At 63.7% G+C, this 461373-nt stretch carries 404 protein-coding genes and 17 tRNA genes (2 of these 421 only partly in view); 164 read left to right on the plus strand and 257 right to left on the minus strand.

Features of this window, described 5'->3' with window-relative positions:
• From OX462_RS17360 to fghA, 5 genes are all read left to right on the plus strand, one after another.
• On the plus strand, positions 1-87 hold the end of the coding sequence (locus OX462_RS17360) for a hypothetical protein (protein WP_070218223.1). Its footprint begins 165 nt before the window's first position; 87 of the gene's 252 nt are visible here — the last part of the coding sequence; the start codon falls outside the window, past its left edge; its stop codon occupies positions 85-87.
• Positions 84-329: a hypothetical protein gene (locus OX462_RS17365; RefSeq protein WP_070289693.1), complete on the plus strand. Its 246-nt coding sequence runs from the start codon at positions 84-86 to the stop codon at positions 327-329. Before OX462_RS17360 ends, OX462_RS17365 begins: the two co-directional genes overlap by 4 nt.
• A 163-nt stretch (positions 330-492) precedes the next feature.
• On the plus strand, positions 493-1164 hold the full coding sequence (gene lepB / locus OX462_RS17370) for a signal peptidase I (protein WP_070289694.1): 672 nt from the start codon (positions 493-495) through the stop codon (positions 1162-1164).
• 48 nt (positions 1165-1212) lie between these two features.
• A complete protein-coding gene (locus tag OX462_RS17375) occupies positions 1213-2076 on the plus strand; it encodes an NAD-dependent protein deacetylase (RefSeq protein ID WP_409026649.1) in 864 nt (287 codons plus the stop codon).
• A 56-nt stretch (positions 2077-2132) separates the two neighbouring features.
• On the plus strand, positions 2133-3002 hold the full coding sequence (gene fghA, locus OX462_RS17380) for an S-formylglutathione hydrolase (protein ID WP_409026650.1): 870 nt from the start codon (positions 2133-2135) through the stop codon (positions 3000-3002).
• 56 nt (positions 3003-3058) lie between these two features.
• Here fghA and OX462_RS17385 read toward each other — a convergent pair whose 3' ends face one another.
• The 4 genes from OX462_RS17385 to OX462_RS17400 form a co-directional block, all read right to left on the minus strand.
• Positions 3059-3724 (minus strand): dienelactone hydrolase family protein, encoded by a 666-nt coding sequence (locus OX462_RS17385; protein WP_070218228.1) that lies wholly within the window; start codon positions 3722-3724, stop codon positions 3059-3061.
• A 161-nt stretch (positions 3725-3885) separates the two neighbouring features.
• Positions 3886-6204 carry a xanthine dehydrogenase family protein molybdopterin-binding subunit gene (locus OX462_RS17390; RefSeq protein ID WP_409026651.1) on the minus strand — a complete coding sequence of 773 codons (2319 nt, stop codon included), beginning with the start codon at positions 6202-6204 and terminating at the stop codon, positions 3886-3888.
• Positions 6197-6664, minus strand: coding sequence for a (2Fe-2S)-binding protein (locus OX462_RS17395; RefSeq protein ID WP_070218230.1), 468 nt, complete (start codon positions 6662-6664; stop codon positions 6197-6199). Before OX462_RS17395 ends, OX462_RS17390 begins: the two co-directional genes overlap by 8 nt.
• Before the next feature lie 24 nt (positions 6665-6688).
• Entirely contained in the window at positions 6689-7987 is a 1299-nt protein-coding gene (locus tag OX462_RS17400; protein ID WP_409026652.1) for a c-type cytochrome, read from the minus strand.
• A gap of 194 nt (positions 7988-8181) precedes the next feature.
• On the opposite strand from OX462_RS17400, the gene OX462_RS17405 reads away from it, so the two are divergent.
• The 7 genes from OX462_RS17405 to OX462_RS17435 all read left to right on the plus strand — a co-directional run bounded on the left by OX462_RS17405 (position 8182) and on the right by OX462_RS17435 (position 14230).
• Positions 8182-9834, plus strand: a complete 1653-nt coding sequence (locus OX462_RS17405; protein ID WP_070218232.1) for a Na+/H+ antiporter — start codon at positions 8182-8184, stop codon at positions 9832-9834.
• Positions 9835-10027: 193 nt separating this feature from the next.
• Positions 10028-10609, plus strand: a complete 582-nt coding sequence (locus OX462_RS17410; RefSeq protein WP_409026653.1) for a regulatory sequestration protein YfiR — start codon at positions 10028-10030, stop codon at positions 10607-10609.
• 8 nt (positions 10610-10617) lie between these two features.
• On the plus strand, positions 10618-11877 hold the full coding sequence (locus OX462_RS17415) for a diguanylate cyclase DgcN/YfiN (protein ID WP_409026654.1): 1260 nt from the start codon (positions 10618-10620) through the stop codon (positions 11875-11877).
• Positions 11878-11893: 16 nt separating this feature from the next.
• Positions 11894-12397 carry an outer membrane lipoprotein YfiB gene (locus tag OX462_RS17420; RefSeq protein WP_409026655.1) on the plus strand — a complete coding sequence of 168 codons (504 nt, stop codon included), beginning with the start codon at positions 11894-11896 and terminating at the stop codon, positions 12395-12397.
• 2 nt (positions 12398-12399) lie between these two features.
• Complete coding sequence (locus tag OX462_RS17425) at positions 12400-12900, plus strand: gluconokinase (protein WP_409026656.1); 501 nt, start codon at positions 12400-12402, stop codon at positions 12898-12900.
• Between the two features lie 71 nt (positions 12901-12971).
• Positions 12972-13289 (plus strand): DUF3144 domain-containing protein, encoded by a 318-nt coding sequence (locus tag OX462_RS17430; RefSeq protein WP_034782889.1) that lies wholly within the window; start codon positions 12972-12974, stop codon positions 13287-13289.
• Complete coding sequence (locus OX462_RS17435) at positions 13289-14230, plus strand: acyl-CoA desaturase (RefSeq protein WP_409026657.1); 942 nt, start codon at positions 13289-13291, stop codon at positions 14228-14230. The genes OX462_RS17430 and OX462_RS17435 overlap by 1 nt, the downstream gene beginning before the upstream one ends.
• Here OX462_RS17435 and OX462_RS17440 read toward each other — a convergent pair.
• The 5 genes from OX462_RS17440 to OX462_RS17460 form a co-directional block, all read right to left on the minus strand.
• On the minus strand, positions 14203-14745 hold the full coding sequence (locus tag OX462_RS17440) for a gamma carbonic anhydrase family protein (RefSeq protein WP_409026658.1): 543 nt from the start codon (positions 14743-14745) through the stop codon (positions 14203-14205). The genes OX462_RS17435 and OX462_RS17440 overlap by 28 nt on opposite strands.
• 32 nt (positions 14746-14777) lie before the next feature.
• Complete coding sequence (locus OX462_RS17445; RefSeq protein WP_409026659.1) at positions 14778-15509, minus strand: CPBP family intramembrane glutamic endopeptidase; 732 nt, start codon at positions 15507-15509, stop codon at positions 14778-14780.
• 85 nt (positions 15510-15594) lie between these two features.
• Positions 15595-16773: a benzoate/H(+) symporter BenE family transporter gene (locus OX462_RS17450; RefSeq protein WP_409028756.1), complete on the minus strand. Its 1179-nt coding sequence runs from the start codon at positions 16771-16773 to the stop codon at positions 15595-15597.
• Between the two features lie 122 nt (positions 16774-16895).
• Positions 16896-18371: a MocR-like pyridoxine biosynthesis transcription factor PdxR gene (locus tag OX462_RS17455; protein ID WP_409026660.1), complete on the minus strand. Its 1476-nt coding sequence runs from the start codon at positions 18369-18371 to the stop codon at positions 16896-16898.
• Positions 18368-19303 (minus strand): hypothetical protein, encoded by a 936-nt coding sequence (locus OX462_RS17460; protein ID WP_409026661.1) that lies wholly within the window; start codon positions 19301-19303, stop codon positions 18368-18370. Before OX462_RS17460 ends, OX462_RS17455 begins: the two co-directional genes overlap by 4 nt.
• Before the next feature lie 150 nt (positions 19304-19453).
• Between OX462_RS17460 and OX462_RS17465 the strand changes: the two genes are divergently transcribed.
• Entirely contained in the window at positions 19454-19909 is a 456-nt protein-coding gene (locus OX462_RS17465; RefSeq protein ID WP_230505365.1) for an META domain-containing protein, read from the plus strand.
• A gap of 55 nt (positions 19910-19964) precedes the next feature.
• Positions 19965-20687 carry an HAD-IA family hydrolase gene (locus OX462_RS17470; protein ID WP_409026662.1) on the plus strand — a complete coding sequence of 241 codons (723 nt, stop codon included), beginning with the start codon at positions 19965-19967 and terminating at the stop codon, positions 20685-20687.
• On the opposite strand, the gene OX462_RS17475 is transcribed toward OX462_RS17470, so the two are convergent.
• The 5 genes from OX462_RS17475 to ssuE are packed head-to-tail and all read right to left on the minus strand — an operon-like array spanning position 20632 to position 25107.
• The gene (locus OX462_RS17475; RefSeq protein WP_409026663.1) at positions 20632-21474 is read right to left on the minus strand and encodes an ATP-binding cassette domain-containing protein; all 843 of its coding nucleotides are present in this window, start codon (positions 21472-21474) and stop codon (positions 20632-20634) included. The genes OX462_RS17470 and OX462_RS17475 overlap by 56 nt on opposite strands.
• Positions 21475-21491: 17 nt before the next feature.
• Positions 21492-22283: an aliphatic sulfonate ABC transporter permease SsuC gene (ssuC, locus tag OX462_RS17480; RefSeq protein ID WP_409026664.1), complete on the minus strand. Its 792-nt coding sequence runs from the start codon at positions 22281-22283 to the stop codon at positions 21492-21494.
• 1 nt (position 22284) lies between these two features.
• Positions 22285-23445, minus strand: a complete 1161-nt coding sequence (gene ssuD, locus OX462_RS17485; protein ID WP_070289709.1) for an FMNH2-dependent alkanesulfonate monooxygenase — start codon at positions 23443-23445, stop codon at positions 22285-22287.
• A 12-nt stretch (positions 23446-23457) separates the two neighbouring features.
• On the minus strand, positions 23458-24462 hold the full coding sequence (locus OX462_RS17490) for a sulfonate ABC transporter substrate-binding protein (RefSeq protein ID WP_409026665.1): 1005 nt from the start codon (positions 24460-24462) through the stop codon (positions 23458-23460).
• A gap of 24 nt (positions 24463-24486) precedes the next feature.
• On the minus strand, positions 24487-25107 hold the full coding sequence (ssuE, locus tag OX462_RS17495; protein ID WP_409026666.1) for an NADPH-dependent FMN reductase: 621 nt from the start codon (positions 25105-25107) through the stop codon (positions 24487-24489).
• A 255-nt stretch (positions 25108-25362) separates the two neighbouring features.
• On the opposite strand from ssuE, the gene OX462_RS17500 reads away from it, so the two are divergent.
• From OX462_RS17500 to OX462_RS17520, 5 genes are all read left to right on the plus strand, one after another.
• The gene (locus OX462_RS17500; protein WP_070289712.1) at positions 25363-26577 is read left to right on the plus strand and encodes an acyl-CoA dehydrogenase family protein; all 1215 of its coding nucleotides are present in this window, start codon (positions 25363-25365) and stop codon (positions 26575-26577) included.
• Between the two features lie 108 nt (positions 26578-26685).
• Positions 26686-27513: a MetQ/NlpA family ABC transporter substrate-binding protein gene (locus OX462_RS17505; RefSeq protein WP_070289713.1), complete on the plus strand. Its 828-nt coding sequence runs from the start codon at positions 26686-26688 to the stop codon at positions 27511-27513.
• Positions 27514-27516: 3 nt separating this feature from the next.
• The gene (locus tag OX462_RS17510; RefSeq protein ID WP_409026667.1) at positions 27517-28917 is read left to right on the plus strand and encodes an LLM class flavin-dependent oxidoreductase; all 1401 of its coding nucleotides are present in this window, start codon (positions 27517-27519) and stop codon (positions 28915-28917) included.
• 106 nt (positions 28918-29023) lie between these two features.
• Positions 29024-29920 (plus strand): subclass B3 metallo-beta-lactamase, encoded by an 897-nt coding sequence (gene bla / locus OX462_RS17515; RefSeq protein ID WP_409026668.1) that lies wholly within the window; start codon positions 29024-29026, stop codon positions 29918-29920.
• A gap of 73 nt (positions 29921-29993) precedes the next feature.
• Complete coding sequence (locus tag OX462_RS17520; RefSeq protein ID WP_409026669.1) at positions 29994-30473, plus strand: META domain-containing protein; 480 nt, start codon at positions 29994-29996, stop codon at positions 30471-30473.
• A 137-nt stretch (positions 30474-30610) separates the two neighbouring features.
• On the opposite strand, the gene epsC is transcribed toward OX462_RS17520, so the two are convergent.
• Positions 30611-31549: a serine O-acetyltransferase EpsC gene (epsC, locus tag OX462_RS17525; protein ID WP_409026670.1), complete on the minus strand. Its 939-nt coding sequence runs from the start codon at positions 31547-31549 to the stop codon at positions 30611-30613.
• A gap of 189 nt (positions 31550-31738) precedes the next feature.
• Between epsC and OX462_RS17530 the strand changes: the two genes are divergently transcribed.
• Together OX462_RS17530 and OX462_RS17535 are read left to right on the plus strand one after the other, a co-directional pair.
• Positions 31739-32914, plus strand: coding sequence for a multidrug effflux MFS transporter (locus OX462_RS17530; RefSeq protein WP_409026671.1), 1176 nt, complete (start codon positions 31739-31741; stop codon positions 32912-32914).
• Between the two features lie 353 nt (positions 32915-33267).
• Positions 33268-33390: a hypothetical protein gene (locus OX462_RS17535; RefSeq protein ID WP_275528013.1), complete on the plus strand. Its 123-nt coding sequence runs from the start codon at positions 33268-33270 to the stop codon at positions 33388-33390.
• 78 nt (positions 33391-33468) lie between these two features.
• Here OX462_RS17535 and OX462_RS17540 read toward each other — a convergent pair whose 3' ends face one another.
• Together OX462_RS17540 and OX462_RS17545 are read right to left on the minus strand one after the other, a co-directional pair.
• Positions 33469-33765, minus strand: a complete 297-nt coding sequence (locus OX462_RS17540; RefSeq protein ID WP_070218319.1) for a hypothetical protein — start codon at positions 33763-33765, stop codon at positions 33469-33471.
• Positions 33766-33845: 80 nt separating this feature from the next.
• Positions 33846-34286, minus strand: coding sequence for a carboxymuconolactone decarboxylase family protein (locus OX462_RS17545; RefSeq protein WP_409026672.1), 441 nt, complete (start codon positions 34284-34286; stop codon positions 33846-33848).
• Positions 34287-34389: 103 nt separating this feature from the next.
• Here OX462_RS17545 and OX462_RS17550 point away from each other — a divergent pair, with 103 nt between their 5' ends.
• Positions 34390-35862: a MocR-like pyridoxine biosynthesis transcription factor PdxR gene (locus OX462_RS17550; protein ID WP_409026673.1), complete on the plus strand. Its 1473-nt coding sequence runs from the start codon at positions 34390-34392 to the stop codon at positions 35860-35862.
• On the opposite strand, the gene OX462_RS17555 is transcribed toward OX462_RS17550, so the two are convergent.
• The 5 genes from OX462_RS17555 to trxC form a co-directional block, all read right to left on the minus strand.
• The gene (locus tag OX462_RS17555) at positions 35831-36421 is read right to left on the minus strand and encodes a DUF1287 domain-containing protein (protein WP_409026674.1); all 591 of its coding nucleotides are present in this window, start codon (positions 36419-36421) and stop codon (positions 35831-35833) included. The genes OX462_RS17550 and OX462_RS17555 overlap by 32 nt on opposite strands.
• Before the next feature lie 61 nt (positions 36422-36482).
• A complete protein-coding gene (locus OX462_RS17560) occupies positions 36483-36815 on the minus strand; it encodes a DUF6616 family protein (protein WP_409026675.1) in 333 nt (110 codons plus the stop codon).
• A 17-nt stretch (positions 36816-36832) separates the two neighbouring features.
• Positions 36833-37579 carry a HEAT repeat domain-containing protein gene (locus OX462_RS17565; protein WP_409026676.1) on the minus strand — a complete coding sequence of 249 codons (747 nt, stop codon included), beginning with the start codon at positions 37577-37579 and terminating at the stop codon, positions 36833-36835.
• On the minus strand, positions 37576-38097 hold the full coding sequence (locus OX462_RS17570) for a MarR family winged helix-turn-helix transcriptional regulator (RefSeq protein ID WP_409028757.1): 522 nt from the start codon (positions 38095-38097) through the stop codon (positions 37576-37578). The genes OX462_RS17565 and OX462_RS17570 overlap by 4 nt, the downstream gene beginning before the upstream one ends.
• 70 nt (positions 38098-38167) lie before the next feature.
• The gene (trxC, locus tag OX462_RS17575; protein ID WP_070218257.1) at positions 38168-38620 is read right to left on the minus strand and encodes a thioredoxin TrxC; all 453 of its coding nucleotides are present in this window, start codon (positions 38618-38620) and stop codon (positions 38168-38170) included.
• A 147-nt stretch (positions 38621-38767) separates the two neighbouring features.
• On the opposite strand from trxC, the gene OX462_RS17580 reads away from it, so the two are divergent.
• Positions 38768-40198, plus strand: coding sequence for a coniferyl aldehyde dehydrogenase (locus tag OX462_RS17580; RefSeq protein ID WP_409026677.1), 1431 nt, complete (start codon positions 38768-38770; stop codon positions 40196-40198).
• Here the strand turns inward: OX462_RS17580 and OX462_RS17585 are convergent, their stop codons facing one another.
• On the minus strand, positions 40199-40804 hold the full coding sequence (locus OX462_RS17585; protein WP_070218259.1) for a LysE/ArgO family amino acid transporter: 606 nt from the start codon (positions 40802-40804) through the stop codon (positions 40199-40201).
• A gap of 204 nt (positions 40805-41008) precedes the next feature.
• Here OX462_RS17585 and OX462_RS17590 point away from each other — a divergent pair, with 204 nt between their 5' ends.
• Positions 41009-41899, plus strand: a complete 891-nt coding sequence (locus tag OX462_RS17590) for a LysR family transcriptional regulator ArgP (protein ID WP_035817600.1) — start codon at positions 41009-41011, stop codon at positions 41897-41899.
• 105 nt (positions 41900-42004) lie between these two features.
• On the plus strand, positions 42005-43027 hold the full coding sequence (locus OX462_RS17595; RefSeq protein ID WP_083293616.1) for an alpha/beta hydrolase: 1023 nt from the start codon (positions 42005-42007) through the stop codon (positions 43025-43027).
• 106 nt (positions 43028-43133) lie between these two features.
• Here the strand turns inward: OX462_RS17595 and OX462_RS17600 are convergent, their stop codons facing one another.
• From OX462_RS17600 to OX462_RS17630, 7 genes are all read right to left on the minus strand, one after another.
• Positions 43134-43772, minus strand: a complete 639-nt coding sequence (locus OX462_RS17600; protein ID WP_070218260.1) for a phasin family protein — start codon at positions 43770-43772, stop codon at positions 43134-43136.
• A 279-nt stretch (positions 43773-44051) separates the two neighbouring features.
• Positions 44052-44387: a hypothetical protein gene (locus OX462_RS17605; RefSeq protein ID WP_070218261.1), complete on the minus strand. Its 336-nt coding sequence runs from the start codon at positions 44385-44387 to the stop codon at positions 44052-44054.
• Positions 44388-44414: 27 nt separating this feature from the next.
• Entirely contained in the window at positions 44415-44786 is a 372-nt protein-coding gene (locus OX462_RS17610; protein ID WP_205602343.1) for a VOC family protein, read from the minus strand.
• Between the two features lie 71 nt (positions 44787-44857).
• Positions 44858-45463 (minus strand): pyridoxamine 5'-phosphate oxidase family protein, encoded by a 606-nt coding sequence (locus OX462_RS17615; protein ID WP_409026678.1) that lies wholly within the window; start codon positions 45461-45463, stop codon positions 44858-44860.
• 11 nt (positions 45464-45474) lie between these two features.
• Entirely contained in the window at positions 45475-46752 is a 1278-nt protein-coding gene (locus OX462_RS17620) for a YncE family protein (protein WP_409026679.1), read from the minus strand.
• A gap of 57 nt (positions 46753-46809) precedes the next feature.
• Positions 46810-47703, minus strand: a complete 894-nt coding sequence (locus OX462_RS17625) for a creatininase family protein (protein WP_346428573.1) — start codon at positions 47701-47703, stop codon at positions 46810-46812.
• 562 nt (positions 47704-48265) lie between these two features.
• Positions 48266-48532, minus strand: coding sequence for a hypothetical protein (locus tag OX462_RS17630; protein WP_162995614.1), 267 nt, complete (start codon positions 48530-48532; stop codon positions 48266-48268).
• A 350-nt stretch (positions 48533-48882) separates the two neighbouring features.
• Between OX462_RS17630 and OX462_RS17635 the strand changes: the two genes are divergently transcribed.
• Positions 48883-49251: a hypothetical protein gene (locus OX462_RS17635; RefSeq protein WP_070289735.1), complete on the plus strand. Its 369-nt coding sequence runs from the start codon at positions 48883-48885 to the stop codon at positions 49249-49251.
• Positions 49252-49343: 92 nt separating this feature from the next.
• On the opposite strand, the gene OX462_RS17640 is transcribed toward OX462_RS17635, so the two are convergent.
• From OX462_RS17640 to OX462_RS17650, 3 genes are all read right to left on the minus strand, one after another.
• The gene (locus OX462_RS17640; RefSeq protein WP_121669086.1) at positions 49344-50984 is read right to left on the minus strand and encodes a methyl-accepting chemotaxis protein; all 1641 of its coding nucleotides are present in this window, start codon (positions 50982-50984) and stop codon (positions 49344-49346) included.
• A 92-nt stretch (positions 50985-51076) separates the two neighbouring features.
• The gene (locus tag OX462_RS17645) at positions 51077-52198 is read right to left on the minus strand and encodes a patatin-like phospholipase family protein (RefSeq protein WP_409026680.1); all 1122 of its coding nucleotides are present in this window, start codon (positions 52196-52198) and stop codon (positions 51077-51079) included.
• 312 nt (positions 52199-52510) lie between these two features.
• Positions 52511-53437, minus strand: a complete 927-nt coding sequence (locus OX462_RS17650) for a LysR family transcriptional regulator (RefSeq protein WP_409026681.1) — start codon at positions 53435-53437, stop codon at positions 52511-52513.
• Between the two features lie 107 nt (positions 53438-53544).
• Here OX462_RS17650 and OX462_RS17655 point away from each other — a divergent pair, with 107 nt between their 5' ends.
• From OX462_RS17655 to OX462_RS17710, 12 genes are all read left to right on the plus strand, one after another.
• Positions 53545-55104 (plus strand): MFS transporter, encoded by a 1560-nt coding sequence (locus tag OX462_RS17655; RefSeq protein ID WP_409026682.1) that lies wholly within the window; start codon positions 53545-53547, stop codon positions 55102-55104.
• 220 nt (positions 55105-55324) lie between these two features.
• The gene (locus tag OX462_RS17660) at positions 55325-56542 is read left to right on the plus strand and encodes a maltoporin (RefSeq protein WP_070218271.1); all 1218 of its coding nucleotides are present in this window, start codon (positions 55325-55327) and stop codon (positions 56540-56542) included.
• A gap of 296 nt (positions 56543-56838) precedes the next feature.
• Positions 56839-57852, plus strand: coding sequence for a substrate-binding domain-containing protein (locus OX462_RS17665; RefSeq protein ID WP_409026683.1), 1014 nt, complete (start codon positions 56839-56841; stop codon positions 57850-57852).
• Between the two features lie 318 nt (positions 57853-58170).
• Complete coding sequence (locus tag OX462_RS17670; protein WP_409026684.1) at positions 58171-59808, plus strand: alpha-amylase family glycosyl hydrolase; 1638 nt, start codon at positions 58171-58173, stop codon at positions 59806-59808.
• Between the two features lie 84 nt (positions 59809-59892).
• Positions 59893-60978 (plus strand): ABC transporter ATP-binding protein, encoded by a 1086-nt coding sequence (locus OX462_RS17675; RefSeq protein WP_070311949.1) that lies wholly within the window; start codon positions 59893-59895, stop codon positions 60976-60978.
• A 110-nt stretch (positions 60979-61088) separates the two neighbouring features.
• Complete coding sequence (malE, locus tag OX462_RS17680; RefSeq protein ID WP_180278956.1) at positions 61089-62309, plus strand: maltose/maltodextrin ABC transporter substrate-binding protein MalE; 1221 nt, start codon at positions 61089-61091, stop codon at positions 62307-62309.
• 147 nt (positions 62310-62456) lie between these two features.
• Positions 62457-63968 carry a maltose ABC transporter permease MalF gene (gene malF / locus OX462_RS17685; RefSeq protein ID WP_409026685.1) on the plus strand — a complete coding sequence of 504 codons (1512 nt, stop codon included), beginning with the start codon at positions 62457-62459 and terminating at the stop codon, positions 63966-63968.
• 9 nt (positions 63969-63977) lie between these two features.
• Entirely contained in the window at positions 63978-64868 is an 891-nt protein-coding gene (gene malG / locus OX462_RS17690) for a maltose ABC transporter permease MalG (RefSeq protein WP_070218276.1), read from the plus strand.
• A gap of 1 nt (position 64869) precedes the next feature.
• Entirely contained in the window at positions 64870-66498 is a 1629-nt protein-coding gene (locus tag OX462_RS17695) for an alpha-amylase family glycosyl hydrolase (RefSeq protein ID WP_409026686.1), read from the plus strand.
• The gene (locus tag OX462_RS17700; RefSeq protein ID WP_409026687.1) at positions 66495-67406 is read left to right on the plus strand and encodes a carbohydrate kinase family protein; all 912 of its coding nucleotides are present in this window, start codon (positions 66495-66497) and stop codon (positions 67404-67406) included. Before OX462_RS17695 ends, OX462_RS17700 begins: the two co-directional genes overlap by 4 nt.
• A gap of 103 nt (positions 67407-67509) precedes the next feature.
• Positions 67510-68796: an O-acetylhomoserine aminocarboxypropyltransferase/cysteine synthase family protein gene (locus tag OX462_RS17705; RefSeq protein WP_409026688.1), complete on the plus strand. Its 1287-nt coding sequence runs from the start codon at positions 67510-67512 to the stop codon at positions 68794-68796.
• A gap of 49 nt (positions 68797-68845) precedes the next feature.
• The gene (locus OX462_RS17710; protein WP_205602341.1) at positions 68846-69838 is read left to right on the plus strand and encodes an AraC family transcriptional regulator; all 993 of its coding nucleotides are present in this window, start codon (positions 68846-68848) and stop codon (positions 69836-69838) included.
• A gap of 118 nt (positions 69839-69956) precedes the next feature.
• Here the strand turns inward: OX462_RS17710 and OX462_RS17715 are convergent, their stop codons facing one another.
• From OX462_RS17715 to OX462_RS17785, 15 genes are all read right to left on the minus strand, one after another.
• A complete protein-coding gene (locus OX462_RS17715; RefSeq protein ID WP_409026689.1) occupies positions 69957-70991 on the minus strand; it encodes an AAA family ATPase in 1035 nt (344 codons plus the stop codon).
• Entirely contained in the window at positions 70988-72367 is a 1380-nt protein-coding gene (locus tag OX462_RS17720; RefSeq protein WP_409026690.1) for a phenylacetate--CoA ligase family protein, read from the minus strand. The genes OX462_RS17715 and OX462_RS17720 overlap by 4 nt, the downstream gene beginning before the upstream one ends.
• Entirely contained in the window at positions 72364-72957 is a 594-nt protein-coding gene (locus OX462_RS17725; protein WP_070218283.1) for a hypothetical protein, read from the minus strand. Before OX462_RS17725 ends, OX462_RS17720 begins: the two co-directional genes overlap by 4 nt.
• Before the next feature lie 82 nt (positions 72958-73039).
• The gene (locus tag OX462_RS17730) at positions 73040-74815 is read right to left on the minus strand and encodes a VWA domain-containing protein (RefSeq protein ID WP_409026691.1); all 1776 of its coding nucleotides are present in this window, start codon (positions 74813-74815) and stop codon (positions 73040-73042) included.
• Positions 74812-75783, minus strand: a complete 972-nt coding sequence (locus OX462_RS17735) for a hypothetical protein (RefSeq protein WP_070289765.1) — start codon at positions 75781-75783, stop codon at positions 74812-74814. The genes OX462_RS17730 and OX462_RS17735 overlap by 4 nt, the downstream gene beginning before the upstream one ends.
• A gap of 9 nt (positions 75784-75792) precedes the next feature.
• The gene (locus OX462_RS17740) at positions 75793-76260 is read right to left on the minus strand and encodes a hypothetical protein (RefSeq protein ID WP_139143028.1); all 468 of its coding nucleotides are present in this window, start codon (positions 76258-76260) and stop codon (positions 75793-75795) included.
• Between the two features lie 2 nt (positions 76261-76262).
• On the minus strand, positions 76263-77843 hold the full coding sequence (locus OX462_RS17745) for an AAA family ATPase (RefSeq protein ID WP_409026692.1): 1581 nt from the start codon (positions 77841-77843) through the stop codon (positions 76263-76265).
• Positions 77844-77955: 112 nt separating this feature from the next.
• Positions 77956-79116 (minus strand): ABC transporter permease, encoded by a 1161-nt coding sequence (locus OX462_RS17750; protein ID WP_409026693.1) that lies wholly within the window; start codon positions 79114-79116, stop codon positions 77956-77958.
• A complete protein-coding gene (locus tag OX462_RS17755) occupies positions 79113-80294 on the minus strand; it encodes an ABC transporter permease (protein ID WP_409026694.1) in 1182 nt (393 codons plus the stop codon). Before OX462_RS17755 ends, OX462_RS17750 begins: the two co-directional genes overlap by 4 nt.
• 6 nt (positions 80295-80300) lie before the next feature.
• A complete protein-coding gene (locus OX462_RS17760; protein ID WP_409026695.1) occupies positions 80301-81275 on the minus strand; it encodes an HlyD family secretion protein in 975 nt (324 codons plus the stop codon).
• Positions 81276-81277: 2 nt separating this feature from the next.
• Positions 81278-82687: a TolC family protein gene (locus OX462_RS17765; protein WP_409026696.1), complete on the minus strand. Its 1410-nt coding sequence runs from the start codon at positions 82685-82687 to the stop codon at positions 81278-81280.
• Between the two features lie 178 nt (positions 82688-82865).
• Complete coding sequence (locus tag OX462_RS17770; RefSeq protein ID WP_409026697.1) at positions 82866-84482, minus strand: bifunctional aspartate transaminase/aspartate 4-decarboxylase; 1617 nt, start codon at positions 84480-84482, stop codon at positions 82866-82868.
• A 69-nt stretch (positions 84483-84551) separates the two neighbouring features.
• Positions 84552-86240: an aspartate-alanine antiporter gene (aspT, locus tag OX462_RS17775; protein WP_070289786.1), complete on the minus strand. Its 1689-nt coding sequence runs from the start codon at positions 86238-86240 to the stop codon at positions 84552-84554.
• Between the two features lie 56 nt (positions 86241-86296).
• Complete coding sequence (aspT, locus tag OX462_RS17780) at positions 86297-87979, minus strand: aspartate-alanine antiporter (RefSeq protein ID WP_409026698.1); 1683 nt, start codon at positions 87977-87979, stop codon at positions 86297-86299.
• A 270-nt stretch (positions 87980-88249) separates the two neighbouring features.
• Positions 88250-89119, minus strand: coding sequence for a substrate-binding periplasmic protein (locus OX462_RS17785; protein WP_409026699.1), 870 nt, complete (start codon positions 89117-89119; stop codon positions 88250-88252).
• Positions 89120-89367: 248 nt separating this feature from the next.
• On the opposite strand from OX462_RS17785, the gene OX462_RS17790 reads away from it, so the two are divergent.
• Positions 89368-89631 (plus strand): heavy-metal-associated domain-containing protein, encoded by a 264-nt coding sequence (locus OX462_RS17790; RefSeq protein ID WP_070218296.1) that lies wholly within the window; start codon positions 89368-89370, stop codon positions 89629-89631.
• 22 nt (positions 89632-89653) lie between these two features.
• Here OX462_RS17790 and OX462_RS17795 read toward each other — a convergent pair whose 3' ends face one another.
• The 3 genes from OX462_RS17795 to OX462_RS17805 form a co-directional block, all read right to left on the minus strand.
• On the minus strand, positions 89654-90136 hold the full coding sequence (locus OX462_RS17795) for a ubiquinone anaerobic biosynthesis accessory factor UbiT (RefSeq protein WP_070218324.1): 483 nt from the start codon (positions 90134-90136) through the stop codon (positions 89654-89656).
• Positions 90137-90206: 70 nt separating this feature from the next.
• On the minus strand, positions 90207-91103 hold the full coding sequence (locus OX462_RS17800; RefSeq protein ID WP_070218297.1) for a ubiquinone anaerobic biosynthesis protein UbiV: 897 nt from the start codon (positions 91101-91103) through the stop codon (positions 90207-90209).
• A gap of 9 nt (positions 91104-91112) precedes the next feature.
• Positions 91113-92147, minus strand: coding sequence for a ubiquinone anaerobic biosynthesis protein UbiU (locus OX462_RS17805; RefSeq protein WP_409028758.1), 1035 nt, complete (start codon positions 92145-92147; stop codon positions 91113-91115).
• Between the two features lie 164 nt (positions 92148-92311).
• Between OX462_RS17805 and OX462_RS17810 the strand changes: the two genes are divergently transcribed.
• From OX462_RS17810 to OX462_RS17840, 7 genes are all read left to right on the plus strand, one after another.
• Entirely contained in the window at positions 92312-92728 is a 417-nt protein-coding gene (locus tag OX462_RS17810; RefSeq protein WP_070289792.1) for a hypothetical protein, read from the plus strand.
• A gap of 118 nt (positions 92729-92846) precedes the next feature.
• Positions 92847-94595 (plus strand): ribonucleoside triphosphate reductase, encoded by a 1749-nt coding sequence (locus OX462_RS17815; RefSeq protein WP_409026700.1) that lies wholly within the window; start codon positions 92847-92849, stop codon positions 94593-94595.
• Positions 94592-94789 (plus strand): anaerobic ribonucleoside-triphosphate reductase, encoded by a 198-nt coding sequence (gene nrdD / locus OX462_RS17820; protein WP_070218300.1) that lies wholly within the window; start codon positions 94592-94594, stop codon positions 94787-94789. The genes OX462_RS17815 and nrdD overlap by 4 nt, the downstream gene beginning before the upstream one ends.
• Positions 94782-95486, plus strand: coding sequence for an anaerobic ribonucleoside-triphosphate reductase activating protein (locus OX462_RS17825; RefSeq protein WP_409026701.1), 705 nt, complete (start codon positions 94782-94784; stop codon positions 95484-95486). The genes nrdD and OX462_RS17825 overlap by 8 nt, the downstream gene beginning before the upstream one ends.
• A gap of 148 nt (positions 95487-95634) precedes the next feature.
• Complete coding sequence (locus OX462_RS17830) at positions 95635-99690, plus strand: Pls/PosA family non-ribosomal peptide synthetase (protein ID WP_409026702.1); 4056 nt, start codon at positions 95635-95637, stop codon at positions 99688-99690.
• Between the two features lie 9 nt (positions 99691-99699).
• A complete protein-coding gene (locus OX462_RS17835) occupies positions 99700-100254 on the plus strand; it encodes a 4'-phosphopantetheinyl transferase family protein (RefSeq protein ID WP_409026703.1) in 555 nt (184 codons plus the stop codon).
• A 257-nt stretch (positions 100255-100511) separates the two neighbouring features.
• Positions 100512-101420 carry a LysR family transcriptional regulator gene (locus OX462_RS17840; protein WP_409026704.1) on the plus strand — a complete coding sequence of 303 codons (909 nt, stop codon included), beginning with the start codon at positions 100512-100514 and terminating at the stop codon, positions 101418-101420.
• On the opposite strand, the gene OX462_RS17845 is transcribed toward OX462_RS17840, so the two are convergent.
• A complete protein-coding gene (locus OX462_RS17845) occupies positions 101417-102094 on the minus strand; it encodes a phosphoribosylanthranilate isomerase (protein WP_070311927.1) in 678 nt (225 codons plus the stop codon). The two genes, OX462_RS17840 and OX462_RS17845, sit on opposite strands and share 4 nt — an antisense overlap.
• A gap of 126 nt (positions 102095-102220) precedes the next feature.
• On the opposite strand from OX462_RS17845, the gene OX462_RS17850 reads away from it, so the two are divergent.
• Together OX462_RS17850 and OX462_RS17855 are read left to right on the plus strand one after the other, a co-directional pair.
• A complete protein-coding gene (locus OX462_RS17850) occupies positions 102221-102448 on the plus strand; it encodes a hypothetical protein (RefSeq protein ID WP_077402374.1) in 228 nt (75 codons plus the stop codon).
• 73 nt (positions 102449-102521) lie between these two features.
• On the plus strand, positions 102522-102935 hold the full coding sequence (locus OX462_RS17855; protein WP_409028759.1) for a hypothetical protein: 414 nt from the start codon (positions 102522-102524) through the stop codon (positions 102933-102935).
• Positions 102936-103015: 80 nt separating this feature from the next.
• On the opposite strand, the gene OX462_RS17860 is transcribed toward OX462_RS17855, so the two are convergent.
• The 7 genes from OX462_RS17860 to OX462_RS17890 all read right to left on the minus strand — a co-directional run bounded on the left by OX462_RS17860 (position 103016) and on the right by OX462_RS17890 (position 108209).
• Positions 103016-104050 (minus strand): RNA methyltransferase, encoded by a 1035-nt coding sequence (locus tag OX462_RS17860; protein WP_409026705.1) that lies wholly within the window; start codon positions 104048-104050, stop codon positions 103016-103018.
• Between the two features lie 68 nt (positions 104051-104118).
• Positions 104119-104460 (minus strand): zinc ribbon domain-containing protein YjdM, encoded by a 342-nt coding sequence (locus tag OX462_RS17865; protein WP_409026706.1) that lies wholly within the window; start codon positions 104458-104460, stop codon positions 104119-104121.
• Positions 104461-104551: 91 nt separating this feature from the next.
• On the minus strand, positions 104552-105532 hold the full coding sequence (gene dmeF / locus OX462_RS17870; protein WP_409026707.1) for a CDF family Co(II)/Ni(II) efflux transporter DmeF: 981 nt from the start codon (positions 105530-105532) through the stop codon (positions 104552-104554).
• Between the two features lie 10 nt (positions 105533-105542).
• Positions 105543-105818, minus strand: coding sequence for a metal/formaldehyde-sensitive transcriptional repressor (locus OX462_RS17875; protein WP_086138316.1), 276 nt, complete (start codon positions 105816-105818; stop codon positions 105543-105545).
• A 76-nt stretch (positions 105819-105894) separates the two neighbouring features.
• On the minus strand, positions 105895-106719 hold the full coding sequence (locus OX462_RS17880; protein ID WP_409026708.1) for a redoxin family protein: 825 nt from the start codon (positions 106717-106719) through the stop codon (positions 105895-105897).
• A gap of 70 nt (positions 106720-106789) precedes the next feature.
• Entirely contained in the window at positions 106790-107470 is a 681-nt protein-coding gene (locus tag OX462_RS17885; protein ID WP_409028760.1) for a DUF2325 domain-containing protein, read from the minus strand.
• A 133-nt stretch (positions 107471-107603) separates the two neighbouring features.
• A complete protein-coding gene (locus OX462_RS17890) occupies positions 107604-108209 on the minus strand; it encodes a hypothetical protein (protein ID WP_409026709.1) in 606 nt (201 codons plus the stop codon).
• Positions 108210-108487: 278 nt separating this feature from the next.
• On the opposite strand from OX462_RS17890, the gene OX462_RS17895 reads away from it, so the two are divergent.
• The 3 genes from OX462_RS17895 to OX462_RS17905 are packed head-to-tail and all read left to right on the plus strand — an operon-like array spanning position 108488 to position 111349.
• A complete protein-coding gene (locus OX462_RS17895; protein ID WP_409026710.1) occupies positions 108488-109351 on the plus strand; it encodes a PoNe immunity protein domain-containing protein in 864 nt (287 codons plus the stop codon).
• On the plus strand, positions 109290-110243 hold the full coding sequence (locus OX462_RS17900) for a PoNe immunity protein domain-containing protein (protein ID WP_409026711.1): 954 nt from the start codon (positions 109290-109292) through the stop codon (positions 110241-110243). Before OX462_RS17895 ends, OX462_RS17900 begins: the two co-directional genes overlap by 62 nt.
• Positions 110240-111349, plus strand: coding sequence for a hypothetical protein (locus OX462_RS17905; RefSeq protein WP_409026712.1), 1110 nt, complete (start codon positions 110240-110242; stop codon positions 111347-111349). Before OX462_RS17900 ends, OX462_RS17905 begins: the two co-directional genes overlap by 4 nt.
• A 65-nt stretch (positions 111350-111414) precedes the next feature.
• Here OX462_RS17905 and OX462_RS17910 read toward each other — a convergent pair whose 3' ends face one another.
• The 7 genes from OX462_RS17910 to cysS (OX462_RS17940) form a co-directional block, all read right to left on the minus strand.
• Positions 111415-113019 carry a methyl-accepting chemotaxis protein gene (locus OX462_RS17910; protein WP_409026713.1) on the minus strand — a complete coding sequence of 535 codons (1605 nt, stop codon included), beginning with the start codon at positions 113017-113019 and terminating at the stop codon, positions 111415-111417.
• Between the two features lie 375 nt (positions 113020-113394).
• Positions 113395-113487: transfer RNA gene (locus OX462_RS17915), tRNA-Ser, on the minus strand.
• 110 nt (positions 113488-113597) lie between these two features.
• Positions 113598-114845, minus strand: a complete 1248-nt coding sequence (locus OX462_RS17920) for an aspartate kinase (protein WP_070221317.1) — start codon at positions 114843-114845, stop codon at positions 113598-113600.
• Positions 114846-115041: 196 nt separating this feature from the next.
• Complete coding sequence (tilS, locus tag OX462_RS17925) at positions 115042-116460, minus strand: tRNA lysidine(34) synthetase TilS (protein WP_070221316.1); 1419 nt, start codon at positions 116458-116460, stop codon at positions 115042-115044.
• 181 nt (positions 116461-116641) lie between these two features.
• Positions 116642-117616, minus strand: coding sequence for an acetyl-CoA carboxylase carboxyltransferase subunit alpha (locus OX462_RS17930; RefSeq protein WP_034784047.1), 975 nt, complete (start codon positions 117614-117616; stop codon positions 116642-116644).
• 54 nt (positions 117617-117670) lie between these two features.
• Positions 117671-118384 (minus strand): DNA-3-methyladenine glycosylase family protein, encoded by a 714-nt coding sequence (locus OX462_RS17935; protein WP_070221359.1) that lies wholly within the window; start codon positions 118382-118384, stop codon positions 117671-117673.
• Positions 118384-119781: a cysteine--tRNA ligase gene (cysS, locus tag OX462_RS17940; protein ID WP_409026714.1), complete on the minus strand. Its 1398-nt coding sequence runs from the start codon at positions 119779-119781 to the stop codon at positions 118384-118386. Before cysS (OX462_RS17940) ends, OX462_RS17935 begins: the two co-directional genes overlap by 1 nt.
• Before the next feature lie 278 nt (positions 119782-120059).
• Here cysS (OX462_RS17940) and OX462_RS17945 point away from each other — a divergent pair, with 278 nt between their 5' ends.
• The 4 genes from OX462_RS17945 to OX462_RS17960 all read left to right on the plus strand — a co-directional run bounded on the left by OX462_RS17945 (position 120060) and on the right by OX462_RS17960 (position 122903).
• Positions 120060-120689: a peptidylprolyl isomerase gene (locus OX462_RS17945; protein WP_409026715.1), complete on the plus strand. Its 630-nt coding sequence runs from the start codon at positions 120060-120062 to the stop codon at positions 120687-120689.
• 73 nt (positions 120690-120762) lie between these two features.
• Positions 120763-121254, plus strand: coding sequence for a peptidylprolyl isomerase (locus OX462_RS17950; protein ID WP_092610294.1), 492 nt, complete (start codon positions 120763-120765; stop codon positions 121252-121254).
• Between the two features lie 86 nt (positions 121255-121340).
• On the plus strand, positions 121341-122096 hold the full coding sequence (locus OX462_RS17955; protein ID WP_409026716.1) for a UDP-2,3-diacylglucosamine diphosphatase: 756 nt from the start codon (positions 121341-121343) through the stop codon (positions 122094-122096).
• A gap of 69 nt (positions 122097-122165) precedes the next feature.
• Positions 122166-122903, plus strand: coding sequence for a DUF72 domain-containing protein (locus OX462_RS17960; RefSeq protein ID WP_409026717.1), 738 nt, complete (start codon positions 122166-122168; stop codon positions 122901-122903).
• Between the two features lie 2 nt (positions 122904-122905).
• Here the strand turns inward: OX462_RS17960 and OX462_RS17965 are convergent, their stop codons facing one another.
• Positions 122906-125173: an NHL repeat-containing protein gene (locus OX462_RS17965; RefSeq protein ID WP_409026718.1), complete on the minus strand. Its 2268-nt coding sequence runs from the start codon at positions 125171-125173 to the stop codon at positions 122906-122908.
• A gap of 214 nt (positions 125174-125387) precedes the next feature.
• On the opposite strand from OX462_RS17965, the gene OX462_RS17970 reads away from it, so the two are divergent.
• From OX462_RS17970 to OX462_RS17980, 3 genes are read left to right on the plus strand one after another with little or no spacing between them, the layout of a single operon-like run.
• Positions 125388-125768, plus strand: coding sequence for a GntR family transcriptional regulator (locus OX462_RS17970; RefSeq protein ID WP_099408769.1), 381 nt, complete (start codon positions 125388-125390; stop codon positions 125766-125768).
• Entirely contained in the window at positions 125765-126637 is an 873-nt protein-coding gene (locus OX462_RS17975) for an ABC transporter ATP-binding protein (protein ID WP_099408770.1), read from the plus strand. The genes OX462_RS17970 and OX462_RS17975 overlap by 4 nt, the downstream gene beginning before the upstream one ends.
• Positions 126634-127635 carry a hypothetical protein gene (locus tag OX462_RS17980; protein WP_099408771.1) on the plus strand — a complete coding sequence of 334 codons (1002 nt, stop codon included), beginning with the start codon at positions 126634-126636 and terminating at the stop codon, positions 127633-127635. The genes OX462_RS17975 and OX462_RS17980 overlap by 4 nt, the downstream gene beginning before the upstream one ends.
• A gap of 91 nt (positions 127636-127726) precedes the next feature.
• Here OX462_RS17980 and udk read toward each other — a convergent pair whose 3' ends face one another.
• From udk to rnr, 6 genes are all read right to left on the minus strand, one after another.
• A complete protein-coding gene (gene udk / locus OX462_RS17985; RefSeq protein ID WP_070221308.1) occupies positions 127727-128368 on the minus strand; it encodes a uridine kinase in 642 nt (213 codons plus the stop codon).
• A gap of 48 nt (positions 128369-128416) precedes the next feature.
• Positions 128417-128920: a DUF2199 domain-containing protein gene (locus OX462_RS17990; protein WP_099408772.1), complete on the minus strand. Its 504-nt coding sequence runs from the start codon at positions 128918-128920 to the stop codon at positions 128417-128419.
• A gap of 13 nt (positions 128921-128933) precedes the next feature.
• A complete protein-coding gene (locus OX462_RS17995; RefSeq protein WP_070221306.1) occupies positions 128934-129632 on the minus strand; it encodes a YceH family protein in 699 nt (232 codons plus the stop codon).
• 10 nt (positions 129633-129642) lie between these two features.
• Entirely contained in the window at positions 129643-130392 is a 750-nt protein-coding gene (cysE, locus tag OX462_RS18000) for a serine O-acetyltransferase (protein WP_034784004.1), read from the minus strand.
• Between the two features lie 194 nt (positions 130393-130586).
• On the minus strand, positions 130587-131330 hold the full coding sequence (gene rlmB / locus OX462_RS18005) for a 23S rRNA (guanosine(2251)-2'-O)-methyltransferase RlmB (protein ID WP_058048541.1): 744 nt from the start codon (positions 131328-131330) through the stop codon (positions 130587-130589).
• 15 nt (positions 131331-131345) lie between these two features.
• On the minus strand, positions 131346-133895 hold the full coding sequence (gene rnr, locus OX462_RS18010) for a ribonuclease R (RefSeq protein WP_409026719.1): 2550 nt from the start codon (positions 133893-133895) through the stop codon (positions 131346-131348).
• Between the two features lie 408 nt (positions 133896-134303).
• Between rnr and OX462_RS18015 the strand changes: the two genes are divergently transcribed.
• The 7 genes from OX462_RS18015 to OX462_RS18045 all read left to right on the plus strand — a co-directional run bounded on the left by OX462_RS18015 (position 134304) and on the right by OX462_RS18045 (position 140078).
• Positions 134304-134388: transfer RNA gene (locus OX462_RS18015), tRNA-Leu, on the plus strand.
• A 112-nt stretch (positions 134389-134500) separates the two neighbouring features.
• Positions 134501-135732, plus strand: a protein-coding gene (locus OX462_RS18020; RefSeq protein ID WP_254670581.1) for an IS3 family transposase whose coding sequence is annotated in 2 segments (ribosomal slippage) — positions 134501-134866 and positions 134869-135732 — 1230 coding nt in all. Because the reading frame shifts where the segments join, the coding sequence is not laid out codon by codon here.
• A 157-nt stretch (positions 135733-135889) separates the two neighbouring features.
• Positions 135890-138121 (plus strand): heparinase II/III domain-containing protein, encoded by a 2232-nt coding sequence (locus OX462_RS18025; protein ID WP_409026720.1) that lies wholly within the window; start codon positions 135890-135892, stop codon positions 138119-138121.
• Between the two features lie 193 nt (positions 138122-138314).
• Positions 138315-138399, plus strand: a tRNA-Leu gene (locus tag OX462_RS18030).
• A 182-nt stretch (positions 138400-138581) separates the two neighbouring features.
• On the plus strand, positions 138582-139646 hold the full coding sequence (locus tag OX462_RS18035; protein ID WP_409026721.1) for an NF038122 family metalloprotease: 1065 nt from the start codon (positions 138582-138584) through the stop codon (positions 139644-139646).
• 187 nt (positions 139647-139833) lie between these two features.
• A tRNA-Leu gene (locus OX462_RS18040) sits at positions 139834-139918 on the plus strand.
• Positions 139919-139993: 75 nt separating this feature from the next.
• Positions 139994-140078, plus strand: a tRNA-Leu gene (locus OX462_RS18045).
• A 98-nt stretch (positions 140079-140176) separates the two neighbouring features.
• Here the strand turns inward: OX462_RS18045 and OX462_RS18050 are convergent.
• Positions 140177-141028, minus strand: coding sequence for an SDR family oxidoreductase (locus OX462_RS18050; RefSeq protein WP_409026722.1), 852 nt, complete (start codon positions 141026-141028; stop codon positions 140177-140179).
• Between the two features lie 114 nt (positions 141029-141142).
• Between OX462_RS18050 and OX462_RS18055 the strand changes: the two genes are divergently transcribed.
• The 4 genes from OX462_RS18055 to phaP all read left to right on the plus strand — a co-directional run bounded on the left by OX462_RS18055 (position 141143) and on the right by phaP (position 144852).
• Positions 141143-141571, plus strand: a complete 429-nt coding sequence (locus tag OX462_RS18055) for a winged helix-turn-helix transcriptional regulator (protein WP_409026723.1) — start codon at positions 141143-141145, stop codon at positions 141569-141571.
• A gap of 91 nt (positions 141572-141662) precedes the next feature.
• Positions 141663-143903 (plus strand): ATP-binding protein, encoded by a 2241-nt coding sequence (locus OX462_RS18060; protein WP_409026724.1) that lies wholly within the window; start codon positions 141663-141665, stop codon positions 143901-143903.
• A gap of 47 nt (positions 143904-143950) precedes the next feature.
• Complete coding sequence (locus OX462_RS18065) at positions 143951-144145, plus strand: hypothetical protein (protein WP_409026725.1); 195 nt, start codon at positions 143951-143953, stop codon at positions 144143-144145.
• A gap of 107 nt (positions 144146-144252) precedes the next feature.
• Positions 144253-144852, plus strand: a complete 600-nt coding sequence (gene phaP / locus OX462_RS18070; protein WP_070310500.1) for a TIGR01841 family phasin — start codon at positions 144253-144255, stop codon at positions 144850-144852.
• 173 nt (positions 144853-145025) lie between these two features.
• Here phaP and OX462_RS18075 read toward each other — a convergent pair whose 3' ends face one another.
• Together OX462_RS18075 and OX462_RS18080 are read right to left on the minus strand one after the other, a co-directional pair.
• Positions 145026-146255: an MFS transporter gene (locus OX462_RS18075; protein ID WP_070310499.1), complete on the minus strand. Its 1230-nt coding sequence runs from the start codon at positions 146253-146255 to the stop codon at positions 145026-145028.
• Complete coding sequence (locus OX462_RS18080; protein ID WP_409026726.1) at positions 146252-146413, minus strand: hypothetical protein; 162 nt, start codon at positions 146411-146413, stop codon at positions 146252-146254. Before OX462_RS18080 ends, OX462_RS18075 begins: the two co-directional genes overlap by 4 nt.
• On the opposite strand from OX462_RS18080, the gene OX462_RS18085 reads away from it, so the two are divergent.
• From OX462_RS18085 to OX462_RS18095, 3 genes are all read left to right on the plus strand, one after another.
• A complete protein-coding gene (locus tag OX462_RS18085) occupies positions 146412-147116 on the plus strand; it encodes an SMI1/KNR4 family protein (RefSeq protein WP_409026727.1) in 705 nt (234 codons plus the stop codon). The genes OX462_RS18080 and OX462_RS18085 overlap by 2 nt on opposite strands.
• 95 nt (positions 147117-147211) lie before the next feature.
• Complete coding sequence (locus OX462_RS18090; RefSeq protein WP_409026728.1) at positions 147212-148864, plus strand: VRR-NUC domain-containing protein; 1653 nt, start codon at positions 147212-147214, stop codon at positions 148862-148864.
• Positions 148861-151125 (plus strand): helicase C-terminal domain-containing protein, encoded by a 2265-nt coding sequence (locus tag OX462_RS18095; protein WP_409026729.1) that lies wholly within the window; start codon positions 148861-148863, stop codon positions 151123-151125. Before OX462_RS18090 ends, OX462_RS18095 begins: the two co-directional genes overlap by 4 nt.
• A 16-nt stretch (positions 151126-151141) precedes the next feature.
• Here OX462_RS18095 and OX462_RS18100 read toward each other — a convergent pair whose 3' ends face one another.
• From OX462_RS18100 to pstS, 16 genes are all read right to left on the minus strand, one after another.
• A complete protein-coding gene (locus tag OX462_RS18100) occupies positions 151142-151570 on the minus strand; it encodes a type II toxin-antitoxin system RelB family anti-toxin (protein WP_409026730.1) in 429 nt (142 codons plus the stop codon).
• A gap of 21 nt (positions 151571-151591) precedes the next feature.
• On the minus strand, positions 151592-151993 hold the full coding sequence (locus tag OX462_RS18105) for a type II toxin-antitoxin system RelE/ParE family toxin (RefSeq protein ID WP_409026731.1): 402 nt from the start codon (positions 151991-151993) through the stop codon (positions 151592-151594).
• A 58-nt stretch (positions 151994-152051) separates the two neighbouring features.
• Positions 152052-152780, minus strand: a complete 729-nt coding sequence (locus OX462_RS18110) for a LytR/AlgR family response regulator transcription factor (RefSeq protein ID WP_070290779.1) — start codon at positions 152778-152780, stop codon at positions 152052-152054.
• An 11-nt stretch (positions 152781-152791) separates the two neighbouring features.
• The gene (locus OX462_RS18115) at positions 152792-153868 is read right to left on the minus strand and encodes a sensor histidine kinase (RefSeq protein WP_070290778.1); all 1077 of its coding nucleotides are present in this window, start codon (positions 153866-153868) and stop codon (positions 152792-152794) included.
• 6 nt (positions 153869-153874) lie between these two features.
• Positions 153875-154696 carry a LiaI-LiaF-like domain-containing protein gene (locus OX462_RS18120; protein ID WP_121669035.1) on the minus strand — a complete coding sequence of 274 codons (822 nt, stop codon included), beginning with the start codon at positions 154694-154696 and terminating at the stop codon, positions 153875-153877.
• Positions 154686-155069, minus strand: coding sequence for a LiaF transmembrane domain-containing protein (locus OX462_RS18125; RefSeq protein WP_070290776.1), 384 nt, complete (start codon positions 155067-155069; stop codon positions 154686-154688). Before OX462_RS18125 ends, OX462_RS18120 begins: the two co-directional genes overlap by 11 nt.
• Positions 155070-155462: 393 nt before the next feature.
• The gene (locus OX462_RS18130; RefSeq protein WP_409028761.1) at positions 155463-156377 is read right to left on the minus strand and encodes an NAD-dependent epimerase/dehydratase family protein; all 915 of its coding nucleotides are present in this window, start codon (positions 156375-156377) and stop codon (positions 155463-155465) included.
• A gap of 94 nt (positions 156378-156471) precedes the next feature.
• Positions 156472-158418 (minus strand): UvrD-helicase domain-containing protein, encoded by a 1947-nt coding sequence (locus tag OX462_RS18135; RefSeq protein WP_121669033.1) that lies wholly within the window; start codon positions 158416-158418, stop codon positions 156472-156474.
• Positions 158419-158451: 33 nt separating this feature from the next.
• Positions 158452-159648 (minus strand): selenoneine synthase SenA, encoded by a 1197-nt coding sequence (gene senA, locus OX462_RS18140; RefSeq protein ID WP_409026732.1) that lies wholly within the window; start codon positions 159646-159648, stop codon positions 158452-158454.
• A 76-nt stretch (positions 159649-159724) separates the two neighbouring features.
• Entirely contained in the window at positions 159725-161041 is a 1317-nt protein-coding gene (gene phoR / locus OX462_RS18145; RefSeq protein ID WP_070218053.1) for a phosphate regulon sensor histidine kinase PhoR, read from the minus strand.
• Positions 161042-161052: 11 nt separating this feature from the next.
• The gene (locus OX462_RS18150) at positions 161053-161742 is read right to left on the minus strand and encodes a response regulator (protein ID WP_034755074.1); all 690 of its coding nucleotides are present in this window, start codon (positions 161740-161742) and stop codon (positions 161053-161055) included.
• 5 nt (positions 161743-161747) lie between these two features.
• A complete protein-coding gene (gene phoU, locus OX462_RS18155) occupies positions 161748-162458 on the minus strand; it encodes a phosphate signaling complex protein PhoU (RefSeq protein ID WP_070218051.1) in 711 nt (236 codons plus the stop codon).
• A gap of 48 nt (positions 162459-162506) precedes the next feature.
• Positions 162507-163289, minus strand: coding sequence for a phosphate ABC transporter ATP-binding protein PstB (gene pstB, locus OX462_RS18160; protein ID WP_373631409.1), 783 nt, complete (start codon positions 163287-163289; stop codon positions 162507-162509).
• A 38-nt stretch (positions 163290-163327) separates the two neighbouring features.
• A complete protein-coding gene (gene pstA / locus OX462_RS18165) occupies positions 163328-164224 on the minus strand; it encodes a phosphate ABC transporter permease PstA (RefSeq protein ID WP_070218049.1) in 897 nt (298 codons plus the stop codon).
• A complete protein-coding gene (gene pstC / locus OX462_RS18170; RefSeq protein ID WP_227742171.1) occupies positions 164221-165192 on the minus strand; it encodes a phosphate ABC transporter permease subunit PstC in 972 nt (323 codons plus the stop codon). The genes pstA and pstC overlap by 4 nt, the downstream gene beginning before the upstream one ends.
• A gap of 344 nt (positions 165193-165536) precedes the next feature.
• Positions 165537-166571, minus strand: coding sequence for a phosphate ABC transporter substrate-binding protein PstS (pstS, locus tag OX462_RS18175; protein ID WP_409026733.1), 1035 nt, complete (start codon positions 166569-166571; stop codon positions 165537-165539).
• Positions 166572-166868: 297 nt separating this feature from the next.
• Here pstS and ppk1 point away from each other — a divergent pair, with 297 nt between their 5' ends.
• From ppk1 to OX462_RS18190, 3 genes are all read left to right on the plus strand, one after another.
• Positions 166869-168962, plus strand: coding sequence for a polyphosphate kinase 1 (gene ppk1 / locus OX462_RS18180; RefSeq protein ID WP_070218042.1), 2094 nt, complete (start codon positions 166869-166871; stop codon positions 168960-168962).
• A 25-nt stretch (positions 168963-168987) separates the two neighbouring features.
• A complete protein-coding gene (sixA, locus tag OX462_RS18185) occupies positions 168988-169446 on the plus strand; it encodes a phosphohistidine phosphatase SixA (RefSeq protein ID WP_070290771.1) in 459 nt (152 codons plus the stop codon).
• Between the two features lie 325 nt (positions 169447-169771).
• Positions 169772-169900 carry a hypothetical protein gene (locus OX462_RS18190; RefSeq protein WP_256267160.1) on the plus strand — a complete coding sequence of 43 codons (129 nt, stop codon included), beginning with the start codon at positions 169772-169774 and terminating at the stop codon, positions 169898-169900.
• A gap of 96 nt (positions 169901-169996) precedes the next feature.
• Here the strand turns inward: OX462_RS18190 and OX462_RS18195 are convergent, their stop codons facing one another.
• From OX462_RS18195 to OX462_RS18235, 9 genes are all read right to left on the minus strand, one after another.
• Positions 169997-171118, minus strand: coding sequence for a polyamine ABC transporter substrate-binding protein (locus tag OX462_RS18195; RefSeq protein ID WP_070221392.1), 1122 nt, complete (start codon positions 171116-171118; stop codon positions 169997-169999).
• A 324-nt stretch (positions 171119-171442) separates the two neighbouring features.
• Positions 171443-174049 (minus strand): ATP-dependent chaperone ClpB, encoded by a 2607-nt coding sequence (clpB, locus tag OX462_RS18200; protein WP_070221393.1) that lies wholly within the window; start codon positions 174047-174049, stop codon positions 171443-171445.
• Between the two features lie 121 nt (positions 174050-174170).
• Positions 174171-174644 carry a molybdopterin synthase catalytic subunit MoaE gene (gene moaE, locus OX462_RS18205; RefSeq protein WP_409026734.1) on the minus strand — a complete coding sequence of 158 codons (474 nt, stop codon included), beginning with the start codon at positions 174642-174644 and terminating at the stop codon, positions 174171-174173.
• Entirely contained in the window at positions 174641-177220 is a 2580-nt protein-coding gene (locus tag OX462_RS18210; protein ID WP_409026735.1) for a DUF349 domain-containing protein, read from the minus strand. The genes moaE and OX462_RS18210 overlap by 4 nt, the downstream gene beginning before the upstream one ends.
• 180 nt (positions 177221-177400) lie before the next feature.
• Positions 177401-178066, minus strand: coding sequence for a hypothetical protein (locus tag OX462_RS18215; protein WP_409026736.1), 666 nt, complete (start codon positions 178064-178066; stop codon positions 177401-177403).
• A 116-nt stretch (positions 178067-178182) separates the two neighbouring features.
• Entirely contained in the window at positions 178183-180849 is a 2667-nt protein-coding gene (locus tag OX462_RS18220; protein WP_070221396.1) for a bifunctional acetate--CoA ligase family protein/GNAT family N-acetyltransferase, read from the minus strand.
• 113 nt (positions 180850-180962) lie between these two features.
• Complete coding sequence (locus tag OX462_RS18225) at positions 180963-181955, minus strand: DUF2804 domain-containing protein (RefSeq protein ID WP_409026737.1); 993 nt, start codon at positions 181953-181955, stop codon at positions 180963-180965.
• On the minus strand, positions 181952-183235 hold the full coding sequence (locus tag OX462_RS18230) for a winged helix-turn-helix domain-containing protein (RefSeq protein WP_409026738.1): 1284 nt from the start codon (positions 183233-183235) through the stop codon (positions 181952-181954). The genes OX462_RS18225 and OX462_RS18230 overlap by 4 nt, the downstream gene beginning before the upstream one ends.
• Positions 183236-183308: 73 nt before the next feature.
• Positions 183309-184673 carry a sensor histidine kinase gene (locus OX462_RS18235; RefSeq protein WP_409026739.1) on the minus strand — a complete coding sequence of 455 codons (1365 nt, stop codon included), beginning with the start codon at positions 184671-184673 and terminating at the stop codon, positions 183309-183311.
• Between the two features lie 166 nt (positions 184674-184839).
• Here OX462_RS18235 and OX462_RS18240 point away from each other — a divergent pair, with 166 nt between their 5' ends.
• Positions 184840-186984: a TonB-dependent receptor domain-containing protein gene (locus OX462_RS18240; RefSeq protein ID WP_409026740.1), complete on the plus strand. Its 2145-nt coding sequence runs from the start codon at positions 184840-184842 to the stop codon at positions 186982-186984.
• 36 nt (positions 186985-187020) lie between these two features.
• On the opposite strand, the gene OX462_RS18245 is transcribed toward OX462_RS18240, so the two are convergent.
• Positions 187021-187689: a response regulator gene (locus OX462_RS18245; RefSeq protein WP_099408800.1), complete on the minus strand. Its 669-nt coding sequence runs from the start codon at positions 187687-187689 to the stop codon at positions 187021-187023.
• Between the two features lie 18 nt (positions 187690-187707).
• On the minus strand, positions 187708-188079 hold the full coding sequence (locus OX462_RS18250) for a YajD family HNH nuclease (protein WP_034755042.1): 372 nt from the start codon (positions 188077-188079) through the stop codon (positions 187708-187710).
• Between the two features lie 273 nt (positions 188080-188352).
• Between OX462_RS18250 and OX462_RS18255 the strand changes: the two genes are divergently transcribed.
• The 3 genes from OX462_RS18255 (at position 188353) to OX462_RS18265 (ending at position 196582) form a co-directional block, all read left to right on the plus strand.
• Positions 188353-191373, plus strand: a complete 3021-nt coding sequence (locus OX462_RS18255) for a PAS domain-containing protein (RefSeq protein WP_409026741.1) — start codon at positions 188353-188355, stop codon at positions 191371-191373.
• A gap of 207 nt (positions 191374-191580) precedes the next feature.
• Positions 191581-192807, plus strand: a complete 1227-nt coding sequence (locus tag OX462_RS18260; RefSeq protein ID WP_409026742.1) for an exonuclease SbcCD subunit D C-terminal domain-containing protein — start codon at positions 191581-191583, stop codon at positions 192805-192807.
• Positions 192808-192823: 16 nt separating this feature from the next.
• Positions 192824-196582 (plus strand): AAA family ATPase, encoded by a 3759-nt coding sequence (locus OX462_RS18265; RefSeq protein ID WP_409026743.1) that lies wholly within the window; start codon positions 192824-192826, stop codon positions 196580-196582.
• Positions 196583-196586: 4 nt separating this feature from the next.
• On the opposite strand, the gene OX462_RS18270 is transcribed toward OX462_RS18265, so the two are convergent.
• Positions 196587-196754 (minus strand): hypothetical protein, encoded by a 168-nt coding sequence (locus OX462_RS18270; RefSeq protein WP_166449232.1) that lies wholly within the window; start codon positions 196752-196754, stop codon positions 196587-196589.
• Between the two features lie 178 nt (positions 196755-196932).
• Here OX462_RS18270 and OX462_RS18275 point away from each other — a divergent pair, with 178 nt between their 5' ends.
• From OX462_RS18275 to OX462_RS18295, 5 genes are all read left to right on the plus strand, one after another.
• On the plus strand, positions 196933-197142 hold the full coding sequence (locus OX462_RS18275; protein ID WP_034755039.1) for a hypothetical protein: 210 nt from the start codon (positions 196933-196935) through the stop codon (positions 197140-197142).
• 60 nt (positions 197143-197202) lie between these two features.
• Positions 197203-198048 carry a hypothetical protein gene (locus OX462_RS18280; RefSeq protein ID WP_409026744.1) on the plus strand — a complete coding sequence of 282 codons (846 nt, stop codon included), beginning with the start codon at positions 197203-197205 and terminating at the stop codon, positions 198046-198048.
• Positions 198049-198106: 58 nt separating this feature from the next.
• Positions 198107-199285 carry a methyltransferase gene (locus tag OX462_RS18285; protein ID WP_070310478.1) on the plus strand — a complete coding sequence of 393 codons (1179 nt, stop codon included), beginning with the start codon at positions 198107-198109 and terminating at the stop codon, positions 199283-199285.
• A gap of 56 nt (positions 199286-199341) precedes the next feature.
• A tRNA-Met gene (locus OX462_RS18290) sits at positions 199342-199418 on the plus strand.
• Positions 199419-199562: 144 nt separating this feature from the next.
• Positions 199563-199639 (plus strand) — tRNA-Met (locus OX462_RS18295).
• 70 nt (positions 199640-199709) lie between these two features.
• Here OX462_RS18295 and OX462_RS18300 read toward each other — a convergent pair.
• Entirely contained in the window at positions 199710-200324 is a 615-nt protein-coding gene (locus OX462_RS18300; protein WP_139143036.1) for a hypothetical protein, read from the minus strand.
• A gap of 282 nt (positions 200325-200606) precedes the next feature.
• On the opposite strand from OX462_RS18300, the gene OX462_RS18305 reads away from it, so the two are divergent.
• The 6 genes from OX462_RS18305 (at position 200607) to dbpA (ending at position 208492) form a co-directional block, all read left to right on the plus strand.
• The gene (locus tag OX462_RS18305; protein ID WP_409026745.1) at positions 200607-201125 is read left to right on the plus strand and encodes a sigma-70 family RNA polymerase sigma factor; all 519 of its coding nucleotides are present in this window, start codon (positions 200607-200609) and stop codon (positions 201123-201125) included.
• Position 201126: 1 nt separating this feature from the next.
• On the plus strand, positions 201127-202134 hold the full coding sequence (locus tag OX462_RS18310) for a FecR domain-containing protein (RefSeq protein ID WP_070310477.1): 1008 nt from the start codon (positions 201127-201129) through the stop codon (positions 202132-202134).
• A gap of 141 nt (positions 202135-202275) precedes the next feature.
• The gene (locus OX462_RS18315) at positions 202276-204732 is read left to right on the plus strand and encodes a TonB-dependent siderophore receptor (protein ID WP_409026746.1); all 2457 of its coding nucleotides are present in this window, start codon (positions 202276-202278) and stop codon (positions 204730-204732) included.
• A 116-nt stretch (positions 204733-204848) separates the two neighbouring features.
• A complete protein-coding gene (locus OX462_RS18320) occupies positions 204849-206513 on the plus strand; it encodes an acid phosphatase (protein WP_409026747.1) in 1665 nt (554 codons plus the stop codon).
• A 205-nt stretch (positions 206514-206718) separates the two neighbouring features.
• Positions 206719-206955 (plus strand): hypothetical protein, encoded by a 237-nt coding sequence (locus OX462_RS18325; protein WP_070223821.1) that lies wholly within the window; start codon positions 206719-206721, stop codon positions 206953-206955.
• Between the two features lie 112 nt (positions 206956-207067).
• Positions 207068-208492: an ATP-dependent RNA helicase DbpA gene (dbpA, locus tag OX462_RS18330; RefSeq protein WP_070223823.1), complete on the plus strand. Its 1425-nt coding sequence runs from the start codon at positions 207068-207070 to the stop codon at positions 208490-208492.
• Here dbpA and OX462_RS18335 read toward each other — a convergent pair.
• The 4 genes from OX462_RS18335 to OX462_RS18350 all read right to left on the minus strand — a co-directional run bounded on the left by OX462_RS18335 (position 208479) and on the right by OX462_RS18350 (position 212399).
• Complete coding sequence (locus OX462_RS18335; RefSeq protein ID WP_409026748.1) at positions 208479-209021, minus strand: hypothetical protein; 543 nt, start codon at positions 209019-209021, stop codon at positions 208479-208481. The two genes, dbpA and OX462_RS18335, sit on opposite strands and share 14 nt — an antisense overlap.
• Complete coding sequence (locus tag OX462_RS18340; protein WP_409026749.1) at positions 209014-209592, minus strand: hypothetical protein; 579 nt, start codon at positions 209590-209592, stop codon at positions 209014-209016. Before OX462_RS18340 ends, OX462_RS18335 begins: the two co-directional genes overlap by 8 nt.
• 42 nt (positions 209593-209634) lie before the next feature.
• A complete protein-coding gene (gene cysS / locus OX462_RS18345) occupies positions 209635-211011 on the minus strand; it encodes a cysteine--tRNA ligase (RefSeq protein WP_070223828.1) in 1377 nt (458 codons plus the stop codon).
• 236 nt (positions 211012-211247) lie between these two features.
• Entirely contained in the window at positions 211248-212399 is a 1152-nt protein-coding gene (locus OX462_RS18350) for an MFS transporter (protein ID WP_070223830.1), read from the minus strand.
• A gap of 228 nt (positions 212400-212627) precedes the next feature.
• On the opposite strand from OX462_RS18350, the gene OX462_RS18355 reads away from it, so the two are divergent.
• Positions 212628-213455 carry an AraC family transcriptional regulator gene (locus OX462_RS18355; RefSeq protein WP_193725212.1) on the plus strand — a complete coding sequence of 276 codons (828 nt, stop codon included), beginning with the start codon at positions 212628-212630 and terminating at the stop codon, positions 213453-213455.
• A 215-nt stretch (positions 213456-213670) separates the two neighbouring features.
• On the opposite strand, the gene aqpZ is transcribed toward OX462_RS18355, so the two are convergent.
• The 12 genes from aqpZ to lhgO all read right to left on the minus strand — a co-directional run bounded on the left by aqpZ (position 213671) and on the right by lhgO (position 222598).
• Positions 213671-214360: an aquaporin Z gene (gene aqpZ / locus OX462_RS18360; RefSeq protein ID WP_034758233.1), complete on the minus strand. Its 690-nt coding sequence runs from the start codon at positions 214358-214360 to the stop codon at positions 213671-213673.
• A 215-nt stretch (positions 214361-214575) separates the two neighbouring features.
• A complete protein-coding gene (locus tag OX462_RS18365; protein WP_070312216.1) occupies positions 214576-214986 on the minus strand; it encodes a GNAT family N-acetyltransferase in 411 nt (136 codons plus the stop codon).
• The gene (locus tag OX462_RS18370; RefSeq protein ID WP_409026750.1) at positions 214986-215444 is read right to left on the minus strand and encodes an Ivy family c-type lysozyme inhibitor; all 459 of its coding nucleotides are present in this window, start codon (positions 215442-215444) and stop codon (positions 214986-214988) included. Before OX462_RS18370 ends, OX462_RS18365 begins: the two co-directional genes overlap by 1 nt.
• 65 nt (positions 215445-215509) lie before the next feature.
• The gene (locus OX462_RS18375) at positions 215510-215920 is read right to left on the minus strand and encodes a hypothetical protein (RefSeq protein ID WP_070223698.1); all 411 of its coding nucleotides are present in this window, start codon (positions 215918-215920) and stop codon (positions 215510-215512) included.
• Positions 215921-215955: 35 nt separating this feature from the next.
• The gene (locus OX462_RS18380) at positions 215956-217095 is read right to left on the minus strand and encodes an amidase family protein (protein WP_409026751.1); all 1140 of its coding nucleotides are present in this window, start codon (positions 217093-217095) and stop codon (positions 215956-215958) included.
• A gap of 158 nt (positions 217096-217253) precedes the next feature.
• On the minus strand, positions 217254-217829 hold the full coding sequence (locus OX462_RS18385) for an elongation factor P (RefSeq protein WP_070223695.1): 576 nt from the start codon (positions 217827-217829) through the stop codon (positions 217254-217256).
• A gap of 135 nt (positions 217830-217964) precedes the next feature.
• The gene (earP, locus tag OX462_RS18390) at positions 217965-219134 is read right to left on the minus strand and encodes an elongation factor P maturation arginine rhamnosyltransferase EarP (protein WP_409026752.1); all 1170 of its coding nucleotides are present in this window, start codon (positions 219132-219134) and stop codon (positions 217965-217967) included.
• A 95-nt stretch (positions 219135-219229) separates the two neighbouring features.
• A tRNA-Glu gene (locus OX462_RS18395) sits at positions 219230-219305 on the minus strand.
• 70 nt (positions 219306-219375) lie between these two features.
• Positions 219376-219451: transfer RNA gene (locus OX462_RS18400), tRNA-Glu, on the minus strand.
• A 122-nt stretch (positions 219452-219573) separates the two neighbouring features.
• Positions 219574-219649 (minus strand) — tRNA-Glu (locus tag OX462_RS18405).
• A gap of 326 nt (positions 219650-219975) precedes the next feature.
• On the minus strand, positions 219976-221289 hold the full coding sequence (locus tag OX462_RS18410; protein WP_227742140.1) for an MFS transporter: 1314 nt from the start codon (positions 221287-221289) through the stop codon (positions 219976-219978).
• A 103-nt stretch (positions 221290-221392) separates the two neighbouring features.
• Entirely contained in the window at positions 221393-222598 is a 1206-nt protein-coding gene (gene lhgO, locus OX462_RS18415; protein ID WP_070290416.1) for an L-2-hydroxyglutarate dehydrogenase, read from the minus strand.
• 204 nt (positions 222599-222802) lie between these two features.
• Here lhgO and OX462_RS18420 point away from each other — a divergent pair, with 204 nt between their 5' ends.
• Positions 222803-223738 (plus strand): LysR family transcriptional regulator, encoded by a 936-nt coding sequence (locus OX462_RS18420; protein WP_409028762.1) that lies wholly within the window; start codon positions 222803-222805, stop codon positions 223736-223738.
• Between the two features lie 249 nt (positions 223739-223987).
• Here the strand turns inward: OX462_RS18420 and OX462_RS18425 are convergent.
• From OX462_RS18425 to OX462_RS18455, 7 genes are all read right to left on the minus strand, one after another.
• Positions 223988-224063 (minus strand) — tRNA-Ala (locus tag OX462_RS18425).
• 46 nt (positions 224064-224109) lie between these two features.
• A tRNA-Glu gene (locus OX462_RS18430) sits at positions 224110-224185 on the minus strand.
• Positions 224186-224222: 37 nt separating this feature from the next.
• Positions 224223-224298: transfer RNA gene (locus OX462_RS18435), tRNA-Ala, on the minus strand.
• Positions 224299-224432: 134 nt separating this feature from the next.
• A tRNA-Glu gene (locus tag OX462_RS18440) sits at positions 224433-224508 on the minus strand.
• A 54-nt stretch (positions 224509-224562) separates the two neighbouring features.
• A tRNA-Ala gene (locus OX462_RS18445) sits at positions 224563-224638 on the minus strand.
• 136 nt (positions 224639-224774) lie between these two features.
• Positions 224775-226181: a glutamate--tRNA ligase gene (gene gltX, locus OX462_RS18450; RefSeq protein WP_409026753.1), complete on the minus strand. Its 1407-nt coding sequence runs from the start codon at positions 226179-226181 to the stop codon at positions 224775-224777.
• Between the two features lie 70 nt (positions 226182-226251).
• Positions 226252-227163, minus strand: coding sequence for a LysR family transcriptional regulator (locus OX462_RS18455; RefSeq protein ID WP_070288873.1), 912 nt, complete (start codon positions 227161-227163; stop codon positions 226252-226254).
• Positions 227164-227322: 159 nt separating this feature from the next.
• Here OX462_RS18455 and lysA point away from each other — a divergent pair, with 159 nt between their 5' ends.
• Both lysA and OX462_RS18465 read left to right on the plus strand, forming a co-directional pair.
• On the plus strand, positions 227323-228561 hold the full coding sequence (gene lysA / locus OX462_RS18460) for a diaminopimelate decarboxylase (RefSeq protein WP_070288872.1): 1239 nt from the start codon (positions 227323-227325) through the stop codon (positions 228559-228561).
• 63 nt (positions 228562-228624) lie between these two features.
• The gene (locus tag OX462_RS18465; RefSeq protein ID WP_409026754.1) at positions 228625-230190 is read left to right on the plus strand and encodes a phospholipase D family protein; all 1566 of its coding nucleotides are present in this window, start codon (positions 228625-228627) and stop codon (positions 230188-230190) included.
• 122 nt (positions 230191-230312) lie between these two features.
• On the opposite strand, the gene OX462_RS18470 is transcribed toward OX462_RS18465, so the two are convergent.
• The 3 genes from OX462_RS18470 to apbC all read right to left on the minus strand — a co-directional run bounded on the left by OX462_RS18470 (position 230313) and on the right by apbC (position 233712).
• Positions 230313-231992, minus strand: coding sequence for an alkaline phosphatase family protein (locus OX462_RS18470; protein ID WP_409026755.1), 1680 nt, complete (start codon positions 231990-231992; stop codon positions 230313-230315).
• A 137-nt stretch (positions 231993-232129) separates the two neighbouring features.
• Positions 232130-232537: a DUF4399 domain-containing protein gene (locus OX462_RS18475; RefSeq protein ID WP_070312351.1), complete on the minus strand. Its 408-nt coding sequence runs from the start codon at positions 232535-232537 to the stop codon at positions 232130-232132.
• Positions 232538-232623: 86 nt separating this feature from the next.
• The gene (gene apbC / locus OX462_RS18480; protein WP_070219730.1) at positions 232624-233712 is read right to left on the minus strand and encodes an iron-sulfur cluster carrier protein ApbC; all 1089 of its coding nucleotides are present in this window, start codon (positions 233710-233712) and stop codon (positions 232624-232626) included.
• Between the two features lie 160 nt (positions 233713-233872).
• Between apbC and metG the strand changes: the two genes are divergently transcribed.
• From metG to panC, 5 genes are all read left to right on the plus strand, one after another.
• Positions 233873-236029, plus strand: coding sequence for a methionine--tRNA ligase (gene metG / locus OX462_RS18485; protein WP_409026756.1), 2157 nt, complete (start codon positions 233873-233875; stop codon positions 236027-236029).
• 19 nt (positions 236030-236048) lie between these two features.
• Positions 236049-236528, plus strand: coding sequence for a GNAT family N-acetyltransferase (locus tag OX462_RS18490; RefSeq protein ID WP_096238395.1), 480 nt, complete (start codon positions 236049-236051; stop codon positions 236526-236528).
• Positions 236529-236647: 119 nt separating this feature from the next.
• Positions 236648-236857, plus strand: a complete 210-nt coding sequence (locus OX462_RS18495) for a DUF3460 family protein (RefSeq protein ID WP_230542219.1) — start codon at positions 236648-236650, stop codon at positions 236855-236857.
• 17 nt (positions 236858-236874) lie between these two features.
• Complete coding sequence (locus OX462_RS18500) at positions 236875-237807, plus strand: segregation and condensation protein A (protein WP_409026757.1); 933 nt, start codon at positions 236875-236877, stop codon at positions 237805-237807.
• 54 nt (positions 237808-237861) lie between these two features.
• Complete coding sequence (gene panC, locus OX462_RS18505) at positions 237862-238701, plus strand: pantoate--beta-alanine ligase (protein ID WP_070219724.1); 840 nt, start codon at positions 237862-237864, stop codon at positions 238699-238701.
• A gap of 162 nt (positions 238702-238863) precedes the next feature.
• Here the strand turns inward: panC and OX462_RS18510 are convergent, their stop codons facing one another.
• The 15 genes from OX462_RS18510 to flhD form a co-directional block, all read right to left on the minus strand.
• Positions 238864-239316, minus strand: coding sequence for a hypothetical protein (locus OX462_RS18510; protein WP_409026758.1), 453 nt, complete (start codon positions 239314-239316; stop codon positions 238864-238866).
• Between the two features lie 236 nt (positions 239317-239552).
• A complete protein-coding gene (cheY, locus tag OX462_RS18515; RefSeq protein ID WP_026132837.1) occupies positions 239553-239951 on the minus strand; it encodes a chemotaxis response regulator CheY in 399 nt (132 codons plus the stop codon).
• A gap of 147 nt (positions 239952-240098) precedes the next feature.
• Positions 240099-241169 (minus strand): protein-glutamate methylesterase/protein-glutamine glutaminase, encoded by a 1071-nt coding sequence (locus tag OX462_RS18520; RefSeq protein ID WP_409026759.1) that lies wholly within the window; start codon positions 241167-241169, stop codon positions 240099-240101.
• 108 nt (positions 241170-241277) lie between these two features.
• Complete coding sequence (cheD, locus tag OX462_RS18525; RefSeq protein WP_034758343.1) at positions 241278-241886, minus strand: chemoreceptor glutamine deamidase CheD; 609 nt, start codon at positions 241884-241886, stop codon at positions 241278-241280.
• Between the two features lie 9 nt (positions 241887-241895).
• Positions 241896-242768 (minus strand): CheR family methyltransferase, encoded by an 873-nt coding sequence (locus OX462_RS18530; RefSeq protein ID WP_070219720.1) that lies wholly within the window; start codon positions 242766-242768, stop codon positions 241896-241898.
• Between the two features lie 71 nt (positions 242769-242839).
• Positions 242840-244561, minus strand: a complete 1722-nt coding sequence (locus OX462_RS18535) for a methyl-accepting chemotaxis protein (protein WP_409026760.1) — start codon at positions 244559-244561, stop codon at positions 242840-242842.
• Positions 244562-244904: 343 nt separating this feature from the next.
• On the minus strand, positions 244905-245411 hold the full coding sequence (locus tag OX462_RS18540) for a chemotaxis protein CheW (RefSeq protein WP_034758356.1): 507 nt from the start codon (positions 245409-245411) through the stop codon (positions 244905-244907).
• Positions 245412-245441: 30 nt separating this feature from the next.
• Positions 245442-247643 (minus strand): chemotaxis protein CheA, encoded by a 2202-nt coding sequence (gene cheA / locus OX462_RS18545; protein WP_070312346.1) that lies wholly within the window; start codon positions 247641-247643, stop codon positions 245442-245444.
• A 43-nt stretch (positions 247644-247686) separates the two neighbouring features.
• Entirely contained in the window at positions 247687-248052 is a 366-nt protein-coding gene (locus OX462_RS18550) for a response regulator (protein ID WP_034758362.1), read from the minus strand.
• An 83-nt stretch (positions 248053-248135) separates the two neighbouring features.
• On the minus strand, positions 248136-248684 hold the full coding sequence (locus OX462_RS18555; RefSeq protein ID WP_070219714.1) for a chemotaxis protein: 549 nt from the start codon (positions 248682-248684) through the stop codon (positions 248136-248138).
• 46 nt (positions 248685-248730) lie between these two features.
• Complete coding sequence (motB, locus tag OX462_RS18560; protein WP_046684787.1) at positions 248731-249708, minus strand: flagellar motor protein MotB; 978 nt, start codon at positions 249706-249708, stop codon at positions 248731-248733.
• Positions 249709-249766: 58 nt separating this feature from the next.
• Entirely contained in the window at positions 249767-250627 is an 861-nt protein-coding gene (motA, locus tag OX462_RS18565) for a flagellar motor stator protein MotA (protein ID WP_070219712.1), read from the minus strand.
• Positions 250628-250845: 218 nt separating this feature from the next.
• Positions 250846-251607 (minus strand): SAM-dependent methyltransferase, encoded by a 762-nt coding sequence (locus OX462_RS18570; protein WP_409026761.1) that lies wholly within the window; start codon positions 251605-251607, stop codon positions 250846-250848.
• A 105-nt stretch (positions 251608-251712) separates the two neighbouring features.
• The gene (gene flhC / locus OX462_RS18575; protein ID WP_070219809.1) at positions 251713-252273 is read right to left on the minus strand and encodes a flagellar transcriptional regulator FlhC; all 561 of its coding nucleotides are present in this window, start codon (positions 252271-252273) and stop codon (positions 251713-251715) included.
• 109 nt (positions 252274-252382) lie between these two features.
• Positions 252383-252700 (minus strand): flagellar transcriptional regulator FlhD, encoded by a 318-nt coding sequence (gene flhD / locus OX462_RS18580; RefSeq protein ID WP_010396649.1) that lies wholly within the window; start codon positions 252698-252700, stop codon positions 252383-252385.
• A 606-nt stretch (positions 252701-253306) separates the two neighbouring features.
• Here flhD and kynU point away from each other — a divergent pair.
• From kynU to OX462_RS18605, 5 genes are all read left to right on the plus strand, one after another.
• On the plus strand, positions 253307-254557 hold the full coding sequence (gene kynU, locus OX462_RS18585) for a kynureninase (protein ID WP_070288879.1): 1251 nt from the start codon (positions 253307-253309) through the stop codon (positions 254555-254557).
• Positions 254558-254565: 8 nt separating this feature from the next.
• A complete protein-coding gene (gene kynA / locus OX462_RS18590; protein ID WP_409026762.1) occupies positions 254566-255453 on the plus strand; it encodes a tryptophan 2,3-dioxygenase in 888 nt (295 codons plus the stop codon).
• Between the two features lie 14 nt (positions 255454-255467).
• A complete protein-coding gene (locus tag OX462_RS18595; protein ID WP_070219811.1) occupies positions 255468-256013 on the plus strand; it encodes an RBBP9/YdeN family alpha/beta hydrolase in 546 nt (181 codons plus the stop codon).
• A gap of 69 nt (positions 256014-256082) precedes the next feature.
• Positions 256083-258188: a hypothetical protein gene (locus OX462_RS18600; RefSeq protein WP_409026763.1), complete on the plus strand. Its 2106-nt coding sequence runs from the start codon at positions 256083-256085 to the stop codon at positions 258186-258188.
• Positions 258189-258190: 2 nt separating this feature from the next.
• On the plus strand, positions 258191-259216 hold the full coding sequence (locus OX462_RS18605) for a hypothetical protein (protein WP_409026764.1): 1026 nt from the start codon (positions 258191-258193) through the stop codon (positions 259214-259216).
• A gap of 14 nt (positions 259217-259230) precedes the next feature.
• Here OX462_RS18605 and OX462_RS18610 read toward each other — a convergent pair whose 3' ends face one another.
• Positions 259231-260268, minus strand: a complete 1038-nt coding sequence (locus tag OX462_RS18610) for a hypothetical protein (RefSeq protein WP_070288860.1) — start codon at positions 260266-260268, stop codon at positions 259231-259233.
• A gap of 143 nt (positions 260269-260411) precedes the next feature.
• On the opposite strand from OX462_RS18610, the gene OX462_RS18615 reads away from it, so the two are divergent.
• Positions 260412-261143, plus strand: a complete 732-nt coding sequence (locus tag OX462_RS18615; RefSeq protein WP_409026765.1) for an alpha/beta fold hydrolase — start codon at positions 260412-260414, stop codon at positions 261141-261143.
• Here the strand turns inward: OX462_RS18615 and OX462_RS18620 are convergent.
• The 4 genes from OX462_RS18620 to OX462_RS18635 all read right to left on the minus strand — a co-directional run bounded on the left by OX462_RS18620 (position 261120) and on the right by OX462_RS18635 (position 265507).
• The gene (locus tag OX462_RS18620) at positions 261120-261485 is read right to left on the minus strand and encodes a hypothetical protein (RefSeq protein WP_070312340.1); all 366 of its coding nucleotides are present in this window, start codon (positions 261483-261485) and stop codon (positions 261120-261122) included. The genes OX462_RS18615 and OX462_RS18620 overlap by 24 nt on opposite strands.
• Positions 261482-261919 (minus strand): hypothetical protein, encoded by a 438-nt coding sequence (locus OX462_RS18625; RefSeq protein WP_409026766.1) that lies wholly within the window; start codon positions 261917-261919, stop codon positions 261482-261484. Before OX462_RS18625 ends, OX462_RS18620 begins: the two co-directional genes overlap by 4 nt.
• A gap of 160 nt (positions 261920-262079) precedes the next feature.
• Positions 262080-263999 carry a molecular chaperone HtpG gene (htpG, locus tag OX462_RS18630; protein WP_070312339.1) on the minus strand — a complete coding sequence of 640 codons (1920 nt, stop codon included), beginning with the start codon at positions 263997-263999 and terminating at the stop codon, positions 262080-262082.
• Positions 264000-264088: 89 nt separating this feature from the next.
• A complete protein-coding gene (locus OX462_RS18635; protein ID WP_070312338.1) occupies positions 264089-265507 on the minus strand; it encodes an aminotransferase-like domain-containing protein in 1419 nt (472 codons plus the stop codon).
• Positions 265508-265649: 142 nt separating this feature from the next.
• Between OX462_RS18635 and OX462_RS18640 the strand changes: the two genes are divergently transcribed.
• The 3 genes from OX462_RS18640 to OX462_RS18650 all read left to right on the plus strand — a co-directional run bounded on the left by OX462_RS18640 (position 265650) and on the right by OX462_RS18650 (position 269583).
• A complete protein-coding gene (locus OX462_RS18640; RefSeq protein ID WP_070312337.1) occupies positions 265650-266564 on the plus strand; it encodes a DMT family transporter in 915 nt (304 codons plus the stop codon).
• A 176-nt stretch (positions 266565-266740) separates the two neighbouring features.
• The gene (locus OX462_RS18645) at positions 266741-267934 is read left to right on the plus strand and encodes an aminotransferase-like domain-containing protein (RefSeq protein ID WP_070288853.1); all 1194 of its coding nucleotides are present in this window, start codon (positions 266741-266743) and stop codon (positions 267932-267934) included.
• A 290-nt stretch (positions 267935-268224) separates the two neighbouring features.
• Complete coding sequence (locus OX462_RS18650; RefSeq protein ID WP_409026767.1) at positions 268225-269583, plus strand: diguanylate cyclase; 1359 nt, start codon at positions 268225-268227, stop codon at positions 269581-269583.
• Between the two features lie 216 nt (positions 269584-269799).
• On the opposite strand, the gene OX462_RS18655 is transcribed toward OX462_RS18650, so the two are convergent.
• From OX462_RS18655 to OX462_RS18675, 5 genes are all read right to left on the minus strand, one after another.
• The gene (locus OX462_RS18655; protein WP_409026768.1) at positions 269800-272061 is read right to left on the minus strand and encodes a TonB-dependent receptor, heme/hemoglobin family; all 2262 of its coding nucleotides are present in this window, start codon (positions 272059-272061) and stop codon (positions 269800-269802) included.
• A 241-nt stretch (positions 272062-272302) separates the two neighbouring features.
• Positions 272303-273880, minus strand: coding sequence for an FGGY-family carbohydrate kinase (locus tag OX462_RS18660; protein ID WP_409026769.1), 1578 nt, complete (start codon positions 273878-273880; stop codon positions 272303-272305).
• A 3-nt stretch (positions 273881-273883) separates the two neighbouring features.
• The gene (locus OX462_RS18665; protein WP_121668985.1) at positions 273884-274171 is read right to left on the minus strand and encodes a hypothetical protein; all 288 of its coding nucleotides are present in this window, start codon (positions 274169-274171) and stop codon (positions 273884-273886) included.
• Between the two features lie 63 nt (positions 274172-274234).
• The gene (locus tag OX462_RS18670) at positions 274235-275803 is read right to left on the minus strand and encodes a glycerol-3-phosphate dehydrogenase/oxidase (RefSeq protein ID WP_121668984.1); all 1569 of its coding nucleotides are present in this window, start codon (positions 275801-275803) and stop codon (positions 274235-274237) included.
• On the minus strand, positions 275800-277410 hold the full coding sequence (locus tag OX462_RS18675) for an FAD-binding oxidoreductase (RefSeq protein WP_409026770.1): 1611 nt from the start codon (positions 277408-277410) through the stop codon (positions 275800-275802). The genes OX462_RS18670 and OX462_RS18675 overlap by 4 nt, the downstream gene beginning before the upstream one ends.
• Positions 277411-277549: 139 nt before the next feature.
• Between OX462_RS18675 and OX462_RS18680 the strand changes: the two genes are divergently transcribed.
• From OX462_RS18680 to OX462_RS18690, 3 genes are all read left to right on the plus strand, one after another.
• The gene (locus tag OX462_RS18680) at positions 277550-278638 is read left to right on the plus strand and encodes an AraC family transcriptional regulator (protein WP_409026771.1); all 1089 of its coding nucleotides are present in this window, start codon (positions 277550-277552) and stop codon (positions 278636-278638) included.
• Positions 278639-278709: 71 nt separating this feature from the next.
• The gene (locus OX462_RS18685; RefSeq protein ID WP_409026772.1) at positions 278710-279492 is read left to right on the plus strand and encodes a 3-hydroxybutyrate dehydrogenase; all 783 of its coding nucleotides are present in this window, start codon (positions 278710-278712) and stop codon (positions 279490-279492) included.
• 169 nt (positions 279493-279661) lie between these two features.
• Positions 279662-280510 (plus strand): DUF2071 domain-containing protein, encoded by an 849-nt coding sequence (locus OX462_RS18690; protein ID WP_409026773.1) that lies wholly within the window; start codon positions 279662-279664, stop codon positions 280508-280510.
• Here the strand turns inward: OX462_RS18690 and OX462_RS18695 are convergent.
• The 4 genes from OX462_RS18695 to OX462_RS18710 form a co-directional block, all read right to left on the minus strand.
• Positions 280482-282083, minus strand: a complete 1602-nt coding sequence (locus OX462_RS18695) for a methyl-accepting chemotaxis protein (protein WP_409026774.1) — start codon at positions 282081-282083, stop codon at positions 280482-280484. The genes OX462_RS18690 and OX462_RS18695 overlap by 29 nt on opposite strands.
• 145 nt (positions 282084-282228) lie before the next feature.
• A complete protein-coding gene (locus OX462_RS18700; RefSeq protein ID WP_230506163.1) occupies positions 282229-283485 on the minus strand; it encodes an HD-GYP domain-containing protein in 1257 nt (418 codons plus the stop codon).
• Positions 283486-283862: 377 nt separating this feature from the next.
• The gene (locus OX462_RS18705) at positions 283863-284459 is read right to left on the minus strand and encodes a hypothetical protein (RefSeq protein ID WP_409026775.1); all 597 of its coding nucleotides are present in this window, start codon (positions 284457-284459) and stop codon (positions 283863-283865) included.
• 62 nt (positions 284460-284521) lie between these two features.
• Positions 284522-284887 (minus strand): winged helix-turn-helix transcriptional regulator, encoded by a 366-nt coding sequence (locus tag OX462_RS18710; RefSeq protein WP_121668977.1) that lies wholly within the window; start codon positions 284885-284887, stop codon positions 284522-284524.
• Positions 284888-284999: 112 nt separating this feature from the next.
• On the opposite strand from OX462_RS18710, the gene OX462_RS18715 reads away from it, so the two are divergent.
• Positions 285000-285707, plus strand: coding sequence for a glutathione S-transferase family protein (locus tag OX462_RS18715; protein ID WP_121668976.1), 708 nt, complete (start codon positions 285000-285002; stop codon positions 285705-285707).
• Between the two features lie 117 nt (positions 285708-285824).
• Positions 285825-287915 carry a S9 family peptidase gene (locus tag OX462_RS18720; RefSeq protein WP_409026776.1) on the plus strand — a complete coding sequence of 697 codons (2091 nt, stop codon included), beginning with the start codon at positions 285825-285827 and terminating at the stop codon, positions 287913-287915.
• 148 nt (positions 287916-288063) lie between these two features.
• Here OX462_RS18720 and OX462_RS18725 read toward each other — a convergent pair whose 3' ends face one another.
• From OX462_RS18725 to OX462_RS18765, 9 genes are all read right to left on the minus strand, one after another.
• Positions 288064-289023 (minus strand): IS110 family RNA-guided transposase, encoded by a 960-nt coding sequence (locus tag OX462_RS18725; RefSeq protein WP_121668350.1) that lies wholly within the window; start codon positions 289021-289023, stop codon positions 288064-288066.
• 290 nt (positions 289024-289313) lie between these two features.
• Complete coding sequence (locus OX462_RS18730; protein WP_409026777.1) at positions 289314-291368, minus strand: esterase-like activity of phytase family protein; 2055 nt, start codon at positions 291366-291368, stop codon at positions 289314-289316.
• A gap of 71 nt (positions 291369-291439) precedes the next feature.
• Positions 291440-292366: a helix-turn-helix domain-containing protein gene (locus OX462_RS18735; protein WP_409026778.1), complete on the minus strand. Its 927-nt coding sequence runs from the start codon at positions 292364-292366 to the stop codon at positions 291440-291442.
• 55 nt (positions 292367-292421) lie between these two features.
• Positions 292422-293327: a helix-turn-helix domain-containing protein gene (locus tag OX462_RS18740; protein ID WP_409026779.1), complete on the minus strand. Its 906-nt coding sequence runs from the start codon at positions 293325-293327 to the stop codon at positions 292422-292424.
• A gap of 15 nt (positions 293328-293342) precedes the next feature.
• On the minus strand, positions 293343-294818 hold the full coding sequence (locus OX462_RS18745; RefSeq protein WP_409026780.1) for a mannitol dehydrogenase family protein: 1476 nt from the start codon (positions 294816-294818) through the stop codon (positions 293343-293345).
• Complete coding sequence (locus OX462_RS18750) at positions 294818-295867, minus strand: ABC transporter ATP-binding protein (protein ID WP_409026781.1); 1050 nt, start codon at positions 295865-295867, stop codon at positions 294818-294820. The genes OX462_RS18745 and OX462_RS18750 overlap by 1 nt, the downstream gene beginning before the upstream one ends.
• Before the next feature lie 18 nt (positions 295868-295885).
• A complete protein-coding gene (locus OX462_RS18755) occupies positions 295886-296704 on the minus strand; it encodes a carbohydrate ABC transporter permease (protein ID WP_070219870.1) in 819 nt (272 codons plus the stop codon).
• Between the two features lie 10 nt (positions 296705-296714).
• Positions 296715-297575: a carbohydrate ABC transporter permease gene (locus OX462_RS18760; protein ID WP_070219872.1), complete on the minus strand. Its 861-nt coding sequence runs from the start codon at positions 297573-297575 to the stop codon at positions 296715-296717.
• A 126-nt stretch (positions 297576-297701) separates the two neighbouring features.
• On the minus strand, positions 297702-299012 hold the full coding sequence (locus tag OX462_RS18765) for an ABC transporter substrate-binding protein (RefSeq protein WP_070219874.1): 1311 nt from the start codon (positions 299010-299012) through the stop codon (positions 297702-297704).
• A gap of 311 nt (positions 299013-299323) precedes the next feature.
• Here OX462_RS18765 and OX462_RS18770 point away from each other — a divergent pair, with 311 nt between their 5' ends.
• Positions 299324-300592: a maltoporin gene (locus OX462_RS18770; RefSeq protein ID WP_070308472.1), complete on the plus strand. Its 1269-nt coding sequence runs from the start codon at positions 299324-299326 to the stop codon at positions 300590-300592.
• Positions 300593-300701: 109 nt separating this feature from the next.
• Here OX462_RS18770 and OX462_RS18775 read toward each other — a convergent pair whose 3' ends face one another.
• The 14 genes from OX462_RS18775 to xsc (OX462_RS18840) all read right to left on the minus strand — a co-directional run bounded on the left by OX462_RS18775 (position 300702) and on the right by xsc (OX462_RS18840) (position 326470).
• Entirely contained in the window at positions 300702-303044 is a 2343-nt protein-coding gene (locus tag OX462_RS18775) for a chitinase C-terminal domain-containing protein (RefSeq protein ID WP_409026782.1), read from the minus strand.
• 102 nt (positions 303045-303146) lie between these two features.
• Positions 303147-304592: a glycoside hydrolase family 19 protein gene (locus tag OX462_RS18780; protein ID WP_409026783.1), complete on the minus strand. Its 1446-nt coding sequence runs from the start codon at positions 304590-304592 to the stop codon at positions 303147-303149.
• A 290-nt stretch (positions 304593-304882) separates the two neighbouring features.
• Complete coding sequence (locus OX462_RS18785; protein WP_070219214.1) at positions 304883-305725, minus strand: sulfotransferase family protein; 843 nt, start codon at positions 305723-305725, stop codon at positions 304883-304885.
• 153 nt (positions 305726-305878) lie between these two features.
• Positions 305879-313645: a YDG domain-containing protein gene (locus tag OX462_RS18790; RefSeq protein ID WP_409026784.1), complete on the minus strand. Its 7767-nt coding sequence runs from the start codon at positions 313643-313645 to the stop codon at positions 305879-305881.
• A 32-nt stretch (positions 313646-313677) separates the two neighbouring features.
• Positions 313678-315342 carry a ShlB/FhaC/HecB family hemolysin secretion/activation protein gene (locus tag OX462_RS18795; RefSeq protein ID WP_409026785.1) on the minus strand — a complete coding sequence of 555 codons (1665 nt, stop codon included), beginning with the start codon at positions 315340-315342 and terminating at the stop codon, positions 313678-313680.
• 639 nt (positions 315343-315981) lie between these two features.
• Positions 315982-316599 carry a SorB family sulfite dehydrogenase c-type cytochrome subunit gene (locus OX462_RS18800; protein WP_409026786.1) on the minus strand — a complete coding sequence of 206 codons (618 nt, stop codon included), beginning with the start codon at positions 316597-316599 and terminating at the stop codon, positions 315982-315984.
• Positions 316600-316609: 10 nt separating this feature from the next.
• Positions 316610-317842, minus strand: a complete 1233-nt coding sequence (locus OX462_RS18805) for a SorA family sulfite dehydrogenase catalytic subunit (protein WP_409026787.1) — start codon at positions 317840-317842, stop codon at positions 316610-316612.
• Complete coding sequence (locus tag OX462_RS18810) at positions 317835-319268, minus strand: amino acid permease (RefSeq protein ID WP_409026788.1); 1434 nt, start codon at positions 319266-319268, stop codon at positions 317835-317837. The genes OX462_RS18805 and OX462_RS18810 overlap by 8 nt, the downstream gene beginning before the upstream one ends.
• Before the next feature lie 292 nt (positions 319269-319560).
• Entirely contained in the window at positions 319561-320355 is a 795-nt protein-coding gene (locus tag OX462_RS18815; protein WP_070219225.1) for an ABC transporter permease subunit, read from the minus strand.
• 79 nt (positions 320356-320434) lie between these two features.
• Positions 320435-321250 carry a taurine ABC transporter ATP-binding protein gene (locus OX462_RS18820; RefSeq protein ID WP_070219220.1) on the minus strand — a complete coding sequence of 272 codons (816 nt, stop codon included), beginning with the start codon at positions 321248-321250 and terminating at the stop codon, positions 320435-320437.
• 71 nt (positions 321251-321321) lie between these two features.
• On the minus strand, positions 321322-322383 hold the full coding sequence (gene tauA / locus OX462_RS18825) for a taurine ABC transporter substrate-binding protein (protein WP_409026789.1): 1062 nt from the start codon (positions 322381-322383) through the stop codon (positions 321322-321324).
• 114 nt (positions 322384-322497) lie between these two features.
• A complete protein-coding gene (locus OX462_RS18830) occupies positions 322498-323937 on the minus strand; it encodes an NAD(P)/FAD-dependent oxidoreductase (RefSeq protein ID WP_070313156.1) in 1440 nt (479 codons plus the stop codon).
• A 25-nt stretch (positions 323938-323962) separates the two neighbouring features.
• Positions 323963-324370, minus strand: a complete 408-nt coding sequence (locus OX462_RS18835) for a nuclear transport factor 2 family protein (RefSeq protein ID WP_070290384.1) — start codon at positions 324368-324370, stop codon at positions 323963-323965.
• A 291-nt stretch (positions 324371-324661) separates the two neighbouring features.
• Complete coding sequence (gene xsc / locus OX462_RS18840; protein WP_409028763.1) at positions 324662-326470, minus strand: sulfoacetaldehyde acetyltransferase; 1809 nt, start codon at positions 326468-326470, stop codon at positions 324662-324664.
• A gap of 223 nt (positions 326471-326693) precedes the next feature.
• Here xsc (OX462_RS18840) and OX462_RS18845 point away from each other — a divergent pair, with 223 nt between their 5' ends.
• The 3 genes from OX462_RS18845 to OX462_RS18855 are packed head-to-tail and all read left to right on the plus strand — an operon-like array spanning position 326694 to position 330276.
• Positions 326694-327530: an IclR family transcriptional regulator gene (locus OX462_RS18845; protein WP_373632440.1), complete on the plus strand. Its 837-nt coding sequence runs from the start codon at positions 326694-326696 to the stop codon at positions 327528-327530.
• A 41-nt stretch (positions 327531-327571) separates the two neighbouring features.
• Positions 327572-328546 carry an AAA family ATPase gene (locus OX462_RS18850; protein WP_409026790.1) on the plus strand — a complete coding sequence of 325 codons (975 nt, stop codon included), beginning with the start codon at positions 327572-327574 and terminating at the stop codon, positions 328544-328546.
• Entirely contained in the window at positions 328543-330276 is a 1734-nt protein-coding gene (locus tag OX462_RS18855; protein WP_409026791.1) for a cobaltochelatase CobT-related protein, read from the plus strand. Before OX462_RS18850 ends, OX462_RS18855 begins: the two co-directional genes overlap by 4 nt.
• On the opposite strand, the gene OX462_RS18860 is transcribed toward OX462_RS18855, so the two are convergent.
• From OX462_RS18860 to OX462_RS18870, 3 genes are all read right to left on the minus strand, one after another.
• A complete protein-coding gene (locus OX462_RS18860; protein ID WP_409026792.1) occupies positions 330277-330969 on the minus strand; it encodes a choice-of-anchor E domain-containing protein in 693 nt (230 codons plus the stop codon).
• Between the two features lie 242 nt (positions 330970-331211).
• On the minus strand, positions 331212-332354 hold the full coding sequence (locus OX462_RS18865) for an AAA family ATPase (protein ID WP_409026793.1): 1143 nt from the start codon (positions 332352-332354) through the stop codon (positions 331212-331214).
• Positions 332351-333238, minus strand: coding sequence for an RNA ligase family protein (locus tag OX462_RS18870; protein ID WP_409026794.1), 888 nt, complete (start codon positions 333236-333238; stop codon positions 332351-332353). The genes OX462_RS18865 and OX462_RS18870 overlap by 4 nt, the downstream gene beginning before the upstream one ends.
• Before the next feature lie 439 nt (positions 333239-333677).
• Here OX462_RS18870 and OX462_RS18875 point away from each other — a divergent pair, with 439 nt between their 5' ends.
• Positions 333678-335075, plus strand: coding sequence for an RtcB family protein (locus tag OX462_RS18875; protein WP_409026795.1), 1398 nt, complete (start codon positions 333678-333680; stop codon positions 335073-335075).
• Here the strand turns inward: OX462_RS18875 and OX462_RS18880 are convergent.
• The 8 genes from OX462_RS18880 to OX462_RS18915 all read right to left on the minus strand — a co-directional run bounded on the left by OX462_RS18880 (position 335072) and on the right by OX462_RS18915 (position 344556).
• Complete coding sequence (locus OX462_RS18880; protein WP_254679601.1) at positions 335072-335833, minus strand: sulfite exporter TauE/SafE family protein; 762 nt, start codon at positions 335831-335833, stop codon at positions 335072-335074. The two genes, OX462_RS18875 and OX462_RS18880, sit on opposite strands and share 4 nt — an antisense overlap.
• Before the next feature lies 1 nt (position 335834).
• Positions 335835-336836 (minus strand): phosphate acetyltransferase, encoded by a 1002-nt coding sequence (gene pta / locus OX462_RS18885; RefSeq protein WP_409026796.1) that lies wholly within the window; start codon positions 336834-336836, stop codon positions 335835-335837.
• A 259-nt stretch (positions 336837-337095) separates the two neighbouring features.
• Entirely contained in the window at positions 337096-338910 is a 1815-nt protein-coding gene (gene xsc, locus OX462_RS18890; protein ID WP_409026797.1) for a sulfoacetaldehyde acetyltransferase, read from the minus strand.
• Between the two features lie 225 nt (positions 338911-339135).
• On the minus strand, positions 339136-340146 hold the full coding sequence (locus tag OX462_RS18895; RefSeq protein WP_070291275.1) for a porin: 1011 nt from the start codon (positions 340144-340146) through the stop codon (positions 339136-339138).
• Positions 340147-340237: 91 nt separating this feature from the next.
• Positions 340238-341053 carry a thiazole synthase gene (locus tag OX462_RS18900; protein WP_409026798.1) on the minus strand — a complete coding sequence of 272 codons (816 nt, stop codon included), beginning with the start codon at positions 341051-341053 and terminating at the stop codon, positions 340238-340240.
• A 26-nt stretch (positions 341054-341079) separates the two neighbouring features.
• Positions 341080-342399: a D-amino acid dehydrogenase gene (locus OX462_RS18905; protein WP_409026799.1), complete on the minus strand. Its 1320-nt coding sequence runs from the start codon at positions 342397-342399 to the stop codon at positions 341080-341082.
• A gap of 16 nt (positions 342400-342415) precedes the next feature.
• Positions 342416-343480 carry a YeiH family protein gene (locus tag OX462_RS18910; protein WP_083293691.1) on the minus strand — a complete coding sequence of 355 codons (1065 nt, stop codon included), beginning with the start codon at positions 343478-343480 and terminating at the stop codon, positions 342416-342418.
• Positions 343481-343686: 206 nt separating this feature from the next.
• Positions 343687-344556 carry an NAD(P)-dependent oxidoreductase gene (locus OX462_RS18915; RefSeq protein ID WP_128139945.1) on the minus strand — a complete coding sequence of 290 codons (870 nt, stop codon included), beginning with the start codon at positions 344554-344556 and terminating at the stop codon, positions 343687-343689.
• A gap of 259 nt (positions 344557-344815) precedes the next feature.
• On the opposite strand from OX462_RS18915, the gene OX462_RS18920 reads away from it, so the two are divergent.
• A complete protein-coding gene (locus tag OX462_RS18920) occupies positions 344816-345469 on the plus strand; it encodes an FxDxF family PEP-CTERM protein (RefSeq protein WP_409026800.1) in 654 nt (217 codons plus the stop codon).
• Between the two features lie 48 nt (positions 345470-345517).
• On the opposite strand, the gene hisC is transcribed toward OX462_RS18920, so the two are convergent.
• Positions 345518-346576 carry a histidinol-phosphate transaminase gene (gene hisC / locus OX462_RS18925; RefSeq protein WP_409026801.1) on the minus strand — a complete coding sequence of 353 codons (1059 nt, stop codon included), beginning with the start codon at positions 346574-346576 and terminating at the stop codon, positions 345518-345520.
• A gap of 116 nt (positions 346577-346692) precedes the next feature.
• Between hisC and OX462_RS18930 the strand changes: the two genes are divergently transcribed.
• Entirely contained in the window at positions 346693-347064 is a 372-nt protein-coding gene (locus tag OX462_RS18930) for a hypothetical protein (RefSeq protein ID WP_409026802.1), read from the plus strand.
• A 163-nt stretch (positions 347065-347227) separates the two neighbouring features.
• Here the strand turns inward: OX462_RS18930 and OX462_RS18935 are convergent.
• From OX462_RS18935 to OX462_RS18955, 5 genes are all read right to left on the minus strand, one after another.
• A tRNA-Ser gene (locus OX462_RS18935) sits at positions 347228-347317 on the minus strand.
• A 345-nt stretch (positions 347318-347662) separates the two neighbouring features.
• Positions 347663-347752 (minus strand) — tRNA-Ser (locus OX462_RS18940).
• A gap of 113 nt (positions 347753-347865) precedes the next feature.
• The gene (gene serS / locus OX462_RS18945) at positions 347866-349155 is read right to left on the minus strand and encodes a serine--tRNA ligase (RefSeq protein WP_409026803.1); all 1290 of its coding nucleotides are present in this window, start codon (positions 349153-349155) and stop codon (positions 347866-347868) included.
• Between the two features lie 135 nt (positions 349156-349290).
• Entirely contained in the window at positions 349291-349494 is a 204-nt protein-coding gene (locus tag OX462_RS18950; protein WP_409026804.1) for a hypothetical protein, read from the minus strand.
• A gap of 149 nt (positions 349495-349643) precedes the next feature.
• Positions 349644-351065, minus strand: coding sequence for an aminotransferase-like domain-containing protein (locus tag OX462_RS18955; RefSeq protein WP_409026805.1), 1422 nt, complete (start codon positions 351063-351065; stop codon positions 349644-349646).
• A gap of 180 nt (positions 351066-351245) precedes the next feature.
• Between OX462_RS18955 and OX462_RS18960 the strand changes: the two genes are divergently transcribed.
• Together OX462_RS18960 and OX462_RS18965 are read left to right on the plus strand one after the other, a co-directional pair.
• The gene (locus OX462_RS18960; RefSeq protein ID WP_409026806.1) at positions 351246-351536 is read left to right on the plus strand and encodes a DUF2917 domain-containing protein; all 291 of its coding nucleotides are present in this window, start codon (positions 351246-351248) and stop codon (positions 351534-351536) included.
• Positions 351533-352270, plus strand: a complete 738-nt coding sequence (locus OX462_RS18965) for an NAD-dependent epimerase/dehydratase family protein (RefSeq protein WP_409026807.1) — start codon at positions 351533-351535, stop codon at positions 352268-352270. Before OX462_RS18960 ends, OX462_RS18965 begins: the two co-directional genes overlap by 4 nt.
• Position 352271: 1 nt before the next feature.
• Here the strand turns inward: OX462_RS18965 and OX462_RS18970 are convergent, their stop codons facing one another.
• The 3 genes from OX462_RS18970 to OX462_RS18980 form a co-directional block, all read right to left on the minus strand.
• Positions 352272-353591: a replication-associated recombination protein A gene (locus tag OX462_RS18970; protein ID WP_152253233.1), complete on the minus strand. Its 1320-nt coding sequence runs from the start codon at positions 353589-353591 to the stop codon at positions 352272-352274.
• Between the two features lie 72 nt (positions 353592-353663).
• Complete coding sequence (lolA, locus tag OX462_RS18975; RefSeq protein ID WP_099410692.1) at positions 353664-354293, minus strand: outer membrane lipoprotein chaperone LolA; 630 nt, start codon at positions 354291-354293, stop codon at positions 353664-353666.
• Between the two features lie 31 nt (positions 354294-354324).
• Positions 354325-356685, minus strand: coding sequence for a DNA translocase FtsK (locus OX462_RS18980; RefSeq protein ID WP_409026808.1), 2361 nt, complete (start codon positions 356683-356685; stop codon positions 354325-354327).
• Between the two features lie 215 nt (positions 356686-356900).
• On the opposite strand from OX462_RS18980, the gene trxB reads away from it, so the two are divergent.
• From trxB to OX462_RS18995, 3 genes are all read left to right on the plus strand, one after another.
• A complete protein-coding gene (gene trxB / locus OX462_RS18985; RefSeq protein ID WP_034786153.1) occupies positions 356901-357854 on the plus strand; it encodes a thioredoxin-disulfide reductase in 954 nt (317 codons plus the stop codon).
• Between the two features lie 7 nt (positions 357855-357861).
• Positions 357862-358536 carry a Smr/MutS family protein gene (locus OX462_RS18990; protein ID WP_409026809.1) on the plus strand — a complete coding sequence of 225 codons (675 nt, stop codon included), beginning with the start codon at positions 357862-357864 and terminating at the stop codon, positions 358534-358536.
• Between the two features lie 135 nt (positions 358537-358671).
• Complete coding sequence (locus tag OX462_RS18995; protein ID WP_034786156.1) at positions 358672-359301, plus strand: trimeric intracellular cation channel family protein; 630 nt, start codon at positions 358672-358674, stop codon at positions 359299-359301.
• A 144-nt stretch (positions 359302-359445) separates the two neighbouring features.
• Here the strand turns inward: OX462_RS18995 and OX462_RS19000 are convergent, their stop codons facing one another.
• Entirely contained in the window at positions 359446-359784 is a 339-nt protein-coding gene (locus OX462_RS19000) for a P-II family nitrogen regulator (protein ID WP_034758685.1), read from the minus strand.
• Between the two features lie 59 nt (positions 359785-359843).
• On the minus strand, positions 359844-361460 hold the full coding sequence (locus OX462_RS19005; protein ID WP_121668952.1) for an NAD+ synthase: 1617 nt from the start codon (positions 361458-361460) through the stop codon (positions 359844-359846).
• Positions 361461-361548: 88 nt separating this feature from the next.
• Here OX462_RS19005 and OX462_RS19010 point away from each other — a divergent pair, with 88 nt between their 5' ends.
• Entirely contained in the window at positions 361549-362682 is a 1134-nt protein-coding gene (locus OX462_RS19010; protein WP_121668951.1) for a GNAT family N-acetyltransferase, read from the plus strand.
• Positions 362683-362732: 50 nt separating this feature from the next.
• Here OX462_RS19010 and ppa read toward each other — a convergent pair whose 3' ends face one another.
• Positions 362733-363275, minus strand: a complete 543-nt coding sequence (gene ppa / locus OX462_RS19015; RefSeq protein WP_070225002.1) for an inorganic diphosphatase — start codon at positions 363273-363275, stop codon at positions 362733-362735.
• A 625-nt stretch (positions 363276-363900) separates the two neighbouring features.
• On the opposite strand from ppa, the gene OX462_RS19020 reads away from it, so the two are divergent.
• Complete coding sequence (locus tag OX462_RS19020; RefSeq protein WP_409026810.1) at positions 363901-366327, plus strand: membrane-bound PQQ-dependent dehydrogenase, glucose/quinate/shikimate family; 2427 nt, start codon at positions 363901-363903, stop codon at positions 366325-366327.
• 102 nt (positions 366328-366429) lie between these two features.
• On the opposite strand, the gene OX462_RS19025 is transcribed toward OX462_RS19020, so the two are convergent.
• The 4 genes from OX462_RS19025 to hemC are packed head-to-tail and all read right to left on the minus strand — an operon-like array spanning position 366430 to position 370546.
• Positions 366430-367626: a heme biosynthesis protein HemY gene (locus tag OX462_RS19025; protein ID WP_071650305.1), complete on the minus strand. Its 1197-nt coding sequence runs from the start codon at positions 367624-367626 to the stop codon at positions 366430-366432.
• Between the two features lie 4 nt (positions 367627-367630).
• On the minus strand, positions 367631-368779 hold the full coding sequence (locus OX462_RS19030; RefSeq protein ID WP_070291290.1) for a uroporphyrinogen-III C-methyltransferase: 1149 nt from the start codon (positions 368777-368779) through the stop codon (positions 367631-367633).
• The gene (locus tag OX462_RS19035) at positions 368776-369558 is read right to left on the minus strand and encodes a uroporphyrinogen-III synthase (RefSeq protein ID WP_409028764.1); all 783 of its coding nucleotides are present in this window, start codon (positions 369556-369558) and stop codon (positions 368776-368778) included. The genes OX462_RS19030 and OX462_RS19035 overlap by 4 nt, the downstream gene beginning before the upstream one ends.
• Positions 369551-370546 carry a hydroxymethylbilane synthase gene (gene hemC / locus OX462_RS19040; RefSeq protein ID WP_409026811.1) on the minus strand — a complete coding sequence of 332 codons (996 nt, stop codon included), beginning with the start codon at positions 370544-370546 and terminating at the stop codon, positions 369551-369553. Before hemC ends, OX462_RS19035 begins: the two co-directional genes overlap by 8 nt.
• Positions 370547-370783: 237 nt before the next feature.
• Here hemC and ppc point away from each other — a divergent pair, with 237 nt between their 5' ends.
• The 3 genes from ppc to OX462_RS19055 all read left to right on the plus strand — a co-directional run bounded on the left by ppc (position 370784) and on the right by OX462_RS19055 (position 376801).
• Positions 370784-373633, plus strand: coding sequence for a phosphoenolpyruvate carboxylase (ppc, locus tag OX462_RS19045; RefSeq protein ID WP_070224998.1), 2850 nt, complete (start codon positions 370784-370786; stop codon positions 373631-373633).
• Positions 373634-373810: 177 nt separating this feature from the next.
• The gene (locus OX462_RS19050) at positions 373811-375598 is read left to right on the plus strand and encodes a PAS domain-containing sensor histidine kinase (protein ID WP_162995605.1); all 1788 of its coding nucleotides are present in this window, start codon (positions 373811-373813) and stop codon (positions 375596-375598) included.
• 63 nt (positions 375599-375661) lie between these two features.
• Positions 375662-376801: an HAF repeat-containing protein gene (locus OX462_RS19055; RefSeq protein ID WP_121668947.1), complete on the plus strand. Its 1140-nt coding sequence runs from the start codon at positions 375662-375664 to the stop codon at positions 376799-376801.
• A gap of 64 nt (positions 376802-376865) precedes the next feature.
• Here the strand turns inward: OX462_RS19055 and rpoD are convergent, their stop codons facing one another.
• The gene (rpoD, locus tag OX462_RS19060) at positions 376866-379418 is read right to left on the minus strand and encodes an RNA polymerase sigma factor RpoD (protein WP_409026812.1); all 2553 of its coding nucleotides are present in this window, start codon (positions 379416-379418) and stop codon (positions 376866-376868) included.
• A gap of 569 nt (positions 379419-379987) precedes the next feature.
• Between rpoD and OX462_RS19065 the strand changes: the two genes are divergently transcribed.
• The 3 genes from OX462_RS19065 to OX462_RS19075 are packed head-to-tail and all read left to right on the plus strand — an operon-like array spanning position 379988 to position 381596.
• The gene (locus OX462_RS19065) at positions 379988-380497 is read left to right on the plus strand and encodes a ProQ/FINO family protein (protein WP_070224995.1); all 510 of its coding nucleotides are present in this window, start codon (positions 379988-379990) and stop codon (positions 380495-380497) included.
• 9 nt (positions 380498-380506) lie between these two features.
• Positions 380507-381154: a 3'-5' exonuclease gene (locus tag OX462_RS19070; RefSeq protein WP_070313170.1), complete on the plus strand. Its 648-nt coding sequence runs from the start codon at positions 380507-380509 to the stop codon at positions 381152-381154.
• A 19-nt stretch (positions 381155-381173) separates the two neighbouring features.
• Complete coding sequence (locus OX462_RS19075; RefSeq protein WP_070313169.1) at positions 381174-381596, plus strand: SMI1/KNR4 family protein; 423 nt, start codon at positions 381174-381176, stop codon at positions 381594-381596.
• Between the two features lie 21 nt (positions 381597-381617).
• Here OX462_RS19075 and OX462_RS19080 read toward each other — a convergent pair whose 3' ends face one another.
• Positions 381618-381965, minus strand: a complete 348-nt coding sequence (locus OX462_RS19080; RefSeq protein WP_070291296.1) for a DUF4870 domain-containing protein — start codon at positions 381963-381965, stop codon at positions 381618-381620.
• 89 nt (positions 381966-382054) lie between these two features.
• Positions 382055-383476: an aminotransferase-like domain-containing protein gene (locus tag OX462_RS19085; RefSeq protein ID WP_409026813.1), complete on the minus strand. Its 1422-nt coding sequence runs from the start codon at positions 383474-383476 to the stop codon at positions 382055-382057.
• 152 nt (positions 383477-383628) lie between these two features.
• Between OX462_RS19085 and OX462_RS19090 the strand changes: the two genes are divergently transcribed.
• From OX462_RS19090 to OX462_RS19105, 4 genes are all read left to right on the plus strand, one after another.
• A complete protein-coding gene (locus OX462_RS19090) occupies positions 383629-384357 on the plus strand; it encodes a c-type cytochrome (RefSeq protein ID WP_409026814.1) in 729 nt (242 codons plus the stop codon).
• Positions 384354-385628, plus strand: coding sequence for a c-type cytochrome (locus OX462_RS19095; protein WP_409026815.1), 1275 nt, complete (start codon positions 384354-384356; stop codon positions 385626-385628). The genes OX462_RS19090 and OX462_RS19095 overlap by 4 nt, the downstream gene beginning before the upstream one ends.
• A gap of 75 nt (positions 385629-385703) precedes the next feature.
• Positions 385704-385985 (plus strand): type II toxin-antitoxin system HigB family toxin, encoded by a 282-nt coding sequence (locus OX462_RS19100; RefSeq protein ID WP_409026816.1) that lies wholly within the window; start codon positions 385704-385706, stop codon positions 385983-385985.
• Positions 385973-386398 (plus strand): helix-turn-helix domain-containing protein, encoded by a 426-nt coding sequence (locus OX462_RS19105; RefSeq protein ID WP_083287837.1) that lies wholly within the window; start codon positions 385973-385975, stop codon positions 386396-386398. Before OX462_RS19100 ends, OX462_RS19105 begins: the two co-directional genes overlap by 13 nt.
• Positions 386399-386449: 51 nt before the next feature.
• On the opposite strand, the gene OX462_RS19110 is transcribed toward OX462_RS19105, so the two are convergent.
• Positions 386450-387085, minus strand: a complete 636-nt coding sequence (locus tag OX462_RS19110) for a class I SAM-dependent rRNA methyltransferase (RefSeq protein ID WP_070224987.1) — start codon at positions 387083-387085, stop codon at positions 386450-386452.
• Between the two features lie 188 nt (positions 387086-387273).
• On the opposite strand from OX462_RS19110, the gene OX462_RS19115 reads away from it, so the two are divergent.
• Positions 387274-388059 (plus strand): head GIN domain-containing protein, encoded by a 786-nt coding sequence (locus OX462_RS19115; protein WP_409026817.1) that lies wholly within the window; start codon positions 387274-387276, stop codon positions 388057-388059.
• Here OX462_RS19115 and OX462_RS19120 read toward each other — a convergent pair.
• Together OX462_RS19120 and OX462_RS19125 are read right to left on the minus strand one after the other, a co-directional pair.
• Positions 388056-388943: a dihydrodipicolinate synthase family protein gene (locus OX462_RS19120; RefSeq protein WP_409026818.1), complete on the minus strand. Its 888-nt coding sequence runs from the start codon at positions 388941-388943 to the stop codon at positions 388056-388058. The two genes, OX462_RS19115 and OX462_RS19120, sit on opposite strands and share 4 nt — an antisense overlap.
• Before the next feature lie 34 nt (positions 388944-388977).
• Positions 388978-389793 (minus strand): aldolase, encoded by an 816-nt coding sequence (locus tag OX462_RS19125; protein WP_070291302.1) that lies wholly within the window; start codon positions 389791-389793, stop codon positions 388978-388980.
• Between the two features lie 141 nt (positions 389794-389934).
• Between OX462_RS19125 and OX462_RS19130 the strand changes: the two genes are divergently transcribed.
• Positions 389935-390483 (plus strand): helix-turn-helix domain-containing protein, encoded by a 549-nt coding sequence (locus tag OX462_RS19130; RefSeq protein WP_409026819.1) that lies wholly within the window; start codon positions 389935-389937, stop codon positions 390481-390483.
• Between the two features lie 63 nt (positions 390484-390546).
• On the opposite strand, the gene OX462_RS19135 is transcribed toward OX462_RS19130, so the two are convergent.
• Complete coding sequence (locus OX462_RS19135; protein WP_070291303.1) at positions 390547-391089, minus strand: YaeQ family protein; 543 nt, start codon at positions 391087-391089, stop codon at positions 390547-390549.
• 39 nt (positions 391090-391128) lie between these two features.
• On the minus strand, positions 391129-392010 hold the full coding sequence (gene purU, locus OX462_RS19140; protein ID WP_070313162.1) for a formyltetrahydrofolate deformylase: 882 nt from the start codon (positions 392008-392010) through the stop codon (positions 391129-391131).
• A 345-nt stretch (positions 392011-392355) separates the two neighbouring features.
• Here purU and OX462_RS19145 point away from each other — a divergent pair, with 345 nt between their 5' ends.
• The 3 genes from OX462_RS19145 to OX462_RS19155 all read left to right on the plus strand — a co-directional run bounded on the left by OX462_RS19145 (position 392356) and on the right by OX462_RS19155 (position 393993).
• On the plus strand, positions 392356-392868 hold the full coding sequence (locus tag OX462_RS19145; protein ID WP_070224980.1) for a phasin family protein: 513 nt from the start codon (positions 392356-392358) through the stop codon (positions 392866-392868).
• 48 nt (positions 392869-392916) lie between these two features.
• On the plus strand, positions 392917-393300 hold the full coding sequence (locus OX462_RS19150; protein ID WP_070224979.1) for a KGG domain-containing protein: 384 nt from the start codon (positions 392917-392919) through the stop codon (positions 393298-393300).
• 180 nt (positions 393301-393480) lie between these two features.
• Positions 393481-393993: a YgjP-like metallopeptidase domain-containing protein gene (locus tag OX462_RS19155; protein ID WP_070224978.1), complete on the plus strand. Its 513-nt coding sequence runs from the start codon at positions 393481-393483 to the stop codon at positions 393991-393993.
• Positions 393994-394154: 161 nt separating this feature from the next.
• On the opposite strand, the gene OX462_RS19160 is transcribed toward OX462_RS19155, so the two are convergent.
• From OX462_RS19160 to OX462_RS19215, 12 genes are all read right to left on the minus strand, one after another.
• Complete coding sequence (locus tag OX462_RS19160; protein WP_070224977.1) at positions 394155-394748, minus strand: PEP-CTERM sorting domain-containing protein; 594 nt, start codon at positions 394746-394748, stop codon at positions 394155-394157.
• Between the two features lie 348 nt (positions 394749-395096).
• A complete protein-coding gene (locus OX462_RS19165; RefSeq protein ID WP_046682536.1) occupies positions 395097-395642 on the minus strand; it encodes an LOG family protein in 546 nt (181 codons plus the stop codon).
• Between the two features lie 11 nt (positions 395643-395653).
• Positions 395654-396427 carry a tetratricopeptide repeat protein gene (locus OX462_RS19170; protein WP_070224976.1) on the minus strand — a complete coding sequence of 258 codons (774 nt, stop codon included), beginning with the start codon at positions 396425-396427 and terminating at the stop codon, positions 395654-395656.
• Positions 396428-396468: 41 nt separating this feature from the next.
• On the minus strand, positions 396469-397140 hold the full coding sequence (locus OX462_RS19175; RefSeq protein WP_034758777.1) for a TetR/AcrR family transcriptional regulator: 672 nt from the start codon (positions 397138-397140) through the stop codon (positions 396469-396471).
• Positions 397141-397278: 138 nt separating this feature from the next.
• Positions 397279-397899, minus strand: a complete 621-nt coding sequence (locus OX462_RS19180; protein WP_409026820.1) for a phasin family protein — start codon at positions 397897-397899, stop codon at positions 397279-397281.
• A gap of 145 nt (positions 397900-398044) precedes the next feature.
• A complete protein-coding gene (locus tag OX462_RS19185) occupies positions 398045-401683 on the minus strand; it encodes an EAL domain-containing protein (RefSeq protein WP_070224974.1) in 3639 nt (1212 codons plus the stop codon).
• A gap of 302 nt (positions 401684-401985) precedes the next feature.
• Positions 401986-402942 (minus strand): esterase/lipase family protein, encoded by a 957-nt coding sequence (locus OX462_RS19190; protein WP_409026821.1) that lies wholly within the window; start codon positions 402940-402942, stop codon positions 401986-401988.
• The gene (locus OX462_RS19195) at positions 402939-404573 is read right to left on the minus strand and encodes a GMC family oxidoreductase (protein ID WP_409026822.1); all 1635 of its coding nucleotides are present in this window, start codon (positions 404571-404573) and stop codon (positions 402939-402941) included. The genes OX462_RS19190 and OX462_RS19195 overlap by 4 nt, the downstream gene beginning before the upstream one ends.
• A gap of 7 nt (positions 404574-404580) precedes the next feature.
• Positions 404581-405108 (minus strand): hypothetical protein, encoded by a 528-nt coding sequence (locus OX462_RS19200; protein WP_409026823.1) that lies wholly within the window; start codon positions 405106-405108, stop codon positions 404581-404583.
• A gap of 72 nt (positions 405109-405180) precedes the next feature.
• Complete coding sequence (locus tag OX462_RS19205) at positions 405181-406377, minus strand: MFS transporter (RefSeq protein WP_409026824.1); 1197 nt, start codon at positions 406375-406377, stop codon at positions 405181-405183.
• A gap of 100 nt (positions 406378-406477) precedes the next feature.
• Positions 406478-407380 carry a LysR substrate-binding domain-containing protein gene (locus tag OX462_RS19210; RefSeq protein WP_409026825.1) on the minus strand — a complete coding sequence of 301 codons (903 nt, stop codon included), beginning with the start codon at positions 407378-407380 and terminating at the stop codon, positions 406478-406480.
• Entirely contained in the window at positions 407377-408141 is a 765-nt protein-coding gene (locus OX462_RS19215) for an RNA methyltransferase (protein WP_070312936.1), read from the minus strand. The genes OX462_RS19210 and OX462_RS19215 overlap by 4 nt, the downstream gene beginning before the upstream one ends.
• 195 nt (positions 408142-408336) lie before the next feature.
• Between OX462_RS19215 and OX462_RS19220 the strand changes: the two genes are divergently transcribed.
• Positions 408337-409116: an inositol monophosphatase family protein gene (locus tag OX462_RS19220; protein ID WP_070224967.1), complete on the plus strand. Its 780-nt coding sequence runs from the start codon at positions 408337-408339 to the stop codon at positions 409114-409116.
• A gap of 73 nt (positions 409117-409189) precedes the next feature.
• On the opposite strand, the gene OX462_RS19225 is transcribed toward OX462_RS19220, so the two are convergent.
• The 10 genes from OX462_RS19225 to OX462_RS19270 all read right to left on the minus strand — a co-directional run bounded on the left by OX462_RS19225 (position 409190) and on the right by OX462_RS19270 (position 418176).
• Complete coding sequence (locus OX462_RS19225; protein WP_409026826.1) at positions 409190-410131, minus strand: type II secretion system F family protein; 942 nt, start codon at positions 410129-410131, stop codon at positions 409190-409192.
• Positions 410132-410149: 18 nt separating this feature from the next.
• Positions 410150-411118, minus strand: coding sequence for a type II secretion system F family protein (locus tag OX462_RS19230; RefSeq protein ID WP_070312938.1), 969 nt, complete (start codon positions 411116-411118; stop codon positions 410150-410152).
• Positions 411119-411124: 6 nt separating this feature from the next.
• On the minus strand, positions 411125-412471 hold the full coding sequence (locus OX462_RS19235) for a TadA family conjugal transfer-associated ATPase (RefSeq protein ID WP_070313014.1): 1347 nt from the start codon (positions 412469-412471) through the stop codon (positions 411125-411127).
• A 50-nt stretch (positions 412472-412521) separates the two neighbouring features.
• Entirely contained in the window at positions 412522-413682 is a 1161-nt protein-coding gene (locus OX462_RS19240) for an AAA family ATPase (protein ID WP_409026827.1), read from the minus strand.
• Between the two features lie 37 nt (positions 413683-413719).
• Positions 413720-413992, minus strand: a complete 273-nt coding sequence (locus OX462_RS19245; protein ID WP_230505924.1) for a hypothetical protein — start codon at positions 413990-413992, stop codon at positions 413720-413722.
• A gap of 9 nt (positions 413993-414001) precedes the next feature.
• Positions 414002-415510, minus strand: coding sequence for a type II and III secretion system protein family protein (locus OX462_RS19250; RefSeq protein ID WP_409026828.1), 1509 nt, complete (start codon positions 415508-415510; stop codon positions 414002-414004).
• 25 nt (positions 415511-415535) lie between these two features.
• Positions 415536-416369, minus strand: coding sequence for a Flp pilus assembly protein CpaB (gene cpaB / locus OX462_RS19255; protein WP_070312942.1), 834 nt, complete (start codon positions 416367-416369; stop codon positions 415536-415538).
• Positions 416370-416431: 62 nt separating this feature from the next.
• Positions 416432-416992: an A24 family peptidase gene (locus OX462_RS19260; RefSeq protein ID WP_121668931.1), complete on the minus strand. Its 561-nt coding sequence runs from the start codon at positions 416990-416992 to the stop codon at positions 416432-416434.
• Between the two features lie 116 nt (positions 416993-417108).
• Positions 417109-417282 (minus strand): Flp family type IVb pilin, encoded by a 174-nt coding sequence (locus tag OX462_RS19265; protein ID WP_071650303.1) that lies wholly within the window; start codon positions 417280-417282, stop codon positions 417109-417111.
• 201 nt (positions 417283-417483) lie between these two features.
• A complete protein-coding gene (locus tag OX462_RS19270; RefSeq protein WP_070312943.1) occupies positions 417484-418176 on the minus strand; it encodes a LuxR C-terminal-related transcriptional regulator in 693 nt (230 codons plus the stop codon).
• 558 nt (positions 418177-418734) lie between these two features.
• On the opposite strand from OX462_RS19270, the gene OX462_RS19275 reads away from it, so the two are divergent.
• Genes OX462_RS19275 through OX462_RS19285 form a run of 3 tightly spaced genes read left to right on the plus strand, consistent with a single transcriptional unit; the run spans position 418735 to position 421168 of the window.
• On the plus strand, positions 418735-419223 hold the full coding sequence (locus OX462_RS19275) for a TadE/TadG family type IV pilus assembly protein (RefSeq protein WP_409026829.1): 489 nt from the start codon (positions 418735-418737) through the stop codon (positions 419221-419223).
• Positions 419223-419828 carry a TadE/TadG family type IV pilus assembly protein gene (locus OX462_RS19280; RefSeq protein ID WP_070312945.1) on the plus strand — a complete coding sequence of 202 codons (606 nt, stop codon included), beginning with the start codon at positions 419223-419225 and terminating at the stop codon, positions 419826-419828. Before OX462_RS19275 ends, OX462_RS19280 begins: the two co-directional genes overlap by 1 nt.
• On the plus strand, positions 419828-421168 hold the full coding sequence (locus tag OX462_RS19285) for a VWA domain-containing protein (RefSeq protein WP_409026830.1): 1341 nt from the start codon (positions 419828-419830) through the stop codon (positions 421166-421168). Before OX462_RS19280 ends, OX462_RS19285 begins: the two co-directional genes overlap by 1 nt.
• A gap of 14 nt (positions 421169-421182) precedes the next feature.
• On the opposite strand, the gene OX462_RS19290 is transcribed toward OX462_RS19285, so the two are convergent.
• Positions 421183-423033, minus strand: a complete 1851-nt coding sequence (locus OX462_RS19290; RefSeq protein ID WP_409026831.1) for an amidohydrolase — start codon at positions 423031-423033, stop codon at positions 421183-421185.
• A 67-nt stretch (positions 423034-423100) separates the two neighbouring features.
• Positions 423101-423754, minus strand: a complete 654-nt coding sequence (locus OX462_RS19295; RefSeq protein WP_409026832.1) for a hydrolase — start codon at positions 423752-423754, stop codon at positions 423101-423103.
• Between the two features lie 219 nt (positions 423755-423973).
• On the opposite strand from OX462_RS19295, the gene OX462_RS19300 reads away from it, so the two are divergent.
• Entirely contained in the window at positions 423974-424228 is a 255-nt protein-coding gene (locus OX462_RS19300; protein ID WP_409026833.1) for a hypothetical protein, read from the plus strand.
• A 15-nt stretch (positions 424229-424243) separates the two neighbouring features.
• Here the strand turns inward: OX462_RS19300 and OX462_RS19305 are convergent, their stop codons facing one another.
• The 4 genes from OX462_RS19305 to OX462_RS19320 form a co-directional block, all read right to left on the minus strand.
• Complete coding sequence (locus tag OX462_RS19305; RefSeq protein WP_409026834.1) at positions 424244-426388, minus strand: TonB-dependent receptor plug domain-containing protein; 2145 nt, start codon at positions 426386-426388, stop codon at positions 424244-424246.
• Between the two features lie 113 nt (positions 426389-426501).
• Complete coding sequence (locus OX462_RS19310; protein ID WP_409026835.1) at positions 426502-428058, minus strand: M56 family metallopeptidase; 1557 nt, start codon at positions 428056-428058, stop codon at positions 426502-426504.
• Positions 428059-428061: 3 nt separating this feature from the next.
• Entirely contained in the window at positions 428062-428439 is a 378-nt protein-coding gene (locus OX462_RS19315) for a BlaI/MecI/CopY family transcriptional regulator (protein ID WP_070291322.1), read from the minus strand.
• 99 nt (positions 428440-428538) lie between these two features.
• Positions 428539-430260, minus strand: coding sequence for a methyl-accepting chemotaxis protein (locus tag OX462_RS19320; RefSeq protein WP_409026836.1), 1722 nt, complete (start codon positions 430258-430260; stop codon positions 428539-428541).
• A gap of 290 nt (positions 430261-430550) precedes the next feature.
• On the opposite strand from OX462_RS19320, the gene OX462_RS19325 reads away from it, so the two are divergent.
• The 6 genes from OX462_RS19325 (at position 430551) to OX462_RS19350 (ending at position 435311) form a co-directional block, all read left to right on the plus strand.
• The gene (locus tag OX462_RS19325) at positions 430551-431921 is read left to right on the plus strand and encodes a DEAD/DEAH box helicase (RefSeq protein WP_070291324.1); all 1371 of its coding nucleotides are present in this window, start codon (positions 430551-430553) and stop codon (positions 431919-431921) included.
• 244 nt (positions 431922-432165) lie between these two features.
• Entirely contained in the window at positions 432166-432957 is a 792-nt protein-coding gene (gene otnI, locus OX462_RS19330) for a 2-oxo-tetronate isomerase (RefSeq protein ID WP_409026837.1), read from the plus strand.
• Between the two features lie 88 nt (positions 432958-433045).
• Entirely contained in the window at positions 433046-433864 is an 819-nt protein-coding gene (locus OX462_RS19335; protein WP_409026838.1) for a hypothetical protein, read from the plus strand.
• Positions 433849-434322: a hypothetical protein gene (locus tag OX462_RS19340; protein WP_083287293.1), complete on the plus strand. Its 474-nt coding sequence runs from the start codon at positions 433849-433851 to the stop codon at positions 434320-434322. Before OX462_RS19335 ends, OX462_RS19340 begins: the two co-directional genes overlap by 16 nt.
• 83 nt (positions 434323-434405) lie before the next feature.
• Positions 434406-434822, plus strand: a complete 417-nt coding sequence (locus tag OX462_RS19345; RefSeq protein WP_070224947.1) for a VOC family protein — start codon at positions 434406-434408, stop codon at positions 434820-434822.
• A 108-nt stretch (positions 434823-434930) separates the two neighbouring features.
• On the plus strand, positions 434931-435311 hold the full coding sequence (locus OX462_RS19350) for a TraR/DksA family transcriptional regulator (RefSeq protein WP_070291327.1): 381 nt from the start codon (positions 434931-434933) through the stop codon (positions 435309-435311).
• Positions 435312-435480: 169 nt separating this feature from the next.
• Here OX462_RS19350 and phbB read toward each other — a convergent pair whose 3' ends face one another.
• Positions 435481-436227, minus strand: a complete 747-nt coding sequence (phbB, locus tag OX462_RS19355; protein ID WP_070224945.1) for an acetoacetyl-CoA reductase — start codon at positions 436225-436227, stop codon at positions 435481-435483.
• Positions 436228-436395: 168 nt separating this feature from the next.
• Between phbB and OX462_RS19360 the strand changes: the two genes are divergently transcribed.
• Positions 436396-437262 carry a universal stress protein gene (locus OX462_RS19360; protein WP_121668921.1) on the plus strand — a complete coding sequence of 289 codons (867 nt, stop codon included), beginning with the start codon at positions 436396-436398 and terminating at the stop codon, positions 437260-437262.
• Positions 437263-437283: 21 nt separating this feature from the next.
• Here the strand turns inward: OX462_RS19360 and OX462_RS19365 are convergent, their stop codons facing one another.
• The 8 genes from OX462_RS19365 to OX462_RS19400 all read right to left on the minus strand — a co-directional run bounded on the left by OX462_RS19365 (position 437284) and on the right by OX462_RS19400 (position 443326).
• Positions 437284-437643, minus strand: coding sequence for a hypothetical protein (locus OX462_RS19365; protein ID WP_070224943.1), 360 nt, complete (start codon positions 437641-437643; stop codon positions 437284-437286).
• A gap of 196 nt (positions 437644-437839) precedes the next feature.
• Complete coding sequence (locus tag OX462_RS19370) at positions 437840-438394, minus strand: glycine zipper domain-containing protein (RefSeq protein ID WP_409026839.1); 555 nt, start codon at positions 438392-438394, stop codon at positions 437840-437842.
• A gap of 105 nt (positions 438395-438499) precedes the next feature.
• On the minus strand, positions 438500-439243 hold the full coding sequence (locus OX462_RS19375; protein WP_409026840.1) for an amino acid ABC transporter ATP-binding protein: 744 nt from the start codon (positions 439241-439243) through the stop codon (positions 438500-438502).
• Entirely contained in the window at positions 439240-439932 is a 693-nt protein-coding gene (locus tag OX462_RS19380) for an amino acid ABC transporter permease (protein WP_409026841.1), read from the minus strand. Before OX462_RS19380 ends, OX462_RS19375 begins: the two co-directional genes overlap by 4 nt.
• Positions 439932-440615 carry an amino acid ABC transporter permease gene (locus OX462_RS19385; protein WP_409026842.1) on the minus strand — a complete coding sequence of 228 codons (684 nt, stop codon included), beginning with the start codon at positions 440613-440615 and terminating at the stop codon, positions 439932-439934. Before OX462_RS19385 ends, OX462_RS19380 begins: the two co-directional genes overlap by 1 nt.
• Before the next feature lie 128 nt (positions 440616-440743).
• Positions 440744-441574, minus strand: a complete 831-nt coding sequence (locus tag OX462_RS19390; RefSeq protein WP_409026843.1) for a transporter substrate-binding domain-containing protein — start codon at positions 441572-441574, stop codon at positions 440744-440746.
• A gap of 110 nt (positions 441575-441684) precedes the next feature.
• On the minus strand, positions 441685-442557 hold the full coding sequence (locus tag OX462_RS19395) for a M90 family metallopeptidase (protein ID WP_070224937.1): 873 nt from the start codon (positions 442555-442557) through the stop codon (positions 441685-441687).
• Positions 442558-442825: 268 nt separating this feature from the next.
• Complete coding sequence (locus OX462_RS19400) at positions 442826-443326, minus strand: winged helix-turn-helix domain-containing protein (protein WP_223278908.1); 501 nt, start codon at positions 443324-443326, stop codon at positions 442826-442828.
• A 466-nt stretch (positions 443327-443792) separates the two neighbouring features.
• Between OX462_RS19400 and OX462_RS19405 the strand changes: the two genes are divergently transcribed.
• From OX462_RS19405 to OX462_RS19450, 10 genes are all read left to right on the plus strand, one after another.
• Positions 443793-444029, plus strand: a complete 237-nt coding sequence (locus OX462_RS19405) for a hypothetical protein (protein ID WP_070224936.1) — start codon at positions 443793-443795, stop codon at positions 444027-444029.
• A gap of 397 nt (positions 444030-444426) precedes the next feature.
• Positions 444427-445428, plus strand: coding sequence for an ABC transporter substrate-binding protein (locus OX462_RS19410; protein WP_070224935.1), 1002 nt, complete (start codon positions 444427-444429; stop codon positions 445426-445428).
• A 30-nt stretch (positions 445429-445458) separates the two neighbouring features.
• Entirely contained in the window at positions 445459-446280 is an 822-nt protein-coding gene (locus OX462_RS19415; protein ID WP_070224934.1) for an ABC transporter permease, read from the plus strand.
• Between the two features lie 11 nt (positions 446281-446291).
• Positions 446292-447083 carry an ABC transporter ATP-binding protein gene (locus OX462_RS19420; protein WP_121668915.1) on the plus strand — a complete coding sequence of 264 codons (792 nt, stop codon included), beginning with the start codon at positions 446292-446294 and terminating at the stop codon, positions 447081-447083.
• 71 nt (positions 447084-447154) lie between these two features.
• Positions 447155-449035: a sensor histidine kinase gene (locus tag OX462_RS19425; RefSeq protein WP_409026844.1), complete on the plus strand. Its 1881-nt coding sequence runs from the start codon at positions 447155-447157 to the stop codon at positions 449033-449035.
• Positions 449036-449057: 22 nt separating this feature from the next.
• Complete coding sequence (locus OX462_RS19430; RefSeq protein ID WP_034758888.1) at positions 449058-450404, plus strand: sigma-54-dependent transcriptional regulator; 1347 nt, start codon at positions 449058-449060, stop codon at positions 450402-450404.
• Positions 450405-450509: 105 nt separating this feature from the next.
• Positions 450510-450809, plus strand: a complete 300-nt coding sequence (locus tag OX462_RS19435) for a hypothetical protein (protein WP_409026845.1) — start codon at positions 450510-450512, stop codon at positions 450807-450809.
• A 63-nt stretch (positions 450810-450872) separates the two neighbouring features.
• Positions 450873-451559, plus strand: a complete 687-nt coding sequence (locus OX462_RS19440) for a hypothetical protein (RefSeq protein ID WP_409026846.1) — start codon at positions 450873-450875, stop codon at positions 451557-451559.
• A 92-nt stretch (positions 451560-451651) separates the two neighbouring features.
• Complete coding sequence (locus OX462_RS19445; RefSeq protein ID WP_409026847.1) at positions 451652-453970, plus strand: T6SS effector phospholipase Tle3 domain-containing protein; 2319 nt, start codon at positions 451652-451654, stop codon at positions 453968-453970.
• 107 nt (positions 453971-454077) lie between these two features.
• Positions 454078-455700 (plus strand): type VI lipase adapter Tla3 domain-containing protein, encoded by a 1623-nt coding sequence (locus tag OX462_RS19450; RefSeq protein ID WP_409026848.1) that lies wholly within the window; start codon positions 454078-454080, stop codon positions 455698-455700.
• Here OX462_RS19450 and pbpC read toward each other — a convergent pair whose 3' ends face one another.
• Positions 455701-457797, minus strand: coding sequence for a penicillin-binding protein 1C (pbpC, locus tag OX462_RS19455; RefSeq protein WP_409028765.1), 2097 nt, complete (start codon positions 457795-457797; stop codon positions 455701-455703).
• 17 nt (positions 457798-457814) lie between these two features.
• A protein-coding gene (locus OX462_RS19460; protein WP_409026849.1) for an alpha-2-macroglobulin family protein crosses the window boundary here: on the minus strand, positions 457815-461373 show its 3' portion. The gene runs 2198 nt beyond the window's last position; the window shows 3559 of its 5757 coding nt (coding positions 2199-5757); the start codon falls outside the window, past its right edge — the gene reads right to left on this strand; its stop codon occupies positions 457815-457817.

Consider the following 461373-nt stretch of genomic DNA (forward strand, 5'->3'; position numbering starts at 1 on the left):
TTTTTCCTGGACGGTTGCATCGTCATCGCCGTCAGCAGCATCCTGGCCGCCCGGCTGTTCCGCATGCTCACCAAGGAGGATGTATGAAGCACCTTCATTACCTGTTCACGCTCCGGCATCCGCGCCGTTTCTGGTGCAGCGCCCTTGTCATCGCCGTGGCCTCGGCCATCGTGCTGGGTCCCTGGCTCGACAGCATTCCATGGCTGGTGGCGATCCCCCTCGTGGCCGGCGGCCTGCTGGTGGCGCTGGGCGAACTGTGGGATGAAATGCATGGCAAGCGCCTGCCGAACGGCAACGACGACACGCAAGCGCCGTGCCGCCATCCCTGATGGCTGACACGGTGATGCGTGCACGCAACAGCGGTCACGCCATCGGCCCCGCATGCGCTGGATTTAAGACTGGCTTCAGCCTCGCCGTGCATCGTGCATAGGACGCCAGCAGCAATGGCGCCTCCCTACACCATCACGGGCACAGCCCAGCGAAAGAGCCGACATGAGCACATGGATGCGCGCCAACAAAGGTTTTTTGATGTTTCTCCTGCTGTTCGGCGTGTTCCGCACGGCCGTGGCGGACTGGAATCCCATCCCGTCGGCGTCCATGCGCCCCAATCTGCTCGAGGGCGACGTGGTCTTCGTCAACCGCCTCGCCTTCAACCTGAAAGTGCCGCTCACCGACATCGTGCTGCAGCGCCTCGGTGAACCGCAGCGGGGCGACATCGTTACGTTTTCCTCGCCGAAAGACGGCACGCGATTGATCAAGCGCATCATCGCCCTGCCCGGCGACACGGTGGAAATGCGCAATGAGCAGCTGGTCATCAATGGCCAGCCGGCCCAGTACACGGCGCTCGACACGGCGCCCGAAACCATCGCCCACGTGGGCCAGCTGACGGCGCAGCGCATCAGCGAGCGCAACGCGACGGAGCAGCACCGCATCCAGGTCTTGCCGCAAATCGCAGGGGCGGCGCGCAGCTTTGCTCCCGTGACGGTGCCGCCCGACCATTTCCTCATGCTGGGCGATAACCGCGACAACAGCGCCGACTCGCGCTATTTCGGCTTCGTGCCCCGCGCATTGCTGATCGGCAAGGCCGAGCGCATCCTCGTCTCGGCCAATATCGAGGAGCATTGGCAGCCACGGCTGCAACGTTTCGGCATGAAACTGGAGTAAACCTCGCCCTCGCAACGGCGCCGCGCTTTTCGGTTAGCATGGCGCATCATGCACAACTTTCCTTCATCCAGCCAGCAGCCCGCCAGCGCGCACCACGCCCTCGAGCAGCTGGCGCAGTTCCTGCAGCGCCATCCCGACGTGCTGCTGCTGACGGGCGCCGGCATCAGCACGGCGTCCGGCATACCCGCTTACCGCGACACGGAAGGCGTGCGGCGCGGCAATGCCCCCGTACAAGGCCCCGATTTTCGCCGCCAGGAAGCCGTGCGCCGCCGCTACTGGGCGCGCAGCATGGTGGGCTGGCCGACCCTGGCGCGCGCCACGCCGAATCCCGGTCACCTGGCCATCGCGCAACTGGCGCAGCGCCAGTGCATCGGCGGCCTCGTCACGCAAAACGTGGATGGCCTGCATCAGCAGGCAGGCAGCGCCGCCGTCACGGAGTTGCACGGCAGCATACATGGCGTGATCTGCCTCGATTGCAGGACCCGCCATACGCGCCGCCTGATCCAGGATCAGCTCGAACGCGACAATCCCCGGATGCTGGGCGCCACGGCCACGCCGGCGCCCGACGGCGACGCCTTGCTGGAACCGTCCCAGCTGGCCACCTTCCACGTGCCGGTGTGCCCCCGCTGCGGCGGCACCCTGCAGCCCGACGTGGTATTTTTCGGCGATGGCGTACCCGCCGCCTGCGCGGCCGAAGCCGAAAGCAAGATGCACGCGGCCAGCGCCCTGCTGGTGGTGGGCTCGTCCGTCATGGTGTATTCGAGCTTTCGCCTGTGCCGCATGGCGGCCGAGACGGGCAAGCCCGTGGCCGCCATCAACATGGGCAAGACGCGCGCCGACCATTTGCTGGCATTCAAGACCGATGCCCCGGCACAAGACATCTTGCCTGCATTAGCGGCCATGCTGGGCTGATCCCGTGCCGGCCCCGCGCCGCTCTGGCTATACTGTGCAATTAACGAGGAGAATTCATGCTGGAACTGTTGAGTGAACACGCCTGTTTTGGCGGCGTACAACGCTTTTATCGCCACGACGCGCAAGCCATCGGCTTGCCCATGCGTTTCTCGGCCTTCATTCCCGACATGGCGCCGGGCAGCGCCGTCAGCACCAAACGCCCCGCCCTGTTTTACCTGGCGGGCCTGACCTGCACGGAAGAAACGTTCATGATCAAGGGCGGCGCGCAGCGCGTGGCGGCCGAGGAAGGCCTGATCCTGATCGCCCCCGACACCAGCCCCCGTGGCGCGAATATCGCGGGCGAGACGGATGCCTGGGATTTCGGCGCGGGCGCCGGCTTTTACGTGGACGCCACCGAGGCGCCCTGGAGCCGCCACTACCGCATGTACAGCTACATCCTGGAATTGCGCGCCTTGCTGGAACAGGAACTGGCGATCGATGCGCAACGCACGGGCATTTTCGGCCACTCGATGGGCGGCCACGGCGCGCTGGTGCTGGCCCTGCGCAAGCCGGACCTGTTCCGCTCCGTCTCCGCCTTCGCCCCCATCGCCGCGCCCAGCCAATGTCCGTGGGGCAAGAAAGCGTTTACGGGCTACCTGGGCGGCGACGCGGCCAGCTGGCAGCAGTACGACGCCAGCGCGCTGATGCGCGGCCTGCAGGGCCGGCCGACACTGTTCCCCGAAGGCATCTTGATCGACCAGGGCCTGGCCGACAAATTCCTGCCCGAGCAACTGTACCCCGAGGTGTTCGAAGCGGCGTGCCGCGACGCCGGCCAGCCCTTGCGGCTGCGCCGCCATGCCGGCTACGACCACGGCTATTACTTCATCGCCAGCTTCATGGAAGAGCACGTGCGCTTCCATGCGCGGAATCTGCGCGCCCTTGGCTGAAGCACTTGCCTGACGCCCTTGCCTGATGCACTTGCCTGACGCACTTGCCGATTGAATTACTGCGCCGTGCTGGTATGCCCGTTGAAATGGCGCGTGTACCAGTCCGTGGCCAGCAGGGCCGCCTGGTGGCGCGTGTCGGGGCCGCCAGGCGCGGCGATCTGTTCCAGCTGCTTGTCGCAGCGCAAGGTGGCAAACGCCATGCGGTTCAGGCCGGCCACGTCGGGGTCGCGCCCGCCCACGATCAGCAGCGATGGCACGCGCACGTTTTCCAGCGCCGCCTTGCCCGCCATTTCCACCTGGCCATCGCACACGGCCAGCGCGGCGATCTCCGCGCTGCGCCAGGCCGCCAGCTGCATCACGACGGCGGCGCTGGTGCCATAGCCATACAGGCCGCAGGGCAAGCGTCGGGTGGACGGGTCGATTTGCAGCCAGCTCAGGGCTTTTTCCAGCTGGCGCGCCAGCAGCACGATATCGCTGCGCACGAAGTAGGCGTGGCCATTGCTGCCGCCGCCAGGCTCGATACCGCCCTGATCGAAGCGCAAGGTGGCGATGCCCGCTCGCAAAAAATCCTGGGAAGTGGCGTGACTGGAGGCGCCCAGATAGTCGCTATCGGCGCCCGCGCCGTGGGCAAACAGGACGATGCCCACGGGCCGCTCGGGCATTTCAAGCACGCCGTCCATTTGAAGTTCATCGGCCGTGATGCTGACAAATTGTTCTTGCATGGCTGCCTCCGCTATCGAGCTGAAATCAAGCTGCTATTGCACAGATTTTGCGCTGATCTTGCCGGAACGGGCACCGCCTGCGCGCCCTGAGCGGCAAGCCTCAGTGTACCAGCCTGCGTCCGTTCGCGCGCGGCGCACGTCAAATTCGCCCTGCGCCCGCATCAGACGGCGCCGTACCGGTCCAGTCCCTTCAGCACGGCTTCCGGGCGGATCGGCAAATGCCGCACGCGCGAGGCTACGGCGGCGAAGATGGCGTTGCCGATCGCGGGCGCCACGGCCGTCGTGGGCGGCTCGCCCATGCCCGTTGACGTTGCCGTGCTGGCCACGAATTCGATGTCGAGCTCGGGCACGTCGGCCATGCGCAACGGCGTGTAAGTGTTCAGGTTGGTATCCTTCACTTCGCCATTGAGAAAAGCCGTGCCTTCATGCAAGGCCATGCTCACGCCCCACAAAGCGCCCCCTTCCGCCTGCGCCAGCGCGCCATCGGGATCGACGATGCTGCCCGCGTCGATCACCATGAACAGCTTTTCGACTTTCACCATGCAAGTGCTGCGGTCCACTTTCACCCGGGCAACGCAGGCCGTCCAGGTGGGCATGTCGCGTTCCTGGCCGAACGTGGCGGCGATGCCCAGGCCCGTGTCGGGCGGCATGGCCGTGCCCCAGCCCGCCTTGTCGGCCACCCGCCGCAGCACGTGGGCCAGGCGCGCGGCGCCGCCGACGGCATTCGGCGCGCTGCCCGCATTGCGCCCCGTCGCCTGCAGCAAGGACAAACGAAACGCCAGCGGGTCGACCTTGGCCGCCTGCGCCGCCTCGTCCATGAAACTTTCCACTGCCCAATTCGTCCAGCCCGGCCCCACGGAGCGCAGCCAGCCGGGGCGGAAACTGCTGTTGGCCAGGTCGTTCGACACGGCCCGCACGCGCTGCGCGCCCACCGCATACCAGTGGTCGGCGCCGGCGATGGCGAACGGGTCGTACGGATGGCCCTGCTTATCCTTGGCCAGCAAGGCGGGGATCAGCGCTTGCGTGGGCCAGCCCGCGCTGGCCTCATGCACCATCGCCGACACCTTGCCGGCCTCGTCGAACGCCATGCGCACATGCTGCACGGACGGCGAACGGGGCGAATCGAAACGGGCATCGTCGGACCGCGTGCAGATCATCTTGACGGGGCGCCCCACGGCTTGCGCCGCCAGCGCGGCCGGCACGCAATAATCGCCGTTCAGGCGCCGACCGAAGCCGCCGCCGAGCAAATAGGTATGCAGCATGACCTTGCTCTCCGGCACCTTCAACGCCTGCGCCAGCACGGGCAGGATCAACGATTGCCATTGATTGCCCGCATGGATATGCCAGACGCCGTCGACTTCCTGGGCCAGCGCATTCACGGGCTCCAGCTGGAAATGCAGCACGGTGCTGGTCGTGTAGTGGCGTTCCAGTTGCAGGCTGGCATCCTTGAACGCTTGCTCCACGCCATCATCGTCGACAACGCGCGCGCCCAGGCCCGCGTCGGCCAGCTGCTTGCCCGCATAGCTGACGATGTCCTGCTCCGACACGTGGGCGGCCGCGCCGGCCCGCCATTTCACCTGCACCAGGTCGGCCGCGCGCATGGCGGCCGCATATGTTTCGGCCACCACCATGACCCAGCCGGGCACCGTGCCGCTGGGGTCCTGCAGCGCCACGCTGCGCAGATAGCCGTTCACTTTCTTTGCCGCCGAGTCGTCGATGGAGACCACCCTGGCACCGTAGCGCGTGGGCGGGATCTTCGGACGCGCATACAGCATGCCCTCCACCTGCGCATCGATGCCGTACACGGCCGTGCCATTGATTTTCGCGGGGATATCGAGCGCCTGCACCTGCTGGCCGATCAGCCTGCGCTGCTGCGGCGTTTTCAGCACGATGGCTTTCAGTTGCTCGGGCGTGTACTGGCGCGCCAGCTTGCCACGGCGCACGATGTCGCCATAGCTGATCGAGCGTCCCCGGCCATGCACGACGCCCAGCCGGGCGTGGCAGGCGGACACGGGCACGCGCAGCAGGCGCGCGCCCTCCTCGACCAGCGCGAGGCGCCCGGCCGCGCCGGCTCGGCTGAGCGGATCGAAGTTCTGCCAGACAGACCAGCTGCCGCCCGTCACCATCAAGCCCCATTTCGGGTCCGTGTCCACGTAATGCAGGCGTACCTTGCTCCAGTCCGCTTCCAGTTCTTCGGCAACGATGCGCGCCAGGGCCGTGCCGATGTGCTGGCCCATTTCCGCCTTGGCGATATTGACGGTGACGATGCCGTCCCGGCCGATCTGGAACCAGATGCTGGGATCGAACTCGGGCGCGGTGGACTTTGTCGGCGGCGCGGGCGCCGCCTTGCCGGCGGCCGATGAGCTGTCCGCGCGCAGGAAGGCCAGGGTAAACCCCGTGCCGGCGGCGGCGATCAGGAAGCCGCGCCGGCCCGGCGAAGGAGCACGGGCCCCTGAATTTTCTTTCGGCAACTTAAACACCGGGCGCCTCCTGCATGCCGGCCGCCAGCTTGATCGCCTTGCGGATGCGCACATACGCCATGCAGCGGCACAGGTTGCCGCTCATGACGGCATCGATATTCGCATCGGTCGGCTGCGGATAGTCCTTCAACAAGGTAGCCGCCTGCATGATCTGGCCCGACTGGCAATAGCCGCACTGGGGCGCCTGCGTGGCAAGCCACGCCCGCTGCAGCGGATGCGTGCCGTCCGGCGAGAGGCCTTCGATGGTAGTGATGGCGCAACCGGCCACGGCGGCAATCGGCGTGATGCACGAGCGCATGGCGCGCCCATCGACGTGCACGGTGCAGGCGCCGCACATGCCGATGCCGCAGCCAAACTTGGTGCCTTTCAAATGGGCTTCGTCGCGCAGCACCCACAGCAGCGGTGTTTCGGCATCGGCCTCGGTGCCGAAGGGCTGGCCATTGACGGTAATGTTATACATAAATATTTAAGACACTTTCAAGTATCACTTGCCGGCGCGTGCGCGTGCCACGGCCGCTTCCAGGTTCGTCCAGGCCGGCTGGTGGCTGCGGCTGCGGCGCAGATAGGCGGCCAGGTTGGCCACGTCGTTGTCCGTCAGCGAGGCGGCAAAGCCCGGCATCAGCACGCCGGACATGGCCTCGTCCTTGCCGATGCCATGCAATATCACCTGGATCAGGTTGGCGGGATCGGGCGCGCTGACGGCGCTGTTCAGGCTCAGTTCCGGGCGCAAGGCCGCGGGTTTTCCATCGCTGTTCGAATGGCACGCGGCGCAGGCGGCCACGTACAGGCTGGCGCCACGGTCGTTGTCGACCAGGCTGACGCGCTGCGAGCGTTCGATGCCGGCTTTCACCACGGCATCCGCATCCACCTTGCGCTGCTCGGCCCCGGCCACGCCGGCAAAATACACGGACAAGGCACGGATATCGCTGTCGGGCGACGCGCCCATGCCTTCGTGCACGACGGCCGACATGGGACCTGCCGCCACGCCGTGCAAGGCCGTCGCCCCCGTGCGCAAAAAGGCGTACAGCTCGTCCTGCGTCCACGGCAAGGGCGCCGTGTTGGCGCTGGTCAAGGCCGGCGCATACCAGTGGTCGATGGCAGCGCCCAGATAGGCCGAACCGGCAAGCTCGGCACCCAGCGCATTGCGCGGCGTGTGACAGGCGGCGCAATGGGCCAGACCCTCGGCCAGATAGCGGCCCCTGTTCCAGTCCAGCCCTTGCGCGGGATCCAGTCGATAGCTGGCCGGCTTGAAAAACAGCAGCTTCCAGCCAGCCTGTAGCGGCCGCAAGTTCAGGGGGAACGGCACGCTGTTGGCGGGCGCGGCCGCATACACGGGCGGGCGCGTCATGAAATACGCGTACAGGGCCGTCAGGTCGGCGTCCGAGACCAGGTTGAAATGGGTGTACGGAAAGACGGGATACAAATGCGCGCCATCGCGGCCCACGCCTTCGCGCATGGCGCGCTGGAAGGCGGCCAGCGACCAGCGGCCGATCCCCGTCTGCCTGTCGGGCGTGATATTCGTCGCATAGATCGTGCCGAACGGCGTGGCCAGGCCGTGGCCGCCCGCGTACTCGGCGCCGCCCCTGGCCGTATGGCAGGCGGCGCAATTGCCCATGCCGGCCAGGATGCGGCCCCGCTCCACCACTTGCGGGGAAAAAGCCGTGGCGGCGGGCGGATCGATGGGCGCCAGCGCGGGGCGCCAGTAATACAGGTAGGCGGCCAGCGCCGCGACGATGAGCAATGCCAGCGACAGCAGCAGGCCGGTGAGGATTTTCTTGAGCAAAACAGGAACCAATGAAAAGTAAAGGCCAGGGTAAAAGCAAGGCGCACGGACCGCCAGCCAATGGCGGCCGCAACAAGGCCACGGTGACAATCTTACCGCGATTGTGACTTGTTGTATGTACGCAATGACACGGAGGTCGTGCCGCAGGCGGGCTGCGCCTTATAATCAGCGTTTCAGCACGCCGCCGCTTCTTCATGCATACCGTTACCATCATCCTCATCCTCGTGTTGACCGTCGTCCTGTGCGGCTTTCTCGCCCGCTCGCGCTGGGTCAAGCTGCCGCTGCCGCTGATCCAGATCGCCGGCGGTACGGGATTGGCCCTGTTTGGCGTGCAAGTGCCGCTCGATCCCGACATCTTCTTCCTGCTCTTCATTCCGCCGCTGCTGTTTCTCGATGGCTGGCGCATTCCCAAGGGCGCCTTCTTTTCCGACGCGCGCTCGATCCTGATGCTAGCCATCGGCCTGGTGCTGTTTACCGTGCTGGGCATGGGTTTCTTTATCGACTGGCTGATCCCCAGCGTGCCGCTGGCCGTCGCCTTCGCGTTGGGCGCCATCCTCTCGCCGACGGACCCCGTGGCCGTCTCGGCCATCGCGGCCGGCAATCCCATCCCGCCGCGCCTGATGCACATCCTCGAAGGCGAATCCTTGCTCAATGACGCTTCGGGCCTGGTCTGCTTCACGTTTGCCGTGGGCGCCATGATGACGGGCGGCTTTTCCATCGGCGCCGCCTCGCTGAGTTTCCTGCAGGAAGCGGGCGGCGGCATCGTCATCGGCCTGGGCATCTCCTGGGGCGTGGGCCTGGCGAATAAATGGCTGGTGAGCAAGGTTGGCGAAGAGCCTGGCCTGCAAATCCTGATCAGCATCCTGATCCCGTTCGCCGCCTACCTGGGCGCCGAGCAAATCCACGGCTCCGGCATCCTGGCCGCCGCCACGGCGGGCGTGTCCATGCATTATGCCGACCTGATCGGCCGTCCGCTGGCCGCCACGCGCACCCAGCGCAAGGCCGTCTGGGATACCGTGCAACTGGTCTTGAATGGCGTGATCTTCGTCATGCTGGGCGCGCAACTGCCCGCCACCGTGGCCGGCTTGCCGGCCGCATCGGCCGAAATCGGCGCCGGCAGCGCCTGGAAACTGCCGCTGTTCGTCATCGCCATCACGGTGGGGCTGACCTTCATGCGCTTCCTCTGGGTCTTCATCTCGATGAAACTGACCCTGTTCAAGCACCACAAGAAGGTGGCGGGCGAGCCGAAGGACGCGGCGCTGCTGGCGCGCCCCAGCCTGCGATTGCTGCTGGTGGCGTCGTTCGCGGGCGTGCGCGGCGCGCTGACCCTGGCCGGCATACTGACCCTGCCCTTGTTCCTGCCCGACGGCACGCGCTTTCCCGCGCGCGACCTCGTCATCTTCCTGGCTATGGGCGTGATTTTGCTGTCGCTGCTGCTGGCCAGCGTCACCCTGCCCCTGCTGACCAAGGGCCTCGTATTCGCGCCGCCCGCGCGCCGTTCGACGGAAGAGCGCAATGCCCGCGCCGCCGCCGCTGAAGCGGCCATCGCGCGGCTGGAAAAAGTGTGCGAAGGCATCGACAAGAATGACAAGCAGCAAGTCGTCACGGAGGCGGCCAACCGCCTGATCGAAGCCTACCGGCGCCGCCTCGCCTATGGCGAAAGCAGCAACGACGAGGCGATGCGCTTGCAGGAACTGGCCAAGGCCGAACGGGCGCTGCGCCTGGAAGCGCTCAATGCCGAGCGCGACGAGCTGTTCCGCCGCCGCATCTCGGGCGAACTGGACGACACCATCCATTTGCGCCTGCTGCGCGAAATCGACTTGCTGGAAGCGACACTGGAAGAATAGCAACACTTTAGCGCGCCACGGCAGTGTTGATAAGTAATTCTCATGGTAAAGAATGCAAGTTTTCACATTCGTGTTTATAATGCAAGGTTTATGGCGTCATGCCGTGATTTACTTTCAACACGGACTTCCGTACAGTCTGTGTTGCTGAGTAACTATTTGAATAGCCACCGACCTGCATAAAGACACCGACGCCGTGCCCTCCTCCCTCCGCCACCGGCAGCGCTCCGCGCCGTCCGTCCTGCCCGCTGTCGTGCTGCTGGCCGCGCTGCTCGCCTGCGCTGCGCTGGCGCCGTGCGCGGCGTGGGCGCAAGCGGGCGCGGCGGCCGACGCCAGGCGTCCGGCCGAAGTGGCCCAGGTCCTGTTTGGCATCATCAGCTATGTGCGCTGGCCCGTGGCGCGCCAGGAAGTGCGCGTGTGCATGCTCGGTACGCCCCACTACGGCGCGGCCATCGTCGACACGCCAGCCTCCAGCCTGGGCCAGCGCATCCGCGTGAAAATCCCCGCGCTGGCAAGCGCTGCCAGCGAATGCGACGTCGTCTACCTGGGCAGCCTGCCCGAGGGCGAACGCGAGCATCTGCTGACGCAGATCATCGGCAAGCCGATTTTATCGGTCGCCGAACCGGGCACGGCCTGCACCGTGGGCACCATGTTCTGCCTGCGTCTGGCCGAGGGGCAGATCGGCTTTGACGTAAACCTCGACGCCATCGCCCGCAGCGGCCTGCGCGTGCATCCGAACGCCTTGCAAATTGCACGTCGCAAGGGACCGCCGCCATGAGCGCCCGCATGAGCAACAAGCCTGCCCGCAAGCCCCGCCCCACGCTCGACAGCGTGCTGCGGCGCGCCCACCTGAGCGTGTCGCTGATCGCCGTGCTGGCGGCCGGCCTGACCCTGACGGCCGTGGCACTGCTGGCCCTGCGCGTGTATTCGGACCAGAACCTGCGCCTGGTGGCCCGTTCGATGAGCTACACGGTGGAAGGGGCCGTCGTCTTTGGCGACTCCCTGGCCGCCAGGGAAGCGCTGGCCCTGATCGGCGTCAATGAAGATATCGACCAGGCGCAGGTGAGCGACCAGGCCGGCAAGGTGCTGGCCCGCTGGGAACGGGGCGAGCACGGCACGCGCTACTACATCGAACGCGCGCTGACGGGCTGGATGCTGCCCGATTCGCTGACCTTCCCCATCACGCGCAACGAACAGGCGATCGGCAGCATCAGACTGGTACCGCACAGCCGCAGCCTGCTGCCCTTCCTGCTCAGCGGCCTGACCTGCCTGCTCGCTTGCCTGGTGCTGAGCCTGGTCGTCGCCGTGCGCCTGTCGCGCAGCATGGAAACGGAGATCACGTCGCCGCTGCGCCACCTGGCGGAAACGGCCCACCGCGTGCGGCGCGACCGCTCGTTCGAACTGCGCGTGCCGCCCGCCAATATTGCCGAGCTGAACCAGATCAATGACGACTTCAACGCCCTGCTCGACGAACTGGAAGCGTGGCAAAGCCACCTGCAGAAGGAACACGCTTCGCTGTCGCACCGCGCCAACCACGACAGCCTGACGGGCCTGTCGAACCGCGCCTTCATGGAAGCGGAACTGGAACGCGCCATCCTCGAAGCGCGGGTCGGCAATGGCAAGGTGGCCGTGCTGTTCCTCGACAGCGACCGGTTCAAGTACATCAACGACACCTTCGGCCATGCCTCGGGCGACCGCGTACTGGTGACGATCGCCGCCCGCATCAAGCAGCAATTGCGCGAGGGCGACCTGGTGGCGCGCCTGGGCGGCGACGAATTCGCCATCGTGCTCAAGCCGCTGCGCAACAGCAGCGACGCCATGCACATCGCCGACAACATCATCGCCGCCATGGCGCAAGCCATTGAACTGCCCACCGGCAACAGCATCGTCAGCTCGCTGACGATCGGCGTGGCCGTCTTCCCCGATCACGCCATCGACGCCATCTCGCTGGTCGGCGCGGCCGACGAAGCCATGTACCGCGCGAAGCAGGCGCAGCGCGGCACGCGCCAGGTGGCGCGCCTGCCGCAACCCCAAATTCACCCCTGAACCAAGGAGCAACACCATGCAATTCATCTACAAGCAATTACGCCGCGGCTTACTCGGCCTGTTCATGCTGGGCCTGCTGGCCGCCTGCCAAAGCACGCCCGAGAACAAGCCGCTGTTCAGCCCCGAGCAAGTCGCCACCCTGAAAGAGCAAGGCTTCAACCAGACCGACGAAGGCTGGGAACTGAGCTTTACCGACAAGCTGCTGTTCGAATTCGACGCCGCCAAGCTGACGCCGCCGAGCCGCATGGCCATCCAGAAAATCAGCGCCGCCCTGCTGAAAGTGGGCATCACACACATGCGCGTGGAAGGCCATACGGACAACGAAGGCACGGAAGCGTACAACAACAAGCTGTCGCTGGCGCGCGCCAACGTGGTGGCCGACGCCATGAGCGCATCGGGCATTCCACGCGATAACATCAGCGTCAAGGGCCTGGGCATGAGCAAACCCGTGGCCTCGAATGCCAGCAAGACGGGCAAGGCGGAAAACCGCCGCGTCACCGTCATCGTCTCGGCCCCTTGACCATGGGCGTGCCCGCCGTGCGCTGGGTCGTGATGGGTGTGTCCGGCTGCGGCAAGAGCGCCGTCGGCAGCCTGCTGGCCGAGGCCTTGCACGTGCCCTACGTGGAAGGCGACGACGTGCATTCTCCGGAAAACGTGGCCAAGATGGCCGCCGGCATCGCGCTCGACGATGCCGACCGGGCCGGCTGGCTGGCCGCCCTGCGCGACCGGATCGCCACGGCCCGCGCGCAAGGCAGCGGCCTCGTCGTCTCCTGCTCGGCCCTGAAGCGCGCCTACCGCGACGTGCTGCGCGAAGGCGACCCGGCCCTGCGCTTCGCCCACCTGGACGGCCCGCGCGCCGTGCTGGAAAACCGCTTGCAGCGCCCCGGCCATTTCATGCCGGCCAGCCTGCTCGACAGCCAGCTGGCCACCCTGCAGCCGCTGCTGCCGGACGAAGCCGGCATGGTGCTCGACATCCGCCAGCCGCTGGCCGTGCTGGTCGCACAGATCCTGCAAGCGCCCTGACAGGCAGCCGCGCGGCTGGACAGCCCGCGCCCCCCTGTGTAGACTGGCGCGCACTTTCATGAGGGATTTCTATGAGCACACCAACGACAAAACCAGCACCGGGCCCGGAATTCTGGGAACGCGCCGACCAGGTCATCGCCCTGGCCAATGAACAATGCATGCACAGCGGCGGCAATGAAGTGGCCACCTCGCTGCTGTACGCGGCCGCCCGCTTCAACGCCTTCCTCGTCGCCAGCAAGAGCAACGACGTGGCCAAGATGCAGGAAGAGAAGGAAGGCGCCGTGGCCTTCTTCACGGAACAGTACAAGCGCATGCTGACCGACAACTTCAACGACTACATCACCAACTTCGACAAGTACACGCAACCGTCGTCGGCCCCCAAGGGCTGATGTCCGCAGCCAGCCTGGACGGCCACCGCGCCCGCGCCACCCATGCCGGCAGCGTCCTCGACGGCACGGTGCGTTACGCGCCGCTGCAATCGCTGTGGCTGCTAGCCATGCTGGCCGGCGCCGTGACGGGCGCCCTGCTCTTCTTCAGCTGGATGGGCCTGCTGCTGTTTGCGGCCGGCACGGCCGTCGTCCTGCTGTTCGGCCACTCGCTGGGCAGCCACCGCAAGCTGATCCACGACAGCTTTGCATGCCCGCCATGGCTGGAATATGTACTCGTCTACCTGGGCGTGCTGGTGGGCCTCAGCGGCCCGCTGGGCCTGCTGCGCCAGCACGAGCTGCGCGACTATGCGCAGCGCCTGCCCGCTTGCCATCCCTATCTGCGCCACGGCGCCGGCTTCTGGCGCGATGCATGGTGGCAATTATTCTGCCGCCTCGATCTCGACCACCCGCCCCACATCGCCATCGAGCCGCGCATCGCGCTCGACCGCTTTTACCGTTTCCTGGAAAGAACCTGGATGCTGCAGCAATTGCCATGGGCCGTGCTGTTCTATGCCTGGGGCGGCTGGGGCTTCGTCTGCTGGGGCGTCTGCGCGCGGGTCAGCGCCGGCGTGCTCGGTCACTGGCTGATCGGCTACTTCGCCCACAACCATGGGCAGATGCACTTCGAGGTCCATGGCGCCGCCGTACAAGGCAGGAATATCCGCCTGACGTCGCTGCTGACCATGGGCGAATGCTGGCACAACAACCATCATGCGTATCCAGGCTCGGCCAGGCTGGGCCTGCTGCCGGGCGAATGGGACCCGGGCTGGTGGATGCTGCTGCTCTTGCGGCGCCTGGGCCTCGTGTCAGGCCTGCGCCTGCCGCACGACCTGGCGCCGCGGCCGGAACTGCGCCGCCTTGATGGCGCTGGCGGTCAGGCGTCGTCGCCGCCGGCCAGATAATTGTTCTTGACGCGCACATAATGCTCGGCCGAATAGCGCAGGTAGGCGATCTCCGCCTCGGTCAGTGCGCGCACCTTGGCGGCGGGCCGGCCCACGTACAGATGGCCGCTTTCCAGCACCTTGCCCGGCGATACCAGGCTGCCCGCGCCCAGCATCACGTGCTTTTCCACCACGACGTCATCCATGACGATGCTGCCCATGCCGATCAGGCATTCGTCGCCAATCGTGCAGCCGTGCAAGATCACGGAATGGCCGATGGTCACGTAGTTACCGATGGTCAAGGGCGAGCCATCGGGCTTGGCCGCATTCCTGTGCGACACATGGCCCATGGAAAAGTCCTGGATATTGCTGCCCTCGCCGATGACGATGCGGTTGACGTCGCCGCGCAGCACGCTGTTGCACCAGATGGAACAGTCGTCGCCGATCCGCACGTCGCCAATCACTTGCGCCGTGTCATGCAGGTAGACTCTTTCGCCCAGCACGGGACGGGTATTCAGGTAGGAACTGACAGGCATCGCTTTCTCGCTTTTCATTAATTAGTAGACATTCACACCCAGCCGGCCGCCAGCGCAAAAATCGCCAGGCCATGGGCCAGCGATGCGCCCAACAAGCCGGCACGGCAATATACCAGCCCCGCCACCACGCCTTCGATCACGGTGAACACGAGGATGGGCGCGCCCACCTGCGTGACGGTGGTGGCGAGAAAGGCGTGGCACAGGCCGAACAGCATGCCCGACACCAGCACCGCGCGCCAGGCGGGCAGCCAGGCGCGCAATTGCTGCTGCAGCAAGCCGCGGAACAGCAATTCCTCATAACAGTTGGCCGCCAGCGCAAAACCCAGCAGCAAGGGCAGCGTGGATGACGCGACGGGCGGCAAGGACGGCAAGCCGAACAGCGCTTTCAAGCCCGCCGCCAGCGCAACGATCACGCACGCGCCCGCCACGCCGAGCAGCACGGACAGGGCTGGCCGCATGCCCAGCCAGCGGATCTGGCCGCGCGCCTCGCTTTCCAGCCAACACGTGCTTGCCACCAGCCCCAGCGACATGGCGCCCAGCGCCAGCAAGACCGGCGGCGGCGCCGTGAAGCGCAAGCCGCCCGCCGCCACTTGCCAGTAGCCGTGCGCCGTCATCGCGTCGCGCGCCAGCACGAAAAACAGGATATGCACGAGCACGCGCAGCAGCGGTACCGTCCGGGGAATAGCCAGCAGCATGGCGGCGCAGACGAGGAAGGCAGGCGTGATCGCCAGCAGATACTGCGCCAGGGAAGTCAGGTCGTCCATCGCTCACATCGGAGAAAGTACGGTGCCAACGGGCACGGGCGCAGCAATTGTATGCGCCGCCTGGCAACATGGGCAACCTGTCTTGCTATGCCGCCTTGCGCCAGCCATGCATCAGCCCATGCGCAGCCAGCCCCGCCGCCAGTCCCCACAGGGCGCCGCCCACGCCCAGCAGGGTCACGTTCGCGGCCGTGGCCAGGAAAGTAATCAGGGCCGTTTCGCGCATGCGCGCGTCCGCCATCGCCTGCGCCAGGCTGTTGCCGATGGCGCCCAGCAGGGCCAGGCCCGCCAGCGCCGTGATGAAGGGGCGCGGCAAGACCATGAACAGGCTGGCCAGGGTCACGCCAAAGATGCCCACGAGGATGTACAGCACGCCGCACACCAGGCCCGCCACATAGCGCTTCGACGGGTCCGCATGGGCATCCTTGCCCGTGCAGATGGCGGCCGTGATGGCGGCCACATTGAAGGCGTGCGCGCCGAACGGCGCCATGAGCAGCGAACCGAGGCCCGTCACCGTCAAAATCGGATTGGCGCTGACGGCGTAGCCGTCATTGCGCAGCACCAGCATGCCGGGCATGTATTGCCCCGTCAGCGTAATCAGGAACAGGGGCAGCGCCACGCCCAGCAGCGACGCCACGGAAAAGCGCGGCATCTCGAACACGGGTGCGGCCAGGGCCAGTTCGATGCCTTGCGCATCGATGCGCCCCTGCGCCAGCAGCAGGGCCAGACCGATCAGCATGATGCCCACCACGGCAAAACGTGCCGTAAAACGACGCAGCACGGCGTACGACAGCAGCAATACGACGACCAGCACGGGATCGGCGCTGGCGCCGCCAAACGCGTTGACGCCAAACTGCAGCAGGATGCCGGCCAGCAAACCGGCGGCGATGCCGCCAGGAATCAGCCGCACCAGGCGCTCGAAGGCGCCGGACATGCCCAGCACAATGAAGGCGATGGCGGAAATGATATACGCGCCGATCACCTCGGCATACGGCGTATGCGGCATGACGGTGGCCAGGAAAGCCACGCCGGGCGTGGACCAGGCCGTGATGATGGGAGCGCGGTAGCGGTAGCTGAGCCAGATGCCCGTCACGCCCACGCCGATGCTCAGCGACCAGACCCAGGACGCCGTCTGCGCAGCGCTCAGCTGGGCCAGCTGGGCCGCCTGGAACACCAGCACGAAGGTGCCGCCATAGTTGACGAGGACGGAGATGAAGGCCGCCATGGCGGGGGACGCCAGGTCGCGCCAGCGCGCCCGGTCGGCCATCGCGGCGGTGGTGGTGGTTGCTGTCATGTGTATGCCCCTGCCATTGAAAGGGAGCATCTTAATGGTCGCATGGACTGCTCAGGCAGGCCAATTTCTTCACATACGGCAGACCACTTGCGCGCTCACCCCAGCGCGCGGGCCAGGCGGACGATGCCGCTGTCGATCTCGTGCGGCGTGAGCGCCGCAAAGCCCAGCAGCCAGCCACCGCGTTCCGGCGGCGTCGCGTACAAGCGGCTCAGGCCCGGCAGCACGATGCCCGCCTGCGCCGCCAGGCGCAGCGTGTCCAGCTCGTCCCTGCCCTCGTGCAGCAGACATGGCATCTGCAAGCCGCCCGGCGGCAGCTGCGCCGTGACGACGTGCGGCAAATGCCGCTGCACGGCCTGCGCCATCGCATCGCGGCGCACGGCGTAGACCTTGCGCATGGCGCGCACATGGGCCGCGAAATGGCCATCGGCGATGAAACGGGCCAGTGTCAGCTGGTCCAGCTGCGGCGTATGGCCATCGAGAATGCTGCGCGCATACGTCATCGGTTTCACCAGCGCGGGCGGCAGCACCATGTAGCCGATGCGCAGACCGGGATACAGCGACTTGGCGAAGGTGCCCAGGTAAATCGTGCGCTGCTGCGTATCGAGCCCCTGCACGCAGGCCGTCGGCAAGCCCGCGTAGTGAAACTGGCTGTCGTAATCGTCTTCGATGATCCAGCCCTGACGCTCGGCGGCCCAGGCGGTCAGGGCCAGGCGGCGCTCGAGCGCCAGGGTGGCGCCCGTCGGGTATTGATGCGACGGCGTGACGTAAATCGTGCTGGCTCCGCTGCGGTCCGCGCGCAGGTGGTCGATGGACAGGCCATGCGCATCGACGGGCACGGGCACGATCTGCAATTGCGCCATCTCGAAGGCCTTGCGCGCGCCGAAATAGCCGGGATCTTCCATCAGGATGGGACCATGCGCGTCGGCCAGCACCTGCGCGCACAGGTACAGGGCCTGGCGCGTGCTGCTCAGCACCAGCACCTGATCGGCCGTGGCCCGCGCGCCCCGCTCCAGGTTCACATAGTCGGCGATGGCCTGGCGCAGCGGCTCCGCGCCTTGCGGGTCGCCGTGCAGCAGCATGCCCGCATGGTGTTCGCCGGCCGCCTGGCGCCGCAAGCGCTCCCACACGTCGAGCGGAAAGGCCCGCGTTTCCGGCAAGCCCGTGGCAAACGCCTTCACGCTTTGCTGGTCGGCCACGCCGCCGCTGGCGAGTATCTGCGCGCCGCGCGCGCTGAGCGCCACCGGCTGCGCGGACAAGGACGGCAACGTCGTCGCAGGCTTGCCCAGCAAGCTCGCGCCTATCGTCGGCGAGACGAAACTGCCCGATCCCGCCTGGCGCCGCAGATAGCCATCGAGGCGCAGCTGCGCATACGCCATTTCCACCGTGTCGCGCGACACGCCCAGCGATTGCGCCAGCGTGCGCGTGGCCGGCAGGCGCACGCCGGGCGCCAGCACGCCGTCGAGTATCAGCTGGCGCAGCGCGCGCTGCACGCGCACGCGCAGGTCGAGCGCCGCCAGTCCGGGAGCGGCGATGCGGATTTTCAGGGTGTCGAGTTCGAACTGCGGCGTCATATGGCCTTGGCGCGCGCCGCATCCACGGCCGCCATGCTGCTGGCCAGCGAAAAGCCGTGCTGCTGCAGCACCGCCACCAGCTGTTCGCCGGCGCAGCCCAGGCGCAGGTTTTCCGCCACCCAGTCCTGCCATTCGCGGCTGATGTCCGGCATCGGTTCATCGTCCAAGGTGAGACCGAGTATGCAGCTTGCCAGCAAGCCGTTGATGCGCTTCGTGTCGATCAGGTGCTGCACCACCGCGTGGCCCGAGTGGGGAAACGGATGCAGGGTGCAGCGGCCAAACGCGGCCAGGCGCTGCGCATGCATGGCGTCGAGGTTGACCGATTCGCTGGCACTGCCTCCCGCGTTGGCCGCGTCAGGCCGCGTGCCGAACAGCAGGTGCATCCGCGTATATTCGGTGGCCCTGGCGCGGCACAGGGCCGCCAGGTCGTAATAGCCGGAGGCTGGCGGGTCTTGCGCCAGCGATTCCATCACGGGCAGCCAGCGCAGTTCGTGGTACAAACGCGCCTGCTGCACGTCGAGAAAAGACAGCGGCCCGAAGGCGACGATTTGCTGCGCCTCGAGCAGCAAGCCATACATGACGGCCGCGTAACCGCCCATGGACTGGCCGACGGTGGTGACGGTACTTGGCGCGATGCGGCGCACGAGATCGCGCAAGGCTTGCGCCGTTTCATCGACATGATTGCCCAGCCCCGCGATGCGGCGGTGGTACCAGGCGTTGCCCGAATCGCGCACGAGGATCTTGTTCAGATGCTGGCCGCTGGCCTGCTCGAGCTTTCTCAGGCGCCCGTAAAAATCGAAGGCGGGACGCGTGGTCCACGAGACGAAGCCGAAGGCGATGACCAGCGGCGCGCCGGGCACGATGCGGTCGACCAGCACGTCGTCGCCAGTGGTGGCGACCAGTCGGTTATCCAGCGCTTGCGCTTCCAGCATCGGCCCGGCTCCCCGATCAAGGTTAAAACAATGGAAAGCATGAGTTTAATGCCAGGACTGGCAAAATGGAAACAATTGCCGCTGCCGTGCGCTGAACGGCACGGAAAACCTGCTAGTCTGCGGGCATTCCCCCCCTCCCAGGAGCCTTCCATGCTGCATCACCTCAAATACCTTTCCCTCGCCGCCGCCATCGCCATGGCCGGCGGCTGCGCCGCCACCTCCGACAGCGCCAGGCCGGACACGGGCCTGGCGCCCACGTACAGCCTGACGAATACCTACTGGAAGCTGACGGAACTCGATGGCGCCCCCGTGACGATGGCGCCCGGGCAGGAGCGCGAAGTGCGCATCACGCTCACCGACGATGGCAAGGTCCATGGTTTTACGGGCTGCAACCAGGTCATGGGCGGCTACACGCTGGCCGGCACGGCCCTGCGCTTCACGCAGCTGGCGGGCACGCGCATGGCCTGCCCGCCGCCGCTGATGCAGCTGGAAAGCGCCGTGCTGGCCAATTTGAACAGCGTGACGGGCTACCGTTTCGATGGCGAGTACCTGATCCTGCTCAAGGATGGCGCGCCCGTGGCCCGCTTTGAATCGGTCTACCTGTGAAATAAAAACCGGCTGCCGTTACAATGGCTTCCAGCCCATCAATTGGAAGGAAGCCATGTCCGCACTGCCCTCGCCGTCGTCATCCCCAACACCATCGGCCGCCGGCCGCTACCGGGCTTTTCTTTTTGACATGGACGGCACAGTCATCAATTCCATCGCCGCCGCCGAACGCATCTGGGGCACCTGGGCGCAGCGCCAGGGCCTCGACGTGGCTGCCTTTCTGCCCACCATCCATGGCGCGCGCTCGGTCGACACCATCGCCAAGCTGCGCTTGCCCGGCGTCGATGCGCAGCGCGAATCGCAGGGCATCACGGATGCGGAAATCATCGATGTGGAAGGGATTATTGAAATCGCGGGCGCGCTGCGTTTTTTGACGTCGCTGCCGCCCGCGCAATGGGCCATCGTCACCTCGGCGCCGCGCGCGCTGGCCACGGCGCGCCTGAAGGCGGCCGGCATGCCGATACCCGCCATCATGGTGACGGCGGAAGACGTCAAGGCCGGTAAACCAAAACCCGATTGCTACCTGCTGGCGGCGGAAAAACTGGGCGTGGCGCCAGTGGATTGCCTGGTGTTCGAGGATGCCTCGGTCGGCATCGAGGCGGGAGAAGCGGCCGGCGCGAAAGTCATGGTGGTCACCGCCACGCATGCGCACCCGCTGGCCACGCGCCATCCGGCCATCGCCAGCTATGAAGGCATCGTGGCGACCGTCGATGGCGATGGCTTCATCGTGCTGGCGCAGTCATCTGACCCTGCGGCTGCAGCACCCGCGACAAGATAGCCTGCTCCAGCGCGGCGAAGGCCGCATGGCCGCGCTGACGGGGGCGCGGCAAGTCCACCCGCACATCCAGGGTGATCTGGCCATCCTCGATCAAGAGCACGCGGTCGGCCAGGGCCACCGCTTCGGCCACGTCGTGCGTCACCAGCACGGCCGTAAAGCCCCGCGCCAGCCACAGCGACTCGATCAGCTGCTGCATCTCGATGCGCGTCAGGGCGTCGAGCGCGCCCAGGGGCTCGTCGAGCAGCAGCAGTTGCGGCTCGTGCACGAGCGCGCGCGCCAGCGCCACGCGCTGCTTCTGCCCGCCCGACAGGGCCGACGGCCAGTCGTCCGCCCGCTCGGCCAGGCCCACGGTCCACAGCGAGGCGGCCGCCGCGCCGACGGAACGGGGCAAGCCCAGGGCCACGTTGTCGAGCACCGTCTTCCATGGCAGCAGGCGCGATTCCTGGAACATGATGCGGATGTCGGGCATCCCGACACCGCTGCCGATGGCGACGCTGCCTTCATCGATGCTTTCCAGTCCCGCGATCGAACGCAGCAAGGTGCTCTTGCCGCAGCCGCTGCGTCCCACGATGGCGACAAATTCGCCCGCCTCGAGCTGCAGGTCGACGTTTTTCAGCACGGGGCGGCTGGTGTAGGATTTGCTCAGGTTTGCCAGTTCCAGGGGGACGCCACGCCGTTGCAAAGGGGTGGGTGGCGCCGTCTTCGCCTGCGGCGGCGCGCTGGCCGGGTCGTATTGCACGAAGTGCGACAAAAAATCCGTTTCGATCTGGATGGGGGCAAGCAGCATGGTGTCCTCTTCAATCATTAGCGGTAAGCGGGATTCCAGCGCAGGCAGTGGCGCTCCAGCCGGCGCGAGAACATATCGGCCAGCTTGCCCAGCAAGGCGTATAGCAAAATCCCCACCAGCACCACGTCCGTTTGCAAGAATTCGCGCGCATTCATGGTCATGTAGCCGATGCCGGCCTGCGCCGAGATGGTTTCGGCGACGATCAGCAGCACCCACACGAGCCCCAGCGAAAAGCGCACGCCGACCAGGATGGAGGGCATGGCGGCCGGCAGGATGACGTCGCGGTACAAGGGCCAGCCGGACAAGCCATAGCTTTTCGCCATTTCGATCAAGCCTTGATCGGCCGAGCGGATGCCGTGGAAGGTATTCAGGTAGACGGGAAAAAACACGCCGACGGCCAGCAGAAAGAGTTTGGCCGTCTCGTCGATGCCGAACCACAGGATCACCAGCGGAATCAGGGCCAATGCCGGGATGTTGCGCACCATTTGCAATGTCGTGTCGAGCAGGGTTTCCGCGTGGCGGAAGCTGCCCGTCAATAGGCCCAGCAGCAAGCCCAGTCCCGCGCCGACGGCGAAACCGACCGTGGCGCGCCACAAGCTCGTCTTCAGGTGCAGCCACAATTCGCCCGACACGGCCAGATGCCAGAAGGCTTTCGCCACGGCCCACGGCTCGGGCAGGATGCGGCTCGACAGCCAGCCCCACTGCGCCGCCAGCTGCCAGGCCAGCAGCAGCGCCACGGGCAAGGCCCATGGCGCCAAGGCATTCCGCCATGGCGTGCCGGGCAACCTCTTGACGGCGGCCGTCGCCATCTCAGGCCGCCTTTTTCTGCGGCGCGGCCGGCACGATATTGCTGGCCATGACTTCGCCGAAGGGGCCGCTCAAGGACTGCTCGCCCACGGCCTTGCCCTTGCCCAGCAGCGGGAACACCAGTTCGGCGAAACGGTACGACTCTTCCAGGTGCGGGTAGCCCGAGAAAATGAAGGTGTCGATGCCCAGGTCCGCGTATTCCTGCATGCGCGCCACCACGGTCGGACCGTCGCCAACCAGGGCCGTGCCCGCGCCGCCACGCACCAGGCCCACGCCGGCCCACAGGTTGGGCGACACTTCGAGCTTGTCGCGCCGCCCGCCATGCAGGGCCGCCATCCGTTGCTGGCCCACGGAATCCATCTTGCCGAAGGCCGCCTGCGCCTTGGCGATGATGTCGTCGTCCAGGTGGCTGATCAGTTCATCGGCCGCGCGCCAGGCCGCCTCGTTCGTCTCGCGCACGATCACGTGCAATCGGATGCCGAAGCGCACCGTACGGCCTTTTTTTGCTGCGCGCGCGCGGATGTCGGCGATTTTCTCGGCAACGGCGGCGGGCGGCTCGCCCCACGTCAGGTACACGTCCATCTGCCCGGCCGCCAGTTCGTGCGCCGGTTCCGACGAGCCGCCGAAATACAGGGGCGGATACGGTTTCTGCACGGGCGGATACAGGGTTTTCGCGCCCTTCACCTGGATATGCTTGCCCTCGAAATCGTAGCCGGCCGCGCCGCCCTCGCCCGCCAGGGTGGCGCGCCAGACCTTGATGAATTCATCGGAAATTTCATAGCGCTTGGCGTGGTCGGCAAACAGGCCGTCCGCTTCCAGCTCGCCCTGGTCGCCGCCCGTGACGACGTTGATCAGCAGGCGCCCGTTCGACAGGCGGTCGAACGTGGACGCCATGCGCACGGCCAGGCCGGGCGTGGACAGGCCGGGGCGCACGGCCACGAGGAACTTGAGCTTTTGCGTCACGCTGATCAGCGACGACGCCACCACCCACGCGTCTTCGCAGGAGCGGCCCGTGGGCAGCAGCACGCCGTCGTAGCCCAGCGTGTCGGCGGCCACGGCCACCTGGCGCAAATAATCGGCATCGACGGGGCGCGCGCCCTGCGACGTGCCCAGGTAACGGCTGTCGCCGTGGGTCGGGATAAACCAGAAGACATTCAATGACATGATATTTGTTCCTTATTTTGCGCTGGTGGCCAGCTGACGCGCCGGCAGCAGCGCATCCTTGACAAGGATGGGTTTCGGGATCAGCTTCAGGCTGGAAAAGGCGTCGGCCACCCTTTGCTGCGAGGCGATGACGTCGGGCGACACGGGTTTGACGCCATACGCATAGCGCGAGGCGGCCAGCGCCACCACATCCTTGCCCAGCCCCGTCTGCGCCGACAGGATCGTCGCCACCTCGTCCGGATTGTTGCGGCCCCAGTCATCGACCTTGGCCACTTCATCGAGCACGATACGCAGGATCTCGGGATGCTTTTCCGCATACGTGCGCGACGCCAGGTAGAACTGGTAATTCGCCACCAGGCCCTTGCCATCGGCCAGCACGCGGGCGCCCAGCTGCTTTTCGGCGGCGGCCAGGAACGGGTCCCAGATGGCCCAGGCGTCCACGCTGCCCCGCTCGAAAGCGGCGCGCGCATCGGCCGGCGGCAGGAACACGGGCTGGATGTCGGCGTACGCGACGCCTGCCTTTTCCAATGCCTTCAACAGCAGGTAATGCACGTTCGAGCCCTTGTTCAGGGCGATTTTCTTGCCCTTCAAGTCGGCCAGGGTGCGCAAGCCCGAACCCTTGGGCACGACGATGGCTTCGCTGGCGGGCGACGCCGGCTCATTGCCGACATACACCAGGTTGGCGCCGGCCGCCTGGGCAAAGATCGGCGGCGCCTCGCCCACGGTACCGAAATCGATGCTGCCGACGTTCAAGCCTTCCAGCAGCACGGGGCCGGCCGGGAACTCCGTCCATTTCACGCCCACGCCCTGCTCGGCCAGGCGTTTTTCCAGGGTGCCACGCCCCTTCAACAAGGTCAGGGTGCCGTATTTCTGATAACCAATACGCACCTGGACCTCCCCCTTGGCCTGCGCCTGCGCCGTGGCCGGCATGCCGGCCGCCATCACGCCGGCAGCGGCGGCAAACAGCAGGCCCAGAGTGGTACGGCGCGAGAGGCGTTGTGCGTGGCGGTGTGTCATGGCGGTTCCTTGGTCGGTGAATAATCAGGCGGCTTGATACTGGGGGGCGTAAGGCTGGTCTTGCAGCGAACGCACGGGTAACGAGATATCGACTGGCGCGGGCGGACGCCGGCCCTGCAGCACGAACAGGCCGGTGGACAGCTCCTCGATGCCGGCCTGCACGCGCGCGGCGATCGGCGCGTCCAGGCTCAAGCCCCCCTCTTCGTGCCACGCCAGCTGCTGCGCATTGGCATAGATGCTGGTGAAGACCTGCTTGGCGCCCAGCGCATGCAGCACGGGGCGCAGCGCATAGTCGAGCGCCAGGGTGTGGGCGTGGCCGCCGCCCGTGGCCAGCGGCAGCACCAGCTTGCCGGCCAGGCCATCTTGCGGCAGCAGGTCGAGGAAGGCTTTCAGCAATCCTGTATACGACGCCTTGTAGATGGGCGTGGCGATCACGATGGCGTCGGCATCGGCCACGGCGCGCACGGCGCGGGCGATCGCCGCGTCGTCGTAGTCGGCCAGCAGCAGGGCGCGCGCCGGCAAGTCGCGCACATGCAGCTTGGCGTAGCTGTGGCCCTGCAGCGCCAGCTGTTCGCCGATATACAGCAGCAAACGGCTGGAACTCGATGGGAGTTGCGGGCTGCCGCCCAATAACAAGATGCTCATGTGATGCCCGTCCCTGTACGTGATGGTTTGATTTGGCTACTTGGATGCTTGCAGCCTATCGCCATCAGCGGCCCGATAAAACGAATGCTTTCGCGCTTCGATATGCGTTTTTTGTCTATCCGGGCCTGACGCCCCGCAAGCGAAGACGCTCCTCCCCGCATGGCTTTTTTCGCATATCCATGCGCGGTTTTCTTCGTATACGGCGCGCGCCCGGCGGTGCAATATCGGCCTCATCGTCTTTCTGGAATGTCACCCATGTCTAGCGTTTTTCTCCATGCCGCCCGTCCTCAGCCGCCTGTGCCGGAACCCCTGCAGGACGCCATCAGCATCGCCACGTTGCTGGCCGCGCGCCTGGCCGAAACGGCCAATGCCCGCGACCAGGCCGGCGGCCATGCGGCGCAGGAACGCGAATGGCTGCGCGATTCAGGCTTGCTGACCCTGTCGATTCCCGTGGAATTCGGCGGCCAGGGCGCGTCGTGGCCCCTCGTGTACCAGGTGATCCGCATCCTGGCGCGGGCCGACAGCGCGCTGGCGCATGTCTTCGGCTTCCACCATCTGCAGCTGGCGGGCCTGCAGCTGTACGGCAGCGCACAGCAGCAGCGCCGCCTGCTCACCCTGACCGTCGACGAGCGCCTGTTCTGGGGCAATGCCCTCAACCCGCTAGACAAGCGCGTCACAGCCAGCGACAGCGGCGACGGCTACGTCCTCGACGGCATCAAGAGCTTTTCTTCCGGTTCCGTCGGCTCCGACTGGCTGACCGTCTCCGCCTGGCACGCGCCCACGCAGACGGCGCTGATCGGCGCCCTGCCCACGCGCCAGGATGGCGTGACCGTGCAGGCGGACTGGGACGCCTTCGGCCAGCGCCAGACGGACAGCGGCAATGTGCATTTCCAGGCCGTCGCCCTGCCGCGCGAGCTGGTGCTGCAGGCGCCCGCGCAGGCCGCCACGCCGCAAGCCACCGTGCGCTCGCAGATCGCGCAGCTGATCATGGCGAATTTATACCTGGGCATCGCCGAAGGCGCGTTCGAGGCGGCGCGCCGCTACACGGGCGAGCAGGCGAAAGCCTGGTTTGCCTCGGGCGTGGCGCAAGCGACGGATGACCCTTTGCTCCAGCACCGCTACGGCCAGCTGTGGCTCTTGCTGCGCCCCGCGCAGGTGCTGGCCGATGCGGCGGCGCAGGAACTGGAAGCCGTATTCCGCAAGGGCGCGCTGGTGACGGCGCGCGAACGGGGCTTGCTGGCCGTGGCCGTGGCCGAGGCGAAGTGCCTTGCGCACAAGGCGGGACTGGAGATCAGCAGCCAGATGTTCGAACTGACGGGCGCGCGCTCCACCTCGGCCCAATACGGCTTCGACCGTTACTGGCGCAACGTGCGCGTGCATACCCTGCACGACCCCATCGACTACAAGCTGCGCGACCTGGGACGCTTTGCCTTGACCGGCACGGTGCCCGAGCCGACGGCATATTCGTAAAACCACGGCCTGGGCGAATCGATACATTTGCGCCGCAGGCAATTTAACGGACTTCCGGGGTCAGACCCGGCGGGTCTGACCCCAGTTCTTCACTAAGCAGGAGTTAACATGACCATCGCCCGCCGCAGCATCGTCCTCACCGCCCTGACCCTGGCCTTGACGGCCAGCTTCGCCCACGCCAAGGACCCGAAAGAGATCACCATCGGCACCAGCGCCGGGCCGTACGCGGACCAGATCAAGCTGGGCATCAAGCCTATCCTGGAAAAACAGGGCTACAAGGTCAAGCTGGTCGAGTTCAACGACTACATCCAGCCAAACTTCGCGCTGGCGGAAGGTTCACTCGACGCCAACGTGTTCCAGCACATCGTCTACCTGAAAAAATTCGCGCTCGAGCACAAGCTGGCCCTGACGGACCTGATCACGATCCCCACGGCGCCGATCGCCATCTACAGCAAGAAGCACAAGACCCTGGACGACGTGAAGGAAGGCACGACCGTGGGTTTGCCGAACGATCCGACCAACCAGGCGCGCGCGCTGGTACTGCTGGACCAGCTGGGATGGATCAAGCTGCGCGCCAGCTTCGACCCCGTGCGCGCGTCGGAAAAGGATATCGCCGTCAACACGAAGAAAATCAGGCTGCTGCCGCTGGAAGCGGCGCAGCTGCCACGCTCGCTGGGCGACACCGATTACTCCTTCATCAATGGCAATTACGCGCTGGCGTCGGGGCTGAAACTGACGGACGCGCTGGTGGCCGAGAAGATCTCGCCCAACTACATCAACCTGGTGGCCATCCGCACGGCCGACAAGGACAAGCAGTTCGCGAAAGACCTGGCGGCCGCCTACCGCTCGCGCGAATTCCTCGACATCACGAATAAACACTTTGCCGGCTACTCGAAACCCGACTACCAGCAAGCCTTGCAGACGGCGGCCAAATAAGCCATGGCCAAGACGATACGCTTCAACGCCTTCCAGATGAATACCGTCGGCCACCAGTCGCCGGGACTGTGGACGCATGCGCGCGACCGCAGCCACCGCTATACCGATCCTGCACACTGGACGGAACTGGCGCGGCTGCTGGAAGCGGGCCTGTTCGACGCGGTTTTTCTCGCCGACGTGCTGGGCGTGTATGACGTGTACCGGGGCAGCCTCGATGCGGCCCTGGAACACGGCGTGCAGGTGCCGCTGAACGACCCGCTGGCGCTCGTGCCCATCATGGCGCAAGCCACCACGCACCTGGGTTTCGGCGTCACCTGCGCCCTCACCTATGAACATCCGTACACGTTCGCGCGGCGCATTTCCACCCTCGACCACCTGACCGGCGGGCGCATCGGCTGGAATATCGTCACTGGCTACCTCGACAGCGCGGCGCGCAACCTGGGCTTGCAACAGCAACTGGGTCACGACGAGCGCTACGACCTGGCCGACGAATACCTGGAAGTGGTCTACAAGCTGTGGGAAAAGAGCTGGGACGACGACGCCGTCGTCAACGACAAGGCGCGCGGCATCTACGCCGATCCAGCCAAGGTGCATCCGATCAACCATGCCGGGCGCCACTACCAGGTGCCCGGCATCCATTTGTGCGAGCCGTCGCCGCAGCGCACGCCGCTGCTGTACCAGGCGGGCACCTCGCCGCGCGGCACGCGCTTCGCGGCGCGCCATGCGGAAGCCACGTTTGTCAGTGGTCCCAGCAAGACGGTAGTGAAACGCTACGCCGACGACTTGCGCGCCGCCGTGCGGCAAAGCGGCCGCGATGGCGAGGCGCTGCTGATCTACGCCCAGGCGCTGGTCATCACGGGCGCCACGGAGGCAGAAGCGCGCGCCAAACACGCCGACTATCTGCGCCACGTCAACATCGAGGCGGCGCTGGTGCTGCTGTCGGGCTGGACGGGCGTCGATTTCAGCCGCTATCCGCTCGACGCCACCATCGACTACATCGATTCCCCGGCCGGCCGCTCGGCGCTGGCCTCGTTCAGCCAGGCCGACCCGGACCGCACGTGGACGGTGCGCGAGGCGGCCGAATACATCGGCCTGGGCGGGCGCGGCCCCGTGCTCGTGGGCGACGCGCGCCAGGTGGCCGACCAGCTGGAAAGCTGGCTGGACGAGACGGGCATCGACGGCTTCAATCTCGCCTTCGCCGTGGCCCATGACAGCATGGCCGACGTGGTGGAACACATCGTGCCGGAACTGCAGCGACGCGGCCGCTACCGCACCCGCTACGAGCAAGGCAGCCTGCGCCACAAGGTCTTCGGCCAGGGCCCGCGCCTGCCCGCCAGTCACGCGGGCCGCCAGGTCAGCATCGCGCCTTCGGCCCCGCCCGGCGCCACGCTGGCCGCCGCCTGAGGGCACGCTATCCGCAGCTACCCTGACCGGCATGACTGCCAGCGTTTGCATCGCGCCCCGTTCCGTGTCAGCATATGCCACCCTGGCAACACGGATAAGGATCGCAATGCCCCTCACACCACCACGCGCGCTGGTTCTGGCCCTGCTGCTGGCCAGCTCCGCCGCCCATGCGCAGGCGCCAGCCACGCCGCCGACGCCGGACTGCGAAGTCTGTGCCGCCTGGAACGAGGACCAGACGCCGTTCCGCATCTTCGGCAATACCTATTATGTGGGCGTGAAAGGCCTCAGTTCCGTGCTCATCACCTCGCCGCAGGGCCATGTGCTGATCGACGGCGGCTTGCCGGAATCGGCGCCGAAGATCATCGCCAATATCGGCGCGCTGGGATTTCGCATCGAGGACGTCAAGCTGATCCTCAATTCGCACGGCCATATCGACCACGCGGGCGGCCTGGCCGAGCTGCAGCGGCGCAGCAATGCGCTGGTGGCCGCCAGCCCGTCGGCCGCGCTGGACCTGGCGTCGGGCGAAGTGGGGTCGGACGACCCGCAATACCACGCGCTGCCCAAGTATCCGCCCGTCAAGGACATGCGCTTGGCGCGCGACGGCGGCCAGTTCAATGTCGGCCCCATCAAACTGACGGCGCACGCCACGCCGGGCCACACGCCCGGAGGCCTGAGCTGGACGTGGCAATCGTGCGACGGCCCCCGCTGCCTGAACATGGTCTACGCGGACAGCCTCAACGCCGTCTCGCGCCCCGGCTTCAAGTTCAGCGCCAGCAGCGAGTATCCGAACGCGGTGGCGGACCTGCGCCACAGCTTCGAGACCCTGGAAAAGCTGCCTTGCGACGTGCTGATCTCGGCCCACCCGGAAGCGTCGCAGCTATGGGAACGCCTGGAAGCGAGCGCCACGGCCGGCAGCGAGGCCTTCGTCGACCCGCAGGCCTGCCGCGCCTACGTGGCGGCGGCGCGCACCTTGCTCGAGGCGCGGCTGGAGCAGGAGCGATAGGCTTGTCAACCGTGCACGCCGGCGCGGCGCGTATCTGCTAATCTGGCGCCATTCATTTGAAGAAGGAAATGCCATGTTCAAGATCGCCAGACTGATTCCCCTCGCCGCCATCGTCGCCATCACGGCCGGCTGCGCGCAAACGCCCGTGCGTTCCGATGCCGCCGCCGCCGCGCCCGGCGCCACCTCGCCCGCCCAGCCGGCGCCGAAGCTGGCGGGCACGCAGTGGAAGCTGAAGGAATTGAAGGGCAAGAAAGTCGTGCGCAAGGCGCCCGAGCAGCGCGACGTGACCCTGCTGCTGGCCGAAGGCCGCGCCAGCGGCAACAGCGGCTGCAACCAGATGATGGGCGGCTATACCAGCGATGGCGTCAGCACCCTGGCCTTCTCGCAGCTGGCCGGCACCATGATGATGTGCCAGCCGCAGGACATGGACCTCGAGCGCGAACTCCTGACCACACTGGGCGAAGTCAATGGCTACCGCTACGCGGACCAGGAATTGCTGCTGCTGAAGGATGGCGTGCCCGTGGCCCGCTATGAAGCGCTGACGGTGAAGTAAGGTTTTTGCAAAGCCAGGCGCCACGCCCGGCTTGAAGAGTGCCCGAAAAACGTTCAGGGCAAGGCGCAGCGCCGCAGGCAGTACGCTAGTACGGCCAGGCGCTGTAACGCCGCCATGGACGTTTTCTCGGCCACTCTTCAATCGTTGCGCATCTGCGCCTGCGATACATTGCTATTCGCTGGCACGCTCTGCGTCAGCCACACATTCCCCCCGATAGTCGATCCCGCGCCGATGGTGATGCGCCCCAGCACGGTCGCGCCCGCGTAAATCACCACGTCATCCTCGACGATGGGGTGGCGCGGCGTGCCCTTGATCAGCGCGCCGGAAGCATCGGCGGGAAAGCGCTTGGCGCCCAGGGTAACGGCCTGGTACAGGCGCACGCGCTGGCCGATGATGGCCGTCTCGCCGATCACCACGCCCGTGCCGTGGTCGATGAAGAACGATGCGCCGATGTGCGCGCCCGGGTGGATGTCGATGCCCGTCAGGGTGTGCGCGATGTCGGCGATCAGGCGCGCCAGGAACGGCGCACCGAGCGCGTGCAGCTGGTGGGCCAGGCGGTGGTACAGAATGGCGATGGTGCCCGGATAGCACAGCATGATCTCGGCCACCGAGGTGGCGGCCGGGTCGCCCGCATAGGCGGCCTGCACGTCCGACACCAGCAGGGCGCGGATGTCGGGCAGGCTGGCGGCGAAGGCGCGCGTGATGTCGCGCGCCTGCTGCGCCAGCGCCGCATCATCGCTGGCGCCGTTCTGTTCATCGCCAGCTGGTATGGAAAATAGCAAGCCGCGCCGCACCTGCTCGCTGAGTCGGTTCAGAGTCGTGTTCAGCGTGTCGCCGACAAAATAGTCGATGCTTTCATCGGTCAGATTCGGACGCCCGTAATGCGTGGGGAACAGGGCCGCCGACAGGCCGTTGACGATGGTGGTGAGCGCTTCGCGCGACGGCAGTTCACGCACCCTGCCGTTATGGCGGATCTTGTGCCTGTCTTCGCGCGAGCTGCGCAGGGCCTGGATCACGGGGCCCAGGTTCCACTGGGCCGTCTCGTCGGCGGGCGCCGCCGGATAAATACTGTGCATGGCGTATCACTTCCAGAAAATGGCAAACAGGCCGGGTCGCCCCAGCTTAGCGGTGACGGCAAGCGATGCAAACGAAGAATTTCAAGGTTCCATATACGAAAAACGCATATGGATGGCAGGCCGCCGCAGCACCGGACCCGATTCCCGCCGCTAGCGTAAAATGACGGACTAACAAAAACACTCTTCAACATGACTAAATTATTAACCTGGATTTTGGCGGGCCTGGCGATGGTCGGACCGCTTGCAATTGACACCTATCTGCCGTCTTTCCCCGCCATCACGCAAGATTTCAATGCCAGCCCCCTGCTGGTGCAGCAGACCCTGAGCTTTTTCCTGTTCACGTTCGCCTTCATGATGCTGTTTTACGGCACCCTGTCCGATTCGTTCGGCCGCCGTCCCGTGATCCTCGTTTCGCTGGTGCTGTACGTGATCGCTTCCGTGGGCGCCGCGCTGGCGCCGTCGCTGGGCTGGCTGCTGGCCTGGCGCGTGCTGCAGGGCCTCTCGGCGGGCGCCGGTTCCGTGATCGGCCGCGCCATCGTGCAAGACCGCTATTCGGGCGCCGCCGCGCAGAAAATCCTCTCGCACATCATGATGGTGTTCGCACTGGCGCCGGCCATCGCCCCCGTGCTGGGCGGCTGGCTGCAGGTCAGCCTGGGCTGGCGCTGGATTTTCTGGTTCCTCACTGCTTTCGGCGTGCTGATGTTCGTCGTCGTCTGGCGCGCGCTGCCGGAAAGCCTGCCGAAGGAGCAGCGCCACGCCTTCCACCTGGGCGACATCGCCGTCAATTACTGGAAAGTGCTGTGCCACCGCCAGTTCCTGCTGCTGTCGACGGCCATCGGCGCCGCCTTTGGCGGCTTCGCCCTGTACATCGGTTCGGCCGCCTACTTCATCATCAACATCCTGCATTTGCCGGAAACGGCCTTCGCCTGGCTGTTCATTCCCCTGATCAGCGGCATGGTGTTCGGTTCGGCCCTGTCGGCGAAAATCGCCCACCGCTACAGCCAGGGCCAGATGATCTGGGCCGGCTTCATCTTGATGCTGGTCGCCGCGCTGGCCAACATCGGCTATAACTACTTCTTTGCCGCCGAAGTGCCATGGGCCGTGCTGCCGCTGTTCTTCTACTCGTTCGCCCTGTCGATCGCCATGCCGCCGATGACCCTGATGGCCCTGAACCACTTCCCCAACAACAGCGGCCTGGCATCGTCGATGCAATCGTTCATCCAGATGCTGCTGTTCGCGCTGGTCTCGGGACTGGTGGCGCCGCTGCTGTTCGACAGCGCGCTGAACCTGGCGTATGGCGTGATGGCGGGGCTGCTGGTGAGTTTGGTTTGCTGGGTGTTTGCGCAAGGCAAAGCCGAAACGTAGGTCGGATTAGCGCAAAGCGCGTAATCCGACAACATTGTTGGCGGGTGACGTCGGATTACGCGCAAGCGCTAATCCGACCTACGACCTAAGCCGACCTACGGCCTGTTCGCGCTGGTCTCGGGACTGGTGGCGCCGCTGCTATTCGACAGCGCCCTGAACCTGGCATATGGCGTAATGGCGGGACTGCTGGTGAGTCTGGTTTGCTGGGTGTTTGCGCAGGGTAAGGCAGAAGCGTAGGTCGGATTAGGCACGAAGGGCCGTAATCCGACAACATTGTTGGCGGGTGACGTCGGATTACGCGCAAGCGCTAATCCGACCTACGACCTAAGCCGACCTACGGCCTGTTCGCGCTGGTGTCGGGACTGGTGGCGCCGCTGCTGTTCGACAGCGCGCTGAACCTGGCGTATGGCGTGATGGCGGGGCTGCTGGTGAGTTTGGTTTGCTGGGTGTTTGCGCAGGGCAAAGCCGAAACGTAGGTCGGATTAGCGCAAAGCGCGTAATCCGACAACATTGTTGGCGGGTGACGTCGGATTACGCGCAAGCGCTAATCCGACCTACGGCCACGGTGCCGGCGTCACATCCTGGTATTGCGCCCCGCCCTGCTCCGGTTCTGCTTCATTGTTCAGCGATGGCTGGTTCAAGGAACCTGCCGGCGAACGCAAGCTCAAGATTTCCTTGCGCGTCTCGACGAAGTCGGCGGAACTCAAGGGGTGCTGCTGGTCCGGCCAGTGGCTGACGGCCCATTCCTGCAAGGCTTCGAAGCGCCGCCACAGTTCGGCGATGAATTCGCGGCGCGCCTCTTCCTCCTGCTGCGGCGTCTTTTCGGCGCCTTCCCCGATATGTACTTGCATGGCTGCTCCCTGGCTGATCAATCGTCCTGCCAGCCTACACAGGGACCAGCCTATCGTCTGTTCGCGAACGAACAAAGAGCTTATTCAGGCATCTTGCGAAAGCCCACGGCCAGGCGGTTCCAGGTATTGATGGAGCCGATGGCCAGGGTCACGTTGACCATTTCCGCCGGCGTCAATTGCTGCGCCAGCGCCGCATAGTCTTCGTCCGAAGCGTGATTCTGCGGCAGCAGGGTCAGCGCTTCCGTCCAGGCCAGCACGGCCCGCTCGCGCGGCGTGAAGAACGGCGTTTCGCGCCAGACGGAGACGGCATACAGGCGGCGCTCCGTTTCGCCCGCCTTGCGCGCATCACTCGTGTGCATGTCCACGCAAAAGGCGCAGCCATTGATTTGCGACGCGCGCAGGCGGATCAGCTCGAGCAGCGAATGTTCCACGCCCAGTTTGGCGATGGCCGCTTCCAGCGCATACATGGCCTTGACGGCGTCGGGCGAGGCTTGTACAAAATCAATACGTTGCTGTGTCATGATGCATTCCTTGATAATGAGAGATGCATCATTGTAGAAGCGCAGGAAGTACGCGCGGCAGGCCAATCCCCCCGAAAAACAGCAGACCACCAATACATACTCCATGGAATTACACATCCTGATCGACGGCACGCGCGACCTGGGCGGCCAGCTGTACCGCCAGCTCAGCGAAGCGATCCGCTCGGGCCGGCTGATGGATGGGCAGCAATTGCCGCCCTCGCGCCTGCTGGCCAGCCAGCTGGGCCTGTCGCGCAAGACGGTGTCCGACGTATATGAAAAGCTCGGCTATGAAAAGCTGCTGGTCGGCAAAGTGGGCGTGGGCAGCTTCGTGCAGACGCCGCATGCCTCGCCGCAGCGCCGCCATGCGAGCACGCCGCTGGCCAGCGCGCAGCGCATCGCCCGCTGGGAAGCGACACCCACGCCCCTGCGCCGCGCCAGCCAGGAAACGCCGGCACGCTACGCCTTCATCGGCGGACGTGCCACGCCCGCGCATTTCCCGCAGGATGAATGGCGCGCCTGCATGCTGCATGCACTGCGCCAGGGCGGCCAGGCGCGCGGCCGCTATGGCCCCGCAGAAGGCTTGCCCGCCTTGCGCGCGGCGATCGCCGGCCATGCCGCCTTCAGCCGCGGCATCCATTGCACCGAGGAGCAGGTGCTCGTCACCAGCGGCGCGCAGCAAGCCTTGCACCTGCTCGCGCTGACCCTGCTCGAGCCGGGCGACACGGTTGCCGTGGAAGAACCCGGCTACCCCGTGGCGCGCGCCGTGTTCGCCAGCCAGGGCGCGCGCGTGGTGGGCGTCGAAGTGGACGAGGATGGGATCATCGTCGCGCAAATCCCGGACGGCACGCGACTGATCTATGTCACGCCCGCCCATCAATTTCCGCTCGGCATGCCGATGAGCATGGCGCGCCGCCATGCCCTGCTGGAACGGGCGCAGCAGCTGGGCGCCATCATCATCGAAGACGATTACGACAGCGCCTTCCGCTACGAGGGCCGGCCCGAGGATGCGCTGCAAAGCATGGACCGCTACGGCATCGTCGTGCACGTGGGCAGCTTTTCCAAGATCATGCTGCCGGAATTGCGCCTGGGCTATGTCGTGCTGCCGCACACCCTCGTGGCCGCCATGCAGACGGTGAAATACCTGAGCGATTGCCATACGGCCAGCCTGGGCCAGCATGCGCTGGCCAAGTTCATCGGCGATGGCCATTTGCTGCGCCATATCCGCCGCTGCCACGACATCTATGCGGGGCGGCGCGAACGGCTGCAGCACTGGTTCAACGGTCCCTTGGCCCCATGGTTCCGCCTGGTGCCGGCCAGCGCCGGCTTCCACGTGGCGGCGCTGGCGCAGGCGCCGCTCGATATCGCCGAATTGCTGCGCCGCGCGCGCCTGGCCGATGTCAGCCTGTATGCGCTGGACAGCTTTTATCACGGCCCCGCCCGCCATGAAGGCCTGTTTCTCGGCTATGGCGCCATCGACAAGCTCGATATCGACACGGCGCTGGCCAGGGTGCTGGCGATCCTGCAAGAGATGGTGCCCCTGCCCCTCAGCGGGGTTGCCAACGATAGTGCCCCGTAATCGGATAGCTGAATAAAATGTTTTCCTCGCGCGCGCCCTCGCCGATGTTGTGGATGATCAGCGGCACGCCGCCCCACGACTGCTTGTCGCTGACGATGCCGATGTGCGTGAGGTTGCGCGGCAGGCGCCAGGTGACGATGTCGCCCGCGCGGTAAGCGTTTGCTTCTTTGCTTGGCGGCAGGCTGGTGCCGTGGCGGGCAAAATAGGTCCCCAGGTTCGGCACGCGCCGGTGGTCGATATTGCGGTCCGGCCCCTTCATCTGCCAGCGTCCCTGCTGCTGGTACACCTGCCACGCCTTGCGCATGTCTTCGTGCACGAGCACCTGCAAATCCTGCCCAAGTTTACGGTAGGCACGCACGACCACGTCCGTGCACACGCCGCGTTCGGGCGGCACGTCGCCGCCCGGATAGGCGAGGCGCTCGTAGCGCGGGTCGTACTGCACGGTGACGCCCACCTGGCTGCGGGCGGCGGCGACGAGCGCTTGCGGGGTGGCAGGGGCTGCCGACGCCAGCAGGGGCGCCAGGGCAAGCATCAGGAGGGAGAACAGTTTGATTGGCATCAACGTCGGTGATCAGATGGAAATGCCAACTTTACCTTAGCAGCAAGGAAAATGGCGGACGCTAGGCGGCCAGCTGCGCCAGATGGGCAGGGAAATCCACGGCAGGACCGGCCGCATTGACGGTGTCGAAATAATCATGCCAGCCCGTGGCGGCGATACCGGCCAGCAAGGCATCGAGCGCCGCCTCGTCCGGGAAGCGCCAGACGGCATAGAATTGCTGGGCAGCCGCATGCAGCTTGCCGCCGTCGACGGCGCCCATGGCCAGCGCTTCAGCGCCGCTGCCCGACAAGGCGGCCATGCCAGCGCCCACGGTGGCGAAATACGCCTGGCGCGCGGCGCCGTCGAGGGACAGCCAGGCCGGTTTCGGGCTGTACAGTTCCAACAGGTAATGCATGTTTGTCCTCCAAAGAATCAAGTAAGTGAACGCTGGGCCCGCTTGCAGATGCGTGCCGTGGCGGCAACGGGGCTGTCCAGCAGCCATTGCGCGCACAGGCTGCGCACCCAGTCCGGCTGGCTCTTGGCCGCATCGTTGAGCCAGTTGGCCACGGAATCCTGCACGTAGACGGCCGGGTCGGCGCGCAAGGCTTGCAGCAGGGGCAAGGCCAGCTGCGGCTCTTCCTTTAGCCGGGCGATATGCGTGCACCACACACCGCGCGGGCGCAGCGCTTCGCAGGCAAAGCGGCGCACTCTTTCCGACGGGTCCGCCGTCCACGGCGCCAGCAGTGCGATGGCCTCAGGCAGATGCTCGGCCAGCTGGGGACGCAGCGCCAGCCAGGCCCATTCGCGCACGCCGAAGTGGCCATCGTCGGCCAGCGGCCGCATGGCGGCCAGCTGTAGCGGCAAGGTCAAACCAGCCTGGGCGGCGATGGCAAAGCAGGCCCAGCCCCGCACCGTGTCGGACGGGTGCGCTTGCAGCATCGCCAGGTCGGTGCCGGCCTCCAGCAGCAATTGCGCCGCCAGCGCCATGCGTCTGGTGATGCCGGCGGCCGCCTGCGCGCGCATCCGCTCCAGGCGGGCCACACCGATAGCGGGCACGGCTGCAGCCAGCAGCTGGGCAAAGTCGACGGCCAGCCCTTCCGTCAAGGTGGCGCTGGCCACCGTTCCCTGGTTCAGCAGGGCCAGGCGCGCGGGCGCGACGTCGGCGACGCCACGGCTCATGCAGCACCCTGCATTTCACCCTTATCCGTCTTGCGCCAGGCTTTTTCCAATAGTCCACTCAACAACTGCATCTCGTCCGGCGTGAAATCGGCAAACAGGCTGGCGATCCATTGCGCGTGCTCATCGACCAGGGTGGCGGCCGCCGCTGCTCCCTTGGCACTGAGGCGCACCAGAAGCTTGCGCCGGTCGACCTGGTCCGCGTGGCGCGCCAGGAAGCCGTCGCGCTCCAGGCCGTCGAGCAAGCCCGTGATGGTGCCGCGCGTCACGCCGGCCCGCTCGGCCAGTGTGTGCGGCGAGAGTCCATCGGGCACGTCGCGCAGCAGGGCCAGCAGCACAAACTTGCCTTCCGACAGGCTATACCGGCCCAGACGCGCGGCGCAATCGCCATCGATGGCGGACGCCAGGCCCAGCACTTCAAAGCACAGGCGCAAGCGTCCGACGGATGCCGGCATGTCGGGGCCAAGCGCGCGGCGCTGCACGTCACCGAGCAAGGCCGTGTATTTCTGTTCGAGTTTTATCATATGGTGCAATATAATATGGCACCATACTAAATGTCAAATGGAAAACCTGAACGGCTTTCCCTTGTGTCTAGAAACGCGCCTTGTCCCTCGCCCACGCGATGATGGCGTTGGCATCGATGGCACCGGGCTGGCGCGCCACTTCCACACCGCGCAAAAACAGGGCCAGGGTGGGAATGCTGCGGATATTGAAACGGCTGCCCAGGTCCGGCGACGCTTCCGTATTCACCTTGACGACGCGAAATGCCGGTTCCAAGGTCCTGGCTGCTTGCACATAGAATGGCGCCATGCTGCGGCACGGGCCGCACCATGGCGCCCAGAAGTCCACCAGCACGGGAATGTCGCTGCGTTCGATATGCTTGAGGAAACGGGCGCTGGCCAGGTCCACTGGCTGGCCCGTGAATAGCTCCTTCTGGCACTTGCCGCACGTGGGCTGTTCCGTGAGCCGGGCCGCCGGCAGGCGGTTGACGGCGTCGCAATGGGGGCACACGATGTGCAGGGAGTCTGGCGTGGTCGAGGTCATGGCATTCCTGGAAAGCGTAGCGTCAAGTTGACGGACATTTTACGGGGTATCGCGCGGCAGCGTCGGCTCGCTGGCGGCACATTTGCCAATACTCGCCTATAGTGCGCTGGAACGGCGCGCGTATTGCCCGGCCGGCCAAGGAGCAACATGCCTGATGTCGCAAACAACATGGAACTGAAGCACGCCGAACTCGCTGCCGCCCTGGCCTTGCAGCGCGCCGCCTGTCTGGCCCACCCCGCGCCGCCCCTGGCCGAGCGCAAGCGCGACCTGCAAACCCTGCAGCGCTACCTGCGCGACCACAAGCTGGCATTGTGCGAGGCGATCAGCGCCGACTATGGCAACCGTTCCCACCATGAAACCTTGCTGGCGGAGATATTCCCCGCCATCGACGGCATCGATCACGTACTGAAAAAGTTGAAAAAGTGGATGACACCGCAGCGCCGCAGCGTGGACTGGCGCAATTTTCCGGGCGCCCGCAACCGCGTGCTGCCCCAGCCCTTGGGCGTGGTAGGCGTCATCGTGCCGTGGAATTTCCCCGTCAACCTGAGTCTGGTGCCCCTGACTTACATTTTTGCCGCCGGCAACCGCGCCATGGTCAAGATGAGCGAGAACTCACGTCACCTGGCGCGGCTGCTGATCGAGACCATGCCCGCCTATTTCCCACCGGAAAAGCTGCAGTTTGTTGACGAAACGGGCGGCGTGGGCATGGCGTTTTCGCAACTGCCGTTCGACCATCTGCTATTTACGGGTTCCGGCCAGACGGGCCGGGCCGTCATGGCGGCGGCCGCACGCAATCTGTGCCCCGTCACGCTGGAGTTGGGCGGCAAGGCGCCGGCCATCGTCTGCGCCGATTTCGACCTGCGCACGGCTGCCGAACGCATCCTGTTCGTCAAGTACCTGAATGCGGGCCAGATCTGCACCAGCGTCGACCACGCCTGGCTGCCCGAGGCCAGCATCGCCGCCTTCGTCGAGCATGCACGCCGCATCATGCCCACGCGCTACCCGCGGCTCGATACGCCCGACTACACCTCCATCATCGACGAAGCCGCCTTTGAGCGCCTGCTGCAGGCCCTGGATGAAGCGCGGGAGCGGGGCGCGCAAGTGATTTCGCTGCTGCCGGGGCCAGCGTACGACCGCGCCACGCGCAAGATCGCGCCGCACATCGTGCTCGGCGCGCCCGAAGATTGCCTGCTGTTGACGCGGGAAATCTTCGGCCCCATCCTGCCCCTGCGCGGCTATGCGAAGCTGGAGACCGTAGTCGCCAGCATCAACGGGGGACCGCGCCCGCTGGCCATCTATCCGTTCAGCAACGACAAGCAGACCGTGCAGATGCTGATCGACACGGTGATGTCGGGCGGCGTGTCCGTCAACGACGCGCTGTTCCACGTGGGCCAGCATGATCTGCCCTTCGGCGGCGTGGGCGAGTCCGGCATGGGCCACTACCACGGCGTCGAAGGTTTTCACACATTCAGCAAGCTGCGGCCCGTGTTCTACCAGGCGCGCCACAGCCCTTTGACGCTGCTGCGGCCGCCATACGGCAAGCTGGCCAGCCGCGTATTGAACTTCCTGACCCGCTGATTACAGGAACAGCGAGGCGGCGATGGCCCACATGACGAGGGCGATGATGCCGTCGAGCACGCGCCATGCCATGGGCTTGGCAAACACGGGCGCCAGGTAGCGGGCGCCAAAGCCCAGCAGGAAGAACCACAGGGCCGAAGCCATGATGGCGCCGCCGGCGAAGTAAAAGCGTCCCACGCCTTCATGCTGGCCGCCGATCGAGCCAAGCAAAATCACCGTATCGAGGAAGGCGTGCGGGTTCAGCAGGCTGAACGCCAGCGCCGCGCCGATCACGGCCCAATAGCCTTCGGGCGCCTTGGCGGCCGATACCGTCAGGGCCGTCGGGCGCCAGGCCGACTTGGCCGCGCGCAAGCCGTAGGCGATCAGGAAGGTGGCGCCGCCCGCCTTGGCCCACAGCAGGAAATTGGGGTTGTCGGCGATGAAGGTGCCCATGCCTGCCACGCCGGCCGTGATCAGGATGGCGTCGCACAGCAAACATACAAGAATGCAGGTGAGCACGTAGTGACGCTTCAAGCCCTGCTTGAGCAAGAAGGCGTTTTGCGTGCCGATGGCCACGATCAGGCTCGCGCCGAGCCCCATGCCTTTCAAGAAAATTGCGCTGTCCATATCGATTCCTTTCCATTGCTTTCCATCACGCGCACGGCCGCCCACGCTCTGCCGGCAACGGCAAAGTCATCAGAGGTAGGTGGAGGGTGGTGCGGAACCTGGGGGACCGCGCGGGAGAGTGGAGTTGTTACCCTATTTCAACAGTGTAAAGAAAAAGTAAATATAAGTATAATGAATGATTCTAACCATATATAAGAGAAACTTATGCGCGTCGTCGATTACCGTGGATTGGCAGCCCTCGACGCCGTGATCGGCCTGGGCAGCTTTGAAAAGGCCGCGCAGGCGCTGGCGATCAGCCAGCCGGCCGTGTCGCAGCGCATCCGCACCCTGGAAAACCTGGAAGGCACGTTATTGATCATCCGCAGCCACCCGCCCCTGCCGACGGAAGCGGGCCAGCGCCTGATCGCCCACTACCGGCAAGTCAAGCTGCTCGAAGCGGCGCTCGACGCTCAGCCCGGCCCCACGACGCAATTGCCGGCACTGGCCATCGCCGTCAATGCCGACAGCGCCGCCACGTGGATACCGGAAGCGCTGGGACCGCTGCTGTCGCCGCCGTCGTGCCTGCTCGATATCCGCCTCGACGACCAGGACCATACCTTGAGCCAGCTGCGCGAAGGGCGTGTGTTTGCCTGCGTCACCAGCGCCAACGACCTGGTGGCGGGCACCACGGCCACGCCGCTGGGCGGCATGCGCTATCTGTGCGTGGCCTCGCCCGCATTCGCGCAGCAGTGGTTTCCCCATGGTTTTACGGTGGAAGCCGTCAGCCAGGCGCCCGCCATCACCTTTGGCAGCAAGGATGCGCTGCACGAGCGCTACCTGCAGCACCGCCTCGGCTACACGGGCCGCTATCCGCACCATGTGCTCGGTTCGGCGCGCGACTTCGTACGCTTCATCGAAGCGGGCTATGCTTATGGCATGGTGCCCTTGCTGCAGGCGGAAACGGCGCTGGCCGCCGGCAGGCTGGTCGACGTGGCGGCCGGGCAGGCGCTCGACGTGCCCCTGACCTGGCATGCCTGGGATATCCAGACCCCCCTCACGCGCACCCTGTCGGACGCCGTCATCGCCACGGCGCGCAAATGGCTGTTACAGGATTGATTGACGCATGCAACATTTATCTATACCAAACAGCAACTTCCCCGTGTGCACCCTGCCCAGCCTGGCCTACACTGCAAGCATCCACCATCACCATCGGGAGCCCGCATGACGATCCTGCGCACCACCCTGCTCGGTTTGCTGGCGGCCATCCCGCTCGCTGCCGGCCTGGCCGCCTGCTCGCCCTTGACCGCCATCAATGTCTTGTCATCCGGCAGCGCCTCGCAAGTGACGCGCGGCCTGGCCTACGGCCCCCTGCCACGGCAGAAACTCGATGTGTACGCGCCCAAGATCCGTACGGGCCCCGTGCCCGTGGTCGTGTTCTTTTACGGCGGCAACTGGACGACGGGCGAGCGCGCCGACTATGCCTTCGTCGGCCACGCGCTCGCGGCGCGCGGCTACCTGGCCGTGATCGCCGACTACCGGCTGTATCCGGACGTGCACTACCCCGAGATATTGCAGGATGCGGCCCGCGCCGTGGCCTGGGCCGCGATGGAATCGAGCCGCCATGGCGGCGACCCGACGCGTTTGTTTGTCATGGGCCATAGCGCCGGCGCCTACAATGCGGCCATGCTGGCGCTCGACGCCAGCCTGCTGGCGCGCCATGGCATGCGTCCGCACGACTTGCGGGGCTGGATAGGTCTGGCCGGCCCCTATGATTTCCTGCCGATCGAAAACACCATCACCCGGCCCGTGTTCTTTTACCCGGACACGCCCGCCGCTTCGCAGCCCATTCATCACGTGACGGCCGACGCCCCGCCCGCCCTGCTGATCGCTCCAAAGCCCGGCAAGGACAAGCTGGTCGATCCACAACGCAACACAGGCGGCCTGGCCAGTGCCTTGCGCGCGCTGCACCGGTCCGTGACGGAAACCTATTTCGACCATGTGGGCCACGCCACCCTGGTCGCCACGCTGGCCGCCCCGTTGCGCAGGCTGGCGCCCACGCTGGACGCCGTCAGCGCCTTCATCGATGCGAACAGTGGCGCCGGCAACGCGGTCTCGTCGGCGGTCTTGCCCGCAGTCGTGTCAGATACCGGCTCGCCGGCAGGGCCAGCCTTGCCGCCCCGCTCACCTGGCTCAGGCACGCCAGCCCCGGAGCTGCACGCATACGACAAAACGCCCGCCCCGTGAAGGGCGGGCGCTCTGCCCAAACCAATACGCACAATGCCGCGTGCCGGCTGGCCGCAGAGCAAGGCTCGGCCCTCGCGATGCGGCTCAGCTGCAAGCAGCTTCGTACTTACTCTTTACGGCTGGCGCTGCTGCTCTTGCTTTGAGCGGAGCCCGCTTGCGATGCGCTGCCGCTGGCCGAGCTTTCGCTGCCGGACGACTGCTGGCTGCCCTGGTGGCTGGCGCTTTGCAGGCTTTGACCGTCACGGCTTTGCGCACCGCGCTGCTGGTCGCGGTTAGCGCCGTTTTGCTGATAGGCCTGGAACGGTTCGGCCATGCGCTGCATCGCTTCCTGCTGCTTGCGCACGTTTTTCTCCGTTTCTTCCGAAGCGGTGCGGGCCACTTCTTCAGCCAGGGCCTTGGCGGTACGGCTCGTTTCATTCACATGACGCTCTGCCACATTGGCCAGTTCGACCTGCGTATCGGCAGCCAGGCGCGACACCTGTTGCTGATACTTGCGCAGTTGCTCGGCGGCTGGCTGGCCCGAGGCGGCGGCCACCTGGAATACATCTTCGGCGCGCTCGACCGTCAACAGGTTCTGGCTGGTGACCGTGCTTTCTTCCAGCAAGCCTTGCGCCAGTTGCATGTTCAGGTCACTGAAATGCTGCATCGATTGAAACAGCGACTTCGACAGGCCATTGAAGAAAGCCAGCTGCGCTTCCAGGTGATTTTTGGCGGCGGGGGTAACACTACGGGAATATGGATACATGGAGTTCCTCATTAATAGCGGTTGGGTGGACATAAACAGATGGCGACACCACCGGCTGTCGAACGGTGAGACAGACAGCCGGGCTACGCCACGAAACGCGAAAAAACATATCCGATTGGTGGGAAGATGCTTTGCAACGCGAGTCCCAAGGCTACGTGAGCACCGCAGGTGAGGCATGATCTGGATCAAAGGTGCGCTAGGCTGCGCAAAAAGTTTGGGCTGGACGGGTTGCTCTTGGCAAACGTCAGTAACGGAAAGGGAAATCTGTGTCAGGCAAGCTCAGCCAGCGGCGCCCGTGCCCGGCACGACGGGCTTGTAGCCATGGCTGCGCAGCGACGCTTCCAGCCAGCGGTTGCCGTACCAGCCGCGCGCCAGCAGGTAACTGAGTTCCGCGCCGGCCATCAGCAGCATCATCGGGCCGATGCGCATTTCGGTGGCGAGATGGCTGCCAAACCACAGGCACACATCCATTGCCAACATGAGCAGCACCAGCCACCAGCGGCGCTTGGCGACGGCCCAGAACGAACCCAGGAACAGGGCCGGCCAGGAGAAACCCGCTTTGACGTAGGCATAGCGGCCGGCATCATCGGCAAACAGGGTGGCGCTGTGCTTCATGCTGCTCTCTTCAGGTAATGCCCGGCATCAAGGCTCGGGACGGTGGCAGACGGCTTCGACATTATGGCCATCGGGCCCCAGCACGAAAGCGCCATAGTAATTCGGGTGATAGATGGCGCGGATGCCGGGCGCGCCATTGTCCTTGCCGCCCGCTTCCAGCGCGGCCTTGTAGAACGCGTCCACCTGGGCGCGGTTGTCGGCCGCGAAGGCGAGATGCATGCCGGCATGCGCCGCGCCGCCCACGCCGAACCAGAAATCGGGCTTGCCATCCTTGCCCATGCCAACCCAGCCCTGCTCTTCCATCACCACCGAGACGCCCAGAGGCGCCAGGGCGGCGGAAAAGAAAGCCTTGCTGGCCTGTGCATCGCTGACAGTCAAACCGATGTGATCAAGAATCATGGTGGCGCTCCTTGCAGGTAGTGGAAAAGGAAGCGCAGTATGCGCCAGCATTGCCTTTTAGGCAAGCAAAGCTACAGATCCTGCGCGTAGCGGGCAAGCATCTGCTCCTGTGTTTCCAGCGGGCCAATACTGCCCGTCTGGTCCCCGATCATCCGGCCCATCGTCGGCAAGACGGAGCGTTCGACTTGCGCCGTGCTGTCCCACAGGCGCGAACGCATGAGGGCCTTGGCGCAGTGCAAGTAAGCCTCGGCCACGCGCAGGCGCATGACCAGGCGCGGCGGGTTGCGCTCGCCGTCAAAATACGCCAGCAGCGCCGCATCGTCGCTGAGGCTGGCCTCGCCATTCACGCGCAAGGTTTCATCGACGCCGGGAATCATGAACAGCAGTCCCGCCCTGTCCGTCTCGGCAATATTGCTGAAACTGTCCAGGCGGTTATTGCCCTTGGCATCGGGCAGCAGCAGGGTATGGGCATCGAGCACGTGCACGAAACCGGGCGCGCCGCCGCGCGGCGAGGCGTCGAGCTGGCCGCCAGCCCCGCCCGTGGCCAGCACGACGAACGGCGACAGCCCGATGAAGGCGATGCAATGCGGATCGAGGTGGTCGAGCTGCTTGCTCAGCGCCCGCCCCTGCGCGGGCGGATAAAGCGCGCGCAGTTGCTCCAGCGAATCGATTTCCATGCGCCCCCCGCTTAGCGCAGATTGCCCGTATGGCCCAGCGAATAGCGGCCCGGCTGCGGCCAGACGGTCAGACCGTGCGGTTCCTGGCCGACTTTCACTTTGGACACGTCGCCGCTGTTCGTATCGATGCGGTACACCACGTCGTCGAAACGGCCGGACAGCCACAGATACTTGCCGTCGGCGCTCACATTGCCCATGTCGGGGCTGCCGCCACCGGGAATCGGCCAATTCGCCACCACTTTTTCCGTGGCGAAATCGATCACGCTGACGCTGCCCTTACCCTTCGGCTTGCCGTGGATGCGGTGCGTGCCGCGGTTGGCCACGTACAGCTTTTTACCGTCACGGCTCGGGTACAGGCCGTGCGCGCCCACGCCCGTCTGGATGAAGCCGATTTCCTTCAGGGTGGCGCCATCGACGATGTGCACGCCGTCGGCGTCCATGTCGGCGATAAAGAATTTCTTGCCGTCCGGCGAGATGCGTATGTCTTGCGGCATGCCCTTCTTGACGCTGCAGATTTCATTCGCGGGGCCGCCCACGGGGCCGGACTCGGCAAAGCGCTTGGCCGGCATCTGCAATTTCAGGTAACCGTCGACCTTGCGGCCCACCAGGTCGATCTTGGCGATGGTGCCGTCGAATTCGCAGGTGAACATGGCGTAGCGGCCATCGTTCGAGAAATCCGCATGGTTGATGCCGCCGCACTGGGGCGTATCGATCGAATACTGCACCGCCATGGTTTTCGGATCGCGGAAATCGAGACGGTGGCGCGCTTCGGCCACGACGATGGCCGACTTGCCGTCCGGCGTGAAATACATATTGTAGGGATCATCGACGGGCACTTCCTTGCCCGGCTTGCCCGTCAAGGGGTCGACCGGCGTCAGGCTGCCCTTGTCCGTGCGCTCGGCATTGTTCGCCACCCACAGGGTGCGCAAGTCCCACGACGGCACGACGTGCTGCGGGCCGCTGCCGACCTTGAACTTGTCGACCACTTTCAGGCTGTCCTGGTCGATCACGTAGACGTCGTTCGAGCGCAGGTTCGGCACATAGACGCGGCGCAAGTGATCCTTGACGACGGGGCTCATATTGCTGCTGGCGATGCTGCCGTACACGTTTTTCGGGTCCACCAGCGGCGGCATGCCCGGCAGCGGCGAATAGGCGGCCGCCGGCGCCGCGGCGACAGCGGCCGGGGCCGGCGTGCTGGCGCCGATGACCTGGCTGGCCACGCCCAGGCCGGCCAGTGCGGCAGCCAGGGCGGACAAGGTGACGATGGTGCGTCGTTGAGATTTTTTCATGTGTTTTCGCGTCGTTTCGTTGCAAAAGCCGGAAGTTCAGCACTTCCAGCGGAAGATTTACTTATTTCGTTGCAGCAATTGCTTGATGGCAGCCACCGAGGTGTCCACCTGCAGTTTGATACCGATCTGGCCCAGCTCCTTTGTTGCCCGCGTCGCGTCGCCGCGCACGCCGTCCGCCACACCCGGCTTCGCCCCGTGCGCCATGGCCTCGCTGCGCACGAGCGACGGGTCCGTCGCCAGCATCAAGGCCGCGTCCGCCAAGCCCGCGTGCAGGCCGATCTCGGCGCTGCTGTGGCCGCGCTTCTGCAGTTCGGCAATATAGGCCGATTGCGTGATGTCATAGTAATCGAGCAAGGCGTAGGCGCGCGCTTCCTTGCCCGCGGGTGTCTTGCCCCAGGCGCGGTTGAGTTTATTCGCCACGTTCTGCTCGTTCTTCTGGTAACCACCGTGATCGCCAAGGAAAATGATGTCGCGGAAGCCATGCTGGCGCAGGCTGGCGGCGGCCCCTTCCAGCACGGCTTCGAAGGCGGCCGGCGGTATCGAAATCGTGCCGGCAAAGCGCATGTGGCCGGCCGGCGGCGAAATCGCGCCTTCCGGCACGTAGGACACGACGGGGGCGACGATGGTGTTACCCAGCTGCTGTGCGATCTGGCGCGCCAGCAAGCCGGCGCGCACATTGTGCTTGCCCAGTGCGATATACGGCCCGCTCTGCTCAACGCCGCCGATCGGCACGAGCACGGTGGTGGCGCCGTGCTCGATACGGCTGCGCAACTCCGTGCTGGTCAGTTCTTCCAGCATGACGCTGCCGCTGGCAGGCGCGGCCGCCATGACGGGCGCCGTGCCCAGCAGAGACGACAACGTCAGGACGAACAGGGAAACGAGGGGCTTGCGTGAAATACGGAGCGTGGATGGCGCACACGGCGCCGTTCGCTGGGGGAACTGCAGAGTCATAAGCCAACATCTTTCCGAGGTCAAAGGCGCCGTGCCCGGCCTTGCCAGGCAAGCTGGCTGCCACGCAGGAATTGTATTCCATCATGACGGGAAGGGCACGTTAATTTGACGCGGCAGTTTGCGAGGAATTGACCTGGGGCAGCGAATGGCGCAGCGTCGTCCGCATGAACAGCGAACGCCGTGTCTGATCAGGAGGACCATGCCGACGCGCTAAGTAACCCCCAATAAATTATTGTGATTTCTGACTGCCATAACCGGCGCTCTGCGGCGTTGCTCACTGCTAGCAGTGCCCGCACTGCGTCGCAGCGAGCGCCTTGCACAGCATCCGGTTCTGTTCGTCATAAATTCACACTAATTTCCCGAGGATTACTTAGAAATTGCCGACAAGCCGTTTGCTTCTTACGTTTGCTTCTTACGTTTGCTTCTTACGTTTGCTTCTTACGTTTGCTTCTTACGTTTGCTTCTTACGTTTGCTTCTTACGTTTGGTTATTACGTTTGCTTATTACGTTTCACGACATCGCCGCTACCCGTCAAGAACAGCCGCAGGTAGTTCGCTCGAATTTACTCAAGCGTATTGCGCCTGCGCCATGCAATAAAACGGCCCAGTGCGGCGCCCGTCATGACCGAGATCAAAAGCCAGCCTTTGACCTCTGCCTCATCCTGAGAAATAACCATCCAACTGCCCATGCCAACGACGAAACCTGCCAAGCCGCCGTAGCCGATGTACATGCGCCGATCCAGATTGTCCACGGTTTGTTGCAACGCTTCAGGACGGGCAATTGCTTCCTGTATAAGGATGGTTCCACATTCGAGGCAACGTGCACTCATGGCTGAATTTTGGGCATTACACACTGGGCAGGTCATCGGCGGCCGAAAAGAAAAGTGGTTAATTGATATAACGTGGCCGAGGATAAAATTTCCAAGAGGCAACTTATATAATATAACATGCCTGTTAGCTGTTTTTCAAAAAATGGTCCGCCAACCGTAATGCGATACCGATATCTGAAACTTTGGCATGGCACCATATTTATTTCCACATCAGCTTGAATAACCCAAGCTTGCACCCTGGCGCTTACGCGAATGTGACAATGTGTGATGTTTCCATGTGGAAAATTTGCTATCGTTGATGGCATTCCTTCCTTATCTTCAGATTGAATCTGATTAAAACCATCCTCTCAATGAAAAGAATATCAACTGCTTTCCTTATTTATCTGACCTTCTGCTCCGCTCTGGCCTTTGTTGACTTCGATTGGGATGCGGAAAACGAACAAGCCGCAAAGTCATCAATCTATAAGCAGACGCTCTACATGAACAACGTCCAACGACAGGCATATATAGACGACCTCGAAACCATCCATTCTGCGGGCATGATGGGGGGAGTAAACGGCAGACGCCTGCATGGAAATGAGGCCAGCGATATTCACGATTTGGCGAACCAGATTCGTCAAAAAACAGGGAGGAACATCGTTGAATTTCCCTCCAAACCGTTTGGCGAGGCCATTTCCAGCTTTTTCAAAATCCCATTTATATTATTGATTAATAAATAGAAAAAACGTTTACTTGGGAATATGGCGTCGATGCGTCAAAGCAGGTGTGGAAGCCTTCCAGCACCTGACAATGACATACGGCATGCCCGAGTTCATCCCAGCATGCGGCGCGCCGGTTGCGCTGCGCGGCGCGGGGCCGTTTCGGGAGCCGGCAAGCCGCCCGCCACCTTCAATGATTTTTCCTTGGCATCGCCGCGCAGGCGGAATACGGCCACCACATCGACCAGTTCGACGGCGCGGTCCTGCAGCGAGGATGCGGCGGCCGCCGCCTCTTCCACCAGGGCCGCGTTTTGCTGGGTGACCTGGTCCATTTGCGAAATGGCCTGGTTCACTTGCTCGATGCCGGCGCTTTGCTCGTGGCTGGCGTTGGCGATGTCGCCCATGATGTCCGTCACGCGGCGGATGCTGGCGACGATTTCTTCCATCGTCGCGCCCGCCTGGTCGACCAGCGCGCTGCCCGTGTTGACCTTATCGACGGAATCCTCGATCAAGCCCTTGATTTCCTTGGCAGCCGCGGCCGAACGCTGCGCCAGGTTGCGCACTTCCGTTGCCACCACGGCGAAGCCGCGGCCCTGCTCGCCCGCGCGGGCCGCTTCGACGGCCGCATTCAGCGCCAAAATGTTGGTTTGGAAGGCAATGCCGTCGATCACGCCGATAATGTCGGCGATCTTCTTCGCCGATTCATTGATCGAGCCCATCGTACCTACTACTTGCGCCACCACGGCGCCGCCCTTGCGCGCCACGTCCGAGGCGGACACGGCCAACGAGTTCGCCTGACGCGCATTGTCCGTATTCTGGCGCACGGCCGAGGTCAGCTCTTCCAGACTGGAGGCCGTTTCTTCCAGCGACGACGCCTGCTGCTCCGTGCGCACGGACAAGTCCGCGTTGCCGGCGGAAATCTGCGCAGCCGCCACGCTGACCGTATCGGCCGAGGCGCGCACGGTGGCGATCACGCCGACTATGCGCTCCAGAAACTTGTTGAAGGCGGTGGCCGTGCGGCCCACTTCATCCATACGCTCGACGGGCATGGCGGCGGACAGGTCCAGCGAGGCGCTGACTCTCTCCAGCGTATGTTCGATATTGCCCAGGCCGCCACTGATGGTGCTGTAGATATGCCAGGCCAGCGCGCCCGTCAACAGCACGGCCACGCCCAGCACGGCCAGCATGGTGTTGAACGCCGTGTCGTAGGCGGCCAGGCTTTCCGCTTTGACATCGTCGACCAGCTTGTTGTTGTAGGCGATATGGTCATCCATGCTCTTTTTCGCGGCGGCGGCCGTGATGGCCAGCGGCGTGCCGGCCAGCAAGGTGGCGCGCACGCCATCCATGTCGCCCGCGTAGGCGGCGGCAAAGAATGGCACGAGCGCGCGGCGGTACGCTTCCATGGCGGCCTGGTCGGCGTCGAGCATCTTGCTGTCCGTCGCGTCGTACAGGCGCTCGGCGCGGTAGGTAGCAATCACTTTGTCGAAATTCGTGTTGGCGTCGGCCACGGCCTTGTCCAGCGCCGTCTTGTCGGCCAGATTCGAGAATACGGACAGGCGATAGCCGGCCAGGCGCGAATCGGCCAGGAAACCCTTGGCCGCATTCAAGCCCTGAATGCTGGGAATGATGCGGTTTTGCACGGTGTCGAAACGTTCCTGGGCGCGCTGTAGCTGGATGGCGCCGCCGGCGCCCAGCAATAGCAGGGCCAGCAAGGCGATGGTGAGGGTCAGAATGAGTTGCTTGGTGATATTCATGGTGTTTCACAGTAAAAAGGTGGCCTGGCAAGGCCAGGCGGGATGAGTAGCTGCCGATCAGGTGGCCGGGACCGGTGGCAGACGGCGCGGGCTTAGGCCGCCAGCGGGGCTGCGTCAGGCGTGCGGCGCAGCAAGTCACCATGCTGGCGGCAAAACGCCAAGCCCGCCTTGTGGCCCACGTCGAACAGCAGTTGCATGTTCGAGCTGGACCAGTCCAGGGTGTCGGGCCAGTGCTGTTCCGGGATGCCGCCCATCAAGTCGAGCTTCAGCAGACGCCGCTTGGGCTGGCCCGTGCGTGCATCCGTGTTGTGCTCGAGCTCAAACAGGCGCAGCTCGCTCTTGGAAATTTTCACCAGCGGCGTGATGATGGAGCGCACCCAGGCGTCGTACAGGTTGCGCGGCTTGCGCAACAGGCGCTCGTCGCCGAGGATGTCGAGGATGACCAGGGTGTCGGCGTCATGGTGCTCGCCCTTGCCTTCGATAAACGGGTCGAAATTGAGCGTGTCGAGGGCCGCGCCTTCGATGTAGTCGTCGCCGTCGATGGTCGTCGGCGCATACAGGAAGGGAAACGACAGCGCGGCGCGCACGTGGATGGGTTCGATCTCGTGCTTGCCCCATATTTGCATGCGGTGCTCGCTGAGGTTGTAGGCATTGATGTAGAAATCGGGGCGCATGCGCGCCACGCCCGAGAAGTCGACGGCTTTTTCCAGGAAGGGCAAATGCGCGCACAGGCCCAGGCTTTTCGCGGACAGGTCCGATGGCGACAGCGACGACACCATCAGCTTGCCCCAGTCCGACCAGGCCGTGGGCACGCCCGCAAACGTTTGCTGGAACGCCTGAAAAAAAGGATTGTTGGCCGGCGGCTGGAAAGCGTCGCGGAAGGTGCTCGCGTGCATGCCCGGCTTCTGGAATACCTTGTAGTTGATAGGGATCATCTTGTAGATGCTGTCGGCCACGCCCGTGTCGGCCCAGCTTTGCAAGGCCTGGCGCGGCGTGGCCTCGTGCGGCGTCGTGTAAAGCAAACCCATCAGCACTCCCGCGCCGGACGCGGAAATGACGTCGAACTCGATGCCCTCATCGAGGAAAGCGGCCAGCGCGCCGGCGATCAGGGTGGAATTTGGTGCACCGCCACCCAGCAGCAAACCCGTTTTGCGGGCCGGTTTCGCGGTCGCGGCTGGCGCCGGATCCGGCGGCGTCGTCATCACTGTCTTCATGCACACTCCCTGAACGGAACGGGGCAGTCACCCCTTAATTGTTGGTTACTACACGCTTATGGCGCCTAATCCTGCACATGTCCCCGCAACCGCCGAAGCGATGCAATGTTGCAGAAACAGATATGAAATTAACATAAATAAATTCCTTATGGCAATTTCAATAACGTATGACTGGTATTCAGGAAGGGCATAAGCTGATGCTGTGCGGCATTGCTTGATGCGGCGCAGCAAATATAAATTTAGCGGATTAGGATTAATCGCTTTGGGGTAGGAATATTCCCCAACCCGCCGCCAGCGCGGGGGCCAGAGGTATCAAGCGATGGATGCAGGGTCGGGAGGGGACGCGGAAAAATGCAGGTGGGTACACAGATGGTCAACAAAGACGCGAATTTTGGGCGACAGGTGGCGGCTCGACGGCCACAGCACCCAGAACTTGCTCGAGTACAGCAAGCTGTCGGCCAGCACGGCTTGCAGTTCACCGCGTGCGATGGCGTCGCGCACGATAAAGTCGGGTAAATAGGCGAGACCCACGCCCTGCGTGGCGGCACCGATCAAGGCTTCGATATTGTTGCAAGTCAATGCGGTCGGCAAGCGCAGCTCGCCGCCGCTGTCGTCCTCGGCGCGCTGCAGCGCCCATTCCTGCAACTTGCCCGTGGTGGGAAACTTGTAGCGCACGCAGGCATGCCCTTCCAGCGCGCGCGGCGAGGCCGGCACGCCATGGCGGGCGAAGTACGCGGGAGAACCGACGATGGCAAAGGCAAACGGCCCCAGTTCGCGCGCCATCAGCCGCGAATCCGTGAGCGTTCCGCTGCGCACGGCCACGTCGACGCCCTCGGCCACCACGTCGACCAGGCGGTCGTTGAAATCAAGGTCGAGCTCGATCTCCGGGTACTGGCGCGTAAAGTCGGCCAGCAGGGGCAGGATGATGCGGTAGCCGATCACGGGCAGGCTGACGCGCAGCTTGCCGCGCGGCGCCTCGGCCAGGTGCGACAGTTCCGCCTCGGCATCGCCCAGGTCGGCCAGGATGCGCTGGCAGCGCTCGTAAAACAGCGCGCCCTCGTTGCTCAGGCTGATGCGCCGCGTGCTGCGGTTGAGCAGGCGCACGCCCAGCTTTTCTTCCAGCCGCGCCACGCTCTTGCCCACGGCCGAAGCCGACACGCCGAGCAGCCGCCCGGCCGCCACATAACTGGAAGTTTCCGCCGCGCGCACGAAGGCGGCTATGCCGTTCAAATTATCCATGCGACCTCAATTAGGGAATATTTGTCCGTTATGAGTGGATTTTCAGCCACTTTCTCATGGATTGCATCCATATTATCATCAAATTCCCTCTTTCTGGAATCATTCCCATGGATACGAATCACCGCATGCAGACTGCCTCCGCGTCCCGGCGCGCCTTCGTGCTGGCCGCCGTCTGCCTCGCTGCGCTGTGCATGCCGCTCAGTTTTACGGGACCGGCCATCGCCATTCCCGCCATCGCCGCCGACCTGCGCGGCACGCCGCTGGCGCTGGCCTGGATCACGAATGCCTTCATGCTCAGCTTTGGCGGCTGCCTGATGGTGGCCGGCGCGCTGGCCGACCGTTATGGCCGCAAGCGCGTGTTCTTGCTGGGCATGGCTGTGTTTTCCGCCGCCGCGCTGGCCTTGGCGGCCGCGCCCGCCATCCTGTGGCTCGACGTGCTGCGCGCCGTCCAGGGCCTGGGCTGCGCCATGGCCCTGTCGAGTGGACTGGCGGCCCTGGCACAGGAATTCGACGGCCCGGCCCGCGCGCGGGCCTTCAGCCTGATCGGTACGGCCTTCGGCACGGGCCTGGCCTTCGGCCCCTTCCTGGCCGGCACCTTGATCACGCACACGGGCTGGCGCGCCATCTTCATCGTCACGGCCGTGGCCGGCCTGGCCGCCCTGCTGGCCGCCGCGCGCGCCATGCGCGACACGCGCGACCCGCAGGCGCAAGGCGTCGATTGGCCCGGCGCCCTGACGTTTACGGGCGCGCTCTCCCTGTTTACCTATGGCTTGCTGCAGGCGCCGCACAAAGGCTGGGGCAGTGCCGCCAGCCTGGGGCTGTTCGGTGGCGCGGCCTTGCTGCTGGCCGCGTTCATCCGCGTGGAGCGGCGCGCCGCGCGGCCCATGCTGGACTTGACCCTGTTCCGCCTGCCCGCCTTTGCCGGCGTGCAATTGCTGGCCGCCGCGCCCGCGTTTTCCTTCGTCGTGCTGCTCGTATTGCTGCCGGCCCGCTTCATCGGCATCGAAGGCTACAGCGCGCTGGAGGCGGGACGCATGATGATCGCCCTGTCCGCGCCCATGCTGGTGCTGCCGGTCCTGGCCGGCCTGGCGGCGCAACGCCTTGCCGCCGCGCACATCTGCGCCAGCGGCCTGCTGCTGGCGGCGGGCGGCTTGCTGTGGCTGTCGACCTGCGCGCCAGGCCAGTCGCCCACCAGCTTGCTGGGGCCACTGCTGCTGATCGGCTGCGGCATCAGCCTGCCCTGGGGCTTGATGGATGGCCTGGCCATCAGCGTCGTGCCCGTCGAGCGGGCCGGCATGGCGGCCGGCATCTTTAACACGACGAGGGTGGCGGGCGAAGGCCTGGCGCTGGCCATCGTCAGCGCGCTGCTGGGCACGTTTACTGTCGCGGCGCTGGGCCACGCCGACCTTGCCGGCATCGGCGCGGAACAGGCGGCGCACGCGGGCTCCTTCCTGGCGCTGGGCGAGCTGCGCCATGCGGCCACCCTGCTGCCGCAGGCTGGCGCCGCCGAACTGGCGCAAGCGTACGGCACGGCCTTTTGCCACTTGCTGTATGTGCTGGCCAGCATTACGACGACCTCGGCCCTGCTGATTCTGGTCTTCCTGCGGCATCCTGCCCTTGCCGCAACGGACTCGACCACCCTGCCCGCCTGCGACACTCCCTCCTGATCTCCCCCTGCCATACACGGCGGCGCCCACGCGCCGTCGCCCGCCTTTGATGTTTCTCCGCAACACCCACAAAGTTTCCGAGCGACGCCAAGAACAAAACGAGTTTACTTATCAAAGCGCTTTGAACTATACTCAAAGCGCTTTGAAACATAGTTAAAGCGCTTTGGTTGTGCAAAGTGATGCGCGCCGATCCCACATCTATAAAAACACTGGAGACACAATGAACAAATTTTTCTTGAAAGCGTTGCCAGCGGCAGTGCTCATGGCCTTGAGCGCGTCGGCCCAGGCAGCCCTGCCGATCGACTTCGGCGGTTACATCCGCTCGGGCATCGGTACCAGCAGCGAAGGCGGCAAGGAAGCGTGTTTCGGCCTGGCCGGCGCCTCGTCCAAATATCGTCTGGGCAATGAGTGCGAAACCTACGGCGAGCTGAAATTCGGCGGCGAGGCCTTCAAGGCCGCCAACGGCACCACTTTCCGCATCAATACCCTGGTGGCGTTTTCCGTGAACCAGAACCAGGACTGGGAACAATCGGACCCGTCGTGGCGCGAAATGAACGTGGTGGCGGACAAGATCGGCACGGGCGCCTTCGCCGAAGCGCGCGCCTGGGTCGGCAAGCGCTACTACGACCGCCAGGACGTGCACATCACCGATTACTACTTCTGGAATAACAGCGGCCCTGGCGCCGGCCTGGAAAACATCGACCTGGGCGCGGCCAAGCTGGCCTACGCCATCGTGCGCACGGCCGACGACGGCGACAGCAAGCGCATGGGCCTGTCCCACGACTTGCGCTTCTCCGGCATCAAGGTCAATCCGGACGGCGAACTGACCTTGGGCCTGCAATTCAACCAGAAACGCAACGCGCAAGGCGCAGCCCCCATCGCCAGCGGCCACTTGCTGACCATCATGCATACGCAAGGCAATCTGCTGGGCGGCTTCAACAAGGTGGCACTGCAGTACGGCAAAGGCAGCGCGGCCAACACGGGCGGCTTCAGCCTGGGCGCCAGCAAGGATGACAAGGTCGTGCGCCTGACGGAACAAATCATGATCCAGCCCAAAGGTTCCTGGTCGGGCATGGGCACCTTCGTCTACGAAGACAAGGAAACGGCAGGCGTGAGCAGCAAGTGGACGTCGATCGGCGCGCGCCCCGTCTACCACTTCACGGACAACTACAGCCTGGCCGTGGAACTGGGCCACGACATCGTCAAGCCGGAAGGCGGCGAAAGCCGCAACCTGACCAAGCTGACCTTCGCGCCGCAACTGTCGGCCGGCAACAGCTTCTGGTCGCGCCCCGTGCTGCGCGCCTTCTACACCTACGCCAAATGGAACAAGGCAGCCCAGTCGGCCGCCGCGGCGGAATCGGCGCTGTCGTCAACGGGCGTGTTCGGTGGCAAGACCAATGGCAGCTCGATGGGCTTCCAGGTGGAAAGCTGGTGGTAATCGCCGGCATCTAGAACGTCGGCAAGCGTCCCCGGACGCTTGCCGGTGGCAGCAACACCGCCCGCATTTCGGGGCAGGCAGTAACCGGACCCACCATTTCGCCGCTGCACGCGATGGCCGGCAGCTTCAATGTAGTGATTCAGCAGTATCCTCTTTTAGCGCGGGCGCCCCTGGGTTTGCCCGCGTATTTTTTTGGGCGCCGCCGCAGGTCATACCCCTGATCATTCCGGCATTTATCAGATAAACTACCCTTCATCGCACCGCATCGCTCCCGACCCACCCCATACGCAGCATCCATGAACCTCAAAAATCTCGCCAGAACGCTAGGAATATCCGAAACCACCGTCAGCCGCGCCTTGAATGGCTATCCGGAAGTGAGCGAACGCACGCGCGAGCGGGTGCTGGCCGCCGCGCAGGCGGCCGGCTACCGCCCCAATCCCATGGCGCGCAGCCTGGCTGTGGGGCGCACGAACATCGTCGGCATCATCTACCCGCTGATGCCGAACGACCTGGCCGACCCCATGTTCATCGACATCGTGGGCGGCATGTCCGAAGCGCTGGAAGCGCAGCAGATGGACATGATGATCGCGCCCGCCTCGGCCACCAACGAATTCCACACGTATGAACGCATGGTCAAGGGCCGCCGCATCGATGGCTTGATCGTCGGGCGCACGAAACCGTTCGACGAGCGCATCGCCTACCTGGCGCAGCAGGGCATGCCGTTCGTCGCGCATGGCCGCACGCAGCTGAACCAGCCGCATGCGTGGTTCGACTACGACAACGAAGCGGGCATGCGCCTGGCCGTCGAGCGCCTGGCGCAGCTGGGCCACCAGCGCATCGGCCTGATCAGCGCCACGCCGGACCTGAACTTCGTGCGCCAGCGCGTCGAGAGTTTCCAGCACGCCATGCAGGCGGGCGGCCTGGCCGTCGATCCCGACAACCTGGTCGACAATGCGCACGACCGCCGCGCCGGCTACCAGGCCATGCAGCGCCTGCTGGCCCGCTCGCCGCGCCCCACCGCCGTCATCGTCGACAACCACATGTCGGGCGTGGGCGCCGTGCGCGCCCTGCTCGACGCGGGCATCGCCATCGGCCGCGAAATGTCGCTGATCGTCTGGGGCGTGATGGAAGATTCCCTGGCCGGTCACAACGTCACCACCGTCGTCCAGCCCGACCCGCGCGGCGCCGGCGCGAAGATGATCCACATGCTGCTGGCCCTGATGGACGGCACGCCCGTCACCGAGCTGCAGGAACTGTGGCCGTGCGAACTGTTGCCGGGCGAGTCGGCGGGGCCGGTAATCCACGCCTGATTTACCCCTAGAGCAAACTACAGGGGTCGGACACTGCATTGGAATGCATCCCATTGGGACGCATTCCCCCTCAGGGTCCGACCCCAGCCTCCGCTTGGGGTTTCGTAAAACGCCCTCTTCCGCTCTGTTTTGCCCTCCTGAATCACCCTCATAAAAAAATCGTATGTCTGGCGCGTGTATCGCTTTACTTTTCAAAGCGCTTTGAACTATACTCATTTCATACCCAAAGCGCTTTGAATTTTAAAATAAGACGTTCGCCTACCAACCAGCAGCGCCGCCCTGATAGCCACGGCTACAGGCACTTTTAAGAAATCATTCATGCCGACCATTCAGAACAATCTCGCCCACCTGCCCGCCGACTGGTGGCGCAGCGCCGTCATCTACCAGGTCTATCCACGCAGCTTCCTCGACAGCAATGGCGACGGCATCGGCGACTTGCCCGGCATCACCTCCAAGCTCGATTACATCGCCGCCCTGGGCGCCGACATCGTCTGGATCTCGCCCTTCTTCACGTCGCCGATGAAAGACTTCGGCTACGACGTGGCCGACTTCTGCGACGTCGATCCCATGTTCGGCACCCTGGCCGATTTCGACCGCCTGGTGGCGCGCGCCCATGAACTGGGCCTGAAAGTGATGATCGACCAAGTGCTGTCGCACTCGTCCGACGTCCACCCGTGGTTCGTGGAAAGCCGCTCCAGCCGCGACAATCCCAAGGCCGACTGGTATGTGTGGGCCGACCAGAAACCGGACGGCACGCCGCCAAACAACTGGCTCTCCGTGTTCGGCGGTTCGGCCTGGCAATGGGAGCCGCGCCGCGGCCAGTACTACCTGCACGATTTTCTCGTCAGCCAGCCCGACCTGAACTTCCACAACCCGGCCGTGCAGCAGGCGCAGCTGGACAACCTGCGTTTCTGGCTCGAGCGCGGCGTCGACGGTTTCCGCTTCGATTCCTGCAATTTCCCCTACCACGACCAGTTGCTGCGCGACAATCCGCCCGCCGCGCAGCGCGATGCGAGCAGCGTGTCGGCCATCAACCCGTACGGCATGCAGGCGCACATGTACGACAAGACGCAGCCGGAAAACATCGCCTACCTGCAGCGCGTGCGCGCCATCCTTGATGAATACCAGGCCATTTCCATCGGCGAAGTGGGCGACGACAATGCGCTGGCCACGATGGCCGCCTACACGGGCGCGGACAAGCTGCACATGGCTTACAGTTTCAACCTGCTGACGGCCGAGTTTTCCGCCGCGCATATCCGCAAGCAGGTGGAAGAATTCGAGGCGCAAGTGGCCGACGGCTGGGCTTCCTGGTCCGTGGGCAACCACGACAGCGTGCGCGTCATGACGCGCTGGGGCGGCCAGAACCCGTCGCCGTCGCTGGCCAAGGTGGTGCTGGCCGTGCAGGCGGCTTTGAAAGGCACGCCCTGCCTGTACCAGGGCGACGAGCTGGCCCTGACGGAAGCGGACATTCCTTTCGAAGCGCTGCAAGACCCGTACGGCATCCCGTTCTGGCCCCAGTTCAAGGGCCGCGACGGCTGCCGCACGCCGATGCCATGGGTGGCCGATGCGCCGCATGGCGGCTTCAGTAATGCCAAACCCTGGTTGCCCGTGCCGCCCGAGCATCTGGCGCGCGCCGTCGATGTGGAAGAAAACGATGCCGGCTCGCCGCTGCGCTTTGCGCAAAATATCCTCGCCTGGCGCCGCACCCTGCCGCAATTGCTGCGCGGCGACATCGTCTTCTTCGATGCGCCGGAACCCGTGCTGGCCCTGCGCCGCGACTTGCCGGGACAGCCGTCCGTGCTGGCCGCCTTCAACCTGGGCACGGAGGCGGTCACCTTCGCCTGGCCTGACGCGGCGCCAGCAGCCGGCCTGGCCGGTCACGGCTTGCCAGGCAGTAAAGATGGCCAGCAGATCAGCCTGCCCCCGCATGGCGGCTGGTTCGGTACGCACGCTTAAACAGTACCCTTTGGCGGCCATGCCGCCAATTACAATAACGAGCCCCGCGCATCAGCGGGGCCAAATTGAGAGAACGAGGACGACATGGCTGGACTGAAGTTAACAGGCCTGAAGAAGGCATATGGCGACGTGCAAACCCTGCACGGCATCGACCTGGAGATCGCCGATGGCGAATTCATGGTCTTCGTGGGCCCGTCGGGTTGCGGCAAATCGACCTTGCTGCGCAGCATCTGCGGCCTGGAAGAAATCAGCGGCGGCGACTTATTCATCGGCAAGACGCGCATGAACGACGTGCCGCCCGCCAAGCGCGGCATCGCCATGGTGTTCCAGAGCTACGCCCTGTACCCGCACATGAGCGTGGCACAGAACATGGCCTTCGGCCTGAAACTGGCCGGCATGAGTAAAGTACAGATCGCCGACGCCGTGCAGCGCGCCGCGCAAATCCTGCGCATCGAACCTTTGCTCGAACGCAAACCGAAAGATTTATCGGGCGGCCAGCGCCAGCGCGTGGCCATCGGCCGCGCCATCGTGCGCAAACCCGACGTCTTCCTGTTCGACGAACCGCTGTCCAACCTGGACGCCTCCTTGCGCGTGCAGATGCGCATCGAACTGGCGAATCTGCACCGCGAATTGCGCTCGACCATGATTTACGTCACGCATGACCAGGTCGAGGCGATGACCCTGGCCGACCGCATCGTCGTGCTCAACGCGGGCCGCATCGAGCAGGTGGGTGCACCGCTGGAGTTGTACCACCATCCCGCCAACCTGTTCGTGGCCGGCTTCCTCGGTTCGCCCCGCATGAACTTCCTCAAAGGCAAGATCCACAGCTACATCGACGGCGTGGCCACCATCGCCACGAATGCGGGCGGCATGCTGCAGGCGGCGTTGACGCAGCCGCTGGCCAGCGGTATGCCCGTCACCGTCGGCGCGCGCCCCGAGCACGTGCAGGCATGCGCGCCCGGCGCCGCTGCCGCCATCACGGCCACCGTGCAAGCGGTGGAAAAACTGGGCGACATCAGCTATCTGTATGTGCACGTCCCGGGCGGCGACGAGCCGCTGGTGGTGCGTGCCGATGCGGATACGGACTGGGCGATTGGCCAGTCCGTGGCGCTGCAGGTGGCGCCCGCCCGCGTCCACGTGTTCGACGAGCACGGCCAGACCCGCACCTGATCTATCCGCTTTAGGGGCCAGGCGCTACAGGCGCCGCCTGGCCTGGTTGCATCGTTTCAGCCTTGATACTCAACATAAACTTAGCATAAAAAAAGATACTGGAGATTGACATGTCCTTCACGCACCCGAAACGCAGCTTCATCAAAACCACCCTGATCGCCGCCGCCCTGGCCGGCATCGGCAACCTGGCCGCCGTCAGCATGGCGAACGCGGCCGAAGCAGGCACCCTGTTGATCTGGATCAATGGCGACAAAGGCTACAAGGGCCTGGCCAAGGTCGGCGAAGAATTCACCAAGAAGACGGGCGTCAAGGTCGTCGTCGAACACCCGGAAGATGCGCCGAACAAATTCCAGCAAGCGGCCGCCGCCGGCAAGGGCCCGGACATCTGGATCTGGCCGCATGACCGCATCGGCGGCTGGATCGACGCAGGCTTGCTGCAACCAGTAACGCCAAGCAAGGAAGCGCGTGCCGCCATCCTGCCGCTGGCCTGGAACGCATTTACCGTGGGCGGCAAGACCTGGGGCTACCCGATCTCGATCGAAGCCGTCGCCCTCGTCTACAACAAGGACCTGGTGCCGACCCCGCCAAAAACCTTCGAGGAAATCGCCGCGCTGGACAAGAAACTCTCCGCGCAAGGCAAGAAAGCCATCCTGTGGGATTACACGAATACCTATTTCACGTGGCCGCTGCTGGGCGCGGGCGGCGGCTTCCCGTTTGAAGTCAAGTCCGACGGCCGCTACGATGCAGCGAAAACGGGCGTGAACAATGCCGGTTCGCAAGCCGGCGTGAATGCGCTGATGAGCCTGATCAACAGCGGCGCCATGCCGAAGGGCGCGGGCTACGCGGAAATGGAAGCGGGCTTCAACCAGGGCAAGATCGCCATGATGATCAACGGTCCATGGTCGTGGGACAATGCGCGCAAATCGAAGATCAATTACGGCGTGGCAACGATTCCTACCGTGGCAGGCAAGACGGCCACCCCATTCGTGGGCGTGCTGGGTGCGATGATTTCGAAAGCCAGTCCGAACAAGGACCTGGCGACGGAATTTCTGGAAAACCAGATGCTGCAGCTCAATGGCCTGAAAACCATCAACGCCGACGTCCCGCTGGGCACGCCAGCTAATAAAGTGCTGTTCGCGGAATTGAAAGCCAATCCGAACATCCAGGCGACGATGGAAAGCGCCCAGGCGGGCCGCCCGATGCCGAACAACCCGGAAATGGGCCGCTTCTGGTCGTCGATGCAATCGGCGCTGGAAAACATCACCCAGGGCCGCCAGACGACCAAGGATGGCCTGGATGCGGCGGCGAAGCGGATTACGACCGCCAATTAATTAGCTTTAGGTAGGTCGGATTAGGCCCGAAGGGCCGTAATCCGACAACATTGTTGGCGGCTGATGTCGGATTACGCGGCGCAGCCGCTAATCCGACCTACGCCACCACGCTTGACATCCAGCATCCATCTTCACAGGTATCCCATCGTGCGCAAGTTTATCGGCCCTACGGTATTGACCATCAGCATGGCGCTGGGTCTGTATCTGCTCTTCATGTTGTACATTTCCGGCCAGACCATGCTGGCCGCCGTTTTCCTCGGCTTGCTGACCCTGACGACGTTTGTCTTCACGTCGCCGCGCGCCTATGCCTACCGTTACCTGTTCCCCGGCATCACGGCGGTAATCGTCTTCGTGCTGCTGCCGATGGTGTACACGGTGTCGATCGGCTTTACCAATTTCAGTTCGCGCAACCTGCTCACCTACGACCGGGCCACGCAATACCTGCTCGACGAGACGCAGCGCGTGGAAAGCGCCGGCTATGCCATGACCGTGCATGCCGACAACAAGGAATACCGCTTGCGCCTGGAAAGCCCGGACACGGGCGAAGTGCTGCTGACGCCGCCGCTAGCCCTGAAGCGCGCCGTCCCGCTGAAGGTGGACGTGGCGCCGGCTGACCCCGTGCAGGCGCCCGTGCTGGCCCCTGCCCTGCCCATCAAGGACATCATCGCCCTGCAAAAGGACTTGAAGCTGCTCACCCTGGTCCTGCCGAACAAGATCGAGCTGCGCATGGTGGGCTTGCGCGAATTCGGTCCCGTCGCGCATGTCTACAAGCAATTGCCGGACAAGACCCTCAAAAAAGTCGCCACGGGCGAACTCGTGACGCCGAACTTCAAGACGGGCTTTTATGAAATGCCGGACGGCACCAAACTGGAACCGGGCTTCAAGGTCAATGTGGGCTTTGCCAACTTCGTGAAAATCTTCTCCGATGAAGCGTTCCGCGGCCCCTTCCTGCGTATTTTCGTCTGGACCATCGTCTTCGCCCTGATCAGCGTGGCCACCACGACGGGCCTGGGCATGGTGCTGGCCGTGCTGCTGAACTGGGATGCGCTGCGCTTCCGCGGCCTGTACCGTACCCTGCTGTTCCTGCCCTACGCCGTGCCGGGCTTTATCTCCATCCTGGTCTTCAAGGGGCTGTTCAACAACAACTTCGGCGAAATCAACCTCGTGCTCGACGCCCTGTTCGGCATCAAGCCCGCCTGGTTCTCGGACACCACCCTGGCCAAGGCCATGATCCTGATCGTCAACACCTGGCTCGGCTATCCCTACATGATGGTCGTGTGCATGGGCCTGATCAAGGCGATCCCGTCGGACCTGTACGAAGCGTCGGCCCTGGCCGGCGCGGGACCGCTGACGAATTTCTTCAAGATCACCCTGCCGTTGATCATCAAGCCGCTGACACCGCTGATGGTGGCCAGCCTGGGTTTTAATTTCAATAATTTCGTGCTGATCAGCTTGCTGACGGGCGGGCGTCCCGATTTCCTCGACACAACGTTACCGGCCGGCACGACGGACTTGCTCGTGTCCTACACCTACCGTATCGCGTTCGAGGATTCCGGCCAGAACTTTGGCCTGGCCGCCGCCATCTCGACCCTGATCTTCTTCCTCGTGGCCGCGATTTCGCTGGTCAACATGCGCCTGACGCGCATGAACAAAGCATAAAGGACAGTAATGGCTATCGTTGTCGACCGTTCCAACCGCTGGCGCATCCTGGCGGCCCACGTCGCCGTAATCGCGCTGATCGCGCTGGTGATGTTCCCCTTCCTGATGATCTTGTCGATCTCCTTGCGACCAGGCAACTTCGCCTCGGGCAGTTTGATCCCGCCCGAGATCAGCTTCGAGCACTGGCGATTGGCGCTGGGCATGTCTTACCAGGCGCCCAACGGCGCCCTGGTCGAGCCGGACTTCCCCGTGCTGCTGTGGCTGTGGAATTCCATCAAGGTGGCCAGCATGAGCGCCACCGTCACCGTGCTGCTGTCGACCACGTGCGCGTATGCGTTCGCGCGCATGCAGTTCCGCTTCAAGTCGCAGACGCTCTCCGCGCTGATGCTGCTGCAGATGTTCCCCGCCGTGCTGGCCCTGGTGGCCATCTACGCCATCTTCGACGTGCTGGGCAGCTACGTGCCGTGGCTGGGCATCGACCACCACGGCAGCCTGGTGCTGGCCTACACGGGCGGCATCGCGCTGCATATCTGGACCATCAAGGGCTATTATCAAACCATCCCCGTCGAGATCGAGGAAGCGGCCAAGGTCGACGGCGCCACGCAATGGCAGGCCTTCGTCTACGTGCTGCTGCCGATGACGGTGCCCATCCTGATGGTGGTGTTTTTGTTGTCCTTCATCGGCGCCATCATCGAATACCCGATCGCGTCCGTGCTGCTGCATGAACAGAACAACCTGACCCTGGCCGTCGGCTCGAAACTGTTCCTGTACGAGCAAAAATACCTGTGGGGCGACTTCGCCGCGGCGGCCATTTTGTCCGGCTTGCCGATCACGGCCGTGTTCCTGCTGGCGCAAAAATGGATGATCTCCGGCCTGACGGCCGGCGGCGTGAAGGGCTGACATGAAGACCGTGCTGACCGCCCTCGCCGCTTTGCTCGTCAGCCTGCCGGCGCAGGCGGGCAGCTTTGCAGAGAACCCCATCGTCTACTTTGCCGTGACGGACCGTTTCGCCAACGGCAATCCCGGCAACGACCACAGTTACGGCCGCGCCGCCGACCCGCAAGGCGGCGACGTGGGCAGCTTTCACGGCGGCGACATCGCCGGCATCACGCGGCAGCTCAAAGCCGGCTATTTCAAGGAACTGGGCATCAACGCGCTGTGGATCACGGCGCCGTATGAACAGATCCACGGCTGGGTGGTGGGCGGCAAGCAGCAATTCCAGCACTATGCCTACCACGGCTACTGGGCACTCGATTACACCACGATGGACGCCAACATGGGCACGCGCGACGAGCTGCGCGAGATGATCGCCACGGCGCACGCGCAAGGCATCCGCGTGCTGTTCGACGTGGTGCTGAACCACCCCGGCTATGCGGACTTGCGCACCCTGGCCGAATACAAGGTGCCCGTGCTGTGGCCCGGCCATGACAAGGCCGCGCTGCGCGATTATCACAGCTTCATCGACTACAACAACTTCGAATTCAAGCAATGGTGGGGGCCGGACTGGGTACGCGCGGGCCTGCCCGGCTATTCCGATGGCGGCAAGGACGACTACACGATGCAGCTGGCCTACCTGCCCGACTTCCGCACGGAGAGCGGCAAGGCCGTGGGCTTGCCGCCGATTTTGCAGCGCAAGACGGACACGCGTGCCGTCGCCCTGCCCGGCACCACGGTGCGCGGTTATCTGGTGCACTGGCTGGCCGACTGGGTGCGCGAATTCGGCGTCGACGGTTTCAGGGCCGACACCGTCAAGCATGTGGAGCCGGCCAGCTGGCTGGCCCTGCGCGCGGCGGCCACGGAGGCATTACAAGACTGGAAAACGCGCCATCCCGAACAAAAGATCGACGACGCACCGTTCTGGATGACGGGCGAAGCGTGGGGCCATGGCCCCGAGCGCAGCAGCTGGTTTGATGCCGGCTTCGACTCGATGATCAATTTCGACTTTCAACACCGCGCGGGCGGCGACTGGAAAAGCATCGACGGCGTGTATCGCCAGTACGCGGGCTTACTGGCGAAAGAGCCACGCCACGACATCCTGTCGTACATCTCCTCGCACGACACCAGCCTGTTCCCGCGCGATCAATTGAAGCACGGCTTGTCCGCCCTGCTGCTGGCGCCGGGCGGCGTGCAGCTGTTCTATGGCGATGAAAGCGCGCGCCAGCCTGGCACGGCGCCCATCGGCGACGAACAGCAGGCCACGCGGTCAAGCATGAACTGGGGCTCGCTCGATGCCGCCACCCTCGCGCATGCGCGCAAGCTGGGCCAGTTCCGCCTGCGCCACCCTGCCCTGGCGCGCGGTGAACACCGGTTCATCAACGACAAGCCGTACGCATTCGCCCGCGTGATGGATGGTGACGCCGTCATCGCCGTGCCCGAGGCGCAAGGCGCGCTCTCACTGAAGGTGCACGGCGTGTTCGCCGATGGCACCCTGCTGCGCGACGCCTACACCAATCAAACCTACATCGTCAAAGATGGCACCGTCGCGGTACACGCGGCCGGCACCGCCCTGTTAGAAAAGGCTGCACCATGAGTACCTATGACATCCTGGTGGTCGGCGGCGCCGGCATCGACACGATCGTGCGCGTCCCCGACCTGCAATTGCCCGTGGCCGATTCGCTGCACGTGCCGCCCATCCGCGACTATGTGGCGCACACGGGCAATGGCGTGGCGCTCGGTTGCCACGCGCTGGGCCTGCGCTGCAAATTCATCGATTTCATCGGCGACGATGCGCAAGGCGCGGCCATCCTGCAGCGCTATAAAGAGACCAGGCTCGATTTTTCACACATCGTCGAACCCTCGGGCACGCGGCGCAGCGTCAACCTGGTCGACCCACAGGGGCGCCGGCTGTCGCTGTACGACGGCCGCCACCCGGAAGACCTGCGCATGCCGGCCGCGTTTTATCTTCCCTACCTGGGGCCGGCGCGCCACGCGCACTTTTCCATCATGGGCTGGGTGGCCGCACTGTTTGACGACGCGCAAGCGTGCGGCACGACGGTATCCACCGATCTGCACGACTGGGATGGCGTCAACCCGCATCACAAGGTTTTTGCCCTGCGCGCCGACCTGGTTTTCCTCAGCACGGCGGCGCTGGGCGAGCGTCGGGACGACGTCATGCGCGAAATTATTTCGCAAGGCCGCGCGCAGGCCGTGATCGCCATGGCCGGCGCGCACGGCGCCTTCCTGCTGGAACGGGGCAGCGCGTCCGTGCGCCACACTCCGACGGCGGGATTGAAGCTGCCCGTGGTGGACACGAATGGCGCGGGCGACTCGTTCGTCGCCGCCTTCCTGCACGCCTGGCTGGCAGGATTGCCGCTGGAGGACGCCATGCGCCGCGGCGCCATCGGCGGCGCGTTTGCCTGCGCCCAGCATGGCACGCATGAACGGTTCATCGGCCAGGCAGAGCTGGATGACTTATATCAAGACAGCACTAGCTTATGACTTAATATTCTATCAAGCGTAGCAAGCAGTTAACGGGGGCATGGCACAATGGCTGCGAATTTCAAACGCTTCACCACCGCAGCCCATTCGAACCGGAGACCACATGAGAATCGAAACCCTGGCCGTGCACGCCGGCTACACCCCCGACCCGACCACCAAGGCCGCCGCCGTCCCCATCTACCAGACGGTGGCCTACGCCTTCGACAATGCCCAGCATGGCGCCGACCTGTTCGACCTCAAGGTCGCCGGGAACATCTACACGCGCATCATGAATCCCACGCAGGACGTGCTGGAAAAGCGGGTCGCTGCACTGGAAGGCGGCGTGGCCGCGCTGGCCGTCGCATCGGGCATGGCGGCGATCACTTACGCGATCCAGACCATCGCCGAAGCAGGCGACAATTTCATCTCCGCCAGCCAGCTGTACGGCGGCACCTACAACCTGTTTGCCCACACCCTGCCGCAGATCGGCATCGAAGTGCGCTTCGCCGACGCGCGCCAACCCGAGACCTTCGCCGCCCTGATCGACGCGCGCACCAAGGCCATCTTCTGCGAATCGATCGGCAACCCGCTGGGCAATGTGACGGACGTGGCCAAGCTGGCCGAAATCGCGCATGCGCACGGCATCCCGCTGATCGTCGATAACACTGTGCCGAGCCCCTATCTGTTCCGCCCCATCGAGCATGGCGCCGACATCGTCGTCCATTCGCTGACCAAATACCTGGGCGGCCACGGCACCACCGTGGGCGGCGCCATCGTCGACAGCGGCAAATTTCCGTGGGCCGAGCACAAGCAGCGCTTCAAGCGCCTGAACGAGCCGGACGTGTCCTACCACGGCGTCGTCTACACGGAAGCGTTCGGCCCCGCCGCCTTCATCGGCCGCGCGCGCGTCGTCCCGCTGCGCAACATGGGCGCGGCCATTTCGCCGCTCTCCGCCTTCCAGCTGATCCAGGGCATCGAGACGCTGGCCCTGCGCATGGACCGCATCTGCGACAATACGCTGGCCCTGGCCAAGCACCTGAAGCAGCATCCGAAAGTCGCGTGGGTCAATTACGCGGGCCTGGAAGACCACCCGGACCACGCGCTGGTGAAAAAATACATGCACGGCCGCGCCTCGGGCATCCTGTCCTTCGGCCTGAAACTGGCGGCAGGCGAAGACCCGCGCGCGGCCGGCGCCCGCGTGCTCGACGCCCTGCAGCTGTTCACGCGCCTGGTCAATATCGGCGACGCCAAGTCGCTGGCCACCCACCCGGCATCGACCACGCACCGCCAGCTCAATCCCGAGGAACTGGCCAAGGCGGGCGTGTCCGAAGACATGCTGCGCCTGTCCGTGGGCATCGAGCATATCGACGACTTGCGCGAAGACCTGGAACAGGCCTTGAACGCGGCGTAAGGCTTTTTTTCGCGCCGTTCCCAGGGGAGTTCATGCCATAATCGGCGGCATGTCTTCCCCTCCTATTCCCCCTGAACAGCGGGCGTCCGGGCTGTTCCGCGCCGAATACGCGCGCCGCATGAATGCCGTGCTCGACCATATCGACCGCCACCTGGACACGCCGCTGGACCTGGCCCAACTGGCCGATGTCGCGCATTTTTCCCGTTTCCACTTTCACCGCGTGTTCGCCGCCTGGATGGGTGAAACCTTGGGCGATTATGCGCGCCGCCGGCGCCTGGAATCGGCCGCCTTGCGGCTGGCCTGCCGTCCCGGCGAGTCGATACTCGACATCGCGCTGGCGACGGGCTTCGGTTCCGGCGAAGCGTTTGCGCGCGCCTTCAAGCTGAAATTCGGCTGCACGCCGACAGCCTGGCGCGCCGGCATTGCCGCGAAAAACGCCGCCATGCTCGCGGCCATGCGCCTGCGCCGGCAAGATAGCAATCCGGATCAGGCCATGCGCAATACCGATCAGGAATACGGACCGAACTTCCCGCACCATGGGCACTCCAATCCACTTGATAGAGAGAGTCCCATGCAAGTCACCATCCTCGACCTGCCGCCCGTCACCGTCGCGTGCCAGCGCCATATCGGCCCCTACGGCCCCGCCATCAGCGCCTTCTGGCGCGACACCGTATCACCGTGGATGCAGTCGCACGGCCTGGGCGACGCCACCTGCTACGGCATCGGCCTTGACGATCCCAGCATCACGCCGCCGGAAAAATGCCGCTACGACGCCTGCGTCGCCGTGCCCGACGGCTTCCAGTCAGCCGGACGCGCCAGCCTCGCCACCCTGCCAGGCGGGCGTTACGCGGTGGCGCAATTCAAGGGACCGTCCAGCGCCATCCCCGACGCGTGGACGCGCATGGCGCGCGAATGGCTGCCGGCCAGCGGCCTGCAGTGGGACGAGCGCCCCTGCTTCGAGCGCTTTGCCGCCGCCACGGCGATGGACCCGGCCACCGGCGAATTCTCTTGCGAGATCTGCATCCCCGTGCGGCCGCTGTAGCAATGTCGTCGGATTACGCGGCAGGCAAGGCTACATGCCGCGCGGCCTTGGCGGCAACAGCGTAGGTCGGATTAGCGCAGCGTAATCCGACACCGCTGCGTACGCCACGCATCCGCCATTAAGGTCCCGTCAGCACCTGCGCCACCAGCCTGACCCTGTCATCCACGGAACCTGACACATTGACATAGGCGATCCCCCGCCGCGCCAGCTCGGCCTGATACCACGCATGCTGGCGCGCGCGGAAATCCTCGTCGCGGCGGGTGCCGTCCTGGATGAAGGGGAAATCAGGGGCGCACAGCAGTATAAGGTCATAGCGGTGTTCGGCCAGCTGGGCCAGTTCCTGCTCGGCCCTGCCGAACATCTCGATGCAGTAAAAATACGTGGTCATGGGCGAGGTATCGCAAAACAGCCAGCGCCGCGCAACCAGGAGCGCCTGCGCTTCGCGGCGCAGCTGTTCCCGGCCGATCTTCAGCAGATCGTCATAGAGCAATACGCCGTCCTGGCTTTCCCACAGTTCGCGGCCGTATTCGGCCACCCAGGCCGTCTCGAAATGCCGCGCCAGCGCTTGCGTCAAAGTCGTCTTGCCGCTCGACTCGCCGCCGAGCACGCACACGCGCGTGACGAAATCGGCGCGCACAACGGGCGACAGGAAGGCGCTGTGCGCATGCGGGTCTTGCCGTGCCACAGTGCCGGACACGGGCACCAGGGTTCTTGCCTGGTCCACGCTCACGTGCGCCACCGCGCCAGCTGCATAATGCCGTTCCAGCACCTGCGCAAAGCCGGGGCCATACTCTTCGCTGCTAAACACGGCATCGACGGGCAAGTCCAGCACCGTCCAGCACAGCCAGCCCATGAAGTGGCGATGGTCGTCGCCATCGGCGTCGTTGTGCGGCAGCGCACGCGCCGGCACGCCGCGCGCCGCGCACAGGGCGGCCAGGCGCGCATCGTCGAGCACCACGATGTGCGCTTGCGGGAATTGCGCGCGCAGCCACCGTTCCCGGCGCGCCGGTTCCAGGCCGGGAAATTCCGGCTTGGTATAGCTGACCACGAGCAGTTCCTCGCACCCGTCCATGGCGCGTTGTATCAACAGTTCATGGCCCAGGTGCAGCGGACAGAATTTGCCGACCACGAGGCCGCGTTTATGGAGGTTCATGCCGCCGCTTCCCGCAAATCCGAGGTGTATTGAATGATCTTGTCTTCCGCCAGCAAGGTCTCGACCGCGATGGCGCCGAAAAAGGGCGCGAGCAAGGCGCGCGCCCGGTCGGCCTGCGGCATGGCGCCCGGCGCCAGGCGCAGCGCGACGGCGCCGTTGCCATGCTGGTGCACGCCGAACAGGGCGATGGCCAGCGGTTTCAGGGCATGCGTGATGTCGATATTGTTGATCCAGTCGCCGTTGACCGTCCTGTAGCGCAAGGGGCTGCGGCCAGCCAGGCCCACCAGCACGGGGCCATGCGGGCCATGCAGCAGCGACGCGTAATCGCCCGTGCGGTAGCGCACGAGGGGCAGGCAAAAGTTAAAACCGCCCGTCACCGTGATCTCGCCGCGCGCGCCATCGGGCACGGGCTGTCCCGCAGCATCGAGGATTTCCACGTACAAGCGGTGCTGCAGCAACACATGGCCGCCCGCCCGCTCGTCGTAGACGGCGACGGGTCCCACTTCATTGAGCGAATAGATGTCGAGCACGGGGCAGCCGAAACGCGCTTCCAGCCGCGCGCGCATGCCGGGCAACAGCATCATCGAGACGGACAGCAGCGCGGCAGGCTTGTGCGTCATGGACAAGGTCAGCAGCTCGGCAAACGAGATGGGGTCGCCCGCGATCAGCTCGGGCGCCATGGCGTCCAGGTAGCGCGCGCGGTCTTCAGGCTGGCGCCAGTCGTCCACGTGCAGATTGATCTTCGCCAGGCCCGATTCGTTCATCGTCGGCGTGACGGAGACATAGGTGAAGCAGCGGCGCTGGTGCCCCAGCAGCATCACGCCCACCTGGCCCGCGCCATGGCGCAGGGTCACGCCGAAGCGGCGCAGCGCGCGCTTGTGGAAGGCCAGGTAGCGCCCCGCCACCAGCGGATGCGAGGCGATCAGCAGCGGATGGCCCGTGGTGCCCGTCGTCTGGAAATTGATCATGCGCGCCAGGTCCGCATCGTCGGGCACGAAGGCGGCGATGTCGTGGGCCAGTTCGGCGCGGCTGACGGGCGCCACGTCCGCAAAGCGCGCTGGGGGCGAGCCGCAGGCACGATAATACGGCACCGTGGCGTAGGTCGTCCTGAGAAAATCCGCCAGCCAGGACGGCGGCGCATCGGCGCTCCAGCCGATCGCGGCCTGCATGACGTCCTGTTCATAGGCGCGCAGCGCTTCGACCTCCGCGGCCTGCAGCTTGTTGCCGCTGCGGTTGCGGTACCGGGGCGCGCAAGGATGGCTGCGCAGCTTTTCCAGCATGCGCGCGCCCGTCGGCGTCAGGGTGGGACAATAGTCGCGGTCCGATTCCCAGGCACCGCCCGGCAGGTTGACGTCAGGTTTGCCAGCGAGCGTCATTCGCGCGACCACTTGTCGGCCGATTCCTCGGCCGCCTTCTTCGCCAGCGCCTCGCGGATCTCGCGCGAACGCTGCTCGGCCAGGCGGCTCGCTTCGAGCAGGCGGCGGCGCTCCGTGCCGCTGATGGCGGACAATCTGTCCGTCGCCTGCGCCACGCTTTCATCGCGGGGCCGAAAACCCAGGCGCGCCAGCACGATGCGCGCCAGTTCCTCGCGCCGCTCCGGGTCTTGCGTGAACTGGTGGGCCGGCGTGGCGGCGGCCAGTTCGCGCGCCGCCTCGCCCAGCACCTGCAGCAGGTCATGCTGCGGCAACCGCTGTGCGATGAACCACTCGTCAGCCAGCAGCCAGCACAGGATCATGGCCAGCGCCAGCCGGTTGCGGTCTGCCTTCACCTGGGCGCCGATAAAACCCTGCAGGGACGCGGCAGGCGCACGCGCGCCATGCAGCAGCACAATGTCGTTGACCAGCGCGGCCACCGCCACCGCCTGCGCATTGGCAACACCGGCGATACGGGGCTCGGCGAAGAATTCGACGGGCGTGTCGGCCAGGCGGTGGGTTAAGGTTTCGAGGTGGGGACCAGAGATATTCATGGGCCTTTTCTTATACAGTGATGTGCAAATTTAGCCCGAAAAGCAAAGGCTGGGGTCAGACCCGGCGGGTCTGACCCCGGATTTAAACATAGTGGCGCCGGCTGAACGCCCGCGCAAAGTCCAGCAAGTCCTCGTAGCGCTCGACGGCGTGGATATCCCAGCCCTGCTCGCGGCGCGCACGTTTTAAATCGTCATAGGTCTGCTGCAGCCACTTGTGGCTCGCCGCGCCATCCCAGTCGCGCGCCAGGTTCAGGGCCATGGTGCCGCCCGCGCCGCCCTGGGCCAGCGCCTTGGCGGAAATATCCCAGCCGCTGTTGCCCAGTTCATCCTTGTCGAACATGGAGGTGATGCCATCGTCGGAAATCATCAGGATGTGCGCGGGCCGTTCGCGCTTGCCCGCATAGGTCTTGCGCAGACAGTGGATGGGGAAACAGGTGCCGCCGCCAAAAAACTCCGTCAGCACGCCCAGGATCAGGTCTTCATCGCGCACGAAGCCGGGCGTCTGCATCACCTCGTTCTTGCCGCTCCACAGGGTCACCTGCACTTTCGCGCCGGCGCGCAGGGCGGACAAGGCGATGACGGCGCCGGCCAGTGTCAAAAACGAGGTGTGCGCCTGCGGGTTCGGCATGGAGCCGGAACTGTCCACGTACATGTCCAGGTCGACGGGCACGGCGTCGACGACGCGCGCCGGTTCGCGGCCATACACGCGGCGCACGGTCGTCACGCCGGGCACGGGGCGCGGCGACTGCATCACGGATTGCAGCCAGTCTATTTCCTCAAGCGGATCGCCGATTTCCCACGCTTCCAGCCCTTCCATCTGCGGCTCCTGCGACTCGGGCGCGGGGCGGCTGGGAAACGCCACCAGGTGCGGCAAGGCCCGCTCGCGGTAGTAGCGGATGGCGATTTCATGGTCGCTCAGATCGATGCCCGAGGCCTTCAGAATGTCGCCCAGCTCGAACGGTTCGCGCAGCTGCCCGCCGCCCTGCCTTGCCGGCGCCTCGCCTTGCGGCTCCTCGCCATCGAGGCCGGAAATGCGCTTGTCGTGCACCGGGTGGATGGCGCCGCCTTCCTCGTCATCCTCGATCTGCTGCGCGCCATACGTCTGGCAGCCCCGGGCCGCGTCGCGCGTGTCCTGCAGATAGCGGCTCGGGCCCAGGGCGTCCGTATCGTCGACCAGGTAGGGCAGCAGCAAGGTGGCGAAACGGCCCGCCGCCAGCATCCAGTCGTTCGCATACACGCGTATCAGGCGCGCGCCCAGCCAGGCGTCCGTGTCCAGGCGTTCGTCCGCCTCGTGCTCAGCCCCTGCTCCGCCCAGCTCTCCCTTTTCCAGCTGCCACAGGTTTTCATAGATGCGCATGTACAAGGTCCATACGCCGCCGCTGCCCTTGGCGCGCGCTTCCACCGTGCGCCCCTGCTGCAGCTTGCGGTAGATGTCGGCCATGCGCAGATTCGCCTGGCGCTGCAAGCGGTCGTTGATGAACAGGTCCGTGTACAGATTGGCCACCATGGGCGCGTGCTGCTCCAGTGTGGGCAAGGCGCGGCGCATGCGCGCCAGCAAACGGAACTGGTCGCCGGCGCTGCCCGGCGCGAGGATATGGTGGCCGATTTCATGGGCGAGGATTTCCAGCGCATAGTCGTCCAGCCCCAGCTCCGTCACCAGCGGCAAGTCCACCACCACGCTCTGGTCCAGCAAACGGATCATGGCGAAGCTGCCGGACAGGCCCTGCTTGCTGGCCTCGACGCGGCTGGCGCACAGGCTGGGGTCGCGCAGGCGCGTAAATTTGCTCCATACGGCCAGGGCCTCGGGCCAGGCCGCGCGCCAGGCGTCGATCAGCGCGGTGTCGGCATCGTTCTTCATGCGAGCGGCAGCAGGCGGATCGCGTGCGTCCATGGCGACGTGACGGCGACCGTATGCGCATTGGCGGCGATGGCGATGTCGCCGGCCGGCACATCGAGTTCGATGCGGCGCGCGCCGATCTGCAGGATCGCCCCATCGAGCCGCACGGACGCCGGCATGCTTGTTTGCGCCTGCTCGAACTCCTGCGCCGTGGCGCTGTGCAGCACGGCGCCAAAGGCGTCGGCCACCAGCAGGTAATGGCGCTCGCCGCTGCGCACGATAAAACCATCCGCCGCAGCGCGCACTTGCGGCGGCGCGCCGAAGTCGCCACCGAGGCCTGTGAAGCTGCCGAACTCGCGGCCCTCCGCATTGCCGCGCCACGGATACTCCATCAGCTGCGCATGCACCTGCGGCCATGGCGCACCCGGCTCGCCAAAGGCGGCCAGCGCCAAGTCCGGCGGCAAGGTATCGGCGGCGGCCAGCGCGCCCTGGCGAAAATGCGCGACGCCCGCGCGCCACGCCAGCACCTGGCCCACGGCACGCAGCTGCGCCAGCGTGGCGACCTGCGGCGCCAGGGCGGCCAGCTCGCGCTGCCACTGCGCGGGACGCGCCCCCGCCACGGAGGCGATGTGGACGGCGGCGTTGCTGAGCATGCCCAGCACGTCGATGGGCGCCATCGCCAGCAGCGGCGCAAACTGCGGCGCCAGCTCGCGCCAGACGGTATTCAAGAACGGATTTTTCGCCGCCGGACCGGCCAGCCCATGGCCCACCAGTTCCAGGGCCATGTCGTAGGCAGCGAGGGTCACGCCGCCCGCCCGTTCAGGCGCGGCGGCGACCACGGCGACTATCAGCGGATCGACGCCGTCGAGCAAGAAGGCGCCGAAGGCGGCCATGTCGAGCGAGGGAAAGCGCCGGCGTGCTTCCGCCGCGCGCGCATTGAACTGGGCGCGGCCCCCGGCAAGTAGCGAGGCAAAGGCAGGAGAGATCATCGCGGCCCCTCAGTCGCTGTGCGAAAAGTGCAGCAGATAGCGTTCATCGCCCAGTTCGAACGCGATCTCGTCCCAGTGGATGGCGTACCAGAAACCGGCGGGCGGCGTCATCGTCACGGCATACGTGGAAAAACCGCCCAGCGCCTCGTCGAGCGATGCGAGGAAGGCGGCCACCAGCTGCGCGCGGAAGCGTCCCGGTGGCGCCGCCTGCATGTGCCGCGACGAGAAAAACCAGCGCTGGCACACCTGCTCCAGCTGCGCGCGTCCGCACGGCGCCGCCTTGATGTGCCACAAGGGGGCCGGCAAGTGGCGTGCCGGCTCGATGACGTGCAAGGCATGGTCTTCCACACGCAGGCCCAGCGCCGTGGCAAGATCGGGCGCGTCGGGCAGGCGTGATAATTCGTAGCTCGCGCACAGGTCGCTCGCTTCGCCATTGAGCATGGCCAGCGCTTCCAGGAAGCCTTGACAGTGCGGCACGCTCATTGCGAACGCAGCCAGCTGCGGTAGTTGGTATAGCGCTGATGCAGGTATTTGAGCTTCAGCAGGTCGTCGTACAGGGGGCCGTACAGCTTGCGCCCCTTCGTGCGTTCGCCGATCAGCTTTTCGATGCGGTTCAGGCGCGCCAGGGTTTCGCGCTCGCTGACGCCATCGAGGCCCAGGTCGAATTCGGCCGACAGCACGCCCACGGGATCGTCGCGGTCCAGGTCCAGGCGGTTGAATTCATCGTTGGACAGGTCGAACAGGCGGCGCAGCCAGCCCAATCTGTCGCTGCGGTAGGCGGCGTTTTCCGGCAGCGCGAAAAATGGCGCGTCCGGGTCCGGCTGCAGCTTGTTATGCAGGACGAAGGGCAGCACCTGGCGCAAGTCTTCCAGCGCCACCTCGCCATTGCCGCGGAAATACGCCATGGCCTTGGCGTAGATCATGAGCGCCATCAGGGTGCGCACGGAGATGCCGTTCAAGGTCTGGCAACCGAGGTCCTTCAGGCGGTCGCGCCCATTGTCGGCCGCCTGCGCGGCGCCCCGGTCGGCACCGGCCAAACGGGCCGTGTCCTTGGTCATGTATTCGAACTGGCCGCCGGCCGTCTCGAACAGCTCGAACTGGCTGGCAAAAAATTCCAGGCGGCGGCGCACGGCGTCGGGTATGCCCACCTGGCGGATCGCCTCGCCGATCTGGTCCACCTCCCCTTCCGTGAAGATGATATCGGGCGGCACCAGCTCTTCGGGACGCACGTTTTCTTCCACGCGCAGCAGCAATTCGTTCAGGAAGCGCGGGTTGAAGGCCAGCGCCTGCACCGTCACGTCGACCCGGTCGCGCAGTGCCTCGATCACCTGGTACGTGCCGCCGCCTTGGTCGTCGTTGGCCGTCAGGTACCAGGCCGCTTCCGGGCACTCGTAAATATGGTTCAGCACTTCCGCGTAATTGTCGCCCATCACGGTGAGCAGCGCGCTTTGCGTGCGCGTGGGGATGCGGTTGTATTCATCGACGATCTTCACGCGCATGCCCAGCCAGGCGCGCCAGGCGATGCGGATATCGTCCATGCTTTGCGCATTCACCAGGTCGGCCGGTAAGGGATTGCCGAGCAAATCGGCCACCGTCATCTGCGGGTGGCCATGCTGCATCGCGCGTTTCACCTCCTTGACGGTGGAACCGGCCAGCACGCCCATCAGCAGCGCGCTGGCCGTCTTGCCCCGCCCCGGCCCGCCCACAAACAGGCATTTGCGGCGCGTGGCGAACGTCAGCAGGGGCAGCAAAATAAAACTCGAATAGCTTTGCGCCGACGGCAAATTCAATGTACGGCGGCTGTCGCCCACGGAATACGTCTGCGACGGGCCGTCGTTGTACTCGATGTCGTAGTGAGGGCTGATGATGGCATGGTTGACGATCCAGAAATACGCCTGGCGCAGCTTTTCATCGAAAGGCCGCGCTTGCGCCTCGCCTTCCGCTCCCAGCGCGATGGGGCCCTGGTACAGGTCCGCCACATCGAACTGCCGCACGGCGGGCGCGGCCTTGGGCTTGGTGGGGGCCTGGGACAAGCGCTGGAACAAATTGAATGCAGACATAGAAATCATCAAAAAGGCATCGAATCAACCCCTAAAGCCAAGGACCGGGGTCGGACCCTCAGGGTCCGACCCCGGCATTTCGCTGGGGTTACGGAAATGAAATTATTGCATATCAAGTGCCTTCGGCCTTGTTCAAATCAACAACGGTTTCCTCCAGCTTGCGCCAGCGCCACCAGCCCAGCGCCACGCAGGCCAGTAGCAAGGCCAGCAAGCCCGCCACTTCATGGCGGATTTCATACAGCGACGCGCCCATCTGGTTGAGCGCAACAAAGCCCTGGATGCCAGCCGTGGACGGCAGCAGCCAGCGCAGCCATTGCAGCACGACGGGCATGGACGATACGGGCCAGGTCAGGCCCGCGAGGAACAGCACGGGCATCGAGGTGGCGATCATCAGCTGCGTGCCCCGTTCGCGCGTGCGGAACAGCATGCCCAGCAGCATGCCGAACGCCGCCTCCGCCAGCGAGAACAGCACCAGCAGCAACAGCATGCCGCCGAAGTTGCCGCCACGGGGGTAATCCTGGAACCAGAAGACGAAGCCGAAGAAATAGCAGCAATTGAGGAAAGCGACGCAGGCAAACGCCAGCAGCATGCCCGCATAGCCGCCCGCCGTGCGCCGGCCGGCCACAGGGAAGCTCTTGCGCTGGTACCAGGTGCCGAACAGCATGGTCATGCCGATCAGCAAGGTCTGCTGCACGATCAAGGTCGCCACGCCCGGCACGACATACGCGCCATAGCCTTCCTTGACGTTAAACAGGGGCACGGCGTCAAACGCGATGGGCGAACGCTGCTGGTTGGCCTGCACAGTCGATGGCGTGCCCGCGCCCAGGCGCTTGAGCTCAATGCCGGCCGACACCGTGCCCACCACTTCGGCCAGGCCGTTCAAGGCCACCTTGTTGAGCATCAAGTACAGACCATTGCCCGCCACCTGCGCATGGGCGGCGCGGCCGGCCAGCACGTCCGTCTGCAAACCGTCGGGAATGATCAGCACGCCCATGACCTGGTCGCGCCACAATAAATCCTGCGCGACGGGCAAGTCCGGCGTGACGGCCACGACTTGCAATGAGGGATGGGCCATGGCGAAGCGCGTGAGCTGGCGCGACATGGCGCTGCGGTCCTGGTCGACGACGGCCACGGGCACGCGCTGGACGATTTCCGTCGAGTATGGCAGCGGATAGAAAAACGAGTAAATGATGCCGCCGATAAACAGCAAGGTCAGCGCGCCCTTGTCCGTCAGCATGGCGCGCCAGGTGGCGATAAAAGCCGGCCAGATCATGCACGCCCCCAGGCCGCCGGCGCATGCGCGCGGCGCGCCAGCAGGAATACGCCCACGGCGCCGCAGCCGATGGCAAAGCCGGCCAAGATCAGCATTTCCTGCACGCCATAGCGCCATGGCGCGCCGGCCAGCCAGTATTTCGTTTGCAATTGCAGATAGTGCGTGAGCGGCAAGGCTTCCGCCCAGGCGCGCGCCGGCGCCGGCATGGCCATCAGGGGAAAGGCCTGTCCCGCGAACGCGAAGGCCGGTGCCGTAATAAATGCCGCGCCCGACAGGGCCAGGCGCAGGGACAGGGTGGCGGCGATCAGCAAGGTGGCCAGGCCGCAATACGCGAGCACCAGCAGCAGCATGCTCAGCAACAGGGCCGGCAAGCTGCCCGCCACGGCCCAGCCACGCGCCAGGCTGAAGAACAGCAGATACAGCAGCGCCAGCGCGCAGTAGGCGATCACGGGAAACAGCAGCTTGGTGCCGATGGCCCGCAACCAGCTGCCCTTGGCCGAGGCCAGCCATTGCGGCACCGTGCCGTCGCGCAACTCGCGTCCGATGGACGTGACGACGGCAACGACGATGAAGATCTGCAGCATGGCCGGCATCAGGGCCAACGTTAAAAATGCTTCATAGCTGATGTTCTCGTTATATAAACTGTTCAGTGTCGTGCGTATCGGTTCGAACTGGGCCGCCGCCTGCACGCCCGACATGCCCTTTTTTGCGCGCGCCGTCATCTCGATGCCGGCCGACAAGGTCGTGCTCACCGTGCGCACGTCGCGCAGCAAGGCGCCCGCGTGCGAGGAAAACTGCGCGTTGTACAGCCATTGCACGGTGGCTTGCCTGCCGCCCAGCAGTTTCTGTTCGAAATCGTTGGGGATCAGCAGGTAGCCGAACGCCGTACGCTCGCGCAAGCGATGCAGGGCTTCGTCGCTGGACGCCACTTTCGCCGCCACCTGGACACCGGGCGAAGCGTCGAGCCAGCGCGTGAGCTGGCGCGACAAGGTCGAGTTGTCGTTATCGATGACGACGATGGGCAAGTCGCGCGCGATGCCGGCGAAAAACACCAGCCACAACATACCGCACAGCACGACGGGAATCCAGCTGAGCATGCCGAAGTCCCAGAAGTCGCCGCGCAGCCGCGCCCACTCGCGCGCCAGCGCAGAAACCGGCCCCTTATCCGCTTCGTTCATCGCGTATCAGAGCGGTGGAAACACGACCGACATGCCCGGGCGCAAGCCCTCGACCTTGATGGCGGGGCGCAGCCGGATTTCAAACGTGCGCAAGTCCGTGCCGCCCGGGCGGGCCGCGCGCCACGTGGCGAAATCGGGCAGCACGGCCACGGAACTGACCTTGAAGCTCACTTGCTGCTTCAAGGCCGGCACATTGGCCGTATGCGTGCTGCCCATGGCAAACGCGGCCATTTCATCTTCGCGCACCTGCAGCACGGCCCAGGCGTCATCGAGGTTCACCAGGGTGATCACGGGGAAGCCTTGCGGCGCCAGTTCACCGGGCTGTATCTGGATCTTGCTGACCTGCCCGGCCACGGGCGCGGCGATCTTCGTTTCCGCCAGGGCGACCTGCGCTTCCGTCAGCACGGCGCCCACCTGGCGCGCCTGGGCGGCGGCGGCCGTCTTGTCTTCCGGACGGGCGCCCTTTTGCGCCATGTCATATTGCGCGCGGGCCGCTTGCGCCAGCTGGTCGGCGGCGCGCCATTGCGCTTGCGCCTCGTCGCGTTTCTGCTGCGCGATCACGCCTTGCTCGTACATATTGTTGACGCGGGTGTACGTGGTCCTGGCGATGGTGGCGCCCGTTTGCGCCCGCTCCCAGTTGGCTTTCGCGGCGGCGATTTCTTCCGGACGCGCACCGGCTTGCGCCTTTTGCGCCACGGCATCGGCTGCCTGCGTGGCGGCCGTCGCTTGCGCGATCTTCGCGTCCACTTCCGGACTCGTCAGCTGGAACAGCAGTTCCCCTTTCGGCACCGTCTGGCCCAGCTTGACGTACAGCTGGCCCACCCTGCCCGGCACTTTCGACGAGACATTGACTTCCTGCGCATCCATCTGCCCTTGCAAAGGCAGGCGCTGCGGCTGGAACGCCTGGTACAAGCCCCAGCCCACGAAGCCGAGGACGATGATGGCGGCGACTATGGCCAATGGTTTTTTGGAGGTGCTCATTATTATTTGTCCACAGGTAATTGGATATCGGCCGCAGCGGCCAGGCTGCCCAGGCGCTGCGTCTCGCCCGTCGCTTCCAGCAATTGCGCCAGGCCCATCACATAGTTATAGGCAGTCTGCGCGCGCTGGGTCTCGACCTTGGCCAGGTTCAGGCGCGCGTCGACCACTTCCAGCGACGTCACTTGTCCTTGCTGGAAAGCGACCGTTTGCAAACGGATATTTTCGCGCGCCAGCTCCACCGACGACGCCGTGGACAGGTACTGGATGCGGGCGTTTTCCAGCGCGCGCCAATTCTTTTCGATCAGGGTGGGAATGTCGCGCTCGGCCTGGCGCGCCACCACTTCCACGCGCTCCTGGTCCAGCTTGGCGGCGGCGATCATCTTGCCCGTATTGATGCGGTGCACGAGCGGCACGGCCACGACGAGGCCGATGGCCCAGTTCGACCGCACGAGTTTTTCGTTGCCGCGATTCAAGTTGTAGTTACCGATGGCAAAGACGGTGGGCGCATATTCCTTGCCGTGCAGCTTCAAGGCTTGCTCGGCCTGCACGCGCTTGCTGTCGATCTTTTTCCAGTTCGCATTTTCGCGCATGCCCGTGCTGATGAACGATTGCAAGGTACCCACCGGCAGGCTGTTGACGAACAGGGGCGTGCTGGGAAGCACTTGCGTGTTGACGGCGAGCAAACGGTCGAGCGCCACCTGGGCGATTTCCTCATCGCTGCGCGCCTGCGCCTCGTCGCTGCGGGCGCTGTCGAGGGCCACGTCGGCACGCAGGCGCTCCGCGCGCGAAATCAGGCCGCCCTTTTCCAGCCTGGCCGCGTCGCGCTGATGTTCCGTCACGCCGGCCGTCACTTCGGCCCGCACGGCCACCACCCGCTTCGCCAGCAATAATTGAAAATAGCGCTGCGCCACCAGGGTGGCCAGCTGTTCTTCCGCTTCCGTGCGCTCCGCCTGCGCGGCCAGGGTCAGGCTCGACGCGAGGCCCTTGACGGCGTCCAGGCGCCCGCCCGTGTAGATCGGCCACATGCCCAGCAAGCCGAACGAGGTCAGGTCCGTCACCACTTCGCGGCTCAGGGAATTGGGAATCTGTGGTTTGGGCAAGCCGGGAATCGATGGCAGCACGGACTCGATGCCGCCCACCACGCCGGACAAGCCGCTCGTATCGATGTTCAAGTCCGTCGACAGGCGGCCGCGAAACGCCGTCAAGTCCACGGAAGGGCCGTCGATGTTCGACAGCGCCTCCGCCTTGAGGGTCTTCGCGCGCACGTCGAGCGCGGCGCCCTGCACGGCGCCCGAAGCGGCTGCCGCTTGCTGCAGCGCTTCGCTGAATGTCAGAGGTTCCGCCAGGGCCGGCATGGCCGCGCCCAGCGCGCTCGCCAGCAATAATGATAAATGTCCTTGCAATCTGCCCATGTAGCGTCCAGTCAATGAATGAGGGGAAAGCACGGGGTTGCCATGTTTATACTTTCACAATAGCAATTATATCCACGGATGTCCATTCCAGCCTGCACTATTGGTTACGCAAGCTGACAGACAAAAACGGGCGCCTCATGCGGGGCGCCCGTTTTTGTCAGACTACACGGCTAGCGGCTTACTTCTTCGCCTTCTTGCCGCCCTTTTCCTTTTCCTTTTCCTTTTCAAATACGGCAAAGAACTCGGACGCCATGCTGCGGATGGCGCGGCCGATATTCGCGTAGTCGTATTCGTTCAGGTTGGCCAGCGAGACGCGGCCGGACGGATGCGTGGTGCCGAAGCCGCGGCCCGGCAGCAGGATGACGCCCGTTTCCTCGGCCAGGCGGAACAGCGCTTCGTTCGGCTTGAGTTTTTTCAGCAGCCACTGCGAAAACTCCACGCCATGCATCTGCGCGGCCAAGGATTCCATGTCCAGCAGATGGTAGTAGCGCACGGAATTGGCGTCGTGCACCATCGGCAAGCCCAGTTCGCGGTACAGCGCTTCCTTGCGGCGCAGCACGATGCGTTTCATCGACTGCTTGTACTTTTGCTCTTCATCCATCAGCGAGAACAAGGAGAACAGGGTCATCTGCGCCTGCACGGGCGTGGACAGGCCGGCCGTGTGGTTCAGCGCCACGGTGCGGCTGTCGGCCACCAGGCGGTCGATGAATTTCAGCTGGCGCGGTTCCGTCGTGATGGAGTGATAACGGGCATCGAGCTGCTTCTTGATGGTTTCAGGCAACTTCGCAATCTTGTCGTCGAGCACATTGTTTTCATGCGTGGCCACCACGCCCATGCGCCAGCCCGTCGCGCCGAAGTATTTCGAGAACGAATATACGAGGATGGTGTTGAACGGGCAGATGGCGAACAGCGAGACGAAATTGTCGGCGAACGTGCCGTACACGTCATCGGTCAAGATGATCAGGTCCGGGCGCTTCTTGATGATCTTGGCGATGTATTCCAGGGTCTCGTCGTCAATCTTGACGGATGGCGGATTGCTGGGGTTGACGAGGAAGAAAGCTTTCACTTTCGGGTCGAGCAGCTTGTCCAGTTCCTTCTTGGTGAATTGCCAGTTGTTCGATTGCGGCGCATCGATGTGCACGGTGTTCAGCTTGTAGTCGTTCAGCTGGGGAATCTCGATGTAGGGCGTGAAGATCGGCATGCCCAGGGCGATCGTGTCGCCTTCCTGGATGATGTGGTTCGATTTCAGGCTGGCGAACAGATAGGTCATGGCCGCCGTGCCGCCCTCGACCGCGTACATGTCGAAGTTGCCGACAAACGGATGGTCGCCGATCATTTCGCGGTGGATATACTGGCCGACGATTTTCTCGGACAGGCGCAGCATGCGGTCCGGCACGGGATAGTTGCAGCCGAGGATGGCTTCGCACATCTCATAGATGAAGTCGCCCGCGCTCAGGCCCAGCTGGTCGCGCACATACGACACGGCCGCCTCGATGAAATGCACGCCCGGGTTGCCTTCGTGCTTGCGCACGAAGATTTCAAAGCGCGCCTCGATGCCCTCGCGCGTGGGAAAGCCGCCCACGTCGTCCATGTACACATACGAGCGCTCCGCTTCCGTCATGGCGAACTGGCCGAACTGGAAGAAGCCGTGGCGTGGCGTGGTCGCCAGGAAATTCGGGTTGCCGCGGCCCGCATTGAGCATCAGGCGGTTGCTTTGCTTGGCCGTCTGGATCAGCGCATCCTTCAATTCGAAGGGGCTCAACAGGGCGAGTTTGCTTGGGTTACTGAAATCCATTTTTGCTACTCCTTATCAGACTGATAATTTTGAGGGTTCTTGCAAAGGTGCTTGCACATACATGCAGACTCAGACGAAGGCCACAATCAGCGGCCCCAGCAAGGTCAGGAAAACGTTGGCCAGGGCATACGTGATGGCAAACGGTACGGTGGGAATCGAGTTTTGCGCCGCGTTCAGCACTTCGCCGAACGCGGGATTGGCGCTGCGCGAGCCGGACAAGGCGCCCGCAAACACGGCAACGTTGTCATAGCGCAAGATGTAACGGCCGATCAGCATGGTCAGTATCATCGGCAGGATGGTCACCACGACGCCCACGCCGAACAGCGTCAGGCCGTGTTCGCGCACGGTTTGCACGGCTTGCAGGCCGGACGTGAGGCCGACGACGGCAACGAAGCCGGCCAGGCCCAGATCCTTGAGGATTTGCACGGCGCCGCTGGGCATGTAACCGAAGGTCTGGCGCTTGGCGCGGAACCAGCCGAACACGAGACCCGACAGCAGCACGCCGCCGCCGCTGCCCAGTGTCAGCGGAATCGAACCGATGCGCGCCACCAGCAAGCCCACCAGCAGGCCGACGACGAGGCCGGCGCCCATGTAGACGAAATCCGTCTTGGCGCTCGGCACGATCATGTAGCCCACTTCGGCCGCCACGCGCTTGACGTCCTGCTCGGCGCCATAGATGGTCACCACGTCGCCCGTCTGCACGACGGTTTCCGGCTGCATGGGCAGGATCTTGCCCATGCGGCTCAGCTGCACGACAAAGATGCCGTGACGCACGCCCGGCGCCGTCGCGCTGCGGATTTCGCCCACCGTCTTGTTGTGGTAAGCCTTGTTGGTCAGCACCATGTCGCGGCGCTGCATCACCAGTTCCATGCCTTCGACGGCCAGCAATTCCTTGCCCAGCTGGGAAGACACACTGAGCATCGCTTCGCGGCGGCCCACCAGCAGCACGATATCGTCGGCGGCCAGCACCAGGTCCGGGCTGACGTCGATGATCTGGCCATTGCGTTTCACGCGCTCGATGGTGATGGCCGTGTTCGGATGAGCGCTTTCGATCTCTTCCACGGTGCGGCCGGCACCGGGACCCACGTCGTAGATGCGGCCGATCAAGTCTGGCGCGGCCGGCGTCTGGCCAGGTCCCAGCACCTGCACGCCCGCCTGCAGCGCCGTTTCCGCCTTGATCGCATCTTCGCGGATGGTGCGACCCATGAGTTTAGGCAAGATATTGACGCAGACGATGATGGCGCCAAACGAGCCGAACACATAGGTGACGGCATAGCCGACAGCCACGTTGCCCTGCAGGCGCGCCACCTCGTCGGCCGCCAGGCCCAGCTTGGTGATCGCGTCGCCCGCCGTGCCGATGATGGCCGACTGCGTCAAGCCGCCCGCCGCCACGCCCGCCGCCAGGCCCTTGTCCAGGCCGAACACCTTGGCCATGATGACCACCGTCAGCAGCGCCGTCACGGCCAGCACGACGGCCAGGATGATTTCGCGCACGGACTGACGCCCCAGCGAATTGAAGAATTGCGGTCCGCTTTCATAACCGACCGCGTAAATGAACAGGGCAAATAGCACCGACTTGACGCCGGGATCGATGGCCACGCCTACCTGGCTGACGAGGACCGCCACCAGCAGTGAACCGGCGACCCCGCCCAGCTGAAACGAGCCGAACTTGATCTTGCCGATGTAGTAGCCCACTGCCAGGGAGAGAAACAAGGCAATTTCGGGCGACTTCTTGAATAACTCATGCAACCATTCCATGCGGACCGCCTTTCGTGTTGAAGGAATTCTTTACTGCCTGTGCTCTTGCAAGCTGCTCATGCATGAACGGACCCGGCCAGGGCCACGATGAGCGGCCCCAGCAGAGGCAGCACCACGTTCGAGATGGCATAGGTAATCGTGTAGCCCAGCAAGGGCGTGGAATTGCCGGCCGCGTTCTGCACGGCCGACAAGGCTGGGGTGCTGCACTGCTGGCCGGCGATGGCGCCCAAGAGCACGGGCGCTTCCAGCTTGAGGAAAAAGTGGCCCACCAGCAACGACAGCGAGGCGGGGATGACGGCGATCAAGACGCCCATCAGCGGCAGCGACAAGCCGTACTGGCGCACCAGCTCGATTGCCTGCGGTCCCGACCCCAGGCCCACGCAGGCGATGAAGGTGGCCAGGCCGATATCCTTCATCATGTCGAGCGCGCTGGGGTGGATGCCCGGCATGCCAGGTTTTCGCGCCTGGTACCAGCCGAATACGAGCCCCGTCAGCAAGGCCCCGCCGCCCGTGCCCAGCGAAAACGGAATGCCGCCCAGTCTGGCGGTAAAGCCGCCGATATACACGCCGAGCACGATGCCGATGCTGGCGTAGACGATATTGCTGCGGTCGCCCGTGGGCACGCGCTTGCCGATGGCGGCCAGCGCCGTGTTCAGTTCGCGTCCTTCCGTCGTGCCGTACAGGCGCAGCACGTCGTCGCGCTGCAGGGCCAGGTCGGGCAAGGGCGGCATGCTGTGCTCGCCGCGGATGACGGCCGCCACATGCACGCCGGTGGGCAAGGCCAGCTGGCGCAAGGGCTGGCCGACCAGCGCGGCTTGCTGCAGCACCACTTCGACGGCGGAGACGGCCATGTTCAAGCCCGTCGTGTCGGCAAATTCCTCGCCCAGGATGGCTTCGGCCGCCACCAGTGCGGGACGGTGGCCGATCACCAGCACTTCGTCGTTATTGCGCAGCCGCAGTGCCGGCTCCAACGGTAATACCTTGCCATGCCGGCGCACGCGCGTGATGCTGGCGCGGCCCGCAAAAATATGCTGCAAGGCATCGAGGCGGCGTCCCGCGCCCCGGCTGATGCGGTAGGCGCGGCCGACCATTTCCGGCGTCGCCTGCAAATCGTCGGCGCCCGCCTGCGCGCCGCCCATTTTTTCCCATAATTTGTCCGCTTCCTCGCGCAGATTGACGCGCAACAACAGCGGAAAAATCTGGCTGGTGACGATGACGATGGCGATCAGGCCAAAGATATACGTGATGGAATACGCGGTGACCACATTGGCTTGCAGCTCGGCGATGCGGGCCGCCGGCAGCGCCAGCTTCGAGATCGCGTCCGTGGCGGTGCCGACGACGGCAGATTCCGTCGCCGCGCCCGCCATCATGCCGGCCGCCGTCCCCTGGTCCAGGCCCAGGAAACGCGTGGCCAGCAGCACCAGCGCCAGCACCACCACCACTTCGATCAGGCACAGTATTCCCAGGCGCAAGCCCTTGGCATTGAGGTTGGCAAAGAACTGGGGACCGCCCGCGTAGCCGAGGGCAAAGATGAACAGCATGAAGAAAACGTTTTTCACGCTGGCGTCCAGGGTAATGCCAAGCTGGCCGATCAGCAGCGCGGCGATCAGGGTGCCGCACACGCCGCCGAGCTGGATCGGGCCGAAGCGTATCTGCCCTACCGCGTAGCCCAGCGCCAGCGCCAGGAACAGGGCCAATTCCGGCACCTGGTGCAATACCGACGCGATCGAATCGAGCATGGGCAAACCTTCGAAAAGATAACGGATGGTTACAAGGGAGCACAGCGTTCGGTGGCTGGCGGCGGCTTGCCGTTGAACGGGCGCACGGGTCCGCACGACAGCCGCCATGGCGGCTATCGCTGGGAAAGTATTGCAAAGTGTTGCAAGATGGAATGATGTTCGGCGAAAATTTTATAAGTGTCAACAGGTGTTCTGTTGAACTCGCTTTGCGTTTCCTCAAACATCCTGCGCACGATTGAAGCAGTCGTTTGACATAGCTCAACTAAACCATTAGTAATGATTTGGACGATACCAAAGTGCCTTGCGCGCCAGCGGCGTCTCCTCCGGCAGGTCAGGATTGACGAGCTCCAGCACGTAACGCCGGGACAGATTCAGGCCCTGCGCGAGACGGCCGAAATGGCGCTGGAACAGCTGCGCAAAGCTGCCATCGGCCAGCATGGTTTCCAGTCCCAGTTCAATGTGGCGCGCCAGTTCCGGCCGGTGCTTGCCGACAAAAAAGTACAGCGCGGCCGGGTAGCGGATGACCAGATGGGTGTCTAGCACCAGCGGCAATTGCGCGTGGCTGGCCAGCTCGCTTTGGGCCTCGATCACGGAGCGGGGAAAGTAGTCGATGCGCCCCGCCGCCAGCTGCTGGAACAGGCCTTCGTAGGTGCTTGAGGTATCGAGGCGCAAGCCGTTCGCCTGCAGGATGGCGCAGTCGGGCCAGTCGCGCATCTGGCCGGCAGACAGCCGCGCCAGGGCGGCGACGCTGCGCACGCCGCGCAGCAGCTGCGTCTGGCGGGCATGGATCAGGGCCACGCGCCAGCCGATCAGGCCGCGGTCGATCGGTATGCGCACCGGCAGCAATTGCGTTTCGCGCGCCCGGCTCGTCATGGCCCAGACGACATCGACGCTGCCCGACGCCATGGCGATTTCCTGCATGGCGCGCGTCTGCACCATGCGCAGTGCGGAGCGGCGCAAGGCATATGCCTGGCCCGACCGCGACAGCGCCATTTGCAGCAAGGCCGTCACATAACCTTGCTGCGGATCATCGAGCGCCTGGTGGCGCGGATAGACGAGCTGCAGCGGCGGCGACGTGCCGGCGGCGGCAGCGCCCAACGGCCACAGGGCGGCAAGCTTGAGCAGGGGGCGGCGCTGCATGGCCCCTCCTTTCCAGCGCTTTCATCAGCGTTCTTATCAGAATGACAGTATCGCGCAGCAGGGCACGCTTGTCGACTGGATTATGGAAACTGTGTACAAAACAACAGCAATTCAGGCAGGAGTGGAGCGGTGCAAATTAATCCAGATCAATAAAACCGTAAATAGAAAATAAATCTTGCGTGCTGCTCTGGACGGCATGCGCGCCCCTCGCCTACGCTGTTTTTTTATCTGAAAAACAAGAGGACCACATGCAGACAGCGCGCTTGAATATTATTGGAATGGATCACGAAGGTTGCGCCGACAGATTGACGGGCGCACTTGAGGCCGTCACAGGCGTGGCCACCGTCTGCGTCTCGCTGGCGCGCCACGGCGCCACGGTGCAATTCGACGAACGCCTGGCCACGCAGGAACGTTTGCTGACCGCCGTCAACGACGCCGGCTTCATGGGCGAGGCGTCCGATGAAGAACAATTGCCATCGTGCAGCGGCGCCTGCGGCCACTGCCGCCACTGAGCGCCCGCCTCCCCTTTTCCGCTCAGCCTCCCCGCGCGCCCCGGTCGCGCAAATGCGCCAGCACGCGACGCGGTCCCAGCGACTGCAGGTCGAACGGCGGCAATTCGATGGCATCGAGCGTATTCTTGAACAGCAAGCCCAGCTCCGTATCGCCTTCCAGGCTCAAACGGCGGCTGAAGAACAAGGTGTCCGGATCTTCCTGGCGCCGCGCCAGCAGCATCAAGTCATGCACGCTGGCGGCGATGCACAGGTCCGGCACGTCGACATAGCGTTCGGCCACGAACACCGTGCCCTGCCACTCAAAATCGAAGGCGATACCGGCGTCCAGCAAGCGCAAGCGCAGGCTGCGCCCCTCCAGGCTGCAGCGCACGTCGTCGGGCAATTGCGGCGCCAGCAGGCGGTTCAAGCCTTGCACGAACAGCCAGGAGGCGGGATACGGCGGCAGCTTGGACAGCAATTCGGCCAGCGGTTCGGGCAGCCGGTACGACACGGCGGGCTTGCTCATGGCAGGCTTGGCCGGGACCGGGACCGGCAATCTTTCCAGTTGATCTTGCATGTTCTTCCTTTCGATGCGTTCAATGGGCGGCGTGCTGTTCCATGCCGGGCTGGCCGTGCCAATAGCCGTCGCAGGCGCCGGCCGGCTGGCAGGCCGCCAGCTGGGCCTGGGCGCCGATGCCGCTGACCTGCCCCCGGCGGGCGCGGTCGAAGATGGCAATCACCTGTTCCGTATGCATGGCTTGCGGACTGATGCGCGCCACCGACACGCCCATGTCACGCATGGCGTCGAGTTCGCGCACCAGGTTGTAGACGAGCGCCGACTGCGTCTGCGTGCCATTGAGTACGAGGAAGGGCACTTCGTCGCGCGTGCGCAGCAGCAGGCCGTCCGGCTCTTCCAGGCAGCTGTAGCCGCAGTCGTCCTTCGGCAGGTTGCGGTTGCGCGCCGTGAAGCAGCGCGCGGAAAACGCCAGCGGCATGCGTCCGTAGGCAAACACTTCCGTCTCCAGCCCTTCCGGTTTCTGGCGCTGCATCTCGGCCAGCGCCGTCTGTCCCATTTCCAGCGGCATCACCCAGCGCCGCGCACCGAGGCGCGCCATCAGTTGCAGGCTGGGGCCATTGAACAGGTTCAAATGGGGGCCGGCGACGAAGGATGCGCCCTTTTCCATGCAATGCACGGCGCCCATGTCGTTGGCCTCGACGCCGTAGCGCCCATTGCCCGTGATGCGGCGCAGGGTGGCCAGTTCGGCGCCCGCCTCGATCAGCGCCTGCGTCGACAGCACCACTTCCTTGCCGGCGGCGGCCAGCATGTCGGCGATATCGAGCCAGTCGGCCAGGCGCAGCTCATGCCGGCGCGAGCAGACGGTTTCGCCCAGGTACACGATATCGACGGCGGTGCCGGCGATCTGCTGGTAAAACTCGAAGACGGTGGCGCGCGGCCAGTAGTACAGCAAGGGACCCAAAGATAGTTTTAACATGTTCATCCTCTATTTCCAGGAGCGGTGATACGCGCCCAAGGTGTGCTGCTGGCCTTCGGCCAGCTTGTCCATGGCCGCCATCCAGCCCGGCTTGACGGCGTAGCGCGTATTGCCTTCGCGGCAGGCGTCGATCGCTTCGCGCCACACGCGCGTCACCTGCGCCACATACGCGGGGCTGCGCTGGCGCCCTTCGATCTTCACGGCGCGCACGCCCATGGCGATCAGCTGCGGCAGCAGCGCCAGCGTGTTCAGGCTGGCCGGCTCCTCGATGGCGTAATACTCTTCGTCGTTGACTTCGAAACGCCCCTTGCACAGGGTCGGATAGCTGGCGTTTTCGCCCGGTGCGTAGCGGTCGATCAGCACGCCGTTCAGGCGCGATTCGAGGCCGTTCGGCGTTTCCAGCCAGCGCACGGATTTCGCCGGCGAGCACACGCCGTGCGTGTTCGGCGCCTCGCCCGTCGCATACGACGACAGCGCGCAGCGCCCTTCGACCATCACGCACAGGCTGCCGAAGCCGAAGACCTCGATCTCGACGTCCGTCTTGCTGATCAGTTGCTCGACCTGCGCCATCGACAGCACGCGCGGCAGCACGGCGCGGGCGATGCCGAAGTGTTCCTGGTAAAAATTGATCGCTTCGTAGTTGGTGGCCGAGCCTTGCACGGACAGGTGCAGGCGCAGCTGCGGGTGATGCTCGCTTGCATACGCCATCAAGCCCGGATCGGCGACGATCATGGCGTCGATGCCGGCTTGCGCGGCGCGGTCGATGGCGCTGCGCCACACGGCCCAGTTGTGCGGCTGCGGATAGGTATTCAGCGCCAGCAGCACCTTGCGTCCATATTGGTGGGCGTAGCGCACGCCCTCGGCGATGGCCTTTTCGTCGAAATTGAGGCCGGCGAAATTGCGTGCATTGGTGGCGTCGCGAAAACCCAGGTACACGGTGTCGGCGCCATTGTCGACGGCCGCTTTCAAGGCGGGCAGGCTGCCGGCGGGGCAGACCAGTTCCAGCGGTCCGGCCACGCGGGTGGCGGTAGTTGATTCAAGCATCATGGTGTTCACAGTCCTGTATCGGCTCAGGGTGCAGACTATAGCCCCGCCCATACCGCCCAGTCCTTGACACAGGTGAAGGAATGCATGCATGGCTGGCGCGCGTTCAACTTGCTTGACCTGGCTGTAAAATGCCCCACTTTTTCCCTATCCGATTGCCCGCCATGACCCGCAAACCGCTGCTGATTTTCCTGCTCACCCTGTTCCTCACCGCGCTGCAGGTGCAGTGGGCCGGGCCGCCCGATGGCTATGACGCAGGGACCATCTCCGTGCTGTCGCCGGAAGTGCTGGGCGCGTATCCGGGCGTGCTGCTGCTGTTCCTGCTGGCCGTGTTCGCGCGCCGCAAGATGCCGCTGCTGCGTCAGGCCGCCATCTGCACGGGCCTGCTGGCCGTCTACTGGCTGCTGGCGAACTACGTCACCTTCGACGCGCGCGTGGCCAGCTGGAGCACCTACACGCCGCTGGAAATCTGGACGCACGTGCTGCCCGCCTCCGTCGCCAGCGTGGCCGCCTGCGGCGCCGCGTTCTTTTGCGCGAGCTGGCTGATCCTGCGCGAAACGCGCTGGAACAAAAGCGGCTGACGTGGATTTTTCACCTGCATCAAGGATTCGTCACGCAACTGCACGCGCCCTTTGACGCCACTATATTTAGTGATTAATCTCCATAAAAACACCGCATGTTGTGTTTATTGGAGGTTTCATGACGACAAATGCAGTTTCCCCCACACGCGGCCAGGTCGATGTCGCCGCGTCCATCAATGAATATCTGGACCGGCGCGACTGGCGTGTCAACGCCAACGCCAACCAGGGTTACTCGCTGGGCGGCCTGATACTCAATGTATCGGGCAAGGTCATCGCCAACTACTGGCTGGACCAGGTGTATCCGCCGGAAGTGGGCGCGGCGCACCGCGAAGCGGCCCTGCACATCCACGACCTCGACATCCTGGCCGGTTATTGCGCCGGCTGGTCGCTGCGCACCCTGCTGCACGAAGGCTTGAACGGCGTGCCGGGCAAGATCGAATCGGGCCCGCCCAAGCACATGTCGAGCGCCATCGGCCAGATCGTCAACTTCCTCGGCACCCTGCAAAACGAGTGGGCCGGCGCGCAGGCGTTCAGCTCCTTCGACACCTATATGGCGCCCTACATCCGCAAGGACAGCCTGCGCTACGAAGACGTGCGCCAGTACATGCAGGAGCTGATCTTCAACCTCAACGTGCCATCGCGCTGGGGCACGCAGACGCCGTTCACCAACCTCACCTTCGACTGGGTCTGCCCGGACGACCTGCGCGAGCAGATTCCCGTCATCGCCGGCCGGGAAATGGACTTCAGCTATGGCGAGCTGCAGGCGGAGATGGACATGATCAACCGCGCCTACATCGAGATCATGATGGCGGGCGACGCCAAGGGCAGGGTCTTCACCTTCCCCATCCCCACCTATAACATCACCGAGGATTTCGACTGGCATAGCGAAAACGCGGAACGCCTGTTCGAAATGACGGCCCGCTACGGCCTGCCCTACTTCCAGAACTTCATCAATTCGGAACTCAAGCCGAACATGATCCGCTCCATGTGCTGCCGCTTGCAGCTGGACTTGCGCGAACTGCTGAAAAGGGGCAATGGCCTGTTCGGTTCCGCCGAGCAGACGGGCTCCCTGGGCGTGGTGACGATCAACTGCGCGCGCCTGGGCCACCTGTGGCGCGGAGACGAAGCGGCCTTGATGGCGGACCTGGACCGCCTGCTGGAACTGGGCAAGACCAGCCTGGAAATCAAGCGCCGCACCATCGAGGAACTGATGCAGCAGGGCCTGTTCCCGTACACGAAGCGCTACCTGGGCACCCTGCGCAACCACTTTTCCACCCTGGGCGTGAACGGCATCAACGAGATGATCCGCAATTTCAGCGGCGACGCCTGGGACATCACGTCCGCCGAGGGCCATGCGCTGGCGATCCGCCTGCTCGACCACGTGCGCGCCCGCATGGTGGCCTTCCAGGAAGAAACGGGCCATATGTACAACCTGGAAGCGACGCCGGCCGAAGGCACGACGTACCGCTTCGCCCGCGAAGACCGCAAGCGCTATCCTGCCATCCTGCAGGCCGGCACCGTCGACAATCCGTATTACACGAACTCGTCGCAGCTGCCGGTCGGCCACACGGACGACCCGTTCGAAGCACTGGAATTGCAGGACGCGCTGCAGCGCAAATACACGGGCGGCACGGTGCTGCATTTGTACATGACGGAAGCGCTGTCGGACGCGAACGCCTGCCGCGAGCTGGTGAAACGCGCCCTGAGCCGCTTCTCGCTGCCCTACATCACCGTCACGCCCACGTTTTCCATCTGCCCGCGCCACGGCTACCTGGCCGGCAAACATGAATTCTGCCCCACCTGCGACGCGGAGCTGATCGCCCGCAAGCAGGCCCACATTGCTCCATCACTTGAGGAAACGCCATGAACGCACGTCCCGACTTCACTCCCGCCATCACCCTGCTCGACAGCGAACGCCAGCGCTGCGAAATCTGGACGCGCGTGATGGGCTATCACCGCCCCGTCGCCTCGTTCAACATCGGCAAGCAGGGCGAATTCCACGAGCGCCAGTATTTTACGGAAGCGAGCGCCCGGGTTGGCCAGCCGGCCTGCCATGGCTGAGTTGAAAGTGGGCGGCCTGACGCCCTTTTCCGCCACCGACTACCCGGGCAAGCTGGCTGCCGTGGTGTTCGTGCAGGGCTGCCCCTGGCGTTGCGGCTATTGCCACAATCCGCACTTGCAGGCGCGCACGCCCGAAGGCGCCATGCCGTGGCAGGACGTACTGACCTGGCTGCGGCGCCGCGTGGGCCTCGTCGATGCCGTCGTCTTCAGTGGCGGCGAGGCATGCATGGACCCGGCGCTGGCGCGCGCCATGCTGGACGTCAGGGCGCTGGGTTTCGGCATCGGCCTGCACACGGCCTGCATCTATCCGCAGCGCCTGCAGGAAGTGCTGCCCCTGGTCGACTGGGTCGGCTTCGACATCAAGGCGCCGTTTGCCGACTATCGTCTTGTGACCCGCGTGGCCGGCAGCGGCGACCCGGCGCGCGCCTGCCTGGACGCCATCCTCGCCAGCGGCGTCGCCTACGAATGCCGCACCACCACCCACCCGGACCTGCTGCCGGACGCACAGCTGCTGTCCCTGGCCGCCGCCCTGGCCGCGAAAGGCGTCGATAACTACGTGCTGCAGCAGTTCCGCGCCGAAGGCTGCGCGGACGCGGCGCTGTCCGGCCGCCCCCTGCACGGCTATCCGGCGGCGGCTACTGTGGCGCAAATCGGCGCCATGTTTCCCCGTTTTACATTCCGTAATCATGGCAGTTGATCATGCAGCCACATAATTATTGAAAGTCCCGCAAAATTCCCCGTTCTGCAACGCTGAAATGTCTTGCGTGCTGTAATGTATCAACTGTGCCGCGCACCATGCGCAGCCCGTCAGATTCCTCACACCGCATTACAGATAAGCGTCATCCATGAACGATTTCACCGCAGTCAGCCCAGGCATCCCTTCCACCCACGCCGACATCCTGTACGGCCCGCCGCGACCGGATCTGCTGCGCGAGGAAGTGCTGGCGGACCTGCTCGAAGCGACGGCGCGCCGCTGCCCGCAGCACATCGCCCTGATCGACGGCGAGCGCCGCATCACCTATGCGGAACTCGATGCGCAGGCGGGCCTGGCGGCGTCGCGCCTGATGGCGGCCGGCGTCAAGCCCGGCGACATCGTGGGCCTGTGGCTGCCGCGCGGCGCCCCTCTGCTGCTGATGCAGGCGGCCATCGCCAAGGCGGGCGCCGCCTGGCTGCCCGTCGATGAAGACACGCCCGTCGAACGCCTGCAGGTGTGCCTCGACGACGCCAATGGCGCTGGCGTCGTCAGCTGCGCGCAGTTCGCGCCGCGCCTGGAGCAGGCTGGCGTCGAGCGTCCCGTGTGGACCGCGGAAAGCCTGCTGGCCCCCGCCGCGCCGGGCGAACTGCTGCCCGCGCGCGGCACAGTCTTGCCCGAACACCCGGCATACGTGATCTACACGTCCGGCTCCACGGGCAAGCCCAAGGGCATATTGATCAATCAGCGCAGCATCTGCCACTTCCTGCGCAGCGAAAACGCCGTGCTGGAAGTGGCGCAAAGCGACACCGTCTACCAGGGATTTTCCGTCGCCTTCGACATGTCGTTCGAGGAAATCTGGATCGCCTACCTGGTGGGCGCCACCCTGTGGCTGGGGCCCAAGGAGATTTCGGGCGACCCGGAAGCCTTGCCGCGCGCGCTGGCCGCCAACCACGTCACCGTTCTCCATGCCGTGCCTACCCTGCTGGCCCTGTTCGCCGAGGAAGTACCGAGCCTGCGCCTGATCAACCTGGGCGGCGAGATGTGCCCCGAGTCCCTGGTCGAGCGCTGGTCGCGCCCGGGCCGCGCCATGTTCAACACCTACGGTCCCACGGAAGCGACCGTTTCGTGCAGCCTGGCGCGGCTGCGCCCCGGCGAACCCGTCACCATCGGCACGCCGCTGCCCAACTACGGCTTGCTGGTGCTGCAGGTGGCCGAGCCGGGAGAAAACCGTCCCTTGACATTGCTGGCGCGCGGCGAAACGGGAGAACTGTGCATCATCGGCCCCGGCCTGGCCGAGGGCTATCTGGGCCGGCCCGACCTGACGGTGGAAAAATTCCTGCCCAACCCGTGGGCGACCAGCGACGATGACGCGCGCCTGTACCGCACGGGCGACCTGGCCCGCATCGATGCGGACGGCCAGGTGCTGTGCCTGGGCCGCGCCGATGACCAGGTGAAGATACGCGGCTTCCGCGTGGAGCTGGGCGAGATCGAAGCCGTGCTGGCGCAGCAGCCGGGCGTGGGCACGGTGGCCGTCCTGCTGCGCAAGGATGACGGCATCGACCAGCTGGTGGCCTACATCGTCGGCAGCGACGAGGCGCCCGGCGACGCCCTGGCGGCGAAAACCCTGCGCGCGGCCCTGAACCTGCACCTGCCGCCCTACATGGTGCCGGGCCGCTTTGAATTGCTGCCGCTGATGCCGCGCCTGACCTCGGGAAAAATCGACAGAAAAGCCTTGAAAGCCATGCCCCTGTCTGCCCCGCCGGCCGGCGAGGCGGGGATCTCGGACGTGCCGGAAACGCCGGCCGAAGCGGCCCTGTTCGCGGCCCTGGCCAAGCTGTTCCCCGGTCAGGCCATCTTGCGCCAGCTGGACTTCTTCAGCGACCTCGGCGGCCACTCCTTCCTGGCCGCCCGCCTGGCGTCCGCCCTGCGCGCCGATCCGGCCTACGCCCACATGACGGTACGCGACATTTATCAGAACCGGCAGATCGGCAAGATCGCCGCCGTGCTGAACGAAGCGCCCGCGCTGGCCACGCCGGAAGCGGATTGGACGCCGCCGTCGGCCTGGAAGCGCTGGATCTGCGGCGCGGCGCAGGCGGCGGCCGTGCCGGGCCTCGTCACCCTGCGCATGGCGCAGTGGATGGCGCCGTTCTTCACCTACCACTTCTTCACGGGCGACACGGGCGACACCGTGCCGCGCGCCATCGCCGCCTCGATCGGCGTGTTCTTGCTGGCGACCCTGGCCGAATTTGCCATTGCGATTGCCGGCAAGTGGCTGATCGCCGGGCGTCTGAAACCGGGCAGCTATCCGCTGTGGGGCGTCACCTATTACCGCTGGTGGCTGGCCGACCGCCTGGTCGAATCGGCGCCCGCCTACCTGCTCAGCGGCTCATCCCTGAACAGCTGGTGGCTGCGCGCGCTGGGCGCGAAAGTGGGCAAGGAAGTGGTCATCGGCTCGATGACCCTGCGCGCGCCCGACCTGCTGTCCATCGGCGACAACGTCAGCGTGGGCAATGCCGTCAACTTTGAAAACGCCCGCGTGGAACGGGGCCGTTTGCTGCTGGGGCAGATCAGCATCGGCGACGATGCCTGCATCAGCTCTTACGCTATCCTGGAAGGCAATACGCAAGTAGGCGCCTTCGGTCACCTCGAGGGCCAGTCGGCACTGGCCGACGGCGCTTCGGTGCCGGCCGGGCGCGTCTGGACGGGATCGCCCGCGCGCGAAATCGGCCCCTATGACCGGGCCAGCCAGCCGCCGCGCCCCGCCGTCTCGCGCCTGCGCCTGACGGGCGAAACCGTGTTCTTCTGCTTCGGCATGGTCCTCATCGCCGTGCTGTTCTTCATGCCCGTCTTCCCCAGCTTCGTGCTGATCGACTGGTTCGACGAGCGCGAAATGATGCCGTGGCTGCAGGGGCGCGACGTGACGACCCAGCTGGCCCGCTACTTCCTGCTGGCCTTCCCCGCCAGCGCCGTGCTGATCGTGCTCACGGCCCTGCTGTCGGCCGCCATCCGCTGGGGCGCGCTGCCGCGCCTGAAACCGGGCAGCTCGCCCGTGCACAGCAATATCTATTGCGCCAAGTGGCTGGTCAGCCATATCCAGGAATCGAGCCTGAACGTCCTGCACGGCATCTACGCCACCGTGTACGCGCCGTACTGGTACCGCCTGCTGGGCGCCAAGGTCGGCAAGGGCGCCGAGATTTCCACGGCGCTGGGCGTGGTTCCCGACATGCTGACACTGGGCGACGACACCTTCATCGCCGACGCCGTCATGCTGGGCGACGAGCAGATCGACGGCGGCTGGATGACCATGCGCCCCACCGTCGTCTCGCACCGCAGCTTCGTCGGCAACGGCAGCTATATCCCGGACGGCACCGTGCTGCCCGAACATGTGCTGATCGGCGTGCACACGCACGCGCCGCGCAATGAGCAGATGCACAGCGGCGATACCTGGCTCGGTTCCCCGCCCATGCATTTGCCCGCGCGCGAACAGGTCAGCGGCTTTGCCGAGCACCTGACGTTCAAGCCGTCGCTGCTGCGCCGCCTGGGCCGCAGCCTGATCGAAGCGTTCCGCATCGTCGCGCCGCACGCCGTGGTGATCGCCGTCGGCTACACGCTGGTGCTGGACGTGATGCCCATCGCGGGCGCCGGGCGCTGGGGCGAAGTGGTGAGCGACCTGGCGATCGCCGGCATCGCCTACGGCATCGGCAATTTTTTGGTCGTCGTGCTGTTCAAGTGGCTGCTGCTGGGACGCTACCGCAAGCACGCGGCGCCCATGTGGACGCCGTTCGTGTGGATTTCGGAAGGCGTGACCAACCTGTATGAAGGCATCGCCGTGCCCAACTTCATGCGCTACCTGCGCGGCACGCCGTGGCTGCCGCTGGCCTTCCGCCTGTTCGGCTGCAAGATCGGCCGCGGCGTCTACATGGACACGACGGACATCACGGAATTCGACTGCGTGCACATCGGCGACTACAGCGAATTGAATGCGCTCACCTGCCCGCAAACGCATCTGTTCGAAGACCGCGTGATGAAGATCGACCACGTGGAGATCGGCCAGCGCGTCTACATGGGGCCGCGCAGCTCCGTGCTGTACAGCGCCAAGGTGGGCGACAATGCGCGCCTGGGACCGCTGACCCTGGTGATGAAGGGCGAGCACATCCCCGCAGGCAGCAACTGGGCGGGCTGCCCGGCCGCGCCTTTGCGTAGCTGATTGCAGCTGATGGATTTTACGGTGCTTTGGGCGGGCGACGGCGTGCTGGTGATCGGCATCGTGCCGCCGCCATCCCGCATGGAAGCACGCGCGCACCTGCGCCAGGCCGTGCGCGAAGCGGCGGCGCAGTGGCAAAACCTGGACGTCGGGGAGATTACAGTGGAATCGACACCGGGCGCCCCTCCCCGTTTGCTGCTGGCCGGCCGCGCGGCCAGCCTGTCGTTCAGCCATGACGAAGGACTGTCGCTGGCAGCCATCGGCCTGCACGGTCCCGTTGGCATCGACGTAATGCGGGTGCAGGACATTGCCGACTGGTTCCATCTGGCACGCGATTATCTGGGGCCGCAGGTGGCGCAGGAACTGGCCGCCGGCCCCGATGCGCAACGCCCGCGGCGCCTGGCGCAGGCATGGACGGCGCGCGAGGCGGCGCTCAAGTGCGCGGGCAAGCCGTTGGCGGAGTGGGATGGGGTGGCATTGAATTACAAGGTACAGCAGATCGCCTTGCAGGACGAATTTGTTGCAATGCTGACAACCTCGAAGACGAAGACCGGGGTCGGACCCTGAGGGTCCGACCCCAGCATTTTCGCCGTTGGGCTTCTATGCGAAACGTACATCAATCCTCACTATCCAATCCTGAGCGACCGCCGCCGATCTGGACGAAAATCAGTTTTACGATAATACTGACGAGCAGTCCCAGCACCCCGATCAATTCCAGCATGGTCTTTCCTTTGCAGTGACAGCAGACCAGGCCACTGTAGCGCGAACGCCGGGGCCAGGCCAATATCAAATCAGGCAGTCTCCGATCTCGAAAAGGCATACGATTGATTTCCATCAGACAGTTCCGCTACTTTGTCGAAGTCGTCGATGCGGGCAGCTACTCGCGCGCGGCGGAAAAGCTGTACATCGCGCAGTCGGCCCTGAGCCGGCAAATCAAGGAGCTCGAGGGCGAGGTGCAAGCCCTGCTGCTGACGCGCGACGCGCGCCATATCGAGCTCACGCACGCCGGACAGGTCTTTTATGAGCGGGCCAGGCGCATCATCGACGACATCGAGGAAACCGTGCGCCAGACGCGCCACGTGGGACAAGGCGCGCAAGGCATCATCCGCCTGCTGCATTCGAGTTCCGTCACCCTCACGCCCGCCATCGGCGCCGTGCTGAACCGGCTGCTGGCGCAATTCCCCGGCGTTTCGCTCGACGTGTCGAAAGGCTCGTCGGAAAACCAGGCGTTTGATATCGAAGAAGGCCGCGCCGACCTGGGCCTCGTGCGCCTGCCCACCCTGCGCAAGCACGCCAACATCGTCGTGCGCGAACTGTACGCGGAAAAACTGGTGGTGGCCGTGTCGGCGATGTCGCCGCTGGCGGCGCTGGAGCGCACGACGATCGCCGCCCTGCGCGACGAAGCGTTCGTCTCTATCCCGCACAAGGACCGGGGGGGCCTGAGCTACCTGGTGGCGGGCCTGTGCCTGGCGCAGGGCTTCTTCCCGAAGGCGGCGCGCGCCCTGTCGCGCAAGACGTCGCAGCTGAACCTGATCGAGGCCAATATGGGCATCGCCATCGTCCCCGACAGCATGCGCCTGGTGGCGCCGCCCGGCGTGCGTTTTATCGCCCTGCCGGACGAGGAATCGCACTCCGTCGTGGGCCTGATCTCGCCGCGCGCAGCCAGCGGCATGGTGGCCGCGTTTACGGAAGCGTTCGTGCGCGAGATGAACGCGTCGGCAACGGCGGCTTAGCCTTCCGCATACAGCGCCGCATCCACGTCGCGCACGGCCGCCATCAGCAAGGCCAGCTTCATGACATCGAGCTGGCCGTCCGTACGCACGCGCGAGCACAGGTCGATGCCGTAGGGGCGTACCTGGCGCAGCGCCTCCATCACGTTGTTCGCATCGAGGCCGCCGGCCAGGAAGACGGGACGGGGGCTGGCGCGCACGAAGCGCGCACTGACGGACCAGTCGTGCGTGCGGCCCGTGCCGCCCAGTTCCGGCACAGCCGCGCCGGGGCGTCCCGAATCGAGCAAAAAAGCGTGGACATGGGGCGCGTAGGCGGGGATCAGCGCCAACGCCTCCGGTCCCTCCACGTGGATCACCTGCACGCGCCGCACGTGCGGCAGCAAGCGCGCCAGCTGCGCCACTTCGCCGGGGTCGATATGGCCGACGATCTGCACGGTGGACGGCTGCGTGGCGCGCACGTGTTCGGCGATGGCCGCCGCCGTCGTCTCGGACGTCAGCAGGAAGGTGGCCACGGGAGGCGGCGTCCAGGCGGCGATCTGCGCGATGCGCGCGTCGGGAATCGGGCCGGGGCCGGACGGCATGGCGGCCACCAGGCCCAGCGCGTCGGCGCCGGCGGCAATGGCCAGTTGCGCTTCGTCGATGGAAGCGATGCAGCAGATCTTGATGCGGGTTCTCATGGCCTTGCGTACTCCGTCGGGATGATCAACATTACAACACAGGGCGGCGCGCGCGCCAAGACACGCGGTCAAGGCCGCGCACGATTGTGTGCCAGAATGGGGACCTGCCCACATCCAGAGGAATCCATGGCCGACTACAAGAACCCTAGCTACGTGGCCCGCTCCATGCACCCGCGTTTCGATGAACTGACCTCGCCCGGCGAAGCCGTGCCGTATTCGGGCATCTACCGCTGCGACGGCTGCGCGCACGAGATCGTCTCGACGGAAGGCCACGTCATGCCGCCGCAAAACCACCACCAGCACAGCAGCGAACAGGGCCCCATCCGCTGGCGCCTGATCGTCAGCCCCCGCTGATTGACATGCGCCAGGCGGCGGACGATACTTGATTGATCCCGGATCGCCATTGGAACGTCACTGGAACACCAGCATGCGCATCGTCGATTTTGAAGTCCGCAAGGAGTGCCCGCCGCAGCTGTGCGACTGCGAGCGCGAGCGCCTGCTCGACGATCCGCAGGCGGACCTGTCCATCCTGCGCCTGAACCTGACGGAAGAAAAGCGCCTGCTGGCGCACATCGAGGGTATCGCCACGTATGCACAGCTGCAGAAGCTGCAGCGGCTGTTGAAGAGCAACCTGGGCGTGGAATTGCAGATCGTGCCGGGCAGCGGCGAAGTGCGCACCGTGCGCGGCTTCCAGATCCGCCTGCTGGAGCGGCCCGGCCTGTGCCGCAAGACGCGCGCCGCCATTCCCGCCGCCGTGCGCCGCTGTCTGGCAGCGCATCCCGAGATCGCGTTTGCGATATTGAATGAAAATGATTTGCTCGGTGGGATGCGGGCCGAGTAGGTCGGATTAGCGGGCACCGCGTAATCCGACATCATTGTTGGCGTATGGGCGAATGTCGGATTACGCTCCGCTAATCCGACCTACGCCGTCACGCTGGAACGAATGGCAATGACCTTGCCTTTCGCTTCGCGCGCCCTTAACTGCCCGCAGCCGCCCTCCACGTCCTGCCCGGCCGAATCGCGCAATTTGGTCAGCACGCCGCGCGCGTGCAGGGCGGCGGAGATGGCCCGCGCCTTGTCCCAGCTGGGACGCCTGAACGGCAAGTCATCGATGGTGTTATACGGGATCATGTTGAGCACCGCGTACTTGCCCTGCAAGAGCGCGACGATGCCGTCCATCTCGTCGTCGCCATCGTTGACGCCCTCCATCAGCGTCCACTGGTACTGCACAGGGTAGCCGGTCAGGCGCGCATACGCTTCGCCGAAGTCCACCAGCTCGCGCGGGGTGAGCCTGGGTGCGCGCGGCAGCAGCTGTTCGCGCAGCGCCGGCTTCGTCGTGTGCAGCGACAGGGCCAGCGCCGGCTTGACGCGACCTTGCGGAAGGCGCTCGAAGGCGCGCGGGTCGCCCACGGTGGAGAACACGAGGTTCTTGTGGCCGATATTGCCCTCCGTGCCCAGCAGCTCGATCGCTTCCATCACATTGTTCAGGTTATGCGCCGGTTCGCCCATGCCCATGAAGACGACTTTTTTCACCGGGCGCAAGGTGCGCGCCAGCACCACCTGGGCGACGATCTCGCCGCTGGTGACTTGCCGGATCAATCCGTCACGGCCCGTCATGCAGAACTGGCAGCCGACGGCGCAACCGACCTGGCTCGACACGCACAGGCCGTCGCGCGGCAGCAGCACGCTTTCCACCGTCTGGCCGTCGTGCAGCCCCACCAGCAGGCGCGCCGAACCGTCGGCACCCGGATGGGTGCTGAGCAGTTTCAGCATGCCCTGCAGTTCGAGGTCGAGCGCAGGCAAGGCGTCGCGCACGGGCAGCGGCAAAAAGTCTTCGGCGCGGCGCCGGCCCTGGTCGTGCGGCTGGCCCTGTATCCAGTCGCGCAGCACGCGCTGTTCGTGCAGGGGCTTGGCGCCCAGGGCGCGCAGGCGCTGGCGGAGATGGTCGATTTGCATGGGGTCTGAAATAAAAAACGGCGCGCCGGCAACAATGCGAGGCGCGCCGCGAATGGCAAGGAAAAGTCTTACACTTTCTTGACGAATTCCGTCTTCAAGCTCATGGAACCGAAGCCGTCGATCTTGCAGTCGATGTCGTGGTCGCTGTCGACCAGGCGGATGTTCTTGACCTTCGTGCCCATCTTGACGACACCGCCGCCGCCCTTCAATTTCAAGTCCTTGATGACGCTGACCGTGTCGCCGTCCTGCAGGATATTGCCGGCCGAATCGCGGTACACACGGGCGCCCTCATCCACGGCTTCGCCAGCCGTGGCCGACCATTCATGCGCGCACTCAGGGCAGATCAACTGGCTGCCGTCTTCGTACGTGAATTCGGATTGGCATTGCGGGCATGGTGGTAATGTGCTCATTTTCTTCTCTGTCTGGTGAACAGCGCGTGCTGTAAAAGCCGACATTATACGGCCTACGCCCCGCATCAACGGGCTTTTTTCCCCATCATTATCAAGGCCGGCGAATAATCTCGATGGTGCTGTGGACGATTTCCTCGTGGATGCCGATGCGCGCGCGCAGTTCGGCGGCCGTCAATGCAGCGTCGCGGCTGACGACGGACAAGGCGCACGAATACAGCTGCTTGCCGACTCGCCACACGTGCAGGTCGACGATGCGCGGCGTGTCGCCGGCGCTTTCCACTTCCACCGCTTCGCGGATTTCATCCACCACGGGGTGGTCCATCTCGCGGTCCAGCAAGACCTTGCCCGTGTCCAGCATCAGCTTTTTCGCCCACAGCGCCACCAGCATGGCGCCCGCGATACCCATCACGGGATCGAGCCACTGCCAGCCGTAAGCCCACGCGCCGGCCAGCGCCACGATGGCCAGCACGGACGTGGCCGCGTCGGCCAGCACGTGGATGTAGGCGGCCTTCATGTTCAGGTCTTCGCCATGGCCATGGTGGTCGTGGTGGTCATGGTGCCCGTGATGGTCATGATGGTCGTGGCCATGGTGGTGGTCGTGGTCGTGGTGGCCGCCGAGGATCAGCGCGCACACGAGGTTGACCGCCAGGCCGAAGGCCGCCACCGCCATCGCCTGCGGATAGTGGATGGGCTGCGGCGAGAACAGGCGCTCGACGGAAGCGGCCACCATCAGCACGGCCACGCCCAGCAGCAGGATGGCGCTCGTATAGCCGGCCAGCACCTCGATCTTCCACGTGCCGAAGGCAAAGCGGGGGTCGCGCGCATAGCGGCGCGCCGCCGCATACGCAAACGCGGCCAGGCCGATGGCCAGCGCGTGCGAACTCATATGCCAGCCGTCGGCCAGCAGGGCCATGGAGTTGTACCACCAGCCGGCGACGATTTCCAGCACCATGGTGGCCAAGGTGATCCACATGACAATGCGCGCGCGGCGTTCCGCCTTGTCGCTGGCGGCGCCGAAGACGTGTTCGTGCTGCCAGGCGGAGAGGTCTTCGCTGAGGGATTGCGTTTTCATGACGTTCTCCTTATTTGAGGTAGGTGCGCAGGATGCCCGCGATGTCGTCGGCGCCCCTGGCCCGCTCCTCGCCGGAGATATCGGGACTGGCCACGTGCTCGCGCAAGTGCTCCTCGATCACTTCGGCCATCAGGCCATTGACGGCGCCGCGCACGGCGGCGATCAGCTGCAGCACTTCGCCGCAGTCGCGGCCCTCTTCCAGTCCCCGCTCCAGGCCTTCCACCTGTCCCTTGATGCGCTTGACGCGATTGAGCAGCCTGGTCTTGTTGTGCGCCGTGTGGCCCATGATTCACTCCGATAAATACTATAGGGGGGTATACTATCAGAAAGCGCCATGGCTACGTCAACAAGGCATACCCGCCTCAGGGAACGGGGGCGATCTTCTGCAGCTTGCTGGCCAGCGAAGCGTCGGACAATTCGCCCAGGTGCGTATCGGCCAGCCGCCCCTGCGCGTCATAAAACAGGGTGGTGGGCAGGGCCGAGGAACCGGCCGCCTTGCCCAGCGCCGCCTCGCCGTCGAGCACCACGTTGCGCAGGGTCGTGCCGCTCCTGTCCAGGAAAGCGCTGGCCGCCGCCGCATCCTCGCGCTGGTTCGCGTACACGAAGACGATATCGGCGCGCGCCTGCTGTGCGGCGGCCAGCACGGGCATCTCGCGCCGGCATGGCGGGCACCAGCTGGCCCACAAGTTGACCACCATGGGCTTGCCACCGGCCAGCGCCGCCAGGCTGGTGGAGGTGCCGTCGAGCGCATGCAGGGCCACGGCCGGCAAGGCCGCCGGCTTGTCGTACGCCAGCCCCAGCCCTGCGCTCAACACGCCCCAGGCCAGCGCACCGCAGGCCACGCTGATGGCCAGCGGCCGGCGCATGAGCGCCATGGCGGGACCCCGGCAGCGCCACGCGGCGATGGCCAGCGCGGCCGCGATGCCAGCCGGCGCCAGGAAGCCGCCGTCGCGGATATTGAGGATGGACGCGGGCGCGGCCAGATACTGTTCGTGCCAGCGCAGCACGAACGCCACGCGCGCCCCCAACAGGCCGGCGATCAGCATGTCGGAAACGAGGGGGCCGGCGTCCGGCAGCCGGCGGTGCTTCCGCAGCCACCACGCCGCGCCGTAGGCGACGCACAGGGAAACGAACAACAGGACCAGGCCCGTGGGCAGGGCCAGGGGACCGATTTGCAGGGACAGCATGGGCGCTCGCTATGACATCGAATGGATGGCCATTCTGCCCCATGCGGATTAAGCAGGCGTTAATCCGGCATCAAAAATCGGCCAGCGCCTCCTTGCGCACGAAATGCATGGCTTGCGGCTGGTCCACCAGCACGCACTGCTTGCCCGTGCGCTTGCAATGGTCATGCACGCGCCAGTAGGCATCGTGGCTGACGCAGCCCGTCTGGCAAATCACCAGGTCGGCCGCCACCAGACCGGCTTCCAGCGCCGCCGCGTCGTCGGCGCCGTCATCGCCGCCCGCATGGTGCAGGAAGCGCCCGCCGGCCTGCTCGATGGCCAGCTGCGCCACGTTGGCGCCGGCCGCGTGCTGGCCCGGTGCCAGGCTTGAATAATTGCCCACATACAGCACGGCTTTTTCGCGCACGTCGGCCTGCAAGGATGGCGCCGGCAGCCACTGCAGGCGCAGCAGCTCGCGCATCAGGTCCTGCACGCGCTCACCGAGCCACTCGACCCGGCTTGCCAGCCTGGCACGCGTCGGCAAGCCCGGCACGCTGGCCGCCAGTTCGGCCAGTTCATCGCGCGCCAGCGCCAGCCTGGAATCGCGGATCACCACCTGCGCCCGCGCGCGCATCAATTCCGACTCCAGCTGCGCGATGCGGGCCGCCTGCGCCGCCAGCTGCGCACTGCAACGCGCCTGCGCCCGCCCATATTCGCCCATCAGTACGCGATGCTCGTGCGCGATCGCGTCCTCGTTGCCATACACACTGCCCATCATGCCCTCCTTCACTACCCGTGGCGCCATGGCGCCAGCCCATTGCACCCCCATAGCGCTGAATTATAAATGAGAATCATTATTATTTGTGTATGCACGTGCACGCAGCAGGGATATGCGAAGGCGACCGGCTTCACGCGGCCGGCGGGCAGGACAGCATGCGTTTCCAGACATCGTCCTGCACTTGCCGCACCTGCCGCAGGGCATCGGGGCCGCGATAGATATCCAGCGTGTTCGGCCACGCGATATCGATGAACAACTGCCGTACCGGATCGATCAGCAGCGACTGCCCCACATAGTTCCCCTTGATCTCACCCTTGTTGACGACCAGCAGGCGCGCGCCGCCCGCAAGCGCCCGCTCGTCCAGCGCCACGCCGCTGCGCTCGGCCACGTCGCGCAGCCAGCGCTCGCGCCAGCGCGCCTGCTCCGCGAACTGTCCCTGTGGCGGCCGGTCCAGCTTGACGACGGCCGCCACGGGGCCGCCTGTGCCCGCCTGCAGCGAAAAGCCCATGCGTTCCTGCAGTTCGACCGTGTAGGCCTCCCCCTTGACGTCGATCTGGTAGCGCCCCGCCCCGTCCTGTACCAGCAGGTCGGCCTGATGGTAGGCAGGTTTGACGCAATTGGCGTACTGATAGGCGAGCACATCGAGGAATGGTGGTGCGACCGGGGTGGACGCCGCCATGGCGGGCGACAGGCTGGCCCATAAGGCCGCTGCGGCCGCGTATTTGATCTTGCTCATGCTTGCTCCGGTTCACGTAAAAGACGATGACGGCCGAAAAATATCTGCGGCACGCCATCGAGCCGCTCATGGTAGCTATTTTGAATATTTCTTTCTGGCACAAGATTCAATTGAATCGCGCTTGTTGAATCACTATTTCTAGTATGTAATCTTGCAAACAAGTCATTACATCAACTGCCAGTACGTTTCCCTCATCACACGGAGTCCCAGGCAATGTCCGCATTTTTCCATGTAAACGCATCTTCCTTACGCGTCGATCACGACGGCAGCCAGACAAGATGAACAATCGCCCATTCACCGAGCGGCGCCGCCAGCAATTTCTGGATGAAGAACTGTATGTCAAAACGCGCAGCAATCAATTTGCGCTGATTGCAGGAGGACTGGAAAACAAAAAGGTCGCCGACTCAGCGCAGGAAAATGCTTCCGTCCATCATTTTTTGTATTTAGAAGAACTCTGGATCTGGATGCTCGACTATACGGCGGGCGAGTCCATCGAGGCCTTGGCGCCGCGCATCGCGGGCATCGTGGATAAGTTTGAAGAATGGAATGCGGTCGACCAACTCTATCAGCAGGATGCGGCGCTTGAGTTTCCAGAGTTTGGGCCCTACGAATATGAGGGAGCACCAGAGTTTTCCATCCTGTCCGACTATGAGGACACCTTGCAACTGCTCAGCATTGCCATCCTGCTGCGCGATCACCGTTCGGTGCTGCGCATCATCCACGTGCTGCGCAGCCACCGTGGCCGCGATGGCCTGTTCGAGCAATTGATCGACGGATATGTGGAGGATGGACAAGCACTCGCCGCCTGCATCATCGCCAGGCCCTATGACACCCTGCTGCAAGTGTTCTATGAGGAGGATGAGGACGCTACCTTGGCCCTGCTCCAAAAATACCTGAAACAGTGGTATCCGGCCATGCGACATCATCCGCGCTGGTACAACGAGCATCTCAATATCAGCGAGGAAGGCTATGCCGGCTACTACGGCTACTGGGCATTCGAAGCGGGAGCGACGGTTTTCCTGCTCGACCTGGACGATAGCCAGGCCGCGCATCTGGTGTACCCCAGGGATCTGGTCGACTATGCGCGACGGCTACGCAAGGAAGGCCGCTACACCAGCGAAGTTACATGGCCGCAACCATAATCAGCAAGGGGCAAGGATGCAGACGCTGAACGAGCGGGATTTTTTGGCCCGGCGCAGGGAAGCGCGGTTGTCCTATGCTATCTACCTTAAAAGCAAGGAAAGCCAGGATGAGTGCTACGACATGGTGGCAGCCGGTTTGCAACAGCCGGCGCACGTGCTGCAACATATTCCACCAGAAAATTTCATGACGGCCACGCGCCAGCGGGCCTGGGATGGCGTCGACCAGCTAGCCCTCGCCTACAGCGCCGGTCACGCGCTGGATGAGTTGCGCGCCGCGTACTCCACGATACTCGCTTACTGGCTGGCGTTTGCCCGCTATGACATGGCATTTGACGCTCAGGCCGGCGAAGCCGAACAGGGATTTCCCCACTTCGCCCTGCCCGGCGACGGCTACGAGCAGGTCAACCGCATGGTCTGCCTAGGCATTTTGCTGGGCTGCGGCAGTTTGCTGCCCCGGCTGGCGCCCGTCATCGATTTCAATAACCATGAAAAGGATGGCTTGCTGGAGCGGCTGCTGGCATGCTTCGTCGCCGGCAGGGATGCCGCCTGGCCAAAGTGCACGCGCCATCTGCCCTACGTCAATACACTCAAGATATTCGCGGCAGAAAAAGATGCCCGTCCTGCGCTGATGCACGCTTATCTGCAGCAATGGTATGCAGCCAGCCGCCGCGAGCCCTATTACGACAGCCACCGGCGCGACACCTCGTTCTGGGGCTACTGGTCCTGGGAAGCGGCCGCCATCACCTGCGTGCTCGATATCGATGACAGCGGCTATCGCGGCGCGCCCTTCTATCCGGCCGACCTCGTGGCGTTCTGCCGGATGAAAGGGATCGCCCCCGGCGCCACTGCGGCAACGCAGGACACGCAGCAACAACGACTGGACGAAGCATGAAAACCAGCACTGCCATCGCCACCGGCATCGCCATCGTTGCCGGACTCTGCTTTGCCATGCCCACGCTGTGGCGTGTCGCCACCAATCCCTTTCCGGGCATTTATTCCATCATCGACCCCGTCACTGGCGAGACCAAGGATGTCCTGAAAGTAAAATCGCTGCTGGGCGAGTACGTGGTACTCGCGCGCTTTGGCGGCCACGGGCCATGGACGGGCCCCATCTACGCCAAAGTCATGGGCAACGGCGACAGCTATGCATCCCCGCCACTGTTTCAGCAGGACCGCATGGTCAGCGCGCTATCGCTGGACGAGATCGGCTACCTCTACCACACGCCGGGTAACAGCCACTCGCGCGTCGGCCCGTCCGATACCGGCTATATCAGCAATATCGCGAGCTTCGGCATTGAACCGCTGTACCGCCGGCCCCTGCTTGCAGGCCACGACGAGCGCGGGGAACGCGGCCTGCACGCGTACACGCCCGGCGCCGGTGAGCGCAAGGTATCGGTCAGTACATTGAACTACAGCCCGCGCATGATCCAGGTGGGCATCAGTTCCGTCGGCGATCCCGACAACGCTGTCGATACCGATCCCCTGAATCCGTACATGAGCAGCGCCGCCAGCTGCTGCTTCTACCTGCCGGCGCAGGCCGCGGCGCCGTCGCAGGTCAAGCTCGAATATCGCTGGCTGCCCAAGGGCAAGCCTGAAGTGCTGGCCGTGACCTTGCCAGCCAACAGCGACGCCGACGAACTGCTGATACTGGTGCAGGCGGATGGAACAATGGGCGTGGAATTTTGCTCCCCCGGCAAGGACCTGGATCTGACGTCTGAGGGCGTCAAATCCATCAATGGCAAGCCGTCTCCGCTGCCACCGGCCGCCGAGCGCAAAGCGCGCCTGGCTGCGGAACTGGCGCGAAGAAAACGCTTCTTGAAAGATATGTACAGGCTGCGGGACAAAGGCACGGGCGAATCTGTCGAGATGGCATATCAGCTGCGCTACCTGATCGACGAATACGAAAAAACCATCACCTATCTGGAAACGTTTTCCGCATGCACAGGTACCTTGGCAACGTGCGACAAGCAAGCCACGCCAGCGGCCCGCGCACCATAGCGCAGCAACGTCCAGGAAACGCCATGCCGAACGGCGTCCTGGCCGCCAGCCAGCCTGTCAGCCTGTCACCGGCCCGGCTGCGCGGATGCGGCAAGCGCGCTGGCAGCGCCGCCCGCATCGAGCTTGAACACCCCCACTTCCCGCACCAGGCTGGCCGCCTGCTCTTCCAGGCTGCCGGCGGCGGCAGCCGCTTCCTCGACCAGGGCGGCGTTCTGCTGCGTGACCTCGTCCATCTGCGTGATGGCCTGGTTGACCTGTTCGATGCCCAGGCTCTGTTCCTGGCTGGCGGCGGCGATTTCGCTCATCAAGTCGACCACCTGCTTCACGGATGCCACGATCTTGTCCATCGTGGCGCCCGCCTCGTCCACCAGCTTGCTGCCCGCGTCGACGCGCTCGACCGAATCGCCGATCATGGCCTTGATTTCGCGCGCGGCACTGGCCGAACGTTGCGCCAGGCTGCGCACTTCGCTGGCGACGACGGCGAAGCCGCGTCCCTGCTCGCCCGCCCTGGCAGCCTCTACCGCTGCGTTCAAGGCCAGGATATTCGTCTGGAAAGCGATGCTGTCGATCACGTCGACGATATCGACGATCTTGCGCGAGCTGGCATTGATGGCGCCCATGGTATCGACCACGCGCCCGACCACCTGTCCGCCCTGCACGGCAAATTCCGACGCCGACACCACCAGCTGATTGGCCTGCCGCGCATTGTCGGCATTCTGCTTTACCGTGCTGGTCAGCTCCTTCATCGCGGAAGCCGTTTCTTCCAGCGAACTGGCTTGCGCCTCCGTGCGCGACGACAGATCGAAATTGCCGGCCGCGATTTCGCGCGAAGCAATAGTGATGCTTTGCGTGCTGCTGCGCACTTGGCCCACGGTGTGCGACAGGCTGCCATTCATCGCTTCGAGGGCCTGCAGCAATTGACCAGGCTCGTCGGAAAAGCGCTTGTCGACACGATTGCTCAGGTCGCCGGCCGCCACCCTCTGCGCGGCCAGCAACGCCTCCTGCAAGGGGCCGGTAATGCTGCGGCTGATCAGCACGGCGCCGGCGATGCTGACGCCCAGTGATGCCAGCAGCAAGCCCGCCAGCAGCACGGTTGCCGAGCGTGCCTTGTCGGCCGATTCGGTCTCGAACGCGGCCGAGCGCTTGCTGGTCATGTCGACCACGCGGTTGATGGCCGCCAGATGGCTGTCGTAGCTGGCGGCCATGGCCGCCATGGCAGTGGCCACGCCCGCCTTGTCCTGCCCCTGCAGCGCCGGGATGAAGCGCGTGAATGCCGTCTCATAGAATGCCACGGCAGGGGCATGCGCCTGCGTCAGCAAGGCTTCGGCGATATCGTGATCGAGATCCTGGGTACGCCAGAACTGATGGCGCGTGTCGTACTCGGCCTTCAAGGTTTTCAGGCGTTCGACCAGCTTGTCTTGCGCACTTCTGTCTTCGGACGCCATCAGCTGGAAGGCGACCAGATACGATTCGAGGATGTATTCCGGCGGCGGCAGCACGTCGGCCACCAGGTCCTTGCCCTGTACGATGCGGTGATATACGGGACCGTTGACCTTCAGTTCGTGCAGCACGCGCAGCGACCAGCCGCCATACACGATCAGGCCCAGCGAAAAGATGGCGACCAACAAGGCCAGCCGGCGCGACAGTTTGACTTGGCGAAGCAGCTGCATGTGCGTACCCCCTCGTTTATGCGGACCATGCCTCAATGCCGCCGGCATAGGCCGCGCTGGCCAGTATGAAATTTCTGCGCGGCATTTGTGGATTATGCAACTTTTTAAGGGGATTGGGCTGAATGCGGTGAAAAAGAATCTCTTGCTGAGCACCGGCCGGCGTATGTGCTCGCATAAGCCGGCGCTGGCGCTGGCCGCCATTGCCTGAGATGGGGGGACGGCGTTGGCCGCTGCGCGGCCAACGGGGCCGCGCGGGGCGCGGCAGATGGGCGATTCGGAGAGGGCTGGGCCGGCACGGCCCAGCCCTTCGAATCCCACCGTTCCGTCCAGACAAATAAAAAAGCCTCCCGCAGGGGAGGCTTTTTTATTTGATTCTGGCGGAGACGGTGGGATTCGAACCCACGATACAGGTATAAGCCGTATGCATCCTTAGCAGGGATGTGCCTTCGGCCACTCGGCCACGTCTCCTAGCTGATTACTCAACTATGTCTCTGTAGCTAACTGCGCTGCAGCGACGAACGTCATAATATCGATTGCCCCCCCTTTGGTCAAGGGCGTGGGGCAATATTTTTGGATATTTAAGCTTTTTCCAGCTCGAACGCTTTATGCAGCGCGCGCACGGCCAGTTCCATGTACTTTTCATCGATCAGCACGGAGATCTTGATCTCGGAAGTGGAGATCATCATGATGTTGATGCCCTCTTCCGACAAGGTACGGAACATTTGCGATGCGACGCCCACGTGGCTGCGCATGCCCACGCCGACGACGGACAGTTTCGATACTTTCGCGTCGCCCGTGATGCTGGCCGCACCCAGTGCTTCGCGGTTCGCTTCCAGCACGGCCAGCGCGCGCGTGTATTCGCCGCGCGAGACGGTGAAGGTGAAGTCCGTTTTACCGTCGACCGACTGATTCTGTATGATCATGTCGACTTCGATATTCGCGTCCGCCACCGGTCCCAGGATGTGGTACGCCACGCCTGGACGGTCGGGCACGCCGAGCACGGTGATTTTGGCTTCATCGCGGTTGAAGGCGATGCCGGAGATGACTGCTTGTTCCATGTTTGTATCTTCCTCAAACGAAATCAGGGTGCCTGAATTGGCTTCTATTTCCAGCGGCAACATCGGGTCGGTCAGCGACGACAGCACGCGCGTGGGAACGCGGTAGTTGCCGGCAAATTCCACCGAACGCGTTTGCAGCACTTTGGAACCCAGCGAAGCCAGTTCCAGCATTTCTTCAAAGGTGATGGTCTTCAGGCGGCGCGCCTCGGAAACCACGCGCGGGTCGGTCGTGTAGACGCCGTCGACGTCCGTGAAGATCAGGCATTCGGACGCCTTCATGGCGGCGGCGATCGCCACGGCCGAGGTGTCGGAACCGCCGCGGCCCAGGGTCGCGATGTTGTCGTGTTCGTCGACGCCCTGGAAACCGGTAATGATGACGATCTTGCCCGCATCGAGGTCGCGTTTGACTTTCTCGTCATCGATCGACTGGATGCGTGCCTTGGTAAAGGCGGAATCGGTCTTGATCGCGACTTGCCAGCCAGCATAGGATACGGCTTGTTTGCCGATCGCCAGCAGTGCCATCGACAATAGGCCGACGGACACCTGTTCGCCTGTCGAGGCGATCATGTCAAGTTCACGGGGATCGGGTTGATCCATGATTTCCTTGGCCAGTCCAATCAGGCGGTTGGTTTCGCCCGACATGGCGGATGGCACCACCACGATTTGATGCCCGGCGTCGTGCCACTTGGCAACGCGCTTGGCGACATTCTTGATACGGTCAGTCGAGCCCATCGACGTACCGCCATATTTGTGGACGATTAAAGCCATAAGAGTGAAGTTTCCGCTCAAGAAGAATAAAAAAGGAGGGCTTTACTCTACATGCCGCAATGCAAAATAACAAGCTAAAAAGCGCATTAGCTCATACCAATTGTACATATGGAAATAACCAATCCATACAGTCCAGCTGGCTGGAGCAGCCACTTGGCGATCACCGCGAGAGTGGCCGTGGAGGCTGCCCCTGCGCTCAGCAGGAGAGCCAGCGCAAGGTCACGCGAGGACGGTCCAGCAGACTCAGACAATGGCAGTCGAGGCCGATACCCGCCGCATACAGCAATTGTTGCGCCGCACAGACAAGCGGCAGGCGTTCGCGCTCCCAGGCGGGCACGTCGAACGCCTGGTAATGGTATTTCAAGCTCTTGGTGGGACGGTTCAAGGCCAGCTTCAAGCGCTCGCCGCCCTGGCGGAAGTCGATCGTCAAGGTTTGGGCTTGCAACCAGGCAATATCGATACCCTGGCCGCCGTCTTCCACCGCATCGAAATGCAGCACGCCGCCATACGCGGGGAACGCCAGGCTCGCTTCGCCCTGCCAGCTAAATTGCTGGCCGGCCTTTTCCAGGCCGGGAATACCCGCGTCGTCACGCTCGCGCATGCCGGCAAGGTCATTCAGCTTGGGCGTCAGGTACAGCCGGTCGCGGTGGCGCCGCACGTGGCATTCGGGATGCGTGACCAGCAATTGCGCATCGGGCCGCGCTTCCAGCAATTGCGCCAGCATTTCCGCCAGCCATGCCGTCGACGGCATGCGCAAGCCGCGCGTGCCGAACCAGTGGCGCAGCAGGTTGTAGCAGCGGTCCGCGCTCAGCGCGCGCAATTTCGCCAGTTCGATGCAGTCGCCATCGAGGCACATTGCCAGATCCTGCGTCGCCAGTTCCGTCAGCAGGCGCTGCGCCGATTGCGCGTGCTGGGCGCTGCGGGCGAAGCGTTCCTGAAAACCGGGAAAGGCCTGCGCCAGCACGGGCATCACCTGGTGCCGCAAGGCATTGCGGGCAAAGCGGGGATCGTCGTTCGATTCGTCATGGATGTGCGCGATCGCATGCTTCGCCACGTACGCTTCGAGTTGTTTGCGCGACACGGAAAGCAGCGGGCGCGCCATCACCAGGTCCGGATTGCCCAGCAGCTCGGGCGCGCTGTTGGCGCCATCCATGCCGGACAGCCCTGCCGTGCCGGAGCCGCGCAGCAATTGCAGCAGCACCGTTTCCGCCTGGTCGTCCTGGTGGTGGGCCGTCAGCAGCAGGCGCACGCCGTGCGCGGCGCACAGCTCGCCCAGGGCCGCATAACGGCGCTTGCGGGCCGCCTCTTCCGTGCCCGTCTTCGCATTCTTTTCCAGGGTGACCTTGCGTGCCTCGAAGGCGATACCCATGCCGGCGCACAACTGCGCGCAGTGGGCCAGCCAGGCGTCGGCGTTCGGACTCAGGCCATGGTGCACGTGAAACGCGTGCAAGGCCACGCCGTGCTCTTGCGCCCAGGCATGCGCCAGGTGCAGCAGGGCCGCGGAATCGAGGCCGCCGCTCAGGGCGATGCCGACGGTGCTGCCGGGTGCAGGTGCGCAGGCGTCCAGCGCGCGGGCGAAGATGTCGGGCACGGTGGCGGTTTGTTGCTTTTTCATTCGGACTCCGGGAATGCAAAGAGGGACAGGCGGCTAAACGGATGGTGTCGTTTAGCGGACTGTCCCTGGTAACTCTTGATATTTTGTCGGATTACGTCTTGTCGGATTACGTCTTGTCGGCTTACGCTGCGCTAAGCCGACCTACGCCGACCTACCTCGACCTGAGCCGACTTGCGCTGGCTTACTCGCTCGGCGTGGTTTCCTTGAACTTGCCGTAGCTCAGCAGTTTTTCGTGGCGCGCGGCCAGCAGGTCCTTGGTTTTCATGCCCTGGAACTGGCGCAGGGTGTCGGCCAGTGCGCGTTTGAGCAAGGTGGCCATCTGTTTCGGATCGCGGTGGGCGCCGCCCAGCGGTTCGTTGATGATCTTGTCGATCAGGCCCATGGCTTTCAGGCGGTGGGCGGTCAGGCCCAGCGCTTCGGCCGCATCGGAGGCGCGCTCGGCGCTCTTCCACAGGATCGAGGCGCAGCCTTCCGGCGAGATCACTGCGTAGGTCGAGTATTGCAGCATCAGCACGGCGTCGCCCACGGCGATGGCCAGTGCGCCGCCGGAACCGCCTTCACCGATGATGGTGGCGATCAGCGGCACTTTCAGTTCGGCCATCACGTACAGGTTGTGGCCGATCGCTTCCGACTGGCCGCGCTCTTCCGCGTCGATGCCGGGGAAGGCGCCTGGCGTGTCGACAAAGGTGAAGATGGGCAGGTTGAACTTTTCCGCCACTTTCATCAGGCGCATGGCCTTGCGGTAGCCTTCCGGTTTCGGCATGCCGAAATTGCGCATGGCGCGCTCTTTCGTGTCGCGGCCCTTCTGGTGGCCGATGACCATGCACGGCTGGCCGTTGAAGCGGGCCAGGCCGCCGACGACGGACAGATCGTCCGCGTAGCTGCGGTCGCCATGCAATTCGTGGAAATCGGTAAAGATTTCATTCACATAATCCATGGTGTACGGGCGCTGCGGGTGGCGCGCGATCTGCGCCACTTGCCAAGGGGTCAGCTTGGCGTAGATATCCTTGGTCAGCTGCTGGCTCTTCTTGGCCAGGCGGTCGATCTCTTCCGAGATGTCGACGGCCGAATCGTCTTGCACGAAGCGCAACTCTTCGATCTTGGAATCGAGTTCCGCGATCGGCTGTTCAAAATTGAGGAAAGTCGTTTTAGTCATTGTACCTCCAGGTTTTACCGGCCACGGCGCCAGGGCGCGCGGCGTCATCTATGTTTATTTTACCGTACCGGCTGGTGCGCCGGGGGCTGTATCGGATGCGGCAGGGGCGGCTGCAGGGTCGAGGCTGCGCCACAGATACCACGTCGCCACGGTGCGCCACGGTTCCCAATTGGCGGAAACTTCGCGCGCATCGCTGCGGGAAACTGGTTCGCCGGAGAAGTAATTGACGCTGATGCCCTGGATCAGACCGGGGTCGTCGAGCGGCAAGACATTCGGCCGGAGCAGATTAAATATCAGAAACATCTCGGCTGTCCAGCGGCCGATGCCGCGGATCTGCACCAGTTCGGCGATGACGGCTTCGTCATCCATCTGGTCCCACTGGCTCGCGTGCACGCGCTTGGCCTTGAAATGGTCGGCCAGGTCGAGGATGTATTCGGTCTTGCGTTTGGACAAACCGCAGGCGGACAATTGCTCGGCGCCCGCCTTCAATACTTGCGAAGGCGTGCATTTCGGGCAAGCCAGCAGCAGCTTTTTCCAGGCGGCATCGGCCGCCTTGGGCGTGATCTGCTGCCCCACCAGCGAACGGGCCAGGGTGGTAAACGGGTCGCTGTGGCCGACCAGGTGCAGGTCGCCAAATTGCGGGATGAGTTTTTTCATGATGCGGTCGCGCTTCATCAGCTCGATCTTCGCCTCTTCCCAGTAGTGCGGCACCTGGATCACCTGCGCAGCGATTACTGGCGCTTCCCCGTTTTCCCTGGACGTCGCCATCATGCGCGGCGCCAGTTGGTCGAGCCGTCAGGCTTGTCTTCAAGAATGATGCCTGCGGCCAACAATTCCGCGCGGATTTTGTCGGACTGGGCAAAGTCGCGCGCCTTTTTCGCCGCGCTGCGCGCCGCAATCGCCGCTTCGATGCCGGCCGCCTCGTCCTGTCCACCGGCGGCGGCGCCGACAGTTGCCTGCAGGAATTGCTGCGGTGTGCGTTCGAGCAAGCCGAACACGCCCGCCAGGCCTTTCAGTTGACGCGCCAGGGCGGGCGACTTGCTCTTGTTGACTTCCGTCGCCAGGTCGAACAGGGCCGCCACGGCCAGCGGCGTATTGAAATCGTCATCCATCGCTTCGCGCACGCGCACGGCATGCGCTTCGTTCCAGTCGATGGCGCCCTCTTCCACCGCCACGTCGGCCAGCGCCGTGTACAAACGCGTCAGCGACAGGCGCGCGTCGTCCAGATGCACGTCCGAGTAATTCAGGGGGCTGCGGTAGTGCGCGCGAAGGATGAAGAAGCGGATCACTTCGGCATCGAATTTTTGCAGCACTTCGCGGATGGTGAAGAAATTGCCGAGCGACTTGGACATTTTTTCATTGTCCAGGCGCACGAAGCCGTTATGGATCCAGTAATTGACGCTGGTATGGCCGAACGCGCCTTCGGATTGAGCGATCTCGTTTTCGTGGTGCGGGAATTGCAAGTCCGCGCCGCCGCCATGGATGTCGAATTGTTCACCGAGCAAGGCGCACGACATGGCCGAGCACTCGATATGCCAGCCCGGGCGGCCCTTGCCCCACTTCGAATCCCATTTGACTTCTTCCGGCTCGGACTCCTTCGACGACTTCCACAGCACGAAGTCGAGCGGATCGCGCTTGCCCGTGTTGACGTCGACGCGCTCGCCCGCGCGCAGGTCGTCGAGCGACTTGCCCGACAGCTTGCCGTAGTGGGGGAAATTGCGCACGGCGTAGTTGACGTCGCCGTCAGCCCCCTGGTAGGCCAGGTCCTTCGCTTCGAGCTGCTCGATCAGGCGCAGCATCTGCGGCACGTATTCGGTGGCGCGCGGCGTGTGGTCGGGCGTCAAAATGCCCAGCGCGGCCGTGTCTTCATCCATGTACCGGGTGAAACGCGTCGTCAGCTGGGAAATCGTCTCGCCGTTTTCCACGGCGCGGCGGATGATCTTGTCGTCGATGTCCGTAATGTTGCGCACATAGGTGACGTCGAAACCGGACGCCTTCAGCCAGCGGTAGATGACGTCGAAGGCCATCATCATGCGCGCATGGCCGATATGGCAATAATCGTAGATGGTCATGCCGCACACGTACATGCGTACCTTGCCCGCTTCCATCGGGACGAATACCTGCTTCTCGCGAGCCAGGGTGTTGTAAATCTTTAGATTGCTCATCGTACTTTGCAAGTGAAGCGGCCGCCAGCCTGGCAAAACGACAGACAGGCGCGGACACCGGGGGTGCCGCGCCACTGAACTGCCGTGTGCGCCGAAAACTGTCGACCCGCTATATTGTTGTTCTTGTTTGTTAGAATTGGGGCGTTAGCGGTCAAGTATAACATTGATAAAAACCATACTGGCCCGATATGAATCAGGTTTTTACGATGTTCAACCGAATTTTCAGTTCTTTACAATTAAAGCAAGTTTAGAGAAAAATAACGATCAAGGACGCCTTCATGCAAGAAACCAAATCGAAACGCCTGTCTTTCCTGGCCCGCTTTTGCACCCTGTTTGCCGGCCTGACCCTGGGCAGCGCCGTCGTGGCGGCCGCACCGGCGACCGCCCTCGACCCCACGCCCCACGTGGCCCTGAAAACCAGCATGGGCGAGATCGTGCTGGAGCTGGATCAGGAAAAAGCGCCGAAAAGCGTGGCCAACTTCTTGCAGTATGTCAAAAGCGGTTATTACAAGGGTACCGTGTTTCACCGCGTCATCGACGGCTTCATGATACAGGGCGGCGGCTTCGACAAGAACATGAAGCAGAAAGCCACCAAGGCGCCGATCCAGAATGAAGCGCAGAACGGCTTGCAAAACGTCACCTACAGCATCGCCATGGCGCGCACGGGCGACCCGCATTCGGCCACCGCGCAATTCTTTATCAACGTCAACGACAACGGCGCACTCGACTACCCTGGCCGCGACGGCTTCGGCTACACGGTGTTCGGCAAAGTCATCAAAGGCATGGACGTGGTCGACAAGATCAAGGCCGTGCCCGTGGCCGACAAGGGACCGCACCAGAACGTGCCCGTCACCCCCGTGGTGATCGAATCGGCGACTTTACTCAAGACAGCGCCCGCAAAACTGTAAAATAGCGTTTTTGCGGCGCCGGCCTGCCTGGCGCCGCTGAATCAATTATTCATCCAATTTATTAAGGATCATCATGACCTCCGTCATCATCACCACCAATCTGGGCAAGATCACCGCTGAACTGGACGCCGAGAAAGCGCCGAAAACGGTTGCCAACTTCCTGGCCTACATGAAAGCCGGTCACTACGACAACACGATTTTCCACCGCGTCATCGACGGCTTCATGATCCAGGGCGGCGGTTTCGAGCCAGGCATGAAACAGAAGCCTGCCGACACCACCGTGGAAAACGAAGCCAAGAACGGCCTGAAAAACGATACCTACACCCTGGCCATGGCCCGCACGTCGGACCCGCATTCGGCATCGGCCCAGTTCTTCATCAACATCAAGAACAACAGCTTCCTCGACTACCCAGGCCAGGACGGCTGGGGTTACGCCGTGTTCGGTAAAGTTACCGACGGCAAGGAAGTCGTCGACGCCATCCGCGCCGTGAAAACCTCGCGCGCCGGCATGTTCGCCGATGTGCCAGTGACCGACGTCATCATTGAAAAAGTCGAAGCAGTTTAATTCGGCTAAGGCATCATGAATCACAGGCATTGCCGCGTTGGCGCCTCTCCATCTACATCACTTTTTGGGAGCGTTGAACGATGACAATGCCTGCCGCACTCTTTATTTCCGACCTGCATCTGCAGAGTTCGCACCCGCGCACCAGCGCGGCGTTTCTTTCTTTCCTGGAACACCATGCGCAATATGCGCAAGCGCTGTATCTATTAGGCGACCTGTTCGAATACTGGGCCGGCGACGATGACCTGGAAGACCCGTTCAATGCGCGCATGACGGCCGCCATCCGCGCCGTCAGCGATGCCGGCGTGCATGTCTACTGGATCGCCGGCAACCGCGACTTTCTTGTCGGCTCCGGCTTTGCCGCCGCCGCCGGCGCCACCCTGCTCAGCGAACCGCACGTGGCCACGATTGCCGGCCGCCGCATCGTCTTGCTGCATGGCGACGCCGAATGCACGAAAGACGTCAGCTACATGGAGTTTCGCGCCATGGTGCGCCAGCCCGCCTGGCAAAAACAGTTCCTGTCCATGCCGCTGGCGCAGCGCAAGGCCATCATCGACGGTTTGCGCCAAAGCAGCCGCGAGCACAATGGCGAAAAATCCATGGCCATCATGGATGTCACGCCCGATGCTGTCGCGCAAGTATTTGCCGAACACGCGAGCACCGTCATGATCCACGGCCATACGCACCGCCCTGCCGTGCACCAGGTCGACAATACCTTGCGCTATGTCCTGCCCGACTGGGAATGCGACGTGACGCCGCCACAACAGCCGCGCGGCGGCTGGATCGCCATCGATACGCGCGGCAACATCACGCGCCATGACCTGAACGGCGAGATCATAGACTAGGCCTGCGCCGACGGCCGCACGGGCGTTTGTCCGATAGCCGCGCCCGCCTGGCCTTGCTGTAATGGCGCCATGCCCACTGTTTACATCGGCACGGCCGGCTGGAGCATCTCCAGCGCCGCCGCCAGCCGCTTCCCCCTCGATGGCAGCCACCTGCAGCGCTATGCCCAGGTACTGGACTGCGTGGAAATCAACAGCTCGTTCTACCGCCCGCACCAGCCCTCCACGTACGCGCGCTGGGCCGCCAGCGTGCCCGAGCATTTCTGCTTCAGCGTGAAATTACCGCGAAGCATCACGCACGAACGGCGCTTGCGCGACTGTGCGGCCGAACTGGATCGCTTCGCGGGAGAGGTCATGCAACTGGGGAATAAACTGGGCTGCGTGCTGGTGCAGCTGCCGCCCAGCCTGCGTTTCGAGGCCGACGTGGCCAGCGCATTTTTCCATGCGCTGCGCCAGCGCTTCGACGGCATGCTCGCTTGCGAAGCGCGCCACCCCAGCTGGTTCGAGGCGGGCGCGACCGAACTATTGACGATGCAAGGCATCACGCGCGTGCGGGCCGATCCGCCCGCCGGCCAGCCGGGCCCGCACGTGCCGACGACCAGCGTGGCCTACCTGCGCCTGCACGGCAGCCCAAAGATTTATTACTCGGACTACCCGGCCGACTACCTGGCGGCGCTGGCCGCCGACTTGCACACATCGGCGCAGGCGGGCAGCTGGTGCATCTTCGACAACACGGCGGCCGGCGCCGCCCTGTTCAATGCGCTGGACTTGCAGGCGCGGCTGACGACCTTGCCTGCCGCACAACGATGAACCTAGGGCAAAGGCGTCCGGATCACTGCCTGGGCGGTAAAGCCATATACCACGCCATTGCCAATAGCGAAGGTGCTCAGCACGGGAGAACCCCAACCCAGTTGCGGAGTAGAAATTACACCGGCGGTGTCAATTCTGCGTAGCGCGTCCTGGCTCCCCATGTACAGATTGTCATTGGCATCCATCATCAGCGGGAAATAATCGGATGATGGAAGCGTGCCGATTCCCGGCGGGCCATCCTTGTCTCCGCTCTGCAGGGCGGTACCGGCAAAATGACTGACATCACCGTTCTGCGCAACCTTGAAGATCACATGATGCTGGACGTCTTCAAAGTACAGCGTCCCATGACGATCCACAGCCAGCGCGGCGGCTGAAATATAGTCGCGCGTGCCTATCTTTCCATTCAATACTTTCATGGCACTATCGAATGGCATAAACAGGGCAAACTCGCCCCCCGGAGGGCGCCGGTAGATACCATTGCCTACATTGTGCACCCAATAAATATTGTCTTGCTGGTCGATCGCCAGCGCGAAACGCGTGCCATGCGAAGTTGGCAAATAATTAATGCTCGATACCTCGCCCTGCTTGTTAATCTTGCGTAACACGAGCCAAGGCTGCCCATGGAACTGGTCCGCAAAATACAGGTTGCCTTCCTTGTCGAACGCCATGGCCACCGGTCCCTCCAAGGTCGCGGTGCCACGCCCGCCATCGACCCCGCCGTCTTTTCCCGCAATGCCCGCAAAGATACTGACCGTGCCATCGGGCGCCACGCGACGGATGACATTGTTGACATCGTCCGCCAGGTAGACATTCCCCGCCGTATCCGCCACGACGGCTCTCGCGTAGCCCAACGTCAGGCGCGCCGCTGCACCAACACCATCGACGAGACCAATATGCCCAGGCAAGGCTGGCAGGGTCGACAGCTTCCCATCCTGATCCAGTCTGCGCAGCATATGTCGGCCCAGGTCATACACGACCATGGCGCCGGAAGGTTCCAGCACCATTGCACTGAGCTGTTTAAAGCCTGCCGTCTGGCCATTCGCATCGAGCAGGCCAGGACCGAACAGCGTCGTCACCTTGCCGTCGACCTGCACCTTGCGGATAGTGGCGCCATCGACCAGCAATAAATCACCATCGCGGTTGAAGTGCATACCTGCAATGCGGAAAAAGCTGGCAGCGCCGCCGATACCATCAACAGATCCCGCCAGCGAGCGGTTCCCCGCCACCTTGACCGCCACGCCATCCTGGATGCGGAATATATAACCGCCAGTAACATCACTAAAATACACGTTGCCGGCAGGATCGATCGCCAATCGGCCCACGCGCCGAAAGTCGCTACCCACCTCCGGCATGGGAGCATACTTCCACGGCAGGGTACTGACCACGCCACTGGCGGTAATACGGCGAACGGTATTCTGGTGAGTATCCACCAGCAGCACATCGCCATTCGCGTCCGTGATCAGGCTGCCAGGCAAGCCAAAACGGGCTTGCGCCCCCTGCCCATCCACATACGCTGAAGCGGGTTCAAGATCATCGGCTTCGCAACTGCTACGCCGCTGGCCGGCAACCGTACTGACCACGCCGGCCGGCGTGATCTTGCGCAGCACGGCGTGACAATAATCGCTCACAAAAAGATTTGCCTGGCGGTCGATGGCCAAACGGCTCCCTCCGGCAAAAGAAAAGGTCGCTCCAGACACCGGACCATCCTCTACTCCCTCCTTGCCCATCACGCCCGCATACACGCTCAAGTTGCCATCGGTTCCCAATTTATGGATGACATGATTGCCCGCATCGGCGATGTAGTAGTTACCAGCGGCATCGCTGACCATACCTGCCACCACCTGGATTTTCTCCAGCACGCCGGCCAGCACGATGGGCAGGCAGCGCACGGCAAGCGTGCTGACATCCGCATTGCCCATGGTCGCCGCGCCTTGCGAGATGCTGCAGCCCAGGCCAGCGGAGGCGCTGTCGACCTTGCCTTCATAACTGGCGCCCGCCGCCAGCTTGCCGGCAAAACTGAACGCACCGTTGGCCGTGACGGTTACTTTATCCGCCCCGTTTGCCAGCACGACGCTGGCGCCTGGCAGCAAGCCGCTGACCGTGCCTCCCAGCAGGTATCGTGGCGTTTCGACAGGCGCTACGGGCGTGGTCGTGCCGCCGCTGGAACCGCCGCCGCAGGCACTCAGCCCAGCCAGCAGGGCGATGCCGCAACTGGCGCGTCTGAACAGATTTTGCAACTCGTCATATCGATTGATCATTGCTGTTTTCATGGTGAGTGGCGACGAGATTCGCCAGAATCTATCAAGTAATTTTTTTAAATACGCAACATTATAGTTTCCACATGCCTGGAAAACATGAATGTGTTGACATTTCAAATATCACTGTTATAGTTAACTACAACACCAATCAACCACATCACGGAGCTTCGATGTCTACAGCATTTTTCACGCGCCGCACCGCCCCGCCCTTGTCGGAGCGCATCCCATGAGCACGGAATGGAATGACAATAGCCCCATCTACCGCCAGCTCAAGGCCAGGGTGGTGGGCATGATGCTCGATGGCGTGCTGCAGTCCGGCGACGCATTGCCGTCGGTGCGCCAGGTGGCGGCCGATTATCAATTGAATCCCATCACGGTTTCGCGCGCCTATCAGGAACTGGTCGACGATGCCCTGGTGGAAAAACGCAGAGGACTCGGTATGTATGTCTTGGAAGGCGCCCGCGACAAATTGCTGGCCAGTGAACGCGAGCGCTTCATGCGCGAAGAATGGCCGGCGATGCTGGAACGCATCACGCAACTGGGCCTTAACCTAGAGCAACTACTGCAGGCGAGCCGCGACAGTGGCGCACACGGAGAGAGCGCATGAATGCATTGAACAAGGACAGCGTCATCAGCGCACGTGGCCTGCGCAAGCAGTATGGCAAGCAGGTCGCCATCGACGGCATCAGCTTCGATATCGCGCCGGGGCGCATCGTCGGCTTGATCGGGCCGAACGGCTCCGGCAAGACCACCACGCTGAAAGCCATCCTGGGCCTGACGGGCTTCGAAGGCCAGCTGTCGGTGCTGGGGCGCGATCCGCGCCTGCAGCGCGACGCGCTGATGGACGACGTGTGCTTCATCGCCGACGTGGCGATCCTGCCGGGCTGGCTGCGCGTGGCCGACGCCATCGATTTCGTTGCCGGCGTGCATCCACGTTTCGACCGCAGCAAGGCCGAGCGCTATCTGGCCCATACCAAGCTGGCGCCGAAGATGAAGGTCAAGTCCATGTCGAAAGGCATGGTGGTGCAGCTGCACCTGGCGCTGGTGATGGCCATCGACGCCAAACTGCTGGTGCTCGACGAGCCGACCCTGGGGCTGGACATTCTGTACCGCAAGCAGTTCTACCAGAACTTGCTGGAAGACTATTTCGATGAAAACAAGACCATCGTCATCACCACGCACCAGATCGAGGAAGTGGAACACATCCTGAGCGATCTGATGTTCATTCGCGACGGCAAGATCGTGCTGGCATCGAGCATGGAAGACGTGGGCGAGCGCTACATCGAGGTGATGGTGGGCCCGCAGCACGTCAATCCGGCGCGCGCGCTGCAGCCGATCAGCGAACGCAGCGTGTTCGGCAAGTCGGTGATGCTGTTCGACGGCGTCGCCCGCACCCAGCTGGCCGCCCTCGGCGAAGTCCGCACGCCCAGCCTGGCTGACCTGTTTGTCGCGACCATGAAAGGATCGTACCAATGAGTATTTCCCCTGCAAACAAGATGCAATGGCTGATCCGGCGTGAATTGTGGGAACACAAGGGCATGCTGGTATGGACGCCCGCCCTCATCGGCGTCGTCATGACGGTACTGGGCGCCCTGATGACGATAGGCACCATCGCCAAGACCAAGATGCGCACGGCGCTGATCGTCAATGGCGAAGAAGTGTCCTGGAGCACGGTCTTCAATACCCGCACCTTCGGCCCGCGCCGCACGGAAATCATCGACGCCGTCGCCAACAACTACACGTACGCGGCCGCGCCGCTGTTCCTGGCACTGGGCTTTCTCGTGTTTTTCTATTGCCTGAGCGCCCTGCATGAAGACCGCCGCGACCGCAGCATGCTGTTCTGGAAGTCGCTGCCCATCTCGGATGCCCAGACGGTGCTGTCGAAAGCGGCCATCGCCCTGCTGGTCGCGCCGCTGATCGTGGCCGCCGCCGCCAGCGTGACTTCGCTGCTCCTGGTGCTGATCCTGAGCGGCGTGCTGGCGGTCAACGGCATCCATGTGTTCGCCGAACTGCTCGCCACGCCCGGCCTGTATCTGGGACCGCTGCGCGTGTTCGGCTTGCTGCCCGTGTATTGCCTGTGGGCCTTGCCGACGGTCGGATGGCTGCTGATGGTGTCGAGCTGGGCCAAGTCGAAAGTCTTCTTGTGGGCCGTCGGCGTGCCGCTGCTGCTGCTCATCCTGGCCGTCTGGGCCGGCAAGCTGACGCAGACGGAAAGCGGCGTCGACTGGATACAGATGAACGTCATCGGACGCGCCCTGCTGGGCACCCTCCCCGGCAGCTGGTATCTGTTCGAGCCGGACCTGCTGCCGCAGATGCACGCGCTGGCAGAGGGGGGATCGCACGCGACGCACACTGATGTGTTCAGCAACTCCTGGTCCAGCCTGGCCTTGCCAGCCGTGTGGCTGGGTGCGGCGGCAGGCGCGGCGCTGATTTACGCCGCCATCCGCCTGCGCCGCTGGCGCGAGGAAGGCTGAGTCCCCTCTTCCATGATGGGAGGATTTGGGCAGCGCCCTGCACGCGTAACGCGTATGCCGGCCCGGCATACGCGCAGCGGACCGGCGGGGATCAGGCCCGCGTCAACCGGCCGATCACGCTGGCCACCTTGGCCGTGATCATGTCGACCGCGGGACCGTTGGCGCCGTGCGGCAAGATCACATCGGCATTGCGCTTGGTCGGTTCGATGAATTGCTTGTGCATCGGGCGTACCGTTTCCAGATACTGCTCGATGACGCTTTCCACGGAACGGCCGCGTTCCGTGATATCGCGTTGCATGCGGCGGATGAAGCGCACGTCGGAAGCCGTGTCGACAAAGATCTTCAGCGACATCATGTTGCGCAAGTCTTCGTCATACAAGGCAAACAGGCCTTCGATCACAATCACCGGCGCCGGCTTGACGGGAATGGTCCTGTTGGAGCGGTTGTGCAGCGTGAAGTCGTACTCCGGCATCTCGATCGCTTCGCCATTGCGCAAGGCCTGGATGTGCTGCACCAGCAATGGCCACTCGAACGCCTGCGGATGGTCGTAATTCTGCTGGCGCCGGACTTCAGGGGAGAGATGGGTTTGGTCGCAGTAATAGTCGTCCTGCATCACGACCGAGACCATGTCGGCACCGAACGACGCCAGCACCTGCTGTGATACGGTTGACTTGCCACTGCCGCTTCCGCCAGCGACACCAATAACAAACGGTTGGAAGGAAATATTATTCATGCCGAATGATACCGGAAACGCGGGCGGACTGACAGGGAGCGGCTCCTGTCACGCGTCATGCACGAGCCGCACATACAGCTCGGCCACCCTCTCGGCCGTGATGCCGTCGCGCTGTTCCACCGCCAGCGGATGGCCGGTCGGCTCCAGCTCGAGGTACGGACGCATGCCGTCGTCGCGCAGGTGTACCCGGGTTTTCAGGTTCAGGGTAGCCGGATACACGGGCAGCTGCGTGCTGAGCCAGCCGAAGAAGGGGCCGATGTGAGTGCGCCTGGCGTCATTGAAACAGGCATCCCACGCATCGAAGCTCTCGCTGCTCAGCGACACCCACACGCCCCAGCTGAATGGTTCATCCGAGCCATGCACGGGGATGTCGATGGTGGCGCGCACGAAGCAGTGTTCTTCATCGACGATGCAGGCGTCGCTGTCGAGCTGGCAGCGCGTTTCGCGCTCGGCGGGCGCCATCTGTTCAACCAGCCACGGCGCGTCGGCGCCGAAGCTGGGCATGCCCGTGTGGGTCTCGCCGCAGGCGCGGCACAGGAAGGAAAAACTCATGCGTGAAGGCCGCTTATTCGAACTGCTTGCGGAACGCCTCGAACTGCGCCGCCAGGCCATCGAAGTCGCTGCGCAGCTGCAGCACTTCCTGTTCCAGCTGGGCCACCCTGCTGCCCTGCTGCGGCGCGCTGACGGCACCAGCGTAACCTGCCGCCGTCTCAATTTGCGCCAGCGCTTCCTCGCCGCCCAGCAAATGGCCGTAGCGCGGTTCCTTGGCGCCGGGGGCGACGGCCAGTTTCGCCACCAGCGGCGGGTATTTGTCGATCAAAAATTGCAGGCCGGATTCCACCTCGGCGACGGACTTGAATTCGTGCACACGGCCGCTGCGGCTGCGGATTTCGCCCGCCGTCTGCAAGCCGCGCAGCATCAAGATCGTCAGGATGGCCAGCTTGTCCTGTTCCAGCGACCACTTGATGCGCATGCGGTGTTCATACTTGGCGACCCGCGCGCCCGCCTGCGTGATGCCGTTGACGAACTTGCGCTGCATCAAGCGCTGCAGCACGTCGTACACGGTTTCCTCGGAGAGGGCCATGACGGGGTCGCGGCTCGACAGCTGGTTGCAGCCGTTCGTCAGCGCGTTGAGCGAGAGCGGGTAGCTGTCCGGCGTCAGCGCTTCCTTTTCGGCCAGCACGGCCAGCACGCGGATCTCGAAGGGGTCGAGCAGATTCGGATTGTCATTGCTTTTTTCGCCTGCCGTCACATCAGTATTCATGCCTGTATCCTTAATCAACCAGCTTGTTCATTTGCTCGGAATCGAATTTATCACACTCAGGCACGCCCTGGCAGCAGATGCCCGCCGCCTTCAGGGTGGCGAGGATGGTTTCGATGCGCTGCTCCTGCGCCACGGCGTGCGTGATCAGGCCTTGCAGGGCCTTCGACAGCGGATCGTCGCCGTTGGGCGTGACGCCGTACGCGGCAAACAAATGCGCCGTGCTGCCTTCGCGCAAGGCGCTGACATCCTTTTGCACGATGTGCGCGGGGTTGCCGACGGCTGTGGCGCCGGACGGCACGGGTTTCAATAGCACCGCGTTCGAGCCCACCTTGGCGTATTCGCCCACCGTGAAGCTGCCCAGCACCTGCGCGCCGGCGCCGACGATGACGCCGCGCTCCAGGGTCGGATGGCGCTTGGCGCCGCTGTGCAGCGAGGTGCCGCCCAAGGTAACCCCCTGGTAGATGGTGCAGTCGTCGCCGACGACGGCCGTCTCGCCGATCACCACGCCGAAACCGTGGTCGATGAAGACGCGCCGGCCGATGACGGCGCCGGGATGGATTTCGATGCCCGTGATGATGCGGGCGATATACGAAATGAAGCGCCCCACCCATTTCATGTGCCGCGTCCAGCACCAGTGCGCCCAGCCGTGCATGACGATGGCGTGCAGGCCCGGATAACAGGTCAGCACCTCCCAGCCATTGCGGGCGGCCGGGTCACGTTCAATGATGCTGTTGATGTCTTCGCGCAGGTGGTGGAACATAATGAAAATGGATAAGGTGGAATGCAAATGGTAGCGTATTCGGCGGCGTGCTGCCGGAGAGGCAGATAAACAACCGCCGCCTCAAGGGCGGCGGCTGATTTTCTGGAAGCGCTACAAAACGTTCAGGGCAAGGCGCATTGCCGAAGACAGTACGAATGTACGGCGAGGCAATGCAACGCCGCCATGGACGTTTTTTAGGCTTCCAGCGCAATGCGCTGGCGGCGGGCTTCGTAGAGGCACACACCGGAGGCCACGGACACGTTCAGGCTCTCGACGGAGCCGAACATCGGGATGCTGACGAGGATGTCGCAGGTGTCGCGCGTCAAGCGGCGCATGCCTTCGCCTTCGGAACCCATGACGAGGGCCGTCGGGCCCGTGAAATCGGCTTCGTACAAGCCTTTTTCGCCGTCGTCCGAGGTGCCGATCAGCCAGATACCGCGGTCCTTCAGTTCGCGCATGGTGCGCGCCAGGTTCGTCACGGTGATGTACGGGACGGTTTCGGCGGCGCCGCTGGCAACCTTGGCGGCCGTGGCGTTCAAGCCCACGGCGCGGTCCTTCGGCACGATGACGGCATGCGCGCCGACACCGTCGGCCACGCGCAGGCAGGCGCCCAGGTTATGCGGGTCGGTGATGCCGTCGAGAATCAACAGCAGCGGCGGGCCGTCGATGGCGTCCAGCAACTCGTCGAGATTGCGCGCCAGCGACAGCTGCGACGCAAACGCGATCACGCCCTGATGGCGGCGCGTGCCGACGATTTTATCGAGACGCGACGAATCGACGGGCATGACGCGCACGTTGGCCGCCTTGGCGGCGGCGATCATGTCCTTCATGCGGCCGTCGACGCGGCTGGCATCGACGAAAATTTCTTCCACGGACGACGCTTCATGACGCAGACGCGAAGTGACGGCGTGGAAGCCGAAAATCATTTTATTCTTCATTTGTTATCGTTTCTTTTATCGCTTGTTCTTGCTTGATTTTGATACAGTTTTTGCTGCTCGTGGTGCCGCCGCAGCGGGTGCCGCGGCTGGTTTCTTGCTGCGCTTCGGCGCGGCGGCCTTGGGGGCTGCTGCTTGCGGCGCTGCCTTGGCTTGCGCCTTGGCGGCAGGTTTGGCGCCATTGGCACGGCCGCCGGAACCATTGCCGGATTTGCCGCCGTTGTTGCCGCTGGCCTTGATTTCATGGCGCTGCTCGGTCGCGGGACCGGGCTTGACCATCGACTTCTTTTCGCCCTTGCGCTTGCCGCCAGACTGCTTGGCCGGCGCTTCGTCGCCCGCCAGTTCCGCATCGGTCACCAGACGCAGATCGATCTTGCGCGTTTCCAGGTCGACACGCGCCACTTGCACCGTCAGACGGTCGGTCAGCTGGTAGCGCTTGCCCGTGCGTTCGCCGCGCAATTCATGGCGCGCATCGTCGTACTGGAAGTAGTCGGTGCCCAGCTCGGTGACGTGCACCAGGCCTTCGACAAACAGGGTGTCGAGTTGCACGAACACGCCGAAGGTGGTCACGCCGGTGATGGTGCCGGTGAACTCCTCGCCCAATTTGTCTTGCATGAAGTAGCACTTGAGCCAGGCTTCCACGTCGCGCGACGCTTCATCGGCGCGGCGCTCGTTGGCCGAGCAATGCACGCCCAGCGCGTCCCAGATGGTCAGGTCCGTCTTCTTCGGCTTGCCGTCGGCCTTGTCCTTGGCCTGCTGCTTGCGCGTGGCGTTCGACACATTCGTGTTCAGCACGACCTTGTCGGACAGTTTCGGCTCGTATTTCTTGCCTTGCAGGATGGCCTTGATGGCGCGGTGCGTCAGCAGGTCGGGATAGCGGCGGATCGGGCTGGTGAAGTGGGCATACGCCTCGTAGGCCAGGCCGAAGTGACCGATATTGTCCGGGCTGTAGACGGCTTGCTGCATCGAGCGCAGCAGCATCGTTTGCAGCAGAGCCGCATCGGGACGCTGCTTGATCTGCTGCATCAGGGTCTGGTAATCGGATGCCGACGGCGTGTCGCCGCCCGTCAGGTTCAAGCCAACCTGTTTCAGGAAAGTACGCACTTGCGTGAGCTTTTCCTTGGTCGGGCTGGCGTGGATGCGGTAGGTGCCTGGATGCTTGTTACGCAGCAACAAATCGGCTGCGCAGACGTTGGCCGCCAGCATGCACTCTTCGATGATCTTGTGCGCTTCGTTGCGCGTGCGGGGGATGATCTTTTCGATCTTGCCCGCGCTATTGCAGACGATATACGTTTCCGTCGTCTCGAAATCGATGGCGCCCCGCTCCGTGCGTGCTTTCAGCAAGGCGCGGTAGACGGCTTCCAGGTTCTGCAGGTGCGGCAGGATGTCCGCGCGGCGTGCCGCTTCGGGTCCCTTGGTGTTGCCCAGCACGGCAGCGACTTCGTCGTACGTCAGGCGCGCGGCCGAATGGATCACGGCCGGGTAGAACTGGTAGGCCTTCAGTTCGCCCTTGTCGCTGACGACGGCGTCGCAGACGAGGGTCAAACGGTCGACGGCCGGGTTCAGCGAACACAGGCCATTCGACAGTTTTTCCGGCAGCATCGGGATCACGCGGCGCGGGAAGTAGACGGACGTGCTGCGTTCGAGCGCGTCGATATCGAGCGCGTCGTTCGGTTTCACGTAATGGCTGACGTCGGCAATCGCCACGATCAGGCGGAAGCAGTTGGCGCGGCCGATCTTGACGGGTTCGCAATACACGGCATCGTCGAAATCGCGCGCGTCTTCGCCGTCGATGGTGACGAGCGGCACGTCGCGCAGGTCGACGCGGTCTTTCAGATCGGCGGCGCGCACTTCGAACGGCAGTTTTTCCGCCTGTTTCAAGGCGGCGGCGGAAAAGATGTGCGGCACGTTGAATTTACGCACGGCAATTTCAATTTCCATGCCGGGATCATCCAGGGCGCCCAGCACTTCGACGATCTTGCCGACCGGCTGCTTGAAGCGCATCGGTTGCTCGGTCAGCTCGACGCTGACGATCTGGCCGGCCTTCGCCTTGCCCACCGAACCGGTGACGAGAATGTCCTGGCCGATGCGCTGGTCTTCCGGCGCCACGACCCAGGTGCCGTTTTCCTGGATCAGGCGGCCGATGACGTGGGTATTGGCGCGCTGCGTGACTTCAACGATCGTGCCTTCCGGGCGGCCGCGGCGGTCCGTGCCGACGATGCGGGCCATGACCTTGTCGCCATGCAGAACTTTCTGCATTTCTTTCTCTGGCAGGAACAGGTCGGCGCTGGCGTCGTCGGGAATGACGAAACCGAAGCCGTCGCGGTGGCTCATGACGCGACCGGCGACAAGCGCGCTCTGGTCGGCCAGGCTGAAAACACCGCTGGCGTCAGACTTGAGCTGGCCGTCGCGCTCCATCGCCTTCAGGCGACGGACCAGGACATCCATGGAATCGGCATGCACTTGCAGCGTTTTCCCGAGAGACTGCGGGTCGAGAGGCGCGTTGACGCTGCGGAATATGCCGAGAATGTCCTCCCGGCTGGGGATGGTGTGGGTATTTTGGCTCAAAAGTATTTCTATAGTTGTTATTGACAGTGATCAAACGGAAGACAAAGACCGATGACATCACCGTCAATATTGACACGGTGATGTGCGGTAGTGTACCGGAGGACGCCTTGGTTTGCCTAACGCACAGCGTAGCGGAAACCGAACAAGTGCCCCGCCGATGAAAAAAAGGAGAAAAGCTGCGCAATGCATTTGACTTCGGCAAATATTGCTCTATAATCTCGGTCTCTTGCAGCAACAAACCTTCACGGGAATGCAGTTGCAGGAAAGCGGTACAGGGTTGATGTGCAGTATGGAGCGAAAGCTCATCTGGCGCAAAACTCTTCAAGTCGCTATAATAGCAGAATTGCTGTAAAGTTATTTTGCAACAAGTACTCGAGCAGTAAAGTAATAAGTCACAGCAGCATCAGTGCCCACGTGGCGGAATTGGTAGACGCGCATGGTTCAGGTCCATGTGCCTTCGGGTGTAGGGGTTCGAGTCCCTTCGTGGGCACCATTACCTAATTCGCAAAAAAGCCGCAAACTTTCACGAGTTTGCGGCTTTTTTCATTTCCGTGACCCATCCTGGAATAAGTTGACACTTTTTCGTTACAGAGAAGGAGTGTCCGATGGAACAAGGGTTTCGACGCAGTCAGCGAGATTACAGCCTGGCTTTTAAATTGAGCGTTGTCGAGCAGGTTGAAAAAGGCGAGATGACGTACAAGCAGGCGCAAACGCGCTACGGAATACAGGGTCGGTCGACAGTTTTGGTATGGTGTCGCAAACACGGCCTGCAGGATTGGACGCATCCCAGGGGCCGAAGCCAACGGAGAGCGACCATGACAGACACACCAGCCAGGCCACTGACGCCAGAGCAGCGCATCAAGGAGCTGGAGCGTCAGCTCAAGGAAGAAAAACAGAAATCCGCGCTGTTCGAGGCGGTTCTCGACGTTCTGCGTGACGAATACGGGGTGCCGGTAAAAAAGCCTTTGGGCAGGTCATCGCGCGCAAGCAAGTCGAAGGATTAAGCGTCGAACGGGCCTGCCGCTGTGTCGGCATCAGCCGCCAAGCGTATTACCAGCGCCGTCAGCGCGAGCGACATTGCCTGGACAGGGCGCAAACTGTCGTCAAGCTGGTGCAGCCGATACGCCTGCGCCAGCCACGCATCGGCACGCGCAAGCTGCACAGCATGCTCGGTGCAGCCTTTTCCGGTGCAAAAATCAAATTGGGACGCGATGGACTCTTTGATATCTTGCGCCAGGAGCGGCTGCTGGTGCAACCACAGCGGGCCTATCATAAGACCACGAATAGCCATCACCGCTTCCGGCGCCATCCCAATTTACTCAGGGAGGGGCCGGGACAAGTGCTCGCCACGCGGCCGGAGCAGGTGTGGGTAGCCGATATCACGTATCTCCCGACCGCCGGAAAATTCGTCTATCTGAGCTTGGTAACGGATGCGTATTCGCGCAAGATCGTGGGCTATCACGTGCACGCAAGCCTGCAAACCGAAGAGGTCAGCGAGGCCTTGAAGATGGCCCTGCGAGCACGACAGCGCAAGACGCCGCTGATCCATCATTCAGACAGGGGCATCCAGTACTGCTCGACTTACTATCAAGAAATTCATCGTCGTCATGGACTGACTTGCTCCATGACCGACGGCTACGACTGCTATCAGAATGCGCTGGCCGAACGTATCAACGGCATTCTGAAAGGCGAGTTCTTGCTGAATCGACCTGCAGACCTGAAACAGGCGAGCAAAATGGTGGCGCAATCGGTGCGGATATACAACCAGGAACGACCACATACGGCCTTGAAGTACAAAACGCCCGATGCGGTGCATCGGGCGTTTGTGCAGCAATAAATACTGTCAACCTATTTTAGGACTGGACACCGATGCAGCACATCGAACGCCAAATAATTATCAAAAAAGAATATTTGCATTCCATTCAATAGTATATTGACATCTCCCACATGCCACGCATCGCGCGTGACTGGCAACAGCATTACGGAGAGACGTCATGACATGCAGGCCCGGCAAACACAAACGGATTCTTTTCAGCAGCCTCATCGCATTAAGCCTCGGCGCTGGCACCAGCCAGGCGACCGACTGGGTGAGCACCCGTTCCAGCAGCCCCGAAATCGTCAAACCGGCGCCCGAACAGGTGACTTTGCAGGTGCAAAATCCCCCTTCCTTTGCCTGGCCGCGCCATGCCAGCTATCCCGCGCAATATGTCGTGGAGATTTTGCCGGCTGAGGGCACAGCAAGCACCCACACCGTTTCGCGCAACTTCCTGCTGCCGTCAAGCGCACTGCCGCCAGGCAATTATGAATGGCGCGTGAGCCCTCTCTCGACGTCCCCCGACTGGTCCAATAAGCGGCCATTTACCATCGACAGCAATTCACGCACTTTTGTCGTTCCCGAATCGTCCGAGCTGGCGGCCACCGTGCGAGCCCACCCGCGCCCGCGCCAGTTGCCAGCCTCCTTTGCGCAAGCAAGCGCCTGGGATGCCGCCATGAACAGCAAACGGCGCCCCTTCCTGAACCGCCTCGTGAGTGAGGTCAATCTGAATACCACCGCCGTGGCCAGCGTCCACGATGGCCTGTGGACCCAGCCCAACGATAGCGGCCAGTACAACCGCATTGCCAATGCCGCCGGCGCCGTAATCCGGCAGATGGAAGCGGCCGCCCTCCTGTTTCGCCTGACACAGGAACGCAGATATCTGGACGAAGCCATACTGCGCGGCGACCAGTTGGCCGCGCTGAATCCGGAGGGCCCCACCAGCTATAAGGCGCAGGATCAGGTCGCGCGCATGATTGCCCTGGTACTTGCGAAGGGCGCCGATTTTCTGTGGCTGGATCTGGACGCACCTCGCCGCGCGCACTGGCTGTCGGTCGCCGCGCAGCGGCTGACACCGATTTATGCGGACCTGTCCATCGCCGGCGGACGTCTGGACCAGTCCCCCATGGACTCGCACGGCGTCGAGGCGCTCGGTTACCTTGCCGCCACCTCAACCCTGCTGCTCGATGCCAGACCGGAAGCGCAAGCCTGGTTCAACTTCGCCGTGCGCTCGTACATGCATATCGTCCACGTCTGGAGTGGCCCGGAAGGCGGCTTTGCCAACGGCTCGGCGTATGGCCAGTACACCACCGACATGCAAATGCAATTATGGCAGCCGCTGGCCGAAGCCACTGGCGTCAGCCTGTTCAACAAACCCTGGACGGCGGGATTCTCCAATTATTTCATGCAGTTCATTCCACCGAACGCACCGCGCCATGTCTTCGGCGATGTCCATGAAAGCAAACCGGACCCGGCACTCCTGAAGGCATATGTAGCACGGCAAGCCACGCCAGCGGCCGCCTGGTACAGCAACCAGCCAGGCGCACAAGAAAATCCCATCACCCTGCTGCAGGCGCCCTACCCGCTTCCCGCCGATACGGTCGCACCCGAAGCACCGCCCAACGCCATGCTCTTTCCCAGCATTGGCTGGGCGGCCATGCATAGCGACATCAGCAATGCTGCCCGCACTTCCGTCTACTTCAAATCGAGTCCGTTTGGAGCCTTCAATCACAGCCACGGCGATCAAAACAGCCTGGTCATCAACAGCGGCAACAAACCACTGCTGATCGAAGCCGGCTACCAGGACTACTATGCATCGCCGCTCTCGAAAAGCTGGTACCGCCAGTCGCGCGCGCATAACGCCATCACATTTGATGGAGGAAAAGGCCAACTCGTCGAAGGCCATTACGAGACGCGCTACAAAAACGGCAAGATCACGGCCTTCACGCACGGTACGGACCTCGACTATGTGGAAGGCGATGCCAGCGCCGCCTACAGCAACGACCTGAGCCTGGCCAGGCGCCAGGTATGGTACTCGCGCCAGAATGACGTGGTGGTAGTGCTCGACAAGCTGACCTCCGCGACGGCCCGCACTTTCGAATGGAACATCCATGCACTCAATACCTTGTACCTTTACCCGAATGGCCGAGCCAGCATAGAAAATGGCACGGCATCACTTTGCCTGCAATCACTACGGCCAGACGAGGAGCAATTGTCCGGCTTTAGCGCCCCCAATCCGCCCCTCGAAGCCAGCCAGCAGCATGCCGCCTACGTCAAGACCAGCCCGGCCATGGCGGCAGAGTTCCTGATCGTGCTCGATATCGGCTGCAAATCGGTGCCAACTTCATTGCAGCCGGTGTCTGGCGGACGCTTGCTGCAGATAGGCACGCAAACCATCACCCTGCCCCAATAAGCGCCAAACGCCTGTTTTTTGCTAAAAAAACAGCTGCATCCATCCTCCGCTCCTAGGGAAATGCCTTTTTTCAGGTGAAAAGGGTATTTCTTGAAGAAAAGTACAAAATGTTGATTGACCGAATGCGCGCCAGCCCTTATGATTTTGTCCTCGCTGCAGAACACGCAGCGACAAGCAGCAAAGCAGCATCAGTGCCCACGTGGCGGAATTGGTAGACGCGCATGGTTCAGGTCCATGTGCCTTCGGGTGTAGGGGTTCGAGTCCCTTCGTGGGCACCATTACCAAAATTCGCAAAAGAGCCGCAAACTTTCACGAGTTTGCGGCTTTTTTCATTTCCAGCCTCAGCAAACCCTGTCGGCATTCTTGACAGGTGACGGCTGCGCACGCGCCAAGTCCTTGATTTTACGAGTGAGCACGCTTCTTGCCTGCACGATGGCATCGCCATTGCTGGAGCGCCGCCATGAAAAGCCTCGTCGCCGTCCTCGCCTTGATGTTACCTATCAGCACTATCGCCTCGCCCCTGTTCAATCTGCAATACGTACCCGGCACTTCGCTGCAGGCGCAGCAGGGATTCCAGGCGGCGGCCGCGCGCTGGTCGCGCGTCCTGAAAGACAATGTCACCATCGAGCTGACGGTGGGCTTCAATTCGCTGGGCGGCAACATCCTGGGGCAAACGGGCTCGTCGGAAGCGTTTTACCGCTACAGCGACTTTCGCGGCGCCCTGGCCGCCGACGCCACGTCCACCATCGACCAGCGGGCGTTGGCGCACCTGCCCGGCGGCGACAGCTTCGGCATGCTGATCAACCGCACGGCCAACAGCCCCAACGGACCCGGCAGCGCCCTGCCCTATCTCGACAACAATGGCGACGCCAACAATCAGTATTTATCACTGAGCAATGCCGAAGCCAAGGCCGTCGGCCTGGCTCCGCCGCCCCAATCGCTGGACGGCTGCATCGGCAATTGCGACGGCTTCATCCAGTTCAACAGCGATTTCAACTTCGATTTCGATCCCGGCAATGGCATCGGCGCCCACAGCATCGACTTCATCGGCGTGGCCATGCATGAAATCGGCCACGCACTGGGCTTTCTCAGCGGCGTGGATATCCTCGACTACAACTCGCCGCCGCTGGGCGGCCCCTATGACGACACGGAATTTACCTACGTCTCGGGACTGGACTTGTTCCGCTACTCGGCAGAAAGCGCCGCGGCCGGCGTGATCGACTGGACGGCCGACAACCGCGACAAGTATTTCTCGCTCGATGGCGGCGCGACGCGCGGTCCGCTGTTTGCCAACGGCAGCTTTCACGGCGACGGCGACCAGGCCAGCCACTGGCGCGACAAGTTACACCTGGGCATCATGGACCCGGCGGTGGCATACGGCGAATTATTGCGCCTGCGCTGGAACGACTTGATCGCCCTCGATGCCATCGGCTGGGATATCGCCCCGAACGCCATCCCGGCGCCGGGCACCTTCCCGCTGTTATGTCTGGCACTGATGCTGCTGGCATGGCAGCAACGACGCTGACTACGCTGAAAAAACAGGCAGTTTTACGCCATTTCTCATATGGAAAACCCTTTTTTCAGTGGAAAAGAGGGTTTCTTGAAGAAAAGAGCAAAATGTTCATTGACCGAATCGCCGCCAACCCTTATTATTTTGTCCGTCGCTGCAGAACACGCAGCAGACAGCAAGCAGCAGCAAAACGCAGCACAATGCCCACGTGGCGGAATTGGTAGACGCGCATGGTTCAGGTCCATGTGCCTTCGGGTGTAGGGGTTCGAGTCCCTTCGTGGGCACCACCAGCAACGAGTTGTTTTCGTTGTAGTCCGCAGTACAGTAGTGAGATACAGCAGTAAGCAACAAGCAGCATCAGTGCCCACGTGGCGGAATTGGTAGACGCGCATGGTTCAGGTCCATGTGCCTTCGGGTGTAGGGGTTCGAGTCCCTTCGTGGGCACCATTACCAAAATTCGCAAAAGAGCCGCAAACTTTCACGAGTTTGCGGCTCTTTTCATTTCAGAATGCCGCGCGGTATTCCCAACCTGCGGCACCCTCCCCTTATTTGGCCAGCGCCGCCTTCACGGCGTCAAGCAAGGTCGTCGTCGGACGGCCAATCAGCGCGCTCAATTGCTTGCCGTGGTCTTCCAGGGCGCCCTTGGCCGCGCCCGCATCGGAATCGGCCAGCAGATCCGCAAAGCCTTCCGGCACGCCCACGCTCACCAGCGCCGCCTTGAAGTCCGCCTGCGGCAAGTCTTTATAGACGATCGCCTTGCCCGACTGGCGCGCCACTTCGGCCGCATACTCGGCAAGGGTAAAGCCATGGTCGCCGGCCAGTTCATAGATGGCTTGCGGCTGGGCCGCCGTCAGCACGGCCGCGGCGGCCGCCGCATAATCAGCGCGCGCGGCGGACGAGAAACGGCCGTCTTGCGCCGCGCCCAGCACGACGCCATGCTCGAGCACGGGTGCCAGGTGTTCCGTATGGTTTTCCAGATACCAGCCGTTGCGCAGGAACGTGTACGGCAGGCCCGACGCGCGGATGGCCGCTTCCGTGATCACGTGCTCGGCGGCCAGGCCCAGCGGCGACGTATCGGCGCGCAAGACACTGGTATAGGCCAGCAGGGAAACGCCGGCGCGCCTGGCCGCATCGATGACGTTCTGGTGCTGCTGCGCGCGCTGGCCCACTTCGCTCGACGAAATCAGCAAGATTTTCGTTGCGCCCTTGAAGGCCGCATCGAGACTGGCGCCGTCGTTGTAATCGGCCTGGCGTACCTGCACGCCCCGGGCGGCCAGGCCGGCGGCCTTGGTCGGGTTGCGCACGGCGGCAATGATATTGGCTGCGGGAACGGATGCGAGCAGGCTGGCAATGACGTGCTGGCCCAGATTGCCTGTGGCGCCGGTGATGACGATCATGATTTCTCCTTGGAGGGTGGCTGGTAAAACCCTATAATAGGACTATTACTTACTTATTGTAAGTACGTACCTTTTGGTAAGTATGGATTACCCTCACATTGAAGACCAACTATCATGCCCACAGACACTCCCGGCGCCAGCCTGCGCGCCGCTCTCGCCCGCCAGAATCAGGAGGCGCACCTGCTGGCGGCCACCTGCCCGTCGCGCGCCGTGCTCAGCCACCTGACCAGCCGCTGGGCCGTGCTGGTGCTGGTACTGCTGCTGAGCGGCACGCGGCGCTTTAGCGAACTGCGCCGCGAAGTGGGCGGCGTCAGCGAAAAAATGCTGGCGCAAACCCTGGAAGCGCTGACGGGCGACGGCTTCGTGCTGCGCCAGGCGTATCTGGTGATCCCGCCCAAGGTGGAATACAGCCTCACGCCGCTGGGGCGCGAGGCGGCCGAACGCCTGGCCGTACTGGTCGACTGGATCGAAGACAATTACCCGCGCATCGAACAGGCGCGCGCGGCCCTGGATGCGGCACCGCCAGCGCAAAATGCGGCTTGAGCAGATTGCTTTTGATCATCAAGAATTATCGTTTACTCCTACTTGCCTTGATGTAATACTAGGCCCATGAACCGCGTAAGGGCGCGACACCATGAATCAGTTGATTTCTTCCATCACCGACCGGGCCAATGTACTGCTGGTCAGCAATTCGCCGAACGAAGTGCGCGAACTGCTGTATGTGCTGGACCGGCATAACCTGGGCACGGGACTGGCGGGCGATATCGACGAAGGCGTGGAACTGGCGGCCGGCGGCACGGACCTGATCCTGCTCGACGCGGCTCTGGCGGGCTCGAATATCGGCGCCACCTGCATGCGTCTGCGCAATGCGGGCGGACGCCACAGCGTGCCCCTGCTGCTGATGTCGGCCACGCCCAGCGCCGAAGAGCAGGGCCGCAGCGTGGGCGCCGGCGCTTCCGACTACATCAAGATGCCCTTCAATGCGCGCGACGTGGCGGAAAAAATTCTCATGGAACTGGCCTTGCACAAGGCCGAAGCTTCCGCGCCGCATGCCGCCACGCCGCCGCGCCCCGTGCATCCGCAAACGCTGGAAGTCAATTACCACTCGATATTGGCCGGTTCACCCGACGCCGTGCTGCTGTTCGATATCGACAACGAGTTGCTGATCGACGCCAACCATCTGGCCGAAGAACTGTTCGGCATGCCGCTGGCCGAGTTGCTGCAAGGCGGCATGGAGCCGCTGTTCCCCAAACATCAGAGCGATGGCCGCGCCTCGCCGCAGCTGCTGGAAGAAAAGATCCGCGATACCCTGCAAGGCAAGATCGTCGTCTTCCGCGCCAGCTGCTGCCACCGCGACAGCCACCCGATCGCCTGCGAAATCCGCCTGATGCGCCTGTCCGTGCCGGGCCGCCAGCTCGTGCATGCGCGCATCATCGACTTGACCGAACGCAACCTCGCCGAAGCGATGCGCTCGGGCCAGAGCGCCCTGCTGGAAATGGTCGCCAAGGGCGCGCCCCTGATCCCCACGCTGAACCAGCTGCTGCTCTTGATCGAAGGCCAGTCGCGCGGCGTGCTGTGCTCCATCATGCTGCTCGACGACGACGGCACCCACATGCACAGCGCGGCCGGTCCCAGCCTGCCGACCGAGTACATGGCCCTGCTAGAAGGCGTGGCCATCGGCCCCGGCGTGGGCTCCTGCGGCACCGCCATGTTCCTGCGCGAACAGGTGGTGGTCAGCGACATCATGCGCGATCCGCTGTGGGCGCCCTACCGCGAGCTGGCCGCGCCGTTCGGCTTGCGCGCGTGCTGGTCGCAACCCATTTTCGGCCAGGATGGCGCCGTGCTCGGTTCCTTCGCCATGTACTACCGCGAAGTACGCCAGCCCGATGCGCGCGACCTGGAACTGATCGACACGGCCACCGACCTGGCCGGCATCGCGATTGGCCGCATGCGCCATGAACGCGAGCTGCAACGCCACCGCACCCACCTGGAAGATCTGGTGGCCGAACGCACGGCGGCCCTGACGCAGGCCAAGGAACATTCGGAGCAGACGAACCGCGAGTTGGCCGCCGCGCTGGAAAACCTGTCCATCACGCAGGAAGAACTGGTGCGCCGCGACAAGTTGGCCGCGCTCGGTGCGCTCGTCGCCGGCATCGCGCATGAACTCAATACGCCGATCGGCAACGGTCTGGTGGTGGCCACCACCATGGCCGAACGCACGCGCGAAATCCAGGCCAGCTTTCTCGATGGCCTGCGCCGCTCCGAACTGGGCGCCTACCTGACCCAGGCCAGCGAGGCGGACGCCATCATGCTGCGCAACCTGCAGCGCGCGGCCGACCTCGTTTCGAGCTTCAAGCAGATCGCCGTCGACCGCGCCAGTTCGCAACGCCGCCACTTCCTGCTGCGCCAGTTCGTGGCCGAGCTGATGCTGCCCCTGTGCACGCAGCTCAAGGCCGCCGGCCTGAGCCTGACGCAGGACGTGCCGGAGGGCCTGGCGATGGACAGCTATCCCGGTCCGCTGGGCCAGGTGCTGAGCAACCTGCTGGAAAACTGCCTGCGCCACGCCTTCGAGGGCCGCAGCGGCGGCACCATAAACGTCAGGGCGCGCGGCAGCGACGACGGGAAGACGATCACCATGTCCATCGCCGACACGGGCGTGGGCATCGCCGCCGACGACCTCGTGCACGTCTACGACCCTTTCTTCACGACCAAGCTCGGTTCCGGTGGTTCGGGCCTGGGCTTGCATGTGGCGCACAACATCGTCACGGGGGTGCTGGGCGGCCATATCGACGCCACCAGCAGCATCGGCGACGCCAGCGGCACCACCTTCACCCTGCAGCTGCCCGCCGTGGCGCCGCAATCGCCCGCCCCCTGAACGGCAGGCACGCTACAATGCCGGCAGGCTTTTCTTTCGGAGTACTTATGAAATACCTGATCGCCACGGCCCTGCTGGCCGCCTGCGGGTACGCCACGGCCGGACCGGCTCCCTGGTACAAATGGCGCAGCAAGATCGACGGCACCCTGTCGTGCGCCCAGTCCACCCTCGGATTTGGCTGGGAACTGGCCTCGGGACCGTACAAAGATAGCCGTTGCGAAAAACCGGCGCTTGTTAAATAATGGGGCCATGACCACACGGGGCACCGGCTTGAGATCAAGCGATGGCAATGCGGCGTCGAAAGAGTATGGAACGATAAGAACGTATCTATTCAAACCGAGGAGACCACATGTTTACGAATCCCGAACAATTCGCATCGGCCACCAAGGCCCTGTTTGAATTCCAGCTGATGACCTTCAACACCCTCACTTCCAAGGCCGTGCAAGGCGTGGAACAGGTGCTGGCATTGAACATGGCCACCGCCAAGTCCGGCATCGAGGATGGCCTTGCCGCCGGCAAGGAAATCAGCCAGGCCAAGGATCCGAAGGCCGCCATGGCCGCCGCCGCCGCCCAGCTGCAACCGGGCGTGGCCGGCGCAAAAGCGTATAAACAGCAACTCGACGACATCATCAAGGAAATCCACACGGAATTCACCACGGCCGCCGAAGCCCATGTGGCCGAAGCGAAAAGCAATCTGAGCGCCCTGATCTACGACGTCACGAAAAACGTGCCGCCAGGCTCGGAAAACGCCGTCGCCATCGTCAAGGCCGCCATCGACAACGCCTTCCTCGGCTACGAGCAAGTGACCAAGGCCACGAAACAGGCCGTGAAGACCGTGGAAGAGCAGATCGCCAAGGCCAGCGCGCAAGTGGCGCAGGCCACGGAAAAAGCCACGGCCGCACCTGAAAAAGCAGCACCGGCGGCCAAACCGAAGGCTGCCAAAAAGTAAGCCGTAGGTCGGATTAGCGCGGCAAGGCCGCGCGTAATCCGACGCACTGCTGGCGCTCATGGTGATGTCGGATTACGCGCTTGCGCGCTAATCCGACCTGCCCGACCTACAAGAATTCACCGGCAGGGTCCGGTATTCGCCCCCCCCTCCCACACCCCAGAAATAGCCTGAGCCTAGCTGCAGAAATCCTGGCGAGCCTTCGCCTCGACGGTTCCGGCCAGCTGGCGGCGCCAGGCCGCCATGCGCCATGCGGCCCAGGCGGCGGACAAGGCGCCGGCGACGAGGATCAGCCGCGTGTCGATCAGGGTCAGCACGGAGCCGCTGAGGGCCACGACGATGTTGGCGATGCAAAAGGTGGTGGCCAGCAAGCCCATCACGGCGCCCTGTCCGTGCGCACTGAAGCGCTCGGCGCACCAGCCCTGTATGACCGTGTTGTACAGCGCATTCGGAATGCCGAACAGCACGATGGCGGCGATGCCCACCCAGATATTACCCAGCGCCAATATCCCCACGGCCAGCGCCACGCCGCACGCATACCAGCAGGCCCGCAGCAGCGGCGCATGGCGGCTGGGACCGCCCGCCAGCAAGGACGTGACCGTCATCGTGCCGCACAGGCCCACATTCACCCAGGCAATCTCCTGAGCATGATAATGGGCCGTCTCGACCAGCCACAGCGGGTAGAACTCATAAAAACTGGCCACGCCGCAGGTGAACGCCAGTTGCACGATGAACAGGGTGCGCAGCTCCTCATGGCGCAGCAAATTGAGCGAATGGCGGTCGCGCGCCACTTGCCACCACGACGTCGTCAATAGCGAGGGCGTTTCGCGCGGCAAGCCGACGGCCACCAGCACGGCGACGAGCATCAGCGCGGCGGCGGCGATCCAGAACGGCACCGTCACGCCCCAATGCAAGGTGGCGCCCGCCAGGATCGGACCCACCAGCCAGCCCAGGTAAAACGCGCCGTTCAGCCACGACATGGCGCGCAGGCGCAGCGCTCCCGTCAGCTGGTCGGCCAGCATGGCGCGCGCCACGGCGCCGTTACCCTCCAGCAAACCCGTGATGAAACGGGCGACGATGAACAGCGGATAGGACTGGATCACCAGCGCCCAGGCCGTGATGGCATGGCCGATGGCGGCGCCCACGGCCGTGCGCATCAGCAAGGGGCGGCGGCCGTAGCGGTCCGACAAGGGGCCCAGCAGGGCCGAGCCGATCAGCAAGCCCAGCGGGTTGATGGTCAGCGCCAGGCCGAACAGCAATTTCGACGGCAAGCCGAGGAAATTGTTGAAGGCGTTCGGCGCCTCGGCCGCGAACAGGGGCGGCAGGATAGGATATGGCAGCGAGGCGCCGATGGTCGACAGCAGCGCCAGCAGGCAGGCGGCGGAAATCAGGATGATGTTTTTCATGCGGGCTCAGCGAATTTTAGTCTGGCAAGCATACGTTGACCATGCCACACAAGCAAACTTAAATATCTATTAATCATGCCATCATTGCCGCCATGAAGCGCGCCAGGCATCGCCTCGGCTATCATGCCGCCATGACCCACGTTGAACAGGACAAACATGACACTGTCAGAAATTGAAAGCAAACTCGGCTTTATCTATCCTGCGCTGTACCGGCAGCTCGAGCGCGACGGCATGCTGGCCGTGGGCGAATACGGGCCCGACTGGTACAAGCTGGTCTATCCCACATTAAAGGATAAACCCACCCTGCTGCTGCATGCCGATGACTTCGAATTGCTCAATATCAAGGCCGTTGCAGAAGAAGCAGACACCTTGCGCGACGCGGACGATTACCGGCAGATCGATCCCACCTTCCGCTTCATCCCGTTCGCGCAAACGGGCGCGGGCGACCACTACTGCTTTTTCGCCTCCGGCCAGCAGGACGGCGACATGCCCGTCGTGCTCCTGTGGCATGACCAGAATGAAGCGCAGTACCTGGCGAAAAACCTGCAGGATTTCGTGTTCCACATGTTGTTGAACAGCATGGCGGATCAGGATACCTATAACGAGGTCAGCGACGAGGCATTCAGGGAACAGCTTGCCAACACCCTGGGCACGCATGCGCGCTACCTGACGGCGCGGCAAGCCGACGTGCTGCAAACCTTGCTGGCCAGGGACATCCTCGATTACGAGGTGGCGTTGCCGAAAGGACGCAAGCAGGCGCACCGGGGCTTGCTGACCAACATCGAACTGGCCAGCCTGCGCGCCGAACTGATTCCCTACGAAAAGTTTGATACCTGTTTTGCCTACAGCGCGGCTGGCTGAGCATAAAATCGCTGGGCAAGCGGCGGCTGAAGGTTTAAACTGTATATAAACACAGTAAAAACCATCACCTTGCAACTTGCCCTATTCCCATCCCCATGCTGAGAGTCCTGGAAAATCCCCTGTACTATCTGGATAATTTCCAGGACGTGCTGAACTGGATCTGTGCGCGTTACGCCGATCTGCTGAGTCTTGAGGAAACGCAATTCATTGCCGACTTCGGCGCACTGCCGCAGCCGTCGCGCGCCCTGTTCGTGCGCCTCGTCATGCGCAAGGGCTGTCTATTTCGCGCCAGCAAGCTCAATTACCCGGAAATCGGCGACACGCGCGCCGCCGCCCTGCCCTTGCTGGCCCTGGCATGGGTGGAAGCCGATCCCGTCATTGCGCTCGAAGAACTGTTCGAGCAACTGTTGAAAGCGGAAATCGCCCAGGCTTTCGATCTCGCCCCGTCCCTGAAAGCGGCGCGCAAGGCCGAGCAACTGGAAGCCTTGCGCGGGCAGCATGGGGAAAACAGACCGTTTTCCGCCTGGCATCCGGCCTCCGGCGACGTGTTGTACCGTATCGGCCTGCAAGCGCTGTGCGACCGCCTGCGCCTGATTTACTTTGGCAATTATCACCAGGACTGGTCGGAATTCGTGCTGTCCGACCTCGGTGTGTATCAATATGAAAAAGTGGAATTCTCGCCCGAGTCGCGCGGCTTTCGCACGCGCCAGGATATCGAGCACTATGAAGTGCTGCACCAGTGCCGCGAACGCTACAACGACAGCGCGCCGGCGGACGAGGTGCTGCAGGAACTGGCGGCGCTGCCATTGCCCGAGGATAATACCTGGCTGGCCAGCCGGCGCGACAAGCTGCGTTTCCAGATCGCCCAGCATCTGGAGAAATGCCAGGACTGGCCCGCCGCCTACCGCGCCTATGCCGATTGCCGCTATCCGGGCGCGCGGGGCCGCGCCATCCGCGTGCTGGAAAAAGACGAGCAGCCGCAAGCGGCCTATGAACGCCTGACGATCGCCCTGGCGGCGCCGGAAAGCGAGGCGGAACAGCAATTGCTGCTGCGCATGGCCCCCCGTTTGCGGCGCAAGCTGGGCCATGCGAAGCAGGCGGCCAGCGCCCCCGCCAGCGTCGAGCGCCTCGACCTGCTGCTGCCGCATCCGGGCGAAGCCTGCTACGTGGAAGGCGTGGTGCAGCAACACCTGATGCGCGATGACGCGCCCGTGTATTACGTGGAAAACACCCTGATCAACTCGCTGTTCGGCCTGCTGTGCTGGCCCGCCATCTTCAAGGCCATGCCGGGTGCCTTCTTCCACCCGTTCCACCGTGGCCCGGCCGACTTGCACAGCGCCGATTTTTACCAGCGCCGCAGCATTGACTTCGCCGCCTGCCTGGCGCAACTGGACGACGGCAGCTACCACGCCGCCATCCGCGCCACCTTTGCCGCGAAGCACGGCGTCGTCTCGCCCTTCGTCAGCTGGGAGGCGCTGGACGACGGCTTGCTGGACCTGGCGCTGGCCTGCATGCCCGCCGCGCACCTGAAGAAGGCGTTCGAGCGCATCTTGCTCGATATCAAAAGCAACCGCAGCGGCTTGCCTGATCTGATCCAGTTCTGGCCGGCGGAACGGCGCTACCGCATGATCGAAGTCAAGGGTCCGGGCGACCGCCTGCAAGACAACCAGCTGCGCTGGATCGCGTATTGCGCCCAGCACGCCATGCCCGTCAGCGTGTGCTATCTGCAATGGCAGGCGGCGGCATGAGCGCCAGGAGGTACACGATCGCCGTGCGCGCCCTGTGCGAATTCACGGCCAAGGTGGGCGACCTGGACCTGCGTTTCACGCCCTCGCCCACGGCGCAGGAAGGCATGGCCGGCCACGCCACCGTCACGGGCCGGCGCGACGACGATTACCAGCGCGAAATCAGCCTGTGCGGCGACTTCGGCCCCCTGCACGTGCGGGGCCGTGCCGACGGCTACGACCCGGCGCGGCGGCAGCTGGAAGAAATCAAGACCTACCGGGGCGAGCTGGACGCCATGCCCGCCAACCACCGCCAGCTGCACTGGGCGCAGGCGCGCATCTACGGCCACTTGCTGTGCCAGCAGCTGAACTTGCCCATGCTGCGCGTGGCGCTCGTGTATTTCGACATCGCCAGCCAGAAGGAAACCGTCATGCACGAGGAATGCACGGCCGAGGCGCTGCGCCTGTTCTTCGAGCAGCATTGCGCGCTGTTCCTCGACTGGGCCGAGCAGGAAATGGCGCACCGCGCCAGCCGCGACGCGCAGCTCACGGCCATGGCCTTTCCCCACGCGGACTTCCGCCCGGGACAGCGCCAGCTGGCCGAAGCCATGTATAAGGCCAGCAGCCGCGGCTGCGGTTTGCTGGCGCAGGCGCCGACCGGTATCGGCAAGACGGTGGGCAGCCTGTTTCCCATGTTGAAAGCGACGGCCGCACATGGCCTCGACAAACTGTTTTTCCTGGCTGCCAAGGTGCCGGGCCGCCAGATGGCGCTCGACGCCTGCGCCATCCTCAAGGAGAGCGCCCCGCTGCTGCCCTTGCGCGTGCTGGAACTGAGCGCCAAGACCAGTGCCTGCGAACATCCCGACAAAGCGTGTCATGGCGAATCGTGTCCGCTGGCCAAGGGTTTTTACGACCGCCTGCCGCTGGCGCGCGAGGTGGCGCTGGCCAGCGGTTTAATCCTCGACAAGGAAGCCGTGCGCGCCGTCGCCTTGCAGCAGGGTATTTGCCCGTATTACCTGGGCATGGAATTGGCACGCTGGAGCGACGTCGTCATCGGCGACTACAATTATTATTTCGACCTCAGCGCCATGCTGTACGGCATGACATTGGCCCACGACTGGAAAGTCAATGTGCTGGTCGACGAAGCGCACAATATGGTATCGCGCGCGCGCAGCATGTATTCGGCCGAACTGGCGCAGATCGACCTGAAAATGCTGCGCAAGTTCGCGCCCGAAGGGCTGAAAAAGCCGCTGGACCGCCTCTCGCGCCAGTGGACGGCCTTGTTGAAAGAGCAGGATGGCGATTACCTCGTGCATGCGGCCTTGCCCGATAAATTCTTTGGCGCCCTGCAAGGCGTGGCCACGGCCATCGGCGACTACATGGCCGAGCATGCTGCCGCGCTGGACGAGGACTTGCAGCGCTTCTATTTCGACGTGCTGCTGATCAACCGCCTGGCGGAAAGCTTTGGCGAGCATTCGCTGTTCGACGTCAGCAAGACGGAGACGGGTTCCACCGTCTGCATCCGCAACATCGTGCCGGCACCGTTCTTGAAAGAGCGCTTCGCGGCCAGCCACAGCACGGCCCTGTTTTCCGCCACCCTGAGCCCGTGGAATTACTACAGCGATACCCTGGGCATGCCGGCCGACACGGCCTGGGTCGACGTGGAATCGCCATTCCAGGCGGAACAACTGTCCGTGCGCGTGGCCGATACCATTTCCACGCGCTACCAGCACCGCGCCGCTTCGCTGCTGCCCATCGTGCAATTGATAGCGAAGCAATACGCAGAAACGCCGGGCAACTACCTGGCCTTCTTCAGCAGCTTCGATTACATGGAAAAGACGGCCACCCTGTTCGCCCAGCACTACCCGGACGTGCCCATCTGGCAGCAGCCGCGCCGCATGGATGACGGTGCCCGCGCGCAATTTCTGGGCCGTTTCGGCCTGGAAACACGCGGCATCGGCTTTGCCGTGCTCGGCGGCGCGTTCAGCGAAGGCATCGACTTGCCCGGTGCCCGGCTGATCGGCGCCTTTATCGCCACCCTGGGTTTGCCGCAGATCAATCCCGTCAACGAGCAGATCCGCCAGCGCATGGGCGACATCTTCGGCGCCGGCTACGACTACACGTATCTGTATCCGGGCATGCAGAAGGTGGTGCAGGCGGCAGGCAGGGTCATCCGCACCCAGTCGGACAAGGGCGTCGTCTACCTGATCGACGACCGTTTTTCACGCCCGGAAATCCGCCAGCTCTTGCCCACGTGGTGGGATGTGCAGCTGGCTGGCGGATAGCACGCGGTTAATCTCTTCAGGTGTTGCCAGCCCGCTTGCGCGGCACACTGGCCTTCCGCTTTCGGGGGGGCGTCGCAGATGCAGCAAGTGCGCTGTCATGGACATCGGCATCAACTTCCTGGCTACGCAGAAAATTCTGCAGTTCGATACGAACGCCGTTTTGCGCGACGACCGACAATTCCAATGTCATGCCCAGCGATTGCAGGAAGCGGCGCAAGGTCGAGACATAGGTGTCGGTACGCTTTTCCAGCTGGGAAACGGCATGCTGTTGAATCCCCAGTTCCCTGCCAACCTCCGCCTGGGTCTTGCCCACGGCCTTGCGGAAATCCGTCAGCGTGGCGGCATGCGCTATCATTTCCTGCATTTTCTCCTGGGACAGAGCCGCAATTTTTGCCTGACGCTCGGCCGGCAAACTGTGGATCACGTCATTCAGATTTCTTCCCATGGCTAGCTCCTGTTCCTGAAATCATCTCCTGCCTTTGCCCTGCCTTGCTGTCGCCGTGGTCAGGTTTTTGAGGTGTTGCTCGTAGCGCGCATTTGCCTTGAACAACAAATCCCTGTAAAACCTGTCCTCGTCGACACCCTGCTTGGCTGCCGCAACCAGAATGACCGCCTCTCGCCGTGTATCGAAAGCAAAGACCGCGCGCCACACCTCTGCCCCGTTATTGGCCTTGAAACGCAGCTCTTTCATATTCGGGTGTTTAGGATGCTTCAACGTCCCGACATGAGGACGCCCGGCAGCCGGACCCAGCTTCGACAGTGCATCGGCACTCGCCAGCAATTCATCCTGGACATCTATCGGCAGAGCATCGAATTCCGCATCGAAGTCATCGTGAAACGTGACCGGCCAAGTCTTCGGCGCATTCATTTATCATCTCCTGATGATATCACGCTTAGATGATTAAGCATCTATGCCATAGAACATGCTAGCCCACCAGTAACCTGAGTTTCTGATACCCCGCCTTGCTCACGGGTATCCTCGTCTCGTCGCGCAAGATGGCCACGTGGCTGTCCTTGGTGGCCGCCTCGATGCGGCGGATGCCGTCGATATTGAGCAGGTACGAGCGGTGCACGCGCAGGAACTTGGCGGGGTCGAGCTGGGTTTCCAGTTCCGCCAAGGTTTGGCTTTTCAGGTAGGACTTGCCCTCGGAACGGATGCTGATGTAGTCGTCTTGCGCCTCGATGTAGTCGATCCGGGCACTGGCGATGACGTGGACCTTGGCGCCATCGCGTATCAGCACGCGATCCAGGGGCGCGGCGCGCGTGGCCGCCTCGCGCGCCACCATTTGCACAGTGTCCGGCGTGCTGCGGTTGGCGCGCGCATGGGCCAGCGCCTGGTCGAAGCGCTGTTCGCTGAACGGTTTCAGCAGGTAATCGAGCGCATGGCATTCGAACGCCTTCAAGGCGTACTGGTCGTAGGCCGTGACAAAGATCAGCTTAGTCTTCGCGCCGATCAGCTCGGCCACTTCGAAACCGTCCAGGCGCGGCATCTGGATGTCGAGGAACACCAGTTCCGGTTCCAGTTCCGCGATGGCCTTGACGGCGTCGAAGCCGTTGGCGCACTCGGCCACGATGTCGATATCGTCATGGCGCGCCAGGTATTCGCGCAGCACGCTGCGCGCCAGTAATTCATCATCGACGATGGCCACCCGCATTCTTGCCTGCATCATGCTTCCTCCGTGCCACCGGTCTGCGCCGGCATCGATAAGGTTACTTCAAACGTCGCGCCGTGCCGCGTCCAGTGCACGCCGGCCTTGTGGCCATACGCGCCGGCCAGGCGCTGGCGTACATTTTCCAGGCCCACGCCATTACCGCGCGCTGGCCCCTGATACGCATCAACAGGATTGCGCACGGCAATCTGCAACAGGCTGCCCACGCGCCGGACTTCGATGGCGATCAGGCCGCCCTCCGTCAAGCCGCAGATGCCGTGCTTGACGGCATTTTCCACCAGCGGCTGTATCAGCATGGGCGGCAGCAAACAGGCCAGCGCGGCAGTGTCGATGCTTTCCGCCACTTGCAGGCGTTCGCCGAAGCGCACTTGCTCGATGGCGAGAAAGTGGCGGATCAGCACCAGCTCCTCTTGCACGGTAATGTGCTTGTGCGCTTCCAGGCTCAGGCTCTGGCGAAAGAAACTGGCCAGCTGCACCGTCATCTGGCGCGCGCCCGCCGCATCGATAGACGTCAGGGCGCTGATGGAGTTCAGGCTGTTGAACAGGAAATGCGGATCGATTTGCGTGCGCAGCATGCGCAGTTGTGCTTCCTGCGCCATCAGCTGCGCTTCCAGGCCCCGTTGCTCGGCCATGCTGGCGCGCACGAATTCGAGCAGCAGATAATGCACGGCGGCGGCCAGGCAATACAGCAGCGCGCCCAGGCCGAAGAACAGGGCCAGCAGCGACTGCGTCAGGTCCACGCCCAGCCAGCGCACGTCCGGCAACAGGCTGACGCTGTTCAGAAATTGCAGCAGGGTTGCCCACAGCAAGCCCGCGAACAGCGCCGCCACGCCCATCACGCCGGCAATGGCGAGCGGATGGCGCGCGTGCAAGGGGTAGGCGCGGCACAGGTAAAACGCGGAAAAGCCGGAACCGATCGCATACACGAGCGTGGCGGGCACCACCAGCAGGACGGCATTGAGCCAAGGCGCGTGCGCCACCCTGGCCAGGAGGGAGGCCAGGGCCAGGCCCAGCGCGATGCACACCAGGAACACCACCACGGCGCCGCGCCGCTTCGACAAGGGTCCGGACATGCGCGCCTAGTTGCGGATTTCCAGGCCGCCCATGATGGCGTAACCCGTCACGTACAGGCGCTTGTTCTGGTTCGGCGGCACGATGGTCTTTTCTTCGAAGCCGCCAAGGATGGGCGTGCCTTGCAGCACGACGCTCCAGTCGGGCGGAATCTTGATGGTGACGCCGCCGCACAGGGCAAACACGTTGAGCACGGCTTCGCCGTCGATCGATGCCTGGCGCAAGTCGATTTCGCAGCCGGCCATGATGACGTTGATATCGCCGCCCCTGAAGCGCTGCGACGACACGCGCCGCACGTAGCCGCCGAGGATGGCCGTCACTTCGATGATGCTGTCGTCGTCGGCCTGGCCGCCCGTGCCGGGTGCTGCAGCGGCATCGGCATCGGCGGGTTCCTTGTCGAGCGACACGGCGCCATTCCTGGGCTGGACGAAGGCGTCAGGCGCAGCGCTGCCATCGGGCGGCGCGGCAAAATGCCGGCGGCGCTGCCGCTGCTGTGCGCCGGGCAAGGATTTCGACACGACGGCCACGCCGGCGGCGATGATGAGCAGCGGCCACAGCATGCTCCAGTTGATATAAAACAAGCCCATGGCTTTCAGGGTCCAGCTCAGGCCCAGCAAGACCATCACGCCGCCGAGTATGTAGCCGGAGCGGTTATGGCTTTGCGATATTTTCAGCAAGCCGAAAATGATCAGGATGGTGGGCCAGAAACGGAAGGTGTAGCGCACGTTGATGAAGCCGAGGTTGTCGAGCAGGAACAGCAGCCCCAGGCCGATGACGATGACGCCCAGCACGATCTGCGATGGCGAGTGCAGCGGCGGTCTATTTTTCATGCTCGGACTCCCGATAGGCAATAAAATGTTTGTTCAACAGCGGCTCCAGCACGAGGCCCACGCCCCAGGCGATCAGCAAGGCTGGCCAGCTATTGTAGAAATTCAAGTTCCACAGTTCTTCATACGACACATACCACCAGGCGGCGAAGAAGATCAGCCACAAGCCGCTCAATACCTGCTTGGCGGACACGGGCGTGAGCAGCTTGTTAAGGCCGAAGACGACCAGTATCAGCGGCCAATAATGCCATAGTGCATAGTAATCATGGAGATGGATCACATCGAGCCGGTCCAGCAGGATGACGGCGCCGATGGCGATCAGCAGCACGCCCCACAGCAGCTGGGTACGGCGGTAATAAGCGGGTTCAGGTTTCACGGTCGTCCCTTGAAGTGAATTGATCGTAAAGATACGCGGATTTCGGCCGCGCGAAAACAGCGCTTCGGCGAATGGCGGACGGGCAGCGGTGAATGGCGCGGCGGCGGGAATAACGGGCAAAAAACAGGCAAAAAAAAGACCGGCTAGGGCCGGCCTTGAAGGGGTTCGCAGTTCACACCGCGACCTGGAGTTGCAGTGCATGGCTGCCTGGCGCAAGCGCGCCGGCAGCGGAAATCTGGTGCCGATCCTTGAGGCGACCGGCTGACCTGCTGGAAGATCGAACATGCCGCCAACTTCACGGCAGTGCGTCTCAACCAAGCAAAGGCATCATACTCCCGATCGGGCAAAAGCACCGTTCGCTAGCGCACACAGATGCGGATTTGCTGAGCTGCATCAAGCAGTCGTGGCGCGCGGCGAACGCAGCATGTCGTTCCCGATCCATGCCAGCACGGACGGTCCCTGCGGCTGCCAGCCCAGCAGCTTGCGCGCCCGCTCGCCGCGCACGCGGCTGTTGGAGCCGAGGCCGTAGGAAGCCATCTCGTAACCCCATTCGGCAATCGCTTCCGGCAGCGGCCAGTCCTGCGCAGGTCCCAGGTCCAGTGCCTGGGCGATGGCGGCCGTCATGTCGCGGAAAGCCGCTTCGCCCGACTCGACAAAGTAAAAGGTGCCGGCCGGCGAGTTTTCCAGCGCCAGCAAATACAGGCTGACGACGTCGTCGATGTGCACGTTGGACCAGATGTTGCGGCCCGGCCCCACGTGGCGCACGATGCCGCTCTTGCGCGCCTGCTTGAGCAAACGGGGCAGCTGCACGCTGTCGCGCGGCAAGGCACCATGGCCGTAGATCAGGGTGTTGCACAACACGCTGGCGCGCACGCCCTGGCCTGCGCTGGCCAGCACCAGCTCATCGATGGCGACGCGGGCCGCCTTGTCGGCCGTCGGCGCCGGCAGCTTGTCTTCATAATAGATCTGTTCCGTGCCCTCGCCGCCCGACGCGTCGCCCACGATGGACGAGCCGCTGGTGTGGAGGAAAGGCTTGTTGCTGCCGGCCAGCGCTTCAATGATGGCTTCCACGGCGCCCCGGTGGTCGCTGCTGGCCGCATTGATGACGGCGTCCGCCGCCTTCGCCTGCTCGATGATCAGCTCGCGGTCGTTCAAGGTACCGACGATACCCTGCACGCCGATAGTGGCCAGCTCGGCCACCTGCTCCGGCTTGCGCACGAGGCCCGTGACCTGATGGCCGGCGCGCACGAGGCCCGCCGCGATGGAACTGCCGATGAAACCTGCCGCACCTGTCAAGAATACTCGCATCATTACTCCTTTGTTGGTTCAGATTGCAATCAATCACAGCAACAAAGTATGCCCGCTTTCGTCTTTCGCAAAAAGCGGCCGCGCGGCAAAAGATTTATGCCTTGGACGCAACAGTCTTGTTTTTCAGCTGCAGGGCGGCGATGTAGCGGCTCCGGTAGGCGGGGTCTTCCGGCGTCAGCAAGCTGAGCCTGTCGCGTGCGCGCGTGGCGGCCACATAAAAACGGTTCTCTTCTTCCAGCGGATCAGTCTTGCTGCGCGGGAATTCGTCGACGGCCAGGTAAGGCAGGATCACGTGGTTGTATTCGAGGCCCTTGATCTGGTCGATGCAGGCGATGACCAGCTTGGCCTTGCCAGTCGAGACCGTCACGGCGTCTTCCATCTCGCCCAGCCAGCCGGCGAAGCCGCCCAGCGCCACGCCCGCTTCGCGGCACACGGCGATAAAGCCATGCAGGGAACGGGCGACGACCCGCGCCTGGGCAGGGTCGACATAGATGCGGCGCGCCGTCTGTTCCAGCTGCATCAGGCCAAAGATGTGCTGCAGCGCGTCGCCGGCCAGGGCGTCGGGGGGCAGCGCGCGCAGGTAGTCGACGGCGGCCAGGGTCAGCGCCGCCTTGTCCTGGTTCTGCGACTTGGCCAGCTGGTTCGTCAAGAAGCCTTCCAGCAAGTCAGGGTAATTGGCCACGTCGGCCTTGGCTTGCTGCAATTCCGCGCGTGTAAAAGGGATTTCCGCGAAGGCCACCAGGGCTTCGAGGATTTCGCCGCGGCGCGGGCCGCTCTTGATCGCGTGCAAATCCTTGCGGGCGATGGCGACCATGCCGCGCAGCATCAGCACTTCCAGGCTCAGCAGATAACTGTTCATGTCCACCAGGCCATACGCGATGCCGCTCTGGAACAGGGCCGTTTCCACGCGGATCGCTTGGTCTCGGTCGCGCAGCAAGATGGCCGTCGTGCCCGCATGTGCGTGTTCGAGTGCGGCGATCAACTGGGCGCTGCACGCCTGCGGCTGCGCGTGGTCGTACTCGAGCAGCTCGATGTGGGTGGCGCGCGACAGGGCCGACACGCTGGGCTTGTTCTTCAGCACGCCGACAGCCTGCGCCAGTTGCGGGCCGTAGCGGTAGGACGCCGTCAGCGGCAGGCGCTGCAAGGCGGGGAATTCCTGCTCGAAGCGCTGACGCAGGAAGCGGTGGTCGGCGCCCGACCACGTGTAGATCACTTGATCCTTGTCGCCGGCGCCGCAGAAAAACGCGTTGCCGCGGCGTATCAGCATGGTCAGCAGGCGGAACGATGCCTCGTTCAGGTCGTGCAATTCATCGGCCACGATGATCTGGAACGCGGGCAATTGCTGGCGCAACGGTTCGTCGCCGTCGAGCATGCGCACGAGGTCGTAGGTGGCGTCGAAGGGCGCGCGGAACTGGATATCGCCCGTGTCGGCGCCGCGCAAGCCTTCATATTCGCGCAGCCACAAATAATGCGTGCGCGACATGCCCAGCATTTCCAGGTTGTCATCGAGCGAGTTGCTCTCGAAGTCGGGATTCTGGAAATCCAGGCGCGCCTTGGTGCGCAATTGCAGTTTCAGGAATTCGGCGATGGCGCCATTCGTCGTGTTGATTTCCAGCGGATAGCGGTGAGCGTATTTCTCGGAGACCACTTCCAGCGCTTCCCAGGCCACGGGGCGCAGCTCTTCATCGCTGCGCATGGAGGCCACCTGCATGTTTTCCAGCTGCAACAGCACCTTGGCGGCAAAGGCGTCGAAGGTGTCGACCGTCAGGCGCTTGACGACACCGAGCGGCACGCCCACTTCCAGCAGGCGCTGGCGCAGGGCCACGCGCGCCGCTTCCGTGAAGACGAGGGCCAGCATGCGTTCGGGCGCGCGGCCCCGGTGCAGGGCTTCGGCCAGGCGCAGGGCCAGGGTCGTCGTCTTGGCCGCGCCGGCATTGGCGTCGATCAAGACCACTTTCTTTTGCGCCGTCTGGATGGCGACCTGCTCCGGCGTGGGCGTGATGCGTTTGGGAATGAACTGCGGGGCGTTATCTGTACTCAAGGGTATCCTGAAATGATGTCTGTTCTCGGCGCGCTACCAGGCGCAGGTGCGCAAGCCGGCAAAGATGTCGCCCCGTTCGGGCGCATGGAAGGCGCGCATGCGGGCCGAATGCAGGCGCGGCGGCGTGGCGAAGGAGGCGCCGCGCAGCACCTGGTGCTGCATGAAATACGGCGCCGAATATTCGCGCCAGGCATCCACCGCAAAGCCCGGATACGGCTCGAACGGCGTCGCCGTCCACTCCCACACCTGGCCCCAGTGAAAGCGCGGATGGCCGGACAGCGCAGCATACTCCCATTCCGCCTCGGTCGCCAGGCGGCGCCCGGCCCAGGCGCAGTAGGCCTGCGCTTCATACAGGTTGATGTGGCGCACGGCTTCGTTCGGCGGCAAGGTAGTGCGCTGGCCGAAACGCATGGTGCGCCACTGCGTCGCTTCGCGCAGCCAGTACAGCGGCGACGAGCGCTCCTGCCGCATCAGCCAGGCGCTGCCGGCCGCGCTCCAGAACTGGCGGTTCTGGTAGCCGCCATCGGCGACGAAGTCGGCAAACTGGGCATTGGATACGGCGCAGGCATCGATGGAAAACGGCGCCACGTAGCAGCTGTGGGGCGGCGATTCATTGTCGAAGGCAAACCCGTTCCCGCGCGGCGAACCCAGTGCGATGGTACCGCCAGGAAAAGCGATCTGGCCCGCTCCGGGCGGCAAGGCCGGGCTGGCCGCCAGGGATTCCGGTGCTTCCAGGCCCAGCCATTGCAGGCCGGCCAGCATTTCCTCGCCACACAAGTCTTCATGGGCCAGGGCCAGCCGGTACGGCGCCAGGGCGCTGTCGACATTGGCTTCGCGCGACAGTTTATCGAGGACCCTGTCGAGTACTTCGTGGCAATACGTTTTGACGGCGCCGGGACTGGGCAGTTCCAGCGTCCAGCGCGCGCGCTGCTGCACCATGTTGGCGTCGAACAAGTCGTCGCCGCGCGTCAGCAGGGAGTTATAAATGGCATCGGCCGGATGGCTGGACGCCGCTTCGCGCAGGATGAACCATTCGGCAAACCAGGCGATCTGCGCCAGTTGCCATAAAGGCGGATTGAGGCGCGGATGACGGGGCAGGCCCGCCACCACGTCCAGGCCGGCAGTGACGTAACAGTCGAACAGGGAAAGGGTGTCCTGGCGCGCGGCCAGCAGCGACTGGGCCAGTTGCTGCGCGCCGGCTTGGCGAAAAGAGGCGTTGATTAAAGTCATAGCCAGATTGTAACGACTTATGCCAACTTTGCACTAGTCGCACGGGAAACAGGCAGGGGATGCTCCCCTCCCCGGCCTACTTGACCAGCAACTCGCCCTGCAGCGGCGTGACGACGGATTTGGGCATGCTGACGATAAAACTGCTGCCCTTGTCGGCCACGGACTGGATGGCCAGGGTACCGCCGTGGCGCAGCAGCACGTGCTTGACGATGGCCAGGCCCAGCCCCGTGCCCTGCGTTTCGCGCGAGCGGCTCTTGTCGACGCGGTAGAAACGTTCCGTCAGGCGCGAAATATGTTCCTGGCTGATGCCGATGCCCGTATCTTGCGCGATGAATTGCGGTCCGGCCGGGCCATCCTGCCAGCGCAGGGTGATGGTGCCGCCCGCCGGCGTGTAGCGCACGGCGTTCGAGGCCAGGTTGCCGAAGGCGCTGTACAGCTCGTCATAGCTGCCCAGCACGTCGGGACCGTCGCACTCCATGGTCACTTCATGCTTGCCGGCCGACAAACCCTTGGCGTCGCGCAAGACTTGCTGCATGAGCTTTTTGATGTCCACGGGCTCGGGGCGCAGCGGATAATCGACCGATTCCAGGCGCGACAGGGTCAGCATGTCCTCGATCAGATGCTGCATGCGGTGGCCCTGCTCCGTCATCAGCTTGAGGTGGGCGGCGCGCGTGGCGGCGTCCAGGTCCAGCTCGGCGGAAGCGATTTCCAGGAAGCCGACGATGACCGTCAGCGGCGTGCGCAATTCGTGCGAGGCGTTGGCGATGAAGTCGCGGCGCATCATTTCGATGCGTTCCGTCTCCGTCACATCGTGCGTGACGAGGATCTGGCGGCGGTTTTCAAATGGAATGATCTGCACGATCAGCTTGCGGTTGCGGAAGGTGATCGTCAGCGGCTGGTCGTAGCGCCCCAGGATGATGTAATCCATGAACTCGGGGCTGCGGATCAAATTCGTCACGCGCATGCCCTTGTCGCGCTCGTGCGTGAGGCCCAGGTGTTTCTCGGCGGCAGGATTGCACCATTCGAGGAACAGCACGTCGTCCATGATGACTACGCCGTCAGGCAACAGATGCATGGCCTGGCGGAAACGCGCCAGCCATTCCGTCAGCTCGGCCTGGTTTTTCTCGTCATCGCGGCGCATACGGTACAGGCGCGCGAAGATGCTGGTCCAGGCGCCCCAGCCGTCGGGCAGCTTGGCGCTTTGCGGATTGTCCAGCCAGTTACTCAGCTGGAACAGATACGACAGCTGCACGAAGACCATCATGGCCATCAGCACGAAGGCGATGCCCAGCGCATACGTGGCGCCGAACAGATACCAGACGACGGCCACGCCCAGCAGCGCCAGCACCATGCGCAGGGCGGCCGGTACCCAGAACAGCAATTTCGGATTCATAGAGTGAGGCTTTACTTTTCAGACAACATGTAGCCGACGCTGCGCACGGTCTTGATCAGGCTTTCCGCCTCTTTCAAGGCTTTGCGCAAGCGCAATACGTGGACATCGACCGTGCGTTCCTCGATCACCACATGGTCGCCCCACACCTTGTCGAGCAGCTGGCTGCGCGAAAACACGCGCTCCGGATGGGCCAGCAGGAATTTCAGCAGCTTGTATTCGGCATGGCCGATATCGATCTTCTGTTCATCCATCATCACCGTGCAGCTGACGGGGTCCAGGGCCACGTTGCCGGCGCGCATGGGCGCCTGCGCATGTTCCGGACTCTTGCGTCGCAACAGGGCCTTGGCGCGGGCCAGCAGCTCGCGCGGCGAGAACGGCTTGGTGACGTAATCGTCGGCCCCGCTGTTCAGTCCGGCCAGCTTGTCTTCTTCCATGCTCTTGGCGGTGAGCATGATGACGGGGATGGCGGCGAAATTGCGGTCGGCGCGGATGCGCGACAGCAGGCGCAAACCCGTCTGGTCCGGCAGCATCCAGTCCAGCAGGATCAGATGCGGCGTGCGGTGCTGGATGAATTCCCAGGCATCGGCGACGTTTTGTACGGAACAGCAATTCCAGCCGGATTCGCGCAGCGAATAGGTCACCAGTTCAACGATGGCCGGCTCATCTTCAACAATCAATACCGTGGTTTTATCAGATGCCATAAAGCTTACTCAGGGAGCTCCTCGGAAATGGCGGGAGCAGCCACCTTGGTGTGGCGGATGTCCTTGCCTTCAACCACGTAAATCACGTATTCGGCGATGTTTTTCGCATGGTCGCCGATCCGTTCGATGGCCTTGGCCACCCACAAGGTATCGAGCGCCGCCGAAATCGTGCGCGGGTCTTCCATCATAAAGGTAATCAGGTTGCGCATGATAGACCGAAACTCATGGTCGATGATGGCGTCTTGTGCAATTAATTGTAATGCCTGCTTGCCATCGTTGCGCGCGAAAGCGTCCAGCGCGTCGTGCAGCATGTCGGTGGCAGTGTTGGCGATGCCGCGCACCATCTCGTAATGGTTGACGACGGCGTTGCCCCGCTTGTGCAAGTTCTTCGCCACGCGGGCGATTTTGGTCGCCTCGTCGCCTACGCGCTCGAGGTCGGTAATCACCTTGATGGTGGCCATGATGGTGCGCAAGTCGTTGGCGGCCGGCTGGCGGCGCACAATCAGATGGCTGCAGGCGTCGTCCAGCGACACTTCCAGCTGGTTGACGACGTCGTCTTCGCGCATCACGCGGTCGGCGCGTTCCGGGTTGCCGATGCGAAAGCATGTCATCGCGTCGAGGAACTGGGTTTCAACGATGCCGCCCATCAGGAGCACTTTCGAGCGGATCGCTTCGAGTTCGTTGTCGTATTGCTTGGATGAATGTTCGCCTATCATGCTGTCTCTCCGTATTCAGTAGTCTTGTATATCGTTATTCTGGGCGGATCAGCCGAAGCGGCCCGTGATGTAATCCTGCGTTTCCTTGCGGGCCGGATTCATGAAAATCTGGTCCGTTTCGCCGAACTCCACCAGCTCGCCCAGATACATATACGCCGTGTAGTCGGAGCAGCGCGCCGCCTGCTGCATATTGTGCGTCACGATGGCGATCGTGTAATCCTGTTTCAGTTCGCTGATCAGCTCTTCCACCTTCGAGGTCGAGATCGGGTCCAGCGCCGAGGTCGGCTCATCGAGCAGCAAGACGTCCGGTTTCACGGCCACGCCGCGCGCGATGCACAGGCGCTGCTGCTGGCCGCCCGACAGCGACAGGCCGCTTTTCGTCAGCTTGTCCTTGACTTCGCCCCACAGCGCGGCCTTCTTCAGGGCCCACTCGACGCGCTCATCCATTTCACCCTTCGACAGGTCTTCATACAGGCGCACGCCGAAGGCGATGTTGTCGTAGACGGACATGGGGAACGGCGTGGGCTTCTGGAACACCATGCCGACCTTGGCGCGCAGCATGTTGACGTCCTGGTCGGCGTCGAGCACGTTGCGGCCGCGGTACAGGATGGAGCCTTCCGCGCGCTGGCCCGGATACAGGTCGTACATGCGGTTCAGGGTGCGCAGCAGGGTCGACTTGCCGCAACCGGACGGGCCGATGAAGGCCGTGACCTTCTTCTCGTGAATGTCCAGGTTGACGTTATGCAAGCTTTGCGTTTTTCCGTAAAAAAAGTTCAGGCCAGAAATCTCGATGGTTTTTTTCTTTGGTGCCAAGTCTTGGGCTGGATTCATTTGCGTATTCATATGGGTTCGCTTCGCTCGGTATCTGTTTAATGTGGGACTTTTTGGCTGAACACGGTGCGCGACAGGATATTCAGGGCCAGCACGCTGAAGGTGATCAGCAGTGCGCCGCCCCAGGCCAGCGAGCGCCAGTTGTCGTACGGGCTCATTGCAAACGATGCGATGACGGACGGCAAGTTGGCCATCGGCGCATTCATGTTAAAGCTTTGGAACTGGTTATTCAGGGCCGTGAACAGCAGCGGCGCCGTTTCGCCGGCGATGCGGGCCAGGGCCAGCAGTACGCCGGTGATCACGCCAGCCTTCACGGCGCGCAAGCGCACCAGGGTGGCGACCTTCCAGCGCGGCGCCCCGAGGGCAAACGCGGCTTCCAGCAGGCTGTTCGGCACCAGGCGCAGCATATTGTCCGTCGTGCGCACCACCACGGGCACGGCGATCAGCGACAGGGCGATGGCACCGGCGTAACCGGAGAAGTGTTTCACGTGCGCCACGTACAGCGCATACACGAACAGGCCGATGACGATGGACGGTGCCGACAGCATGATGTCGGTGACGAAACGCGTCACTTGCGCCAGCTTGTTTTCTTCGCCGTATTCGGCCAGGTAGATGCCGGCCAGGATGCCGATCGGGGTGCTGACGACGGTGGCCAGGCCCACCATCAGGGCGCTGCCGACGATGGCATTGATCAAGCCGCCGCCTTCGCTGCCGGGAGCCGGCGTCGTTTGCGTGAACAGATCGACGGACAGCGCGCCGAAACCCTTGATCACCAGGGTGAACAAAATCCACACGAGCACGGCCAGGCCCAGGGCCATGGCGGCCACCGACAGGGCGATGCCGACGCGGTGCATCAGCAGGCGCTTGCGGTAGACGGGGTTCATGGCCGGCTTGGCCGGAACGTCGAGGGTGCTAACTTGGCTGAGCTGGCTCATTTCGTGCCTTCCTTGCGGGACATGCCAGCCAGCATCAGCTTGGCGGCGGATAAGACGATAAAGGTGATGACAAACAGGATCAGGGCCAGCGAGAACAGCGACGATACGTGCAGCGCCGATTGCGCTTCGCCGAATTCGTTCGCCAGCAGCGAGGTGATGCTGTTACCGGCGGCAAACAGCGACCACGACAGTTTATTCGCGTTGCCGATGACGAAGGTTACGGCCATGGTCTCGCCCAGCGCGCGGCCCAGGCCCAGCATGACGCCGCCGACGACGCCGGTCTTGGTGTATGGCAAGACGATCTTGCGCACCACTTCCCAGCGCGTGCAGCCCAGGCCGTAGGCGGATTCCTTCAGCACGGCAGGGACGATTTCGAACACGTCGCGCATCACGGAAGCGATGAAGGGGATGATCATGATGGCCAGCACCAGGCCGGCCGTCAACAGGCCGATGCCCATCATGGGGCCGCTGAACAGCTGGCCGATGACGGGCACGTTGCCCAGCGTGGCTTTCAGCAGGGGCTGGACGTGGTCGGCGAACAGGGGCGCGAAGACGAACAGGCCCCAGATGCCGTAGATGATCGATGGCACGCCGGCCAGCAGCTCGACAGCCGTGCCCAGCGGGCGGCGCAGCCAGGCCGGGCAGATTTCCGTGAGGAACAGGGCGATGCCGAAGCTGACGGGAAAGGCGATCAGCAAGGCGATGACGGACGTCACCAGGGTGCCGATGATGGGGATCAGGGCGCCGTACTGGTCATTGACGGGGTCCCATTCCGCGGACACGATGAAATGCAGGCCGAAGGTCTTGAAGGCCGGTATCGATTCCATGATCAGCGAAATGATGATGCCGACCAGGACGATCAGCACCGACAGGGCGAACAGCATCGTCACCTTGTGGAACATGAAATCCTGGAAGCGCTGCTTGCGCATGGTGGAAAGCATTTGCGCGTGACTGATGGAATCGGTCATGGTGCCGCCTGGCAGGGGGATCGTGGAGGAGGTAGATTGTGCGCTCATATTGTGCCAGATGTGGGTGGTACTGCCGGTGCTGCTGTTTTAATACGCCTGTCAAAACCTACTGCGCGTCGGGATTTACGGCCTGCGATGCTCACTGTACCTTCGTACCGTTGCGCTTCTCGACCGCAACTCCCTTCCGCTCGCTACGGTTTTGTCAGGCGTCGTTGCTTTTATTCTTTCAGCTACTTTTATTCTTTTAGCCAGGACCGTCTGCAAGGGCTTGCGGGCGGTCCTGGCTAACTCCCTGCCCCGCCATACTGCCGGCGGGGCAAGGATGAATGACTCAGGCTATGCGATTAGTAGATCGACTTGCCCGATGCATCTTTCAAATTGGCTTTCCACGATTCCTGCACCAGTTTCACGACCGATGCCGGCATCGGCACGTAGTCCAGTTCGACGGCAGCAGGGCCGCCGTTCTTGTAGGCCCAGTCGAAGAATTTCAGGACTTCTTTTGCCTTGGCTGGGTCAGCCTGGACTTTGTGCATCAGGATGAACGACACGCCCGTGATAGGCCAGCTGTTCTTGCCAGCCTGGTCGGTCAGGACCACGCCGAAGCCTGGGGTTTGCGTCCAGGGTGCCGAAGCGGCGGCGGCCTTGAAGTTTTCGTCGTCAGGCTGCAGGAAGTTGCCGTCCTTGTTTTGCAGCTGGGTGTGCGACATCTTGTTTTTCTTGGCGTAAGCCCACTCGACGTAGCCGATCGAACCCTTGATGCGCTGTACGTTGGCGGCGACGCCTTCGTTACCCTTGCCGCCCACGCCCACGGCCCATTTCACGGCCGAGCCAGCGCCGATTTTCGATTTGAATTCCGGATTGGTTTTCGACAGGAAGTCGGTGAACAGGAACGAGGTGCCCGAACCGTCGGCGCGGTGCACCACGGTGATTTCCGTGTCCGGCAGCTTGACGCCACTGTTCAGTGCGGCGATTTCAGGCGCGCTCCACTTGGTGATCTTGCCCAGGTAGATGTCGCCAACGACTTTACCCGTCATTTTCAGCTGGCCTGGGGTCACGCCGTCGAGGTTGACGATGGTGACCACGCCGCCCATGATGGCCGGGAACTGCATCAGGCCCGCTTCTTCCAGCTCTTCCGCCTTCAAAGGCATGTCCGAAGCGCCGAATTCGACAGTCTTGGCCTTGATTTGCTTGATGCCGGCGCCGGAACCGACGGACTGGTAGTTCAGGCCGTTACCCGTGTTGGCTTTGTACGTTTCAGCCCATTTGGCGTAGATCGGGTACGGGAAGGTTGCACCAGCACCTGTCATATCTGCCGCCATGACGGAAGCGGAAGAAAATGCCATCGCTGCCGAAGCACCCACGACGATAAATTTGAACATTTGCTTCATTTGCATATCAAGTCCTCAGGGTTGTTAGGGCTCAAAGTCCCGGTTGAATGCTGCGCAGTCTAGCAAGCGAATATGACAGGTTTATGACATGGGCAAAAAATCCTGAAATAATTGGCTACGCCCCGGGAACCGCCCTTTTCGGCGCGAAAAATGACAGGGCGGGCGACGCTTTATGACAGCTTATGTCACGCTTACGTCATATTTCATGATTACACTCACAACGCGTCATACGCGATGAAATACGGATGAAATACGGCTAGAATTAACTATCTGCAAAGACAAAAGAATATGAAACCTGAACTGCACACGGAAGTGACCAAATCGGGCATCCTGCTTGACCGCGAACTGTCGCAACTGACTTTCAACCGGCGCGTGATGGCCCAGGCGGAAGACCCGAACATTCCGCTGCTCGAGCGCCTGCGCTACCTGTGCATCGTCAGCAGCAACATGGATGAGTTCTTCGAAGTGCGCGTGGCCAGCCTGTTGGCGGCCGGCAGCATCGGCGGTTCGCTGGCCGGCCACCCTGCCCTGGCGGCCAATCTGGAGCGCATCGGCAAGGAATGCCATGCGCTGGTGGAACGCCAGTACGAGATATTAAATAGCGAAGTCTTGCCGGCCCTGCGCGAAGCGGGCGTGCATTTGCTGCGCGACAACGACCGCAACGATGCGCAGCGCGCCTGGGTCAAGCAGTATTTCGACCGTGAAGTGCGCCCCCTGCTGACCCCTATCGGCCTGGACCCGGCCCACCCGTTCCCGCAAGTGGTGAATAAAAGTCTCAATTTCATCGTCTCGCTGAGCGGCAAGGATGCGTTCGGCCGCGGCACGGCCATCGCCATCGTCAAGGCGCCCCGTGTCTTGCCGCGCGTCATCAAGCTGCCGGACGACATTTCCGGCGACGGCGTGTCCTTCTGCCTGTTGTCTTCCGTGATTCATGCGCATATCTCGGATTTGTTCGCCGGGCGCGAAGTAATTGCCTATTCGCAATTTCGCGTCACGCGCGACAGCGACCTGTGGGTGGACGAGGACGAAGTCAAGAATCTGCGCCAGGCGTTAAAAGGCGAACTCGTGGGGCGCCAGTTCGGCACCTCGGTGCGCCTGGAAGTGGCGCGCAATTGCCCGCCAGAATTATCACAGTTCCTGCTCGACCAGTTTAATCTGGATCAAAGCCGCCTCTACCGCGTCAACGGCCCCGTGAACCTCGTGCGCCTGTCGGAAATGATCGACCACGTCAAGCAGCCCGAGCTGCGCTTCCCGCCGTTCTTCCCGGGCCTCGCGCACAAGGCCATCGGCAACGACATCTTTGCCGCACTGACCAAGCATGACATCCTGCTGCACCACCCGTATCAATCGTTCCAGACGGTGATCGACTTCATCCGCAGCGCCGCCTACGATCCGTCCGTCGTCGCCATCAAGCAGACGATCTACCGCACGGGCATGAACTCGGACCTGATGGAGTCCTTGATCACGGCGGCGAAGATGGGCAAAGAGGTAACAGTCATCGTGGAATTGATGGCGCGTTTCGACGAAGAAGCCAATATCAACTGGGCCGACAAGCTGGAACAGGCGGGCGCGCAAGTCGTGTACGGCGTGGTGGGCCTGAAAACCCATGCCAAGGTGGCGCTCGTCATCCGCCGCGAAGAAGGCGCGCTGCGCTTCTACGCCCACTTGGGCACCGGCAACTACCACCCCACGACCACCAAGCTGTACACGGATTTCGGCTTGCTGACGGCGAACCAGGACCTGGCTGTGGAAGTGAACGAAGTCTTCATCCACCTGACCAGCCTGACCAAGCCGCACAATCTGAACCATTTGTGGCTGGCGCCGTTCGGCCTGCAAAGCGAAATCATCAAGGCCATCCGCAACGAGGCGAAGATCGCCCGTTCCGGCCGGCGCGGGCGCATTATCGTGAAAGTCAACGCGCTCGTCGATGAATCCGTGATCCGCGCCCTGTATGCGGCCTCGACCGATGGCGTGAAGATCGACCTGATCGTGCGCGGAGCCTGCACCCTGAAGCCGGGCGTGCCGGGCTTGTCGGAAAACATCAAGGTGCGCTCCGTGATCGGCCGCTTCCTCGAGCACAGCCGCATTTACTATTTCCGCAACGACCTGGCGCACGATGTCTACCTGGCCAGCGCCGACTGGATGAGCCGCAACCTGTTCCGCAGGGTGGAAGTGGCCTTCCCCGTGCTGGACCGGGCGCTGAAACGGCGCGTGATCGCCGAGGGCTTGAATCCGTATTTGAAGGATAATACCAATGCATGGGAGCTGGAGCCGACGGGCCATTATGCGCGCCGCAAGCCGCGCGGCAAGCAGATGCCGTTCAGCGCCCAGCAATACCTGATGCACACACTGGGCACGCCGGGCGCGGAGGTCGGCGAATAGGCAACTCTACACACAGGAGTACAGCATGGATCTCATCTTGTGGCGACACGCAGAAGCCGAGCCGGGCCTCCCCGACCTCGAACGCGCCCTGACCGTCAAAGGCCAGAAACAGGCGCGCCGCATGGGGGAATGGCTGGCCTCGCAACTACCGGAAAATTGCCGCATCCTCGTCAGCCCCGCCCTGCGCACCCTGCAAACGGCGGAGGCGCTGGGGCGCAAGTTCAAGCTGATGCCGGAACTTGCGCCCGGCGCCGAGGCGGAAGACATCCTGAAGGCGGCCAACTGGCCCGGCGGCAAGGAAACCGTGCTCATCGTCGGCCACCAGCCCACCCTGGGCCAGGCAGCCGCCCTGCTGCTGACGGGCGAGGAGCAGGAATGGGAAATGCGCAAGGCCAGCGCGTGGTGGTTCTCCCAGCGCGAGCCAGGCGACCCCGTCAGTGTCTATTTGAAGGCCGTGATGGCGCATGATCTGGTGGTGAAATAGTAAAACAGGGAAATGCGCAAGGCCAGCGCAGGATGGACAGGTTCTCCCAGCCCGAGCCAGGCGACCCTGTCAGCGTCTATTTGAAGGCCGTGATGGCGCATGATCTGGTGGTGAAATAGGCCACGGGTCAGACCCGCCGGGTCTGACCCCAGATTGAAATGCGCAAAAAGTGCGCTGGGACAAATACTGGTGGAGTTCACAACTCAGCAGCCTTGTAAAGCGCTGCCGATCTGCTAGAGTTTAATTGCATCAACTACGTGCTGGAGCGCTGCTCCGGCACATTGAGCAACCCAGCGGACGGCCGTCCAACGGCGGCTGAAAGACCATGTTAATCACCTTCCTCGTTTTTCTCTTCATCGCCATCTTCGCCGCCATCATCGGCTTTGTCGCCTTTGAACTGGTCGAAGAAATGCGCGGCAGCCACCATAAGCTGATGGACCGCTATCACGAGTAGCGTTCACCTCCGCACTATCGCATGGCGCCAGCGACGGCCAACAGGCCCGTCCCTCGCGCCATCCTTGTTTTTACGCTCCCGTCTTACACTCCAGTATTACACTCCCGTCTTGAACTTCGTATAAATGCGCGTCATCAAGCGGCGGATATCGGCCGTGGTCGCTTCAGGCGCCGCCATGCGCTGCTTGTCGGCGTCCGACAGGAAGATGGCCTTGTTCTCGCCGATGTCCTTGCGTACATATTTGATGCTGGCCGGATTCGGATTCGCGTAAAAGACCTTGTTGCTCAGGCTGGCATGCACTTGCGGACGCAGGATGTAGTTGATGAACAGGTGCGCATTGTTCGGATGCGGCGCGTCGGCGGGAATGGCCATGGTGTCGAACATCAGGGCGGCCGTCTTCGGCACCAGCACCTGGATCACATTGCCATTCTTCGCGTCGATGGCGCGCTGGCGCGCGATATTGATGTCGCCCGACCAGCCCAGCGCCACGCAGACGGAACCGTTGGCCATGTCATTGATGTAGCCTGAGGAGCTGAACAAGGTTACGTAGGGGCGGATCGCCTGCAGCACCTTGCCCGCTTCCTGGTAGTCGGCGGCCGTTTTCGAGTAGGCGGGCTTGCCCAGGTATTGCAGGGCGGCCGGCAGCACTTCCGACGGCGAGTCGAGGAAGGACACGCCGCACGATTTCAGCTTGGCCGCATATTTCGGATCGAAGATCAAATCCCAGGCATTGTCGGGCATGGGCATGCCGCCCAGCGCGGCCTTGACCTTGTTGACGTTGATGCCCACCGTCGTGTAGCCCCACAGCCAGTCGACCAGGTAATCGTTGTTCGGGTCGATCTTCGACAATTTCGCCTGCAGGTTCGGATCGAGGTTGCCCAGGTTGGTCAGCTTGCTCTTGTCGAGCTTGCGCAGCAGGCCCGCGTCGATCTGCAGCCGCGCCCACTGGGCCGTCGGCACGACGATGTCGTAGCCGGACTTGCCCGCCACCAGTTTCGCATTGAGGATTTCGTTATTGTCGAAAACGTCGTAGCGTACCTTGATGCCCGTTTCCTTCTCAAAATTCTTGATCGTATCGTCGCCGATATAGTCCGACCAGTTGTAGATGTTCAGGACCTTCTCTTCCTGGGCCTGCGCTTGGCCAGACAAGGCCAGCACGGCCGCCGCCAAGGTCAGTCCCAGTCCAATGCGCCGCCCTGCTTGCCATGTGTTTGCCATCGTACCGCCTCCGAAAATTTGTCAGAAAATAGTGACGATGATAGCAAGAAGGGCGGCATCAGGTCTAGCCTGATACCGCCCTGCCTGAGGACGTCTAACAAAACCTACTGCGCGTCGCGCTTTGCGGCCTGCGATGCTCACCGTACTAGAGTACGGTTGCGCTTCTCTGCCACAAATCACTGCCGCTCGCTACGGTTTTGTTAGACGTCGCAAATCGTCGCACATCTTCCTCACTGCAAATGCCGTAAAACTGGGGTCAGACCCGACGGGGGAAGCTGCCCCAATGGGGTAGCTTCCAATCCCGCAGGGACTGACCAGCCAACATTACACCTTGTCCAGCCCCACCTGCGCCCCTGTAAACACCAGGTTGCCGTTCTGGGCGTCGATGCGGATCTCGTCTTTCGGGCCGAAGCGGCCTTCGAGGATCAGCTTCGACAGCGGATTTTCGATCTGCTGCTGGATCGCCCGTTTCAACGGACGGGCGCCATACACCGGATCGTAGCCCGCTTCGGCGATCTGCTGCAGCGCGGCGTCCGTCAGGCTCAGCTGCATGTCCATGCGCGCCAGGCGTTCTTCGAGGATCTTCAGCTGGATCTTCGCGATCGCGCCGATATTCTTCTCGTCGAGGCCGTGGAACACGACAATTTCGTCGATACGGTTGACGAACTCGGGACGGAAGTGCGAGCGTACCTCGGCCATCACGGCCAGCTTCACGACACCGGGATCATCGCTTTCCATGGCCTGGATTTTATGCGAACCCAGGTTCGAGGTCATGATGATGACGGTATTCTTGAAGTCCACCGTGCGGCCCTGGCCGTCCGTCATGCGTCCGTCGTCGAGCACTTGCAGCAGCACGTTGAAGACGTCGGCATGCGCTTTTTCCACTTCGTCGAGCAGGATCACGCTGTACGGCTTGCGGCGCACGGCTTCCGTCAGGTAGCCGCCTTCGTCGTAGCCCACGTAGCCGGGCGGCGCGCCGATCAGACGGGCCACGGAATGCTTCTCCATGAACTCGCTCATGTCGATGCGGATCATCGATTCTTCCGTATCGAACAGGAAGGTCGCCAGCGCCTTGCTCAGCTCGGTCTTGCCCACGCCCGTCGGTCCCAGGAACATGAAGGAACCATAGGGACGGTTCGGATCGGAGAGGCCGGCGCGCGAGCGGCGGATGGCGTCAGCCACGGCCGTAATCGCTTCATCCTGGCCCACGACGCGCTCATGCAGCTTCTCTTCGATGTGCAGCAGCTTGTCGCGCTCGCCCTGCATCATGCGCGATACGGGTATGCCCGTCGCGCGCGACACCACTTCGGCGATTTCCTCGGCGCCCACTTCCGTGCGCAGCAATTTCGGCTGGTCGGGGTCGAGTTTCGGGATGCCGCTGTCGGCCTGCTTGAGCTGGGCTTCCAGCTGCGGCAGCTTGCCATACTGCAGCTCCGACACTTTCTGCCAGTTGCTCTCGCGCGTGGCCTGCTCCATCTGCAGCTTGACTTGCTCGATTTCTTCCTTGATGTGCGTGCTGCCCTGCACCACGGCCTTTTCCGCCTTCAGGATTTCCTCGAAGTCATTGTATTCGCGCTGCAGCTTGACGATCTCTTCCTCGATCAGGCCCAGGCGGCGCAGCGATGCTTCGTCTTTTTCCTTCTTGACGGCTTCGCGCTCGATTTTCAGCTGGATCAAGCGGCGTTCCAGCTTGTCCATCACTTCCGGCTTCGAATCGATCTCGATCTTGATCTTCGCCGCCGCCTCGTCGATCAGGTCGATGGCCTTGTCGGGCAGGAAGCGGTCGGTGATGTAGCGGTGCGACAATTCCGCCGCGGCAATGATGGCCGCGTCCGTGATTTCCACCTTGTGATGCAGCGCGTACTTATCCTGCAAGCCGCGCAGGATGGCGATCGTCGCCTCCACGGTCGGCTCGTCGACGAGCACTTTCTGGAAGCGGCGTTCCAGCGCGGCATCCTTTTCGATGTATTTGCGGTATTCGTCGAGCGTGGTGGCGCCCACGCAGTGCAGCTCGCCGCGCGCCAGTGCCGGTTTGAGCATATTGCCGGCATCCATCGCGCCGTCGGCCTTGCCCGCGCCCACCATGGTGTGCATCTCGTCGATGAAGACGATGGTTTGCCCTTCATCCATGGCCAGTTCCTTGAGCACGGACTTCAGGCGCTCTTCGAACTCGCCGCGGAACTTGGCACCGGCAACCAGGGCGGCCATGTCCAGCGCGAGCACGCGCTTGCCTTTCAGCGATTCAGGCACTTCGCCATTGACGATGCGCTGCGCCAGGCCTTCGACGATGGCCGTCTTGCCCACGCCCGGCTCGCCGATCAGCACGGGATTGTTCTTGCTGCGGCGCTGCAGGATCTGGATGGTGCGGCGGATTTCATCGTCGCGGCCGATCACGGGATCGAGCTTGCCCTTGCGCGCCCGCTCCGTCAGGTCCAAGGTGTATTTTTTCAAGGCTTCGCGCTGGCCTTCGGCTTCCTGCGAATCGACCTTGTTGCCGCCGCGTACGGCGTCGATGGCCGCCTCCAGCGCCTTGCGGGTCAGGCCGTTTTCGCGCGCCAGCTTGCCGCAGTCGGACTTGTCGTCCGTCATGGCCAGCAAGACCATTTCGCTGGACACGAACTGGTCGCCCGCCTTCTGCGATTCCTTGTCGGCCAGGTTCAGCAAGGCCACGAATTCGCGGCTCACCTGCACGTCGCCGCCCGTGCCCGAGACCTTCGGCAAGCGTTCGATGGACGCGCCCAGGGCCTTGGACAGGCCGCCCACGTTGACGCCGGCCCGCTGCAACAGCGAGCGGGCGCCGCCGTCGTCCTGGTTCAACAGGGCCGTCAGCAGGTGGACTGGTTCGATATAGGGATTGTCGTTGCCCACGGCCAAGCTTTGCGCGTCGGCCAGGGCTTCCTGTAACTTGGTAGTCAGTTTATCTTGTCGCATGAAAAGCGCTCCCGGTTAATTAGTTGTTAACCAAATTGGGGTGAGGCAGTACTTTTCAAGCATACACAAAGCAGAAAACTGATGCATTTTGGCAAATGCTAGCGTGCGCGGCGCGTTCGCTTCAAATGGCGCTTGCTTTTGCGGCCCACTTGTCCAGGGCCGTCTCGTCGCTGTCGCGCGCATCGACCCAACGCGCCCCTTCGGGCGTGTCTTCCTTCTTCCAGAACGGCGCTTCCGTCTTCAGGTAATCGATGATGAATTCGCAGGCGGCAAACGCCTCGCCCCGGTGGGCGGACGACACGGCCACCAGCACGATCTGCTCCTGCGGCAGCAAGGGCCCCACGCGGTGGATCACCAGCGCGCCGGACAGGGGCCAGCGGCCCCGCGCCTGCTCCACGATGGCTACAATGGACTTTTCCGTCATGCCCGGATAGTGCTCGAGCTCCATCGCGGCCACGTCCAGCCCTTCGTTCATGTCGCGCACCGTGCCGACGAAGCCGACGACGGCGCCCACCTTGGGGTTGCCTGCGCGCAATTGTGCAATTTCTTGACTCAAGTCAAAATCGGCTTGCTGGATGCGGACGGATGTACTCATTTCGCGTTGCCTCCGATGCGGCGCAGCAGGGTTTCGATGCGGCTGGCCGTGCGCGCATCGGTGGTGGCGGCGATCGCGCACAGCTGCATCAGCTGCGACACTTGCGTGAGCGGCTTCTGGCCCGATTTGAGCGACGATTGCAGCACTTCCACCTGCATTTTCAGGCGGTCGCGGGCAAATTCGGCGCCGCTGTCGACGCCGGCGACGATTTCCAGGCGCAACACTTCACCGAGCAGGCGCTCCTGATTGGCCTGCAATTGCTGCACGTAGGCCGCGCTGCCCTCGCCCAGCGCGGCCTGAGCGGCGGCAAAGCGCTGCTGCAGGCTGCGTTCGTACTGGGCGTCGAGCGGCGGCAAGGCGCTCCAGCGCTCGGACCAGGCTTGCGCGTCGGCGCCGGCACCGCCATCGGCCAGTGCGGCTTCCAGCGATTGCACCAGGCGCAGCTTGTCGCGCAGGGCGTTGGCCTGCGCGGCGCCAGCGCGTTCGGCGATCGCATCCGCCTGCGCTTGCACGCCGGCGACCGCGGCCTGGTAGCGCTGCTCGATCTTCGCTTCGCTGGCGCGCGGCACGGGGCCGGTGGCGTTCCAGGCGGCGCGCGTGTCGCGCAGCAAGTGGTTGATGAAGGCGCTGCGGGCCTTGTCGTCGCCCTCGGGCACGACGGCCGTTTCCAGCGCGGCGCACAGCGCTTCGCGCGCATGCAGGTGTTCGCGGCGCTCGTGGTCGGCCGCGTGGGCCGTTTCCTTGCGCCTGGCGAAGATATCGTCGCAGGCGGCACGGAAACGCTGCCACAGCGCCTGTTCCGCGCGGCGTTCCAGCGGCAGGGCTTTCGCCAGCTCCTGCCATTTGTCCTGCAAGGCTTTCAGCATGTCGACCGTGTTGCGCTCCGATGGCTTGAGCAGGCCCACTTCCACGATCAATTGCTCGCGGCGGGCCGTCTCGATCTGGCGCTGCGTGTCCAGCGGCTTGGACAGGGCGTCCAGCGCGGCGCCGAACTCCGTATCCAGGCGTTTCTTTTCCTTGCGATCGATCGTGCCCAGGCGCGTCCACGCCTGGCGCAAGCGCTGCGAGGCGGAAGCGACATGTTTCCAGTCGGTACTCTCTTCGGCCGCCAGGGCCGCCGTTTCCGCGATCAGTTCCTGGGCCTTGGCCGCATTGCCGTGGCGCTCTTCCGCCAGTTGCTTGAAATGCTGGGCCGCGGGCGCATACGCCACGCTGCAGGCGGCGTCGAAACGCTCCCACAGCGATTTCGGTGCGGGGCCGGACAAGGTGTCGAGCGACTTCCAGCGCTCGCGCAGGCTGCCCACTTTCTTGGCCAGTTCGGTCATCGGCAATTGTTGCGCTGGCAATTCCTCGCCCGCCTTGACCAGTTCCTCGCGCGAGACATTGCCGCCCCAGCGCGCCCAGTCGGCCAGGCGCTTGAACTCGCCGCGCACATGGGCCAGGCGATCCGCTTGCGCAGGCGTCAAACGGCCGTGCTTGCTATCGCGCAAGGTCTTGTCATGTTCGGAAGCCACGTGCAACAAGCCATCCTGCAGCGCCGCTTCCATGGCGTCGAGCACCTTGAAGAACTGCTCCGTCGCTTCCTTCGACACGGGCGCGTGTTCCTGGCGCGGCTTGCGCGGCGCCGGTTCCGCATGCGCTGGCGCGTCCACGGCTGCGGCAGGGACGATCGGTGCCGGGGCGCTGGCCAGCAGGGCCGCAAATTGCTGCTGCAGGCTGTCGGACAATGGCGACTCGGGCAGGCGCGGCAAGGCTTGCCACGCGCGTTTCAAGGTGTCTGCATCGAGCGTGGCGGCGTCCTGCGCCTGCCATGCGGCCAGAGCAAGCTGGCGCGCGTCGAACACGGCCTGGTGCTGCTGCAGCGCCTGCAAGGCGGACTGCGCCTGCTCGCGCGCCTGGATGAAATCGCTCTCCAGGTGTTTTGGCAAGGAAGCGCGTTCGGGCGATTGCGCATGCTGCGCATGTTCCGCGTCGAGGCGGGCCAGCGCCTGGGCCAGCTCGCCGGCGGACTGGCCACTGGCAGCCAAGGCGCGCGCGGCGGCGACGGTGTCGATCACGGCGCGCTGCAACACCACTTGCGCTTCCAGGCGGGCGGCCAGCGCGGCGCGCGCGGCGGCAAAGGCGCTCTCCAGCTCGGGCGTGGCCTTGATGACTTGCCATTGGCGGTCCAGCTCGGCTACCTGGTTCGGGCTCAGCTTGTCATCGTTCAACAGGCGCTGCGCCGTGGCGATGCTGGCCTGGGCGCGTTGCGTCTCGGCCGCCTGATGACGGATCAGGTCGATGCGGCCCTGCATCAGCTTGGCAACGCGGCGGTCCGTATTGCGCATGGCGTGGTGGACTTTTTCCAGCAGGGGCAAGCTATGGACGTGTTCGGCCGCGATCAGGCGGGCATCGGCAAATTCGCTGGACACGATGAATTCACAGGCGGCGGCTTCGTCGCCCGCCACGGCATGGGCACGCGCAACCTGTTCGGCGCGGCGCGATGCGCTCTGCGCCGAGGCGGCGGCCTGTTCTGCCACGACAGGATCGGGGACGGCAGTCTTGCTGGCAGAACGCTTGAAGAGAAATTCGAACATGACGGGTTTCGCGTGGATCAAAACCACCATCATAACAAAGCCCGGGGTATTGCATCGGACAGGGCTGAACAAGTTATCAAATGAATAAAATGACTCTTTTCCCTATGACGGCGCCATGTGCCCGGCGATAAAACCACCCTGGCACAGGCGGGCCTGCCGGGGTGTGCGCTCGCTACCCGTTCAAGCCTGTGCGCGCAGCGGCGGTGACGGTGCAAGCTGCACCGACGCGCCGCCGGCCTCGGCGTTTTCCCCGCCGGTGGCAGGCGCGCCCGGCGCCGGCAAGGATGTCGGCAAAGGCGCCGGCAAAACAAAGGGCAGCACCTGCGCCTTGCCACGGCGCGCCTCCTGCGCGCGCGCGTCGTGGGCGAGGAACTGGTAGGCGATGGCAAACCACGCTTCGCCCACGATGACCTTGCGCGCCAGCGCGAACAGTTCGCGCTCTTCTTTTTCCAGGCGCTGCAGCAAGGCCGCGCAAAAGGCATCGATGGCCGCGCACAGCTGCTCGGCCTGCAATTCGGAATGGTCGATGGCGGCGCCCGCGCGCTGCTGCACCGCATTGATGCTTTCCAGCGCCACGCGGTTCAAGCCATTGATTTCATTGAGCAAGCCGTCGGCATGCGGTGCGGCCTGGCGAATGGCGGGCACCAGATACATTTCCACCTTGCGCCAGTAGCCGCCCTGGTACAGCCGGTTCAGCCAGTCGCCCGCGTACTGCAGCTGCGCCAGGCTCAGCCTGCTTTGCTGGCGCAGCTGCACATGCATGTACTTCTGAAAGGCCAGCAGGCTCATGCGGATGCTGGCCTGTTCCACTGACAGGGAAACCAATATATATGTTGCCGTAAGCATGCACTCACTCCCGAAAATGCGCTGGATGTCTGATCCTGGAAGTGAAAGTGTAAAGACTACCGACAGCGATGGGCTTGATCCTGCACAAACCCGCAGCGGGCCAGCCGCGCTTTCTTTTACGGCGCGCGCAAGCCGATATGCAGGTTGACGACGCCGGGCTCTTCCGATGGCGTGACTTCGCCGCCAAAGCTTTTCACCAGCCGCTGCATGCCCTTGTTGCGCGCCATCGCCTCGCCCACCAGCGCTTCCGTGCCCCGGCTGCGGAAGTAGTCGACGAGCTTCTCGAACAGGATGTGGCCCAGGCCCTTGCCCTTCAGGGCCGAGCGCACGGCGATGGCGAAATCGGCGTGAATATTGTCCGGGTCGGCCACGGCGCGCACCACGCCCAGGGTTTCCGGCTTGCCGTCCGGCCCCGTGTGCGTGGCGATGAAGGCCATGGCGCGGTCGTAATCGATCTGCGTCAGGCGCGCCAGCTGTGACACGGGCAGCTCGCGCATGGAGGTAAAAAAGCGCAGGCGCACGTCGTCCGGGTCCAGCGCGTGGAACAAATCCATGTGCTGCGGCGCGTCCTCGGGGCGGATGGGGCGCAGCAGGATGGACTGGTCCATCCACGTCACCTGCTCTTCCAGCTCCTGCGGATACGGGCGGATGGCCAGGCGGTCGCGCTGCTGGCCCGGCTGCAGGCGGATGCGGGCGTCGAGGGCGATCACGCCGTCCGCGTCGGCCACCAGCGGGTTGATGTCGAGTTCGGCCAGCTCGCCGATGTCGGCCACCAGCTCGGCCACCTGGATCAGCGTGTAGCAGATGGCGTCGATGTCGGCCGGCGGCTGGTTGCGGTAGCCGGCCAGCAATTTCGACACGCGCGTGCGCGCCAGCATGTCGCGCGCCAGCACCATGTTCAGCGGCGGCAGGCCGATCGCGTGGTCGGCCGTCACTTCCACGGCGATGCCGCCCTGCCCCACGAGGATCACGGGGCCGAAGGCGGCGTCCGTCGTGACGCCGACGATCAATTCATGCGATTGCGGCCGGCGCGCCATCTGCTGCACCGTAAAACCGTCGATCAGCGCGTCGGGCCGCATGCGGCGCACGCGCTTGAGCATGGCGGCGGCGGCCGTGCGCAGGATGTCGGGCGTGTCGAGGTCGAGCGCCACGCCGCCCACGTCGGATTTGTGGGCGATGTCGGGCGAATGGATCTTCAGCGCGACGGGATAGCCGATATCGGCCGCCACGGCCAGCGCCTCTTCCACGTCGGCCGCCATGCGCGTGGTCGCGACGGGAATGCCGTAGGCGGCCAGAATCTCCTTCGAGCGGCATTCGCCGAGCACCGTCTGGCCGGCCGCCAGCGCGGCGGCGACGATTTCGCGCACCCTCGCGCGGCGCGGCGTGGCCGACATGGGCAGCTGCGCCGGCACCTGCATCAGGGTTTCCTGGTTGCGCCGGTACTGCACGATCTGCATGAAGCCATGCACGGCCTTTTCCGGCGTGTCGTAGGTGGGAATGCCGGCGCGATTGAAAACCTGGCGCGCGGGCGCCACGGTGGTGCCGCCCAGCAGGCACGACAGCACCGTGCGCGAGGTGGCCTTGATCAGCGGCGTGACGGCTTCGGCGATGTCGATCGACGAGACCATGGCCGTGGGCGCATGCAGCAGCAGCAAGGCGTCCGCCTGCGGCTCGTCGAGCAGCGGCTTGATGGCGTCGGCATAGCGCTGGACGGCCGCGTCGCCGGGCAGGCCGACGGGGTTGTCGTGCGACCACCCGCGTGGCAGCGCCTTTTCCAGCGCGATCACGGTGTCCGGCGACAGCTCGGCCAGTTTGCCGCCGCTGCTCACCAGCGCATCGGTGGCCATCACGCCCAGGCCGCCGCCGTTGCACAAAATCGCCAGGCGCTCGCCGCGCTGCGAACGGATGTGCGTGAGCGTTTCCACGGCGTCGAACAGTTCTTCGGCCGAATACACGCGCAGCATGCCGGCGCGGCGGATGGCCGCGTCATAGACGGCGTCGGAGCCGGCCAGCGCGCCCGTATGCCAGGCCGCCATGGCCGCGCCTTCCGCCTCGCGCCCCGCTTTCAGGACGATGACGGGCTTGCTGCGCGCGGCCGCCCGCGCCGCCGACATGAATTTGCGCGCCGCCTGGATGTCTTCCATGTACAGCAGGATGGCGGCCGTGTCGATGTCGCCAGCCAGGTAGTCGAGCAGGTCGCCGAAATCGATGTCGTAGCTGGCGCCGAGCGAAATGAATTTGGAAAAGCCCACGCCGTGTGCGTTGGCCCAGTCGAGCACGCCCGACACCAGCGCGCCCGATTGCGAGACGAAGGCGATCTTGCCGCTCGTCGCACCGACGTGGGCGAAGCTGGCGTTCAAGCCCAGTTTGGGCACCAGCAACCCCATGCTGTTGGGGCCGAGGATGCGCAGCAAATGCGGCTTGGCCGCCTTCAGCATGGCCAGCCGCAGCGACTGCTCGCGCACGGGGTCCAGGCCCGACGTCATGACGATGGCGGCGCGCGTGCCCAGCGCGCCCAGTTCGCGGATCAGCGCCGTGATGGTGGCGGGCGGCGTGCAGATGATGGCCAGGTCCGGCGCCTTGGGCAGGTGCGCCAGCTTGCGGTAGCATTTCAGGCCCATCAGCTCGTCGTACTTGGGGTTGACGGGCCAAATCTCTCCCTGGTAGCCGCCGCCCAGCAGGTTGTACAGGGCGATGGCGCCCAGCTTGCGTTCGCGCGCCGTGGCACCGATCAGGGCCACCGAGGCCGGCTTGAACAGCTTGTCGAGATTACGGATACTCATGTTCTGGCCTCATGGATTGCCGGAGCGGGATGCCGGAGCGGCTGCGCCAGTGTATAGGATGCGTTGCCAAAAAAACTTGACCTTGTCACGCGTTTCGCAAAAAAATAGTGCCTCTACCAGCGCGAGCGGTGGCTTTCCGTCACGCCCGCCAGCTGCGCCACGATGCGCTTGGGCGAGTCCGCGCTGGTGCGCACCCAGCCGCTGAACGTGCCGATGGGCTGGATGTAGCGGCTGGCGGCGATCCACAGGTTTTTATCCTCGCGCCGCGCCCCTTCCGGCTTGAAGTGCAGGTCCAGCAGATCGTCGTCCGTCCATACGTGCCACGGCGCCAGCGGGTTGTCGGGATTGAAGTCGAAATGCGCGCGGCCCAGCGGATACAGCTGGCCATCGAGCCACAGCGCGTTTTCATGCGCGCCGAAATAGCCGGCCTGCAGGTTGAACCCGAGGTCCAGGCTGTGCGCCGAAGCCCAGCGCCATTCCGTCTCGCGCGCCAGCAAGCCGTTCGAATAATCGAAGCTGGCCACGCCGTCGTCCAGGCTGTAGCCGACGGCGCCGCAGCGCACGCTGCCCCACAAGGGCAAGCCGCCCGATTTTTGCGTCGCATGCACGCTGCCGCCCTCGCCCACGGGGCCGATGGCCAGCAAGGTGGGCGCCACGGGCGGGCCGCATTCCGCGTCGATGCCGAAATGGCCGCAATCGAGCCGCAAGCGGTAGCGCTGCTGCGGCTGCGCCTCGATGCTGATTTTCTGCGACAAAAAACGGAAACGGCTGGAAGCACCCGCATGCGGCGCCAGCGTGGCGCACAGGCCAGGAATGCCATCCTGCGAAAAGCTCGCCACGATCTTGCCCTTGTGGCGGTCGAAGGCATAGGCGAAGGCCGTGCTGGTCCAGCCCAGGTCGACGATGGCCACGCCGCAGAATACGGCCGGCGTCGACAGGGCCACGTAATGCCAGCGCTTGTGGTGGAACAGGCGCCAGAGGGCGCCCCGTGCATGCGGCGACGCCAGCGCGGCCCACTCGAAGGCGTCCAGCTGGCCCGTGTAGCGGCCGAAACATGGCTGGCCACCGGCGGCGAGCAGGGATGACGGCGCGGGCGGCAGCATCATGCGGCCTGCCTTGCGGCAGCGCCGCCGTCGTGCAGGGCGGCGGCCAGCAGCGCACCGAAGGCGGCCGGCTGCGCCTGGGCTATCTCGACCTGCGGGCAGGCATGCCAGAGCGCCAGGCGCCGCACGGCGCCGGCCACGTCCTGCACCAGGCGGGGGCTGACGCGCACGCCCTCTTCCAGCGCCAGCGATTTGATCTCGAAGCGCCCCTGCGCGCGGTGCGCCTTGGCGTCCAGGCGTCCCACGAGCGCGCCACGCCGCAAGATCGGCAACGTGAAGTAGCCATAGCGGCGTTTTTCAGCGGGCGTGTAGCATTCGAGCCGGTAGTCGAAGTCGAACAGTTCCAGCGCGCGGCGCCGGTCCCAGACGACGGGGTCGAACGGCGACAGGATCGTCGTCAAGGTGGGCGCCAGCCTGCCGGCGGCGGCCGCGCGCAGCAACTCCCCATGCTCGGCATGCACGTAGACGGCGTCGCTCCAGCCGGCCACCGCGCAGCGCAGCAGCGCGCCCTCGTCGACCAGCGCCTGCAGATCGTGCGCCAGGCTGGCGCGCGCCTGTTTGGTGCGAAAGTAGTCGCTGATCCAGCCGGCCCGCGCCAGGCCCAGCGCCTTCACGCTGGCCAGCAGCAAACGGCGACGCACCTGGTCTTCGGGCGGCAGCAAGCCGTCGTGCCAGCCAGGCAGCACCCGTTCGGCCAGGTCGTAATAGCGCTGGAACTGATGCCGCTTGGCGATCATCAGCACGCCCGACGTAAACAGCACTTCGAGCGAGCGCTTTTCCGGCTTCCAGCTCCACCAGCCGCCCGCCTGGCCATCCGTGCGTTCAAAGTCGGCCGAGCGCGCGGCGCCGTTGGCGCGGATGTGGTCGAGCACCGAAGCGACGGCGTCGCCCTGCTCGGCCATCCATTTGACGGAATACTTCCAGCCCATGGCGGCCGGGTCCAGCATGCGGTGGCGGTACAAGCCATAGTCTTCGATGGGCACGAAGCACGCCTCATGCGCCCAGTATTCGAACAGCGCGCCCTCGGCCAGCAATTGCTCGAGCCACGGCTGCGGATAGTCGCCCAGCCGGCTCCACAGCACCAGGTAGGGGCTGCGCGCCACCACGTGGATGGTGTCGATCTGCAGCACGCCCATCCGGCGGATGGCGGCCAGCACGTCGGCCTTCACGGCTTTTTTACGCCGCGCCTGCAGCAAGCCCTGCGCGGCCAGGTGCAGGGCGCGCGCGGCGGCCAGCGAGAGCGGGGGGACGTCGGAAGGCGGGTGCTTGTCTGGTCTGTGCATAACAGAAAGATACCGCATTCTGCCCACGCATTGTGCGTTTTATCGCTATCGGATCGCGCAGCCTTCAGCCTCGCTATGCGGCGGGAAACACCAGCGTCACCGCCAGCCCCCTGCCCTGCAAGCCGGCGCCCAGCACGATGGCCGCGCCATGCCGCTCGGCGATGCGCCGCACGATGGACAGGCCCAGGCCGCTGCCGGGCAGCTGGGTCGCACTTTCCACCTGCCCCAGGCGCACGAAGCGCTCGAACGCGCGCTCATGCATGTCTTCCGCGATGCCCGGTCCCGTATCGGCCACGCGCACATAGCTGCGTCCCGCTTCCACGCCGCAACTGATCTCGACGGCGCCCGGTGCCGGCGTGTAGCGCAGCGCATTCTCGACCAGGTTACGCAACAGCATCTGCAGGCTGTCCGCATCGAGCGCGCACGGCGCCGGCGCCACGTTCACGGCCAGCGACAGCCGGTATGGCGCGGCCAGCGCCTGCCACTGGGGCGTCTGCTGCGCCAGCAGCTGCGCCAGGTCGCCCGGCGCCAGCGCCACCTGGGCTTGCGCCTGCGGATCGAGCCGGGCCAGCGCCAGCAGCTGGTTGACGAGGCGCGTGGCGCGCTCCACGCTGCTACCCAGGGCGGCGATGAATTCCTCGCGCTCGTCCGCGCTGCGGGCCCGCTGCAGCACTTGCAGATTCGTCTTGATGGCGGCCAGCGGCGTGCGCAGTTCGTGCGCCGCATCGGCCGTGAAGCGCTGCTCGTTGTCGCGGCCATGCCGCACCCTGCCAAACAGGCGGTTAATTTCCAGCAGCAGCGGATGCAGTTCGTCCGGCGCGCCAGCGAGCCCGACGTCGGCCAGTTCATCGGGCGTACGCGCCGACACTTCATCGGCGCACGCTTGCAGCACGCGAAACACGCGGTGGACGGCCCACCAGATGGCGACGGTGGCCAGCGCCACCAGCAGCAGGCCGAACAGCGCAACGCGGTAAAAGAAGCCGCGGCTGATGTCGTCGCGGTGGCTGGTCGGTTCGGCCACCAGCAGTTGCAAAGTGCGCTGCGGGTCCCACAGCGAGAACAGACGCCAGCGCTGGCCACCTATCGTGGTCCACGACAGGCCATCGGGCGCGCTGCGCGACAGGGCGATGTCGGACGCCGCATCGTTGCGGTACAGCACGCGCTGCTGCGCGTCGCGCACCTTGAACAGCAAATACTGGTGGGGATTGTGCTGGCCGCGCAGGGGCAGGTCGATGGGCCCCGTCGAGCCGTGTTCGCGCGCCTCCTTTGCCACCAGCGACAGCAGCAAATGCCCCGTCTCGGTCAGCGACTGGTCGAACAATTCCTGGCTTTCGCGGCGCGCTTCCACGTACACGATGGCGGCGCTGCCCACCCACAGGGCCAGGGTCAGGCCCAGCAGCACGGCCAGCAGGGTGCGCCGCAGCGACCAGGTTTGCACGCCGCGGCCGGCAGTTAAGAATCTCTTAAGAACTTCTGCGCAAGATCCGGAGCGAAATATTTTCTGGGTAGCCATGGTCGCAATTGTAAATGATTCTTATTGCTTTCATGATTCCCATTCCTTCGTTAATACAGCGCAATTATTCATTCACCCTTCAGGAGTTTGCATGTCCAACCGCACCCGCCGCGCGCCCCTGCCGCGTCCCACCACCCTGGCCCTGGCTCTGGCCGCCCTGTCCTGCCTGCCGGCTCACGCCCAGACCGGCACGCCGGCCAGCATGCCGGAAGTGGTGGTCTCCGCCTCCGGTTTCGAGCAGGACATCAAACAGGCGCCCGCCTCGATCACCGTGCTGACGCGCGACGACCTGTCGAAGGAACGCTTCGGCAATCTGACGCAGGCGCTGGAAAGCGTGGAAGGCATCGACGTGGGCGCGGCGGGCGACAAGACGGGCGGCATGAACATCAGCATCCGCGGCATGCCCAGCGACTACACCCTGGTGCTGATCGACGGACGCCGCCAGAATGCGGCCGGCAACGTCACGCCGAACGGCTTCGGCGGCACGCAGACGAGCTTCATGCCGCCACTGGCCGCCATCGAGCGCATCGAGATCATCCGCGGCCCCATGTCGACCCTGTACGGCTCGGACGCCATGGGCGGCGTGATCAACATCATCACGCGCAAGGTGGGCAAGCAGTGGATGGGTTCCATCTCGGCCGACTATACCGCGCAGCAGGAATCGGACTTCGGCGACGTGAAAAGCGGCCGCTTCTACCTGAGCGGCCCTATCGCCTCCGACCTGCTGGGCCTGTCCCTGCGCGGCAGCAAGCAGCGCCGCGATGCGGCCGACATCCGCGTCCCCAACGCGGCCGGCGCGGAGGTGCCCGCCAGCATGGGCGCCAATCCCGTGCGCGCGGACATAGCCAACTTCGGCGCGCGCCTGGCCTTCACGCCAAACCGTTACCACACCGTTATCCTCGACGCGGACGCGGGCCGCCAGACCTACGACAATTCGAAACAGCAGCTGGGCACCGTCGGCTTGCAGGGCGGCTACGGCCCGGAACAGAAATACCAGCGCGACCAGTGGACCCTGTCGCACACGGGCCGCTTCGGCTTCGGCACCCTCGACAGCAGCTACATGGTGAACAAGACGGAAACCCTGGGGCGCACGATTCCGCCAGGCACGCCCGGTGCCGTGGCCGGCAGCGCGCGCACGCTGGAAGTGAAAAGCCAGGTGTTCGACACCAAATTGGTCATGCCTTTGGGCAAGCACATGGCGACCGTCGGCGCGCAATGGTGGAAAGCGGACATGACGGACGGCGTGGCGCCAAAGACATTCGAATTCACGCAAAAAGCCCTGTTCGTGGAAGACGAATGGCAAGTGCTGGAAAACGTCGCGTTGACCTTTGGCGCCCGTTATGACGATCACAGCATCTTCGGCGGCCAGACCAGCCCCCGCGCGTATGCCGTGTGGAACGCGACGCCGAGCTGGACCGTCAAGGGCGGCGTCAGCAAAGGCTACAAGACGCCGCGCGTGGAACAATTGTCCCCAGGCATCAACGGTTTCGGCGGCCAGGGCACGATCCCCCTCGTCGGCAGCCCGGACCTGAAGCCGGAAACGAGCACGACGACGGAAATCGGCGCCTACTTCGACAACCTGGCCGGCTGGACGGCCAGCGGCTCGCTGTTCAACAACGCATTCAAGGACAAGATCACGACGGGCACGGGCCTCGTCAACTGCAGCTACCGTCCATCGCCGAACCGTCCCGGCTGCGTCAGCTTCGGCAACTGGCCCAACGTCGATGCGTTTGGCCAGTCGGTCAACGTGGATGAGGCCGTCACACGCGGTGTCGAGCTGAACACGCGCTTCCCGCTGGGCAAGACCTTGTCGGCCAGCGCCAACTACACGTACACGGAAAGCGAACAGAAGAGCGGCAGCAATGCAGGCAAGCCGCTGAGCGACACGCCCAGGCACGCCGTCAATGCGCGCCTCTCGTGGGATATCTCGCGCGAATGGAACGGCTGGCTGCGCGCCGAGTACCGCAGCGAGCGCTTCCGCGATCCGGGCACCTCGGCTTCCACGCGCGCCGCCAAGGCCGCGCTGGGCGACTACCAGGGCTACGCCATGCTGCACCTGGGAACCAGCTACCAGCTGAGCAAGCGCGTGACCCTGAACGCGGCCGTGTACAACCTGCTCAACAAGGACTTCATCGACTACCAGCCTTACCGCGCACCGGCCTTGAACTACGCGAACCGCTATGTCAACAGCCTGGACGGCCGCCGTCTGTGGCTGTCGGCCACCGTCGATTTCTGATCAAGGGGGGGCGGTCTCCCGGCCGCCTTTTTCCCGTCAGGCCGCTTTGGGCTTGTCGATGCAATAGCCGACCGCATGCACGGTGCGTATCAAGTCCCGCCCCAGCTTCTTGCGCAGGTGGTGGATGTGCACTTGCACGGCGTTGCTTTCCACTTCATCGCCCCAGCTGTACAGGTTTTTCTCCAGCTGTTCCCGGCTCAGCACGCGGCCGCCATGTTCCAGCAGCAGTTGCAGGATGCGAAATTCCTTCACGGTTAACATCACGGGCACGCCCCCTTGCGTCAGCTGCCGGTCCGCGATATCGAGTACCAGGTCGCCGTGCACGAGCTGCTCGCGCAGGCGGCCCGCGGCGCGCCGGCAGGCGCTGCGGATGCGCGCGGCCAGTTCGTCGAGGTCGAACGGTTTGACGATAAAGTCGTCGGCGCCCGCATCCAGGCCGGCGATGCGCTCGCCCACCTGGTCGCGCGCCGTGACGACCAGCACGGCGCCGCTGTAGCCGTTATCGCGCAGCACGCCCAGCGCCTGCATGCCGTCCTGCCCCGGCAAGCCCAGGTCGAGCAGGATGCAGCCGTAGTCGTGCAGGCGCACGGCCGTGTGCGCGTGTTCGGCGCTCGTGACCCAGTCGACGGCGTAGCCGCCCTGTTCCAGGCCGATTTGCGTGGCGCGGCCCAGCTGCGGGTCGTCTTCGGTCAGCAGGATGCGCATGGAGAAGCGGCGATCCGCTCAGTCCTTTTTCTTGATCAGGCCGGCCAGCGCGGCAAACGGATTGTGCGTGGCGGGCGCCACCTCGGCCGACAGCAGGCCGGCGCCACGGTCCGCTTCCAGGTAGCGCGAGTGCTCATTGTCGTGACAATACAGGCACAGCAGTTCCCAGTTGCTGCCGTCGGGCGGATTGTTGTCGTGGTTGTGGTCGCGGTGGTGCACCGTCAGTTGCTGCACGTTGGCGCGCGTAAATTCGCGCATGCAGCGGCCGCAGACCCACGGATACATCTTCAGCGAGCGCTCGCGGTAGCCGCTCTCGCGCTGGTCGGCGGCGCGGCGCGCTTCGGCCACGATCTTGTCCAGTCTTGCCGCGTCGGGCTTTTTACTCTGCATGACAACTTTCGATATGGGAGGAAGAAGCATCCATTTTAATGAGGATGGGGGCGCAATTGTACTTTTTCTGCCACGGCGCAAGCCCGTGCCGCCCCCGGCGTGCTTTTTTTAGCGTGCGCGGCACCACAGGTTCTTGATTTAACGCAAAATAAGCCCAGCGACAGACCACGAACAGACGCTAGGGCAGCAGGCAGCGCGCAGGTCAGCATATTTCGGCTATGATGCGCGCCACGCCGCCCTTCACCTTTCCATGACCCTAGCCTGCAAGCGCCCGTGATAGCGATAACAAGACCCCTGCAACGCCTTGCCCGCCGCCTGTACCGTCTCAGCCTGGTACCCCTGTTCGCGCTCATCTTGCTGCTGGCGCTGTGGGCGGCCGTCTTGTACCAGGTGGGCCAGGAACGGGCCAGCGCCGTGCGCGACGCCGTGGCCGTCAGCCAGTCGCTGGCCCGTACCTTGGCCGACCATACCAGTTTCACCCTGCGCCAAACGGACCACGCCACGCAATTGTTCAAGCTCAAATACGAGGAAACGGACGGCACCCTGCGCCTGAACGAATTCACGCGCCGCCAGGGCTTGCTCGACAGCGTGCTGCCATCAAAGCTGGAACTGCCGATCGCCCTCGTCGACGCGCGCGGCGACGTGATCGACAGCGCCAACGCGTATCTGCCGGAAAACCTGGCCGGCCAGGCATTTTTCAAGGCGCTGGCCGCCAATGCGTCCGACACGGCCCTGGTCGACACGCCCATGCTCGACGCGGGCAGCAAGCACTGGACCATCCGCCTGGCGCGCCGCCTGAACGATGGCCAGGGCCGCTTTGCGGGCGCCATCGTCATCCACGTCGACCCTACGTATTTTGTCGACGACTACGACCGCCTGAACCTCGACGAGCATGGCGCGCTAATGCTGGTGGCGCGCGACAGCGGCCTGACGGTGGGGCGCATCGGCGAGCAATTGATCCTCAGCGACCGCATCGACTTCCGCATGCCGGGCCCGCCGCAGCACGCGCCCGAGGAATTGCTGATCGAGCCGCCCGTCGATGCGACGGCGCGCATCTACAGCTACCACGAACTGTCCCGCTACCCGCTGCTCGCCGTGGTGGGAGTGAGCCGCGCCACGGCACTGGCCCGCTTCGAACACCGCCGCCTGGCGTATATCGGCGCCCTGCTCGCCGCCAGCGTGCTCATCGCCGGCTTTACGGCGCTGCTGATGCGCCAGAGCGCGCGCCTGCGCCGCAGCATCCGCCAGGCCAAGGAAACACAGGCGCTGCTGCGCGCGGCGCACCAGGCCAGCCTCGATGCCGTGCTGCTGCTCAAAGCCTGGCGCCCCGCGCCGGGCAAGCCGGTGGAAGATTTCACCTTTGCCGACATCAACGAGCGGGCCGCCGATATGCTGGGCAAGCCGCGCTCCGAACTGCTGGGCCAGCGCGTGCTGCCGCGCGTGCCGCTGCTGCGCGGCGAGCGCTTTTTCAAGCGCTTCGTGCTGGTGATGGAAACGGGCCAGCCGCTGGAGGATGAATTCGAGCTGAAACTGGCGTCGGGCGGCACGCGCTGGCTGCGCCACCAGGTGGTGCCGATCGCCGACGGCGTGGCCGTCACCTCGCGCGACATCAGCGCGCGCAAGCACGACGAACTGGCGCTGCAGGACAACCGCAGCTTCCTGCAGTCGCTGATCGACCACCTGCCCGTGCTGGTGTACGTGAAAAGCGCGCGCCCGGAAAACTTCGGCCGGATGGAAGTGTGGAACAAGGCGGCCGAGGACATCACGGGCCACCTGGCCGCCGACGTCATCGGCAAGACCGATTGCCAGGCCTTTCCGCCCGACTTCGGCCTGCACGATGCCGAGGACGACCGCGCCATCCTGGCCGAGCGCGGTGTCATCGACCATACGGAAAAGCCGCTGCGCCTGCGTGACGGCAGCCTGCGCTACCTGCGCTCCGTCTCCGTGCCCGTGTTCGACGAGCGCCATCAGGTCGAGCATATCCTGTGCATCGCCGAGGATATCTCGCAGCGCCGCCAGCAGGAACTGGAACTGCGCCAGAAACAGGCCGAGCTGGCCGCCGTCAACGACGCCTCGCCGCTCGGGCTGGTGCGCCTGGACCGCCAGCGCCGCTGCACCTACGTCAACCGCACCTTCGAAGCCATCACGGGCCTGCCGCGCGCCGCCGCGCTGGGCGCCGGCTGGACCAGCGCCCTGCACCCGGACGACTATCCGCTGATGCACGTGGCGCTGGAACAGCTCACGCGCAGCCACGCGCCATTCCAGTCCACCCTGCGCTGCCTGCAGCGCGACGGCAGGCTGGTCTGGGTCTCCGTCAAAATTGCCCCCATCCTCATCGACGGCCAGATCGACGGCTACGTGGGCAGCCTGGACGACATCACCACCTTGCGCGAATCGGAAGTGGCGCTGCTGGAAAGCGAAGCGCGGCTGCGCACCATCGCCGACACCTTGCCGGCCATGATCGCCTACATCGACGCCGACCAGGTCTACCGCTTCCTGAACATCGCCTATGAACGCGAATTCGGCCTGACGGGGCGGCAGGCGCTGGGCAAGAGCGTGCGCGACACGGTGGGCGAGGCGCGCTACGGCACGGTGGCGCCGTATATCGAAAGAGTACTGGCCGGCGAAACCTTGAGCTTCGAGGAAGAAGACGAGAAGGAAGGCATCGAGCGCTGCATGGAAGTGATCTACATCCCGCAGATCGGCGAAGACAGGCTGCAGGTGGTGGGCTTTCACGTGATGCGCCAGGATATCACCGTGCAAAAGCGCGAAAAACAGCGGCTGCTGAAGCTGTCCCAGGTCGATGCATTGACAGGATTGTCGAACCGCGCCGGCTTCCAGCAAAAGCTCAGCGACGCCATGCACGCGAGCCGCCGGCAGCAGCACCTGATGGCCGTCATGTACATGGATATCGACCGCTTCAAGCCCGTCAACGACACGCACGGCCATGGCACGGGCGACGCCCTGCTGCGCGCCTTCGCCCAGCGCCTGACGCAGACCATGCGCGCCACCGACATCATCGCCCGCCTGGGCGGCGACGAATTCACCATCATCATGGAACAGATCGCCCGGCCCGACGACGCGGCCGTGCTGGCGGAAAAAATCGTCGCAGCCATGCGGCAGCCGTTCGAACTCGACGGCATCACCGTGCGCATTTCCGCCAGCATCGGCCTGGCCTTCTACCGCGACGAAGACATTTCCCCCGCCATGCTGCCGCAGCGGGCCGACGTGCTGCTGTACCAGGCCAAGCAGGATGGGCGTAATACCTACAGGGCCGGCGCGCTGACGACTTGAGCACCTGAGAAAACGTCCATGGCTGCGTTGCAGTGCCTTGCCGTACTATTCGTACTGCCTACGGCACTACGCCTTGCCCTGAACGTTTTTCAGGCACTCTGGATGTATCGATAAAAATCGAAAACGCTCTTCGAAATTCGTTCAATTCTCCAGTACCTGCCTCATTTCAGCTATATTGGCGCCTGTCTTCCCTACCCTTGCCACACCATGCGCCTGCTGCACACTTCCGACTGGCATCTGGGCCAGACCCTGCACAATTTTGAAAGGGGTTACGAACACCAGCGCTTCCTCGACTGGCTGCTCGACACGCTCGTGATGGAGCAGGTCGACGTGCTGCTGGTGGCGGGCGACGTATTCGACAACGCCAACCCATCGGCCGCCTCGCAAAAGCAGTTATATGTCTTCCTGCAGCAGGCGCGCGCGCGCCTGCCCGCGCTGCAACTCGTCGTCGTCGCCGGCAACCACGATTCGGCGGGACGGCTGGAAGCACCCGGCCCCCTGCTGGCCGCGCATGGCACGCACGTGATCGGCCATGTGCTGCGCGGCGACGATGGCCAGATCGACCTGGAACGCCTGCTGCTACCGCTTACCGGCAACGATGGGCAAGTGCAGGCCTGGTGCCTGGCCGTACCGTTCCTGCGCCCCGGCGACGTGCCGAAACTGCCGGCCGGCGACACCCAGGATGCCTACCTGGGCGGCATCGCCCTGCTGTACCGCCAATTGGCGGACCTGGCGCTGGCGCGCCGCCGGCCCGGGCAAGCCATCGTTGCCATGGGCCACTGCCACATGGTGGGCGGCGAAATGTCGAACGATTCCGAACGGCGCATCGTCATCGGCGGCACGGAAATGCTGCCCTCGGGGATTTTCGATACGTCCATCGCGTATGCGGCGCTGGGCCATCTGCACAAGGCGCAGGCCGTGGGCGGCCAGGAGCACATCCGCTACTGCGGCAGCCCGATCCCCCTGTCGTTCGCCGAAGTGAACTACCGCCACCAGGTGCTGTGCCTCGATATCGACGGCGAAGCGCTGCAATCCGTGCGCGCCATCGCCGTGCCGCGCGCCGTGCCTCTGCTGCGCGTGCCCGCCACACCGGCGCCCATAGCCGAAGTGCTGGAACAGCTGGCCGCCCTCGACGTGCCGGACGCTCCAGCCGAAGCGCAGCCGTTCCTGGAAGTGCGCGTGCGCCTCGACGCGCCCGAACCTGGCCTGCGCACGCGCATCGAAACGGCGCTCGACGGCAAGAGCGTGCGCCTGGCGAAGATCGAAACGTCGAGCGCCGCGCGCAGCAGCGCGCCAGAGAACATGACGCTCGACCAATTGGGCCAGCTGCAGCCCGACGACATCTTCCGCCGCCTGTACCAGCAAAAATACGCGAAGGAAGCGCCGCCCGAACTCCTCTCGGCCCTGGCCGAACTGCTGCTGCCCAGCGCTTGAGTACACCTGAAGAACCATGAAAATCCTGAAAATCAGCGGCAAGAACCTGGCTTCGCTGGCCGGCGAATTTGAAGTCGACTTCCAGCAGGAGCCGCTGGCGTCCTCCGGCCTGTTCGCCATCAGTGGCCCCACCGGCGCGGGCAAGAGCACTCTGCTCGACGCGCTGTGCCTGGCCCTGTACGACGCCACGCCGCGCCTGCTGAAAGTGCTGGGCCGGGGCAGCGCCCTGCCCGACGTGGGCAAGGAAACCGTCAACGCGCAGGATACGCGCACCCTGCTGCGCCGCGGCACGCCGGACGGTTACGCGCAGGTGGACTTCGTCGGCAACGATGGCGGTCACTACCGCGCGCGCTGGAGCGTGCGCCGCTCGCGCACCAAGGCCGAAGGGGCGCTGCAGGCGACCGCCATGAGCTTGCACCAGCTGCCCGCGCTGCAGCCCATCGGCGGCACCAAGACGGAAGTGAAGGAAGAGATCGAAAAACGCATCGGCCTGTCCTTCGACCAGTTCACGCGCGCCGTGCTGCTGGCGCAAAACGAGTTTTCCACCTTCCTCAAGACGGAAGACAATGAACGGGGCGAATTGCTGGAAACCCTGACGGGCAGCAGCATCTATACCGACATTTCCATGCGCGCCTTCGAGCGGGCGAAAAAGGAAAAGCAGGTGCTCGAACGGCTGGGCGAAAAGCTGGCCGACCAGCGGCCGCTGTCGCCGGAAGAGCGCAGCGAGACCGAAGCGTCAAGCGGCGCGGCCGAAACCGCCCTGCAAACCATCGACCTGCGCAAGGCCGTGCTGGAATTGCAGCAGCGCTGGCACCAGGAGACGCACAAGCTGCAAACCCAGGTGGCGGCCGCGCAGGAAGCGCTGGACAGCGCCGATGCCGAACGGGCCGCCGCGGAGGAACGCCGCGCGGCGCTGGCGCAGTGGGAATTGCTGCAGCCGGCGCGGCCCCTGATCGACGACGTGGAGCGCCTGGCCGGCGAGATCGCCGGCACGGGCGCCGCGCTGGAAGCGTCGCGCGCGCAGGCGGCGCAAGCCATCGCCAGCGAAGCGCAGCTGGCGCAGGCCGTGCAGCAGGCGGCAGCGGCCTTGCTGGCCACGGAAGCGGCGCAGCGCGATGCGGCGCCCCTGCTCGACCAGGCCAAGGCGCTCGACGCGGGCATGGCGGCGCACATGCCCGCGCATCGCCAGGCGCAAGATGGGGCCCTGGCCGCCGACCAGGCCAACGAGGCGGCGCGCGCCGCGCTGCACGCGCTGCAGCAGCGCCAGCACGCCGCGCAAGCGGAACAGGAAGCGGGCCGCCAGTGGCTGGCAGCGCACCAGCAGTGGCAGGCGCTGGCGCAATCGTGGCAGTTGTGGGATCAATTGTTTGCCCAGGCCGGGCAAGCCGCCGCGCAAGCCGATGCGGCCGACGCCAGCATGGCCGAGTCAAGACAGCAGCTGCGCCAGGCCTCGGACGCCACGCAGGCGGCGCAAGCGGCGCTGGCCAGCGCCGCTGCCGTGCTGGCGGCGCGCGATGCGGAACGGCGCGCGGCGCTGGCGGCCGTGCAAGCCATCGATGGCCAGGGGCTGCAGGAACAGCGCGGCCGGCTCGAGGCGCACGCGCGCACGTTGACCAGCGCGGAAAAGACCTGGAGCGAACTGGCGCGCCAGCAGCAGGCGCTGGCGCACTGGCAAGCGAGGGCGGCCCAGCTGGCGCAGGCCGCGCAAACGGAAAGTACGGCATGGGCGGCGGAAGCGGCGCAAACGGCGCTGCTGGAAGCGCGCCTGGCGCAGGCGGAAAAATCCTTGAAAGGCGCGGAGGCGGCATGCGCGGCCAGCGTGGAGCAGCTGCGGGCCAATTTGCAGGACGGGCAGCCCTGCCCCGTCTGCGGCGCGCTGGAACACCCGTACAGCCACGCCGACCACGCCTTGCAGGCGATGCTGGCCAGCTTGCAGGATGAGGTGCTGGCTTGCCGCACGCAGGCGCGCGGCAATCTGGAGCGGCTGGCCACGCACAAGGCGGCGCTGGCCGCGACGGCACGCGAACAGGCGCAAACGGAGGCCGAACTGGCGGCCCTGCCGCCCGCCATCGACAGCTTGCTCGCGCAGTGGCAGCCGCATGCCAATACCCTGCAGCTGCCGCCCGAAAACCGGCGCGCGGACTGGTTCGCGCAGCAGCTGGCGGCCAATGCGGCCGGCTTGCAGGCACTGGCGCAGCAGGAAACGGCGCTGCGCCAGGCCGGCGTACGGCGCGAGCAGGCGCAGGCGGCGCACGAACTGGCGTCCAGCGAGCACGCGCGCCGCACCAGCACCGCCGCCGAGGCGCAGGCGCGCCTGGCGCAGCTGCAAGCGCAGCAAGCGGGCAACGCCGACAAGGGCGCGACGGCGCGCGCCGCGCTCGACGCCTTGCTGGCGCAGCTCGATGGCGCGTTCGCCGACGCCGACGGCGCCGAGGACTGGAAAGACAGCTGGCGCGCCGGCCCGGCCGACTTCCGCGCCGCGCGTGAATCGGAAAGCCGGCAATGGCTGAAGCAGCAGGCGGACCAGGACAAGCGCGGCCACGCGCTGGCGACCCTGGCCGCGCAACTGGAAGCGGCGCTGCCGGCCGCCGCCAAGGCGCAGCAAGCGGCACAGGAAGCCCACGCCGTCTTTGCCGCCGCCGACAAGCAGCGCACGACAATGCAGGCGCAGCGCAACGCGCTATGGCAGGGCCGGAGCGTGGCCGAGGTCGAACGCGCGCTGGCAGGCGCCATCGCGGCAGCCAAAGAGCTGCTGACGCAGCAGCAAACGGCGGCGCAATCGGCCAGCCATCAGCGCACGCGCCTGGAAGAAGCGTGCGTGCAGCTGTCGCAGCGGCTGGCTGCCCTGCGTGAACAGGAACACGGCGCCAGCGCCGCCCTGCACGGCTGGCTGCGCCAGTTCCAGGATGCCCATCCGGCCCGTGCGCCGGGCGACATGGACGCCTTGCGCGCGCATCTGGCCATCGCGCCGGACACCATGCGCGCCGAACGCGACGCCCTGCAAGCGATCGCCGACCTCCACACGGCGGCCGTTTCCGTGCTGGCCGAGCGCCGGCAGCAGTTGGCGGCGCATGTGCAGCAGCCGCCGGAGGCACTGGAAATGGACGAGGCGGCGCTGCAGGATGCGCTCGACGCGCTGCTGCTGGAACGCCAGGCGGCCAACCAGGAAGCGACACGGCTGCGCCTGGCGATCGCGCAGGACGACGCGCGGCGCCACGGCGCGCAAGCGATGCTGGCGCAAATCGAGGCGCAAGCCGTCATCGAGCGGCGCTGGGCCAGCCTGGATGAATTGATCGGCTCGTCCGACGGCAAGAAATTCCGCAACTATGCGCAGCAATTCACCCTGGAAGTGCTGCTCGGCTATGCCAACGCGCATTTGAACCAGCTGGCGCGCCGCTACCAGCTCGAACGCATCGACAACCCGGACAAGCCGTCGCTGGGCCTGATGGTGCGCGACCAGGACATGGGCGGCGAGCTGCGCTCCGTGCATTCGCTGTCGGGCGGCGAATCGTTCCTCGTCTCGCTGGCCCTGGCGCTGGGCCTGGCCTCGCTGTCCTCGAACCGCGTGCGCGTCGAATCGCTGTTCATCGACGAGGGCTTCGGCAGCCTCGATACGGAAACCCTGCGCGTGGCCATGGATGCGCTCGACGGCTTGCAAGCGATGGGCCGCAAGGTGGGCGTCATCTCGCACGTACAGGAAATGACGGAGCGCATCGCCACCCGTATCCTCGTGAAGCCCGGTTCAGGCGGCAAGAGCGTGGTGACGGTGCTCTAGGTCGCTAGCGGCTGGCCGGCTCCCGGCACAGCCTGAGCATATCCCAACCCAGTTCGCGGCGGATCTGCTCGGGGTCGGGCGGGGGGCGGCGCTGTTCCAGCTCCGCTTTCAGCCACTTCCTGACCAGCTCCTTGGCGGGCTGTGCAGGCTTTTCCTTGTCATGCTTGTCCATGGTGCTACCTCTTCAATGGCGGTCAGACGACCTCCTATATACGCTCAACGTCATGGCGCGGATTCAGTTGACGTGCGCGTGGCGCAGATGCAACAACGTGTAACGATGGCCGGAGTGCGTTAAAATCGCCGCCTTCGCGTAACTACCCGCTACGCCCCGCAACAGTTCAAGGAGCCCCATGAAAGCCGCCCGCAGCCTCACCTTCAAGTGCGTAAAATGTCACAAATCCATGCAGGTTTACCTGCAAAAAGTCTCCGCCTGCTCGCATATCCAGCCATACCAGGGCATTTGCGCATGCGGCGAACTCAAGCGCCACGCCACGGGCCAGGCCGATGCCGTCAAGTCCTACCTGGAATCGGCGGACGGTAGCTGGTCGCACCACCACTAATGGTTAAAGAATGGGGCACGGCTGCCGTTAACTGAGTACTTACTCATTCGGAATTTGTTCATGTCCCAGCTTCCCGCCCTCGTTCCCGGCTCGCGCCAGCCCGCCGCCAATACCCTGGCAGGGCAAACGCCGCCTAAAACGGGCGCCGGCCTGGCCGCTTCCCCCCTGATGCAGCGCACGGCGCAAGACGTGGTCGCGCTGTCGAAGAATGGCCTGGACCTGTCGGCCAAGGGGCTGTCGCAACGGACCGATGCGCTGGGCAACGCCACCGTCGACGTGGCGCAGGATTTTCTCTCCAACATGACGCGCCAGCTGTTCGGCGACGGCGCCAGCATCTCCTTCGATTCCGTCGATTTGCAAGCCGGTTCCAGCTTCAGCAGCGGCAGCGGCAGCGTCTCGGGCGCCGGAGGCAGCAGCCGCGCGGCCGCCTTCAGCCTCGATGAAAACGCCCATTTCATCGGCAAGGGCAAGATCACGACGGCCGATGGGCAAACCTTCGACTTCGAAGTGGAAGTGCAATATCAATCGAACATCAGCGCGGGCGTGCTTGAGCAAACGCAAGGCGAAACGCCGGAAGCCACATCATCCGAAGACGGCGCCCTGCCCGCCAAAGAGTTGCCCGCCACGCACTTCGGCGGCAATCTGCACGACCTGTTCAAGCTGCTGGGCCAGCAATTGCAAAGCAATCTCTATCAGGGCACGTCCGATGGCGCCAGCGCCAGCGGCAAGGATGGCGACCTGGCAGGCAGCCTGAGCTTGCGTTTGCTCAAGCTGGTGCAGCCGGACGCGGCGGTCAAAGCCGACCAGAAAGCCGTGGAAACGACGCCGGAAGACCAGGCACGCGCCCGCGCGCTGGCACTCGCCTATGGCACGGACACTGCTAACGGCACGGCCAGCGACGTATAATGGAAGACGGCCTGCGCAGGCGACCATGCCGCGCGCCCCCTTCTATCGATTGAAATCCATGTCCGACACTTCTTCCCCTACCGTTCATCCGCAGATCCACTGGAGCGAAAACGGCGCCGAGCATTCGGCCCGCTGGCGCTCGGAAAGCGGCATGCCGCCGCCCAAGCGCGTCGTCATCGCCGATGACCGCACGACGGCCGACCAGGCTTACCGCCTGGCCTGCGAAGGCACGGCCATGCTGTGGCGCGGCGACTTCCAGAACGCGCGCCAGCTGCTGCAGGCACTGGCGCGGCGCGCCGACCACAAGAACGACAAACCAAGCAAAAAGGCCAAGGCCGCCAAGCTGGCGAAACCCGAACCATCGGCCACGGAAGCCTTCCATTTGCACCGCCAGGCGCAGTCGCAGCGCGCCCGCACCCTGGCCATGCTGCTGCTGCCTTTTGACGCCGACTACACGATCCCGCTGCGCCGCGCGCCGGACGTGAAACTGGCTTGCAATGAAGCATACGGCCGCGGCGAGGAAGCGTTCGTCGCCTCGCTGCGCGAACTGCTGGGCCTGATCGGCGCGCATGAATGGCGCCGCACGGGCGTGGACCTGCCGGCCCTGGGCCAGCGCATCCACCCGCATTACGGCGTGTTCGCGCCCATCCGCGGCGAATACGTGGGCCTGGTGGCGGAAGCGCCGCTGCCCGCGCGCGCCAGCCTGGCCTTCGACATCGGCACCGGCACGGGCGTGCTGGCCGCCGTTCTGGCGCAGCGCGGCGTCAAGCGCATCGTCGCCACCGACCAGGACCCGCGCGCCCTGTCCTGCGCGCGCGAAAACCTGGCCCGCCTCGACTTGATCGACAAGGTCGAGGTGGTGCAGGCCGACCTGTTCCCCGCCGGACGCGCCCCGCTGGTCGTGTGCAATCCGCCATGGCTGCCGGCCCGCCCAAGCTCGCCGATCGAATACGCCGTCTATGATCCGGACAGCCGCATGCTGCGCGGCTTCCTTTCCGGCCTGGCGGAACACCTGGAAGCCAACGGTGAAGGCTGGTTGATCCTGTCGGACCTGGCCGAGCACCTGGGTCTGCGCCCGCGCGCGCAATTGCTCGAATGGATAGCGCAGGCAGGCTTGAAGGTCGTCGACCGCCTGGACGTGAAACCCACGCACCCGCGCGCGCAGGACGCCACGGACAGCCTGCACGCGGCCCGCTCGCAGGAAATCACCTCGCTGTGGCGTCTGGCGGCGGCGTAATCGAGGGTCTGAAACCTGGCCATTGCGCATTGCAGCAAACCCCGCTATAATTCGCCTGCGGGGTGGAGCAGTCTGGCAGCTCGTCGGGCTCATAACCCGAAGGTCACAGGTTCAAATCCTGTCCCCGCAACCAGATACCGAAAAGCCGCTGATTCTTGCAAGAGAATCAGCGGCTTTTTCCATTGCGGCGCAGTATCTCAATGGCCATCCTGCAAGCCAAATATCCTTCATTTCCATCCGCTCTTTCGCAATGCAGCAAACTCGGTTATAATTCGCCTGCGGGGTGGAGCAGTCTGGCAGCTCGTCGGGCTCATAACCCGAAGGTCACAGGTTCAAATCCTGTCCCCGCAACCAATACATAAAAAACCGCTGATGCCTGCAAGGGAGTCAGCGGTTTTTTTCATTCCGGGCCGGGCCCATGCTGTTACGCGGTGACGCTGGCCCTGATCTGCCTGGCCGCCGCATGCAGGCTGGCCGCCACCCGTTCCAGCTTGTCGGCGCCAGCCGTTTCAGCCAGGGCGGCAAACGCGCTGATATGAAACGTGGCCACCATGGCCGGCGACACTTCCAGCTCCAGCGCGGTCTTGCTCAATTCCGTCGACGCCTCGAGATAAGGCTCGCTGCCCGCCTCGAACGCCTGCTTCGTTTCCAGCAATTCCTGTCCGCCCTCGGCCTTGGCCAAACATGCATCGACCTTTTGCTGGAAAGCAGGCAAGGTATCGCGCACGGGGCCGGCGTCGGGCGCCGCTTCCGGCTCCGGCGCCACTGGCGCAGGCGCAGCGGCGGCCGGCTTGTTCGCCGCCGGCATGTCGCGCATCGTCAGCCAGCGCTCGACGGCGAGAAAATCGGCAAACGGCTCGCCCACCTTGGGGTTCATCAGCCAGACTTCGCCCGTGCGCCAGTCGATCCGGGCACCGCGCTCGTTTCTCGCCAACAGAATATCCTTGCCGCCATCGGCATTCGACACCCGGCCGATGTCGATCCAGTTCATCACTTCCGCCTGGCGCGACATCGCGTTGACCCGATGGAAATAGGCCAACCATAAAAATCTGGCGACCAGAAGAACCAGGACACCGCCAACCATCCACATCATTTTTCGCTCCGCTCCGCACCACATCGACAGCCCGCATTTTCTCACATGAAAGCTTGCGCCAAGGAAACTTTTACATCTGCCGTGCGCAGGCGCAAAGCCCGCGCCACGCGCGGCCCGGGCCCGCAGTCGCATTTCAGCAACGCCGCGTTTTCCTGATTGCCTGGCGTGCGCCGCTGCGCTATTATGAGAACAATTCTCATTTAGATTAAGATATTCCATCCCGTCCGCATGCTGTCCGCCCCTTCCCCGCCGTCCGAATTCCAGGCCCTGTACGCCGAGCACCACTCGTGGCTGCTGCACTGGCTGAAGCGCCGCCTGCACGATGCGGGGCTGGCGGGCGACCTGGCGCAGGATACCTTCCTCAAGATCTTCGTTGCGCGCAGCAGTGCCGGGATCGCGCAGCCGCGCCCCTTCCTGGCTACCATCGCCAAGCGCCTGCTGGCCAACCACTGCCGGCGCGAAGAACTGGAACGCGCCTACCTCGACGCCCTGCGGCACCAGCCGCAAGCGAGTACACCGTCGCCGGAAGCGATGTCCATCCTGCTCGAATCGCTGCAACTGATCGACCGCGCGCTGGACCGGCTCTCCGCCAAGGCCAGGGCCGCCTTCCTGCTGGCCCACCTGGACGGGATGAGCTATGCCCAGATCGCCGCCGAACTGGGCACCACCACGCATTCCGTCAAAAAATACCTGAGCAAGGCCAACCTGCTGTGCTTTTTTGCCGTGCCCGATTTTGCCGCGCCCTGACATGCGCGGCGCCACCGTCTACGCCCAGGGCCAGCCCATCGACCTGGCCGTCGCCATGCAAGCGGCCGAATGGCTGACCACCCTGATGAGCGGCGAAACGACGCCGGCGGAAAAAACGGCCTGGCAGCAGTGGCGCCAGGCGCACCCGGACCATGAACGGGCATGGCGTCACATCGAAAGCGTCAGCGGCGGCTTGCGCGAACTCGATGGGCCAGCCAGCCGCCAGGCGCTGCTGCAAAGTCCCCTCTCGCGTTCCGTCTCGCGGCGCGGCAGCCTGCGGCTGCTGGCGTGGGTATCGGCCATCGGCATCACGGGCTGGTTCGGCGCGCGCTCGGAATATGCGCCCGGCATGGCCCGCGCCGCGCTGGCCGACCTGTCCACCGGCGTGGGCGAACGCCGCGAGCTGACCCTGGCCGACGGCAGCCGCCTGCATCTGAACAGCGGCAGCGCCGTCAACATCCGCTACACGGACACGCAACGGCTGCTGCAACTGGTGCGGGGCGAAGTCTTCATCGCCACCGCCCGCGAAACGGGCCGGCCTTACCGCCCCTTCCTCGTCGAAACGGCGCAAGGCCAGGCGCAGGCGCTGGGCACGCGCTACTCGGTGCGCCAGGCGGACGGCAGCACGCTGGTCGCCGTCGAGGAAGGCGCCGTGCGGCTGATGCCGCGCCAGGGCGATGGCAGTCTCGTGATCCAGGCGGGCCAGGGCGGCGGCATGACCGCGCAAAACACCTCGCCCGCGCACGCCGTCTCGCCCGACATCTGGGCCTGGCGACAGGGCTTGCTGCTGGCCGACGCCATGCCGCTGCGCGACTTCCTGCATGAATTGAGCCGCTACCGCCACGGCTTGCTGGGCTGCGACGACGCGGTGGCCGGCCTGCGCATCTCCGGCGTCTTCCCGCTGGCCGACCTGGACGCCGTGCTGCTGTCGCTGCCCGATTCCCTGCCGGTGGACGTGCGCCTGCGCACGCGCTATTGGGTGCAGGTGGAAGCGCGGCGGCAGCGCTGAACATGTATTTTGACGCCAGCGCAAAAAAAAGGTACCCGTTTTCGATTCTCGCGTGACCTGTGTAGGCAACGTTCTTTTTGACGACTACACCACAAGGTAACCATGTCTCCTGCCATTCATTCCAAGCCGCGTATCAAACCCATGGCGTATGCCATCCAATTCGTCTTCATCGGTTCGGCCCTGCTGCTGAACGTCCAGGCGCCAGCCCTGGCGCAGGAAAGCGCGGCCGCCGCTGCGGCCAGTCTCGACTTCCAGGTGCCGGCCGGCGACCTGGCGGCGGCGCTGCGCCAGGTCGCCAGCCAGTCCAGGGTCATCCTCAGCTTCACGCCGGACCAGACGCGCGGCAAGACGTCGGCGGGCTTGAGCGGCCGCCACGACGTGCTGGCCGCCCTGAACGGCGTGCTGCGCGGCACGGGCCTGAAGGCCGAGCGCAGCGCCAATGGCAGCTACGTGCTGCGCCCGGTCCAGGCGGAATCCGGCGCGGAGGCCATCGCCATGATGCCGGAAGTGTCGGTCAAGGCGCAGCAGGACACCACCGAAGGCTCGGGCGCGTATGTCTCCGCCCTGCCGATCGCCACGGCCACGCCGCTGGGCCTGTCGATCAGGGAAACGCCGCAGTCGGTCAGCGTCATCACGCAGCAGCGCATGCAGGACCAGGGCTTGAGCACCATCGCGCAAGTGATGGCGCAAACGCCGGGCATCACCCTGTTTTCGCTGGGCAGTGAGCGCACGGGCTTTACCTCGCGCGGCTATTCGATCACCAATTACCAGCTCGACGGCATCAGCACGCATTCGGAAAACCTGGGCCTCGACGCGATACCGTCGCAAAGCCTGGCCGACATGGCGCTGTACGACCGCATCGAAGTGCTGCGCGGCGCCTCGGGCCTGATGACGGGCGCGGGCGACGCATCGGGCGCCATCAACATGGTGCGCAAGAAGCCGACGGCGCAGTTCCAGGCCGCCGTCGAGGGCGAGCTGGGCTCCTACGATGAGCGGCGCGCCATGGCCGACATCTCGGGTCCGCTGAACGAGGCGCGCACGGTGCGCGGCCGCCTGGTGACCGTGTACGAGGAAGGCGACAGCATCATCGACGGCTACAGCCGCGACAAGAAAGTGGTCTACGGCGTGGTCGAGGCGGACCTGTCCAGCGACACGAAGCTGACGGCCGGCGTGACGCACCAGCGCAAGCGCTCGGACGGTTCCCTCTCCTACCTGGGCTTCCCCCTGTTCTACAGCAATGGCGTCATGACGGACCTGCCCCGCTCCTTCAGCCCGGCGGCCAGGTCGAATCGCTTCAACACCAATTCAACCGACATCTTCGCCACCTTGGAACACGCGCTGGCGAACGACTGGAAGCTGAAAATCTCGGCCAACCGCGTGCAGTCGTCGCAGGAGGAGCGCGCCGTCTACATGAACGTGAGCGCCGGCTTCCCCGACCAGGCCACAGGCGATGGCCTGGGCCTGAGCGCCGACTACCGCGATTACCAGCTGAAGGTCAACAGCGTGGACGTCAACGTGCGCGGGCCGTTCAGCGCCTTCGGCCGCCAGCACGAGCTGGTGCTGGGCATGGACTACAACCAATTCCAGAGCAAGACGGACGGCCGCTTCGACTGGAGCATCCAGGGCAGCGGCGTCAACCTGTACCGCTGGAATCGCCTGGCAACGCCCGTGTTTGGCGATACCTACGTCACCTACGACAGCACGCGCCGCCAGGCCAGCGCGTATGCAGCCACGCGCCTCAACCTGTCCGAGCGCCTGAAACTGATCGCCGGCGCCAAGGTGCTGCGCTACAGCGAGAACTACATCTCGGACGCGCCTTCCGTGCCGTTTTACAGCGCGTCGCCAGCCTCGGAAAGCCGCGTCTTCACGCCGTATGGCGGCCTGGTGTTCGACATCGACGCCACGCACAGCGCCTACGCCAGCTATTCCACCATTTACCAGCCGCAAGCCCAGCAAGACCGCTACGGCAAGCTGCTGGCGCCGCGCGAGGGCAAGACCTTTGAAGCGGGCATCAAGAGCGGCTGGTTCGATGGCCGTCTGAACACGGCCGCCGCGCTGTACCAGATCCGCCAGAGCAACCTGGCCGAATCGGACCCCGGCTACACCGTCCCTGGCACGAACAATCCCGCCAACCGCACCATCAAGGGCGCCAAGACCCAGGGCGTGGATCTGGAAGCGACGGGCGCGCTGACGCCGGACTGGAACATCTCGGCTGCGTGGTCCTACAGCCAGACGGAAAACAATACCGGCAAGGCGATCCTGACCACCTTCCCGCGCCACCTGGTGAAACTGTGGACCACTTACCGCCTGCCCGGCGAGTTCAATCGCCTGACGGTGGGCGGCGGCGTGAACTGGCAAAGCCGCGTGTATTCCGACATCGACGCGTGGCAGATCAACAGTACCCTGCACTGGGAACAGAAGGCGTACTCGGTGGCCAGCCTGATGGCGCGCTACGACGTCAACGACAAGCTCTCTGCCACCGTGAACGTGGCCAACCTGTTCGACAAGCAGTACACGGCTTCCGTGTCGGACTGGTGGTACTCGGGCATGTATGGCCCGGCGCGCAAGGTAGCACTGAAGGTGCGCTACCAGTTCTAGGGCAGGCCGAATATTTCACAGGGGCGCAGGGCCGGTGATACAATTTTCCCGCTTCACGGGCGTTGCCGGCCATTGCCGCCAACGCCCGTGCCCATAGAGACACCCAAGGAGAATGTGTGAAGGACCTCGCCCCCGCCCTGCCAGCCGATCCGGCCGACCAACCCGCCAATCCCTCGCGCCGGCGCATTTTCCAGGCTGCGTCCGCAGTCGGCCTGGCCGCCAGCCTGCCGGCGCTGGCCGACGCCGCACCAGCCAGGAAGACCATCGCCAAGGGTTCGCTCGACGCGAAACTCAAGGCGCACGTCAAGAACGTGGTGGTGATCTATCTGGAAAACCGCAGCTTCAACAACCTGTTCGCCAACTTCCCCGGCACCAGCGCGCCCCTGTCCGCCGTCACGGCGGAACAGGCGCAGCAGCTGGACCGCGACGGCAAGCCGCTGGCCAGCCTGCCGAAGATCTGGGGTGGCCTGGTGCCGAACCAGCAAAATATCGGCGGCACCGATTACCTGATCAAGGAAGAGCAGATTTCCGGCCTGGCCAACGCGCCCTACAAACTGAGCGACGCGGCCGGCAAGCCGCTGCCCGAGAGCATCATCACGCGCGACCTCGTGCACCGCTTCTATAACAACCAGATGCAGATCAACGGCGGCAAGAACGACGGCTTCGCCGCGTGGGCCGACAGCGGCGGCCTGGTGATGGGCCACTATGGCGAAACGTCGAAAAACCTGAACCTGTGGCAGATCGCCGAGCAGTACACCTTGTGCGACAACTTCTTCATGGCGGCCTTCGGCGGCTCCTACATGAACCACCAGTTCCTCGTCACGGGCCGCGCCAACGAATACTTCAATGCTGCCGAGACGGCAGCGAAGAAAAAGATCGCCGTGCTGGCCGACGGCCCGCAAGGCGTGCGCCTGGCCCTGTCTCCCGAGTGCCCCGCCTCGGCGCTGGACGGCAAGCCGAAATACGTGAACGACGGCGCCATCACGCCGGACGGCTATGCCGTCAACACCATGGCGCCGCCCTACCAGCCCAGCTACATTCGCCCTGCCTTCGACGGCGACCCGCTGCACGCCGACCCGGCCGACGCGAATACCCTGCCGCCGCAAACCTATGACACCATCGGCGACCTGCTGTCGCGCAAGGGCGTCAGCTGGGCGTGGTATGGCGGCGGCTGGCAAGCGGCGCTCGACCACAAGGGCGGCGGCAGCAAGCCGAACTTCCAGTTCCACCACCAGCCGCTGAACTACTTCAAGCAGTTCGCCCCCGGCACGGCCGCGCGCGCCGAGCACCTGCGCGACGGCGGCACGGGCGACAGCCCGATCTCGAACAAATTCCTCGCCGCCGCCGTGGCAGGCAAGCTGCCGGCCGTGACCTTCTACAAGCCGCAGGGCAATCTGAACCTGCATGCGGGCTATTCGGACATCGAATCGGGCGACCAGCACGTGGCCAACGTCATCCAGCATCTGAAGGAATCGCCGCAGTGGAAGGACATGATCGTGGTGATCACGTTCGATGAGAACGGCGGCTGGTGGGATCACGTGGCGCCGCCAAAGGGCGACCGCTGGGGCCCGGGCACGCGCATTCCCGCCATCGTCGTCTCGCCGTACGCGAAAAAAGGCGCCGTCGACCACAGTTTCTACGACACGACGTCGATCCTGCGTTTGATCACGCGCCTGCACGACCTGCCGCTGCTCGAAGGCCTGAAAGTGCGCAACGACGCGTTTGCAGCACGGGGAGCCCTACCTCCCGGTGACCTGACGGGCGCCCTCAGCTTCCGTTAAGCCCCACACGGTGCGGCACGCCTGTGATACACTGCGTGCCGCACTTAAATCCGCAGGTCTGCTTTTCCTGCCGATGATATTCACAATGAGCCCGACTCCAGTAGCCGGGCTTTTGTTTTGTGGATGAAGTGAAAGCGTATTGACATAGGCGGGCAGCACCTTGCCCGCCCCTTGGCCTTCGCAGGCCAGGGATAGAGGTTAGCAAATGAGAGATAAAAAAGACAACGCCACCATCGACTTGCCCGGTTTCGGCCCGCCGCCAGCGCTCGAGGCGCCAGAGCCGGCGCCGGAGCCGCAGCGCCGCGCGCGTGCGCGCAAGGTGGCTTTGAAGCAGGTGCAGCTCGAATTGCTGGAGCCGACCGACGCCACGGGCCTGCCCGTATGGACGCGCGACGCCGGCCTCGATCTGACCGGTTTGCCCATCTGGGCGCCCGATAATTAGTACCCCACGCCGGCGGCCGTTCGCCGCCGGCTTCCACACCACCATCCGCACAAGGGCGTAGAACGCCTGTAGACTGTGCCCATTCACCCGCTTTTTACCGGCTCCGCCCTTTATGAACACCACATCCGCCACCACTTCTTTTTCCAGCCTGCCGCTGACGCCCGCCTTTTTGGCCAACCTGGATTCGCTCGGCTACCACGAGATGACCACCATCCAGGCCCAAAGCCTGCCGGCGGTGCTCGATGGCCGCGACCTGATCGCGCAAGCGAAAACGGGCAGCGGCAAGACGGCCGCCTTCGGCATCGGCATCCTGCACAAGCTCAATCCGGCCTGGTTTGCCGTGCAGGGCCTGGTGCTGTGCCCCACGCGCGAACTGGCCGACCAGGTGGCCAATGAGCTGCGCCGCCTGGCGCGCGCGGCCGGCAACATCAAGATCCTGACCCTGACGGGCGGCGCGCCGATGCGCCCGCAAATCGCCTCGCTGGAACACGGCGCCCACATCGTCGTCGGCACGCCGGGCCGTTTGCGCGACCACCTGGGCCGCGGCACCATCAACCTGAATCACGTGCAAACCCTGGTGCTCGATGAAGCGGACCGCATGACGGACATGGGCTTTTACGAGGAAATCGCCGGCATCGTCAGCGCCTGCCCTGCGCGCCGCCAGACCCTGCTGTTCTCGGCCACGTACCCGGAAGACATCCGCCGCGCCACGGCATCGTTCCTCGTCAATCCGCTGGAAGTGACGGTCGAGGCGCAGCACGACAACGACAAGATCGAGCAGCGCTTCTATGAAATCGGCTTCGACGAGCGCAACAGCGCCGTCGGCAAGCTGTTAAAACACTTCAAGCCGGAATCGACCCTTGCCTTCTGCAACACCAAGGTGCATTGCCGCGAGCTCGCCGAGGAACTGCGCCAGCAAGGCTTTTCCGCGCTGGCCCTGTACGGCGAGCTGGAACAGCGCGAGCGCGATGAAATCCTCGTGCTGTTCGCCAACCGCAGCTGCTCCGTGCTGGTGGCCACCGACGTCGCCGCGCGCGGCCTCGATATTTCCGACCTGGGCGCCGTGATCAACGTCGACGTCTCGAAAGACACGGAAGTGCATATCCACCGCATCGGCCGCACGGGCCGCGGCAGCAAGAAGGGCCTGGCCCTGTCGCTGTGCGCGCCGAACGAGAAGAAATGGGTCAAGCTGATCGAGCAATACCAGAACAGCGCCGCCGAATGGCACGACCTGAAGGAACTGGCGGAAGATGACGGAATGGAGGCGCTGCCGGCGCCGATGGTCACCCTGTGCATCATGGGCGGCAAGAAAGACAAGCTGCGCCCGGGCGATTTGCTGGGCGCGCTGACGGGCGATGCGGGTCTCACCAAGGAGCAGGTGGGCAAGATCAATGTGTTCGAGTTCATGACCTACGTGGCGCTCGACCGCAAGGTGGCCGAAGCGGCGTTCAAGCGCCTGAACGCGGGCAATACCTTGGGCCGCGACTTCGGCAACATCAAGGGCCGCAGCTTCAAGATGCGCTTTATCGAGGCGTAAGGCCTTGCAAGGTACGCAGGGCCGCCATGGTCCTGCGTCCCGGGTAGCTGTCCCACACGGGATACTGCCCGCGGTAATAGCAATTCCAGTAACTGACGTTGCGCCGCTCCAGCGTATCGAGATATGCTGGATTCTCCCGCAGGTAGCGCGCCAGTGCATCGGCATTCCAGGCCGGCAGCGCCGCGCCAATTGCCTCGATAATCTCCAGCACATATTCGCCGCACAGGTGCACGACGAAGGGCACCGTCCACGCCCGTTCCTGCAGCAGCAGCTGCCTTGCACACGCTTCGCGCAGATGGCCGTCATGGTGGCGCGTGCCCAGGCACAGGGCGATCACGCCCGCGTCGCCGGGCAGCCGCATACAGGCCAGCAGCGGCTCGCGGTCATAATAGGTGCGCGCCGGGATCAGCAAGGCCTCGCCATCCTGGCGCACGGCAAATGGCGGGTGTGTCCGGCCGCTCCCCAGCGCGGGCAGCAGCTGCGCCACGGTGCCGGCCAAGGCCGCCGGAAAGGCATCCGCTTCAGCCATCGCGCCCCTCCCGGCACACCTTGCGCACGCCCAGTGCGGGTTTATCCATCTTTTCAAAGATCACGTTCGAATACCAGTCGGCCGGATCGCCTTCGGTGGGCTTGCCCAGCGAAATATGGTAGCCGCCGTGGGTGAACAGGGCCGTGGTTTCCTTGCCTGGCGTGGCGCGCTGCAGGAAGGCGGGCCAGGCCGCCTTGTCGACTGGCACAAAACGCGCGGCCAGCAGCGCCAGCAGGCGCGCATGCGTAGCCGGCGCATACGGGAACAGATACAGGTATTCGACCAGTTCGCCGCCATCGGCCAGGCGCGTGACGGCGGCGGTCGCGGCATCGGCCGCCCCCCCGTCGTCGCCAAAGCGGCACAAGATGCCACCGCTGTAGGCGAAGTCGATGACGGTCGCCGGCGCGCACGCCTGCCGTTCGCGGTCGATGCCGACGGGCGGCAGCGCGCGCACTTGCGCCAGCAGCGCTTCGCCGGACGTGGCCAGCACGGGAAAGCCCGGACACTCGCTGGCCGCGCGGGCGGCAGAAAAGGCCAGGCAACAACTCAGTAACAGCAAACGACGCTTCACGGCATCTCCAGTTTCATCAGGCGGCCATTATGCAGGACATCTTCACAAAGGCCGCGCCTGTTGCCCCTGCGGCGTATCGTCGATGTCGTAGCCGGCCGCGCGCGCCAGTTCGCGCAAGCGGTCCGCCTCGGCCCACTGGCGCTGCGCGCGGGCGTGGGCCCGTTCCGCCAGCCACGCCAGCACCGGCTGCGGCACTTCCACCTGCGCCGGCTGCCAGGCCAGCAGATCGAGCCCCAGCGCCGCGTCGAAGCTGGCCATGGTGGCCTTTTTCACGCCATCTGGCAGCGCGCTTTTCAGCAGCTCCCAGGTCACGGCCAGCGCGCGCGGATAATTCAGGTCATCGTTGATGCAGGCCCTAAAACGCGCCAACCATGTCGCATCGGCCTCGCCGTCCGCATCCCCCAGGCCATGCACGGCCACGCGCAGGCGCGCCAGGCCGCTGCTGGCGGCGCGCAAGGCTTCATCCGTAAAATTGAGGCTGCTGCGGTAGTGGGCGCCCAGGCACAGGTAGCGGTAGGCCAGCGGATCGATGCCCTGCTCCGCCAGGCTTTGCAGGCGCAGGAAGTCGCCCGAGGATTTCGACATCTTCGCATCCTGCGTCTTGAGGAAGGCGCCGTGCAGCCAGAAGTTGGCCAGGCGCGTGCCGTGGCGCGCTTCCGTTTGCGCGATCTCGTTGCTGTGGTGGACGGCCACGTGGTCTTCGCCGCCGCAATGGATGTCGAAATACGCGCCCAGGTGCTTTTCCGCCATGGCCGAGCATTCGATGTGCCAGCCGGGGAAACCCAGGCCCCAGGGACTGTCCCACTCCATCTGCCGCTGTCCCGGCACACCGCTGAACTTCCACAGCGCGAAGTCGCAGATGTCGCGCTTCTGTCCCAAGTCCACCCGCTTCCCCGCCTGCAGGCCGTCGCGCTTCAGGCGCGCCAGCTTGCCGTAACTGTCCTGGCGCGTCGTATCGAAATAGATGCCGTCGTCCGTGCGGTAGGTATAGCCCTTCGCTTCCAGGTCGAGGATGAAAGCGACCTGCTCCGCGATGTGGTCGGTGGCGCGGCACCAGACGGTGGGCGGCAGGATATTGAGCTGGCGCAGATCGTCCTCGAACGCGCGGGTAAATTCAAGGGCGATGTCCCAGGCCGACTTGCCGCTGCGGGCGCTGCGCGCTTCGATCTTGTCGTCGCCGCTGTCCGCGTCCGACGTCAAATGGCCCACGTCCGTGATGTTCATCACGTGGCGCACCTGCAAGCCGTTGAACGCGAGCGCGCGGCGCAAGCCGTCGACGAACAGGTAGGTGCGCAGGTTGCCGATGTGCGCGTAATCGTAGACGGTGGGGCCGCAGGCGTACAGGCCCGCCTGGCCCGGGGCGATGGGTTCAAACGGGCGCAGGCTGCGCGCATAGGTATCGTACAGATGAAGTGTCATGCGGGGCTTTCATTAACGCTGCGGAAAAAGAAAATGGCCACAGGTTTTTCAACACTGTGGCCATCGAATGAGGAGTAAAACGTCAGCGGCGCGCAGCCGCATCCTCACGGGGCCAGGCGCACGGACACAGCGCAGCAGCGGCGCCGGATACAGAAACTGGAGTGAGGATGAAAGTGATCATGGGACGAATATCGCATGTACGCGGGCGGGCCGTCAAGCCCTCCCGCGTCACCCGCTTATTTTTTCGCCTGCTCGATCTGTGGCAGCAGCACCGTCAGGATGCCCAGCAGCGGCAGATAGGAGCAGATTTTATACACATAGGCGATGCCGGAGATATCAGCCAGGTGGCCCATGGCGGCGGCCGCGATGCCGGACACGCCGAACATCAGGCCAAAGAAGATGCCTGCGATCATGCCTACCTTGCCCGGCACCAGTTCCTGCGCGAAAACGACGATGGCGGAAAACGCGGACGAAATCACGAAGCCGATGATCACCGTCAGGACGGCCGTCCAGAACAGGTCGACATACGGCAACAGCAGGGTGAACGGCGCGGCGCCCAGGATGGAAATCCAGATCACGCGCTTACGGCCGATGCGGTCGCCGATGGGGCCGCCCATGAAGGTGCCGGCCGCCACGGCGGCGAGGAAGAGGAACAGGTAGAGCTGGGCATCGCCGAGCGACAGGTGGAATTTGTCGATCAGGTAAAACGTGTAATAGCTCGACAGGCTGGCCATGTAGATGTACTTCGAGAACACCAGCAGCGCCAGCACGCCCAGCGCGCCAATCACCTTGTTGCGCGACAAGTTCGGACCATGGCCGCCCGCCTTCGGCTTGAAGCTGGCCAGGTGGCCGCTATACCAGTGGCTGACCTTGTACAGCACGCCGATGGCCAGCACGGCCAGCAAGCTGAACCAGGCGACATTGCCGTGGCCACGGTTCACGATGACGGCGGCCGCCAGCAGCGGTCCCAGGGCGGAACCGACATTGCCGCCCACCTGGAACAGGGACTGGGCAAAGCCGTAGCGCCCGCCCGAGGCCATGCGCGCCACGCGCGACGCTTCCGGGTGGAAAGTCGAGGAACCGACGCCGATCAGGCCGGCGGCGAGCAGCAGGGTCGGAAAGGTCGAGACGACGGACAGCATCAGCACGCCGGCAAGGGTAAAGCACATGCCGACCGGCAGCAGGAATGGCAGCGGACGGCGGTCCGTATACAAGCCGATCCAGGGCTGCAGCAACGATGCCGTGCACTGGAACGTCAGGGTTATAAGGCCGACCTGGGTAAAACTGAGTGAAAACTCGGCTTTCAGCATCGGATAAATCGACGGCAATAATGCCTGGATCAAGTCATTGAGCAAATGCACGAAGGCGACGGCGCCCAGGATGTGCATGGCCAGACCGGATTGTTGTTGGGAACTATGAAGCGAGGGAGCCGCCGGCACGGACTTGGCCAATGGCGGGGCAGTTGTGGTTGTATGCATGTGTCTTCCGCAATAATCGGGCACGGCGGGCGGCCCGGCAAAGAAGCCAGTATAGTATGGTCACTGAACTGATAACTTCCAATAATCGTCGCCCAAGTGACAACTGAGTGACAATCAGGCGACAAGCCAACGACCGACATGTACACCCACCCACCCGCCCAGACCCACCCCGATGGCGTGCCCTTCAGCCGCAGCACCAGCTCGCACGATTACCAGCATGTACCGCGCCCCGTGACGGCCATGTCCAGGCAATATGCGGCCGGCGACTACACGGCGCCGCACAGCCACGTGCGGGCGCAACTGCTGTATGCGACGGAAGGCGTGATGCGCGTTTCCACCGAACATGGCGTGTGGATATTGCCGCCCCGGCGCGCCCTGCTGATCCCCGTGGGCGTCGTGCATGAAGTCCATATCTTGAGCGAACTGAGCATGCGCACCGTGTACATCGATGCGCAGGTGGCGGCCCCGTATGGCGCCGATTGCAAGGTGCTGGAAGTGAGCCGGCTGCTGCGCGAGCTGATCCTGGCCTTGCTGGCCGAACCGATCGAATATGCGCTGGCGGGGCGCGGCGACTGGCTGGCGCATTTGATCCTGTCGGAACTGGCGGCGGCCGACACCGTGCCCCTCGCCATCCCCTGGCCCCGCGACCGGCGCCTGGTGGCCGTCTGCTCGGCCATCATGGACGCGCCCGGCAGCCGGCGCAGCATCGAGGACTGGGCCCAGGATGCGGGCGCCAGCGCGCGCACCCTGATCCGCTTATTCCCGAAGGAAACGGGCTTGCACTACCGCCAATGGCTGCAGCAAGTCCACCTGGCCGAGGCATTCTGCCGCCTGGACCGGGGCGAAGGCGTGGCCGCCATCGCCTATGCGCTGGGCTACGCCAGCCCCAGCGCCTTCAGCGCCATGTTCCGCCGCATCCTGGGCCGCACGCCGCAGCACTACCTGAGCGAGTGGCGCGCCGCGTAGGTCGGCTTAGCGTGGCGCAGCCGCGCGTAAGCCGACAAGCTGCACTGTTGGCATTGTCGGCTTACGCCCTGCGGGCTAAGCCGACCTACAACTTGATTGTTCACCGGCAGCCGCCAAACCAGCGTCGTAGGTCGGCTTAGCGCGGCGCAGCCGCGCGTAAGCCGACAAGCTAAGCTGTCGGCATTGTCGGCTTACGCCCTGCGGGCTAAGCCGACCTACTCTTTTTCGCCAGCAATCAAGCGGTAGGCCAGCGCGCCCAGCAAGGCGCCGATGATCGGTGCCAGCCAGAACAGCCACAGCTGGCTGGTGGCCCAATCGCCTACGTACAGGGCCACGCCCGTGCTGCGGGCCGGGTTGACGGAGGTATTGGTGACGGGGATGCTGATCAGGTGGATCAGGGTCAGCGCCAGGCCGATCGGCAGCGGGGCGAAGCCGGCCGGCGCGCGCTTGTCGGTGGCGCCCAGGATGACGATCAGGAAGAACATCGTCAGCACGATTTCAATGACCAGCGCCGACAGCATCGAATAACCGCCCGGCGAATGGGCGCCAAAGCCGTTCGAGGCAAAGCCCTTGCTGACGTCGAAACCGGCCTGGCCGCTGGCGATCACGTACAGTACGCCGCCAGCCACGATGGCGCCCAGCACTTGCGCGATGATGTAAGGCAGTAACTGGCTGGCGGGAAAGCGGCCGCCCGCCCACAGGCCGATCGAGACGGCGGGATTCAGGTGGCAACCCGAGATGTGGCCGATGGCGTAAGCCATGGTCAGCACCGTCAGGCCAAACGCCAGCGCTACGCCGACAAAGCCGATGCCGAGGCCGGGAAAGGCGGCGGCCAGGACGGCGCTGCCGCAACCGCCCAGTACCAGCCAGAACGTGCCGAGAAATTCGGCGCCATATTGTTTCATGATGTATTCCTTTAAAGTGACGAGAAAACGTGCCAGGGACGACCAATCGGACCGCTCACCACCTTTGCCCGCGCCCAAGGGCGACAGCAAAGCACAGCACCAGCAACGCACGCTGCAGAGCGCGCATAATGACACGACGTCATTATCAATGCAACATTATTGCGTACAATAATGCTAATAGTTCTCTTGACACCTAAAGGTTGTTTTGATAATTCTCATGGCGCGGGGCGGCGCATGTACTTTTCCGGCGCCTCCAGCGGCGCAAAGCCAAAGCCCGCATACAGGCCATGCGCGTCATCGGTGCCCAGCATCCAGGCGACATCGCGCAAGCGCGCATCACCAAGTACGGCGGCCACCATCTGCCTGCCGTAGCCGCGCCCCTGGTAGGACGGCAGCACGAACACGTCGCGCAGGTAGGCAAAATCCGTGTAGTCGGTGATGACCCTGGCGAACGCCACTTGCTGGCCATCCACATAGCCGCCGAAACACAGCGCGTTGGCGATCCCCTTGCGCACCGTTTCGATCGCCACGCCGCGCTTCCAGTACGACTGCTCGCTCAGGTAGCGGTGGATCATGGGCACGTCCAGCTCGCCGCGCTCGCTGGAAATGCGTAGCGGCGCGTGCATCAGTTCTTGTACAGCAAGTCGGCTTCGGCGATGCTGGGCTCGCCGAAATACACGGTGCGCAAGCCGCCCTTGGCATCGCTGCCCATGTACACGCCCGTCATGCTGCGCGCGACGGGGTCGTACAAAATGGAATAGCGGTGGCCGCAATTGTGCGGTTCGCAGACGCTGCTCAGCAGGCGTGCCTTGCCGTCGATCTCGACGGGCTTGAGCGGGCTGGCCACGCCATCGGGCACCCAGCGCTGCCGCTTCAGGCCCGCCTTTTTCAAGCCCTCATTGAAGGCCTTGCGAAAGGCGTAGTCCGCCTTGTAGACATCGGGGAAATACGGACAGGTATGGCCGCCGTCGCAGCTTTGCGCCTGCTCAATCAGCGACAGTCTGGGCGTACGCGCTTGTGCCGGCACGGCGGCCAGCGCCACGGCGGCGCCCAGGAATACGGGTAAAAGCAAACGTACAGACATGCAAACTCCTAAAAGCATAATGTAATGCCGGAAGCATAACAGAATGGCATGCTTGTGCGCGCGCCTCAGGGAGAACAGCGGATGCCGACCACGCCGTTGACCTTGCCTTCCGGCCAGCCCGTCTCGCGCCAGCGGTACACGCCGGGCGCGACGATGATCAACTGCCATTCCACCAGCTTGCCAGCGGCATTGAGGCGGGTCTCATTGTCATAGCGCAACGTCAGGCTGCGCTCCGTTTCCGCCACCACCGTCGCGGCAAAGCGGTTGGTTTCGCCCAGCTTGCTTTTCCACGTGCGGTCGTTGAAGATCGCCAGCCGCTGATGATCGTCAGACAACTGCATGCGCGTAAAGTGCCGCGCTTCTTCGCACACACTATTCGTATTCACGCTGTCGGACCAGCTGCCGGACAGTTGCTCGGCGTCAAAAGGAGTCGGGGTGGCGGCCACGGCCGCACTCAGCAGCAAGCTTGCAAGCATAGTTTATCGAAAGAAAACGAAAGGAATCATCATGGTCAACGCAGCGCCAGGGTGATGCTCGATGGCAGTGCGGGCGTGCGCCGGTGCAAAGTCGCCTGCTCGTAGGCATACGCCATCGCAATGAGCGCCATGTCGCCGTGGGCTGGGCCGATGAAGGACAAGCCGACCGGCAAGCCCCCGACCATGCCGGCAGGCACCGTAATATGCGGCAAGTCGGACTGCGGCGATACGCCATGGCAGGTCGGCCCCACCAGCGCATCGAGCGCATGCGAACGCAGCAGCGCTTCAATGCCGCCAGACCCGGACGCGGGCGGCGGCTCGATCAGTTCGGCGCCCTGTTCGCGCAACACCAGCAGCGCCTGCTCGATCACGGCATCGGTCCCGGCGCACAGGCCGAACAGGCTGCGCGCCACGCCGATGCGGCGCCCTTGCAAGCCGGCAAGGTCGAGCGTCAAGCCATCGGCCAGGCGCTCGCCCGTCAGGGCGGCGAGCAGCCAGGCCGCCTCGCGCACGCTGGGCGCCATCGGCCCTGCCGTGGCTGGCTCACCGCCCTGCCCGCCAGCAGTCCTGCCCGTGGGCTTGATGGCGACCAGGCCGCAGTTTGAAGCAGGCGCGACGATGGAGCCGTCCGCTGCGCTGTCGACGGCCAGGATAGTCAGGCCGGCCCAGCTGGCACTGGCATGCGGCACGCTGACGGCGGCCCACTGGCGCAAATTGCTTTTGCCGATGATGACGGCGCCGGCCGCGCGCAAGCGCGCCGCCACAAAGGAATCGCAGCTGGCATGCGTGGCCAGGGGTGCCTGCGTGTGCGTCTTCATGCGGTCGCCCGTGGCGATATTGTCGCGCAAGACCACGGGGATGCCATGCAAGGGGCCGCGCACCTTGTGCACCTGCCGCTCGCGGTCCATTTCCAGCGCAATTTTCAGTGCGTCGGGATTGATTTCAATGCCGGGATAGGCGCGCGCGCCGATGCTGCACAGGGAGCGGATGCGCACCAGGTACTGCGACGTCAGCGCATGGGAACTGAGTTTGCCTGCCTGCATCATCTGCTGTTGCGGCAAGACCCCTGCGTCGAGCAAATGGGCCATGGGACTGGCGGGCGCCGTGGCACGGGCCAATACGGGGCGCGACACGCCCCGGGACGCGCCACTGCGTAACATCTGACTGCGCTGCATCGTATCTCCAGGAAACCTCAGTGTTTCTAACGCAATAATGTGCTAGCCGTAGCATAGCAGTCCTTGCAACTCAATTGTTGTTGAAAGGAATTATTTTTCAAGCAAAAAAAAACGCCGCCCGAAGGCAGCGTTTCTTGATGGTCAAGCACTGGCGCGTATCAGTTGCGCACGACACGCTTGTATTCGTTGGTACGGGTATCGATTTCGATGACGTCGTCCTGTGCCACGAACAGCGGCACTTGCACGGTGTGGCGGTGCGCGTCGATGGCGTTTTCGATCTTGGCTTCTTTCAGGACGTTGCCCGACGTGTTGCCCTTGACCGCAGGCTCCGAGTACACCACTTGACGGGCGATGGTCGTCGGCAGTTCAACGGAGATAGCCTTGCCGTCGTAGAAAATGGCTTCGCATTCCATGCCATCTTTCAGGTAATGCAGTGCATCGCCCAGGTTTTCTTCTTCGATTTCGTACTGGTTGTACTCGGTGTCCATGAAAACGAACAGCGGGTCGGCGAAGTACGAATACGTCACTGGCTTTTTATCCAGAACAACCACGTCGAACTTGTCGTCGCCGCGGAACACGTTTTCCATCGGGGTGTTCGTCAGAAGATTTTTCATCTTCCATTTGTAGGTGAAGCCCGTGCGGCTCGAACCGTTGACATCAGAACGCAACACGATCATTGGCTTGCTGTCGACCATGATGATATTGCCAACACGAATTTCTTTTGCGGGTTTCATAGGAATGTACGTAAAAAGTGGGTTGCATGAAGACCATCTGCCGCCTGTGCGCCATCAGCGCCGCAAGCTTGCGTTTGATCGGTTAAAAATACGTTAGAAATAACCGGGCATTTTACCTTAATTTTGGGCAAGCGCCTATCTCGTCGCGCCGGCGAACGCCAGCAAGTTACTTGCCAGATCGCCATGCGCCTGCATCTGCCGCTGCCAGGCTTGCGCGCGCGCGCGGATGCGCGGCAGATCGGCCTGCAATGCGGGCCACAGCTGCGCCCACGGCAAGGCGTCCGCGCTGGCGCCATTCCAGGCCAGCGCCGCCTGCACCAGGCTGTCGATGGCGCCGTCCGCATCGACCGCATAGCGCTGCAGGAAGGCGCGCAATTTCACGTGATGCAAGTTTTCGTCCTGCAAGTAGATATGCCAGAGAAACGGCTGGCCCGCCCATTGCGCGCGCACGAAGGAATCCTCGCCACGCACCAGGTTCACGTCGCAAGCCCACAGCAGGCGGTCGTAATCGTCCTGCGGCACGAAAGGTAGCACGCGCACGGTGAGCGCGCCGCGCGTGCGCGCCGCACCGGCTACCGCCGCATCGTCGCCAATAAACGCTTGAACGGCGTCGAACGCGACGCCTTCCGGCACCAGGCATACCACAGCTTGCTCACCCGCCTGCCAGGCCGCGAACAGCTCGGCGACGGGCGCGGACGGATAGCAGAACAGCGATACTTTCACGGCGCACATTTCCGCCGCCGTGACGCCGAACTGCCCGAGGAATGCCGCCATGGCGGGCGCATCGGACTGGAACGCCAGCCTTTTTTCATCGAGCGCCGCTTCGCGCAGCAAGCCGCCCGTCTTATCGGTAAAACCGGGAAAGAAGAAATGCTTGATCATGCCGTGGCGCGGCGACGTCAGCGCGTGGCAGCCCTCGACCCACTCTTCCGCCGTCAATCCCTCCAGATTCAGCCACACGGGATGCGGCGCACACTGCGCCATGGCGGCGATATAGCCGGGCGGAATGTCGCAGGCAAAAAACTCGATGACGATGTCGGCAATATCGACGGGGGCAAACGCGCCATCCTGGCCGCGCCAGTGGCGGACCGTGACGCCGGACACCTGCTGCGCTTCGGCCGCCACGTCGATTTCGGGGCAGATGCGCCGGAAACTGGATAAATCATCGACCCACAGGGTGACGGCGACGCCGTGCTCGCCGTTCAACTGCCGCGCCAGGCGCCAGCAAATGCCGATATCGCCGTAGTTGTCGACGACTTTGCAGAAGATGGCGAGAGATGGTGCGCGATCGGTAGGTAGTGGCATAGTCAAGAGGAAGAGAAAAACGTGGGCATGGCGGCCAATAACAAAAAAGCCGCGCTGTTACCAGGCGGCTTTTTTGTTGGCTGATTCAGCCGGTCTGGCGTCCCCAAGGGGATTCGAACCCCTGTACTCACCGTGAAAGGGTGATGTCCTAGGCCTCTAGACGATGGGGACAGAAAATCTGTCCTGGATGCGCTGCGTTGCATCCCGACCTGTTACTTTACTTGCTGACTGCGTGCGAATCTGGCGTCCCCAAGGGGATTCGAACCCCTGTACTCACCGTGAAAGGGTGATGTCCTAGGCCTCTAGACGATGGGGACAGAAATCTGTCCTGAATGCATTACTTCGCATCCTGACCCGGTACTACAGCAATCGCAGAAACAAAAAAGGCCTGACTTGTCAGGCCCGTTCAGCACTGCACTCTTGCTTTACAACTAAATCCTGGCGTCCCCAAGGGGATTCGAACCCCTGTACTCACCGTGAAAGGGTGATGTCCTAGGCCTCTAGACGATGGGGACCTGTGCTGGCTTTACTCTCAGCGGACTCTTCGATGAAGGCTTTGCTTAGCCCCTCAAAAAAGCGTGCGCGAAGTATAGCACGGGGCCGCTCACAAAATCAACCGCAGGCGCATCTTATTTTCCATGGAGGAAACCGCTCCCGGCGGCGATTGCTCAATGTGCAATCGATCGGCTGCGCGGGCGAGGTACAGGTCCTCCGCAACAGCAGCCAGACCAGCAAAAGGAAAGCCTCTTGCCCCCCCTTCGTTTGCACTGACCCAAACCCGCGTCATACAAGGGTTGGGCGGCGGGAGGAGCTGAGCAAGCCTGGCCCGCCGCCTTGACCATCAGTTCTTGTAATGGCTGAAGCGATAACCTTGGTCGAAGTATGCTGCCAATGCGACGATCGCTCCGGAGCACGTGAGCATCAAGGCCACGGCGCTCGTGTCACGCGTCGCGGACTGGGCCACCATTGATAACGCCCACAACGGGGCAATACCGCCGGCAATGGCAGTGCCGATTTCACGCCCCGAACCGACCCCCGTCGAGCGGTTTTGCACGGCAAACTGGCGACTGAGGAAAGAGCCCTGTGGGGCGAACATCATCGGCGCCAGCACCCCGGTGCCGACGATCAGCGCCAGGTAAATCAGCCTGTTCTCGCCGCTGTCGAGCAACTGCATGAACGGGTACGCGAACAATGCTGACAGCAGGCCGCCGACGATCAGCAGCTTCTTGCTGCTGAACTTGTCACACAGATAGCCGAAGAGCGGGACGGTAAAGATTGCGACCAGACTGGCCAGTGTCACCGATAGCGATGTCACGCTGGCCGAAATGCCTTTGAACTGGGTCAGGTAGGCCAGCGAGAAGGTCTTGAAGACATAGCTCAGTGCGTTGTAACCGATGGCGACAAAGAAGACGACGCCCAGGCCCTTAAGATTGGTTTTCCACAATTCGCGGAACGGCCTCTTCTGGCGATGGCTTTCCTCGAAGTGGTGATACTCTGGCGTTTCCGGCAGACTCCCACGCACCCAGAGCCCAACCAGTACCAGCACGAAACTGAGGATGAAGGGAATGCGCCAGCCGCCGGCAAGCAAAAACTTGTCGCCATTGACGGTCAGCAGATAAACGGTCAGCGACGACAGCAACAGGCCAAGGTTCAGCCCCAATGCAGGCCACGCACCTTGTCGTCCCTTCTTGTTGTCGGCCGCATGTTCGTAGGAAGTTACCGCCGCTCCCGCCAGTTCAGCACCGGCGCCCAGGCCCTGCACAATGCGGATCAGCACCAGGCACAGGGGCGCCCAAACGCCGATGCTGGCGTAGGAAGGGACCAGGCCAATGGCGGTCGTGCACAAGCCCATCATACAGAAAGTAACGAACAACATTTTCTTGCGCCCGTAGCGGTCGCCGAAGTAGCCGAAGAACAGCCCCCCGATCGGTCGCGCCACAAAGCCGATGGCGAAGGTGGCAAAGGCTTGCAGCGATGCATTCGCCGGGTCCGAGGTATCGAAGAAGACCTTGCTGAAGACAATCGACGCCATCGTCGCGTAAAGATAAAAGTCATACCACTCCAGCATTGAGCCGACGATGGTCGCTGCCGCCACTTTGCGCAAACGACTTTTTGTCTGTGCCGGGGTTTCCTGTTCCGTTTTTTGAATGTTCAAAATGTCTCCTTCATGAATTAATTTTTTTATTTTTCGCCTAGAGCGTTCGAGTTGGGGCTGGCCGGGGAGCGACAGACAACCGTACGTTGTCCGCTACGCAAACTCAGCGCCTCATCACTTCACGCACAATGTATTCAGCAATGGCTAGCGACGATGTCGCCCCTGGTGACGGTGCATTGCGGATGTGGGTAATGTTGCCGTGTTGGCGAATCACGAAATCGTCAACCAGCGCACCATTGGCCTCCATTGCCTGGGCACGGATCCCACGCACCGCCGGAACAATACCGACCGAGGCAAGCGTCGGCACATAGCGCGCCGCCTCGCGGACAAAGCTCGCCTCGCTGACCACAGTCTTCAGTTCCCGAAGCGTCGCCGGCAGGTTACGGGCAGCAAACTTCCAAAAGCCAGGGTAGCTGGCAAAATTGAAGATGTCGGCCAGGTTCATGCTGCGCCCGTCATAGTTCTCGCGACCGAAGGATATGAAAGCATTCGGGCCGATCGTCATCTGTCCGTCGATACGCTTTGTGAAATGCACCCCGAGGAAAGGAAAGCGCGGGTCCGGCACCGGGTAGATCAAGCCTTTGACATGCGACTTGAAAGCCTCGTCGATCACGTAATACTGGCCGAAGAACGGTACGATGCGTGGCGTGTCCTGATCGCCCGAACGCTCTGCCAGGCGATCTGACTGCAAACCCGCGCAGGCAATTGCCTGATCGAATACCGTATCGAAGACCTCTCCGTCTGCAAGTTCGACCCGTACTTCGCCGCCTTGCTCAAGCAGGCGCTCAACCGGTGAATTCAGACAAATGCGCCCGCCACGTTCCCTGATTTCATCGGCGATTCGGGCCGCAATTTGACCGTAACTGACAATCGCCGTTTTCGGTGAATGCAAGGCGCCCAGGCCGATGCAGTTGGGCTCGATTTCGCGCAGCTCATTTGAGCCGATCAGCCGCACGCCAGGCACACCGTTGGCCTGCGCTTTCCGATAAATCGCCTCCAGGCGAGGCAACTCTTCCTCTTGTAGCGCGACGACAACTTTGCCGCACTCGTCGTAGGGGATCGCATTGTCGCGGCAATAGTTGCCAATCAATTCGCCCCCGCGCCTGCAAAGTCGTGCCTTGAGTCCCCCCGGCTCATAGTACAGACCGGCATGGACCACACCCGAATTGTGGCTGGACTGATGACTGGCGACACTCGCCTCCTTTTCGAACAGCACCACCGTGGCGTCGGGAAAATCCAACAATAACTGACGTGCGACTGCGAGGCCATTTATCCCCCCGCCGATAACTGCATAACGCTTCTTGTTCATTGCGCCTCTCAAAAAAATAACAAACTCGTCATTTCACTGCTACATGCATCACTTTGGCGAAGGGCGAGGGCCTGCATATGCCGCCCGCCCAACGCCTGGCACCGACGCGATTTGCCCTGTCAAGCATTTTTGATCAAGCACAATTTAGATAAAAGCGAAAAATTATGTACAATTAATTTCGAAAAAAGAGAACAAGTGATGTCCATGACTTTAAAGCAACTCGAAGCGTTCTACTGGGCCGCCACCTGCGCCAACTTTGCGATTGCCGCCGAACGCCTGCATTTGTCCGTATCGTCTCTCTCCAAGCGCATTTCAGAACTGGAGGAAGCGCTTGGCATCAATCTGTTCGACCGGAGTGGCCACCGCGCCGTACTCAGCGATGCAGGCCAGGCATTGCTGCCACGCGCGCTGGCGCTGCTCGATGACGCCGCCGCAATACGTACCGCCTTCACACCCTCTGCCGGGCTAGTTGGCCGTTGCACCTTTGGTGTTGGCGAACTCAGCGCGCTGACCTGGCTACCGCAGTTCATTGCGCAAGTCCGGGCACTGCATCCCAAATTGACGCTCGAACCCTATGTCGACGTGGGCTCAGTTCTGGAAAGCCGTGTCGCCAAGGGCGAGCTCGATTTTGCGATCATTGCCGGACGCTCATCGCACCACGGCATCCTGTCGCAACCAGTCAGCCAAGCACAATTCATCTGGCTTGCCGCGCCAACCCTGGCTGTATCTGACAGCCCGCCTGGCTTACGTGGTGCCGCCGATTTACTTGACGCTGGACAGCCCATCGTTGCCTTACCGCCATCAGCTGGCACCACGCGACTGATTGATGACTGGCTACTGGCTCACGGCATCGCTGCCGTTGAGCGCATAAGTTGCAATAATTGGGGGGCCATTGCCGGCATGCTGATTGCCTCTGTCGGGATCGGCATACTGCCCACTGGCTGGAGTCAAAAGCTGGTTGACCAGGGTCTGCTGCTCCCGCTCGCCGCCGCCGAAATGCCAGCACCGGTAATCTATTCTTTTCAGTGGCGGCGCGGAGACAACCGTCCACTGCTCGACCAGCTACGCGGGCTTTCCACCCAATATGTCGACTTCACTGCCGATCTATCGCGACCGCTGGGCAGCATAACGGAACGCTGATAACTGCCGGCCATGCGCCGCCCGCTGGCCACCTCGTCCGCTCGAGGCGACTTTGGTCATCATGTGATTTATGTGCTGTTGGTGGAGGCGGCATGGATACGGATGCTGGCTTCAGAAGATGGTGCTGTCGGATTACGCTACGCTAATCCGACCTACGCCACACTCCCCTGTCGGGTATGGCGGGAAGTGTCGCGGAAATAAAAAAAGCCGCTCGAGGCGACTTTGATTATCACGTGATTTCTGCGCTGTTGGTGGAGGTAAGCGGGATCGAACCGCTGACCTCTTGCATGCCATGCAAGCGCTCTCCCAGCTGAGCTATACCCCCCGGGCGCAGAAACACTGCTACTTCTTACTACAACACCAGACTGAACTGGCGTCCCCAAGGGGATTCGAACCCCTGTACTCACCGTGAAAGGGTGATGTCCTAGGCCTCTAGACGATGGGGACCAAGGAACTACAGTTTACTACCTTACTTCTGCGCTGTTGGTGGAGGTAAGCGGGATCGAACCGCTGACCTCTTGCATGCCATGCAAGCGCTCTCCCAGCTGAGCTATACCCCCCGGGCGCAGAAATAATAAAAGCCGCACTTGGCGACTTTGTTCCACTACTTGCTTTCCATCCAGATTCCGTTTTTTACGGGCCTGAACTTACAACAATCAGTACAAACAACTGCCACTACTATACCACAACTACCTGGCGTCCCCAAGGGGATTCGAACCCCTGTACTCACCGTGAAAGGGTGATGTCCTAGGCCTCTAGACGATGGGGACCGCGGAACTTCCAAACAACATCTGCACCACTTCAACAAGCAACATCATTGCTGCTGGTGGAGGTAAGCGGGATCGAACCGCTGACCTCTTGCATGCCATGCAAGCGCTCTCCCAGCTGAGCTATACCCCCGTTGGTGCAGAAACAAGAGTATAGCAAAGAAGTTTCACTCTGCAAATACCCTTTTTCGTCTATGAGCAACTTTTCATAGGGGCGGTTTCCGCACTCTATTTTTACGGCTATTCCAGCGCTTATTTCAGAACAGCGATTACAGCCACTTTGCCAGGCGCGCCAGCACGGTGTCGCGGCCGAACATGACCACCACCTGATCGATGGCCGGCGTCTGCAGCTGGCCCGTCAGAATCAGGCGCAAAGGCATGGCCAGCAGCGGCATCTTGATGGTATTGGCGGCCAGCACTTCCTTGATCATGGCGGCCACGGCTTCCTTGCTCCACTCCACCGTGGCGATGCGCTCGGCAAACTGCGCCAGCACGGGCTTGATGGCATCCGTGATGTGCTGCGCAGCCAGTTCCGCTTCCGGCTGCGGCTCGCGGAAGAACAGCATCGAAGCGTCAGCCAGTTCATTGACCGTGTTGGCGCGCTCTTTCATCATGCCCAGCACTTGCGCCAGGTCCGGCGCGCCTTCGAAGACGGCGCCGGCGGCGACCATTTGCGGACGCGCCAGGTCGGCCAGGCGGGTATTGTCGGCCTGCTTGATGTACTGGTTATTGAGCCACTTGAGCTTTTCCAGGTCGAACTGCGCGGCCGACTTGGTCAGGTGCTCGAGGTTGAACCACTCGCAGAACTGCGCCACCGAGAAGACTTCATCGTCGCCATGGCTCCAGCCCAGGCGCGCCAGGTAATTCAGCATCGATTCAGGCAGGAAGCCCTGCGCCGGATAATCCATCACGCTGACGGCATCGCGGCGCTTCGACATCTTCTGGCCGTCCGAACCCAAAATCATCGGCAGGTGGCCGTACAGCGGCAGCGGTGCACCGATGGCGCGCAGGATGTTGATCTGGCGCGGGGTGTTGTTGACGTGATCGTCGCCGCGCAGCACGTGCGTGATGCCCATGTCCCAGTCATCGACGGCCACGCAGAAGTTGTACGTCGGCGTGCCGTCAGGACGGGCGATCACCAGGTCGTCCAGTTCGCGGTTCGAGATCGTGATCGTGCCCTTGACCACATCGTCCCACGTCACGTCGCCATCGAGCGGATTCTTGAAGCGCACGACGGGCTTGCGGTCCGCTGGCACGGCCGGCAGGGTCTTGCCCGGTTCCGGGCGCCAGGTGCCGTCGTAGCGTGGCTTTTCGCCGGCGGCGCGCATGCGCTCGCGCATTGCTTCGACTTCTTCCGGCGACGAGTAGCAGTGGTACGCCGTGCCTTCGGCCAGCATCTGCGCCACCACTTCGCGGTAGCGGTCCATGCGCTGCATCTGGTAGAACGGGCCTTCGTCGTGGTCCAGGCCCAGCCACTTCATGCCTTCGATGATGGCTTGCACGGCTTCCGGCGTGGAACGCTCCACGTCCGTGTCTTCGATGCGCAGCACGAAGGTGCCGCCGAAATGGCGGGCATACGCCCAGCTGTATAAAGCGGTGCGGGCGCCGCCCAGGTGCAGATAGCCGGTCGGGCTGGGAGCGAAACGGGTACGGACGGGAGTAGCGTTTGTGGTCATCGAAGTAATCAGGCTTGAATAAGTAAAACGCCATTTTACTCTGTTGACCGCCGCCGCTCCACAAGCGTCGTCACAGCTGCAGCAAGCGCCTTTTCACCTCGTCCGCCTGCGCATGCAGCGCCTGCTCGAACAGGGCCACCAGCTGCGACAGGGGCCGGTGCAAGGGTTTCACGAGATTCACGGTGAACGGCAGGGACACGGCAAAGCGACGGATCTGCAAGCCCTGCCCCGCATAATCGAGCGCCGTGAGCGGATTGACGATGGCCAGCCCCACGCCTTCGCGCACCATGGCACAGACGGAAGCGGCGCTGTGCGTGTCGAGCGCCATGCGCCGCTCCACGCCAGCCTGCGCGAAGATGGCGTCGATCTGCTGGCGGTAGGGGTCGACGGCGGCCAGGCTGATGAAAGGCTGGCCCGCGAAGTCCGCCGGCACCAAGGTCATCTTGCCTGCCAATGGATGGCCGTCGGGCAGTACGCACACTTCATCGACGGACATCAAGGTATCGAGTACGGTGCCCGGCGGCGCATTGCCCACTTCCGTCAGGCCGATATCGTGGCGCTGCGCCGACAGCCACTCTTCCAGCAGCGGCGACTCCTGCGGCGTGATGCTGATGCTCACCTTGGGAAAATCGGCGACGAAGCGCTTGCACGCCTGCGGCAGCAAGGATTGGGAAAACACGGGCAGGCAGGCGATCGACAACTGTCCCTGGTCGAACTGGCGCAGGGCCGCCGCCGTGCTGACGATGCGCTCCAGACCGAAGTACGCGCGCTGCACTTCCTCGAACAGCTGCAGCGCCTGGGCCGTGGGGCGCAGACGCCCCCGTTCGCGCTCGAACAGGGTCAATCCCGTCAAATGTTCGAGGCGCGCCAGCTCGCGGCTGACGGTGGGCTGCGAGGTGTGCAGCATGGCGGCGGCGGCCGTCACGCTGCCCGTCGTCATGATGGCGCGAAAAACCTCGATGTGGCGCAATGAGATAGTCATACCCATATCATAAATGAATAAGGTCACCTTAAATGGATATTTTATGTTTACACAGAAAACCCCCATCATGGACAGCATCGTAGGTCGGATTAGCGGGCAAAGCCCGCGTAATCCGACACCACCTCCGACGCCACCCATCACATAATAAAGACCACCGCCATGAAACCAGTGCCAGACGCCACCCTCGCCCAACTCGCCCAGGAACACGGCACGCCCCTGTGGGTGTATGACGCGGCCACCATCCGCGCGCGCATCGCGCAGCTGGCGCAATTTGACACCGTGCGCTTCGCGCAAAAGGCCAACTCGAACATCCATTTGCTCACCCTGATGCGCGAAGCAGGCGTGCACGTGGACGCCGTCTCGCTGGGCGAGATCGAACGCGCGCTGCAGGCAGGCTTTACGCCGGCGCAAACGAACGGCGCCGCCGGCCTGGTGTTCACCTGCGACCTGTTCGACCGCGCCGCCCTGGCGCGCGTGGCGGCGGCAAAAATTGAAGTCAATTGCGGCTCCGTCGACATGCTGCGCCAGCTGGGCCCCGTGTCGCCCGGCCACCGCGTCTGGCTGCGCATCAATCCCGGCTATGGCCATGGCCACAGCAACAAGACGAATACGGGCGGCGAAAACAGCAAGCACGGCATCTGGTACGAAGAGCTGCCGGAGGCGCTGGCCGTCATTCGCGCCCACGGACTGCACCTGGTGGGCCTGCACATGCACATCGGCTCGGGCGTCGATTACAGCCACCTGGAAACCGTCTGCGGCACCATGGTCGACCTGGTCAAGAACATGGGCCACGACATCGAAGCCATTTCCACGGGCGGCGGCCTGTCCGTGCCGTACCGCGAAGGCGAGCAACCAGTCGACACGGACCACTACTTCCAGCTGTGGGATGCGGCGCGCAAGCAGATCGAGGCGCACCTGGGCCATCGCGTGCACCTGGAAATCGAACCTGGCCGCTTCCTCGTGGCCGATGCGGGCCTGCTGGTGGCCGAAGTGCGCGCCACCAAGCAAATGGGCGGCAAGCACTTCACCTTGCTCGATACGGGCTTCAATGAACTGATGCGCCCCGCCATGTACGGCAGCTACCATGAAATGTCGGTGATCGCGCACGACGGCCGCGCTCTCGATGAGCAGCACGCCACCGTCGTCGGCGGCCCCCTGTGCGAATCGGGCGACGTCTTCACCCAGCGCGATGGCGGCGTGGTGGAAACCCGGCAGCTGCCGGCAGCGCAGGTGGGCGACTATGTGGTCTTCGAAGGCGCGGGCGCGTATGGCGCGTCGATGTCGTCGAACTATAACAGCCGCCCGCATGCAGCCGAATACCTGGTCGATGGGGCGCAATCCCGCCTGATCCGCCGGCGCCAGACGGTTGCCGAGCTGATCGCGCTGGAACAACTGTAAATCCTCGCCCGCGTGCGGGCATGCGCATCTGCTAACATCGGGGCAACTCGATGAAAGCCCGCCATGCCCGCCCAAGCACTTCCCTTCCGCAGCGCCACCCGGCTGCTTCTGCCGCTGCTGCTGTCCGCCGTCCTCGCCGGGTGCGCTTCCCTGCCCTCGCTGGACGGCCGCATCTCCTCCAGCGTCATCGCCGACACACACCACACCCAATTGGCCACGGCCATTGCGCCCATGGTGGCGCAGCATCCCGGCGTGTCCGGCATTTACCCGCTGGTCGACGGGCGCGACGCCTTTGCCGCGCGCGCCCTGCTGGCCGCCGCCGCCCAGCGCAGCCTGGACGTGCAGTACTACATCTGGCACAAGGACATCACGGGCACCCTGCTGTTCGATGCCTTGCGCCAGGCGGCCGAACGGGGCGTGCGCGTGCGCCTGCTGCTCGACGATAACAACACGGCGGGCCTGGACCAGACCCTGTCCATGCTGGGCAAGCAGCGGAACCTGGAAATCCGCCTGTTCAATCCCTTCGTGCCCCGCGCGCCGCGCGCGCTGGCCTTCGCCACCGATTTTTCGCGCCTCAACCGGCGCATGCACAACAAATCGTTCACGGCCGACAACCACGCCACCATCGTGGGCGGGCGCAACGTGGGCGATGAATACTTCGGCGCGGCCGGCGATGTGCTGTTCGCCGACCTGGACGTGCTGGCCATCGGCCCCGTCGTCGGCGAGGTCTCGCAGGATTTCGACCGCTACTGGAACAGCGCCTCGGCCTACCCGGCCGCAATGCTGCTGACCAGCCCTGTCGATGGCGACGCGGCCACCATCGCCGCCGAGGCGGACCGCATCGACGACACCAGGGCGGCCGAAGAATACGTGCAGGCGCTGCGCACCTCGCCCTTCGTCAAGCAGATGATGGAACGCACCCTGCCCTTCGAATGGGCAAGGACGCGCATGGTCAGCGACGACCCGGCCAAGGTGCTGGACCAGGCCAGGCCCGGCACGCGCGTGGCGGAAAACCTGCAAAACCTGCTCGATGTGCCGGAAAAGGAAGTGGATCTGGTATCGCCGTATTTCGTGCCCGGCAAGTCCGGCACGCAAGCCTTTGCCGACCTGGCGAAAAAAGGCGTGGGCGTGCGCATCCTGACGAACGCGCTGGAAGCGACCGACGTGGCGGCCGTGCATGCGGGTTATGCAAAATGGCGTAAACCGCTGCTGGAAGCGGGCGTGCTGCTGTACGAGTCGCGCCGCTCGTGGGAGGCCGGCGACGCGCGCGAACAGCCGGGCCGCTTCGGCAGCTCCGCATCGAGCCTGCATGCGAAGACCTTTGCCGTCGACGACCGGCGCATCTTTGTCGGCTCGTTCAATTTCGATCCGCGCTCGATCGAATTGAATACGGAAATGGGCCTCGTCATCGACAGCCCCGCGCTGGCCAGCCAGCTGGGGCTAGCCATGCGCACCACCATCCCGCAGCGCGCCTACCAGGTGCTGCTTGGCGACGACGGCGCGCTGTACTGGATCGCCCGCGACGCCAGCGGCGCCGCCACGCGCTACGACACGGAACCGGGCACCAGCGTGTGGAAGCGCATGGGAGTGGCGATTCTGTCGGTGCTGCCGATAGACTGGCTGCTGTAAGCGGTTTTGCCGACGATGTTGTCGGATGACGCGTGGCTGCGCCCCGCGTCATCCGACCTACGAGGTCATCGTAGGTCGGGTTAGCGCAAAGCGCGTAAGCCGACAAGCGCGCAGCACCGCCCTTAGCGCACCGCCTCCGTCAAAATCCGCCCTTCCGACGCGGACGGCTGGCGTATGCGCAGCAGATGCGCCAGGGTCGGCGCGATGTCGACCACTTCCGCGTACTGGCCATAGGCGCCCGGCTTGATCCAGCGGGGGCCGAACACCATCAGCGGCACGTTGGTGTCATACGTGTACGGCGTGCCGTGCGAAGTGCCGCCGCTGCCCTTGCCGAAGTACCAGGCCGGTTTTGTGACGACCATCAGGTCGCCCGACAGCTGGCGGTTCCAGGCGCGGCGCATCAGGGTATCCATGCGCGTGGCCACGGCGCCTGTTTCCATCTGCGTGCGCGTATAGACTTGCGCCAGGCCGTCCTGCTGCAGCAGGAAGCGGGCCGCCGCGTCTTCCAGCGCGGCGCGATGGACGCCGCCCTTTTCCGCCAGCGCGTAATCGAGGTAGATATTCGGCAGCGACGACGTCGTCACCAGCTTATCGATGCCCAGGCTTGTCGCCAGGTGCTGGTTCAGGCTTGCGACCAGCTTGTCGCCGTCGATGCGCTTGGCCGTAAAGCCGCCGCGCGCTTCCGTAAATTCCGGCACGTTGGCAAAGCCATGGTCGGCCGTCAGCACCACCAGCACGTTGTCCATGCCGACTTTTTTATCGAGATCAAGAAAGAAGCCGGCCAGCATGCGGTCCAGGCGCTGCAGGTGGTCGTGCGACATCTTGCTTTCCGGGCCGTAGGCATGGTTCACGTAGTCGTGCGCGGACAGGCTCACGCCCAGGATGTCGGGCACGCCGGCCGGGTTGCGGCCCAGGTTCTCGCCGTCGATGGCGGCACGGGCAAATTCCAGGGTCAGTTCATCGAGGAAGGGACCGGACTTCAAGCGGCTGTAGTACTCGCCGTCGAGCTTGCCGCTGTCGCTGTAATAGGCGAACGGGAAGGTATTGCGCGTGCCCGGCTTGGCCGCCACCAGATCGTCGCGCGCATCGTTGACATATGCCCCGTCGGCCAGCAGCGGCGTCCAGCTCTTGCCGTAATAACGGTCCTGCGGTTTGGCCGCCTGGTAGCGCTGCACCCATTGCGGATGCTGCTGCATGTAATAGGTGCTGCTGGCGAAGTTGCCCGTCTTTTCCATGTACATATAGGCCGTGCCCGTTTTCCCGGCCAGCAGGATGGCGCCGCGGTCCTTGCCCGACACGGTGACGACCTTGGCCTTGTCGCCCGTGGCATAGCGCAGCTCGTCGCCGAGGGTGCTCACGCGCAGCTTGGTCGGCGCGGTGCCGTCGTCCGGCTTCGTCTCTTCGCCGATGTAATGGAAATTGCCATCCTCGGTGCAATACACGGACTTTTTCGTGACGGGATCGATCCAGTTATTGCCGATCACGCCATGCTGGTACGGGTAGGCGCCCGACAGCACGGCCGAGTGGCCGATGGCGGTAACCGTGATGCCATGCGCCTGGTGCGCATCGCTGAACCACGCGCCCTGCTCCAGCAGGCGGCGGAAACCGCCCTGGCCGAACTGCTCGCGGTAGCGCGTCACCTGCTCCTGCGGCAAACCGTCGACCACCAGCACCACGACCAGCTTCGGCTGCGCCGCAGCCGAGGGTACGGCCTTGGCCGCATATGCCTGGCAAGCCGCCACGCTCGTCACCAGCAGCAGCGCCTGCGCCAGCTGCCGGGAAAGGGAGAAATGTTTCGTCATATCCACTCATCAAAAGTTAGGCCACCGGGCAGCATACGCCGACTATATGACACAACAATGACAAGAAGCAACAATATGAAAAGGCCGGGCCCCATCGCTGGAACCCGGCCTGTGCCGCAACAGACAATATATCCGACTTACTTGACCGTCACTTTGATGCTTTTGCTTAACTCCGGCCCATACGACTGGTGCGCGCCATTGGCGAACTGCATGGTGAGCGTGTACTGGCCCGGCGGCAAGGTGACGTCCGTTTCCGTTTGACCTTTGCCAAAATGCAAATGCTTGTCATCCATGGGGATCATCTCGCCCGCCTTCATCGGCCCCGTATTGATGAGCAGATGATGGTGGCCCGTCTTGGCCGTCATGTCGCCGGCCGGCTTGACGTCCATGCCGCTGACGGCAAATTTCACTTTGAACGGGCTCGTCACCGTCGCACCATCGGCTGGCTCGACGAAGGAAACGGATTGGGCGAAGGCGCTGGCGGCCAGCAGGCTGCCGGCAAGCAGGACTGCGGCCTGGCGCAGAAATACGGTAGTCAATTGCATGATGTCTCCTCTTGTTAATAACAATACGGACTGCATGAAACCATATTCCTGCTGATACTGGCGCATGGGAGCGCGAAGTCCAACGTTTAATCGTTCTTGATGACGATGCTAGGGAACTTGCTGGTCATATCCTTCGCCTTTTCCGCCACCTTGATGGCGATGGTGCGGGCGATCTGCTTGTAGATCACGGCGACGGGGCCTTCCGGCTCGGCCACGACGGTCGGCGTGCCGGAATCCGTCTGCTGGCGAATCGCCATGGTCAGCGGCAAGGCGCCGAGGAATTCCACGCCGAAGTCCGCGCACATCTTCGCGCCGCCGCCGGCGCCGAAGATTTCTTCCGCATGGCCGCAGTTCGAGCAGATGTGCGTGCTCATGTTTTCCACCACGCCGAGGATCGGGATGCCGACCTTCTCGAACATTTTGAGACCCTTGCGCGCGTCCAGCAACGCGATGTCCTGCGGCGTCGTGACGATCACGGCGCCCGTGACGGGCACTTTCTGCGACAGGGTCAATTGAATGTCGCCCGTGCCTGGCGGCATGTCGACGATCAGATAATCGAGGTCGCGCCAGTTGGTCTGGTCCAGCAACTGCTGCAAGGCTTGCGTGACCATGGGGCCGCGCCACACCATCGGCTCGTCCGGGTCGATCATGAAGCCGATCGACGACACTTGCAGGCCGTGGTTTTCCATCGGCTCCATGCTCTTGCCGTCCAGCGTCTTCGGCTGGCCGCTGATGCCCAGCATCATCGGCTGCGACGGGCCATAGATGTCGGCGTCCAGCATGCCGACGGTGGCGCCTTCGGCAGCCAGGGCCAGGGCCAGGTTGACGGCCGTGGTCGATTTGCCAACACCGCCCTTGCCGGAAGCGACGGCAATGATGTTTTTCACGTTGCTCATCGGCTTCAAGCCGCGCTGCACCGTGTGCGAAATGATCTTCGACGACACGCCCACGCTGACGTTGCCCACGCCCGGCAGCACGCGCAACGCGGCCAGCACGGACTTGCGGATCAGGTCGATCTGGCTCTTGGCGGGGTAACCCAGTTCGATGTCGAGCGAAATGTCGCTGCCATCGACCTTCAGATTCTTGACGGTTTTGCTGGAAACGAAATCTTTATGTGTATTTGGATCAATAACCTGGGCCAGCGCGGCCTTGACGTCTTCTACTGTGATGCTCATGTAAATCTCCGTGTGTACTACATATGTGCAATACGCGCAGTCTAGCGCAAATTTGCATGGCGCGATGGCGGCAAAAGCATCACTTGCCGGCGCTGCATCTGCTCATATTGCCTTTCCGCTGTTAAAATGTCCTATTATCCATCCCAAAAGTGCATCAATCATGACTCGCAAGCTGTTCGTCACTACTGCCCTGCCTTACGCAAACGCCGCTTTTCACATTGGCCACATCATGGAATACATCCAGGCCGATATCTGGGTCCGGTTCCAGCGAATGCAACGCGATGGCGCAGCCGGCCGTGAAGTGCACTTTGTGGGCGCCGACGATACGCATGGCACTCCCATCATGATCGCCGCCGAAAAGGAAGGCATCACGCCGCAGCAATTCGTCGCCAACATCGCCGCTGGCCGCGCCCAGTACCTCGATGGCTTCCATATCGCCTTCGACAACTGGTATTCGACCGATTCGCCGGAAAACGTCGACCTGTCGCAATCGATCTACCGCAAGCTGCGCGATACGGGCCTGATCGTCACAAAAACCGTCGACCGCTTCTTCGACCCGGTCAAGGGCATGTTCCTGGCCGACCGCAACATCAAGGGCGAATGCCCGAAATGCGGCGCCAAGAACCAGTACGGCGACAATTGCGAAGTGTGCGGCGCGGCTTACCAGCCGACCGACCTGGTCAACCCGTTCTCGGTCTTCACCAACGCGACGCCCGTGATGAAACCGTCGGAACAGTATTTCTTCAAGCTGTCCGACCCGCGCTGCTTCGAATTCCTCAAGGATTGGCTCAACACGCCAGGCCGCCTGCAGCCCGAAATGGTCAACAAGGTCAGCGAATGGCTGGGCGAAGCCGGTGAAAAGCTGGCTGACTGGGATATCTCGCGCGATGCACCCTACTTCGGCATCCCGATTCCCGATGCACCGGGCAAGTTCTTCTATGTGTGGATGGACGCGCCGGTCGGCTACCTGGCCAGCCTGAAAAACTATTGCGACAAGAAAGGCATCGATTTCGACGCCTTCCTGAACGACCCGACGACGGAACAGATCCATTTCATCGGCAAGGACATCGTCTCGTTCCACCTGCTGTTCTGGCCTGCCATGCTGAAATTTGCCAATCACCCGGTGATCGACAAACTGAAAGTCAATGTGCACGGCTTCCTGACGGTTAATAACGAAAAGATGTCGAAGTCGCGCGGCACGGGCATCTCGCCGCTGCGCTACCTGGACCTGGGCATGAACCCGGAATGGCTGCGCTACTACATCGCGTTCAAGCTGAACTCGAAAGTGGAAGACCTGGACTTCAACGGCGAAGATTTCGTGGCCCGCGTGAACAGCGACCTGATCGGCAAATACGTGAACATTGCCAGCCGCTGCGCCGGCTTCATCGCCAAGCGTTTCGACGGCAAGCTGGCATCGACGCTGTCGGAAGGCGCGCAAAGCTGGATCAACCGCGCGTTGACGGTGGACGTCAACGGCGTCATCGTCGAGCGCCAGGCCAGCATCGCCGCGCATTTTGAAAACCGCGAATTCGGCAAGGCCTTGCGCGAAATCATGGAAATCGCCGATATCACCAACCAGTATGTCGATGAAAACAAACCGTGGATCCTCGCCAAGGACGTCGAAAAGACGGCCGAACTGCACGACGTGTGCACCACGGCCCTGATCCTGTTCCGCCAGTTGACGATCCTGCTGTCGCCGGTGCTGCCGGGCGTGGCGAAGAACGTGGCATCGTTCCTCAACGACGCCGAGTTCACCTGGGCGGATACGCAAGTGTTCGGCGACGCCGTCTCGAACAGCATGCTGGGCCGCACCATCGGTGCCTACAGCCACTTGATGACGCGCATGGATGCAAAGATGATCGAAGCGCTGTTTGACGCGCCGCAAACAGCCGCCACCATCGCCGCACCGGCTGGCGACGCCGCGAACGACGCCGCGGCCCCTGCTGCCGCCGCTGCCGCCATCGAGGAACTGGCGCCCGAGATCAAGATCGACGACTTCCTCAAGGTCGACTTGCGCATCGCGAAAATCGTCAATTGCGAACTGGTCGACGGCTCGGACAAGCTGCTGCGCCTGACCCTGGACGCGGGCGAAGGCCGCCTGCGCAATGTGTTCTCGGGCATCCGCTCGGCGTACCAGCCGGAAGAACTGATCGGCAAGCTGACGGTGCTGGTGGCCAACCTGGCGCCGCGCAAGATGAAGTTCGGCATTTCCGAAGGCATGGTCATGGCCGCCTCCGCCGCCGACGAGAAGGCCAATCCGGGCATCTACATCCTGAACCCGTGGCCGGGCGCCGAACCTGGCATGCGCATCCGTTAAGCCACCACAAGGACCGATGATGAATATCGTGGTGCGCGAAGCAACAAATGCCGATGCACAACTAATGGCCGAGCTGACCCGCGCCGCGTGGGCCGGCAAGGTGGCGGCCTCGTCCAGTGGACACCACGAGACGGCGCAGCAGGTGGAAGCGCAACTGCGCCACGGCGGCGGTTTTCTGTTGCTGATCGACGACATTCCAGCCGGTTCGCTGCGCTGGATGCCGCTCGACAGCGATCCCGCCATCTGGAAGATTTCGCGCATGGGCGTGCTGCCCGCCTACCGGGGCAGCCACGTCTCGCAACATTTGCTGGAAGCCATCATTCATCATGGCCTGTCGTGCCAGGCAGAGGAATTGCGCCTGGCCGTGCGGCGCGACCAGCGCAAGCTGATCGATTTTTATGCGGCCTTCGAATTCGACCTGGCCGAAGAACTGGAATATTCGCACGCCAACCCCGCCGAACCGGCGCCGATGGTGATGCGGCGCTTGTTACGTTATTGATTGCGTTATTGATTTTTAGCAATTTCGCCCCGGACTTGCCGATACGACAACCCGCCAAGCGGCACGGCGCGGTAGAATACGGCCGGCTGACCTTACCCATAAGACACTCAGAAGAGAATATGAAACTGCCTGCAAAACACAACAACTACGTATCCGACCACACCTTGTTCATCGCCGAACTGAAGGCCAAGAACCCTGGCATGGAAGCGGGCCAGCAAGCGGGCCGCGCCCTGCTGTGGGACAAGCCGGCCATCAGCATCGATGAGCAGGAGCGCCAGCTGGCGTCGGCCGTCAAGCAACAGGCTTACGTTTACCAGAACAAGAACTAAGATCTGGAACCGGCACGATGTTGCCTGAAGAGTCTGCAGTCACGCCGGAAGCCGACGCTTCCGGTGCCGGCGCAGTCATCGAGTCGCCCGAACCTGTCGCTGACGGCGACGGCAGCGGCGACCCTGCAGCATCTGCAGCCAAGGTAACGGACGCGGCGCCCGCCGCCGACCCGCTGGGCATCGCCCGCCTGTACGGCGAGCCGATGATGCGCATGCCGACGGATCTGTACATTCCGCCGGACGCGCTGGAAATCTTCCTCGAAGCCTTCGAAGGCCCGCTCGACTTGCTGCTCTACCTGATCCGCAAGCAAAACTTCAACATTCTCGATATTCCGATGGCGCAGGTGACCCTGCAATATCTGAAATATGTCGACCAGATCCGCGTGCGCAACCTGGAACTGGCCGCCGAGTATTTGTTGATGGCTGCCATGTTGATCGAGATCAAGTCGCGCATGCTTTTGCCATCGCGCAAGAGCGACGTCGAGGAAGATGGCGGCGACCCACGGGCGGAACTGGTGCGCCGCCTGCTCGAGTACGAACAGATCAAGCTGGCCGCCTACGACCTGAACGCCATTCCCCAGTTCGAGCGCGATTTCGTGCGCACGCAGATTTTCATCGAGCAAAGCCTGACGCCCACCTGGCCCGACGTGGAACCGGTGGACTTGCAGCAGGCGTGGCTCGACGTGCTGAAACGCGCCAAGCTGACCCAGCATCACCGCATCAGCCGCCAGGAACTGTCCGTGCGCGAGCACATGTCGAGCATTTTGCGCCACTTGCAGTCGTCGCGCTTCGTCGAGTTCAGCGAGCTCTTCGACATTGCCGGCGGCGTGCCTGTCGTGGTGGTCAACTTCGTGGCCTTGCTGGAACTGGCCAAGGAAACCCTGATCGAAATCACGCAGGCAGAACCGTTTGCCCCCATCTACGTCCGGCTGGCGTATTCGCCCGCCTGACCCCTTCCCTTTGTCACTGACCACCGTACAACGGGGTTTTAGCGAAAGCAATCCATGAAAATTATTTCCGACATTGAAGAATTGCGCGACCAGCTCAGCGGACAGCTGCGCACGGCGTTCGTCCCCACCATGGGCAACCTGCACGAAGGCCATCTGTCGCTGATGCGCCTGGCGCGCAAGCATGGCGACCCCGTCGTCGCCTCGATCTTCGTGAACCGCCTGCAATTCGGCCCGAACGAGGATTTCGAGAAATATCCGCGCACCATGGCGGCCGACATCGCCAAGCTGGAAAAGGAAGGCGTGTACGTGCTGTTCGCGCCGACGGAAAAGGAACTGTACCCGGAACCGCAGGAATACCGCGTGCGCCCGCCCGATGACCTGGGCAACACCCTGGAAGGCGAATTCCGCCCCGGCTTTTTCGAAGGCGTGTGCACGGTCGTCACCAAGCTGTTTTCGTGCGTGGGTCCGCGCGTGGCCGTGTTCGGCAAGAAGGATTACCAGCAACTGATGATCATCCGCAATATGGCGCGCCAGTTCGCGCTGCCGACGGAAATCATCGCCGCCGAAACCTATCGCGCCGACGATGGCCTGGCCTTGTCCTCGCGCAATATGTACCTGTCGGAAAGCGAACGCGCGGAAGCGCCGGAACTGTTCAAGGGTCTTAATTTCGTGGCCGAGGAAGTGCGCAAGGGCAACCTGGCCGTGGGTGAACTGGAACAGGCCAGCATGCAGCTATTGAACAGCCGCGGCTGGAAATCGGACTACATCGCCGTGCGCAAGCGCGCCAACCTGCAGGCGCCGAGCGCCGCCGAACTGGCCGCGGGCGAACCGCTGGTGGTGCTGGCCGCCGCCAAGCTGGGGCAGACCAGACTCATCGACAACCTGGAAATTTAACATACAACAAAACCTGCTGCGCGTCGCGATTTGCGGCCTGCGGTGCTCACCGTGCTTCAGCACAGCTCCGCTTCTCGGCCACAACTCACTGCCGCTCGCTACGGTTTTTGTCAGATGTTTTAAACGCAGTCACAGCGGGGCCATTCGGCCCCGTTGCTTTACCTACTTCTCCATCCCTACCAGCTTGAGCTCGGCAAACAGCGGCTTGCTGCTGCCGCGTGCCGCTTGCAACATGTCATAGCTTGCCGCGTCGAGCACGATTTCCTCGCCCGCCCACAGCTTGCGCTGGTTCGCAGGCAGCCTCAGGCTGCGCAGGATGGCCCGCACCTGGGCCGGATCGGCCGCCAGCAGGCGGATGGCGCGCGCATGGCGCTGCGTGCCCGTGAGGATCGGCAAGCCGCCCTCGGAGCCGTGCTGGCTCAGGCTGACATAATCCTGGCCACCCACGCGGTGCAGATAGGCATGCCGGCCATCCGCTTCGGCAGGCGACTGCGCGGGCGGCTCCTGCATTTCGACAGACGCGACAGGCGCAACGGCGGTTTGCTCAAGGCTCACGCCACAGGCCGCCAACAGGGCCGTGCTCAAGGCGAAAAATAATGCGGGTGCTCGGCGCATCGTGCGCTCCTTCTTGTCGGGGTCGGGGACAAAGGGGGAATACTGCAGCGATCATGGGCCAAATCATTTGACGTGTAAAGTTAACTCTGGGAAATATTTCATTCCTTTGCGCAATTTCATCCGGTCAGAGCGAAGGACACGCGGGATGAGCTGGAGGTAAGCACGGCGCAAGCCGACGAAAAAAACGCCGCCGGTTTGCACGGGCAGCGTTTTTCTTGATCGGTATCAAGCCGTGATCAGGCGCCGGCTTTTTCCAGCTTCTCGAAAATCTTGTTCAGCTTTTCATCGAGGGTCGCTGCCGTGAACGGCTTGACGACATAACCGCTGGCGCCAGCTTGCGCGGCGGCGATGATGTTTTCCTTCTTCGCTTCGGCGGTGACCATCAGCACGGGCAGCTTGGCCAGTGCGGGATCGGCGCGGATATGCTGCAGCATCGTCAGGCCATCCATGTTTGGCATGTTCCAGTCCGACACGACGAAATCGAACGATTCCGCGCGCAGCTTGGCCAGGCCCATCACGCCGTCTTCCGCCTCATCGACGTTGGCATAACCCAGTTCCTTCAACAGATTCCGGACAATGCGGCGCATCGTCGAAAAATCGTCAACGACTAAAAATTTCATCTTTGGATCAGCCATGAATAACTCCGTTGTTTCTGTAGCGGTTTGTTAATAATATCGACATGAATGCCGACATTATGGTCGACACTACGGCAGCAAGTTGTAGGATAGCATTTTCGTTGCTTTTAGGCGAACAAACTTGCCTCAGATCATATAAAACGTGGCTTACACGCGCAAAGCACGCATACCATGCGCCGCCAGGTGTCCCAGTACCATGCCAGGCAGCGCCGTCAGAGCACCGACCTCATGCGTAGCGCCGACAGCGATCGCCTCGCGCGGCATGCCGAACACCACGCAACTGGCTTCGTCCTGCGCAAAATTATACGCTCCTGCGGCCTTCATCTCCAACATGCCTTGTGCGCCGTCCTTGCCCATGCCCGTGAGGATCACGCCGACGGCATTTTTACCGGCCGATTGCGCGGCCGAACGGAACAGCACATCGACCGACGGACGGTGGCGGTTGACCGGTTCACCCTGGTCGATCTTGGTCATGTAGTTGGCGCCGCTGCGCGTCAGGATCAGGTGCGAATGGCCGGGCGCGATATAGGCGTGGCCGGGCAGCACGCGTTCGCCGCCCGCCGCTTCCTGCACCGAGATTTTGCACAGCGAATCGAGGCGGCGCGCGAACGAACGCGTAAAGCCTTCCGGCATGTGCTGCGTGATCAGGATGCCGGGACAATCGGACGGCATCTGCATGAGAAATTCGCGGATCGCTTCCGTGCCGCCCGTCGAGGCGCCCACGATGATCAGCTTTTCGCTCGACGTCAATGGGCTGCGCAGCGCAGGCAGCGGCGCGGCCACCTTGTCGCCGGCCGACGGCAGGGTGCGCGCGCGGATGCGCGCCTTCGAGGCGGCGCGGATCTTGTCGGCGATCATGTCCGTGTACTCGCGCATGCCGCTCTGGATGGAAATCTTCGGCTTGGTGACGAAATCGACGGCGCCCAGTTCCAGCGCGCGCATGGTGATTTCCGAACCGCGCTCGGTCAGCGACGACACCATCAGCACCGGCATCGGGCGCAAGCGCATCAGCTTTTCCAGGAAGTCCAGGCCGTCCATCTTCGGCATCTCGACATCGAGGGTCAGCACGTCGGGGTTGGTCTGCTTGATCATCTCGCGCGCCACCAGCGGATCGGGCGCCGCGCCCACCACTTCCATGTCGGGCTGGCTGTTTACGATTTCCGTCATGACGCTGCGAATCAGCGCCGAATCATCCACGATCAATACTTTGATCTTCATAGTTATCCTTCCAGGCCTTGCGGCCCTTGTTTCTTATTAAATTAGTACCCGGACCACACTGCCGCAAGCCGCACAACGCGATGCGCAGCAGGTTTGGTCCGATATGTATCAGAACAGCTCGACCTCGCCGCCCACCGGCGCGACCTTGAGGCGGCTGGCGTAATCGAGTTCGCGGCGTACCAGCGTATCGTTATGCGTCTGCATCAGCTTTTTCACCAGCACCTTGCCGCTGCGGGGGAAAAAATACACCTTGCGCGGGTGGATGTCGTTGAGGTCTTCCGCCACCACGCGCATCTTTTCCGCCTTCAGATAATTGATGACGAAAGCCGCGTTGCGCTCACCGACGTTGATCGCCGTGAAGCCGCGCAGCACGGCGCCGCCGCCGAAAACTTTCGCTTCCATGTTCTCGCGCCGCGCGCCCGCCTTCAGCAAATCGTTGATCAGGATTTCCATGGCGTAGGTGCCATAGCGCATCGACGCGGAAATCGGGCTGTTCGGATCGCTGCCGCCATCGGGCAGCATGAAGTGGTTCATGCCTCCCAGGCCCGTGACACGGTCGCGGATGCAGGCCGAGACGCAGGAGCCGAGCACGGTGACGATCAGCATGTCCTTGTTGGTAAAGTAATACTCACCAGGCAAGATCTTGGCGGCGTCACAGTTGAACGTCCTGTCGTAATAGACGTTAGTGGCGAATTGCTCTTTGGATTCCAGGCTCATATTTCACTCTCATGTACGATGCGACGGTGCCTTGGGCGCGGCGCCCCGAGGCTGGTCGAGCTCATAGACTGTTTTACCGCGCAGCTTCAGTGAATCCGACACGTACAGAAAATTCTCCGAATGGCCCGCGAACAGCAGGGCATCGGGTTTCATCAACGGCACAAAGCGCGAGAGGATCTTGCGCTGCGTCGCCTTGTCAAAATAAATCATCACGTTACGGCAAAAGATGACGTCGAACTGGCCCGTCAATGGCCAGCCGTCGGCCAGCAGGTTGAGCGGCTTGAAGGTGATCATCTGGCGCAGTTCAGGACGCACCCGCACCTGCCCTTCGCGGTCGCCCTTGCCGCGCAAGAAAAAGCGCCGCGCACGGTCGGCCGGCATCTTGTCGAGCCGGTCCAGGTTGTAGACGCCATTGGCAGCCGTGGCCAGCACATTCGTGTCGATGTCCGTGGCGATGATGGTGACGGGCGGCGTGAGCGTATTGAACGCCTCGCACACCGTCATGGCGATCGAATACGGCTCCTCGCCGGTGGAACTGGCCGAACACCAGATGGTGATCGGCCCGCTCAGTTTTTTCACATGCTCGGCCAGCAGCGGGAAGTGATGCGCCTCGCGGAAGAACGACGTCAGGTTGGTCGTCAGCGCATTCGTGAACGCTTCCCACTCGTCGCCCATGCGGCCCGCTTCCAGGTCGTCCAGGTAGCGGACGAACGAGGAGATGCCGGTCGCGCGCAGCCGCCTGGCCAGGCGGCTGTAGACCATCTCCTGCTTGCTGTCGGCCAGCGCGATGCCGGCCCGCTTGTAAATCATGGCGCGGACCCGTTCGAAGTCCTTGCCAGTGAAATCAAATTCCTTGACCGAATCCGTTTTAGTTTGCGGCATTTTGTTTTTACCTCTCTATGACTACTCTGACCAATGCCTTTGCAAGTATAACTAGCGGGACCGGGTTGGCGTCAGAACTCTTCCCAATCGTCGCCGCCGGCCGCCGCCAGCTTTTTCGCGGGCGGTGGCGTGCCGGCCTGCGCCGCCGTTGCCACCCGCCGTGCAGTTGCCGCCACACCCGGTGCCGGCCGTGCCGCCGCCTTGACCACGGGCGCGGACGCGGGCATGGCTGCGTGCGCCGCGCTCTCGCCGTCCAGCTTGAAGATGCTGACGGCGTCGGCCAGTTTCTGCGCCTGGTCCTGCATGCTTTCGGCGGCCGCCGCCGCTTCCTCGACCAGCGCCGCATTTTGCTGCGTCATCTGGTCCATCTGCGCGATGGCCTGGTTCACTTCCTCGATGCCGTGGCTCTGCTCCTGCGTCGCCGCCGTGATCTCGCCCATGATGTCGGCCACCTGCCGGATCGACGTGACGATCAGACCCATGGTCTGCCCCGCCTCGTCCACCAGACGGCTGCCGGCATCGACCTTGTCGACCGAGTCGCCGATCAAGCCCTTGATTTCCTTCGCCGCGCCGGCCGATCGTTGGGCCAGATTACGCACTTCCGACGCCACCACCGCAAAACCGCGTCCCTGCTCGCCTGCGCGCGCCGCTTCGACGGCCGCATTCAGCGCCAGGATATTCGTCTGGAACGCAATGCCGTCGATGACGCCGATGATGTCGACGATCTTGCGCGAACTGTCCTTGATGGAACCCATGGTGTCGACCACTTGCGACACCACCTTGCCGCCCTGCTCCGCCACCGACGACGCCGACACTGCCAGCTGGTTGGCCTGGCGCGCGTTGTCCGCGTTCTGCTTCACGGTCGACGTCAGCTCTTCCATCGACGACGCCGTCTCTTCGAGCGAACTGGCCTGCGTTTCCGTGCGCGCCGACAGGTCCGCATTACCGCTGGCGATCTCGCGCGACGCCACGGTGATGGTGTCCGTCCCGGTGCGCACGTCGCTGACCGTCTGCACCAGGCTCTCGTTCATGTCCTTGAGCGCCTGCTGCAGCGCGCTCGTTTCATCCTTGCCTTCGACCACCACGCGCGAGGTCAGCTCGCCGGCCGCCACCTTCTGCGCCACGGCCACTGCGCCGGACAATGGCACCGTGATCGAGCGCGTGATGAAGATGGCGCACCAGGCGCCGATCGCCACGGCCGCGCCGCCCAGGATGAACAGTACCATCATCAGGCGCGCATCGGCCGCCAGCGAGTCGTCCATGAAGCTTTGCTGCGCCACGTGCTGCAAGTCGAGCAGCTTGTTGATATCGGCCAGGGTCGTCTTGTTCAAGGGATCGATGCGGGTGGCGATCACCTTCGCCGCGCCCTCGCTGTTAAACGCCAGCACCTGTCCCATCGCTTCCTTGAAGGCGGCATCGACTTCGCCGTCGATCTTGGCGATATTGGCCAGCAGCGCCTTCTCGCCATCGGACAGGCCCAAGGTGGCCAGCTTGCCGCGGGCGCCGTCGTACAGCTTGCGCTGCTCGCGCACCTTGCCCTCTTCCGCCTGCATCAGGCTCACATCGCCCTGCAGGCCGATATTGCGCATGGCGATACCGGTTTCCAGCATCGCGCTTTTCATCTGCGACGCCTGCGTATTCTTTTCGCTTGCCAGCTCCAGCCCCGTGAGCAGCTGGGCCTTGTTACGGTAATTCAGTGCATTCGCCGAAACGATCACCACCACCAGGATGGCGAGAATGCTGCCGAAACCTATCCCCAGCCGGGTGCCTATCTTGAAATCGCGCAAACTCATTACAGTCTCCAATATTTATGTGAACGGCGCCCGTTCAACCGGACGGCGCCGTGTTGTGGCCGGGTCTCTGTCGGACCTTGCAGCCTGCCGGCGCGCCTCTGGCAAGTAACCCCCAATAAATTATTATGATTTCTGACTTCCATAACCGGCGCTGTGCGGTGTTGCCCGCAGCTAGTAGTGCTCGCACTGCGTCGCTGCGGGCGCCTTGCACAGCATCCGGTTCTGTTCGTCATAAATTCACAATAATTTCCCGAGGATTACTTTCCCGCGCCGGTACATGCATATCTGTAGTGATTCTTTGCGTTCTAAAACGGCGGCGCACCGGGCGCCGCCTTGCTGCCGCTTAGGCCGCCAGCTTGTCGATCAGGCCCATCTCGCTGCTCGACATCAGTTTGTCGATGTCGACCAGGATCAGCATGCGCTCGTCGATGGTGCCCAGGCCGATCATGTAGTCGGTCGAGAAGGCTGTGCCCATTTCCGGCGCCGGCTTGACCTGCTCCGGCGTCAGGGTGGTGACGTCGGAAACGCTGTCGACCACCATGCCGACGATACGGCCGCCGATGTTCAGGATGATCACCACCGTGAACTGGTCGTACACGGGCGTGCCCAGGTTGAACTTGATGCGCATGTCGACCACCGGGATGATGATGCCGCGCAGGTTGATCACGCCCTTGATGAATTCAGGCGCGTTGGCGATGCGGGTGACCGCTTCGTAACCACGAATCTCCTGGACCTTCAGGATATCGATGCCGTACTCTTCGGAGCCCAGGGTGAAGGCCAGGAATTCACGGCCGGCGATGTCCTTGCCGTCGCCCGCATTGCTTCCGGATGTTTGTTGAGTATCTGACATGGTGCGTTTTCCTATCTTTATCTATCGGTATTACGAAAAAATGGACTCGTCGGCCAGCTGGCGAGAGGAACGGATGAGGGCGGCGACATCGAGAATCAGCGACACGCCGCCATCACCCAGGATGGTGGCGCCGGAAATGCCCACCACCTTGCGGTAATTCGATTCGAGGTTTTTCACCACGACCTGCTGCTGCCCCACCAGGTCGTCGACAAACAGGGCCGCCTTGCGTCCTTCCGTCTCGAGGATCACGCAGATGCCTTCCGAGGGACTGGTAAAGCGCGGCGCGATGTCGAACATCTGGTACAGCGGAATCAAGGGCAGATATTCGCCGCGCACTTTCACCACCTGCCCCTTGCCGCTGATGTCCTTGATGTCCTCAACGGCTGGCTGCAGCGATTCGATGACAAAGCCCAGCGGTAAAATATACACCTCGTCGCCAACGCGGATCGACATGCCGTCCAGGATGGCCAGGGTCAGCGGCAGCGAAATGGAAATCGTCGTGCCGAAACCCTTGGCCGAACGGATGTCGACGACGCCGCCCATGGCGCTGATATTGCGCTTGACGACATCCATGCCCACGCCGCGGCCCGACACGTCGGTGACCGCTTCGGCGGTGGAAAAGCCGGGTGCGAAAATCAGCTGCCACACGTCGGCGTCGCTCATCGACTCGGACACGTCCAGGCCCTGCTGCGCAGCCTTGGCCAGGATGCGCTCGCGGTTCAATCCCGCGCCGTCATCGGATACCTCGATGATGATGTTGCCGCCCTGGTGGCTGGCCGAGAGGAACAGACGTCCCGCCTCGGTCTTGCCGGCGGCCACGCGGGCGGCCGGCATTTCCACGCCATGGTCGATACTGTTGCGCACCAGGTGCGTGAGCGGATCGACGATGCGCTCGATGAGGCCCTTGTCCAGTTCCGTGGCGGCGCCATTCGTGATGAAGTCGACCTTCTTGCCCAGTTTCGTCGCCAGGTCGCGCACCATGCGCGGGAAGCGCGAGAAGACGAAATCCATCGGCATCATGCGGATCGACATCACCGCTTCCTGCAAGTCGCGCGTGTTGCGCGTCAGGTGGCTGACGCTGTCGAGCAGTTTTTCATGCAGCATCGGATCGAGCGCGCTGGCGCGCTGCTCGATCATCGCCTGCGTGATCACCAGTTCGCCCACCAGGTTGATCAGCTGGTCGACTTTTTCGATCGAGACGCGGATCGACGACGATTCGGCGCCGGCCTTGTCGCCCTCTTTCTTGGCCGGTTTCTTTTCCTGCTCCGCTTCGGCCACGGCGCTCGCCGCGGCCGGCGCGGCGGCAGCGCTGGCGTTGCCCGCCTTGGCCGCGTCTGCGCGAATCTGTTCGAGGGGCTGGAAGAATCCGTAACCCTGTTCGGCGTCGCTCTGCACGCCGGCGGCGGCGCGGATATCCTCGATCGGCTGGAAGAAGCCGTAACCGGGATCGGCCGCGCCCGGCGCGCCAGGAGTGCCTGGCAGCGGGTCGAAGAAACCGTAGCCTTGCGCCTTTTCCTGCGCCGCGCGGGCCGCTTCGGCCTCGCCTGGCGCCAGTGGCGGCGCCTGCGTGATCACCATGTCGTCGGGATTGAGCACGAACGAACAGATGGCCAGGATGTCGTCCAGGCTTTCATGCGTCGTCACTTCCAGCACCTTGCGCGCGTCGGGCAGGCTCGATACGGCGACGTCGCCCAGCAAGCCCAGTTCGGCCGCCAGCGCATCGACTTCGCGCGGCTCCATGGCCGGCAGTTCCAGGCGGATGCGGTGGCCGCCGGCATGGCTGACGGCGGCCTTTTCCGCCGTGTGGAAGGCCGGCGCGACGGGCGTGAGCGCGGCCACGGGCACGTCCTGCGAGAACGACTGCAGCATCATGCGCACGTTGGCCACGGCATCCTGGTCGACGGCGCTGCCCAGGCGATGGCCGTCGAGCTGCATCTTGAGGATGTCCTTGGCCGCCAAAAAGGCGTCGACGTGTTCCGCCGTCAGGGCCATCTGGCCCTGGCGGATGCGGTCGAGCAGCGACTCGAGGATGTGCGTCACCTCGCTCATGTCGGAGAGGCCGAACGTCGATGCGCCGCCCTTGATCGAGTGGGCGGTGCGGAAAATGGCATTCAGATCTTCGGCGTCGGGCGCCGCAATATCAACGGCCAGCAGCAGCCGTTCTTTTTCAGCCAGCAGTTCTTCGGCCTCATCGAAAAAGACCTGAAAAAACTGGCTAATATCGATGGTCATAGGGTGACTCCGTCAATTGCATCATTGCGCTGCGCGGCTGGCATCAGCCGATCACCTTCTTGACCACTTCGATCAGGCGTTGCGGATCGAACGGCTTGACCAGCCAGCCATTGGCGCCGGCGGCACGGCCTTTCGATTTCATCTCGTCCGACGACTCCGTCGTCAGCATCAGGATGGGCACCTTCTGGTAGGTCGGCAATTCACGCAGCAGCTTGATCAGTTCCAGGCCATCCATGCGCGGCATGTTCTGGTCCGTCAATACCAGGTCTACGGTTTGCAGCTTGGCTTTTTCCAGTCCGTCCTGGCCGTCCACGGCCTCCACCACCTGGTAACCGGCGGCTTTCAGGCTGAACGCCACCATCTGGCGCAATGAGCTGGAATCGTCCACTGCAAGTATCGTTTTGGCCATCTTTGCTCCCACTTATTCCGGGCATCCTGCCCGAGTATTTGATTAATCAATCCATGCGACCACAAGCGCTCCGCACTGGCATGCTAGAACAGCTCGATGTCGCCGCTTTCCAAATGCTGTTGACTGACAGCCTTGCGCAGCACGCTGCGCAACTCCAGGCTTTGAATCGCCAGCGCCATGCTGACCCGACCCAGCAAGGCGACAATTTCTTCATTGTCGCTCTCCGGCAACATCTCCGCGCCATGCTCGCCCAGGGTCCCGAGGAACTCGCGCAAGCCCGTCACGCGCTTCAGGGTGCGCTCGATCAGCTGGCTGGTCATGTCCTGGAACTGCATGCTGGTGATGGCGGCATTCACATAGCCCCCCACCTCATCCTGCAACGCCAGCAGTTTTTCGCGCTGCTGCTCGGCCGGAATACCGCCGTCGAGCAGCAGCGCGATAGTGTCTTGCTGCGCAGCGACGGCTGCGTGTATCGCCATGAAATTGAAGGACAGCTTCTCGATCGCCTCTTCCAGCAAGATGCCGGTCTGCACCAGGTCGGTTTCCACCTCCGTCAAGTGCTTGCGGCCATGGTCCGACACGCCAGACAGCAGGCGTTTTACATGCGAGCCAAGTATTTTCTTTCTTGTCATAAAGGTCTCATTGTTTCAATACACCACGCGTCGACAGCCTTGCGTGTTATTTTTTCGCCGCTGCCGGGGCCGGGACTGGCGCCGCCGCGGGCGGCGCACCGGCAGCCAGCCCTGAAGCGACAGCGGCGGAAGCGGCATCGGTCACCGGCAGCTCGATCGCCGAACCATCGCGCAAGACATTTTCTTCCGTGCGCTTGTTCATGACGATGATACTGATGCGCCGGTTGATCGGATTGAAGGGATCGAGCTTGTCCAGGTGGGCGGCCGAGCCCAGTCCCACCACGCGCAAGACTTTTTCTTCCTTCATGCCGCCGATCACCAGTTCGCGCCGCGACGCATTCGCGCGGTCGGCCGACAATTCCCAGTTGCTGTAGCCTGCATCGCTCATATAGGGCGTCGAATCCGTATGGCCGGACAGGCCGATGCGGTTCGGCACTTCATTGAGCACGGAGCCGATGGCGTGCAGGATTTCCTTGGTGTACGGTTGCAGGTTCGCATTGGCGAGCGCAAACATCGGACGGTTCTGCTCGTCGACGATCTGGATGCGCAAGCCTTCGCTGGTAATATCGAGCAGCAGCTGGTTCTTGTATTTTTTCAGCAGGGGATTGGCGTCGATGGTCGCTTCGATGCGCGCCTTGAGCGCCTGCAGGCGCTTGCCTTCCTCGCGTTCGAGCGCCGCCTTGGCGGAATTGAGGTCGAACGATTTGCGCTGCTGCTCTTCCTGCGCCTTGCGCACCTGCCCATCCTGGCGCGACAGGTCCTGGCCGCCGCCCTGGATCACGGAATTGCTTTCGCCGCTGCCGGAGCCCCCGGCCATGGCCACTTTCAACGGCGTCTTGAAGAATTCGGAAATGCCGTTCAAGTCGCCCTTCGAGGTGGAGCCGAGCAGCCACATCAGCAGGAAGAAGGCCATCATGGCCGTGACAAAGTCGGCGTAGGCGATTTTCCACGCCCCGCCATGGTGTCCGCCAGCCGTCTTCTTGATACGTTTGACGATAATCGGGCGCATGCCTTCATCGGCCATGGCGTCCCCCTTCCGTGTGCTGCAAATGACTCATGGTGTCCAGGCGTATATTCACTGCTTACTTCGTTTTCGATTTCTTGATGTGGTCTTCCAGCTCATTGAACGTCGGGCGCTCGGTCGAGAACAGCACCTTGCGGCCGAACTCCACGGCCAGCGCCGGCGCATAGCCGTTCAGGCTGGCCAGCAGCGTCACTTTCACGCACTGGAACATCTTGCTCGACTCTTCCAGCTTCTGCTCCAGCAGGCTGGCCAGCGGACCGACGAAACCATAGGCCAGCAAGATGCCGAGGAAGGTGCCGACCAGCGCGTGCGCGATCAGCATGCCCAGCTCGGCCGGCGGTATGCCCACCGACTCCATCGTGTGCACCACGCCCATCACGGCGGCGACGATACCGAACGCGGGCAAGCCGTCGCCCACCTTGGCGATCACGTGGGCCGGCACGGCGCCTTCGTGATGGTGCGTCTCGATTTCGTTGTCCATCAGGTTTTCAATCTGGAAGGCATCCATATTGCCCGATACCATCAGGCGCAGGTAATCGGTCATGAATTCGACGATGTGGTGGTCGGCCAGCACCGCCGGATACTTGGAAAACAGCGGGCTCTCTTCCGGCTTGTCGATATCGCCTTCGATCGACATCAAGCCTTCCTTGCGCACCTTGCTGAGCACTTCAAACAACAGCGACATCAGTTCCATGTACAGGTCTTTGGTATAGCGCGATCCCTTGAACAGGCTGGGCAAGGCGGCGATCGTTGCCTTGATGGCCTTGTTATTGTTACCAACAAGGAAGGCGCCCAGGGCGGCGCCGCCGATCATCAGCAACTCCAGCGGCTGGAACAGCGCCGCCAGATGGCCGCCGGCCATTGCGAAGCCGCCAAAGACCGAGGCGCAGACGATGATGTATCCGATTATGACTAACAAGTGCCCTGACTCCCAATAATGGCCGCGGCTGTATGCGCGGCATGTTCAAACCTGTTCCTGTCTTTTGGCGGCTGCGCCGACGGTAAAGACTGCGGCAAAAAAGCAACCGGAAGTTAATTGAAATGTGCTGCTTTTCAATGCAAATCCGAGAAAATGCCGTGTGGAACTACAATAACGTGAGATTGCCCCACGGGCAAGCAAATAACGCAGACAATTGCTTAAAAGCACCATATGTAAAGCAAAGGACCACCCTCTGTGGCGGCGATGGTCTTATCGGGCTCGCGTGCCGCAATCCGGAATTCGTAACTAAGAAGCATGCTACCGGGCAACATTTCCTTTTCCGCCTTATTCCACAGGGCCGCCATCGCCGCCGGCGACAGGTAGGCAAACACGGCATCGTAGCGGCCGAAGTCGAGTGCTTCGTAATCGCCGCGCAGGAAGCGCGCGCGGCTGCCCGCCAGCCGCGCGCGCAAGCGGCTGGCCAGCCAGGGCAGCGGCGCCAGCTCGATGCCGGAAAACTGCCCGTCGGGCCGGCGCCGCGCCAGGTCCAGCACCAGGCCGCCCAGGCCGCTGCCGATATCGATCAGGCGCACGCCGGGACGGTCCGCGATCAGCTCGGCCACGGCCTGCCACACCTTCGGCCCCGACGGATAAAACGGCACTTGCGTGCGGAACGTGGACCAGTACAGGCTCAACAGGAAAACAAAGGCCGCCAGGAACACGGCCGGAGGCCAGTCGAGCAGGCTGGCGCCCAGCAAGGCGGGCGCAAACAGCAGGCCGATGGCGCACCACCAGCGGGCCAGGCCCGCGCGCCAGGTAATAAGCGCCGCCAGCACGCCCTGCACCAGCGCCACGGCCGGCAGCGACATGGCCGCGCCCGCGCGCGCCAGGCCATATACCAATAGCAACATCAAGGGAAAGGCCAGCACCTGGATCAGGATGGCCTTGAGTGCGGGCGCGCGCAGGATTTGTTGCAGCATGGGGTAGTCAGAGAAGGAAAACGCCAGTGTAAGCGATGACGACATGAAAAAGCCGGAGTGCGGTCAGGCGACCGGCTCCGGCTTATTTACTGTCTTATGCAGGGCTCAGACAACCGCGCCCGGCGCAACAGCGGCCGCTTCATCGCGCGCCTTCTTGGTCTTGCCGGCGCGCGAAGGCATGTGGCACAGGCCGCACACATAATCGGCGTTCAGGTCGAGGCAATTGACGACAAACTTGCCGCCGCACTTGCCGCAGGGCGCCATGTCCAGCATCTTGCTGCTGAAAAAGCGCACCAGGGTCCAGGCCCGCGTCAGCGACAGCAGGGGCTCTTCGCCCGCTTCGGGCGGCATCTGTTCCAGATACAGCTTATACGCCTTCATCACGGCTTCGATGCCCGTGGCACCCGCGTGGTCGACGAGGAATTTATGGATGTTGATGAACAGCGAGGAATGGATATTCGGTTGCCAGGTGAGGAACCAGTCGGTGGAAAACGGCAGCATGCCCTTGGGCGGCGAGACGCCCTTCAATTCCTTGTACAGATTCAGCAGGCGCTCGCGCGACAGCGAGACTTCCGTCTCCAGCAGTTGCAGGCGTGCGCCCAGCTGTATCAATTCGATGGCCAGCTGGATTTCCTGCGCTTCCGATACGACACTTTTCTTGGCCATGCTGTGTACTCCGCGACTGACTGATACTGACTAACTGATACTGACTGATAAGGCTGCCGGCAAAATGTTCAGGGCAATGCAACGCCGCCATGGACGTTTGATGGCAACCTTAAGCGATTTCTTCGACGCCTTGGCCGGCCATGAGGATGGCAGCGTGCGACTGGGCCAGCGAGCGGTCTTTATTGTAGTTCGTCAGCATGCCCAGGATGGCGCTGTCGTCGAAGCGGAAGCGGGCCAGCATCATGTTGCCGCCAGCGAGCTTGAGGATCTGCGCATTGCTCATGCCTTCGATCAGTTCGGCGATGTCGGCGGCGATGCCCAAACGGAAGATGGCCGTTACCTTGTCCGCACGAATCATTTGCTGGGCCAGCATCAGGTAGCTCAGGTTAGCGTCGCGAATCTCAGCCATCATGTCGTTAGCAGTCATTTCCATCTCCTCAATCCGTTGAATTCAGCTGGCGTTGTGTGTTGCCAGTGAGATACATTCTGCAGGAGCAACATTAAATGCAACAGAGGCGCAGCGCTGTATTTTTGGTCGGGCAATAGCGGATGGGATCGTAGGTGTTTGTCTGACAAACACTGCTCGATCATGGTCGCACGCCAGCAACGGCGCGGATGTGGGAGGTTGGCTCTGCGGCGGGTTTACCCGACTTTGGGCCTGTAAAAAATATCACTTTTTTACAACAACTTGATCGGAATCAAGCCTGTCTACCTAGATAACGGCCGCCTTGGCAGGAACTTTAGGGCTTTTTCGAAAAATATTTCAAAGACCCGCATTCTTTTTTGGCCGGTTTGACGCCGTTCATGTAATCGTTGACGGCGGCGTCTGGCGAAACTTTAGGGTGATTTGAAAATATTTTTAAAAATCGTGATTTTTTTCGTTGACGCCCCGCAGGCAGGCTCTTTTCACGCTGCAGCCAGGGTGGAAATTCCGCTTTCCGGCGCGGATTTGCTACACTGCCTGCTCCCGCACAATACTTTAAGCTTCAAACAATATTGCGCCATTGAGACAAGTATCAACATGAAAGCCACCATGATTTCTCGACATGACTGCAGCGCGCGCGACCTCGACGATCCCCTGGCGCCCCTGCGCCAGCAATTCGACTTGCCGCAAGGCGTGATTTACCTCGACGGCAATTCCCTGGGCGCGCGGCCGAAAGCGGCGCTGGCCCGCGCCCAGCACGTCATCACGGCCGAATGGGGCACGGACCTGATCCGCAGCTGGAATACGGCCGGCTGGTTCGACCTGCCCAAGCGCCTGGGCGACCGCCTGGCCCCGCTGCTCGGCGCGCAGACTGGCGAAGTGGTGATCACCGATACCACCTCCGTCAACTTGTTCAAGGCCCTGGCCGCCGCCCTGCAGATGCAGGCCAGCGACCCCGCGCAGGCCGCGCGGCGTATCATCGTCAGCGAACGCAGCAACTTCCCCACCGACCTGTACATGGCGCAAGGCCTGGCCGCCTGGCTCGACCGCGGCTACCAGCTGCGCCTGGTCGACAGTCCGGATGAACTGGGGCAAGCCATCGATGCCGATTGCGCCGTCGCCATGCTCACGCACGTCAATTACCGCACCGGCTACCAGCACGACATGGCCGCCATCAGCAGCCATTGCCACGCGCAAGGCGCGCTGGCGCTGTGGGACCTGGCCCATTCGGCCGGCGCTGTGCCGCTGGACCTGAACGGCGCCGGCGCCGACCTGGCCGTCGGCTGCACCTATAAATACCTGAACGGCGGCCCCGGCTCGCCCGCCTTCATCTGGGTGCCGGCAAAACACCAGGCGCGCTTCCGCCAGCCCTTGTCCGGCTGGTGGGGCCACGCCACGCCGTTTGCCATGGACCCGGGCTACACGCCGGCCGACGGCATCGCGCGCGCCTTGTGCGGCACGCAGCCGATTGTCTCGCTGGCACTCGTCGAATGCGGCCTCGATATCTTTGCGCAAACGAGCATGGAAGCCATCCGCCGCAAGTCGCTGGCCCTGACGGATGTGTTCATCGCGCTGGTGGAACAGCGCTGCGCCAGCCATCCGCTGGGCCTCGTCACGCCGCGCGAGCATGCACGGCGCGGCAGCCAGGTCAGCTTCACGCACCCGCACGGCTATGCCGTGATGCAGGCGCTGATCGCGCGCGGCGTAATCGGCGACTACCGCGAGCCGGCCATCATGCGCTTCGGCTTCACGCCCCTGTACACGAGCTTTGCCGACGTGTGGGACGCAGTGGAAATCCTGCGCGACATCCTCGACACCCAATCCTACGACATCGCCGCCAAGCGCGATGCCGTCACCTGAACCATCCCATGAGCGACGACAAGAATATGAACAAGGAAAACACCAGCGGCTGCCCCATGCATGCCGGCGGTCAGGATGCGCAGTGGCATGGCGCGCAGATGGATTTCAGCGAATCGATGAGCTACGGTAACTATCTGGCGCTGGACCGCATCCTGACGGCCCAGCATCCGCTGTCGCCGAACCACAACGAAATGCTGTTCATCGTGCAGCACCAGACCAGCGAATTGTGGATGAAGCTGATGCTGCACGAAATGCACGCCGTGCGCGCCAACCTGCAAAGCGGCGACCTGGCGCCCGCGTTTAAAATGCTGGCCCGCGTGGCGCGCATCATGGACCAGCTGGTCCATGCCTGGGACGTGCTGGCCACCATGACGCCGCCCGAATACACGGCGATCCGGCCCTACCTGGGCGCCTCGTCCGGCTTCCAGTCCTTCCAGTACCGCGAAATCGAATTCATTTTGGGGAACAAGAACGCCGCCCTGCTCAACGTGCACACGACGGCGCCCGATACCTACACGGTGCTCGACGCCGCCCTGCGCACGCCGTCCGTCTACGACGAAGCCATCAAGCTGCTGGCGCGCAGCGGCTTGCATATCGCTCCCGAGCGCCTGGACGCCGACTGGACCCTTCCCACCACCTCCGACGCCTCGGTCAAGGCGGCGTGGCTGGAAGTCTACCGCGACCCGTCGAAACACTGGGCCCTGTACGAACTGGCCGAAAAGCTGGTCGACCTGGAAACGGCCTTCCGCTTCTGGCGCTTCCGCCACGTGACGACGGTCGAGCGCATCATCGGCTTCAAGACGGGCACGGGCGGCACGGCGGGCGTGAGCTATTTGCGCAAGATGCTCGACGTGGTATTGTTCCCGGAACTATTCGCCCTGCGCACTGAGTTATAACTTAAGGAGCCTCGATGTCGCCTCTCGTCCTGACCCTGGCCGGCCTGTGGAATTCCGGGCCGCAGCATTGGCAAACCCATTGGGAAGCGCGCCACCCGCAATGGTCGCGCGTGCCGCACCGGGAATGGCAGACGCCGGACAAGGACGAATGGGTGGCGGAGCTCGACCGCGCCATCGCCGCCTGCGAGCGGGCGCCCGTGCTGGCCGCGCACAGCCTGGCCTGCACGCTGGTGGCCCATTGGGCGGCCAGCGGCTCGCCGCACAGGATCGCCGGCGCCTTCCTCGTCGCCCCCAGCGATGTGGAAGCGCCGTCCTACCCGTCCGGCACCACGGGGTTCTCTCCCATGCCGCTGCAAGCCTTGCCTTTTCCCAGCCTGGTAGTGGCCAGCGGCGATGATCCCTACGTCAGCTTCGCGCGGGCGCGCGCGTTTGCCGCCGCCTGGGGCAGCGACTTCACCATGATCGGCGACGCCGGCCATATCAATGGCGACGCCGGCTACGGCCCCTGGCCGGACGGCGAACAGCTGCTGCTGGACTTCTGCGCCGCGCACCAGCCCTGAACCGGGGCACGCACGCGCGCACGATAGACGCGCCCGCATTTGCCCACAAGTAAGAACGCAGGCAGAATCGTGGCCTTTCCATTGCGGCGCCCCGGCGCCAGCCTCACGATGAAACGTCCGCTCTTGCCAGTCCTCCTGCCCTTGCTGCTTTGCTCCGCCCTCGCCCACGGCGCGCCCTTCTACGAAGGCAAGACCCTCGCCCATCCCGCCATCACGGCATCGCAGGACAGCGGCCTCGACATCGCTTTTCTCAAGGAAAAAGAGGGCGTCAACGGCTATTACTGCGAGTGCACGAACAGCGCTTCGAAAACCTTCCTGCTCGACCAGTTCGGCAACGCCGTCATCCGCTCCGTCTTTTATGCATCGCTGGACAAGGAATCGGACACCAGCGTGCAAACCATGCTGGTGCTGTTCCGCCAGGACGGCAAGAACGGCCTGCGCGCCTACCGCTACCACCGCAGCTCCGGCAAGTACCGGCGCCTCGACGGCTTGCAGCCGGCCCTGAACCGCATCGTGGCGCAAAGCGCCGCTCCCAACGCGGGCCAGGTCAAGGCCGCGCTGGCCAAGCTGGCGCCGATGGACTACAGCGTCGCGCGCGGCAAGAGCGGCAATGCGGACTTCGACGCCATCGACCATACGCAAGGCACGATCGTCGGCTACTACAGCGATGACGGCAAGCCCGTGGCGCCCGGCGGCAAGGATGCCATCACCTACAAGAAAACCTTCCTGAAAAAAGGCGAGCGTTTTCTCACCGCCAGCTACACGCTGTACAGCGACGCCGGCGCCGGCATCCTGCCCAATTACCGCCTGTGGCAAGTGACGTGGGAGACGGCGCCGCAGCAGTTCACGGGCAGCGAAGACGGTCCGTCCGTCATCTACAGCCTGGCCTGGGACGACGGCTCGGTGGTGGAGCGGGGCCAGTACGCGAAGGGCAAGCGCCAGGGACTGTGGGTGCGCGAAGGCATGCACGAAGGCAGCGAAAAAGGCCATTTCGTCAACGGGCTGCAGAAAGGCATGTGGTACTTCACTTATCCCAAACAGAGCGAGAGCGGGATGTACCGGGCCGGCAAGCGCGAAGGCCGCTGGACGGTCGTCAACTATGCCGATGAAGAGGAAGTGACGGGCTTCGATACCTACGCGGACGGCCAGCTGAACGGCCCGCACGAACGCCGCATGGGCGGCAAAGTGCGCACGCGCGGCAACTACGTCAACGGCGCGCGCCACGGCGCGTGGATCACGGAAGACGGCGACGGCAGCTTTATCGACGGCTTGCGCGACGGGCCGTGGAAGCTCAAGCTCAAGGACGGTGTCACGCAAAGCGTCACTTTCGTGAAAGGCAAAAAACAGGGCGAAGCCATCGACACGGATGCGCAAGGCGCGCTGCGCGTGCGCGACCATTACCAGGCCGGCGTGCTCGATGGCAGCCGCACGCGCTACCTGGGTCCGGCCGGCAAGGAATACGTGGTCTACACGGCCACCTACCGCAACGGCCAGCTGGACGGGCGCGAACAGGCGTTCGACGACAGCGGCAAGATCCTGCGCCTCGACACCTTGTGGGACAACGGCAAGAAGCAGGGCCTCGATGCGCGCTACTACCCGAACGGCAAGCCGGAACGCCTGGCCGTCATCGACCAGGGCAGGCTGCTCACGCACCTGCGCGAATACTATGAAGACGGCCAGCTGCTCAACGACATCCACCGCTGCACCTTCAAGGAGTATGGCAGCACGCGCGACGACGTGTGCGAGTACCACCACATGTACTACCCGGACGGCAAGCCGCAGTACTACTATGCCTTCCAGTACGGCCAGCGCCAGGAAGGCTATTCGAACTACCCGAACGGCAAGCGCAAGGATGAACTGCTGGTCGACCGCGCCGCCGACACCTCCGTCGTCAACGCATACTATGAAAGCGGCCAGCTCAAATGCACGGAGCCGCGCAGCGGCCACAGCACGCGCACGGTCAACGGCCAGACCATGATCAGCTACGCTTCTACCGACCGCGATGGCGACAATATCTGCTACCACCCGAACGGCAAGGTGGCCAGCATCTACACCTTCCGCAAGCGCGTGCTCGTCGAGTGCGGCAAGCGCTACGACGACACGGGCAAGCAGACGTTCCCGGGACCGGAAGGCTGCCCTCCTCCCAGGAAAGTCGACTACCCGATAGGACTGTGACGATGACGCAAGCAAGACAGCCGCAGCGCATCCAGAATCCCGAGCGCATCGATGCCGGGGCGATCCGCGCCGCTATCGCGGGCGGCCAAGAGGTGCTGGTGCAGTTCAATACCCTGGCCGAGCCAGCGCCGCTGCTGGCCGACCTCGACGCCCTGGCCGCCACTTGCGGCACGGCGCTGACCATCCGCATCTACGGCTACGACCCGAGGGTGTTCGATGCCCGCATCCTGCGCGCGCTGCCGCATGTGGCCAGCCTGTCCATCGATTGCCACCGGCAAGCCATCCATCTGGAAGCGCTGGGCGAACTGCGGCACCTGAAGCGTCTGAGCCTGGGCGTGTACGAGCTGGCGCAAGGCGACATCCTGCAACTGGACAATTTGCGCGCCCTCGAATACCTGAACCTGGGCGAATCGGCCAGGAACAATATCGACCTGGCGCCCCTGCGCCAGTATGCGCACCTGGCCAGCCTCGTCATCGAAGGCCACAGCCAGCATATCGAGACCCTGGCCAGCCTGCCGGCGCTGCATGACCTGTCGCTGTACCGCATCAAGAACACCGTGCCGCTGGATTTCATCTCGGAGATGAGCCGCCTGGACAGGCTACTGTTGCAACTGGGCGGCCGCGAATCGCTCGCACACATCGAGGCGCCGCTGCTGAGAAAACTGGAAGTGATACGCGTGCGCGGGCTGGAAACGCTGGGCGATATCGGCCGTTTCCCGCTGTTGCAGGCGCTATGGGTGGAAGACCAGATCAAGCTGCGGCAGATCGCGCTGGGGGCCAATTCCGTGCTCGAACGCCTGAACTTGCACACCTGCAAGACGCTCGACAGCCTGCCCGGCCTGGCTATCCTGCCCGCCCTGCGCCAGTTGTCGGCATCCGGGACCATGCTCGACATCGACGCGTTGCTGGCGCATGGCTTGCCCGCATCCCTGACGCATGCGCGCCTGCGCACCGGCAGGAAAACACGCGACGACGCCATCGCCGCGCAGCTGGCGGAGCTAGGCTACACCTCAGCGCCCTATTATTAAAAGCGACGCTGAAATCAGCGGCTGGCCGCCAGCCTGCGCTGCCACAGCGCCACGTCGATCATCACGCCGTCCGCGCCCGTATTGCGGATGTAGACGCGGTAGCTGCCCTGCCCCATGTCGCCATCGAGGTAGGCCGTGCGCTCGTTGCGCTGCAGCCTGGCGCCCTTGGCCAGCTGGCGGTAGCGCTCGACCACCGTGTCGAAACTGGCATAGCTGCGCAGCGCCACTTCCAGGTCGCGCGGCGGGCGGCCTTCCGCATGGTCCAGCACATTGTTCTGCTTCTTGCCCTTGAGCGTAAGCGGATAGGCAAACACGCCGGCGCCGGCCGACGTCAGCACCGTGGATTTATCGAGCAGCAGCGGCAGCAGCGCCGGCGGATACGCGGGCGGCAGCTGGGCGCGGTTCCAGCCCGGCAGGGCCGGCTGCGCCAGCACGTATTCGACGCTGGCGATCTTCTGCCCATCGGCGCCCGCTTCCTTGTCGCCCGCGATCAGCGCCAGCATGGGCGGCAATTGCCGGGCCCAGGCCAGCAGGGGTGCAGCATCCCCGACCAGCATGCCCTTGCGGTGGAATACCGTCAGCACGGCATTCGGATCGGGATTGCAGACTTTCGCCAGCGGCTGCCCCTCCAGGCGGCAATGTCCGTTCACCAGGCCAAAGGCGATGATGACGCCGCGCTTGTCAAGCAGCATGGCGCCCCGTTCGCGGCCCTGCTTGCGGTCGTTCATCGACGCCAGCAACTGGCGGCCATCGGCCAGCACGGCGCGCGTGGCGTCGCGCTTTTCGCTGATCGCTTCGAGCGCCTGCGCCAGCAGCAATTCATCGTTTTCCGTGTAGCTGCCGCGCGCGTAACCGAAGAAATCGAACAGGGCCGCGCGCACTTGCGAGTCTTCGCTCAGGCGCGGCAAGGGACCGCCGGCCAGCAGGGACGACAGGCTTTTCCCGGCCGGTGCCAAGGGCGCCGCCGTGGCGCGGGCAGGCTGGGAAAGGAGGCAGGCCGCCGCCAGCAAGGCGCCGCCCAGGGTGCGGTAATTCGAAAAGATGATATGCATGATTCTGTCTGTCGGGGGATTTTGCCGCTACCAGTGGCCACTGGCCACACATGGCGCGCCGGCGATTCTAGCATGGCGCCAGTCCCCATGCCGTGCGGCAGGCGGACGGCAGGTGCGCCGGTGCGGCTGTTATGATGGCAGCAATGACGACAACTATCCACGCCTCGACACTGCTTGTCCTCCTGCCCGGCATGGATGGCACGGCCCGGCTCTTCCACCGTTTTGACGCCGCCTTGCGCGCGCAGAGCACCATCGACACCCAGGCCATCGCCTACCCGGCCGCGCCGCTCGATTACGCGGCGCTGGAAGCATTCGTGCGCGCGCGCTTGCCGCAGGACCGCCCTTTCATCGTGCTGGCCGAATCGTTTTCGGGACCGCTGGGGTCAGCTTTGCGCGCCGATCCGCCGCCCGGCATGCAAGCCCTGATCCTGTGCTGTTCGTTCGTGCGCAATCCGCGCCCGATGCTCGCGCCCCTGCGCCACCTGCTCGGCCTGGTGCCCTTTGGCACCCTGCCCGGCTTCGCCCTGCGCCAGGCGCTGCTGGCGCCGTATGCGACGCCGGCCCTGCAGGCGGAACTGGCGGCGGCACTCGCGCAAGTGCCGCCCAGCGTGCTGCGCCAGCGCCTGCGCGCCGTGCTGGAAATCGACGCCTCGCGTAGCTTCGCGCGCGGCAGCCTGCCCGTGCTGTATCTGCGCGCCCGCCATGACCGCCTGGTGCCGCCGGCGAACGCCGTGCAGATACTGCGGCAGGCAGCGGGCGCGCAGCTGGTCGACATCGCCGCGCCGCACATGCTGCTGCAGGCGGCGCCGGAAGCGGCCGCCGTCGCCGTCGCCACCTTTATCGCTGGCCTGTCAGCCGCGCAAATATCCGCTTAAACGCGCGCTGGCCAGCACGGCCAGCCAGCTCAAGCCGCCCGCCAGCACGCTGAAGTAGATGGCCCGCAGCGGATGCTGCGGCAGCAGATACGCGAGCACGGCCGCGCCCAGCAAGCCGCACAGCGCAGGCTTCCACCTGCCGGGCGGCAGCAGCGCCAGCAGCAGATTCGTGCCCGCATACACATAAAACACGAGCAGCAGGGCCAGGCCGCCCGCCACGCCGCGCGAGCCGAGGCTGCCGAACAGCTGCGTGTACAAATAAAACCCCAGCCAGCTCAACACAATAAACAGCAGGCAGCCCAGCGCGTGCGCGCCCAAGCCGGCCATCAGGCGGATTTTCACGGTTGCTTCAGTACAGGAATGAAGCGGTGGCCGCAGGCATGGCACATGAAGGTACGCGCATATTTATCCTGCAAGGCGGCGGCCTCCTTGTCCCAATTGGCGACGAAGGACGTTTGCGACAAGGCGACGGAGACGACACCCCCTGCTACGAAGATCCAGAACAGGCCATTTGCGCCAGCCTGGTAAAAGATGACGGCGGCGATGACAAAAATGATCACGCCCAACACGATCAGCCCCACTTTCTGGTGGGTCTGCATCGTCGGCCCGGCGGCCTGGCGCGACAACAAGGTCTGGCTGCGCGTATGCGCATGACCGTGGATGAAATCACCATCGATCCTGCCCGGGATATGGGTAGAGGTGCCGGAAATGCCGGAGGCATGCACCATGGAGAGACGTTGAATATTGGAACTGTCACATGCCGGGCAATACGCCATTGCTATTTCCATAAAATAAAATAATCGCGCACTGTAGCATAAAAAAAGCCGGCCCTTTCATGACGAAAGGACCGGCTTCGTTGCATCAGTCGCCGCTGCGGCTGTCGGATTACGCTTGGCCTCGGCGGCCCCGCTAATCCGACCTACGCAGCGGTGGCGTTTACTTCGCCGTATTGAGCAGCAACTCGTTCAGGCGCTTGACGAAACTGGCCGGATCGGCCAGCGAACCGCCTTCGGCCAGCATGGCCTGGTCGAACAGGATGTTGGCCCAGTCGCCGAACTTGCCGCCTTCCGCGTCCTCGTATTTCAGACGTGTCACCAGCGGGTGGTTCGGGTTGATTTCCAGAATCGGCTTCGATTCCGGCGCGCTCTGACCTGCCGCCTTCAGCATGCGCAGCAGGTTGCCCGACAATTCATTTTCATCGGCCACCAGGCAGGCTGGCGAATCGGTCAGACGGAACGTCACGCGCACGTCCTTGGCCTTGTCGGCCAGCACGGTCTTCATCTTGCCCACCAGGTCGGCGTACGAGGTTTCCGTTTCTTCGTGCTCTTTCTTTTCCGCCTCGTCTTCCAGCGCGCCCAGGTCCAGGCCGCCCTTGGCGACGGAGACCAGTTCCTTGCCTTCGAAATCCTGCAGGAAGGACAGCATCCATTCATCGACGCGGTCCGTCAGCAGCAGCACTTCGACGCCCTTCTTGCGGAAGATTTCCAGGTGCGGGCTGTTCTTGGCGGCGGCGTAGTTGTCGGCCGTGACGTAATAGATCTTGTCCTGGCCTTCCTTCATGCGCGCCACGTAGTCGGCGAACGAAGTGACTTGCTCGTCGCTGTCGTTGGCCGTCGAGGCAAAGCGCAGCAGCTTGGCCAGGCGCTCCTTGTTGGCCGCGTCTTCGCCGATGCCTTCCTTCAGCACCTGGCCGAATTCCTTCCAGAAGATGGCGTACTTGTCCTTCTTCTCTTGCTCGTCCGCGTTCGCCAGTTCTTCCAGCATGCCCAGCACGCGCTTGGTCGAGCCTTCGCGGATGACCTTGACGTCGCGCGACTCCTGCAGGATTTCACGCGATACGTTCAGCGGCAGGTCGGCAGAGTCGATCACCCCGCGCACGAAACGCAGGTAGGTCGGCATCAGCTGTTCGGCATCGTCCATGATGAAGACGCGCTTGACGTACAGCTTGATGCCGCCGCGCTTGTTGCGGTCCCACATGTCGAACGGCGCCTTGGCCGGGATGTACAGCAGCTGCGTGTACTCGCTGCGGCCTTCCACGCGGTTGTGCGTGTGCGTCAGCGGCGACTGGAAGTCGTGCGACACGTGCTTGTAGAATTCGTCGTACTGTTCCGGCGTGATGTCGGCCTTGTTGCGGGCCCACAGGGCGCTGGCCTGGTTGACGGTTTCGAATTCGTCTTTCAGGACGGTTTCTTTTTTCTCGTCGTCCCACTCTTCCTTCTGCATCACGATCGGCAGCGAGATATGGTCCGAGTATTTGCGGATGATGGACTTGATCTTCCAGCTCGACAGCAATTCGTCCTCGCCTTCGCGCAGGTGCAGGATGATGTCCGTGCCGCGCGACGGCTTGTCGATCGACTCGATGCTGTAATCGCCTTCGCCCGCCGACTCCCAGCGCACGCCTTCGGAAGCGTCCACGCCGGCGCGGCGCGTTTCGACGGTGATCTTGTCGGCGACGATGAAGCCGGAATAGAAGCCCACGCCGAACTGGCCGATCAGGGCCGCGTCCTGCTGCTGGTCGCCCGACAGCTTGCCGAAGAATTCCTTGGTGCCCGACTTGGCGATGGTGCCCAGGTGCGAGATCGCCTCGTCGCGGGTCATGCCGATGCCGTTGTCGGAAATGGTGATGGTGCGCGCATCCTTGTCGAAGCTGACCTTGATCTTCAATTCGTGATCGTTGCCGTACAGGGCGTCGTTATCGATCGCTTCGAAGCGCAATTTGTCGGCCGCGTCGGACGCGTTCGAGATCAATTCGCGCAGGAAGATTTCCTTGTTCGAGTACAGGGAATGGATCATCAGGTGCAGCATTTGCTTCACTTCGGTCTGAAAACCCAGGGTTTGCTTTTCGGAGACAGCCATTTTTACCTCATAGTCTTGTGGATGGGACGGATTCTACGGAGTTGGGGATGGTACAAGCGATTTCAAGAGCCCTCGGCAAATGTGCAGTTTTAGCCCAGTGCGCGGCCGAAAAAATCCCAGACGCGCTCGTCCTGCACCGTGGCCAGGTTCAGGCGCATGCGGGTCGACGGCAGCTGGCGCGGCGAAAACAGGCTGCCCGGCCCCAGCACCAGGCCTTCGGCCAGCGCCTTTTCGGCCAGCACATTCGTGTCGCAGCCCGCATCGGCCCAGATGAACATGCCGGCCGGCGCGGGATCGAAACGCAGGCCGGCCCGCTCGGCGCGGCCGTACGTGCCCTCGCGCACCTTGTCGAGCCGCGCGCGCAGGCGCTCGGCATGCTTGCGGTACAGACCCTGCGAGAGGATTTTATACACCACGCGCTCGCCGATGTCGCTGGTGGTCAGGGTGGCGAGCATCTTGCGGTCGGCCAGGCGCTGCGCCCATTCCGGCGAGGTGGCGATGAAGCCCACGCGCAGGTTGGCCGACAGGCTCTTGGAAAAGCCGCCCAGGTAAATCACGCGGCGCAGCTGGTCCAGCGCGGCCAGGCGGGTGGCCGGCTGCACCTCGCCGCCGGGATGCATGTCGCAATAGATATCGTCTTCGACGACGAGGAAATCGTGCTGTTCGGCCAGGCGCAGCACCTGGAACGCCTTGGCCGCCGACAGCGACGTCGAGCTGGGGTTGTGCAGCACCGAATTGATCACGTACAGCTTGGGACGGTGCAGGGCCGCCAGCTCGGCCAGCACGGCGATATCGGGGCCGTCACCCAGGCGAGGGATGCCGATGACGTGCATGCCCATGGCGGCAAAGGCGCCGAACATCAGCCAGTACGCGGGATCGTCGACGAAAATGGTGTCGCCGGGACGGGCAAACTCGCGCGCCACCAGGTCCAGCGCCTGCATCACGCCCACCGTGGTGACGATCTGCTCGGGCGGACAGGCGATTTCCAGGCCCGCCAGTTTCAGCTGCAACTGCTGGCGCAGCGGCAAAAAACCCTGCGGCGATCCGTAACCGAGCAGCAGGCTGCCCGGCTGGCGGCTGACGTCGCGCAGGGCGCGCGCCACCAGGTCGCCATCGAGCCACTCGGCGGGCAGCATGCCGGTGCCGGGCGCGGGGATGACCGGCGTCTGGCGGAACATGTTACGGATCAGCCAAACGACATCCATCGGCTGCGCCGCCGCGTCCTGCGCGCCGGGGGGCGGCGCCGGCGTGTTCAGCGGCGAGCGCTCGCGCACGAAAAAGCCGGCGCCGCGCCGCGATTCCAGATAGCCGCGCGCCACCAGCTTGTCGTAGCTGGCCACCACCGTGGCGCACGACACATCCAGGCTGGCGGCGCACTGGCGGATCGAAGGCATGCGCGCGCCGCCGCGCAGCAGCTTGTCGTCGATGCGCGCCGCCAGCGAGCGCGCGATCTGGTCGATCAGGGTTTCGCCCGAGGCGCGCGACAGCAAAGGAAGTGTATTGCTCATATGGCCATGACAGTATGTGAAATTATGCGTGAAAGTGTATTTGTACTGTATTGCTATTGCACCCTAGGATAGCAGTACGGCAGAAATTAATCCACGCCTGCCGCGCACCCCCGCACACCTATCAGCCAGTATCAGGAAAAACATGCCATCGACTACCAGTACCGCCCCCATCAGCCATCCTCCCCGCCTCGGCGCCGACCGCAAAGGCCTGCTGCTGGGCCTCATCGCCGTCGCCCTCTTCAGCCTGACCCTGCCTTTTACGCGCATGGCCGTCGCCGAACTCGATCCCACCTTTGTCGCCCTGGGCCGCGCCCTGGTGGCGGCCGGCCTGGCCGGCCTGTGGCTGTGGCACCAGCGCGCGCCGTTGCCGCGCCGCGAACAATGGCTGCCGCTGGCGCTCGTGTCGCTGGGCTGTGTGCTGGGCTTTCCCTGGCTGACGTCAATCGCCATGCGCAGCCTGCCCGCCTCGCACGGCGCCGTGCTGGTGGGCATCCTGCCGCTGGCCACTGCCGTATTTGCCGTGCTGCGCGGCAAGGAGCGCCCTTCCGCAGGGTTCTGGCTGATGGCCCTGCTCGGCACGCTATTGGTGGTGGCGTTCGCGCTGCGCCAGGGCGGCGGCAGCTTCCACCTGGCTGACTGGCTGATCTTTGCCGCCGTGCTGCTGGCCGCACTCGGCTATGCCGAAGGCGGGCGCCTGGCGCAGACGATGCCGGGCCAGCATGTGATTTCCTGGGCGCTGCTGCTGGCCGTGCCTTTTGTCTTGCCCGTGACGCTGTGGAACGCCTGGCCGCAACGCGCGCTGATGGCGCAGGCCAGCGGCGTGGCCTGGCTGGGTTTTGCCTACATCTCCGTGTTCTCCATGTTTATCGGCTTCTTTTTCTGGTACCGTGGCATGGCGCTGGGCGGCGTGGCGCGCGTGGGACAGACGCAGCTGCTGCAACCTTTCCTTTCCCTGGTGGGCGCGGCCGTGCTGCTGAATGAGCCATTGACGGGCGAAAGCCTGCTGTTTGCCGGCGCCGTGATCGCCGTCGTGGGCATCGGACGCAAGCTGAAGTAAGGTTCCCTGACGCCCATTTGCAACGCCGTTGCGCGTGCGCATGGGCACGGCGGCGTGCAAGCCGTACAATACCGCAGCACCATGGCGACGCCTATCCGGCGCCGCTTGCGCACGCACCGCCACAAGCGGGCCAACAAATCCAGCCGGCGCAGCTCGGCATCTTCTGTGAGACTCGTATGAAAATTGAAAATCCGAATCCGATCCAATGGCGCTTTGCCGAACGTGCGGAACAGCTGCAAAGCTCGTTCATCCGCGAAATCCTGAAGATCACGCAGCGTCCCGAGATCATCTCGTTTGCCGGCGGCCTGCCCTCGCCCGCCACCTTCCCCGTGGAAGAAATGAAGACCGCCTTCGACAAGGTCCTGTCGAACAATGGCAAGGTGGCCCTGCAATACGGCCCCACCGACGGCTACCTGCCGCTGCGCCAGTGGATCGCCGACTCGCTCTCCGGCAATGGCAGCACCATCCTGCCCGAGCAAGTGCTGATGACGTCCGGCTCGCAGCAGGCGCTGGACTTGCTGGGCAAGGTCCTGATCGACGAAGGCAGCCGCGTGCTGGTGGAAACCCCCAGCTACCTGGGCGCCCTGCAGGCGTTTTCCGTCTACCGTCCCGAATTCGTGTCCGTCGATACCGATGACGAAGGCCTGGTGCCGTCGTCGATCGATCCCGTCGCCGATGGCGCGCGCCTGTTGTACGCGCTGCCGAACTTCCAGAACCCGACGGGCCGCAGCCTGTCCGTGGCGCGCCGCGTGGAACTGGTGGAAACTTGCGCCCGCCACGGCCTGCCGCTGATCGAGGATGATCCGTACGGCGCCCTGAGCTACAGCGGCGAGCCGTATCCGAAGATGATCAACATGAATCCGGACGGCGTCATCTACATGGGCTCGTTTTCGAAAGTGCTCACGCCCGGCATCCGCCTCGGCTACGTGGTGGCGCCGATGCCGCTGGTACGCCGCCTGGAACTGGCCAAGCAGGCGGCCGACCTGCACACCTCGCAGCTGACGCAGATGGTCGTGCATGAAGTGATCAAGGATGGCTTCCTGGAGCGGCATATCCCCAGCATCCGCAGCCTGTACGGCAACCAGTGCCAGGCCATGCTGTCGGCGCTGGAAGAGCACTTCCCGGCCGGCGTCACCTGGACGAAGCCGGAAGGCGGCATGTTCATCTGGGTCACCCTGCCGAAACACATCGATGCGATGAAACTGCTCGATGAAGCCATCGCCAACAAGGTCGCCTTCGTGCCGGGCGCGCCGTTCTACGCCAACACGCCGGACACGCACACCTTGCGCCTGTCGTTCGTGACGGTGCCGCCGGAACGCATCCGCGAAGGCATCGCCATCCTGGGCAAACTGATCGCCGCAAAAATGTAATCGCACTCTCCACGCCCCGCAACTGCGGGGCGTGCCCCCCGCTGCCCCGGCGCGACCGGGCACGCATCTTTGCCGTTTAAAAACAGCTTTCACGATAGCAACTGCGTTTATTTATTTTTAAAGATAGCATAAAAATAATATTTTCACGCCTCGCGCAGCATCGATTTTTTCACCCAAAAAATTGGCGAGGCGGTATGATTTGACCGCTGCATCAGATTTGAGCCCGGTCAGCATCACCGAAAATGCAGCAAACGCTGGCAGCGCAGAGTACATCGAGAAGGCCGGAAGCAATGAGTCCAGGCAGTGTGGAGCATTCCCAGCGGCATGAAGCCGCCATTTTGATTGTCGACGATGCGCCGGCCAACCTTGAGCTGCTGCGCAAGCTGATGAGCGAACAGGGTTATCAAACCTATGTTGCCACGTCCGGCGAGCGGGCGCTGGCGATCGCCCAACGCGCCCAGCCCGACCTGATCCTGCTCGACGTGATGATGCCGGACATGGACGGCATCGAGACGTGCCGCCGCCTCAAGCAGCATCCGCTGACGCAGCGCATCCCCGTCATCTTCATGAGCGCCAGGACGGAAACGGAAGACGTGGTGGCCGGTTTCGACTGCGGCGCCGTCGATTACATCAGCAAGCCGCTGCGCATGGCCGAAGTGCGCGCGCGCGTGCGCGCCCAGCTGCAAATCCGCAGCAACAATGAAACCCAGCAGGAACAGGCCGAGCGCCTGCGCACCATCGTCAACAACATGGCCGAGGGCTTGCTGATCATCGAGGCGAACGGGCGCATCCAGTACACCAACCCGGCCTGCGACCAATACCTGGGCTACCGCGAAAACGAACTGGCCGGGCGCTTCATCGGCGAGCTGCTCAGCCCCCTCGTGACGCAGGAATACCTCGACTACTTCGCCATGCACGCGGCCAATCCGGAAAAGGCGCACAACCACGGTACGCGCGAAGTGGCGATCCGCCACCGCAACGGCGCGGCGCTGAGCATGGACCTGACCCTGACGCCCATGTATCTGCGCCAGCCCCTGTATATCGGCCTGCTGCACGACATCACGCACCACAAGCAGTCGGAAGACGCGCTGCAGCGCGCCGCCTATCTCGATCCGCTGACCCAAATAGCCAACCGCCGGCATTTCGACAGCTTCCTGGAAAAAGAGTGGCAGCGCGCCGTGCGCGGCGGCGGCGCCCTGTCGCTGGTGGTGCTCGACGTCGACCACTTCAAGCTGTACAACGACAGCCTGGGCCACCCGGCCGGCGACAGCTGCCTGCAGCAGGTGGCGCAAGCCATCGATGCGCATGCCAGCCGCTCCGGCGACCTGGCGGCCCGCTACGGCGGCGAGGAATTCGTCCTGCTGTTTGCCGATACGGACGCGGCCAGCGCCCTGCACCTTGCCGAGGCCATCCGCGCCAGCATCGAAGCGCTGCGACTGCCGCATCCACGCTCCACCACCTCGCCGTGGATCACCGTCAGCATCGGCGTGGCGACCATCCGCCCGCACCAGCTGGACGACCGCGAAGCGCTGTTCGTCGCCGCCGACCGCGCCCTGTACGTGGCCAAGGAAGCGGGCCGCAACCAGGTCCGCGCCACGCACTCGGGCAGCACGGCATGGGAAACGGTCAAGGCGATCATTTTACGTTGACGGTTGAAGTTGGAAGTTGGAAGTTCAACGGAACATGCAACGGACCGGGAGTAGGCCCAAGTCACAAAAAAAGGCACTCCGGGCCAAGCGGGCCTGAAAAATGTCGAGGGCAAGGCGCAGCGACGCAGACAGTACGCATGTACGGCAAGGAAGCTGCAACGCCGCCATCGGCATTTTCTCAGGCCCGCGTCTCCGGCCCGCCGTTCTTAAAGTTAATCAGAACTTCCGCGACACGCTCAACTTCGCATTCCGCCCCACACCGGTGACCGCCTCGCTCAGGTAGGGCATGTAATTGCGGTTGAAGACATTATCGACCGTCAGCCGCACCTCCGTGCCGCGCCACACGCCCTGCCTGCCATTCCATGATGCGAACAGGGTATGCAGCGCATAGCCTTTCGACGGCGGCAGGCGGTACACGTTCCCCACCGGCAGCACGCGCTCCTGCTTCGCCACGAAGCGTCCCTGCCAGCCCATGCTGGCGCCCAGGTCGGGCATGCGCCAGCCCAGGCCCGCCATCAATTTATCGGGCGCGATGGTCGACACGGGTTCGTCCCGGCCCCACGGGTCGCGCTGGGAACCGGTGCGCGTGCCGCGCTGCTTCGACAGCGAGGCGCTGGCAAACAGGCGCGGCGAATTGTAGTAGGACTCCACTTCCACGCCCTGCGTATGGAAACCGGCCAGGTTGCGGTAGTCGGACAGCGCCGGCGGCACCTTGCCCGAGCCCGGCTCGTAGCCTTCGACCAGCACGCCCAGGCGCGGGCCGATATTGTCGCTGACACGGTTGCGGTAGACCGTCAGGCGCAACTGCGCGTCGTCGCGCTCCATGAACACGTTCTGGCGGTGCAGCATGGCGCCCGCGCGCACGGCCGTCACGCGCTCGACGGCCAGATCGCGGCTGGTGCCCGGCGTCGATGAACCGAGCCTGGACGACACATAGTATTCGTTCGAATACATCTCGTCGATCGTGGGCGCGCGCCAGGTCCGGCTCAAGTCGCCGAACAAGGCCAGCGTGCCGGACGCCTTCCAGAACAGGCCCAGACGGGGCGACCAGTCTTCGTGCGCCTTTTCGCTGAAGTCGTGGCCGGCCGCCGCCAGCGGACTGTTGTAGCGCGGCGCCTTGTTCGGCACGCCCTCGGAGACGACCCGGTCGTGGCGCAAGGCCGCCGTCAGCGTCAGGTCGCCATACGTCATCGCATCCTGCAGATACAGGCCCGTGGTTTCCTGGCGCCCGGCCGGCATGTAGTAGGGCTGGAAGTAGCCGTAGTTGTAGCTGGGGTCCTTCAGCGCCGTCGACGACGGGTAGTACATCAGGGTGTCGCGCACATTCTTGTGCCATTGCAGCCCCGTTTGCAGCACGTGCGACACGGCGCCCGTCGCAAACACGCTTTCGTTGCGCACTTCCGCGATGCCGTCCACGTACGAGGCCCAGCTCTCGTTGCCCAGAGAGCCCAGGTAGGAACCCGGCGAAGCCGATGGCAGGCGCTTGTCATGCTGGTCCGTGTGCGAATAGCCGGCGCTGGCCGTCAGCTTGATCCATGGATTATCTTGCGGCGCGTACTGCCACTTCACGGAATACGTATCGTCGTCCTGGTCGCGGTAGACGGCCTTGCGCTGCCACGCCTCTTCCAGTCCATATTTTTTGATTTCCGCCTCGGTCGGCGTGGGCACGTCCTCGCCCATGGCGGCGAACGGGCCCCAGCCCGAACTGCCGCTCTTCATCGCCGTCAGGGTCAGCAGCTGCTCCGGCGTCAGCCGGATATTCAGCTTGGCCAGGCTCGATGGCGCGTCGATGGCGGAAAAGCGGAATGGCTTGCCGTCAGGCTTGCGCAAATCGTCGGACTTGCGCCGCGTGGTGAAGGCCATCGCGTCGAAGCGGCCGTCTTGCGTGCGGCCGTAGACGGCCACGGTGGCGTCGTTTTCTGCATTGTTCGAGTGGCGCGAGTACTTGAGCATGGCGCCCGCTTTCTCGCCGCCTTCGAGCAAGTCCTGCGCATCCTTGGTCTCGACCGTGATGACGCCGCCGAAGCCGCCATTGCCGTACAAGCTCGTATGCGCGCCCTTGTTCACTTCGATCTGCTTGATCAGTTCCGGCTCGATGAAGATGGAACCCTGGCGGTATTTTTCAAAACCCTTGGGCACGCCGTCGAGGATGACTTTCACGTCCTGCACTTTGTTGAAGCCCCAGATATTGAGGCTCTGGCCGCTGGGACGGGCCGTGCCGGCCAGGTCCACGCCGGGCAAGGTGTCGAGCAAGGATGCGACATTGTCGGCCTGCTGGCGTTCGATGTCGGCGCTGGTGATATACGAGCGTCCGGCCGTGCCGGCGCTGATGGCGTCGCCAAACACGCTGATGGCCGGCATCTGTACCGCATCGGCCTTGTCCGCCATCGCCGCCGCCCACGCATGGCCGTGCGCGCCGCCCAATACCAGCGCCAGCGCGGCGGCCAGCGGGGTCAATCGTTGTTTGCTGCTCTTCATCGCTATCCTTGCCTGGGTTTGCTTGATGCTTGTGGAATGAAAAACGCTGGGCAGAGGACAGGCGGTGCACGATCAAGCGGCGGCGTTGACGGAAGCGTTGCGGCGGAACCCTGCCCGCGCGGACACGCCGCCGGCGCATGGCCGGCGGCGCACTGCAGTCACCGGGATACGTTGCCTTGGTGAAATGCGGAACACATCATATACTGGATGAGAATGATTCGCAATAGCATTGAAGGCGTAGTTATTCCGGATAGCCGGTGATGTCGGCGATCTCGCGGTACAGCGGTTGCAGCCGCGCATACATCTTGCTGTACACGCGCCGGTACAGCTGCTCATAGATTTTGCGGTGCTCGGGATGGGGCTGGAAGACCTTGCCCTTGCGCGTCATCGCTTGCACGGCGGCGGGAAAGTTTGCATGCCAGCCCAGGCCCACGCTAGCGGCGATGGCCGCGCCCAGGCCCGAGCTTTCATACACGTGGGCGCGCGCGGCGGGCAAGCCGAAGATGTCGGCCGTCAGCTGCATGGCCGCATCGCTTTGCGAGCCGCCGCCCGCGATGCGCAGCTCCGTGATGGCGACGCCGCTGCGCCGCTCGATGCGCTCCTTGCCTTCGCGCAGCGCATACGCGAGGCCTTCGAGGATGGCGCGGTAGATGTGTGCGCGCGTGTGCACGTCGCCAAAGCCGATCATGGCGCCCTTCGCTTCCGGCCCCGGCACCTTGATGCCGGGACTCCAGTACGGCTGCAGCATCAGACCCATGGAGCCGGGCGGCACGGCCTCGACCAGGCGGTCGAACAGCGCTTCGGCGGACAAGCCCATGCCATCCTCGGCGGCCGCCGCCCGTTCGCGGTCGCCGAACTGCTCCTTGAACCAGTTGACCATCCAGTAGCCGCGGAAAATCTGCACTTCCGTGCTGTAGGCGCCGGGCATGGCGGCCGGGTACGGCGGAATAAAACGCGTCACTTCCACGTATTTGCGGCTGGTCGTGTTGATGGTGGCCGTGGTGCCGTAGCTCAGGCACGCCACGTGCGGTTCGACACAGCCGGCGCCCAGCACTTCGCACGCCTTGTCGGCGGCCGCCGCCAGCAAGGGCGTGCCCTCCGGGATGCCCGTCGCCGCGGCGGCCGACGCCGTGATGGCGCCCATGCGCGTGCCCGGCGTCACCAGTTCCGGCAGCATCGAGCGTTGTATCGCCAGCGCCTGCCACTTCCAGTCGAAGCGCCCGGCCCAGGCATGGCGCTTGTAGTCGAACGGGATGTACGCCACCTGCGAGCCCGTCGAATCGATATATTTTCCGCACAGGCGGTGATTCAAAAAGCCCGACAGCAGCAGGAATTTGTGCGTGCGGCGCCAGATGTCGGGCTGGTGCGCCGCGATCCAGTTGATCTCGGCCTCGCGGCGGAAGTACGTGATCGTGCCGTCGAGGCGCGTGGCGCGGAAGGCGGCGCGCCACCACGGCGCCAGCGGGGGAATGTCGCGCGTGCTGCGCTGGTCCAGCCAGGTGATGGCGGGGCGCAGCGGTGCGCCGTGTTCGTCCACGTTGACCACCGTGCCGCGCTGCGTCGTCACCGCCACGCCGGCCACCGAGGATTGATTGATGTCCGTGCTGCGCCACAGCTGCTGGCACGCCGCGCACACGGCTTGCCAGTAGCCGTCGGCGTCATGCTCGGCCCAGCCGGGGTGGTCCGAGTAATACGCTTCGAGGAACACTTGCGCCTTCGCCGCCAGTGTCCCGTCCCGGTCGAACAGCAGCGCGCGCACGCTTTGCGTGCCATTGTCGATGGCAAGAATGTACGGCCCCTGGCCGGAGACGCTGGTCATCGCTTATGCCAGGCTGGCCAGCGCGGCGCGCAGCGCCTGCAGCAGCGCCTGCGGATCTTTTTCAGGCTGCGCGCTGAAGACGGGCGCTTCCCAGTCCTGCCCGCGCACGGCCACCACGCGCAAGCGCCCCTGTTCGCTCCAGGCCGGATACCAGCCCACGTCGACGATGTCGCCATTCGCGCACGTGATTTGCAGCAGGTCTTCGCCCAGGTCGTCGACGAGGGTATCGATGGGCTGGCGCAAGTCCAGCGGCGACAGGCTGTCGTAGGTGATGCGGGCGTCGCCCAGCACCAGGGGCTGGCCAAACAGGGTCGTGTCGATGATGCTCTCCTCTTGTTTATTTTTTATGGTTTTTCAATCGCCCTGCGGCACGCTGTAATGGCGGCGCCACAGGGCCAGGTAGCGCCGCTGTTCTTCCTCCCAGCGCGCATCGTCCCAGCCCAGTTCATGCTGACAGATGGCGCGCAGGCGCGGCATGATAGCAAGCGCGCCGCCGGCCAGCTGCAAACCGAGGCGCGTGCGCCGCAGCAGCAAGTCGTCCAGGTGCTGCACGTCTTCCATGCGCGCGCCCCAGCGCAGCTGCGCCCACAGCGTCTGCGTGCCGGGAATCGGCTCGAGTTCACCGTCCCGCGCCGCATCGCACAGGGCCTGCGCCCCCGCGCCATGACGGCCCAGCAGCCGTTCGCGCTGCTCGCCGTCGAGCAGCAAGGCCTTGCCCGACAAGGGCGGCGTGGCGTCGAAAATCGGCAGCGGACGCAAATCCGCCTGCCAGCCCGGCAGCAGCGGCGCGGCGCGCCGCAAGGCATCGAGGGCAATCACGCGGAACGTCGTCAGCTTGCCGCCCGCCACCGTCAGCAAGCCGTTTTCCAGCCACAGCGCATGTTCGCGCGCTTCCTTCGACGGGTCAAGCCGGCCGCTGTCGATCACGGGGCGCACGCCGGCAAACGTGGCCAGCACGTCGTCTTCGCCCAGCGCCAGCTGCGGGAATTGCCAGCGCAGCGCCGCCAGCAGGTAATCGAGTTCGCCGCGCGTGATGGCCGGTTCCAGGTCCAGGCTGGCGCCGTGGTCGACATCGGTGGTGCCCACCAGGGTCACGCCCTCCCACGGATACGCAAACACGGGACGGCCGTCGTGCGGGTGCATCAGGCTGACGGCTTGCGCCAGCGGCAAGCGCCAGGCCGGCAGCAGCAGATGGCTGCCGCGCAGGGGCCGCAGTTTCGGCTGCTCTCCCACCTGGCCGCGCAAGGCGTCGGCCCAGGCGCCCGTGGCGCTGATCACCAGGCGCGCGCGCACGGTGCATGCCATGCCATCGAGCGCATCGTTCAAGGTGGCGCCGGCGACCTTGCCATCTTCGCGCAGCAGCGATGCCACGCCCAGGTAATTGACGGCCACGCCGCCATGACGCCGTGCCTCCTGCAGCACGCGCAGCACCAGGCGCGCGTCGTCCGTCTTGGCGTCCTGGTACAGCATGCCGCCCCGCAGCTCGTCGCGCCGGACGTGCGGCGCCAGCATGGCAAAGTCAGACGCATCGACATAGCGGCGCGCGCGCTTGCCCGCCATCACGTCGTAGATGGCCAGGCCCAGCATGAACTGGCGCCGCCCCGGCTTCCTGCCCGCGTAGTCGCCGAAGGCGAAGCCTTGCGGCTCGACCAGCCCCGCCGCATCCGCCAGCAAGGCTACCCGCTCGTGCACCGACTCGCGCGTCATGGCGAACTGTCCCTGCTTCAGGTAGCGCAAGCCCCCGTGCACCAGCTTTGATGACCGGCTCGACGTGCCCCAGGCGAAATCGCGCTGTTCCACCAGCAGCGCCTTCAAGCCGCGCCGCGCCGCTTCCAGCAGGATGCCGGCGCCCGTGATGCCGCCGCCGACGATCAGCACATCCCACTCGCGCGCCAGGACGCCAGGCAGATCCGCCCTGTTCACGATGGGCCTCCGGCCTCGGGCAGCAGTTTGCCGGGATTCATCATGCCCTGCGGGTCGAACTGGCGCAGCAGCGCACGCATGGCGGCGATGCCCAGTTCTCCCTTTTCGGCCATCAGCCACGGCGCATGGTCCGTGCCAACGCCATGCTGGTGGCTGATGGTGCCGCCGTTGGCGACGATGGCGGCGCCGGCCGCGTCTTTCAAACTGCGCCAGCGCGCCATGTTGTCTTCATACGTGGACGCCAGCCGGTACACATACGTGGTGTAGACGCTGGCGCCCTGCGCATACACGTGCGACAAATGCGTGTACGCGTGCACCTGCTCGCCGTGCTGTGCCAGCGCGCGGGCGCCCGCCTGCTCCAGCGCCGCCATCATGGGCGCCACGCGTGGCCAGTCGACAGCCGTTTCCACCGTGTCGATGACATAGCCGTGTTCCCACGCGCCGTTGCGCAGGTAGACGTTGCGAAAGCGTCCCTGCTTCCACTTGTCGCCCATGTGGCGCCCCACATGCACGCCCCCGTGCCGCCGCGCCACAGCCAGGGCGCCGCGCAGGGCCGCGCGCGCCGGTTTCTCGTCGCCGCTGACGCCCAGCATCAGCATGCACTTGCCTTCGCCGCAGCCGCGCAGCGACAGGTAGCGCTCCAGCAGTCCCACGAGTTTTTTATGGCCGGCCAGGGTTAGCATGGTTTGCGTTTCGAGCGCGTTCGACAGGCGCAGCATGCACAAGGACAGGCGCGATTGGGCCAGCGTCCGCACGGCCGCCTGCGCCTGGCCCCAGTCGGCGAAAAACACGGCGTGGAACGCCTCATACGGCGGCAGCGGCGAAACGCGCACGGTGGCCTGCGTCACGATGCCCAGCCGCCCTTCGGAGCCGAGCACCATTTCGCGCAGGTCGATGCCGGCCGCCGAGGCGGGAAACGTGGGGATGCTCAAGGTCCCGGACGGGGTTTCCACCTCGCCGCCCGCGAACAGCTGCTCGATGCGGCCATAGCGCAGCGATTGCTGGCCCGACGAGCGCGTGGCGATCCAGCCGCCCAACGTGGAATACTCGAACGACTGCGGATAATGGCCCAGGGTGTAGCCCTGCGCACGCAGCTGCGCCTCCAGGTCGGGGCCATACACGCCCGCGCCGAACGTGGCCAGCTGCGCCTCGCGGTCCAGGTGGCCCAGCGCGCACAGGCGCACGAGACTGATCGACAGCACGGGGCGCGGCCCCGCCGCCACCGTCAAATGCCCGGCCACGCTGGTGCCGCCGCCATGAGGAATGACGGTCACGCACGCCTGACGCGCATACGCGAGCAGCTGGCGCACCTGCAGCGCGCTGTCGGGAAAGGCCACGCCGTCGGGCACCGCGCCGATGCGGCCGTGGCGTAATTTAAACCAGTCGGGCAGACTTTGACCGAGCGCATGGCGCACGCGCGTGGCAGGCTGGGTGTCGATCAGCGGATGCGGCGCCAGGCGCGAGGCGGGCACCTGCGCGCAGGCGTCGTCGAAGCTGGCGTCGGCTATGCCGCTGCCCGGCCCCAGGCGCTCGCGCAGGAAGGCCAGCGCATCCCCGTTCAGCGCATACACGATGCTTTCATCTCCCCAGCCATTCCAGCGTTGCATGGACATCCCCTGTGTTCGGCCAGTTGCGCGCCACGGCGGCTTGCTATACTGTTCTTGCCTGATTTTCTTGCCAGATCAATAGCATATGCCGCCACAGACGAAGGGTATTGGTTTTTCATGACAATCGCATTGTTCCATCATGACAAGCACTGACGGCCGGGTCGCCGGCGCCTATCTGCTGCCGCTGCTGGAAGCGGCCGGCGCCCACGGCATCGATAGCGTCACCCTGGCGCAGGCGGCCGGCGTGGCGCCGCACGGCCTGGAAGCGGCCGCGCCTGGCATGGGCTTGGCCGCGCGCGACTACGTGCGTCTGCTCGATGCGGGCGCGCTGCTGGCGGGCGACGCGCATTTCGGCCTGCACGTGGGCCAGCGCGTGCGCATGGGCACGTACAGCGCCTACGGCTTGATACTGCTCAGTTGCAGCAACGTGGGCCAGGCGCTGGAACAGACGGCCCGCTATGAACGGCTGGCGCACGACCTGGGCCGCTCGGCCCTGCAGCGCGACGGCGCCATCGCACATTACCGCTGGGCCAGCAACTATCCGGGCGCCAGCCGGCACCTGGTCGACAGCGTCTTTGCCGGCGTCAAGGTGTGCGGCGACTGGCTGGCGGGCATGCCGCTGCCGCCGGCCCGGCTGGCCTTTACCCACGATGGCGGCGGCGACTTGCTGCGCCATGCGGCGCACCGCGACGAATACGTGCGCGTGCTGGGCAGCCTGCCCGCCTTCAATGCCCCCGCCAACACGGCCACCTTCGACGCGCAATTGCTGGACTGGCCCGTGCCGAACGCGGACGTCAGCCTGTATCCCGTGCTGTGCCGGCATGCGGAACAATTGCTGGCGCAGCGCGAGGCCGAAGCGGACACGGGCGCCGGCATCGATGCGCAGGTGCACGCGGCCATCGTGGGAGGCTTGCGTCAAGGTTCGGCGCGGCTGGCCACCGTTGCCGCAGCACTGGCCGTCACGCCGCGCACCTTGCAGCGCAAGCTGGCCGACGCGGGCACCAGCTTCCAGGCCGTGCTGGATCAGGCCCGCTATGGCCTGGCGCGCGACTATCTGCGCGAGCCGGACCTGTCGCTGGTCGACATCGCCTTCCTGCTCGGCTACCAGGAACAAAGCGCGTTCAACCACGCGTTCCGCACCTGGTCGGGCACCAATCCCGGCGCCTGGCGCCTGCAGCAATTACAGGAAAAGCAAGCCGGCTTACAGGCGTGCGCGGGCCATGCCTGACGCGTTTTCTGGCTATACTGGCAAAGTCTGACTTCCCACGATCACTCCAACCCGCAATGCAAAGGATTAATATGCAACTCAAAGACAAAGTCGCACTGATTACCGGCGCCGCCAGCGGCATCGGCAAGGAAATGGCCATCGAATACGCAAAACAGGGCGCCAAGGTCGTCATCGCCGACCTGGCCCTGGAAGCGGCCAGCAAGACGGCCGAGGAAATCAAGCAAGCGGGCGGCCAGGCGTTTGCCGTCGCCATGGATGTCTCCAGCGAAGAGCAGGTCGACAAGGGCGTGGCGGACGCCGTGGCCCACTTCGGCGGCATCGATGTGCTGATCAGCAATGCGGGCATCCAGATCATCAGCCCCGTCGTCGACTACCCGTTCGACCAATGGAAAAAGATGCTGGCCATTCACATGGACGGCGCCTTCCTCACCACGCGCGCCTGCATGCGCGAAATGATCAAGGCGGGCCGCGGCGGCGCCATCATCTACATGGGTTCCGTGCACTCGCACGAAGGCTCGCCGTTCAAGAGCGCCTACGTGGCGGCCAAGCACGGCTTGCTGGGCCTGGCCAAGGTGGTGGCCAAGGAAGGCGCGAAAGACGGCATCCGCGCCAACGTCATCTGCCCCGGCTTCGTGCGCACGCCGCTGGTCGACAAGCAAATCCCCGAACAGGCGGCCCAGCTGAACATCAGCGAAGAAGACGTAATCAAGAAAGTGATGTTGAAAGACACCATCGACGGCGAATTCACCACCACGCAGGACGTGGCGCAAACGGCCATCTTCCTGGCCGCCTTCCCGTCGAACGCCCTGAGCGGACAATCGATCGTCGTCAGCCACGGCTGGCATATGCAGTAATAGTGACGCCCGCCCACATCGGCTGCGCGGCGCCCTGTGCGGCCTGCGATGCTCGCTATGCTCCAGCACAGCTGCGCGTCTCGGCCACACATCGCTGCCGCTCGCGATGATGTGGACGGGCGCTGTTGCGTGAGTGTTACCTCTCAGTTTTTTCCCCGAAAGTTCCCAATTGCAAGACAACACTTACCGCCACCCGCGCGCGGGCTGGCCGGGGCGCCTGTTTGCCGCGCTCGCCAATTGCGCGCATTTCGCCGAACTGCGCCAGGCCGTCATGTCGCGCCTGCCCTTCCTGACCCTGCACAGCGACGTGCGCGACGTCGTCTACGTAAGCTGGCTGGTCGATGCCGCTGCGGCGCAGACATTATTGCCGCCGGGCGTGACCCTGTGGCAGCGCGACGGCAAGACGCCGTTCACGGTGCTGACCTACCGCCACGGGCATTTCGGCCCTGCACTGCTCGGCCCGCTGCGCCGTCTGCTGCCGTCTCCCCTGCAAAGCAACTGGCGCCTGTACCTGGAGCGCACGCCGCCGGGCGCGCCGGCCATACCCTGCGTATATTTTTTGAAAAACATCATGGCCAGCCTGCCGCATGCGCTGGGCACGCGCCTGTTCAGCGATATCCTGCCCACGCACCTGGCGGCCGGCATGGCGCTGGACGTCACGGCCACGCAGGCGCACTGCAGCATCGCCAGCGGCGCCGGCAGCGCTCCGGCGCTCGATGTGCAGGCGGCCATCACGGCGGCGCATGGCCTCGATGCCGAATGGCGGCAACTGTTCGGCAACTGGCGCGACGCCGTCGCTTTCCTCGCGTGCCAGGATGGGGCCATCGCGCACTTGCCGCGCAACGGCAAGCTGGTCTTCGGCGAAATCGACTTGCCCGTTGATGTGGATCAAGTGCAAGCGCTGACAGCCTTGCGCGCCGACTGCGGCTTGCTGGGGCAGTTGCCGCCCGTATCGAAGCCGTTTGCCTTCCTCGTGCCCAAGGTTGCCTTCAAGGCGTTGTCGGAACGCCTGCTGTAGCACCCCGGCGTTCCAGCTTGAACAGGGCCATCGCCTGTTCCAGCTGCAAGGTCTGGCCCTGCAGCGATGCGGAGGCGGCCGCCGATTCCTCGACCAGCGCCGCGTTCTGTTGCGTCACTTCATCCATTTGCGTGACGGCCATGTTGACCTGGCCGATGCCATGGCTTTGCTCGCGCGAGGCCGAGGCGATCTCTTCCATGATGCCGTGCACGCCCTGCACGGCGCCCAGCATTTCGGCGCTGCTGACGCCCGCCTGCTGCGCCAGCTTCGCACCCGCCTGCACTTGCTCCAGCGACGCCGTGATCAATTGCTTGATTTCCGTGGCGGCCGCCGCGCTGCGATGGGCCAGGCTGCGCACTTCGCCCGCCACGACGGCAAAACCGCGCCCCTGGTCGCCCGCGCGCGCCGCTTCGACGGCCGCGTTCAAGGCCAGAATATTCGTCTGGAAAGCGATGCCTTCGATAATGCCCGTGATGTCGCCGATCTTCTTCGACGAGACGTTAATGCCCTCCATCATGCGGACCATCTGCCCGACGATTTCGCCGCCGCGCCCTGCCAGGCCGTGCACCTTGCCCGCCATGTCGCTGGCCTGCACGGCGTTGCCGCTATTTTGCTGCACCGTGGCCGCCAGCTGCTCCATGCTCGACGCCGTCTGCTGCAGGGCCGAGGCCTGCGCTTCCGTGCGGCCGGACAAATCCATATTGCCGGCGGCGATTTCCTGGCTGGCCATGCTGATGCGCAGGAAATTGCCGCGCACGTCGCCAACGATGGAATGCAGGTTCACGCGCAGTTGGCGCAAGGAACGCAGCAACTGTCCCATCTCGTCGCGCCGCGTGGTGTCGAGCTCGCCCGTCAGGTCGCCGCCCGCCATCACGTCGCAGGCCTGGCGCGCCCGCTGCAGCGGTTGCAGCACGGCGCGGTGCAAGCTGTGCCAGAAATACAGCGTCGCGCACAAGGCCAGCACGGACAGGCCCGTCAGCCAGCCGTGGGCCGCAGCCGGCAACGCGCCCGCATTCCACGCCAGTTGCAGCAGTAATACCAGGCTCAGCAGGCCCAGGTTCCAGCCGATGCGCTGGCCCAGCGGCAGGTCGCGCAAGCGCGCCAGTCTGGCCAGCCAGCCCGTGCGCACGGCCGCGCCCTGGCTGATGACGATGCCGTCGGCCTGCCCCGCCTTGATGCGCGCATACAGGGCGGACGCCTGCGCCACTTGCTGGCGCGTCGGCTTGGTGCGCACCGACATGTAGCCGACGGCCACGCCGTCTTCGACCACCGGCGTCACGTTCGCCAGCACCCAGTAATAATCGCCGCTCTTGCAGCGGTTTTTCACCATGCCGCTCCACGAGCGTCCCGAACGGATGGTCGCCCAGAAATCGGCGAACGCTTCGGCCGGCATGTCCGGATGCCGGAGGATGTTTTGCGGCGCGCCGATCAATTCTTCCGCGCTGTAACCGCTGACGGCGATGAAATACGGGTTGGCATAGGTGATATTGCCTTGCAAGTCAGTAGTCGAGACGATGGTCTCGCTATCGCTCAGTGTGATCTCGGTATCGCTGACGGGAAGATTGAGTCGCATGGTCACATCCTCAAAAGTAGCCCGTACAGTGACGGGTTTGCGGACAAGGAACGGTCGCCAGCCAGCAAAGCGGGCACGGCACTGGCACCATTATTTTAATATTTTATTATTAACAAAATGCACTTTATTACGGCCCTGCCGGCCGTCATGCCACGGCAGGTTCGCCGGCCCAGTAACGGTCGATGTCCTGCAGGCGCCACTGAGCTGCGCTTTCCGTGGAAACGATGCGCTCCTGGCAGCCCGGCGCGGCCAGGTCGAGCAGAGTCGGGACGATGCAGGTGCCGGCGCGGATGGAAAAAAACACGCGCACGGTGGGCTGGGTCAGCGGCTTGCCCGGCGACTGTCCCACCACCACGGCCAGGCGCTCCGACTGCAGCCGCACCAGGGTGCCCAGCGGATAGATACCCAGGCATTTGACGAAGGCGGCAAACAGTTGCGCGTCCAGGTGCCCGCCGCGCCAGCCTGCCATGCGGCGCAGCGAATCGGCCGGGCACCAGCCCTGCTTGTACGGCCGGTTCGAGGTGATCGCGTCGTACACGTCGCAGATGGCGCCCATGCGCGCAAACAGGCTGATTTCCTCGCCGCGCAGCCCCTTGGGGTAGCCGCTGCCATCAAGTTTTTCATGGTGGTGCAGGCACACGTCGAGCGCCACCGGGTCGATCTCGCCCACTTCCTGCAGCATGCGGTGGCCGGCGGCCGGATGGGCGCGCACGGAGGAAAATTCCGCTTCGCTCAGGCTGCCCGGCTTGTTGAGGATGGCGGACGGCACGGCCATCTTGCCGATATCGTGCAGCAAACCCGCCAGGCCGGCCGAGCGCACCTGCTCGGGCGCCAGGCCCAGCTCCCTGGCCAGCGCCGTCATCAGCGCGCACACGGCCACCGAGTGCATATACGTGTAATTGTCGGCGGATTTCAGGCGCGCCAGGCCCAGCAGGACGTCGCCGCCGCGCTGCATCGAGGCGGCAATATCGTCGACCAGTTCGTAAGCTTGCGCCGCGGACAAGGCCTTGCCCATGCGCACCTCGTCGAACATCGTCTGCACGGCCTGGCGCGAGCGTTCGATCTGGCGCCGGGCGCGCGCCAGTTCCTCCTCGCGCGAGCGGGGCGGGCCCGGATCGGCGACGGTTTTGCTTGCGGGCACCGTCGCTGGCGCGGCCGCGGGAGCGCCTGCCGCGGCCGGCGGCGCGGCAGAAGGCACGGCGGGCGGCGCGACTTGCGGCGCCTGCCCGCGCGTCGTGTCGATCCACACTTCGCACAGGCGTGCCGAGCGGATACGCTCGAGGTCAGCCGGCGACTCCAGCAAGAAAGAACGCGTCCAGAAAGGGGTATCGAGCCAGGAACGGCCCAGACGTTCGACATACATTCCCAGCATCAGTTCGCTACTCGTTATTTTTTTCAGCACGGCGGTTCTCCAGACATTCAGATCGCAGCATTTACTTGCGCATTATCAATATCATACGCCAAAAATAACGATTACACCAAATATATTGCTTTATATGGCATAATCACAACATAAATAAAAATAATCACCAATTCTATCATTTTCATTTCGTAAAATGTTGAATCAACAAATATATCAATTCAGCCATATTGCCTACGCTAAACTGTATGTCTGGTGCTGATGAGGGATGCGATATGCCTGCCGGCGGCCGCGTGGGCCGCCACGCAGGCTGGACGTGCAGGAGGGAAGTGCGTGAGCGCCAGACGCCCCGAAGTGGGGCTGGCGCTATGCAGAAAGGAATGTCAGGCCGCTGGGCGAGCGGGCTGGCGGCCGGCAGCTTAGCGCGGCACGTAGCGCCAGCCGGCGTTTTCCAGCATGAAGGTCAGTTCCGTCTTGATGCCTTCCGGGCGGCTCGGCACGCTCAATTGCGTATCGCACACAAGGTAGCCCGTCTTGCGCTTGACGTCGCACTCGTTGACGGCCTTGACCTGCATGGTGCTTTGCGCTTCCTGCATCTGCACGTCCTTGGCCGCCTCCGGATTGCGCGCCACTTCTTCCTTGGCCCAGGCGCGTATCATCGCTTGCGCCTCGGCCGGCGACGGTCCCGCAAACTTGGCGTCCTTGCGCTCGACGCCGACCCAGGTGCCGTTATCGTTACGTAGCGGCAAGACCATAAAACCGTCGCGCATGCCGGCGCTCATGCCGACCAGGCACACCACCTCGCCCGGCACTTCCTGCGACTCCTGGCAACCCTGCAGGCTGGTGGCCTTGACGGGAATGGGAACCGGTATCGACGATTGCATCCTGGCTTGCGTTTTGGCCACGCCCGCCTGCACGGCGGCCTGGATGTGTTCGAGCGTGGGCATGGTAGCGGCCTGGGCCGGCAAGGCGGCGAACAGGGCGGCGGCGGTCAGGGCGAGGGTAGTCAGGCGCATGGGTGTCAAAAGTAGTGATCAAAGGCCGGCAGTCTAGCACTTTGCATAAAAAACAGCTGTTTCTATAGAGAACTATCCACGGCATCGTGCGCGAGAAAGGCGCCGCCCCCGTCCGCCTGTCCGCGCAGGCGCAGGCCGATGGCGCGCAGCATCTCGACCAGCTCGCGCAAGCGCATGCCCTCGTCCGTCAGCTGGTATTCCACCTTGACGGGCACTTCCGCATAGATCGTGCGCGTCAGCAAGCCCGCCTCTTCCAGCGCGCGCAAGTCCAGGGTCAGCATGCGCTGCGAGATATTCGGCACGGCGCGGCGGATTTCGCTGAAGCGCTTCGGCCCCGCCATCAGATAGCTGAGCAGCACAGCCCTCCAGCGCCCGCCCAGCAAACGCATGGCTTCTTCCACGGCGCAGCCGGAGACATTGTCCTTCATGGCGATCCCTATCTGGTATAAAAAATGTACCTATACCACATTATTCTGCCTTCTTCCAAATAGTAACTATCGCGATTAGACTGCCCTTCCCTCACCTGAATGGAACTCCAGCATGGAAACCACCCTGATCTACAGCGTGCCGTTCGGCTGCTCGTTTGCCGCCATCGCCGCCCTCGAATGGAGCGGCTTGCCGTATCGCCTGGCCCGCGTCGAAGCGCGCGACCCGGCCAGCAAGCAGCATCCGGCCTTTCTCGCCATCAATCCGCTGGGCCAGACGCCGGCCCTGCTCACGCACGCGGGCACGCCGCTACTGGAAAGCATGGCGATCCTGCTGCATATCGCCGCCCGCGCGCCGGACAGCGGCCTGGGCTTTGCGCAGGGCACGCCCGCCTGCGACCGCCTGAACAGCGCGCTCTCGTTTTTGCACACGACCTTCCACGCGGCCTTCATGCCCGCCTTCCAGGCGTCGCGCGCGGCCGATGGCGATGCGCGCGCGGCCGTCTGGCGCGAAATGGCCGTCGAGAAGGTCAACAAAAGCCTGGCGCACCTGGAACGCCTGCTCGATGGCCGCGCCTGGCTCGCTTCCGATGCCGCGCCGACGATTGCCGACGCCTACCTGGCCGCCACGGCGCGCTGGGCCGAACCGCTGCAGCTGGCGCGGCTAAGCGACTATCCGCAGGTGGCGCGCGTGCTGGCGGCGCTGGAACAGGACCCCGGCATCCGCTTTGCCCACGCCATCGAGGCGGGCTTGCCGGCCGCCAGCCAGGGCGGTTTCCTGGGCCACGTGGCGCTCGACCAACTGGCGCTGCCGGCCGGCTAACCGGCGGTCAACTCCCGCAGCGGACGCGTCTTTATTGCTATGATGTCGGGCTGCCGGCGGTACAGCCGGCCACGTTCATATCACATCAACAACGTCGCAATAACATTGGGAGTTTGAATGAGTTTACGTCTGCTGCTCTTGGGAGCATTCAGTGCCGCCATGGCCACCACCGCCGTTGCTGCGGAATCGGCGCTGGCCGCGCCGCGCGGCTTCACCGTGGAAGACATGGTCGCCATGGAACGGGTGGGCAGCCCCGTGCTGTCGCCGGACGCCACGCGCGTCGTCTACACGGTGCGCACGACCAACCTGGAGAAAAACCGCGGCAACACGCAGCTGTGGATGATCGACCTGCGCGCGCCGAACGCGGCGCCGCGCCAGCTCACGCGCGGCGACGCCAGCGCCAGCGATCCGCAATGGTCGCCGAACGGCGACGCCATCTACTTCCTGTCCGGCCGCTCCGGCTCCTCGCAAGTGTGGCAGCTGCCCCTGAACGGCGGCGAAGCGGCCAAGGTCACCGACCTGGCGCTGGACGTCGACACCTACCGCTTGTCGCCGCAGGGCGACCGCCTGGCCTTCAGCATGGGCGTCTACCTCGATTGCGCCGACATCGCTTGCACCAGGAAGCGCCTTGATGAAAAAACGAAAAACAAGGCCAGCGGCATGGTCTACGACCAGATGTTCGTGCGCCACTGGGATACCTGGGCCGACGGCCGCCGCAATGCGCTGTACTCGGCGCCGATCGACGCGGCCGGCAAGGTCAGCGCCACGCCGGTGAGCCTGAGCGGCACCCTCGATGGCGACGCGCCATCGAAGCCATTCGGCGACAACAGCGAATACCACTTCAGCCCGGACGGCAAGACGGTGGCCTTCTCCGTGCGCGTGGCCGGCCGCACGGAATCGTGGTCGACCAATTTCGACGTCTACACGATTCCTGCCGCCGGCGGCCAGGCGCCGCGCAACCTCACGGCCGACAATCCGGCCTGGGATGCGAAAGCCAGCTATTCGCCGGACGGCCGCACCCTCGCGTATGTCGCCATGACCAAGCCTGGCTTCGAAGCGGACCGTTTTCATTTGGTGCTGATGGATGTCGCCACGGGCAAGAAACGCACCGTGGCCGACGACTGGGACCGTTCCGTGGCCGATTTCCGCTGGACGCCGGACGGCAAGGCCTTCCTCGTCGCCGCCGATGACGTGGGCCAGCACCGTCTGTTCCACATCGACGCGGCCAGCGGCAAGGTCAACGCGCTGACGGGCAAAGGCGCCGTGGGCGACTTCGACGTGCGCGGCAATACCATCGTGCTGACGCAAGCGAACCTGGCCTCGGGCGCGCAGCTGTACACGCGCAAGCTCGACGCCAAGTCCGAATCGGCACCGATGGTCCAGCTGACCAAGCAGAATGCGGCAGCGCTGGCCAACGTGCGCTTCGGCGAATATGAGCAGTTCTCGTTCGCGGGCGCGGATGGCGAAACCGTCTACGGCCACGTCATGAAGCCATGGAACGCCAAGGCCGGCGAAAAGTATCCGATCGCCTTTTTGGTGCACGGCGGCCCGCAAGGCAGCTTCGGCAACAGCTGGAGCTACCGCTGGAATCCGCAAGTGTATGCGGGCGCCGGCTACGCCACCGTCTTCATCGACTTCCACGGTTCCACCGGCTATGGCCAGAAGTTCACGGATGCCATCAGCGGCGATTGGGGCGGCAAGCCGCTGGTCGACCTGCAGAAGGGTCTGGAAGCGGCCACCAAGAAGTTCCCGTGGCTGGACCGCGAGCGCAGCTGCGCGCTGGGCGCGTCCTACGGCGGCTACATGATGAACTGGATCGCCGGTAACTGGCCGGACGGCTTCAAGTGCCTGGTCAACCACGACGGCGTTTTCGACAACCGCGGCATGGCTTACGCGACGGAAGAACTGTGGTTCACGGAATGGGAAAACGGCGGTACCTATTACGACGCGCCGGCCAAGCACGAGCAGTTCAACCCTGTCAACTTCGTGAAGAACTGGAAGACGCCGATGCTGGTGGTGCAGGGCGACCTGGACTTCCGCATCCCTACGGCGCAAGGCCTGGGCACCTTCACGGCGCTGCAGCGCCGCGGCATCCCAAGCAAGCTGCTGGTCTTCCCCGACGAAAACCACTGGGTGCTGAAGCCGGCGAATTCGCTGCTGTGGCATCACACGGTGCTCGATTGGTTGAATACGTATACAAAGAAATAACCCGCAGCAAAGAAATAACCCGCAGCGCAAAGGCTGGGGTCGGACCCTCAGGGTCCGACCCCGGTACTTCGCCTTCAGGGGTTAAAAAAACCGCGCGGTGCATCTCTGCACCGCGCGGTTTTTTGTTTTGTAGATACTGTTATCCCCGTCAAGCGGCGTGCAAGGCCGGATCAAATATTTTTCCCGACCTGAGCACGCCGAATGCCACGTGCACCAGCTTGCGCATCATGGCGCCGATGATCAGCTTGGGCGCTTTGCCGGCGTCACGCAGGCGCTGACCGAAGCGCTTGCCCCAAGGCGTCTTATGGACTGCCACCATGGCCGGCATGTACAGTGCCTTGCGCAGGAAACTGTGGCCGACCTTCGACATGCGTGGCTTGCCACGCACGCTGGAACCCGACTCGTGCTGGCGCGGATCGAGGCCCGCAAACGCCACCGCCTGCTTGGCGCTGTCGAAGCGCTCAGGATTGGCGTAGTAGGACAGCAGCACGGGAATCGTGCGCTCGCCCAGGCCAGGGATGCTATCGAGCAATTCGCGCTTGCCGCGTAAATCCGGGTCGTCATCGATATGACGGCGGATCGCCAGGATCAGCGCCTTGATCTCGGCGTCGAGCCAGGCAATATGATCCTCGATACCCTGGCGTACCGCCGCGCGCGCCACTTCAAGCCGGTTGCTTTCCTGCTGGCGCATCGCTTGCAAGGCATCGAGGCGCAGCACCAGCGCGCGCAGCGATTGCTCGGCCGGCGATGGCGCCTGCCAGGGCTCTGGCTGGCGTTCATGGGCGAAGTCGGCGATCAGCTGTGCGTCGACCTTGTCGGTCTTGGTGCGCACCAGGCGCGAAGCGCTGAAGGCCTTGATCTGGGCCGGATTGATGACACTGACCACCATGCCAAGTCCAGCGAGATATTCGGCAACCCCTTCCCAATACGTGCCCGTCGCTTCCATGCACACCCTGGGGCTGCCGGCAGCATGCTTCAGCAGCCATGCGTGGAGCGCGGTGAATCCTTGGTGGTTGTTCTCGACAACCTTGTTACGATGCTTGCCGTTGGGCAGGCGCAGCGCGCAGTCGAGCTTGGCCTTGGCAACGTCGATTCCTAAATTAAACATGCTGTGGTCCTCTTGCGATCTACCTTGCAAATGCGGGCTAACCGGCATGCCGGTGCCAAAGATACTGTCCGATCTTGACATGGAGGATGGGTAACTGGTGCGAGATCTACGGAGCTGGCTCGGGGCCTAAGGGCGGATACGGCATCCAGTTACCCGGTCTTGATATGCCTACCAAGATTTTGACAGCGGTCGATACCGTTCGCAATACCACGAACGGCATGAGGGGAATAATACAAGGTCGGATTAGCGCCGCGCAGCGGCGCGTAATCCGACATCACCACCGCTCCCGCTCAATAGCTATTGAGCGCCTTGGCGAACTTCACGATCCACAAACGGCTAGGACGCTCGCGGTCGTCGCCGCGCGCCACGCGGATGGTGTTGGCGGCATTGCAGGCGGCCGCGCTGCTCGTGACGATGGTGCCATTGGCATCGACCGTGCACTTGGTCACGTCGGCGTCCGCCACTTCCACGCCATTCGCGTCGAAGACCTTGGTTTTCAGGCCGAAGTCATTGTCGTTGGCCAGCGCGATGGTGGAGTCGTCGATCAGGGTCAGGCCTTCGGCCTTTTCCGCCGCCCAGCCGATGGCGTTCAAGTCCAGCAGCAGCGTTTTCTTCAGCGGCGTGACAGCGGCCCAGTCGGCGCCATTGACGGCGGCGCCGCCCATGCTGCTCTTCTCCAGGTCGGACGTCGTCGCGTTGAAGGCGGCGGCCGCGATGTCGGTGGCGCCCTTCAGTTCGACCAGCATCAGCTTGTTGAAGACCTTGCCCGACGGTGCGGCGCCCTGCTCGATGACGAGGAACTTGCCGCCGCCCAGCGCCACCATGTCGCCCAGCTTGGCGTTGCCCGTGCGGCCATCCTGGTAGTCGGCCGCGTTGAGCGGATACGCATACATCTTGCCGCTGGTGCCCGTCACCGGGTCGAATTCGATCCAGCGCGTGAAGCGGGCAAAGCGCTCGACCTGTTCATTCTTCTTCGTCACAGAATATGGTGCCGTGCCGTCGGACAGAGGGCTTTGCAGGAAGGCGTACAGCTTGTCGTTGCTCGTATCTAAGGTCATGCCTTCCATGCCGCGGTTCGCGCGGCGCTTGGCGAACAGCGCCGGCAAGCCCTTGCCCGGCTCGTACTTGGCCTGGATGATACCGGTGGCCGCATCGATCCTGACGATGAAGGGACCGTATTCGTCGGACACCCACAGCGCATTGCGCTTGGCATCGACGACGATGGCTTCCGAATCGAGGCCGCCCGCATTGAAGACGGCCTTGCCGGTCGCGTCGAACTTCATCGCATCCATGACGGGCATCTCGGCCGAATTGCCGACCGCGCCCACGGGCACGGGCAAGCCCGAGCTGTTGACGGTGGCCGACACCTTGATCGGCGTCGACGAACCCAGCACGGCGCCGTTCTTGCCGACCGTGATCACGCCGAACGACGGTGTAAAGCTGGGCGACGGGAAGATCTTGCTGCCGATGGTGCCCTTGCCCGATGGATCGGGCACCAGCGGGCCGTCGCCGTTCGGGCCGCGGTCCGTCAAGCCATAGAATTCCAGGTCGCCGGCCGCGTTCTTGCCCTTGTAGGCCAGGCCCGAGCCGTACGACGGCAGGAAGCCGTTCGGGAATTCTCCCTTGATTTTCGCATTCGCGCCTTCGTACGGCACGTAGAATTTGTCGGCCGCCTGGATCTGGTAGCGCGTCACGGTGACTTTCACTTCGCCGACAGGATTGGCCTGTGTCAGCGCCTCGTTGACGGGCGCGCCCGCTTTCGAGGCCAGCGTGTCTTCAAAATGCTCGCGCACGAGGGCGCGGCGTTCGGCATCGACCGTGCGGCCGGCGAATTTCCCGCCCACGCTGGCCAGGTGCGCGGCCAGGGCCGTGTTGAAGACGGCCGGAGCGGTGGCAAAGTCCAGTGTCTTGCCGGCCAGCGCGGCCTTCACTTCGGCCGTCAGCTTGATGCCGTTCGACGGATCGCTGTCGTCGTCGAGCAGTTGCAGCGCCAGCAGGCGGTTGACGACCTTGTCATCCGCCACATTCGTGCTGGCGGCCAGCGCCAGCGGCGTGACGACGGCGCCGCATGGGGCCGAACCGAGGGCCAGGCCGCCCACGCTGAAGGCTACCGTCTCGCCCGGGTTGCAAATGAATTCGCCCTTGGCGTTGGTGCTGGCCTTGGGGGCGCTGCCGGCCACATAATCGAGTCCTTCCACCGCGCCGTCGAGGAACACACCCGTCTGCGCCACGGGCTTGGAAGGCTCCGCCGGCGGATTATCGCTGCCGCCGCAAGCGGCCAGGGCCAGGCCGGCGGCGATGGCCAGCAGGGTCAGTTTCGGGGTCGACGTTACAGCAGTATTCATGCATTCCTCGGCTAAGGTGGGATTGAAGCCGTGGAGAGTAACTGTTCAAAGTGACAAGCCCATGACAGCCGTCACGCCAGTGGCGTATCCGCAACAGGTCCGCCGATGCCGCCGAAGCGGCCATCGGCCTGGCGCCGGAATTCCTTCGGCGTGACGCCCTTCACCTGCAGGAAGCGGCGGTTGAAGTTGGCCACGTTCTGGAAACCCACGTCGTAGCAGACGTTCGACACGTATTGGTCGGTGTCCATCAGCAGCTGGCACGCCTTGTTGATGCGCAGCCGGCTGACGAAGTCCGTAAAGCTGTTGCCCGTCGCCTTGCGGAAGAAGCGCGAGAATTTACTCAGCGACATGCCCACCTGCTCGGCCAGCATTTCCGCCGAAATCGGCTCGCGGTAATTGTCCGTGATGTAGTTGAGGACGGAATTGACCTTGGCCAGGGTGGCGTCATCGTCATAGGAACGCAGCGAGGCGCTCGACAGCAGACGGTAGTTGGCCGTGCGCGCCAGCTTGCTCATTAATTGCACGAATTCGGCGAAGCGCTCGGCGCCATGCGTGGCGCGGATGCGCGCCAGGTGGCGCTCGGCCTCGTGGCCCATGTCGAAAAATTCCACGCCATAGCTGGAGCGCTCGAGCAGCGGCAGCAACTCGCGCAGTTCGGGAATCACGCGCGCGGCGCCGGCCAGCGGCGCATGGGCGAACTGCACGATCATGTCGCGCAGGGCCACGCCGCCCTCCGGCATCACGTTGGAAATCCAGTTGTGCGGCAGGCGCGGGCCCGTCAGCACCAGGTGGCCGGGCGAGAATTCGCCGATATAGTCGCCCACGAACAGGCGCCCGCTGGTGGCGACGATGAGGTGCAGCTCATACTCTTCATGACAGTGCCAACGCACGCGCGAGCTGGGATAGCCATGTTCCAGGTAATTGATGATGCCGTCGTAGCTTTCGCGTTCCAGCTCGGGCGCCTTGCGCTCGCTGTCCTTGTGCCATAGGTGTTCCATGCTTGTCTCTCTCAGGCTGTCCCCGCCCGTGCCATCGAATGTACCTCAAAAAGCTTCACTCGCCAAAACGGCCCAGCGTCTGCTGGCGAAATTCCTTCGGCGTCATGCCCTTCAACTCCAGGAAGCGCCGGTTGAAATTGGCCACATTGTTAAAACCCGCCTCGTAGCAGATGTTGCTCACATAGCGCTCCGTCTCCATCAGCAGCTGGCACGCCTTGTTGATGCGCAGGCGGTTGACGAAGTCCGTGAAGCTGTTGCCCGTGGCGCTGCGAAAGAAGCGCGAAAACGTCCGCTCTGGCATGTCCACCTGCTCGGCCAGCTGTTTCAGCGAGAACTGGCTGCTGTAATTGTGCACGATGAAGTTGATGGCCGAACTGATGCGCGCCAGTGCCACGTCGTCGTCGCTCGACTGCATGGGCACCGTCGACAGCAGCTGGTAATCGCTGGTCTGCGCCAGTTCTCCCAGCAGGGTGAGAAATTCGATGAAGCGCGGCAGGCCGCTCGTGTCGCGGATGCGCCGGAAGCGCCGCAGCGACTGTTCGCTGACGCCAAAGAATTCCACGCCGTGCAGGGCGCGCTGCAGCAGCGGGAAGATGCCCTTCAATTCGGGAATGGCGGCCGCCATCGACGCCAGCGGCGCATGGCCGAACTGGATCACCATGTCGCGCAGGGCCACGCCCTCGGCCGGCGTGTCGAGCGAGACCCAGTTGTGCGGCACGCGCGGCCCCGTCAGCACCAGGTGGCCGGGTGTGAACTGACCGATATAGTCGCCGACAAAGACCTTGCCGCTGCTCTCGACGATCAGGTGCAGTTCGTACTCGTCGTGATAGTGCCAGCGCACCAGCGCATTCGGAAAGCCGTGCTCGAGGTAGCGGATGAAGCCGAAACTGCCTTTCGGCTCGAAGCCGGGCGTGGCGTCGCGCTGCTGTTCCAGCTCCATCTGCGGCAACGACGGTGGCATGGCGCGCCCGCCCCGTCAGGCGACGATCTGTTCCAGCGCCGCGCGCGCGCCCAGTCCATACAGCCTGGCCAGCGACTGCCCCACCGCCTGCGTGAACGCGGGTGCGTCAGACAGCTCGCCAAACAGCTCGCGCAAGGACAGCAGCGCCGCGGCGTCCGCCTTTCCCTGCAGCGCCAGCGCGCGCAGGCGCGCCGCGTACGGGTCGTTCAAGGGCATCTCACGCCCCTGCTCGTCGTGGCCTTCCAGGTAGCGGAACCAGCACGCCACGGTAAACGCCAGCAGCGTGATGGCGCCGCCTTGCGCCAGCGCTTCGCGCACGGACGGCAGCACGAATTTCGGAATGCGCGCGGAACCCTCCGTGCCGATGCGCGCCAGTTGGTCGCGCACGGCCGGATTCGAAAAGCGCTCGATCAGGGTGGCCTTGTAGCGTTCCAGATCGATGCCTGCCACGCTATCGAGCAAAGGCGTGACCTCGTCGTCCATCATGCGCCGCACGAGCGCGCGGATGCCCGCATCCTCCATCGCTTCATGCGCAAACGTGTAACCGAGCTGCATGCCGATGTAGCACAGGGCCTGGTGGCTGGCATTCAACAAGCGCAGCTTCATCTTTTCATACGGCAGCACGTCGTGCGTCATCTGCGCGCCCACCTTTTCCCAGGCCGGACGGCCCAGCGGGAACTCGTCTTCGATGACCCACTGGCGGAACGGCTCGCACACGACGGGCCAGGCGTCGACGATGCCGAAGCTGTCGCGCACCAGCGCCCGGTGTTCATCCGTGGTGGCCGGCGTGATGCGGTCGACCATGCTGTTGGGGAAGCTGCCATGCGTGGCCAGCCAGCGCGCCAGTTCTGCGTCGCGCAAGGCGACAAAGGCCAGCAGCATCTTGCGCGTCACGTCGCCATTGTTTTGCAGGTTATCGCAGGACATGATGGTAAATGGCGCCAGTCCCCGCTGGCGGCGCAGGGCCAGCGCGGCGGCCAGATAGCCGAACGAGCAGCGCGGCGCCTCGGGATGCGCCAGTTCGTACGCAATGTCGGCATGATCCGCATCAAACTCGCCCGTGCCCTGGTTGACGTAATAGCCGCCCTCGGTGATGGTCAGCGCGACGATGCGCGTGCCGGGGTCGGCCAGCTTTTCCAGCACGGCTTGCGGGCCGTCGGGCGCATACAGGTAGTCGCCGATACAGCCGATGATGCGGGCGCTATCGCCGGCCGCGCTGCGCTCGACCACCGTATACAAACCGTCCTGCGCCCGCATGGCGTCGCGCATGGCCGCGTCATGCGCGAGCAAGCCCACGCCGCAGTATCCCCATTCTGCGTTGCCGGGCAAGGCCAGCAAATCGTCGAGATACACGGCCTGGTGGGCGCGAAAAAAACCGCCCACGCCGATATGCACGATGCCGGGCACGAGCGTCTCGCGCGCATACGCGGGCACGGCGACGTTCGCCGGCAGCTTGGCCAGGTTCGATTGCTTCAATGCGATCGCTTCCATTACAGCGCTCCTTTCGTCGCCGCGTAGGTCTTGCCTGCACGGTCGAAATAATGGACGAAGCCCGGCTCGAACGTCAGGTGCGTCTGCTGGCCCGGCTGCAGGCTGCTGCGCTCCGCGCCGCGCGACACCACCTGCACATTGTTCGGCAAGCGCACATAGGTCAGCGTTTCCACGCCCAAGGACTCCACCAGGTCGACGGTGACGGGCACGCTGCCCGGCTGCGCCGCGCCCAGGTGCACGTGTTCGGGGCGGATGCCGACAAAGCCGTCCGCCTGCGCCGTGCTGCCCGCCTGCGCCAGCAGCTGCGGCGCGGCGTCGGCCGGCACCACGTTCATGCTGGGCGTGCCGATGAATTGCGCGACGAAGCGGTTCGCCGGGCGGTCATACAATTCCAGGGGCGAGCCATGCTGCTCGATCTGGCCGTCGCGCAGCACCACCACGCGGTCGGCAAGGGTCATCGCCTCGACCTGGTCGTGCGTGACATAGATGGTGGTGGCGCCCAGTTCGCGGTGCAGCTTGGCGATCTCGATGCGCGTCTGCACGCGCAGGGCCGCATCGAGGTTCGACAGCGGCTCGTCGAACAAAAACACTTTCGGGTCGCGCACGATGGCGCGGCCGATGGCCACCCGCTGGCGCTGGCCGCCCGACAATTCCTTCGGCGTGCGCTCCAGGTAACGGCCAAGGTCGAGGATGGCCGCCGCCTTGTCGACTTTCTCGCGGATGATGGCCGGATCGACGCCGGCCAGTTTCAGCGCGAACGACATGTTCTGGAACACCGTCATGTGCGGATACAGCGCGTACGACTGGAACACCATCGCCAGGTCGCGCTTGGACGATGGCAGCGCCGTGATGTCGCGCCCGTCGAGCGACAGCTTGCCGCCGTCGATCGGTTCCAGGCCCGCGATCAGGCGCAGCAGGGTGGATTTGCCGCAGCCCGACGGCCCCACGAAGACGACGAACTCGCCCTGTTGGATCTCCAGGTCGATGCCCTTGATGGCGCGGTGCTCGCCAAAGAATTTCTCGATATTGCTCAGTTGAAGGTAAGCCATGATGTCATCCAATAGTGTTTACTTAACAGCGCCGAAGGTCATACCCTGGACCAATTGTTTCTGGCAGAACCAGCCCAGCGCCATGATCGGCGCGATGGCCATCAGGGAAGCGGCCGACAATTTGGCCCAGAAGAGTCCTTCCGGGCTCGAATACGAAGCGATGAGCCAGGCCAGGGTGCCCGCGTTGGAGGCGCCCAGGTTCAGCGACCAGAACGATTCATTCCACGACCACACCATGCAGACCAGCGCCGTGGAAGCGATGCCGCCCACGGACAGGGGCAGCACGACGTGGCGGAATTCATCCCACACGGTGGCGCCGTCCATGCGCGAGGCCTCGAGGATTTCGCGCGGCAGCTCCTTCATGCTCGTGTACAGCAGCCAGATCATGATGGGCAGGTTCATCAGCATGAACATGATGGTCAGGCCGATGCGCGTATCGAGCAGGCCGAAGTACTGGTAGCAGATATAGATGGGCATCAGCGCGCCCACGCCGGGCATGTAGCGCGAACTGAGCATGAATTTCAGCAAGCCGATGGTGCCGCCCGTGGGAAAGAAGGCCATCGAATACGCGGCCGGGATGGCGATCAAGAGGCCGATGGCCGTCGATACCACGCTGGTAAACAGCGAGTTCCACGCGTAGCCGAAGTAATTGTCGCGCGCCAGCACTTCACGGAAGCTGTCCAGGGTCGGCGTGAAAAACAGCAGGGGCGGCGTGGAAATGGCTTGCCCTTCCGTCTTGAAGGCCATCAGACCCAACCAGAAGATGGGAAAGAACAGCAGCAGCGCGCACAGCCAGGCGGCGGCCGTGCGGCCATACAGATTGAGTTTGCTATGCATCAAGGTCTCCTTATTTCGACAGATTCTTGCCGATGACGCGCATCAGGAAGAAGGCGGCGATGTTGGCGATGAGCACGGCGAACAGGGCGCCGGCGGAAGCCGCTCCCACGTCATAGGACAGCAGTGCCTGCTGATAGATCATGAAGGTGATGGTCGTCGTGTCGAAGCCGGGACCGCCGCCCGTCGTGGTAAAGATTTCCGCAAAAATCGACAGCAGGAAGATCATCTCGATCATCAGCACCACCGAGACGGCGCGGCCCAGGTGGGGAATGTAGAGGTAGCGTAATTGCTGCAGGTAGGTGGCGCCATCCATGCGCGCCGCCTCCAGCTGTTCGCGGTCCATCGATTGCAGGGCCGTCATGAAGATCAGGCAGGCAAACGGCAGCCATTGCCAGGAGACCATCATGATGATGGAAAACAGGGGGTGGGCCGACAGCCAGTCGACGGGCGTGGCGCCAAAGAAGAGGCTGATCTGCGCAAACAGGCCGTAGATCGGATTGAGCAGCATGTTCTTCCACATCAGGGCATTGACGGCCGGCATGACGAGGAAGGGCGAAATCAGCAGCACGCGCACGATGGCGCGCCCCGGGAACGCTTCATTGATCAGCAAGCCCAGCGCCGTGCCCAGCACCACCGTGATCAGCATCACGGAAAACAGCAAGGTAAACGTGTTCTGCAAGGCCGGCAGGAACGAGGCATCGGTAAAGAAAAAGTGGAAATTGGCCAGACCATGGAAAGGATGGCCGCTCGGATCGAGCATGGAATAGCGCACGAATGCGTAATACAGGGTGATCAACAACGGGATCACGGAAATGACGGAGACGGCAAGCACGGCCGGCGTCAGCAAAGTCCGGGGGATAATGCGTTTCATAGGATACTCTTGGGACGTGAGGGAATGATCATCAACAGAAATCCGGGGTCAGACCCGTCGGGTCTGACCCCAGTTTTAAGCCACCAATCTCTTCGCCTGTTGATAAACCAGACGGCAAGAAAGGTCTTACTTGTAGTACCCACCCTTGCGCATCTCACGTTCCGCCGTCTGCTGCGACAACTCCAGCGCCTGCTCCACCGTCACCTTGCCCAGCAGCGCTGCCGCCATCTGCTGGCCGGCGGCTACGCCGATCACCTGGAATTCGGGAATCGACGCGAATTGCACGCCCACGTACGGCGACGGCGGCAAGGTGCTTTGCACGGCGCGTGTGGTGGCCAGGGCCTTGCCTTCGGCGGCGGCAAATTTCGCCACTTTCTGGAACTCGGGGCTCGCATACGTCGACTTGCGCGTGCCCGTCGGCACGTTCGCCCAGCTCGTTTCCTTGGCCACCAGTTTCACGTAATCGGGCGAGGTGGCCCAGTTGATGAAGCGCTGCGCCTCGTTCGGATGCTTCGAGCTCGACGGGATGGCCAGCGACCAGATCCACAGCCAGTTGGCACCCCGCTCCGTCACGCCGACGGGCGACTGGGCGAACGCCACCTTGTCGGCCACCTTGCTTTGCTTCGGATCGGTGATGAAGGAGGCGGCGATCGTCGCGTCGATCCAGATGCCGCACTTGCCCTGGTTGAACAGCGCGAGGTTTTCATTGAAGCTGTTGGCCGCCGCGCCCGGCGGGCCGTATTTCTTCATCAGGTCGACATACATGGTGACCGCGTCCTTCCACGGCTTGCTGGTAAATTGCGGCTTCCATTGCATGTCGAACAGCTGGCCGCCGTAGGAATTGGCCATGGTGGTGATCAGCGCCATGTTGTCGCCCCAGCCCGGCTTGCCGCGCAGGCAGATGCCGTACACGCCGTTGGCCGGATCGTGCAGCTTGGCCGCCACGTCGCGCAGCTGGTTCCAGCTGGGGCGGTCCTCGATCGTCACGCCCGCCTTTTTGACCAGGTCGCTGCGGTACATGATCATCGAGCTTTCGCCATAGAACGGCGACGCGTACAGCTTGCCGTCGCCGGACAGTCCCTCGCGGATGGCGGGCAGCAGATCGTCGATATCGTATTTGGCGTCGGGCTTGATCGGGATCAGCCAGTTTTTCTTGCCCCAGATGGGCGTCTCATACAGGCCGATGGTCATCACGTCGAACTGGCCGCCCTTGGTGGCGATATCGGTGGTCATGCGCTGGCGCAAGACGCCCTCTTCCAGGGTCACCCACTTGAGCTTGATGTCGGGATTGGCTTGCTCGAAGAACTTGCTGAGCTTTTGCATTTCGATCATATGGCCGTTGTTGACGGTGGCGATGACGAGGTCGGTTGCGGCAAAAGCGGACGAGCTGAGGCAGAGCGCGCCGGCGCACAGCGCGGCAATGGCGGAACGTTTCATTGTGTGTCTCCAGTGTTTTTTGTCGTTGGCAATGCTCAGGTACTTAGCACCACGACCACAATGTAGCACCGGACTTTGATACTTTCTGATACTCCAAAACCGCAATTCGATACTCTTTTGCACCCCCTCCATGCACCAGAGTATCGATATTGAGTAAAAACAACACTTTGAAAGAAAGTATCGGTACTTGTTCGATTTGTATCAGGGTGGTTAAAAAAGCGCTGCTAGACTTGGTTTTCGGCATTAGACCGTGTGCGGTGACCGGCCTTCCGGGGCGCCACCGCTACCACCAACATTCTTCTGGAGACCGCATGAATCGCACTGCATTGAAAACTTTACCTGCCCTGCTCCTGGCCATCGCCAGCGCTTCCGCCATGGCCGACCCCATGTACCCAAGCGACGCCGAAGGCTTCCATGGCTACTTGCGCGCCGGCGCTGGCAGCAACACCTCGGGCGGCGGCGGTTCGCAAGGCTGCTTCGGTCTGGGCGGCAATACCATGAAATATCGTCTGGGCAATGAGTGCGACGCCTACACGGAATTCGGCTACACCAAGTCCGTCGCCCAGTCCGGCGGCGTGAACTATCTGGCCACCATCTGGGTCAACGCTTACGCGCCCAACTCGGATTTCGGCGACAACAAACTGGGCATCGTCAAGGCCTATGTCGAAGCACAGGGACTCGATTTCCTGAACGGCGGCACGGCCTGGATCGGCAAGCGCTTCTACTACCGTCCTGACATCCACATGCTGGACTTGCAGTACATCAACATGAACGGCACGGGCGCCGGCCTGGACCGCATTCCTGCGGGCCCCGGTAAATTCTCGTACGCTTTCTTCAAGGACAACGACATCAACACCGTGTCGAAGACCGGCGTCGTCAGCACCAAATCGGCCGTGCGCCAGAACTTCATCTACGGCGAGATTCCCGTCAATGAAAACGGCACCCTGGACCTGGCCGCGACCTACATCATCGGCGAAGGCAAGGACAACGACGCTTACGGCCAGAAGCACAATGGCTGGCAATTGTCGGCCTTCCACCGCCAGGCGAAAGTGTTCGGCGGCGGCAATACCTTCGGCGTGCAGTACGGCGTCGGTCCTGGCACCGGCAAGGGCGCGCAGTTCGGCGCGTCGGGCGACACCAATTTCGGTTCGGACGTGAAACGCACGCGCATCTTCAATGACATGGCGATCCAGCCGATGGCCAACTTCGGCATGGAATTCGTCGCCCTGTGGCAAAAAGACGAATCGAACGCCAACGGTTCCTCGACCTGGACCTCGGTCGGCGTGCGTCCCGTGTACGCGTTCACCAACAACTTCAAGCTGGTGGGCGAACTGGGCACGGACCGCGTGACGCAAGCGGGCGGCCTGCCGGCCAAGCGCCTGACCAAGCTGACCATCGCCCCGACGATCTCGGCCGGCCCTGGCCTGTGGTCGCGTCCCGAGCTGCGCGCTTTCGTGACCTACGGCAAATGGAACGATGCGGCCACCGCCTCGGTCAATGCGTCGAACAACGGCGGCCCGATCTACAACAACAATACCAGCGGTACTTCCTATGGTTTCCAGGTAGAGACGTGGTTTTAAGCTGAAACAACCCAGAAGCAAAGGCTGGGGTCAGACCCGACGGGTCTGACCCCGAAAAAAGGGCGGAACCGCGGTTCCGCCCTTTCCTGTTTACCCTGCCGGATTCAACTTACGGCAAGGCCACCGGCAGTTCCGGATACTCCTGCGTCAAGGCATACTTGGTGCCGCCCACGGTGACCGTGTAGTTGGCCGGTCCCGAGATCGGCAGGCGGTAGTTCAGGGTCAGCGCCACGGAGCCGCCCGGCGCCAGCGATTGCCAGGCGGGAATCGCAAAGCGGGCCCGGTTGTAGTTCTTCGTGAAGCCGCCGATATTGTTCGGCCCCGTGTAGCCGGCATTGATCACCGTCAAGCCGAAGCCGGACTGGTCGCTCATGTCCGACGGCGCCGAGACGGGATAGTCGAACTCCACCACGGTGCCGCCCGGCAGGGTCGATGTGGTGTTGTTCTTCACCGTCATCACCGGGTTGATGGGGAAGTTGTTGTCGCCCAGCTTCCAGCCGCCCAGGGTGATGCTGACGTTGGCCGCCGTGCCCGGCATGGCGATTTCGGCGCGCTTGTTGCCGTACGCGCCAGCCGCGCGGAATGCCTGGTACAGCACGTCCGTCAAGGTGGTGCCCATGAAGTACTCGCCCTTGCCGCCATTACGCGTGGCATCCCATGCATAGTCGCCCGCCATTTCCCAGATCATCACGCCGCCGATATTGTTGTTGACGATGTACTGGGCCTTGGCCGCGATCGACTGCGTGGTTTCCGTGGAAATGAAGACTTTCTTGGTCGCATTCCACAGCCACGGCGCCACCATGGTGCTGCTGTAGTACGGCACATACGTGCCCACCAGCGCCTTGTCCGTGACTTTATACGCGTCCAGGTAGCTTGGAACGATGCCGTTTTGCAAGTTCAACGCATGCCAGATGGGGTTGCCGCCGCCTGGCGTGGGCTTGCCTTGTGAATCGAGGTCGTACCACACGTTGTCGATGCCGGTGGCGCCCGTGCCGCACGTCTTGGTGCCGGCGCAGGTGACGGTGGAGCTGATCAGCGGCGTCGTGCCCCACAAGCCATTGGTGCCGCCCGTCACATCCTTCCAGCCCCGCGTGTAGAACGGCACGCCGATATTGATGCGGCCCGCCTGCATGGCGCCCCGGTAGTAGCGGTAGGCCCAGTCCGTGTTCAGGTAGCCGATGTTCTGGAACTGGTAGGCGTTACCGGCACGCAATTCGCCATCGTTGCCATCGTCAAACAGCGCCGCGTTCGGTCCCACGTACTGGTTCCACGCACCGTGCAAGTCATAGCTCATCAGGCTGGCGTAATCGAGATATTTCAATCCCGACATATTTTCCTCGCCCCGCAAGACCCAGCCCGAGGCGGAACCGGCGATGGTGAGCAGATAGTATTTATTGTCCTGCACGGCCGCTTCGTCGAGTTTCTGGCGCAGCACTTTCAGCAGCACGTTGTAGCTCGTCATCAGCCCGGCCAGCCGCGGTTTCGACACGGCGAAGTCGTTCGGATTGCCCGCTTCATTGTTGGTGGTCGGGTGTTCGTAATCGACGTCGACGCCATCGAAGAAGTTGTACTGGCGCACGAAGGCCACCATCGAGTCGGCCAGGGTGTTGATGCCGGCCGTGTTGATGCTGCCGTCCGCGTTCGTCGTGGCCGTGTAGAAGCCGCCGCTGCCGGCCCAGCCGCCCACGGAAATCATCAGTTTCACGCCCGGATACTTCTTCTTGTATTGCGCCAGCAAGTTGAAATGGCCCTTGTACGGCAGGGACGGGTCCATGGCCGCGGCCGGCACGTTGGGCCAGGTGAGGCCCGTATCGGGGTTGGCCGCGCCGCTGCCGATGGCGATCTTCGACGTGGCCGGATCGACGGAAGCGAACGCATAGTTCAGGTGGGTGATCTTGTCCCAGGGCAGGTTATTCACCAGGTAAGTCGGGCTGCCATCGACGCCCGTGCGCCAGCTGGCGAAATAGCCGACGATGCGCCGGTTCAAGCCATTGCCCAGCACTTCGCGCCCATTCGCGTCATATACCTTGCAATACGGCACATTCGGCACGGCCGAAATCAGGCCGTCGGGACGGCAAGCCGTGGGGGTTGGCGTTGGAGTTGGCGTTGGCGTTGGCGTTGGCGTTGGCGTCGGTGTCGGTGTCGGTGTCGGTGTCGGTGTCGGGGTCGGTGTCGGGGTCGGGGTCGGGGTCGGCGTATCCGTCACGGCCCACGGGCCCCACTGGTCGGCGGCGCTGGGGACATTGCCTTGCGTCCACCATTTGGCCTTGTAGGTGACGCCCTGGTACGTCACGCACTGGCCGCCCGTGTAGACGGTGGCGGCATCCCAGACGGCGCACGCTTCCACGGCGGCGAGCAAGGTGTTTGGCGTGGCGGTCGTGCCTTCCTGGCCCCCGCCGCAAGCGACGAGCACGCCGCTGAGCAGGGCCATCAATAATGCATTCGATTTCATGTTGTGTTGGTCTCCGTTATGGTTGTACATCGAGAGCTGTTGCAGGCCCCTCGAGGGGCTCTTGTCAACTGTTATCCCTGGCCGGCTGTCCTGCATAGACTGCTACTGCAACTTCACATTCCAGTTGGCTTCCACGCATTTCACGTAGTTCCCGGCCAGCAAGGCGCTGTACGGGGTTTGATAGCTGACCAGCTGGCATTGGTTCTCGCCACCGGCGCTCCAGTTCTTTTCCCAATAGATGTTGTAGGCAGCGGAACTGGCCGGGGTGAAGCGTTGCATGTTGGCGCAGGACAGCTGTTCGCCGGAATAATCCCAGCCCATGTCGGCGGCAAACTGCTTGTAGTAATCGATACGGTTTTGCGCGGCCTGCTTTTCCGTGCCCTGCCCGCATTCGGCGTTGATGATCATGATGGTGGTGGCAAAGTTATTGCCCGCGCCTGCCGTCGTATCGGCCGCGTTCGGCACCCAGGTGCCGTCGAGCACGTGCAGCATCGATGGTTTCGGCGGTTGCGGATAGACAAAGAAGAACGTGGCCGACGCCAGGTTCAGCCAGGTCGAGGCGACGAGGTCGGGATTTTTCAGCAGCACGGACTGGTCGCCGTCATGCATGGCTTGCGAGAACGGGCCGTAGTTGTAGTTGTACGACAGCTGCTTGGCGCCGCGGCCGAAATACTTCTTGAAGCTGCCGTCGGCATTCTTGCCGCACGTCCATACCTTGTTGAAGACGGGATCGGCGCACTCGACGTTGTAGCCGCAGCCGGCGCCCGTCTCGTCGCAGCCCAGTTCGCGCAAATATTTCAAGCCCTGGCGCCATTGCGGCAGCGGGCTGCTGGCGTTATGGTCGCCCGTTTCCTGCCCGAAATGGGCGAACATGGTGGCCAGGCTGTGGCGGCAGATGGCGTCCGCGTTGCGCCCGTCGCTGTAGTCGTCGCACACGGCGGGAAACTTGGCCACCGCTTGCAGGAAGCGCTGGTAGGTATAGCTTGTATCGCGCGCGGCAAAATAATAATCCCACTTCGCCGCCGGCAGCAGGCGTTCGACGCGCTTGACGTTGAGCGGATTGCCGGCCAGGCCAGGCTGGACGGCTTCGACGGCCGCATTGCCCAGCGTGCGGATCGACGCCTTGACCTTGCGGAAGAAATCGTTGTTCGTCAGCGCCGCCTCGTTCGCCTCGGCCTGGGCCCTGGTGGGCACGCCCGGCGTGGGCGTGGGCGTGGGCGTGGGCGTGGGTGTAGGCGTGGGTGTAGGCGTCGGGGTGGGCGTCGGCGTGGTGGTATCGAGACTCCACGGTCCCCACTGGTCGTTGTTCGGCGCCGTGCCCTGCACCCACCATTTGGCCCGGTATACCTTGCCGTCGTAGACGGCGCACTGGCCCGCCGTGTAGACGGCGCTGGCGCTCCAGGCTGCGCAACTGTCGCTGGCGGCCGTGGCGGCCAGCAGGGTCGATGGGGGTTCGGTGGTGGAATTGCCGCCGCAAGCGAGCAGCGCGCTGCCCAGCAGGCCAGCCATCAAGGGCGAGGCCAGCCGGCTAATTTGCCGTGTCTTCACAGTGTCTCCTGAACGTTATACGAAAACTATCGAAGTAGCTTTTTATGTTGTACGTAAAGAAAGCACAGCGAAGCGTCGGCTTTCTGCACCAAGAATGCGACGCCGAAAATTGGTAGTCAAGTGGTTTTATAATACGGTGTTTTTTACAATACCAGTGACTTCAGGCGGCGCGGCCACGGTGCGGCAAGCGAAGAGTGGGAAGAGAGAAAAAAGGCGTTTTCAAGACAACTGCCGGCAATACCGCGCCGGCAGCGCTGCGGCAAGTGGTATTGGCACTGCCGCAGGTGTTTTCAGGCCGATGGCGTTGCCGCACGTTGGTGTTGCGGATAATACAGGTCGTAAAACCAGCCATAGGCGCTTTCGATCTGCGCCTGGATGCGCGGCGGAATCGCATGCTGCCCGGGCGCGCTGATCGTCGCCTGCTGGCGGTGCGTGTATTTCATGCGGTAGTGGCTGTCGCTTTCCTGGATACCCACGGCAAGATCGTGCGGGTCGATCTGGAACGGTGCCAGGCCCAGCCAGGTGTACAGGTGGGACATGCATTCCACGGGCCGCGCCATCAAGTCTTCGAAGCGCACGAAATACAGCTTTTGCTGCACTTCGGCAGGCAGGTCCAGCACGGCATGCAGGGAACTCAGCGGAGCGCCGATGGTGCGGTCCTTGGCAAACAGCATGTCGGCCCGGCCCAGGCGGTCGAAGTCGGCCAGATGGTCGACAAAATCGAGCAGGATGGTGCGCTGGTGCTGCGCTTCGATGGAGCCGTAGACCTGGCCCAGTTCACGCACGCAGACGATGATCTTCGCTTCCGGCGCCAGCTGCAGCAGCATTTCCACGCAATGCAGCCAGGCGCGGTTCTTGTCGACCACGCCCTGCTTGCCGCAATCCCGGTACCAGCCGCGCAGAAAGCCCTGCATGGCCGTTTTCAGGTGGCCGTAACTGGCATCGAAGGTGCTGTCGAGCTGCGACAGGAAAAAAGCGTCGTCGCTGACCATGCGCCGCATGCCCAGCAAGGCGTTGCACAAGGGCGAGCTATTGCCTTCGCAATGCAAGTCGGGATGCTGCGCCAGCAGCTGGCACAGCAGGGTGGAACCGGCGCGTGGCAAGCCTGCCACGCCGATGAAATGGGATGTCATGCGATTGTACTTTCTGTTCAGCGCTGCGCCTCTGACGGAAAACAAGGATGATGCAGCCATTGTAAAAGTGTTGCGACGATGCGAAGGCATGAAAATGCCGCCTCGAAACACGAAGCGGCACTCCGGCGCCGGCATATGGTGACGCGGCGGACCTTACTGGCTGTCCTGGCGCGTACCGACGGAAACCTCAACCGGCAAGCGCAAGCCGCTGTCCACCACGCTCAGGCGCAGGCCTGGCAAGACATTGCTGACGACGTTGCCGGCCAGTTGCACTACCGGTGCGCTGCCCGAGCCGCCCTTCTCTCCCTCGCGCGGCGCATCCTGCGCGGCGGCAGGCTTGCCTGGCGCCGTCTCGCCGCTGACGATCATGTCGGCCTGCACCATATTGCCCTGCGACGGCGCCACGGCAACAGCCGCGATCACGTTCGCAACGGCGCTTTGCAGCGCTTCCGTCGGATTGACTTTCAGCACGCCGTCCACATAGTTCAAGGCGTAATTGTTCGACGCCTGGCCCGAGGCCGAGACCAGATAATTGCCTGCCGCGGAAGCCGTTGTCGCCGGCGTGCCGAAGGCCAGCTGACCGCTCACTTCGGCGGCCAGCGTGTCGCCGCCGAGCAAGCCGCTGTAGCTGGCGCTGAAGTCGGGATTGGCGCGTCCCTGGTCTTTTGCCGCATTGTCGACTTTCACCGTCAGCAGTGCCTGCGAGATCGTGGCCGTGGTGCTGGCCGTGGTGTTGACCACGTAATTGCCCGCATCCGCCCCGCTCAGGCGTATGCCCGCCACCGTCACCGTCTTGCCCGCGCCCGCATTCTTGTCGCTGAAACTGGCGCCATTGCTGGCAATATTGAGCTGATCATTGCCGATACGGTTGTCGCGCAAGGAAACGACGGCGTTCGTGCTGGCGTCGTACACCTTGTTGATGCCGGTGGCGCTGACCGTCAGGGCCGCCGGCGTGATATCGGCCGTGGTGCTGGCCAGGCTGCTGGCCAATACGTAATTGCCCGCATCGGCGCCGGCCAGGCCCAGACCGCTGATATTCACGGTCTTGCCCGTTGCCGCATTCTTGTCGCTGAACGCGCCAAGGACGGGGCCGCCAGCCAGGCTCAGGACGTCGCCGGCCACCATGCCATTGAAGCTGGCGCCCGCCAGATTCAGGCTGGCCGCCGTGCCGCCGTCATACACCTTGTTTGCCGCCACGATGCCGGAAATGGCGCTGATGGACGCCGGCGTGATGCTGGCCGTGCCACTGGCAACCGTGCTGGCAAGGTTGTAGTTGTCCGCATCGGCGCCGCCGAGCGTGATGCCGCTGACCGCCACCGTCTTGCCCGTGCCCGCATTCTTGTCGCTGAAGGCGCCGTTGCCGGCCACGGTCAGGCTGTCGCCGTTCACCATGCCATTGAAGGTCGCCGCGCCGTTGAGCGTGGCCATGGCCGAGCCATCATAGGTCTTGTTGTTGACACCCACGTTTGTCACGCCGCTGATGGTCGCCTTGCTGATGTCGGCGTTCACGTTGGCGGGACTGCTGAAGGCATAATTGCTGGCCAGGCCAGTGCCATCCTGCAAGCTGGCGCCGCTGATGGTCACCACCTTGCCGGTACCGGCATTCTTGTCGCTAAAGCTGCCGACACCGCCGCTGAAGCCCAGCGTTTCATCCGCGACCATGCCGGTCAGGGTGCCGCCCGACAAGACTGCCGCTGTCGTGCCATCGTAGACTTTATTGCCGGCAGTCACACCGGAGAGCGTGACGGCCTTGGGCGTGATACTGGCCGTGGCGCTGGCCGTATTGTTGAGGAAGTCATAATTGACCAGATCGCTGCCGGACAAGGTGATATTCGTGATATTGACGGCCTTGTTGCTGCCCACGTTTTTATCCGTGAATGCACCGCTCGCGCTGAACAATTGCACATCGTCGCCGGCAATCTTGCCGTTGATCACCGCCTGGCCGGGACTGAGGCTGACGTTGAGGTTGCCGTTATAGATCTTGTCCAGGGCGCTCAAACCGCTAATGCTGGAAATCGTTGCCTTCGCGATATCGCCCGTCATGCCGTTTGGCGTACTCAGCGTGTAGTTGCCGGCCAGGCCGCTGCCGTCACTCAAGCTCACGCCGCCCACCGTAATGGCCTTGCCCGTGCCCGCGTTCTTGTCGCTGTAGCTTGCCCCCTGGACAGTGAAGGCCAGGGTTTCCAAATTGACCAGGCCATTCAGGGTGCCGCCGGTCAGGTTCGCACTGGCTGTGCCGTCGTAGACTTTATTGTTGCCGGTCAAGCCCGTCAGCGTCAGCGCCTTGGCGCTGATATTTGCACTGCTGCTGGCCGTGTCGCTGGCCAGGTTGTAATTGCCTGCGTCCGTGCCGCCCAGCACGATGCCGCTGACATTGACCGTCTTGCCATTGCCCGCGTTCTTGTCGCTGAAGGAGGCGGTCGCGTTCGATACCGTCAGGTTGTCGCCGCCGGCCATGCCGCTGAAAGCGGCGCCAGCCGTATTCAGGCTGACGGCCGTGCTGCCGTCATACACTTTATTTCCGGCAACGATACCGGTCACGCCGCTGATGGTGGCCTTGCTGATATCGGCGCTGCCGCTGGCCGTGGTGCCGGTCAAATTGTAGTTGCCGGCATCCGTGCCGCCCAGCACGATGCCGCTGATGCTGACCGTCTTGCCTGTGCCCGCGTTCTTGTCGGCAAAACTGCCGCTGGCGCCCGACACGCTCAGGCTGTCGCCACCGATCATGCCCGCAAACGTGGCGCCCGCCGTGTTCAAGCTGGCCGTGGCGGTGCCGTCATACACTTTATTTCCAGCAACAATGCCGCTCACGCCGCTGATGGTGGCCTTGCTGATATTGGCCGTGCTGCTGGCCGTGGCGTTGGTAAAATCATAATTTCCAGCGTCCGTGCCGCCCAGGACCATGCCGCTGATATTGACCGTCTTGCCTGTGCCCGCGTTCTTGTCGGCAAAACTGCCGCTGGCGCCCGAGACCGTCAGGTTGTCGCCGCCCACCATCCCCGTGAACGACGCCCCAGCCATGTTCAGGCTGGCGGCCACACCGCCGTCGTACACTTTATTTCCGGCAACGATACCGGTCACGCCGCTGATGGTGGCCTTGCTGATATCGGCGCTGCTGCTGGCCGTGGTGCCGGTCAAATTGTAGTTGCCGGCATCCGTGCCGCCCAGCACGATGCCGCTGATGCTGACCGTCTTGCCTGTGCCCGCGTTCTTGTCGGCAAAACTGCCGCTGGCGCCCGCCACGCTCAGGCTGTCGCCACCGATCATGCCCGCGAACGTGGCGCCCGCCGTGTTCAGGCTGGCCGTGGCAGTGCCGTCATACACTTTATTTCCAGCAACAATGCCGCTCACGCCGCTGATGGTGGCCTTGCTGATGTTGGCTGTGCTGCTGGCCAAAGTATTGGTGAAATTATAATTACCAGCATCCGTGCCGCCCAGGACCATGCCGCTGATATTGACCGTCTTGCCTGTGCCCGCGTTCTTGTCGACAAAACTGCCGCTGGCGCCCGAGACCGTCAGGTTGTCGCCGTCCACCATCCCCGTGAACGACGCCCCAGCCATGTTCAGGCTGGCGGCCACGCCGCCGTCGTACACCTTATTTCCGGCCACGATACCGGTCACGCCGCTGATGGTGGCCTTGCTGATATCGGCGCTGCTGCTGGCCGTGGTGCCGGTCAGGTTGTAGTTGCCGGCATCCGTGCCGCCCAGCACGATGCCGCTGATGCTGACCGTCTTGCCTGTGCCCGCGTTCTTGTCGGCAAAACTGCCGCTGGCGCCCGACACGCTCAGACTGTCGCCACCGATCATGCCCGCGAACGTGGCGCCCGCCGTGTTCAGGCTGGCCGTGGCGGTGCCGTCATACACTTTATTTCCAGCAACAATACCGCTCACGCCGCTGATGGTGGCCTTGCTGATATTGCCCGTCAAGCCGTTCACGGGCACCAGCGCATAGTTGCCGCCGGCGCTGCCGCCCAGGGCCGCGTTGACCGTCACGGCGATGCCGTTGCCGGCATTCTTGCTGGCAAACGTGCCATTCACGGTCGAACTGACATTGGCCAGGTCGCCCGCCAGCACGCCGTTCAGGGTGCCGCTGATGGCGGCCACGGTGGTGCCGTCGTACACTTTGTCGCCCACCGCCGCGCCGCTCAGGGTGACGGACTTGGGCGTGATCAACAAGCCGCCATCGATATAGCTGATGGCGTAGCCGGACTGGCCGCCCGAAGCGTACAGGCCGCTGGCCGACACGCCATAGGTGCCCGCATTGACGGCGCCGGCGGCATTGCCCGCATACACGACCGTACCGAGCAGGTTGGCGCCATCCACCGTGTTCGAGTAGGTGACGCTATTGCTGCCGCCTGCGTAGGCCACGCCGTCATACACCTTGCTGTCGTAGGAAACGCGCACGGCGATCTGCTTCATGAACGAGCGCAGGAAAGGCGCGCTCTGTCCGTCGTAGACCACCCACATCTGCGCCAGTTCCCAGCCGGCGCCCGTGTAATTCGACAGGTTTTTCAGCTGCGCCGTCGTCATGGCGGTACCGCCCATGCTGTTCGCCTGGCCGCTGGCCGTCGTGTCCCAATAGCTGCCCGTAGTGCTGCCCGTACTGGCGCCCACCAGGCCGCCCACACTGCTGGAACCGCTCACGCTGCCGTTCGCATAACTGTTGGCGATGCTGCCGCCATTGCTGCCGACGAGGCCGCCGACGATGCTGGTGCCGCTCACGGCCCCGCTGGCATAGCTGTCCGCCACCGTGCCCGTATTGCTGCCCACCAGGCCGCCTCCGGTGGACGTGCTCGTCACGCCGCTGGTGGCAAAGCTGCCGCTGATCGTGCCGGCATTGCTGCCGGCCAGGGCGCCCACATTCGTGCCGCCCGCTACGCTGCCGCCGGACAAGCCCACATTCGCCACCACCCCGCCGCTTCCGATGGCGCCGAACAGGCCCACGTTGTTCACGCCCGCCTTGGCAATGGTCAGGCTGGAAATGATATGGCCGGTGCCGTCGAGGCTGCCCGTGAAGGCCGAACCTGCCGCGCCGACGGGGATGAAGCCAGTGGTTCCCCAGATATCCTGGCCATTGGCCGCCGTCGTGGCGGCGCTGAAGCTGCTGCCCAGCGTGTAGCTGGCTGTCTTGTTCATCGCCATCAATTGCAGCTGGTGCGCCGAATTGATGGTATTTGACCACTCCGACGCCAGCATGGGGCGCGTGCCGGCAGCGCCATTGAGGGTGCCGTCGGCGCTGACCGCCACCCAATTATTGCCGGTGGCGCCGCCCGTGGCCGTGAAATTGAACCCCACATAATTACTCGATACCAGCATCTGCGCCGTGCTCAGCCCTTGCGCATTCGAGGTGGCGCCATTGAAGCTTCGGCCGATGCCATTCAGGCCGGAATTGATCGTGCTGTCAAAATAGGCGCGGTTGACGCTACCGCCGTTGTGCTCGCCGACGATGGCGCCCACGCTGGCGCCGCCGCCCGTCACCTTGCCGGTGGTATAGACATTCGTGATGGTGCCGCCCACGTTGTAGCCGACCACGCCGCCGGCCAGCCCGGTGGTCTGCACGTCGCCCGTCGCATAGCTGTTGCTCAAGGTTCCACGCAACAGGCCCACCAGGCCGCCGACATAGCCGCCGGTGGAGGTGACCTTGCCCGTCGCGTAGCTATTGCTGATGGTCGCGCTGCCGCTGTTATTGGCCCCCACCAGGCCGCCGGCACTGCCCGAGGCGTTCATCGCGCCGGTCGCGTAACTATTGCTGATACTGCCATTATTAAAGCTGACCAGGCCGCCGCCATAGTTGGCTCCTGCGTTCACGGTGCCCGTCGCATAGCTATCGCTGATCGCACCGGAGTTGGTGACCACCAGCCCGGCCGCCACGTAGCGCGTGGAGCTGGTGGTGGCGGAGCTGGAACTGTTCTTGATCAAGCCGCCTACGGCGTTGAGGCCCACAAAGCCGCCTGCCGCGCCGTAGCCGCCCGGCCCGGGATCGCCCGCGGAGACGACCGTGCCGGAAACGCGGCTATTGCTGATCGTTCCGGCATTGATGCCCACCAGGCCGCCCAGATTGACATAACCGGAGGCGCTCACGGCACCACTGCTATACACATTATCGATCTTGCCGCTGTTGACGGCAGCCAGTGCGCCTATGCCCGCATAGGTGCTGCTATAGTTGGCGGCCGATCCGGCAACGCTGACGCCGCTAAAACCCATATTGCGCACGGCAGCGGCAGCGCCGATATTGCCGAACATGCCGACGGGCACGTCAGGGCGGTTGATCGTCAATCCCACGATTTCATGGCCCAGGCCATCGAGCGTGCCCGTGAAAGGTGCCGCATCGCTGCCGATGGGCGCAAATCCCTTGCCGCCATCCCAGCCGGAGGTGCCGCGCGCATCGATATTGCTGCCCAGCACGTACTTGCCGGACAAATTGCCCTGCATGCCCTGCACGTCGCTGCCAGTGGTGCTGTTGAAGGCGCCCAGGCTGTTGATCACCTGATACACGGTCACGCTGCCATTGCTGCCCAGCTTGGTGCTGAAGTTATTGCCCGATGGCAAATCCACTTCGGCCTTGACGTTGTACGTCGACAGATTGCCGGCGGCGACCCCGCTCTGGCCGTATTCGAGCGCCAGGCTGGCCGTGCCTGCGCCGCGCATGGCCTTGTTGATGTTGATGTTGTTCTGTGCCGTCAGGGTCAGCTTGTTGGCGGTCCAGTTGATGTTGTCGTTGACGTTGATGTTGCCCTGCGTGCCGCTGCCGCCCGACACGCTCTGGATTTGCACATTGCCCGATTTCAAGGAGTTGCTCAGGAAAGCGCCCGTCATGTCGCCGCCGGAAACGGCGATATTGAAGTCGGTCGGGTCGATCAGCCAGGTGCCGGCCAGGCCCTTGCTCGATGCCGTCGTCACCTTCAACGCATCGTCGATCTTCACGTGCGCGGCCGAAGTATCGATGAAGCCGCCATTGCCGCCGTCGGACGCGCTGGCGTCCAGGGTGCCGGCCGCGTTCACCGTGCCGCTTTGCATGTCGCCCAGCAATTTGATTGTGCCGCCGCGCGTGGCTATCGTGTGCGCCTCGATCACGCCCGTGTTGTTGACGGCGGTTTTCAGCAAGTCGCCCGCCGCCTGCGCCGTGAGCACCACGCTGCCGCCGTCGGCCTGGATCAGGCCGCCATTGTTGACCAAAGCGCCCACGGCGCCTGCGTTGACGGCCACATTGAGCAAGCCGTCACCGGCCACGTCCAGGGTGATCGCCTTGCCCGCCGCCAGGGCTACCGAACCCAGACGTGCCTGGATCGTGCCTTCATTCGAGACGTGCGCGCCCAGCAGGGCCACATAGCCGCCCGGCGCGCTGATGCTGCCCTGGTTCAGGACTTTCCCCGTGCCATTGCCGGAAAACTGGTACTTGCGCGCCATGAAGTCGGCGTTGCTGATGTCCAGGGTGGACGCCACCAGCCCGGCCGTGTTCACGGACGCGCCCTGGCCGAACAGGATGCCGTTCGGATTGACGATGAACACCTTGCCGTTGGCCGACAAGTTGCCCAGGATGGTAGTACCGTCGCCGCCCAGCACGCGGTTCAGGGCCACCGCGTTGCTGTTGGGCTGCTGGAACTGCACCGACTCGCCCTTGCCGATATTGAAACTGGCCCAGTTGATCACGGCGTTCTGGCTGCCCTGCCTGATCACCGTGGCGCCCGGCGCGCCATTGATCGTTGCCTGGCCCGCCACCACCGTGCCGCCCGCCGGCCCCGCCAGCGCCAAGGAGCCGTAACCGAGCATCAGCGCCGCCGCCATGCCGGTCAAGGCAAAATGCGCCCCGCCCCCGCTGCATCCGGGCAGCGAGCGCTTGCCGGCGGATTTGACGTTTTCGGAAACGGCGGCGTAGGCGCCGGTGGCCTGGTTCCAGATGGAGCGGTAGATGCGGTTCATGGCAGTGTCCTGATTCTATTAACTTGTCTTAATTAGAAGTATTTAATGGCTTGCAGCCAGAAACGGCCTGCCGCATCCGGTGCGGAAGTCGCCTTGGCATTGCCCAGCTTGTGCGCGTAATACGCCTTCAGGACGAGCGCATTGGCGCCCGTCCACGTCACGCCCACGCCGGCGCCGCTCAGGGTGCGGCGGTTCTCGCCCGCGCCCCAGGCGTCGCGGTTCAGCTTGACGGTGCCCGTGTCGGCAAAGGCCAGCACCTGCAGCTGGCCGGGAAACGCCGTGAACGCCGTGATGTTTTGGCGCAATTCCACATTCAGCACATAGCCCTGGTCGCCATACGCCTCGCCGCCCGGATAGGCGCGCACGCCGCCCACGCCGCCGATGCCCATCTTTTCGGAAACATCGAGGTTTTTCGAGGCTGCCTGGCCGCTGATCACGCCGAACAAGCTGGTCTCGCCGCCCAGGCTTTGCACGCGCGCCGCATTGAAGGCAAGCTTGTTGAAGTGGCCGTTGCTTTTCACCGTCAGCTGATCGATCAGCAAGGCCACCGGCGTCTCGATATCGATCTTGCCCGTGGTGTAGGTCACCGAATACGTGCTCACGCCACCGCCGCCCCAGCCGTCCTTGCCATCGCCATTCAGGTTCAGCATCCACACCTTGGCTGTCTTGTCGTTGACGCTGCCCGTCGATTCCGTCCTGTCCTGGAATGTCTTGTCGTCGTAGCTCACTTGCGCATACAGATTGTTGCTGCGCGAGCGGATCAGCGGATAACTGGCATACGCGCTGGCGATCTTCGCCGTTCCCTTGGCGTCGAGCACGGCAAATTCCTTGCCCAGCTTGTAATCCATATACGTGTAGGCGCCGCCCAGGCGCAACAGGCCAGCCTGTCCCTGATAGGCCAGGCGGCCGTAGTTCAAGCCATCGGCCGAAGTAAAGGCGCGCACGGTGGCCACGTCGCCTATGCCGGCCAGCTCGTTGATGTTCAGGGTGGCGCCGATGCGGTTGCGGCCCGTGTAGCGGTTGCCCTGGTTATCCAGGTCGATGCTGCCGTTGAAACGCGAACCGGGCTGCACGTCGACGATCAGGTCGGACGCGCCCAAGGACGCCCCCGGCGCCAGGGTCGAGCTCACCTGCACGCCCGGCAAGTCCGACAGCAGCAGCAAGCGCCGCTCCAGCGGCGGCGTGGCGATCACTTGCCCGTCGAGCCCGGCCAGTATCGTGCCGGCCAGCCCGTCGGACAGCGTGCTCTGATTGCGCAGCTGCACCTGACCATAACGGCCCGGCAGCACGTCGATGGCGACGACGCCATCCTCGATATCCTGCGCCGGCAGATAGGCCTGCGCAAGAAAATAGCCATGGTTCTGGTAATAACTGGCAATTTTTGACGCCATGGTGCGCAATTCGCCCAGGGTCAGCTCGCTGCCGGGCACGAAACCCGTGGCGGCGACCAGTTCGCTTTCGGCAAAGACGGGCGGCGCCGTGATCCGCAGGCGCTGTACGGTGATGCGCGTGGTATCGCCCACCGTCGTGGCCGGCACATTGCCCTGCTGTACGCGGATGGCTGGCGGCGCTTTCGGCAGCTGGGGCGCGGCGGGAATCTGCTGCAGCTGGCTGCCTGCGCCCGGAGGATCGACGGCCCAGGCGGTCTGGATCAGCGCCAGCAAGGTCAATGGAAGTAATGTGGTGTTCAAGGTCATCCTTTCAGGCGGCGCGCCCGCGCCAGGCAAGCCGCTGGCGGCTGTGCTGACGGGGAATACAAGAGCTGCAAAGGACGTATTTTTTTAGCATCATTGTCAAATACAATGACAACAAAAAAATAAATTCCCCTCAGCAACATTGACCCATTTTAGCCCGTCATCAGGCGAGAAAATACCTATCTGATGAGCTCTTTCACCACATTGGTGCGGTCTCGACAGGGATGCCCTTAAAATTCGCAAAACACCGTGAAAATGCGCCTTTCCGGCAAGAAATTCGTTGTCATAACACAACAAAATTGCATCGCTGTCACTATCGACATGCTATTCCATGAGCGCACCATGCATGCGAAATGAACAAGAGATTGGCATTATCACAATATAAAACAATGTTATTTTTTACATATGTGCATGTTCATCTGATGACACACTTTTTTGCTGCAAATTAACATGTCACATTCTTGCAAAAAATAGATAATCAATGAATAAATATTAGGAATGGAAACTTATTTATGGCGGCCACGCGGGGAGCGGGCGGCGCATATGATCGCGGCGAGGAAAACCGGCGTGGCAGGCATCGGCCACGCCGGATGCCGGCGGAAAGGAAGAGAAGATCAGCGACGCGGCCGCGCTGGCCGGGTCTTATCTGGACAGCACATATTTGGCCAGCGTGGCCGCATCGGCTACGCTGAGCTGGCTGAATGGCGGCATGGGCACGGGGCCCCATTTGCCGGCCCCGCCATTGCGGATGTTGGCCGCCACGGCAGCGACGCTGTCCTTGCCCTTGTATCGGGCGGCCACTTCCGCAAAGCCGGGGCCGACCACCTTCTGGTCGAGGGCGTGGCATGCCATGCAGCCGTTCGCCGCCAGCAAGGTTTTCACATCCTTGCCGCTGGCGGCAAGAACAGCGGCTGCGACGGGTTTCGTTGCGGCGGCAGGCGCAGCGGCGTCCCGCTCCGCGCCATAGGTTTTCACCAGGTAATCGACCATGGCCGGCATGTCCGCGTCGTCAAACTGGGCGCCGAACGGCTTTTTCATCTTCTTGACGGTCGCCTCCCAGTAAGCGCGCGGCGAAGCGGGCGGCTGGCTCGATGCATACTGGGCCGCGTGGCAGGTCATGCAGTTGCGCTGCACCAGCTGGTAGCCGGGCAATTCGCTGGGTTTATAGGCCGCCGTTTCGGGCGGCAGCTGGATTTCCAGCGCGCCAGCGCTGCCGGCAAGCATCAAGGCCACGGTGGTGGCAAGTGTTCTGATCAGCATCCGGTTCTCCTCACACTGCCTGAATGCGCGTGGTTTCCACCACGTTGCGCATATAACCCATGGGATTCCACAGGGCTTTCATCGGCTGGCTCTGGCCGATGCGGTTGACGGCGCGCACCATCAGCACATGCTTGCCCTTGCGCGGCGCCTTCATCACCATCGTCCACTCGCGAAACGAGAAACGTCCCAGGTCCTTGCCCAGCGTTGCTTCCTGCCACGTCTGGCCGCCGTCCACCGACACGGTCACCTCGCTGATGCCCTGCCCGCCATCGAAGGCGATGCCGCGCAAGGCCAGGTCGCGCCCCGCCTTCACTTGCGCGCCATCCTGCACGCTGGTGATGAAGGAGCGCACGTTCAGGCGGCTGATCGGCGTCGTCTTGCCCACCGGTGTCCCCGGCTCGATGAAACCGGAACCGTTGTCGGGGATACGGTAGCCCGTGCTCATCCAGAAGCCGTCAAACGGCTTGTCGAGCACGGTGATGTCGCTCAGATGCTTGACCCAGTAAGTGCCATAGAAGCCCGGCACGATCAGGCGCAGCGGATAGCCGTTGAGGAACGGGATGTCTTCGCCATTCATGGCCCAGGCCAGCAGGACGTCGCCCGCCATGATGTGCTCGACGGACAAGGCTTTCTGGAAGTCGGGGCCGTCGCCCACGGGCGGCGTTTCCAGGCCGTTGAAGGCCACCTGCACGGCACTGGCCGCGATGCCGGCCTTTTCCAGCACGGTTTTCAGGGGGACGCCCGTCCAGCGGGCATTGCCCATGGCGCCATTGCCCAGCTGCCCGCCATTCGCGCGCGGGGCGAAGAAGCCGCGGCTGTTGCCCGAACATTGCGTCACGGCCACCACGTCGACGGGGTCGGCCAGCTGTTTCAGTTCCGCGAGCGACAGTTCCAGTGGCGTCTTGACGAGGCCGCCGATGCGCAAGCGATAGCTGCCGCCATCGATGCTGGTGGGCAGGCCGCTCCAGTGATAGCGCACGAAGAACGCGTCGTTGGGCGTGATCGCGCCTTCGTTGAACACGCTGAACGGCGTTTCCAGCTGGGGCGGTCGGCTGGTCAGCAGGATCAGCGGGCGCTTTTGCGGGAAGGCCACCAGTTCGCGCTCGCCGTTTTCAAACGGCAAGGTAAGGGAAGCGGAGGCAGCCAAGGCTGACCCAGGCCCCGCCACGGCGGCGGCGCCCAGGGCGGCCGTCGTGCGCAGGAAGCGGCGCCGGCCTGCAGGCAACAAGGTCGTATCAGACATGTTTGAGCTCCACTTTGGTATCGGCCGCTTCGCCGCCGTTGCGGTCATCGTTGACCAGCTTCTTGATGTAGTACATGACGCTCATGATGGCCACGCTCAACAGGCCGAACCAGAACGACACGCGCTGCTCCGTATCGGACGACACGCTCATGGCGCCCAGGATCACCAGCATGGCGAAGATGGTGAAATACGTCAGATAGGGAAACAGCCACATGCGCACCTTGATGCGTTCCGGGCATTCGCGTTCCAGGCGGCGGCGCAAACGCAATTGAGATATCGCAATGAGCAAGTACACGAACAGGATCAGGATGCCGTAGGAGTTGACGATGAAGGGGAACACGAGGTCGGCCGATACATACGAGACGGCAATGGCGAAATAGGCGAACAAGGTGCTGAACAGGATGGCGCGAATCGGTACGCCGTTCTTGCTCAGCTTGACCAGGCCCGTCGGCGCGTCGCCACGGCGCGTCAGCGCGAAGATCATGCGCGACGAGGCGTACAGGCTGGAGTTCAGGGCCGACAGCACGGCCGTCAAAATGATGGCGTTCATGATGTGGGCCGCGTACGGGATGTTCATGACGGTCAGGGCGCTGACGAAAGGCGTGGCGATGGCCTGCGAATCCCAGGGCACGATGCAGACGACGACGAACATGGACCCCACATAAAACATCAGCACGCGCATGACGACGGAATTGGTGGCGCGGGCGATGGCCTTGGCCGGGTCCGACGTTTCGGCGGCCGCGATGGTGACGATCTCGGCGCCCGAATAAAAGGCCGTGGCAGCGACGGCGCCACTGAGCACGGGGCCCCAGCCGTGCGGCATGAAGCCGCCATGGCTGGTCAAAAAGCCCAGGCTTGGGATGCTGTTAGGCAAACTGCCCGTGATGAACAGGGCGCCGACGAACAGAAAGACGACGATGGCGACCACCTTGATCGAGGCGAACCAGAACTCGAATTCGCCAAACGCTTTCACCGAGAACAGGTTGAGCACCGTCATCGACACGAGCAAGACCAGGCTGATGGCCCACGAGGGCACGTCGGGCAGCCAGAAGTTGACCAGCTTGGCGCCGGCGATGGCTTCCAGGGCCACGACGACGACCCAGAAATACCAGTACATCCAGCCGCTCATGAAGCCGAGGAATTTCGAGACCTTCGGCTTGTCGTCGAAGGCCAGGCGCGCATATTCGTAAAAGGAGCCGACCACGGGCAGGGACGAAGCCAGCTCGCCCAGCATGCGCATGATCAGGACGACCAGGCCGCCCGTGAGCAGGAAGGATAGGATGGCGGCCGGGCCGGCAGCCTTGGCGATGACGCCGCTGCCGACAAAGAGGCCGGCGCCGATCACGCCGCCGATGGCGATCATGCTCATGTGGCGTTGCTTCAGCGAGTGCTGCAAGCCGGTACTGTTATGCGATTCGCTAATCATGTTTTTGTCTCCTGAAAATCTCTGAAGCCCGGTGCGCCCTCGCCTGCTGCGGCCGGTTCCTGCCGCGCGGCTTTGTTTTATTTGGGCAACACCGTCAAGCAGCATCGATACATCATCAAATCAGTCTGGTTGGCTGCATGCCATAAGTCAATCTGGAAATGCAGCGGCCCGGCGCGGCGCCCAAGGGGCAAGCGCGCTGGAGGATACGTACGGGGTATGGCTCAGTTATTGCTGGTTAAAAAATGGGAGCGGCGGCAACACTTGTGGCATTAGCGCCACTCCCGGGAACGTCTTACACCTTGCCCTTCCATGGCACGAGGGTACGTTCGAGGTAGCGCATCATCAAATCAAACAGGAAAGCGAAGAAGCCGATCACGATGATGCCCATGATCACGACATCGCTGGCGAGGAACTCGGAGGCGCTCAGCACCATGTAGCCCAGGCCGCGCGTGGCCGCCACCATTTCGCCCGCCACCAGGGTGGTCCAGCCCACGCCGATGCCGATGCGCATGCCGGTGAGGATTTCCGGAATCGCGGCGCGCAGGATCACGTGCACGATCACCTGGAAACGGGTAGCGCCCATCGAGTAGGCCGCATGGATTTGCTCCAATGAAACAGAGCTGACGCCGGCGCGGGCCGCGATGGCCATCGGCGCAAAGATGGCCAGGAAGATCAGGTAGACCTTCGAAAACTCGCCGATGCCGAACCAGATGATAACCAGTGGCAAGTAAGCAAGCGGCGGCAGCGGACGGTAGAACTCGATCAAGGGATCGAAGATGCCGCGCGCCACGCGGTTCACGCCCATCATCACGCCGACGGGGATGGCAAACAGGCAAGCCAGGCCAAAGGCGCCGAACACGCGCACCAGACTGGCGACGGTATGTTCCCACAGGGTGGCGCCGCCGAAACCGGTGGTGGCCGCCATGATGAATTTTTCATAGACAGCTTGCGGCGACGGCAGGAACAGCGGTTTCACGAGGCCGCTGGCCGTCACGCCAAACCACAGCAAGAGCACGGCGATGACGGTGACGGTGGCGATGCGGCTGGAATTGCCCTGCCCCGGCGCGCCGAACGCTTCGCCGGGCATGGCGCAGCGGGGAGCGAACAGGCGGCCAAAAAAGCCGGCGCGCTTGGCGGTGGCGGGAGGAAATCCCACGACGGATGGGCTATGCATGGGACACCTCCAGCTCTTTATTGACGGCGCGCTCGTCGCCATAAATGATGTTGAGCACAGTTTCGCGCATCTTGATGAAGTCCGGGCTCGATTTCACGGCGCGCGCATCGCGGCATTCGAGGAAGCGCTTGTTGAAATCGAGTTCATACGTGTGCGTGATGCGGCCCGGACGGGGCGACATGACGATCAGCCGGTTCGCCAGGAACAGCGCCTCGTCGACGCTGTGGGTAATGAAGAAGAACATGGTGCTGGACTTGGCCCAGATATCGAGCAGCAATTCCTGGATGGTTTCGCGGGTCAGCGCATCGAGCGCCGCCATCGGTTCATCCATCAGCAGCATGGCGGGATTGCTGGTTAGGGCGCGGGCGATGCCCACCCTTTGCTGCATGCCGCCCGACAATTGATAAATCATATTGTCGTGAAAGTCCTTCAAGCCGACCAGCGCCAGGTTCTTGGCCGCCTGTTCGCGCCGCACGGCTTTCGGCACGCCTTGCAGCTTCAGGCCGAATTCCACGTTTTCCATCACGTTCAGCCATGGCAGCAAGGCGTGTTTCTGGAACACGACGCCACGGTCGGCGCCCGGCCCTTCCACTTTATTGTCCCCGAGCATGATTTCCCCCTTGGATGGGGCGATAAAACCCGCCATCAGGCTCAGCAAGGTTGTCTTGCCGCAACCGGAAGCACCGAGCGCGACGACGAAGTCGCCGCTATTGATGGTGAGATTGATATTATTTAAGGCATGTACGCGTTCACCGGCCGTCTTGCCCGGATAAATCACGCTGACATCCTTGACGTACAGATTTTCCATCGTGTCCCCACAGTTCTGTTCAACGCACTCTGTTCAGTCAGCGCGCCCGCAGGCGCGCCATCGCACAACGTTTACCTCAGCAGGCCGGCGGCCTGTGCATACTTGGGTGTCACATATTTGGCGTAGTCAGGGGCCAGCGTATCGATCTTGCCTTCGCCCTTCAAAAATTGCGCCGTGGCCAGCAAGGCTTGCGCCACGCCGCCCTTCGCGCCGCCACCGAGCCAGGCCGGTGAAGCCTGCTCCTGCAACGATGGATAGGCGTACAGGGCCACGGAAGCGGCCACGTCCTTGGCAGCCGCGCCCGAATGCTTGACGTTGGCTTTGACTTGCGGGGAATCGATGGTCCACGCCTTCGGATTGGCGCGGTAGTCGGCGTCGGCAGCGGCCATCACCTTGACGAACTTCGCCATGAAATCGGCATTCGCTTCGCCCCAGGCGCGCTCGACGGCCATGCCGTCAAACGTGGCCTTGCCCTTCTTGCTCAGTTCGCCGGAAGTGACGAGCACCTTGCCGTTTTGCTTGAGTTTGCTCAAGGCCGGATCCCACACGAAGGCCGCGTCGATGTCGCCCCGTTCCCAGGCGGCGGCGATCTGGTTCGGCTGCATGTTGAGCAATTTCACTTCCGTGGGCTTGATGCCCCACGTTTCCAGCGCGAACATGGTGTGGAAGTGCGTGGTGGAAACAAACGGCACGGCGATCTTCTTGCCGCGCAAGTCGGTTGGTTTGCTGATGCCGGCGCCATTGCGGGCCACCATCGCTTCGGCTTCGTTGATGTCGTCGATGATCCAGAACAGCTGCAGGTCGACGCCGCGGCTGACGGCCGCCGTCAATGGGCTCGAACCGATGACGCCGATCTGCACGTCGCCGGAGGCCATGCCCGTGGCCACCTTGGCGCCCGAGTCGAACTTGCGCCAGTTGATTTTATAGCCGGTGGTCTTTTCCACTTCGCCGCTGGCGATCGCCACCAGGAAGGGGCCGTTGATTTCCTGGTAGGCAATCGTTACTTCCTTGCCTTGCGCGAAGGCCGTGCCGCTCGATGCGACCGCCACGCCCAGCACCAGGGTGCCGAGAACGGCGCGGCGCAGCGTTGAAAAAACCGTTTTGCTCGCGTTTTTGCTCGTGTATGTGTTCATGTCTCACTCCAAGTTATTGTTATGTGTGAACGTTCGGGCAATCTCATCCCTTGCGGGAGGCGCCGCTGTTTGCTCTTTGTCAACCATGCGGCGGCTTAGTACGGCTACTGCTATTTAAAACACTTCATCCTTCAAGTGATACCAGCGGTACAGGAAACGCTGGCCCAGGCGGCGGAACGGGGCGAACGCTTGCGACTCGACCAGTTCCATCATGTTGGGATACGGCAATTTCGAATTGAAGATCGGCAAGCCCGTGTCGCTGGCCTTGCCCGCGATGCGTTCGGCCATGCGACGGCCCGCCTGCGCCGAGTACATGACGCCGTTGCCGCCGTAACCGAGTGAATAGAAAATCGATTGCTTGGGGTCCGGTTGCACGATGCGCGGCATCATGTCGTGGCTGACGTCGACCCAGCCCCACCATGAGTAATCGATGGGAATACCGGTCAGCGCGGGGAACTTGCGGTGCAGATCGTTGATCAAAAACTGTTTATATCTGTCGTCCGGCGCGTCGGCGCCCGTGATGGCACTGCGGCTGCCGATCTGCACGCGGTTGTCCGGCATCAAGCGGTAGTAGTGGCGCAGGATGCGCGTATCCGTGATCACCTGGTGGGTGCGGAAGTTGCACGCCTCGATTTCCGCCGGGGTCAACGGGCGCGTGACGATGGAATTCGACAGGATCGGCAGCAACCGGTTCTTCACTTGCGCATGCAGGTGGGGCGAGGTGTAGCCGCCCGTGGCCACGGCCACAGAGCGGGCCCGCACCACGCCGCCCGGCGTTTGCAGATAATGCACGCCGTTGCGCGTTTCCCAGCCCATCACGGGGCTGGACGGATGTACCTTGGCGCCCAGCGCGCGCGCCTTGCGCAGGTAGCCGAACGCCAGCTTGCCCGCGTGGATGCCGATGCCTTCCGGCTCGTGCAGCGCGCCCGCCGCTTCCTTGTCGTCGACGAATTCGCGCTTGACGGTGTCGGCGTCGAGGATGCGGGCGTCGTACTTGAAGATCTCGCGCATGACCTTGGCCTCTTTTTCCAGCGCGGGCATGGCTTTCGCCTTGTGGGCGATGTACAGGTGGCCGCCCGGCTGCGGGTCGCAATCGATGTCGGCCGTGATCTTCTTGAAGGTTTCCATGGCGTCGCACACTTCCGTGTGCAATTTGAGGGCCGTGTCCATGCCGTAACGGGCGATCCACTGCGAGCGCTTCAGGCGGCCCGTCGTGCATTGCGCCTGGCCGCCGTTGCGCGTGCTGCAGCCCCAGCTGACCCGGTTCGCTTCCAGCACGGTAGCCTTGATGCCGTGTTCCTGGGCCAGGAAGATGGCGCAGGAGAGACCGGTAAAACCCGAGCCGATGATGGCCACATCGACGTCGATGTCATGCGTGATGGGGCCGTCGTCGGCGGGCGGCTCGCCGGCCGTGCCGATCCAGTAGGTGGGCGCGTAGGCATTGCCGTGGCCGGGGCGCTGGGCCACGAGCGGATCGAAGGCGGGATCGTAGGGCGTGCGGGCGGCGGTGCTGTTGCCCAGTACGTCAGATGGAGTGTCGACAGGTTTGTTCATGATCATTCCCGGTGAACGTACTGGCTTAAGCTTTGACGACGGGTGGGCGATCCTTGCGGAAGGCGTTCTTCACGGCGATCTTGCCGTCGCGGAAAGTGAAGATGTCGACCATGCGCGCCTCGATGCGCGTGCCGTCCGCCTTGGTGCCGGCAAAGGTCGATTCCGTCACGCCGCGCTGGCCGCTGACGAAGTGCTCCGGGTTGAGCCAGGCGGCGTCGGGAAAGGTTTGCCAGGCCAGCTCGAAACCGGCGCGCACGGCGTCGCGGCCGACAAAACTCTTGCCCAGCAAGTCAGGGCCGGCCACGGCGTGGAATTCGCAGTCGTCGGCCATGGCGGCCATCAGGGCCTCGATATCGTGGCGGTTCCAGGCATCGCCGAAGGCTTGCAGAAAGTCGATGGTGACGGCGTCGGTGTGCGGTACAGGGTGGTTCATGGTGGTCTCCGTAAATCGTTTTTGATACGCTACGTTCCGTTTTTTGTCTTTTATTGAATTTAAGCCTTAAGCATGGCCTTGTCAAATCAAATAATTCAATTACCGGGACGCTTCGTCTTCTTTATTGAAATTTATGATGTTTTCGTGACAATCTGTGAGAATTTGGTCACAACGCTTTGTCGGATTACGCCGGGCTTCGCCCGGCTAATCCGACCTACACAGTCGCGTAGGTTGGGCAGGTTGCGTAGGTTGGATTAGCCTGAAAGGCGTAATCCAACAACACCCGTTACATCAAACGTAGTCTTTATACTTATCCAGATGACGAATTGGTTTACTCAGCGCATCGCGGCGGAACGGGTCGCCCAGCTCGCGCGTGCACATGATTTCGATGATGGTGGTCTTGCCTTCATTCATCTGCATGTCGATCGCCTTCTTCAGCGCCGGACCCACGTCTTCCAGCTTGTCGACCGTGATGCCTTCGGCGCCCATGGCCCGCGCGATCTCGGCGAAGCTCTGGTTATCGAGCTCGCCGGCAACGAAGCGGCGGTTGTAGAAATCGACCTGGTTCTTCTTTTCCGCGCCCCACTGGCGGTTGTGGAACACCACGGCCGTGACGGGAATGTTGTGGCGCACGCAGGTCATCGTTTCCATCAAACTCATGCCCCAGGCGCCGTCGCCCGCATACGACACGGCCGGACGGTGCGGCGCCGCCACTTTCGCGCCGATGATGGTCGGGAAGGCATAACCGCAGTTGCCAAAGCTCATCGCCGCAAAGAAGCTGCGCGGCTTTTCAAAGCGCAGATAGCTGTTGGCCACCGAGTTGATGTTGCCGATGTCGGTCGACACCATCACGTCTTCCGGCATGGCTTTTTCCAGCTCGCGCAAGACCTGGCGCGGGTGCAGGTAGTTGCCCGGCTCTTTCTTCTGCTCTTCGATCATGTCCAGGCTGTACGCATCTTTTTCATGGGTCCAGTTGGTCAATTCCTCTTCCCACGCCGCCTTTTCCGCTTGCACCGTGGCATAGCGCGCGTCGCGCGTGGCATCGCAGTCGAGCGTCTTGCCATCGAGGCGCGCCAGGATGGCTTTCGCGGCCGCCTTGGCGTCGCCGCAGATGCCCACCGAAATCTTCTTCACCAGGCCCAGCATCTTGTTGTCGGCGTCGATCTGGATGATCTTGGCGTTCTTCGGCCAGTAATCCATGCCGTGCTGCGGCAAGGTGCCGAACGGTCCCAGGCGCGAACCGAGGGCGACGACGACGTCGGCCTGGGCGATCAGTTTCATCGCCGCCTTGGAACCCTGGTAGCCGAGCGGACCGCACCACAGCGGGTGGCTGGCGGGAAACGAGTCGTTGTGCAGGTAGCTGTTCACCACGGGCGCGCCGAGGCGCTCGGCCAGGGCCTTGCATTCCTCGATCGCTTCACCCATGACGACGCCGCCGCCCGAGATGATCACGGGGAACTTGGCCTTGGCCAGCAGTTCTGCCGCATCGTTGAGGCTTTGCTCGCCGCCGGCGCCGCGGTCCAGGCGGTTCGGTTTCGGGATCTCGGCCTTGATTTCGCCATAAAAATAGTCGCGCGGGATGTTCAATTGCGTCGGCCCCATTTCCGACATGGCGCGGTCGAAGCAGCGGCCCGTGAATTCCGCCATGCGGGCCGGATTCGTGACGTGGCCTTGATATTTTGTAAATTCTTCGAACATCGGCAACTGGTTCGCTTCCTGGAAGCCGCCCAGGCCCATGCTCATCGTGCCCGTCTCCGGGGTAATGATCACGACGGGCGTATGCGCCCAGTAGGCGGCGGCAATCGCCGTGACGCAATTGCTGATGCCGGGGCCGTTCTGGCCGATGACGACGCCATGGCGGCCCGAGACGCGGGCATAGCCGTCAGCCATGTGGCCGGCGCCCTGCTCGTGCACGACGGGGATCAGGCGGATGCCGGCGGGGGCGAAAATGTCCATCGGGTCCATGAAGGCCGAGCCCATGATGCCGAACATGTCGGTCACGCCATTGGCGGCCAGGGTTTCCACGAACGCTTCGGAAGGCGTCATCTTTTGCGGCCCGGTGGGGATGGCCGCTGCGGCGGCGGCTTTTTGCTCGGTCATGTCATTCATGGGTGTCTCCTGGTCTGTGGTAATGAACTGCAGCGTATTTATCAACTTATTTATCAAAAAACGGTATATTTTGTTCCGAAATTTGATATACAATTCAATTTAAGCGTTCGGCAATCAAAAGTCAAACAGAATTTCGAGGAAACGGTACAATTTGAGTTCGAAAATGAAATAAGCTGATGTAACACTCAGATACCCAACCGAGGCCACCATGGACATGATTTCATCCCCAAAACTTGAGCCGGAAAAACTGGAAGGCGACACGCCCACGATGCGTTTGTTTGCCTTGCTGGAAGTGATTGCCGAAAAAGACCAGTTGCTGTCGCTGCAAGCGCTGGTGGAAGAAACGGGGCTGCCGAAGCCCACCCTGCACCGCATGCTGCAACAGCTGGAAAGCGTGGGCGTGCTGCAGCGCGAAAGCGACGGCCGCCACTACAGCACGGGCGTGCGCCTGCGCCGCCTGGCGTCTAACCTCTTGATTAACAACACCTTCCATGGCGCCCGCCGCATGGTCTTGCGCCAGCTGGTCGAGGAAGTGGGCGAAAGCTGCAACCTGACGGCCTTCAGCGGCAGCGAAGTGGTGTACCTGGACCGGGTGGAAACGGCGGCCCCGCTGCGCTTCTACCTGCATCCGGGTTCGCGCGTGCCGGCTCACTGCTCGTCCAGTGGCAAGCTGTTCCTGGCGCAAATGACGCCCGTGCAACGGCGCCGCCTGCTGGGCCACATGGAATTGACGCGCTTTACGGACAAGACGGAAACGGACCCCGTCAAGCTCGAGCGCGAACTGGAATTGGTGCGCCGCAACGGCTACGCGCTGGACGACGAGGAATTCCTGCCCGGCCTGCTGTGCGTGGCCGTGCTGGTGCCGAACCCGAACGGCCGCTCGAACCTGGCCGTGGCGATCCAGGCGCCCATCATCCGTTTGACGCACGACAAGGCTTTACATTTCTTGCCAGCATTGCAACGCGCCGCGCAAGCCCTGGCCGCCATCGAATCGGAAACCATGCCGACGACGGGCGGGGACGACGACGCATTGCAAACAGGTAATTCATAACCGCTGCGGCACCCATGCTGCGGCTTGACCAGGAGAACAAGGTGCCAGATTCACGCCAACATCCCCCCGCCGCCGCAGCGCAAACCTTGCAGTCCGTGCGCAGCCTGTTCCATATCGACAGCGACCTGCTCGTGCCCGTCTTCACGGAGCGCGATCCGCACGTGCCCGACATCGATCCCGCCTACCGCTTCAACAAGGACGTGACCCTGGCGATACTCGCCGGTTTCACGCATAACCGCCGCGTGATGGTGCAAGGCTTGCACGGCACGGGCAAATCCACGCATATCGAGCAGGTGGCGGCGCGCCTGAACTGGCCCTGCGTGCGCGTCAACCTCGATGGTCACATCAGCCGCCTGGACCTGGTGGGCAAGGACGCCATCGTGCTGCGCGAACAGCAGCAAGTGACGCAATTCCAGGAAGGCATCGTGCCCTGGTCCTTGCAACGGCCCGTGGCCCTGATTTTCGACGAGTACGACGCGGGCCGCCCCGACGTGATGTTCGTCATCCAGCGCATCCTCGAGCGCGACGGCAAGTTCACCTTGCTCGACCAGAACCGGGTCATCACGCCCCATCCCCACTTCCGTTTGTTCGCCACCTCGAACACGGTGGGCCTGGGCAACCTGAACGGCATGTACCACGGCACCCAAGTGCTCAACCACGCGCAGATCGACCGCTGGAACATTGTTGCCACCCTGAACTATTTGCCGCAGCACGAAGAAACGGACATCGTGCTGGCGCGTGTCCCCGCCATGAACGACGACGCGGGCCGCCAGCTGGCAAGCAGCATGGTGGCCGTGGCCAGCCTCACGCGCTACGGCTATGCGGCGGGCGACCTGGCGTGCCTGATGTCGCCGCGCACGGTAATCACCTGGGCGGAAAACTGCCAGATCTTCCGCGACCCGGCCCTGGCCTTCCGCCTGTCCTTCCTCAACAAATGCGACGAGGCCGAACGGCCCATGGTGGCCGAGTATTACCAGCGCTGTTTCAACGAGGAATTGCTGGCGACGGCGCCATGAGTACCGAAGCGACGGCGCCCGCCGCCTACACGCGCGAACAACAGGAAACGGACGAGTTGTGCGCGGGCGCGATCCGCGCACTGAGCGGCGTTGCCTCCGTCCGCTACCGCGGACGGCGCCTGCACGACGGCCACCGCCCCCTGCCCATCCACGCGGCCCATCTGCAGCCCGATGCGGCGCTGCAGGATTTGCCCTCGCTGCGCGGCGCGGCCGACAGCGTGGCCCTGCGCCTGCTGCACACGGATGCGGCCCTGCACAAGTCGCTGTGCCCGCTTGACCCCGTGGCGCGGCTCGTCTTCGAGCTGCTGGAGCAACTGCGCGTGGAAACGCTGGCGCCAGATCAACATGCCGGCGTCATCGCCAACCTGCGCCACCGTTTCACGGCCTGGTCGCACGCGTTCTACGATTCCGGCCTGGCCGAAGGCGCATCGGGCTTGCTCTTGTATACAGTGTTCCAGATGTGCTGGTCGCGCCTGACGGCCCGGCCCGTGCTGGAAAAGACGGAAGATTTCATCGAAGCGACGCGCTGGTCCGTTTCCTCGCAACTGAGCGGCGACCTGGCGGGCTTGCGCCGCCACCGCGCCGACCAGCTTGCCTTTGCCCGCCACGCACTGGCCATCGCCCATGCCGTCGACGCCATGCTGAAAGAGGCGCAGGCGGCGCGCGACGGCAGCCAGGACGAGGCAGGCGACGCGAAGGCGCAGGCCGCCTTCAAGCTGCTGCTCGATTTCGACAGCGATAACGACAATGTTCCCGATGCCGCCCCGCTGGGCGAGAGCCGCGCCTTCAGCGATGGCGATGGCGGCTACAAGGCGTACTCCACAAGCTACGACCGCGAAGACAAGGCGGGCGAACTGGTGCGCCGCGCCCTGCTGCTCGACTACCGCGAACGCATGGATGGTCGCATCGCCAGCCTGGGCATCAACACGGCGCGCCTGGCGCGGCGCTTCACGCAATTGCTGGCCGTGCCCCAGCGCGACGGCTGGTCGTTCGGCGAAGAAGAGGGGTATATCGACGGCCGGCGCCTGGCGCAGCTGATCAGCTCACCGTCCGAGCGCAGACTGTTCCGCAAGGAACAATTGCTGCCGCAAGCCGATTGCCTCGTCACCTTTCTCGTCGATTGCTCCGGCTCCATGAAGACGCATGCGGAATCCGTGGCCGTGCTGCTGGACATATTGCTGCGCGCACTGGACCAGGCCAGCATCACGACGGAATTGCTGGGCTTTACGACGGGCGCCTGGAACGGGGGAAGAGTCAAGCGCGACTGGATGCGCGCCCGCTCGCCCGCCCATCCGGGCCGCTTGAACGAACTCGTGCACATGGTGTTCAAGGATGGCGAGACGAACTGGCGCCGCGCGCGGCCCGACATCGCGGCCCTGCTGAAGGCGGACCTGTACCGCGAAGGCGTCGATGGCGAAGCCGTGGACTGGGCGTGCACGCGCATGCTGGCGCGGCCGGAACGGCGGCGCATCCTGCTCGTCGTGTCAGATGGTTGCCCGATGGATACGGCCACGAATCTGGCCAACGACGAGTTTTACCTGGCGCAGCATCTGAAACAGGTGGTGGCGCGCCGCGAAGCGCAGGGCGCCGTGGAAATTTGCGGGCTGGGCCTGGGCCTGGATCTGGGCGCCTACTACAGCCGCAGCCTGGCCACCACCCTGCCCGCCTCGCTGAACAATGAGCTGTTCAGCGAGATCGCCCAGCTGATTGCCGGGCGCGGCCGGCGCTGATCAGGCGCGGGGCTTGCGGCGCCGCATCATCACGCCGGCCAGCGCCAGCCCCGTCAGCAGCATCACATAGGTTTCCGGCTCCGGCACGGCGCTCACGTATTCATACGTCACTGCCACGCGGCCGGAAGCGGACGTCTGGAACTGCGTCAGCAAATTGCCCGCGCCGCTGCCCATCGAGGAGCCGATGGCATTCAAGCCCAGGTAAATCAAACCGCCGCCCGCCGAGGAAAACAGGGCAAAGTCGCTGGCGCTGGCGCTCGTGTAGCCATTCGAGCCCGTGCTCGAGCGCAGGCCCGTGCTGGCACCCGAGGTGCCGGCGAAATCGATGCTGCCATCAAAGGCGCTCAGGGCGAATGTCTGCGTGAACAGCGGATTGGCCACCAGCAAGGTAGAGTTGTCGGGACGGTACAAGGTCAGCAGCGAGGCCAGGCTCAGGGTCACGTTCGACGCGCTGGCGTCCAGGCTTTCCGTCCGGCCGCTGCCCTGCACGGCGCCTTCCAGATGGAACTTGATCGACGTCAGGGTGCCCAGGTTGCTGTCGAACTTGCCCAGGCCCAGGGTATCTGACCAGTTGGTGGCGCCCAGGGCGCGGTCGGCGCTGAAGCTGATGGTCTGGGTGGCCGCCTGGGCGGAAGATGCGGCGCCAAGGCTTAGCACGGCGGCTGCGGCCAGTGCGATGAGAGATTTTTGCATCGATGACTCCTGTTCATTCAATGAGGAAGAGTGGATCACGCAGTGATTCACGCAGGAAGCGCGAGGGAAGTCCCTCGCGCCACAGCCCGGCCATTCAGCTAACCAGACAATTCATTGTAATAAATGAAAGAGTCACAATATACTCAGTTTGTTGCAATTTTAAAAATAACCATTAACATTTTGATTGCTCATGCAACTATCGCAAAACGGGACGAACGCAGCGCGACACATTGGCGGGCACCTCAATCGACGCAGTAACGCACGGCATGCGCCTCCATCGGCAGCGGGATTTCCCAGTTCCACAGCATCGCCTGCAGCTTCTTGTTGCTGAGCGATGTGTCGCGCTGGCCGTTGCGCCTGAGTAACTCCTTGCGCGGCTGTTCCAGGTACACGAGCTCGACCTGCGCATGGTATTTATACAGCAGGTTGAGCGTCTTTTCGCGCATCAGCCTGGACAAATGCGTGGCATTCCACACGAACGGTTCGTGCTTGCGCAGCAGTTCGCGCGCCCGCTCTTCCGCATAATCGCCCACCTGCCCCTCATTCTTGCCGTGCTTTAAGCCCAAGGCCGTCCGCGCATCGTCAAACGACACGACGGGCAGGCGCGGATGGTGCTTGTCCACCCACGTGTTCTTGCCGGACGCGGGCAAGCCCGACATGACGATCACGTGCGAACCCGGCTCCTGGAACAGCGGGTAGTCGGGATGCGCCTCGGCGCCGCGAAAGTATTTGACGCGCGTGTGGTCGTCGACGAAGACCCTGCGCTGGCCATAGCAGCCCTCCTCGCGCGCCAGTTCGCGGAACAGCTCGATGGCATCGAGGATGCGCTGCGGGTCGGGACAGATGCGGCCGCGGATATCGGCCTCGGCCAGCATGGCCAGCAGGCGGATATCGACCTGCCACGACAGTTCGCGCACGGTAAATTCCGGCGTCACGCCGCGCCGCGATTGCTCCAGCGCAAAGAACGGCACCTGGTGCACATTGATCAGACGGCAGATTTCCTCGCGCACGGCAAACGGCACGTCATAGTCCCACAGGGCGATGCGCGCATCAAGGGCGCCCTTGCGCGAGTGACCGGGCTGGCCGATGGCGCCCGTGACCGGGTCGATCACCGTGGTGCTGCACTTGGCCACGTCGTGCAGCAAGGCGGCGAGGAACACGATTTCCTGTTCCGCCCGCGTGGCTTGCTGATATTCAAGCATGCCCAGCAGGGATTCCACCACCATCATCGTATGCGTCCACACGTCGCCTTCCGCGTGATACACGGGGTTTTGCGGCGTCGTCTTCGCCAGTTCCAACTGCGGGAAAGCGGCCAGGCAGGCGCTGAAATCGGGCGACTGGCCCGCTGGCGGCACCAGTTGCTGCAGGGTTTTCCAGTTCATCATTGTGTACTCCTTGAGTAAGCTGCCAGCTCGTCGAGCGAGCTGCAGGTGTGTAAACCCAGGCTCTCCCACGTCACCAGCGGCTGCGGCGCGTACAGATCGACGCCGTCGGCCAGCAGATTCGGGATCAATGGCCGCGCGCTGTGGTGCGAACCGCTGTCGAGGATGGTTTGCGTAAAGTCATGGCGCACCAGCTTGTAGCGGGCCAGCACTTGCTCGTCGTCTTCCACTTTCAGGTACAGGCCTTCCGCGTGGTCGGACTTGTCCGTCTGCTTCCAGCACAGGTCCAGCGGCAGGCGTTCGCGCGCCACCACGTTTTCAAAGGCCTCACGCCATAGCAGGGACTTGGCCAGCGAATGGCGCAGCAGCTGCCACAGCTGTTTCGGCGACGCGGGCATGGTGCCCGCGTACAGCACGGGGACCGACAGCACGGGCGAGCCGGCCAGCATGGCGTGGCGGCGCGCCGTCGACAGAAACATCTGGCTGCGGCGGCAATACACGTCGAACTCGTTGAAATAATGGGGCAGCCGGTCATAAAACACGGAATGCTTGCTGTAAGACCACTCGCCAAACAGCACATACTGATCTTCCAGCAAGCCCAGCAAGGCGTGCTCGTGCGCATGGGCCCACGGTTTCAAGAGGTTGAACTGGCGTTCGCTGCCGCCGCCCGCCAGGTAGTGGCCGCGCGACTGCAGCAGCACCTCGCCCGCATCGCTGAACGACACGGCGGAGTTGGCGCCATCGATTTTTTCTTCGATGACGACGTATTGGCCGGCCAGCTTTTTCAGTGGCATCTGGTCCGAGCCGTCGTCGCCGTCCTGCAGGCGCGAGCCTTCCAGGTGCGGCGTGCGCGGGTATTTAAATAAAGGCAAAGATTGTAAAAACATAGCGTCCCACGCCGCGTTCACCGGGGCGTGTCCATACAGGGTCAGGGGTGCTGACGACGTGTTCGGGCGTGGACGATCAGGACGGTGGTCCTGGATACGTGCGCGGAAAGAGCAAAAACAGTGCCGCAGCAATCGGGGGCGTCAACGCGCCGAACGATGCTGCAGAGAGCATTTCGTCAGCGTTAGCAGGTGATGGCGAAGTAGCGAGGCACTTTTGGCTCCAATAAGGAAGAGGTTCGAAAAAGAACCGCGAATATAAAGGCTGTTTGATTATTTTGCAAGTGGCTCATCCGTATCGTGCGCATCCTTGTACGCTCCCCCCCGCTTTGCAATCCCCGCAAAATTTGCTAAGCTGACGGCACTTCCTGTCGCTGCTGCGTGGAAAACAAACATGGCCCTTGCAAAAGGGCCATGCATTCGTTATTTCCGGAGCAGAATCGTGTTTCCCCTATCCAGATTACAAAAAGCCCTGCGCCGCCAAGGCATCGCCGTCGCCTATGCCGACGGTATTTATACGCTCAGCAATCCGCACGCCCAGGCGTCCGTGCTGCTGCCCCATAACTTTCCCCTCGAGGAAAAAGCCGTGCGCCAGCTGATGGAATTTGCCGCCGTCGCCGTGCCCGGCCAGGATGGCCATGTGTGCAAGGCGTGCGCCACGCCCGACTTCCATCCGGGCAGCATCGCGCCCGTCGGCAGCATCGTCGCCACCAGCCCCGACATGGTGATCCCCGCCATCCCCGGCACGGACATCGCCTGCGGCATGCGCCTGATCACGACGGGCCTGACCCTGGCCCAGTTCGAAGCGCGCAAGCCGCAGCTGCTCGCCAAGCTCAAACATGTGCTGCTGGAAGACGGCCGCAACGTGCCGCTGCGCTCGAAGGCGTTTGCCGCCCTGTTCGACGTGGGACCGGCAGCGTTCATCGACAGCCTGCATGACGATGGTTTGTGGCCCCGCGTCGACAAGGAGCGGCTGTTGCACGAACTCGACGCTTGCATCGCCCTGCGCGAACTGGGCGGCGGCTTGCGCCATGCGCCCGCAGCGCTGGTGGGCACGCGCGAAGTGATACGCGATCCCAGCCTGGGCACGACGGGATCGGGCAACCATTTCGTGGAAATCCAGCTGGTCGACGCCGTCATGGACCGCCACGCCGCGTACCGGCACGGGCTGGTGCCGGGCGAAGTGGTCGTCATGATCCACAGCGGCAGCCGCGACGTGGGTTTTTTTGTGGGCAGCCGCTGGATGGACCGCGCCAAAGAGGCGTGGCCGAAAGGCGTGCGCCACCCGCAGTCGGGCCTGTACGGCTTGACGGGCGAACTGGCCGGCGAATACATGGACGCCATGGGCGTGGCTTCGCGCTACGCCTGGGTCAACCGCATGGTATTGGCCGAACTGGTGCGCGACAGCCTGTCGCAAGTGTTTGCGCAGGATCAATCGCGCCTGGTGGTGGACGTGCCGCACAACGTCATCCTGCGCGAGCATGGCATGAACATCCACCGCAAGGGTGCCACGCCGGCGCGCGAAGGCGACCTGGCGTTGATCCCCGGCTCCATGGGCGACTATTCTTATGTGGCAACTGGCATGGGCAATCCCGACTGGCTGTGGTCGTGCTCGCATGGCGCGGGGCGCAGCATCCGCAGGCAAGCCATGCGCGCCATGCGGCCCACGGTGGGCGGCGACGAGATGGCGTTCCAGTGCGTGACCCTGCGTGAGGAACGCCGCGTCGAGGAAGCGCCGATGGCGTACAAGAAGATCGGTCCCGTCATCGCCGCGCAGGAGGAAGCGGGCTTGCTGCAATCGGTGGCGCGGCTGAAACCCTTGCTGACCTTTAAAGCCTAGCGCAGCAATTGCGGCACGGCCGCCGCCATCAGCGACAGGCCGATGGCGGTCAGCACGACGAACGCGATGCGGCGCATGCCGCGCTGGGCGATCGGCGGCGGGTAGCGCTTGCCTGCCATGGTGGCCAGCACGCCGACGGGCAAGGCCAGCGCGCACAGCAGCAAGACTTTCCCATCGAGCTGGCCCTGGCTGCCCGCCATCAGCGAGCGTCCGCCCGCACTGATGGCAAACAAAAAGATCAGGCTGTAGCGGATGGTGGTCAAACTCATTTCCTGGCGGTAAAACTGGTACACGAGCGGCGGGCCGGCCAGCGAAAACAGGCCCGAGAACAGGCCGCCGCACACGCCGCTGATGAAAAAGCTGCGCTTGTCCGCCGCGCCCGGTCCCGGCGGCGCCTGCAGCAGGATGCTGACGCCGCCATACACGATGGCCGCGCCCAGCAACAGTTTCAGCACGGGCGCATATGCCTGGTCCAGATATCCCAACAGCAAGACGCCGGCCGCCATGGCCGGCAGCAAGCCGATGCTGGCAGCGCGGATGGCGCGCCAGTCCAGGTGGTGCAAGGCGCCCGGCAAGGCCACGAGGCAATTGGCAAGCGACAATAAACTGACGAGGGCCGCCAGCGCGGGCACGGGCGCCAGGCCGAGGCCGCTGGCCACGCCCATGACGATCATGCCCAGGCCAAAGCCCGTCACGGTCTGGAAATACGTGCCGGCCGCCACCACGCCCAACAGCGCCAGCACGGGCAAGCTGAACAACTCAGCTCCCACCCTGGGCCTGCACGGCCGTGACCGCAATCACGTTGTAGACGTCGTCGGCGCTGCAGCCGCGCGACAAATCGTTGGCCGGCTTGTTCAAGCCTTGCAGCAAGGGGCCGATGGCGACGGCGCCGCCCATGCGTTCGGCCAGCTTGTAGCCGATATTGCCCGCGTCCAGGTTCGGGAACACCAGCACGTTGGCGCGGCCGTTGACGACGGAATCCTTGACTTTCCTCTGGGAAATTTCGGCCACGATGGCCGCGTCGAGTTGCACGTCGCCATCGATGGCCAGCAGCGGACGCTGGGCCTTGACCCGGTCCGTGGCCGCATGCACCTTGTCGACGGCCGCATGGTGGGCGCTGCCGCTGGTGGAAAACGACAGCATGGCGACCCGCGGTTCTTCCATCAGCAAGGCTTGCGCGCTGTCGGCGGCGGCCATGGCGATGTCGGCCAATTCCTCGGCTTTCGGATCGACGACGAGGGCGCAGTCGGAAAAGATGAATCCGCCCTTCAGGCTGTGGAACGGTTCGCACAACATCATCAGGAAAAAGCTCGACACGAGCTTGAAGGCGGGATCGACGCCGATGATCTGGATGGCGCTGCGCACCACGTCGGCCGTCGTGTGCACGGCCCCCGCCACGCAGCCGTCGGCGTCGCCCAGGCGCACCATCAGGTTGGCGTAGCACAGCGGGTCTTGCACGGCGATGCGCGCCTGCTCCACCGTCATGCCCTTGGCCTGGCGCAGCACGAACAATTGCTGGGCATAGTGTTCCGACTCGTCGGACGTGGCCGGGTCGACCAGGCGCACGCTATCGAGGTCAAGCCCGTGCTCGTGCGCCAGGGCGAGGATGGCGGCCGGCTGGCCGACGAGGGTAATGTGCGCCAGCCCTTCGGCGGCAGCCCGCGCGGCCGCCTGCAGCACGCGCGCATCGCCGCCCTCGCACAACACGATGTTTTTCGGCACGGCGCGGGCTTGCTCGATGATGCGGTGCAGGGCTTTCATGGCGACTCCAATTCGGTAAAAAAAGTGCCGGAACCATGGAAGCATAAAGATGGTTCCGGCACATAAAACCCGGCAAGCCGGGGTCATACAAGGATCGGTCAGGGTGGCGTCGGATGAAGCCGGGCCTGGCTACTGCCCGGGTGGTGTCGGATTACGCCGGGCTTTGCCCGGCTAATCCGACCTACACAGTCGCGTAGGTTGGGCAGGTTGGGTAGGTTGGATTAGCCCAACGGGCGTAATCCAACACTCCAGCAGCAAATCAAACGTAGTCTTTATACTTATCCAGATGACGAATTGGTTTACTCAGCGCATCGCGGCGGAACGGGTCGCCCAGCTCGCGCGTGCACATGATTTCGATGATGGTGGTCTTGCCTTCATTCATCTGCATGTCGATCGCCTTCTTCAGGGCCGGACCCACGTCTTCCAGCTTGTCGACCGTGATGCCTTCGGCGCCCATGGCCCGCGCAATCTCGGCAAAACTCTGGTTGTCGAGCTCGCCGGCAACGAAACGGCGGTTGTAGAAATCGACCTGGTTCTTCTTTTCCGCGCCCCACTGGCGGTTGTGGAACACCACGGCCGTCACGGGAATGTTGTGGCGCACGCAGGTCATCGTTTCCATCAGGCTCATGCCCCAGGCGCCGTCGCCCGCATACGACACGGCCGGACGGTGCGGCGCGGCCACTTTCGCGCCGATGATGGTCGGGAAGGCATAACCGCAGTTGCCAAAGCTCATCGCCGCAAAGAAGCTGCGCGGCTTTTCGAAGCGCAAGTAACTATTGGCCACCGAGTTGATGTTGCCGATGTCGGTCGATACCATCACGTCTTCCGGCATGGCTTTTTCCAGCTCGCGCAAGACCTGGCGCGGGTGCAGATAATTGCCCGGCTCTTTCTTCTGCTCTTCGATCATGTCCAGGCTGTACGCATCCTTTTCATGGGTCCAGTTCGTCAATTCCTCTTCCCACGCCGCCTTTTCCGCTTGCACGGTGGCATAGCGCGCGTCGCGCGTGGCGTCGCAGTCGAGGCTCTTGCCATCGAGGCGGGACAGGATGGCTTTGGCGGCCGCCTTGGCATCGCCGCAGATGCCCACCGAAATCTTTTTGACCAGGCCCAGCATCTTGTTGTCGGCATCGATCTGGATGATCTTGGCGTTCTTCGGCCAGTAATCCATGCCGTGCTGCGGCAAGGTGCCGAACGGTCCCAGGCGCGAACCCAAAGCGACGACGACGTCGGCCTTGGCGATCAGTTTCATCGCCGCCTTGGAACCCTGGTAGCCGAGCGGGCCGCACCACAGCGGGTGGCTGGCGGGGAAGGAGTCGTTGTGCAGGTAGCTGTTGACGACGGGTGCGCCGAGGCGCTCGGCCAGGGCCTTGCACTCCTCGATCGCTTCGCCCATGACGACGCCGCCGCCCGAGATGATCACGGGGAACTTGGCCTTGGCCAAGAGCTCCGCCGCATCGTTGAGGCTTTGCTCGCCGCCGGCGCCGCGGTCCAGGCGGTTCGGTTTCGGGATCTCGGCCTTGATTTCGCCATAGAAATAATCGCGCGGAATATTCAATTGCGTCGGCCCCATTTCCGACATGGCGCGGTCGAAGCAACGGCCCGTGAACTCGGCCATGCGGGCCGGATTGGTCACATGACCCTGGTATTTCGTGAATTCCTCGAACATCGGCAACTGGTTCGCTTCCTGGAAGCCGCCCAGGCCCATGCTCATCGTGCCCGTCTCCGGGGTAATGATCACGACGGGCGTATGCGCCCAGTAGGCGGCGGCAATCGCCGTGACGCAATTGCTGATGCCGGGGCCGTTCTGGCCGATGACGACGCCATGGCGGCCCGAGACGCGGGCATAGCCGTCAGCCATGTGGCCGGCGCCCTGCTCGTGCACGACGGGGATCAGGCGGATGCCGGCGGGGGCGAAAATGTCCATCGGGTCCATGAAGGCCGAGCCCATGATGCCGAACATGTCGGTCACGCCATTGGCGGCCAGGGTTTCCACGAACGCTTCGGAAGGCGTCATCTTTTGCGGGCCCACAGGTATCGCGGCTGCGGCGGCTTTTTGGTCGGACAAATCGGTCATGGCTCAGTCTCCTTACGGTTTTATGAAAAATCGGTATATTTTGTTCCGATATTTGAAATACGTGTTCAATTTAACGGTTGCGAAATGCGCTGTCAATGAAAATTCATGAAAAATCGGACTGTTTCATTCCTGAATCCGGAATCTGCGACTTTGCCCCACTCCTGAAACAACAATGGCGGCTTATCCGCAACAGACAAGCCGCCATCGCTACCTGCACTGCCGCGTTTAGAACTTCAGGCGCATGCCGGCCGTGAAGGCGCTCGAGTTATGCCCAGGCAAGGGCACGCTGCCGCCGCTCGATGCATCGCCGACAAAGTTGGTGCCCGCGCCATCGTTGCTGATGCGCCCGTACGAGGTGTACAGGTTCGTGCGTTTCGACAAGGCATACGTGTAGCCGATGGCCAGCTGGCGCCCGCCGCGGCGCGCATTCGTGCGGTCATCCTTGCGGATGTACGAGGCCATCACGCTGCCCGCCGCGCCCACGGGAGCCGACGCGCCCAGCATGTAGTTGCGGAAATCCGTGCCCGCATCGTCCTTGTCCGTTTCATAGGCGGCGTGCAGCTTGGCGGGGCCGAAGTCGTAAGTGCCGCCCAGCAAGGTCACTTTCGCCGTGTTCAGCGGCGTGTCCTTGCGGTTGTCGTGCGCCAGGGTCAGCACGAGCGGGCCGTTGGCGTAGTCGATGGAAAAGTCGATGGTGCGGCCCAGCGTATTGCTGTCCGGCTTCTCTCCCAGACCGTACATGATCGATGCCGACAGGCCCTTGACCTTGGGCGTCTCGTACATGATGGAATTTTTCGTGCGCAGGCTGGCCACGCTCATCAGGTTGATCGAGGCGCCCGTCAGGCCCGTCTCGAAGGGGTCGATATTGTCCAGCGCCGTGAACAGCGGGTTGTGCTGCAAGCCCAGGTTCACGGTGCCGAAGCCGCCCGACAGGCCCACGTAGGCCTTGCGCCCGAACAAGGCGCCCTGGCGGTTGGCGCCCGTGTCCACGTCGAGGCCATTTTCCAGCAGGAAATTGGCTTTCAAGTTGTTGCCCAGGTCTTCCGTGCCCTTGAAGCCGATGCGGCTGCCCGACTGCACGCCGGTGGCCAGCTTGGTGACGGAACCGTCCGCGCCGCCGTGCTCGGACGTGAAGCCCGCGTCGAGCAAGCCGTACACGGTGACGGACGATTGGGCGCTGGCGTTGCCGGCGAAGAAGGAGGCCAGGATGGCTGCCGCTACGAGTGTGTGTTTCATGTCATCTCCAGGTATTGTGGTTTTTATGGGTGCTTCAAACAGAATCAACAACGGTGCTGCAAACTGCGGTAAATGCGGTAAATGCGGCCACTCAGGCGATCAGCCCGGCCATCGGCGACGAGGGCGAAGCGCTCATGGCGCCCGCTCTCCGGGGCATGCGTCCGGCCAGATAGGCCTCGCGTCCGCCCTGCACTGCCAGTTTCATGGCGCGCGCCATGCGGATCGGTTCGCGCGCCGCCGCGATGGCGGTATTCATCAAGATGCCGTCGCAACCGAGTTCCATGGCGATGGCCGCGTCCGACGCCGTACCCACGCCCGCGTCCACCAGCACGGGCACACGGGCTTGCTCGATGATCAGGGACAGATTCCATGGATTGAGAATGCCCATGCCCGAGCCGATCAATGACGCCAGCGGCATGACGGCGATGCAGCCGAGGTCTTCCAGCATGCGCGCCTGGATGGGGTCGTCGCTGCAATACACCATCACCTGGAAGCCGTCGCGCACCAGCTGCTCCGCCGCCTTTAACGTTTCCGGCATGTTCGGGAACAGGGTCTTTTCGTCGCCCAGCACTTCCAGCTTGCACAACTGGTGGCCGCCCAGCAGCTCGCGCGCCAGCTGCAAGGTATAGACGGCGTCGCGCGCGTTGTAGCAGCCGCCCGTGTTGGGCAGGATCGTGTATTTCGACGGCGGAATAAAGTCGAGCAGGTTCGGCTCGCCCTTTTCCTGGCCGATATTCACCCTGCGGATGGTGACGGTGACGATCTCGGCGCCGCTTTCCTCGATGGCGAGGCGCGTCTCCTCGAAATCCTTGTACTTGCCGGTGCCCACCAGCAGGCGCGACTGGTAGGTGGTGCCGGCCAGGGTCAGGCCGACGGGGGGGTGGCTGGGGGTGGCGTCGTCTCTCATCGTGATCTCCTAAGTTAAAGCTGGGGTCAGACCCGGCGGGTCTGACCCCGGAACTCCTCTGCCGCAGACTGCGGTGCCAAGCGTTGCCCGCAAAACGCAAAATCGACTTCCGGCCGCCGTCCCGACACGAGGTCGGCGATCGCCCTGCCCGCGCCGCAGCCCATGGTCCAGCCCAGGGTGCCGTGGCCCGTGTTGAGGAACAGCTGGCGGTAGCGCGTGGCGCCGATGTAGGGCACGTTCGACGGTGTCAGGGGGCGCAAGCCGGCCCAGTAGACGGGGTCGCCGTAATCGCAGGCGCCGGGAAACAGCGCCTGCACGCGGCGCGTGATGGCGGCGCAGCGCACGGGATTGAGTTCCCGCGTGTAGCCGTTCAGCTCGCACGTGCCCGCCACGCGCAGGCGCGATCCCAGGCGCGAAAACACGAGCTTATGGCCGTCGTCCGTCAGCGATACGCTGGGTGCGCTGACGGGATCGATGATCGGATACGTGGCGGAATAACCCTTGCCCGGATACAGCATCAGGCGGATGCCCAGCGGCTGCAGCAGCGGTGCGGAAAAACTGCCCATGGCCACCACGACGGCATCCGTATGCTCGAGGCGATGACGCCCCTGCGCATCGATGCATTCCACGCCCGTGATGCGTGCGCCATTCGCACCATCTTCCAGCAGCCGCGTCACCGTCGTGCTGTACTGAAAATCCACGCCGGCCGCCGCCGCGCGGGCAGCCAGAGCCGTGGTAAACAGATGCACGTCGCCCGACTCGTCGCTGGCCGTGAAGTCGCCGCCGACGATCTGCTGGCGGGCATGGGCCAGGGCTGGCTCGATGCGGATCACTTCGTCGGCGCTGACGGTATTGCGCGGACAGCCCAGTTCGCGCAGGAGCGCGGCGCCCGCTTGCGATTTATCAAACTCCTGCTGGTCCGTATAGAAATGCAAGATGCCCCGCTCCAGGTGGTCGTAGGCGATGCCCGTCTCGCGCCGTAATGCCTGCAAACTCTGCCGGCTGTACTCGGCAAGGGCGACGATCTGGCGCATATTGCGTGACACCCTGGACGGCAAACATTCGCGCAGATAATTCAGCGCCCACTGCCATTGCAGCGGGTCCAGGCGGGGACGGAACAGCAGCGGCGCGTCGTCCTTGCCCAGCCAGGTCACGACCTTGCGCAGGGTGGCGGGATTGGCCCACGGTTCCGCGTGCGAGACGGAAATCTGCCCGCCGTTGCCGAAACTGGTTTCCTGCGCGGCGCCCGCCTGGCGCTCGAGCACGCGCACGTCGTGGCCCGCCTGGCGCAAGTACCAGGCCGATGCCGTGCCGACCACGCCGGCGCCGAGAACGAGGACTTTCATGGCGGGCCCGATGCGCTTAACGCGTCAGCAGGACGGCGATGGCGACGAAGGCGGCGATCCACACGGTCTCCATCACCAGCATGATCACGGGACGCCAGCCCAGCGAGGCCAGCGACTGGAACGAGGTTTTCACGCCCAGCGCGGCAATCGCAATGACGAGGCAGGCGCGCGAGGCATTGTTGATCCAGCCATTCACTTCCTGCGGAATCAGGCCCAGGCTGTTGGTAATGACGAGCCAGACAAAGCCGATCAGGAAGAACGGCACCAGCGGCGGCGCATCGACTTCGCTCTTGCCATCCTTACGCTTGAACATGATCGACAGGCCCAGCACGACGGGCACGAGGCAGGCGACGCGCGTCAATTTCACGAAGGTGGCGACGTCGCCCGTATGGTTGCTCACCAGATAGCCGGCGCCCACCACTTGCGCCACGTCATGGATGGTGCCGCCGATGAACACGCCCGCCTCGGTCGGGTCAAAGCCCAGCAGCTTGACCAGCAGCGGGTAGACGATCATCGCCAGGGTCGACAGCGAGGTCACGCCCACCACCGTCAGCAGGGTGAACTTTTCGTTTTCCTTGGTTTGCGGCAGCACGGCCGAGATGGCCAGCGCGGCCGACGCGCCGCAGATGGCCACGGAGCCGCCCGACAAAATACCTTCCGTGATCGGACGTTTCAGCCATTTGGCCAGCAGGTAGCCGAAGCCCAGGGTGGCGATCAGGCCGCCCACGACGATCAATAACGGCGTCACGCCGACCGAGGCGATCTGGTTGAAGGTGATGCGCGCGCCCAGCAGGGCCACGCCCGTGCGCAGCAGCACCTTGCTGCAAAACTCGATGCCGGGCTTGCAGGTGGGATCGGACGCGAGGAAGTGGAAGGCCAGGCCGAAGAACAGCGCATACAGCAGCTGGGGCCCGCCGTAATTGCTGGAAATAAAGGTGGCCGACAGGGCGATCACCAGCGCGATGGCCACGCCGGGCCAGCTGCGCAGCACGGCCCGGGGCCGCCAGATGGCGATGGCGGAAGACACATAGGGAATGTTCTTGTCGACAACGCGTGTTATCGCTGAGGAGTTAGTTTTCATGCTGGTCCGCTCATAATGTTTTAAAAATTGGGACATTTCATCTCGTTTTTTAATAATACACGATGAGCTAGCGAAGTCCATGCTTTTCCATGAAAATCGAAACCTGATGTTCCGGAAACCGACATTTTAATAATGCCGGCACCATAAACGACAAGCGGCGCGGCCCTGGGCAGGGACGCGCCGCTCTTTACTGAAGAGTTAAAAAGTTACTTTTTGTTCAGGCGGGTAATCAGGCTGGAGGTGTCGTAGCGGTTGCCGCCCGCCTGCTGCACTTCGCCATAGAACTGGTCCGTCAAGGTCGTCACGGGCAAGTCGCTGCCGTTGCGCTTGGCTTCGGCGAGGCAGATACCCAGATCCTTGCGCATCAGGTCGACGGCGAAACCGAAGTCGAACTTGCGCTCGATCATGGTCTTGCCCCGGTTTTCCAGCTGCCATGACTGCGCCGCGCCCTTGGAAATCACGTCCACCACCAGGGCCGCATCGAGGCCCGCGTTTTCCGCAAAGGCAATGCCTTCGCTCAAGGCTTGCACCAGGCCCGCGATGCAGATCTGGTTGACCATTTTTGTGAGCTGGCCGGAACCGGACGCGCCCATATAGGTGACGGCGCGCGAGAACAGGGCGATGACGGGCTCGGCCCGTGCATACGCTTCCGCGTCGCCGCCCACCATCACGGTCAGCTTGCCGTTTTCCGCTCCGGCCTGGCCGCCGGACACGGGCGCGTCGAGGAAGAACACGCCCTTCTCCTTCGCCGCCGCGTGGATGGTGCGCGCCGCTTCGGCGGACGCCGTCGTATGGTCGATCAGGATGCTGCCCGGCGCCATGGCGGACAGCAAGCCGCCCTCTTCCAGGATCACTTGATACAGATCGTTATCGTTGCCGATGCAGGTGAAGACGAACTCGGCACCCGCTGCGGCGGCGGCCGGCGTGGCGGCGCTGCTGCCCTTGTGCTGCTCCAGCCAGGCGGCCGCGCGGGCCGGATTGCGGTTGTACACGGTGACGTCGTGCCCGCCCGCCGCCAGGTGACCTGCCATGGGGAAACCCATGACGCCCAAACCGATGAATGCCACTTTTGCCATATTGTCCGTCCTGTCGATGTGTGAATCCGATTATTGTTGCACAAATGGCCCATGGCGGCAGCAAGGCGAGGCCCCAAGCGACGTTTGGCGCACAAGGAGTGGCGATTGGGAAACATCCGCATTTCAACTAAATAAAAAGGAAATTATCATAAAGAACTTTTTATTGCATTTTTTTCTAGTTAATATTATATTGAATTGGCATTGCAAATAAGTAAAGTCTTGCCACATCCTTTTCCCAACCCCTGTTAAGGAGTCGATCTTGCAAACTGCATTTTCCCGCCTGAAAATCATCAGCGCCGCCACCCTGCTGCTCGCCGCCAGCGCCGCACACGCAGACATCACGATCTTTACGAGCCAGTCCGCCTATCTGGCAGCGGTCGGCAATACGGGCGTCGATACCTTTGATGATTTGCCCATCGATGCACTCGACGGCCCGCTGTACCGTAATGCCGGCAGCTACGGCTACACGGTGAGCAGCATTGGCTCCTCGCCCATCCTGTACGGCGCGGGCACAGGTAGCGACAACTGGCTGAGCACGAACAACCGCAATGACAGCGTGGTGTTCTCCAACTTTTCCAGTGACGTACGCGGTGTGGGGGGATTCTTCTTCGGATCGAACTTTTCCGGCGCATATGCTAACGGCCAGAGCATCACATTGACAGCGCGCAATAAGCTGGGCGAACTGCTCACCTACGAGCTGGCCTTGCCGACGCAAGCCTCGTTTATCGGCTTCGTGTCGTCGGGCGCCTTCTCGAACCTGGCCGTCAGCACCGCCGGACAGATCGGTATCTGGCCCACCATCAATAACCTGTCCGTGTCGGCCGTACCGGAGCCAGCCACTTATGGCATGCTGTTGGGCGGCCTGGGCTTGCTCGGCTTCATGTCGCGCCGCCGCCGGGCCAGCCAGCAGTAAACAAATTGGCGCCTGGTAGGGCTGCCGCCAGCCGTATCAGGCTTACCATCACGACAATATTTCGCGCAATGCCGCCATCAAGGCGGCACATTCTGCCGGATTGCCGATGCTGATGCGCAAATACTGGCTGATGCGCGGTGCATTGAAATGGCGCACGATCACCGACTTGGCGCGCAAGCCTGACGCCAGTTGCGCCGCATCATGCTGCGGGTGGCGGGCAAAGACAAAGTTGGCCACCGACGGCAGCACCTCGAAGCCCAGCGCCGCCAGGTCCGCCGCCAGCTGTTCGCGGCTGGCGATGACGGCCTGGCGCGTCTGCTGGAAATACGCTTCGTCGTGCAGCGACGCTACCGCGCCGGCCAAGGCCAGCCGGTCCAGCGGATACGAGTTGAAACTGTTCTTCACGCGCTCCAGCGCCTCGATCAAATCCGCATGGCCGAAGGCGCAGCCGACGCGCAAGCCGGCCAGCGAACGCGACTTCGAGAACGTCTGCACCACCAGCAAGTTCGGATACCGGTCGACCAGGGCCACGGCGCTCTCGCCGCCGAAATCCACATACGCTTCATCGACCACGACCACGGCGTCGGGATGCTCGCGCAGCAAGGTTTCCACGTCGGCCAGCGGCAAGTCCACGCCCGTGGGCGCGTTGGGATTCGGGAAGATGATGGCGCCGCACGGCCCTTGATAGTCTTCGGGGCGGATGCGCATGGCATCGTCGAGCGCGACCGTGCGGTAATCGATGCCGTACAGCTTGCAATACACGGGATAGAAGCTGTAGCTGATGTCCGGGAACAGCAGGGGCGCATCGTGCTTGAGCAAGGCCATGAAGGCCAGCGCCAGCACTTCATCGGAACCGTTGCCGACGAACACTTGCGCGCTGTTGAGGCCGTGGTAGGCGGCCAGGGTTTGCTTCAGTTCGCTGGCGGTGGGATCCGGGTAGAGGCGCAGGCTGTCGTTGGCCGCTTCGCGCAGCGCGGCCAGCACCTGCGGCGACGGGCCGTAGGGGTTTTCGTTGGTGTTGAGTTTCACCAGGTCGGGCAGTTTCGGCTGCTCGCCGGGGACGTAGGGGGTCAGCTCGCTGACGATGTTGCTCCAGAATCGGCTCATTGCTTTTATGGGTGGGGTCGGGATGGGAGGGGGTAGATTAACATAGGCTGAGCGGGGTCAAGGTGGAATCCAGGGTGAGGAGTAGCGTCAAACTTTGGACCCAAGCTGGCGAGAGAATGGCCGACCTGCAGCGCGCAACAGCGCTGGCACAACACTTGGCGAGGAATAGCAAGGCTATCGACGATACTCTCGGGCCACTGTTTGACAGCGGTGAAAAAAGCGAGGAGCATGAAATGAAAAGCATGGAGGATTTGGTCATGGACGAGCAAGTCACCACATTGGCAAAAGATATGGCTGACGTAAAAGCGGATGTTGCCGTTCTAAAGACGGATGTCAGCGGCTTGAAACTGGACATGGCGGTGGTGCGTTCCAATTATGCGACCAAGTCCGATGTGGCTGAGGCGAAGTCGGCTGTCATTCTGTCGTGCGTGGGGACGATAATTGCTATGTCGGGCGTGGCGTTTGCGGTGGCGCGGCTGGTGCACTAGCTTGCGTTCGTGGCGGCGCTGGCAATTAGAGCTTGAATGGAGGAAAAAACGCCTTGCGCTGCGCGCTTTGGGCGGTTTTTCTACCTGCATTGAGACGCTGACGATTTTTTGGCGTTGCGCAAATAAAAAAAGCTCCCTTGGGGGGAGCTTCTCTTATGTATTCTGGCGGAGAGGGTGGGATTCGAACCCACGGTACGATTTAACGTACGCTTGATTTCGAGTCAAGTACATTCGACCACTCTGCCACCTCTCCGTTTACTGCGGTCTATTCGCTCAAACGGGCATGCCTGTTTGAACGAGGCGCTATTTTAGCATGGGTGTTGTTGGGTTGGGTAGGGGTTTATTGGTGATTTGCAACCCAATGCTGGACGCCAACCCGAAAAACAATTTGACGATTCGGAGAGCCCGGCGCAAGGCGCGGCTCGCCTTTGTAGACGCCACCTTGGCGCACGCGTGAAAACCAATTGGACGATTCGGAGAGCCCCGCGCAAATATGCGCGGGGCTTCGAATCCCACGCGTACGCCCCGCAGGGGGCGTACTCCTCTTCGCCGCCACAAATAAAAAAAGCTCCCTTGCGGGAGCTTTCTCTATTTGTTCTGGCGGAGAGGGTGGGATTCGAACCCACGGTACGATTTAACGTACGCTTGATTTCGAGTCAAGTACATTCGACCACTCTGCCACCTCTCCATTTGCTGCGGTCTTTTCCCGCATTGCTGCGAGAAGGCAAGATTATAGCAGCCGCTTGAAAAAATGGAAGGACTATTTTAAGCCTTCCATTGCAGCAAGCTGCCTGGTCTTTTTTACGCCTTCAGATGCGTCAGGCCGCCCATGTACGGGCGCAGCACTGGCGGGATTTCGACGCTGCCGTCGGCTTGCTGGTAGTTTTCCAGCACAGCGACCAGGGTGCGGCCCACTGCCAGGCCGGAGCCGTTCAGGGTGTGGGCCAGTTCCGGCTTGCCGGCGGCGTTGCGGAAACGTGCCTGCATGCGGCGTGCCTGGAAGGCTTCCGTGTTCGACAGGGACGAGATTTCGCGGTAGGTGTTCTGCGCCGGCAGCCATACTTCCAGGTCGAAGGTCTTGCTGGCCGTAAAGCCCATGTCGCCCGTGCACAGCGACATCACGCGGTACGGCAGGCCCAGGCGTTGCAAGATCGTTTCCGCGTGGCCGACCATTTCTTCCAGCACCTGGTACGAGGTGTCCGGGTGCACCACTTGCACCATTTCCACCTTGTCGAACTGGTGCTGGCGGATCATGCCGCGCGTGTCGCGGCCATAGCTGCCCGCTTCCGAACGGAAGCATGGCGTGTGGGCCGTCATTTTCAGGGGCAATTGATCGAGCGCCAGGATTTCATCGCGCGCGATGTTGGTCAGCGACACTTCCGACGTGGGGATCAGGTAGAAGGTCTCGCCCTCGCCTTCCACGCCGCCTTTTTTCACCGAGAACAGATCGGCTTCGAATTTCGGCAGCTGGCCCGTGCCGCGCAGCGAATCGGCGTTGACCATGTACGGCGTATAGCATTCCGTGTAGCCGTGCTCGTCCACGTGCGTGTTGAGCATGAATTGCGCCAGTGCGCGGTGCAGACGGGCGATGCCGCCCTTCATCACGGAGAAGCGCGAACCGGTCAACTTGGTGGCCACTTCGAAGTCGAGGCCCAGCGGGGCGCCCACGTCGACGTGATCCTTGACTTCAAAATCGAACGTGCGCGGCGTGCCGACCTTGCGCACTTCCACGTTGCCCGACTCGTCCGTGCCTACCGGTGCCGATTCGTGCGGCAGGTTCGGCACGGCCATGATGAAATCGCTCAGCTTGGCTTGCACCACGGTCAAGGCCGCTTCATCGGCTTTCAGTTCATCGCCCAGGCCGGCCACTTGCGCCATCACGGCCGAGGTGTCTTCCCCCTTGCCTTTCAACATGCCGATTTGCTTGGACAGCGCGTTGCGCTTGCCCTGCAGCTCTTCGGTGCGCGTCTGGATCGCCTTGCGTTCGGCTTCGAGGGCGGTAAAACCTGCCACGTCGAGCTGGAATTTGCGCGTCGCCAGGCGTTCTGCGACGTTGGTGATGTCTTTACGGAGAAGTTGGATATCTATCATGGGTGGATGGCGGTGCCGATGTATCGAAAGCACTCATTGTACCAAGACCCGTTCAGTTCTTTATGAGTTTTGCACTCGCTCTGCCATCGTCATGGCGGCATGGCCGGGCACTCGCGCCCGCTTTACGGCGGATACTTAAATGAAAGCGGCTTTTTCGGCGGCGGTCAGGCGGCGGGCGCTGACGGTGACGACGGGCATCGTGCTGTCGGCGGCCTGCGCGATCAGGGTCGACGTGGCGCTCACCTCCACCGTGTTGGCGCCGGCGGTGGCGAAGCTGCTGCCGATGGCCAGGACGGCGGCGGCGATAAAGGCGATTTCCATGTTTTTCAGTACGCTCATGATGTGACTCCTGGTTAATTTGCGTCGTTGACTGCTGCTGGTATGGTGTTACTTTAGCCAACGGCGGCAAACAAGGCCACCGGCTTGCGACCAGCGGCGAAAAACAGGGAGCGAACGGTGAAAAACGGGGACTGAAACGCAAAAAATAGTTACAAGGCCTCATGCACCAGGCGGCCCAGCCGGCCGATCGCCTGCTCGATGCGCGGCGTCCACGGATTGCCGCAATTGAGGCGCAGATAATTGCCGAACTTGCCCGAGGCCGAGAACAGCTGGCCCGGCATATACGCCACGCCGTCCGCAATGGCCTGGCCATGCAGGGCCAGCGCATCGACTTGCGGCGGCATCTGCACCCACAGCACGAAACCGCCGTGCGGCTCGGACAGCATGCAGTCGACCGGAAAGCTGGCCGCCACGGCATCGGACATGCGCGCGATGCGCTGCACCAGCGTGCGCCGCATCTTGCGCAGCTGCTGGTCGTAGCTGCTGCCCTCCAAAAAATCGGCCAGTACGGCCTGGAAAAAATGGCTGGTGGCGCCGCTCGACACGGTTTTCAGCAAGGCCACTTCCTGCGCGAAACGCCCGGCCAGCACATAGCCCACGCGCGACGCGGGCGTGATGGCCTTGGAAAACGAGGAACACAGCAGCACATTGCCGCTCGTGTCGTAAGCCTTCACAGGCCACGGGCGCTGCGGCGCAAAGCACAGGTCGCCATAGACATCGTCTTCCACCAGCGGAATATTAAATTCCGACAGCAAGCCCGCCAAGCGCTGCTTGTTCGCTTCCGGCATGACGCAGCCCAGGGGATTATTCGCGTTCGGCACGAACAGGCAAGCCTGCACGAGGCCGGCGCGCAGGGCCAGTTCCAGCGCGTCGAGCGACGGCCCCGTCTTCGGGTCGGTGGGGATTTCCAGCGCCTTCATGCCCAGGCTTTCTATCATCTGCAGCAGCACGAAATACGTGGCCGACTCGATGGCGATGGTGTCGCCCGGCTTGGCCACGGCGCGCAGGCACAGGCTGATCGCTTCCGTGCAGGAATTCGTCACGACGATCTCGCGCGGGTCCAGCTTGCCCCAGTCCAGCGCCCGGCGCGTGACCTGACGCAAAAAATTGCCTTCGCTGACGTCGTAGCAGCTGACCTTGCTCAATAACGCCGGCTCGCGCCGCGCCACCGCACTGATGGTGCGCTGCATGCGCTTGATGGGCAATATCTCGTCGGGCGGCCAGGCCGTGCCCAGCTGCACGATATCGGGCGCCTCGTTTTCCTTCAGCACGCGCATCAACAGGTTGTTGATGCCGACAAAGGCCGGCTCCTTCAGATGCTGCGCGTCCGCGCTGCAGGGCCGGCGCGGCGCCCGGTGGCGCACGAAATAGCCGGACTGGGGCCGCGCATCGACCTGCCCCCGGTCTTCCATCAGGCGCAAGGCTTGCATCACCGTGCTGACGGAAATGCGCTTTTGCTGCGCCAGGTGGCGGATCGACGGCAGGCGGTCGCCGGGCGCGAACACGCGCGCGTCGATCAGGGCGCCCAGCTCGTTGGCCAGGTGCTCGTACAGATTCAAAGGCGCATTCATGTTCATCCCTTCAGTATGCGGCTGGCGCGCGCGGCACGCACAGATACAGTTGCCCGTTTTTTTGACAAGCACAGTGTACGACGAAGCACACTGTATGCATGACAATTTCGGTTTCCTGCATCTGTCATGGTTCAAGCCCAGCGCCTAAGCTGTTCCTGTCCGCACAACAGGAGCGATGCCATGCAAACCGACCACGAATTACGCAGCGAACGCCCCTTGCGCCTGGAAAAAGCGCGCGCCAGGGTCATCGAATGCCTGTCCGGCACGGCCTGGATCACGGCCTACGCCCAGTTCGAGGATTGCGTGCTGCGCAGCGGTGAACGCTACACGATCCCGAATGACGGCCTGGTGCTGGTCGAAGCCGTGGGCAGCGGACGCATCCGCGTGCATGAGACGGCCGCCCCGCGCCCCGCCCTGCTGCGCTGGCTGAGCCTGGCATTGCCTCACACACTCAATACAAGGAATACATGATTCAACAACCTTTGCGCGTCCTCGTCACGGGCGCCGCCGGCATCATCGGCACCGTTTTCTGGAAGCGCCGGCACGGGGAATTCTCCCTGCGCCTGGCCGACCTGCACACAGGCAAGCTGGCCGAAGCGCCCTGCCCGTCCATGCAGCTAGATGTCAGCGACCATGCCGCCTGCCTGGCCGCCTGCATGGATACCGACGTGGTGCTGCACCTGGCCGGCGTGCCGCACGCCAGCGCCGATTTCGATGCGCAATTGCTGCAGCCGAACATCATCGGCACGCACAACATCTTCCGCGCGGCACAGGCACAGGGAGTGAAAAGAGTGGTATTCGCCAGCAGCGCGCAAACCGTCGAGGGCTATCCGCTCGATATGCAAGTGCATGAGAACATGCCGGCGCGCCCGGCGAACATGTATGGCGCCAGCAAGGCCTTCGGTGAAGGCGTGGCGTCGGCCTTCGCGCACCAGCATGGCATGACGGCGATCGCCGTGCGCATCGCCAACGTGGCGCAGTTTGAAAAAGGCCAGCATCACAGCGCGCGCGACATCGCCGCCTTCATCAGCGAGCGCGACGTGGTGCAGCTGCTGGCCCGCTGCATCGCGGCGGACGTGGCGCCCGGCTACCACGTCGTGCATGGGGTGTCGGACAACCGTTATAAACGGCTATCCATCGACGCGACGCGCCGGCTGGTCGGCTACGCGCCGCAGGATGACGGCTTTACCTTGCTGGGACTGTAATTCAGCCCTTGCCGGCCGGTTTTCCTGCTTTCCTGTCAAGCTCGCGCAGCCAGGCCAGCTTGTCGGCAATCTTGCTTTCCAGCCCGCGCGGCACGGGCTGGTACCAGCCCGGTTCAGCCATGCCGTCCGGAAAATACGTTTCGCCGGCCGCGTAGGCATCGGGCTCGTCGTGCGCATAGCGGTAGGCGTGGCCGTAACCGAGTTCCTTCATCAGCTTCGTCGGCGCATTGCGCAAGTGCACTGGCACTTCCTTCGACTTGTCTTTCTTGACGAAGGCCATGGCCGTATTGAACGCGTTGTAGCCGGCATTGCTTTTCGCGGCGATCGCGAGGTAAATCACGGCCTGGCCCAGGGCCAGCTCGCCTTCGGGCGAACCGAGGCGCTCGTACGTTTCCGCCGCATCATTGACCATGGTCAAGGCGCGGGGGTCAGCCAGGCCGATGTCTTCCCAGGCCATGCGCACGATGCGCCGCGACAAATAGCGCGGGTCGGCGCCGCCGTCGATCATGCGGCAAAACCAGTACAGGGCCGCATCCGGGTTCGAACCGCGCACGGACTTGTGCAGGGCAGAAATCTGATCATAGAAATTGTCGCCGCCCTTGTCGAAGCGGCGCGAATTGAGGGTCAGCGCATTGTCGACGAAGGCCGCGTCGATGGTCGTCGTACCCGTCGAGCTGGCCGCCGTCTCGGCCTGTTCCAGCAAGTTCAAAAAGCGGCGCGCATCGCCATCCGCATAGCCGATAAGGGTGTCGGCGGCCGCTTCGTCGAAGCTCAGGTGCGTCAGCGCCGTGCTTTGCGCCTTGGCCAGCAACTGCTTCATCTCGTCTTCGTTGAGCGACTTCAACACATACACTTGCGCGCGCGACAGCAGCGCCGAGTTCACTTCGAAGCTGGGGTTTTCGGTGGTGGCGCCGATGAAGGTCACGAGGCCCGACTCCACGAAAGGCAGCAAGGCATCCTGCTGCGATTTATTAAACCTGTGGATCTCGTCGACGAACAATAAAGTGTGCTTGCCGAACTGGTCCAGGCTGTGGCGGGCCTGGTCCATGGCCGCGCGAATATCTTTCACGCCGGCAAACACAGCCGACAGAGCGATGAATTCGCTGTCAAACGCGTTCGCCATCAGGCGCGCCAGGGTCGTCTTGCCCACGCCGGGCGGTCCCCACAAGATCATCGAATGGGCCTTGCCCGCCTCGAACGCCAGGCGCAGCGGCTTGCCGACGCCCAACAGATGCGTCTGGCCGATGACTTCGTTAAGGGTAGCAGGCCGCAAGGCTTCGGCCAGCGGCTGGCGCGGTGCGGTGGAAAAGAGATCCGCCATAATATGTACCGGGTAAGAATGCAAAGGCCCCGCATGGTGCGAGGCCGGTCAAAAAAACAGCACGTGAAAAACTTAGTTGTTGATCACGTCCGCGCCTTTAGGCATCACGAATTTGAAATGGTTCGCGGACAGTGCCGGATTTTTCTGGAAATTCTTGAACGCCAGCACCGACGTCTGCCCGAACGAGTCGCGCAATTCCATCGCCTCCGGCACGCCGTTACGCAGGCCGATGGTGATTTCATCGAAGGTCGTGTCCTTGGCCTTCGGCGTCGCTTTCAGCCATTCCAGACCATCGCGCGTGCCCGCTTCGGCCAGGGTGAAATTCTTTTCCAGGTCGTTGCTGCCAAACAAGATGGCGGCCGGCGAGGAACCGAGCGCGTCGCCCAGTTTCTTGACCGTCACCTGGCTCAGGTCCTTGTCATAGATATACAACTTGTCGCCGTCCGCTTGCAGCAGCTGCTCGTACGGCTTCAGATAGGTCCAGATGAACTTGCCTGGGCGCGCGAACTCGAAGGTGCCGCTGGCTGGCGTCGACACTTTCGCCTTGCCGCTGGCGTCCGCCTTCTTGACTTGCCGCTGCACGAACTCGCCCTTGGCCGACTTGGTGCCGGCAGCAAAGCTCTTGAACTGTTCCAGGGCACTGGCCGAGGCGCTGGCCGCGAACAGCATACTGCAGGCGACGCTGGCCGCGCCGATGATCATTTTTGCTGCGAAAGTCGTATTCTTCATTCCGTTACCCTTGTTCACTACTCGCCGCCGGCACCAGGATTTCCCGGTTGCCATTGGATTGCATGGTTGAAACCACCCCGCTCTGCTCCATCTGCTCGAGCAGACGGGCCGCGCGGTTGTAGCCGATGCGCAAATGACGCTGCACCAGCGAAATTGAGGCGCGGCGGTTTTTCAGCACCACCGCCACCGCCTGGTCGTACAGGGCATCGGCCTCGCCGCCGCCCTCGCCCGGCGCGCCGCCTTCGGCGCCGTCGCCTTCCAGGGTGCCGCCTTCGAGGATGCCCTCGATGTAATTCGGTTCGCCCTGCAGCTTCAGATGGCTGACAACGCGGTGGACTTCTTCATCCGACACGAACGCGCCGTGCACGCGCATCGGCAAGCCGGTGCCGGGCGGCATGTACAGCATGTCGCCCATGCCCAGCAGGGTTTCCGCGCCCATCTGGTCGAGAATGGTGCGCGAGTCGATCTTCGACGAGACCTGGAAGGCGATACGCGTCGGGATATTCGCCTTGATCAGCCCCGTGATCACGTCTACAGATGGGCGCTGCGTGGCCAGAATCAAGTGCAAGCCGGCGGCGCGCGCCTTTTGCGCGATACGCGCGATCAATTCCTCGACTTTTTTGCCCACCACCATCATCAGGTCGGCCAGCTCGTCGATGATGATGACGATGGTCGGCAGTTTTTCCAGCGGCTCGGGTGAGTCCGGCGTCAGGCTGAACGGATTCGGGATGTGTTCTTCGCGCTTTTTCGCGTCGGCAATCTTCGCGTTGTAGCCGGCCAGGTTACGCACGCCCATCTTGCTCATCAGCTTGTAGCGGCGCTCCATCTCGTTCACGGCCCAGTTCAGCGCGTGGCCGGCCTGGCGCATGTCCGTCACGACGGGCGCCAGCAGGTGCGGGATGCCTTCGTAGACGGACATTTCCAGCATCTTCGGATCGATCAAAATCAGGCGCACGTCGAGCGGATCAGATTTGTACAGCAGCGACAGGATCGTCGCATTGATGCCGACTGACTTGCCGGAACCGGTCGTGCCGGCCACCAGCAAGTGAGGCATCTTGGCGAGATCGGCCACGACGGGCTTGCCGGCGATATCCTTGCCCAGCGCAATCGTCAGGCTGGACACGCCATCGTTGTAGACCTTGGAGCCGAGGATTTCCGTCAGGCGCACGATCTGGCGTTTACTATTAGGCAATTCCAAGGCCATGTAATTCTTGCCGGGAATGGTTTCTACCACCCTGATCGACGTCAGCGACAGCGAACGGGCCAGGTCGCGCGCCAGGCCCACGATCTGACTACCCTTGACGCCCGTGGCCGGCTCGATCTCATAGCGCGTCACCACAGGGCCGGGGTAAGCGGCCACTACCTTGGCATCCACGCCAAAGTCCGATAATTTCTTTTCGATCAGGCGGCTCGTGAATTCCAGGGTTTCCACGGACACCGTTTCCACCACGGGCGGCGCTTCGTCGAGCAGCGACAAAGGCGGCAGCTTGCCATCGCCCAAGTTTTCAAACAGGTGCGCCTGGCGCTCCTTTTCCACGCGCTCCGATTTCACCACGGTCACGACTTGCGGCTCGATCTTGACGGGCGGCGCGGCCACGTGCTTTTCCACGTGCTTGGCCCGCTCGATCACCACCACCTCGTCGCGGCGCACGGCGGCCACTTCGCCCTGGCGGCGGTCTTCGCGGTCCTGGTAGCGCAGCACAAACCAATTGAATGCGTCTTCGATGGCGCCGCCGATGCGTTCGGCCACTTGCAGCCACGATACATGGAAGAACAGGCTGAAACCGAGGCCGAACAGCAGCAACAGCAGCAGGGTGGCGCCAGTAAAGCCAAACGCTTCCTTGCTAGCATGTCCGACTAGCTGGCCCAGCACGCCGCCCGGGTCGCGCGGCAGCTGCACGTGCAGGCTCTTCGCCATGCGCAGGTATTCAAGGCCCATGCTGCCGATCAGCATGATGGAGAAGCCGACGATGCGGATCAGCATCTCGACATGGTGCTCGCGCTCCACCTCTTCCTCTTCCAGCAGGAAGCGCTTACTCAGCCGGCGATAGCCATTCCACACCGTGCGCAACAGCCACACGCACCACCACCAGGCGGAAAAGCCGAAGATATACAGCAACAGATCGGAAAAGGTCGCGCCGAGCTTGCCGCCCAGGTTGGCCACCTTGTCGACATTGGTGGCGTGCGACCAGCCGGGGTCGAGCTTGTTGAAGCTGGCCAGGATCAGCAAGAAATACAGGGCAAACGCGGCCAGCGCGAACCAGCGCGCCTCGGACAGCAGCCGTACCAGCCGGTTGGGCAAGGGCCGGCGTTCGACCGGTTTTCGGGTGTAGCTATTTTGATTGGCCTGGGCTGGTTTAGTCATTCTGGGAAGCGCTGCAAGGTGAAAAATGTTTCTGAAAGGGAATTTCCCATAATAAGGAAGTATTCTAAGCCATATATGCCCCGGACGGCCCCACGATTCGTCGCTACAGGCGGCTTGGTCTATAATCGAGGATTGCTTGCGCAAGCGCAATACAGCCTTGTTCTTCGCGCGTATGCCCCCAATTCGGATAGACCCCACTCATAGAGAAGCCTCCCATGACCACTACCAAACACGCCCGCGTTTTGATCCTCGGCTCCGGCCCAGCCGGCTACAGCGCCGCCGTCTACGCCGCCCGCGCCAACCTGAACCCGATGCTGGTCACCGGCGTGGAACAAGGCGGCCAGTTGATGACCACCACCGACGTGGAAAACTGGCCCGGCGACCCCATGGGCGTGCAAGGCCCGGACCTGATGCAGCGTTTGCTGCAGCATGCCGAGCGTTTCAATACGGAAATCGTGTTTGACCACATCCACACCACTTTCCTCAATGAAAAGCCGATCCGTCTGAAGGGCGACAGCCACGAATACACGTGCGACACCCTGATCATCGCCACGGGCGCGTCCGCGCAATACCTCGGCTTGCCGTCGGAAGCGGAATTCATGGGCAAGGGCGTGTCCGCCTGCGCCACCTGCGATGGTTTCTTCTACCGCAACCAGGAAGTGGCCGTCGTCGGCGGTGGCAATACGGCCGTCGAGGAAGCGCTGTACCTGTCGAACATCGCCAACAAAGTCACGCTGATCCACCGCCGCGACAAGTTCCGCGCCGAAGCGATCCTGATCGACCGCCTGAACGCCAAGGTTGCCGAGGGCAAGATCGTGTTGAAATATAACCACACTCTGGACGAAGTGACGGGCAACGAAGGCGGCGTGACGGGCCTGAACATCAAATCGACCATCGACGGCAAGGTCGAAGCGCTGTCCGTGCATGGCGTCTTCATCGCCATCGGCCACAAGCCGAACACGGGCATCTTCGAAGGCCAGCTGGAAATGCACAACGGCTACATCAAGACCAAGACGGGCCTGGAAGGCATGGCCACGGCCACCAGCGCACCGGGCGTGTTTGCCGCCGGCGACGTGCAAGACCATATCTACCGCCAGGCCATCACCAGCGCCGGTACGGGTTGCATGGCAGCACTGGACGCCCAGCGCTACCTGGAAGGCCAGGAGTAAGCGTCGCATGGCGTCGATGAAAGACTTTGCCGACCTGAAAGCGGTCAGCAAGCAGCTCAAGGAGCAGGCCGATGCGCGCGCGCAAGCCGCGGCTGAGCGCGCGCAACAGGTCAAGGTGCAGGCCGTGGAAAGCAATCTGTTCAAGGCCAGCATCGGCGGCGTCAAGCGCCTGCCCGAGTCGGACCGCTACATGCCCAGCCTGCCCAAGGCGGGCGCGGCAAGCGTCCAGCAGCCCGCGCGCAAGTTGTCCCCGGAAGAGGACGACGCGGCCGTGCTGCGCGAGTCGCTGTCGGACTTGTTCGAGGTCGACCATTATCTGGAAAACGATCCGGCCCTGAACTACGCCCGCCCCGGCGTGGGACAGGACGTGGTCAAGAAGATGCGCAAGGGCCACTGGCCCATCCAGGATGAGCTGGACTTGCACGGCTTGCGCCGCGACGAGGCGCGCGACGGCATCGGCGCCTTTCTGAACCAGGCGACGCGGCGCAAGCTGCGCTGCGTGCGCGTAATCCACGGCAAGGGTTTTGGCTCGAAAGGCCAGGAACCGGTCTTGAAATCGATGGTGCACAGCTGGCTCGTGCAAAAGGATGAAGTCATCGCCTTTTGCCAGGCGCGCCGCTCCGAAGGGGGCGATGGCGCCCTCGTCGTGCTGCTCTCGGCAGCGCTGCAGCCCATCCGCTAGGATAGATAGCAAGAAATTACAATTCAGTAACAAGTTACACCCTGCGCACGGCCCCGTTTGTCACCATTCGGGGCCGTGTCATGTTAACCTGTGACAATTATTTCCTGCTTAGCGTCTCGTGCACGCGCTCCACCCATGATGCCACCCCAATTGCCGCCTGGCTCGCTGATCAAGATCATTGAGGTCATCGCTATCCTGGTGGGCGCGTTTTCCGGCTTCATCGAAGCGCGGCGCAAGCGCATGGACCTGGTCGGCGTATTCGTCGTGGCCTTCATCACGGCGTTCGGCGGGGGCACCTTGCGCGACATCCTGCTCGACAAGCGGCCCCTGTTCTGGGTCTCGCACCAGGAATACGCGATCCTGATCTTCGTTCTGGCCCTGACGGCCGCGCCCCTGATCCAGCATTTGCGGCAGATCGTCTCGGAACGCCTGATCGTCATCGCCGACGCCATCGGCCTGGGCATGTTCGCCATCGCCGGCGTGGCCGAAGCCATGCGCGCCGGCATGCCGATCTTCATCGCGTCGATGATGGGAGTAATTACGGGGATTTTCGGCGGCGTGATGCGCGACATTGTCTGCAACGAAGTACCGATGGTGTTTCGTGACGGCAAACCGTATGCGATCTGCGCGTTCTTCGGCTGCTGGGCTTATCTGCTGCAGATGCACTTCGGCGCCGAACACGACTTCGCGCTATGGACCAGCGCCAGCGGCATCACGATACTGCGCCTGATCTGCTGGAAATTCGACATGCGGCTGGGGCGCTGAAGCGCAATCCAACAGCTTTGTTAGCTCAGCAGCGTCGGCTTACGCGCTGGCGCGCTAACCCGACCTACGGCCATATAAGCGATACATCACGTAGGTCGGATTAGGTCTGAAGGACCGTAATCCGACAACATTGTTGGCTTGGATTTACACCGCGTCCGGACCCGTCTCGCCCGTGCGGATGCGGATGACCTGCTCCACGTCGCGCACGAAGATCTTGCCGTCGCCGATCTTGCCCGTGCGGGCTGCCTTGATGATGGCGTCGACCACCAGTTCCGACACGCTGTCGTCCACCACCACTTCGACTTTGACTTTCGGCAAGAAGTCGACCACGTACTCGGCGCCACGGTACAGCTCGGTATGGCCTTTCTGGCGGCCAAAGCCCTTCACTTCCGTCACGGTCAAGCCCGTCACGTTCACATCGGCCAGCGCCTCGCGTACTTCGTCGAGCTTGAATGGTTTGATGATGGCGGTAATCTGTTTCATGGCTTTCTCCTTATTGATAATCGTCAGTTCTTCATTAGCTGGCTTAACGGAACCCCGCCTTACTCGTAAAACTTCGAGGTAATCGGGTAGCGCCAGTCGCGGCCGAAGCCACGGTGCGTGACGCGGATGCCCACCGGCGACTGGCGCCGCTTGTATTCATTGATCTTGATCAGGCGCGTGACCCGGGCCACATCGGCCGGCGGGTAGCCAGCCTCGATAATCTCGGCGATCGGCCGGTTTTCTTCCATGTACAGCTGCATGATGCCGTCGAGTACGTCATACGGCGGCAAGGAATCCTGGTCCAACTGGTCGGCGCGCAGTTCGGCCGACGGTCCCCGCGTCAGTATGCGCTCGGGAATCACGTCCGACACGCTGTTGCGCCAGGCACACAGGCGGTACACGAGCGTCTTGGCAATATCCTTGATCACGGCAAAGCCGCCCGCCATGTCGCCGTACAGCGTGCAATAGCCGACCGCCATCTCGCTCTTGTTGCCCGTCGTCAAGACGATACTGCCATGCTTGTTCGACAGGGCCATCAGCAGGGTGCCGCGGATGCGCGCCTGGATGTTTTCTTCCGTCGCGTCTTCCGCCAGCCCCGCGAACTCACCGGCCAAGGTAGCGCGGAAGGCGTCGAAGGTTTGCTTGATCGGAATTTCATCGTAGCGCACATCGAGGCGTTTTACCATGTCGCGCGAGTCGATCCACGAGATATCGGCCGTAAATTGCGACGGCATCATCACGGCGCGCACCTTGTCGGCGCCCAGCGCATCGACGGCGATGGCCAGGGTCAGCGCGGAATCGACGCCGCCCGACATGCCGATCAGCACGCCCGGAAAGCCGTTCTTGACTATATAGTCGCGCACGCCCAGCACCAGCGCCTGGTACACCTGCGCCTCGGTGGTCAACGGGGCGGCCAGCGGCTGCGGCAAGGGCGTGGCGCCGTCGAACTCGACCAGTTGCAAGTCTTCCTCGAAATGGCGCAGCTGGGCGCAAATCGTGCCGGCCGCATCCATGACAAACGAATCGCCGTCGAAAATCAGCTCGTCCTGGCCGCCGACCAGGTTGGCGTACACGAGGGCCATGCCTTGCGCGCTGACGTTCTTGCGCATGGTTTCATAGCGCAGATGCTGCTTGTTCATATGGTAGGGCGAACCGTTCGGCACCAGCAGCACTTGCGCGCCGGCCGCGCGGGCGCGCATCGGCGCATGCTCGAACCATGTGTCTTCGCAGATATTGATGCCGAAACGCACGCCTTTCACGCCAAACACGAAAGCCTGGTCCGACGACGTAAAGTAGCGTTTTTCATCGAACACGGTGGTGTTCGGCAAGTCGTGCTTGCGGTAGGTGCCCAGCACTTCGCCATTGACCAGCACGGAGGCGGCATTGTGGCGCACGCCCTTCTCGTCCTGCAGGGGCACGCCCACCACCACGTGCAAATCCTTGAACTGGGCCAGGTCGGCCGCCAGCCCCGCAAACGCTTCCTGCGTTTTTGCGTAGAATGCATTGCGCAGTAATAAGTCCTCGGGTGGATAGCCGACCAGCGACAGTTCCGGCGTGAGCACGATATCGGCGCCCGCTTCAAAGGCGCGGCGGGAAAGGTCGAAGATCTTGGCACGGTTGCCGGCCAGATCGCCGACCGTACTATTCATTTGAGCAATTGCGACTTTGACTGTCATGATGATGGATATTTTCGTTCTATTAAACAAGACAGGGGCACACAGGCCGATGGTGGCGCCCCGAGAGTGATGAATGCACACTACAACAATGAATTATCGCACGGCTATCGTCACTACCCTGGCTGAAATTGGCGAAGCGGCCTGGTCTGAACTGCTGGCGTGCCAGGCGGATAGCAATCCCTTCCTCTCGTATGCCTTTTTGCACGCGCTGCACGAGTCCGGCTGCGCCAGCGCGGACACGGGCTGGCAACCGAATTACCTGGTGCTGTGGCAAGGAGACACGCTGGCCGCCGCCCTGCCCCTGTACCTGAAAATGCACTCGTATGGCGAATACGTGTTCGACTGGGCCTGGGCCGACGCCTATCAGCAGCATGGCCTCGAATACTACCCGAAACTGCTGTCCGCTATTCCCTTTACGCCCGTCAGCGGCACGCGTTTGCTGGCCCGCGATGGCGAAGCGCGCGCCGCCCTGCTGGCCTTTTTGCAGGCCCAGCAGCAAGCGGCCGACGTGTCGTCCTGCCATATCCTGTTCCCGCCGGAAAGCGAGGCGCGCCAGCTGGCCGAGGCCGGCTACCTGATGCGCAGCGGCGTGCAGTTTCACTGGCTCAATCCCGGCTACACGGATTTCGAGCAATTTCTCGCCACCCTGGAACACAAGAAACGCAAGAATATCCGCGCCGAGCGGCGCAAGGTGCGGGAAGCGGGCGTGACCATGCGCCAGGTGCGCGGCATGGACGCCACGGACGCGGATTGGAAACTGTTCCACCGCTGCTACAGCAATACCTATGCGGAACACCGCTCCTCGCCCTATCTGTCGCTGGACTTCTTCCGGGGCATCGCCGCCGGCATGCCGCAGAACATTTTATTGGTGATCGCCGAGCGCGAAGGCCGGGCCATTGCCGCTTCGCTGGTGATCCACACGGCCGACACTTTATATGGCCGCTACTGGGGCGCGCTCGAGCATGTGCCGTGCCTGCACTTCGAGACGGCCTACTACCAGCCGCTGGAATTTTGCATCGCCAACGGCATCGCCACCTTCGAAGGGGGCGCCCAGGGCGAGCACAAGATGGCGCGCGGCTTCCTGCCGCAAAAGACCTGGTCCGCCCACTGGCTGGCCCACCCTGCCTTTGCCGACGCCGTGCAGCGCTTCCTCGAGCGCGAACGGGGCGGCATCGATGCCTATCTCGATGAGTTGAACGAACACAGCCCGTTTCGCGCATAAAAAAACGCTCCCGGCCATGACTGGCGGGGAGCGTTTTTTAACTGATGCTGTTAGGCTTTTGCAGCATCTGCCTTGTAGGCGGCGACGCCGCCCAGGATTTCTTCCTTGGCCACGTCAGGGCCATACCAGCCGTCGATCTTGACCCATTTGCCTTTTTCCAGATCTTTGTAGTGCTCAAAGAAATGCTGGATCTGGCGCAAACGCAGTTCGTTCAAGTCTTCCGGCTTTTGCCAGTGGCTGTAGATCGACAGGACCTTGTCGACTGGCACGGCCAGCACTTTCGCGTCTTCGCCCGACTCGTCGGTCATTTTCAGCACGCCGATAGGACGGCAGCGCACGACCACGCCCGGGATCAGCGGGAACGGGGTGATGACCAGCACGTCGACCGGATCGCCGTCCGGCGACAGGGTGTTCGGCACGTAGCCGTAGTTGCACGGGTAATGCATGGCGGTACCCATGAAGCGATCGACGAAGATCGCGCCGCTTTCCTTGTCGACTTCGTACTTGATCGGATCGGCATTCATCGGGATTTCGATGACGACGTTGAAATCGTTCGGCAGGTCGCGGCCGGAAGAGACGTTATTCAAACTCATGGGGTTCCTCATTAGCGGATGGTGTTTTAACCGCGCAATTATAGCGAAGTACAGGCAGCTTGTGCGATGCAGCAGCGGCCCGCCGGCGTTTTGCGCGTCCTGCCAGCAACACTCGCCAGCACGGCCGTCCGGCACGCGCAAGCTGCTGCCGAGAGAATAAACAGGCTATTGGGAATAATAAGTAGAAACACTTAAGCATTACTACGGTCGGCCCCGAGTTAATACCTGAAATATCGTCATATTTTCATTTCAATATCCCCATCCAGCGAACATGGTTATCATAACCGGCATTGCATTTATTGCAGCCACTTATAACAACTGTGTCAGGCTTATTCTCCCCGAACTGTCAGCGCGTGATGGCGCGGCCGTCTCACCATCGATGGCCATCAAGCCTGCCAGCCCGGAAACTCCCTCATCCAGCATAATCTTTGCGCTTATTTGAAGCATTTATTTGATTCAAATGACGACCTGGCCAAAAAATGGCGCGACCAGAAGACAATCATCAATTCTGATAAACTGTCACATTCTGGTGATTCCAAACTTTGTATATTCTGCAATCGACGCCTTCCCTGAATTCAATATGGCGCTTTCAACGCGCCACCGATAAATCCTTGCAAAAAGGAATATGATGATTCCCTCTTTCCGGCCCGGGCCTTTATTAAAGGTCACCGGCGTTATTTTCATTCTGTTTGGCCTCGCCCTGCTGGGCGGCGGCATCTGGCTGGCCACGCTCGGCGGCTCCTGGTACTACCTGCTGGCCGGCATAGGCATGCTCGTCGCCGGCGTGCTGGTGTTCCAGGGCAAGCGCAGCGCGCAAGCTTTCCTCGCCTTCTTGCTGACCGCCACCCTCATCTGGTCCGTCATCGAAGTGAAATTCGACTGGTGGCAATTGCTGCCGCGCCTCGACATCTGGTTTGCCGCCGCCGTCTGGCTGCTGCTGCCCTTCGTCAGCCGCCGCCTGGCGCCACCCGCCGCCACGAAACAGGGGCAATTGGGACGCACGGCCCTGTCCGCCGCCGTGGCCCTGACCGTCATCGCCGGCGTCATCGCCCTGTTCCAGGACTACCATGACCTGCATGGCGACGTGCCAGCCGAAAACATGGCCGCCACCGCCACCGGCGACCTGGCGCCCGGCGTCGAGCACAACGACTGGTCCGCGTATGGCCGCTCCGGCTATGGCGACCGCTATGCCCCGGCCGCGCAGATTACGCCGGCGAATATTTCCGGCCTGAAAGAAGCCTGGACCTATCATACGGGCGACTTCAAGGGACCGAACGACCCGGGCGAGATCGCCAACGAAGTCACGCCGCTGAAGGTCAATGACATGCTGTACCTGTGCACGCCGCACAATATCGTCATCGCGCTGAACCCGGACACGGGCAAGGAAATCTGGCGCCACGATCCGAAGATCAACCGCGACGCGGCCAGCTACCAGCACATGATCTGCCGCGGCGTCGCCTACTGGGACGTCAACGCGGGCCGCGCCAAGAACAACCCGGCCCCCGAAGCGGCCGGCATGGAATGCCCGCGCCGCATCCTGGCGCCGACCATGGACGGCACCATGATCGCCGTCAATGCCGATACGGGCGAGTCGTGCAAGAGCTTTGGCAACAACGGCGTCGTCAACCTGTATAAAAACATGGCCATGATCAAGCGCGGTTTCCTGATGCCCACCTCGCCGCCCGCCGTCTCGCAGAAAATGGCCGTGATCGCCGCCAGCGTGACGGACAACCATTCGACGGAAGAACCATCGGGCGTGATCCGCGGCTACGATCCCGTCACGGGCAAGCTGATGTGGAACTGGGACCCGGCCACGCCGGAAGATACCAAGCCCTTCCCTGAAGGCAAGAACTACACCAACAACTCGCCCAACTCGTGGGGCGTGGCCAGCATCGATGAAAAGCTGGGCATGGTGTACATCCCGATGGGCAATGAAACCCCCGATACCTGGGGCGGCAACCGCAACAAGAACGGCGAGAAATTCAACAGCGCCATCGTCGCGCTGGACCTGGCGACCGGCAAAGTGCGCTGGGTCTACCAGACCGTGCACCACGATATCTGGGACATGGATATCGGCGGCCAGCCTTCGCTGGTCGACATCGACACGCCGAAAGGCAAAGTGCCGTCCGTCGTCGCCACGACGAAACGGGGCGACATCTATGTGATCGACCGCCGCGACGGCAGCCTGGTCGTGCCGGCGCCGGAAAAACCCGTGCCGACGAGCAATCCTGCCGCCGGCGACACCCTGTCGCCCACGCAGCCGTTCTCGGCCCTGACCTTCTTGCCTGAACGCAATATCAGCGAAGCGGACATGTGGGGCACGACGCCGTTCGACCAGCTCGCTTGCCGCATCATCTTCAAGGAACGCCGCTATGAAGGCCCGTTCACGCCGCAAACGGCCGGCAAGGGCGCCGTCATCTCGCCGGGCCCGCTGGGCATCTTCGAATGGGGCGGCGCGGCCATCGACCCCGTGCGCCAGTTGTTGATCGTCAACCCTGACTACATGGGCTTCCTGGAAAAACTCGTGCCGCGCGCCGAAACGACGGCCAAGGGCGGCACGGGCGGCGAAATGGGCTTGCAGCCGCAGACGGGCGTCCCGTTCGCCGTGGAAATCAAGGCCTTCCTGTCGCCGCTGGGCTTCCCATGCCAGGCACCGCCGTGGGGCTATGTGGCCGCCGTCGACCTGCGCACCATGAAAAAAGTGTGGATGCACAAGAACGGCACCACGCGCGACAGCGGTCCCGTGCCGATCCCGTTGCCGCTGGGCGTGCCCAGCCTGGGCGGCATGGTCACCACGGGCGGCGGCGTGACTTTCCTCAGCAGCACGCTCGACTATTACATCCGCGGCTACGACGTCAGCAACGGCAAGGTCATCTGGAAAGCCCGCTTGCCAGCCGGCGGCCAGGCTACGCCGATGAGCTATGTGTCGAACAAGTCGGGACGCCAGTTCGTCGTCGTCATGGCCGGCGGCCACGGTTCGCTGGGCACGAAGATGAGCGATACCCTGATCGCGTATGCCCTGCCCGAAGGCACCGCCGTACCGAAGAAGTAAATAGCAACGCAGCAGCGCACTCTGCCATGGGGTGCGCATAAAAAAAGCCGTTCAGTCTGCACTGAACGGCTTTTTTACGTCTGGAGAAATGGCCTACAAGGCTTACAGGATGGTGGCCAGCGCGCACTGCCGGTAATGGGCGGCGGCCTGTTCCGTCTGCTGCAAGGCATCGTGCATCTGCGCCAGCTTCAAGTGGGCGTCGCGCACCATCTGCGGTTCGTTGGCGTCCGACAAAGCCTGCTCCAGGTGGCGCTGGGCCTTGCCCCACAGTTTTTGCTTGAGGCACAGGGTACCGAGGGTCAGCGCCAGTTCCGCATCGAGCGGACGCTGTTTCAGCCATTGCTCGCAATGCTCGATCTGCAGCAGCAAGGCCGGCGTGCCGCTCGGGGCCGCCGCTTCGCGGTAGGCGCGCACGACGCGCTCGTCCCAGTCGGCGGCCAGCGACTCTTCGCACACGAGGCGCGCTTCGTCATGCAGGCCGCGCGCATTCAGGGCCGTGGCGGCGCGGCAGGCGATATACGGCTTGACCCGGTCGGCGCTTGGCACGGTCGACCATACGCGCAGCAAGGATTCGGCGTCATGCGACGGGTCGGACAGCAAATGGTCGTAAGCCAGTTCGCGCAGGCGCGACGACAGGGCCGGATGCAGGGCGCGGTGCTTGTCGAGCGAACGCACGAGGCGCAGCACTTCCGGCCAGTTCTTCGCCTGCTGCTCGGCTTTCAGCGACCATTGCAGCGCGTGAATATGGCGCGTGCCGCTGGCGTTGAGTTCGCGCACGGCGGCCAGCGCCGCTTCCGGCTGGTGGTCGTCGACCAGCAATTCCGTCACCGTCATCAATCGGGCCGTCTTCAGGCTGGCGTCGCCTTCGACGCGGGCCAGCCAGCTGTCGCGGCGTTCGGACTGGCGCATGCGGTGCGCGGCGCGCGCGCCGATCAGCGCGGCCAGGCCGGCGTTTTCGTCCAGTTCGGCGGCGCGCAAGGCGGCCTTCTCTGCATGGCCGAAACGGCCTTCGAACAGGGCTTTCAAGGCTTCGCGCAAACCCTTGTTGCCATCGCGCTCACGCTTGCGCTGGCGGTAGGCCGCCACTTGCGCCGGCATGCGCACGGTGGCGCGCACGGCGCGCACCAGCAGGTACAGCAGCACGAACAGCACGACCTGCAGCAGCAGGAAGAAGTTCAGCGACAAATCGATGCGGTACGGCGGATAGAACAGCACCACGTTGCCAGGGTTGAAACGGGCCGTCACGGCGATACCGATCGCCGCGGCCATCAGGGCGAGTAACCAGAGAAATAGACGCATGGGCTCAGGACTTCGCTTTGTAGTTGCGCACAGCAGTCAGGCTGTCGGACAAGGTTGGCATTTCGATGGCCAGATTGCTGCCCTGCACCTGGCGCAGCAGGGCTTGCGCCGTCTGCGTGCTCTTGGCGCGGGTGTCGAAATACTTGGCCAGCGCATCCTGCGCGGCGATCAAGTCGTTGCGGAACGCCGTTTCATTGCGCGACAACAAGGCCATGCGGGCATTGAGCAAGCGCAGCTTGACGTTTTCGCGCAAGAAATACGATTGCGTCGGCGACAGCATCAGCGCTTCCGGCGTATCGACTCTGCGGATACGGATCAATTGGCGCACGTCGGCCCACATGTCGCCGCTCCAGGTATTGAAGCCGTCGCGCACCTTTTGCAGCAGCGGTTCCGGCGCCGGCGGACCCACCAGCTTGCCGCTGGCATCGCGCACGGGCTTGGCCTTGCCCGGTTTTTCCGGCGCGGCCGGCAAGGCCGGCGTTTCGTCGGACAGCATCGGCAAGGAATCGACCTGGGCGATCACGGCGTCGAGACGCAGGGCCACGCCCGTCGAATCGACGCTGGGCAGGGCCTTGAGTTTTTCCATGTCGCGCCCGATGGCGCGGCGGATGGTGATGAATTGCGGCTTGTCGGAACGCGACAGGCTGCGGTCCGCGTTTTGCAGGGCGATCAGCGCGCCGGGCACGTTGCCGGCCAGCTGCAGCTGCTGGCTGGCCGTCGACAGCACTTGCTCGATTTCCGTCAGCGCCCACTCGTCGCGATTCTTCGACAAGTCGTTATACAGTTGTTCCAGGGCCAGCTGCTGGCTTTGCGTTTCGCTCTGGCGGTTTTCCAGCGCACCCACCTTGATTTCCAGCTCTTTCGTGCCTTCTTGCACGGTGCGCGCCAGCACGCCCGTTTCGGCGTTGCTGACATCGCCCTTTTGCAGGCGCTTGGCCACTTCTTCGCGCAGGTTGCGGATCTGCTTGCTGGACGACCAGCTTTGCGCCGCCAGCAGCACGGCCAGCACGATGACGGCGATGCTCATGGGCTTTTGCAGCTGTTCCAGCAAGGTCGGCGCGCGGCCGGCAGGTTGGTCGGCCGCCTGCGGCGCCGTCTTCACGGCGCTGCCAGGCGTTGCATTCGGTTCGGAGAGTGTAGGCATTTCGTTCATGGTCGTGATTGTAACGCGGCGAGCACTCCTGCGTCGCCTGATCCTGTCAGGGTGACACGGGCAAAACCCAGGGCCGCCGCCGTTTGTGCAATGCGGGCGTGCGGCACGATCAGATGTTGCTGTTGCATTTTCACAACAGCCGTCTTTTCAGCATCCAATTCCTCAAGAAGCGCCAGCAAACCGCGCAGCGCTTCCGAGCTGGTGATGATCCAGTCATTATTATGCTGCAACAGCTTTTCCAGGGTCGCCCGCAAGGCCGGCGTCAGCTTGGGCACCTGGCGGCGGTAGGCTGTGACGAACTCGACTTCGGCGCCAGCGGCGCGCAAGCCGTCGGCCAGGTAATCGCGTCCGCCGTCGCCGCGCACGATCAGCACGCGCTTGCCGCGCAGGGCCGGCAAGTCCAGCGCCAGCAATAAATGTTCGGAATCGCTGCGCGCCGTGTCGAGCGGACTGGTGATGCTGGCATTCGCATCCGTGACGCCATGCGCGGCCAAGGCCATCCGGCTGCCCTCGCCCACGACGGCCAGCGGCACGCCTGGCGGCCAGGCGGACAGGTGCGCAAAGACGCAATCGATGGCGTTCGGCGAGACGAAGGCCACCAAGTCATATTCCGCCAGGCGCGCCAGCACGGCTTGCAGCTGCGCGCATTCATCTGCGCCATCGAGCGCGTGGATTTCCAGCAGCGGCAGCAGGGTCACGGGCCAGCCCAGCGCCGCGATCCTGGCGGCCAGCGGCCCCGCTTGCGCCGCGGGCCGCGTGATCACCACCGTGTCAGGCATGCGGCGCCAGGCCTTCATGGTTGTCGGGCGTAATGGCGCACGAGGCGAGGATGCCGGCGGCATCCTGTGCGCGCAGCAGCTCGGCCACCTGTTCGCCCAGCAGCTCCGGCGCGCTGGCCGGGCCTTCGAACTCGGCGCTGGCCATGCGCGCGCCGTCCGGCGTGGCGACCATGGCGCGCAAGCGCATGCTGTCGCCTTCGACAGTGGCAAACGCGGCCAGCGGAATCTGGCAGCTGCCGCCGAAGATCTTCGACACCTTGCGCTCGGCCGTGACGGCTTGCGCCGTATCAATATGGTTCAGCGGCGCCAGCAGGGCCGTCATGTCGACGCCGTCGGCGCGACCGGCGCGCACCTCGATCGCCATCGCGCCCTGGCCGGCGGCAGGCAGGCTGTCTTCCGGCGCCAGCACGGCGCGGATGCGCGACGCCAGGCCCAGGCGTTTCAGGCCGGCGGCGGCCAGGATGATGGCGGCGTAATCGCCACGGTCCAGCTTGCCCAAGCGCGTGTCGAGGTTGCCGCGCAGGGGCAGAATCGTCAGGTGCGGGTAGCGCGCGGCGATCAGCGACTGACGGCGCAGGCTGCTGGTGCCGACGACGGCGCCGTGCGGCAGCTCGGCCAGGCTGGCGTAATCGTTGGACACGAACGCGTCGCGCGGGTCTTCGCGCTCGAGGATGGCGGCCAGGGCAAAGCCTGCCGGCAACTCCATCGGCACGTCTTTGAGCGAATGCACGGCCAGGTCGGCGCGGCCCTCTTCCATCGCCACTTCCAGTTCCTTGACGAACAGGCCCTTGCCGCCTACCTTGGACAGGGCGCGGTCCAGAATCTGGTCGCCGCGTGTGGTCATGCCGAGAATTTCAACGCTACACTGCGGATACAGGGCGGCCAGGCGCGCACGCACGTGTTCGGCTTGCCACATGGCAAGACGGCTCTCGCGCGTGGCGATCACCAGGCGGGAAGGAATATTTTGGGTCAATTCGGATGCTTTCAAAACAAGTTCTTTCGCTGTGGCTGTCGTTGTCGTTGCCAATTCGCCCGTCCGATATCAATTTGTATCGGAATGACGCCCGGCCTCGCTATAATCGTTATCCCTTAGCCTAGAAGGCCAAGTCAGGCTAGCGTCCATGTTGAAGACCACAAATTTTATCATGCGCCCCCTCCCCTCTGCGGCCAAACGCCCGGTGCGATCCACATTCCCTTGCTTTTACACTTACTTTGGTTCTTTATTATGCTCAATGACGCAGTAGCACCAGAAATAGTCCCGGCGGCCGGCTCCGACAAGGACGCGCCGCTGAAAGAAGATATCCGCCTGCTGGGCCGCCTGCTGGGCGACGTGCTGCGCGAACAGGAAGGCGACGCCGTCTTCAATGTGGTGGAAACCATACGCCAGACTTCCGTGCGCTTCCGCCGCGAAGCGGACGCCGACGCCGCGCTGGAACTCGATGCCATGCTCAAGGAACTGAGCCGCGAACAGACGATTTCCGTCGTGCGCGCGTTTTCCTATTTTTCGCACCTGGCCAACATTGCGGAAGACCAGCATCACATCCGCCGCCGCCGCGCCCACCTGCTGGCCGGCTCGCCGGCGCAAAAGGGCAGCGTCAGCTTCGCGCTGAAAAAACTGCGCGCCGCCGGCGTGCCGCGCAAGACCGTCGACACCTTCTTCCAGGACGCCCTGATCGCGCCCGTGCTGACGGCCCACCCGACGGAAGTGCAGCGCAAGAGCATCCTCGACGCCGAGCACGACATCGCCCGCCTGCTGGCCGAGCGCGACCTGCCGCAGACGCCGAAGGAACGGCAGGCCAACATGCAGCTGCTGCGCTCGCGCGTGGCCACCCTGTGGCAGACGCGCATGCTGCGCTACTCGAAGCTGACGGTGGCCGACGAAATCGAAAACGCCCTGTCCTACTACCGCATCACCTTCCTGCGCGAACTGCCGGGCCTGTACGACGACATCGAGGAAGACATCGCCGCCGAGTACCCGAACGGCAACGGCACGATCGAGCCGATCAATGCCGCCTACGTGCAGATGGGCAGCTGGATCGGCGGCGACCGCGACGGCAACCCCAACGTCAACGCCGGCACCATGCAGCACGCGCTGGCGCGCCACGCCACCACCATCCTCGACTTTTACCTCGACGAAGTGCACGCGCTGGGCGCGGAACTGTCCGTCTCGACCCTGATGGTGGGCGTGAGCGCCGAACTGCAGGCGCTGGCCGACCAGTCGCCGGACGCCTCGCCGCACCGCAGCGACGAACCGTACCGCCGCGCCCTGATCGGCATCTATGCGCGCCTGGCCGCCACGGCCCGCGCGCTGGGCGCCACCAACATCCTGCGCAAGGAAGTGGGCGCGGCCGCGGCGTACCCTGACGCGGCAGCCTTTGTGGCCGACTTGCGCACCATCGTCGCCTCGCTCGAGTCGCACCACGGCGCGGCCCTCGTGCGCCCGCGCCTGGCGACCCTGGCGCGCGCGGCCGACATCTTCGGTTTCCACCTGGCGTCGCTCGACATGCGCCAGACTTCCGACGTGCACGAGCGCGTGCTGGCCGACCTGTTCGCGAAAAGCGGCGTGGCCGCCGACTACACGACCCTGTCCGAGGAAGACAAGCAGGCGCTGCTGCTGAACGAACTGGCCCAGCCGCGCCTGCTGTACTCGCCCTACATCGCCTACGCCACGGAAACGGATTCCGAACTGGCCATCCTGCGCGCGGCGCGCGACATCCGCCAGCGCTACGGCGCGCGGGCCATCCGCAATTACATCATTTCGCACACGGAAACCGTGTCCGACTTGCTGGAAGTACTGCTGCTGCAAAAGGAAACAGGCTTGCTGCGCACCGACTGGCAGGCCGGGGGCGACGGCGACAGCACGTGCGAGCTGATGGTCATCCCCCTGTTCGAGACCATCCCCGACCTGCAGCGCGCGGCCGGCATCATGAGCCAGCTCATGGCCTTGCCGCTGGTCAAGCAATTGATCGCCAAGCAGGGACAGTTGCAGGAAGTCATGCTCGGCTATTCCGATTCGAACAAGGATGGCGGTTTTCTCACGTCGAACTGGGAACTGTACAAGGCGGAACTGGCATTGGTGGCGGATTTCCAGAAGGCCGGCGTCAAGCTGCGCCTGTTCCATGGCCGCGGCGGCACGGTGGGCCGTGGCGGCGGACCCAGCTACGAAGCCATCCTGGCGCAGCCGCCGGGCACCGTCAACGGCCAGATCCGCCTGACGGAGCAGGGCGAAATCATCGCCTCGAAGTTTTCCAACGCGGAAATCGGCCGGCGCAACCTGGAATTGCTGGTCGCCGCGACCCTGGAAGCGAGCCTGGCGCCGCAGGAAGCCAATCCGGCCCGCAACGGCCAGCTGGCGCAATTCGAAGCCGTGATGGCGCAGCTGTCGGACCTCGCCTATCACGCCTACCGCCACCTCGTGTATGAAACGCCGGGCTTTACGGAGTATTTCTTCTCGGCCACGCCGATTGCGGAAATCGCCGAGCTGAACCTCGGTTCGCGCCCCGCCTCGCGCAAGGCCAACCAGCGCATCGAAGACTTGCGCGCCATTCCCTGGGGCTTTTCCTGGGGCCAGTGCCGCTTGCTGCTGCCGGGCTGGTTCGGCTTCGGCAGCGCCATCGAAGCGTGGATCAACGATGGCGAGCCAGCGTCGAAGGATGACAGGATCGCCACCCTGCGCGCCATGTACGCCGAATGGCCGTTCTTTGCCACCCTGCTGTCGAACATGGACATGGTGCTGGCCAAGACCGACCTGGCCATCGCGTCGCGCTACGCGGAACTGGTGGCGGACCAGGACTTGCGCGAACGCATCTACAAGCGCATCACGGAAGAGCACGGCAACACCTTGCGCTGCCTGGAGCTGATCACCGGCAATACCGAGCGCCTGGCGGGCAATCCGCTGCTGGCCCGCTCGATCCAGAACCGCTTCGCCTACCTCGACCCGCTGAACCATTTGCAGGTGGAATTGATCAAGCGCAACCGCGCCCTGTCCAGCGCCAGTAAAGTCGATGAACGGGTGCACCGCGGCATCCAGCTGTCGATCAACGGCGTGGCGGCAGGCTTGCGCAACACGGGCTGATCGCGCCGCATTGCCTTCGGCAAGCAGGGGCCGGCACCGCAAGGGTCGGCCCTTTTGCTTTCCAAATGGAAAAATATTCTCAATAAAACAACATTTGGTATTACACTAGCGTCGAATACTTTTCCCACTCCGGCGCTACGTGCACCGCAGCGGCCAACGATGACGCCAGGGACGCGTATGAGCAAATGGTCGATTGAAACGCTGAGTACGGCATGCGCCGCCCTCGTCCTGGTGGTGCTGGGCTGGCTGGCCGGCGCGGCCTGGCAGGAGCTCGACTCCTGGGAACATATCTGGCTGTTGCTGCTGCTGGCGGCAGCCGCCGGCACGGCCATGTGGCTGATGCGCAAGCTGCGCGCCCACCTCGCCAGCACGCGCTTGCAGCTCGATGCCAGCACCATGCGCTACCGCCACCTGAGCGAGACGGCGCAGGACGGCATGTGGCAAACGGATGCGCAAGGCACGATATTGCATCTCAACCAGCGCCTGTGCGACATGCTCGATATGCCTGCGGAAAAGCTGCTGGGCCATAAAATGAGCGAATTCTACGATGAGGCGACCTTGCTGCGCCTGTGTCCGCTGCGCCAGACAGCCACGGATAGCTGCATGGGAGAACTGCAATACCGGCACAGCGACGGTTCGGAACGCTGGGCGATGATCAGCGGCCGCCGCCTGTACGACCAACAGGGCACGCTGACGGGCGCGCTCGTGCTGGCCAGCGACATCACCGAACAAAAGCGGGCCGAACATGCATTGAGCGTCGCCCATGCGGAACTGGAAAGCCGCGTGGCCCTGCGCACGGCCCAGCTGCTCGACGTCAATCTCCAGCTATCGGCGGAAATCGCCATGCGCGCGCAAACGGAAGCGGCCCTGGCGCGCAGCGAAGAACGGCTGCAGGACATCATCTCCATGATGCCCCTGTCGCTGTTCCTGAAAGATGCCGATTCGCGCATCGTGCTGATGAACCAGGCCTGCGAGCAGCAATGGGGCGTGCACCAGCAGGACATTGCCGAAGGGCGCGACTTGCAGCATTTCCCCAGCGACCAGAACGTGGGCTTCCACGCGGCGGACCAGGAAGCGTTTGCCAGCCGCAAGGTGGTGATACGCGAAGAACTGGTATGGAATGCGCAGCTGCAGGAAAATCGCCTGCTGCAGACGCACAAGAAACCCATCTTCGATGCCGAAGGGCGGCCGCAGATGATCATCGCCATGGCCATCGACATCACCGACAGCAAGCGCAACGAGGAAAACCTGGAACGCACCCTGGCCCAGCTGCGCGAACTGAGCGACCACCAGCAAACGATCAAGGAAGAGGAACGCCGGCGCATCGCGCTCGACATTCATGACGACCTGGGCCAGAACCTGATGGTGCTGCGCATCGATGTGTCGCTGCTGCACGCGCGCACGGCCAAGACCCATCCGCGCCTGCACCGCCACGCGCAGCGCGTGCTCGACACCATCGACACCACCATCCGCTCGGTGCGCACCATCATCAATGACCTGCATCCCAGCACCCTCGAACTGGGACTGGGTCCGGCGGCCGAATGGCTGCTCCGCCAGATGGAAAGCCGCGGCGCCATCCGCTACCGGCTCACGCTCGACAGCGAGGTGCCGGACCTGGGCCTCGATCAGCGCCAGACCTCGGCCATCTTCCGCGTGCTGCAGGAATCGCTGTCGAACATCGTGCGCCACGCCCAGGCCAGCGAAGTGGAGGTGGCGCTGGAGCAAGATGCGGATTCCATCATCCTGCGCATCAGCGACAACGGCATCGGCATGCAGCCGGGCGACGACGGCAAGCGGGCCGCCTTCGGCCTGAAAAGCATACGCGAACGTGTCCACGCGCTGGGCGGCGAACTGCGCATCGACAGCCAGGCGGGCCGGGGCACGGTGCTGACCATCTACCTGCCCCACGCCGCCAGACGCGCCATGCCGGCCATGCCAGAACACAAACATTACCAAAAACAGTAGCGAATTAAATATGCATTTTTGGCAAATAAAAGTATAGTAAGTTTTTTCCTAGAGGAAACTATCATGCTGACACGGTTCTCCCGCCTCCCCGCCCCATTGCTCGGCCTGTGCCTGCTGGCCGCCGTTTCCAGCGCCAGCGCCACCATCTATGCCGAACGGGGCTTTGGAGAAAGGGATGGCAACGGCAGCATCGCATCCGACCTGAACCCGGCTGGCCTGGTGGCCGGCATCATCATGGAAGAGGAAGGACGGCGCCGCGCCGTGACGTATCAGCATGGCCGCCTCCGCGAGCTGGGCACCCTGGGCGGCGATGAAGGTTTTACCAAGGCCATCAATATCCATGGCGCGGTGGTCGGTTCGGCGCAAACGGCCAGCGGCGCCTGGCACGCCTTCCGCTACGACGCGGCGGGCGGCATGCGCGACCTGGGCACCCTGGGCGGTACCAGCAGCTATGCCACGGCCATCGCACAAGGCGGCCAGGTGGCCGGCTATGCCGACACGAGCGGCGGCGATTTCCACGCCTTTGTGACAAAAGCCGACCACAGCCTGCAAGACCTGGGCACCCTGGGCGGCGCCAGCAGCTATGCCAGCGGCCTGAACAGCCATGGCGTGGTGGTGGGCACGGCCCAGCGCGGCGATGGCTACCGCCGCGCCTTCGTCTACCACCCCGGCGCGGGCATGCAGGAAATCGGCACTCTGCCCGGCGGGCGCATCAGCTCGGCCACCGCCATCAATGACGCGGGCCTGATCGTGGGCGCCTCGGAAACGGAAAAACGCCGCTGGCACGCGTTTGCCTGGGATGGCAAGCGCATGCTGGACCTGGGCGCCCTGATCGGCCAGGGCGACAGCTACGCCACGGCCGTCAACGCGGCCGGGCACGTCGTCGGCAGCGTCAACATCAACGGTTTTGAACCGATGACCTTTGTCTACAAGGAAGGCGTGATGACGGTACGCCGCCGCGACGACGGCCTGTACCTGACCAACAAGATCACGGACGCCGGCCTGGTGGTGGGCGCCGTCTACACAGGGCATAAATTCCAGGCCTTCGCCGTGCCCTCGCAAGCATCGCCGCCGCCGCCGCGCCGCAACCCGCTGGACTGGTTCTTCCTGACCGTCATCGCCGCCGCCTGCGGCGCGGCCCTGTTCCGCGCGCGCCGGCACGTGCGCGCCGGCCTGCTGGGACAGCGCACGCATTTTCTATAAATCGGCACAGGTAGGGACGAAAAAAAAGAGGCTTGCGCCTCTTTTTTTATTGCCTGCTGACCGCTTAGTTTTGCGTCAGGAAAGTCTTCAGCTTGTCCGAGCGCGAAGGCTGGCGCAGCTTGCTCATGGCTTTCGCTTCGATCTGGCGGATGCGCTCGCGCGTCACGTCGAACTGCTTGCCCACTTCTTCCAGCGTGTGGTCGTTCGACATTTCCACGCCGTAACGCATGCGCAGCACTTTCGCTTCGCGCGGCGTCAACGAGTCCAGCACTTCCTTGATCACGTTGCGCATCGAGGCGTGCAGCGCGGCGTCCAGCGGCGCCAACGTCGTGTTGTCTTCGATGAAGTCGCCCAGTTGCGAATCGCCATCTTCGCCCATCGGCGTTTCCATGGAAATCGGCTCTTTCGCGATCTTCATGATTTCACGCACCTTGTTTTCCGGCATTTCCATCTTGACGGCCAGGGTCGCCAGGTCCGGCTCGCTGCCCGTTTCCTGCATGATCTGGCGCGAGATGCGGTTCATCTTGTTGATCGTTTCGATCATGTGCACCGGCACGCGGATGGTGCGGGCCATGTCGGCGATCGAACGCGTGATCGCCTGGCGTATCCACCAGGTGGCGTAGGTCGAGAACTTGTAGCCGCGGCGGTATTCGAATTTATCGACGGCCTTCAGCAGACCGATGTTGCCTTCCTGGATCAGGTCGAGGAATTGCAAGCCGCGGTTGATGTATTTCTTCGCGATCGAAATCACCAGACGCAAGTTGGCGACCGTCATTTCGCGTTTCGCGTGACGCGCGCGCTTTTCGCCGGCAGCCATCTGCTTATTGATCTTGCGCAAGTCCGCCAGCGGCAGGGCCACGCGCGCTTGCAGGTCGATCATCTTCTTTTGCAGTTCCTTGACGGCAGGCACGTTACGGCTGAGGATGGCGCTGTACGGGTACTTGCAGTCGACTTCGCGGTCGACCCATTCCAGGTCGCATTCATTGCCCGGGAACACCTTGATGAAGTGGGCGCGCGGCATGCCGCATTTGTTCACGCACAGTTCCAGCACGGCGCGCTCGATGTGGCGCACTTCTTCCATCTGGCCGCGCAGGGTGTCGCACAGCTTTTCGACGACCTTGGCCGTGAAGCGGATGCCCAGCAATTCCTGCGAAATGGCTTCCTGCGCCTTGATGTAGGCTTTCGAGTTGTAACCCTCGGGCGCCTTGCGCATCTTGTCGTACTGCGTCGAAATGACGTTGAATTTCTCCAACGCATTCTTTTTCAGCTGGGCCAGTTGCTCGCTGGAGAAACCGGCAGCGCCGCCATTGGCGTCACCGTCTTCTTCCTCGGCTTCTTCTTCCTCTTCCTCGTCGTCACCGCTGGCGGCGGCGGGAGCGGGCGCGGCGGCTGGCGCCGGGGCATTGCTTTCGTTCAAATCCACAAAGCCGTCGACCACTTCATCGACCTTGATTTCATCGCGCGCAATTTTTTGCGACAGCGCGACGATTTCGCCGATCGTGGTGGGGCAGGCGGAAATGGCCTGGATCATGTCTTTCAGGCCGCCTTCGATGCGCTTGGCGATCTCGATCTCGCCTTCGCGCGTCAGCAGCGCCACGGCGCCCATTTCACGCATGTACATGCGCACGGGGTCGGTGGTGCGGCCGAAGTCGGAGTCGACGGTCGACAGGGCCGTGGCGGCAGCCGCTTCCACTTCATCGTCGCTGGTGACGGTGGCGACGTTGTCAGTCAACAACAGGCTTTCCGCATCAGGGGCGCGCTCGTAGACGGCGATGCCCATGTCGTTGAAAGTGGCGATGATGCCTTCGATCGCTTCCGGATCGATGATGTTTTCCGGCAATTGGTCATTGATCTCGGCGTAGGTGAGGAAACCGCGTTCCTTGCCCATGTTGATCAAGCCCGTGATCTGCTTGCGGCGGCGTTCCAGGTCCGCTGCCGATGCTTCCGGATCGCCCAGCGCGTCCGCCAGGCCGCCCTTGGCCTTGCGGTCGCGCGCCTTCGACACGGCCTTCAGTTCGGCGCGCTCGACGGCGTTCAGTGCCGCCACTTCATCGTTTTCCGGCGTGAATTCGCTCGGCTTGCGGCCGCGGCGGCCTGGCACCTTGACGGTCGGCAGGAAGTAATTCGAGGTGTCGATGGCGGCCAGGGCATCGGCGTCCGTGGTCTTGCTGACCACTTGCGCGCCGGTGATGATGGTCACGGGCGCTGCCTCAGGCTTGGCGCGCACGACTTTCGAGCGGGCTGCCGTCACCACCTTGTTCGTGGCGGCGCTTTCGCTGACCTTGCGCGGCGCGGCCGGGGCCTTGGCGCCGGGGGCGACCTTCACGCTTGGCGTTTTGGCCGGTGCGGCGTCGGCCACCTCGGCCACGTCGGCAACGGCGTCGACAGCCGCCGCTGGCGCTTCGGCAGCCGCATCAGCCGGCGGCACGGCAGCCAGGCGCGAGCGGCTTTTCTTCACCACGGTGACGACGGTCGGTGCCGTCGTGACGGTCGCTTCCGGATTCGCTTGCGCATTATCGATGAAGTAAGATAAAGTCGTTTTGGGTACGGCAAGTGGCGCCGCGGCTGGGCGTGGCGCCTTGGCGGACAACGTTAAAGTTTTTGGCGTATTCTTCATGAGATATCTCTTAATGCGAGACCAGATGGTGTCGGCGCGAAGTGAATGATTCCACCTAAGCCTGCGAAACCGGACTCGATGGAGCGTATTGTTGCGGCTGCCGTGTTAACGGCAGCGGCGCCTGTCTATCGGGACGTTCAAAGCCCGCGCATCCGTCATGCGGAGCGGCGGGGCCGAAGCCGGGTCAGATAAATAAGCGATGTACATTGCGGAATGAAAAAAAGCCCGTACCAGAACGGGCTTGAATCTATTGTTGTTCAGTGAAGACACAGCGGAGAGCAAGATTATGCACGAAGGCCAGTTATCTGGATAATTGATAAGCAAAATATCTGATATCAAAAATATCAATAATGATGGCCCTGCACCGCACTGCTCCTATCCCCTGCACACCTGAGCCAGACCATCAAAAACGGGGTCCAGTCATCAGCGCAAGCCGACATTATACACATTTCCCGTATTTCGCGCTGTGTCCGCTGTAGGGCGGACCCGCTTGTTGCAGCGCAAGTTGCCAAAAAAGACAATGCACTTGCCTGTGGCGCGTGCTATGCTCCCCTTTTATAGCCCAACCAATGATGTCGATGACCAGCTCCACGCCAGACCAGCAAGCCACCACTCCTGACACGCCAGTCGATGCAGCCCCAGCGGCGGCACCGGCCGCAGCGACCACGCCGGCGCCTGCCGGCCTGACCGCACGCGCGCTGCTGAAGCAGTTCCAGGAGCAATTCCCGCCATTCCGCGATTGCCTGCCCTTGTCGATCGGTATCGACAAGCAGATCCTGGCGCGCCTGCCGGACCTGGACCGCAAGCTGATGCGCACGGCGCTGGGCATCCACACGGGTTCGCTGCGCTACCTGCGCGTGATGGAAAAAGCCAAGATCCGCTACGACCTCGACGGCACGGCCGGCGCGGAAGTGACGCAAACGCACCGCGACCACGCCACGCAAGTCTTGCAGCAGCGCTTCAAGAAGGAAGCCGAGCGCAAGAAAGCCGAGCGCGACGCGGCGGCCGCCGAAGAAGCGAACCGCTTGCGCCTGGAAAAACTGAATCAGCTGACCGCGAAATTCTCGCGCAAAGGCTGATCCGGTTTCATGGACACAGCTGCCGTACCGCCACTCCCCCCGTATCAAGGCATCGCCCTCGACCACGTCAAGCTGGTACGTACCAGCGATGATGCACAGGCGGCCATGGCCGCCCTGCTGGCAGCGGACGCCATCGGCTTCGATACGGAGTCGAAGCCTACTTTTGTGAAGGGCGAGTCCTCCACGGGGCCGCATCTGATCCAGCTGGCTACCGACGACATCGCCTACCTGTTCCAGGTGGGCAGCACGCCGGCGCCGGCCCTGGCCGAACTCAAAGCCATCCTCGAATCGACCACCACCCTGAAGGTGGGCTTTGGCCTGTCCGACGACGTCAAGCGCCTGCGCAACAAGCTGGGCATCGCGCCAGCCCAGGTGCTCGACCTGTCCGTCGCCCTGCGCGGCGGCCAGCGCAACGACCTGGGCGCGAAGACGGCCGTGGCCAAATTTTTCGGCCTGCATCTGCAGAAATCGAAAAAGATCTCCACCACCAACTGGGCCACGTCGCGCCTGACGGAAAAGCAGATCCTGTACGCGGCCGACGATGCGCAAGTGGCCCTGCGCGTGTACCGCCGCTGGATCGCCGAAGGCGGCAAGGTGGCGCCGCAAAAAGCGCCGCGCGTCAGCACCCCGCCTGCCCCGCCGCCAGTCGCCGCCTGAGCCGGCGCCTTCCTGCAACATGAGCAAGAACAAGTCCATCGGCACCACGCCTGACGCGATCACCGCCGCCGAACAGGCGCTGGGGCGTGGGCTGCCCGCGTCCTACGTGCAATGGTTATTGGTCAACAATGGCCGCGCGCTGGGCGCCTTGAGCATCTTTCCCGTCTACGACGCGGCCAATGCGCGCAAGACGTGGGAATCGATAGAACGCCATTACCGCACCGATTGGCAAGAGTGGCTCGAGAATACGGATGACGGCGATGCCGCATCCCTGCTGCCCTTTGCCCAGTTCGGCACGGGCGATTACTATTGTTTTGACTATGCGCAAACGGGGCCATCGGGCGAGCCGGTGGTCGTGCTGTGGTCGCACGAAACAGGGACTGCCACCACAGTGGCGCCCGACTTTGCGTCATTCCTGATACTGCCCGGCCGCCCGGGCTGACACCCGGCGGCCGGCGCAGCCTTATTTGACCAGGCGCAAGGTCAGGGGATAGCGGTAAGTGACGCCATTGCTAGCCTTGACGGCAGCGACGATCGAGCACACCAGATTGGCCAGCGCCACGATCCAGAACAGGAACAGGCCGATCAGCACGAACGACAGGATGAAGCAGGCGAAATACCAGATGATCAGGGTGATCTGGAAATTGAGCGCCTCGCGGGCGTTCTCGGCCGAGAATTTATCCGCATCGTCTTTCTTGATCAAGTAAATGATCAGCGGCGCCACCCAGCTGGTGAACAGGCCGCCAACGTGGGACAGAATGGCCAGCGTCGTATCTTGCGTACGACCCAGTTCCGGCTGCGTGTTATCCATTATCATTCCCATCATTCGTTATAGATACTTCAATATAACAGCAATATTTCCTTTTGGAATGAAACACTTGCTGGCGCAAGGACTTTTTTTCACGTGCCGCTTGCCGCCCTCTGCGCCAGCCGCCCCAGGGTGGCGATGGCCTCTTCCAGCTGCGGACTCCACGGGTGGCCATAATTGAGGCGGATGCAGTGGCGAAACGCGCGCGTGGCGGAAAAGATGGGGCCGGGCGCGATGCTGATGCCGGCCGCCAGCGCGCTGCGGTGCAAGGCCAGCGCATCGATGCCCGCCGGCATTTCAACCCAGACGAAATAGCCGCCCTGCGGCCGCGTTACCCGCGTGCCGGGCGGAAAATGCACGGCGATCGCTTGCAGCATGGTGTTTTGCTGCGCCGCCAGGGTCAAGCGCAGCTGGCGCAAATGGCGGTCGTAGCCGCCCTGCGCCAGATAATCGGCCAGCGCCATCTGCAGGGGGATGGGTGCCGACAGGCTCGTCGTCAGTTTCAAGCGCTCGACCTGTCGCGCATAGCGGCCCGCCACGGCCCAGCCCAGCCGGAAACCGGGCGCCAGGGTCTTGGAAAACGAGCTGCAATGCATGACGAGGCCCGCGCTGTCGTGGCTTTTCGTCAGGCCCGGACGCTGCTTGCCGAAATACAGCTCGCCATACACATCATCCTCGATCAGCGGCACGCCATGGCGCGCCAGCAGTTCGACCAGCGCGCGCTTCTTTTTCGGCGGCATCAGGCTGCCCAGGGGGTTCTGGAAACTCGTCATCAGCCAGCACGCCTTGGGCCGGTGGCGTTGCAGCAACTCTTCCAGCGCGGCCAGGTCGACGCCGTCACGGGGGCTGGTGGCAATTTCCACCGCCTTCAGTTCCAGCCGCTGCAGCGCCTGCAGGCAGGCATAGAAGCTGGGCGACTCGATCAGCACCGTGTCGCCGGGCCGCGTGACGGCTTGCAGGCACAGGTTCAGCGCTTCCAGCGCGCCATTCGTGATGACGATGTCGTCGCTGGAAACGGGCACGCCGTCAAGCTGATAGCGCAGGGCGATCTGGCGGCGCAGCTCGGCATTGCCCAAGGACAAATCCGTGACGGTGCTCCACGGGTCGAGGCGGCGCATGCTGGCCGACACGGCCCGCGCCAGCCTTTCCATGGGGAACAGCTGCGGGCTGGGAAAGGCCGAACCGAACGGCACGATATCGCGCGCGCCGACGGCGCCCAGCACCTCGAACACGAGGTCGCTGACGTCGACGGTGGTGCTGGCATCGAGCGGGTGGGAACTGTCCGGCTCGGGGGCCAGCGCGGCGCGCTGCGGCGCCACGTAATAGCCGGAGCGGGGACGCGAGACGATCATGCCGCGCGCTTCGAGCAAATAATACGCCTGGAACACCGTCGACGGGCTGACGCCCCTGCGCGCATGCTGCTGGCGTACGGAGGGCAATTTATCGCCAGGCAGCAACAACTGCGTGGCTATCATGGCGGCGACTTCTTCCGCCAATTCCTCATATCGTTTCAACCCTGCTCCTCAAACTGATCCGTAGTTTTATTGCACAACTGATCCTGTCACAGTGACAGCACCCGGTATATGCTAGGGTAACAACATCCGGGCAGCAACACCGGCACGGCATATCGACCGACGAGACAGGTTATTTCCCCATGCAACTCCCCATGCTACTGCATTCCCCTCCCGTGCTGGTGCTGGCCCTGGCGATCGCCTGGCCCGGCATGGCGCTGGCCGCGCCCGCCGCGCTGCCAGCCGGCCACGACAGCCTGGAACAGCGCATCAAGGCGTGCACGGCCTGCCATGCGCCGAAGGAACGCCACGACGCCTTCTTTCCCCGCATCTCCGGCAAGCCTTCAGGCTACCTGTACAACCAGCTGCTGAACTTTCGCGAGGGACGGCGCCAGTATCCGATGATGAACTATATGGTCGAACACTTGCCCGACGATTACCTGCGCGAAATCGCCGAGTATTTTGCGGCGCAGCACCCTGCACCGCCGCCGGCCCAGCCCAGCGGCGCCGGCACGATGGCCCTGGAGCGCGGCAAGCAGCTGGTGCTGCACGGCGATACCAGTAAAAAGATTCCCGCCTGCATCGCCTGCCATGGCGAGAAGCTGGCCGGCGTGGCGCCCGCCATCCCCGGCTTGCTGGGCTTGCCGCGCGACTATATCAACGCCCAGCTGGGCGCGTGGAAGAACGGCATCCGCCGCGCCCACGCCCCCGACTGCATGGCGCAAGTGGCGCAGCGCCTGTCGGACGCGGACGTGGGCGCCGTCTCGGCCTGGCTGGGCACGCAAGTGGCCAGCGCCGACGCGCGCCCCGCCAGCAGCATCGCCCTGCCCTTGCCCCTGCATTGCGGCGGCGTGCCGGGCTCCGGTGCGCAGGTGGCGCCATGAAAAAATGGATGATCGCGATTGCCGGCGTTGCCATCGTTGCGGCCGGCGCCAGATTCGTACTGTACCCAGACGACGACATGGGCCCGCCCGCCGTTGCCAGCCCCCTGAGCCAGGAACAGCTGGTCGCGCGCGGCGCCTACCTGGCCAAGGCGGGCGATTGCATGGCCTGCCACACGACGCGCGGCGGCGTGCCCTACGCGGGGGGACGGGCCCTGCAGACGCCGTTCGGCAAGGTGCTCTCGCCCAACATCACGGCCGACAAGGAAACGGGCATCGGCAGCTGGACGGCCGACGATTTCTGGCGCGCCATCCACAACGGCAAGTCGAAAGACGGCCGGCTGCTGTATCCGGCCTTTCCCTACACCAGCTACACCAAGGTGCAGCGCGAAGACAGCGACGCCCTGTATGCGTATTTCCAAAGCGTGCCGCCGCACAAGCAGGCGAACGCGCCGCACGCGCTGCGCTTCCCCTACAACCAGCAGATCGCGCTGGCCGCCTGGCGCGCCCTGTATTTCAAACCGGGCGTGTACCAGCCGCTCACAAACAAAAGCATGGAATGGAACCGGGGCGCCTACCTGGTGCAAGGCCTGGGCCACTGCAGCGCCTGCCATAGCAGCCGCACGACCCTGGGCGGCAGCGACGACGGCCTGTCGGGCGGCCTGATCCCCGTGTTGGGCTGGTATGCGCCGTCGCTGACGTCCGACGCGGAAGCGGGCCTGGGCGACTGGGACACGGCGCATATCGTGGAATTGCTGCAAACGGGCGTCTCGCCGCGCGCCACCGTCTTCGGCCCCATGGCGGAGGTCGTGCGGCAAAGCTTGCAGCACATGAGCGGCGCCGACGTGCAGGCGATGGCCGTCTACCTGAAAAGCCTGCCCGGCCCCTCGCAGCACGCGCAACGGGCGCCGCGCGACACGTCGGAGCAAGCCCGGCAGCAACTGGCGCTGGGCGCAAAACTGTATGAAGCGCAGTGCGCAAGCTGCCACCAGGCCGACGGCAAGGGTGTACCGCCCGGCTACCCGCCGCTGGCCGGCAACCGCGCGCTGACGACGGTCTCGGCCGTGAACGCCATCCGCCTCGTGCTGAACGGCGGCTTCGCGCCCGGGACAAAAGGCAACCCGCGTCCCTACGGCATGCCGCCGTTCGGTCCCGTCATGGATGATGCGGAAGTGGCGGCCGTGGTCACGTATCTGCGCGCGTCGTGGGGCAATGATGCGCCGGCGGTGTCGGCGCTGGAGGTAAACAAATACCGCAGCGTGCCGCTGGAATAATGCCGTTTGACGATTATCTCAAATTGAGATAATCTGCGCTCATGATATCGCTTCGTCACGGCATCGCTTCGGCATATGCGCATCGTCGCCAACAAGGCTTTGATCGATTTCGCCAGGAAACATCCCCTGGCGGGCGAGCCCATGCAGGCATGGCGCAAGATCATCGAATCGCGGCCTTTTGCCAATTTCGCCGTGCTGAAGTCGATATTTAACGCCACGGATCGCGTCGGTGATTACTATGTTTTTAATATTGGCGGTAACAAGTACCGGATCATTGCCGCCATTCACTTCAATCGCCAATTGCTGTTCATCCGGGAAGTGTTGACGCACAAGGAGTACGACGCATGGAAACCTTGATGCATCGTGAGATGATTACAGAAATCACTGTCCACTATCAGGCCTTGTCCAAACTGGTCCCTCTGCAGGCGATTCCTGATGCGCCCGCTTATGAACAAGCTGTCAGCGTATTGCATCAGCTATTGGACGCGGGGGCGGCCGATGAAAAACACCCGTTGGCGGGGTTGGTTGACAGTATCGGCCGGTTGATAGCCGATTACGATCAGGAGCATTTCCCGGCTGCCCCTGTTTCGCCTGCGGCCACGCTGCGCCAGTTAATGGAACAACATGCACTGACACAGTCCGACGTACCGGAAGTCGGCACACAAGGCGTCGTCTCTGAAGTGCTCAACGGCAAGCGGGATCTGAATGTGCGGCAAATCAAGGCCCTGGCACAACGATTCGACGTCCCTCCCAGTGTTTTTATTGCGTAATCCAATAAAAAACCGGCTCACGCCGGTTCTTTTCATGTCAAACAGCCGTTCTCAGCGGAACTTGCTCTTGTGCCCCGTTTTGAGGTCCAGCGCATAGCGCACGCCGTTGTCCGTCAGCATGACTTCATCGGGCGGTTCCTCGCCGGCCAAGGCGCCGTCGATCAGGGGCAAGCCTTCGCCCTTGCGCATCAGGTCGTCGCAGCGCTCGTACACGTTGACGCAGCCGGTGGACGCCATCAGCGATTGCACGATGGCCACTTTCCACGCGTCGACGCCGCCGGCGTTGAATTCGCAGATCAGATAGCCCTGCACGCCGCCAAACAGTTGCACCACCAGGCCCGGCAAGCCCTCGTCTTCACCCTTGATCAGGGTCAGCAGCTGGTTCTCGCCCGCTTTCTTGATGGCCGGCAGTTTTTTCTCGATGGCGGCCTTGACGCGGCGCTTGATCAGCGCGTGGTCGACCGGTTCGTCTTCCTTGAAGCTCCAGATGCGCGCGCGGATCTGCGACTTCGAATTGTAGGCGGCGCGGGCGATAAATTGTTTCGAAGAACTCTGCACGATGGCCGTCGAGCCGGGCTTCATTTTTTCCTGCGGCTTGCCTTCGACTTTTTCAATCGCGGACGCGTAAATCCACGATTGGCCCAGCAAGCTCTTTTCCTTGCCCTGTTTGATGGTGATGATCAGCATGTAATTCCAGTAGTGTGAGCGGCGCGTGCCCCTCGTCGTATGTCCAATACCGGCATGATACCTCATGCCATCCTGTCGCATCCTCCTGCATTCCATGCCGCTGCCGGCGCAGTCTGTCGCAACGCGCTACGCAGGCGCAGCAGGCTCGCATACCATGGCTGCAGTCCAATTCAAAACAGGGAGCAAGAATGACACCGACACTTTTCCACCGCCGCCGCGTCAGCGCCGCGACCGCCCTGCTGCTGGCCGCCTGCGCACTGGCCATGCCGGCCGCGCCGGCGCTGGCCTCGCCGCTGGACTGGATTTCCGGCAACAGCATCCAGGGCAGCGGCAAGCTGCAAAAACAGACGCGCGAAGTGGGCAGTTTCCATGGCGTGGCGCTGAACGTGCCGGGCACGGTCGAGCTGCGTATCGGCAACACGGACAGCGTCACCATCGAAGCCGACGACAATATCCTGCCGCTGATCGAGACAGCCGTGGAAAACGGCACCCTGCGCATCCGCCCCGCCAAGCGCAACGCGAATTTCCGCCAGAGCAGCCTGACCATCGTCATCCAGGCGCGCCAGGTGGAGCGCGTCAGCGTGGGCGGCTCGGGCAACATCACGGCAACGGGCTTGTGGGCCGAGAATCTGCGCTTCGACGTGGGCGGTTCCGGCTCCATCAACGCGCGCGAGCTCGACAGCCGCCAGGTGTCCGTGGCCATCGGCGGCAGCGGCAACTTCAAGGCCAGCGGCAAGACCGAGCAGCTGACGGCGTCGATCGGCGGCTCGGGCAATATCCAGGCGGGCAAGCTGGCCGCGCGCGACGTGCAGGTGAGCATCGGCGGCTCGGGCGAAGCGCAGGTATGGGCCAAGGATGACTTGACCATCAGCATCGGCGGTTCGGGCGAAGTGAGCTACTACGGCGACCCGCGCGTCAGCCGCAGCATGCAGCGTTCGAGCACCATCCGCCGGCTGGGCAGCGCGCCGAATTAAGCAGCCAGGCCGGCCAGCACGGCGGCCAGTTCCCCCGTGGCCGCCTCGCCCAGCGGCTGCAGCGGCGCGCGGGGCGTGCCCACATCAAAACCCCGCAGCGCCAGCCCCGCCTTGACGGTGGGCGGCAAGCCCCCTTTCATCAGGCATTGCAGCAATGGCAATTGCTGGAAGAATAATTCACGCGCCCGCGCCAGATCGCCCGCCTGCACGGCCGCATACAGGGCCAGCGGCAAGCCCGCATGCAGGTTGGGCGCAGCCGTGCACCAGCCGCGGGCGCCGGCCGCCAGCGCGGCAAAGGCCAAGGTATTGCTGCCGTTGTAGAACGGCAACTCTCCCCCGCTCAGCTGCGCCAGCCGGTGCATGCGCTGGATGTCGCCCGTGCTTTCCTTGACCATCGTCACATTCGGCACCTCGCGCCAGATGCGCACGATCAGCTCGGGCGACATATCGATGCCGCTGGTGGCCGGATTGTTGTACAGCATGATCGGAATGCCCACAGCGTCGCCGATGCGCGCCACGTGGCGCACGATCTCTTTTTCGCTCAATTTCCAGTACGACACGGGCAAGACCATCACCGCGTCGGCGCCCTGCTTTTCCGCAAAGCGGGCGCGGCGCATGGCGCCCGCCGTGGTCAGGTCGGAAATACCCACCACCGTGGGCACGCGCCTGGCGACGGCGGCCAGCGAGGTGGCGGCGACGGCTTCCCACTCTGCGTCCTGCAGGTATGCGCTCTCGCCCGTGCTGCCCAGCGGGGCGATGCTGTGCACGCCGTCGGCGATCAGGCGCTCGATCAGTTGTTGCAGGCGCGGCAGGTCGACGTCGCCGCCATCGGCCGTGAAGGGGGTGACAGGGTAGGCAATGATGCCGTGAAATGGTGTCTGCATGATGTTGCTTCCTTTTAATCAGTGTGTGTGTGGTTCAGGCCAGGCAGTCGGCGTGCTGGCGCAGGGCGCGCCGCGCGTAATAGGCGAAGGTCACCGTGTCGCGCCGGGCCGTGGAAATCCAGTCGTGCGCCTCGCGCGCCAAGGCCGGGGGCAAGGGCAGGATGGTGCCGGCCGCCATGGCCAGCAATTGCAAACGGGCTGCCCGTTCCATCAGCAAGGCCAGCATGCACGCCTCTTCCACCGTGCGGCCCACCACCAGCTGGCCGTGATGGGCCAGCAGGATGGCGCGCTTGTCGCCCAGGGCGCCGGCGATGATCTCGCCTTCTTCATTTCCTACCGGCACACCCGGCCACGAGGGCAGGAAGGCGCAATCGTCGAACAGAGGGCAGGTATCCATGTGCGACACCTGCAGCGGCTGCTCCAGCATCGACAGCGCCGCCACGTGCGTTGGATGCGTGTGGATGATGCAGGCCACGTCCGGGCGCTGGCGGTAGATCCAGCTGTGGAAACGGTTGGCCGGGTTGGGAATACCCTCGCCGTGCACCACGCGCAGGTCATGGTCGACCTCGAGCAGATTGCTGGCCGTGATTTCATCGAAGCCCAGGCCCAGCTGTTGCGTGTAGAACGTGGCGTCCTGGCCGCCACGGCAGCTGATCTGCCCTGCCAGGCCGGAATCATGTCCGCCATCGAACAGGATGCGGCAGGACAGCGCCAGGGTTTGCCGCGCCGACCAGGCACTGTCCTGCGTGACGCTGGCCAGGCGCCGCTCGGCGATGGCCACCAGTTCGTCTTTCGACAAGGCCAGGCTGGCGCCCGGTGCCGCTGCTTCATACTGAGTATTGTGTTGCATCGTTGATCCTTCACTCATGCTGACTACGCTTCCCGGCATGCACGGCAACAGCCGCGCAACCCAATCCGAGGAAACTAAGTGTATTTTAGGACACTTTGTGTCATGAGGTACAATAGTTTTTTTAAATCGACCGATGCAACCATGGCTATGCGTCTGAAACTGCTGAGAAAACACAAGGGCTGGACCCTGGAACAGCTGGCGGAAAAAAGCGGCTTGACGAAGAGTTACTTGTCCAAGGTGGAGCGGGGCCTGAGCGTGCCCTCAATCGCCGTGGCGCTGAAACTGTCGCACGCGATGCAGGTGGACGTGGAGCAGCTGTTCAGCGACAGCCACCGGCAGGCGGCCGTCACCATCACCCGCGCCGGCGATCCGGCCAGCGCGGGCGCGATGCCGCCGCTGCCGCATTTCGCCAGCATCGCCGCCGGCGTGGCACCGAAGAAAATGCTGCCCTTCATGGTGTATCCGGCGGCCGATTTCGCCGCCTCCGCCTTCAAGGAACATGCGGGCGAGGAATTCCTGTTCGTGCACCAGGGCACGATTGAAATCGAGTTTCCCCAGGAAACCGTGCAGTTGCACACGGGCGACTCCGTGTATTTCAACGCCCTGATTCCGCACCGCACGCGCAGCTTTGGCGCGCAGCAGGCGCAGTTGCTGGTCATCGTCAGCAACGACGAAGACGCGGCCCCGTAAAGCGGCGGCGCAATGCAAAAAGCCCGGAGCGATCCGGGCTTTTTGCATTTCAAACCGTCAACATCAGCGTGCCGGTTTCACCGGTTCGCGGTCGATCAGGACCGTGTTGACGCTGTCGGTCAGCCATATCTGGCCATCCTGGATCGTGCATTGCAGCTGCATGGTGCGCTGCGCCAGCTTGCTCATGTCTTGCGCCGCCTCGGACGGCAAGTTGATCACGGTCAAGTTCTTCGCCCGTTCCAGTTTATTCGCGATCTGCTTCCACCAGATGTGGCTGGTTGCGCCATAGCTGTAGACGATGACCTGTTCCGAACGGCCGCAGGCCTTCAGGATGCGCTTTTCATCCGGCTGGCCCACTTCGATCCACAGCTGGATGGCGCCCGTCAAATCCTTCTGCCACAGGTCGGGCTCTTCCGTATCGAACAGGCCCTTGGTGAAGGTCAGCGCCTCGTCCGCATGGATGGCGAACGCCAGCAGGCGCACCATCATGCGCTCGTCCGTTTCGGACGGGTGGCGCGCCAGGGTCAGCGCATGATCCTGGTAGTAATTGCGGTCCATGTCGGCGATCTGCAGATCGGCTTTGAAAATTGTTGCTTTGAGGGCCATCGTGTTTCTGTCTCGGTAAAGTAAATAGTGAAGTCGGTATCAGCGGAAAACCACGGTCTTGTCGCCATTTTTCAGGATGCGATGCTCGACGAACCATTTCACGGCGCGCGCCAGCACCACGCACTCGACGTCGCGGCCGATGGCCGTCAGCGTTTCCGCATCCATCGCATGGTCGACGCGCTCGACGTCCTGCTCGATGATCGGGCCTTCGTCCAGGTCGCCCGTGACGAAGTGGGCCGTCGCGCCGATCAGCTTGACGCCGCGGTGGTGCGCCTGCGCATACGGCTTGGCGCCCTTGAAGCTGGGCAGGAAGGAGTGGTGGATATTGATGGCGCGGCCGTCGAGCGCCTGGCACAGGCCGGGCGACAGGATCTGCATGTAGCGCGCCAGTACCACCAGGTCGATCTTGTGCGACTCCATCAGCTCGATGATCTTCGCTTCCTGCGCCAGCTTGGCCGCTTCCGGCGCACCGGCCGCCAATGGCAAGTGGTGGAAGGGAATATTGTAGCTGGCCGCCAGCTGGTAGAACTCCATGTGATTCGACACGATGGCGGGAATTTCCACGTTCAGCAAGCCGCTCTTGTAGCGGAACAGCAAATCGTTGAGGCAATGGCCGATCTTCGACACCATCAGCATCACGCGCGGCTTGACGCGCGCATCGTGCAACTGGCCATGGAAGGGGCCATTGCGCTGCATGACTTGCGACAAGTCGGCGAAGTCGCTGCGCAACTGGGCGTCGCTGACGGCGCCGTCTTCCAGCGCGAAATGCACGCGCATGAAGAACAGCTGGGATTCCTGGTCGCCGAACTGGGCGGAATCGAGGATGTTGCAGCCGTGATCGGCCAGGAAGCCGGACACGCGGTGCACGATGCCGCGCTGGTCCAGGCAGGACAGGGTCAGGATGTATTCGGGATGCGTCATGGTCGCGGAAATAGGTAAAAAAGTAAGGCGATGCTCGGCTCAGCCACGCGCGCCGGCCATCGGCTGCGCTGCCGCGAGCCGGCTATTGTCGCACGGCCGGGCCGGTAAGCCGGCATTTTCCACACAAACAGCATGGCTGCCAGCAGCAGCGAGCTAACTGGCGTTCATTTGATCTAACACAAAGCCATCGCGTTTTTGTGCCTGCCAGCTCCCATTCTCGCGCCAAACCGGTAACTGGCGTGGAACCTGGCACGCCATCCGGCGTCTATCTCTTTGCTTGTTTCACCATACGCCGCATCCGGTGCACCGGATGTTTTCTGGATCAGCTTTTCATTGAGGTAGAACATGTTCACAAACAGTATTTTCCCCAGTCTCAGCCCGGCCCTGAAGTCCCATCTCGAGGCCCAGTGCAATTTCGCCACGGAACTATCGCGCAAGATGTTCGATACGGCGCAGCAATTGAGCGAGCTGCATCTGCGGCTGGCGCAGGACTTGCTGCACGAGTGGAGCAACGCCAGCCAGCAACTGCTGGGCGCGCGCGACACGGGCGAGTTCATGTCGCTGGCCGCTGGCCAGTTGCAGCCAAGCAGTAACAAGCTGCACCAATACCAGCAGCAGCTCGGCAATCTCGTCGCCAATGCCAATGTCGAGATGAACCGCACGGCAGAGAACCACCTGCCCGAAACGAGCCGCACGGCCGTGGCCTTCGCTGACGAAGTGGTGCGCAAGACAGCGGAAGAAACGGAAAAAGCCACGCAGCGCCAGCGTGAAATGATCGAAAAAATGCACGCCATAGGCCACCGCGACGGCGCGGGCCGCAGCCACGATAACAGCAGGCAATCCGATCAGGCGCATTGAGCGCCTGCACAGACCACTTGACCCCCACTCGACAGCAAGGAGAGCGACATGGCTAGCAATCAAGGTAATGAACAGGGCAAAGGCACTGGCAGCAGCCAGAAAGCCAGCGAATCGGGCAGCGCCAAAGGCACGAGCAAGCGCGGTTTCGCCGCCATGAATGAGGAACAGCAACGCGAAATTGCCAGCAAGGGCGGCCAGGCAGCCCATCAAAAAGGCACGGCGCATGAATTCGACTCGGAAGAAGCACGCCGTGCCGGGCAGAAAGGCGGTGAAGCCGTCAGCCGCAACCGCGAACACATGGCGGAAATCGGCAGGAAAGGCGGCGAAAGCCGGCAATCGGCCCAGCGCGCCAATGAAAACCGCAGCAGCACGGCGGGGCGCAGCGGCGGCACGGGCCGTCAGGGCGGCAAGGACGAAGACGACAAGGGCTGACCGGGCTGCGGGACTTGCCGGGCCGAGCGAGCGGCTTAGCCCGGCAACGCACGGCTTGGCGCGCGAAGGCACGGGGCGGCCCTGGCAGCTTCGTGCAAGGGGTGGCGCAGCGCGGGGCGCGGCGGTATGGTACATTCTCGCCTTACCGACACCTCCGCGCCACGTCCCGCCCCTCCCCGCATGCAGCCATCCCTGAAATACCTGAGCGCCTATTCCGAACAAACGCAAGCGCAAGTGCAGCAACTGATCGCGCAAGACAAGCTGGGCGAAGTGTTATTAAAACGCTACCCGAACGCGCACGATGTGCGCAACGACAAATCGCTGTACCTATATGTGCAGGACTTGAAGAATGAATTCCTGCGCAATGCCGAGCCGATCAACAAGGTGGCGTTCGACAGCAAGATCCATGTGATCCAGCATGCGCTGGGCTTGCATACCTCGATCTCGCGCGTGCAGGGCGGCAAGCTCAAGGCCAAACATGAAATCCGCGTGGCGACCATGTTCAAGGAAGTGCCGCTGGAATTCCTGCGCATGATCGCTGTGCACGAACTGGCGCACGTCAAGGAAAAGCAGCACGACAAGGCCTTCTACAAGCTGTGCACATATATGGAACCGCAGTACCACCAGTACGAATTCGACGTGCGCCTGTACCTGACCCAGCTCGACCTGTCAGGCCAGCGCCTGTGGTCATGAACTGCTGCGCATGACGGTCTGCGCATGAAGTCCACGTGAAAATGCCGCCCGGCATACACTGGGCGGCATTATTCGAGTGCGCTGGCTAGTCAGCATGGCCGCCCGGTAAAACGGGCGGCTTTTTTACAGGCGCGCCGGCATGGCCGGCACCATGTTCAGGCTCAGGCGGCGTTCTTGCGGCGAAGCATGAAGCCCAGCAGGCCCAAACCGCCCAGCAGCATGCCGTAGGTGGCCGGTTCCGGCACGGCGCTCACGCTGGCGGCGATATTGTCGACCTGGAAGGTATGCAAGGCGCCTTCCTTCCACGTTGCCGACAGCAGATTGCTGAAACCCGTAAACGTGTAGTCGGCGAAGGTGTGGCCGCCGCCGAGGGTGAAGGTCTGGCTCACCGTGCCGCCGCCCACCTGGTGGCCGACGAAGGTCACGTCAAAGGAACCGGGCAAGCTCACGAAGTCGGCCAGGCTGATCGAGCTCAGCGAGAAAGCGCCGCCATCGGCACGGCTCAGGGTAGTCGTCGACAGGAGCGTCGCGCCGAGACCGGCCGAACCGGCGTAGGCGAGGCTATTCTGGTGTGCCGAGCTCAGCAGCCCGAAGCTGCTGTCGAAGTTGTAGCCGCCTTCGGAGTAGGACTTGAACACGGAACCGAAGTAGCCGGGTTGTTCCAGCGGATCGAAGCCGATGATGGTGGTTTGTGCGTGGGCGCCGCCAGCGCTGGCCAGAATGGCGGCGACAGCGGTCGCTCGCAAGAGGGTCATAGGTTTCAAAATAGCATCCTTTCGAGATGATGAAGTAGCGTGGTTATGGCAACTTGAAATGGACCGGCACCTTTTTTTTGGGAGTCTGTACAACGCTCGTCGGTGTCCGATATTCCTAACTTTGAACCATGCCAGTAGACCACAGCCATGCTTAAAAATCATCTTCATTTTCAAAAAAACATGCTATCACTGCAATTTTTTTGCCATATTTTTATTAATTAACTCATCAGGCCCGATCAATTTTCCCATGCGGAAATAAAAAGCCATGCAGTGCGTACTGCATGGCCCTTGCAAGCGACAGGGAAAATAGTTGCCTGGCGGCATACGCACCGCCAGGCGAAAACGGCATTACGGCGCGCACTCCTTCAGGCGCTGCACCAGCGCTGCAGGATCGGCGTCGGCATTGAGGAACGCCGCGTGCTGCGGGCGGATGAAACCCTGCTCCTTGCCGTTTTGCACGAAAGCAATCAAGCCATCATAGAAACGGTCGACATTGAGCAGGCCGATGGGCTTGGCATGCAAGCCCAGCTGGGCCCACGTGAGCATCTCGAACAGTTCTTCCAGGGTGCCATAACCGCCGGGCATGGCGATGAAGGCATCGGACAGGCTGGCCATCATCGCCTTGCGCTCATGCATGTCCTTCACGATGAACTGGCGCGTCAAGCCCATGTGGCCCACTTCGCGTTCCACCAGCTGGGTGGGAATCACGCCCGTTACCTCGCCGCCCAGGCGCAGCACTTCATCGGCAATCACGCCCATCAGGCCCACTTTTCCGCCGCCATACACGAGCGAAATATTTTCCGCCACCAGCACGCGCGCCAGTTCGCGCGCCGCCACGGCATAGTCCGGCGAGACGCCCGCGTTGGCGCCACAGTACACACATAAAGCCTTGATCACAGTCGTCCCTACCCTTTCAATTCATCGATCGCCGCCTCGACTTCGAGACGTTCCTTGGCGTCCAGTGCCACGCACTCGGCCGCCTTTTCATACAAGGCCAGCGCTTCCGCCAGCTTTTTCTTTCCATCGAGCATATTCAATGCGCGCGCATATTCGCTGTGCGCGAGCGCCGAATACGGCGTCAGGGCCAGCGCCGTCTTGAAGTGCTGGTAGCCATCTTCCTTGTTGGCGCCATAGGTCAGCCCTCCTATCATGACGCCGACCTTGTCGATAATTTCCGTATGATAAATCCCAAACGCGATATGCGCTTCCGCATGCATGGGCGCGATCGTCATCGTGCGGTCCAGGCTGTTGCGCACGCGCGCCCCCATGCCCTGCGCCAGCGCCTTGACGACGGAAGTGCCGAGCGCGTAGCGGCCCAGACTGTAGGCATGCCAGTAGTAGCCGGCCGGATTGTCCGGCTGCTCGCTCTGCTGGCGCTCGCAGCGCTCGGCCACTTCCTCGTACATGTCGAGTTTCTGGCTGTCGTTGCCTTCCAGGTGCGTGGCGTAGATGCAGGTGGCCTTGTGCGCCACCGCATAACCGGGCACGCCGACGGCCAGGCCCAGCTTCACGGCGCGCTCGAAGTCGCCCGCATGGAAGGCCAGCCAGGCTTGCACCAGCGCAGGGTGCGTGGGAAACGGTTCCACGTCGCCCGCATGCAGGCGCGACCAGGCCGCTTCCAGGGTTTGCGGGGTGTAGACATATGCTGCGTCCGGATAGGGAAATTGTTTCCAAGCCATATATCTCTCCTGTAATTGACGACGTGGCGCCAACAGCCGCATCAGTCGTTCTTGAGTTTGGTCACATACTCTTCCGACAGCTTGCGAAACAGCAAATGCGTTTCATTGCGCAAATAGGGTCCGATCAGGGACAGCACCTGGTAGCAGCCGCGCGCCAGCGCATCGGACATCGATTGCTGCTCGCTGTACTTGCGCGGATTGCGCACGTATTCGTACGACAGCCAGTAGGTGGCGACGACCACCATATTCGTCGCCATGGCGGCCACTTCCATGTCCGACGCCTCGAGCGACTGTTCGCTGCGCAAATCTTCGCACAGCTGCGTGGCCACCTTGATCTTGTGCGCCAGGATCAGTTTGAAGTGCAATTCCAGCTTGCGGTTGCGCGACAACAAATCGTTGAGGTCGCGGTAGAAAAAGCGGTAGCGCCAGATCAGTTCGAACATCAGGTGCAGGTACAGCCAGACATCCTCGATATTCGAGCGGCGCCCGTCGGGCACGGTCAGGATGCGTTCGATTTCCGCCTCGAACTGGACGAAGATCGAGTTGACGATGTCGTCCTTGTTACGGAAGTGGTAATACAGGTTTCCCGGCGAAATATTCATCTCTTCCGCAATCACGGTCGTCGTGATATTCGGCTCACCAAACTCATTGAACAGGCGCAGCGACAACTCCAGGATGCGTTCGCGGGTACGGCGTGGTGCTTTTTGTAGCATGGCGGGCAATCTCTCTGTGTTCTGCCTCAAGCATACCACCTAAGATAGCCGTAATGAAACACCGCGCCCCACGGCGGCGGCGAATAAGGCAGGCAAAAAAAAGCCTGCGCGAGCAGGCTGGAGGAATGCTGCGCCAGCTCAGGCCGGCGATGCTTTTTTCTTCGCCGCCGGCCTGACGGCTGGCTTGCTGGCGGCTGGCTTGGTCACGGGCTTGGTCACGGACTTGGCGGCGGTGCGCGGCACCGCCTTGGCTGTCGTCTTGGCCGCCGGCTTGGCCGGGGCCTTGGCGGCGGCCGCCTTCGGTGCCGTTTTCGGCGCCGTCTTCGCGGCAGGCTTGACAACGGCCTTCGGCTTGCCCGCCGGCGCGGCCTTGCCCGACAGGGCCGCTACCTGCACGCTCAAGGCATCGATCTTGGCGTGCAGCGCGGCAATGTCGTTTTGCATGGGCACGCCGATGGTGGCCAGGGCCCGCGCCACACGCTCCTCAAACACCTGTTCCAGCTTGTCCCAGGAACCGCTGGCCTGCTTGCCCACACCATCGGCCAGCTTGCTGACGCTGCCGCTGACATCGGCCACCTTGTCTTCGGCGCGCTTCTGGAATTCCGTGCCCTCCTTGACCAGCTTGGAAAACACGCGTCCGCCCTCTTCCTGCGCCTTGGCGAAGGCGCCCAGACCCGCTTGCCAGATCTGCTGCGCCGACGAGCGCACGGCGCTCGCCAATTCCGTGTCTTCCGCCAGTTCCTTCAATTTCTTTACCATCGCCCGCTCCCGTCATGTGAAAGGCCATGCCACTACATGGATGTTTTTATTCTAGAGAGCAAAACTAGAGACGGGAGTCTAATTCGATAGCGAGCTGCGCCCCAAGGTGCGCCAGCGCACGCGGCGGCCGGTCGCTTGCGAGCGCCTAAGCCGCCGCTTTCACGGGGCCATGCAGCAGCTTGTGCAAGCGAAAGCCTTCGCGGATATTCTCGCGCAGCACGGCGCCTTTCCACGGCTTGGTGTAGAAGCGGTCGACGGCGCCGCGGTTGATGGCCGCCATGATGGGCGTCAGGTCGGCAAAGGCCGACAGCATGATGCGGAAGGTGTCGGGGCACAGGTGCTTGACCCGCTCCATGAATTCGGTGCCGCTCATGAGCGGCATGCACTGGTCGCACAGGATCACCTGCACCTTGTGGCGCGCCAGGATGTCGAAGCCCTCGGCGGCCGTCTGCGCCGTCAGGATGCGGTAGCCGTCCTGCGCCAGGAAGTCGCTGAGCACGTCGAGCATGAAGACATCGTCGTCGACGATCAGCAAGGTTTGCTGCTCTTCGCTGCCATCATCCTGCGGCGCCTGCAGCAGCTTGCCCCCCATCAGCATCTGCTCGAATTCTTCCTGCGGCACAGGGCGGCTGAAATAATAGCCCTGCATCTCGTCGCAGCCGTGGCGCCGCAAATAAGCCAGCTGCGCATCGTTTTCCACGCCTTCGGCAATCACCTCCAGTTTCATGCTGTGCGCCATGCTGATGATGGCCAGCACGATGGCCGCGTCGTCCGGATTGCTCGTCACTTCGCGCACGAAGGCGATGTCGATCTTCAGCTTGTCGATGGGGAAGCGCTTCAGGTAGGCCAGGCTGGAATAGCCGGTGCCGAAATCGTCGATGGAAATCTGGATGCCCAGCGCCTTCAGGTTGCGCAGCACGGAGATGGTCTCCTCGGCGTTCGACATCAGCGAGCTTTCCGTCAGCTCCAGTTCCAGCAGGTCGGGCGCGATATCGTACTTGCGGATGGCCTTGAGCACCTCCTCTTCCAGGCCCCCGACGAAGAACTGGATGCCCGACACGTTCACCGACAGGTGCACGGGGCCGATGCTGCTGGCGCCCCACTCGCTGATCTTCTTGCACGCCTCGTCGAGCACCCAGTTACCGACGCGCACGATGAGGCCCGTTTCTTCCAGCAGGGGGATGAACAGGGCCGGCGAGACCATGCCGTGGCCCGGACGGCGCCAGCGGATCAGCGCTTCGGCGCCGCTGATGCGCCCCGAGATGATATTCACCTTGGGCTGGAAGAACAGCACGAATTCCTCGTTGTCGATGGCGCGCCGCAAGGCATTTTCCATGTCCAGCCGCGCCATCGATTGCGCATTCATTTCCGCCGTGAAGAAGCGGAAGGCGTCGCGCCCCGCTTCCTTGGCGCGGTACATGGCCGTGTCGGCGTATTGAATCAGGGTGTCCGCATCGACCGCATCCTCGGGGAACACGGAAATGCCGATGCTGACCGTCACCGTCACCTCGTGGCCCTGCAAGTCGAAGGGCTTGCGCATCGCCTCACGGATCTTGTCGACCACGCCCACGGCATGCTGGGCGCCTTCGGGCAGCACCAGGATGGTGGCAAATTCATCGCCGCCAAAGCGGCCGATGGTGTCGCGCACGCGCAGGCAATCGACGAGGCGGCTGGAAAACTGCCGCAGCAGGTCGTCGCCGATGGTGTGGCCCAGGGTATCGTTGATATTCTTGAAGCGGTCGACATCCATGAACAGCACGGCCACGGCCCACTGGTGTTCGGCCGCCTGGGACAGCGAATGGGTCAGCGAAGCATAAAACTGGCTGCGGTTCGGCAAACCCGTCAAGGTATCGAAATGGGCCAGCTTCATCAAACGCTGCTCGGCATCCTTGCGCTCGGTGATGTCGCGCGCCACGGCCACCAGGATCCAGCTCTGCCCCGAGCGCAGGGTGCGCCGCTGCACTTCCACCGACAGCGGCGAGCCGTCCTTGCGCTGCAGCTGCAATTCCGTCATGGGGCCGCCCTGGTCGCCGGCCAGCAGCTTGTTGTACAGCTCTTCGAGCTGGGATTCGCCTTCGTGCGCGCGGCCCGGCCCCACGCGCAGGAAATCCTCGCGCTCGAAACCGAGCATGCGGCAAGCCGTCTGGTTGACGTCGACGAAGCACATGCCGGCGCGGTCGACGAGGAAAATCGCGTCGGCCGTGGCATCCATCGCCAGGCGGAAGCGGCGCAAGTCTTCATCGAGGCGGATGCGCGCCGCCATGTCCAGTGTCAGCTGCTCGTGATGGCGCTTGATCTCGTCGTACAGCAGCAGATTGTCGTAGGCGACGGCGATCTGCGCCGCCACCGTCGCGGCGACGCGCTCGTCGACTTCGGAAAATTCATTCGCCCCCAGCTTGTCGACCAGGTACAGCCAGCCGTGGCTGCGTTCGCGCGAAGCGATGGCCACGCCCAGGAAGGAATGCACGGGCGGGTGCGTGTCGGGCAAGCCGAGCGCGCCGGGATCGCCCTTCAAGCCATTGACCCGGTAGGGCTGGCGCTGTTCCAGCAAGCGGTTCAGGATGCCCGTGCGCGGCGCGCTGGCGATGCGCTCGAGGTTTTTCTCGGCGCCGCACGAGGAAAAATAGCTGAGCTTTTCGGCGCCCTCTTCCAGCACGCCGATGCAGGCGTACTTGGAGACGCAGATATTCTGCGCCACCTTGCAGCCCGCCTCGATCAGGGCGCGCGGATCGCGTTCGGCGCCCAGCTCGATGCCGAGTTCGATCAGGGCCGTCAGGCGCAGGCTCACCGCCTGCAGGCTCGACAGCGAGCGCGACAGGCGCTCCGTCATGACGCCCAGGTCTTCGGGAAGCGCGGCCTGGCCCTCGCGCTGGCTGGCCAGCTGCGAAATCTGCTGGCTGCTCGATTCGAGTTCGTCGAGGTAGCCGCTGACCTGATGCTCGATGCCGGCCAGCTTGCCCGTGACGGGAAGCGCCGCCCCGCCGCCCGCGCCGGGCCCCGCCGCCATCTGGGCCGCCGCCGGCATCAGCCCCAGCGCCTCGTTGACGGTGCGCACGATAACCTCGGGATCGGACGGCTTGGGCAGCACCCAGCGCACGCCGCATGCCTGCGCCAGCAGGATCGCTTCCTGCTCGCGGTAGGTGGCCGTATAAAAGATGATGGGCACGTCGGTCAGCGCGGGATCGGCGTGCACGCGCGTGACGAATTCGTAGCCGTCCATGTTCGGCATGAGGATGTCGGAGATGATCAGGTCCGGCCGCTCGGTGCGCAGGATTTCCAGCGCGTCGGCGCCATTGGCCGCCTCCAGCAGGCGGTGGCCGCCGTAGCCCAGCAGAGCGGTGAGGAATTCGCGGTTCAGCACATGATCATCGACGATCAGGATGGTGGCTATGTCGTTTTTAACTGGCGTCGACGGCGCCCCGGGTAAAAAAGACTCCAGCTCCGCCACGAACAGGTCGGGTTCGATCGGCTTGCCGATGTAGCCATTGAAGCCCGCTTCGAGCAGGCGTTCGCGGTCGCCCACCATGGCCAGCGCCGTCACGGCCAAGGCAGGAATCTTGCGCAGCAGCGGGTCTTTCTTCAGCTCCGCCACGACGCCATAGCCATCGAGCTTGGGCAAATGCACGTCGCAAATGATCAGGTCGGGCAATTCGCTGCGCGCCATGCGCACGCCCTCTTCACCGTCATAGGCGGCCAGCGGCGTGTACCCGAAGGCACGCAGCAAATACACCATCAATTCCATATTGGTGGCGTTATCTTCGATAATCAGTATACGTGCGGACAATTAGCGCCCCCAATAAAAACTGCATGGACTCATTTTCTGCCTGCGTTCAACTTTCCGCTTGCGCGGCCACCATAACAATCCTACAACATCTTGCCATATATCGAGAGAAATAGGTGGCCGTCGTCAGGCTGCGGAACGGGGCAAGCGGCCTCAAGAACAAATTTCCACCGCCTGTCTTCCGATGCTAGCTTAATACAGTACGCCAGTGGAAAACAGCATTATCTGCCCCTTGCGTTGTTAAACAGGGGCAACAGCAGAGTCAAAACAGACAGTCTTGCCATGCAGACAAAACACAACAGGACTCAGGCGAAATGGGGGGCCGAAGGGGGCTCCGTGACTTCGTTCTTGATAGTGATTTCTGCCAGCAGCTGGCGCAGCACGCGCGCGTCGCTGGCCAGCGCCACGTGGCCGATGCCGCCAAAGGCGAGATTGCGCGCGCCCGGCAACTGCGCGGACGCTTGCGGCGCGACGATATTGTCGTGATGCGAATACATCGACGTGATCAGCGCGCGCAGCGCCGGCGTCTCGCTGGCGGCCAGCTGCGCCAGCCAGCCGCTGGGCGCATCGTCGATGCGGCTCATCTGCCGCGCATTCGTCCCCGCCGCCAGGTTGGCCAGCGCCGTGCCGTGGTGCGGCGTGCCGATGGTGAGGATGCGCGCCACGCGGGCCGCGCCGTAACGGCGCAGCCAGGCGCGCGCCACCAGGCCGCCCATGCTGTGGGCGACGATAATGACGCGGTCGCTGCCCGTGCGCGCGCACAACGCCTCGATCGCTTGCTCGACCTGCGGCACGAAGTCTTCGATGTCGGCGCCTATCGGCTCCAGGTCGACGCCGTCGTGCGCGATGCCGGCGCGCGCCAGCTGCCGGCTCAGCTGCGTCCAGTAGCCGCGGTTGCACACATAGCCGTGCACCAGCAGCACCGGCAGACCCTGGCCAGCGACGTTGTCGGCCGCATGCAGGCGCGGACGCAGCATGTCCCACGACGAGGACCGCAGGGTGGCGCGCAGCTCGCCGAAAAACAGGCGCGCGGCGCCCCCGGCACCCAACTGATATTGCTCTGGTACGGGGCTGCCCAGGCGCCGGCTCTGCCAGAAATTGCGCGCCACGATGAGCGTGCGCACGGCCAGCAGCATGGCGCCCGCCAGCAGCAGGGCCATGGCGGGCGAGGCGACGCCCCACGCGTGCATGGCCAGGTACGCAAAGCCCAGCACGGCCAGCACCTGCAGCAGCATCAGCCACTTGAGGATGCGCGCGATCATGCAGCGCCTGCAAGAGGAACGGGCGCCGGCTTGCCCGTTAATTGCTGCGCCAGCCCGCTGGCCAGGCGCGCGGCCAGCGCATAGATCGTCAGTTGCGGATTGGCGCCTATCGACGTGGGAAACAGCGAGCCGTCGTGCACGGACAGGTTGCGCACGCCGTGGTAGCGGCCGTCGGCGCCCGTCACGCCCAGGCGCGCATCGTCCGACATGGCGCAGCCGCCCATCACGTGGGCCGATACCACGCGCGCCAGCAGCGCCTGCATCGGCAAATCGCCGATGGCCCGCTTCGCCTGCGTCCAGCTCGTGTAGTGGCTGGCCATCTCGTGCACGGGATACACGGTCCTGGCGCCGGCGGCGAACTGGATTTCCGCCATCGACAGCAGCGCGCGCCGCACGCCATCCCAGATGAACGGCGTGAGCGGATAGTCGAGCACGGGCGCGCCGAAGCTGTCGATGGAGACGCTGCCGCCGACGGCCTCATGGTGAAAGCCGTCGCGCAGCAGCGCCAGCAAGGCGTGCGCATGGGGGAAGTCGCGCATGGTGCGCGCATGCTCGTCGCCGAAGCCACCCATGGTGGTGGCCATCAGCAGCGGGTGCAAAGGCGGCGCTTCGAGCTTGTAGCCGATGGGGCCGTCGATGGGCGCCGTGTGCAGGAAATGGTCGGAATAAATCGTCTGCGGCGCGCCCGCGTAGGCGTCGACGCGCTGCGGGAACAGGCCCGCCGACACCACGGTCGGATGCAGGAAAGTGCGCCGGCCCAGCAAGCCGTGCGGGTCGGGCGCCTGCGAGCGCAGCAGCAGGGCCGGCGAATTGATGGCGCCGCCGGCCAGCACAAAATGTTTCGCGCGCAGCGTCAGGCGCACGCCCGTGGGTACTTGCCCGGCCGCGTCCAGCGCAGTGACTTGCAGGCTGTCGATGCGCTCGCCCTTGAAGCTGAAACGCTCGGCGCGCGCATGCACGAGCAACCCCGCGCCCAGCGCCAGCGCCGACGGAATCGTCGTCACCAGCATCGACTGCTTGGCGTTGGTCGGGCAGCCCATGCCGCAGTAGCCGAGGTTCCAGCAGCCGTTCACGTTGCGCCGGATGGCGGCCGTCGGAATCCCCAGCGCCGCGGCGCCACGGCGCAATAAGTCGTTGTTTTCATTGGGCGGCGCGGCCCAGTCGCTCACGTGCAGGCGTTTTTCCATCATGGCGAACCACGGTGCCATGGCGTCCACCGAATAGCCGGACAAGCCGAAATGCCGGCGCCAGTATTCGAGCGTGCCGGACGGCGTGCGAAAACTCGAAGTCCAGTTGACGGTGGTCGAACCGCCCACCGTGCGCCCCTGCAGGATATTGATCGCCTTGTCGCGCGTCTTGCGCGCGGCCGATTCCTGGTACAGCGCGGGATAGGCCTGCGCTTCGCGCATCTTGAAGTCCTTCGAGGACTTCAAGCCGCCCTCTTCAACGATCAAGACTTTCAAGCCGGCCAGCGCGAGGATTTCCGCCGTCACGCCGCCGCCGGCGCCGCTGCCGATGACGACGACGTCCGCCTCGAAGGTACGGTCGGTGCCAAGGGTGCTGGCGTCGGTGACGTTCCAGCCTGCCGCAATGCCGGCGGCGATGGGATCAGGAATGGTGGATGTGCTCATGGATGCCTTATGCGCTCAGTTCGGGCAGCGGCCCCGGATAGCCGATGGCGGCCCAGTGGGCGGCATCGGCGTACCAGGCGCCGAGGATCAGGTCATGCAGGGCCAGGTAGGCCGTCTGCAGGGTGGCCAGGCGGTGCATGCGCCACGCCTGCAGAAAGGCGGCCACCTGGGCCGGATCGGCTGCGTGCCAGCCACCTGTTACACCTGCGACGAAGCGCCGCGCGGGCGCCAGCGCCAGCAAGCCAAACAAATCCTGCACTTCCTGCTGCGCCGCCAAGGGCAAGCCATGGATGGCCGTGTCCACGCCGGCGATGGCGCCATCGAGCGCCGCGGCCCGCGCGGGGGCTTCCTGCGGCAGCGCGCTGCCCAGCATGGCCGGCACGATGGCCGCCAGCGCCGCGCGCGCTTCGCCGTCGAGCACGAAACGGCCAGGAGGCGCCGGCCCGCGCACCAGGCGGTAGGCGGCGCCGCCGGCGGCCAGCGCACAGGCGCCCAACACGCCCAGTTTCAAGAACGATCTGCGTCGCATTCCCATGTCTCCCCTTGTTTTGACCCGCCTTTTGCAGGCCAGTGTACGCCAAAGGAAGTGCGCTTCCGCGCGCAAAAACTAGAGCGAGCCGTCTAGTTTGCGCGACTGTAACCACAGCGGCAGCATGGCCAGCAGCGCCGCCAGCGCGCCGCCGACGGCGATGCCTGGCAAGCCGAAGGCGACGATCAGCACACCGCCCAGCGCCCCGCCGGCAGCCGTGCCCGCATTGAAGGCGGCGATATTCAGGCCCGCCGCCACCGCATCGCTGCCCGGGCAATGCTGCTGCGCCAGGCGCAGCAGCCGCATGGTCGACAGGGTGACGAGGGCAAAGAACAGCAAGCCCAGGGTGCCGCACAGGGCCAGCATGGCCAGGGGATGCGTGCGCAGCGCATAAAACCCCAGCAGGTTGAGCGCCAGTGCGGCCAGGGCCAGCACGGTGCAGCGCAGGGCGTGGGGACGGTCCGCGCACCAGCCGCCCAGCAGGTTGCCGCCGATGGCGCACGCGCCAAAGCACAGCATGGCGGCACTGAGCCAGCCCGCATCGAGCCCGCCCAGCTGCAGCAGGAACGGCGAGACATACGTGAAAAAGCTGAAGGTGGCCACGCTGACCAGCGCCGCCACGCCGGCCGCCAGCAGCAGGGACGGCTGCAGGATGGCGCGCAGGCTGGCCAGGGCCGAGGTGGCGGCGGCCGGCTGGCGCGCGGCGGGCATGGCGCAGCGCAAGCCGGCGCCGCCGCACAGGGCCAGCACGCCGATGGTGAAAAAGACCCAGCGCCACGACGAGACGGCGCCCAGCCACGTCCCCAGCGGCACGCCGCCCGCCAGCGCCAGGGTCAGGCCCAGCCAGACGATGGACAGCGCCCGTCCCGCGCGGGACGGGTCGACCAGGCTGGTGGCCGCATGCGAGGCGACGGCCATGAACACGCCATGCGCGAGGCCGACGGCAAAGCGCACACCGAGCAGCGCACCCAGCGCCGGCGCGGCCGCCATGGCCATGCTGCCGGCCGCCAGCACGAGCATGGTGGCCACCAGCACCTGGCGCACGGGCCGGCGCGCCAGCAGGGCCGTCAGGATGGGCGCGCCGATGGCCGCCCCCAGCGCATACGTGGCGATGGCGCCGCCGGCCGCCGCCACGCTCGCGTGCAGGTCGCGCGCCATGGGGGTCAACAGGCCGGCGGCGATGAATTCAGACAAGCCGAAGGCGAAGCTGCACAGGGAAAGAAGATAAATGGAAGATGGCAGCGTGGCGGACGGCAGCACTGTGCGTGAGGACATGGTAGACATGACAGCTCCTGACAATCAAAAACGCCATGCTGGCCCCTGCACCACCATCTGTAAAATATCTTATTTATCTTGAAACGAGACGCTCAAAGTCTTATTGAGCAGCAGACAGCCGCAGCTGCGCCAGCAGCCGCTCGCGCACGGCGGACGTGCGTTGCGGGTCCCTCGCCATGTACAGGTCGAGCTGGCGCAGCGGCGCGGGCGCGCTGCTTGCCAGCGGCAGCATGACGACGCCGGCAGGCCTGGACGCCGCCAGGCTGGCTGGCAGCAGGGCCACGCCGAAGCCGGCCGCCACCATTCCCAGCACCGTTTGCAAGCGGCGCGCCTGCTGCACCACGCGCGGCACGAAACCCGCATGCAGGCACAGGCTGGCCAGCTGGTCGTGGAAACCCTGGCCCAGCTCGCGCGGCGAGGCGACGAAATCGTCACCGGCCAGGTCCGCCAGGTCCACGCGCGCCTGGCCCGCGCAGCGGTGATCCGACGGCAGCGCGATCACGATGTCTTCGCCGGACAGGCGCTCGAAGCGCAGGCCGGGCGTGCTGCGGCCGGGCGCGCGCAGCACGGCGATATCGACCTCGCCCCGTTCCAGCCACTCGACCTGCTGCTGCGTCGACGCTTCGCGCAAGGTGAATTGCACGGCGGGCGAGGCGGCGCGGAAGGCGCGCAAGGCGTCCAGCACGTGGGCGTACGGCGTAATGTGGATGAAACTGAGGCGCAAGTAGCCTTCGATGCCCTGCGCCACGCGGCGCGTGGCGGCCACGCCCTCTTCCAGGCTGGCCAGCACCTGGCGCGCTGTGGCCAGGAAAGCATCCCCTGCCGGCGTCAGGCTGACCTTGCGGTTGGTGCGCTCGAATACGGGGTAGCCCAGCGCCTCTTCCAGCCGCAGGATCGCCTGCGACAACGGCGGCTGCGCCATGTGCAGCCGTTCGGCCGCGCGCCGAAAATTGAGTTCCTCGGCGACGGCGATGAACTGGCGCAGCAGCCGCGTCTCGATCATGGGCCTTTTTTGGCGACCGCCAGGATATGCCGCGCGATGCCGCGCAGGATATTGACTTCTTCCGTTTCCAGCCCCGTGCGCGAAAACAGACGTTTTAAGCGCGGCATCAGTTTTTTCGGGTTGTCGGCGTCGAGGAAGTCGATGGCGACCAGCGCCTGCTCCAGGTGCGCATACATGCCGTCGACCTGCGCCAGGCTGGCCGCGTCGCCATGGAAGCCGACGGGGCTGGCCGCTTGGGCATCGCCGAGCGCCGCCACGCGGCATTCATAGGCGACGACCTGCGCCGCCTGCGACAGGTTCAGCGAGGAATACTCGGGATTGGCGGGAATGTTGATCAGCACATTGCACTGCTCGACGATCTCGTTGGGCAAGCCAAAGCGCTCGTTGCCGAAGATGACGGCCGCGTGCAGGTCTTCGCCGGCCGCCAGCTGGGCCGCGATGGCGCGCGGGGCCGTGACGGGCGGCGAGAATTCGCGCAGTCGGGCCGACACGGCCGCCGCGTAATTGCAGCCTTCGAGCGCCTCGGCGATCGAGCCGACGATGCGCGCGCCGGACAGAATATCCTGCGCGCCGCTGGCGAAGGCCACCGCTTCCGCATCCGTCAGGGCGTCGGGAAAGCGGGGATTGACCAGCACCAGATCGGAAAAACCCATCGTTTTCATGGCGCGCGCGACGGCGCCAATGTTGCCAGAGCGACTAGTTTCGACAAGAATAAATCGCAGGCGTTTGAAAAGAGACGTGTTGATTTCGGGCAGATTCATTTAAAATAGCGCTATTGCGCGGTATCGATACAGGAAATTTCGGGAAACGGAGTCACAAAACGCTGACGCCAGGCCGGGATTTTAACCACTTCGGCACCGCTCCGCTCTTTAATTCATTCTTGCACTCTATCGTACCGGCGCCGCAAGGCGGCCATGGGCGGTCGCGTGCTTTTAACGGAAGCTCACATGCACCCAATGCTCAACACGGCGATCAAAGCCGCCCGCCGCGGCGCCGCCGTCATCAATCGCGCCTCTTTTGACCTCGACCGCGTCGTCGTCACGGAAAAACAACATAACGATTTCGTCACCGACGTCGACCAGGCGGCCGAACAAGCCATCATCGAGGTGCTGTCCAAAGCCTACCCGGACCACGCGTTCCTGGCTGAGGAATCGGGAGCTTCCGCCAACTCGCACGACGAGAATGAATATCAGTGGATCATCGACCCGATCGATGGCACCACCAACTTTATCCACGGCTTCCCGCAATACTGCATCTCGATCGCCCTCGCGCATCGCGGCGTCGTCACGCAAGCCGTCATCTACGATCCGGTCCGCAACGACCTGTTCACGGCCACCAAGGGCGCCGGCGCCTACCTGAACGAAAAACGCATCCGCGTCACCAAGCTCGACCGCATTTCGAATGCCATGCTGGGCACCGGCCACGGCGCCGGCCCGCGCGCGCTCGACGAATACCTGAAGATGTACCAGATCATGGCCGAACGCAGCCAGGGCGTGCGCAGTGCCGGCTCGGCCGCGCTGGACCTGGCCAACGTCGCTTGCGGCCGCCTGGACGGCTTCTACGAAAAAGGCTTGAAGCCTTGGGATATCGCCGCCGGCGCCCTGATGATCACGGAATCGGGCGGCATCGTCGGTGAATTTTCCGGCGAATCGGACTACCTGTACAAGGGCGACGTCATCGCCGCCAGCCCGAAGATCTTCGGCCAGATGATCCCCCTGCTGGCACCATTCGCCTGATCGCCAGACGCGCCCTGATGTAAAAAAGCTGCCGGAGGAAACTCCGGCAGCTTTTTTTGGCCCCGGCCAGCCCTCAGCCGCCCCGCATGGCCGGCAGCAGCACGCGGTAAATCTGCAGGAACGCCGGTCCCATCAGCACCACCATCAGCGACGGGAAGATAAAAAAGATCAGCGGGAACAGCAGCTTGAGGGCGATCCTGGCCGCCGTTTCCTCGGCGCGCTGGCGCCGCTTGGTGCGCAGCTGATCGGACTGCACGCGCAGCGACGCGGCGATGCTCGTGCCGAAGCGCTCGGCCTGGATCAGCAAGGTCACCAGCGCATCGACATCTTCCACCCCGGTGCGCAGGGCCAGGTTGCGCAAGGCCTTGTCCTTGGCGCTGCCGGCGCGCAGTTCCAGCGTCACCAGTTGCAGCTCTTCGGCCAGGACCTTGCTTTTCAAGCCGATTTCCTGCGCCACGCGCGCCAGCGCCGCATCCATGGCCAGCCCCGCTTCGACGCACACCGTCATCAGGTCCAGCGCATCGGGAAAGGTTTCGAACACTTCGCGCTGGCGCTGTTTCAGGCAATGCGACAGCCAGAGATTGGGCAGGTAATAGCCGAGGGCGGCCGCCGCGACCAGCCACAACAGCATATTGTGCCCGCCGTGGCGCAGCAGGAAGTACGCCAGCAGCGGCAAGCCCACGAACAAGGCCGTCTTGGCCGCGTAAAACAGCGCGGGCGCGGCCTGGCTGCGCCAGCCGGCATGGACGAAGCGGCTGCGGATGGGCGAACTTTCCCAGCCCTCGTCCGGCAGCGACAGCCTGGCCAGCGGGCGCGTCAGGCTGACGGCATGCGCCAGCCAGCGCCGCCTGGCATGGCGCCCGCTATCGCCGGCCGCGCCGGCATCGCCCAGCGCCTGCAGCCGCTCCTGCACGGCGCTGCCGGCGAATATGCGCAGCACCAGCAAGGCCAGCGCGAAAACGATCAGGAACAGCAGGCCCAGCAAAGCCAGCTGCGCCGCGCTCATGCCGCTCATCGTGTTTTTTCTTTCATGTCACACCCGGATATGGATAATTTTTCTGATGCAGAGCACGCCAACCATCAGCAAGCCCAGCGCCACGCCGACCATCTTGCGCCCGCCCCCATCCGTGTACAGCACGGCGATAAACTGCGGATTCATCACGTGCATCATCAGCGCCGCGCCGAACGGCAGCAGGCCCAGGACCCAGGCCGACATGCGCCCTTCGGCCGACAGCACGCGCACCTGTCCCAGCAATTTCAGGCGGTCGCGGATGATGGCGCTGATGCTGCTCAGCAATTCAGTCAGGTTGCCGCCCGTTTCGCGCTGGATCAGCACGGCGATGACGAAATAGCGCAAGTCCGTGCTGGGCACGCGCGCGGCCAGGTTGCCCAGCGCATCGGCCATCGCGACGCCGAAACTGACTTCGTCGAACACGGCGCGAAATTCCTCGGCCAGCGGCCCCGTCATCTCCTCGCCCACCATTTTCAGCGCGGTGGGAAACGCATGGCCGGCGCGCATGGCGCGGCCCATCAGGTCGAGCGCATCCGGCAGTTGCTGCTCGATGCGCACCAGCCGCCGGCTCCTGGCGCGGCGCACCAGCAGATACGGCAGCATGGCGCCGCCCGCGCCCAGGCCCAGGCGCACATACCAGGGCAGCGGCAGCGCGCCGGCCAGCAGCAGGCCGGCCAGCGCGCCGAGTGCGCAATAGCCGAGGAAGCCGGCCACGAGCCAGCGCATGCCCGCCTGCAGCAATAGCTGCTCGATGCGCCCCGCGCCGGGCAAGCCTTCCAGCACGCCTTGCAGAAACGGATGGACGCTCAGCGGGCGCTGCTTGGTGATCGACAGCGCCTGTTCGCCATCGCTGGCCGTATACATGGCTTGCAGGCGCCGCGCCACGCGCGCCGCGCCCGGCCCCCGCGCCGCCTGCCACGCCAGCCAGGCGCCAGCCACCAGCAGCAGGACGGCCAGGAAAATAAACAGATAGACAAGGTAGGAAAGCATGGCGGGTCAGCGCCCCGCCGCGGTGGGTTCGAACAGCGAGGCCGGCACGCCGATGCCGAAGCTGTTCAGGCGTTCGAGAAAGCGCGGGCGGATGCCGCTGGCCGAGAAATGCCCGACCACCGCGCCGCCCTCGGCCACGCCCGTCTGCCGGAAACTGAAGATTTCCTGCATCGTGATGACCTCCCCTTCCATGCCCGTGATTTCCTGGATCGACGTCACCTTGCGCTTGCCGTCGATCAGGCGCGACACCTGCACCACCACCGACACGGCCGAGCTGATCTGCTGCCGGATGGCCTTGCTGGGCAGGTTGGCCGCCGCCATGCTGATCATGTTTTCCAGCCGCGTGATGGCGTCGCGCGGCGTGTTGGCGTGGATGGTCGCCATCGAGCCTTCATGGCCCGTGTTCATGGCGCCCAGCATGTCGAGCGCCTCGGCGCCGCGCACCTCGCCCAGGATGATGCGGTCGGGACGCATGCGCAGCGCATTGCGCACCAGCGCGCGCTGGCTCACTTCGCCCTTGCCTTCGATATTCGGCGGACGCGTTTCCAGCCGTACCACGTGCGGCTGCTGCAACTGCAGTTCGGCCGCGTCTTCCACCGTGACGATGCGCTCGGTCTGGCCGATAAAGCCGGAAATCACGTTCAGCATGGTGGTCTTGCCGCTGCCCGTACCGCCGGAAATGAGGATATTCATCTTCGCCTTGCCCAGGCCCTGCAGCACCTCGGCCATTTCCGCCGTCATGCTGCGGTAGGCGACCAGGTCGGCCAGGCGCAGCGGATCGACGGAAAAACGCCGGATCGACATCACGGGGCCGTCGATGGCCAGCGGCGGGATGATGGCGTTGACGCGCGAACCGTCGGGCAGGCGCGCATCGACCATGGGGCTCGATTCGTCGATGCGCCGGCCCACGCGCGAGACGATCTTGTCGATGATTTTCATCAGATGGGCGTCATCGTCGAAGCACACGTCGGTCAGCTCGAGGCGGCCGCCGCGCTCCACATAGACCTGCTGGTGGCCGTTGACGAGGATGTCCGACACACTGGTGTCCGACAGCAGGGTTTCCAGCGGGCCGAAGCCCAGCATCTCGTGCTGGATGTCGCGCGTCAGGCTCCTGCGCTCGGCCTCGTTGATGACCACCGCCTCTTCATCCAGCAAGCGCTCGACCAGGCCGCGCAATTCTTCGCGGATGCGCTCCTGCGACAGGCGCTGCATGCTTTCCAGGTCGACCCGTTCGAGCAGCAGCCCATGGATGCGCAGCTTGAGGTCGCGGTAGCCGCGGTTGTCGATGGCCGCCATGCGTTGCGGCGCGAGCGCGGCGATCTTGGCGCTGCCGAGCCGTTCGCGGATGGACAAGGCGGCGATGGGGGAACTAGCCATGAAATGCTCCTGTTCTGGGATGTGGATCAGGCGCGCCGCAGGACGCGGCCCAGCCAGCCCTGGCGCGCCGTGCCGGCCGCGCCGCCGGCCAGGCTGGCGGCGAATTCCTGCAGCGAGCGCGTGATCGGGCTGGCTTTGTCGAGCTGTAAAATCGGCACGCCCTGGTTGACCGAGGCGGCCGCCGAGGCGTAGTGATTGGGCACGGTGCGGTAGACGGCCGTGCCATACGCCGCTTCCAGGTCGCGCAGGCGGATCTCGCCGCCCTTGTCGTGGCGGTTGACGATGATATGCACCTTGTCACTGGCGTATTCGAGCGAGCGGAACATGCCCAGCAGGCGCTTGCCGTCGCGGATGTAGGGCAAGGTCGCCTGCAGGACGGGAAAGATCATGTCGGCGTGGTCCAGCGCGCGCACGCTGACGGCGTCGAGGTTGCGGCCCACGTCGAGCACGATGAAATCGTACTGGCGCCTGGCCTGCCGGATGATGGCGTCGATGTGTTCGGGCGCCACTTCGCTGGCGTGGGCGGGATCCTCGGGCGCGGCCAGCACGCTGTAGTTGGGCAGGATGTGCAGCATGCTCGATCCCAGGAACGAGGAATCGAGCCGGTGGATGTCGCGCGTGACGTCCGACAGCGTGGCCAGCGGCTTGTTCTCGGAGACGAACAGCGAGGCGTCGCCAAAATGCAGGTTCATGTCGATCAGGGCAACGCGCTGCTGGCCGCCGGCGGCCAGCGCATAACCGAGGTTGCTGGCGATGAAGGTGGCGCCGCTGCCGCCCTTGCACGAGATGAAGGCCAGCACCTTGCCGTTGCCATGCTCGCGCCGCTCCAGCTTTTCCTCGATGCGTTCGAGCGCCGCATACAGGCTGGCCGGCGCGGCGGGAAACGGCAGCACGTCGCGCACGCCCGCGCGCATGGCCTGCAGCAGGAATTCGGGCGGCTGCTGGTGGCACAGCACGATGAAAGCCATGCGCGGATGCAGGTTGCTGAGGCGCTCGATGGCGGCCAGGTCGGCGCCGTCGTTCGACGGGCGGTCGAAGATCAGCACGTCGGGCGGCGACTGCGCCGCCTGCAGCGGTTCGAGCGTTTCGCCGCCCGCATCGATCTCGTCGAGCCGGTTGCGGCCGCGCAGCAGCTGGCTCAGTGCGGACAGTGTTTTTTCATCCCTGGAATTGATGGCGATTTTCACGATAGGCCTTGCTGGTTCTGTGGTGACGGTGCCAGCTTCACTTGCGCGCCCCGACGCCGATGGTGAAGGCGGCCGCTTGCGGCGCGGGTGCGGCAAAGCTTTTCTGGTACGCCGCGTAGGCGGCTTGGGCGGCCTTGCCGTCCAAGCCGGCCACGGGGTCGCGGTTCGCGCCCGCCTGCGGCGACAGCATTTGGCGCTGGCGCAGCTGCGCGACGCTGTGGCCGAACTGGCGGTCCAGATTCGGCGTGGCGGCGCAGCCGCTGGCGGCCAGCGCGGCCAGCAGTACGGGGAGGAAAACGGGATGCTGCATGATGTGCTCCTATTGAATGTCCGCGCCGGCCGGCGCTGTCTGCGTGGCCGCGTCCTGCCGCGGCCGTGGCGCGGCGGCGCCTTCCATTTTTCCTTGCAAGAAGAACTCGCCGCGGCTGGGTGCCACATAGGCATCGGTCGGCAGCACGATCTCACTGTCGAGCGGCTTGACCAGGTGCGGCGTGATGATGAAGACGAGCTCGGTGCGGTCCGTCTGGAAATCGCTGCTGCGGAACAGCGCGCCCAGCACGGGAATCTCGCCCAGGAAGGGCAAGGCCTTGATATTGGTCGTCACATTGTTCTTGATCAAACCGCCGACGGCAAAACTCTGGCCATCGAACAACTGCACCGTCGTGGTGGTGCGCCGCGTGGTAAAGGCCGGCAGCACCGCGTTGGCGGCGGCGCCCCCGCCGGTGGTGATGCCGATGCCTTCGCGGTTCAGCTCCGACACTTCCGGCGCCACCTTCAGGTTGATGCGTCCGCCTTCGAGCACGGTGGGCGTGAACTTGACGGCAATGCCGAATTCCTTTTCCTCCAGCGTGATCTTGTTGGTGGTGCTGTCTTGCGCGACCGGAATGAAAATCTTGCCGCCCGCGAGGAAACTGGCTTCCTGGCCACTGATGGCCATGATGTTCGGTTCGGCCAGCACCTTGACCAGGCCGTCGCGCTTTTGCGCATCGAGCGTGAGACCGTTGCCATTCTTGCCGTTGACGGCGCCCAGCTGGCTGGGATGGCCGCTGAGCAAGTTCGACAGCAGGCCGTAGCTCCAGTTGCCGCGCGTGCCGCTGATGCCCACGCTGGCGCCCAGCTGGTCGACCAGGGTCTTCGACACTTCGGCGATCTTCACTTCCAGCATGACCTGCTGCGGCGCCGCGACCGTCAGCATATTGATGACCTTGACGCCGCCGCCGGCATTGGCAGTGCTGGCGGCGCCGTCGGCCGGCGCCGCCGCTTCGCCCGCGCCGCGCTGGGCATAGGCTTGCGCCATCTCGAGGATCTGGCTGGCCTTGACGCTGTCGCTGACCTGCCCCGACAGCACGATGCTGCCGCCGGCCGCGCCCGCCTTGACGGCATGCTCGCCGGGGAAGACATAGGCCAGCTGCGCCTGCAAGCCCTCGACATCGATCTCGACTTCAATATCGACGATCACGGGGCGCTGCTGCCGGTCCCACAGGATCAGGTTGGTGCTGCCCGGGGCCAGGCCCCAGACGAACAGCTGGCTGGACGAGCCCAGCATCCTGGCGCCGGCCACGCGCGGATCGTTGACGGCGATCTGCGACACCGGCAGGCTCAGGCTGCGCAAGGTGGACTTGCCCACGGCGATGCGCACTGGCGCGCCCAGGCGGGCGATATCGGCGCCCAGCGACATGGGCGGCGCCGCGACTGGCGCCATGACGGCCTGCCGGGAAGGCGCCGCCGCGCCGGCGCTGCCGGGCCAGGCCAGGCCCGCGGCCGCGCCGCCCAAGGCCAGGGCCAGGCGCATGCCCGCACTCGAGGCGTGCTTACGAAATGTATTCATCGATCATCCTTGCTTGCCTGCTGATTTAAAATTGCTGGACGCTGGTATCCATGCCCTTGATGACGGTGACGCTGTCGCGCGCGGCAGCGCGTGCCGGCGCCGTCTGACGCCGCGCCGCGCGCACGGGCGCCGCCGCCGGCGCCAGCGCCTTCAATTCCAGCAGCGACTCCTTGGTGGCGCCGCCCGTGTCGGCGGGCGCCGGATCGACCTGGTTGCGCAGCACCAGCGACAGGCTGCCCACGCTGCGCGCCAGGTCCAGCTTTTCCACCTGCTCCGGCGTCAGCTCCAGGGTCACGGCGTTGACCACCTTGGGCTTGTTGTCGTCGCGGCCGGATTCCTGCGCCACGGCCAGCACCAGGATGCGTTCCAGCACGATCTTGGAAATGGCCAGCGGCCCGCCGCCCGCCGGTCTGGCGCGGTCATCCTGCGTATGCACGAGAATGTCGACGAAGTTGCCCGGCAGCGCGAAGCCGGCCACGCCCACCACGTCGTTGACGCGCACGGTCATGGCGCGCTTGCCGGCAGCGACGATGGCCGACAGGCCACCGGTGGCGCCGGGCGGCGCGAGCTTGCTTTCCAGCACAGGCTCGCCCCTGCTGACGGCGCTGCGCGTGATGCGCCCGTCCAGCGCGCCGGCCTCGCCAAACGCCCCCGGCGGCATGGCGCCCGCCGGCCAGTCCATGCCGCGCAGCATGGCCGGCGTCACCTTCGCGCCCACGCCGATATCGACCAGCGCGACCATCACCGTCTGGCTGGCCGGCGCGCCCTGCCCTGACATCCAGCGGGCGGCCGCCAGCACGGCGCCGCCCGCCATCAGCAACGCCAGCAGCAGCACGATCGCAACGCGGCTATTTCTCATGATTTATCCTCTTGGTGAAACATGGGTTTCCGCGCGCACGCGGCCATATGCTGCCCGGCGCGTCATGCATGGCCGCCGGCCGCCAGGGCCAGGCTGATGGCGGTGCCGGCGGCAATGGCGATCGCGTACGGCAGGCTGCCGCTTGCCAGCGCGGGCGGGCCGACCTGCGGCGCCTCGCCTGCCGCGGCGCGCAGCCAGCCTTGCAGCAGCAATTGCCGGGCATTGGCCAAGGCCTGGCGCAGCGTGCCCTGGCACAGGGCGACGGCCAGCGCCAGCACGCCGCCAGCAAGCAGGCTGCACAGCACGGCAAACACGGCGGGGCGCGGGCCCAGAAACGCCCCCACCATCGCCATCAGCTTGACGTCGCCCGCGCCCAGCGCCTTCAGCGCATACATGGGCAGCAGCAAGCCCAGGCCGACGGCCAGGCCGCCCAAGGCCAGCCACGGCCCGGCCGGCGTCAGCCCTGGCAACGCCAGGCTGTTGAGCAGCACGCCGAGCAAGGCACCGGAAAAGACCAGCCGGTTGGGAATGCGCCGGCGGCGCACGTCATGCCAGACAGCGGCGGCCAGCAGCCCCCACAAGACTATGGCGGGGCTGAACGTCCAGAAAGAATGAGGGTCCATCGTGTACCTGATGCAAGCCGAGCGCATGACGGCATGCGCATCGTTGGGCGGGAAGCCGGCAGGCCAGTGCGCATGGGCAGCTGGCATGCCGGGGTGCAGCGCGGTGGGCGGGCGTCTTAGATCGCCGCGCCCGTCAACTTGGTGCCGATGGCCTTGAAGGCGCCATCGAGGCCGGTGGTGAAATAGCCGACGGCCGTGACCAGCGCCGCCGCCACGAGCGCAGCGATCAGCGCATATTCGATGGCGGTCACGCCATCTTCTTCGGCGATAAAGTTTTTAATGAAATTCATATTATTCCCTTTCAGGTCAAGTTTTAAACATGATAAAAACTGAAAATACAGTCTGAAAATAAAAACATTCACCTTGTTTTTATTTGCCAATTTCTGATGCGTGTATTTTATATAAACAAACATTAAATCGAATCAGAGAAAAGTCATTTTATGCACAGTACAAACCATCTTAATTTTTTGTCCACAATCAGGACATATGTACTATCCCTCCGCAGGCAGGGACTCGGCCAGCCGGTTGCGGGTGGCGTACACATATAATTCCAGGCGGTTGGTGACATCGAGCTTGCTGTAGATCGATGTCAGATGATTACGCAAGGTTTGCTCCGAGATAAAAGCGCGCTGGGCTATTGCACGGTTCAGCGCGCCATTTCCTTCCACCATCATGGCAACGATCTTGCGCTCCTTCAGCGTCAGCCTGGCGATCCGCTGCTCTTCCGGATCGGGTGCCGCTTCCGGCTTGTTGAGCACCCCCAGCATGCTGTCGAGCAGCGCCGGAGCCAGGCACAACTCGCCCTGATGCAGGCGGGCGATGGCGTCGACCATTTGCTTGACGGGCGTCTCCTTGCCCACCACCGCGCGCACACCGCTGCGCACGGCGCGTCCGCACTCGGCCTGGTCCTGCGTGCCGCTGAACAGCAATACGCGCGAGACGCCATTGCCGAGCAGCTGCGGCAGATAATCGATGGCGCAGGCGCCGCCGCAGCCCAGATCGGCGTCAAGCACGATGACGTCGGGACACAGGGTCCGGGCCAGCAGCAGCGCGCCGTCGATCTCGGTGGCGCTGGCCACCACCTGCATTGCCGGCTGGGCGGCGGCGAGCAGCTGCTCCAGGCCCCACAGCCAGGTTTTGTGGTCCGACACCAGCATGACGCGTATGACATTTTTTGTTGACATGCTTTACCTCTTAACGTGTAACCCATCCCCTTCGGGGAATATTGTTGATCCGAATCGGATTGCCAGCCTCGCCCGCGCGCACCTCTGTTGCCGCGCGCAGGGGAGGAAGTCATGGGGGCACGAAGGAAGAGGCCTTGGGCCGGCACGCGCAAACGCGGTGCGTGACCCACGCCAGCGGTCGCCGCACGCCGGGCGAGTGCCGATGGATGGGCAGCGCGGCCAGGGCGGGCGCGCCGCCGGCGCGCCATCGCTGCTGCCATCGCTGCTGTTGCTTACATTGCAGCATTTTTATTGCATCACCTTGCAAAACAAGTCTTTGCCTGCACGCAGGACAATCCTGACACCAAGCCTGTTTTCATACCCGCGCATATTACTCCCGGCCCTGTAGGGACGGGGGCCGCACACTTGAAATAAGGCGCTTAATTACGATTATCTTGACCTGTAATAATTTAATGGGAAGACATGCCCTTGAAAATCGATATAGAATAATCGCCAGTCAAATGGCGTAATACCATCCGCCCGACATTCTTCATCGCGGCACCTAACCGGATTAATCCCATGCGTTTAAAACAGGCCGATTCCCCTATATTCCGCAAGCAAAGCGGACAGGGCGGCGCCACCTTGCTGGAATTGGCCCTGATAACGCCGGTCTTTCTCATGCTGATAATCGGCATCATTGAAATGAGCATGGCGTATTTTGCCAATATGACCATGCAGCACGCGGTGCGCGAAGGCGCGCGCTATGCCGTCACGGGGGCAAAAGACCTCGACCCCGACAGCGCCAACCAGCAGCGCTACCAGGCCGTGATACAAAAAATACGCGACAGTTCCATGGGCATGTATGACAAGGTCAGCCCCGTGATCTCCGTCAACGGCAGCGATGCGGTCGGCGCCGCCATGTTCGGCCAGGCCGGCGATATCGTCGTCATCTCCGTCGATTGCCGCTGGGCGTTTGCCACGCCGATGATCCGGGCCCTGTTCCGCGACGGCCAGGCGCATTTCGTGGTGGCCGCCACCATGCGCAATGAAAGCTTTGGCGGCCTGTGATGCGCGCCCGCCCTCCTGCGCCGCGCGCCGCGCGCGGCATCGCCGCCGTGGAATTTGCCATCGTTCTGCCGCTGCTGGCGCTGCTGCTGTTCATGCTGGCCGACCTGTCGCGTGCCATCCAGGCCAAGACCATCCTGCTCAACATCAGCCGCGAAGGCGCCAACCTGGCCTCGCGCTCCACGTCCGACCTGAGCGGCTCGGGCCAGGCCATCATGAATGCGCTGGCCGCCAGCACGCCGCCGCTGGACATGAACAAGCGCGGCATGATCTACATCACCAAGATCATGGGCTACACGGCAAAGAACGGCTTGCGCAATATCGTGCTGGAACAATACCGCTGGGATGCCGGCGCCAGGGCCAGCGGCTACCTGCCCGCCAGCCAGGTATGGCAATGCGGCAGCTGGAGCAACGGCACGTGCACCGGCATCGCCAAGGACGAGCATGCCCCCACGGTGGCATTGATGCAGAACCAGCTGGCCGATGGCGAACTGATCTACGCCGTGGAAACGTTCTACGATTTCGACATGCTGTTCGGCACCCTGAACTTTGGCAACAGCACGACGCCCGTGCTGGGCCCCAACCTCACTTCGATGACGGTATTCTGATGCGCATTCCACACAAGCGGCAAGGCGGCCAGGTGCTGATCATGGTGGCGCTGTCGGCCGTCGTCCTGATCGCCTCGGTGGGCCTGGCCGTCGATTCCGCCCTCGGCTACTTCGTCAAGGCCAAGCTCAATGCGGCCGTCGACTCGGCCAGCCTGGCGGCGGCGCGCGGCATTACCGCGGGCAATTCGGAAGCGGAACAGCGGGACAGCGCGCGCCAGGCGGCAAGGGAGTTTTTCGACATTAATTATCCGGACAACTTCCTGCTCTCGACGCCGGTCCTCGATCCCGTCGACGTCACGTTCGACAGGGGCACCGTCACCATCGACGTCTCGGCCACCGCCTCGCTGCCCGTCTCGCTGATGGGCATACTCGGCTTCAAGACCCTGAACGTGGCGGCCAGCGCGCAAACCATCCGCAAGGACCTGGACATGGTGCTGGTGATGGACACGTCGCGTTCGCTGGAAAACAATGCGGACGCCGTGCGGGCGGCAGGCAAGTCCTTCCTGAACAAATTCAATTCCACGGTCGACCGGGTCGGCTTGCTGCATTTCGCCTCGGAAGCGCAAATCGACGTCCCGATCAGGCAGGTCGAGCGCGGTTTCGACCGCGACAGCATGACCATGAAAAATGGAAAGATCGATCAATTCACGTTTGTCGGCGGCACCAACTCTTCCGCCGGCATGTTCCAGGCACGCAAACAGCTGAACGACATCGCCCAGGTCAACCGCTCCAGCCTGCGCGTCATCGTGTTTTTTTCCGATGGCTCGCCAGCGGCATTTTCCGCGTACTTTCCCAACAAGGACAACAAATGCAAGGATGCAGGCGGCCTCGCCACCTTTCCGAAACTGCAAAACCCGGCATTGGCGGGCCTGTACAGGATGAAAGTGAGCGACTCGCTCCAATACGGCGATTGCGCCGCCAGTCAGATCACCGGACTTCCCGCATGGTATAACGCGAATAATGACGCGGCGCTGCGCGAGTTTCCCATCGTCACCAATACGCCCCGCGTCGTGACTTCTTCCACCGCAACGGCGCAAGCGCAATGGACGAATGTGCACCGCGCCTCGCGCAACCTGGTTGAAGCGATGGCGGCAAAAGCGCGCCAGGAAGGCATTTTTGTCTTTACTCTGGGCATGGGCGCCTCGCTGAAAACCAAGGAAGGGCCGGACAACGAGCTGGGCGAAGACTTGCTGCGCTGCCTGGCCAACACGACCGACGCAAAAGCGGCTTGCCGCAAGCCGGCCGAGCCCGTGGGCCTGTACTGCTATGCGGCCACCGAAAGCGAGCTGAGCCCATGTTTCACGCGGCTCGCCTCGGCCATCCTGCGCATTTCCAAATAAGGCCAGGCCGCCCTCTAGAAGGCGAAACAGCTGCAGCCCAAGGCGCCCCAGAAGCCGGAAAAGTCACTGATCGGCACGGCCGACTTGCGCGCCCGGTCATGCGCATGCGCATGCACGCCGCAGGCGCCCGCGCACTGGTGCGGCAGCATGGCTTGCGCCGGCCTGGCCGCGGGCCGGTAATGGCCGGGCACCGTGCGCACGGGCGACCACTCGGGCAGCACGGGAATGGGCGGCGGCGCCAGGGTCGTGAATTCCGCCTGGCCGTAGACGACCTTGCCGCCCACCATGGTCAGCACGGATTCGATGGACTTGATCGCCTCTTCCGGCACCGTAAAGTAATCGGCCGACAGCACGCTCAAATCAGCCAGCATGCCCTCGCGGATGCGCCCCTTCTTGCCCTGCTCGCTGGAGAACCAGGCGCTGCCCGCCGTCCACAGTTCCAGCGCCGTGTCGCGCGACAACCTGCCCGCCGCATCCGTCAGGGCCAGGCCGCCCACGGTGCGCCCCGAAACCAGCCAGTACAGCGCAGTCCACGGGTTGTAGCTGGCGACCCGCGTGGCGTCCGTACCGCCGCCGACGGGCACGCCCGCGTCGAGCATGCGCTGCACGGGCGGCGTCGCCTTGGCCGCGTCGGCACCGTAGCGCTCGACGAAGTACTCGCCCTGGAAGGCCATGCGGTGCTGGATGGCCAGGCCGCCGCCCAGCGCTTTCACGCGGTCGATATTTTTCGGGCTGATGGTTTCCGCGTGGTCGAACAGCCAGTGCAAGCCGCCGAACGGCGTGTCGCGGTTGACCTTTTCAAACACGTCGAGCATGCGGCCGATCGATTCGTCATAGGTGGCGTGCAGGCGGAACGGCCAGCGCTGCTCGACCAGGTGGCGCACGACCTTTTCCAGCTCATCCTCCATGCCGGCCGCCAGCTCTGGGCGCGGTTCGAGGAAATCCTCGAAGTCGGCGGCGGAAAACACCAGCATTTCGCCGGCGCCGTTGTGGCGATAGTAATCGGTGCCATCGCCGGGTTTCACCATGCCCGTCCACTTCTGGAAGTCCTGCAATTCCGCGCCCTTGTTTTGCGTGAACAGGTTGTAGGCGATGCGGATGGTCAGCTGCTCCTTTTGCGCCAGTTCCTCGACGACGGCGTAATCCTCGGGATAATTCTGGAAGCCGCCGCCCGCGTCGATGGCGCTGGTCAGCCCCAAGCGATTGAGTTCGCGCATGAACTGGCGCGTGGAGTTCACCTGCAATTCCAGCGGCAGCTTGGGGCCTTTCGCCAGGGTCGCATACAGGATCATGGCGTTCGGCCGGGCGATCAGCAAGCCCGTGGGATTGCCCGATGCATCGCGCACGATCTCGCCGCCGGGCGGGTTCGGCGTATTTTTATCGTAGCCGACGGCGCGCAGGGCGGCGCGGTTGAGCAAGGCGCGGTCGTACAGGTGCAGGATGAAGACGGGTGTGTCGGGCGCAGCTGCATTGATCTCATCGAGGGTGGGCATGCGCTTTTCCGCGAACTGGAATTCCGTCCAGCCGCCCACCACGCGCACCCACTGCGGGTTCGGCGTGCGCAAGGCCTGTTCCTTCAACATGCGCAAGGCATCGGCCAGCGAGGGCACGCCTTCCCAGCGCAATTCCAGGTTGTAGTTCAAGCCGCCGCGGATCAGGTGCAGGTGCGAGTCGTTCAGGCCGGGAATCACCGTGCGGCCACCCAGGTCGATCAGCTGCGTGGCGGGACCGCGATGACGGATCACGTCTTCGACGTCGCCCACGGCGAGAAATTTGCCATCGGCGATGGCGACGGCGGACGCCAGCGGCTGCGTCCTGTCGACCGTGTGGAAACGGCCATTGAGCAAGATCGTGTTTGCGTGCATGGGAACTCCCGGATCATGTAAAAACACGGCTCTGCCGACGGGCGGCGGAGCCGGAGTCAGTGAAAAATCAATGGCCTTCGCTGGCGTTGAACATGGATTTGGCGTAGATCAAGCCCAGGCCATAGCCGCCGCCGTGCGCCACGGCTGTCGCCACCGTCTCGTTGTAAGTCTCGCCGCGTGCCCAGTCGCGCTGCAGTTCCAGCAGGTATTGCACGGACGTCATCGGCTGCGCGCCCGCCTGTATCATGCGCTGCATGGCCATCGCATGGGCTTCGTCGGAGACGTCGCCGCTGGCGTCGGCGATCACGTACACCTCGAAGCCCTGCTCCAGCGCCGACAGCGCAGGGCCCACGATGCAGACGGATGTCCACAGGCCGGCCAGCACGATCTTGCCCTTGCCGTAGCCATTGACCTTGTCGGCGATGCGCGCGTCTTCCCAGGTATTCATGCTGGTGCGGTCGATCGGCGCCTGCCCGGGGAAGACGGACTGGATCTCGTCAAAAATAGGGCCGGAGAACGATTTGGCGGCGACCGTCGTCAGAATCGTCGGCACCTTGAATTGCGCCGCCGCCTTGGCCACCAGGGCCGCATTGTTGCGCAGCAAGGCCAGGTCGATCGAACGGGTGGCGAACGCCATCTGCGACTGGTGGTCGATCATGATCAGGGTATGATCGTTTGGAGTCAGCAGTTTGTGGGCGGCTTGGGCGATGGCGATCGGCATGATGTTTTCCTTAGTGAAAATAATTGAATATGAAAAAAGAGAGGTCCTTGTACGGCATTTGTGCTCGTGCCCTTGCGTCACGCTGTGTGTGCCGGGCCAGTGCTATGCAGTATGGACGAGATACTTTGAAAACAAAAACGGAAAGAATGCCAAGCTATGTGCAATTTTTTCGATAATGAAAAATAGCCGCTGCGGCGGCCTGTCAATCAAGGAGAAAACATGGGATTTGAATTCAGGATCGCGGCCAGCCTGGCGCCGCGCCAGCGCCAGCATCTCGAACAGCTGCTGGCCGCACTGCCGCAGGCGCCGCGCGCAACCGGCGCCGCCATGCGCGACACCGACGCCAGGCTGACGGATGCGGGCCTGTATATATGCCAGCACCTGCGCCCCGACCCGTGGCACGGCCTGGACGCCGTGCGCGGCTACCTCGAGGCGCAGGGCGTCAGCTACACCGTCGACGAGATCGACGACTAGGCTGGCTACAGCTGGCTACAGGGTTCCCTCGAGCATCAGCCGCCAGGTGCGGTAGCTGCCCGTATCGACCGTGCGCAGCAGGCTGCGCGCGCCATCCGCATACAGGTTGCGCGTGCGGTAATCCTGCCCCAGCAGGTTGGCGCCCGACAGGCGCAGGCGCAGCCTGTCGCTGACTTTCCATAGCGCGTACATATCGAGTTCGCGCTTGCCGCCCTGCCAGGCCAGCAGCTGGCCGGACTCGCGCGAGCGCCCGCCCGCCTGGTAATTCAGGTCAGCGCCCAGGCTCAGGGGCAGGCGGGCCAGCTGGTAGTCCCCTCCCACGTTGGCGCTCCACGGCAGTTGGCTGTCGAGGCGGCTATCGGGGCCGGGCACGGCATCGAGCCTCGACCAGTTGCGCGCCGCGTTGGCCCGCAAGTCCAGCGCGGGAGCGCCCGCCCACAGCGCCGTCAAGGGCAGCTTCGCTTCCAGCGCGATCGAGCGCACGCCGGCATGGCCATGGTTGACGGGCGTGCTCACCCAGCGCCCGTTGTCCTGGTACAGGCGCTCCAGCGTCACGTCGCTGATGCGCCGCAGCGAGGCGCTGGCGCCCAGCATGGCGCCCGCGCCCGGATAGTATTCATAGGCGGCATCGAGCCCCCACGCCAGCTCCGGGCGCAGCGCCGGATTGCCCTGGGTGTCGGGATTCGTGGGACTGTTGCCATTGTCGACCGTGTACGGGCGCGGGATCAGTTCGAAAATCTGCGGCGCCTTGTAGGTGCGCGTAACGGCCAGGCGCACCTGCTGCTTGCCGCCGGACTTCCACAGGCTTTGCAGCAAGGGACTCCATACCTGCGCGCGCACGTCGACCGGCTCGCCGCCGCCCGTGGCGCTGGCCGTGCGCCAGGTTTCCCAGCGCAAGCCCAGGTACAGCGACCAATGCGCGGACAGTTCCCATTCATCCTGCGCGAACAGTGCCAGGCGCCGCACCGTGGCCGCATAGTCTTCGTCGCTGAGCACTGGCCGCCCGCCCGGCTCCAGCTGGCGTTCGCGGCGAAAATCCGTGCGCCGCCGGTGCCCCGCATCCCAACCCGCCGCCAGCGTGTGGTGTTCGCCCAGCGCGCGGCGGTAGGTGCCGCTCGCCTGCACGCCCACCTCGTCCAGGCCCGAATCGACCAGGCGCGTGATGCCCTGTCCCGGCGCCGCGCCGCGGCCCAGGAACTGATAATCATTGGCGCGGTGATTGATGCTGGCGCCCAGCTTCACGTCGAGACTGGCGCCATGGTCGAGCTTGCGCAGCCAGTGCAGGTCGCTGCGCACGGTGCTGCTGTCCTGGTTGAAATTGGCCTGGTTCTCCGGATAGGCGGTCGTGCCGCCCAGGTAAGCCGTTTCCTGCGCGTGGCGGCGACTGGCCAGGCGGCGCACGTTGACCAGGCTTTGCCAGGCCAGGCTGCCCTCGCCCGCCAGCGCCCATTGTACGCGGGGCGCCAGCTCGATGGCGTCGCTCGTCACGCGCTCGGTGAGCGGCACGTGGCGCACCACCGTGGGCGCGCCCGCTGCGTCGAATTCGCGGCTCCACTCGTCGAGCAACGCTTCGCGTCCCGTATGGCTGAGCGTGCCGGCCAGCGCGTACGACCGGCGTCCATCCTTGTCCGACCACTGCACGGTGGCACTGCCGGCGGGCATGCCGTGACTGGCGGACGCGCCCAGCTTGAACGTGCGTTCGCGCCGCCCGCCCGACTTTTTCAGCACGATGTTGATGGAACCGGCGATCGCCTGGGTGGAAAATTCCGCCGTGGCGGCGCGCATGATTTCCACGCGCTCGACCAGTTCCGGGTCCAGGGCGTCGAGCGAAAAGCCGGGCGCCACGGGCACGCCATCGAGCATGATCAAGGTATAGCCCTGGCCCAGCCCGCGCATCTGGATTTGCCCGCCAGCGGCGCCCGCAGCCGCGCCGGATGGCCCGCCGATGGAAATGCCGGGCAGGCGCTTCAGGGCGTCGGACAGCACGCGGTCGCCCTGGCGTATCAATTCATCGTGGCCGACGACGATGGCGGCGACGGTGTCGTTGCGGCGCTGCTCCACTTTACCGGCATGGACCGTCACGGAAGGGAGAATGTCTTCGGCACGGACGTGCGCCGTCAACGGCAGCGCGAGGCTGCACAACAAGATACTCAATCGCATGGGGATTCCCGAAGAAAGGATATTTCAGTGAAAACCAAGAGCCTCACGCCGGGGCAGACCCTGCCGAGTCCGCCCCCGTTTGTTGTTCCTGGGTGACAAAATACCGTACGGCGTCAGCGGCCGAACTGCTCCTTGCGCATGCGCAAGGCCCGTTCGCTGGCGTTGGCATCCAGGCCGGCCAGCCAGCGCTGCGGATCTTGCACGCGGCCGTCCTGGCGTACCTGGAAGTGCAGGTGCGGCCCCGTCGCGCGGCCCGTGTCGCCCACCGTGCCGATGCGCTGGCCGGCCTCGACGATGGCGCCGTCTTCCAGCGCGACGCTGTCGAGGTGGACGTATACCGATTGCAGTCCGCCGCCATGGGCGATGTGCACGGCCTTGCCCAGCCAGTCGTCCTGCGTCACCGTGGCGATGCCATCGGCCACTGCCTGCACGGACGTGCCGCGCCGCGCCGCCAGGTCAATCCCGCGCAAGCCCTTCTGCGTGATGGGGCGCACCACGCCAAAGAAACCCGTGACGCGCATGGTGGCGAGCGGATTGCGCCACGGCGCATGGGCAGGTGCCGTGGCCGGAAGCGGGGCCGGGCTGGCAAAGGACGCGGCCGATGTCCAGGCCCGTGCGGGCTGTAAGGCCGGTGCCGGTTGTAAAGCCAGTGCCGGCTGCAAGGCCACGCTGGCCGCACCCAGTGCGCACAGGACCAGGCCCATGGCCAGCCGGGCGCGCCAGTGCATACTGGCGGCGCTGCTGTCGCGCATGCGGGCCACGCGCTCCAGCATGCTGTCGGGTTGGCCGCCAAACGCCAGGCCGGCAGGGGCACGGGTTTGCAGGCCCAGCTGGCGCACCAAGGCGGCCGCATATTCGCGGCGCTGCTGCTGCGAACGTCCAGCCAGCACATGGCGGTCGCAGCCCAGTTCCTGCGCCCAGGCCAGCTTGCCTGCGAGCCAGCGCGCTGCCGGGTTGAACCACAACAGCAGTTGCACGCCGCTGGCCAGCAGCTGGAGCATGGGATCGCGCCGGCGCGCATGCGTCAGTTCGTGTTCGATGACCAGTTGTTGCTGCTCGGCCGTAAATTGCCGCAAATGCGCGGGCAACAGCAAACGTTGCCGCCACACGCCCACCAGCATGGCCGAGATGGGCGCGTCGATTTCCAGTACGGCGGTGCGCTGGGCTTGCAGCTGGCGCAGTTGCGCCGGCGCAAACGCGCCATGCGCGGCCAGGGCTGCCGGCGCCAGCGGCTGCGCCGCCTGGAGCAAGGCCCGCAGTGCGCTGCGGCTACGCCAGCGGCGCCACGCCAGCACGGACAGAACCAGCGGATACACGCCCAGCCAGATCGTGGCCAGCATGCTCAGCCAGGCCGTCACCGATGGCGCTTCGACCAGCGGCGCGGGGAAGGGCGCGGGCGCGGGCGCGGCCATCGGCAAAACCGCCTCGGGCGCTGCCTGCGCGGCGGCGGGCAAGCTGAACTCGGGTACCACGCTGATCTGCTGGCCCTGCGGCAACAGCGGCAGCAGGAACACGGCGGCCAGCACCAGCGCGGCCGCCAGCCATGCGCTGCGCTGGGCGGCCAGCGCGGGCCAGCGCCCCTGCGCCAGGTGCAGCAAGCCTTGCAGCAGCAAGCCAGCGAACAGGCAGGCGGCCGTCGCCTGCAACAAGGTCAGGGCGAACAGGGTCATGGCCTATTCCTTCGCGTCCGCAGGCCAGTCCTGCAGCAGCTGCTCCAGCGCCGCCAGCTCCTGCTGGTCCACCAGTTTGCTGCCCGTAAACATACTAACCGGCAAGGGACTGTCGATTTCCATCACGCGCCGGCCAAAGTCGTGGGCGAACGCGGCCAGGGTGGCCACTTTGTCCACGTTCGCTTCATACACGAGCACGCCGTGCACGCTGCGCTGCAGCAGCATGCCCTTGTCCAGCATGCGCTCAAGCGTCTTGCGCGTGGACGAAAAAGACCAGCCCAGCTCTTCTTCCACGCGGGCATGCAATTCGCGCGCGGACAGCGGGTGGTCTTTCCACAAGGCTTTCAATAACGACAGTTCGGTGACGGAGGGCGTGCTCATGGTGCATCCTTTGAGTGACTGTTGACACAATTATGCGACAACAGTCACACGCATGCAAGCGGTATTTGCGACAACTGTCGCATGCACTGGGCGCCTGTGCTAAAACTCGTCCCACTCATCGTCCCCCGGACGCTGTTTGCCGGCTGGAACTTGCCGCGCATGGGGCGCTGCGGGCTTGACGCTCAGGCGGGCAGGCGCGCGCGCCGCCTTGGGCGGCACGGGACGGCGCACGGCGGGCCGGGGTGCCGGCGCCGCGATGGCGTCCACCTGCGCCGTCCTGAACACGCTCACCGCATCGGCCAGCCGCGCCGCCTGCTCCTGCATGGCTTCCGCAGCCGCGGCGGCCTCTTCCACCAATGAAGCGTTTTGCTGGGTCACATGGTCCATTTCGCTGATCGCCTGGTTGACTTGCTCGATACCGGCCCGCTGCTCATCGCTGGCAGACGAGATATGCCCGACGATGCTGCTGACCTTGTGCACGCTGTCGACGATCTCGTGCATGGTGTGGCCCGCCTCGTCGACCAGGCGCGCGCCGCTCTCCACCTGCGCCACCGAGTCGTTGATCAGGGCCTTGATTTCCTTCGCTGCGCCGGCTGATCTTTGGGCCAGGTTGCGCACTTCCGTGGCGACGACGGCAAAACCGCGCCCCTGCTCGCCCGCCCGGGCCGCCTCGACGGCCGCGTTCAGGGCCAGGATATTCGTCTGGAAGGCGATGCCGTCGATCACGGCGATGATGTCGACGATCTTGCGCGACGAGTCGTTGATCGAACCCATGGTATCGACCACCTGCGCTACCACGCTGCCGCCCTTGCCCGCCACGGTGGAAGCCGACGCGGCCAGACCGTTGGCTTCATGGGCATTCTGCGCGTTCTGCTGTACCGTGCTGGTCAGTTCTTCCATCGAGGACGCGGTCTCTTCCAGCGAACTGGCCTGCTGTTCCGTGCGCGCGGACAGGTCGAGGTTGCCCGAAGCGATCTGGCGCGAGGCCGTGGCGATGGCCTGCGTGCCGCCGCGCACCTCGGTGACGATGCGCAGCAGGCTGGCCGTCATGTCTTTCAATGCCTGCATCAGCTCGCCCGTCTCGTCCTTCGAGCGCACTTCCACCTGTACCGTCAGGTCGCCCTGCGCCACCTGCCTGGCCACGTCGATGGCTGAACGCAGCGGCCCGCTGATGTTGCGCGCCAGCCACCAGGCGATCAGGGCGGCCAGGATCAGCGCCGCCGCGCCGCCGCCCAGCAAGGTCCAGTGCGTGCGCGCCTGCAAGGCCGCCGCCGCTTCCGAGCGCTGCGCCAGCAGCACCGTTTCCGCCTGGCCGATCTCGCCCAGCAATGCGCGCATGGCATCCATGCCCTGCTTGCCCCGGCCCTCCTTTTCCAGCGCCAGCACGGGCTCGATGGCCGCCGTGCCCTGCGCCACGGCGCGCCGCATGGCGATCACGGGTTCGAGCGCGCCGGCCAGCCAGGCTTGCTTGGCGGCATCGAGCTTCGCCAGGCGCTCCTGCTGGGCAGGATTGTCGCTGGTCAGGGCGCGCGCCTTGTCCAGATGCGCGCCGAACGCGGCCTGCCCCGCCTTGTACGGTTCCAGCGAGGCCTCCGCGCCCGTGATCACATAGCCGCGCTGCCCCGTTTCCATATTGATCAGGCTTTCCAGGATTGCGCTGTTTTCAGCGAGTACCTGGTAAGTGTGGGTATTGATGGCATTGGCGTCGGCCAGCCGCGAGACGTTCAATGTGGCGACGGTGACCAGGGCGGCCAGCAACAGGACGATGGTGGCAAAACCGCCGTACAGGCGGGTGGCGATGCGAAGATCGGCAATACGCATGATAGTCCTCCGGGAGTGAACACCCCGGCGCCACGGCGAGTCCCGCAGATGGAGTGCTACAGGCAATAATAATGAAAAACGGCATGCAAAGGCGCACCGTGGCCATGTATTTCTTTTACCTGTGGCATTGCATACTTTAAACAAACTCGGCGGTTTTTTGCCATGCTGTTATACTTCGCGTGTGCGGCACATATGACCAGTCCCCTTGCCGCTGTCTTTCGACCCCTAATCTGATTGCCTGCGACTGGCGCCCCACGATGGCGACAGGCCGATCTCACAATAAAGTTACCATGTCCTTTTCCTCCCTCGGATTGTCCGACGCTATCGTACGTGCCGTTACCGAACACGGCTACACCGTGCCGACCCCGATCCAGTCGCAGGCGATTCCCGCCGTGCTCGCTGGCGGCGACTTGCTGGCCGGTGCACAAACCGGTACCGGCAAGACGGCCGGCTTTACCCTGCCCGTGCTGCACCGCCTGTCGACCGACACGAATGGCGCTGCCATCACCAGCAACACCTCGACGCGTCCGATCCGCGCCCTGATCCTGGCACCGACGCGCGAACTCGCCGCGCAGGTCGAGGAAAGCGTGCGCGCCTACAGCAAGTACACCAAGCTGAACTCCACCGTGATCTTCGGCGGCGTCGGCATCAACCCGCAAATCAAGCAGCTCAAGCATGGCGTCGACATTCTCGTCGCCACGCCGGGCCGTTTGCTCGACCACATGGGTCAGGGCACCGTCGACCTGTCGAAAGTGGAAATCCTGATCCTGGACGAAGCCGACCGCATGCTCGACATGGGTTTCATCCGCGACATCAAGAAAGTGCTGGCCGTGCTGCCGCCGAAACGCCAGAACCTGCTGTTCTCGGCCACGTTCTCGGAAGAGATCAAGGCCCTGGCCGACGGCTTGCTGAACAAGCCGGCCATGATCGAAGTGGCGCGCCGCAATTCGACCGTGGAAGTGATCAAGCAAAAGATCCATCCCGTCGACCGCGACAAGAAGCACCCGATGCTGTCCTACCTGATCAAGTCGAACAACTGGACGCAAGTGCTGGTCTTTACGCGCACCAAGCATGGCGCGAATAAACTGGTCGAGCAGCTGGGCGCGGACGGCATCGGCGCCCTGGCCATCCACGGCAACAAGAGCCAGTCGGCGCGCACGCGCGCCCTGTCGGAATTTAAAGATGGCACCCTGCAAGTGCTGGTCGCCACCGACATCGCCGCGCGCGGTATCGATATCGACCAGTTGCCGCACGTCGTCAACTACGACTTGCCGAACATTCCGGAAGACTATGTGCACCGTATCGGCCGCACGGGCCGTGCCGGCGCCAAGGGCGAAGCCGTGTCGCTGGTCTGCGTGGACGAGCACGAAATGTTGAAAGACATCGAAAAGCTGATCAAGCAAACCCTGCCGCGCGAAGTCATCCCGGGCTTCGAGCCGGATCTGAACGCCCGCGCCCAGCCTGTGCAATTGCGCAGCGGCACCGGCGGCCACCGCAACAACAGCCGCGCGCCAGCCGGCGCCGTGGTGCGCGTGAAAACGGGCGGCAGCGGCGCCAAGCCACGCAGCGCCGGCCCATCGGGCGGCGGTGGCGGCGGCAACCGTTCGGGCAATGCGCCGCGTTCGGCCGCCTCCCACCGCTCCGGCGGCCGCGGCCGCTAAAACGCGGCCTGAAAGCTACTGCGCGGGGCGCTATTGCGTTTGCGTTGCTCGCCGTACTCCAGTACGGCTGCGCTACTCGACGCAATATCACTCCCGCTCGCTACGCTTTCAGGCGGCGTTTGTCTTTGTCAAAAAGACGACAAAAACCGTTCCAGGACTTGCTTCTGGAGCGGTTTTTTCATGCACGCCACTGATTGGCAATTTGGGCTAGGATAGTATCCATCTTCCTCACCTGCGTGCCGCCATGCCGAACTTCGCTGCCAACCTCAGCATGATGTTTACCGAACTGCCTTTCCTCGACCGCTTTGCCGCCGCCAGGGAAGCGGGCTTCGATGCCGTCGAGTTTCTGTTTCCCTACGCCGTCGAGGCGCGGCAGATCGCCATGCGGCTGGAACGCCACCATCTGCAGCTGGCCGTGTTCAACTTTCCGCCCGGCGACTGGGAGCACGGCGAACGGGGCATCGCCTGCGATCCGCGCCGGGGCGAGGAATTCCGCACGAATGTGCAGCTGGCGCTCGACTATGCGCTGGCGCTGGGGGCGAAGCAGCTGCACTGCATGTCCGGCATCGTGCCGCCCGGCATGAGCCTGGAGCGTGCGCGGCAAAGCCTGATCGGCAACCTGCAATTTGCGGCCGACGCCTGCCGTCCGCACGGCATCAACGTGCTGATCGAGCCGATCAACCGATTTGACATGCCCGGTTACTTTCTGAACCATAGTCAGCAGGCGGCCGACGTCATCGCCGACTGCCAGCGCAGCAATATCTTCCTGCAGTACGACATTTATCACATGCAGCGCATGGAGGGCGAGCTGAGCAACACTATCCGCGCCCTGCTGCCCCTGATCCGCCACATCCAGATCGCCGACACGCCGGGCCGCCACGAACCGGGCACGGGCGAGATCAATTACCGCCACCTGTTCAAGCTGCTCGACCAGGTCGGCTACGTGGGCTGGGTCGGCTGCGAATACCGTCCCGCCAGCGACACCGTGGCCGGATTGGGCTGGCGCGAACAATTGACGGGCACGACAGGCGCCTGATCGCAGCGCGCTTGCGCCCGCACAAGGCGGGCAACGCAGGCCGGCACGACAATACCTTTCCATACAGTATTTCCTGTCGAGAGGTGACGTGTCCGCCCTGCCCGCCCGCCATCGCCGCGCCCTTTGCCATAACCTGTACCTGAGCCTCTTCCTGGCCGTCGCGCTGTGCGGCTGCGCCAGTGCGCGCACCGACCTGGCGCAAGTGCGCGCCCTGGCCGCCGGCACCGATGCCTTGACGGCCTTCGGCGAACTGTCGCAGCGCCACGTGGACAGCTACCAGCGCGCCCGCCCCTATCTGTCGCCCGCCGAAGACGCGCGCGAACGCCTGCTCGATGCGCAGCGCCGCGCCGCACAAGCGGACGTCGCGCGCCTGGCGCAGGCCGTGCGCCTGTATCTGCAGGCGCTGGGCCGGCTGGCGAATGCCGATGCGTACGACGTGCAGCCGGAACTGGCCGGCGCCGGCGCCGCCATCCGCGCCTGGCCCGGCAGCGGCATCGACGACCGCCATGTCAGCGCCTACACCCTGTTGCTGCAGCAACTGTCGCGCCTGGGCGGCGCGGCCAGCCAGCAGGCGCACCTGGCGCAAGTGCTGCACGACGGCGACGCGCCGCTGCAAGCCCTGCTGGCAGCGCTCGACAGCTTGCTGGCGCTGTACGACAAAAGCGGCGACAACGAGCGCGACATGGTGCTCGGCCTGCTCGACGTGGAAATCGCGTTTGCCGACACGCCGCAGCAGCGCCTGCTGGCCGTGCTGGCGAAAACCATGCAGCAAAGTAAAACCGAAGAATACCGGCTGCTTGGCCTGCGCCACACGCTGGCGCGCCGGCAACTGGCGGCACTGGCGCGCGACCACGCACAGCTGGCCGCCGCCCTCACCACCACGGAGGCAAGATGGACGGATCGGTAGGCAGGAGCAGCGGCAGCGAACGCCGCGAAGCGGCTCTCAGCAGCGCCATGCGCGTCGAGCAACTGGCCGACAGCCTGTCGCAGGCGGCCGTCACCTTGCACGGCGCCGTCATGCGCGCCATCCGCAAGCGCGCCAGCCAGGGAGAAAACGGCATCAGCCACAGCCAGGCACAAGCCGTCTTCGCCCTGGAAGTAGCCTTGCGCCAGCAAGCCAACCAGCTGTATGCCGATGCCGCCGGGCATACGGTAATGGGCCTGGAAACGGCGCAGCGCCAGCTCAGCGGCCTGCTCGACACGGTGCGCCTGCGCATCGCCCGCAACGACGATGTGCGGCACTGGATCAGCCTGTCGACGAGTTTGTTACATCTGGGCAGTGCCGTCCTGGCCGGCAATCCCGAGCGCATCCTCAGCACGCTGGGCAAGGTGCGTGAGCGGCTGCAAGAGATGGCGCCGGACTGATTGAAATCGGCCGGCGAGCGCCTATACTGGGACGTCCCCGCCTGGCAATCGTGCCTGCGGGGCGATTGCCAGAGGAGACCAACATGCGTATCGAACCGTATTTGCAATTCAATGGAAACTGCGCGCAAGCGCTGGAATACTACCGGCAGCACCTGCATGGCACAGACCTGTGCCTGATGCCGTATCGCGGCACGCCGATGCAGGAGCAAGTCAAGGAAGACTGGTATGACAAGATCATGCACGGCTCCGTGCAGCTGGGTCCCACCATGCTGATGGGCTCGGACGGCGGCTGCGACGAGGGCGCCAAGGGCATGAGCGGCAGCTCGATCTGCCTGACCGTCGACACGCCGGAGGAGGCGGAACGGGCCTTCGCCGCGCTGGCGCGTGACGGCGCCATCCAGATGCCCATGGAAGAAACGTTTTGGGCCAAACGCTTCGGCATGCTGAAAGACCAGTTCGGCGTGGCCTGGATGGTCAACTGCCTGAAAGAGCCAGCATAGAACGGCCCGCGCCTGCCTGCGCCGCGTCAAACGCGGCGCGGGTAGTAGCGCAAGCAGAAGCGCCCATCCTGGACTACCATAGAGGAGAGACTCCTATCGGGGACAGCCATGAATGGATTGCCGCAAGACCAGCTACAGCGCCTGCAAGGCGTGCTGGAGCAACGCAAGCTGGCGTTGCTGGAACAGATAGAGAACGAAGCGGCCGAAGCGGACGCGCGCGCCTCGCTGCTCAATGAAATCGAAGCCTCGCCGGCCGACAACGCCAGCGTGCGCACCTTGAACGCCCTCGTCAGCGAAGCGGCCGAGCACAATCAGGCGCAACTGGCCATCATCAAGCACGCGCTGGCCAAGTTTGCCGACGGCAGCTACGGCCTGTGCGACAACTGCGGCGAAGCCATCGGCCTGTCGCGCCTGAACGCCCGCCCCGAAGCGCGCCTGTGCATCGATTGCCAGACGCGGCTGGAAAAGGCCCGGCGCGCCATACCATGACCCTAGCTTAACGGCGGCACGACAACAAAGGGCAAGGCATCGCTGCCCTGCCCCCCTGTTTTCCGACGTGACGACCATGCTGCCTGCCGTCCTCCGCCAGCGTCTATGCGCCGGCTGGGTGGACGGGTCTCCTCTACTGCCATTGCCTCTATGCAAGCTGTACGCTTGCTTAACTCATGTGCTGTCCGCCATTGATGGCGATGTTTGCCCCCGTGACGAATGCCGCCTCGTCGGACGCCAGGTAAGCGACCAGGGCCGCCACCTCGTCCGGCTCGCCCAGGCGGCCCAGGGGGATTTGCGGCAGGATCTTCGTTTCCAGGATATCGGCCGGCACGGCCGTCACCATCTGCGTGCGCAGGTAGCCGGGCGACACGGTGTTGACGGTGATGCCGTGGCGCGCCACTTCCAGCGCCAGCGCCTTGCTGAAGCCATGCACACCGGCCTTGGCGGCCGCGTAGTTGCACTGGCCAAACGCGCCCTTCTGGCCATTGACGGACGAGATATTGATGATGCGTCCCCATTTCTTTTCCAGCATGGGTTCCAGCACCTGCTTGCTCATGTTGAACAGGCTGTCGAGATTGGTCCGCATGACCTCGGACCAGTGCGGCAACTCCATCTTGCGCATGCTCTGGTCGCGCGTGATGCCGGCGTTATTGACCAGCACATCGATGCGGCCGAACTGCGCCAGCACCTTGCCGACGGCTTCGCTGCAGGCAGCAAAGTCCGTCACGTCAAGGGCCAGCGGGTGAAAATAATACTGCTGCGCCTGCTGCTCGTCGAGCCAGCTTTCCACCCGCGTGTTGCCCGGCGTATGCGCCGCCACGACGGCAAAGCCCGCCGCATGCAGGCGCCGGCACAAGGCCGTGCCCAGGCCGCCCATGCCGCCCGTGACCAGCGCTACCTTTTGTTCCTTCATGACTGTCTCTCCCCGCTTGTTATGGTTGTTCTGCGTGGCATCAAGTGTAGGAGCAGTTTTTATTGCCAGCCTTGCGCCAGATCAAGTGCCCAGCCTGATGCAGTCGTGCGCGGCCGGCGCCCCGGACTGTGCCAGAATAGCCGCTATTGCACAGCGAGAGGACAGGCCATGACGTACAAGACCGTATTGCTCCACATCGACGACAGCGCCGGGCGCGCCGCCCGCATCGAAGCGGCGGCCAGCATCGCCCAGGCGTGCGGCGGCCACCTGACGGGCGTGGCGCTGACGGGCGTGTCGCGCCTGCTGTACCAGCACCAGCCCGACCTCGATGCGGACCCGAACCTGAGCTTGCATCTGAATTTCCTGCGCGACCGCGCCACGCGCGCCCTCGACGGTTTCGAGCAACAGGTGCGCGCGGCAGGCGTCGCCTCGTTCGAACAGCGCGTCGTCGACGACGAAGCGGCGGGCGGCATCAGCCTGCTGGCCCGCTATGCGGACCTGGTCGTCATCAGCCAATACAATGCCAAGGATAAATCGCCGTCCGTGATGCGCGACTTTCCCGCCTATGTGCTGCTGCATTCGGGCCGGCCCGTGCTGATTGTGCCGTATGCGCCGCCGCTGCCCCTGCTGGCGCCGCCGGCAGCGGCGCGCAATGTGCTCATTTCCTGGAACGCCAGCAAGGAAGCGAGCCGCGCCGTGACCGCCGCGCTGCCCCTGCTGCAGCGCGCCGGGCAAGTCCACGTGGCCATCTTCGACGCCCAGGTGCATGCGGCCGAGCACGGCGAACAGCCGGGCGCGGAACTGGTGCACTACCTGGCGCGCCACGGCGTGGAAGCGCGGCTGCATTTGCTCGACGGGGGGGGCGTGCGGCGCGGCGATATCGGCGAAGCGCTGCTGTCGCAGGCCGCCGACCTGTCGGCCGACTTGCTGGTGATGGGAGCATATGGCCATTCGCGCCTGCGCGAAACCATCCTCGGTGGCGTCACGCGCACGATTCTGCAGAGCATGACGATCCCCGTGCTGATGGCGCACTAGGCCTATGCTAAAACGGTCGGGCTAGCCGCCCTGCCAGGGCTGGCTGCGGATCTTTGCCACCTGGCGCTGCGCCAGCCACTGCCACAGCTGCAGCGCGTCGTCCTGCGGCAGCGCCGACATGTGGCGCGGACTGGCCAGGGCAATTTCGCAATCGCGGTCCGACCATTCCTCGAAAGTGACTTCGCCTCCGCTAGCGACTTCGACCTGATACATCAAGCCATCGTCGTAGCCAAAGCGCAACAAGACGGCGGCCGGGCTGCCATCCGGCGTGACGGCGCCGCCGCGGTACACCTCGGCCAGCGCATCGGCCAGCTGTGCCGGTGAGGGCGCGCAGATGTCGCGCCCATCGGCCCGTGTCAGAATGAACCATGCCTGTGTCATGACGCGCCCTCCTATCCATACTCGTTAGCATGCGAGGCAAGTACTACGGGCAGTCACCTTGGTCCAGTGTCACTTCGGGCGCGCGGAAACTATCCCTGTCGGCATTGTTTACCAATAATTACTCATACTAACAAGGATCATACCTAAATTTCGTGCAGCGCGGAATTTATGCATATGGCACCACAAAGGCGCCGATTCAGGCCACCAGCACGGGAATGCTGAGCGGATCGAAGTCATGCCAGTCGCCATTGGCGATCGTGCCTTCCGCTTCCTCGATATGCTCGGCGCCCAGCCGGTGCAGTGTCTCGAGCGCCCGTTCGCGCTCTTCGAGGCCGCCCAGCGCCACGGCGATCAGCATGCCCGGATGGCGCGGCTGGCGGTGGTTTTCGCCATGTTTCTCGGGCTCGCCCGCCTCCTTCATCTTGTTGAAACTGTAGAGTGAGCCCACATGGGCGCCCACCAGCGCGCCCACCACCGGCCCCAGCGGCCCCGTCGCCAGGGTGGTGGCCGCGCCGATGCCGGCACCGACGGCGGCACCGACGGCCACGCCCTCGACCACGCCTTCCGGCGTCTCCTTGGCGCCCGGCGAGACGTCGCGGTCGCCGCCGAGCGCATGCAGATCATGCTGGCCCGGCTGGTTGACAAAGAAGGCGCTGATGCGGCTGTCAGGAAAACCCGCCTGGTTCAGGGCGGCGCGCGCGGCGTCTATATGCTCCTGCAACTGAAAATGACCTGCGATGATGCGTGACATGATACGGCCCTCCTGGTCGGCTGCGGGCGCCCCGTGCGCCACTCCGATAGCGTGCGCCGGACAACGCCAACAGACCGTTCGCTTGCGCACACAGCCCAGAAATCCTCAGGCCGGTGCCCCATATGGGCTGCGGATATCGGACAGGAATTGCTGTGCGCGCACATGTTGCGGCCGCGCAAAGAATTCGTCGGGCGTGGCCCGTTCCAGCACTTGCCCGTGGTCCATGAACCAGACGCGGTCCGCCACTTCGCGCGCGAAACCCATTTCGTGCGTCACGCACACCATCGTCATGCCGCCGTGCGCCAGGTCGCGCATCACGTGCAGCACCTCGCCCACCATTTCCGGGTCCAGCGCGCTGGTCGGCTCGTCGAACAGCATCAGCGGCGGCTGCATGGCCAGCGCGCGGGCAATCGCCACCCGCTGCTGCTGCCCGCCCGACAAGGCCGCCGGCATGGCGCGCGCCTTGTGCGCCAGCCCCACGCGCTCCAGCAGGGCCAGCGCCCGCTCCTCGGCTTCGCGCCGGGTGAGGCCGCGCAAGCGCTGCGGCGCCAGTGCGCAATTGTCCAGCACGGATAAATGGGGAAACAGGTTGAATTGCTGGAACACAAAACCGATATGCGAGCGGAAGGCATTCACATCCAGCCCCGGCGCGTGGATATCCTGGCCCGCCACCGCGATGCGCCCTGAGGCGATCGGCTCCAGGCGGTTGATGGTGCGGATCAGGGTCGACTTGCCGGAGCCGGACGGCCCGCACACGACCAGCACCTCGCCCTTGGCGACGTGTTCATTGATCTCGCGCAAGGCGTGATAGTCGCCATAGTATTTGTTGACGTTGTCAAAGGTAATCATGCTGCCGCTTTCAGGAAACGCGCCTGGCGCCGCTCGAGCCAGAAGGCGGCGCGCGACAGGCTGAAACACAAGACAAAATACGTCATGCCCAGCAGGAAATACACTTGCACGGGCTTGGTCAGCACGAGGCCGTTCACTTGCGACGCGATGAACGACACCTCGGCCAGGCCGATGATGTACCCGAGCGAGGTTTCCTTGATGGTCGAGACGAACTGGTTGACCAGCGAGGGCAGCATGTGGCGCAGCGCCTGCGGCAGCACCACCGAGCGCATGCTGTCCAGATAGTTCAAGCCCAGCGAGCGGGCCGCCTCCACCTGCCCGCGCGGCACGGCTTGCACGCCGGCGCGCACAATTTCCGCCAGATAAATGCCGTCGAAGATGACGAGGGCGGCCAGCATGGTACCGAATTGCCCGCTTTCATGTCCCGTGATGCTGGGCAGGAAGAAATACGCCCAGAAAATCACCAGCAGCAAGGGGATGCCCCGCACCACGTGGATCAGCGCGGCGACGGGCCAGCGCAGCAGCCGCCAGGGACTCAGGCGCGCCAGCCCCAGCAGCAGGCCGAAGGGCAGGCTCAGCACCAGCGCCAGGCTGGCCAGCACGACCGTCAGCGCCAGGCCGCCCAGCGGCCCCTCGGGATAGCGACCGACGAGGAAATACAGCCAGTAATCATGGAGGAGTTCCAGCATCAGGACACCTTCCTTTGCAGCATGGCCGCCACGCCGGCGATCAGCAGCGAGACGGCCAGGTAGGCCGCGCTGGCAAAGACGAAGGCCTCGACGCTGCGGAACGAGGCCGCTTCCACGCGCTGCGTCTGGTACATCAGCTCGGCCACGCCGATGACGGTGGCGATGCTGGTGTTTTGCCACAGGGTCAGGGTTTGCGACAGCAGCGGCGGCGCGGCCAGCCGCAGCGCCTGCGGCACGATGCACAGGCGCATGGTGGCAAGAAAACTGAAACCCAGCGCCCGGCCCGCCTCGAATTGCTGGGCGGGTATGGCGCGGATGCCGCTGCGGATGTCTTCCGCCATGTAGGCGGCCGTATATAAAGTCAGGGCCGTGACGGCGCTGACGGCTTCGATATTGCCGGCATACAAACGCTCCTTCCACGCATCGGGCAGCAATTCGGGCGCGCCGAAATACCAGAACAGGAAGTGGGCCAGCAGGGGCACGTTGCGGATCAGCTCGACATACGCGGCGCCCAGGCCATTGAGCAGGCGCGACGGGGCCAGCCGCAGCATGGCCACGCCGCAGGCCAGCGGCAAAGACAAGAGCAAGGTAATGCCCATCAGTTGCAGGGACAGCAGCAAGCCGGAAACGAGCCAGTCGCGGTAGTCGCCGGACAGCAAAAAGGTCAGATCAAATTGGAACATGATGGTGAAATATCATTGATGCCTAAGAAAACCGTAGCGAGCGGCAGTGATTTGTGGCTGAGAAGCGCAACCGTGCTGGAGCACGGTGAGCATCGCAGGCCGCAAAGCGCGCCGCGCAGTAGGTTTGCTTAGGCGTCAATCTTGTCCGATTCGATCTTGAAGGTCCGTTTTTGAAACTTGACGTTGCTCGTCGGGCCATACCATTTGAAGAACAGTTTTTCCGCCTCGCCCGATTTTTCCAGTCCGCGCAGCACCTGGTCGACGGCTGTTTTCACGCCCGTCTCGCCCTTGCGGATGCCGAAGGCAAACACTTCCTGGCTGATGTTTTGCGGCAGCACAAGGTAATCGTTTTGCGCGGCGCCCAGCTTGGCGTAATTGTTCAGCAAGGAGACTTCATCGTCGACATAGCCAACGCCTTTACCTTGCTGCAAGCCCAGATAAGCCTGGCCCGCCGTCTCGAACGTCACCACCTCCACGCCGGGCACGGCTTTGCGGATATTCGGTTCCTGCGTGCCGCCCTTGACGGTCAGCACTTTCTTGCCGGCCAGTCCCGCGACCGTCGTGATGTTGCTGCTCTTTTTGACCAGCACGCGCTGGCCCGTGTAAAACGTGGACAGCGAAAAATCGACGAGCGCTTCGCGTTCCTTGTTGTGCGTCAAGGACGCCGTCAGGATATCGATGCGGCCCTGCTGCAGTTCGGGAATGCGGGCGGCCACGGCCAGCTGCTTGATCACGGGCTTGACGCCGAGGTCCTGGGCGATGGCGCGGCACAGGTCCACTTCATAGCCGACCAGCTGGCGCGACTTGGCGTCGATGAAACTGTTCGGCTCGTCCGTGCCCAAGGTACCGCAGACCAGTTCGCCCTTCGCCTTGATCGCGGCCAGCTGGTCCGCTTGCGCCACTTGCGTGAAAGCGATGGAAGTGAAAAGAAGCGCGGCGAAATGAAGGCGGGTCTGCATGGGATTCCTCTGGTGGATAACGAATGCCGCCATTAGACCGCAACGTTATTATTTCCAAAAAGGAATCTTTTCAGCCTTGCTTATGAGTAAATCATGTAAGGCGCTGCCGCCTACCAGTGGGGCGCGTAATTGGGAAACGGCGAGGCCATGTGTTCGGCTTCCACGGGCGGCGCCATCCAGTCGCGCGGATCGACCTTGTAGTACTGCAAGAATTGCGCATACAGCTCTTCGTGGTGCTCGGCCATCTGGTACGGCTTTTCAAAGAAGGTTTCCGTCGCCACGGCAAAGAATTCGGCGGGATTCGTGGCGCCGTAGTGGTCCATCACGCTGTGCTGCTGATAGATGGCATCGTGGCGCAGGTTGTCGAAGTCGCGCGACAACACGGTGGCCCAGCTGCGGTAGCTCGACACGCTGGGCAGGTAGGGCGCGCCATTCGCGGCGCCCGATTCGCTGTCGAGCTGGTGGGCGAATTCATGCAGCACGACGTTGTGGCCATCGGTCCAGTCGGCCGCACCGCGCTGCACGTGGTCCCAGGCCAGCACCACGCGGCCATCGCCCCAGGATTCGCCCAATAAACCATTGGCCGATGGCGTGACGACGCCGCCCGGCCCCACTTCATCGCGCGTAACGATGAATTCCGTGGGATACACGAGGATCGTGTCGAGTTCCGGATACACCTGGGTCTGGCGATTGAGCAGCAGCAAACACGCCTGGCCGGCAATCGTGTAGCGCATCTCGTCCGTGATCTCCAGGCCGCCGCAACCGACGAATTTCTTCTGGTACAGGAATTGCACGACCAGACGGCGCAACTGCTGCTGCAGCGGCGCCGGCATGCGCGGATAGACGGGGATATTCTTTTCCAGCACGGCCAGGCCTTCCGGCGGCAAGGGCCTGGACAGGGCCCGCTTCAAGCGCCAGCGGGGGAACCATAATGAAAAGACGATGGCCGCCGTGACGAGGGCGATCCACAGCAACGGGTTCATGCGGCGGCCCGTTTCAGGCAGCGCAATGGCGGGGACGATAACAGGGCGGCGTAGGCAGACAAGGACAAGCTCCTTCAAGTGAACCCGCGCGTTGCGGGCAGCAGTCCAGCCCACATGGGGTTGATTAATATCTTTTCAATCCGCCAAGCTCAAGGGGCTTGCCCAACGCCAAAAGCCGGGTTGTCACCCGGCTTTCGACATGCATCTGAGAATCGAAACAACAAGCATTCCGCCTGCCAGCCGCCAAGCGGCCCCGCAGGCGCGAAAATTACTCGGCCGACTTTTGCTGTGGCGCGCCAAACAGGGCGGCGACCAGCGGATCGCGCGTCACGGGACCGCGGTTGACGCGGATGGCGTAATGCGTGTCATCGGCCAGGATGTGGAAGTGGCGGCCGCTGCCTGCCATGCTTTGCTCGCGCAAGCCGGGACGGTCCTTGCGCGGTGGCGCGCCTTCGCGTTTCGGCTGGACGATGGCGGCCAGGAAGGCGCGCACGCGCTCGGGATCCGGCGTCAGCTGGTACACTGCCTTGCCCAGGTAGGTGGCGGTGCCTTCGATGTAGCGGGCCAGTTCGATCACGCCCGCTTCACGCAGGTCGCGGATGTATTTGCGGGCGCCCGATGGCGAAAACTTGAGGAACCAGGCGATTTCGTCAGCCAGCATCTCGTGCAGCGACAATTCGCCGATCAGTTTTTGCATGTTTTCGATGCGGCGCAGGGTGGCCGACGTCGAGCGCACGCGCTCGATCGGTGCCATGGAAATAGGATTCATGCGTTCCGGGGGGATAGGTGCTGCGCGTTCGACCATTTGCGAGCCTTTTTCGGGGCTACGAAGTTCCTGGTGCGCTGCCTTTAATTCGCTCTTCACGTGAGACTGAGTCATTGCATGCATTTGAATACTCCTTTTAAACGATTGCCGGTAGCCCGGATTGTTAAGTTCTTGGCAATTTTTATACCAGAACACCACGAATCCTGAGCGTCTGGACACAGAATGCCATCCTGCTCCGCACTGGTCTGTGCGTTAACGAACATTAGAAGCAAGAAAGTGAAAAATATTGCCTTACTGAATTATTTCTCTTGAGGCATCTATAAAAGACATTTAAACCGCTGTGCCTCGATGCGCGCACAAAGTGAAATAGCGAACAGAAGCGTCGGCATTCTTGCAATAAATTCAAGCTTCGCGCGCGGCACCCGCCGTCCGCATCGCGCCAATCTTGATACTTTGCAAAGGAACCATCATGAACATGCCTACTCTGCTGGCCGCCGCCGCCCTGATCACCTTGTCCGCCTGCAAAAAACCGGCCGAAGCACCGCTGCCTGAAACGGCGCCCAACCCTGCTTCCGCCCCACAAGTGATGCCCCCTCCCGTCACGCCAGCCGCGCCGGAAACGGGCCCGGGCAGCACGACGCCGCCTGCCCCGCTGACCGATCCGGCCACCGCGCCGGCCCTGCCGCCCGCCACGGCGCCGAAATAAGGCCCGCCAAAGGCGACCGATCAGGCGCACCTGCGGCGCCGCCCCTACTCCACGGGGGAGTTACGCGTTGCCAGCCTGTTTGCAACGCGTTTTTTTACGATTGGAGTCGGCCGCGCCCTGAAGGTTCACCGGCATGCGGCACCGCAAGCCGGCACCGGACCAGCCAATCAAAATGCGGCAATCCGCACAGTCTTTCCCTTCGCCGTGCGGAAAGACGGAATCTCGTCATTTCCCATTTTCAATAGATTCAAATTAAACCTTTATAAACAATCACTTGCAATAAACGCCAAAATGCGCTCCACTGGCACGGAAGATGCTTTTATATTTTCATAACCGCCACCAGAGCGGCAGCCTTACCCAATATAAAAACCATCTACCTTTTTTTGGAGACAACAGCATGGCACGCACCTTCCGCATCTCGTCCTTCCTCAACACCAAGGCACTGGCCGTGGCCGTCGCACTGGCCGCGCAATTCCCGCTGGCCGTCCATGCGGCCGACCTGGTCCGTCTGGGCAACCTGAAATTCGCCCATTACGGCGCCGTCGCCTACATGAAGGAAATCGCGCCGAAGTACGACCTGAAAATTGAAGAACGCATCTTCGCCAAGGGCCTCGACATCGTGCCGGCCATGATCGCCGGCGAAATCGACGTGTCCGCCAGCGCGCTGGAAGCGGCCATCACGGGCCGCGCCACGGGCTTGCCCGTGTACCTGGTGGGCGGCTTCGCCAAAGGCGGCGTGCAGATCGTCGGGCGTCCCGACCTGAACATCAAGGATATTGCTGGCCTGAAAGGCAAGAAAGTCGGCGTCACGCGCGGCGGCCCGCAGGAAATCCTGCTGTTTGCCGAATTGACCAAGGCCAAGCTGACCTGGTCCGACAAGCCGGGCAAGGACGTGCAGATCCTGTACATGGGCTACCCTGACCTGAACCAGGCGCTGCTGACCAAGGATATCGACGTCATGAGCCAGTCCGAACCGTACTCGACGCAGGCGATCCACAAGAAATACGGCGCGGCCATCATCAAACCGTATGACACGCCGCTGGGCGAGCCCGTGCGCGCCCTCGTGATGACGGAAAAGATGTACAAGGAAAAGCCGGCCGTGGCCCAGCGCTTCATGGATTGCTTCGTCGCCGCCACGCGGGCGTTTTTGGCCGACCCGAAACTGGCGGAAAAATACGTGCGCGAATCGATGTTCAAGAATCAGATCACGACCGAGGATTACCGCGATGCCATCGACAACGCCATCTTCACGGAAGACATCACGCAAAGCCACGTGCAGCTGACCACCGACTACATGGTGAAATTCGGCGTGGGCCGCATGGCCAAGGCGCCTGCCGCCAAGGATTGGGTCAAGCTGGACCTGCTGGAAAAAGCCAAGAAGTCCTATGTCCCACGCTAACCACGGCCACGCTAATCTGAAAGTATCACAATGAATATGCAAATGATGAAACGCTTCGCGCACGGCGCCGCCGTGCCCGCTGCTGCATTGCTTCTTTGGCAAGCCATGTCGACCTTCGGCTGGATCAACCCGCAAATCCTGCCCTCGCCCGTGGCCGTGCTGGTGAAGTGGTATGAATACCTGATGCCGATGCAAGCGTACACGCCCGAAGCGGGCAACTACCTGGTGTGGATGTTCTCCGGCGAATTGCCGCACGACGCCTGGGCCAGCCTGTCGCGCGTGCTGGGCGGCTTCGCCATCGGCGCCGGCCTGGCCTTGCCGCTGGGATTGCTGATGGGTACCAACAAGACCATCTACAAACTGTTCGACCCGCTGGTGCAAGTGCTGCGCCCGATTCCGCCGATCGCCTACATTCCGCTGGCCATTTTGTGGTTCGGCCTGGGCAACCCGCCCGCCTTCTTCCTGATCAGCATCGGTTCCTTCTTCCCCGTACTGATGAATACCATCGCCGGCGTGCGCCAGGTCGACGGCATTTATATTCGCGCCGCGCGCAACCTGGGCGCCAGCCAGATGACCATGTTCCGCCGCGTCATCTTGCCGGCCGCCACGCCGTATATCCTGGCCGGCGCGCGCATCGGCATGGGCACGGCCTTCATCGTCGTGATCGTGGCCGAAATGATCGCCGTCAATAGCGGCCTCGGTTTCCGCATCCTCGAAGCGCGCGAGTATTTTTGGTCTGACAAGATTATCGCCGGCATGTTTACCATCGGCCTGTTCGGCCTGGCCATCGATATGGCCATGAATGCCCTGAATAATCATTTGCTGCAGTGGCACCGCGGCCTGGAACACTGAAAGGAACGGCCATGACCACGATCAATATCAATGCAGTCAATAAAATCTTCACCACGGGCGGCGCGGACGTCATCGCCCTGAAGGACATCAACCTGGAAATCGCCAGCGGCGAGTTCATCTGCCTGCTGGGGCCGTCCGGCTGCGGCAAGTCGACCTTGCTCAACGCCATCGCCGGTTTTTCGCAGCCGACGTCGGGCCAGATCCTGGCCGGCGGCAAGCTGATCAGCGAGCCCGGCCCCGACCGCGGCATGGTGTTCCAGGAATACGCGCTGTTCCCATGGATGACGATTGAAAGCAATATCGCTTTCGGCCTGGAAATCGCCGGCAAGACGCCGGCCGAGATCAAGGAACGGGTCGACATGCTGCTGAGCATGCTGGGCTTGACGGAATTCCGTGCCCGCTACCCGAAAGACTTGTCCGGCGGCATGCGCCAGCGCGTGGCGATTGCCCGCGTGCTGGCCCTCGATTCGCCGATCATGCTGATGGATGAACCGTTCGGCGCGCTCGATGCCTTGACGCGGCGCAACCTGCAAGATGAGTTGCTGAAAATCTGGAAAGTCTTCGGCACCACCATCGTGTTTGTGACGCACTCGATCGAGGAATCGATCTACCTGGCCGACCGCACCATCGTCATGACCTACCGTCCCGGCACCATCAAGCGCGACGTGGCCATCGACCTGCCCCGCCCGCGCGACCCGAGCGACCCCGAGTTCAACCGCCTGAAACGCATGCTGGGCGAGATGGTGATGGAAGAGCAACAAAGGCATCATAATGCGGAGACGATGGCAAGTACGGCAGACTAAGTAATGGGGTCAGACCCGGCGGGTCTGACCCCAGATTGACCACACGGGCATAAACATACACACGGAGCACCATGGCATTCGGCAAATGGCCCCTGAGACAGCTGCTTGCCCCCCTGCTGGCCGTGGGCTCGCTGGTCGTGCTGACATGGGCCTCGTATGCCTGGGTCAGGCAGCGCCAGCTCGATGAATTGCACCGCACGCTAGATTCGCGCGCGGAACTGTATGCGGCGTCCATCGGCGGCGCCCTGAACAAATACGAATTCCTGCCCCTGGCCGTGGCCCAGAGCGATGCCGTGGCGCAATTGCTGGAGCAGCCCAGCGCCGATAAAGTCACGCAGATCAACGCCTACCTGGTCGACATGAACCGCCGCGCGGGCGCCTTTGCCGTCTACGTGCTCGACGACAAGGGCACGACCCTGGCGTCGAGCAACTGGCAAGACCGCAGCTCCTACGTGGGCGTCAACTACGGCTTCCGCCCGTATTTCAAGAACGCCATTGCGGGCGGCATCGGCCGCTTCTACGGCATCGGCTTTTCCACCTTCGAAGCCGGCTACTTCATTTCGCAGCCCGTGCAGCGCGACGGACGCATCATCGGCATCGTCGCCGCCAAAGTCAACCTGGACTGGATCGAGCAATCGTGGCGCACGCCGGGCGCGGGCGAACAGATCTGGGTCAAGGATGCGAATGGCGTGATCATCCTGGCCACCACCCCCGCCTTCAAGTTCAAGACCCTGGCGCCTTTGTCGCCGGCCGCCAAGAAAGACATCAGCGAACAGCGCCAGTTCCTGCAAGAAAATCTGCCCATCCTGCCGCACAAGGTGCAGCGCCAGTTCGCCGATGGCGCCAGCGTGATGACGCTGGAACGCCCGCAGACGAATGACTCCCCCGCCCTGTCCGGCAGTGCCGACAAGGTGAGCTATCTGGCCGTGAACCGCGCGCTGGGCCCGCTGCAATGGCAAATTACCGTGCTGGCCGAGCTCGACCAGGTCGATGAGGCGGCGCGCAACGCGGCCATCGCCGCCGCGCTGGGCTGGGCCTTGCTGCTGCTGGCCCTGATGTATGCGCGCCAGCGCCGGCGCCGCATCGCCGACAAGCTCAATGCGCAGCAGACGCTGGCCCGTGCCTATGAACAGCTGGAAATCAAGGTCGAGCAGCGCACGGCCGACCTCGTCCACGCGAACGGCCGCCTGCAGGCGGAAGTGGCCGAGCGCGAGCGGGCCGAGCAGACCTTGCGCTACGCCCAGGCGGAACTGGTGCAAAGCGGCAAGCTGGCGGCCATCGGCCAGATGGCGGCCGGCGTCACGCACGAGCTGAACCAGCCGCTGGCCGCCCTGCAAACGTTTTCCGACAATGCCAAGGTCTTTTTGGCACGCGGCCAGATCGACGACGCGCTCGACAACCTGTCGACCATTTCCGACCTCGTCAAGCGCCTCGGCTACGTGACTTCGCAATTGAAAGGCTTTGCGCGGCGCAGCGACGATGCCCGCAAGCCCGTCAGCGTGCGCCAGGCGTTTGCGCAAACCATGCTGCAGATCCGCACGCGCAAGGGCTCGCAGCGCCTGACCCTGCATGAAAGCTGGCTTGAGGACGACATCATCGTGCTGTGCAACGCCATCGGCCTGGAACAGGTATTTACCAACCTGATCACGAACGCCATGGATGCCGTGCCGGAAGGCGAGCCCGTGCAAATCTGGTTCCAGGTACGCCGCGAAGGCGGCCTCGCCGTGCTGCATATCACCGATAATGGCCCCGGCATCCCGCTGGCCTCGCTCGACAAGATCTTCGACCCCTTCTATACCACCAAGGAACACGGGCTGGGCTTGGGATTGTCGATCAGCGCTGGCATACTGCGCGCGGCCGGCAGCGCCCTGGCCGTGCGCAACCGCAGCGCGCAGGAAGGGGGCGGCGCACAATTTACCATCACCCTGAGCTGCGCCCCGGGGGGAGAATAAGATAGAGACGAAGGAATAGGGAATGCACGAAAATAATTTTGAAGGCATGCAAGTGCTGCTGGTGGAAGACGATGCCGTCGTGCGCAAGGGCGCCCGGCAATCGCTGGAACTGGCGGGCCTGCAAGTGACGGCCGTCGCCACGGCCGAGGAAGCGCTGCCTTACCTGGTGCCCGAATTTGCCGGCATTTTATTGAGCGACATCAAACTGCCCGGCATGGATGGCTTGAAACTGCTCGATATCGCCGTGGCACAGGATGCCAGCCTGCCCGTCATCCTCGTCACGGGCCATGGCGACGTGTCGATGGCCGTGGGCGCCATGCGCCGTGGCGCCTACGATTTCATCGAAAAACCGTTTTCCGCCGACTTGCTGGTGGAAGTGTGCCGCCGCGCCCTGGATAAACGCCACCTGGTGCTGGAAAACATGAACTTGCGCCGCCAGCTCGAGCAGCGCGTCGGCATCGAGGCGCGCATCGTGGGGCGCAGCGCAGCCATGGCCAAGGTGCGCCAGCTGGTGCTGAACCTGGCGCCGAAATCGGCCGACATCATCATCCTCGGCGAAACGGGCACCGGCAAGGAACTGATCGCCCGTTGCCTGCACGACTTCAGCGAGCGGCGCGACCACCCGTTCGTGGCGATCAACTGCGGCGCCCTGCCCGAATCGATCTTCGAATCGGAACTGTTCGGCCACGAGGAAGGCGCGTTCACGGGCGCGCAGCGCCAGCGCATCGGCAAGATCGAATACGCGAACGGCGGCACCCTGTTCCTCGACGAAATCGAAAGTATGCCGCTGGCCCTGCAAGTGAAACTGCTGCGCGTGCTGCAGGAGCGGCAAGTCGAGCGTCTCGGTTCCAACAAACTCATTTCCGTCAATTTCCGTGTCATCGCCGCCGCCAAGGAAGACTTGAATGTGCTGGCCGAGCAGGGAAAATTCCGGCCCGACCTGTATTACCGCCTGAACGTGGCCAGCCTCACGCTGCCCGCGCTGCGCAACCGGCGCGAGGATATCCCACTGCTGTTCGAATTTTTCGTGCTGCAGGCGGCGCTGCGCTATGGCCAGCCGGCCGCCCTCGTCAGCGGCGAACTGATCGCCTCGCTGATGGCGCAGCGCTGGGCCGGCAATGTGCGCGAACTGCACAACGTGGCCGACCGCTTCGTGCTGGGCTTGCTCGACGACACCCTGAGTCCCGCCGGCTGCCGCGAGGCATCGCTGGCGGAACAGGTCGACACCTTCGAGATTTCCATCATCGAGGAAGCCTTGCGCCGCCACAATGGCAACGTCATCGATGCGGCCGCCAGCCTGAATATCCCGAAGAAAACCCTGTACGACAAGCTCAAGCGATTTGATATCTCGACGGAGCAGTTCCGTTAATCTGAAGCAAATGGCCGACACAGCCATGCGGCGGCGTCCTACCCGTGCGGGCGGTCTCCTGTGTGAGAATGCAAGCTCTTATTCATTTCTGCACAGGACACTGCCATGAAAACCGCCGCTCTCTTGCTGGCCGCCACCCTGATGACCGTCGGCGGCGCCTGGGTACAAGCCCAGTCGACGACGAACGTCAACCAGACGGGCAACCACACCAACAATGCCAACGATCCGGGCCAGCAATCGGACCAATCCGACAAACTCGACAACAAGGGCAAGCTGATCCACGACGGCAAGCCTGCCAAAACGCGCACCGACAAGCGCACGCGGCGCGGCAAGCCGACGGCGCCGACAACGCCGCCAGCGTCCACACCCGCTGTGCCCAGCATCCCCATCGCCCCCGCAGAATAAGATCAGCGCTGCGCCACATTGCTCCAAGGCACGCTATCATCACGCCTTTACAAGATAGCCGGGATGACAATGAAAGCAGCATGGCAAGTGTTGGTGGCGGCAGCCGTATTGGCGGCCGCAGGCGTACAGGCGGCGCCAACGGTGGGCGAGTGCATGGAACTGACGACGGGTGTCAAGTTCAGCAAGAACAATGGCGACGCGCAAGTCAACGTCGAGGAAGTCTTCGAAGGCAGGAAACTCAAGGGCATCCAGCTGATCCTCGACGGCGGCGTCTTGCTGGCCACGTCCTACCAGGACATCCGCGACGGCCAGGTCTTCCTGACGGGCACGGTCCATTACAACGAAGACGGCACCGTGCGCAGCAAGAACGTCTACGCGCCGCAGTCCGCCATCCCCGCCAAGATGCGCCCGGGCCAGGAAGTACGCGTGCAGTTCACGGACACGCAAACGAGCACCCACTACCCGCTGGCGGGCCTGTCCGACAAGATCACCACCTCCACGCGCACGGACCAGCGCGATTTCTCGATCACCTTCCTGGGCTGGGAACGCCTGGAACTGGGCGGGCGCCGCTTCCCCGACGCCTGCAAGTTCGAACTGCACGATGTGGGCGGCAAAAGCAAGGGCAAGAGCGGCGAATACGTGTGGTATGCGCAGGGTTTCGGCGTGATCATGACGGACAAGCTGGACCAGGATGGCGACGTGCAGCCCGCGTACCGCATCGCGCTGACGAAGATCATCAGCGCGCCGTAAGACCGCATTCTTTCCCGCAAAGTTTGCGCAAGCACAACTAATCCGCCATCGCGCCCCTCTACACTGTCCTGTCTGGTCAGCATGGAGCGGCGATGGCGTATCCCAAACTTCCCTACACCAGCGGCAAGAGCACCGCCCTGCTCCATTGCGGCCGCTTAAACGACGCCATCGTGCGCATCCGCCCTGAGCTGCCCGGCAACGTCATCGTCATCCATGGCGTCAACGACGTAGGCACCAGTTTCGGCGCCGTGGAAAAGGGTTTATGCCAGGGACTCGATGCACGCATGTATGGCGGCGGCCACGTGTTCATGCCAGCCGCCTACCGCATGCCGCAGGCGTCCGACAAGAAGGAAGCCCTGGCCGACCCGGACGACGTGTTTTTCAAGCGCCAGCCTGATGAGACCACGTACAGCCCGGTGATCCCGTTTTACTGGGGCTTTCGCGAACGCAGCAACGCGAGCAAAGTGGTCAACGGCCAGAACACGGACCGCTACGGCAACCGTCTGGACAAGGACATGTCGAAGAACGGCGGCCCGTTCGGCAATGCCACCAACACCCTGCCCGACATGTGGAACAAGGGCTTGTTTTCGCCATACGACGTGGGCGGCGACCCCGTACGGCCCCTGATGACGGCACCGGGCCGCATGTACATGGTGCTGGCCGCCAAGCGCCTGGCAGCCCTCATCGCCATGATCCGCGATTACGACAGCAACGACGTGGTCTCCATCGTCGCGCACAGCCAGGGCTGTTTGATCTCGCTGCTGGCGCAGGCCTTCCTGCTCGACGAGGGCAAGCGGCCCGCCGACACCTTGATCCTCACGCATCCGCCCTACAGCCTGGTGGAGGACACCACGATGTTCTTCGGCGCGGCGGAAGCTAGCCGCATCTTCGGCGGCGGCCGGGATGCGGTGATGGAGGAGCAATACGATGCCATCGACAACCGCCAGACCCTGCATGCGCGCCTGCAGACGCTGGTGCAGATCGTGCAGGGCGTGGTGGCAAAAAAGCATGCCAGTCCCGCCTTTGCGCAGATCAAGGATCACGCCGTCTGCCATGGCATGGCGGGCGCGGCATGGCGGGCGGAAGCGGACCGCGACAACCGGGGCAAGGTCTACCTGTACTTCTGCCCCGAAGATATGACGGTAGCGCTGGACAATATGCAGGGCATCGGCTGGCAAGGCATACCCGACTACATCGACGGCCATGGCCTGTCCAAGACCAAGGGCAAGACGGACAAAAGCATCTGGGGTGACGGCCCCACCTGCTGGGAAAAGGAATCCCAGCGCCGGCAACCGCTGGCGGAACTGGGCAAGGGATTTTACCAGCGTGTCTTTACCAGCAGACAGCGCCTTGACGCGGCTGGCAAGAACAACGGTCCGGTACTGGTGGGCCAGCCGCCGCACGACTTCGCCCTGCGCCTGGAAGGCGAGGACGACCACGCCCATGTGGCCGGCGCCAATCGTGGCCATCGCGGCAGCCATGCCGAGGCACCATGGCCGCCCGTCAAACCCGGCAAATGGAATATCTTTTCAACGGAATCAGGTCGGCGTGAAGGCTTGCGCACGATCAATGGCGAAGCGCTGCGCGCGCCCAGGGCGGCCGTGCTGGACGGCGGCGAGATCCGCCCTGGGCAATTCCCGAAGGATTCCGACCAGGCCAGGCTGCCGCGCGACCAGCAAGGACCGTGCGAAGAAGTCGACCCCATCGATGCGGCCATCGCGGTGACCAGCACGAAAGGTTTGCGGATGCGCAAGCAGGAAATCATCGCCGACCCGCGGCCGAAGCAGCATCGCATCCCCGAATTCGGTGCCGGCATGTTCGGCGCGGGCGAGCGCGAGCAGGTGGAAAAAGCCCTGAACCTGGGCAAGGAAGCGGGCGACCAATGCAGGATAGACCGCGTTTCGCGCCATCCGGGCAGTGGCGACAAGCTGATTGTCGACCGCGAAGAGACCCCGAATGAGGCGCGCAAGCGCTGGCAGAACGAGGTCAGCCCCAAATCCTTCCACGGCGCCATCATCGGCAGCGCGGAAAACCACCGTAACGTGACGGCGTATGACGTGGCTATTGGTGGAGGCAAGGCGAGCAGCGATCCGAAGTTTTATGCATATTTGTGCGCCGTTGCCGACTGGCGCTTGCAAGGCGATATCCGTAATCCAGTGCGACCATCCATCCCCCGATGGAATGACTTCAAGAAAAAATTTGCAATCTACCTGGCGGCAGAACCGGCGCAGCGCCAGCTCATTATTAAGGGCAACGCCGACTACTACAGCTCGGGAGTGTTGCCAGCCTTCGTGCCTGCCTTGCAGGCGGGTCTACCATCCACTGTTGTGTGTGAAACAGTCAACGGCAGGCGTACCGAATCGGTCGTCACGCCAGTCGTCCACAAACCAAGCGACGACATCCCAAAATGAAAAGCCCATTTCCACGCTTGCGATATCCAATCGGTGCCGCTCTCATCGTACTGGTGCTGCTTGGGTCTTTGCTGATCAGTCCGTCACATTTCTTATTGGAGTCCACGATGAGCAGCAAAATATGGCGCCACCTGCAATGGCTGTTGCTGATCCCACCCATTGTAGCTGCCACATTGCTCGGTTCTCGCTGGCTGCATTCGTCCAGGCCTGTGGCCGTCACAACGCCGCAAGTACAGCAGGCGGCGCCCAGCGAACAGGACAAGCGTGAATATGTGCTGGAAGTGATCGGTCTCGGCGTCACCCTGGACAAATACCGGCAGGGCAAACTGTGGGAAGCGCTGCAACAGGGTAATGCCTATGCCAGCATCCGTGAACAGGACAAGGAAAAATATACCTGGGATGCCATGCAAAGAGCTGGGATAGCAGGTGGCCGCGGCGGCGACACGCTGGAAAATGGGGCGAGGGACATTCCCATGTATTTTGGCGTCCCTGTGTTCAATGCAGAACCGCCGATCTTTAATTCGCGTATGCTGGACAGCCCCGACTCGCCGGCCATAGGCCTGGCCGGTGGTGCTGCGTCATCCGGCCTGCACTGGCATCTGTTCGCCAGTGGTCCGCGCCGCCTCAGTGAACATCCGGACCGCATCCTGGAAGACGTGTTCGCCTTTTTTGACGCCAACCCTGACGTACCGTACATCGTGCTCAATTCCGAGGACAGCATGCCCACGCGCGACCTGTACAGCCCGGACAACTCGCCACCGCTTACAAGAGACGGCCGCTACATCCCCGAAATGCCCGACGCCTCCGCCCTGTTCGTGCTGGCCCGGCGTGAACGCATCAATGCCGTGCGCAAGTTCGCCTACGATGACGCTCCGCCCGAAGACAGCGTCGACGACTTGAATACCTACGGCGTGGCGCGGCGCCTGTATCTGGCATATGACGAATTGATGCGGGCCGTGCCCCATCCAGACAAAAAAGAAGATCCGAATGCCTTTACGCAGCGCCAGCCCAGCATCGCCGAATGGCTGCCCGTCGCCGCGCAATTCGCCCGGCGCCCCGACATCCGCGGCACGGGCAGCTTCAGCATGCTCGACAGGCTCCAGCACAAGACTTATCACCCGCCGAAAGAGTGGCAGCCCACGCCCTGGTTTCCCCTGCCGTTCAACAAGGAACAGCTGGCGCAGCTGGACCGCCTGCCCACCTTCGGCTTCCTCCACCGGCCCACTTTTATCAGGTTGACGGATGAACACGGCAAGCCGCTGACGCGGCGCGACCAGCGCGAACGTGCCTTGCAGGCGGGCTGGCAGCAAGCCTTGCACAGCTTGCCGGAAACCGACCGTCCCGCCGCACCGGCGCGCCTCATCGCCGCCACGGGCGGCAATCAGGCGCAGCTGCTGGCACTGCACAAGACCTTGCTGAAACATGCGGAAGATGGCGGCACGGAACTCGACAGCGGCAACGTGGCGCAATGGATCGATACGGACCGGCGCCTGGGCAACACGGGCGCGGCCACCCTGTTCGTACAGATGGCCATAGCCGTGATGGGCAGCTACCGCGATGGCGGCGTCAGCGCCGTGGTGAATTTGCGCAATCCGGATGAGGCGACCATCGTGCTGGTCAGCCCGCCATCGGAAGAAAAACGCCGCACGCAGCAGCATCCGCACGGCGGCGATGTGCTGCGGCACTACGTCACGCCGGCCATCGACCCGGCGAATTATCCATCGAACTGATTATTTTTCCTGTGCGGCAAGCTGCGCCAAGGCATTCCCCCGCACCTGAAACGCCACCCGCGCCACCGTCTTGCCGGCGTCATCGACGAGGGCCAGCGCGTGCTTGCCCGGTACGGGGCGCCAGCTGATGCTCTCGGCTGCACCGCCCATATCTTTGCCGTCGAGCACCCAGCGCAAGGCATGGCTGCCCTGCGCCTGGAAGAACACGCGCTGCAGGGCGGGCGGGATGTCGGGGTCGATGGCGAGGATGCTGTCCTCGGCCGGATACACGATGGCGGGCGGCTTCACGGTGTCGCCCAGCACGGCGATGACGGGGCTTTCCGTGCCCGCGATAAACCATTCGCGGCGCGGCGCTTCCAGCGCGGGCTGGTACGCCACCATCTGCTGCAGCACGCCTGGCGGGGCTTTGGGCGCATGGCTGGGCACGTTCTTGTGCAGATAATCCATCACGTCGCGCCACACGGGCGCGGCGCCCGTCACGCCCGACACGTCCCACATGGGCTTGCCGTCGAAGTTGCCCACCCAGACGCCCACCGTGTAGCGCTCCGAGTAACCCATGCACCAGTTGTCGCGCATATCCTTGCTCGTGCCTGTCTTGACGGCGCTCCAGAAATTCGTCCCCAGCTCGTTGCGCAAGCCAAAGGTCATGCTGCGCGCGGCGCGGTCGGCCAGGATGTCGCCGACGATGAAGGCGGCGCCCGGCTCCATCACGCGGCGCCGGTCCTTGCCCGCCTGCCCCGGCTGCAGGCTGGCCGTGCTGTACAGCCCGCCATTGGCCAGCGCGCGGTAGGCGTTGGCCAGTTCCAGCAAGGTCACTTCCGACGAGCCCAGCGCCAGCGAGGGGCCGTAGTATTCGGCCGGTTCCGTCAGGCTGGACAGGCCCACGTCCTTGAGGCGGTTGTAAAAGCCGTCCTGTCCCGTCAGCAGCACCGTGCGCACGGCGGGAATGTTGAGGGAACTGGCCAGGCTGGTGCGGGCGCTGACGTAGCCCTTGAAATTGCGGTCGTAGTTTTGCGGCGCATACATGCCGGACGCCGTGGCGACGTCCAGCGGCGAGTCGTCCATGACGGAGGCGGCCGTCATCAGACGGCGCTCGATGGCCAGTTCATATAAAAACGGTTTCAAGGTGGAACCGGCCTGGCGCAGGGCCGTCACGCCATCGACGTGGCTGCCGCCCGCATTGCCGACATAGGCGAGGATCTCGCCGCTGCGGTTATCGAGCACGATGATGGCGCCGTCGTTGACATTGCGCTCGCGCAAAGATCCCAGTTGCTGGCGCAGGTTTTCCTGTGCGAAGCGTTGCAAGGGACCATCGAGCGTGCTGGCGACCTGGGCGCCCGGCTGCTTCAGCAGTTGCTGCGCCACTTGCGGCGCCGGCGCCAGCTCCGCATACAGCGCATTGCGCTGCAAGGCCGTCTGCACGCGCTGGCCGATCAGCTGGCAGCTGCTGTCCATGCGCCATTCCTTTGCCAGCGCGCAGGCGCGCCGCGTGACGGCGGCCGGCGGCGCATTCGGCGAGCGCACCAGGCTGGCCAGGATGATGCCGTCCGTCTGGTTCAGGCCCGACGGCGCCTTGCCGAACAGGCTGTACGAGGCGGAGGCGATGCCTTGCAGTTCGCCCCGGAATGACACGAGATTCAAATACGCCTCGAAAATCTGCGCCTTGCTCCAGCTGGATTCTAACGCTTGCGCCGCGCGCATCTGGTCCCATTTCTGGCGCAGGCTGCGTCCGCCCGAGGACGCCTGCAAGTCCGCATCGAGCTGGCCCGCCAGTTGCATGGTGATGGTCGAGGCGCCCCGGGCTTTCTTGGCAAACAGATTGTCCCAGGCGGCCGTGGCCAGCGCGGACACATCCACGCCGCCATGGCGCATGAAGCGCTGGTCTTCCGCCAGCAGCACGGCCCGCTGCACGGCGGGGGAAATATCGGCCAGCGGCACCCACGGCAGGCGCCGTACCTTCATGTCCACGCGTAACGATTGCAGCGGCGCGCCGCTGCGGTCCAGCAACTGCGCTTCGGAACTGCGGTAGGCGGCCTGCACCTGGGCCGGCGTCAGGACCGCCTCGGCGAAGACCGGGCTGGCAAACAGGCCGCCCATGATAAAAATCAAACTCTTCACTGCCCCACCTTCACATTCGCATTCGGCGCTTCGCCAAACATCTCGGGCGAATACATGGCCTCAATACGCGTGGCCGGCAGGCTGAAATCCCCGGCATTGTTCAGGCGCACCGTGTATTCCACGCTCCAGTTACCTTTCGGCACGAAGGCGTAATAGGCGCGGAAAGCGTCAAACGCCCGCTCTTCGAACGTGGGCCAGACCCAGCCCGTGGATTTTTCGCCGGCCGTCAGCAGCTGCGAATCGCGCCCCAGGCCATTGCCCAGCACCGTGGCGCTGGCCGGTATCGGGTCGTCGACCACTACCCAGCTCATGTCCGCCTGCGCCGACAACTCCAGGCGCACGCGGTAGACGTCGCCGCGCGACCATTGGCCTGTGGTTTTCTGTTCCACCGGCGTTACGGTTTTCTTGATCGTGTAGCCGCTGGAGACGGGCGCCTTGAGCGGAATGGCCGCCAGGCTTTGCACGGTGGCCCACGGCTTGCCCGTGCCGCTGTGTGCCAGGCCCAGGGTATCCATACCCTTCGGCCACGCCTGCAGCACGGGGCCCACTTTCGCCGCGCCATTCCACACGAGCGCTTGCGTATCGCCGCCCAGCTTGACGGCACTGGCGCCCGTCACGGGCGTCGACTCGAATTTGGCCGAGAATTTGGCGATGGCCAGGGTGCCCCAGGCATTGGCCACCGTCGTATCCCAGCGGCCCTTCTTCTGGCGGCCCATGCTGCCGCGCACCAGGCGGCCGATATCGTCCTTCCACGCCGGGTCGTCCATCACGGCCAGTAATAAACGGTTGGCGTTGACGTCGCCGGACACCATCAGCCACCACCAGTTATCCTTGCGCTCGGTGGAAAAGCCCATGGTGGTGCCCTGGAAATTCAGGCGCGAACGCAAGATCTGCTGCGCCTCGGCCAGCAGCGCATCGCGGCGCGCCAGGCCAGGCGTGCGTTGCAGCAGCAAGCTCCAGTCGATGACGGCGGAGGTCGGCCACAGGTTCGGGCTGATGCTGATGCTCTCCAGCGCATCGGGCGGCACTTTATTCGAACGCGACAGCGCTTCCAGCGCGGCCAGCTTGCGCACGGCCAGGTCTGTCGTGGCCAGCGCGGAACGGCGCACGATCTTGCCCTGCACGAAGGCCGTCAAGGCTGCTTCCATGCGGTTCTTCGTCTGTTCCGGAATCGCATAGCCCGCTTCCCTGGTGGCCGACAGCACGTAGGCCGTCAGGCTGTCGCTGCCCTGCTCCATGATGGGGAAATATTTCAGCAAGCCGTCGCCGTCCAGGTAGGCGGGCAGGCTGGCGGCCAGCTTGTTCCACGCGTCCTGGTCTTGCAGGGCGATGGCCTTCGACGTGTTTTGCTCGAAGCAGGTGTACGGGTAGGCGGCCATGTACTCGCGCACGCCGGGCAGCTCGCCGCCCAACTTGGCGACAAAGCTCGTCTGCAGGCCGCCCCGGCCCGGCAAAGCGCCGGCCGGCATTTGCACGGACATATTGACGGGTTTGTCGATCTGCATCAAGGTGGCCTGGTACGTGCGCACGGGCGTGGCCTGGCCGACTTTTTGCGTGATTTTCAGTTTATCGGAGGTGTTGCCAAGCCCGCTACCCGCCTTGGCGCTGATCTCCCACACAACCGTTTGCGCACCGAGCGGCACCTGGTAATCCCAGCCCGTCTCGCGCGCTTCGCCCGCCGCCAGGGTCAAGCTCTGGCGCGGCAAGGCCATGCCAGCCGCCGTGGCATTGAGGTCCACGCTCAAGGATGCGGCCGAGGTGTTGCGCACCGTAAAGCCCGCGCGCAACTGGTCGCCTTCACGCACGAGGGACGGCAAGCCCGACATCAAGATCAAGTCTTGCGAGCTGCGGATATCCGTGCTGCCCGTGCCAAACAATTCCTTGCCGGCACTGGCAATCGCAACGATGCGGAAGCCCGTCAGGGAATCGTTGAGCGGCACCTGCACCGTCGCTTCGCCCTTGGCGTCGAGCTTGACGGTGCCTTTCCAGAACAGCAGGGTGTCGAACAGCTCGCGGCTGGCGCCCTTGCCGCCGCCCCCGCCGGCCGGAAACGCCTTGCGGCCGAAATGGCGCTTGCCGATCACCTGCATCTGCGCCGTCGCCGTTTCCACCTGCAAGCTGCGCTGCGCCATCATGGTATCGAGCAACTTCCAGCTATCGTTGGGCATCAGCTCCAGCAAGCCCGTGTCGACGGCCGCCAGCGCCACTTCGGCACCGGCCGGCAGCGGTTTTCCGTCAGCGCGGCGCACGCGCACGGACACTTCCGCCTTGTCGCGCGTTTTATATACTTCCTTGTCGGACACGACCATGACGTTCAGTTCATGCGCCTGCCAGCCCACGTTCAGCGGCGCGATGCCCATCTTGTAGGCCGGCTTGCCCAGGTCGACCAGCGCCGTCGGCTGCACGCCATCGACCCGGCCCCGCACGACAAACACGGAGACATACACATTCGGTGCGTAATTCGGTTTGACCGGGATGTTCACCACAGGTTCCCGGCCGTTCAACTGGCGCACATAGGTGTCGAGGATGCCTTCGCGCTCGACCGTGATCAGGGCCGTGCCCGAACGGAACGGCATGCGCACCTGCAAGCTCGCTTCCTGGCCCGGCTCATAGCGTTTCTTTTCAGGCAAGACGTCGATGCGGTCATTGTCGCTGGCGTTGAACCACCAGTCGCCGCTGCCGGCCACCCAGGTTTCGCGGTTGGCGACGGCCGCATTGCCGGCACTGTCCTGCGTGCGGGCGCGCAACACCAGATTGCCGCTGGCGGGCGCCTTCACGTCGCAAGTCAAGAGGCCCTTATTGTCCGTCTTGCCCGAGCACGCTTGGCCCAGCTTGACGACTTCGCTGCTGTTTTCATACGCATAGAAGCCGCCGATCAGCCGCCGGCGGTGCGAATAGCTGTTGCGCTGGAAGAAGTCGACGGCGACCGGGGCGTTCGCCACGGGCTTGCCATTGGTACCGAGCACGGCCACCGTGAACTTGAAGGCATCCTTGCTCAAGGCCCAGGCATCGGGCTTGATGCCGATCACGTAGTTCGACGGCCACAGCGGCACGCGCGTGGCGACGGATGCCGTCTCGCCATTCGCATCCTGGAAAGCCATTTCCGCCACCAGGTCGCGCGGCACGGACAGCTGCGGCAACTGGTCGATGACGATGCGCGCGCCGCCCGCCTTGTCGAGGGTCAAGCTTTGCGTGCGCGCGGCAGCCGCGCCGGCGCCGGCACGCCCGCCATTGCCTTCGTCCTGCCACTCGCCCTCATCGTCGTCGTAGCCCGTGCCCTGCTTCACCAGGCCTTCCTTCACGTCTCCATTGCTGAAGCTGAAATCGGGATAGTCGGCAAACGTCACGCTCTTGTCTTGCAGTACCGTGCGCAGCTTGACGGGCGCGTTGGTGGCGGCGCCGCCGGCCAGATACGTGATTTGCGCATCGAGGGCCAGCTGCTTTGCCTGCACGGCGGGCGCCTTCGGTCCCTGCAGCACGGCTTTCATGGTCGGTACGCGAAACGCTTCCACGCGGAAACTGCCGGACGGGCGGCCCGCCATCGTCACGCTGTAT

The organism is Janthinobacterium aestuarii, assembly GCF_046113285.1.
Lineage (GTDB): Bacteria > Pseudomonadota > Gammaproteobacteria > Burkholderiales > Burkholderiaceae_D > Janthinobacterium.

What these genes read in the sequence shown, in the direction of transcription:
- OX462_RS17365 (WP_070289693.1), top strand. Translation starts at nt 84, where the DNA reads ATGAAGCACCTTCATTACCTGTTCACGCTCCGGCATCCGCGCCGTTTC.
- lepB (WP_070289694.1), top strand. Translation starts at nt 493, where the DNA reads ATGAGCACATGGATGCGCGCCAACAAAGGTTTTTTGATGTTTCTCCTG.
- OX462_RS17375 (WP_409026649.1), top strand. Translation starts at nt 1,213, where the DNA reads ATGCACAACTTTCCTTCATCCAGCCAGCAGCCCGCCAGCGCGCACCAC.
- fghA (WP_409026650.1), top strand. Translation starts at nt 2,133, where the DNA reads ATGCTGGAACTGTTGAGTGAACACGCCTGTTTTGGCGGCGTACAACGC.
- OX462_RS17385 (WP_070218228.1), bottom strand. Translation starts at nt 3,724, where the DNA reads ATGCAAGAACAATTTGTCAGCATCACGGCCGATGAACTTCAAATGGAC.
- OX462_RS17395 (WP_070218230.1), bottom strand. Translation starts at nt 6,664, where the DNA reads ATGTATAACATTACCGTCAATGGCCAGCCCTTCGGCACCGAGGCCGAT.
- OX462_RS17405 (WP_070218232.1), top strand. Translation starts at nt 8,182, where the DNA reads ATGCATACCGTTACCATCATCCTCATCCTCGTGTTGACCGTCGTCCTG.
- OX462_RS17415 (WP_409026654.1), top strand. Translation starts at nt 10,618, where the DNA reads ATGAGCAACAAGCCTGCCCGCAAGCCCCGCCCCACGCTCGACAGCGTG.
- OX462_RS17420 (WP_409026655.1), top strand. Translation starts at nt 11,894, where the DNA reads ATGCAATTCATCTACAAGCAATTACGCCGCGGCTTACTCGGCCTGTTC.
- OX462_RS17425 (WP_409026656.1), top strand. Translation starts at nt 12,400, where the DNA reads ATGGGCGTGCCCGCCGTGCGCTGGGTCGTGATGGGTGTGTCCGGCTGC.
- OX462_RS17430 (WP_034782889.1), top strand. Translation starts at nt 12,972, where the DNA reads ATGAGCACACCAACGACAAAACCAGCACCGGGCCCGGAATTCTGGGAA.
- OX462_RS17435 (WP_409026657.1), top strand. Translation starts at nt 13,289, where the DNA reads ATGTCCGCAGCCAGCCTGGACGGCCACCGCGCCCGCGCCACCCATGCC.
- OX462_RS17440 (WP_409026658.1), bottom strand. Translation starts at nt 14,745, where the DNA reads ATGCCTGTCAGTTCCTACCTGAATACCCGTCCCGTGCTGGGCGAAAGA.
- OX462_RS17445 (WP_409026659.1), bottom strand. Translation starts at nt 15,509, where the DNA reads ATGGACGACCTGACTTCCCTGGCGCAGTATCTGCTGGCGATCACGCCT.
- OX462_RS17450 (WP_409028756.1), bottom strand. Translation starts at nt 16,773, where the DNA reads ATGGCCGACCGGGCGCGCTGGCGCGACCTGGCGTCCCCCGCCATGGCG.
- OX462_RS17455 (WP_409026660.1), bottom strand. Translation starts at nt 18,371, where the DNA reads ATGACGCCGCAGTTCGAACTCGACACCCTGAAAATCCGCATCGCCGCT.
- OX462_RS17460 (WP_409026661.1), bottom strand. Translation starts at nt 19,303, where the DNA reads ATGCTGGAAGCGCAAGCGCTGGATAACCGACTGGTCGCCACCACTGGC.
- OX462_RS17465 (WP_230505365.1), top strand. Translation starts at nt 19,454, where the DNA reads ATGCTGCATCACCTCAAATACCTTTCCCTCGCCGCCGCCATCGCCATG.
- OX462_RS17470 (WP_409026662.1), top strand. Translation starts at nt 19,965, where the DNA reads ATGTCCGCACTGCCCTCGCCGTCGTCATCCCCAACACCATCGGCCGCC.
- OX462_RS17475 (WP_409026663.1), bottom strand. Translation starts at nt 21,474, where the DNA reads ATGCTGCTTGCCCCCATCCAGATCGAAACGGATTTTTTGTCGCACTTC.
- ssuC (WP_409026664.1), bottom strand. Translation starts at nt 22,283, where the DNA reads ATGGCGACGGCCGCCGTCAAGAGGTTGCCCGGCACGCCATGGCGGAAT.
- ssuD (WP_070289709.1), bottom strand. Translation starts at nt 23,445, where the DNA reads ATGTCATTGAATGTCTTCTGGTTTATCCCGACCCACGGCGACAGCCGT.
- OX462_RS17490 (WP_409026665.1), bottom strand. Translation starts at nt 24,462, where the DNA reads ATGACACACCGCCACGCACAACGCCTCTCGCGCCGTACCACTCTGGGC.
- ssuE (WP_409026666.1), bottom strand. Translation starts at nt 25,107, where the DNA reads ATGAGCATCTTGTTATTGGGCGGCAGCCCGCAACTCCCATCGAGTTCC.
- OX462_RS17500 (WP_070289712.1), top strand. Translation starts at nt 25,363, where the DNA reads ATGTCTAGCGTTTTTCTCCATGCCGCCCGTCCTCAGCCGCCTGTGCCG.
- OX462_RS17505 (WP_070289713.1), top strand. Translation starts at nt 26,686, where the DNA reads ATGACCATCGCCCGCCGCAGCATCGTCCTCACCGCCCTGACCCTGGCC.
- OX462_RS17510 (WP_409026667.1), top strand. Translation starts at nt 27,517, where the DNA reads ATGGCCAAGACGATACGCTTCAACGCCTTCCAGATGAATACCGTCGGC.
- bla (WP_409026668.1), top strand. Translation starts at nt 29,024, where the DNA reads ATGCCCCTCACACCACCACGCGCGCTGGTTCTGGCCCTGCTGCTGGCC.
- OX462_RS17520 (WP_409026669.1), top strand. Translation starts at nt 29,994, where the DNA reads ATGTTCAAGATCGCCAGACTGATTCCCCTCGCCGCCATCGTCGCCATC.
- epsC (WP_409026670.1), bottom strand. Translation starts at nt 31,549, where the DNA reads ATGCACAGTATTTATCCGGCGGCGCCCGCCGACGAGACGGCCCAGTGG.
- OX462_RS17530 (WP_409026671.1), top strand. Translation starts at nt 31,739, where the DNA reads ATGACTAAATTATTAACCTGGATTTTGGCGGGCCTGGCGATGGTCGGA.
- OX462_RS17540 (WP_070218319.1), bottom strand. Translation starts at nt 33,765, where the DNA reads ATGCAAGTACATATCGGGGAAGGCGCCGAAAAGACGCCGCAGCAGGAG.
- OX462_RS17545 (WP_409026672.1), bottom strand. Translation starts at nt 34,286, where the DNA reads ATGACACAGCAACGTATTGATTTTGTACAAGCCTCGCCCGACGCCGTC.
- OX462_RS17550 (WP_409026673.1), top strand. Translation starts at nt 34,390, where the DNA reads ATGGAATTACACATCCTGATCGACGGCACGCGCGACCTGGGCGGCCAG.
- OX462_RS17555 (WP_409026674.1), bottom strand. Translation starts at nt 36,421, where the DNA reads ATGCCAATCAAACTGTTCTCCCTCCTGATGCTTGCCCTGGCGCCCCTG.
- OX462_RS17560 (WP_409026675.1), bottom strand. Translation starts at nt 36,815, where the DNA reads ATGCATTACCTGTTGGAACTGTACAGCCCGAAACCGGCCTGGCTGTCC.
- OX462_RS17565 (WP_409026676.1), bottom strand. Translation starts at nt 37,579, where the DNA reads ATGAGCCGTGGCGTCGCCGACGTCGCGCCCGCGCGCCTGGCCCTGCTG.
- trxC (WP_070218257.1), bottom strand. Translation starts at nt 38,620, where the DNA reads ATGACCTCGACCACGCCAGACTCCCTGCACATCGTGTGCCCCCATTGC.
- OX462_RS17580 (WP_409026677.1), top strand. Translation starts at nt 38,768, where the DNA reads ATGCCTGATGTCGCAAACAACATGGAACTGAAGCACGCCGAACTCGCT.
- OX462_RS17585 (WP_070218259.1), bottom strand. Translation starts at nt 40,804, where the DNA reads ATGGACAGCGCAATTTTCTTGAAAGGCATGGGGCTCGGCGCGAGCCTG.
- OX462_RS17590 (WP_035817600.1), top strand. Translation starts at nt 41,009, where the DNA reads ATGCGCGTCGTCGATTACCGTGGATTGGCAGCCCTCGACGCCGTGATC.
- OX462_RS17595 (WP_083293616.1), top strand. Translation starts at nt 42,005, where the DNA reads ATGACGATCCTGCGCACCACCCTGCTCGGTTTGCTGGCGGCCATCCCG.
- OX462_RS17600 (WP_070218260.1), bottom strand. Translation starts at nt 43,772, where the DNA reads ATGTATCCATATTCCCGTAGTGTTACCCCCGCCGCCAAAAATCACCTG.
- OX462_RS17605 (WP_070218261.1), bottom strand. Translation starts at nt 44,387, where the DNA reads ATGAAGCACAGCGCCACCCTGTTTGCCGATGATGCCGGCCGCTATGCC.
- OX462_RS17610 (WP_205602343.1), bottom strand. Translation starts at nt 44,786, where the DNA reads ATGATTCTTGATCACATCGGTTTGACTGTCAGCGATGCACAGGCCAGC.
- OX462_RS17615 (WP_409026678.1), bottom strand. Translation starts at nt 45,463, where the DNA reads ATGGAAATCGATTCGCTGGAGCAACTGCGCGCGCTTTATCCGCCCGCG.
- OX462_RS17620 (WP_409026679.1), bottom strand. Translation starts at nt 46,752, where the DNA reads ATGAAAAAATCTCAACGACGCACCATCGTCACCTTGTCCGCCCTGGCT.
- OX462_RS17625 (WP_346428573.1), bottom strand. Translation starts at nt 47,703, where the DNA reads ATGACTCTGCAGTTCCCCCAGCGAACGGCGCCGTGTGCGCCATCCACG.
- OX462_RS17630 (WP_162995614.1), bottom strand. Translation starts at nt 48,532, where the DNA reads ATGAGTGCACGTTGCCTCGAATGTGGAACCATCCTTATACAGGAAGCA.
- OX462_RS17635 (WP_070289735.1), top strand. Translation starts at nt 48,883, where the DNA reads ATGAAAAGAATATCAACTGCTTTCCTTATTTATCTGACCTTCTGCTCC.
- OX462_RS17640 (WP_121669086.1), bottom strand. Translation starts at nt 50,984, where the DNA reads ATGAATATCACCAAGCAACTCATTCTGACCCTCACCATCGCCTTGCTG.
- OX462_RS17645 (WP_409026680.1), bottom strand. Translation starts at nt 52,198, where the DNA reads ATGAAGACAGTGATGACGACGCCGCCGGATCCGGCGCCAGCCGCGACC.
- OX462_RS17650 (WP_409026681.1), bottom strand. Translation starts at nt 53,437, where the DNA reads ATGGATAATTTGAACGGCATAGCCGCCTTCGTGCGCGCGGCGGAAACT.
- OX462_RS17655 (WP_409026682.1), top strand. Translation starts at nt 53,545, where the DNA reads ATGGATACGAATCACCGCATGCAGACTGCCTCCGCGTCCCGGCGCGCC.
- OX462_RS17660 (WP_070218271.1), top strand. Translation starts at nt 55,325, where the DNA reads ATGAACAAATTTTTCTTGAAAGCGTTGCCAGCGGCAGTGCTCATGGCC.
- OX462_RS17665 (WP_409026683.1), top strand. Translation starts at nt 56,839, where the DNA reads ATGAACCTCAAAAATCTCGCCAGAACGCTAGGAATATCCGAAACCACC.
- OX462_RS17670 (WP_409026684.1), top strand. Translation starts at nt 58,171, where the DNA reads ATGCCGACCATTCAGAACAATCTCGCCCACCTGCCCGCCGACTGGTGG.
- OX462_RS17675 (WP_070311949.1), top strand. Translation starts at nt 59,893, where the DNA reads ATGGCTGGACTGAAGTTAACAGGCCTGAAGAAGGCATATGGCGACGTG.
- malE (WP_180278956.1), top strand. Translation starts at nt 61,089, where the DNA reads ATGTCCTTCACGCACCCGAAACGCAGCTTCATCAAAACCACCCTGATC.
- malG (WP_070218276.1), top strand. Translation starts at nt 63,978, where the DNA reads ATGGCTATCGTTGTCGACCGTTCCAACCGCTGGCGCATCCTGGCGGCC.
- OX462_RS17695 (WP_409026686.1), top strand. Translation starts at nt 64,870, where the DNA reads ATGAAGACCGTGCTGACCGCCCTCGCCGCTTTGCTCGTCAGCCTGCCG.
- OX462_RS17700 (WP_409026687.1), top strand. Translation starts at nt 66,495, where the DNA reads ATGAGTACCTATGACATCCTGGTGGTCGGCGGCGCCGGCATCGACACG.
- OX462_RS17705 (WP_409026688.1), top strand. Translation starts at nt 67,510, where the DNA reads ATGAGAATCGAAACCCTGGCCGTGCACGCCGGCTACACCCCCGACCCG.
- OX462_RS17710 (WP_205602341.1), top strand. Translation starts at nt 68,846, where the DNA reads ATGTCTTCCCCTCCTATTCCCCCTGAACAGCGGGCGTCCGGGCTGTTC.
- OX462_RS17715 (WP_409026689.1), bottom strand. Translation starts at nt 70,991, where the DNA reads ATGAACCTCCATAAACGCGGCCTCGTGGTCGGCAAATTCTGTCCGCTG.
- OX462_RS17720 (WP_409026690.1), bottom strand. Translation starts at nt 72,367, where the DNA reads ATGACGCTCGCTGGCAAACCTGACGTCAACCTGCCGGGCGGTGCCTGG.
- OX462_RS17725 (WP_070218283.1), bottom strand. Translation starts at nt 72,957, where the DNA reads ATGAATATCTCTGGTCCCCACCTCGAAACCTTAACCCACCGCCTGGCC.
- OX462_RS17730 (WP_409026691.1), bottom strand. Translation starts at nt 74,815, where the DNA reads ATGAAGAACGATGCCGACACCGCGCTGATCGACGCCTGGCGCGCGGCC.
- OX462_RS17735 (WP_070289765.1), bottom strand. Translation starts at nt 75,783, where the DNA reads ATGATCTCTCCTGCCTTTGCCTCGCTACTTGCCGGGGGCCGCGCCCAG.
- OX462_RS17745 (WP_409026692.1), bottom strand. Translation starts at nt 77,843, where the DNA reads ATGTCTGCATTCAATTTGTTCCAGCGCTTGTCCCAGGCCCCCACCAAG.
- OX462_RS17750 (WP_409026693.1), bottom strand. Translation starts at nt 79,116, where the DNA reads ATGATCTGGCCGGCTTTTATCGCCACCTGGCGCGCCATGCTGACGGAC.
- OX462_RS17755 (WP_409026694.1), bottom strand. Translation starts at nt 80,294, where the DNA reads ATGAACGAAGCGGATAAGGGGCCGGTTTCTGCGCTGGCGCGCGAGTGG.
- OX462_RS17760 (WP_409026695.1), bottom strand. Translation starts at nt 81,275, where the DNA reads ATGAGCACCTCCAAAAAACCATTGGCCATAGTCGCCGCCATCATCGTC.
- OX462_RS17765 (WP_409026696.1), bottom strand. Translation starts at nt 82,687, where the DNA reads ATGGGCAGATTGCAAGGACATTTATCATTATTGCTGGCGAGCGCGCTG.
- OX462_RS17770 (WP_409026697.1), bottom strand. Translation starts at nt 84,482, where the DNA reads ATGGATTTCAGTAACCCAAGCAAACTCGCCCTGTTGAGCCCCTTCGAA.
- aspT (WP_070289786.1), bottom strand. Translation starts at nt 86,240, where the DNA reads ATGGAATGGTTGCATGAGTTATTCAAGAAGTCGCCCGAAATTGCCTTG.
- aspT (WP_409026698.1), bottom strand. Translation starts at nt 87,979, where the DNA reads ATGCTCGATTCGATCGCGTCGGTATTGCACCAGGTGCCGGAATTGGCC.
- OX462_RS17785 (WP_409026699.1), bottom strand. Translation starts at nt 89,119, where the DNA reads ATGCAGCGCCGCCCCCTGCTCAAGCTTGCCGCCCTGTGGCCGTTGGGC.
- OX462_RS17790 (WP_070218296.1), top strand. Translation starts at nt 89,368, where the DNA reads ATGCAGACAGCGCGCTTGAATATTATTGGAATGGATCACGAAGGTTGC.
- OX462_RS17795 (WP_070218324.1), bottom strand. Translation starts at nt 90,136, where the DNA reads ATGAGCAAGCCCGCCGTGTCGTACCGGCTGCCCGAACCGCTGGCCGAA.
- OX462_RS17800 (WP_070218297.1), bottom strand. Translation starts at nt 91,103, where the DNA reads ATGTTAAAACTATCTTTGGGTCCCTTGCTGTACTACTGGCCGCGCGCC.
- OX462_RS17805 (WP_409028758.1), bottom strand. Translation starts at nt 92,147, where the DNA reads ATGCTTGAATCAACTACCGCCACCCGCGTGGCCGGACCGCTGGAACTG.
- OX462_RS17810 (WP_070289792.1), top strand. Translation starts at nt 92,312, where the DNA reads ATGACCCGCAAACCGCTGCTGATTTTCCTGCTCACCCTGTTCCTCACC.
- OX462_RS17815 (WP_409026700.1), top strand. Translation starts at nt 92,847, where the DNA reads ATGACGACAAATGCAGTTTCCCCCACACGCGGCCAGGTCGATGTCGCC.
- nrdD (WP_070218300.1), top strand. Translation starts at nt 94,592, where the DNA reads ATGAACGCACGTCCCGACTTCACTCCCGCCATCACCCTGCTCGACAGC.
- OX462_RS17825 (WP_409026701.1), top strand. Translation starts at nt 94,782, where the DNA reads ATGGCTGAGTTGAAAGTGGGCGGCCTGACGCCCTTTTCCGCCACCGAC.
- OX462_RS17830 (WP_409026702.1), top strand. Translation starts at nt 95,635, where the DNA reads ATGAACGATTTCACCGCAGTCAGCCCAGGCATCCCTTCCACCCACGCC.
- OX462_RS17835 (WP_409026703.1), top strand. Translation starts at nt 99,700, where the DNA reads ATGGATTTTACGGTGCTTTGGGCGGGCGACGGCGTGCTGGTGATCGGC.
- OX462_RS17845 (WP_070311927.1), bottom strand. Translation starts at nt 102,094, where the DNA reads ATGAGAACCCGCATCAAGATCTGCTGCATCGCTTCCATCGACGAAGCG.
- OX462_RS17850 (WP_077402374.1), top strand. Translation starts at nt 102,221, where the DNA reads ATGGCCGACTACAAGAACCCTAGCTACGTGGCCCGCTCCATGCACCCG.
- OX462_RS17855 (WP_409028759.1), top strand. Translation starts at nt 102,522, where the DNA reads ATGCGCATCGTCGATTTTGAAGTCCGCAAGGAGTGCCCGCCGCAGCTG.
- OX462_RS17860 (WP_409026705.1), bottom strand. Translation starts at nt 104,050, where the DNA reads ATGCAAATCGACCATCTCCGCCAGCGCCTGCGCGCCCTGGGCGCCAAG.
- OX462_RS17865 (WP_409026706.1), bottom strand. Translation starts at nt 104,460, where the DNA reads ATGAGCACATTACCACCATGCCCGCAATGCCAATCCGAATTCACGTAC.
- dmeF (WP_409026707.1), bottom strand. Translation starts at nt 105,532, where the DNA reads ATGAAAACGCAATCCCTCAGCGAAGACCTCTCCGCCTGGCAGCACGAA.
- OX462_RS17875 (WP_086138316.1), bottom strand. Translation starts at nt 105,818, where the DNA reads ATGGGCCACACGGCGCACAACAAGACCAGGCTGCTCAATCGCGTCAAG.
- OX462_RS17880 (WP_409026708.1), bottom strand. Translation starts at nt 106,719, where the DNA reads ATGCTGTCCCTGCAAATCGGTCCCCTGGCCCTGCCCACGGGCCTGGTC.
- OX462_RS17885 (WP_409028760.1), bottom strand. Translation starts at nt 107,470, where the DNA reads ATGGGCAGTGTGTATGGCAACGAGGACGCGATCGCGCACGAGCATCGC.
- OX462_RS17890 (WP_409026709.1), bottom strand. Translation starts at nt 108,209, where the DNA reads ATGAGCAAGATCAAATACGCGGCCGCAGCGGCCTTATGGGCCAGCCTG.
- OX462_RS17895 (WP_409026710.1), top strand. Translation starts at nt 108,488, where the DNA reads ATGAACAATCGCCCATTCACCGAGCGGCGCCGCCAGCAATTTCTGGAT.
- OX462_RS17900 (WP_409026711.1), top strand. Translation starts at nt 109,290, where the DNA reads ATGCGCGACGGCTACGCAAGGAAGGCCGCTACACCAGCGAAGTTACAT.
- OX462_RS17905 (WP_409026712.1), top strand. Translation starts at nt 110,240, where the DNA reads ATGAAAACCAGCACTGCCATCGCCACCGGCATCGCCATCGTTGCCGGA.
- OX462_RS17910 (WP_409026713.1), bottom strand. Translation starts at nt 113,019, where the DNA reads ATGCAGCTGCTTCGCCAAGTCAAACTGTCGCGCCGGCTGGCCTTGTTG.
- OX462_RS17920 (WP_070221317.1), bottom strand. Translation starts at nt 114,845, where the DNA reads ATGGCTTTAATCGTCCACAAATATGGCGGTACGTCGATGGGCTCGACT.
- tilS (WP_070221316.1), bottom strand. Translation starts at nt 116,460, where the DNA reads ATGAAAAAGCAACAAACCGCCACCGTGCCCGACATCTTCGCCCGCGCG.
- OX462_RS17930 (WP_034784047.1), bottom strand. Translation starts at nt 117,616, where the DNA reads ATGACTAAAACGACTTTCCTCAATTTTGAACAGCCGATCGCGGAACTC.
- OX462_RS17935 (WP_070221359.1), bottom strand. Translation starts at nt 118,384, where the DNA reads ATGGCGACGTCCAGGGAAAACGGGGAAGCGCCAGTAATCGCTGCGCAG.
- cysS (WP_409026714.1), bottom strand. Translation starts at nt 119,781, where the DNA reads ATGAGCAATCTAAAGATTTACAACACCCTGGCTCGCGAGAAGCAGGTA.
- OX462_RS17945 (WP_409026715.1), top strand. Translation starts at nt 120,060, where the DNA reads ATGCAAGAAACCAAATCGAAACGCCTGTCTTTCCTGGCCCGCTTTTGC.
- OX462_RS17950 (WP_092610294.1), top strand. Translation starts at nt 120,763, where the DNA reads ATGACCTCCGTCATCATCACCACCAATCTGGGCAAGATCACCGCTGAA.
- OX462_RS17955 (WP_409026716.1), top strand. Translation starts at nt 121,341, where the DNA reads ATGCCTGCCGCACTCTTTATTTCCGACCTGCATCTGCAGAGTTCGCAC.
- OX462_RS17960 (WP_409026717.1), top strand. Translation starts at nt 122,166, where the DNA reads ATGCCCACTGTTTACATCGGCACGGCCGGCTGGAGCATCTCCAGCGCC.
- OX462_RS17965 (WP_409026718.1), bottom strand. Translation starts at nt 125,173, where the DNA reads ATGAAAACAGCAATGATCAATCGATATGACGAGTTGCAAAATCTGTTC.
- OX462_RS17970 (WP_099408769.1), top strand. Translation starts at nt 125,388, where the DNA reads ATGAGCACGGAATGGAATGACAATAGCCCCATCTACCGCCAGCTCAAG.
- OX462_RS17975 (WP_099408770.1), top strand. Translation starts at nt 125,765, where the DNA reads ATGAATGCATTGAACAAGGACAGCGTCATCAGCGCACGTGGCCTGCGC.
- OX462_RS17980 (WP_099408771.1), top strand. Translation starts at nt 126,634, where the DNA reads ATGAGTATTTCCCCTGCAAACAAGATGCAATGGCTGATCCGGCGTGAA.
- udk (WP_070221308.1), bottom strand. Translation starts at nt 128,368, where the DNA reads ATGAATAATATTTCCTTCCAACCGTTTGTTATTGGTGTCGCTGGCGGA.
- OX462_RS17990 (WP_099408772.1), bottom strand. Translation starts at nt 128,920, where the DNA reads ATGAGTTTTTCCTTCCTGTGCCGCGCCTGCGGCGAGACCCACACGGGC.
- OX462_RS17995 (WP_070221306.1), bottom strand. Translation starts at nt 129,632, where the DNA reads ATGAATACTGATGTGACGGCAGGCGAAAAAAGCAATGACAATCCGAAT.
- cysE (WP_034784004.1), bottom strand. Translation starts at nt 130,392, where the DNA reads ATGTTCCACCACCTGCGCGAAGACATCAACAGCATCATTGAACGTGAC.
- rlmB (WP_058048541.1), bottom strand. Translation starts at nt 131,330, where the DNA reads ATGAAGAATAAAATGATTTTCGGCTTCCACGCCGTCACTTCGCGTCTG.
- OX462_RS18025 (WP_409026720.1), top strand. Translation starts at nt 135,890, where the DNA reads ATGACATGCAGGCCCGGCAAACACAAACGGATTCTTTTCAGCAGCCTC.
- OX462_RS18035 (WP_409026721.1), top strand. Translation starts at nt 138,582, where the DNA reads ATGAAAAGCCTCGTCGCCGTCCTCGCCTTGATGTTACCTATCAGCACT.
- OX462_RS18050 (WP_409026722.1), bottom strand. Translation starts at nt 141,028, where the DNA reads ATGATCGTCATCACCGGCGCCACAGGCAATCTGGGCCAGCACGTCATT.
- OX462_RS18055 (WP_409026723.1), top strand. Translation starts at nt 141,143, where the DNA reads ATGCCCACAGACACTCCCGGCGCCAGCCTGCGCGCCGCTCTCGCCCGC.
- OX462_RS18060 (WP_409026724.1), top strand. Translation starts at nt 141,663, where the DNA reads ATGAATCAGTTGATTTCTTCCATCACCGACCGGGCCAATGTACTGCTG.
- OX462_RS18065 (WP_409026725.1), top strand. Translation starts at nt 143,951, where the DNA reads ATGAAATACCTGATCGCCACGGCCCTGCTGGCCGCCTGCGGGTACGCC.
- phaP (WP_070310500.1), top strand. Translation starts at nt 144,253, where the DNA reads ATGTTTACGAATCCCGAACAATTCGCATCGGCCACCAAGGCCCTGTTT.
- OX462_RS18075 (WP_070310499.1), bottom strand. Translation starts at nt 146,255, where the DNA reads ATGAAAAACATCATCCTGATTTCCGCCGCCTGCCTGCTGGCGCTGCTG.
- OX462_RS18085 (WP_409026727.1), top strand. Translation starts at nt 146,412, where the DNA reads ATGACACTGTCAGAAATTGAAAGCAAACTCGGCTTTATCTATCCTGCG.
- OX462_RS18080 (WP_409026726.1), bottom strand. Translation starts at nt 146,413, where the DNA reads ATGTTTGTCCTGTTCAACGTGGGTCATGGCGGCATGATAGCCGAGGCG.
- OX462_RS18090 (WP_409026728.1), top strand. Translation starts at nt 147,212, where the DNA reads ATGCTGAGAGTCCTGGAAAATCCCCTGTACTATCTGGATAATTTCCAG.
- OX462_RS18095 (WP_409026729.1), top strand. Translation starts at nt 148,861, where the DNA reads ATGAGCGCCAGGAGGTACACGATCGCCGTGCGCGCCCTGTGCGAATTC.
- OX462_RS18100 (WP_409026730.1), bottom strand. Translation starts at nt 151,570, where the DNA reads ATGGGAAGAAATCTGAATGACGTGATCCACAGTTTGCCGGCCGAGCGT.
- OX462_RS18105 (WP_409026731.1), bottom strand. Translation starts at nt 151,993, where the DNA reads ATGAATGCGCCGAAGACTTGGCCGGTCACGTTTCACGATGACTTCGAT.
- OX462_RS18110 (WP_070290779.1), bottom strand. Translation starts at nt 152,780, where the DNA reads ATGCGGGTGGCCATCGTCGATGATGAATTACTGGCGCGCAGCGTGCTG.
- OX462_RS18115 (WP_070290778.1), bottom strand. Translation starts at nt 153,868, where the DNA reads ATGTCCGGACCCTTGTCGAAGCGGCGCGGCGCCGTGGTGGTGTTCCTG.
- OX462_RS18120 (WP_121669035.1), bottom strand. Translation starts at nt 154,696, where the DNA reads ATGAAAAATAGACCGCCGCTGCACTCGCCATCGCAGATCGTGCTGGGC.
- OX462_RS18130 (WP_409028761.1), bottom strand. Translation starts at nt 156,377, where the DNA reads ATGCGAGTATTCTTGACAGGTGCGGCAGGTTTCATCGGCAGTTCCATC.
- senA (WP_409026732.1), bottom strand. Translation starts at nt 159,648, where the DNA reads ATGACTTTAATCAACGCCTCTTTTCGCCAAGCCGGCGCGCAGCAACTG.
- phoR (WP_070218053.1), bottom strand. Translation starts at nt 161,041, where the DNA reads ATGAATCCGAAATTGCTGTTCTGGGTACCGGCCGCCCTGCGCATGGTG.
- OX462_RS18150 (WP_034755074.1), bottom strand. Translation starts at nt 161,742, where the DNA reads ATGGCATCTGATAAAACCACGGTATTGATTGTTGAAGATGAGCCGGCC.
- phoU (WP_070218051.1), bottom strand. Translation starts at nt 162,458, where the DNA reads ATGATAGGCGAACATTCATCCAAGCAATACGACAACGAACTCGAAGCG.
- pstB (WP_373631409.1), bottom strand. Translation starts at nt 163,289, where the DNA reads ATGAATCCAGCCCAAGACTTGGCACCAAAGAAAAAAACCATCGAGATT.
- pstA (WP_070218049.1), bottom strand. Translation starts at nt 164,224, where the DNA reads ATGAGCCAGCTCAGCCAAGTTAGCACCCTCGACGTTCCGGCCAAGCCG.
- pstC (WP_227742171.1), bottom strand. Translation starts at nt 165,192, where the DNA reads ATGACCGATTCCATCAGTCACGCGCAAATGCTTTCCACCATGCGCAAG.
- pstS (WP_409026733.1), bottom strand. Translation starts at nt 166,571, where the DNA reads ATGTTCAAATTTATCGTCGTGGGTGCTTCGGCAGCGATGGCATTTTCT.
- ppk1 (WP_070218042.1), top strand. Translation starts at nt 166,869, where the DNA reads ATGAAACCTGAACTGCACACGGAAGTGACCAAATCGGGCATCCTGCTT.
- sixA (WP_070290771.1), top strand. Translation starts at nt 168,988, where the DNA reads ATGGATCTCATCTTGTGGCGACACGCAGAAGCCGAGCCGGGCCTCCCC.
- OX462_RS18190 (WP_256267160.1), top strand. Translation starts at nt 169,772, where the DNA reads ATGTTAATCACCTTCCTCGTTTTTCTCTTCATCGCCATCTTCGCCGCC.
- OX462_RS18195 (WP_070221392.1), bottom strand. Translation starts at nt 171,118, where the DNA reads ATGGCAAACACATGGCAAGCAGGGCGGCGCATTGGACTGGGACTGACC.
- clpB (WP_070221393.1), bottom strand. Translation starts at nt 174,049, where the DNA reads ATGCGACAAGATAAACTGACTACCAAGTTACAGGAAGCCCTGGCCGAC.
- moaE (WP_409026734.1), bottom strand. Translation starts at nt 174,644, where the DNA reads ATGAGTACATCCGTCCGCATCCAGCAAGCCGATTTTGACTTGAGTCAA.
- OX462_RS18210 (WP_409026735.1), bottom strand. Translation starts at nt 177,220, where the DNA reads ATGTTCGAATTTCTCTTCAAGCGTTCTGCCAGCAAGACTGCCGTCCCC.
- OX462_RS18215 (WP_409026736.1), bottom strand. Translation starts at nt 178,066, where the DNA reads ATGCTTACGGCAACATATATATTGGTTTCCCTGTCAGTGGAACAGGCC.
- OX462_RS18220 (WP_070221396.1), bottom strand. Translation starts at nt 180,849, where the DNA reads ATGAGTATCCGTAATCTCGACAAGCTGTTCAAGCCGGCCTCGGTGGCC.
- OX462_RS18225 (WP_409026737.1), bottom strand. Translation starts at nt 181,955, where the DNA reads ATGATGCTGCCGCCCGCGCCGTCATCCCTGCTCGCCGCCGGTGGCCAG.
- OX462_RS18230 (WP_409026738.1), bottom strand. Translation starts at nt 183,235, where the DNA reads ATGCACAGACCAGACAAGCACCCGCCTTCCGACGTCCCCCCGCTCTCG.
- OX462_RS18240 (WP_409026740.1), top strand. Translation starts at nt 184,840, where the DNA reads ATGTCCAACCGCACCCGCCGCGCGCCCCTGCCGCGTCCCACCACCCTG.
- OX462_RS18245 (WP_099408800.1), bottom strand. Translation starts at nt 187,689, where the DNA reads ATGCGCATCCTGCTGACCGAAGACGACCCGCAGCTGGGCCGCGCCACG.
- OX462_RS18250 (WP_034755042.1), bottom strand. Translation starts at nt 188,079, where the DNA reads ATGCAGAGTAAAAAGCCCGACGCGGCAAGACTGGACAAGATCGTGGCC.
- OX462_RS18260 (WP_409026742.1), top strand. Translation starts at nt 191,581, where the DNA reads ATGCGCCTGCTGCACACTTCCGACTGGCATCTGGGCCAGACCCTGCAC.
- OX462_RS18265 (WP_409026743.1), top strand. Translation starts at nt 192,824, where the DNA reads ATGAAAATCCTGAAAATCAGCGGCAAGAACCTGGCTTCGCTGGCCGGC.
- OX462_RS18270 (WP_166449232.1), bottom strand. Translation starts at nt 196,754, where the DNA reads ATGGACAAGCATGACAAGGAAAAGCCTGCACAGCCCGCCAAGGAGCTG.
- OX462_RS18275 (WP_034755039.1), top strand. Translation starts at nt 196,933, where the DNA reads ATGAAAGCCGCCCGCAGCCTCACCTTCAAGTGCGTAAAATGTCACAAA.
- OX462_RS18280 (WP_409026744.1), top strand. Translation starts at nt 197,203, where the DNA reads ATGTCCCAGCTTCCCGCCCTCGTTCCCGGCTCGCGCCAGCCCGCCGCC.
- OX462_RS18285 (WP_070310478.1), top strand. Translation starts at nt 198,107, where the DNA reads ATGTCCGACACTTCTTCCCCTACCGTTCATCCGCAGATCCACTGGAGC.
- OX462_RS18305 (WP_409026745.1), top strand. Translation starts at nt 200,607, where the DNA reads ATGCTGTCCGCCCCTTCCCCGCCGTCCGAATTCCAGGCCCTGTACGCC.
- OX462_RS18310 (WP_070310477.1), top strand. Translation starts at nt 201,127, where the DNA reads ATGCGCGGCGCCACCGTCTACGCCCAGGGCCAGCCCATCGACCTGGCC.
- OX462_RS18315 (WP_409026746.1), top strand. Translation starts at nt 202,276, where the DNA reads ATGGCGTATGCCATCCAATTCGTCTTCATCGGTTCGGCCCTGCTGCTG.
- OX462_RS18325 (WP_070223821.1), top strand. Translation starts at nt 206,719, where the DNA reads ATGAGAGATAAAAAAGACAACGCCACCATCGACTTGCCCGGTTTCGGC.
- dbpA (WP_070223823.1), top strand. Translation starts at nt 207,068, where the DNA reads ATGAACACCACATCCGCCACCACTTCTTTTTCCAGCCTGCCGCTGACG.
- OX462_RS18335 (WP_409026748.1), bottom strand. Translation starts at nt 209,021, where the DNA reads ATGGCTGAAGCGGATGCCTTTCCGGCGGCCTTGGCCGGCACCGTGGCG.
- cysS (WP_070223828.1), bottom strand. Translation starts at nt 211,011, where the DNA reads ATGACACTTCATCTGTACGATACCTATGCGCGCAGCCTGCGCCCGTTT.
- OX462_RS18350 (WP_070223830.1), bottom strand. Translation starts at nt 212,399, where the DNA reads ATGCACATCCTGGGCGCCGTCGCCTTCGTGCATTTGCTCAATGACTTG.
- OX462_RS18355 (WP_193725212.1), top strand. Translation starts at nt 212,628, where the DNA reads ATGTACACCCACCCACCCGCCCAGACCCACCCCGATGGCGTGCCCTTC.
- aqpZ (WP_034758233.1), bottom strand. Translation starts at nt 214,360, where the DNA reads ATGAAACAATATGGCGCCGAATTTCTCGGCACGTTCTGGCTGGTACTG.
- OX462_RS18365 (WP_070312216.1), bottom strand. Translation starts at nt 214,986, where the DNA reads ATGCACGCGCCGCTACGCATTTCCAGCGAGCGCGGCGAGCTGGACGTG.
- OX462_RS18370 (WP_409026750.1), bottom strand. Translation starts at nt 215,444, where the DNA reads ATGTCTGTACGTTTGCTTTTACCCGTATTCCTGGGCGCCGCCGTGGCG.
- OX462_RS18375 (WP_070223698.1), bottom strand. Translation starts at nt 215,920, where the DNA reads ATGCTTGCAAGCTTGCTGCTGAGTGCGGCCGTGGCCGCCACCCCGACT.
- OX462_RS18380 (WP_409026751.1), bottom strand. Translation starts at nt 217,095, where the DNA reads ATGCAGCGCAGTCAGATGTTACGCAGTGGCGCGTCCCGGGGCGTGTCG.
- OX462_RS18385 (WP_070223695.1), bottom strand. Translation starts at nt 217,829, where the DNA reads ATGAAACCCGCAAAAGAAATTCGTGTTGGCAATATCATCATGGTCGAC.
- earP (WP_409026752.1), bottom strand. Translation starts at nt 219,134, where the DNA reads ATGCCACTACCTACCGATCGCGCACCATCTCTCGCCATCTTCTGCAAA.
- lhgO (WP_070290416.1), bottom strand. Translation starts at nt 222,598, where the DNA reads ATGAACAAGAAGCGTTATGCAGTTATCGGCGGGGGGATAAATGGCCTC.
- OX462_RS18420 (WP_409028762.1), top strand. Translation starts at nt 222,803, where the DNA reads ATGACTTTAAAGCAACTCGAAGCGTTCTACTGGGCCGCCACCTGCGCC.
- gltX (WP_409026753.1), bottom strand. Translation starts at nt 226,181, where the DNA reads ATGACCACAAACGCTACTCCCGTCCGTACCCGTTTCGCTCCCAGCCCG.
- OX462_RS18455 (WP_070288873.1), bottom strand. Translation starts at nt 227,163, where the DNA reads ATGACTATCTCATTGCGCCACATCGAGGTTTTTCGCGCCATCATGACG.
- lysA (WP_070288872.1), top strand. Translation starts at nt 227,323, where the DNA reads ATGAAACCAGTGCCAGACGCCACCCTCGCCCAACTCGCCCAGGAACAC.
- OX462_RS18465 (WP_409026754.1), top strand. Translation starts at nt 228,625, where the DNA reads ATGCCCGCCCAAGCACTTCCCTTCCGCAGCGCCACCCGGCTGCTTCTG.
- OX462_RS18470 (WP_409026755.1), bottom strand. Translation starts at nt 231,992, where the DNA reads ATGACGAAACATTTCTCCCTTTCCCGGCAGCTGGCGCAGGCGCTGCTG.
- OX462_RS18475 (WP_070312351.1), bottom strand. Translation starts at nt 232,537, where the DNA reads ATGCAATTGACTACCGTATTTCTGCGCCAGGCCGCAGTCCTGCTTGCC.
- apbC (WP_070219730.1), bottom strand. Translation starts at nt 233,712, where the DNA reads ATGAGCATCACAGTAGAAGACGTCAAGGCCGCGCTGGCCCAGGTTATT.
- metG (WP_409026756.1), top strand. Translation starts at nt 233,873, where the DNA reads ATGACTCGCAAGCTGTTCGTCACTACTGCCCTGCCTTACGCAAACGCC.
- OX462_RS18490 (WP_096238395.1), top strand. Translation starts at nt 236,049, where the DNA reads ATGAATATCGTGGTGCGCGAAGCAACAAATGCCGATGCACAACTAATG.
- OX462_RS18495 (WP_230542219.1), top strand. Translation starts at nt 236,648, where the DNA reads ATGAAACTGCCTGCAAAACACAACAACTACGTATCCGACCACACCTTG.
- OX462_RS18500 (WP_409026757.1), top strand. Translation starts at nt 236,875, where the DNA reads ATGTTGCCTGAAGAGTCTGCAGTCACGCCGGAAGCCGACGCTTCCGGT.
- panC (WP_070219724.1), top strand. Translation starts at nt 237,862, where the DNA reads ATGAAAATTATTTCCGACATTGAAGAATTGCGCGACCAGCTCAGCGGA.
- OX462_RS18510 (WP_409026758.1), bottom strand. Translation starts at nt 239,316, where the DNA reads ATGCGCCGAGCACCCGCATTATTTTTCGCCTTGAGCACGGCCCTGTTG.
- cheY (WP_026132837.1), bottom strand. Translation starts at nt 239,951, where the DNA reads ATGGCTGATCCAAAGATGAAATTTTTAGTCGTTGACGATTTTTCGACG.
- OX462_RS18520 (WP_409026759.1), bottom strand. Translation starts at nt 241,169, where the DNA reads ATGAAGATCAAAGTATTGATCGTGGATGATTCGGCGCTGATTCGCAGC.
- cheD (WP_034758343.1), bottom strand. Translation starts at nt 241,886, where the DNA reads ATGAGCCTGGAATCCAAAGAGCAATTCGCCACTAACGTCTATTACGAC.
- OX462_RS18530 (WP_070219720.1), bottom strand. Translation starts at nt 242,768, where the DNA reads ATGCCGCAAACTAAAACGGATTCGGTCAAGGAATTTGATTTCACTGGC.
- OX462_RS18535 (WP_409026760.1), bottom strand. Translation starts at nt 244,561, where the DNA reads ATGAGTTTGCGCGATTTCAAGATAGGCACCCGGCTGGGGATAGGTTTC.
- OX462_RS18540 (WP_034758356.1), bottom strand. Translation starts at nt 245,411, where the DNA reads ATGTCAGATACTCAACAAACATCCGGAAGCAATGCGGGCGACGGCAAG.
- cheA (WP_070312346.1), bottom strand. Translation starts at nt 247,643, where the DNA reads ATGACCATCGATATTAGCCAGTTTTTTCAGGTCTTTTTCGATGAGGCC.
- OX462_RS18550 (WP_034758362.1), bottom strand. Translation starts at nt 248,052, where the DNA reads ATGGCCAAAACGATACTTGCAGTGGACGATTCCAGCTCATTGCGCCAG.
- OX462_RS18555 (WP_070219714.1), bottom strand. Translation starts at nt 248,684, where the DNA reads ATGACAAGAAAGAAAATACTTGGCTCGCATGTAAAACGCCTGCTGTCT.
- motB (WP_046684787.1), bottom strand. Translation starts at nt 249,708, where the DNA reads ATGGCCGATGAAGGCATGCGCCCGATTATCGTCAAACGTATCAAGAAG.
- OX462_RS18570 (WP_409026761.1), bottom strand. Translation starts at nt 251,607, where the DNA reads ATGCTGCAACAAATCCTGCGCGCGCCCGCACTCAAGGCCATCCTGATC.
- flhC (WP_070219809.1), bottom strand. Translation starts at nt 252,273, where the DNA reads ATGGCCAAGAAAAGTGTCGTATCGGAAGCGCAGGAAATCCAGCTGGCC.
- flhD (WP_010396649.1), bottom strand. Translation starts at nt 252,700, where the DNA reads ATGACTGCTAACGACATGATGGCTGAGATTCGCGACGCTAACCTGAGC.
- kynU (WP_070288879.1), top strand. Translation starts at nt 253,307, where the DNA reads ATGATTTCTCGACATGACTGCAGCGCGCGCGACCTCGACGATCCCCTG.
- kynA (WP_409026762.1), top strand. Translation starts at nt 254,566, where the DNA reads ATGAGCGACGACAAGAATATGAACAAGGAAAACACCAGCGGCTGCCCC.
- OX462_RS18595 (WP_070219811.1), top strand. Translation starts at nt 255,468, where the DNA reads ATGTCGCCTCTCGTCCTGACCCTGGCCGGCCTGTGGAATTCCGGGCCG.
- OX462_RS18605 (WP_409026764.1), top strand. Translation starts at nt 258,191, where the DNA reads ATGACGCAAGCAAGACAGCCGCAGCGCATCCAGAATCCCGAGCGCATC.
- OX462_RS18610 (WP_070288860.1), bottom strand. Translation starts at nt 260,268, where the DNA reads ATGCATATCATCTTTTCGAATTACCGCACCCTGGGCGGCGCCTTGCTG.
- OX462_RS18615 (WP_409026765.1), top strand. Translation starts at nt 260,412, where the DNA reads ATGACGACAACTATCCACGCCTCGACACTGCTTGTCCTCCTGCCCGGC.
- OX462_RS18625 (WP_409026766.1), bottom strand. Translation starts at nt 261,919, where the DNA reads ATGGCGTATTGCCCGGCATGTGACAGTTCCAATATTCAACGTCTCTCC.
- htpG (WP_070312339.1), bottom strand. Translation starts at nt 263,999, where the DNA reads ATGGCTGTCTCCGAAAAGCAAACCCTGGGTTTTCAGACCGAAGTGAAG.
- OX462_RS18635 (WP_070312338.1), bottom strand. Translation starts at nt 265,507, where the DNA reads ATGAGCAATACACTTCCTTTGCTGTCGCGCGCCTCGGGCGAAACCCTG.
- OX462_RS18640 (WP_070312337.1), top strand. Translation starts at nt 265,650, where the DNA reads ATGCCATCGACTACCAGTACCGCCCCCATCAGCCATCCTCCCCGCCTC.
- OX462_RS18645 (WP_070288853.1), top strand. Translation starts at nt 266,741, where the DNA reads ATGAAAATTGAAAATCCGAATCCGATCCAATGGCGCTTTGCCGAACGT.
- OX462_RS18650 (WP_409026767.1), top strand. Translation starts at nt 268,225, where the DNA reads ATGAGTCCAGGCAGTGTGGAGCATTCCCAGCGGCATGAAGCCGCCATT.
- OX462_RS18655 (WP_409026768.1), bottom strand. Translation starts at nt 272,061, where the DNA reads ATGAAGAGCAGCAAACAACGATTGACCCCGCTGGCCGCCGCGCTGGCG.
- OX462_RS18660 (WP_409026769.1), bottom strand. Translation starts at nt 273,880, where the DNA reads ATGACCAGCGTCTCCGGCCAGGGGCCGTACATTCTTGCCATCGACAAT.
- OX462_RS18675 (WP_409026770.1), bottom strand. Translation starts at nt 277,410, where the DNA reads ATGCAACGCTGGAATGGCTGGGGAGATGAAAGCATCGTGTATGCGCTG.
- OX462_RS18680 (WP_409026771.1), top strand. Translation starts at nt 277,550, where the DNA reads ATGACAAGCACTGACGGCCGGGTCGCCGGCGCCTATCTGCTGCCGCTG.
- OX462_RS18685 (WP_409026772.1), top strand. Translation starts at nt 278,710, where the DNA reads ATGCAACTCAAAGACAAAGTCGCACTGATTACCGGCGCCGCCAGCGGC.
- OX462_RS18695 (WP_409026774.1), bottom strand. Translation starts at nt 282,083, where the DNA reads ATGCGACTCAATCTTCCCGTCAGCGATACCGAGATCACACTGAGCGAT.
- OX462_RS18705 (WP_409026775.1), bottom strand. Translation starts at nt 284,459, where the DNA reads ATGCGCCTGACTACCCTCGCCCTGACCGCCGCCGCCCTGTTCGCCGCC.
- OX462_RS18710 (WP_121668977.1), bottom strand. Translation starts at nt 284,887, where the DNA reads ATGAAGGACAATGTCTCCGGCTGCGCCGTGGAAGAAGCCATGCGTTTG.
- OX462_RS18715 (WP_121668976.1), top strand. Translation starts at nt 285,000, where the DNA reads ATGGAAACCACCCTGATCTACAGCGTGCCGTTCGGCTGCTCGTTTGCC.
- OX462_RS18720 (WP_409026776.1), top strand. Translation starts at nt 285,825, where the DNA reads ATGAGTTTACGTCTGCTGCTCTTGGGAGCATTCAGTGCCGCCATGGCC.
- OX462_RS18725 (WP_121668350.1), bottom strand. Translation starts at nt 289,023, where the DNA reads ATGTTTAATTTAGGAATCGACGTTGCCAAGGCCAAGCTCGACTGCGCG.
- OX462_RS18730 (WP_409026777.1), bottom strand. Translation starts at nt 291,368, where the DNA reads ATGAATACTGCTGTAACGTCGACCCCGAAACTGACCCTGCTGGCCATC.
- OX462_RS18735 (WP_409026778.1), bottom strand. Translation starts at nt 292,366, where the DNA reads ATGGAACACCTATGGCACAAGGACAGCGAGCGCAAGGCGCCCGAGCTG.
- OX462_RS18740 (WP_409026779.1), bottom strand. Translation starts at nt 293,327, where the DNA reads ATGCCACCGTCGTTGCCGCAGATGGAGCTGGAACAGCAGCGCGACGCC.
- OX462_RS18745 (WP_409026780.1), bottom strand. Translation starts at nt 294,818, where the DNA reads ATGGAAGCGATCGCATTGAAGCAATCGAACCTGGCCAAGCTGCCGGCG.
- OX462_RS18750 (WP_409026781.1), bottom strand. Translation starts at nt 295,867, where the DNA reads ATGGCTTACCTTCAACTGAGCAATATCGAGAAATTCTTTGGCGAGCAC.
- OX462_RS18755 (WP_070219870.1), bottom strand. Translation starts at nt 296,704, where the DNA reads ATGCATAGCAAACTCAATCTGTATGGCCGCACGGCCGCCGCCTGGCTG.
- OX462_RS18760 (WP_070219872.1), bottom strand. Translation starts at nt 297,575, where the DNA reads ATGAAACGCATTATCCCCCGGACTTTGCTGACGCCGGCCGTGCTTGCC.
- OX462_RS18765 (WP_070219874.1), bottom strand. Translation starts at nt 299,012, where the DNA reads ATGAAACGTTCCGCCATTGCCGCGCTGTGCGCCGGCGCGCTCTGCCTC.
- OX462_RS18770 (WP_070308472.1), top strand. Translation starts at nt 299,324, where the DNA reads ATGAATCGCACTGCATTGAAAACTTTACCTGCCCTGCTCCTGGCCATC.
- OX462_RS18775 (WP_409026782.1), bottom strand. Translation starts at nt 303,044, where the DNA reads ATGAAATCGAATGCATTATTGATGGCCCTGCTCAGCGGCGTGCTCGTC.
- OX462_RS18785 (WP_070219214.1), bottom strand. Translation starts at nt 305,725, where the DNA reads ATGACATCCCATTTCATCGGCGTGGCAGGCTTGCCACGCGCCGGTTCC.
- OX462_RS18790 (WP_409026784.1), bottom strand. Translation starts at nt 313,645, where the DNA reads ATGAACCGCATCTACCGCTCCATCTGGAACCAGGCCACCGGCGCCTAC.
- OX462_RS18795 (WP_409026785.1), bottom strand. Translation starts at nt 315,342, where the DNA reads ATGACCTTGAACACCACATTACTTCCATTGACCTTGCTGGCGCTGATC.
- OX462_RS18800 (WP_409026786.1), bottom strand. Translation starts at nt 316,599, where the DNA reads ATGCTGATCAGAACACTTGCCACCACCGTGGCCTTGATGCTTGCCGGC.
- OX462_RS18805 (WP_409026787.1), bottom strand. Translation starts at nt 317,842, where the DNA reads ATGTCTGATACGACCTTGTTGCCTGCAGGCCGGCGCCGCTTCCTGCGC.
- OX462_RS18810 (WP_409026788.1), bottom strand. Translation starts at nt 319,268, where the DNA reads ATGATTAGCGAATCGCATAACAGTACCGGCTTGCAGCACTCGCTGAAG.
- OX462_RS18815 (WP_070219225.1), bottom strand. Translation starts at nt 320,355, where the DNA reads ATGCCCGGCGAAGCGTTCGGCGCGCCGGGGCAGGGCAATTCCAGCCGC.
- OX462_RS18820 (WP_070219220.1), bottom strand. Translation starts at nt 321,250, where the DNA reads ATGGAAAATCTGTACGTCAAGGATGTCAGCGTGATTTATCCGGGCAAG.
- tauA (WP_409026789.1), bottom strand. Translation starts at nt 322,383, where the DNA reads ATGAACACATACACGAGCAAAAACGCGAGCAAAACGGTTTTTTCAACG.
- OX462_RS18830 (WP_070313156.1), bottom strand. Translation starts at nt 323,937, where the DNA reads ATGAACAAACCTGTCGACACTCCATCTGACGTACTGGGCAACAGCACC.
- OX462_RS18835 (WP_070290384.1), bottom strand. Translation starts at nt 324,370, where the DNA reads ATGAACCACCCTGTACCGCACACCGACGCCGTCACCATCGACTTTCTG.
- xsc (WP_409028763.1), bottom strand. Translation starts at nt 326,470, where the DNA reads ATGACCGAGCAAAAAGCCGCCGCCGCAGCGGCCATCCCCACCGGGCCG.
- OX462_RS18845 (WP_373632440.1), top strand. Translation starts at nt 326,694, where the DNA reads ATGATTTCATCCCCAAAACTTGAGCCGGAAAAACTGGAAGGCGACACG.
- OX462_RS18855 (WP_409026791.1), top strand. Translation starts at nt 328,543, where the DNA reads ATGAGTACCGAAGCGACGGCGCCCGCCGCCTACACGCGCGAACAACAG.
- OX462_RS18860 (WP_409026792.1), bottom strand. Translation starts at nt 330,969, where the DNA reads ATGCAAAAATCTCTCATCGCACTGGCCGCAGCCGCCGTGCTAAGCCTT.
- OX462_RS18865 (WP_409026793.1), bottom strand. Translation starts at nt 332,354, where the DNA reads ATGATGAACTGGAAAACCCTGCAGCAACTGGTGCCGCCAGCGGGCCAG.
- OX462_RS18870 (WP_409026794.1), bottom strand. Translation starts at nt 333,238, where the DNA reads ATGTTTTTACAATCTTTGCCTTTATTTAAATACCCGCGCACGCCGCAC.
- pta (WP_409026796.1), bottom strand. Translation starts at nt 336,836, where the DNA reads ATGAAAGCCCTGCACCGCATCATCGAGCAAGCCCGCGCCGTGCCGAAA.
- xsc (WP_409026797.1), bottom strand. Translation starts at nt 338,910, where the DNA reads ATGACCGATTTGTCCGACCAAAAAGCCGCCGCAGCCGCGATACCTGTG.
- OX462_RS18895 (WP_070291275.1), bottom strand. Translation starts at nt 340,146, where the DNA reads ATGAAACACACACTCGTAGCGGCAGCCATCCTGGCCTCCTTCTTCGCC.
- OX462_RS18900 (WP_409026798.1), bottom strand. Translation starts at nt 341,053, where the DNA reads ATGAGAGACGACGCCACCCCCAGCCACCCCCCCGTCGGCCTGACCCTG.
- OX462_RS18905 (WP_409026799.1), bottom strand. Translation starts at nt 342,399, where the DNA reads ATGAAAGTCCTCGTTCTCGGCGCCGGCGTGGTCGGCACGGCATCGGCC.
- OX462_RS18910 (WP_083293691.1), bottom strand. Translation starts at nt 343,480, where the DNA reads ATGAAAACTAACTCCTCAGCGATAACACGCGTTGTCGACAAGAACATT.
- OX462_RS18915 (WP_128139945.1), bottom strand. Translation starts at nt 344,556, where the DNA reads ATGGCAAAAGTGGCATTCATCGGTTTGGGCGTCATGGGTTTCCCCATG.
- hisC (WP_409026801.1), bottom strand. Translation starts at nt 346,576, where the DNA reads ATGAGCCGATTCTGGAGCAACATCGTCAGCGAGCTGACCCCCTACGTC.
- OX462_RS18930 (WP_409026802.1), top strand. Translation starts at nt 346,693, where the DNA reads ATGGCCGACCTGCAGCGCGCAACAGCGCTGGCACAACACTTGGCGAGG.
- serS (WP_409026803.1), bottom strand. Translation starts at nt 349,155, where the DNA reads ATGATAGATATCCAACTTCTCCGTAAAGACATCACCAACGTCGCAGAA.
- OX462_RS18950 (WP_409026804.1), bottom strand. Translation starts at nt 349,494, where the DNA reads ATGAGCGTACTGAAAAACATGGAAATCGCCTTTATCGCCGCCGCCGTC.
- OX462_RS18955 (WP_409026805.1), bottom strand. Translation starts at nt 351,065, where the DNA reads ATGAATGCGCCTTTGAATCTGTACGAGCACCTGGCCAACGAGCTGGGC.
- OX462_RS18960 (WP_409026806.1), top strand. Translation starts at nt 351,246, where the DNA reads ATGCAAACCGACCACGAATTACGCAGCGAACGCCCCTTGCGCCTGGAA.
- OX462_RS18965 (WP_409026807.1), top strand. Translation starts at nt 351,533, where the DNA reads ATGATTCAACAACCTTTGCGCGTCCTCGTCACGGGCGCCGCCGGCATC.
- OX462_RS18970 (WP_152253233.1), bottom strand. Translation starts at nt 353,591, where the DNA reads ATGGCGGATCTCTTTTCCACCGCACCGCGCCAGCCGCTGGCCGAAGCC.
- lolA (WP_099410692.1), bottom strand. Translation starts at nt 354,293, where the DNA reads ATGATCATCGGCGCGGCCAGCGTCGCCTGCAGTATGCTGTTCGCGGCC.
- OX462_RS18980 (WP_409026808.1), bottom strand. Translation starts at nt 356,685, where the DNA reads ATGACTAAACCAGCCCAGGCCAATCAAAATAGCTACACCCGAAAACCG.
- trxB (WP_034786153.1), top strand. Translation starts at nt 356,901, where the DNA reads ATGACCACTACCAAACACGCCCGCGTTTTGATCCTCGGCTCCGGCCCA.
- OX462_RS18990 (WP_409026809.1), top strand. Translation starts at nt 357,862, where the DNA reads ATGGCGTCGATGAAAGACTTTGCCGACCTGAAAGCGGTCAGCAAGCAG.
- OX462_RS18995 (WP_034786156.1), top strand. Translation starts at nt 358,672, where the DNA reads ATGATGCCACCCCAATTGCCGCCTGGCTCGCTGATCAAGATCATTGAG.
- OX462_RS19000 (WP_034758685.1), bottom strand. Translation starts at nt 359,784, where the DNA reads ATGAAACAGATTACCGCCATCATCAAACCATTCAAGCTCGACGAAGTA.
- OX462_RS19005 (WP_121668952.1), bottom strand. Translation starts at nt 361,460, where the DNA reads ATGACAGTCAAAGTCGCAATTGCTCAAATGAATAGTACGGTCGGCGAT.
- OX462_RS19010 (WP_121668951.1), top strand. Translation starts at nt 361,549, where the DNA reads ATGAATTATCGCACGGCTATCGTCACTACCCTGGCTGAAATTGGCGAA.
- ppa (WP_070225002.1), bottom strand. Translation starts at nt 363,275, where the DNA reads ATGAGTTTGAATAACGTCTCTTCCGGCCGCGACCTGCCGAACGATTTC.
- OX462_RS19020 (WP_409026810.1), top strand. Translation starts at nt 363,901, where the DNA reads ATGATGATTCCCTCTTTCCGGCCCGGGCCTTTATTAAAGGTCACCGGC.
- OX462_RS19025 (WP_071650305.1), bottom strand. Translation starts at nt 367,626, where the DNA reads ATGCGTCTATTTCTCTGGTTACTCGCCCTGATGGCCGCGGCGATCGGT.
- OX462_RS19030 (WP_070291290.1), bottom strand. Translation starts at nt 368,779, where the DNA reads ATGAACGAAATGCCTACACTCTCCGAACCGAATGCAACGCCTGGCAGC.
- OX462_RS19035 (WP_409028764.1), bottom strand. Translation starts at nt 369,558, where the DNA reads ATGCCTGACACGGTGGTGATCACGCGGCCCGCGGCGCAAGCGGGGCCG.
- ppc (WP_070224998.1), top strand. Translation starts at nt 370,784, where the DNA reads ATGCTCAATGACGCAGTAGCACCAGAAATAGTCCCGGCGGCCGGCTCC.
- OX462_RS19050 (WP_162995605.1), top strand. Translation starts at nt 373,811, where the DNA reads ATGAGCAAATGGTCGATTGAAACGCTGAGTACGGCATGCGCCGCCCTC.
- OX462_RS19055 (WP_121668947.1), top strand. Translation starts at nt 375,662, where the DNA reads ATGCTGACACGGTTCTCCCGCCTCCCCGCCCCATTGCTCGGCCTGTGC.
- rpoD (WP_409026812.1), bottom strand. Translation starts at nt 379,418, where the DNA reads ATGAAGAATACGCCAAAAACTTTAACGTTGTCCGCCAAGGCGCCACGC.
- OX462_RS19065 (WP_070224995.1), top strand. Translation starts at nt 379,988, where the DNA reads ATGATGTCGATGACCAGCTCCACGCCAGACCAGCAAGCCACCACTCCT.
- OX462_RS19070 (WP_070313170.1), top strand. Translation starts at nt 380,507, where the DNA reads ATGGACACAGCTGCCGTACCGCCACTCCCCCCGTATCAAGGCATCGCC.
- OX462_RS19075 (WP_070313169.1), top strand. Translation starts at nt 381,174, where the DNA reads ATGAGCAAGAACAAGTCCATCGGCACCACGCCTGACGCGATCACCGCC.
- OX462_RS19080 (WP_070291296.1), bottom strand. Translation starts at nt 381,965, where the DNA reads ATGGATAACACGCAGCCGGAACTGGGTCGTACGCAAGATACGACGCTG.
- OX462_RS19090 (WP_409026814.1), top strand. Translation starts at nt 383,629, where the DNA reads ATGCTACTGCATTCCCCTCCCGTGCTGGTGCTGGCCCTGGCGATCGCC.
- OX462_RS19095 (WP_409026815.1), top strand. Translation starts at nt 384,354, where the DNA reads ATGAAAAAATGGATGATCGCGATTGCCGGCGTTGCCATCGTTGCGGCC.
- OX462_RS19100 (WP_409026816.1), top strand. Translation starts at nt 385,704, where the DNA reads ATGCGCATCGTCGCCAACAAGGCTTTGATCGATTTCGCCAGGAAACAT.
- OX462_RS19105 (WP_083287837.1), top strand. Translation starts at nt 385,973, where the DNA reads ATGGAAACCTTGATGCATCGTGAGATGATTACAGAAATCACTGTCCAC.
- OX462_RS19110 (WP_070224987.1), bottom strand. Translation starts at nt 387,085, where the DNA reads ATGCTGATCATCACCATCAAACAGGGCAAGGAAAAGAGCTTGCTGGGC.
- OX462_RS19115 (WP_409026817.1), top strand. Translation starts at nt 387,274, where the DNA reads ATGACACCGACACTTTTCCACCGCCGCCGCGTCAGCGCCGCGACCGCC.
- OX462_RS19120 (WP_409026818.1), bottom strand. Translation starts at nt 388,943, where the DNA reads ATGCAGACACCATTTCACGGCATCATTGCCTACCCTGTCACCCCCTTC.
- OX462_RS19125 (WP_070291302.1), bottom strand. Translation starts at nt 389,793, where the DNA reads ATGCAACACAATACTCAGTATGAAGCAGCGGCACCGGGCGCCAGCCTG.
- OX462_RS19130 (WP_409026819.1), top strand. Translation starts at nt 389,935, where the DNA reads ATGGCTATGCGTCTGAAACTGCTGAGAAAACACAAGGGCTGGACCCTG.
- OX462_RS19135 (WP_070291303.1), bottom strand. Translation starts at nt 391,089, where the DNA reads ATGGCCCTCAAAGCAACAATTTTCAAAGCCGATCTGCAGATCGCCGAC.
- purU (WP_070313162.1), bottom strand. Translation starts at nt 392,010, where the DNA reads ATGACGCATCCCGAATACATCCTGACCCTGTCCTGCCTGGACCAGCGC.
- OX462_RS19145 (WP_070224980.1), top strand. Translation starts at nt 392,356, where the DNA reads ATGTTCACAAACAGTATTTTCCCCAGTCTCAGCCCGGCCCTGAAGTCC.
- OX462_RS19150 (WP_070224979.1), top strand. Translation starts at nt 392,917, where the DNA reads ATGGCTAGCAATCAAGGTAATGAACAGGGCAAAGGCACTGGCAGCAGC.
- OX462_RS19155 (WP_070224978.1), top strand. Translation starts at nt 393,481, where the DNA reads ATGCAGCCATCCCTGAAATACCTGAGCGCCTATTCCGAACAAACGCAA.
- OX462_RS19160 (WP_070224977.1), bottom strand. Translation starts at nt 394,748, where the DNA reads ATGACCCTCTTGCGAGCGACCGCTGTCGCCGCCATTCTGGCCAGCGCT.
- OX462_RS19170 (WP_070224976.1), bottom strand. Translation starts at nt 396,427, where the DNA reads ATGGCTTGGAAACAATTTCCCTATCCGGACGCAGCATATGTCTACACC.
- OX462_RS19175 (WP_034758777.1), bottom strand. Translation starts at nt 397,140, where the DNA reads ATGCTACAAAAAGCACCACGCCGTACCCGCGAACGCATCCTGGAGTTG.
- OX462_RS19180 (WP_409026820.1), bottom strand. Translation starts at nt 397,899, where the DNA reads ATGGTAAAGAAATTGAAGGAACTGGCGGAAGACACGGAATTGGCGAGC.
- OX462_RS19190 (WP_409026821.1), bottom strand. Translation starts at nt 402,942, where the DNA reads ATGATCGCGCGCATCCTCAAGTGGCTGATGCTGCTGCAGGTGCTGGCC.
- OX462_RS19195 (WP_409026822.1), bottom strand. Translation starts at nt 404,573, where the DNA reads ATGAGCACATCCACCATTCCTGATCCCATCGCCGCCGGCATTGCGGCA.
- OX462_RS19200 (WP_409026823.1), bottom strand. Translation starts at nt 405,108, where the DNA reads ATGGGAATGCGACGCAGATCGTTCTTGAAACTGGGCGTGTTGGGCGCC.
- OX462_RS19205 (WP_409026824.1), bottom strand. Translation starts at nt 406,377, where the DNA reads ATGTCCTCACGCACAGTGCTGCCGTCCGCCACGCTGCCATCTTCCATT.
- OX462_RS19210 (WP_409026825.1), bottom strand. Translation starts at nt 407,380, where the DNA reads ATGATCGAGACGCGGCTGCTGCGCCAGTTCATCGCCGTCGCCGAGGAA.
- OX462_RS19215 (WP_070312936.1), bottom strand. Translation starts at nt 408,141, where the DNA reads ATGAATCTGCCCGAAATCAACACGTCTCTTTTCAAACGCCTGCGATTT.
- OX462_RS19220 (WP_070224967.1), top strand. Translation starts at nt 408,337, where the DNA reads ATGCTCAACACGGCGATCAAAGCCGCCCGCCGCGGCGCCGCCGTCATC.
- OX462_RS19225 (WP_409026826.1), bottom strand. Translation starts at nt 410,131, where the DNA reads ATGAGCGGCATGAGCGCGGCGCAGCTGGCTTTGCTGGGCCTGCTGTTC.
- OX462_RS19230 (WP_070312938.1), bottom strand. Translation starts at nt 411,118, where the DNA reads ATGCTTTCCTACCTTGTCTATCTGTTTATTTTCCTGGCCGTCCTGCTG.
- OX462_RS19245 (WP_230505924.1), bottom strand. Translation starts at nt 413,992, where the DNA reads ATGCAGCATCCCGTTTTCCTCCCCGTACTGCTGGCCGCGCTGGCCGCC.
- OX462_RS19250 (WP_409026828.1), bottom strand. Translation starts at nt 415,510, where the DNA reads ATGAATACATTTCGTAAGCACGCCTCGAGTGCGGGCATGCGCCTGGCC.
- cpaB (WP_070312942.1), bottom strand. Translation starts at nt 416,369, where the DNA reads ATGAGAAATAGCCGCGTTGCGATCGTGCTGCTGCTGGCGTTGCTGATG.
- OX462_RS19260 (WP_121668931.1), bottom strand. Translation starts at nt 416,992, where the DNA reads ATGGACCCTCATTCTTTCTGGACGTTCAGCCCCGCCATAGTCTTGTGG.
- OX462_RS19265 (WP_071650303.1), bottom strand. Translation starts at nt 417,282, where the DNA reads ATGAATTTCATTAAAAACTTTATCGCCGAAGAAGATGGCGTGACCGCC.
- OX462_RS19270 (WP_070312943.1), bottom strand. Translation starts at nt 418,176, where the DNA reads ATGTCAACAAAAAATGTCATACGCGTCATGCTGGTGTCGGACCACAAA.
- OX462_RS19275 (WP_409026829.1), top strand. Translation starts at nt 418,735, where the DNA reads ATGCGTTTAAAACAGGCCGATTCCCCTATATTCCGCAAGCAAAGCGGA.
- OX462_RS19280 (WP_070312945.1), top strand. Translation starts at nt 419,223, where the DNA reads ATGCGCGCCCGCCCTCCTGCGCCGCGCGCCGCGCGCGGCATCGCCGCC.
- OX462_RS19285 (WP_409026830.1), top strand. Translation starts at nt 419,828, where the DNA reads ATGCGCATTCCACACAAGCGGCAAGGCGGCCAGGTGCTGATCATGGTG.
- OX462_RS19290 (WP_409026831.1), bottom strand. Translation starts at nt 423,033, where the DNA reads ATGCACGCAAACACGATCTTGCTCAATGGCCGTTTCCACACGGTCGAC.
- OX462_RS19295 (WP_409026832.1), bottom strand. Translation starts at nt 423,754, where the DNA reads ATGCCGATCGCCATCGCCCAAGCCGCCCACAAACTGCTGACTCCAAAC.
- OX462_RS19300 (WP_409026833.1), top strand. Translation starts at nt 423,974, where the DNA reads ATGGGATTTGAATTCAGGATCGCGGCCAGCCTGGCGCCGCGCCAGCGC.
- OX462_RS19305 (WP_409026834.1), bottom strand. Translation starts at nt 426,388, where the DNA reads ATGCGATTGAGTATCTTGTTGTGCAGCCTCGCGCTGCCGTTGACGGCG.
- OX462_RS19310 (WP_409026835.1), bottom strand. Translation starts at nt 428,058, where the DNA reads ATGACCCTGTTCGCCCTGACCTTGTTGCAGGCGACGGCCGCCTGCCTG.
- OX462_RS19315 (WP_070291322.1), bottom strand. Translation starts at nt 428,439, where the DNA reads ATGAGCACGCCCTCCGTCACCGAACTGTCGTTATTGAAAGCCTTGTGG.
- OX462_RS19320 (WP_409026836.1), bottom strand. Translation starts at nt 430,260, where the DNA reads ATGCGTATTGCCGATCTTCGCATCGCCACCCGCCTGTACGGCGGTTTT.
- OX462_RS19325 (WP_070291324.1), top strand. Translation starts at nt 430,551, where the DNA reads ATGTCCTTTTCCTCCCTCGGATTGTCCGACGCTATCGTACGTGCCGTT.
- otnI (WP_409026837.1), top strand. Translation starts at nt 432,166, where the DNA reads ATGCCGAACTTCGCTGCCAACCTCAGCATGATGTTTACCGAACTGCCT.
- OX462_RS19340 (WP_083287293.1), top strand. Translation starts at nt 433,849, where the DNA reads ATGGACGGATCGGTAGGCAGGAGCAGCGGCAGCGAACGCCGCGAAGCG.
- OX462_RS19345 (WP_070224947.1), top strand. Translation starts at nt 434,406, where the DNA reads ATGCGTATCGAACCGTATTTGCAATTCAATGGAAACTGCGCGCAAGCG.
- OX462_RS19350 (WP_070291327.1), top strand. Translation starts at nt 434,931, where the DNA reads ATGAATGGATTGCCGCAAGACCAGCTACAGCGCCTGCAAGGCGTGCTG.
- phbB (WP_070224945.1), bottom strand. Translation starts at nt 436,227, where the DNA reads ATGAAGGAACAAAAGGTAGCGCTGGTCACGGGCGGCATGGGCGGCCTG.
- OX462_RS19360 (WP_121668921.1), top strand. Translation starts at nt 436,396, where the DNA reads ATGACGTACAAGACCGTATTGCTCCACATCGACGACAGCGCCGGGCGC.
- OX462_RS19365 (WP_070224943.1), bottom strand. Translation starts at nt 437,643, where the DNA reads ATGACACAGGCATGGTTCATTCTGACACGGGCCGATGGGCGCGACATC.
- OX462_RS19370 (WP_409026839.1), bottom strand. Translation starts at nt 438,394, where the DNA reads ATGTCACGCATCATCGCAGGTCATTTTCAGTTGCAGGAGCATATAGAC.
- OX462_RS19375 (WP_409026840.1), bottom strand. Translation starts at nt 439,243, where the DNA reads ATGATTACCTTTGACAACGTCAACAAATACTATGGCGACTATCACGCC.
- OX462_RS19380 (WP_409026841.1), bottom strand. Translation starts at nt 439,932, where the DNA reads ATGCTGGAACTCCTCCATGATTACTGGCTGTATTTCCTCGTCGGTCGC.
- OX462_RS19385 (WP_409026842.1), bottom strand. Translation starts at nt 440,615, where the DNA reads ATGTTCCAATTTGATCTGACCTTTTTGCTGTCCGGCGACTACCGCGAC.
- OX462_RS19390 (WP_409026843.1), bottom strand. Translation starts at nt 441,574, where the DNA reads ATGCAGACCCGCCTTCATTTCGCCGCGCTTCTTTTCACTTCCATCGCT.
- OX462_RS19395 (WP_070224937.1), bottom strand. Translation starts at nt 442,557, where the DNA reads ATGAACCCGTTGCTGTGGATCGCCCTCGTCACGGCGGCCATCGTCTTT.
- OX462_RS19400 (WP_223278908.1), bottom strand. Translation starts at nt 443,326, where the DNA reads ATGAATCCTATTTCCATGGCACCGATCGAGCGCGTGCGCTCGACGTCG.
- OX462_RS19405 (WP_070224936.1), top strand. Translation starts at nt 443,793, where the DNA reads ATGAACATGCCTACTCTGCTGGCCGCCGCCGCCCTGATCACCTTGTCC.
- OX462_RS19410 (WP_070224935.1), top strand. Translation starts at nt 444,427, where the DNA reads ATGGCACGCACCTTCCGCATCTCGTCCTTCCTCAACACCAAGGCACTG.
- OX462_RS19415 (WP_070224934.1), top strand. Translation starts at nt 445,459, where the DNA reads ATGAATATGCAAATGATGAAACGCTTCGCGCACGGCGCCGCCGTGCCC.
- OX462_RS19420 (WP_121668915.1), top strand. Translation starts at nt 446,292, where the DNA reads ATGACCACGATCAATATCAATGCAGTCAATAAAATCTTCACCACGGGC.
- OX462_RS19425 (WP_409026844.1), top strand. Translation starts at nt 447,155, where the DNA reads ATGGCATTCGGCAAATGGCCCCTGAGACAGCTGCTTGCCCCCCTGCTG.
- OX462_RS19430 (WP_034758888.1), top strand. Translation starts at nt 449,058, where the DNA reads ATGCACGAAAATAATTTTGAAGGCATGCAAGTGCTGCTGGTGGAAGAC.
- OX462_RS19435 (WP_409026845.1), top strand. Translation starts at nt 450,510, where the DNA reads ATGAAAACCGCCGCTCTCTTGCTGGCCGCCACCCTGATGACCGTCGGC.
- OX462_RS19440 (WP_409026846.1), top strand. Translation starts at nt 450,873, where the DNA reads ATGACAATGAAAGCAGCATGGCAAGTGTTGGTGGCGGCAGCCGTATTG.
- OX462_RS19445 (WP_409026847.1), top strand. Translation starts at nt 451,652, where the DNA reads ATGGCGTATCCCAAACTTCCCTACACCAGCGGCAAGAGCACCGCCCTG.
- OX462_RS19450 (WP_409026848.1), top strand. Translation starts at nt 454,078, where the DNA reads ATGAGCAGCAAAATATGGCGCCACCTGCAATGGCTGTTGCTGATCCCA.
- pbpC (WP_409028765.1), bottom strand. Translation starts at nt 457,797, where the DNA reads ATGGGCGGCCTGTTTGCCAGCCCGGTCTTCGCCGAGGCGGTCCTGACG.